We start from the raw sequence: 461,373 nt of genomic DNA on the forward strand, positions 1-461,373 counted from the left end.
ACGATCAAGGCCGCCAGCTGCGGCGCGCGCGCCTGGAACAGCCGCTCGATATCCTCGGCTGCCCGCAGGGCATAGGCCTCGGCCCCCTCGCCCGCCGCCGCCAGGCGCCAGTCCGGCGAGCACACCCGATGGCTGGCCCGCAGCAGCGGCGCGTAGGTGGCACTGAACAGCGGCACATCGGTCACCGCCAAGGCACCCAAGGTCTCGCCGTGGTAACTATTTTGCAGGCTGACGAATTCGGTCTTGCCGGTCTGGCCGTGATTGCGCCAATAGTGATAGCTCATCTTGAGGGCGATCTCGGTGGCGCTGGCGCCATCCGAACCGTAAAAAGCATGCCCCAGCCCGGTCAATTCACCCAATTGCTCGGACAGTTCCACCACCGGCTGCTGGGTAAAACCGGCCAGGATGACATGCTCCAGCCGGTTCAACTGATCGGCGATGGCCGCGTTCATGCGCGGATTGGCGTGACCGAACAGGTTCACCCACCAGCTGCTGACGCCATCCAGATAACGCTTGCCCTCGAAATCGATCAGCCAGACACCCTCGCCCCGCGCGATCGGCACGATGGGCAGGGTTTCATGCCGCTTCATCTGGGTACAGGGATGCCATACCGCCCGCCGGCTACGTGCCAGCCACTCCTGATTCGCTTGCTCGCTCATGCTCATCCGTTCGCGCTCCTTGTGCCAGGCGTTTATGCTGGGCGCTTTGCAATAAAGGAGGAGATCATACGATGAAGCAAGCCAGCTTGTTTATCGCCGCAATCGGCGGCTTCACCGGCGTTGCCTTGGGCGCATTCGGCGCGCATGGCCTGAAAAACAGCCTCGCCCCGGCGCAACTGGCGGTTTTCCAGACCGGCGTGCAATACCAGCTGCTGCATAGCCTGGCGCTGCTGGGGCTGGCCGTGTTGCTACGCCAGCATGACAGCAGCCTGTTCCGCTGGACGGGCCGCTGCTTTGTCGTCGGGACGGTTTTGTTCTCAGGCAGCCTCTATCTACTGGCCCTGAGCGGCATCCGCCCCTTGGGCATGATCACCCCGCTGGGCGGCGTGGCCCTGCTGGCCGGCTGGTTTTGCCTGGCGCTGGGGGCTTGGCGGGAAGGTCATGCGCCGGCGGCCTGACCGGCACGGCAGCTAAACCGTAGGCAGGGCGAAATAGAATACGGCGCCTTCACCCACCCACCCTTCCGCCCAGACCCGCCCGCCGTGTCGGCTGACGATGCGCTGGACATTGGCGAGGCCCACGCCGCTGCCGGGGAACTCCTCCTGGCTGTGCAGGCGCTGGAAAACGCCGAACAGGCGGTTGCTGTAGTGCATATCGAATCCGGCGCCGTTGTCGCGTATCCGATAGATGTTTTCGCCGTTTTCCGCCGTGCTGTCGATGACGATCCTGGGATGGTCCTTGCGGCTGGAATACTTCATGGCATTGCCGATCAGGTTGGCCCAGACCTGGCGGATCAAGGTCCGATCACCCCAGGCCTTCGGCAGCTCCGCCAGCTCGAAGACGATCTCACGCTCGCCGTTGGCGGCCTGCAGGCTGTCGAAGACCTCTTGTGCCTGGGCAGTCATATCGACGCGGGAGGCATTGATGGGGGAATTGCCCATGCGGGAGAACGCCAGCAACTCCTGGATCAGCTGGCGCATGGTCGTACTATTCTCGCGCACCACGCTCAGCAGGCGCTTGTCCTCGGGCTCCAGGCGCGCATCGGCCCGCCGGGCCAGCATGCCGGCAAAGCCGTCGATGGCCCGCAAGGGCGCCTGCAGGTCATGCGAGACCGAATAGCTGAAGCTTTCCAGCTCCTTGTTGGCCGCCTCCAGCTGGCTGGCCCGCAGTGCCAGATTGGCCACCAGGCGGACCCGTTCCAGCGCGATGGCCACCTCATTGGCAATCGCCTTGAAGACCTTCAAATCCTCATCGTCCGCCGGCTGGGTGGTATCAATCAGGATATTGACCACCCCCAGGCAATGCTCGCCGATCAGCAAAGGCACGCTGGCATGGTTGAAGCGCGCCGTTCCGATAAGCTGCTCACACACCCGCAGGGCGACCTCCACGCCCGCCTCGCCCGGCTTTGGCGACATCTGGCAAAGCTTATGGCCGGCTTCCAGCAGCTCGGTGGGCAGCCCGGCCGGCAGATTGCAATCGCCGCCATAACGCCAGCCGGCCGGGCCATCGTTCAGATAGATCCAGCCGGCCCGGAAGCAAGCCAGCTCCATGATGCCCTGCAAGGCGTTTTCGCATACTTCCGCTTCGGTCAGGGCATGCATCAGGCTTTCCGCCACCCGGTACAAGACCCGCAACATCTGGTTGGAACGGGCCAGGGCCTGCTGCTGCTGTTGCAGCTCATCGTTCATATGCATGGCTTCCTCATAGGTGGAAACCAATAGATCGACGATCTGCTCCCGTTCGGCGGTAATAAAGTGGCGCTTGCCCTCCAGATAGAGTTCGGCACCGATCTGCACCTTGCTGGATTTGCGCAGATTGCGGTTGAGCAAGATGTAGTTGATGCGCGAAATCAGCATGGCCGGGTCATACGGTTTACGCAGGAAGTTGTCCGCCCCGCACTCCAGGCTGCGGGCGATATCCTGCAAGCCGGCCAGCGAGGTGACGATCACCACCGGGGTTTCCTTCAGTTCCGGATCCGCCTTGATGGCGGTGCACAGCTGGTAACCGTCCATTTCCGGCATGACCACATCGGTGATGACCAGCGTGGGGCGGTGGGCGGTGGCCAGTGCCAGCGCATCCTTGCCATTGCCGGCCAGCAACACCACGAACTCGTGCGCTTCCAGCAGGAAACGCAGCTGCTCGGCCTGGGTAGGGCTATCTTCGGCGATCAGGATCGTTACGCCCTGAAACAGATTGGTTGCCTGGCTTGCCATGACTTCCTCCAACGGACGCCTTGTTTGGTTTTTTTTCGGACTTCAAAGCCCGTCGGCCCAGCGGCAGAGTACGGTCGGCATTTCTTCCGGGGTCAGCACGAAACGCGCGGCCCCCAGCTTGACCGCCTCGCCGGGCATCCCGTTGACGACGGCGCTCTTACCCTCCTGCGCCACCGTGACGGCGCCGGCCATCTTCATCTGCAACAATTCCTGCGCGCCATCGCAACCCATGCCGGTCAGCAACACCCCGATGGCCCGGCTGCCGTAGGCCCGCGCCACCGAACTGAACAGATGCGCCACCGACGGCCGCAGGCCCTGCCCGACCCCGTCGCTTACCAGGATGACCTCGGCATTGCCTCCCACATGCATTTGCAAGCCGTCGGGCGCGACATAGGCATGACCTGCCAGCATCGTCTCGCCTTGTCTGGCCACCCGCACGGAATAGCCGCTGGCCTGCGCCAGCCATTTGGCAAAGCCCAGGGCAAAGCCGGGGCTGATGTGTTGCACGATGGCGATGGGCGCGGGGAAATTCTTGGGCAGGGACGACAAAATGGCTTGCAAGGCCAGCGGACCGCCGGTCGAGGCCCCGATCGCCACCAAGCGGCCATTGCCCTGATGAGGGTTGATCATCACCGGCGCGCCATTGACCGGCGCAGCCGCCAGGGGGGCCCGGCTCCAGCGCCGGATGACCTGGACCTCGGCCATCAGCTTGATGGTATCGGTCAGCGACTTCGCCAGCGCGGCAAAGTCCGACGAAGCAGGACCGGGGGGCCGGGCCAACACCGTCAGCGCCCCCGCTTCGAGGGCGCGGAACGTGGCGGCCACATGTTGCGGCTGGGCCGTGTCGGTCACCATGATGATGCGGGTCGGGCAGGCTTCCATGATGCAGCGGGTAGCGGTAAAGCCATCCATGCGCGGCATATGGATATCCATGGTGATCACGTCCGGCTGCAGCCGCACGGCGGCGGCCAGGGCGGCATCGCCGTCGGCGGCCAAGCCCACCACCTCCAGATCGGGATCGCTATTGAGGATATACACCAGCAGCTCACGCACGACGATGGAGTCATCCACCACCAGAATGCGGATCGGACTAGGCCGGCTGCCGGCAGGCAGGCCTTGGGTGCGTGGCTCGGTCGTGGTCATCGACCACCTTGCCGCTGTGCGCGGGCCTTTTGAACGACGGTCATATCAATCTCCGAATCGCATCGAGCAGATTGCTCTGATCAAAGCCGCCTTTCACAATATAGGCATTGGCGCCGACATCGATACCGCGCTCGCGGTCCTCGCGCGAATCCAGCGCGGTCACCAGGATCACCGGCAGCTCGCGCAGCTTGGGTTCCTGGCGGATGCGGCTGATCAGGTCGAAGCCATCCATGCGCGGCATCTCCACATCCGACACCAGCAAATCGAATGCCGAGGTGCGCAGGAGGGTCAGCGCATCGATCCCGTCCACGGCGGTGGTGGTGGCATAGCCGGCCGATTCGAGGATGTTTTTCAGCAAGGAGCGCGAAGTGATCGAATCCTCCGCCACCAGCACCGATTTGCGTTCGGCCCGGACCGTCGCGGTCGGTGCGGCCGTGACGGGCACGTAGCGGACAGCCGACTTGAGCAGGTCGCCCACGTTGAGAATGGGCACGACCCTGCCGGCCCCCAGCACGGTGGCGCCGGCCACGTTGCGGACCCGCTGCAGCTGCGGCCCCAGGCCTTTGACCAAGACCTCGCGGTCATCGACGATCTCATCGACGATAAAGGCGATGCGCCTTTGCCCCGCCCCCAGCACCACCGCCTGCAGATAGGGCGAGACGGCCGACGTGCTTTCCTTGCGCGGCATCTCCAGGATATCCACCAGCCAGACCACCCCCAGCACGCTACCTTCCAGCGTGATGGTCTCGCGGTTCTCCACGGTCAGGATGGATTGCCTATCCACCCGCACGGCCCGTTCCACACTGGTGGACGGCAGCACGAATTGCTGCTCGCCCGCGCGCACCAACATGCCCCGAAAGGTCGCCAGCGTGGTGGGCAGCAAGATGCGAAAGCAACTCCCGCCCTCCTCGCCCGCCTCCACCCGCACGCTGCCGCCCAGCTTTTCGACCTTTTCGCGCACGATGGCCAGGCCCAGGCCACGGCCGGAGATATCGGTCAGGATGGGACTGGTGGAGAGGCCGGACTCGAATACCAGATTGAGCAGCATGCTTTCGGTGCCCGCATCGTCCGGCCCCAGCAAGCCCATGCGGCGAGCCGACTGGCGAACGCTATCGAGCCGGATACCGGCGCCGTCGTCACGGATGGTCAGCTCGATCTGATTACCGTCGCGGGGACTGGCGGCCACCTCGATGCTGCCACGCTCCGGCTTACCCTGCTGCTGGCGCAGCCGTGGCGCTTCGATACCGTGATCGACCGCATTGCGCAGCAGGTGGATCAGCGGGTCCTTCAACTGCTCCAGGATGCGCCGGTCTATCTCCAGCGAACCGCCGGTCAGCGTCAGCTCCACCTCCTTGCCGCTATCCTTGGCCTGATCGCGTACCAGCTTGGGCAGCAGCGCCAACAGCGACGAAAGGGGCAGCATCGAGGCCTGCTTCATATCGTCCAGCAGCCCATCGACCATGCCCGTCAGCGCGCGCCGCTCCTGTTCGCGGCTATTGCGCAGGCGTAGTACCCGCTCTTCCAGCAGGCGCAAGCGCAACTCGTCGCCATCCACCACATCCAGCAAACGGTGCAACTGCGCCAGCCGCGTCTCATCCAGGCCATCCTGCCGGCGGCCCCAGGCGCGGCGCAGGGCGCGCAGCTCGCGCACCGTCTTGTTGCGCTCTTTTTTCCAGTCGCTCAACTCGCGGTTCAGCTCAGCCAGTTCTTCCAGCAGATGGGCGGCGCTGAATTTCAGCGACAGCAACTCCTCGGCCTGGTTCAGCAGGGTATTGAGCTTGCTGGTCGAGACACGGACCGTCTCGTCCGCGGGTGCGGCGGTCGCCGCCGGGTTGGGTGGACCCACGGACGTTGCCGGCTTGGCGAGCGGTGGTTCGGGCAGCGGCGCCGACACGGTGCCCGGCGTGGCGGCCGCGCTTGACGCGGGCACCAGCACGGGATGCAGTATGCTTTCCAGTACCGTCAGATCCTGATAGCAAGCCTCGAACACCTCCGGCGACAGTTCGGCCTGGCCATGCTTCAGTTCGGCCAGGCGCGTTTCCATCCGGCTGCAAAGCCGCTCCAGATCATGGCGGCTGACCGAGCGTGCCGCCCCCTTGAGGCTGTGCGCCTCGCGGAACAACTCCTCCACCAAGGCCTGGCGCCGGCCGCTATCGCTGTCCCGTTCCAACTCCAGCAACGCCGCCACCATGGCTTGCAGATGCTCGTCCGCCTCGACCAGAAAGGTCGCCATCAATCGTTCCAGAAAACGCGCTTCGTTTTCGGCCATTCGCCCTCCCGGTCATCGCCGTTTTTTTATCCGCGTGTTCAGTGACACGTAGCTTTTTCAACGCTCCCTAGACGCGGAACCGCGCCAGCATCTCCTGTAGTTTCTGGCCCAATTCATGCAGATTCTGCGCGGCGGTCTCGGCCTGCTTGGAACTGGCCATATTCTGGGTGCTGGCGATACGGATGTTTTCCATCGCCGAGGCCAACTGGTCCATCCCCGCCAGCTGCTGCTGCGACGAAACGGCGATCTGGGTGGAAGCCTGGGCGCTTTCCACGATGCTCTCGCTGAGCGAGCGGATGGCCTCGCTGGCCTCGTTCGATTGTTTCACGCCCGATTCCACCGCCTTCCCGCCTTGCTCGGTTGCCAACACCGCGCTGGTGGTCGCGCGCTGGATCTCGCCCAGGATGCCGCGCACCTGCACGGTGGCCTGTTTGGATTGCTCGGCCAGGCTCTTCACCTCCTGCGCCACCACGGCAAAGCCCTTGCCGTGCTCGCCGGCCTTGGCCGCCTCGATGGAGGCATTGACGGCCAGCAGATTGGATTGCTCGGCCAGATCATTGACGGTGGCGATGATCTCGCCGATGGCCTGGGTCTGTTCCGACAGGCGCACGATGCTTTCCGCGATCAGCGCCATCTGGTCGTGGATGCGCTGCATGCCCTCGATGGCATCCTCCACCGCCCGCTTGCCGCTCTGCGACACCTGGGCGGCCTTCTGCGCCGTCTCCGACATGTACTTGGCCTTCTGGCTGGATACCAGCGCGGTCTGCTTGACCTCCTCCACCGTGGTGGTGGTCTCGCTCACCGATACCGCGGTCTCCTCGGTGCCGGTGGCGATCTGGGTGGCACCGGTGAGAATCTCGCTAGCCGAGGTGGTAAGGATCGCGATGCCGCCACGGATTTCCAGGTTGATCTGGCGCAGATCCCGCAACATCTCGGCAAAGGCATTGCCCAGCACATCCCGCTCGGACTGCGGCGTGACTTCGACGGTCAGGTCGCCCACCGCGATCTGGCGGGCTACCCCGGCCATGTCGCGCAGCGATTGCAGCATGCGGGCAAAGCTCGCCTGCAACACACCCACCTCGTCGCCACGGGCACTGACGGGCACGCTCACCGACAAATCGCCGCCCCCTATCCTGGTGGCGATGGCGCTGATCTCGCGCAGGGGCCGGGCGATATGGCTGGTCAGGAACAAGGCGCCGCCGATCGCCAACCCACCGGAAGCCAGCAGGCCCAACAGCAGGCTCAACATCGCGGTCTGCACACTGCGTGCCGCCTCGGTGTCGCGCATCTCCTGCAGCTGGTTCTCCGTTGCGGTCATCTCCATCACCAGGGCACGGATCTCATCGGTGAGCCGCTTGCCCTTATCGGTGCGGATCAGTTCTCGCGTTGCGTCAAAGCCCTTGGCACGTCGAAGATCGATGGTCTCCTGCAGGATGATCTGCTTGTCGTGCACCAGGGGCCCCAGCCTGTCTACCCGCTGTTGCTGGATCGGATTGTCCGCGGTCAGGCTCTTGAGCTTCTGCACCGCCGGCTTCAGCTGCTGGATCGATTGCAGATAGGGTGCCAGATAGTTGTCGTCGCCGGTAATGACAAAACCCCGCTGGGATGACTCGGCCTCCAGCAGGGTCGATAGCAGGCTGACCAAGTGCGACTGCACCTCGCGGGTGTGGGTCACCCATTGGGCCGTGTCTACCATCGTGCGGGTGTTCTGGTAAGTGATGGCGCTGACCGTGACGATGATCAACAGGATGCCGATAAAGCTCGCCCACAGTTTCGAGCCGATGGAAAGTTTCATCCCTTCTCCTCCTGAATCCTTGTGCTTTTAGTTGCCCACGCGTCATGCCAGGGCCAGCACCATTTGTAGTAGGTAAATCCGCTCACCGAGCAAAAAGCCGCAACGGGGCTAGGACGGCACTTCCTCATCCACCAGCAGGGCCGGGTCGTGAATCAGTTTCAATGCATCCAGCACCACCAGGCGATCCGGCGCCACCCCTCGCAGGTATTCCGCCCGCACGCCATTGAGCGTGGGCAGGGACGGCTGCAGATCGGCCAAGGCCACGCTGCGCACGCCGATGATCTGATCGGCGAGCAGTCCGAAGCGCATGGCGCCGTCTTCCAGCAGAATGACCTTGTTCATATCGGGCAGGCCTTGCAGCGGCAGGCCGAAGAAGCGCTTGAGGTCGATGACCGACACGATCTGGCCACGTAGATTGATGATGCCCAGCACGAATGGCGGCACGCAGGGCAGCAGACCCAACTCGCGCAATGGATATACCTCGCGGACCAGGCGGGTCTCCAAGCCGTAGTGCTCGTGCGCCAGGCGGAACTCCACCAGCTCCATTTGCTCGCCCTCCACCCCCTCGGCGGCCGGCACTTGCGCCAAGGCACGGGCGCGTGCCTGCAGCACCGCATCGCGCACCGCCTCGTCAGGCTCGAATTCGCGTTGCAGCGCCTGTTCGGCCCGCGCCATCTGCGCGTGCACACTGGTCCAATCTATGCCGGTCTTGGGCTTGTCCGGGTTCATGCCGTCCTCCGCGTCTTGATCATGTGTGCCAGCTCGCCTGCGCTCAGCCCATCCGACTCCGGCAGCGCCTCATTCGGTGCGTGGGCCGCCAGCAGTTCCAGCGCGTGCCGGTAATGCCGGTCGGCGTCCGGCCGGCCCAAGCTCGCGCTCAGATTGCCCAGTGCCATATGCGCCAGGATAAAGCCCGGCTCCAGGTAAAGCGTCCGCTTCAAGGCCTGGATCGCCTCATCGACGCGCCCCTGCTCTTCGTGGATCAGGGCGCGCAGATATTGGCCGGCAGGATTGATGCGATCCGCCGCGATCGCCCGGTCGCAGCACTGCCCCGCCTCATCCAGCCGCCCCTGTCCCGCCAGCAGCCGCGCCAGCAACAGCAGGGCAGCCGCATCGTCCGGCAGGCCGGCCAGCAAGACTTCGGCCTCGGCATGGTCGCCGCGCTGCCGGGCCGCCAAGGCCCGCTCGTACGGTGTCGCGACCGGTTCGGGTGGGGGCGCCGGGGGCAACTCCACCACGGGTTTGGGCGGGGACGCCGGCGGAATGGGCAAGGGGGCCGCAAACACGGTTTCGGGCAGTTGTTCTTCCGCCGACCAGCGCGGCAGCGCCGCTACGGGACGTTCTTCATTGCAATAGAACAAACAGCCCGGAAAGCTCACCGGCGCGAACGCCTTGAATAAGCCCTGGTCCGCTTCGGCCGACCCGACCACCAGCCAGCCGCCCTGGCGCAGGCTACGGCGCAGCAACTGCACGGCGCGGTGCGCGTGCCGCCGTTCGAAATACATCAGGGCATTGCGGCACAGGATCAGATCCATAGCCGCCGTCTCGCGTTCCGGCCCCGCTTCCGCCATCAGATTGTGCTGGGCGAAGCGCACCATGCGACGAATATGGGGCAGCACCGCAAAGCGCCCCGGTCCGGCCGGCTCGAAGTAGCTACCAAGCAGCCAGGGCGGCGCATTGCGGAACGACCACTGCGAATAGCGGGCCGCTTCGGCGCGCTGCAACGCGAGCGGGTTGATATCGGTCCCCAGCAGGTGAATGCGCCAGTTTTCCAGATCGGGCAGTAGCCGATGCAGCAGGATGGCCAAGGAATACGCTTCCTCGCCGCTGCAACAGGCCGCGCTCCAAATCCGCAGCGTGCGATTGCCGGCCAGTCGGCGGGCCTGGATCAGCGCGGGCAGGACCTCGGTTTCCAAAGCGAAGAACACCGCCGGCTCGCGGTAGAAATAGGTTTCCCCCACGGTCAGCTTGGCCGCCAGCGCATCGATCTGGCGGCGGCCCAAGGGCGCCTGCAGCAGCGCCCGCATGCAGCTTTCCGCATCGGGGTACCCCAGCTCGCGCGCCACCTCCGCCATGGCGCGCCGGACCACCTCGCTGCGATTGTGCGGAAAGGACCAGCCCAGCGACGTTGCAAGGAAGTCGAGAAAGCGCGGCAGGGCGGTATCGCGGGCGAGTTGTTCCATTGCGGGCAAGGGCAAATCCAAGGTTGCGCGATTCGGCTCGACTGCGGCAAGCCTCCCAAAAATCTAAGCGGCAGGCAGCTGGGCCAGCGCCGAACCCAATTGCCGCGCCTCTTCAAGCGATAGAAAACCCGCCAGGTCGTGCACCAGCAACAAGCCGTCATCCAGGCTCACCACGCCCTGCACATGGGCCAATCCTTCCAGCACGCTATCCGCCGCGACGATCCGCTCGACCGGGTAGGCCGCCACCGCCTCGATTTCGTCCACACACAATCCCACCGGCCGGTCCGTCCGCGCGATCACGATCTGGTCGCTCAGGCGCAGCGTGCGGCCGGGCAGACCGAAGCGTTGCCGTATATCGAAGATCGGCACCACCTTGCCATGCAGCTGTATCACCCCGCACACGCCCTCCGGCGCGGCCGGCAGCGGCGTAATCGCCACCGCCCGGATAACGCGCTCGACCACCGCCAGATCCAGGGCAATACGCCGTGCATCAAGACGGAATACCAGCAACTGGCGGCTATCGCTCATGACGCCTTCCATGGCTACTTGATTGCCCTGCGTCCAAACGGGAGCATGCGGAAAAATCCCTACCACTTCGGTGAACTGCGTGGACCCACTTCCGGCCGCCTGGGCGAACACGGCAGTGGCAAGACATCCTCCTGAAACCGCGGCGGTACCGTCGTTGCGGCACTTGCTGTGGTGCATCCGTTCTAGTTCAGCGGACAAATGCTTGCCAGTTTTCCCGCCGGGTGGAGTTTCATCGCGCCCGGCTGCATTTCGTCCTGCCCGACCGACAGCCGGTCCCTTTGCCATCGCGACGAGACAAGCAATCGACGAAGATGCATCCATACCAGCCGGGCAACACCGCCCAGCCCAACCATCACACCGGAGCCACACCATGCAACGCAATCAAATCAACGCCCTGTTCGAAACCACCCTGTTCCTCGGCGTGGCCGTTCTGTTCGCAGGTGGTTTGCTGGGCGCGCTGCAAGCACCTGCCCACGCCGAACAACAGATGCTGGCCAAGCATGCCACCACGCAAGTGGCGCAGTGCGATGTAGCGCGCCGTGGTTGATCACTCACCGAATGACTCGCACTTGTGGTTCGGCCCCATCGATATGCCGGCGCTGGCGGTACTCCAGCCGCACTATCAAACCGTCCGCCCCGGTGTGCCGCCTTTATCTCAAGAACTGACCGATTTTGCCCGCGGCCATGGCCAACACGTGATGGTGGCTTGGCGGGCCGATGTGCCGGTTGCCTGTCTTGGCTGGGTAAGCGAGGAAGTGGCCCACAGCGGCCGGCTCTATGGCGCGCCTTTGTTGGCGACGGATGGCGAAGCGGCGGCCGGGCTGATCGTGCAGTTGCGGCAGATCGCCCAGCACTTGAATGCCCGCCAAATACGCATCAGCGCCTGGGCCGGAGAACGGGACAAGGCTGTCGCCCTGGTCGCGGCGGGCTTTGAGCCGCTATTCGAATGGGTGAATTTCGCCATCGATACCGCCGGTGCGCAGTCGCCGGACCTTCGCGCCAATCGCTGGCAGCTCGTAGCGCAGGACCAGCTCGATTGGACCCAGCTGGCCGCGCTATACAACGCCACCTTCCGCCACGTACCCAACTCGCCGCCGCGCGATGCGCTGAATATCGCGGACGACTGGGCGCGGGCGGACGGCTTGGCCAGCTGCGTGTTTGCCGACGCCGACGGCCACTATCGGGGCTTTGCCTTGATCGAGGAAGGCCACGTCAATGCCGTGGGCGTGGACGATGCGCTGCGCGGCAGCGGCCTGGCTGAGCTGATCTACCAATATGCCAGGGCCAACTTGGCGCAACGCGGCATGGACCGCTTGAAGGCCTTGGTTTCCAGTGCCAATCCAGCTTCGATGCGATTTCACCAGAAGCTGGGTTTCATCGAGGATCTGCCGCGCGGAACGGTGTATGAATTGACGCTGTGAAACCATGGCGCCGGGCCCAGAACGGTGCACCGGACCAGCGCTGTTCCATGGCGTAGTACTGCTGCTGCATCTGGCGGTAGTGTTCGAAGTCCAACTTCATCCTGGCCTGGTAGTCGTCCAGCAATTTGCCATCGCCGCGCGTCAGCAAGGCATGGATGGCGCAGCCGGCATGAATGCCGGAATTGAGTGCCTGTGGTATGCCACTGGATGACAAGGGATCGTGCGAGGTGGCGGCATCGCCGACCGCCAGCCAGCCCGGGTCGGCCAGTTGCTCCAATTGCCCGGAATGGGCCGAACAGACCCGCAGCCGCCCCAGCATCCGGCCGCGCTGCAACCGCGCCTGACTGTGTGGGAGCTGCGCCAGCGCCGCCTGCCAGCGATCGGGACTAGCCAGGCGACCGGCATGCACCAGGTCCGAGTCGCTCATCAGCGCGGCCACCAGCCGGTTCCCCGGCTGCTTGGCACTGTAGAACCAGCCGCCCGCATAGGTTTCCACCAGCGTGGACGCGTCTTCCGCCTCGCCTTCGCCGAACTGGAAGGTGGCGATCACCGCCGCCAGCCTATCGTGCCGCAAGCGCTTGACACCCAACAAACGCCCGAAGGCCGCCGCCTTGCCGCTGGCATCCACCACGAAACGGGCGCGCACGGTGCTGGCACCGCCGCTACGCCGCACGCGCAAGCGCCACCCGTCCTCGTCGCGCACGGCCGCCATCAGTTGGGCCCGGCGCCACAGCACGCCGCCGGCAGACTCGAAGCAACGGGCCAGCGTGCCGTCGAAGCGGGCGCGGTCCAGATGCCAGCCCAGGCCGTGGGGCGACAGGATAAAGTCGCGCGTCTGCATGCGCTCATCGCCCCAGGTGGCCCGTGATGAATAGGATGGCTGGTGCGCATCGGCCAGGAAAGCCGGCCAGACCCGCAGGTATTCCAGCAGGCCCTGCGCACCCGGCGACAGGGTTTCGCCGGTGCGGACCACCCGGTAATCCGAGCGCTCCAGCACCAGCACCGAGAGGCCGGTATGGTGGCGCAAGGTCAGCCCCACGCTGAGGCCGGCCGCGCCACCGCCCATCACCACCACATCGTATCGGGCCGGCCCGCCGGAATCGCTTTCCCTTGCACTCATTTGATGCCGGTCGCCGTGCCCTGGGCCAGGTAGGTGGTATTGCGCTCCGATTCGACGAAATACGGATAACGCTCCGTGCCCTTGTTGACGATAAAACCCAGGTCCTGCCACGACACCACCATCTGGTTGAAACTATTGATGCCCCGCTGGTAGTTGACGCTGGTGCCGGCCGCCACGATGGAATAAGTATCGAGCACCTGGAACACCCCGTTCGCATTCGGCCTGCTGACCGGCGCGTTGCTGACGAAACCATCCAAAGCCTGGTCGGCGGGGTCGACCGACCCCGCGTAGACCTGCATCGGGCTTTGTGGCGGCCACCAATACACGTAGTACGCCGGCGGCACCTGGATACCATCGTCGGCCGGGCTCTGGTTGATGGCCGGATTGGTGATATTGGGCGTCTGCACCGTGCAATCGAAGAAATCGGCCTGCCAGGGGATGGCCATACGCTTGGTCAGGTCGCCCGGTTCGGTGCCCTGGCCGTTCTGCGGATCGCTGGTGGTGCTGAGGCCCTCGGCGTAGTAATACTCCTCCAGCTTGAGGTTGCTGCCTTGCCAATGGGCGATGCGGACCTGGAAGGGCTTCGAGTACAGCAGCGGATTGCGCACGATCCAGGTCACCTCGATACCGGGGCTGAATGGCCCGCCTACGCAATTACCGATCGTTTCTCGGTCCAAGGCCGTCACGCCATGCCGGTCGTCGGACGCCGCCGGCCCGGTACTGAACTTGCCCTTGGCCCACTGGTGCATAAAGAAATACTGGGTCGGCGTCAGCGTCAGGAACTTGTAGATGATGTCGTTGGTGACCGAGTTGTCGCCCGAGTTGAGCGGCATCAGCGGTAAGCCGTCGTCGCTAAACAGCTGGTTGGGGCCATTCTTGATCTCGTTGATATAGCGATAGCTCTCGGCCGGCACCGGCACACGGTAATAGCTGAAATATTCCTCCCGCAGCGCACGGTTGGCTTCCGAGGGGTCGCTGGTATCGAAATCGGGACGCGAGAAATCGATCATCGACGGCACATTCGCCACCCAGCGATAGGACTGCGGCCGCACGATGATGGGTTTGATATCGCGCTCGTAGTTGGGCTGGTAGTTCGGATTGAAGCCGGCGATCGGGTTATAGCCGCCGTCATGCTTGATCGGGTGGCAGGCTGGATCGTACAACTGCGGGTCATACTGCAGATTGCGTACCGCAACGTCGTACACGGTGTCGTCCAGGGTAATGATATTGATCAGTTCCGGCGCGTACTTGGGACTGCCCACCACCAGCCAGGCCGGTTCCAGGTCGATGGTGCTGCCATCCTTCAGCGTCAGCCGGGCAAGCACATAGCCATCCGACACATCATCGAACCAGTTGTTGGCGCCGGCGAACGAGGAGATATCGCCCTGACCACCGGCCACGCCGAAGCCGCCCAGCACCAGCAGGTTGCCGGCATCGTCCATCATCAGGTCGCCCAGCGTGTCGATGCCGGTCGAGAGCGCGACCGGTGGAAACGCACCCTTGGTGTACTCTTTCGGGATGTTGTAGCGGCTGAAACTGTTCCGCTGCCCTGGCTGGCTGACCGAACGCGGCCCCGGATCGATGATGTATTGCTGCCGGTTGGGCACGGCGGCATTGGGAATATCGGGATTGCGCAGCGGCACGTGCTGCGCCTCGTAGCTATTGTCGGCACCGAACATCAGGTCGCCGTTCAGCTCGGCGAACGAGTACCAGACCGCCTTCTTGTTGGCGATATGCACGGTCCAGCAGATGCTGGCCACCGAACCGTCCTGCAGCGACAGCTCGCGCGGTGCGCCTCCACCGTGCTCGAACACCTTGAACCGCGCCGCCTGGCGCTTGATGGCGCCGGCCGCGTCCTTGAAACGATCGGTATGGACGGGCTTGCCATCGCACAGGATGGCATTGCCGTGCTTATCGCATTCGATCGGCAGGCCGCCGGTCGTTTCCGGACCGATGTAGAAGCCCTGCGGGCTATTGCCCACCCGCGCGATGCCGATCTTGGGATGAATACTGTAGTGCTTGGCCATATGCATGCTCCTTGGAGAAATCCGACGGAAACGGCGATTTCATCAGCAGGCCGGTCCCATAAAAGGCGGGCATCGGCGAGCCAGGGCATGCGGCGGAGACGACGGGTCGGCTCCTCCTGGGCGCTGGCCGTCTTGACCTGCGCCAGGATCCGTCGCGGGAGCGGGATGGCGCGGCAAGCAGCAGTGCACGGCCTACGGGTGGCAGGCGGGCATTTCCTTGGGAGCGAGCAGGTAAACCGTTCCGTCAGCGACAGCGCAAAGCGCGTTCGCCGGTAAATCGGCCAATGGGAACAGCATGGATTTCCTCCTGCATCCGGCACCCGCGCCGTCATGGCGGCGCTTGTTATGGTGCATCCGTTCTAGACCAGAGCGGACTGAGCTGGCAAGTTTTGGTGGGTGGGTGGGCCGGTCACCTAGCCGCCGAAAAACGGAAGCCGTGGACTAATCGATGAGGAGCTTTTTCCGAGGCTATGAAAACAGTTCAGCGTGTGTGCCACTGCGAACGAACACCACCATACTGCTTCTACCTGAATCGTCGAGGGTATAGACAAGCAGGAAATCCCCACCGATGTGGCACTCCCGGTGGCCTGCCCAGTCGCCCTTTAACGGGTGATCCAGCCATTCAGGAGGAAGCGGCCCATCGTTCACGATGAGCAGCGTCATGGCTTCCTTGAGCCGGTTCATGTCATACCGGCCGGAATGGGACAGGCGCTGCCAATCCTTTAGGAAGTCCTTGGTGTAGTCCGACACGCGGGGCAGGTTGGTCCGTTTACTCGCGGCTGGCTTTTTCGATGTCATCGATCAGGGCATCCCCGGAGGCGAAGCGAGCACTGCGGCTCTTGATGATCTCGCGGGCCTCAGCAATTGCAACGCGGCTTCTTGCATTCGGTGCCTTAATGTCAAACGGCAGCTCCTGGTCAGCCACGACGCGAGTAAGAAAAACACGAATCGCGTCGGAAACTGAAAGACCCATCGAGGCCAACGTCTCCGTCGCCTGCGCTTTGAGTTTCTCGTCCACACGGACGTGCACCATAGATGTGGTAGCGGCCATAACGGACTCCAATATTGATCACTTGAGATACATTGTATCTCGTCATGATTACCGCTACAAAATCTTGGCTCCTGTTAACTATCTAGCTTGGTTATCAAATGCAACTCGGCCGAGATGTGTAAACGAGGTCAATTCGCTCACTCGGTTACCCTGTTGATCGCCTGTTCGCTTCCGGATTTGTACAAGGCAGGAGCGGATTGATTTGGACCGCGGGGGTACCGGCTTATGCCGGCACCCCCAACCCTTTACATCAAACGATTCGCCGTAAGCATCGGCGTATGCAACTCATGCGTCGGAACGTTCTGTTGCAGCGAGGCCGCATCCTGCGGCGCGAACGCTGCCATGGCGCCAATCATGCCGGCCAGTTGCTGATCGATCGAGATGGTTTGGGCGACCATGGCAGGGCGCCCCTGTGCGGTTTCGCCCGCATCGGCCTGCATGCCCGCCACGGTTACCGCCTTGATCTGGATATGGGCGTCATACCAGATTGCGCCATCGCTGAATTTGAAGCGCTCGATGCGGTAGCCGGCGGCATTGGCGGCGTCGAAGTAGTTCTCGACCGTCACCTTGTCGCTGGCGCCGTACTTCAGCACCAGATTGCTGCCGACCCGTTGTACCGCGCTGATCTCGGTCGATTTCACGTCGTTGAACTGGATGGTATCGACGTTGTTCGCCGTGGTATCGAAATCACGGATCACGTCGGCGCCACCGCCCTTGGCCAGGACGTAGGTATCGCTGCCGATCCCGGCATCCATGCGATTGGCGCCGTTGTTGCCGGTCATCAGGTTGTTCAGGGCGTTACCGGTGATGGCGGCGGTGCCTGCCACCAGCGTGAGGTTTTCGACATTGTCGGCCAGGGTGAAGCTGGCGCCGGTGATGACGGTATCGCTGCCTTCGCCGGCCTTTTCCACGATCACATCGCGGCCGTTGTTGACGATATAGAAGTCGTGGCCCAGCCCGCCGGTCAGGGTGTTGTCGCCCGAACCGCCGTCGATCAGGTCGTTGCCCAGCTCGCCGAACAGCTTGTCGTTACCGGCACCGCCACGCATGGTGTCGTCGCCGTCGCCGCCGTACAGCCAGTCGTCGCCTTCGTCGCCCATCAGGGTGTCGATACCGGCTTCGCCGCGGAGGGTGTCGTTGCCGAGACGGCCGTTGAGTGCGTTGCTCGCCGAATTGCCCACCAAGGTATTCGCCAAGTCATTGCCGATGCCGTCGATCTGCTCGGAACCGGTCAGGCTCAGGTTTTCCACCTGTTCGCCCAACTGGTAGGTAACCGACGAATTTACGGTGTCGATACCGTCGTCCGCAAGTTCGCTCACCACATCGGCTGCGTTATCCACCACATAGCTGTCGTTGCCACCACCGCCATGCAGGGTATCCGCACCCACACCGCCATCTAGCTGATCGTTGCCACCGAAACCACTGATGGCTTCGCCACGGGCGGTCCCGACCAAAGCATTGTCATGGTCGGTACCGCGCGGCGGCGCCATGCCCTCTAGATCTGCCCAAGACAGACCGCTTCCATCGCCGAATATCAGCCATTCGATGCCCAGCCCGTGCGGCGTTTCTTCGGTCGGCGCCAATAGATGGATACCCCTATTGCTGCCCCAGGATATATTCAGGTAGTCATTCCCGTCGGCTAGCCTGATCCAGCTCAATTGCAAGTGTTCTGCGCGGATGGCGCCTTGAAGGTAGATCGTGTCGGCAACGGAATCCCAATTTGCGCTTTCAGGATTCCCATCAATAAAGCTTCCTGCAAGTTCATCCTCTTCGATAAAGCTTGTATAGAAGTTGCTATCGTAAAACCCCGTATCGGCGATGGTATCCCAACCTGATTCGTTGTCGGTAAACACATAATAACTATCCGCACCGGCACCACCATTAAGAAAGTCGTCGCCATCCCCGCCGATCACCTCATCCTGGTAGTTGGTCCCCAAAATGGTATCGTTACCATCGTTACCATACACAAAGCTGCCAGCACCATTTGGAAGGAACAGGTTGTAACCTTGCAGCACATGGTTCAATGAATGCTGCTCGAACTGTAAAGCCAGCAGCATGGTAGGGAAGTCAGGTCCACCCGCGTGCATATTTGTTAATGTGCCCGAGTCTATCCGTGCCGCCGGTATCGCCTCCACTGGATGCACCGCAATAAAATCGTCACCTTTCCCGGCATCGACCACATGCATTGGGTCATTCAAATAGATCGTGCTTGAACTATCTCCACTGCTCAAAATTTCAAGCGTCACCTTGTAGCTTTCGGGCGGTATTGGAACGGCCTCGACCACGGTCTCGACGGCGTTTGCCCACCCTCCATCAACCGTTGTGGTCTCCTCGACGTAACCACCATATAAGGTACTCCCTCCATACGGATGCGCGCCACTACGCACCTGGCCGGAAACGTCTATCCATAGTGGATTTCTAGTATCCACCGTTATAACCGCGTCCCTAGGGACCCGCCTTGCGGGATTAGCTCGACGGGTAGTCAGCTTGTACATGGGATCTATTGGATAGGTAACGGGGTCGAACGCCGTCGCACCATTGATCAACGTGAAATTATCGGCACGGGAAATTGTCGACACCGGCAAAAGAACACCTAGGCCGCCATTCAGCTCATAAGCGAACTGCGCCTTGGCTAACGATGACTCCTTGGCCCGTTCGATGAACGCGTCGCGCAAACTCTCAATGTTTACTGGTTCCAAACCAAACTTCGAAAACAAATGGGCAGGAACCACGTCAGCTAATGGTACCGCCGCCGCTTCATCGGTCTTTAGCCGCCATTTCTGCGACGATGCGCCATTCGGCATACTGAAATAGTCCTGCACGATGGCCTGCGCACCGGTTCTTTTTACAATCAACAGCAAGTTTTTGCCGCGTCGGGTTACCGTCAAATCGGCCGCACGGAGTCCGGCATCCAATACCAAGGTATTGCTACCCGAATCGCTCAATCGGCTGATCCCCGCCGAACCACCCCAGAGATAGGAGTCATTACCCGCGCCACCGAGCAAGGTGTCGTTGCCGCCCTCGCCCGCCAACCAGTCGTCGCCTTCCTTGCCCGTCAATCTGTCGTTGCCCGCACCGCCATACAACGAGTCATTGCCCGTACCACCTGCCAGCGAATCATTACCGGTAGTGCCATGCCGAACCCTGTCTCCCTTGAAACAAGCGTCGAGCAATTCCTCCAAGGACAAAGACTGTCCATCGAAACTGAATCGACCCACAACGCCATCCATACCATTCTGGATGGACACCCCACCCCTGCCTTCGTCGTAGCGAATATCCAACCAACGATTGCCGCTCTCATCCTCCCGGTAGCTGGCGACTACCTCCTGGCTAGCGACACCTTCGAATACCAGCCGGTTGTTTTCACCCACCAGATCGGAAAGCACGTCGATGCCATCCAGCCGGGCCATACGGTAGGTGTTAATGCCCTGTCCGCCTTGCACCACGTCGTTGCCGGCACCACCGTACAAGATATCGTTACCGTCGCCGCCTTCGAGCAAATCGTCTCCCCGGCGACCGGACAGGCTATCGTTACCTCCTAGTCCACTCAAGGTGTCGGCGCCGGTACTGCCGATCAGTAGATCGGAACCTTCGGTCCCATTCGATGGCTCGTACGCTTCATACAGTCGAAAGATCGAACCGTCGTCGAGCTGCAGCTTCTCGATGGCACTATCCTGCCCATTTTTGATCAGGATCTGATCATGGTCGTTAAAGTAGATTGTCAGATCGCGGCTATTGGGGGTCAGCGAGAAAGAGATATCTTCGATGCGAATCCCCCCCTGGAGCTGCAAGATATCCTTGCCACCCAAATCGACGATCTGGTCCTTCCCATCTCCAAGCCGGTAGCTATAGGTATCATCGCCCTTACCACCATCAAGCCTATCGTCCCCGACGCCGCCCACTAGCCGGTCGCTACCGTCGTCACCGTTGAGCGAGTCGTTGCCGGCATCGCCGACTAGCGTATCGTTACCCTTGCCCCCATCAAGCAGGTCATGGCCTTCATACCCCTTCAAACTATCGTCGCCGCCAAAGCCGCGTAGCGTGTCCGCCGAAGCGCTGCCCAGTAAGAGGTCAGCGCCATCCCCTGTTTCGTTTTGGCCATCGTCCAAAATATTATCGAGTGATAAATTAGTACCATCGCTAAATTGGACCCGTTCGATTGCACTGTCCAAACCATTTCGGATTAGGAGTTGATCCTGTCCATTTAGTAGGATAGTTAAATCGCCGCTATCAGTGTCATGACTGAAATTAAGGTCAGAGGCACGGATATCTCCCTCGAAAACAAGGGTGTCCTTGCCGTCAAGATCATCGATCCTGTCCAAACCATCGCCACGCTGGTAGATATAAGTATCGTCGCCCTTGCCGCCGTCCAGAATATCGTCGCCGTTACCGCCTTCGATCCGGTCGCTACCGCCGTCACCGCTTAGCGTGTCATTACCGGCATCGCCGAGCAGCGTATCGTCGCCACCGTTGCCATCGAGCTGGTCGCCCAGCAAGGACCCAGCCACCGAGTCATTAAGTTGGCTGCCAAAGAATCCATCCGCTTGTTCGTCGTCCGCGAAATCCAGCTCAATGGCCTCGGCAAAGGCGGTATTCATCAATTCCTTGAATGACAGCTCTATACCGGCATTCGCGCCGTCATCACTCGCCGTAGCCACATCCGCTGCCACATTCGTGCGCATGGCGGCGACGATTTTTCCGGAAGTAGACGGGTCTGTTGGCAGGACAGAGAAACGGAACTTGCCGCTTTTCAGACCACCCATTAACGCGAACTTGCTAGTGGGAGTAGTAAAGATCAGGTCCTTGCCCTGGCGACGGATATCCGTATCCGGCAATGCCGCGCCTAGCACGATACGGTTGCTGCCTTGGGTATCGACGATGGACGACACCAAGGTCGAACCACCATCCGGGCTGGCGAAGCTCATCAAATAGGTGTCATCACCTGCGCCGCCATGCAGGGCATTCGCTTCGCTGCCGCCGTCGAGCGTGTCATCGCCGTCTTCGCCAAACAAATCATCCCTGCCGACCCCACCGATCAGCATGTCGTTGCCCTTGCCGCCTTGCAAGGTATCGTCGCCCCCGCCGCCCAACAGCATATCGGCGTCATCGCCACCGAACAGCAGGTCCTTGCCGTCGCCAGCATCGAGCGAATCGGCACCCGCCTCGCCGCGCAAGATGTCATCGCCCTCGCCGCCCTGCAAGGTGTCGTTGCCACCTTCGGACGCCTCTCCGCTCACATAAGCGGCGCGGTCACCTGTCAGTTCGTCGTTGCCGCTACCGCCCACCAGCGAGTCGGCGCCCTTGCCACCGAACAGGAAATCGCTGTCGCTACCTCCTTCGAGTAGATCGTCGCCAAGATTGCCCTCCAGCGTGTCCTTGCCTTCGCCGCCCAGCAAGGTATCGCTCTTACCCTCCGCCCCCTCCTCACCCACGTCGGAAGCACGATCGCCCGCCAACCAGTCGTCGCCGCTGCCGCCCAGCAAGGAATCGGCACCGCCGTTGCCATACAAGGTGTCGTTGCCATCGCCGCCGTTGAGGGTGTCGTTGCCATGCTGGTCGAACGGCAAGACGCCAAGGTTGTCGAGATCGCCCAGCACGAAGTCCGCGCCGGTTCCGCCGTTCAGCGTGTCCGCGCCAGCACCGCCTATCAAGATATCGGCCCCGCTGCCGCCATCAAGGTAGTCGGCGGCATGACGGTCGGAGGGGACAAGATTGACTTCATCACCATCGCCTACCAGGCGATCGTCGTCTTCGCCCCCAGCAGCGTGTCGCTGCCGGCCTGGCCAAGGAGCATATCCTTGCCTCTGCCACCATCCAGCCAGTCATTACCGGCTGCCGCCCATAAAGCCGCAGTGCCCACGGCCGCTTCATCGGCGTCTTGCGCCCAAAAGTCGCCCTGCAATTGATCGTCATCGTCGCCGCCGTAAAGCTCATCGGCGCCGCCTTGTCCAATCAGGAAATCTTTTCCCTCGTCGCCGAACAAGCTGTCATTGCCCTGCTGTGCCAGCGCCGTCCGCCCCCACCAACCCGCCAAGGGCCGGGTGTCGGCAGTACCGTCGCCCCGCACGAGATCGTCGCCCGACCCACCGGACAGCAAATCCGCGCCGCCCATGCCGTAAAGTATGTCTGTGCCCGCTTCGCCCATGACATGGTCGTCGCCACCACCGGCAAAAACCCTATCGTCGCCCGCACCCGCACCAATCAGATTGCCTTCGTCAGCGAGGGGATCATTGAGGGCGCGCCGTCCAGGCCCTTCGATATTCAGGATGTTTTTACCTTGGCCGGCCTGGACCTCGATCTTCCATCCACGCCCTTCCTCAAGTACACGGAATCCATCCGTGGTCTCGGGCGATTCGCCTACCGCAACCTGATCCAGCTCCGCGCTGTTGGCGCCGAAGATGACGTCGTGCCCATCGCCACCGATCAGGGTGTCGCGCCCTAAACCGCCGGCCAGCAGATCGCTGCCGGAGCCGCCATCGAGCACATCATTGCCGTCGCGGCCATTCAGAAGATCATTACCGCCCAAGCCAAGGAGGGTATCAACGCCTCTTCCGCCCTGCAGATTGTCGAAGAAGAATTCTTTCTTGGTTTGCGTAACGACCAGATTACCTTGTGCGTTGGTCTTGAGATTGCCCTGTGCGTCTAGCTCGGGCGCCAGGTCGCCGACAATCGCGCCGTTGGCTTGTTCCGGTTTGGCGTCACTCAAACTAATCTGCAAGCAGCCCGGCTGCCAACCGCGGATTTCGACGAATTGCTTGGAATCCTTCAGGCCAACGATCAGGGTATTGCTGCCATTTGCACCGGGGACCAAGGTATAGGTAAACGGCGAGTCGTCGCCACCCACCCAGTATCGATCTTCGACTTTCTGCACCCCGGCACCATCAACCAATTTTCCGGCAAAGGTCAGCGTGCCCAGGCCATCGGCATCGACAATGACATCATTGCCATCGCCAGCCGCCACCGTATAGTTGTCGGCGCCCACGCCGCCTTCCAGCCAGTCGTTGAGCTTGCCGCCGTTCAGCGCATCGACGCCATCGCCACCGTACAAGGCATCGTTGCCATCGCCGCCCAACAGGGTATCGTCGCCTGCATCGCCGCGGAGCACATCGTGCTTGGCGCCGCCATCGAGCAAATCGCCGCCGTCGCCACCGCGCAGTTCATCCTCATCGTCCTCGCCGTAGAGTTCGTCCTTTTCGGCGCCCCCTTCCAGCCAGTCGGCGCCGGCACCGCCCCACTGACGGTCTTCACCCACGCCGCCATACAGGGCATCACCACCGTCTCCGCCGCGCAATTGATCCTTGCCCTTGCCACCGTAAAGCGCATCGCGACCGTGGCCGCCTTCCAGAATGTCGTCACCCGCCATGCCATATAGCGTGTCGTCGCCAAGCTCGCCGATCAGGCTGTCGTTGCCATCGCCGCCTTCGAGATAGTCGTTGTCTCCCCCGCCATTGAAGGTATCGTTTCCTTTGCCGCCATAGAAGTGATCGGCGAAGTTCGCGCCCTTCAGGTCTTTGCCGCCATTCTCCGCAAACGTAACTTGATTGAGCTTGGCGAACTGAATCGAGCCGGGCTTACCCTCGACAACGAACGTTTGATCGAGAAGCTCGTCGCGGAATGTCCAAGACTCCGGCGCGGCATTGCGAAGATGGTCGAGATTGAGTTGGTTGCCCTTGATCAACCATGACAGCATGGCGGCACGATCCGCCAGATACATATCGGTAAAGTTCAGATTGCCGTCTTTACGCTTGGTTTCGGTATCGACTTTATCTTCTTCCCACAATGCCGCCAGTTCGGCGTGCGCATCCTTCAGCACAGGCAGCGCAGCCTCGCCCAGCAAGGCAAACGGTGACAATTGAATCAGCGCAAGGAAGGCGCCAAATTCCGTACGCGGATTCAATGCAACGCCGCCGTCAGCGAGGACAAGCTTTACATTACCTGCGAGCGTGGTGAAAGCATCGCTTTTGCTGATCTTATCCAATGCAGCATGAAAGCTTTCCCTACCGGTGTAAGTTCCAACATCGCTTATGATATGCCAGGTATTGCCGGCAAGACTACCCTTCAGATCCTTATCAAGCTTTACGCCTAGCAGCTTGGCAAGCGCATTCACAGCCTTTTCGAGCACGTCACCTTGGGCAGTACCTTGATTATCCGTCTCGCCATCAATATTCCCTTTTTTTGCCGTGCTCTTATCAAATGCACCGAGCACTTTGCCCAGCAAAACCGCGTCTGCACCACCATCCAGCTGCGAAAATGCATTTTGCACACTCAGCGAATCAATCGCCAGTACGAGACTATGCGTATCGCCGAAATCATTTTTATCATACCCGTTCACAAGCAGCTTCAGGCCATCAGCGCCTTGGCTAAGTCTGAAAGCGTCATATACTTCACCAAGAACGTTACCACGGTAATTTGGCTGATCCTCTATGAAAACAGGAGTAGGTTTCCCGTAATGCACTTGAGAATTCGCTACCATACTAGGGTAAGTGTCGCCGTAGACGTCATAGAAATTAGCGATCACCCCTCCTTTGTAGGTATTCCGATCGCCACTGATTACATTACGCACCCCCGACGTAGAGTCAAGGAAATTGAACGCAGAAACACTTTCGGTACGTCTCGCCGCCAACAAAGCGGCAATCTGGTAATCCAATCGCGCGCTTTCTATGTTGATTTTTTGCGGCGGCTTGATATTTCGCTGGTTACCGCTGTCGACTAACAGCCCTACCCGATCGTTTTCGGACAGAATAAGATTGATATTTTCCAAGGCTTTGTACAACACAGCCCAGTCTGCATCATCAACCATACCCTTCATTGTACCAACTCTCGCAATATTGAGAGTACTTACCGCCGTGCCAGGCTTGAGCTCCTGACGAAGAATGCCATAGACCTCGTTTAGCGCCGCATCTTTAAATACAATTTGATTACCATCGGTATTTTTTCGCTGCCTATCAAAATCGGCAATAATATCCGACAGAAAATCGCCGACCTTGATCTTGCCGACACCCGCGCCATTGAAGGTGTAAGTTGCCGTGATCGGCCCCTGGTGCAGCAGATTGAACGCGGTCGCGAGGTGCCCCCCAAGCGAATAGCCGGTCACCGCGAACTGCTGCCCCTGCAAAGGGCCGCCGTCCTTACTTAGTTCCGCGTACCAATTCTCCATGTCCGCGATTTGACCAAATGCCCAGCCTTTATCCTTGATTTCCATCGAATTGGTGGCTTGATTGTCGCGGGCGGCGTCGTCGATAAATTCGGTGGAGCGAAACGACAGGACGTTTTCGCCGGTTTTAGTGTTGTGGAATAGCGTCCCACTGAAACCCGTTGCGGTGTTTTCTTTCTGGGTCTTTACAACCCAACCTTCATCGATAAATTTCTGCGCCTGAATACCTGTGAACTTACTGGCGTGGCCATTACCCCAAACCAACGCGGGCTTAAAGGCATCCCCAATCTTTAATACATTACCTTCCGAAAGGAAAGCCTCAGCAGCCATTTGCAAGTTGGCATATTTTAACAGGTCCGAAACTGCCGGTATTACTTATTCTCCAGTAGGAATTAAAACTTTTTCAACAAAATCAAGAGTTTGATAGATCTGCGCGGAAAAACCCCGATACTTTTCCAGCCGACCAGGTTTTCGATCGAACCCCGGGCACGCTGTATCCGCAGCAAATCCCCAGGGCGAGCGCCCACCACTATTACTACCTTGCCCGAGATCAATCATGTAACCAATGCGCTCGGCAATAACTTCTTTCGTCTCCATATCAACCACCCGTAGCGAGCTACCCGCGATCCAGTATTTCCTATCTTCACGCGTGGAAATGTCGTCATAGATCACACCATAACGAGGAGGCGTAACTTTGGTTAACATTTTATCCGATATAAAAATGGTGCTTCCCGGGTCAGCGAAGGGTGCTGGATCTGCTTTTCTGTATCCCGTATAGCGATAACGCAAGCCATCTTTCTTATCAATTGCGTCAACATATAAGTATCCTGTTCTAGGCGGCCAACCAAGAGGAAGGGGAAAAGGATATATGTAATGCCCTCGAAGAAAGCTTCGAGGGTAGGCTTCCCCATCAAAATCAGCGCCATATGGATCATTCAGCGCGAATTGGTCTTGGAAGTTCACACCCTCCGGCCGAAGTTTCATTAGGAATATTCCATCTACACCACTTACCTTACGGTAGATTTTCTCCCCCGCGCCTTTGCAGCGACTCTCATACAATGCCTTAGCGGCGGCCGCTGTGGCAGCACTTTTCGTTTTTTCACGATAATCATGCAGCCCCCACGTGATGGGTAAATATCCAAACACCAGCACCACCAAAATTGTGCCCAGACACTTCACCCACAGCGTTTTTGGAAACAACCAAGCAAACAGCAAAACTGTTATTGCTACGGTCCAATATATCGGCCCCATAAAATTGACAACCCAAACAAAGGGCGTCCAAATCGATTCGCCAAATGACATGAAATATTTACCTGTAAATTAACAAGAAAGTATTGCGCCTAACCATGGGTTCGAAATGGGTTTAAACCCATCTCACTCCGCATCAAGCGATCAGCCTGCATTACGCGCAAGCCATTACTTTCGGAGCGGGGAACCGGTTTATGGGCATCTCCGACATGCCGTATGGCGCATCATGTGAGTGCGCTGGCTCATATCGCTTACCGGGATCGGACGACGATAGTGGAAACGCAAGCTGGCCGTCATCGCGCCAGAACAGGAGGCCTGGATATTTCGAGGAAGCAGGACAACAGTCGTCAAAACAGTCTTTCAGGGGCGCAAGACCGCGAACATTACCAACTTTATCTATACAAAACAATGCCTTTCGTCTGAAACCGAAGCCGTGACGCCAACGCAGAAACTTGCCGCATGGTGCACTAGGGATACCACCTAGCCAACCTTCGACGTGAAGCGGCGTACCATGTGCCAGTTTGGCTGGGACGGCCCACCCCTTCTTCGAAGCAGCCAGAACCAAGCTTGAGGTGGCTTAGCGCACGGGGAGGTAAATTCGGTCATACTATGAAATTCGCTGCGCAGCGAATAATGTGATTATGCCGAATTTTTACCTGTCGCAACGATGCGGTGTCGGCATCGCGGTACTACAGGTAGTGGGTTTCTCACCAGCCTGCCAATGCTCGGCGGCGTCCCGTCTCTATCCAATACGTACAAGTAATTGTTCGATGACTTCACTGGCTTCGCGCTGGCGTAATATCCGCGCCTCTCGTTGTGCCGGTTCGCCGCCTTCGCCCAACTCGAACTTTGCCACGGCGACCGGACCATCCTTGAGATAGCCCTCGGTATTGGCATCCCGCGCAAAGCGGATTCGCAATAGGTCCAAGGCGTCTTTCACGACTTCGCGATGCTTGCCGCCAAGTGCTTGGCGAAACTTCTGCGCCATCGCGTCTGTGCTTTCAAAAGCATGCTCCAGGCAATAGACCAGGTCATGTGCATCCTTACGTTCGAAACGCTGGTCAAACGCGAACGCTTTCAGGCACGTAAAGCTGACCAGATCGGCATGCTTGATCCTTTCGACGGCAATTCCGTCACCACCCAGCAGCTCAGCCTTGATTTCGGCGACCTCATACAGATCGAATACGATGGACGAGTGCGGGATGTTTATGGCCGAGATTGCCCCCTCTGTTGGCAGTGGTTGTACCCGGCCTCCCGCAATCTCTGGCGCGTCCGTCAGAAATTCCAGCACCATGAGGCTCCATGCTCGGTACGGGCCTGCCAACGCCAGGAGAGCTTTTGTTGCTTGTCGTTTTCAGCTCGCTCGAAACCCATCTTCTTCAGATTCTCTTCGAGCGTGTGGTAGGCATCCGTGTTGGCCAGTATCTGCAGGTCGATCACGATATCGACGTCCGTCGTTCCTGCGTGCGCTGGTACCGTAGGGGGGCGACCCTTCACTAGATAACGAGGCGTGAGTCCCCCTACGAGATAGACCGACTCCTTCCAAGGGCCCAACCCGCGCAATAGCGTTACGAGGACGCGCTCGCAGTCATACGTGCATTGGTCGTTGTAGCCGTCGAATGTCGTTGGCTTGGCCATCAGAATCCGATCCTTTCCCTGCGCAGATGCTCAGCCATCTCCTTGGCGCGCCCCTCGCCGCGCAGCAGGTCAAGATAAACCTGCACGGGGCTAGCCAACCAGAGGCCATTGACTTGCTCGCGAAACAGTAGTTCTCCTGCAGTTTTCGTCTCGATGACAGTGAGGTTTGCTCCTTCGGTGACAAAGCGTGCATCCAGCTCTGCAAATGCCGCATCCGCGCCAGGGCTGGGTATTAGCCAAGCGCGCACCTGCGATACGCTGGATAAAAACGGCGCATAGCGTTGCGCGGCGGCTTCGAAGCTCACCGCATAGACGACCTGATGCTCATCGAAAACCCGCCCCAGGCGCTGGATCTGCGCATCGGACTTCAGCCCGGGTACGTAATAGCGACGCGATATCGGCACGGTTGAGCCCGCAAGCCGTTCAGCCCATGCGTTTAACAATTCGCCCGGCTCGCGTAAGTGGCGCTCCTTGCCTGGTCCTTTTCCGCGAGACGCAAGCCAATCGAACCGTTCCAACTCGCCCAAAACATCGGACGCTGTAGAGGGCGCCACTTGGGCACGCAAGGATACGTCTGTAACGCCAAACCAGTCCTGCGGGTGAATCAGAAGCGCATGTAGAACATTTGCGCGCCGCCCAGAGAACAGCGATCGCACTGTCTTCTCCTGGGGCTTTGGTTGCGGCTTGTCGATAAGTACATAGACCCCCGGAGCCGACAGAAACAGGCTACCGCCACTGTCGTAGTAGCCGACATGCTCCGCCTGAAGTAGTTCCTTCGCCCCGGGCGACAGCGATTCGGCAGCTAGAAGAAATTGGACATCGGCTCGGTACACCGAACGTAGTTCTTTGAATTGCGATAGCAGTTGACGTACGTCTCGTGGGCAAGCAGTTTTTTTCGTCGTAATGGCGACTACGACCGGCTCGACCGTGGTGCGGAGTCGGACTTCCGCGACTATCTGCCTGAGGCAGGCCAAGGAAGAGTCCCACAGGACCGACTCGACGTCTACATTTGGCAGCGCCTCAAGCGTGGCCACGAATCGCTCGATCAGAGCACAACCAGGAGAGATATATTCGGTCATTTATCGATATTCTCTGTACAGCGAATAATACTGCTATACCGAATATAGATAGAAAAACTTGCTCCCCATGCTCAGAAAGGGTGATTTCTCCAATCTTGCCACTCGTCATTTCGTGCGTAGACCGCTCCGGGAGAGGCAACGAAACGAGACACACGTCCAGACTCTGCGTATCCATCCAAACGTGACCAGTTGGCAGCTTTGGTCCAAGCTGCCCCAGGAAATCCGCACGCAGCCTATCCAAGCACCGCCAATGCACGCTCAGAGGATGCGCCTCACGGGCGGAGCAAATCCACACTTGCAGGCTGCCAACACACGCAAACAGGGAGTTCCTGTTTAGCGGGGCGTTTGCTTTTCAGAAGATTCTGCGGGCCTGAGCGGCACCGAGACGCCCCGACACCGCGCTGGCGCTAGACCTGCGCTCCAGACATGAATGGCAAAGCTCCAGAGATGAATGGCCAACGACAACCCCGCCCAGCTCTTGAAATGCACCCGCCTCGCCCATATCATTAGCACTCGTTAGCAGTGAGTGCTAACAGCGAACATCGATTTCCTGATTTTTGCCTGTTACGGCATTGCAGATAATCCCCCAAAGGAGCAGACCCTATGAAGATTCGTCCCCTGCACGACCGCGTCGTGATCAAGCGTGTTGAAGCCGAAGAAAAGACCGCCTCGGGCATCGTTCTGCCTGGCAACGCAGCCGAGAAGCCGGACATGGGCGAAGTGGTATCCGTGGGTACCGGCAAGCTGCTGGACAATGGTTCGGTGCGCGCCCTGCAGGTCAAGGCCGGCGACAAGGTGATCTTCGGCAAGTACAGCGGCCAGACCGTGAAGGTCGATGGCAACGAACTGCTGGTGATGCGCGAAGAAGACATCATGGGCGTGGTCGAAGCCTGATCGCCTGCGCGATCGAGTAAACGGATATCCCTGAGCGGCCCTTCCCACGAGGAAGCGCGGCGCCTGGCGCCCCGGCCGCATGGCAACGAATTTGGAGAGTAAGAACATGGCTGCAAAAGAAGTGAAGTTCGGCGACAGCGCTCGCGCGAAAATGGTTATCGGCGTGAACATCCTGGCCGATGCCGTCAAGGTGACCCTGGGCCCTAAAGGCCGTAACGTCGTGCTGGAGCGTTCCTACGGTTCGCCCACCATCACCAAGGACGGTGTGTCGGTCGCCAAGGAAATCGAGCTGAAGGACAAGTTCGAGAACATGGGCGCGCAGATGGTGAAGGAAGTGGCTTCCAAGACTTCCGATATCGCCGGCGACGGCACCACCACCGCCACCGTGCTGGCACAAGCCATCGTGCTGGAAGGCATGAAGTTCGTTGCCGCCGGCATGAACCCGATGGATCTGAAGCGCGGCATCGACAAGGCCGTGATCGCCCTGGTCGGCGAACTGAAGAACATCTCCAAGCCTTGCACCACCTCGAAGGAAATCGCCCAGGTCGGTTCGATCTCGGCTAACTCCGACGCCAGCATCGGCGACATCATCGCCACCGCGATGGACAAGGTTGGCAAGGAAGGCGTGATTACCGTCGAAGACGGCAACAGTCTGGAAAACTCGCTGGATACCGTGGAAGGTATGCAGTTCGACCGCGGCTACCTGAGCCCGTACTTCATCAACAACCCGGAAAAGCAGATCGCTTCGCTGGACAACCCCTTCGTGCTGCTGTTCGACAAGAAGATCAGCAATATCCGCGACCTGCTGCCGGTACTGGAGCAAGTGGCCAAGGCTGGCCGTCCGCTGCTGATCATCGCCGAAGATGTCGAAGGCGAAGCCCTGGCTACCCTGGTGGTCAACAATATCCGCGGCATCCTGAAGACCGTCGCCGTCAAGGCGCCTGGCTTCGGTGACCGTCGCAAGGCCATGCTGGAAGATATCGCCATCCTGACCGGCGGTACCGTGATCGCCGAAGAAATCGGCCTGACCCTGGAAAAGGCCAGCCTGGCCGATCTGGGCCAAGCCAAGCGCGTCGAAATCGGCAAGGAAAACACCACCATCATCGACGGCGCCGGCAAGGCCGAAGCGATCCAGGCGCGTGTTGGCATGATCAACAAGCTGGCCGAAGAATCGACCAGCGACTACGACCGCGAAAAGCTGCAGGAACGTAAGGCCAAGCTGGCCGGCGGCGTGGCCCTGATCAAGGTTGGCGCAGCCACCGAAGTCGAAATGAAGGAAAAGAAGGCACGCGTGGAAGATGCACTGCACGCTACCCGCGCCGCCGTGGAAGAAGGCATCGTGGCCGGTGGCGGCGTTGCCCTGCTGCGCGCCCGTTCGGCCATCGCCGACCTGAAGGGTATCAACCCAGACCAGGACGCCGGTATCAAGATCGTGCTGCGCGCCATCGAAGCTCCGCTGCGCCAGATCGTCCAGAACGCCGGCGACGAGCCAAGCGTGGTGGTTGCCAAGGTGCTGGAAGGCAAGGGTAACTTCGGTTACAACGCCGGTACCGGCGAGTACGGCGACATGGTGGAAATGGGCGTGCTGGACCCAACCAAGGTGACCCGTTCGGCGCTGCAACACGCCGCTTCGATCGCCGGCCTGATGCTGACCACCGATTGCATGGTGGCCGAGCTGCCGAAGGAAGACGGCCCGATGGGCGGCGGTGGCATGGGCGGTATGGGTGGCATGGGCGGTATGGACATGTAATGTCCGTTTAGCCTTGCGCTATCGAGAAAAACCCCGCTACTGCGGGGTTTTTCTTTGCCCGCTTACGGGATAAAATGCCGTTGGTATAGCCATCTCGTCCGCTTGTCAGGCAAGATTCCCTTCCTCCCGGGGGAGCTGTTACCTTCCAGCTCAACGAATCCTGCCACCCGACCGGCGCATGCGCCCCGTGGCAGGCAAGAGTATCCCCGTAAGCGCCGAAGCGCGGCCAGGGACAGATCAGGGCAAATGCATGGCATGGGCCATAGGTATTCAGACAAGGAGCCGGTAATGAAAAAGAATCAGTTCAAAATAAAGGCGCTATATGCGGGGGTCTGCATGGCCATGGCCAGCCAGGTCGCCCACGCCGCCGCCAGCCCGTATCCAGCACTACCGCCCACCCTGTCCTCGGCGGTTACGCCCAATATCATGCTGCTGATCGATAACTCGGCCAGTATGTTGCAAGTCGCAGCAGATCCATCTCCGTTTACGCGCGGGGATCTCTGCCCGGACCCCAACAACAACTGGTCCTCATGCATCAATAATAATACCGGTGGCTGGCGCACTACAATGGATAGCCCTACGCTCACTCCCAATAACAAAATGAACGTTGCCAAGGGCGTGGCTAAGGAATTGATCAGACTAAACCAATCCCTGCGCTGGGGGATTGCCTCGTTCCACGTAGCCAACCCCAATACCATAGGCGGCAGCGAACGTGGTGAAGCTGGCATTATCGTTTCGAACATCCTGCAAGCCGATCAAACCACGGGGGGCGTATCCAATAAGACCATATTGGATAATGCCATCGATAGCTTACGCGGTAGAACCGCCACGCCGTTGGGTGAAGCCTTGCTGGAGGTCACCCGCTATTTTGAGGGCAAAACGTCCTACACCAACAAACCCATCCCCGGCGGCGGCACGACCTATACCAGCCCCATTCAGTACCGCTGCCAAAAGAACTTCACCATCGTATTGACCGACGGCGACTCGACCAACGACGACAGGCTGCCTGGCAGCCCCAATGCTGCGATTTCGTACACCAGATGGAATTCCGCGGGCTCGCAGGAAACCAAGAGTTTCTCCGTCTGCACCGGTGTCAGCGCGAATTGCCCAGCAAGCTTGGAAGGCCAGACCACGACTCCGGGCTTCGGCTCCTCTACGGGTCGCTTCCGCGCGCTGCGTGACGTGGCGAAATACGCCAACGACCTGGATATGAAGCCGGGCTCAGGAAACGACGCCGATGGCAAACCGTACGATGACCCGAAATTCCCTAACCAGAATATGCAGACCTATACGGTGGGTTTCGGGGTGGATAATGACGTTCTGCCCGCAGCTGCCCAGGTCGGCGCCGGGAAATACTATACCGCCCTCGGCCAAGCGGAACTGACCAGCGCCCTGAGCAACGCCGTGTCCAGTATCATGGCAGCCTCCTCGAATGCCGGCGGGGTGGCGGTGCTGTCCGACTTTGCCCAAGCCGATAACTATGTTTACCAGCCCGTTTTCAGCCCCGATGGCTGGTATGGCGAGCTGCGCCGCTATAAATTGCTGCCTGACGGCAAATTCGATTTCACCTCCTTGCTGGAAGCGAATGCGGTGCTGAAGCCGCGTGCCGCAAGCTCTCGCCTTATTTATTCCGCCAAGACGGATGCAAGCTCGACCACGGCTTTTGTCTTTAACGACACGGCAGGGCTCAGCGCCATGACGGCCGCCCAGAAAGCCTTCCTGGGCGCCACGACACCAGAACAACAAAATGTCATCAATTCGCTGCGCGGCACCAATGTCACCAATTTCCGAGACCGGACCAACAATAAGCTGGGCGATATCATCGACGCCCAACCGGTGGTGGTAAGCGTCCCGTTCGGCTACTCCAACGATAGTACCTACACCACCTTCAAGACTACCCAGGCCAACCGTGGCATGGTATTCATCGGCTCGAATGACGGCATGCTGCATGGTTTCAATAAAAACAATATGGAGGAAGTGCTCGGCTACATTCCTTCCTCGGTTTACCCCAACCTCAAGCCCATTACCGACAAAGACTACGGCAACCCCTCTGCGCCGCACGTACACGCTGTGAATGGTCCGTTGCGGCAGGGTGATGTCAAAATCAGCGGCGCCTGGAAAACCTTGCTGGTCGGCGGCCTGGGCCAGGGCGGGCAAGGCTATTATGCGCTTGACGTGACCACGCAACTCCCGTCCCCCTCCGCGCCGAACCCCGGCTCAATACCGGCCCCGACTCCCGCCACCACGGTAAAATGGGAATGGAGTGAAGCCAAGGATAAATCGGTCGGGTATTCCTTCCCCAACTCCATTATCTATAATGTGCGCATGGGGTCCGGTAGCGTCACGCCCGCCGTTGTCCTGACCAATGGTTATGAAAGTGGCTTCGATAACTCAACCGACCCCGCATACGACGACACGGCCAATAGTTCCGCGCTATTTATTCTCAACGCCAATACGGGCGCGCTGATCAAGAAGATCGCCTTGCCCGCCACCAGCACCGGCCTATCGGCGCCGGCCGGGGTGGACTTTGGTCAGGATGGCGTGCTTGACTATGTCTACGCTGGCGACGTCAATGGCAATATGTGGCGCTTCGACCTGACCTCGGCCGACGCTACCGGCTTCAAGGTGGCAACCAACCCCATCTTTACCGCCAAGAAGGGCACTACCGCCCAGCCCATCATCATGCGACCGGCCATCCTACCCGTAAACTATGCCGACGGTGCGCCGCACGGCAATCTGGTCATATTCGGCACAGGCAAGTTGTTGACACCGGCGGATCGGACCGACACCAACGAGCAAACCCTATACGGCATTTTGGACGAGTTGGCAGCCAACCCAACCACGGTCCCCGCAACAAAACTCGTGGAACAAACCATCATGGCTACCGGCTCGGTGGTCGACCCCACCAAGCGCGTAGGCAGTTACCGCCGGGTTTCCGACAATACCTTGGACCTTACCAGCAGAACAGAGCTCAATCTGGGATGGTTCGTCGACCTGACGGACAGTAGCGAGCGGCTGGTCGCATCGCCCATGCTTTACGATGACCGGGTGTTTTTGGGCACGGGCGTGCCTGTGACGGTCGAGAAGTGCGTGGCGGGCGGCAAGGGCTGGATCATGGGGCTGAATCCGATGACCGGCGGCGTGATGAAGACAAAGAGCAACAAACCCTTCTCTTTTGTCGATATCAACAACGACCTAAAATCGACTGACGCCGATATGGTCAACTTCGGCGGCACCAACGCTTATGCCAGTGGCTATGGCCTGGACGGCATTCCCACCGAACTGACCTTTGTTCAGTCGGATCGTGTCATTACCATGCCTACCGTTGCAAATGATGGCAGCACCGCCGGTGGCTCGGTCGCCTTGTACGAAGCCAATTATCAAGCGGTTTATACTGCCAATGCGCCTGCGGGGACACAGGTGGGCCAACCGATACCGCGGCCTGAATCCAAGGACGGCTCCGGCAAGAATTACGACTGTACCGTGGGCACGACCAACTGTCCGCCGACGAATATCCTGAAGGCGCCAGGCGGTGTTCGCGTCGTACCGATCAACTTCCGTCAAATCCCGAGGTAGTAAACCCCCAGGATAGATCCGTCGCTTCGGCCGCGCGGCGCCAACCGTCGCGCGGCCGGCAATACAGCGCTGTAGCAGGATAGAATGTCGGCTTTTTGCGGCATCACGGATGCAGTAACAGGAGCAGCCTTCGGGCCGCTGCCTTATGTAAGGAATGGTGCGCCAGTCGCCCTTATTTAGTCCATTTAGCGGGAAGTACTCCCACCATGACAATAAAGACATACCCATACCGGCCAGGCGGTTTTACCCTTATCGAGGTCTTGATCGTGCTGGCGCTGATCGGGGTCATGACCGCGATCGCCGTCCCGTCCATGGCGCGATACGTGAACAATGCCAAGGTATCCGGCGCCGCCACGGAGATGCTGTACGGCTTGCGGGCAGCGCGTAGCCAGGCCATGGCAACGGGCAATGTCGTTACTTTCTGCGCCGCCAGCGCGGCGAATTCCTCGACTTGCAACACGAGCGGCACTGCCGACTGGGCTAACGGCTGGATCATGTTCTCGACCAAGGGCGGGACCGCATCCGAGGACAAGCGTTCGAATCAAATCAAGGGCATGACGATCACCAGCAGCCAGACCACGGTCAATGCGCTCACCTTTGCCGCCGGTATAGGCTCGACCTCGACGCTTACCTTTACCCTCTGCAAGACCGGCGCCGGTAGCTCGACACCTGGCCGCCAGATTGTCGTCGGTACCAATGGCAAAGCCGTTATCAAAACATATAACACCTGCACCTAGGGAGCCCGAACATGAAGTCGCAACAAGGCAGCTTACTGCTGGAAGCCTTGATTACATTGGCCATATTAAGCATCGGCTTGCTGGGCATCGGGATGCTGCAGGCACGGTCCCTCAACGTCGGCACCGGCAGCTATTACCGCAGCATTGCCTCCGATATCGCCTCGGATCTAGCCGATCGGATCAATAGCAATCGCTCCCCTTTTATAGCCGATAGCGATTCCACCGGCGTCATATCCCCGCCCGAATACGTGATGACATGTACAGGGACAAACACCGACACCCCGTCGTGTGGTGCAGGCACCTCGCAGGCGCAAAAAGATATGATCGCTTTCCACCAAGCAGTGCGGCAGTTACCGGGCGCAACGGGCAGCATCGCCAAGAGCAACAATTCCTACACCATCACTATCACCTGGGTTGACAGCAAGCGAGCCAACACTAGCACCAATACCAACAACAATAGCTTCACTACGCAGTTCGCAGCTCCGGTCTAGGATAAAATCATGTTTGCACAATCTCCAAACAGCCAGCGCGGCTTCAGCCTTATCGAGCTGATGGTGGGTGGTACGGTCGGCATGGTCATGCTGTTCGCGGTTTCGGCGGTTTTTCTCAGCAGCCAGCGAGCATCCCGCCAGCAACGGGCACAATCGGAAATTGCCGAAGAAGGGCGCTACGCGCTGGATACCCTCAAGCGTTTCGTTATGCAGGCCGGCTATCGGCAACCCGACCTCAATATCCCCAGCGCAACCGCCATCTTTCCTCCAGCGCCGCTCAATAGCGAGGCGATAGGATCGACCGGCAGCGATCTGATACTGCGTTTCCAAGGTTATGGCAGCCTGGCCTATGGCTGTGATGGTGCAGCCATCAATCTTGGCACCGGCAACGACTGGAATCAGATGTCCATCGCACTGGATTCCGCCAACAAGAAAATCACCTGCACACCATCATCTGTCGCTACAGGCGGCGCAACTGGCGGAGCCGCCGGCACGGCGGTGGACTTGGTCGGCGGAACGGACTCTGCAGTGAAAGTTACCGCCTTCGAGCTCCAATTCGGCTACGACGATACCACCAACCCCTCCAAATATGACGTGGGTTGCATGTATAGCAGCACCATACAGGGCGATTGCTTGGCCGATAGCTACAAGACGGCCGCCCAGGTAGGCAGCAACTGGAATCGGGTGGTGGCGGTACGGGTTTGCCTCAAGATGGAAACGGTCAAGGACGCATTTGAGGTAAGCACTGCACAGAAAGTACTCAGTTGCACCGACGGTAGTATCGCCTCGCAAAACAGCAAAAAACTGATTCGCACCTTTACCACGACCAGCAGCTTGCGCAATCTGGTCCGGGCGAAAATGGAATAACTCATCATGCCAAATTTTGCTTCTCCAGCCCGCTCGCGGCAATCCGGCTTTGTCCTGGTCATCTCGCTGATTTTCCTGGTGGCCTTGGTGGTGTATGTCATCTATGCCATGCGCGTCGCCACCTTGGGCGAGCGGATCGCCGGCAATGCCAAGCAACGCAATACGGCCTTTTACGCCGCACAGACAGCACTGCGTCGCGGCGAAGCCATGATCCTTGCCCAGGAAGGCATTGTAAAAAACAACACCGGCACACCACTTACCACGGTAGATGCAATTCCTGGCACCTGGAGCGCAGCGGAGGGCAACACTGCTTCATCCCTGGAATGCAACCTCGCTACCCTCACAGCCAATTGCGGCCTGCCGGGCGAATCCGGTACACCTAATGCCCGCTGGCTTATCACTGACGCTGCTACCACAAAGTTTAGTATCAGGCGCCTGAGGAAGGGCTCGGCGGACGGTAACGCGGATTACTATGTGGTCACGGCGATCGGCTATGGCAAGACTACAGATACCGCCGTCGTCCTCCAGCAAGTCGTCCAGGTAAATACCTAAGCGTATCGCTCTCTCCGTCTACTGGAAAACCTTATCATGCCATCCTCTCGTGCACGCGGCTTTACCCTGATCGAATTGATGATCGTCGTAGCCATTATCGGCGGCTTGCTGGCGATAGCCCTACCTGCGTATAGCCGCTATATGATCAAGAGCCGCCGTGGCGGCGCCGAAGCCGCCTTGATTGCCGCCGCGCAAGACTGCGAGCGTTTTTTCACCATGAATCAGACCTATGCAAGCTGCATTCTGACTACCGACGCGGTCTTCGACGATATCAAAAAAGATTATGACATGTCCGTGGATGCCAACGGCATTACCGTCACCCCAAAGACCACCGGCAGACAAAAGAACGATGGCGCGGTTCGGATCGAATTTTCCGGGGCGCGTAAATGGGACAAGAACAACAACGCCTCTTTCGAAGCAGGCGAAGTTTTCTAAACCGGCAAGGTCAATGGTGCTGCGCCATTGACCTTGATCAAATCTGTCCTATTCTGTATCGAGCGTGCCCGGCCTGGAAACCGCCGAGTGCAATTGCGGCTTTCCTTTATATCCTCGTTAGCACGGCCTTGAAGTACGGCCGGCACATTGCTTTTGCATGTCAGATCGGGTTTAATCCGTACAAGGCAGCATTATGCTTTGGTCATATGGGGTTTGCGCGTTATATCGGCAGACCCTGTGTCACCCCCAGCTATCGTTAAAATAAGGAATTGACTGTGATGCGCACGGCAATGCTCTCTCACTCCAAGCACTGGCTGTACCGCGGTGCGATCGTGACTTCGGTCGCGTGGTTGGCCGCTTGCGGCGGACCGGGCGACAATAACACGGGACTCCCGTCCACCACGCCAGTCGCCTCTTCGGTGAACGTTATCGCTAGCAGCGCGCAGCTGAATTCCGACGGCAAGACGCCGATTGGCGTGACCGTATTGGTCAAGGATGCCAATAACCAGGCGCTGAAAAACCAGCCTGTCACCTTTTCCGCCAGCAGTGGCGTGGTGACCGCGGCATCCGACACGACCGATGCGAATGGCACGGTCAATGCCACGCTCAACACCAGCGGCGACCCCACCAACCGTGATATCACCATTACCGCCAACGCGGGCAAGGTGACCGGCAAGACCTCGGTCGTGGTTTCGGGTAGCAGCATCGCGATTTCCGGTAGTTCGTCCATCGTATTCAATAACTCCAGCGAGCTGCTGCTGAAGGTATCGGACGCTGGCGGCACCGGCGTCAACAATATCCCGGTCACGATTACCTCGCCCCTGGGCAACCGCCTTGCCGTGGGTAGCCAATCCGCCGATGGCAAGCTCGGCGCTTCCACCGACGTCAACGGCCAGGTAAAGGTAACCGTCACCGGCACCAAGCCCGGCACCGACAACATCGTGGTCGAAGCACTGGGCGCACAGAAGTCGTTCGCATTGCTGACCAGCAATTCGAACTTCACCTTCGCGACCCCAACCGCAAGTTTGGCCGTCCCTATCGGCGGTACGGTCACACCCGTCACCGTCCACTGGGAGAATAACGGTCAACCGGTTGCCGGCCAGGTGGTGAATTTTGCCGCTACGCGTGGCGCCCTGACCGCATCGTCCGCCGTGACCAATGCGCAAGGCAATGCGACCGTCGGTATCTCGTCCAACCAGGCCGGCACGTCGACGCTCCAGGCTTCGGCGGCAGGCGGCACGCCCCAGACCACGGTCGGCCTCGTTTTCGTTGCGGTTTCGGCCTCGCGTATCGACCTGCAAGCCGACAAGACCACCGTTTCCGTCTTCAAGCCCAACTCGCCTACCAGCGTAGCCACCATCAGCGCCGTCGTGCGCGATGCCAGCAGCAACCTGGTTCGTGGTGCGAAGGTTGACTTCTCGGCATTGGATGTGACCGGCGGTGCGCTGAATTCCGCCAGTGCAACCACCGACGAAAGCGGCGTCGCTACCGTTCTTTACACTGCCGGCAGCACCAGCAGCGAACAGAACGGTGTCAAGATCACCGCCACGGTCAAGGACGTGAACGGCACGCCCGTCAGCACCAATATCGGCAGCACCATTGCCCTGACGGTCGGCGGCCAATCGCTGTTCGTGCGCCTGGGGACCAATAACACCCTCACCGGTGACAACAACGTCAATACGCAAACCTTTACCGCCATCGTTACCGATGCGGCGGGCAACCCTGTCCAGGGCCAGACCGTTGTTTTCCGTTCCAAGCCTAGCTACTACGAGAAGGGTGTGTTCGTGTTGCGTGGCGAAAACTGGGAGCCACTGTCCATCGCCGGCAAATGTATCAGCGAAGACTTGAATAACGACGGCATCCTGAACCCGGGTGAAGATCTCAATACCGACGGTACACTCACCCCTGGTGGCGTTGCAGGCATCGTCGGCACCGCTGTCACCAATGCGCAAGGTGTGGCAACGGCGGATCTGACCTACTCGAAGCGGTACGCCTTCTGGGTCACCACTGATATCGAAGCGACGGTCAAGGTGGGTGGTAGCGAGTCCAGGTCGGTCATCACCGGTTACAACCTGGCTGGGGTCAAGGGTGACTATGTCAAGGACACTCGTCCACCAGGCGATCTCGAGCTGGTTCAGGGCTACCTGATGACATCGACCATCACCACCATTACCAATGTGTGGAAGGCAACACCGAACCCTTGCGTGCTTAGCCAGAGCTGTAGCGTCGGCGATGCCGCAAACTTTGTCATCAGCACCGACAAGTTCCAGCCGTCGACTCAGCAGATCTCCGGTCCGGTCTCGTTGTTCTCGTCCGCTCCTCCCCTGGACAGTTCGGGCACCTATGTCGGCAGCCGCACCCCCGCCCTATGTGTCCTGACCGACTCCAGCGTTGGCTATTGCGTCACCGAGACCATCGTCACCGTCAAGGACACCATCACCGCCGGTTCGCAAAACCAGGTGAAGAGCCCGTTCGGTCGCAGCGCCTCGTGCAACAACGCGAACTAAGCAAGTAGCTGTATCTAGCACTCAGTAAAAAGGCCGCCAGGGGAAAAACCTGGCGGTCTTTTCTTATATGCGGCGCCGCGTCCTACAGAGGACCGCTTCCTGGTGGAGACCTGCTAATCACGGGTCGCTTGCTTCTCCTGACCAGCCCTGATCTCCCGGCTTTCCTTCTTCAACCCAGCCCCGACCGGGCACACGCTTGCCGCGAAGTTCGCCAAGGTATTGGCCAGATTATCCGGCACCAAGCGATACCAGATGAACTGCCCGCGCCGCGTGCTCTCCACCAGGCCTGCATGCTCCAGAATGCGCAAATGCTGCGACAAGGCAGGCTTGGACATCTCGAAGCGGCTCGCGATATCCCCGGCGGTCAGCTCCGCTTCCGACAGATAAGCCAGGATTTTTCTGCGCGGCGTGGAAGCCAGCGCCTCGAAAACGGATTCGATATTCGTGTTTGACATTTATGTATTTAGTTAATTAACATCTATCTAAATAATATGCGTGCCTGCGCCTGGCGGCAAGCCTTTTAGTGATCGAACGAGGTCGGCAACCGGCAGCGCATCTTCAGCAATCGCGAGGACACGCTGGCCAGGCCAAGGCAGGCGCATTTCAGCGACATCCACATCGAGGTGCACGGCTCGGTAGCACCGTCTTCCGGCACCGCCTGATGTGAATGGCCGTGGTTTGCTACACCTGCGGATGCGCCCGCTCCCGCTCATCCACCAAGCGGTTCAAGGCCGACAAGTAGGCCTTGGCCGATGCGACGATGATATCGGTATCGGCGCCCTGGCCGTTCACTACCTTGCCGTTGCGGGCCAGGCGTACGGTGACTTCGCCCTGGCTATCGGTGCCGCTGGTGATGGCATTGACCGAGTAGAGCTGCAGGTCGGCGCCGCTGGCGGCCAGTGTCTCGATGGCCTTGAAGGTGGCATCGACCGGTCCGGAGCCGTGCGACTGTACCAACTTCTCGGCACCGTCATCGTTCAGCACCAGGCTGGCGGCCGGGGCTTCGCCGGTTTCCGACACCACCTTCAGCGAGACCAGCTTGTAGCGCTCCAAGGCTTCGGCCGGATCGACCACGCCGATCAGGGCGAAGATATCTTCGTCGAAGATTTCGCGCTTCTTGTCGGCCAATGCCTTGAAGCGGGCGAAGGCGTTGTTCAGGGCCTCTTCGCTATCGGGCAGGATGCCCAGTTCCTGCAAGCGGCTGCGGAAGGCATTGCGGCCGGACAATTTGCCCAGGGTCAGCTTGTTCTGTGCCCAGCCGACCGATTCGGCCGACATGATTTCATAGGTTTCGCGATGCTTGAGCACGCCGTCCTGGTGGATGCCGGATTCGTGCGCGAAGGCGTTGGCGCCGACGATGGCCTTGTTCGGCTGCACCGGATAGCCGGTAATGCTGGAGACCAGTTTGGAGCTGGGCACGATCTGCAAGGTGTCGATGCCGGTTTCCAGGTCGAAGATATCGCGGCGGGTACGTACCGCCATCACGATTTCTTCCAGTGCGGCATTGCCGGCCCGTTCGCCCAGGCCGTTGATGGTGCATTCCACCTGGCGCGCGCCGCCCAGCACCGCGGCCAGCGAGTTGGCCACGGCCATGCCCAGGTCGTTATGGCAGTGGGCCGACCAGATCACCTTATCGGAGTTGGGCGTGCCTTCGATCAGGCGCTTGAAGAAGGCCGTGGTCAGGTGCGGTACCGCATAGCCGACGGTGTCGGGGACATTGAGGGTGCGGGCGCCGGCCTGGATGACCGCGTCGAAGATGCGGCAGAGAAACTCCGGCTCCGAGCGCAAGGCATCTTCGGCGGAGAATTCGACGTCGTCGGTGTATTCGAGCGCCAGTTTCACGGCGGCAACGGCCGCCTCCACCACCTGGTCCGGCTGCATGCGCAGCTTCTTTTCCATATGGATGGGGCTGGTGGCGATAAAGGTATGGATGCGCCCGCGTGCCGCCGGACGGATCGCCTCGCCGGCCGCGCGGATATCGCGTTCGTTGGCGCGTGCGAGGGAGCAGACGGTGGAATCCTTCACCACTTCGGCGATGGCGCGGATGGATTCGGCATCGCCCGGGCTGGCGGCGGCGAAACCTGCTTCGATGATGTCCACACCCAGCTTTTCCAGCTGTTTGGCGATACGGATCTTCTCGTCCCGGCTCATGGCGGCGCCGGGACTCTGCTCGCCATCGCGCAAGGTGGTGTCGAAGATATAAAGCTTGTCGGTCATGATATGTCTCCAGTCTCGTTTTTTTGTGTGGATCAAAAAGCAAAATGCCGCCGGGCCATAAGGGCCGGGCGGCTGTGCGTTTGCGTATTCGTTGGGTGTGTGGCGTTTTCAGCGCACTAGACGGAACAGCGGCCCGGAGACGATATCTCAGCTAGTAGTAGTAGCGACAGGGGGCGGCTGTTGAAGGAATACATGGCTGACAGAGTAAGAGTGGTGGGCGCGGGCTGTCAAGCCTTCTTTGCCGGCCGCAGCCACGACCAGATCGCCAGCGCATAGCCGGACAGGCCGTACAGGATAAACAGGGTGAACAAGGCCACCGGCGGCCTGGCGGCAATCGCCACCAGGACGAACAGGATGGGCAGCAAGACAAAGAAGGGCACTGTCTTGCGTACGTTCACTTCCTTGAAGCTGTAATAACGGACATTGCTGACCATGGTCAGCCCGGCGAACAAGGTCACCGCCAAGGCGACCCAGCGCAGCAGCTCGCCACTCCATTGCATTTCCAGCGAGACCCACACGAAGCCGGCCACGAAGGCTGCCGCCGTCGGCGAGGGCATGCCCTGGAAGAAGCGCTTGTCGCCCACTTCCAGCTGGGTATTGAAACGGGCCAGGCGCAGGGCGGCGCCCGCGCAATAGATAAAGGCCACGATCCAGCCCAGCTTGCCCAGGCCGCGCAAGGCCCATTCATAGACCACCAGGGCCGGCGCCACACCGAAAGAGACCATGTCGGACAGGGAATCGAACTCGGCGCCGAACGCGCTCTGGGTATGGGTCATGCGGGCGACCCGCCCGTCCATGCCGTCCAGCACCATGGCCACGAAGATCGCCACGGCGGCCGGCTCGAAATTGCGGTTCATGGCCTGGACGATGGCGTAGAAACCGGCAAACAGGGCGGCCAGCGTAAAGCTGTTGGGCAGTAGGTAGATGCTCTGCCGACGCAGCTCGCGCGCGCGGCCAGGCGGGGTCAGGGGGCGCATGCGGGTTTAGTTCAGCTCGGCAAGAATGGTTTCGGTCGCGCTGACGATATCGCCGACGGCCACTTTGGCGCGGGCATCCAGGGGCAGATAGACATCCACCCGCGAGCCGAAGCGGATCAGGCCGTAGCGCTGGCCACGGGTCAGCTTGTCGCCGACCTTGGTGTAGCAGAGGATACGGCGGGCCACCAGGCCGGCGATCTGCACGAAGGTCACGGTTACGCCCTCGGGCGTTTCGACCACCACGGCGTTGCGTTCGTTTTCCACCGAGGCTTTGTCGAGGGCCGCGTTCAGAAAGGAACCGGCGAAGTAATCGACCTTCTTGACCGTGCCATCGACCGGGCTGCGGTTGGAATGCACGTTGAAGACGTTCATGAAGACGCTGATCTTGAGCGCTTCACGGCCGGCGAAGGGGTCCATCGCCTTTTCCACCACCACGACGCGACCATCGGCCGGGCACAACACGGCCTTGGGGTCCTGCGGAATAACGCGGGCCGGATCACGGAAGAACTGCAGCACAAACACCACGACGATCCAAAGCGGAATGGACAGCACCGGGGCAAAGTAGCTGACGACAGCGGCGGCCACGATGGCGATGGCGATAAAAGGCCAGCCTTCGCGCGCGATAATGGGGTGGGGATAGTGGTTCAAGCGACAACCTCAAGGGAGTTGCGGCGGTATTTTTGCCGAGAGTTGGTCAAGATTCTAGCATGCCAAAGAAAACGGGCCGCAAGAGCGGCCCGAACTTATTGCTATACAGCCTGCGATCAGTTCTTGCTTTGGTCCACCAACTTGTTGGCCTTGATCCACGGCATCATGTCGCGCAGCTTTTCACCCACGACTTCGATGGGATGCTGGGCGTTCAAGCGGCGGCGGGCATGCATGGACGGATAGTTGGTCTTGCCTTCCAGGATGAACATCTTGGCGTATTCGCCGGACTGGATGCGCTTGAGCGCATTCTTCATGGCGGCGCGCGATTGTTCGTTGATCACTTCGGTACCGGTCACGTACTCGCCATACTCGGCATTGTTCGAGATCGAGTAATTCATATTGGCGATGCCGCCTTCGTACATCAGGTCGACGATCAGCTTGAGCTCGTGCAGACACTCGAAGTAGGCCATTTCCGGGGCATAGCCCGCTTCGGTCAGGGTTTCGAAGCCCATCTTCACCAGTTCGACCGCACCGCCGCACAGCACGGCCTGTTCGCCGAACAGATCGGTTTCGGTTTCCTCGCGGAAATTGGTTTCGATCACGCCACCCTTGGTGCCGCCATTGGCCGCGGCGTAGGACAGCGCCAGGTCGCGGGCCTTGCCCGACTTGTCCTGGTAGACGGCGATCAGCGACGGTACGCCGCCGCCGCGCTTGTATTCGGAACGCACGGTATGGCCGGGGCCCTTGGGGGCGACCATGATCACATCCAGGTCGGCACGCGGCACGATCTGGTTGTAATGGATATTGAAACCATGCGCGAAGGCCAGGACGGCGCCCTGCTTGATATTCGGTTCGATATCGCGCTTGTAGACGTCCGGCTGGCTCTCGTCGGGCAGCAGGATCATCACGACGTCGGCGCTCTTGACCGCCTCGGCCACTTCCCTGACGTCCAGGCCGGCATTGGCGGCCTTGGACCAGGAAGCACCGTCCTTGCGCAGGCCGATGGTGACATTGACGCCCGAATCCTTCAGGTTCAGGGCGTGGGCATGGCCTTGCGAGCCGTAGCCGACGATGGTGACTTGCTTACCCTTGATCAGGGAGAGGTCGGCGTCTTTGTCGTAGAAAACTTTCATGGTCTTTTCCTTGTTCATTTGGCGGCATCGCAAATGGGCCGCGCAGGGGATATGGGGTTGTAGCGTTCGGGCAGGCGGATCAAATCTTCAGGATGCGTTCGCCGCGGCCGATGCCGGAGGCGCCGGTCCTGACCGTCTCCAGGATCAGCGTCCGGTCCACGGCTTCGATAAAGGCATCCAGCTTGGAACTTTCACCGGTCAATTCGATGGTGTAGGTCTTCTCGGTCACATCGAGAATCCGGCCGCGAAAGATTTCGGCCATGCGCTTCATCTCGTCGCGATCCTTGCCGGTGGCCCTGACCTTGATCAGCATCAGTTCGCGCTCGACATGGTCCGACTCGTTCAGATCGATCACCTTGACCACTTCGATCAGCTTGTTCAGCTGCTTGGTGATCTGTTCGATCACATCGTCCGAACCGCTGGTCACCACGGTCATCCGCGACAAGGTCGGGTCTTCGGTGGTCGAGACGGTCAGTGAATCGATGTTGTAGCCGCGGGCCGAAAACAGGCCCACCACCCGGCTCAACGCGCCGGCTTCGTTTTCCAGCAGGATGGAAAGAATATGTCGCATGCTTCTCTCCCTCTCAGCTCAAATTGCCGTAGTCGCGCTCTTTGGCGACGGTACCGGCTTGCAGATGACGCATATGCGGCGGCAGATCCATCTGGCTCAGGCCACGATTGTTCTGCACCATGGGGAAGACGTTCTCGGACTGGTCGGTAATAAAGTCCATGAACACCAGCCGGTCCTTCAGCTTCATCGCCTCGCGCAGCACCGGCTCCACATCGGCCGGCCGCTCGATCTTGAAGCCGACATGGCCATAGGCCTCGGCCAGTTTCACGAAATCGGGCAAGGCATCCATATAGGATTCGGCATAGCGGTTGCCGTAGAAGAACTCCTGCCACTGCCGCACCATGCCCAGATAGCGGTTGTTCAGGTTCACGATCTTGACCGGCACGTGGTACTGCTTGCAGGTCGACAGTTCCTGGATATTCATCTGGATGGACGCTTCGCCGGTCACGCAGGCAACCGTGTCGTGCGGATTGGCCAGTTGCACGCCCATGGCCGACGGCAGGCCGAAGCCCATCGTGCCCAGCCCGCCGGAGTTGATCCAGCGGCGTGGCTTGTTGAACTTGTAGTACTGCGCCGCCCACATCTGGTGCTGCCCGACGTCCGAGGTGACAAAGGCTTCACCACCGGTCACTTCGTACAGCTTTTGCACCACGAATTGCGGCTTGATGATGTCGCTGTCCATGTCGAAACGCAGGCAGTCGTGGCCACGCCATTCTTCCAGCTGGCGCCACCAGCTGGCCAGGTGGTCGGGGTTGGGGCGCTGGCCGGACTGGCGCAAAATCGCCAGCATCTCGTCCAGCACATCGCGCACATTGCCGACGATGGGGATATCGACCTTGACGCGCTTGGCGATCGAGGACGGGTCGATATCGATATGGACGATCTTCTTGGGCGAGCTGAGGAAGTGCGAGGGTACCGAGATGACCCGGTCGTCGAAGCGCGCGCCGATGGCGATCAGCACATCGCAGTGCTGCATGGCCATATTGGCTTCGTACAGGCCGTGCATGCCCAGCATGCCCAGGTTCTGCTGATCGGAGCCGGAGAACGCGCCCAAGCCCATCAGGGTATTGGTCACCGGCACGCCCAGCATCTTGACCAGCTCGGTCACCTGTGCCGAGGCATTGGACAGCACCGCGCCGCCACCGACATAGATCAGCGGCCGCTTGGCTTCGTTGAGCAGGTTCACCGCCTTCTTGATCTGGCCGGGGTGGCCCTTCGAAGGCGGATTGTAGGAGCGCAGGCTGACCGATTGCGGGTACTGGAACTCGGCCTTGGCGATGGTGACATCCTTGGGGATATCGACGATCACCGGACCGGGACGGCCGGTCGTGGCGATATAGAAAGCCTTCTTCATCGCGCTGGCGATATCGCGCACATCCTTGACCAGGATATTGTGCTTCACGCAGGGCCGGGTGATGCCGACCATATCGACTTCCTGGAAGGCATCCAGGCCGATGGCCGGGGTGGGTACCTGGCCGGAGATGACGATCAGCGGGATCGAATCCATATAGGCGGTCGCGATGCCGGTAATGGCATTGGTGGCGCCGGGTCCGGATGTGACCAGGGCCACGCCGACCTTGTTGCTGGAACGCGAATAGCCGTCAGCCGCATGCACGGCCGCCTGCTCGTGGCGCACCAGCACATGCTTGAATTTGTCTTGCCTGAAAATTGCGTCGTAGATTTCGAGAACAGCACCACCCGGATAGCCGAAGACGAACTCAACGCCTTCTTCGTGCAAACAGCGGGTGAGGATTTCCGCACCAGAGATTTCCATGATGTCTTCCTTTGTGAAGAGGACACATACAGACCACGGGTTCGTGCGACCTGGACAAGCGAACCGGAAACAACGCACCGCGAGGCACGAAGGGGACACGCGCATTCGACGTCCAGGAAAAGACGCCGAACCGACGCACCCGTGACCAGGAACGCAAGCGAAGCGGACGAACCGCCTCAAGTCGACTTATAACGAATTCAGTGATCTGCAACCAATGCAGCAAAAAAAAGCCTGTAGGACTTTCAACCGGCGCGTCACGCGACGCGCCTAAGCCAACCGGGCTGTCACCGCACCTTGCTTGTGGCAGGTGAGCGACATCGAGACATGCTGCCGATATGGTATTGACGAGTAGTTGCCGGTCAATACCGTCCGTGGCGGAGAGGATTGCGTGACCATATCCGACCGGCCGTCGCTCGGTCAAGTGCCACGATGCACCCATGGTCCATGCTTTGCTATCATCCGCGCGCCCCACCCCTTTCATGGAATGATTTTGCCCAGCACCGATCGCCTGTCCGCCTTTCTTATCGACGTCGAACGCCGCGCCTTTCGCCAGGCCATGTTCGCCGTGCAGAACGAGGATGCCGCGCTGGATCTGGTGCAGGAGGCCATGCTGCGGCTGGCCGAGCGCTACGCCGAGCGGCCGGAGGAAGAATGGCCGATGCTGTTCCAGCGCATCATGCAGAACGCCATACGCGATCATTATCGGCGCAGCAAGGTGCGCGGTTTCTGGGTGAGCCTGCTGTCAGCTTTGACGCCGGCGCGCGACGAAGACGAGGAAGTCGACCCGCTCGACACCTTCTATGTTGAAGCGAGCAGCGCGGCCTTGCAGCCGCCCGATATACAGGTAGACCGCAATCGCACGCGCGAGCTGATCGATGCAGGCTTGGCGAAATTACCGTTGCGTCAACGGCAGGCCTTCCTGCTGCGTTATGTGGAAGAGCTGGACGTCGCCGCCACGGCAGCCGCGATGGGCTGCTCGGAAGGCAGCGTCAAGACCCACTGTTCACGCGCCTGCCACGCGCTGGCGGATTGGTTGAGGGAGAAGGGGGTGGAACCATGAGTACCGAACACTTCGATCCGGAAAAATTCGGACGCACCATAGCCGCGCAGCTGGGTGACGGCGAACTGACGCCCAGCCAGCGCGCCCGCCTGGAAACCAGTCGACAACGGGCGCTGGCGCACGCGGCGAAGCCTGCCCCGGTGCGGGCCCTGGCCGGGCTGGCGGGTTGGCCGCTGCGCCATCCGCGCTACCGTAAATGGCTCCCCTATGCCTGGTTCGCCTTGCTGGTGGGCGTGGCCCTCTATTGCTGGCAGTACGAACCGGCATCATTTATCGATGACGATATCGACACCCAGTTGCTGGCCGATGAGGTACCGCTGGATGCCTGGCTGTCCGACCGGGTCGATTACCTGGCGCGGAGCGAATCTTGACCGGCCAGCTGCGCCGGCTGGCGCTTTCGCTGGCAATCCTGCCCTGCCTCGCCCAGGCAGCCCCCGCCCCGCGCTGGGACGCCCTGCCGCCGGCACAACGCGTCGTGCTGGCGCCGCTGGCGGGAGACTGGGATAGCTATCCGCCTTCCCAGCGCGAGCACCTGGTGGCGCTGGCGCAGCGCTATCCCAGCCTGTCGGCCGAAGAACGCGGCCGCGTGGATACGCGCCTGAAGCATTGGTCTACGCTGAGCCGGGCCGAACGCGACAAGGCCCGCGACAATTACAAGAAGGTTCAGAACCTGCCGCCGGAAAAGCGCGCGGCGGTCAAACAGCAGCTCAAACAGGCACCGGCCGGGCCAAGCCCCAGCAAGTAGCTCCATTTACGCGGCGGTGGCATTCCGCCTGGCAAGGCCGTATCGTTGCGGCCTTGTCCCATCGCCACCCTGCCAAACATGACCATCGAACACCCGCTCGCGCCCCGTGGGCGCCGGCTTGTCTCGCTCTGCTACGAAAGCCTCTTGCTGCTCGCCGTCCTGGTGGCGGCCGGTATGTTGTTCGAACTGCTGCTGCCGGCCGGCTTGATCGGCACGCCGGTCGAGTTCACCTACTTGCTGCTGGTCATGTTCGGCTATTTTGCCTGGTGTTGGCGCCGTTCCGGCCAGACCTTGGCGATGAAGACCTGGCGCCTGCAATTGCGCGGCACCGATAACCGCTTGCCCAGCTGGCGGGCCATCGTCCTGCGCTTCGCCATCGCCTTGCTGATGTATGCGCCTTTGCTGCCTGCGCTGGTCTCCCGCAAGCACGTCCCGGATATGCCGTGGCTACCGTGGCTGGCTTGCATCTGGGCTGCCCTGCCCTGGCTATGGTCCTTGCTGGACCGCGAGCATCAGGCGCTATACGACCGGCTGGCCGGCACGCGCATTGTGCTTTTGCCTATCAATCGGGCCGATTGACGCCGGCGCAGTGCCTTACTTCCGTCGCAAATAAATGCTTATTGCGCCACCCAGCGCCGCCAGCAGCAAGGCCGCGCCATTACCCCAGCGCATATAGGGCGTCTCGCCCTGCTGGCCTTGCACCACGGCGTACAGGGTGCCCTCGACCCGCTCCGGCAGGCGCGCCAGGTAGCGGCCATGCGGGTCGATCGCGGCGGTGGTCCCGCTATTGGTCGCCCGCAGCATGGGGCGGCCGGTTTCCAGGGCACGGGCCTGGCTGATCTGGCCATGCTGCGCCAGCGCCACCGAGCCATCGAACCAGGCAAGGTTGGAAAGATTCAGCAAGATGGTCGCCTGGCGGGCATTCGCCAACAATTCTTCCCCGAAAACGTCCTCGTAGCAGATATTGGCGGCGATACGCTGGTCCCTTACCGGCAGAGGCCGTTGCACCGCTCCGCCGGCACTGAAATCGACCAGCGGCATCTTCAGCAGATCGTCGTATATCCAGGCGAATAGCGGCCGCAGCGGCACATACTCGCCGAAGGGCACCAGATGGGCCTTGTAGTTGGCTGGCCGGGCCGGATCGCTGAGCAGTACCGCGCCGTTGTAATAGCGTGGGCCACGGCCTTCCATATGGGGTGCGCCGGCAATCAGGGCGGCATTGCGTTCGCGCACCATGCCCAGCATGCCGTCGAGGTATTCGGCCGGGACATCGTCAAGAAAGATGGGGAAGGCGGTTTCCGGCAAAACGATCAGATCGGCCTTGGCGTCCTTCAACAACAGATAGTAGGTCCGCAGGTTATAGACCAGGTCTTCCAGGCCCCATTTCTGGTTTTGCGGGATGGCTCCCTGCAGGAGCGCAACCTTGAGCGGTTTGCCGCTGGGCTGGGTCCAGGCGACTTCCTTCAAGCCCATGCCGCCCAGGCAGATCAGTACGGCGGCGGCCACGGCCCAGCCGTCGCTTCTATCCAGGCGCCGGCCCATCAGCCATGCGGCCAGGCCGGCCAGCAGGGCCACCAGCCCGCCCACGCCATAAATGCCCAGCAGCGGCGCATAGCCCGCCAACGGACCATCGGGGATCTGGCTATAGCCTATCGACGCCCAGGGAAAGCCGGTAAACAGCCAGCCGCGCAGCCACTCGCCCAGCATCCAGCAAGCGGGCAGTGCGGCCAAGAGCAAGGCGGCCCGTGAGTCGCCGGCCAGCCGCTTGGCGGTGTAGACGATCAGCGCGGGATACAAGCCCAGGAAGGCAGCCAGACCCACCACCGCCAGCACGGCCAGCGGCGCCGGCATGCCGCCATAGGTATGCAGGCTGATAAAGATCCAATGGATGGTGGCGCTAAAGAAGCCGAAGCCCCAGGCCCAGCCGATAAACACGGCGCGGCGCCGGCTGGGCGCCACATCGATCAAGCCGAACAGCAAGGCCAGCGACAGCGGCAGCATGGGCCAGAAGGAAAAAGGCGCGAAACCGAACACCGAAATGGCACCGATCAGCGCCGGCGGCAATGCCCTGCCAAGCAGGCGGGCCAAGGAAGAAAAGCGGCTCACGTCGCGTCCACGGTCGCGACCAGCTCACGCTCGACCAACAAGGAATAGATGCGCCGGCTGTCGGCACGCAATACCTGGAAATGATAGCCGCCGAAGCTGACCGCATCGCCGCGCTTGGGCACCCGGCCGAATTCGCCGACCACCAGGCCGCCCACCGTATCCACGTCGGTATCGCTGTAGGCCGCGCCCAGGACGGCGTTGAAATCCGCCACCGGCGTAATCGCCTTCACCCGCCAGCGGCCTTGCCTATCCTGGATGATATTGTCTTCGGTATCGTCGAAATCGTACTCGTCCTCGATATCGCCGACGATCTGCTCGACCACGTCCTCGATGGTGACCAGCCCGGCCACGCCGCCGTACTCGTCCACCACGATGGCCATATGGTTGCGGTTCGCGCGGAACTCCTTGAGCAGTACGTTGAGCCGCTTGGATTCGGGAATAAACAGCGCGGGACGGAGCATATCGCGCAGGTCGAAGCTCTGGCCGGCGTAATAGCGGAGCAGGTCCTTGGCCAACAGGATGCCGAGGATATTGTCCTTGGAACCGTCGCACACCGGAAAGCGCGAGTGCGCCGTCTCGATAACAAAGGGAATAAAGGTTTCGGGTGTCTCGTTGATGCTGATGACATCCATCTGCGAGCGGGGAATCATGACATCGCGAACCTGCAGATCGCCGACCTGCAGCACGCCTTCGATCATGGCCAAGGCATCGGCATCGAGCAGATGGCGCTCGAAGGCGGAGTGCAATAACTCCACCAGTTCTTCGCGGTCTTCCGGTTCACGCAGCAAGAAGGCGGTCAGGCGTTCCAGCCAGCTGGGTTTGATTGCTTGTCTGGCTGAGCGACTAGAGGGTAAGTCCATATGGCTTGCGGAAAAAAATAACAATGGCGGGATTATAGTCGCCTGACGCCTACACGCATCAGGGCAATTCGTAGAATTCGATAGGCAGGCCATCGGGGTCGGCACAGAAAGTGAAGCGGGCGCCGGTGTATTCGTCGATGCGGATCGGCTCGCAGGCCACCTCGAAACGGGCCATGCGCAGCACCATATCGTCGAGCCGGCTCACCCGGAAAGCCAGGTGCCGCAAGCCGCGCGCTTCCGGCCGGCTGGGCCGGGGCGGCGCGGCGGGAAAGGTGAACAGCTCGAGCTGCGCACCATCGGGCAGCCCGATATCGACCTTCCAGGAATCGCGTTCGGCCCGGTAGTGGGCCGCCAGTTCACGGCCGCCCAGGGCGTCGAGATAGAAGCGCCGCGCGGCGGCCAGATCGGCCACGATAAGGGCGACGTGGTGCAGACCGGCAATCATGCCGCGTCCGGCGCGCCCTTTTCCAGCAGGTAGGGGTCGGGGTAGCCCAAGCCTTGCAGGATGGCGGTCTCCAGTGTTTCCATGGCTTCGGCCTCGTGCTCGTCCTGGTGGTCATAGCCCTGCAGATGCAGTACGCCGTGCACCACCAGGTGGGCCCAATGCGCCTCCAGGGACTTGCCTTGTTCCTGCGCCTCGCGGGCCACCACCGGCGCGCACAGCACCAGGTCGCCCATCACCACGTCGTCCATGCCCGGCATCGGATCACCTTCGTTGAAGGCGAAGCTGAGGACATTGGTGGCGGCATCCTTGCCACGGTAATCGCGGTTCAATAGGCGGCCTTCCTCTTCATCCACCACGCGCACGGTGACGGATGCGGCCACGCCGGGCTCCAGCGCCACTTCGGCCCAGCCGCGCAGCGCCTTCTTGTTCGGCGTGCCCTTGGGCCGCACGGCATATTGCACGGCGATATCGACCTCGCCGGCGGGAAAGGCGTGCAGGTCCGCCATCTCGGCTTCGGCGAGCAGGTCCTCCGCCGGCTCCACTTCGTCCCGCTCCACTGCTATCCGTACCGCATTGGCCGCGCCGGGGCGAAGCAGCAGCCGCGCCGGGGCATCGTCGTCGCTGGGCGTGCCGATCAACAGCGTATCGTCGCCGTCCAGCAGGATCTGCAGCTCGCTACCATCCGCCAGCACGATGCACAGGGCGTCGGCCTTGACACGCTTGCGTTTGCCGGCGGCGTCCACGGCGTATATTTCGACTTTATTCATGAGGTGCTTCCCGTTCGCTTGCATGGTCGCGTTTTTCATAGGCATCGACGATCTTCTGCACCAGCGGATGGCGCACCACGTCGTCGCTCTTGAAGTAATGCAGGGCAATACCGCGGACGTTCTTCAGTACCTGCTGCGCATCGTTCAGGCCCGACTTCTGGTGCTTGGCCAGGTCGATCTGGGTAACGTCGCCGGTCACTACCGCCTTCGAGCCGAAGCCGATGCGCGTCAGGAACATCTTCATCTGTTCCGGCGTGGTGTTCTGCGCTTCGTCGAGAATGATAAAGGCGTGATTCAGGGTGCGGCCCCGCATAAAGGCCAAGGGGGCGACTTCGATGGTGCCGCGTTCGAACAGCTTGGTCACCTTGTCGAAACCCATCAGATCGTACAGGGCGTCATAAAGCGGGCGCAGATAGGGATCGACCTTCTGCACCAGGTCGCCCGGCAGAAAACCCAGCCTTTCGCCGGCCTCGACGGCGGGCCGCACCAGCACCAGGCGCTTGACCAGGTCGCGCTCCAGCGCGTCCACGGCCGACGCCACCGCCAGGTAGGTCTTGCCGGTACCGGCCGGGCCGATGCCGAAGGTGATGTCGTGTTCCTGGATGGCCCGCAGGTAATGATTCTGCCTTGGCGTGCGGCCCCGCAGGTCGGCGCGCTTGGTCAGCAAGGCCGGCATGCCTTCGGCGGCGGCTTCCTCGTTCTGCGGATGGGCCACTTCTATCAAGCCGAGCTGGATATCCTCGACCTCGATCGGGCGGCGCGAGATGGCGTAAAAGCGCTCCAGCAACTCGGCGGCCAGCTTGGTCTGCGCCACCTTGCCGGAGATGCTGAAATGCTCGGAGCGGCGCGCGATATCGACCTCCAGGCCGGTTTCGATCTGGCGGAGATTCTCGTCCAGTACGCCGCACAGATTGGCCAAGCGGCCATTGTCTATCGGTTCAAAGCTGATTTCACGCGTGGCGTGCCGAACGCTCATAGGGATTCCCGTACCGAGATGGAGGTAGCTAACATCTTTTCATGGCTGCGCTGCGGATGGCCAACTATCGGCCGATAGGCAAGCTGGTCATAGAACCCCGCGGCCGCCCAGCTTTCGGTAAACAGCACCAGCCGCTTGAAGCGGCCGGCCGCATGCGTTTCGATGGTCCGTATCAAGGCCGTGCCAACGCCTCGGCGACGAAAATCGGGGTGCACATAGACGCGCCGGACCCGCCCCAGGTGCGGATCGTCGCAATCGCAATTAATTCCGCCCACGCCGGCCAGCTGACCATCCAGCTCGACCGCGAACAAGGCTTCGCCGGGCTGGTCGAAACGGTTATCGCCGCACTCCCAGTCCTTGATCAACCGTCGCAGAAAGCGCAGGCCCTCGCCTTCGCTGAGAAGGCACAACTGTTCGATGTCGCCGGGCAAAGCCGTTACGCGCGCAATCCGGCGCTCGCTTCCGGTACTCAAGCGCTCACCACCTCACGGGTCAGGATCTCGCCACGCAAGGAGTGCGGTGCGGCCTCGGTGATCAGCACCTCGACGAACTGGTGCATCAGGCGGGCCGGGCCGGCGAAATTGACGATGCGGTTGTTATCGGTACGGCCGGCCAGCTCCTCGGCGTTCTTGCGGGCAAAACCTTCCACCAGCACCCGCTGCACGGTGCCGACCATGGCGCGCTGGACGGCCTGGGCCTGCTCTTCGATCTGGGCCTGCAAGCGGCTCAGGCGCTGGCTCTTGACGGCATCCGGCACTTCGTCGTGCAGGTCGGCGGCCGGCGTGCCGGGGCGGCGGCTATAGAGGAAGCTGAAGCTGGCATCGAAATTCAGGTCGCGCACCAGCTTCATGGTGCGTTCGAAGTCCTCGTCGGTCTCGCCGGGGAAGCCGACGATAAAGTCGGATGACAGGCAGAGATCCGGCCGGGCTTCGCGCAGCTTGCGCACGATGGCCTTGAATTCCAGGGTGGTGTAGCCCCGCTTCATATTCACCAGCACCCGGTCGGAGCCGGCTTGCACCGGCAGATGCAGGTGCGATACCAGCTTGGGCAGCGTGCGGTAGCAATCGATCAGGCGCTGCGTCATCTCTTTGGGATGGCTGGTGGTGTAGCGGATACGCTCGATGCCGGGGATCTCGTGCACGTACTCCAGCAGCAAGGCGAAGTCGGCGATCTCGCCGTCCTCCATCTTGCCCAGGTAGGCATTGACGTTCTGGCCCAGCAGGGTCACTTCCTTCACACCTTGCTGCGCCAGCCCGGCCACTTCCACCAGCACGTCTTCGAAGGGGCGGCTGACTTCCTGGCCACGGGTATAGGGCACCACGCAGAAGGAGCAGAACTTCGAGCAGCCTTCCATGATGGAGACGAAGGCGGTACCGCCTTCCACCCGCGCCGGCGGCATATGGTCGAATTTTTCGATTTCGGGAAAACTGATGTCGACCTGCGACGTGCCGCTTTCGCGGCGCATGGCGATCAATTCCGGCAGGCGGTGGAGGGTCTGCGGGCCAAACACCATATCCACATAAGGGGCGCGCTTGACGATGGCGGCGCCCTCCTGGCTGGCCACGCATCCACCCACGCCGATCAGCAGATTGGGGTTGCGCAGCTTCAATTCCTTGACCCGACCCAGGTCGGAAAACACTTTTTCCTGCGCCTTTTCCCGCACCGAGCAGGTATTGAACAGGATGACGTCCGCTTCTTCCGGGTTGTCCGTCTTGGTCAGGCCCTCGCTGGCATTGAGCACATCCACCATCTTGTCCGAGTCGTACTCGTTCATCTGGCAGCCGAAGGTTTTGATGAAGACTTTCTTGCTCACGATAAAAACCGTCCGTCAAATCAATCTGTTATGTTACCCGTCTCGCGCGCGTACGCATAAGAAAAAACCCGCCGCCTGGCGGCGACGGGGTTCTGCAAGTCTGCGAGTAAACAAAAAGCCCGCCACCAAATGGCGACGGGCTTTGAATTCTTGGTGGCTATGACTGGATTTGAACCAGTGACCCCAGCATTATGAGTGCTGTGCTCTAACCAACTGAGCTACATAGCCAACTGAAGAGGGCGTGATTATCCATACGGCTTATCTTACCGTCAAGCGAAATGTGCCGATTGATTGACGCGCCCGCTTATTCCGCTCGCTAAAGCGCGCCGGATCGATCATCGCGGCCGAATCCGGCCAGCAGCCCGGGCAAGGTCATATTCCGCGAGAAAGCGATGACCTTGAACAGTTCGCCCATCTCGGCCGGCCCCATGAGTTTCTGCACGGCGGCGGCGGCGCGGAAGTAGGCCGGGTCGTTCACATCCATCTCGCGCATCAGGTCGAGCAGACCGGCGTCCAGCAAAAAAGACGCTTGCGAGGTATAGCCTTCCAATTGCCAGCCGGCCTCGCTACCGGCGCGCCAGATGGCCGAGAAATCGACATGGGTGGTGATATCTTCCAGTCCCGGCAGGTGGAACGGGTCGGCATGGCTATGGTGGCGGTAGTGGCACATCAGCGTGCCCTGGTCTCGCTGCGGGTGGTAATACTCGGCGGCGGCGAAACCGTAGTCCGGCAGGATCAAGGCGCCTTGCGCGACGCAGTCGGCCAGGCTGGCGACAAATGCCTGCGCTTCCAGCTGCACCTCCGTCAGGTAACCGTCCGGCAAATCGTATGCTGCCAGGCCATCGCTTATATGCGGATCGGCTAGCGGGCCATCTTGCCAGACCAAGCCATCGCGCCAGCCCACGCCCCGCTCCAGCCATTCGCCGGCAACCTTATGCAACAGTGCGCATGGCATGGCATCCAGGACTTCATTGCCCACCATGCAACCGGTAAAACCGTTTGGCAGCGCGCTCAACCACTCGACCCGCCCGAGCAGGTCCGGTACGGCCTCGGCCAAGGTTTGCCGCTGGCGAGCCATCAATTCGGCCGACAGTTCAAGAATCCGGTAGCGCGCAGGCAGGATGCCCAAGGCAGCCAACTCCGCCAACAGGTCCGCCGCCAATCGCCCGCTTCCGGCACCGATCTCCAATACATCGCCGCCCACTTCGGCCAGCACCTGCGCGACTGGCCGGGCCATGCTGCGCCCAAAGAGCGAGGACAATTCGGGCGCCGTGACAAAATCGCCCGCAGCGCCGAATTTTCGCGACCCGCCGGTGTAATAGCCAAAATTCGGCTCGTAGAGCGCCAGGCGCATATAGTCGGAGAAGGGCAGCCAGCCGCCCGCCGCATGGATTCGTTCGCGTATCGATGCAACAAGCGCCTGGCTGGCGGCAAGCTGGTGGGAGTCGGGCGCGGGTAGTTGATTCATGTGATAAATTCATTCGCAGCTATGGTCCTGCGATTTTAGCTTGAATGGGCGATTGCCCGGCCAAGCGGGTGCAAGACTCCCATTTACGGCAACACTGGCACGAGGCTCGCCTATGCAGGGCAAAGTAGTACTGGTTACCGGCGGCGCGAAACGGATAGGCGCCGCCATCGTCCGGCAATTGCACGCAGCCGGCGCGAATGTGATGCTGCATTACCGCAGCGCGCACACGGAAGCGCGGGCGCTGGCCGCCGAACTGAATCTGCAGCGCCCCAATTCGGTCGCCATCACGCAGGCCGACCTGCTCAATATCGCCGGCTTACCGGTGCTGGTTCAGCAGACCCTGGCGCATTTCGGTCGGCTCGATGCGCTGGTCAATAATGCTTCCAGCTTCTTTCCGACGCCGGTTGGCGATATCGACGAGCACAATTGGCTGGACCTGATGGGCAGCAATCTCAAGGCGCCGCTCTTCCTGGCCCAGGCCGCCGCGCCTGAGCTGAAAAAGCAGAATGGCTGCATCGTCAGCATCGCGGACATCCATGCCGAGCGGCCGATGAAGGGTCACGTGGTCTATTCCATCGCCAAGGCCGGCCTGGTCGCCATGACCCGCTCGCTGGCGCGCGAGTTGGCGCCGGAAGTACGGGTCAACGCGGTCGCGCCGGGCGCCAATATCTGGCCGGACGGCGAATCGGTGTTCGACGAGCTGGCCAGACAGCGGATTGCCGGCACCATTCCGCTGAAACGGGTGGGCGAGCCGGACGACCTGGCCCGCACAATTGTGTTTCTGATCAAGGACGCACCGTATATCACCGGCCAAGTTATCAACGTCGACGGTGGCCGCAGCGTTTATCTCTGACGCATTCGTTAAAATACCCTGTAAAATCACGCCCTTTCGTATTTTCTGGTGGGCCCAATGGACGCCGTAGCAAGCAAGACCCCACTGACCGAAGCCGAGCAGAAGGCTAAACACGGCCTCGACAAGCTGAGCAAGCGCCTACGCCACGCGGTCGGCGATGCGATCAACGACTTCGGCATGATCGAACAAGGCGACCGCATCATGGTGTGCATGTCCGGCGGCAAGGACAGCTACACCATGCTGGATATCCTGCTCGGCCTGCAAAAGAGCGCGCCCATCGATTTCGAGATCATTGCCGTCAATCTCGACCAGAAGCAGCCGGACTTCCCCGAGCAGGTATTGCCCGATTATCTGTCCGCCCTGGGAGTGGAATACCGCATCATCGAGGAGGACACCTACTCCATCGTCAAGCGGGTGATCACCGAGGGCAAGACCACCTGCGGGCTGTGCTCGCGGCTGCGGCGCGGTATCCTGTACCGGGTGGCGGATGAATTGGGCTGCACCAAGATCGCACTGGGACACCATCGCGACGACATCCTGGAAACCCTGTTCCTCAATATGTTCCATGGCGGGCGCCTGAAAGCCATGCCGCCCAAGCTGGTCAGCGATGACGGCCGCCATATGGTCATCCGGCCGCTGGCCTACTGCCGCGAAAAGGACATCGAGCGCTACGCCGCGCTGCGCGCCTTCCCCATCATTCCCTGCAATCTGTGCGGCTCGCAGCCGAATCTGCAGCGCGAGGTGGTGGGACAGATGCTGAAGGATTGGGACAAGCGCTTCCCGGGCCGGCTGGAAACCATGTTCCGCTCGCTGCAGAACATCGTGCCTTCGCACCTGGCCGACCCGAAGCGTTTCGATTTCAAGGGTCTTGCCACCCAGGATGCGCCTTTCGAGGATGGCGATACGGCCTTTGACGCCATCGAACTGCCGGCACAATCGCCCGACCATCCCTTCGCCGCCATCAGCATTCTGGATAGCCGCGACCGCACGGGCGGGTGCCACTGATGCGTTTCGGCAAGCGAGTACATAAGTCGCCCCACGACGATGTGGTGGTGGACGTCAGCGAAAAGGACGGCATCCGCTCCCTGCACCTTGGCTCCGAAGCCATTCAAAGCTCGATGCGGGTGCGCGACCCCTATGAGCTGGTACTGGGCTACAGCCGCTGCATGTTCGGTTTCCTGCTGTTCCGCGAAGCGCCGCGCGATATGGTGATGATTGGCCTGGGCGGCGGCTCCATCGCCAAGTTCGTGCATCGCCATATGCCCAACACCCGGGCGGTCTCGGTGGAACTGGTACCGCAGATCGTCAGCGTGGCGCGTTCGATGTTTTTCCTGCCGCCCGACGACGAGCGCCACCACGTGGTCATCGGCGACGGCGCGGCCTATATCGAAAACCTGGTCAACCCGGTGGATGTGATCATGCTGGACGCCTATGGCGCCGCCGGTATCGCGGAACCGCTATCCACCGAGGATTTCTTCGGCCGCTGCCGCGACCACCTGACGCCCGAGGGCGTGCTGCTGGTCAATCTGTGGGGCTCGGACTCGAAGTTCAACGCCTATGTGGACCGGCTGACCCGCGCCTTCGATGGACTGGTGCTATGCCTGCCGGCACGCCAGCGTGGCAACGTCACGGCAATCTGCTTCAAGCGGGGCTGCAACAGTCCGACCTGGGCGGCGCTGAGCGAGCGCGCCACTCAGCTGGAAGCACAATACCCGCTGGAGTTCAGCGAATTTGCTACCGATCTGAGCCGCATGAACGTGCACAACGACAGGCGTCTGCTGGTTTAGTACGAAAGAGGGAGAATCCGTGCGGTGTTTGCTTTCCATCACCGTGCCAATGTGAAAAAATCGAGACAATTTAACGATTTCCACGGTGATAACCATGCTCGATAGAGACGGCTATCGCCCCAACGTTGGCATCATCATCTGCAACGACAAGAATCAGGTATTTTGGGGCAAACGCGTACGCGAACATTCCTGGCAATTTCCCCAGGGCGGCATCAAGTCGGGCGAAACCCCCGAGCAGGCCATGTTCCGAGAGTTGATGGAAGAAACGGGCCTGCGGCCCGAGCACGTACGCATCCTGGGGCGCACGCGGGACTGGCTGCGCTATGACGTGCCCACCCACTGGGTAAGGCGCGAATGGCGAGGCACCTATAAGGGCCAGAAACAGATCTGGTTCCTGCTGCGCCTGGTCGGCCGCGAGTGCGATGTGTCCCTGCGCGCCTCGCACCACCCGGAGTTCGATGCCTGGCGCTGGAACGAGTATTGGGCGCCGCTGGAGGCGGTCATCGAATTCAAGCGGGGCGTGTATGAACACGCCCTGTCCGAGCTTGCCCGTTTTTTGACGCCCAGCCCCCGTCAAAAGTCCCAGGTCCGCCAGCAAGCATCGCAAGAATAGCCTCATTCAGCTACCGTTTATGTTGAGAGGCTATATTGTTGCCCCTACTGCAATCGGCAACTTGGTTGCATCGCACAATAACGTTACCATCATGACATGCGACAAAAAATACTCGTCACCGGAGGAGCCGGTTATATAGGCAGCCACACTTGCGTGGAATTGCTGGCGGCGGATTACGACATAGTCGTGGTCGATAATTTCTCGAATAGCAAACCAGCCGTCCTGGACCGGGTTGCGCAAATTGCCGGTCGCGCCATCGTTTGGCACGAGGGTGATTTGCGCAATCGCAGTTTGCTGCGGCAGTTATTCGATCGCCACCATTTTGCCGGCGTGTTGCATTGCGCCGGCGTCAAGGCAATTGCCGAAGCGCAGCGTTTACCGCTCAAATACTATCAGCACAATCTGGAAGCCAGCCTGACCTTGCTGGACGTCATGGCCGAACGGGGGGTGCAGCGCCTGGTATTCAGTTCATCCGCGACGGTATATGGCGAGGCGGCGCGCGTTCCGTACCGCGAAGAGGCGCCGCTGGCGCCCAATACCGTCTATGGCCGCAGCAAGATGATGGTCGAGGATGTCCTGCACGACCTGGTGCAAGCGGACCCGGCCTGGCATATCGCCATCCTGCGCTATTTCAATCCGGTCGGCGCGCATCCGTCCGGCCTGATAGGCGAAGACCCTAGCGGTCCGATCAATAATCTGATGCCGCATATCTGCCAGGTTGCCATCGGCAAGCAGGCCGAGCTCTCTATTTTCGGCCACGACTATCCCACGCCGGATGGTACCGGTGTCAGGGATTACCTGCATGTAATGGATATGGCCGCGGGCCATGTAAAGGCGCTGCAATACCTCTCCGGCGAAAGCGGCTTGCTTACCCTCAATCTGGGCATGGGCCGCGGGCATAGCGTGCTGGAAGTCTTGCGGGCGTTCGAACAGGTTTGCGGAATTCGCATCCCCTCCCGCTATGTACCACGCAGAGCCGGCGACCTGGCCTGCTATTACGCCGATGCCTGCCGCGCCGCCGATGTGCTTGGCTGGCGAGCCAAACGCAGCCTGTTTGAAATGTGTGCCGATGCTTGGCGTTGGCAGGTACAAAATCCAAATGGATATGAATAAGTCTGTGTCATTCCGCCCAGGAATATAATTTCTTGTTCATTTCGATTCTTTATCGCCTTCTGAATTTCCTGTTCGAATCAAGCATTTTGGGCGGGACAGGCAGCGTCCGCCGCGATGCCTGCCTGTTCAAATAATTAGCTAACCGCTATATAAATAAATACGGAATTACATGAACGGCAAGGTAGGCAAGACATTCACCTCCCGCCCTCATGCCAATTGCCTTGAGATACGCAAATGAATAAACAGCGTCGCCTATTCGAATCAACCTTGCCCGCATGATACGGGTCGGTTTACTTGTTCCCACGCTGAATGCCGGACCCGCTTGGCCAGCCTGGCTGGCGGCGCTGGCCGGCCAAACCCGTCAACCCGACCGGGTGTTGGTCATCGATTCCAGCTCCAGCGACCAAACTTTCGCGCTGGCCCAGCAAGCGGGCCTGGAAGTACGGCGGATAGAGCGGACACAGTTCGATCATGGCGCAACACGGCAATGGGGCGTCGAGATACTGGCGGACTGCGAGCTGATCGTCTGCCTGACCCAGGATGCCTTGCTGGATACACCGGAGGCGCTGCGCGTATTGCTGACGGCCTTCGACGACCCGGCGGTCGGCGCGGCATTCGGGCGGCAACTGCCGCACCTGGACGCCAACCCTATCGCGGCACATGCTCGCCACTTCAATTACCCCCCCCGCTCCCGCGTGCTTTCGCTGGAGGATCGCGCGCGTTTCGGTCTTAAGACGGCATTCTGCTCCAACTCTTTCGCGGCATGGCGTCGCAGTGCACTGATGGCATGCGGTGGTTTTCCCGCCCATACGCTGCTGGCGGAAGATATGCTGGCCTGTGCACGGATGCTGTTGTCGAACTGGCGGGTTGCCTATGTCGCGGAGGCCAACGCCCGCCACTCGCACAACTACGGCTTCGCTGCGGAGTTCCGGCGCTACTTCGACACGGGCGCCCTGCACGCCTTCGAGCCTTGGCTATTACGGGAATTCGGCCGGGTCGAAGGCGAGGGTATGAATTACGTCCGCTCGGAATGGGCGGCGCTGCAAAGCGCCGGGATGGCTTGGCGTCTCAAGGCCGTGCTGGCAAACACCGCCAAGTTCACAGGCTACAAGGCCGGCAAATATGGACGCCACCTCCCCAGGTCGCTATGCCGGCGGCTCAGCCTGCATCCCGCCTGGTGGCGATGAGTTCAATAAGCACCCTGGCGGGCGATGACGACATGCAGGGTACGGAACAGGATGCGGCAGTCCAAGGCCAGACTCCAGTTCCGGACATAATGGCTGTCGAGCCGGACGCGTTCATCGTAAGTGGTATCGTTACGTCCGCTCACCTGCCATAGCCCGGTGATACCGGGCCTGACGGCGATATAGTCGGCATCGAAGGCACCATAGCGCGCCAACTCTTCCGCCACAATGGGCCTCGGTCCCACCAAGCTCATTTCGCCACGCAAGACATTCCACAATTGCGGCAGCTCATCCAGGCTGGATTTACGCAGGAATTCGCCCAAGACGGTCACGCGCGGATCGCGCTTGAGCTTGAAATCACGCTCCCACTCGCGTTTGGCATCGGCATCGCGCGCCAGGAGATCAGCCAATCGCCGTTCGGCATCGGGATGCATGCTGCGGAACTTGAAGCAGCGGAAGGCGCGGCCTTGCTGCCCAACCCTGACGTGGGCAAACAGCGCCGGCCCACCCTGGGCACGCAGCAACACGATGAGCAGCAACATCAGCGGCGCCAGCGCCAGCAGCATCACCGAGGCGACCACGATGTCGATCAGGCGCTTAGGACCAGAGCTCGCGGCTGCACTGCGCATGGCGGTCACAACAGTATCTCGCGCAAATGCTGTTCGGGCAGCGTGGCGATATAGGCCTCGCCGATGTGCCGCAGCAGCACGAAGCGGATATGGCCCCGTTCGACCTTCTTGTCCTGCGCCATCAACGCCATCCAACGATCAAAGCCCAAGGCGGGCGCCACCACGGGCAGGCCGGCTGCCTGCAGCAAGGCCTCGGTGCGCTGAACGTCCTGCTCGCCAAGGTTCCCCAGCAGTTTGGAAGCCCGGGCCGCCAGCAGCATGCCCGCCGCCACCGCTTCGCCATGCAGCCATTGGCCGTAGCCCAAGCCGGCTTCGATGGCGTGGCCAAAGGTATGGCCCAGGTTCAAGAAGGCACGCACACCCTGCTCGCGCTCGTCGGACGCGACTATCCTCGCCTTGATGCTGCAGGAACGCTCCACGGCATAGGCCAAGGCCTCGACATCGCGCCGTAACAAAGCAGCGATATTCTGTTCCAGCCAAGCAAAGAAGACCGCATCGTCGATCAAGCCGTACTTGATGACTTCCGCCAGACCCGCGGCGAATTCGCGTGCCGGCAAGGTGTGCAAGGTTGCCAGGTCGGCCAATACCAGCCGGGGCTGATAGAACGCCCCGATCATATTCTTGCCGAGAGGGTGGTTGATCGCGGTCTTGCCGCCCACGGAGGAATCGACCTGGGCCAGCAGCGTCGTGGGTATCTGGATAAATGGCACACCGCGCTGATAGATGGCCGCGGCAAAGCCGGTCATATCGCCGATCACACCGCCGCCCAAGGCGATCAGCGTGGTCTTGCGCTCGCAGCGGTGCTCAAGCAAGGCATCCAGGATGCTGTTGAGCGTCGTCCAGTTCTTGTATTGCTCGCCATCGGGCAGGATCACCGGCAACACCGACACCCCGGCCGCAACCAGGCTGGCCTGCAATGGCGCGAGGTAAAGCGCGGCAACCGTGGTATTGGTCACGATGACCGCATTGGCTTGGGTGAGATGCTGAAGAATGGCTTGCGGGTCGGCAAGCAAGCCCGCACCGATCAAAATATCGTAGGGTGCGTGGGCCAGGTCAACGTGGACGGTTTGCATGGTGTTGGGATAGGTCGTTGAGTATCTGCTGCGCCAGCTGATTCACACCCTGCCTGCTGGTATCGACCACCATATCGGCCATATCCCGGTAGATGGGATCGCGTTCGATATAGAGCGCTTCCAGCTTGGCCCTGGGGTCGGCGGTCTGTAGCAGCGGACGATTCTTGTCCTGCCGGGTCCGCTGGTACAGTTCCTCGACCGAGGCCCGCAGGTAGATCACGCAGCCGTTCTGGCACAGCCGGGCCCGATTCTCCGGGTCCAGCACCGCGCCACCGCCGGTGGCCAGCACAATACCTTGCAGATCGGTCAGGGCACGGATGGTCTCGACCTCCCGTGCCCGGAAACCCAGCTCGCCTTCGATTTCGAAGATAACCGGCACGCGAACGCCGGTACGCGCCTCGATCTCGTGGTCGGCGTCATAGAAGGATTTATTGGTCAAGCGAGCCAAGGCACGACCTATGGTCGTCTTGCCTGCGCCCATCAATCCGATAAGAAAAAAATTGCCCGGCAAATTCATGCCGGGCATTGTAACGGAATGCTCGAGTTTCAGCGCAGTGTCAGTGAATCATCCAGGATGCGCGGCGTGATAAAGATCAGCAGCTCTTTCTTGGTGGTCGACTTGCTACGCGACTTGAACAGGTTGCCCAGGTAGGGAATATCGCCCAGCACAGGCACCTTGCCCGAATCGTCGCCTTCGGTCAGTTCATACACACCGCCCAGTACCGCGGTATCGCCGCTACCCACCAGGACGTTGGTTTCCACCACCTTGGTTTCCACCACAGGGAACTGGCCGGCTTGGGTCAATACGTCGTTGCTGACCCTCAGCTCCATGAATACTCGGCGGTCAGGCGTGATGCGCGGGGTAACTTCCAGCTTCAGTGATGCTTCTTTTTCCTGAGGCGCGGCACTGGCGCCGGAACCGCCCGGAACGATGATGTAATACTTCCGACCCTGCGAGATGGTGGCCTTCTGTTGGTCGGCGGTAATCACACGTGGGCTGGAGACGGTCCGGCCACGGCCTTCGGTTTCCAAAGCTTGCAGTTCCAGGTTGACCAGTGTGCCGGTCGCCGCGTTCAGCAAGGTGATACCGAAGCCGGCAGCCGCACCGCTACCATCGGCGGGCAGGTTGATATTGTTGGCCGGGGCCGAACCTGACGTGCCGCCGGTTATCATATTACCCACACCGCCCTTCAAGACCGCATTGGAAGTTGCGGTATTGCCGCCAAAGCCGACCCGGGTATTGCTACCCTTGGACATGGTCTTGTCGGTCGCCACGCCCAGCTTGATGCCCAGGTCGCGGCTGAAAGTATCATCGGCCACCACGATACGGGCTTCGATCATCACTTGGCGCGAGGCGATATCGGTCTTTTGCAGCAGTGCGCGCACTTCATCCAGCTTGGACGGAATATCGCTCACGATCAGCGTGTTGGTACGGGGTTCGACGATCGCGGTGCCCTGCTTGCTGAGGAACGGCTGCTTATCGTTCATCAGCATGGTGCGAACGTCTTCAGCCTTTTGGTAGTTCAGCTGGAAGGATTCGGAACGGGTAGGCTCCACTTCGGCCAGCTTCTTCTTGCCTTCGGCCAGCTGGGTTTCACGCAAGGCGATTTCTTCACGCGGGGCTACCCACATGACATTGCCGTTCTCACGCTTGTCCAGGCCCTTGCTTTGCAGGATCAGGTCCAGTGCCTGGTCCCAAGGCACGTCCTTGAGCCGCAGGGTCAGGTTGCCGTTGACGGTATCGCTGGTGATGATGTTCTTGCCGGTGAATTCGGCAATCACCTGCAACACGGTCCGCACTTCCACGTTCTGGAAGTTCAGCGACAGCTTGTCGCCCTTGTAGGTCGGCTTATCCAGCTGGGCCAGGCGCTTGGCCTGTTCGTCGATATTCTTCACTTCGACGATAAAGCGGTTTTCGGTTTGATAGGCCGAGTATTCCCACGCACCGCGCGGATCGATCACCATCTTGATGGAGTCGCCCTGGGTGTAGGTATCGATCGACTGAACCGGGGTACCGAAGTCGGCCACGTCCATACGGCGCTCGAACTGACGCGGCAGGGAAGTCTTGGCGAATTCAAGCACCAAGCTCTTGCCTTGCTGACGGATATCGATACCGACGGTTGGGCTGGACAGATCCACCACCACACGGCCTTCGCCGCGGGTACCACGCCGGAAGTCAACGTCGCGGATGGATTCCTTGCGTTGATTCTGCGCCGTGGAGAACTGGGTGGTGCTGTTGTTCACCGGCTTGGCCGCGCCGCCGCTGCCGCCGCTCAGCACGATCTTCAGCTGATTGCCTTCCACCCGTGTTTCATAGCTGGCGCCTTGCACCAGGCTAAGCACCACGCGCGTCCGGCCGGCCGCTTCGGCCAGGCTGACCGACTTCAGGTTGCCGCCGCTGACCGGGATAGTGGACTTACCGCTTTCGTTGGTCGTATTGACAAAATCGAAGGCGATACGAGGTGGCGTATTCACCGCAAAGCTGGCCGGTACTTGCGGTGCTTTTTGCAATGAAATGGTCACTTCCTGCTGGTTCGCAGTATCCGCGCGCACTTCAATTGATTTAATCGCATTGGGTTCATCGGCCAATGCGAAACTCGCGATAAGCGCGAGGCTTGCAGATTTAAGCCATTTCAGCATGTTACGCTCGATCATTTTTTCTGCTCCGTATCCTCAAGCGCCAGCACGCTCGTTCGTTCCACCCAGTCGCCGCCACTGTCCTCTACGATTTCCTTCAAGGTGATATCAGTATCGCTGATAGCGGTAACCATGCCAAAGTTTTGGCCCATGTAACTGCCCATTTTCACGCGGTACAAATTACCGTCCGGGGTACGTATCAAGGCATTGATTTCCTTGCCTTTTTGCAAGGTACCTACCATCCGGAGCTTTTCCAGATCGTACGCTTCGAGTGTTTCCTTCGGCCGGCTCAGATTAGGCGCGAGCGCCCCCCCTGCCTTTTTGGCTACTTCCATCTTGCTACGATTGAAAGGATCGACCAGATCAAAGGCACTATAAATAAACGGCTGGTACGGCTTGACTTCAGGTAGCGGTTCAATCTTGCTTTTCAAGGTTCCGGTGGTTTCATCCATCCAGGCCTTCAAATCACCGAATTCTTCACCGGCACATCCAAAAAGAAAAAGACTGGTGGCAAGGCAGGTGGCTAGAGATCTATTCATCGTCATCACCTTATTTAATCTTCTTCTTCGCGTCCGCTTCGGCCTTGCGGATTTCCACTGCTTCTTCCGCGTCCAACGCCCGATAGGTACGCGCGACAGCCTGCATGCCGAGCATTCCGGCGCCTTCCTTGGCACCAGGCAAGGCCGCCGTGATCTGCATATCGCTGAGCGTTACGATGCGCGACAACTGCGCGATATCGCTGGCGAATGCAGCCAGGTCGTGATAGGAGCCGTTGATTTTAAGATCGATGGGGCGCTCGGCAAACTCAGCCGTCTTCTTTTCACTGGGTGTAGGTTTGAATAACTCGAATTGCAAACCACGCCCCACGCCCGATTGGTTGATCTCGGTGATCAAGGTTTCCATTTCCGCCTTGCTTGGCAATTGCTTGAGCAATGCACCGAAAGACTCCTGGATTTCCGCCAACTGCTGCCGATAGGCATCCAGATTGATGGCCTTGGTCTTTTTATCCTTGAACGCTTCCTTCAGCTCGCCTTCCTTGACGCGCCCCTGTTCCAATATGTCCCGCTCGCCCGAAAGCAGCGAAAAATACCCGATCAGTATCACGGTGATGATCAGCAGGGCCAAGCTGGTCAGTTGCACGGGAGCCGGCCAATTGGCGATATCCTTGGGGTCCAAACGTTTCAGATCATCCAGGGTCATACTCATTTAGCTCCCTCCTTGCTGGCTGCCTTCTTCCCCTTTGGATCGACCTCAGCCACCTCGCGAGTGATCTTCACCGTGAGATTGAATTCGTTCAGACGCAGGCCATTCACCGTCACCGCCTTGATTTCAATCAGATTGGGTTGCTCGAAGACCGACGAGTCATTCAGGCTACGCATCAGGGTAGAAACACGCGCGCTCGATTGGGCGTAGCCGATCAAGACCACCAGCTCATCCGTCTGCTTGATTTCGCGCAGGTAGATACCTTCCGGCATCTGCCTTACCAATTGATCCAGTACCTGTACCGCTTCGGACCGGTTCGACTGCAGGCGCTCGACCACCTTCTTACGGTCGAGCAGAAGCTGACGCTCCTTCTTCAGCGTCTCGATCTCGGCGATCTGCTTGTCCAGCTTGGCGTTTTCCTGCTCCAGGAAAGCGTTGCGCTCGTCTTGCATGGCGATCTGCGCACTGATGGCTGCATAGGCCACACCCACGGTAGCCAGGCCTATCACTGCGGATATTGCCGCCAGCGCCGCGAAGCGTCGAACCCGCGCCTTGCGTTTATTTTCGCGATGCGGCAGTAGATTTATGCGGATCATGGATCAAACCTCCGCAGCGCCAAGCCGCAGGCAATCAACAAGGAAGGTGCGTCAAGCAAAAGCTGCCGCGTCTTAATCCGACTCGATTGAGTCATATTCAGGAATGGATTCGCGATCATCGTACTCACCTGCGTACGACTCGCCACGACATCGTCCAAGCCGGCAATCACACTGCAGCCACCGGCCAGCAGAATGTGGTCGACCGCGTTGTATTGCGTGGACGTGAAGAAGAATTGCAGCGCCCGCGAGATTTCCATCGCCAGCGAATCCATGAAGGGCTGCAACACTTCCGGCTCGTAGTTGTCCGGCAGACCGCCGTTGCGCTTGGCAGCTTCGGCTTCTTCCGCGGACAGACTGAACTTTCGCTGGATATCCTGGGTCAGTTGATTGCCACCAAAAGCTTGTTCGCGGGAGTAGATCTGTTGACCATTGCGCAGAACATTGATGTGCATCATCGCCGCGCCGATATCGACGATGGCCACCACCTGGTCGGCGCTCGTCTTCGGCAGCTGCCGTTCGATCAATTCGTAGGCGGCCTGCGTGGCGAAGGACTCGACGTCCATCACCAAGGTCTTGAGTCCGGCTGCTTCCAGCGCGGCAACCCGGTCTTCCACCTTTTCCTTGCGAGATGCGGCGATCAGCACCTCGACTTCGTCGGGTGTGGCAAGCGAGGGACCAAGTACCTGAAAATCGAGATTGACTTCGTCGAGGGCGAACGGAATGTACTGATTCGCCTCCGTCTCGACCTGCATTTCAAGTTCGTTCTCGGTTTGCCCCGCAGGTACAGTAATTTTCTTTGTTATTACTGCCGCCGCCGGCAATGCCAGTGCAACGCTCTTTACTCGCGTTCCCAGCATGCGCCAAGCGCTCTTTACGGCGTCGCCGACCAGTTCTAGATTGACAATATTGCCGTCGGAAACCGAATCCTTGGGTAAAGGCACGATAACATAACGCTCAATCGTCAGATGCTTGCCCGCCTCAGACAGCTCAACCATCTTGATCGCGGAAGTACTGATATCCACGCCAATCAATGGTGGTGCTTTAGGCTTTAGGAAATCTAGATTCAACTTGAATTTCCTTTATGAATTAGTTGCGTATGAGGTTTTTGTACAAAATCACGTTAAATGCTAGCAGCCCACCTACGGAGTGTAAAGCCGATTTATGCATTTATTCTAAAATGGGCGACTTCGCGTTATCCTAGCCCACGTTTATCTGCTCCGACCACCTCAGAAAGCTCTCCCGTCCCATGATGCATCGTTGGTTACTTTTTAGTATCGGCATAGTAGTCGCCCTCATCGTCGCGACGATCGGCGCGGTCGCCATGGCCATTGCCGTCACCTATCCGCGCCTGCCATCGCTTGAGACCTTGACCGACTACCGGCCCAAGATTCCGCTCCGCGTATACACCGCCGACGGTATCCAGATCGGCGAATTCGGCGAAGAACGCCGCGCCTTCGTCCCGATCGAACGGGTTCCGCTGCTGATGAAGCAAGCGATCCTTGCGGCGGAAGACGACCGTTTCTATGAACATGGCGGCATTGATTACACCGGCGTGGCTCGGGCGGCGATTTACAATCTGATGAGTGGCCATGCCCAATCCGGGGCAAGTACTATCACCATGCAGGTAGCGCGTAACTTTTTCCTATCGAGCGAAAAAACGTTTACCCGTAAATTCAATGAAGTCCTGCTTTCGTTCAAGATTGAGCATAGCCTGTCCAAAGATAAAATTCTGGAGCTGTACTTTAACCAGATCTATCTGGGGCAGCGCGCCTACGGATTCGCCTCCGCGGCACAAATCTATTATGGCAAACCGCTGGAACAGCTGACCGTCGCGGAGATGGCCATGCTGGCCGGCTTGCCCAAGGCGCCCTCCAGCTACAATCCCGTGGTGAATCCCAGCAGGGCGAAGCTGCGCCAGCAATATGTGCTGCGCCGGATGCATGAGCTCCGCTATATAACGGATGCCCAGCACGAAGCGGCACGCGCCGAACCGACCTATGTACGCCGCGCTACCGAGACCTTCTCGGTCAAGGCGGAATATGTTGCCGAAATGGCGCGCCAGGCGGTCGTGGACAAGTATCACGACGCCGCTTACACGCAAGGCTATAAGGTCTATACCACGCTGCTGTCCAGCCACCAGACCAACGCCTACGAAGCCGCCAGACGCGGCGTACTGGACTATGACCGGCGCCATGGCTACCGCGGCCCGGAAGGGTTTATCGAACTGCCCTCGACCGAGGCGCAATTACCCGACTGGATAGACGAACATCTCATCGACGTGAAGGATGCAGGCAATCTGCTACCCGCCGTCGTGCTCAGCACCGGCAACAACAAGATCAAGGTGTTTGTCCGAGGCAACGGCAAGGTGGAATTGAGCGGCAAGGCGCTGCAATTCGCCGTGCACGCGCTCAATCCCAAACTGCCGCCCGCGCAGCAACTGCGCCGGGGCGCCATTGTGCGCGTCTACGCCAACGAACAAGGCTGGCAAATTTCCCAGATGCCACAAGCCGAGGTGGCGATGGTTTCGATGGATCCGCAGAATGGCGCCATCCGCGCCCTGGTCGGCGGCTTCGATTTCAATCGCAACCATTTCAACCATGTCACCCAGGCCTGGCGGCAACCGGGTTCAAGCTTCAAGCCCTTTATCTACTCGGCCGGTATTGAACGCGGTTTTACCACCGCAACCATGATCAATGATGCGCCTTTGGAGATCGATCCGGCTTCCATTGGCGGGCAGCACTGGGAACCGAAGAACTTCGACGGCAAGTTCGGCGGCATGATGACCATGCGCGACGCGCTGACCAAGTCCAAGAATCTGGTCTCGATCCGCATCCTGCAGGCAATCAGCCCGGACTATGCGCAGACTTACATCGGCAAGTTCGGTTTCGAGGCCAGCAAACACCCCGCCTACCTGACCATGGCACTGGGCGCCGGCAGCGTGACGGCCCTGCAGATGGCGGAAGGTTATTCGGTATTCGCCAACACCGGCTACCGTATTCGTTCCTACTACATTGACCGCATCGAAGACAGCAGAGGGGTCGTGGTGGCCAAAACGGCGCCCGAAGTCGCCGGCAAGACCGCACCGCGTACGCTCGATGCCCGTAACGCCTTTATCATGACCAGCATGATGCGTGACGTCACCCGATACGGTACGGCAGCCAAGACCAATGTGTTGAACCGCAGCGACCTGGCGGGCAAGACGGGAACCACCAACGATACGCATGACGCCTGGTTCGCCGGTTACCAGCCCGGATTGGTGGCGGTTGCCTGGCTGGGCTTCGATCAGCCCCGCTCGCTGGGCGGCGCGGAAACCGGCGGACAAGCCGCCTTGCCGATCTGGATCAATTACATGGGCAAAGCCCTGAAGGGCGTGCCGGAATACCAGTACACGGTACCCGAAGGCGTGATCACCAAGACGGTGGAATCCAGCCACGGCCCGCGCGAAGAGTATTTCTATGCCGAGTTCCCGGAGACCAATTCGGAACTGGGCCTGGAGAATGGCGGCGCGGCGCAACAGTCCATTGATGAAGACGTAAAGGATTTACTGTTCTAAAACCAATAGTCCGCCGGTAAGCGATGCGGCCAAGCAATTGGCCGCATCTCACCTTATATTCCTACGTGGGAAAATCGATCTTCGATTATAAGAATCAATCGATTTTATGGAATAGATCAAGGAAAGCGCCGCATATCTAACGGAATCAGGAGATTCCCGCTTTCATCCTGCTTGTGCTTCGCTGTATCAGCACTGAAGAAAGGTTGGTAAGGGGACCATGAAGACCAGTTTGCCACCCGTCGTGGTGGACGAAATCCCGCTACGCGCCGAGCCGGCGGAGTTACTGACGGCAAGGCAGTTCCAGATTTCCGACGGTAAGGAAATCAGGCAGTTGCTGCTGCAGCTGCTCGAAGGGCAATGCCTGGGCACCATTTTCCTGGATAAATCCGACCGTTTCCTGCCTTCTTCCGTCCTGGCCGTCGACAAGGAAACCCTTTTTCTCGATATCCCGGCCGAACATATCCGGGCAACGATACTGTCGTCCCGCCAGATCCTGTTTGTCGCGGCGCTGAAAAAGGTCAAGCTGCAGCTGGAGGGCTTCAACCCGCGTATCATCGAATGGCAGGGACGCCAGGCACTGGCGGTCGACCTGCCCAAGGAGATCCTGCACCTGCAGCGGCGGGACGCCTACCGCCTTCACTTCCCACCCGGGGAGAACATTTCCTGTTTCCTTGCCGAAGGCGATGGCGACGTTGAAATCCCCTTGATGGATATCAGCATTGGCGGGATCGGCATTCTGGGCTATGCACAAGGCATATCTCTCGCAATAGGAACAAACCACAATGGCATACATATCGAATTGCCGGATACCGGCACGGTAGTGGCCGATATCGTGGTGCGTTCCATCATGGATATCACTCTCAAGAACGGCATCCGTACCAGCCGGATCGGGGCGGAATTCGTGGGACTGCCGAGTGCCATGCAGGCGCTTATCCAGCGCTATATCAACCGAGCGACGCGGGCGTAGGACCACATTCAGTCTGACCGCCGGACCAGCAGCCATGATGCTTCGGAGAGTTGCTGATAGTTGCCATTTTTCAGCTAACTTATTGTTTTTCAGACGTTTTCCGTATAGACCCCAGGAGCAAGGGAAGTGAGTGCGGAAGTGTCCATGTGTCCACCAAGAGTTAAGTGGGCACAATATTTATCGGCTGGGTTTCAGCTGACAATGTGGTGGCTTTAGTCGCTTACTCTGATCGATTATCGCGCCGCCAATGCAAAAGCAAAAACCCCGAACTCAACGAGTTCGGGGTTTTCTATGGGGAGCCTGGCGGTGACCTACTTTCACACGGGTAGTCCGCACTATCATCGGCGCAACGTCGTTTCACGGTCCTGTTCGAGATGGGAAGGCGTGGGTCCAACGCGCTATTGCCGCCAAGCAAAACTGGGGCGAACAATGTGTTTGCACATCGTTCTAGCATTTCTGTGGCTCGCTTCGCACTTAAGCGTCGCAAACCATTCGATAGAAGAAGTAATCTTTTGGGTTGGTTGTACCCGCAAACCCGATGCTCAGGCATCTTGGGTTATAGGATCAAGCCTCACGGGCAATTAGTATCAGTTAGCTTAACGCATTACTGCGCTTCCACACCTGACCTATCAACGTCCTGGTCTTGAACGACCCTTCAGAGGAATCAAGTTCCTAGGGAAGTCTCATCTTAAGGCAAGTTTCCCGCTTAGATGCTTTCAGCGGTTATCTCTTCCGAACTTAGCTACCCGGCGATACGACTGGCGTCATAACCGGTACACCAGAGGTTCGTCCACTCCGGTCCTCTCGTACTAGGAGCAGCCCCCTTCAAACTTCCAACGCCCACTGCAGATAGGGACCAAACTGTCTCACGACGTTTTAAACCCAGCTCACGTACCACTTTAAATGGCGAACAGCCATACCCTTGGGACCGGCTACAGCCCCAGGATGTGATGAGCCGACATCGAGGTGCCAAACTCCCCCGTCGATGTGAACTCTTGGGAGGAATCAGCCTGTTATCCCCGGCGTACCTTTTATCCGTTGAGCGATGGCCCTTCCATACAGAACCACCGGATCACTATGTCCTGCTTTCGCACCTGCTCGACTTGTCAGTCTCGCAGTCAAGCATCCTTATGCCATTGCACTATCAGTACGATTTCCGACCGTACCTAGGATACCTTCGAGCTCCTCCGTTACACTTTGGGAGGAGACCGCCCCAGTCAAACTGCCTACCATGCACGGTCCCCGATCCCGATTAGGGACCTAGGTTAGAACCTCAAACACACCAGGCTGGTATTTCAACGTCGGCTCCACGAGAACTAGCGTCCCCGCTTCAAAGCCTCCCAGCTATCCTACACAAGTCTGTTCAAAGTCCAATGCAAAGCTACAGTAAAGGTGCACGGGGTCTTTCCGTCTAGCAGCGGGGAGATTGCATCTTCACAAACATTTCAACTTCGCTGAGTCTCGGGTGGAGACAGTGTGGCCATCGTTACGCCATTCGTGCGGGTCGGAACTTACCCGACAAGGAATTTCGCTACCTTAGGACCGTTATAGTTACGGCCGCCGTTTACCGGGGCTTCGATCAAGAGCTTGCACCCCATCAATTAACCTTCCGGCACCGGGCAGGCGTCACACCGTATACGTCCACTTTCGTGTTGGCACAGTGCTGTGTTTTTAATAAACAGTCGCAGCCACCTTTTCACTGCAACCCCATCGTGCTTCGCGAGCAAGTCGCTACACACTACCGGGGCACACCTTCTCCCGAAGTTACGGTGTCAATTTGCCGAGTTCCTTCACCCGAGTTCTCTCAAGCACCTTAGAATTCTCATCCTACCCACCTGTGTCGGTTTGCGGTACGGTCTTATTGCAACTGAAGCTTAGCGGCTTTTCCTGGAAGCAGAGCATCAACCACTTCGCGAATAAATTCGCTCGTCATCACGCCTCAGCTAATCTCTCCGGATTTGCCTAGAGAGTACGCCTACACGCTTAAACCGGGACATCCAACACCCGGCTGGCCTAGCTTTCTCCGTCCCCGCATCGCATTGCAATAAGGTACGGTAATATTAAACCGTTTCCCATCGACTACGCATTTCTGCCTCGCCTTAGGGGCCGACTCACCCTGCGCCGATGAACGTTGCGCAGGAAACCTTGGGTTTTCGGTGACAAGGAATTTCACCCTGTTTATCGCTACTCATGTCAGCATTCGCACTTCCGATATCTCCAGCAGCCTTCACAAGCCACCTTCACAGACCTACGGAACGCTCCTCTACCATATGTACAAAGTACATATCCCTAGCTTCGGTTATCAGTTTGAGCCCCGTTACATCTTCCGCGCAGGACGACTCGACCAGTGAGCTATTACGCTTTCTTTAAATGATGGCTGCTTCTAAGCCAACATCCTGGCTGTCTATGCCTTCCCACTTCGTTTTCCACTTAACTGATCATTTGGGACCTTAGCTGAGGGTCTGGGTTGTTTCCCTTTCGACACCGGACGTTAGCACCCGATGTCTGTCTCCCATGCTCGCACTTGACGGTATTCGGAGTTTGCCATGGTTTGGTAAGTCTCGATGACCCCCTAGCCATAACAGTGCTCTACCCCCGTCAGTGATACATGAGGCACTACCTAAATAGTTTTCGAGGAGAACCAGCTATTTCCAAGTTTGTTTAGCCTTTCACCCCTATCCACAGCTCATCCCCTAGTTTTGCAACACTAGTGGGTTCGGTCCTCCAGTGCGTGTTACCGCACCTTCAACCTGGCCATGGATAGATCACTTGGTTTCGGGTCTACACCCAGCAACTGAACGCCCTATTCGGACTCGCTTTCGCTACGCCTCCCCTACTCGGTTAAGCTCGCTACTGAATGTAAGTCGCTGACCCATTATACAAAAGGTACGCAGTCACGGAACAAGTCCGCTCCCACTGTTTGTATGCATCCGGTTTCAGGATCTATTTCACTCCCCTCCCGGGGTTCTTTTCGCCTTTCCCTCACGGTACTGGTTCACTATCGGTCGATGATGAGTATTTAGCCTTGGAGGATGGTCCCCCCATCTTCAGACAGGATTTCTCGTGTCCCGCCCTACTTGTCGTACGCTTAGTACCACCCAGTGCTTTTCGTATACGGGGCTATCACCCACTATGGCCGGACTTTCCATTCCGTTCTACTAAGCATTGAATTATCACGTACAGGCTCTTCCGCGTTCGCTCGCCACTACTTACGGAATCTCGGTTGATTTCTTTTCCTTCGGCTACTTAGATGTTTCAGTTCGCCGAGTTCGCCTCCACAGCCCTATGTATTCAGGCTGGGATACCCTTGCGGGTGGGTTTCCCCATTCGGACATCTCCGGATCAAAGCTCAATTGCCAGCTCCCCGAAGCTTTTCGCAGGCTTACACGTCCTTCATCGCCTATCATCGCCAAGGCATCCACCAGATGCACTTATTCGCTTGATCCTATAACCAAAAATGCCTGGTTATCGGTCTTTTGCGTTTGCCCGGATCCATGCGACTAGTCATGAATCCAGTTTCGATACAATCAACCCATTGCAGTTCTTTACTAGAACTACATTGATTACTTCTTCTATCTTGTTAAAGAGCAAAGTACAGATTGGCTAAAGAAGCCAAGCAACAAGAAACTCAAACCCTCCTCTACCTACCCAGGATGCTCGAATTCGCTGTTGTTTGTTTCCTTACCTTCAAAAAGAATGGTGGAGGTTGACGGGATCGAACCGACGACCCCCTGCTTGCAAAGCAGGTGCTCTCCCAGCTGAGCTAAACCCCCTATAACGACTGGTGGGTCAGATAGGAATCGAACCTATGACCCCCGCCTTATCAAGACGGTGCTCTAACCGACTGAGCTACTGACCCAGCTTTCTCTTTGAAGTCTCTGTCCGGTTCCCCGAACAGCACTCCGTACTTCTCAACACACAACCGATAAGTGTAGACACTTGGCCTGTCGGCCTTTCTCTAGAAAGGAGGTGATCCAGCCGCAGGTTCCCCTACGGCTACCTTGTTACGACTTCACCCCAGTCATGAACCCTACCGTGGTAACCGGCCTCCCGAAGGTTAGCCTAGCAACTTCTGGTAGAACCCACTCCCATGGTGTGACGGGCGGTGTGTACAAGGCCCGGGAACGTATTCACCGCGACATGCTGATCCGCGATTACTAGCGATTCCGACTTCATGTAGTCGAGTTGCAGACTACAATCCGGACTACGATCGGCTTTCTGAGATTGGCACCCCCTCGCGGGTTAGCGACCCTCTGTACCGACCATTGTATGACGTGTGAAGCCCTACCCATAAGGGCCATGAGGACTTGACGTCATCCCCACCTTCCTCCGGTTTGTCACCGGCAGTCTCCTTAAAGTGCTCAACTGAATGGTAGCAACTAAGGACAAGGGTTGCGCTCGTTGCGGGACTTAACCCAACATCTCACGACACGAGCTGACGACAGCCATGCAGCACCTGTGTTAACGCTCCCTTTCGGGCACCCTCACGTCTCTGCGAGGTTCGTTACATGTCAAGGGTAGGTAAGGTTTTTCGCGTTGCATCGAATTAATCCACATCATCCACCGCTTGTGCGGGCCCCGTCAATTCCTTTGAGTTTTAATCTTGCGATCGTACTCCCCAGGCGGTCTACTTCACGCGTTAGCTGCGTTACTAAAGCATTGCTGCTCCAACAACTAGTAGACATCGTTTAGGGCGTGGACTACCAGGGTATCTAATCCTGTTTGCTCCCCACGCTTTCGTGCATGAGTGTCAGTGTTAACCCAGGGGGTTGCCTTCGCCATTGGTGTTCCTCCGCATCTCTACGCATTTCACTGCTACACGCGGAATTCCACCCCCCTCTGCCACACTCTAGCCGTGCAGTCCCAAATGCAGTTCCCAGGTTAAGCCCGGGGATTTCACATCTGGCTTGCACAACCACCTGCGCACCCTTTACGCCCAGTAATTCCGATTAACGCTTGGACCCTACGTATTACCGCGGCTGCTGGCACGTAGTTAGCCGGTCCTTATTCTTCCGGTACTCTCATCCCCACCTAGTATTAGCAGGCAGGATTTGCTCCCGGACAAAAGAGCTTTACAACCCGAAGGCCTTCTTCACTCACGCGGCATGGCTGGATCAGACTTTCGTCCATTGTCCAAAATTCCCCACTGCTGCCTCCCGTAGGAGTCTGGGCCGTGTCTCAGTCCCAGTGTGGCGGATCATCCTCTCAGACCCGCTACGGATCGTTGCCTTGGTGAGCCTTTACCCCACCAACTAGCTAATCCGACATCGGCCGCTCGTATAGCGCGAGGTCTTGCGAGCCCCCGCTTTCATCCGTAGATCGTATGCGGTATTAGCTATCCTTTCGGATAGTTATCCCCCACTACACGGTACGTTCCGATGCATTACTCACCCGTTCGCCACTAACTTGAGGAGCAAGCCCCTCAAATCCGTTCGACTTGCATGTGTAAAGCATGCCGCCAGCGTTCAATCTGAGCCAGGATCAAACTCTTGAGTTCAATCTCTGTTTTTGAAACAAAACTGGCATTGCTTGATTCAACAGCCTAAGCCGTCAAATCTCGTAAGCCTTTAGCCTAAAGCCAAGTGCCTACGCTTATCGGTTGTATCTTGTTAAAGAGCGTTTGCTTGTTCAGACTAACTCGGCTAACATCGTGTGTTTCGCTTCGTTTTTGTCTGCGTCAGCAGCAGAGAAGCGAACTATACGCACCACCCCGCCGGCCGTCAACACCCTTCTGTAAAACTTACCGGGAAACGGCACGGGAATTCAATAAGTCATTGATCCGTAATATACCCGTCATGAATACTTTTTCATGGCGGTCGGTAACAACGCGGGATAACAAGTTCAGGTGCGCCGGCAAATCCCGCACCTACCAAGCAAAACACCCCGTTTCCGGGGTGTTTTGCTTGGTGGCCGACATATCTATATATGTCGTGTTCCCGGCCTGGCTGGTTCAGCCATCCTTGCGGTTGCCGCCGGCGACCATGCGGTATTCGAACAGCCGGCACTCGATCGAGCCGTTGAACAGGACGGTACGCTTGCTGGCGGACAGGCGTATCAGCTTGGCCAGGCGCAGATCACCGGTAAAGTAATAGGCGCGCCAGCCGGCAAAGCGTTGCTTGAGCGAATGCCCCAATGCGGGGTAAAGCGCATCCAGCCAAGTCTGTTCTTCCAGGCGAATACCATAGGGCGGATTGCATACCAGCACGCCACCGGCCGCCGGGGCACTGCGTTCCAGCGCATCGGCTTCTTCCAGTTGCACGGTATCGGCCACTCCGGCGGAAAGCAGATTGGCACGGGCGGCCTCCAGTACGGCCGGTGTATCGTCGCTGCCGAAGATAGCCGCCTTGACCTCGCTCCGCTCCGCAGCGATGGCTTGCTGCTTGATCTCGCCCCACTGCGCGGGCTCGAAACGCTTGAGCAGTTCGAAAGCAAAGGTGCGCCCGCGGCCCGGCGCCATGTTCCGCGCCATCATGGCCGCTTCCACCAGGAAGGTGCCGCTGCCGCACATGGGGTCCAGCAAGGGCTCATCGACTTGCCAGCCGGTCAAGCGCAGGATGCCGGCGGCCAGGTTCTCGCGCAGCGGTGCATCGCCTGTTTCGCGCCGGTAACCGCGCTTGAACAAGGCTTCGCCACTGGTGTCCAGATAAAGGGTCAGCTGCCGCTCGGTCAGGAAGACATGAATGCGGATATCGGGCCGGGCGGTATCCACACTGGGACGTTCGCCGCACTGGGCGCGGAAACCGTCGCAGACCGCGTCCTTCACCTTGAGGGCAATGAAATCCAGGCTGCGTAGTTTGCAGCCCACGCCGGTCACCATCACCTTGATGGTACGCGAGACATCGAACAGCTCCGGCCAGTCTATTGCCCGGGCTGCCTTATAGATATCGTCTTCGCTGCGATAGGACTTCTCGACCAGGCGCCACAGGATGCGGCTGGCAATCCGGCTGTGCAGATTCGCCCGGTACATCATCGCCTCGTCGCCGCTGAAGGCCACGCCGCCATCGGTAGGCGCAATGCCCTGCGCATCCAGCCCCGCCAACTCTTCGGCCAGTACGGTTTCAAGGCCGCGGGGACACGGGGCAAAATAATGGAAAATCTGTTTCATGCTGGGCTTCCAGGTAATGGCTTACAGCGCTGGCAAGGCATCGCGCTGCTTTTTCGGTAACTTGGCGCGTACCAACTGGTAGGACGTGCGCAACAAATCGGCTAAATGCGGGGCGGCGATCGCGTCCATATCGGTCAGCTTCACCCAGTGGTGACGGGCGAGATAGGGAGCGGGGATAAAGCCGGGCTGGTCGGTCATTTCCAGGAAGCGCTGTGGATCCACCTTGAAGGACGGGCCGGTCGATTGGGCCGCATCCATATGGATCAGACAGAACATCTTGTCATGGACGGAGAACACCCGCGCGCAATCCCATTTGATATCGGCACTGACGCCCGGCAGCGCCAGGCAAAACGCTTCGATTTCGGCATGCGTCATCTATATCCCCTCTTTGTCATTGAAGCCCGCGATACCTTAAGCGGGTCGTGTCGTATTCACTCGCCGGCGCGCCTGGCTGATCACCGGTGCCCAGCGCTCCCCGGGCCGCTTCTTATAGGTACACAAGGTCAGCTCGCTGGGGGCGAAGGCGTTGACGTTATGGGTCAACGGCGTGGTGATCAGGTACTGCGCCTGGGTCGCCTTCAGAAAGGCGCCGACCTTGTCGATGTTCAGCACATCCAGGTGGGCGAATGGCTCGTCGATAAACACAAAGCCTGACGGATTGCTGTCGTCCATCATCAAGCCGATCAGCAGGATCAACGACTTCATCACCTGTTGCCCGCCCGATGCCTCACCGTCGTTCAGGCCCATCATGCCCTTCTGGTCGAAATCGAAGCGCACGGCCAAACCGGCCTGCGACAGGGTCAGGTCGTCGTTGTCCAGGTGCGGCGGCTCTACCTCCACCGTAATGCCGGACAATTCCCCCAATCGCTTCACGTTCAGACTATAGCTGCGGATCGTGGCGCGCAGCTTGGCAATATAGGCGCTACGCGCTTCATTGGTCAGCTCATGGGCGCGTTCGACTTCGCGCCCCCGGCTGGCGGTCTCGTTGGCCAGCTGTTCGTAATCCTGCTGCATCTTCTCGCGCAGCTCCAGCACGCTGGCGTCACGCTCCCAGTCGCCATGTTCCAGCCGGTCCTGCTGGCGGTGGATATCATGCCGGACATTCTGCGCGGAACCCCACTCGTCCTTGAGCGCAGGCAGGGTACCGGCAGGCAGGCCTTGCGCTACCCAGTCGGCCCGTAAGCGCTTGGCTTCCTCGATCTGGCGGGTTTGTTCCTGCTGCCGGCTTTCCACCTGGACCAGCAGTTCCTTTACCTGGCGCAGCAGCGCATCGCGGGCGATCTCGGTCTTCTGCATGGCCAGGCGGCCGTCCACCGCCTGCTTGCGCGCCGCATCCAGGCTGGCCTGCTGATCGGCCAATTCACCGCCCAAACGTTGGGCTTCCGCACGCAGCTCGGGCAGCATTTTTTCGGCCGCATCGAACTCGTCGCCGCGGGCGGCCAGTTGCTGTACCGCATCCATGCCGGCCAGCTGCAACTGCAGGCTGGATACTTGCCGGCCCAATTCGACCGACTCGCTCTCCCAATCGAGCAATTGCTGATTGAGATCGCGCAGCCGCCGGCTGGCTTCGTCGAGGCGTGAGACGCGCGCGGCTTCGCCGAAGTGATGGTCGCGGGCATCGACGCCGATAAAGCGCGCGCCCCGTCTTTCCTTGTGATAGCCCTCGCGGGTGATCCAATCGCCCTGCACGCCGGACGCGGCCTCAACCGATCTTACCCGCTGCACATTATTGAGCTGGCGGCTGAGCCAGCCCGGCGCATCCGCCTTCAGGTCGATGATTTCCAGGATGGATCCCGGCACGGCACGCGGCGCCGCTTCGCGGTCGGGCACGATAAAGTGGCGGTACTGCAGGCGCTGGCCAACCTGGAAGGCAGCCTGCTTATCCGCTTCTCGATTCAGCAAAATGATATGGCGATACGGTGCCAGCAAGGCCTCGACCGCCGTCTGCCAGCTATTGTCGCGAACCTCGACAATTTCGCTGAGCAATTGGTGGCCGATGCCGGCCTCGTCCAAGGCGGCACGCATCTGCCGGACAAAGGGTTCACTGGGTGGGCGGCCGCCTTGCAGGGCATATTGCAGTTCCGCCAGCTGTTCACGATCCAGCTTGGCTTGCTTGATGCGCGCCTGCAGTTCGCCTTGTTCGGCCCGCAGGTGGCCCAGTTTTTCTCCCAGTCCCACCGCATCGGCACCCGACTCTGCTTCCGCCAGGGCCTTTAGCTTGGCGCGCTGTTCCAGCAGCTTCTCCGCCGAACGCGCTTCGCTGCCGGCCTGCTGAAACGGCGCAAACAAGGCCTTGTAGTTGGTATCGGCGGTCTGCTCGGCGGCAATGGCCTGCTCGGCCGAATCGGCCTGCGCGCGCAGTTCGGCATCGGCGCGGGCCAGCTCGTCCTGGCGTGCTTTCAGGTTGCGCCGCATCCCCTTGAACTGGCTGACATAACCCATTACCGATTCATAGGACTCCAGGTAGCGCATGGCCGGCAGCACGCCGCTTTCCAGCCTTTGCACTTCGGCGCTCAGGGTCTGCCAGTCGAGATAGCGCTGGGCACGGCTACGCATATTGTTGACCCGGACTTCCAGCCCGTCGAGCTGGCGGGTCAACTCCTGCAGCTCGTTTTCGGCTTCTTTCTGCTCGTTCTTGGCATGCTGGTAGTTATCCAGCACTGCCTTGTCGCCAAAGACCTGGAATACCAGGTCGAGCAAGGCCTTGGGGCCGTATTCGCAGAGTTTGTCGGTATCGCCCTGTTCCAGCGCCAGCACTTCGGCGATGGCCCGGGTCAGGCCGGCTTGTTCCAGATTGAGCTTGTAGTCGCGTACCCCCAGCCAATTCAAGCTCTTGTCGCACTCCGGCGTCAGCTCCAATTCGCCAGGGGCGATGGCGTAATGGCGCACCCAATCGCCGCCTTGCTTGGAAACCCGGCAAAACAGGGTCACCCGGTCATCGGCGATGGCCCAGAACGGCCGCTGCCGAAAGAAGTCGCCCGACTTCAGCGCGGGGTTGTCCACCACGGCGCGCAGCCAGGCCACCGGTTCCGAGGCATTGCGCACATAGCGCTTATAGTCGCGCCGGCCGGAGCAGGGCAAGGCCAGCAACGTGCGCAAGGCATCCAGCAAGGTGGTCTTGCCGGAGCCGTTGGGCCCGACGATGGTGACGATCTGGGCATCAAGGGGGACCTCGATGCTTTGCCAGAAGTCCCAGTTGCGCATTTCAAGTTTTCGGAATTGGAACATATCTGCTTTGAACGGAAAGGGCTGCGGGGGGCGGCGTGTCGATCATGCGCGCGGGCTTGGCATCAATCCGGCGTGGGCTGGACCGCTTCTTCGGCGCGGCGCTTCAGCACTTCGCCCAGTGCGCCTTCGATCACGCGCGGCGCCAGGGTGCTGTAGTCCAGCATCAGATCCAGTAGCGGCCCTTCCAGGATCACCTTGTTGCGGCGCTCGATAAAGCCCAGCCGCGCCAACTGGCCCAGGTTGATATTCAGGCGACCCTTGCCGCCGAGCTTATCGCGATAATCGGCGTACAGCGCTTCTTCCGGTACGCCGACCGACACTTCCTCGCCCTGCACCAGGGGTTTTTCCGCACCGAACATATCGGATTGGCCTTCGCGCTCCTTTTCGGCGCGCGCCACCTGGCGTTCGCGCTTGGGCAGGATGATCAAGGCCCACAACACCACCAACAGGGCGATCGCATCGCGCGGCAGATTCATATTATTGCTGAGCCAGGCTTCGCCCTCGCCAAACACAAAGGCTTCCATTTCGCCCATCAGGCCGACCGCCATATGCTCGGCATAAGGGTTCTCCAGCAGCGTCAGCCCCACTTCATTGAGGCGATGCTCCAGGGCGCGGCGGAAGTCCTCGTCCACCAGCGCGCGGCGCGCCAGCGGATCGCTGCGGGGGATGAAGCGGTGCGCGATCAGCCGCGCGCTGAGGATGGCTAGGGCGTTATCCATAGGTCTTTTTCGCTTTAAGCGTACTTCACTTAGGCTTGCGGCTTCAGTTCGCCACGGGTGATGGCCGCCACTTCGGGATGATCGAGCAATTCCACTTCGGCGCCATGTACCAGCCGCAAGGGCAGATTGACGATATCGCCCACCACGCTTTGCTCCAGCGCGGCTTCCGCATCGCCCAGCAGCGAAAACAGCGACAGGCGATAGGCGGTTTCCGGGTAGGTCGCGGCCAGGGCCGCCGAAGCCAGGCTGGTCGGATCGACTATCCCCGCCAGCAGGGCATGCAGGGACTCGGCCTCGAACAGGCGTTCGGAACTGGGTGCATCGAAAGCCGGCGCGGCGACCTTGTCAGGCAGATTGACCGTTTGCGCGGCCACCCGTTCGCGTTCGATCAACTCGAACTCGGCGACGTCCAGCATTTCCTGGCCAGTGGCAAAAATAGGCTGAGGGGGAAAGCGCAACATGCTTTTGATCATGCCGGCCAGCTCGGCCTGGCTGGCGGTACGCAACCAATCGCCGATATCGCTGGAGGTAAGGCCGGAGGCACCCAGATGGACACGCTGCGCCTGCAACTGGTTGAGCCGGCGCTGAAAGCTGCCGGTCAGGCGCAGGATGCGCGACTGCGCCATCCCGATTGCCTGGACCTGGTCCAGCACACGGCGATCGAGGGCTTCGTCCTCGAACATATCGCGGATGACCTCGGTGCCCTTCTGTACCCAGCGCCAGACCGACTCCAGCCGCTTCTGCGCTTTCTGGATCTGGTATTCGGATTGCGATTCGAGGGCATCCTCGAAGTGCTTGTACAGCTCGTTGAGCCGCGCCAGCAGATGCTGCAAGGTTTCGTTGGAGATACGGCCCAGCTGCTGCTGCCCCACCGCCTGGGCCGTCAGATAGCCCAGCTCGGCGTCCTGGTCGGAAAAGGCCAACAGGGTGGAAACCGCCGCCAGGGCCACCCGGCCCACTTCGGCGATCTGGTACAGGCTTTCGTCGCCGTCCCACAGCAACAGGCCGTTTTCCCGCAGGCGCCCCAGCACGGTCCGCAGCTTGATCGGGTTCACATAAGCGAAATGCGCTTCGAGCTGCTGTGGCGACCAGCGCGGTTCCTGGCCACGGCTACCGATCTCGCGCAGCACCATCAGCCTGACCAACACCTGCTCTTCATTACCGTGGAACAGGGTAATGAAGGCATTGATCAGCCCGCGCGCCTGCAGCAGGTCGGCCAGCGGCGGCAGTTCGGCCGGATTAAGCCCGGCCGCGAGAAAGTCGGCGAGTTTTTCGTCGGACACGAGTCGGATCGAGAACTAGGATTTGGTCGGGTCGTAAGGTTCGTGCAACTGCTCGGCCTCGGTCGGCGCGGCTTCCTCGCGCTGCGGCCGGGTCGCCTCCAGGTACTCCATCACGGCCCAGCAAAGCTGCTGGGTGCCTTCGCCGGTCAAACCGGAAATGGTGAATACCCGCTTGGCTTGCGGATCGAGCGGCGCCATCTTGTCGAAAGGCGTCTTCGGCCAGCCAAAGGCATCGAGGAAATCGTCGATGCGTTGCTGGCGCTCGTCTTCCGGAACCATGTCGAGCTTATTGAGAACCAGCCAGCGCGGCTTGTTGTACAGCTCTTCGTCGTATTTACGCAGTTCTTCGACGATGGCGCGGGCTTCGCGTACCGGGTCGGTGTCTTCGTCGAACGGCGCCAGGTCCACCAGATGCAACAGGATGCCGGTGCGGGCCAGATGCTTGAGGAAACGGTGCCCCAGGCCGGCGCCTTCGGCGGCGCCTTCGATCAAGCCGGGGATGTCGGCGATCACGAAGCTGCGGTTATGGTCGATGCGCACCACACCCAGATTGGGGTGCAGCGTGGTAAAGGGATAATCCGCCACCTTGGGGCGGGCTGCCGACACCGAGCGGATAAAGGTGGACTTGCCGGCGTTGGGCATGCCCAACAGGCCGATATCCGCCAGTACCTTCAGCTCAAGCCTGAAGGCGCGCGTTTCGCCCTCCTCGCCATGGGTGAACTTGCGTGGCGCCCGGTTGGTGGAGGTCTTGAAATGCAGATTGCCCAGGCCGCCCTTGCCGCCCTTGGCGATCAAGACCTGCTGGCCATCGTGGGTCAGGTCGGCGACCAGCTCGCCGGTTTCGTTATCGCTGATGACCGTGCCGACCGGCATGCGCAGGAAAATATCGTCCGCGCCCTTGCCGTAGCAGTCGGCGCCGCGACCGTTCTCGCCATGATGGGCCCGGTACTGTTTGACGAAACGGTAATCAACCAGGGTGTTGATGTCCTTGTCGGCCACCGCCCAGATACTGCCACCGCGACCGCCGTCGCCGCCATCCGGCCCGCCGAAGGGGACAAATTTTTCGCGGCGCATGCTGGCCGAGCCGTTACCGCCTTTACCGCCAATCACTTCAATGCGGGCTTCGTCGATGAATTTCATGGGCAGGCAGTTCCGGTAAATGATTTAGACAGGCCCGGGCGAATACGCCACACAAGGCAAACGACGGGAATACACAAACAAAAAAGCCCCATCTCGCGACAGGGCTTCATTTTAAGCGAAACACCCGCGAAGGAGTGTTTCGCTTAACCGGGCAGGCGATTAAGCCTCTTCACCGGTGTAGGGCAGGACCACGACGGTCTTGCGCTTGAGCGCGCCCTTGACAACAAACTTCACGTAGCCGTCGACCTTGGCGAACAGGGTGTGATCCTTGCCCATGCCAACGTTGTCGCCTGCGTGGAAGCGGGTACCGCGTTGACGGATGATGATCGAACCCGCAGGGATCAATTCACCACCGTAAACCTTGGTGCCCAGTCGTTTTGACTCGGAGTCGCGGCCATTGCGCGAGCTACCGCCAGCTTTTTTATGTGCCATGTTGCAGCTCCTTGCTTACTTGACGATAGCGTCGATGCGAATTTCGGTGAAATTCTGACGATGACCTTGACGCTTCTGGTAGTGCTTACGGCGACGCATCTTGAAGATGCGAACCTTTTCGCCACGACCGTGGGAAACCACGGTAGCGGTAACCTTGGCACCGGCGACCAGAGGGGCGCCAACCGAGACCACTTCGCCGTCTACAACCATGAGTACTTCTTCAAGCACGATCTGGGTGTCGACGTCAGCGGTGATCTGTTCTACTTTCAATTTTTCGCCGATGACAACTTTATACTGCTTGCCACCGGTTTTTATGACCGCGTACATAGACTGGGCTCCTAATAATGAGACTCCCGACGCTGCGCGCAGGGAGCCCGGCAATATACGGAAGCCCATGAATTTAGTCAAGATTTTCCAGCAACCGGCGTAAAAGCCCTTCGTTCGGCGGGCCGATGCTTCGCTTTATCGCATCGTTGCGGCACCGGCGACGGCCGAGGCAAGGGGTGCTCGGTTATAATTTGCCCGGCAATATCGCTACACGCGCGAGGTAGCTTCATCTATAGAGATGACGTTCCTCGCCAAACTCGTCTAAATACCAGCGCGTCTGCACAAGGCCACCGTGTCCATCGAATTCGTCAAATCCATCATCGCTGCCGATATGCAGGCGGTAGACCACATCATCCGCGAACGGCTTCATTCCGAGGTCATCCTGGTTCGCCAGGTGGCGGAGTACATCGTCTCGTCGGGCGGCAAGCGCCTGCGGCCCGCGCTGACACTATTGTCGGCCGGCGCGCTCGGCTACCGGGGCCGGCACCACCAGGAACTGGCGGCCGTGGTGGAATTCATCCATACCGCCACCTTGCTGCACGACGACGTGGTGGACGAGTCCAGCCTGCGGCGTGGCCGCGATACCGCCAACGCACTGTTCGGCAATGCCGCCAGCGTGCTGGTGGGCGACTTCCTCTACTCGCGCGCCTTCCAGATGATGGTGGACGTGAACGATATGCGCATCATGCAGGTGGTGGCCGATGCCACCAATGTGATCGCCGAGGGCGAAGTGCTGCAACTGATGAATATCGGCGATGCCGAGCTGGACGAAAACGCCTACCTGAAGGTGATACGGTACAAGACCGCCAAGCTGTTCGAAGCGGCCGCGCGCCTGGGCGCCCTGCTGACGGCGAGCGACCAGGCCACCGAAACCGCCCTTGCCAGCTATGGCATGCACCTCGGCACGGCCTTTCAGATCGTGGACGACGTGCTGGATTACTCCGGCGATGCCGGCGAAATCGGCAAGAGCCTGGGCGACGACCTGGCCGAGGGGAAATGCACCCTGCCTTTGATCCACGCCATGCAACTGGGTACGGCCGAGCAGGCCGAGGTGGTGCGGCAAGCCATCGTGCATGCCCAGCGCGAGAATTTCCAGGCCGTGCTGGCCGCCGTGCAAGCCAGCGGCGCGCTGGCGGCAACCATGGCGGTCGCCCGTACCGAAGCCCAACTGGCGACCGACGCCATCGCCGCGCTGCCGGATAATCCGCATAGCCAGGCCTTGCGGGCGCTGGCGGTGTTCGCGGTGGAGCGCCACAGTTAAAGGCCCACTGGCATCTGGCGTGGTTATGGTGCGTCGTTAATCTCGCGTAAGTGACTGAATACCCCAAGAGCTGGCTGTTTCCGGTTGGACATCCGAGCAAGACGCGAGCAAAATTCAGATCTATCAGATCAGACTTGTAGAGTCTAGCGAGGCCCCTCATGCAAAGCTGGCAAATGCAAACCGCCAAGGCTCGGTTTTCGGAATTGGTCAAACACGCGGCCCAGGAGGGGCCGCAGGACATCACGCTGCACGGTCAGTCCATAGCGGTAGTGGTGTCACGCGAGTTGTTCGACCGCTTGTCCGGCAATGAGCAGACCTTGGTGGAGTTCATGCGCGCCTCGCCACTGGCGGGGCAGGATGAAATCGAGTTCGAACGCAATCCAGGCTTGCCGCGTGAGATCGCGTTTTGAGCTATTTGGTCGATACCAATGTCTTGTCGGAGTTGCGAAACAGGAAAGCCGACGCAAATGTCCTGGCCTGGATGCAGGCACGCCCGCGCCAGTCGCTCTATCTCTCCGTATTGAGCCTGGGAGAAATCCGGAAGGGTATCGAAGGGGTCGCCGATCCAGCGTTCCGCCAGACGCTAATGGACTGGTTGGAAGTGGATCTGCCTAATTACTTTGTTGGCAGGCTGCTGAACATAGACCAGCAAGTCGCAGACCGCTGGGGGCGCGTGCAGGCAAAAGCGGGACGTACATTGCCCGTCATTGATGGCCTGCTGGCGGCAACGGCCCTGCACTACGATCTGACGCTGGTGACGAGAAATACCAAGGACTTCGTGGGTCTTGGGGTGACGCTCGTCAACCCTTGGGAGAGGTGAAAAGGTAGCTGCTACGCCGTCCACGCTATCCTCCCCCTGAAGGGCGAGGTTTGCCGCGCAACTGAGCAAGTTTGAATTGTATTTTTTCGAAAGCATTAAATGAACATTTCACAATAATGTTTGGCAGTTCATTTAATCCATTCGACAAGGGTACATATGCACTCCCCCCATCTTTCGCGCGCAGCGGCGCTGTCCCTGACTCTTGCGGCTTCGATCGGGGGTTTCGCCCAGGCGGCGCCCAGCGAACCGGCCAGCGGCAGGCCCGGTACGGTCCAACATGTAGCCGCTTCGGCAGCCGGCTTTGGCGGCAATGGCTTTTATTGGGATACGAGCGGAGCCGGAACAGGTTTTATGTTCGAGGTCCAAGGCAATCAAGGTTACGCCGGCTTCTTGCTGTACGACGAAACCAGCGGCAAGCCCGTCTGGCATGTTGCGTCCGGTCCGTTCGATGCCAACGGCGACGGTAGTTACGGCTTTAGCGGCGCCCTGCTGCACTTCCAGGGCGGCCAACCCGCCTCATCCACCACCCGCTCCACGCCTACCTCCAGCAATATCGGCAACGTGCGCATTACTTTCTCGGCACCCAACCAGGCCCATGTGCAATTCCCGGCCCGGACCATGGACGCGGTGCACTTGAAACTCTCCGACAAACCGGCCGGAAGCAACCAAGCAGAGACGGGCTGGTTCTGGAATCCAGCCGAAGCCGGACGGAGCTACGCCGTGGAAGTACAGAACAACTGGGTCTACATGGCCATGCTCCACTATGACAGCGACGGCTCGCCCACCTGGAACTGGGTACAGGGCGATATCAGCACCGGCACCCGGAACGGCTCGTTCGATCGCTATACCGGCGGCCAGAGCCTATCCGGCAGCAAGCGCGCGCCCGCCGCGCCGGTCTCGCAGGGCAGCTTCTCGATACGTTTCAGCGACCCTTGCCTCGGCCAGATGCAATATGGCGATCTCCCACCCGTTCAGGTACAGCGCTTCGCCTTCGGCGGACTGCCCAGCGGCCAGGAATGCCGTGCCCGTGCCAATCCCTTCTGGGCAATGTTTCCGGGCCGGTATGTCGGGTCAGTCAACCTTTCCATATGGGCTAACCAGCACACGGAACGGAGAATTTTCGACATCACCGTCGATAGTCTGGGCAGAATCAGCGATAGCAGTAAACCCACCAGCCCATACCAACTCTTCGACATGGTCGGCCAGGTTAGCCTGAATGGGCGCTTTAATATGACCGGGAAAAACCGTACTTCTCAAGGGGAATTGATCCTTTCCGACGTGATGGAAAAACCCTGCGCCTTCAGCGGCTTCGTGCAATATTCGACCCGCGAATTCGCCGGCCAGTTCACTGGTTCGAAGATCGAGGAGGGATGCCGGTAACCCACATAGCCAGGCTTTGCAGGCGCTGGCAGAGTTCAGACATATCGAATCCAGGCATACCGCTCGAGATCACGTTTTGAGCTAATTACTTATTCAGCGCTCCGCAGGCGGTCCAGCAATCCACTCGCCCTCTGCACATCGCGCGCCAGCGCGGCGGCCAGGGTGGTGGCCGAGCCCCACACGGCCACTTCGCGGCGGGCGCGGGTGACCGCCGTGTAGATCAAACTACGACTTAACACCGGCACATCCTCGTCCGGCAGCAAGAGCCAGACGGCATCGAATTCCGAGCCTTGCGACTGGTGCACGGTCAGGGCAAAGGCGGTGTCGTGGGCCGGCAGCCGCGCGGGCGTCAGCGCACGCCAGCCGTCGCCCTGCGGGAAATAGACGCGCAGCCCGTCCGGGCCGGCCAGGCACAGGCCGATATCGCCGTTCGCCAATCCCAGTGCCGCATCGCTGGCCCGTACGATCACCGGGCGGCCGGCATACCAAGGTTGCCGGCGAGGGTCCTGGCGCCAAAGCCGCGTTTCCACCAGCCGATTGATGGCGGCTACGCCCACCGGGCCGTCGCGTACCACGCACAGCAGGCGCAGGCGATCGAAAGCCTGGAAGGCGGCGACCGGATCGGCCTCCCGCACGGCGCTGCGATAATCGTCCAATTGCCGCTCAAGTTGCGCCAGCATCGGGGGCAGCCACTCGCTCGCCCGACCGGGCTGCCACGCCAGGTCGCTACGTTGCTCGGCCAATAGCGCGAGGGTGCCGGCGGTGTCTCCCGCATTGGCGCGCCGCGCCAACTCGCCAATCCCGCTATTGCCACCGAAGCGATGGCTTTGGCTAAGCATGGCGATACCGTCGCCCAATAGGGTGGCGCCGGGCCGGGCCAGCTGTTTCGACCCGCTGGCGGCGGCCAGCCGCTGCGCACCTTCGGGCGTGCGGCCGGCCAGCTTGACCAATTCGGCAAAGGCACTGCCGGCCTCCACCGAGGCCAGCTGATCGCGATCACCCAGCAGGATCAGCCTGGCATCCGGCGGCAGCGCCTGCAGCAGGCGGCTGAACAGGGCCAGGTCGATCATGGAGGCTTCATCCACTACCAGCACATCCAGGGCCAAGGGCTGGTCGGCGCCGTAGCGTGGCGTGGCGCTGTCCGGTCGATAGCCCAGTAGGCGGTGCAGGGTGGTGGCCTGGTCGGGCAGTTCGGCCAGGGTGACCAAGTCCAGGCCCAGCTTCGCCTTGGCGCCGGCCAGTGCTTCGACCATGCGGTTGGCCGCCTTGCCGGTAGGCGCGGCCAACCGGATCCGGCAACCGGGCTGCAGCATGACCAGGGCGGCCAGCACCTTGGCCACCGTGGTGGTCTTGCCGGTACCCGGCCCGCCGGCGATCAAGGCCACCCGGTTCAATAGCGCGGTCGCGGCGGCCAGACGCTGGCCATCGTCGGCCGGCACACCAGCGAATAAGGGGTCCAGTGCCGCCTTGATCTGTTTAGGCAATGCACCACCAGGGCCCGCCCGTTGCAGCAGCTGTTTGGCCAAGGCCACTTCATCCGACCATAGCCGGGCCAGATAGAGCCGGTCGCCATCCAGTAGCAACGGCGCATAGCCGCCGGGTTCGGCGACAAAACCGCTGGCCAGCAGCTGGCCGCGCCAGAGCCCCAGCTCCGGCCACGGCTGCCCGTTCCAGCGCTGGCCGGCCTCCTGCACCAGATCGACGCAAACATGTCCCTCGTCGGTACGGCAGGCCAGCAGGCCGGCGCTGGCCAAGGCCAGCTCGCCGGCGGCCGGAAAACCGCGCTGCAACCAGGCCACCAGCTCGGCGGCGAAGCCGGGCAAGAGCACCATATTCATGACACGCTCCCGCATAGCAGCACTTCCAGCGCTTCCAGCAAGGCCAAGGGCGGTTGGTAGCGCCACAGGCCGGCCTCGGGCAGGCCGCGCAGGAATAGGTAAAGCGCGCCGCCGAAGTGCTGGGCGTACTGGTAGTCCGGCTTGCGCCATTTCAGATAGCGATGCAGCGCCACGCAATAGATCAGCGCTTGCAAGTAATAGTGTTCGTCGGCCATGGCGGCGAGCAGCCCGGCTTCGCCATAGTCGGTCAAGCGGTTGGACTTCCAGTCGAGGATGTAATGGCGGCCGTCGAGCTGGCAGCTCAAATCGATAAAGCCCTTCAGGTAACCCTTGGCCACATCGGCATGCAGCGATGCGGCCGCTTCGGCGAAAACCGCCGGCAAGCCATAGGCGGGCTGGGCCAGCAAGGCGGCCAGGGCTGGCCAGCTGAAGGGCAGCAAGGCAAAGGTGAATTCCAGCTCGATCAGCCTTTGTCCGGTCGGCACGTCGGCCAGGCGGGCGCCGCCGTCGGTCAACGGGGTATACAGGGCGGCCTCGACCATATCCGCCGCCATGGGCGCCCAGTGGGTTTCAAAGCCGTGCGCCGCCAGCAGCCGGCCGGCCAGCGCCTCCAATGCGGCCCGGTCCCGCCGGTTGAAGTCCCACTCCTCGAACAGGCTATGCAGCAATACGCCGGCACGCGGCCCGGCCGGGAAACTGTCGAACCGCCCCGCCGGTGGCATATCGGTAGCGGCCGGGGCGGTGAGCGCGTCGTAATCGGGAGCTTCGGCGTGCACCCCGGCGGTCAGCGCCGAAAAGCTGCTCATCCGCCATTGCCAATGCAGCCGCCGCCCTAGATGGGCCAATTCGACCGTCACGGGTTCTTGAGCACGCTCTCGCGCAGCCCTTTCCGGCAAGGGCGCGGCCCAGCCCATGGCGGTTTCGCCGGCGTCGATCAGCGTGGTCAACTCGGCTTGCAGCTCGGCTGCGGATCGCTGCCGCTGCACCCCGCCGGCCAATAGCCAGCCCAAGGCCGATTGGGCCATTTCGTTCACCTCGCCCCAGGCGATAAAGCAGGCCGTACGCGGACGGGTCAGCGCCACGTAAAGCAGGCGCAGTTTCTCCGCCAGGCGCTCCTGACCGGCCAACTCCCAGCGGATGGCCTGCCGCGGTGAGCCGAAATCCAGCACGGTCACGCCCTGCTCGTGGCAGAGCGGCAGGGTTTCGCTTTTCTTGAACAGTTGGCCGTTCCATAGGAAGGGACAGAACACCAAGGGATACTCCAGGCCTTTGGCGGCATGGATGGTGACCAGCTTGACCCGGGCGGCATCGCTTTCCAGCCGCATCAGCCGGCTGTCGTCCTCGCCTTGGGCGGCATTGGCCAATTCCTGCCGATACCAACCCAGCAGGGGTCCCAGGCCGGGGTGGTCCTGGCGTGCCAATTCCAGCAGTTCGAACAAATGCAGCAGATTGGTCAAGCGTCGCTCGCCGTCCTGCCAGCCGGCCAGGCGCAGGGCGGTGCCGCTGTCATGCAGCCAGGCCGACAGCGCCGCCATGGCGCCACGGCCCAGCAGGAGGGCATGCCAACGGCGGAATTCGGCCAGCATGGCTTCCCAGGCCGGCTCGTCCAGCAACAAGCGGTAGAGTTCGTCGCCGCTCAAGCCGGCCAGGGGGGTAGCCAAGGCAGTCCGCACGCTGCGCTCGCCCGGCTCCGCCAGGGCGTTGAGAATCTGCAGCAGGTCGCGCGCTTCCTCGGTATCGAATACGCTTTGGCGGCTGATACGTACACTGGCCACGCCATGGCGTGTCAGCGCCGCCTGCATCGCTTGCAATTCGGCATGGCTGCTGGCCAGCACGGCAATATCGCCGCCGGCCAGGGGCTGCTCGCCCAGCCTGGCGCGACCGTCGCGCCCCAAGGACAGCAGCCCCGCGATTTGCCGCGCGCTTTGTTCGGCGGCACGTTCGCCCGCCTCGCCCTTGCCCAGCGCCGCATCGCCCAGCCACAGCCAGTTCAACGCCGCCTGCGGCTGGCCGTCGATATACAGCAAGGGTTTGTCCGGCAGTGCCTGTACCGAGGGATAGTCCAGCTCGTCCAATAGAAACGGTTGCGGGGCGCAATTGAAAAGTTGTTCGATTGCCTGCACCAGGGCAGGCGTACTGCGCCGGTTGGTATCCAGGCTGTAGCGGCGATCGTGCGGCACACCGTCGCGGGCGGCCAGATAGGCATGCAGCTCCGCGCCACGGAAGGCATAGATGGCCTGCTTGGGATCGCCGACCAGAAAAGCGGTGGTGCCATCGCTACCGGCGCCGAACAAACGGTCGAAAATCCGGAATTGCAGCGGGTCGGTATCCTGGAATTCGTCGATCAGGGCCGCGTGGTAGCGGTTCTGCAAGGCTTGGCAGAGTTGCGGCCCACCTTCGCCGGCCAAGGCGGCATCCAGCTCGATCAATAGATCGTGGAAGCTCATTACCCCCAACTGCGCCTTGCGTTCCACCAACCGTTCGCCCAGCTCGCCGATCAGGCGGGCATGCAGGCATGCCAACTGGGCCGTATAGGACTGTTGCAAGGCCAGGGCCGCTTCGGCCAGGGGTTCCAGCAGCTGGAACACGGCCGGCACCTCGGCGGGAGTCTTCAGCGCCGCAGCCAGCTCGCGGCCATATAAGCGACGCAGCTTGGCCTCGGCCTGTCCGGCGGCCTTATCGTCTTCCTTCACCTTGGGCAGCGGCAATCCACCTAGCCATTGCTGCCAGGCCGCTACCGAGCCGTGCAACCAGTCCTTGCGATGCGAACCCTTGAACTCGCCGGCTTCGGTGCGGGCCCATAGCCATGCCAAAGCGGCCTCGCCCTGGCTAGCCCAAGCCTGGCTGGCGGCGGCGAAAGCATTTTCGAAGCGTGCCTCGCGCTCGTCCAAGGCGCCGATTTCCGGCAAGGCCAGCTGCAGGCCGGGCTGATTCAAATAGCCGCGCAGGGTCAGTGCCCAGCTATCGGGCGATTGTCTTTGCTCGATCAGCCAGTTCAGCCAGCTTGGCGTGGCGGTGGCCGTCTCGGCCTTCCAGGCCTGATCGGCCACCGCCTGCAACACTTCCGCCTCATCGGCCAGGAACTCGCGGCCCAACTCCAGGCCTGCGGCCAGTGCATGTTCGCCCAGTGCGCGACGGCAAAAACCGTGGATGGTGAACACCGCCGCGGCATCAAACCCGGACACCGCCGCCCGCAGGCGACGCGCATCGGCGGCCGGGTCCGGCCGGCTCAGCAGCAAGGGATACAGAAAGTGCGGGTCCCGTTCCTGCACGTGGGCCAGCGCGGCCGGTTCGTCCGCGCCCTCCAGCGCGTCGGCCAGCTCGGCCAGGCGCGCCCGGATGCGGCCGCGCAATTCGGCCGTGGCCGCCTTGGTATAGGTCACCACCAGGATCTGTTCGGGCCGCAGTTCGCGTTCCAGCACCAGGCGGGCATACAGGGCGGCGATGGTCCAGGTCTTGCCGGTGCCGGCGCTGGCCTCGATCAGGTTCAACCCGTCCAAGGGGGCGCTCAAGGCCTCGAAAGGATGCGCTGCGCTCATGCCTTGATATTCCCTATCCGTTCGTGCGCCAGCATGGGCTGCAATAGTTGCTCGCACAGCGCCACGAAGTCCTCGCCCAAGGGCGCCTGGCCACGCCACAAGGCGCGGACCTGGTCGAAATCGCCCTCGCCGGTCTGCCGGTCGTTGCCTTGCCAGGCCGCCAACGCGGCCTGGGCGGCCTTGTCGGGACCGGGATTGCGGCCTTTCGACAAGCCATCCGCGTAAGCTAGTCCGCAGCGCGGCAACAGCGGCGGCGGGCTGGCATGGGCAGCGCGGTAGAGCGCCAGCCAATCGGCCAGCAGTTCGGCCGGCCGCTCCGGTGCGCGGTAGTGGGCAATCTCGTCCAAGCCGATCAAGCGGCAATCGTGGGCCATGTTGGCCGGCTTGGCGGCACCCAGCACCAGCGTTTGCAGCCAGGCGGCCAGCCGGTCGCTTTCACGTAGTTTGCCGGCCTGGCGCAAGCCCAGGCCGGCCGCATCGACGCCACGCAATACGCCACTGAGTTGCAGGCCATCCACACGCAGGCTCACCGCCAGGTCGGCCGTGCTCAAGCCCCGCCAGGCCGATACGGCCGGGGCGAAGCGCACGGCTTGGCGGGCGGCCCAGGCTTGGCCGCCCGGCCCGTCGGGCAGCCTGGCGGCGCCTTGGCCCAGTGCCGCCAGGGCATGCGGCTGATCGGCCAAAGCGCCGGCCAGCTGCAGTAGTTCGCGTTCTTCCGCGCCGGCGACGGTAAACATTTCCCGCTTGGCCAGCTCGAAGCTGCCACGATCGAAACGTATGCCCAATCTGCGCAGAAACCAGCCGGCCGGGTTGCGTACAAAAGCCAGCAGATCGGCCAGTTCGATTTCACGCGGCGCTTCGCCCGGCAGCCTCGCCGCCGCCAGGGGTGCCGGCAAGGCATCGCCGCGACCGGCCAGGCGGGCGATGGCGGCCCAGCGGCCGTCGAAGGATGCCAGGCCGCTGGAGCCTGGGCGAAAGCGTTCGGCCGAGAAAGGCTGCAGCGAGTGTCGGCGCAGGATTTGCCGGCTGGCGGCTTGGCTATCCAGGCAGTGCCAGCCGCAATCCACGGCATCGAGCAGATCGGCGATCACCGTGGAAGGCGGCAGCTCGGCATCGTTACGGGCATCGCGGCCGGTATAGAACAACAGCAGTTGTTCGCGCGCCGCCAGCACGGTTTCCAGGAATAGCCAGCGCTCGTCGAGGGCACGGGCACGGTCACCGCGCCGGGGATGGCGGGCGATCAGGTCGAAGCCGTCAGGCTGGCTTTCGCGAGGATAGGCGCCATCATCCAGGCCCAGCACCGCGACGACGCGGAAGGGCAGATTGCGCATCGGCATCAGCTGCGCGAAGGTCACCCCGCCGGTAAGAAAGCCGCCGGCACCAGAGCCGGCTTCCAGCGCGGCGCTCAACCACTCCAGGATGGCGGCACGGCCGACCGCTTGCAGCATACCGCTGCGTTCGCCCACCTCGCCCAGCTTGATCAGACATTGGCGCAGGGTTTCCAGTGTGACCCGATCCGCCTCGGATTCGACAAACCAACGCTGCAGCCAGCCGGCCAGATCCACCGCCCAATTCGGCAGCGGGCGCGGCCTCGCCAGGGCGTTTTGCCATTCGGCCAGGGTGCGGCTGAAGCGTGACAATCCCGCCACTCTGGCGGCAAAACGTAAATCGAGGTCCGCGCTAGGGTGCAAATCGGCGAATAACGGCAGACCGGTGTTACCCGCCTGCTCGCCGGTCGGCATGGTGACGCCCAGCAACAGGCGGCCGATACCGGCCTGCCAGCTGAAAGCATCACCGGCCTGGCCACGGCGGATACCCGCCTGGGTGATCCACTCCTGCAGCTGCGGCAGATCTTCTTCCAGCAGGCCGAAACCGGCGGCCAGGGCCGGCAGCTCCAACAAGGCCATAAGGCTATCGGCTTCCCAATTTCCATCGGGCAACCGTAGCAGCGCGAGAAAGCCGGCCAATAAGGGCGAGGCCGCCAGGCCACTCTTGTCGGCGATGGCATAGGGCAGGTGGGGACTGGCCGCCCCGGCGCGGCCGCCACCCGCCGTGGGCTCGCTCTGACCGAACACGGCATCGACGTAAGGGGCGAAGTCATCCATATTGGGACACAGCACCACCACCTCGTCCGGCTGCAGGCCGGGGTCGGCGGCAAAGCGGGCCAGCAGGGCATCCTTGAGCGTTTCGACCTGTCGCATCGGGCCGTGGCAGGCGTGGATGACCAGGCTGTCGTCGTCCGGTAGCAGTACACGTGTCCCGGCACTGGTCAGCGACAGCACGTCGTACTGCAACTCGGCCAGCAGATTGGCCGGCGGCGGCGTTTCATCGAACAGGCTGTGCAGATCGTCCACCCCGGCCAGTTCGTCGAAGAACGCCCTGCCCTGCCCACCCCAGGCCGCCAGCAAACGTTCGCCGGGCGCCCGGCTATCGATGCGGCGATCCAGGTCGCCCCATGGCGCGGCGCAGGGATTGAGCGCGAACAGGGCCACATCGATGCGCTTGGCCAAGGCCTGCAATACTTCCATGAGCAAGGGCGGCAAGCTGGCGATGCCGAACAGCACGATACGCTCCGGCAAGGGTAAGGGAGCCGGGTCTTGCAGGCGGACAATCAAGCGGTGCATCAGATCGGCACGGTGGGCGGAATCGCGTTCGGCCGCCAACATGCGCCACAACGCCATTTGCCAGGCTTCGTCACCACCCAGCCGACAGCTTTGGCCGGCCTCCCAGCTTTCCAGCCAGTCGGGGCGGTAGACCAGGTATTGGTCGAAGGTGTCGGCGATGCGGCTGGCCAGGCGCCAACGACGCCGTTCGCTGCCATCCTGCAGATAGGCGGCCAACGCGGCCGGCGGCTGCTCCAGCAAGCCGTGCAAACGCCAGGCCAATGCATCGGCCCCGAACGGGCCTAACCTCGCCTGCGGTCCCAACACCGTCTCGATCAGCTGCCAAAGGAAGGTGGCCGGCAAGGGGAAATCGATATTGGCGCAGATACCGAAGCGCGCCGCGATCCGCAGCCCCAACCAGCGCCCCATCCCGCGCGCCTGCACGATGACCTGCTCGCGCGTGTACGGATCGGCCGGCGTCTGCACCAGGATGCCTTCATTGAGCAAGGTGGCCAGGGTGTCGAGGCGGTTGGATTGGTAGAGATGGAGCACGGCGGGCAGAAACCGATCAAAAGTGGGCAGGTGAAGTGGTAAGCGTTCGATCCGCCATTCGCGCGCGCGGCGGGTAAGCATCCTACCCTTGATGGCGCGATGCGTCCCGCCATCGGTGGCGGTCATCGCCACAGCCACCGCGCAAGCGTTTGTCCACCGCCCGATTGCTTGTAGAATCCAGGCTTTATATCGTCTCACTCACCGAGCTTCAGTCACGATGCTGACCTTCCAGCAAATCATCCTTACCCTGCAGAACTATTGGAACGCCAATGGTTGCGCCCTTCTGCAGCCCTACGACACCGAAGTCGGCGCGGGCACCAGCCACACCGCCACCTTCCTGCGCGCCCTGGGGCCGGAGCCCTGGCGTGCCGCCTATGTCCAGCCCAGCCGCCGTCCCAAGGATGGCCGCTATGGCGAGAACCCCAACCGGCTGTTCCAGCACCACCAGTTCCAGGTGGTACTCAAGCCCAGCCCGGACAATATCCAGGATCTGTACCTGGGTTCGCTGCGCGAACTGGGCCTGGACCCCACCCAGCACGACATCCGCTTCGTCGAGGACGATTGGGAAAATCCCACCTTGGGCGCCTGGGGCCTGGGCTGGGAAGTCTGGCTCAATGGGATGGAGGTGACCCAGTTCACCTATTTCCAACAGGTTGGCGGCCTGGAGTGCAAGCCGGTACTGGGCGAGATCACCTATGGTCTCGAACGGCTGGCAATGTATCTGCAGGATATCGAGAACGTTTACGACCTGGTCTGGACCTACCTGCCGGACGGCACGCCGGTGACCTACGGCAATGTGTTCTACCAGAACGAAGTCGAGCAATCGAAGTATGCCTTCGAGCATTCGAATATCGAACTTCTGTTCAAACAGTTCAATGACTACGAAGGCGAGGCCAAGCGCCTGCTGGAGGCCAGCCTGCCGCTGCCGGCCTACGAAATGATCCTGAAAGCCGGCCATACTTTCAATCTGCTGGATGCGCGCGGTGCCATTTCGGTGACCGAGCGGGCGGCTTATATCGGCCGGGTGCGCAATCTTTCGCGCGGCGTCGCGCAGGCCTACTACGATGCCCGTGAGGCACTTGGCTTCCCGATGCTGAAAAAGGACTGACAAACCATGAAAGCTGCCGCACTCGCACTGCTCCTGACGCTGGGCCTGGCGGCCTGTGGTGGCAGCTATATGGATACCAAGAACGCGACCAAACCGGAACCGGTGCCGGAAGAAAAGGAAGGCGACTGGCGCCTGTATGGCCAGCAGCCGGGCGTGGAAATCAAGGTCTCGTGGGCTTCGATCGGCCACGACGATCGCTTCGGTACGGACGATTACGTCTACGTCTGGGTGCAGCGCGCCTTCAAGCAGGACCAGACCAATAAGGAAGGCGAAACCTACCGTACCGAGTTCACCCGGTTTGCGCTCGATTGCGCCAAAAGCGAAATGGCCGGTATCGCGGCGGAGTTTCGCGACAAGGATGGCGACGAAGTGACGCGCCGGGACATGGCCGGTTTCCAGTGGGAATTCGACTCGGTGACCAAGCAAGCGTATATGCAGGACTTTTTCACCCAGGTCTGCCGGATCGCCCGTGAAAAGGCCGCCGCCGGCAATAAGGAATAAGCCGGCGCGCCGCCTTCCGCCAGAAGGCTTGCCACCGCAAAACCAATCAATCCGAACCCGCCGGCCCACGTGCCCGGTGTGCTGAAAAAAAGAAGTGTTATGAGCCAAACCCTGCTGATCGAACTGTTTACCGAAGAACTGCCTCCCAAGGCGCTGCCACGGCTGGCGGCCTCGTTCGCCCAGACCATCACCGACGAGTTGAAGAAGCTGGGCTTTGTCGCGGCCGATGCGCAAGCCGTCGAGTACGCCAGCCCGCGCCGCCTGGCGCTCAGCCTGCCCGGCGTCGCCGCCGTGCAAGCCGACCGGATGGTGGAGAAAAAAGGTCCGGCCGTGGCAGCCGGCTTCAAGGACGGCAAACCTAGCCCCGCCCTGCTGGGCTTTGCCCGCTCGGTCGGCCTGGCGGCCGATCAGCTCGATCAATTGGCGCGTGGCTCCGACGGCAAGCAGGATGTCTATATCTACCGCGCCGAAAAGCGCGGCGAACCGCTGGCAGCCTACCTGTCGGGCATCGTGGCCGACGCGCTCAAGAAACTGCCTGCCCCCAAGCTGATGCGCTGGGGCAGCCGCGAAAGCCAATTTATCCGCCCCGTCCATGGCGTGACCATGCTGCACGGTAGCGATATCGTCGCCGGCGAGGTGTTGGGCTTGCAGGCCGGCCGCATGACCGGTGGCCATCGCTTTCTATCGCAAGGGCCGGTCGAGATTGCCCATGCCGATAGCTATGCCGCTACCCTGGCCCAGCAGGGCAAGGTGGTCGCCAGCTTCAGCGAGCGGCGCGCGCGTATTGTCGCCCAGCTGACCGAACTGGCTTCCCGCCACCAGGCCAGCATCGCAGGCGGTGATGCCTTGATCGATGAGGTGACCGCCCTGGTCGAGTGGCCGGTGGTGCTGGAAGGGCAATTCGAAGAAGCGTTCCTGCAAGTGCCGCAGGAGTGCCTGATTTTGACCATGCAGCAGAACCAGAAGTATTTCCCGCTGCTGGACGGCAATGGCAAGCTGAGCAATCGCTACCTGATCGTCTCCAACCTGGAGACCGCCGATCCGCGCTTTATCATCAACGGCAATGCGCGCGTATTGCGCGCCCGCTTGTCCGACGCCAAGTTCTTCTACGAACAAGATCAGAAGCACAGGCTGGACAGCCGTGTGCAGAAGCTCGCCCAAGTGGTCTACCACAACAAGATCGGCAGCCAATTGGAGCGGGTGGAACGTTTGTCGGCGGTCGCCGCCGCCATCGCGGCCGAGCTGGGCGCCGAGGGCCAGTTGGCCGGGCGTGCCGGCTACCTGGCCAAGGCCGACCTGGTCACCGACATGGTTGGTGAATTCCCTGAGCTGCAAGGTATCATGGGCACCTACTATGCCCGCCTGGACGGCGAAAACGACCAGGTCGCCGCAGCCATCGAAGGCCATTACCACCCACGGTTTGCCGGCGACAGCCTGCCGCAGGGCGCCATTGCCCAGGCGGTCTCGCTGGCCGACAAGCTGGAAACCCTGGTCGGTATCTGGGGCATCGGCCTGATCCCCACCGGCGACAAGGATCCGTTCGCCTTGCGCCGTGCCGCCCTGGGCGTGCTGCGCATGCTGGTCGAGGCGCGCCTGCCGCTGGACCTGAAGCAGTTGCTGGCGAAGACCGCCGCGGCCTTTCCGGCCGGCGTGGTGGCCGCCGATACGGTCGACGGCGTGTTCGGCTTTATGCTGGAACGCTTGAAGAACCTGCTCGCCGCCGAGTTCCCGCCGGCCGATATCGACGCGGTATTGGCCGATGCGCCCAGCCGTTTCGACGAATTGAACGCGCGCCTGGCTGCCGTGGCCGAGTTCAAGTCCCTGCCGGAAGCGACCGCCCTGGCGGCCGCCAACAAGCGCATCCGCAATATCCTGCGCAAGACCGATACCGCCTTGCCGCCCTTGGCGGAGGCGCTCTTGCAGGAAGCCGCCGAACGCGACCTGCACGGCGCGCTGCTGGCGACCCGGCCTGGCGTGGAAGCCGCCCTTGCGGCCCGCGACTACACCGCCGCCTTGCGCCAGCTGGCGGGTTTGCGTGGCCCGGTCGATGCCTTCTTCGATGGCGTCATGGTCATGGCCGACGATCCGGCCGTGCGCGGCAACCGCCTCGCCCTGCTGGCATCCCTGAGCCAATTGATGAACCGGGTGGCCGATATTTCACTGCTGGCCGAATAGCCATCCCTTGCGACCGAGCCATCCCATGAAGCTGATCATTCTGGATAGAGACGGCGTGATCAATCACGACCGTGATGATTTCGTGAAGTCGGCGGCCGAGTGGGTACCCATTCCCAACAGCCTGGAAGCCATCGCCCTGCTCAACCACGCCGGTTGGCGCGTGGTGATCGCTTCCAACCAATCCGGCATCGGCCGCGGCTTCTTCGGCATGGCGGAACTCAATGCCATGCACGGCAAGCTGCACCGGCTGCTGGCCAGCGTGGGCGGGCGGGTGGACGGCATTTTCTTCTGCCCGCACACGGCCGATATGAAATGCGAATGCCGCAAACCCCGCCCTGGCATGTATCGCGATATCGCCCAGCGCTTCGACGTGCGGCTGGAAGATACCCCGGTGGTGGGCGACAGCCTGCGCGACCTGCAAGCCGCCGAAGCGGTAGGCGCACTACCCATCCTGGTCTGCACCGGCAAGGGCGAGCGCACCCTGGCGGCCGGCGGGCTACCCAAGCATGCCCATGTCTGCGACGACTTGATGGATGCGGCGTTGTACCTGATAGGTCGGGAAGAAGATTGATGATCTGGTTGCGTTCCACGCTTTATCTGTTGGGTTGGGCCGTTAATACCGTGTTATGTGCCATCGCCTGCATGCTGGCCTTGCCCCTGCCCTACCGCTTTCGTTACGGCCTGGTGCGTTACTGGGCGCGGTTCGCGCTCAAGTGGCTGGAGATCACCTGCGGCCTCAAGAGCAAGGTGATCGGGCTGGAGCATCTGCCGTCGGACGCCGCGGTGGTGATGAGCAAGCACCAATCCGCCTTCGAGACCCTGGCCTTGCTCAAACTGCTGCCCTTTACCGCCTGGGTGATCAAGCGCGAGCTGCTGTGGATCCCCTTTTTCGGCTGGGGCATCTGGAGTGTGCGTCCCATCGCCATCGACCGTTCCAACCGGGCGGCCGCGGCGCGGCAATTGATTTCGCAGGGCGGCGAGCGGCTGAAGCAGGGTTCCTGGATCGTGATCTTCCCCGAAGGCACCCGCATCAGCGCCGGCCAAAGGGGTAATTACAAAAGCGGCGGCGCCAGGGTGGCTTGTGCGCTATCGGCGCCGGTGGTGCCGGTGGCGGTCAATAGCGGTGAATTCTGGCCACGCAATAGCTTTCTCAAATACCCGGGCGTCACCACCATCTCGTTCGGACCCGCCATCGCCACCGCCGGCAGAAAGCCGGAAGAGGTGAGCCGCGAAGTGGAAGCCTGGATCGAGGGGGAAATGGTGCGCATCAGCGGTGTCGGACCATGCTGGCCACGCAACAAGAAGCCGGAACAAGTACATGGCCCGCTCGCTGCCTGAAACGCGGCATGACTACCACCTGGGCGGTCGTATCGTGTCGGTCGCCCTGCAACGCTCGGCACGCCGTAGTGTCGGATTGAAAATCGACGGCAACGGCCTGCTTGTTACCCTCCCCCTCCGCTTTCCCCTGACCGATCTCGATGGCGTGCTGCGCCTTAAGGCGGGCTGGATCGTGGCCAAGCTGGACGAGCTGGCGACGCGGCCGGCCATGCCAGCCCTGCGGGCCGGCAGCAGCGTGGACTGGCTGGGCGAACCGCGCACGATCAGCCCTGGCCATGCCCGAGGCGGCATCGATGCCGATACGATACGCGTGGCGGGGAGCGCGCAAGCCGCCCTGGCGCCGGCACTGGAAAAACTGATGCGGCGCGAGGCGCGCACCTTTCTGGCCGAGCGCCTGGCGCTGTGGGCGGAACGCTTGCGCTTGCAGCCGAGCGGTTTCAAATTGTCGGGCGCCACCAGCCGCTGGGGCAGCTGCACCTCGGCCGGCACGATACGGCTCAATTGGCGGCTGATGCAGGCGCCCCTGCCGGTCATCGATTATGTGGTCATTCATGAATTGTGCCACTTGGCCGAACTCAACCACTCCCCTCGCTTCTGGGCCCTGGTGGCGGCCGTCTGCCCGGATTGGCAACAGAAGCGTGCCTGGCTGAAACGCGAAGGCGCGCGGTATTTCGCCTGGTAGGCGCCGGCCTGCCAGGCTAAGCGCAAAATCCTTGGCATCCTGACCGTTTTCGACAGCGTTCGCCTAGATGCAGGTGTAGCGATTGAGCCTTGCATGGCTAATCCTGCCATCGCTTACGCGACACCTTAATTCGAGATGAGGTCTTCATGCTAGCCACGCCATCCGCTATCGGTTCGACCCAACACTTCAGCCTTGCTCCCGACAGAGTCGTTTTCACGGCTCAGCAGAATAGGGAGCTTGAAGCTTTGCGGGAAAATCAACCGCTCCTTCGACTCGATTGGTCCGGTCAACAAGTCAGCGATGCTCAGGTCGTGGTACTGGTCCAGGCATTGCGGGGGCACACCCGAATCGCACAACTCGATCTGGGCAACAATCTGATCACCCTGCGCGGCGCCTGCGCACTTGCCGACTTTTTGCAACACGGGACCGAACTGGAGGAGCTTGTCCTGGCCGGCAATCAACTCAAAGACGCTGGCATCCGAATAATCGCCGGCGCCTTGAAAGACACCAAGCTGGACTCCCTCGATCTGGCGAATAACCAGATTGGCGATGACGGCGCCCAGGCGCTTGCCGATGTTTTGCTGCCGCAAGCCACGTCCATGAAGACCCTGGTAAGGCTGAACCTGTGCAATAACCGGATCGGCGATCCGGGTGCCAAGGCGCTGCTGAAGCTCCTGGAGCAAAAGTCTCCGCTTGCCGGTCTTTCGTGTCTGTCGCTGGATCACAACCCGATCAGCGAGCCGGTCGTTCGGGCATTTATCGCGCAGATAGCGCGTAACCAAGCGCAGCTGGGGCTACCAACCGCGCAAATGCCATTGCGGGAATGCGACTGCATCCTGGCATAAGCACAGCGCCGTTTAGCCCAAAGTAGAAACGGCGCACCAAGTGCGCCGTTTCATTGACCAGCAACTTAAACGCGATTAAGCGCTCTTGTTAGCCTTGCGACGTGCCACGGCGCCCAGCAGGCCCAGGCCAGCCAGCAGCATGGCGTAGGTTTCTGGTTCCGGAACCGGAGGCGTTGCACCATCCACACCGGTCAGATGCACGTTCCAATGGGAGCCCATGCCTGGGTGGTTGGCAGGCTGGTTCCAAGCCGACAACGCGATAGGTGCGTCGTGGTCGAACTTGAAGCCTTGGTTGATGTTGGTGCCGGTGGCGAAGTTATTGTAGGTAGCGATGGTGAAAATGTACTCACCAGCGGCCAGGCTGCTGAAAACCAGGCCGGAATCGAAACGGGTTTGGCCCGGAGCGATATTGCCGTTGTCGTCGTTCTGACCAACCAGTGCGCCGGTAGCTTGGTTCCAGACAGCGGTGATCGGGTCAAAATTTACACCGTTCAGGAACGAGTCAGTCCAGACCTTGACGTTGGTAGCGTCGGAGGTAAGGGTGAATGGAATCTGGATAACGTCGTTATGGTAAGCGATATCGCCGGAGAAGCTGAAGTCAGCGGCTTGTGCTGCCGATGCGGCGCCGAAAGCCAATGCCAATGCAAAAAATTTACTTTTCATGTTGAACTTTTTGATCCCTGATTGTTAAAGGAGGTACCCGGGGCGGAGTTTAGGGTGGAGTCGCGGTGACGTCGTTAGTCCATTCGGGCTAATGCCCTGTTTTTTCGGTACTATTTACCCGTCTTGCATACTTGTCGTGCGCGTGCCCCGCGACAAGCTGCCGCAGCCCGCGCGCGCCGTCTGGCCTTAAAATACCGGCATGCTCCCTCTCTATCTGCTCAACACCTTGCGCCAGCTGGTTTTTCTGCGCACCTTGACCGTTGCCACCTATCTGGCGGCCATGCTGACGGCCGTACTGGTACTCGAATGGCATCTACCGCTCCCCGCCTTGCTTGGTATTTGTTTGCTGTTGCTGCTCTACAACGGCTTGACCTTGTGGCGTATCAAACTGAGCCGTGGCGGCGTGGCCGTCACCCGTGGCGAGATCGCGCGCCAGCTGGCGGTCGATATCGTCGGTCACGGTCTTTGGCTGTTTTTCCTGGGCGGCGCCACCAACCCCTTCACGGCCTGGTTCCTGCTACCGCTGACCATTGCCGCCGCCAGCTTGCCGGGTCGGTTCACCTGGGCGCTGACAGCACTGACCATCGCCTGTTACAGCACCCTGTTGATCTGGTACCAACCCCTGCCGATTTCGGAACAAGCCCTGGCACAAGCCTTCTTTTTCCATACCTTGGGCATGTGGTTGGCCTTTGTCGGCGCGGCACTGATCGTCGCCGGCCTGGTGGCCCGCATCGGCCGGCAGTTGCGCGACCGCGAGCATGCCTTGGCCGAAGCGCGCGAAAGCGGATTGCGCCAACAGCAGATACTGGGACTGGCCATCCAGGCGGCCGGGGCGGCACACCGGCTCGGTACGCCGCTGGCCACGCTAACGGTGCTGGTCGATGAATTGTTGCAAGACCATGCCGCCCAGCCGGCCTTGGTAGCCGACCTGACCATCATGCAGCAGCAGTTGCTGGCCTGCCGCAAGGAACTGGACAGGTTACGGACCGAGCACACGGCAGTACCGTCGCAGGCGGCCGATAGCGCAATGGCGGCCTTGCTCGACGATTGGCGCGTGGTCCGTCCTTCGGCCCAGGTCGATTTTCACCGGCTGGGGCAAGGGGAGCCGCCGCTGCTGATCCTGCCATTCGCCCTGCGCCAGGCGCTGATGAACCTGTTGGACAATGCCGCCGATGCCAGCCCCGCTTGGCAGGGATTGACGCTGGACTGGTCGGCCGAGCGAATATGGATCCAGGTGGAAGACAGCGGGCCGGGCTTCGATGGCCGCGCTAGCGAGACGCTGGCCGGTCAGGGCCTGGGCATGGGTGTGGTACTGGCGGTCTCGGCGATTGAGCGGGCCGGCGGTCACCTGGCTTGGCTGGCCCGGTCGGGCGGCGGCACCTGCGCCCGGATCGGCTTGCCGGCGGCGACGATATGATGGACATGCTGATCGTCGATGATGACGCCACCCTGGCTGGCGTACTGGCACGCGCACTGGGGCGGCGCGGCTGGACCGTTACCACGGCGGCGGATGCCGCCGGCGCCTTGCGGGTTGCCCAGTTGGCGCCACCCAGCCATGCCTTGCTCGATTTGAAGCTGGCGAACGACTCCGGCTTGCGCTTGATTGTCGATCTGCTGGCATTGGCGCCAAGCTGCCGCATCGTGATGTTGACCGGTTATGCCAGCATCGCGACCGCCATCGAGGCGATCAAATTGGGTGCGGTGCATTACCTGTCCAAGCCGGCCGGGGTGGAGGAGATCATCGCCGCCTTCGGTAAGGTGGCCGGCGATGCGCAAGCCGACACCGATGCCCTGCCGCTCAGCGTGGAACGGCTGGAGTGGGAACATATCCAGAAAATCCTGGCGGAGCACGGCGGGAATATCAGCGCGACGGCCCGCGCCTTGAATATGCATCGCCGCACGCTGCAGCGTAAGTTGCTGAAGCGCCCCAGTCCCAATCCCCCCGAACGCGACTGATCCGCCCCGGCAAGCGCATCGTATGCACCTTCCTCCGTTAGAATAGCCAGCTCTGCCCTTCACTCGGTAAATCGAATATGTCGGACCAAGCCCTGCTCGACCAGGTAATCGCTGCCGTACGCCAGGTGGCCGCCACCGAGGTGATGCCGCGTTTCCTGCGCGTCGGGGGCAGCCGCAAGGAGGATGGCACCCTGTTTACCGAGGCGGATCTGGCCAGTCAGCATGCCCTGGTGCAAGCCCTGCCCCGAATCGTGGACTGTCCGGTGCTGGGCGAGGAAATGAGCAGCGCCGAGCAGGAAGCGCTGTGGGAGGGCCACACCGAACTTTGGGTCATCGACCCCATCGACGGCACCACCAATTTCTTTCACGGCCTGCCTTATTTCGCCATATCGGTCGCCTTGATGAAGGATGGGCGGCCGCAATTGGGCGTGATCTACAACCCGGTGACGGACGAGCTGTTCACTGCTCAACTGGGGCGCGGCGCCTACCTGAACGGGCAACGCTTGCCCTTGAAGAAGCATGTGCCACTGATGCCCGAAGCGATTGCCGGGGTGGAAGTAAAGTGGCTGGGCGGCAAACTGCCGCAGCGCCTTGCCGCCTTGCCGCCCTTCGGCAGCCAGCGCAATTTCGGCGCGTCCACCCTGGATTGGTGCTACCTGGCCGCCGGTAGATTCGACCTGTACGTACATGGCGGCCAGCGCCTGTGGGACTACGCGGCCGGCTGCCTGATGCTGAGCGAGGCCGGCGGCAGCATGACCAGCCTCTATCACGACGATTACTGGGATGACGATGTCTGGCAGCGCTCCGTCATCGCAGCGCTGGACCCGTGCCTGTTCGGGCAGTGGCGACGGTGGGTCAAGAGCAATTTGTAGCCCGCCACACCCCCATGCCAGCGCCGTCATTCCGACCGCATTGATCTAAACCGCCTCCCTTCAAAACCAGCCAGCACTGTCTTGGCCGGAAGGCGGACGGCCGTCCGATATTGTCGTTTTTTTACCTACCGAGCGATTGCTCTAGATTTTCGAAAAGTTGTTGTCTACCTTGCCTTTACCGCTCTTTCGACAAAGCGGATCAAGCACTTAACAAAGGAGACAACAACAATGAAACGTTTCGCAACTATGCTCGCGGCGCTGGGGCTGGTCCTGGCGCTGCCCGCGCCGGCCATGGCCGCTTCCAGCGGCTATACCCAAACGCAATACCCCATCGTGCTGGTGCACGGCCTGTTCGGTTTCGATCAGGCCCTGGGGGTGGATTATTTCTATCGCATACCCGGCGAGCTGAGAAAGGGCGGCGCCCAGGTTTACGTGGCCCAGGTATCCGCCACCAACAGTACCGAGACACGTGGCGAACAGCTGCTGAGCCAGGTCCGCAATATCCTGGCCATCACCGGCGCCAGCAAGGTCAACCTGATCGGCCATAGCCATGGCGCTCCAACCATCCGCTATGTCGCCGGCGTGGCGCCGCAGCTGGTGGCATCCGTCACCAGCGTGGGCGGGGTCAATAAGGGATCGCGCGTGGCCGATGTGGTACGCCGCACCATTCCGCCCGGCTCGGTATCGGAAACCGTGGCGGCCGGACTGGCGCGCGGTCTTTCGGCCTTGATCTCGGTGGCATCGGGCGGTAGCAACCTGCCCCAAGACCCCTTGGCCGCCATGGAATCGCTGACGACCGCCAGCATGGCCAACTTCAATGCCCGCTTCCCGGCCGGCGTGCCCACCAGCCATTGCGGCGAAGGCGCCTACAACGTCAATGGCGTGCGCTATTACTCCTGGAGCGGTGGCAGTACCGTCACCAATATCTTCGACGTCTCGGATGCCGCTATGGGATTGACCGGCCTGGTCTACGGCGAACCCAGCGACGGCCTGGTGGGTACCTGCGTCAGCCACCTGGGCCAGGTACTGCGCGACAACTACCGGATGAACCATGTCGATGAAATGAATCATTTCTTCGGCATCGTCCATCTGTTCGAGACCAGCCCGGTCACGGTGTACCGCCAGCAGGCGAACCGCTTGAAGAACGCCGGACTGTAAGCACCCAATACCACCCGATTGCCCTTCCCGCGAGCGGGAGGGGCTTTTTTGCGAGCATACCGGCATGTCCTTTTCCGTTAAGCAACGCCCCGTTCTGCTGGCCGCAGCGGCCGGCCTGGTCCTTCTCGCCGTGCTTTGGCGCGGTGGCCCTTCCACCCGCCCCGCACGGGAAATCAACGTCCCCGCCCCTTCCCTTGTCGGCACGGTCGCGGACGGCGCCACCCGGCTGGCCAGCGAAGGCACCGTGGCAAACGAAGCCTTGCGCGATCTCTTCGATTATTACCTAGCCACCCAAGGGGAACAGTCCTTGCCACAGATCGTCGCCCAATTGGAACGCGAACTGGACAGCCGCTTGCCGGCCAAGGAGGCGGCGGCGGCCAAGCGGCTGTTGCAGCGTTATCTGGCTTTCAAACGCGCCCTGATTGCGCGCGAGCAGGATCCGGACCTGGCCGGCACCAGCCTGGCGGCCATGCGCGCCCGCCTGGATGCCACGCGCCGGCTGCGGGGAGAGTTTTTTAGCAGCGGCGAAGACAAGGCCATGTTCGGCTGGCAGGACAGCTATGACAGCGACGCGCTGTCTCGCCTGGAGATCAATCGCGACCAGCGTCTCAGTCCGGCACAGAAGGCGGCCAGCCTGGCACGGCTGGACGCCAGCCTACCGCCCGATATCCTGCAGGCCCGCCAGATGCCGATGCAGCATCTGACCCTGGCCGACAATGTGGCGACGGCCCGCCAGCAGGGTGCAGACGAGCAAAAGGTCTTCCAACTGCGCGCCGCCAGCGTCGGCAAGGAAGCGGCCGAACGGCTGGCCGTGCTGGACCGCGACGAGGCTGCTTGGCAACAGCGCATGGCCGCCTACCTGGCCGACCTGGCGCTGATCAGCAAAAACGGGCTTCCCGCCGCCGAGCAGGCCCAGGCCATCAGCCAATTGCGCGCCTCGCGCTTTACCGCCGAGGAGCAATTGCGACTGACGGCCTATGAGCCGGCGACTTAAAACCCCCTACCACCGATAGCCGGCGCTGGCGAACCAGCGGCGGCCCGGCATCGGGTAGAGATTGTAATTGGCACCTGAGGTGCTCTTGACGCCATAGCTGGCATAGCGCTTATCGCCCAGGTTTTGGCCGCTCAGCGCCAATTGCCAGCCGCCGACCCGATGGCTCAGCTTCAAATCGACGGTACCGTAGCCGGCCAGCCAAGGGCCGGTGTTGATCTGGTCGTTGTCGATACGGCTATGGCTGACCGCATGCAGCTGGCCATCCAGCCGCGTTGCGTCGGACCAGGCCCAGCCCAGGCTGAGATTGCCTTGCAGGCGCGGCACCAGGGGCACCTGCTTGCCGGTGACATCCTTGCCGCCGTAGACGCCGCCACGGAAGCGCGCATCCAGCCAGGTCATATTGGCGGCCAGATCCAGTTCGCCGATTTTTTGCGACCATTCCAGCTCCATACCCTGCCGGCGGGTTGGCGCCAGATTGATATTGGCACCAAAACCGTTCACATAGGGCTGGAACGCGATCTCGTCACGCAGACGCATGCTGAAAGCACTTACGCGCAGCTTGCCTTCACCCAGCCTGGCTTCCGTGCCAAGTTCAAAATCGCGCGAGCGTTGGCTGCGCAGTTCGCTATTGCCGACCAGTTCGTCGGCATTGGCCAGCCGGTAGCTCTGTCCAACGCGGGCGTACCACCACAGATCCGCGGACAAGTGCTGGCGCCAGCCCAGTTGCAGGGCATTGGGCGCGTCGTCACGTTTGAATTCCATGGCAGGGCTCCATGGCGAAGCCGCCACCAGCACGGTCTGGCTGGCGCGCTCATGCCGGGCGCCCACGGTCAGGCGGCTGCCCGCCTGCACGGCATAGCCGAGGTCGACCCACAGCGCCTCGGTATGCAGCCGGCTGGTGCCGGCCAGGTCCGAAGCGACCAGGCTACCGCTGTAGCGTTCGGTATGGGCACGGCCGATATCGATGCCGCCGGCCACCTCCAATCCACCCCATTGCAGACCCAGCCGGGGCGAGAAGCGATTCTCGTGGCTTTCGCGCCGGTCGCGCGAGGGGAAGCCGCCATAATCGAAATAGGCATCGGTGTCCTTGCCGCGGCGGCTGCCGTCCAAGGCCCAGCGGCCTCCCTCGAACTTGCCTTCGCCATGCAGGGTTAAGCGCTCACCCTCGGTCTTGCCCCAGTCCTTGGGGGTACTGCTGCTCCAGGGCGCCTGGATGAATTCGTTGAGACCAGTGGCCGGATTGACCCGGTTGGGGCCAGGGAAGCGCAGCTCCTCGGTTTCCTTGGCCAGGCCCAGTTCCAGACGACTACGCTCATCCTGCCAACCGAATTGGGCCGCACCGGCAAGCAGCTTGTTGCGGCCATTGTCGCGGTAGCCATCGGTTTCTTCATGGCGGCCGTCGGCGCGCAGGCTAAAAGCACCCTGCCGCAAACCACCGCCTAGCAGCAGTTGACGGCGGGCATGGCTACCGACGCCCAATTGAATGTCCGCACCGGTGTCGCGACGGGTAATCAGATTGATGACACCACCGCTGCTACCGCCACCCCAGGCCACGCTGCCGCCCCGAACGATCTCGATGCGCTCCAGCCGGTTAAGGGCGATCACGGTCAATTGCGGCGACGACAGATCGTTGTCGTTCAATTTGACGCCATCGAGCAGGATCAGAGTATTGCTGGCACCGCTGGCGCCAAAGCCGCGCAGGTCGATGCTGCCGTTGCCGGTCGAATCGCTGTTGCGCATGGTGACACCGGCCACGCCGGCCAATAGCTCGGGCAGGCTGGTGGCGGTGGAATGTTCGATATCGCTGCTGCTGAGCACCGTCAGATTCACCGGGCGGATGGCGCGGGAGGCCAAACGGGTGCCGGTCACTTCGATGCGGCCGAGCTCGGTTTCGGCTTCAGCCAGGGCGGGCAAGGCAATGCCGGCCAGACTCAGGGCGGCGACGAGAGGGGTAAGACGGGAAAACATAGGAAACTCCACTGCGCCTGCCCACCGCAGGCGATAAAACAAGCGGAGGCGCGACACGGTGCAGCAGGCTCGGGCGGCCTGGCGGCGTCACGGAAAGGGCGCCCGCCGCGGCCTCCGCACCTGCCATTTCCACGGCATGGTGGCCGGGATATGGTCGATAGGCCGGTCTCCGGGCTTGCCGCGCATCTCGTCGCCTTGGCGGCGGACAGCGGCTTACCGTTGCGGGGGCAGCGCCGGATTTGACCATGGGCCTCACCGGCTTCCCGTTTCACCTCGTTTTCGCGAGGCACCTATCGAAGGGGCGGATTATAAAGGCTGCGGCGAATGACGCCGAACTAATCTTCCGGCGAGCTGGAAATATGGCCGATGCCTTGTCATGCTGTATGTATGCATGCATGCGCCACCGAGGGATAAGGAAGACCTATGCTGATCAAACGCGTTATCGAGGTATGGGGAAAAGGCATGGACGGCGCCTTGCTGGCCCAATGGCCGGTAGCCGACACCATTTCGCCGCAGCGGCTGCTACAGATGTTCGTCGCCGAGCAGCGGCAGCCCGATCCGGACATGCTGCTCTCCTATTTCCTCGACAAGGACAAGCTGGCGGCGCTACAGCCCTACGTGGCGCAACAGCTGGAAGCGGACCGCCATGACTATATCCTCACCGCCTTCGGCATGCCGAGCGCACGGGCCCGGGCCGCCGAACCGGACGATGAGGCGGAACCCTTCGATTAAGCGGGGCCGGGCGGCCTACGACCCCCCGTTGCCGGGTACGGCAAGCGGGCCGCCGACGGCTCGGGCACCTTCTCGGCCCACTCGGGCGGCTTCCACAAATGGCGCGGGTCCTTGTCGCGCCAGACGTCGCGGAACATGGCGGCCCACTCGTGGAAGGTCAGCGTCAGCGGGTTGTGGCTGCGGACCTGCCGAACGATACCGAATACCGGCTGCGCCTCTTCCTCCACATAGGAACCGAACAGCTTGTCCCATATGATCAGCACGCCGGCGAAATTGCGGTCGATATATTGCGGGTTCTTGGCGTGATGGACGCGGTGGTGCGAGGGGGTATTGAAAATCTTTTCGAACCAGTCCAATTTGCCTACCGCTTCGGTATGGACAAAGAATTGGTAGCCCAGGTTGAGGCCGACCACCAATAGGACCAGATCGGGCGAGAAGCCCAGCCAGGCCATGGGCAGCCAGAAGGCCCACATGCCGGACAGCGGATAGGTCAGGCTCTGGCGGAAGGCGGTGGAAAGATTCAGACGCTCGCTGGAATGATGGGTGACGTGGCTCGACCACAGCCAGCGCACGCGATGACTGGCGCGATGGAAGCCGTAGTACAGAAAATCCTGGATCAGGAAGGCCGCCAGCACACTCCACCAGGTATTGGGAAATACCTGGACCCCATGGTCATAGGTCCAGGTGTAGGCCGTCTTGATGAACAGCACGGTGGCCAGCAGATCGGCGCCCTGATGCATCAAGGCCAGCCCGGCATTGGAAAGGGAGTCGACCAGCGAGTATTTGACGATGCCGCGTCGATGCCAATACCAGGCTTCCAGGGCGATGCAAATCAAGAAGATAGGGGCCAAAGCCAATAGGACGAGGCCGGGATCGAAACCGAGTTCCATGATGGGGATCAAGCAAGCGATAGATGCAAGATGGTAACGCCAGGTGGGGCTACCCGCTATGAATACCCGATAAGCGTGCGATAGAAGTGGGGGGCGCAACACTCAGTCGCCTCCCCCGCCACAACCGCCACATCCTCCCCCGCCGCCGTCCGACCCGCCGCCGCTATCCGAACCGGTACAACTGCTGCCACTACCACTGCTGTTCGTGCTGCAACTACTACCTGTTCCGCCGCTCACGCCGCCATGGCCCGTGGGCAAACTGCCTATGGGCATGTGCGCCCAGGCGGTTCCATCCAGAGCGGAGCTGCCCACCAGGGCGAAACCATCGGCGGTCTGCTCGCGTGAATCGGCTCGTGTCGGGCGGTGCCGCTGTTTCAGCTGCAACAGCTGCCGACCCAGTTCGGTGTGGGCCAGCCCACGGCCGCGCCGCCATAGGTAGAACAGCCACATTGCGCTGAATACGGTCAGGGTAGCCAACAGAAAGCCGATGGGGCGCTCATGGCTCACGCCAAGATATAGCTTGGCCGCCCCAAGCGACCACAGCAAGGCGCCCGTTATCAATACCGGCATATCGCGCCTTGCCCGCCCCACGGTATCGAACAGCAGCTTTTGCTGTTCCAGCGATTGCCGAATGGACCGCATGGCAACACGGCCAGCGTTCGATAAGCGAAGATAATGCTTAGCCTTACCGATGCCACGCAGAAGTTCGCGCTCAAATGCGTGCCTACCTCCCTGGCCGGCGGATGGCAGCGAGTGCACCATGCCGGTGCTGCTCATCGACACCTGTTCGTACTGCGCCAATCGAAGCAAGCCGGTATCCAGCACACGGCGCTCGCCCCCTGCCAGGTAGGCGGTCTGATAGCAATCCAGGCTAGGCGGCAACCTGGCCTCGGCGCTGCGGTCCCAGCGGCCAGACAGCCTCGGCCAGCGCCATGCGAGCAGCGCCCATACCACCAGCGCAGCCAAATAGCCGGCCAGGAAGTCCGGGCCCTGAATGTCCGCCAAGGTGGCACACGCGGTCAAAAGCAGGCTACCCGCCGCGCCGGCCAGCGCGCCTGCACGCAGGCCGGGCAGCTCCGGCCTGCGCATGTACCAATGCCGCTTGGTATCCAGGCGAATAAAGCGGCTGGATACCGGCGCAGGCGGCCAGATATCGGCGGGGGCGGCTTCGCCGAACAAACGCTCGTAGCTGGCCAAGGTCTGCTGGTAGAGCAGCTGATATTGCCTATCCTGACTGGCCCCACCCCGGCTGGGTTCGTGGTGCAGGCTTTGCCGCAGGACGTTCGGGCAGAAGATTTCCCAATAATCGCGGCTATCGCATAAATGCAGGTGCCAGGCCTGATCCACCGCATCGGATGGGGAAGCAATATGCCCGCTCGCGATGGCCAGCAGCACAAAACGTCGATACTCCTCGACGACGCGTCGCGCGTAGGCTGCGGACCAGCCATTCTGCTGGGCGAGTTTGGCACTGAAGGGCTGGGCATGGTCCGCCCGGTCCAGCGGGTGATGTTGTATCCGTCGATAAAGCGACTGCTGCATCGCGCTCATCGCGCCCTGCTCGGTACGCATGGCAAGACTCCTGGCCTGAACAGCAACGATCACAAGCATAACCCGATGGGCTATGGTGAATAGCCTATGACAGCAAAATCCTATGATCTTCTGGTGGTGGGCGGCGGCATCAATGGCGCCGGCATCGCCAATCATGCCGCGCAAGCGGGCCTGAACCCATTGCTGGTGGAGCAAGGCGATCTAGCCGGCGCCACTTCGTCCGCCTCCAGCAAGCTGATACACGGCGGCCTGCGCTACCTGGAACAACGCCAGTTCCGCTTGGTGCGCGAATCGCTGGGCGAACGGGAAGTCCTATTGAAGATGGCCCCCCACCTGGTGCGGCCCTTGTCCTTCGTGCTGCCGCACCATGCCGGCCTGCGCCCAGCCTGGCTGATACGGCTGGGATTGTTTTGCTATGACCATCTTGGCGGGCGTGAACGCCTGCCGACTTCCTATGGCATCAATCTGCGCCGGCATGCCTGGGGTGAACCGCTGCAGCCGGCCTTCCGCAAGGGCTTCGTCTATGCCGACTGCTGGGCGGACGACGCCAGGCTGGTCCTGGCCAATGCGCTGCAATGTCAGGAGCTTGGCGGTACCGTCCGCACCCGCACGCGACTGGAGCTAGCCCATCGGGAAGGCCGCCAATGGCGGGCCGAGCTGCGTAGCGCAACCGGCCAGAGCGAGGTGGTCTATACCCGCGCGCTGGTCAATGCCGCCGGGCCCTGGGTGGAACAGGTGCTGAAACAGAGGCTGCGTTTAGGCGCCCGAGACTCGGTCAAGATGGTCAAAGGCAGCCATATCGTCGTGCCGGCGCTGCATCCGGGGCCGCAAGCCTATATCTTGCAGCATCAGGATGGCCGCATCGTCTTCGTGCTGCCGTACGAGGGGCGGTTCAGCCTGATCGGCACGACCGATATCGTCCATGACGGCGATCCCGGCGAAGTCCATTGCTCGGATGCGGAGGTGAGCTATCTGTGCGAGTTGGTGGGCCAATATTTCCAACGGCCACCCACGCCGGAGCAGGTGGTCTGGCGTTTTGCCGGCGTCCGACCGCTGTATGACGACCGCAGCGAGAATCCTTCCGCCATCACCCGCGACTACACCCTGCGGCTGGACCGCGAGGGTGCACCGGTCCTGTCCGTTTTCGGTGGCAAGCTGACCACCTATCGCCAGCTTGCCCGCCACGCCATGCAGTCGCTGCAGCCCTATTTCGACCGCATGCGGCTGCCCGACAACCCCACTACCTTAGTCGGCGGGGATCTACCAGGCGGTGATTTCGAGGCTTTTCTGCAAGATGCGCGGCTGCGCTATGGCGAGCTCGAACCGGACTTGCTGCTGCGGCTGGCCAGGCAGTTCGGCGATCGCTTGCACAAACTGTTGGCCGGCGTACGGGACACTACCGACCTGGGCCAGCATTTCGGCGCGGGTTTGTACGAACGGGAAGTCCGCTATTTGCAGCTGGAGGAATGGGCGGTCAGCGCCGAAGACATACTCTGGCGCCGCACCAAACGGGGCCTGCATATGAGTGCAGCGGAGCAGGCGGCGCTGGTGGAATGGATGGCAGGTTCGCAGCGGTATTCGGCGGGAGGGTAACGCCATTGCACCGGCAACCATGTTGGTACGGACAATTGAAAACGCCCCGCAAAATTTGCGGGGCGTTTCTGGTTGGAGCGGATCAACCGGCGGCCACTTCCTCGCCTATCAGGCGGCGGATATGTTCCAGTAGTTCGTCTTCCTGATACGGCTTACCCAGGAAGGCGTTCACACCCAGTTCGAAAGCGTAGTTCTTGTGCTTATCGGCGGTCCGCGAGGTGATCATGATGATCGGGATATCGCGCAGGCCGGCATTGGCGCGCATATTGCGCGTCAATTCGAAGCCGTCCATACGCGGCATTTCCACGTCCAGCAGCATCACGGCCGGGCGGATGTCCTGCAGTTTCTGCAGCGCATCCACGCCGTCCTTGGCGGTCTCCACCTGGTAGCCTTCGCGCGCCAGCAGGCGACCGGTGATCTTGCGCACGGTCAAGGAATCGTCGACCACCATTACGATCGGCGAAACCTGCATGATCTCTTCCGGCGCAGGCGCGCTGGCTGCCATGGCGGCGTCGAAATCGGCCACAGGTGCATCGGCACGGCGTTGCAGCAGTGCCAACGGGTTGATGATCAGCACGATTTCACCGTTACCCAGCACCGTTGCGCCGGCGATACCGGCTACCCGCACCAGCTGCGGACCGATGTTCTTCACCACGACTTCCTGGTTCTTCACCAGGGTGTCGACGTGTACGGCGATCCGATGCACGCCGGAACGCAGCAGCATCACGGTGTTGTAGCGCTTCTGCTCGGGCTGGCTGTCGTAGTCGCCCAGCAGGCGCGGCAGGTAATGGAAGGGATAGACATTGCCCTGCCATTCGGCCTGGTGGCGCTGATACAGCTCGTTGAGCGGCTCTATCTTCACTTCCTGCACTTGCTCCACCATCACCGAGGGGATGGCGAACAGCTTGTCCGCTACCTTGACCAGTACCGCCTGCGTAACCGCCAGGGTCAAAGGCAGGTGGATGGTGAAGGTGGTGCCTTGGCCGCGTTCGGAGGTGACTTCGACACGGCCGCCCAAGTCTTCGATCTCGGTCTTGACCACATCCATGCCGATACCACGGCCGGACAGCTGGGTCACCGAACTGGCGGTGGAGAATCCCACCTCGAAGATCAGCGCCATGATCTGCGCGTCGGTGTATTCGCCGCCCGCTTCGATCATGCCTTTTTCCAGGCCCTTCTGGCGGATGCGGTCGATATCCAGGCCGATGCCGTCGTCGCGCAGGACCAGGACCAGTTCATTACCTTCCTGGCGGGCTTCCACGACGATTTCGCCGAATTCGTTCTTGCCGCTGGACAGCCGTTGCTCCGGCTTTTCCAAGCCATGGTCGATGGCGTTGCGCAGCATATGCTCGAACGGCGATACCATTTTTTCCAGCACGCCACGGTCGATCTCGGACCGGCCGCCGCGGATTTCCAGGTTCACCTTCTTGCTGGTTTCCTTACCGGTCTGGCGCACCAGCCGGTATAGACGTTCGGATACCGAGGAGAACGGCACCATGCGCACGCGCATCAGTTCCTGTTGCAGATCGCGCGTCATGCGCGCTTGCTGCGTCAGGGCGGCCGACGACTCATCCAGGTTCTTCAACAGATTGTGCTGAACGGTCGCAACGTCATTGACGCTCTCGGCCATAAAGCGGGTCAGTTCCTGCAAGCGGCTGAAGCGGTCGAATTCCAGCGGGTCGAAATCGGGCAGATCGGTGGCGTGGGCCATCCGCGACTGCATCTGCGATTCGGCCTGGATTTCGATCTCGCGCAGCTGGCCGCGCAGGCGGCCGACGTTGTCGGTCAGATCGAGCAGCGAGCGCTTGAGCGCCAGCATTTCCGACTCGATACGGGTACGCGAAATCGACACCTCACCCGCCTGGTTGACCAGCCGGTCGACCAGGTCGGAGCGCACGCGCAGGCTGGACTTGCCGGCGTCCGGGTCGACCAGGCCCAACGGCTGGGCTGCCACCACGCGGCCCGGCTTGGCTTGGCCGGCCTGGCTGCCACCGGTTTCCGCCAGGGACTCGGCCACCATTTCGGCGATATCCGCCTCGGCCTCCGCATTGGGATCGCCATTGACCAGGTGATCCTGCAACTCGGTGATGGCATCGAGGTCCAGATCCAACTCGTCGATCAAGGCCAGCGGCAGATGCTCGCCAGCATTGAGCAGCCGTGTTTCCATATTGTGGGTGGCTTCACCCATGCGCATGGCGCCGGCCATACGGGCGCTACCCTTGAGGGTATGCAGCACCCGCTTGAGCGAATCATGCGTTTCGCTCTTGCCCGGCTCGCCGCGCAATGCCCGCAGATCGGCCGACAACTGCGGCAGCAATTCCTGCATTTCTTCCAGGAAGATAGGCAGCAACTGTTCGTCGATCTCGTCGTGCACGGTGATCTCGGCCAGCCGGTCGGGGCTGGTGAGATGAATCACGCTGCCCACGCCATCGGCTTCGGCCGGGCTTGGCGCCTCGATCGGCAAGGCGGCTACTTCTTCGTATTGCGGCAAATCGCCCGTTTCGACGGCTGCTACATCCAGGCCGGTATCATCGGCAGGACGCTCGCCGACTTCCATTACGATGGTTTCATCGATATGGGCGAGCGGCATATCGTTCAGCGCCGCATCGGTCAAAGGCAGATCAAACGGTTCGATGGCTTCGGCTTCGAGCAGGACCGGCTCGAAATCGCCCGCTGGTGCTTCCTCGTCGAACGACAGCGAGACAGGCAGCTCCAATTCCGGCTCCGGTACGGACACCGGCTCTGCCGCCACTTCCGGCTCCGGCAGCCACTCCGGCTCGGCCTCCGGCAGCTCGATCGCTTCCGCCGCGGTTTCGACCGCAACGATCTCGACGGGCTGTGCTTCCGGGAATGGCTCCGGCTCGGTGTCCAGCGACAGATCCAGGCCGTGGTCGGCCTCTTCCAGCACGAACGAGGGCGCTTCGGCTTCAACCGTGACGCCGTCCGAGGCGGACGACAGATCCAGGGCCAGGTCGTCTTCGTCCAGGCTGAGATCCAGACCGTCGAATTCGACCGGCGCTTCGACCGCTTGCGCCGTACCCTCGCCGCTGCCGATGGCATCCGGCAGGCTCAGCTCGATATCGAGCTCCTGCTCCAGTTCCTCTTCGCTGCGACGCATTTCCTGCGCCACGGGCTGCGAGGCCTCCGGCAGGCTGAGGGTCAGCGCATCTTCGCTGCCCTCTTCGGCCAGGTCCAGGGCAGGCGTATCCGGTAGGCTCAAGTCGAGGTCGAAGTGGTCTTCCGCCTGTTCGGGCAGCTCCAGGCCGATCTCGAGATCGGATTCGGCCGTCAAGGCTGTCGGCGTCTCGCTTGCCGCCACGACCAATGCCGGTTCGATGGTTTCGTCGCCCAGGTCGAAATCCAGGCCGATATCATCCAGATCGAGCACGGCTTCATCGGCGCTTTCCAGCGACACGGCTTCCACCGGTGCAGGCAACTCGACCGGCGCGGCGACGGCCGGCGCGGCGACTTCCACCGGCGGCAGGTCCAGGACGGAGCCGGGCAACGGCGTATCCTTGAGCCGGTCCACCAGGGCCATCAGCCGGCCGATGGTCTGAGGCTCATCCGACGGTGTTTCGTAGCGGCCGATCTGGCCCAGCATCACGCCGATCTTGTCGATGGCATGGGACAGGATGTCGTAATCGGCTTGTTCCGGTTCGCCGCCGACTTTTTCATACGCCAGTAGCGCTTGTTCGATGGCATAGCCCAATTCGCCCAGCGCGGTAAAGCCGGTGGTATTGGCGATGCCGCACAAGGTGTGGGCGGCATGGACGAATTCAGGCCGGACTTCGCCGCGTGCGCTGAAATCGATAAAGGCGTCATTCAGCGTGGCGAAGTGGTGATAGGCCTCGTCCAGGAATATCCCGAACAGCGCCTTGGAAATAACGATGTCGCCGATAACCAGTTCGGCGGTGTCGGCTTCCTGCTCCGTGCGAGCCAGTTCCAGGGAACCGGGTTCCAGCGCGACGTCCGCCGCGGCCGCATCCAGCTCCAAGCCGAGGTCGAAATCGAGACCTTCGGCGACTTCCAGCGTCGGCAGTTCGAGATCGATGTGTTCAGTTGCGGCCAGCTCAGGTTCAGCCAGATCCGGCGCGGTTGCTTCCAGGTCAAAGCTGAAATCGACTAGGGCCGGCTCTGCTTCGGCGGGCGCCGGCGCTGCGCCGATTTCCAGGGTCGCGTCGGCTTCGGATAGATCGAACACAGGCAAAGTGGCCGCTTCATCCACCATCGCAGGCGGCGCCATCTCGACAGCGGCAGCCGGCGCTTCGGCCGCGCTGACTTCGGTTTCGCCGCCGCTTTTCAGCGACTCGGCCTGGGCAAACAGGCTGCTGGCCTCGACCAAGGCGGCACCCGATTGCTTGAGTTCTTCCACCCAGGTCGAAAAATGCTGCGAGGCCTGCTCGATCAGTTGCAACAGGGCAGGATTGGCGCGTTTTTCGTCCTGCAGCCACTTGTTCAGAACCTGTTCGACGGCCCAGGCCACTTCACCCAGCTGGTTCAGGCCCACCATGCGGCCGCTACCCTTAAGGGTGTGGAAGCCACGGCGGATGACGGTGAGGGCATCCTTATTGGTCGGCTGGTCACGGACGACGGCCAGGTGGCTGTTGACGTTGTCCAGCACCTCGACCGCTTCTTCCAGGTAAACCTCCAGCAGCTCGGCATCCACGGCCGCATCGCTGACCACTTCGCTGGCCGGTGCGGGAGGCGCGTTCGCTTCGTGCAGGGCCGGATGCAGTTCCGCCTCGGCTTCCGGACCGCTGGCGAACTCCGCCGCGATCTGTTCGGCTTGGCTAGGCTCGCTGGCGGCGGGCTCTTCTTCCATTACATCGCCGCGAATCTTATGCAGCCACGGGGCGATCAGGCGATGCCGGCCAGCTTCCTCGCGCTTGAGCGCATCGATATAGAAACCCAGGCTGGAAAACGCTTCAGCCAGGAATTCCAGTTCTTCGGCTGGTGCTTGGTAATCCTCGGCCTGGCAGCTTTTGACGATATTGGCGCAGGCATCGAGTATCAGTTGCGCGTCACGCTCGTCGAGCATGGTCAGCGCACCGCGAATCTGGCGGATGGCGCCGTCGGTGCCGGCCAGTTCACCACGGGTGCTGCTGTCGCGGAAGAAGTCGTCCAGCGTTTGCTCGATCTGGCCCAGATTGGACTGGATCTCCTGCGCAACCTGGGAAATCAACAGGCGTTCCTGGGCGCGGCGCGAGACCTCGTCCAGCAGGGTGACTTCGGGCGAGCCTACGGTATTGTCGCGTAGCCGTGCCTGCATCGCGACAGCTTGCGCCGGGAAATCGGTGGAACGTTCCGGAAATACAATCAGCGAGTTTTCCAGCAGCAGTAGAGCGGTGGCGACTTCCAGCGCCTGGCCCTCGGCCGGTGCCGCCTTCATCTTGCCGACCACTTCCATCACCGCGGTGACCAGGTCGTCAAAGCCCACAATCGCCAGGATGCCGCTGCGTTTGGCGAATTCGGACAATTGCTGGCGGAAAGCCGGCAGGCGATCGAAACTTCCGCCACCTACCCGTGCCCAATTGTCCTTGGCTTGGCCGACCAACTCTTTCAGTTCGCGTGCAACCTGCAGCGAAACCAGCTGCTGGGCATCGTCCTCCAGCGCACCGGAGGGCAATAGCGCATTCAGGCCAAAGGCTTGCCGCACGGCGGCACACTGGACACTTTGGGTCTCGAGGTGGGCGACGCCATACAGCACGTCACGGAACAGCCGCTCGGCAACCTTGCCGCCGCTATCCGACAAACGCTTGAGTTGTTGATTGAGGCGAACGAACAGCTGCTTCAGATCAATATCGAGCTTGGCGCGATTATCGACGCTACCCTCGGCCAGCGCCGCTGCGGCCCACCAGAAACCTCTTTGCAGGTTGCTGGTCTGACTGCGTGCGACGCCGAACAGGGCTTGCACCATCCATTGGCCGCCCTCGCGGCGCTCGCCCTTGATCCACTTGAGCAGGCCCGCTTCAAAACGGCTGCGGGCGCTTTTCAGATAAGGTCCAAGCGCGGCCTCGTCCATCTTGGCGACGACAAGGTTGGGCGGCAAGGTGGCCGACAGGGGTGGGAAGAACAACTCCGCGCCGCTGCTGGAACGCTCGCCGCGCTGTTCGCGCACCCGGCGATAGCTGGGCAGCAGCTTCAGTGCCAGGTCGGGCGCACCGTTGATCAGCGCTTCCAGGTATTGCGTCAGGCTTTGTGCTGCGTCGGTGACGGCGGCCAGCAGGCTGGCCTCGGCCTCGCCTCGCTCCACGCTGCCTACCGCGACTTCCAATTCCTCGGCAAAGCGGGCCGCGCCGGACAAGCCGACCATTTCGACCGCGCCACGGACTTGGTGTAAATGTGTCTGGGCGAATTTAAGTTCCGCCGCGTCGGCCTGGGTGGCGTATTTCGCTAGGCTCTGGCGGGCTTTATCCAGTGCTTGATCGATTTCGCCTTTGACCCAGATCAGCGAACCCAGATCGAATTCGGTGTGCGCGCTCATCAGTATTATGGTTCCGCTTTATGGCTGCATAGCAGCTTTGCCGCCGCGACGGGATCGCGCAACGGCCTTGACCGAATTAACAGGAAAGACACCCCAGCCGCCGCGCCGACCAGCATCGGCGAGGCGCCCTCGCGAAGGCGAGGGCGGTGGGAATGAAACTCGATCTGCGGCAGCGCTTGCACGAGGTGTCTTTCTATCCACGGGCGTGGTGCCCGGCACAATGCCCGTTAGAGCTTGAAGCCTGCGACCGAGCCCTTCAGCTCTGCGGCCAGACCGGTCAGCTGACCAATCTGTACGGCCGTTTGCTTGGTACCGGCGGTGGTTTGTTCGGTAATGCGCAGAATGTCCTGCATCGAGGTGGCCACCTTGTCGGCCAGTTGCTGCTGCGACTGGGTCGCTTGGGCAATCGTCTCGATCAGGCCGGCCAGTTCGTTCGACACCTGGCCGATTTCGGTCAGCGCCTGACCCGCCGCGTCGGACAGCTTGGCACCTTCCACCACACCCTGGGTGGACAGTTCCATGGCGGCAACCGCATCGTGCGTGTCGGCCTGAATGGTCTTCACAATCGCGCCGATCTGCTTGGTTGCCTCACCGGAACGTTCGGCCAGTCGCTGCACTTCTTCCGCAACCACCGTGAAGCCGCGACCGGCTTCACCGGCCGAGGCGGCCTGAATGGCGGCGTTCAGGGCCAGCACGTTGGTCTGCTCGGTAATGTCGGAAATCAGTTCCACGATTTCACCAATTTCCTGCGAGCTTTCGCCCAGACGCTTGATTCGCTTGGCGGTCTCCTGGATCTGTTCGCGAATTTCGTTCATGCCCTTGATCTGGTTCTGCACCGCGTCCGCGCCCTTGTTGGCGGCGTCCAGCGACTGCCGCGCCACACGGGCCGATTCGACCGTGGTACCCGACACATCGTTAATGGAGCGGGTAATGTTCTGCACAACCTCATTGGTCTCGACGATTTCTTCGGACTGGCGCTGGGCGGCTTGCAGCAACTCGCCGGAAATCGCCTGGGCTTGCTGGGAGGCGGCCGTCACCTGGTCGGTGGCGCGATTGATACCGATAATCAGGCTGCGCAGCTCGTCGATGGTGTAGTTCATCGAGTCGGCGATGGCGCCGGTCAGGTCTTCCGTCACGGATGCGCGGACGGTCAAGTCACCGTCGGCCAGGTCGGACATTTCGTTCAGCAGCCGCAGAATGGCTTCCTGGTTACGCTTGTTTTCCGCTTCGATCTCGACCCGGCGACGTTGCGATTCGGCGTTGTACACACGGATCAGGCCGAACAGGCCGATAAAGGCGAGGATGGCGAAGACGATTTCCAGGATGATGGGCAGCACGCCACCGGCTTGCGTTTCATAGGCTTCGGTCAGCTTCTTGCCGTTCTGCAGCAGGCTTTCGCTTTCCTTATAGGTGGTCTGGTTGGCCAGACGGGTATTCACCAGGTTCTGCATATTGCGGGAGAAGGCACCCACCACGGTTTCGAAGTCCTTGAACATGTCGCGGATTTCGGTGAGCTTTTCCTTCACCTCGGGATTGCCGGCGGGCTGGATGCGAAGTTCTTCGCTGCCGTCGATCATGCCTTGCAGGGTGTCGCGGAAGGTATTGGTGTCCTTACCCAGCAGGAACACCACTTCCGGGTTGATGATCTCGCCGGCCAACATGGCGTTGGCGTTCTTGGCCATACGCTGCGACAGCATCACCTGCTGGTTGGCCAGTTCGATTTCGTGCCCCGGCGCCTTCGACTCGCTCAGCAGCGATACCAGTTGCTGGGTCAGTTCCAGCAGCTTGGCGTCATTGCGGTTGATCGAGCTCACGTTCTTGGTCACCGCGATCAGGGTGTCCTTTTGCTTGAGAATGGTCTCAATCGTGGGCTTCTTGGGATTGGGACGGAAGTTGGTTTCCCAGTTCTGCTTGATGCTCTGCAGAATGCTGGCGGCTTCGCCAGAGGACGCGGGCAGCCCGTCGCCGCCGTTGAGCAGGCGATTCAGGTCGGTATTGAACGCGTCATACGCTTCGCTGAGCAGCGGGAATGCCTCGGCATTACCTTGAATGGCTTGCGCCGAAGCACGCGCCATCCGTTGCGAAAGCATCTGCATTTCGGTGGAAGTGGCGCGGTAGATCGCATCGTGGCCGGACGCGCGCACCATCAGGATCACCGTAACGGCAAAGGCGATGATGGAAATCGCCATGACCCACACGCAGATCTCGATCTGCCGGCGAATCGGCAAATGGCCGATCAAGGGCAGGGGCAGGGAGGCGCCGCCCTCGGCCTGGGGCCGGATGCGGTCCAGGATGGATACCGTGCGCAAGGGATCGTATGCCTTGTCGGCCTTGTCGGCCGCGGCACCCTTGCCCCCTCCGAATGCCTTCATAAAGGTACTTGTCATACCACCGCGAGGCTGCGCCGCCGATTCGGCGGAGTTATCCTTGCTGCGCGATTTCAGTTTGTCCAGCAGCGCCATGTTCGAATTTCTCCCTGTTGCTTATCTCTGCGGGCCTCGCAGGCCGTAATGTGCGTAACGTGTATCTAAGCCTAAATGGTGCCGACTTGCAGAAACGGCGCTTGCTGGACCAGTTCGGAAATGCGCATTTCACGCCACTCCCGACCATCCTGGTCCCGCCGTGTCGGGCCGCACCATGGCACCGCCGGGTCGGCCGGCGCGATCTCTTCCATGCCCTGCACATTGCGCAAACCCAGCATGCGATTCACCAGCAATGCCGAATTGACGATATGGCGGGGGTGAATGATCAACAGACGGCTACCCAGGCCGACCTGGACCGATTCGTCGCCCAGGAAACCGGGCAGATCGACCACGCTGAACAGATTGCCGCGAATATTCGCCACCCCCTTGAACCAGCGCCGCGTGAGCGGGACGTTGACCATGGAGGGTACGGGCAGCACTTCGCTGACATCGGTCAGGTCGACCAGCCAGGAGGTATCCCCCACCTGGATACCCAGCTTGGTTGTGGCGGCGTGCGTGGCCGGCAAGGTCTTGAGCCTTGCCACCACGCTTTCCTGGAATTCTCTGAGACTGACGCGCTTGGCCATAGAAGTGGGGTCTAGCCGAGTGCGGAGATCTGCTTGAGCAGCTCTTCTGGATTGACGGGCTTGACGACATAGCCCTTCGCTCCCTGGCGCTTGCCCCAGACGATGTCGGTTTCCTGCCCCTTGGATGTGCACATGATGATGGGAATATGCTGCGTCACATCATCCTTGGAAATGGTGCGGGTAGCCTGAAAGCCGTTCAGCCCCGGCATGACCACGTCCATGAGGATCAGGTCAGGCATGATGTCCTTGACCCGGGCCACTGCTTCCTCGCCGCTTTCCAGTGTCATTACCTGGAAACCGTTCTTGGTCAGCAGTTCGCTGAGGAAGTGTCGCTCGGTCGGGGAGTCATCGACGATCAGGATTTTCTTGATGGTCATAGCAGTTCTAGTCCTTGACGCCGCTTCAGGCGTGGTTGGCGTGTACGCCCACTGCTTGCAGCAGGCTGTCTTTCGTAAAAGGCTTGGTCAGATATTCATCCGACCCAACCATGCGGCCGCGCGCACGATCGAACAAGCCGTCCTTGGAGGACAGCATGATGACCGGCGTGGCCTTGAACTTCGGGTTCTTCTTGATCAAGGAACAAGTCTGATACCCATCCAGGCGAGGCATCATCACATCGACGAAAATCACGTCGGGATGATGGTCGCTGATCTTGGCCAGTGCGTCGAACCCGTCTTCCGCCAGGATGACCTCGCAGCCCGCCTGACCGAGAAAAATCTCGGCACTACGGCGGATGGTATTGCTGTCGTCGATCACCATGACCTTGATGCCGGCAAGATTCTGCATCGGCCTATCTCCTTAATGCCCACGTGGCATGCACTTTATGCACCTTGGTAGCGATTGCTAACATAGCACAACGGCGGTCAAACCACTATGACGTAAGCAAGTTCGGAGCGGCAATCGATAAAAAACCCCGGCCCAAGGGGAATGTAGGCCGGGGTCGAAAACCCAGCGATTAAAGCCGGGCGCCCGCTCAGGGATAAACGCGGGAGGCATGCGAGGCACACCTACCCACTCAGAGCGGACAAGGTCGAATTAAGTTCCTGAGGCATCGTCGGCCTCGTTGCGCGCCTCGGCCGCGGCGGCCGCGAACCAGCCGCCCACCATCGCCTCGGCCTCGTCCAGGCCGGTTTTCTTCAGGCTGGAGAACAGCTGGACCGTACATTGCGGCCACCCCCCCACCTTGTCCTGCACCGCGGCCAGCGTCTCCGCCTGTTCGCGGCGGGTCAGCTTGTCGGCCTTGGTCAGCAACACATGCACCGGCCGGCCGGTCGGAATAAACCAGTCCAGCATGCGCACGTCGAGCGGCTTGAGCGGATGCCGCGCATCCATCAACAGCACCAGGCCGATCAGGTTGGGACGGGTGGCCAGGTACATGCCCAGCAACTTCTCCCAATGGGCGCGGATCGCTTCCGGTACCTGGGCATAGCCGTAGCCCGGCAGGTCGACCAGGAAGCGGTCTTCGCCGAACTCGAAATAGTTGATGTGCTGGGTACGGCCCGGCGTCTTCGACACGAAGGCCAGCCGGGTATGGTCGGCCAGGGTATTGATGGCGCTCGACTTGCCGGCGTTGGAACGGCCCGCGAACGCCACTTCCATGCCGCCAAGAGGCAGCATGTGCAGGTCATTGACGGTAGTATGAAAACGGAGTTGGCGAAACAGCGACATGATATGACTTTGCAATGATTGTAAGTGCCGGTTCCGAAACGCTGAACGAAAAGGCAAGTAGGCGGAATGCCCGCCAGTTGCAATTGTACAGAGCTTCCCTTTTGCGGCGTCTCAAGGTTCGGATAGAATATCAGGTTTGAATCAATGCCTTGGCTCGCGGACAATCCCGATCTGTTCGCCCGTGCGCCGCCTGGCCGGTTAAAACAAGTAAAAACGAGCGAAATCGCCGCTCACCTCGTCATCAAGGAGTTGTTTCATGAAACGTAGCGTGCTGGCAGTTCTGCTCGGCTTTGTTGCCACATTCGCCATGGCCGCCGAAGCGCCGGCCCCGGCAGTGAAGGCCGATCCTGCCAAGGGCAAGGTCATTGTGGATAATGTGTGTGCGGCCTGCCACGGCGCGGACGGCAATAGTGCCGCCAGCGCCAACCCCAGCCTGGCAGGGCAACATCCCGAGTATATCCAGGCGCAATTGCACGCCTTCAAGAAGGGTGAGCGCAAGAACCCCATCATGATGGGCCAGGTCGCCGCCATGTCGGATGACGATATGCGCAACGTGTCCGCCTACTTCGGCGGGCAGAAGGCGAAAGAGCGGGCCGGCGCCGACAAGGCACTGATGGCCGCCGGCAAGAAGATCTACACCGGCGGCATCGCCGCGACCGGCGTACCCGCCTGCATGGCCTGCCACGGCCCGAACGGCGCCGGCATGCCGGTGCAGTTCCCCCGCCTGGGCGGGCAGCACGCCGCCTATGTGGTGTCGTCGCTGAATGGCTTCAAGCTGGCCACCGACCGCAAGAACGCCATCATGTCGCCGATCGCCGCCAAGCTGTCGGACGCCGAGATGAAAGCCGTGGCCGAATACATCGCCGGCCTGCGCTGAGTCCGTACCGCCGGGCGTCACGGCCGACTGGCCGGGGCGGTCCGCAGAAGGGGGCGGCTTAGCCGCCCCCTTCCTATATTTTGGAAAACCACGTGCGTCGCTCCTCCTTTGCGCGGGCCTGCTTCGAGCTGTTCAGCTCGATGCGTTTCGCCATCAGTTTGCTGGTCGTCCTGGCGATCGCCGCCATCATCGGTACCGTGCTGGAGCAGAACCAGACCTATACCAACTATGCCATCGAGTTCGGCGACTTCTGGTTCCAGCCGTTCGAATGGCTGGGCTTGTTTGACGTCTATCACGCCAGCTGGTTCTTGCTGATCCTGACCTTCCTGGTCGCCTCCACTTCGGTCTGCATCTACCGGCACCTACCCGGCATCCTGCGCGACACCCGCTCCTACCGCGAACATGCCGCGCTCAAGTCGCTGCGCGCCATGGGCCACCATCAGGAATGGCCGCTAAGCGACAGTCCCGCCGCCACGCTGGACAAGGCACAGGCCTGGCTGCTTGCGCGTGGTTACCGCCTGAAACGGCTGGCGCGCGAGGACGGCAGCTTGCTGGCCGCCAAGAAAGGCAGCCTGCAAAGGCTGGGCTACCTGTTCGCCCATGCCGCCATCGTGGTGATCTGCATAGGCGGCCTGCTGGACGGCAATCTGCCGCTGAAGGTCCAGTCCTTGCTGGGCTTCAAGCAGCCCGAGCTGCGCAATGTGCCGCAAAGCCAGATCCCTGCGCAAAGCCGGCTCAGCGTCAACAACCTGTCGTTCCGCGGCAATCTGGAATTGCCCGAGGGCGCATCGGGCGATGTCGCCTTCGTCGGCGCCGGACGGGGTTACTTCGTGCAGGACCTACCCTTTCTGGTCAAGCTCAAGAAATTCCATATCGAGCATTACAGCACCGGCCAACCCAAGCTTTTCGCCAGCGATATCGAGGTTACCGACAAGGCCAGCGGCAAGATCACCCGCGCCACGGTCAAGGTGAACCACCCCCTGGTAGTGGATGGCATCGCCATCTATCAATCCAGCTTCGGCGACGGCGGTTCGGCACTGGAGTTCGCCCAATGGGATCTGTTCGGCCCGGCGACGGGTGCGGCCACGCTCAAGGCGGTGTCGCAGAGCAGCCAGCCGGTGGCTTGGCGGGGCACGGCCCTGACGCTGGAATTGGGCGATCTGCGCCCGTTCAATATCGAAAGCACCGACGCGCCGCTGGGGAGCGAGGTGGACAGCAGCCTGGGCAAGTTGATCCAGGATGCGCGCCAGGTCAAGGCGGACAAGAAGGTCAAGAATATCGGCCCCTCCATCCAGTTCAAGCTGCGCGATGGCCAGGGCCAGGCAACGGAATATCTGAACTATTTGGCGCCATTCGAGGAAGATGGCCGCTTTTACCTGATGAGCGGCATGCGCCGGGAGATTGCCGCCCAGTTCGCCTTTGTCCGCATCCCGCTGGATGACGACCTGAAGCCCGATACCTTTATGCAGCTGCGCGCGACCCTGTCCGATCCCGCCGCCTGGCCGCATATCGCCCGCCTCACCACCGACCGCGCGGTGCGCGATGCCACCATCAGCGCGCCCTATCGGCAAGATTTCGAAAATAGCCTGCTGTGGGTATTGCAACGCTTCTCCGAAGGCGGCTTCAGCGCCCTGGAGAAATTCCTCGACGCGAAGGTGCCGGCGGACAAACGCGCCGCCGTGGCGCAGACTTACGTCAAATTGCTGCAGGGCGCCGTGATCGATGCCCTGCAAGTGTCGCGAGAGCGGGCAGGGCAGCCGGCCATCGCCATGGACGAAAAGCAGTACCGTTTTCTGATGGACAGCCTGGTGGCCATGTCGGCCCGCTTCGATTACGGCGCCGGCTTCTATCTGCAACCGGTCGGTTTCGACGAGGTCAAATCCAGCGGTTTCCAGCTCACCCGCAGCCCGGGCCAACCGCTGGTCTACCTCGGTAGCCTGCTACTGGTGCTGGGGGTTTTCTGCATGTTCTATATTCGGGAGAACCGCGTCTGGGTGTGGGCCGGCCAGGGACGCCTGCTGTTGGCGCTCGGCAGCAATCGCCGCGACAGCCTGACCGAGCGCGAATTCGCCGAACATCAAGCCGTATTGACCGGTATCGCCGGTTCGCAACAAGGAAGCTCGTCATGACCACCCCTCCCTTCGCCGCCGATGCGCCTCATGCCATCCACCAGCCATTCTGGCGCGAGCTGCGGCTAGGCGATCATCTGTTCGCGCTTTTCGTGCTTGTACTGGCCAGCGCCGCCTTCGCCCGCTACCGCCTGTTCATGGATGGCTACGAGCAGGCCATCCTGGCCGGCGCCGCGCCGGGCCTGATCGCCCTGGGCTGGTTCTGGAAGCCGATTCGGCTGTTTTTTCCCGTGACGGGCGCGATCGCCCTGGCCGGCATTGGCCTGTACGACGGCGATCTGGGCCGCGGCCAGACCGCTTTCTGGCTGAAATATGCGCTGGCCAGCCAGTCGGCGGCGATGTGGATGTGCGTCTGCTTCTACCTGGCCACCGTGATGTACTGGCTGGGATTGTGGCGCCGCTCGGCAACGGCCGAGCTGATCGCCAGCGGGCTGACCTGGGCAGCGGCGGGCGCGGCGGCGGTCTGGTTCTTTGTCCGCTGGTATGAAAGCTATCTGATAGGCAGCGATATCGGCCACGTGCCGGTGTCCAACCTGTACGAAGTCTTTATCCTGTTCTGCCTGATCACTTCGTTGATGTACTTGTACTACCAGGACCGCTTCGCCACCCGGCGCATGGGCGCCTTTGTGCTGTTGGTGATCAGCGCGGCGGTCGGTTTTATCCTTTGGTACACCTTCGATCGGCAGGCGCATGAGATCCAGCCCCTGATCCCTGCCCTGCAGTCGTGGTGGATGAAGATCCATGTGCCGGCCAATTTTGTCGGCTATGGCAGCTTCGCGCTGGCGGCCATGCTGGGCGTGGCCCAACTGCTGGTGGCGCGCGGCGTGCTGAGCAGCCGCCTGCCCAGCCACGACCTGCTGGGCGAAGTCATGTACCGCGCCATCGCCGTGGGCTTTCTGTTCTTTACCATTGCCACCATCCTGGGCGCCATGTGGGCGGCCGATGCCTGGGGCGGTTACTGGAGCTGGGACCCGAAGGAGACCTGGGCGCTGATCGTCTGGCTGAACTATGCCGCCTGGCTGCATGTGCGGCTGGTCAAGGGCTGGCGCGGCGACGTGCTGGCCTGGTGGGCGGTGGTCGGCCTGCTGGTCACCACCTTCGCCTTTATCGGCGTGAATATGTTTCTGTCGGGCCTGCACTCCTACGGCAAGCTGTAGGGCGAGTTCTGTGGAAAGCACCGCAGGGCGGGTCCTTTGGATCCGCCCTGCGGTGCTCGTCACTCCCGATGCGGGCCAGTAAGCGCGCTATGCCCCGAAGCACGCATGCAATACCCCAAGTCCCAGTCCTGTAACAACCATTGCCGTTACCACTACCTTTTCGAAAACCAGGCTTTCGCCGGAACGGTCCCGCAGGAGCGGTATGGCGTCCAAATCGAAACTCTCGCTTTTGTCATAGCCGGGACGATATTCAGGGTAGCTCCGGCGATCGCCTGCGGGAAAATTACCAAGACAGAGCGGGCTGCCGACCGGAGCGGGCGTAATGTCGCAGCCCCTGAAGTTCCCCTGTGGTGTCCGGTTCCCATGTCGTTCGGGATATGAAGTCGAGGGGGTGTGATTCATTCGTTCCATATTATTTCTTTCAAACTATGTAAATAAAATTTCATCTATTGAGTGTGCGATTGAATTTCATCATCGCGCCAACATTCTGTCACCGAGAACAATCAACACTGTCGAAATGCGTCTGCGCTTTCATTTAAACGAAGTCGCCATAGCGCGCCTGCAGCAGCGCGGCAATCACCGGAGCAACCGTTTCGGTACGGAAGATGCGCGGCCCAAGCAGCAGGGGTGTGAAGCCGGCGCTGATGGCGAGGGCCTCTTCATCGCTCGAGAAGCCGCCCTCGGGACCGACCAGGACCTGGACGCTGGCGGCAGTGGCCGGCAATTGCGCCAGGGAAACCGCGCCGGTGGGCGACAATAGTAGCTTGAGGTCGGCGGCCGGCGGCTTGGCCAGCCAATTGTCCAGACGCACCGGCGGCAGGATGTCCGGCACCCGGGTGCGGCCGCATTGCTCAGCCGCCGATTCGGCCACGGCCTGCCAATGCTGCAGGCGCTTTTCCACCCGGTCGGCCGCCAGCTTGTAGCTGCAAAAGGCCGACTGGACGACAACGATACGGCTCACCCCCAGCTCGGTGGCTTTCTGCACCGTGTAATCCATCCGTTCGGCGGCCGACAGGGCCTGTACCAGGGTGAGTACCAGCGGCGATTCCCGCTCGATCGCATCGAACGCCTCCACCACCACCGTCACATGCCGCTTACCCATCTCCACCACCTTGGCGGCGTACTCCCCGCCTTGGCCATTGAACAGGGTCAAGGCTTCGCCCGGCTGTAGCCGCAGCACTTGCACATGGCGGGCCACCTGTTCAGGCAGATCGAATTGCTGGCCGGCCTGAAGCGGCGCATCAAGATGAAAACGGGGCATAAAGGACATTCCAAAGGGCGTAATAGCCCGATTATGCCAGCCGCCCAGCGCCTATAATCAGCCGACGCCCGGATTTGGATGATGACCCATGGCAAGTCTCAGTTCTCCACGATGCAATGTCGGCCAGGACGCGGTGGATTTCGACCTCCCCGCCACCGACGGCAGCCGCTACGACCTGGCGCGCTGTCGCGGCACGAATGGCGTGTTGGTGATGTTCATCTGCAACCATTGCCCCTACGTGAAATCGATACGCGAACAACTGGCAGAGACCTGCAAGGAGCTGGAGAGCTATGGCATCGGCTGCGTCGCCATCAACTCGAATGATCCGACAGACTACCCCGAGGACGACTTCGACCATATGAAGGCCTATGCCCGGGCCTATGGCTTCGGCTTTCCCTACCTGCTGGACGAAACCCAAGCCGTTGCCCGGGCCTATGGCGCGGTCTGCACCCCCGACTTCTTCGGCTACAACAGCGACTTGAAGCTGCAGTATCGCGGCCGCTTCGATGCTTCCGGCCGGCATGTGGTGCTGGGTGCAAAGCGGGAACTGTTCGAGGCGATGAAGCAGATCGCCATGCTGGGGGACGGCCCACCTGTGCAAACCCCTAGTCTCGGCTGCGCCATCAAGTGGCGCGAACCGAGCTAACCCACGAGGGGACGAGGCTTTCCATTGGAATCAAGCGCTTATGCTGCAATGCAGCGCGGTGAATAAAATCACCATGCGTGGTGAATTTAATCATCACTTGTGATTAAATTCGGCCCACGCAACCCGCATCTACAAGGATTCCACCATGTCCAAGAACGCCGATCTCCATGCCCGTCGCCTGGCCGCCACACCGCGCGGCGTGGGGGTGCTGGGAGACTTTTTTGCCGAGCGCGCCGAGAATTCCCATGTGTGGGATATCGAAGGCCGCCGCTTTATCGATTTCGCCGCCGGCATCGCCGTGCTCAATACCGGCCACCGCCATCCCAAGCTGATCGCCGCAGTGAAGTCGCAGCTGGATGCATTCACCCACACCTGCTACCAGGTCGTGCCCTATGAGGGCTACGTGCGGTTGGCCGAGAAGCTGAACGAGATCGTGCCGATCGCCGGCGCCAAGAAGACCGCCTTCTTCTCCACCGGTGCCGAAGCGGTCGAAAACGCCATCAAGGTGGCCCGCGCCGCTACCGGCCGCAGTGGCGTGATCGCCTTCTCCGGCGCCTTCCACGGCCGCACCATGATGGGCATGGCGCTGACCGGCAAGGTCAATCCCTACAAGCTCAATTTCGGCCCCATGCCGGCCGATGTGTTCCACGCCCCCTTCCCCATTCCCATGCATGGCGTCAGCAGCGCCGACGCCATCAAGGCCCTGAACATGCTGTTCAAGGCCGATATCGATCCGAAGCGCGTGGCCGCCATCATCCTGGAACCCGTGCAAGGCGAAGGCGGATTCTATGTGGCGCCGCAGGATTTCATGGCCGAATTGCGCAAGATCTGCGACGAGCACGGCATCCTGTTGATCGCCGACGAAATCCAGACCGGCTTTGCCCGTACCGGCAAAACCTTCGCCATGGAACATTTCAACGTCAAGCCGGATCTGATGACCATGGCCAAGAGCCTGGCCGGCGGCTTCCCGCTGTCCGCGCTGACCGGTCGCGCCGAGTTGATGGATGCGCCGGCCCCCGGCGGCATGGGCGGCACCTATGCCGGCAGCCCGCTGGCCGTCGCCGCCGCGCTGGCGGTGATCGAGGTGATCGATGAAGAAAAGCTCAACGACCGCGCGGCCCGCCTGGGCGCGGCCCTGCAGGAGAAGCTGAACAGCCTGCGCGGTACCGTGCCGCAGATCGCCGATGTACGCGGCCTCGGCTTTATGGTGGCGGTGGAGTTCAACCAGGCAGGCAGCCAGGAGCCTGATGCCGACTTCGCCAAGAAGGTGCAGACCGAAGCCCTCAAGCGCGGCCTGATCCTGCTGACCTGCGGCGTGTATTCCAATGTGATCCGTTTCCTCGCCCCCATCACCATCGACGACAACACCTTCGCCGAGGCACTCGATATTCTCGAAGCCGCCATGAAGGCCTGATCAATCGCAGGGCGGGCCTTTGCCCGCCCAGGGAGTTTCCGCATGTTGAATCTAAAAGATCCCAGCCTGCTTCGGCAGCAATGCTATATCGCCGGCCAATGGCTGGACGCCGACAGCGGCGAGCGCATCGCCGTAACCAACCCGGCCACCGGTGAATTGGTCGGGCACGTACCCAAGATGGGGCGGCAGGAAACCCGGCGCGCCATCGAAGCAGCCGAGCAGGCCTGGCCTGCCTGGAAAGCCAAGACCGCCAAGGAACGTTCCACCGTCCTGCGCAAACTGTTCGATCTGATGCTGGCCAACCAGGATGACCTGGCCGCCATCCTCACCGCCGAACAAGGCAAGCCGCTGACCGAAGCCAAGGGCGAGATCGCCTATGCCGCCTCTTTCTTCGAATGGTTCGCCGAAGAAGCCAAGCGCGTCTACGGCGAAACCATCCCCTCGCCCTGGGCCGACAAGCGGCTGTTCACGCTCAAGCAGCCGATCGGCGTCACCGCCGCGGTCACGCCGTGGAACTTCCCTTCGGCCATGATCACCCGCAAGGCAGCACCCGCCCTGGCGGCCGGTTGCCCCATGGTCATCAAGCCGGCCTCGCAGACGCCGCTGTCGGCCTTGGCCATGGCCGAGCTGGCGCACCGCGCCGGCGTGCCTGCCGGGGTATTCAGCGTGGTGACCGGTTCGGCCAAGGAAATCGGCGGCGAACTGACCGCCAACCCCATCGTACGCAAACTGTCGTTCACCGGCTCGACCGAGATCGGTCGCGAGCTGATGGCCGCCTGCGCGCCGACCATCAAGAAAATCTCCCTGGAACTGGGCGGGAATGCGCCCTTTATCGTGTTCGACGATGCCGACCTGGACGCGGCGGTGGAAGGCGCCATCGCCTCCAAATACCGCAATGCCGGCCAGACCTGTGTCTGCGCCAACCGGCTGTATGTGCAGGCCGGCGTCTATGATGCCTTCGCCGCCAAGCTGGCCGAGGCAGTGGGCAAGCTGAAGATCGGCAACGGCATGGAAGCCGGCGTCACCCAAGGCCCCATGATCGATATCAAGGCGGTCGAGAAGGTGGAAGAACATATCGCCGACGTACTGTCCAAGGGCGGCAAGCTGCTGGTGGGCGGGAAACGGCATGCCCTGGGCCACAGCTTCTTCGAACCGACCATCGTGACCGGCGTCACCCGCGAGATGAAGGTGGCACGCGAGGAGACCTTCGGTCCCTTGGCACCGCTATTCAAGTTCGAAACCGAGCAGGAAGTGATAGAGCGGGCCAACGACACGGAATTCGGCCTGGCCGCCTATTTCTACGCCAAGGATATGGGCCGGATCTGGCGCGTATCGGAAGCGCTGGAATATGGCATGGTGGGTGCCAATGCCGGCCTGATCTCGACCGAAGTCGCGCCCTTCGGCGGCGTCAAGCAATCCGGCCTGGGCCGCGAGGGATCGCGCCACGGCATCGAAGACTATCTGGAAGTCAAATATCTCTGCCTTGCAGGAATCTGAAAACGATCCTAGGCTTGGTACAAGCGCACAAGATCGGGTGTGCGCATGACTTCCTCCTCCTCATCCCGCTATTGGCTATTGGCCGGCGGGATTTTTTTTGCCCTTATCCCGGCAGGGACCGGGATAAGGGCAAGAGAGGGCTCGGATCAGTAGGCGGCCTTGTCATTGGCCAGTACCAGCACGGTGCGGGCGATGATCTGCAGATCGAAACGCAGCGACCAGTTACGCAGGTAGTCCAGATCGAAATCGATCCGCGCCTGCATCTTCTCCAAGGTTTCGGTCTCGCCACGGAAACCATTGATCTGGGCCCAGCCGGTAATGCCGGGCTTGACCTTGTGGCGGATCATGTAACCCTTGATCAGCTTGCGATACAGCTCGTTATGGGCCACCGCATGCGGGCGGGGTCCGACGATGCTCATGCGCCCTTGCAGCACATTGATGAATTGGGGCAGTTCATCCAGCGAGGACTTTCGCAGGAATCCGCCCAGGCGCGTAATGCGGCTATCGTTGCGGCTGGCCTGCTTGACCGAGTCGCCGTCCTCGCTGACCTTCATGGAGCGGAACTTGTAGACGACGATCTCTTCGCCATCCAAGCCATAGCGCCGCTGCTTGAAGATCACGCTGCCCGGCGAATCGAGCTTTACCGCGATGGCGATGATCAGCAGGATGGGCGAGATCAGGATCAGGATCAACAGCGACAGCAGGATATCGCTGAGCCGCTTGATCAAGCCGTTGCCGCCCTTGAACGGGGTCTCGCAAACCGAGATGACCGTCATGCCGCAAACCGCCGCGGCACGGCTCTGGATCAGGTCGGTAATAAACATATCCGGCACGAAGTAGATCGAAGCCGTGGTGTCCTTCAAATCGTCCAATACCTGCAGGATGCGCGGCTGCGATGCCATCGGCAGCGACAGGTAGATGAATTGGGTCCGGTTTTCCTTGACGAAGGCCGACAGCTCGCTGAGCTTGCCCAGCAAGGCCAGGTCGGTCGGTGCATCCAGCCGCTGTTGGCAGCGATCGTCGAAAAAGCCGACCAGTTCGATACTGGCATGCTGGCTTTCGCGTATCCGCCGGGCCAGCGCAACGCCCTGCTCATTCATGCCGACGATGATGGCGCGCTTCGGCGGCCCTTGCAGCTTGGCGATATGCGGCGCCAGCAGGCGCAAGGTCAGTTGTGCGCCTATCTGGCTCAGCGGCGCCACCCACAGCCAGGCGATGATGGCCTCGCTGGGGTATTCATGGAAATAACGGGTGGCAAAGCCCAGCAGCAGCAGCAAGGAGGCCGTCCAGATCCAGCTGCCGAGCACATCGGTGATCAGCTTGAACAAGGAGACGGGCGGCTGGGTCGAGCCGGGGAAAGTAATCGAAAAGACAATGATGGAGAGGACCAGGTAGCGTGAATGCAGCTCCCCCTCGATCAGGAAAGCCACCACCCAGAGCGACAGGATCAGGACGATGGACTCGGTGGCGCTGCTGATCATGCCCAGCAGGCTGCCGCTATCCGGCGGGGTATAGCGCCGCAAGGTAGAGAACAGGGTCGATTGGCGCGCGGTATTAGCTTCCGACATTGAGTATCTTGTTTTCGAGCTTGGCAACGGCTTGTGTTCGGTTGAATACATCGAGTTTCTTGAATATACGTTGCATATGGTTTTTGACAGTGAAGGTGCTTATATCCAGTATGCTGGCAATCTCTGGATTGGTCTTGCCTTGCCGGACCCAGATCATAATCTCGGCTTCCCGGCTGCTCAGACCAAACTCTTCATCGGCTTGGTTGACCTGCGTCTGTTGCGTACTGCGAATCTGCCGCGGCAAATGTTCTACACGGCGAAGCGCGGTGTCAATATACGGCAATAATACTTCCATTGTGCTGCGCGCCGAATTATCCAGCTCGCCATTCGAGCTGAAAATCACATAAAGACAATCGTGCCGGCCCCGCTCGTCCGAGATGCCATGCACCAGGGAAGAGCGCATGCCTTGCAATGCTGATCCCAGTTCGCACTGTAAATCAGCATTTTCCAATATAAAACCAGTCTCATTTACGCCCAGCGCATACGGCACCTTGCCCAATTGATTCCAGCGGTCGAATAAGCCCAGCAGCAAAGGCGCCAAAGCCTCGGAGCTGGAATGGGTGGTCCGCACGCCGGGCAAGGCGGAAACGATATCATGGTCTATCACGCCATTATGAAAATCACCCCAGGCCGCAACCAGGATTTCATGGGGCAGATAGCGCTGAATATCGCCCTGCAGCCACTGCAGCAGATCAAAATGACGGCGAACACGGATCACCTCTTGGATCAGTTTGGAGTAACGTCCAAGATCTTCTGAAGAGAGCGAGTACAGAAAATTCATGCTCTGTGAATCCAATATTGTTGTGAATATAAAAGCAGGACTGTGAAGAAGCCGCGAATACCATTCAACAACGGTCATTTGTGGGTTGGAAAGGTGTGAACTCTGAACAGCGCAACCTGAACAGCAGCTGAAGCGATGCATATCGCCACGTTCATCGGTACCGCGCGAGCTCGCCTCGCCACCCGTTTGCCTCAACGCACCCGGTTTTGCCGGGCACCATAATCGGCCGCAAAGTGTATATCGATTTCGCTGGACTCATCATCCTCAAAGTTGATGATTCAATGGTAATTTTGAACATGCCGGACTGAGCCCGGCCGTCCAGGCCATGGCCGAGGCGCATCTGCAATGTACATGAGCGGGTAGCGGCATTGCGGGCAGGAGGCTGCAAAAGGCAGCCGCCAGGATGTTTGCGCCACACTCGCGGGCGAACCCGCAACACTGGCCTGCGTAATCACCCTCCACGCACAAGTTAACCACCCGTCATGACAGGCTGGTGACACGCTAGCCGGCTGAGTTCACCACAGCAGGCGTAGATAGTTGTCGCCCAATCCCGGCGCGGAGAAGCGCAGCAGATTCGCGCCCCGGCGGATGGGCTGGCGTTTCGGCAGGGCCTTGAACGGGCCCATGGGCGAGTTGGATTGCTCCATGCGCAACCAGCGGTCGCGGCCCGAGTAGATCCGCAGTTCGAATTGGTCGGGCTGGACTTCGGTCACGCTGGGGGCAAAGGGCTGCGCCAGGGGCTCCCCGACGAACACCCCCTCGCCAGGCCATTGCACGCTTTTCCAATACGCCTCGATCGCGCTGGCGCCATTGGCATAGTGATACATCGCGACCGCCGGCAAAGGGAACTTCTGCGGGTGGCTGCACGGTTCGAGCACGGTACCGTAACTGGCCGTGGCGCCCGCTTCCAGCCAACGCAGAATGCTCATCTGGCTGGAGTCGGTCAGCTGTCCGCCGAAGGAAGTCAGGTGATCGGCCAGGGCGCCCGGCAGGAATGCCAGCGCGTTCAAATCCGGCACCTGCGCCAAACCGGTGAAATAGAACATCACATCGCGTCGCTCGCCCAGGCTGCTGCCCTTCTGCAGCTCGATATCGAATACGCCGCCCAGCTGTTTTGCGGTTTGACCGAACATTAATGCGCGTACATTGCGGGCCCGGTCCGGCGTGCTGAGCAGATAGGCGCGGCCGGCCGGAAAGCGCTGGTCGGCGGCCACGCCGCGATCTATCAGCGCCTTTACCTGCTCGAAGCCGGTGCCGGCCAGCATCATTGCCGGCCGCAGCCGGTGGTCCGTGGCGGGTGCGGTGCTGTCCGAGTTGAAATAGGGGCTGGCCTTGGTGGGACCGCATTTCGCCGAGCAATAGCTTTCGTCCAGCCCCAGGGCAAGCGCCGAGGTAATCGACATGCACCCGGCCCGGTAGGGCTTGGTCCAGCTCACGGCATAAGCCTGCACATGATCCGGCGTCGCCGCATCGATCTCGGCCTTGATCCTGGCGAACTCTTCCTTGCCCAGCGCGCTCCGGCCGGGCGGAAACTTGACGTGGATCACGTTCGCGGCCGGAATGCGGCGGGCCTTCTGGTAGTACTCGCCCACCTCGCGCGACTGGGGATCGTCATCGTTGATGATCAGCGCCAGATCCTTGGGACCGAGTGCGGTGGGCGGCAGCAGGATATGGGTGCTGGAAGCCATGGCGGCGGTGCCAAGACCGGCTGCGGCGGCGATGCTCAGGATAAATCGGCTGAGGAGTTTCAAGCGGGATCCCTTGGTCGGATCGGAAGGTTGGAGAGGGATGATACTCGCCCGGCGAGCGGCGGGTCTGGCCCCTGCGTTCCGGAATATCGTATTTATGCCATATGCAAAATTCTTGCCGAAGGCGGCCCCTCGCCTGCAAACTATGCTCGAATCCCGTACCGCATGCCATCACGGCGGTACCGACCTGCTTGCTGGCAGGTAGTCAACATCGAAGGTACCGGTTTGAAAGAAATGCTTACTCCCTTCCCGCCCCCTTACGTCGCCTTGCTGCTTGCCTTGCTGCTGCCGGCCCAGGCCTTCGCCGACGAGGGCGATCCGATCAACCTGCTCGGATCGGCCCGCCTGCAGCACGACAGCAATCTGTTCCGCCTGCCCGGAGACGCGGACAGCCAGCGGCTGCTGGGCAAGCCGGATAAATCGGACCAGATCCTGATCACGTCCCTGGGCGTGCAGTTGGACAAGCCCTATGGCTTGCAGCGTTTCGAGCTGGACGCCAACCTGACCAACTACCGCTACCGGAACTTCCGCCATCTCGACAGTACGGCGCGCAACTACACCGCCGCCTGGCAGCTGCAGCTGACACCGCAACTGCATGGCCGGCTGAGCGGCAGCCGTACCGATACGCTCAATACCTTCGCCGATGTGAGCGGCTACGACAAACGCAATCTGCGCACCGAGGAACGGCGCCGCTTCGACGGCAGCTACGATGTGAGCGGCAGTGTGCGCCTGTTGGCCGGGGTGGGCAGATACAGCAAGAAGAGCAACCAGACCTCCTCGGTGGAAGACGACTACCGGGTCAACAGCAGGGAAGGCGGCGTGCGCTATGAATCGCCGTCCGGCGCATCGGTCAGCCTGGTCACCAAGCGCAGCGACGGTACCTATCTCAATCGCCCGCAACTCAATCCGGCCACCATGCTGGACAGCAGCTTCGACGAGCGCAGCAATGAAGTGCGGCTGCGCCTGCCGGCCGGCGGCAGCGCCGCCTTCGATGCCCGGCTGGCCCGGATCGAGCGCAAGCACGCGCACTTTTCCGAACGCGATTTCAGCGGCACGGTGGGTAATCTCTCGCTCAACTGGAATATCACCGGCAAGACCCAGCTGGCGGCCAGCGTGATGCGCGAGCTGAGCAGCGCCCAGAGCAACACCGCCAGCTACGTGGAAAGCACCCGTTTCTTGCTGGCGCCCTATTGGCAGATCACCGAGAAGGCCGGCATGCGCCTGCGCTATGTGCATGAGGTGCGCGACTATCTCGGCCAATTGTCCAACGCCATGCCGCTCGACCAGAGCGATACTCTGGATACCGCCATGATCGAGTTCGAATGGCGGCCCTTGCGTTCCCTGCTGATGAGCACCTCGCTGCAGACCGACCTGCGCTCATCCAACCTGCCGCGCCGCGATTACCGCAGCCAATCCACCAGCATTTCCGCGCAATACACTTTCTAGCCGTGCACTGCGGCCCGTCATCCCGGCATGGCTCGGGATGACGACCATCGCGGCCGGATAGGGCAGGCGACCCTAGCATGCTTGCCAGCTAGCCGGATCCGTGTAAGTAATACCGCCCATACCGGGATCAAAGCGAAAACCCAATGTTTATAAGGCGGACAGCGCGAAGGCGAAGGGATATCGCATGCGGGCGGCATAAATGCCATCAGGATTAGCTCAAATGGGCTATTCCTCCGCGACTCGGCTTAGGCTACCCTTTGCTTGATTTTTGCTGAAGAATTGCTATTTGCGCGTTTGGTCGCAACCGTTGCGACGCCAACACCAACAGGCTCTACGGCGCTGGTGGGCGGTGTTCTCCTTTTGTAATATTGATAGCGCAGCCTGTCCAGAATTGAAATGTTCTGGGCCGATAAACGGCTGGGCTGACCTTGCCCTTCCCGTCTGCCAAGAAACGATTGCCGCATGTTCGCAAGTTCGGCCCGCGCCGACTGCGCGCTGGCGGCGTTCCACTAATCCTCAATCTGAAGCTACGACAGCACCCTATATGCGACACATCAGCGCCAAACTTGCATTGCCATTGCTGGCTATCCCCCTGCTCCTGAGCGTTACGGCGTGCGGTGGCAAAGACGAGAAGACCGCCAGCCAGGTGGCTGCCAAGGTCAACGACGACGAAATCTCGGTACATCAGATCAACTTCGTGCTGAGCCGCTCCGGCGCCAACGCCCCTACGCCCGAAGCCGCCGCCAAGCTGCGCCGCGAGGTCCTCGACAAACTGGTCGACCAGCAACTGGTGGTGGCGCAGGCCGTGGAAAAGAAGCTGGACCGCTCCCCCGCGGTCGTGATGGCGCTGGAAGCCGCCCGTCGCGACGTATTGGCACGTGCCTATATCGAGCAACTGAGCGCGGCCGTGGCCAAGCCTAGTACCGAAGAAGCCAAGAAGTACTTCCAGGAGCACCCGCAGCTGTTCGGCGAACGCCGTATCTACAATATCCAGGAAGTCGTCTTCCCGACCGCGCCGGGACTGAAGGGCGAAGTGGAAGCGCAAGTCGCCGCCGGCAAGCCGATTGAAGAAATCGCAGCCTGGCTCAAGAGCAAGAACATCAAGTTCGCCGGTGGCGGCGCCACCAAGCCGGCCGAGCAGATCCCGCTGGAACTGTTGCCCAAGGTACATGCGCTGAAGGATGGCGAGGGCATGGTGGTCGAAGCGCCCCAGACCATTACCGCCATGCGGGTGATTGCTTCGCAGGCCGCACCGGTGACGGAAGCGGAAGCGCTGCCCAAGATCCAGCAATTCCTGTTCAACCAGCGCGCGGGTGAGTCGACCGGCAAGGAATTGGCGCAACTCAAGGCCAAGGCCAAGATCAGCTATGCCGGCGAGTTCGCCGGTACGGCGCCGGCAGCACCGGCTGCGGCGCCCGCCGCCGCGGAAACCGCCGCCGCGCCTGCCTCCGATGCATCCATCGAAAAGGGCGTGGCCGGGCTGAAGTAAGCCGGTTCAGCCATTACCCACCGGAGCTCACATGATTCGCCGTTTTATCCAATTCCTGATCTGCCTATTCCTTGTCGGTGCGGCGCAAGCCGCCGACCCGGTCAACACCGACTATCCGCTCGGTGCGGGCGACGCGATCCGGGTCCAGGTATTCCAGAATCCGGACCTGACCATCGAGGCACGGGTGTCCGAGAACGGCGCGATCAACTACCCCCTGATCGGGTCGGTGGGTCTCGGTGGGCTATCGATTGCCGCCGCCGAAAAGAAGATTGCCGATGCCTTGAGCAAAGGCGGCTTCGTCAAGCAGCCACAGGTCAATATCATCCTGGTGCAGGTGCGCGGCAACCAGGTTGCGGTGCTGGGCCAGGTCAACCGGCCCGGCCGCTACCCCCTGGAAACGCTCAACACCCGGGTGAGCGATATGCTAGCCACCGCCGGCGGCAGCAACCAACTGGGCGACGATATGGTCATCCTGTCCGGCCTGCGCAACGGCAAGCCCTTCCGCAAGGTCATCGATATCCCCGACCTGTACCTGGCCGACAAGACCGGCGAAAACGCGGTGCTGGCCGGCGGCGATACCATCTATGTCCATCGGGCGCCGGTTTTCTACATTTTCGGCGAAGCGCAGCGTCCCGGCTCCTATCGCATCGAGCGCGGCATGACCGTGATGCAGGCTCTGGCGCTGGGTGGCGGCCCCACGCCGCGCGGCAGCGATTCGCGCCTTTATCTACATCGCAAGAATAGTGCCGGTGCAGTGGATCAACGGTCTCCGCAACTTACCGAAGCCGTTCAGCCCAACGACGTCATCTACGTGCGCGAACGCATCTTTTAAGGTCGGCGAGCCTACATGTCATTCCAGCAATTTCTGTTTATCCTGCGCGCCCGCTCCCATGTGGCGCTGCTGACCCTGTTTCTGACGGTCGGTACGACCCTGGTCGTCAGCCTGCTCTTGCCCAAGCAATACCAAGCCAGCACCGCGGTGGTGCTGGACGTGAAATCGCCCGACCCTGTGGCCGGCATGGTGCTGCCGGGCCTGGCGGCGCCCGGCTATATGGCCACCCAGATCGATATCATCAATAGCGAGCGGGTAGCCCAGCGGGTGGTCAAGCTGCTGCGCATGGAAGAAAGCGCGGCGATCAAGGAGCAGTGGCGGGAAGCGACCGAAGGCAAGGGTACCTTGCGCGTCTGGCTGGCCGAGTTGCTGCAGAAGAACCTGGACGTCAAACCCTCGCGCGAGAGCAATGTCATCAATATCAGCTTCAGCGCCAGCGATCCGGCTTTCGCCGCCTCGGTCGCCAATGCGTTCGCACAAGCCTATATCGACGTCAACCTGGAACTGAAGGTCGAACCGGCCAAGCAGTATGCCGGCTGGTTCGAGGAACAGACCAAGGCCTTGCGCGACAAGCTGGAACAGGCGCAACGCAATCTTTCCAGCTACCAGCAGAAATTCGGCATCGTCGCGACCGACGAGCGGCTGGACTATGAAACCGCCAAGCTCAACGAGATCGCCTCGCAGCTGACCGCCGTGCAGGGACAGACCACCGCGACCCAGAGCAAGCGCAGCACCGGCGAGGGTAGCAATACCCTGATCGATGTGATGCAGAGCCCGCTGATCAACAGCCTCAAGGGTGATATCGCCCGGCTGGAAGCCAAGCTGCAGGAAAGCAATATCAACCTGGGCAAGAACCACCCGCAAACCCAGCGCGCCGAATCCGAACTGGCTTCGCTGCGCGACAAGCTGGCGAGCGAGACCCGCCTGATTTCGAGCTCCATCGGCACCTCCTACCAAGTCAGCAAGCTGAACGAAAAGAGCCTGATCGAAGCCATCGACGTGCAGAAAAAGCGCGTACTGGAATTGAACAAGCAGCGCGACGAACTCAATGTGTTGCGCCGCGACGTGGAATCGGCCCAGCGCGCCTTCGAGGCGGTCAGCGGCCGTTCGGCCCAGACCCGCCTGGAAAGCTTGTCGATCCAGACCAATATCGTGGTGCTCAATGTCGCCGCCGAGCCGGTCGATCCATCGCGCCCCAAGGTCGTCCTCAATGTATTGGTCGCCATTTTCCTCGGCGGCTTCCTGGGTATCGGCTTTGTCATGATGTTCGAACTGGCCAACCGGCGTATCCGCTCCGGCGAAGATCTGGCCCAGGCCATCGATCTGCCGGTACTGGCGGAGATCGTCCGCGCCGAGCCGCTGGTGCGCGGTCGAAAGGGATGGCGTAGCCTATTGTCCCGCAAGAAACCCCGTCGCCAATCGCGCACGCATCTGGCTGCCAAGCCGGCGAGACTGAAATGACCGACAAAGTAGAAACCAAAAGCGCCGTGGAACCCACGGTGCAAAAGAAGACCGCGCACAAAAGCGCCGGCCGATCCATCGGCGCCATCCTGGCCGATTCGGGCCGCCTGTCGCTGGAGAATGCCGAGCGCATCCTGCGTCTACAGAAGGAACAGGGCAAGCGCTTCGGCGATGCGGCGATCGAGCTGGGACTGCTGACCGAAGACGATATCCGCTTCGCCCTGTCTCGCCAGTTCGACTACCCCTATCTGTCGGCCGGCGACAATAGCCTCAGCCAGGAGCTGGTGGCCGCCTACAAGCCGTTCAGCAAGACCGTGGAGCAGTTGCGGGCCTTGCGCAGCCAATTGATGTTGCGCTGGTTCGATACCGAATCGCAGCGCAAGTCGCTGGCCGTGGTCAGCCCCGGGCACGGGGAAGGCCGCAGTTTTATTGCCGCCAATCTGGCCATCGTCTTCTCGCAGCTGGGCGAACGTACGCTGCTGATCGATGCCGACCTGCGCTCGCCACGCCAGCACATGCTGTTCAAGCTGGGTAACAACGCCGGCTTGTCCGATATGCTGGCCGGACGGGTCGGCTCGCAAGCCATCGTGCGCGTACCGTCGCTGCTGGGCCTGTCCATCCTGCCGGCCGGCGCGGTGCCGCCCAATCCACAGGAATTGCTGGGGCGGCAAGGTTTCACCGACGTCCTGGAATCCTTGTGCCGCCATTTCGATGTGGTAATCCTCGATACGCCGGCCGGGAGTGAGTATGCCGATACGCAGACCTTGGCCGTGCGGGCCGGTGCTGCCTTGATGGTGACCCGCAAGAACGAAAGTACCGTCGCCGATGTGGTGCAGCTGGCGCGTAGCCTGCAGCAATCCGGTGCAAGCCTGGTGGGTTCGGTACTGAACGATGTGTGACATAAATCGCCGGGCGGGCACTGGCAAAACAAAAGGCCGGCACTGCCGCTAGCGCGGCAATGATCGGCGAGAGGAAGGAAAGATGGATATCCCGTTGGAAACGCAAAAACCCCTGTCTGGTCAACCCACCGGCTTGAATAAGGACATGCTGTCCTGGCTGCCCATCGTCGTCGGGCTGCTGGCGCTGTTCGTGCCCAGTTTGATCGGCCTGTTCAAGGGCGTCTGGGGCACCACCGAGCAGGGCCACGGCCCCATCGTGCTGGCGATTTCGGTCTGGCTGATGTATCGCAAATGGCCGGAGATGATGCGGCTCAGCGAGGGCAAGGCCCGCTCCAATGCGGGCTGGCCGATTTTCCTGGTGGGCATCGTGCTGTATACCGTCGGCCGCTCGCAGGATGTACAGCTGTTCGAGGTAGGCTCGGTCATCTGGATGCTGGCCGGCATCCTGCTGTTGATGCGCGGCCCCGCCGCCTTGAAGGCGCAGTGGTTTCCGCTGTTCTTCATGCTGTTCATGATCCCGCTGCCCGGCACCGTGGTCGATGCCGTGACCATGCCGATGAAGATGGCCGTCTCCTACGTGGCCGAGCATGTGCTGTTCTGGATCGGCTATCCCATTGCCCGCACCGGCGTGATCCTGCAGATCGGCCAGTACATGCTGCTGGTGGCCGATGCCTGTGCCGGCCTGCAAACGCTATTTACGCTGGAAGCGCTGGGCTTGCTCTACCTGAACCTGGTGCGCCATGACTCGCTGCTCCGCAATGTCTCGCTGGCCATCCTGATCGTACCGATCTCCTTTACCGCCAATGTGATCCGGGTGATGGTGCTGACCCTGATCACCTACCACTTCGGCGACGAAGCCGGCCAGGGCTTCCTGCACGGCTTTGCCGGCATGGTCCTGTTCCTGACTGCCTTGCTGCTGATTATCGGTATCGATTCCATGCTGCATTTCAGCGTGAAATTCCTGCGCGGCAAAACGAACAATTTGAGCGGGGCGAATTGAGCATGTCCATATCCACGCGTGCCGGCGTACTGTGCGCCTTGATGCTATCCAGCGCAGCGGGCGCTTACTACCTGAAGCCGACCGTGCATATGGCAGGCCAGACCACCCTCGATCTTGAGCGCATGGTGCCCAAGCAATTCGGCGATTGGAGCTATCTGCCGGACGCCAGGCCCATCCTGCCGGATCGCGAAGTGGAAGCGCGCCTGAAGGAAGTCTACGACCAGGTCCTGGCGCGCACCTATATCAACGGCAGCGGCGAGCGCGTGATGCTCTCCATCGCCTACGGTGGCGACCAGAGCCGCGGCATGCAGATCCATAAACCGGAAACCTGCTACACCTCGCAAGGGTTCCAGGTCAAAACGATTGGCGATGCGGTGCTGCGATTCAAGGATACCGATATCCGCACGCGTCAATTGCTGGCCACCTCGGGTCCTCGCTCCGAGCCCATCACCTATTGGATACGCCTGGGCGATACCACGGTGTACGGCGGCCTGGGACAGACCATCAGGCGCCTGCAGATGGGCTTCCAGGGTGTGATTCCCGATGGCACGCTGGTACGCGTATCGACCATCGACCGGGACAATGACCGCGCCTTCCAGATCCAGCGCGCGTTTTCGGATGCCCTGCTGCAGTCGGTGGATGCCACGGCCCGTAATAGCCTGGTAGGCGCCATCAAGTAGCTTCACCGGATAGGCCGGCCGTGCGCGCCGATGCCGGGCGCCGGCAGGAAACCCGACCTGTTTTATGACAATGTTCTACAATGGCGAAGCGCCTGGCCTGCGGCAACGCCTGCAAGGCATCTTTCACCATTGAGGGTGGCCTCCGCGCCATGTTCGTTAAGGTTTGTAAGTGATCAAGAAGTCGCTGTTAGCCGCGTTGTCCATCGCCAGCCGCATCGGTTCCGCACTTTTGCTGATGGTGGTTTGCGGCCGTGTGCTAGGTGTTTCGGACTTCGGTTCGATGATGTACTGGCTCACCGTGGGCGGCATCCTGGCGCAGTTCGTCGATTTCGGCATGCCGCAGCGGGTAAGCGTACTGATTGCCCGTGGCGAGCATGGCGGCGCGAGCCAGACGGCCGGCGTGCTGCAAGCTGCCTTCGCGACCAAGCTGGTCTTGTCCGCCCTGGTGGTGCTGATCGCAGCGGCTTTTATCGGATTGAATGAGCAAGGCCGGAGCGAGGCGATGTTCGCCCTCCCCTTGCTGCTGTCCCAGTTGCTGCTGCCATGGACCGATCTCGGCAGTGCGGTGCTCCGGCTGGAGGATCAATACAAGCGGGAGACCCATTGGCAGCTGCTTGGCAGCATGGCTGTCCTTGCCATCGTGGCGGCGACGGCGCTTATCTCGAAAAGTATTGTCGCGGTGGCCTATGCCTTCCTGCTGGCGCGCATCATCGTAGCCTATGGCTGGATCAGGATGCTGCATGGCGCTGCCGGCTTGCGCCGTGGCACATCGTTCGATTGGCCCACCGTGCGCGGCTTTGTCGCCGGCAGTTTTACTTCGGCCCTGGACGTGATGGCGACCAATGTTTTCTCTTCCCTGGACACCTTGCTGGGTAGGTATTACCTGGGCACCGTGGCCTTGGGTAATTACCAGGCGGGCCTGCGCCTGGTGCAGGGTTCGGCGCAATTGTCGGGGGTGCTGCAAAGCGTGCTGCTGCCCACGGTGGCGCGCAAGTTCGCCGCCAGCGAAGGCCGCGGCAATACCACCGACCCGACCATCGTTGCCTATGCCTTGTTCGGTTTGGTGCTGGGGCTGGGTACCGCCTTGCTGGGCAAGCCGGTCATTCTTTTGTTATTCGGTAGCGGCTTCCAAGCCGCCGCCGATCTGGCCGGCCCGTTCGGCGCGCTGATCGCGGTACGTTTCCTGGCCGGCGGTTTCGGCTTGCTGCTGATGGCACAAGGCCGCCCCGGTCTACGCCTCTGGTCCTACGCACTGGCCGCGCTGGGCCTGGCGGCCAGCGTCTGGCTGACCTTGCCGCAGGCTGGCCTGCCGGGACTGGTGCGCGCCATGGTACTGGCCTATGGCTTGTTGACTGCGCTGTATGCGCTAAAGCTGGCCTTCACCAGCAAATGGTACCGGGCCGGCAAGTGGGTTTGGCTGACGATTTTTTTAAATATGGCATTTATCTGGAGCGTGATTCGATGACTAAACGGCTTTATGTAACCGGCGGCTGGGGTTATGGCAACAAGGGCGACAATGCCATCCTGATGGGAATGCTGGAAACGTTCCGCCGCGACTTCAAGGATGTCGCCCTGCACATGACCTCGTTCGAACCGACCGAGCTTAAGCGCATGCATGGCTTGAATGCCCAGGTGTCCATCCACAAACTGCTGACCTGGAAAAACCCGCTATCCTATTTCCGCCGCCTGGCCCTGATGATATGGAGCGCGACCGGTGTCATGCTGTCGCCCGCCCTCAATCGCCACCTGCGCGAAATGGCCGCATCCGACGCGGTGGTCATGGGCGGCGGCGGCTACTTCAACGATGCCTGGAAGGACGCCCTGCCGTCGCGCATCTGGGAGATCCGCTTCGCCAAGGCCGCCGGCACCCCGCTGATCATCTACGGCCAGACGGTCGGCCCCTTCTCGGAAGAGAATTGCGCCAATCTGCTGAAGACCTCGCTCGATAGCGTGGCCTATATCGCCTACCGCGACGTGCAGTCGGCAAAGACCCTGCGCCTGGCCGACTATTCCGAATCCACCATGGGCTTGACCGCCGACGAAGCGAACCTGATCCCCAAGATCGCCACGCCGGCCGACCGCGCCAAGTTCTGCCCGAACGGCAAGAGCAAGCTGGTCGGCGTGATGATCCAGCATCTGCGGCGGCATGAAAGCCCCACGGGCGCCTCGCCACGCGGCCAGATCACCGACAATACCCGTTACTACGACGAAGTCTGCGGTGCACTGGCGCGGATTGCCAAGGACGGCGACGTTTCCTTCGTGATCATCCCCAGCACCACCTGGGACCAAAGCTCCTGCGATAAGGTGGCCGAAGGACTGGCGGCGAAGGGCATCAAGGACGTGCATCTGCTGAACGATCCGGATATCGATACCTTTGTACGCGCCTGCCAATCGGTCGATGTGATGATCAGCACCAATATGCACCCCGTCATTATCGCGGCGACCGCCGGCATCCCCTCCATCGCCCTGTCCTACCACTACAAGCTCGACGACTTCATGGCATCGATCGGTACCGCGGCCAATGTGGCACGTATCGATAATTTCAGCGCCGACTGGATCGTCACCCAGTTCGGCCAGGTCGTCGACAAGATGGATGCCCTGCAGCAGTCGATCCGCAAGGACCATGAAGGCGTCAAGGAAATGGCCCGGCGCAACGGCGCCGCGTTGCGGCAGCTTATCTATCGCTGAGACGATACCCATGGCGGTGCGGCTCGGGCCTGGGTTCGCGGCGGGAATACTTCCTGCCGCGGGCACAAGCGGATACGCACCATCGCAACGTGATAAACGAAAAATCCAGCCTGGTCATGAAGAAAAATAAAGTACCGCTTTGGGTTCTGATCTTCGGCATGTTCTATGCCGTTATCACCGGGCTGGCCGTGGCATTGTTTCCATGGTGGATGGGCGCGCTGTTCGTGCCGCCGCTGTTTGTTCCGCTGCTATTCCGCGGCTTTATCTCTTTCGAGCCGCCCACGGCCCTGCTGACGGCATTGCTGTTCGGCTCGCTGGGGCTGTTCTTGCTGTGGCCGCGCTACCTGGCCTTCCAATTGGCGGGGCCGGATATCACCCCGCAGCGCTTGGTACACATGGTATTGATCCTGGTCTGGATGATCTCGCTGACTTCGCCGATTTTCCGCGACACCATCGCGACCCGGATCAAGCAACATCCCAAAACCATCGCCTTATTGGGATTTCTGTTATTTCTGCGCGTCGGTAGCGCCATTCTGTCCGACTACCCCCTGCCGTCCATATACAGCCTGATCAACGAGCTGATGTCGGGCGCGCTGGTGTTCTTCATGATCCTTTCGCTGGTCGATAGGCAGGAGAAGGTGGAAGGATTGGCCAAATTACTGCTTTATTGCGGCTTGGTCATGGGCCTCCTGACCCTGTATGAATTCGCCACCAAGTCGGTGATATTTTCACAAGTCCATATCCCGGGCATGAAGCTCGATTCGGAATACCTGGTGCAAGCACTCGCGGACAAATCGCGCAGCGGCTCCTACCGTGCCCAGTCGACCTTTGCCAATCCCTTGCTGCTGGCCGAATTCGCCGTCTTTCTACTGCCTATCGCTTTCTATTTCCTGGCGATGGGACGCGGCCTGGTCCGCAAGGTCGCGCTGTTTAGCGTGCCTTTGTTGATCGTGACCGAGTATTGCACCGGCTCGCGTGCCGGCCTGGCTGTGCTGGCCGTCATCCTGCTGGCGGCCACCGTCATCTTCGCGCGCGGCCTGATGACCTCGCGCCGCATGGGCGCCGTGGGCTGGATGCTGGTGGTGGCCATCGTGATGTCGGGCATGGCGGCGGTCAGCCTGCTGGCCTTTGTCGATCTCGACCTCAGCTACTTCCAGGGCCGCTCGCTGACCGAAGTACAAAGTTCGAATGCGCGTATCCAGATGATGGAAAAGGGTATCCCCTTGATCCTGGACAAGCCGATATTCGGCTACGGTATTTCGCGGGCGGCCGTGGTGCTGGGCTTCATCGGTACCAATCGCATGTTGACCATCGATAATTTTTATCTGTCCTACGCGCTGGATGCCGGCCTGATCGCCCTGTGCGTGTTCTTCGCCTTTATGTTCACCATCATGTACACCGGCGTGCGCGCCAGCATGAACCCGGCCAACAAGCAGGGCGGACTCGGCGTTTTCCTGGCCTTGTCCATAGCCGGCATGCTGATGGTGATGAGCATCGTCTCCCTGGATTACAACATTCCACTTTTATTTATTGCCGCCGCCTTGATTCTGGTGATCAGCCGGAATGACAGCAGCACTGCGAAGGAGAAACTGATATGAAGGCCTGGATAAACCGCCTTGCCGTGGTAGCGGCGCTTTGTATTGCAGCCGCATCCAGCCATGCCGGGCAATTGACGGTCGGCTCGGATGGCAGCTTGCTCAAGAATGGTCGCCCCTACCGGGCAATCGGCGTGAATTATTTCAGCGGCCTTTATCGGGCGCTGTCGAATCCGAGAGACAAGACCTACGTCTATGGCTTCAGGGAACTGGCCTCGCACAAGGTCCCGTTCGTACGCGTGATGCTGGGCGGCTTTTGGCCAAGTGAAATGAAACTGTACCAGCGTGATCGCGAAGCCTATTTCAAGGTGGTCGATGCCTTTATGGACGCGGCCGAAAGCAATGAAATCGGCATCGTCGCCAGCTTGAACTGGAACTACGCGACCGTGCCGGACATGGTCGGCGAGCCGGCCTCGGCCTGGGGCAAGCGCGATAGCAAGACCATCAAGTTCATGCGCGCCTATACCAAGGATATGGTGGAACGCTATGGCAGCCGCAAGATCGTGTGGGCCTGGGAGTTCGGCAATGAAATGACCCTGCGCGCCGATCTGCCCAATGCCAAGGACTTCCTGCCCAAGGTCGATACCCGCAAGGGCACGCCGGCCAGGCGCACGCAGGCCGATATCATCACCTCCGCCGACACGGTCACGGCCTTCAAGGAATTCGCCCAAGCGGTGCGCCAGGTCAGTCCCGACGCCATGCTGAGCACCGGCAATTCCTTGCCGCGCCGCTACGCGCACCACAATTCCAACGCCAAGAACAAGGGCGTAGCCGCCGCCAGCATGTGGGAGAGCGATACCGAAGAACAGTTCTGCTCGATCATCCAGCGCGACAACCCGGCGGAGTATGGCCTGCTTTCCGTGCATATCTACCCCGGCGAGAATGAAGGCTACTTCGGCAAGAAGCTGCCCGACTATCCCAACCTGATCAAGGCGACCGAGCGCTGCGCCAAGAAGCTCAAGCGTCCCTTGTTCATCGGTGAATTCGGCATCGACGCGCGTATCTACCACGGCGATACCCGCCGCGAGCGCGCCGACTTCGAGGAACTGCTGGGCGCGATCGAGCAAAGCAGTGTGGCCTTGTCCGCCCTTTGGGTTTACGACTACGTCTACCAGAACGGTTCCTTCAATGTGACCGGCTCGAACAATCGCGCCTATCAACTGAAAGCCATCGAGCAAGCCAATGAGCAACTCGGGGGCGTAAAGTGATCCGCAAGCCAGTCCGCGTGGTAGCGCCATGACGCCGCGCCCGGCCGCGATCGGCCTGGTCATCGTCAACTACAACACCAGCCAGCAGGTGATCGACTGCCTGCGCTCGGTGCGGAACGAGGCATTGGCCCATATCGTCGTGGTGGACAATGCCTCGCCCAAGGACGATCCCGATGCCATCGCCGCCGCCTTTCCGCAGGTGACCTTGATCAAGCATCCGCAGAATGTCGGTTTCGGCGAGGGCTGCAATATCGGTGTGCGCTGGATATTGGCGAACAGCCAAGCCGATTTCGTACTGTTCCTCAATCCCGACACGGTCATTGAAGCGAACTTGGTGGATAGGCTGCTGGCGCCGTTCGCCGAACCCGCCATCGGCATCACCACCCCGCGCATCACCACCATGAACGAGCCCCATTCGCTTTGGTACGGTGGCGGCTATATGAGTTGGTTCAAGGGCTCGGCCCGGGTACCGGGCTACGGCCAGGCCGCCGATGCCCCGGCGGCGCTGCTGGAACGGGACGTCCAATTCGCCACCGGCTGCGCCTTCATGATGCGCCGTAGCGTGCTGGAGCAATGCGGCGGGTTCGACCATCGCTTCTTTATGTACGAGGAAGACGTCGAACTCTCGCTGCGGGTGCTGGCGGCGGGCTATCGCATCCGCTATGTGCCGGCGGCCGTGGTGCGCCATATCGCCCAAGGCAGCCAGGGCAAGGAAGTGCAGTCGCTGGACATGTTCAGCGGCAAGAATCCCAAGCTGGCCTTCTTTGTCTACTATGCCGCGCGCAACCGCTTTATCACCGTATTCACCCACGGCAACACCCGCCAGCGGGCACTGTTCCTGCTTGGTTTTGCCGCCTGGTTCGCCCGCGCCGGCCTGGGCTGGATCAAATACCAGCGTACCGACGCGTTCAAGGCCTTGTTCAAGGGCCTTAAGGATTTCGCCACGATGCCCTGATACCTTGGGCGGCAGGGCCAGTAATGCAATCTTGTCATGTTAAATTTTGGACGGTATCCAGTGAAAGCAGTCAACGTAGCGCTTATCGAACCGGTCGGTAGTCATGGCGGCATGGATTATTACGATTCCGGGCTATGCGGCGGCCTGGCCAGCAACGGCGTGCCGGTCACCTGGTATACCTGCGACGTGTCCGAACCCTGCGGCAGCATTGCCTTCGAGGTGAAGCGCCCGTTCGAGCGCATCTGGGGCAAGGAGCCCGCCTGGAAACGCGGCCTGCGCTATGTCCGCGGCTTGTTTTCCACCATGCATGATGCCCGTGCGCGCAAGGCCAGCATCGCCCATTTCCATTTCTTCCATGTCGGCCCCCTGGAGGCCTTGGGGGTGATGCTGGCCCGTCTATATGGGCTCAAGGCGGTCGCCACCATCCATGATGTCGAGGCGTTCAAGCCCGGGCTGACCTCCACCAGCCTGCGCGACCTGACCTATCGCCTATGCGCGCGCCTGATCGTGCACAACCGCGTCAGCCGCGATGAGCTGATCAGCCGCTGCCAGGTGTCCGCCGCCAAGATCCGGGTGATTCCGCACGGTAGTTATCTGGGCTTGATCGCGCCGGCGATGGATCGCAACTTGGCGCGCGACACGCTGGGCCTGCCGCAGGACGAGAAGGTGGTGTTGTTCTTCGGCCAGATCAAGGAAGTCAAAGGCCTGGACCTGCTGATCGAAGCCTTCGGCAAGCATCGCGAAGCCATGGCGCCGGTGCACCTGGTCATCGCCGGCAAGGTATGGAAGGACGATTTCGCCCGCTACCAGGCCTTGATCGACCAGTATGGCCTGGGTGACTTCTGCCACCTGCATATCCGCTATATCCCGGACGACGAGCTGAGCACTTTCTACAGCGCCGCCGACCTGATCGCGCTGCCTTATCGCCGTATCTATCAGAGCGGCGTACTGTTGATGGCCATGAGTTTCGGCGTGCCGGTCCTGGCTTCGGACCTGCCCGGCATGAAGGAGATCATCACCGACGGCGAGAACGGCTTCCTGTTCGGTGCCGGCGATGCGGATCTGCTCGGCAAGCAGTTGGTACAGGTTCTGTCCGCCACCCCGGATGTCGGCAAGGTGGTCGCGCAGGCCAGCGCCGATATGCAATCGAAGTTCAGCTGGAAGACGATTGCCGCGCAAACCTTGTTTGCATATAAAGAATTACTGATGGTTGAAAAAGTGTGAATATAAACACGGCGTGGCTTTATTATTTACCGGACCTGAATCAGAGCTGAATGACAGCGCCTCGCCTGTTTTAAATTCACGGTAATTGTCCCATCTCGGCGATAATCATTATATCGTCACGTTTTGGCAGCAAAATATAACGCGGGATTCGCGCGGTGCGGGTTGGGAAAGCAAATATTCTCGATTATGATGCCGGGATTATTTAAGCGTCATAGACCAGCCCTCCTTGCCGACATGGCCTTGCCCTCCCGTTTCAGCCAAACCTTATTATTTATGAATGCGAGCTGAATGAAAATCACCGTTATTGGAACCGGTTATGTCGGCCTGGTTTCGGGCGCCTGCCTGGCCGAAATGGGTAATGACGTGCTGTGCCTGGATCTGGATCCGGCCAAGATACGCATTCTGCAGGATGGCGGCATCCCCATTCACGAGCCGGGCCTCGGCCCAATGGTGGAGCGCAATGTGGCCGCGGGCCGCCTCCACTTCACGACAGACATCGACGAGGCGGTAAGGTTCGGCACCGTGCAATTTATTGCCGTGGGCACCCCGCCGGACGAAGACGGCTCGGCCGACCTGAAGTACGTGCTGGCGGCCGCGCGCAATATCGGCAGCCGGATGGACGAGTACAAGGTGGTTGTCGACAAGAGCACCGTCCCGGTCGGAACCGCCGATAAGGTCCGCGCGGTAATCGCCGAGGCCTTGGCCACCCGCGGCGTGACGCTGCCTTTCGCGGTGGTTTCCAATCCGGAATTCCTGAAGGAAGGCGCGGCCATCGAAGACTTCATGAAGCCGGACCGCATCGTGATCGGCGCCGACGACGAGCAGGCCATCAGCGTGATGCGCGCCTTGTATGCCCCCTTCCAGCGCAATCGCGACAAACTGGTGGTCATGGATACGCGCAGCGCCGAGCTGACCAAGTATGCGGCGAATGCCATGCTGGCCACGCGCATCTCCTTCATGAACGAACTGGCGCTATTGGCCGAGAAGCTGGGCGCCGACATCGAGCTGGTACGGCAAGGCATCGGTTCGGACCCGCGCATCGGCTATCACTTCCTCTATGCCGGTTGCGGCTATGGCGGTTCGTGCTTCCCCAAGGACGTCAAGGCACTGATACACAGCGGCGCGGAGGTCGGCCAGGGCCTGGGCGTGCTGCAAGCGGTCGAAGCCGCCAACGAACGGCAGAAGCGCGTCCTGGTGGACAAGATCGTGCAACGCTTCGGCGAGGACTTGCGCAATCACCGTTTCGCCCTCTGGGGCCTGGCATTCAAGCCCAATACCGACGATATGCGCGATGCGCCCAGCCGCGTCCTGATCGCCGAGCTGTTCAAGCGCGGTGCAACGGTCACCGCCTACGATCCGGTCGCTGCCGACGAAGCGCGTCGCCTGTTCGGCGCGGATGAGCGGCTAGCCTATGCCGACAGCCCGATGGACGCGCTGGCGGGTGCCGACGCGCTGGTGATCGCCACCGAGTGGAAGGAATTCCGCAGCCCGGATTTCGGCCGCATCAAGACACTGCTCAAGCACCCGGTCATTTTCGATGGCCGCAATCTTTATGAACCGTCGCTGCTTAAGGCAGCCGGCATCCAATATTCACCGATCGGTCGCGTCACACCATGAAAGTACTTCGAATCCTCGGCACGCGCGGTGTGCCGGCAGCCCATGGCGGCTTTGAAACCTTTGCCGAATACCTGGCGCTGCACTTGGTCGAACAAGGCTGGCGAGTGGTGGTGTATTGCCAGGAGGATGGCGAAGGGCCCGTCTTCGAAGACAGCTGGCGCGGCATCGAACGGGTGCGCATTCCCATTGCCGCCGGCGGTCCCAAGGGCACCATCCTGTTCGACTTGAAGGCGACGCGCCATGCTGCCCGCTCAAACGACCTCTGCCTGACCCTGGGCTACAACACCGCGGTCTTTTGCGCGCTGCTGCGTATCAAGGGGATTCCCAACCTGATCAATATGGACGGGATCGAGTGGTCGCGCGCCAAGTGGGGCGGCGTAGCCAAGACCTGGTTCTGGCTGAACGACTGGGCCGGTTGCTGGCTGGGCAACCACCTGGTGGCGGATCACCCGCAGATCAAGGTTCACCTGAAGAGCCGCGTGGCCGACAGCAAGATCACCATGATCCCCTACGGCGCCGACGCGGTGACCACGGCGCCGGATGCCCCCGTGCGGGCGCTGGGCCTGGAGCCCGGCCGCTTCCTCACCGTGATCGCCCGGGCGGAACCGGAAAATTCGCTGCTGGAAGTGGTGACGGGCTTTTCCGCCCGCCGCCGCGAGATGCAGCTGGTCGTGCTGGGCAACTACCAGGACGACAATGCCTACCATCGGGCGGTGAAGGCCGCCGCCAGCGACGAGGTGCGCTTTGTCGGCGCCATCTACGACAAGCACATCGTCCAGGCCCTGCGCTTCCACAGCGCAGCCTATGTGCACGGCCACCAGGTGGGTGGAACCAACCCCTCCCTGGTCGAGGCCTTGGGCGCCGGCAATCCGGTGGTCGCCCACGACAACCGCTTCAACCGCTGGGTCTGCGGCGATGGCGCCCGCTATTTCGATGGCGCCGCCGGCTTTGCCGCCTGCCTGGATGAGCTGTTGGCGCAGCCGGAGCAACTGGCGCAGATGCGCAGCCACAGCCTGGCCCGTTTCCAGGAAGCGTTTACCTGGCCCGATGTACTGGCCAAGTACCAGACCCTGCTGGAAGGCTATCTGCCTTGAATTCCGCCCTACCCGACCTCTTGTGCCCGCGCCGGTCCGGCGCGCCTGGACGGCGGGACGCACCACCATTTCATATTCAATTTTTGGGAGCCCAAGCATGAGCATTCTCGTCACCGGCGGCGCCGGCTTTATCGGCAGCAACTTCGTACTGGACTGGCTGGCGCAAAGCGACGAGCCGGTCATCAATCTGGACAAGCTGAGCTACGCCGGCAATCTGGAAAACCTGGCCAGCCTGAAAGACCACCCCGGCCATATCTTCGTGCAGGGCGATATCGGCGATGCCGAGCTGGTCGCCGGCCTGCTGGCCAAGCACCAGGTCCGCGCCGTGCTCAATTTCGCGGCGGAATCGCATGTGGACCGTTCCATCACCGGACCGGGCGAATTTATCCAGACCAATATCGTCGGCACCTTCCATCTGCTGGAAGCCTGCAAGGCCTATTGGCAGCAACTGCAGGGCGAGGCCAAGACGGCCTTCCGCTTTCTGCATGTTTCCACCGACGAGGTGTACGGTTCGCTGGAAAAGACCGACCCGGCCTTCAGCGAAACCAATCGCTACGAACCCAACAGTCCTTATTCGGCATCCAAGGCCGCGTCCGACCATCTGGTCCGCGCCTACCACCATACCTATGGCCTGCCGGTACTGACCACCAACTGCTCCAACAACTACGGGCCGTTCCACTTCCCGGAGAAATTGATTCCGCTGTGCATCCTCAATGCGCTCAACGGCAAGCCGCTGCCCATCTATGGCGACGGCCAGCAGATCCGCGACTGGCTGTACGTCAAGGACCACTGCAGCGCCATCCGCACCGTGCTGGCCGGCGGCCGGCTGGGCGAGACCTACAACGTCGGCGGTTGGAACGAGAAGCCGAACCTGGACGTGGTACGCACCCTGTGCGCGATCCTGGACGAGCTGCAGCCGCGGGCGGATGGCCAGCCTTACAGCAGCCAGATCACCTACGTCACCGACCGGCCCGGCCATGACAAGCGCTATGCCATCGACGCCACCAAGCTGGAACGCGAACTGGGCTGGAAGCCGGCCGAAACCTTCGAAACCGGTATCCGCAAGACCGTCGAGTGGTACCTGGCCAATCAAGCATGGGTAGGCAATGTCACCAGCGGCGCCTATCGCGAATGGCTGGAACACAACTACGGCGCGCGCGCCTGATCCGGCGAGTGCTTAGCGCGCCAGGCGCCGAACAGGCCGCCGGCGCGCATCGCCACCAAAAAATTACAGATTTCAAAGGAAGACGGAAATGGTAAAACGCAAGGGCATCATCCTGGCCGGCGGTTCCGGCACCCGGCTCTATCCCGCTACGCAAGCGGTCTCGAAGCAGCTTCTGCCCATCTTCGACAAGCCCATGATCTATTACCCCCTCAGCACCCTGCTGCTGGCGGGGATACGCGAAGTGCTGATCATCTCCACTCCGCAGGACACTCCGCGCTTTCAGCAATTGCTGGGTGACGGCAGCCAATGGGGCATCAGCCTGTCCTATGCCGTACAAGCTTCGCCGGATGGCCTGGCGCAGGCCTTCATCATCGGTGAATCCTTTCTTGGCGACGATCTGTCGGCCCTGGTGCTGGGCGACAATATCTTCTACGGCCACGATTTCACCAGCCTGCTGCACAACGCCAGCCAGCGCACCACCGGTGCGACCGTGTTCGCCTACGCCGTGCAAGACCCCGAACGCTACGGCGTGGTGGAGTTCGATGCAGAAGGACGCGCGATCAGCCTGGAAGAGAAGCCGCAGCATCCCAAGTCCCGCCATGCGGTGACCGGTCTGTATTTCTATGACCAGCATGTGGTCGAGATGGCCAAGCGCATCCGCCCCTCGCCGCGCGGCGAGCTGGAGATCACCGACCTGAACCGGCTGTATATGGAACAGGGCAATCTGGATGTGGAAACCATGGGCCGCGGCTATGCCTGGCTCGATACCGGTACGCACGAATCCATGCTGGAAGCCAGCCTGTTTATCCAGACCATCGAACGCCGCCAAGGCGTGAAGGTCGCCGCGCCGGAAGAAATCAGCTGGCGGCAGGGCTGGATCGACGATGCGCAACTATCCCGGCTGGCCCAGCCGCTGGCAAAGTCCGGCTATGGCCAGTACCTGATGAATCTGCTGCAGGAACGGAAGCACTGATGCTTGCGTCCGCCGGACGCCTCCCGCCCAGCGGGGGGCGCCAATTGCAGGCGGAAAGCACGGCTTCCGCGCACCTCAAGGGAAGGAATCGTTGAATGGCCAAGGGAATGATACTGGCGGCAGGCCAGGGTACGCGGGTACGCCCGCTGACCAAGGGCCTGCCCAAACCAATGGTGCCCATCCTGGGCAAACCGGTGATGGAATACCTGATCGAGCATCTCGCCAGCTATGGCGTGAAGGAGATCATGGTCAACGTTGCCTATCACCATCGCAAGATCGAAGAGTATTTCGGCGATGGACATCGCTGGGGCGTGCAGATCGGCTATGCCTACGAGGGCATCCGCGACCATGGCGAAATCCTGCCGCGGCCCATGGGTTCGGCCGGCGGCATGCGGCGTATCCAGGACTTCAGCGGCTTCTTCGATGAAACCACCCTGGTGCTGTGCGGCGATGCATTGATCGACCTGGATATCGGCGCCGCCCTGCACGAGCACCGCACCAAGGGCGCCATCGCCAGCGTGGTGGCGCTCAACGTGCCGGAAGACCAGGTGCAGAACTACGGTGTGGTGGTGGCCAGCCAGGATGGCCACATCCAATCCTTCCAGGAGAAGCCGGCACCGGCCGAGGCTAAATCCACCCTGGCCAGCACGGGCATCTATATCTTCGAACCGGAAGTGCTGGAACGCGTTCCTCCCAACACGGTATTCGATATCGGCTCCGAACTGTTTCCGCTGTTGGTCGAGCAGCAGTTGCCGTTTTTCGTGCAAAAGCGCTTCTTCAACTGGATCGATATCGGCCGGGTCGGCGATTACTGGTCGGTCTTGCAGCGCGTGCTACGCGGCGAAGTCGCGCAGATGAACATGCCGGGACGCGAGATTCGGCCCGGTATCTGGGTGGGGCTCAATACCTCGGTCGATTGGGATTCGGTGGTGATCGACGGTCCCGTCTACATCGGTTCCAGCGTACGTATCGAACCGGGCTGCACCATTATCGGCCCGACCTGGATCGGCCACGGCAGCCATCTGCGCAAAGGCGCCAAGGTGGTGCGCAGCATCCTGTTCGAATACACCCGGCTGGGCGCGGATATGACCTTCAACGAGATGATCGTGTCGCCGCATTACTGTGTCAGCCGCTGCGGCAACACCATGTATCCGGGCGACGAGAGCGGCGATCTCCGTTGGGGCGATGCTCGCGGTTGAATTCCATATTATTTAGGTAGGTACGCATATGTTGGTTAAACCCGTCATTCTGTCCGGTGGTTCCGGTACACGGCTGTGGCCGCTGTCACGCGAGAAGTATCCCAAGCAGTTGCTACCGCTGATCGGCGACGATTCGCTGCTGCAAGCGACCGTGCGTCGCGTGGAAGGGCTGGCCGGCGTGGAACTGGCCCCACCCATGGTGGTGTGCAACGAAGAATATCGCTTCGTGATCGCCGAACAGCTGCGCCAGCTGGACAAGCAGGGCACCATCCTGCTGGAACCGGCCGGCCGCAATACCGCGCCGGCGCTGACGCTGGCCGCCCTGGCCAGCCGCCACGACGGCGGCGATCCCATCCTGCTGGTGATGCCGTCCGACCATGTGATCGTGGATACGGCCGCTTTCCAGGCCGTGGTGCGCCAGGGCGCCGAATTGGCCACCCAGGGCGCCGTGGTGACCTTCGGCATCACACCCGACGCACCGGAGACCGGCTACGGCTATATCCAGACCGGCGCCCGCTTCGGCGACGCTGCTGCGCACCATATCGCGCGCTTCGTCGAGAAGCCGGATCGCGCCACCGCGCAAAGCTATCTGGATGCCGGCACCTATTTGTGGAACAGCGGCTTGTTCATGATGCGCGCTTCGGTGTGGCTGACCGCCATCGCCGCTTGCCGCGCCGATATCCTGGCCGCCTGCCAGGCAGCCTGGGCGGAATCGTCGGTGGACGGCGAGTTTGTCCGGGTCGGCAAGGCCGCCTTCGCCCAATGCCCGTCCGATTCCATCGACTACGCGGTGATGGAGCGTATCGCCGCCGCCGGCGAAGCATTGCCAAGCGGTGCGGTGCTGCCGCTGGCCGCCGGCTGGTCCGATGTCGGCGCCTGGGATGCCCTGTGGCAGGTATTGCCCAAGGACGGCGACGGCAACGTCAGCCGCGGCGATGTGCTGCTGCAAGACTGCCGCGACACGCTGGCCATCTCGGAAGGCCGCCTGGTGGCCTGCGTGGGCGTGGACGACCTGGTGGTGGTGGAAACACCCGATGCCATCCTGGTCGTTCACAAGAGCAAGACCCAGGAGGTCAAGCAGATCGTCGACAAACTCAAGCGCGAGCGCCGTACGGAAGGCCAGCTCCATCGCAAGGTATTCCGCCCCTGGGGCTGGTACGACAGCGTGGACAACGGCGAACGCTTCCAGGTGAAGCGTATCGTGGTCAAGCCGGGCGGTACTTTGTCGCTTCAGATGCACCACCACCGCGCCGAACATTGGATCGTGGTGCGCGGTACCGCACGGGTGACCCGTGGCGATACCAACTACCTGGTTTCGGAGAACGAATCCACCTTTATACCGCTGGGAACCCGCCATCGCCTCGAAAATCCGGGCTGTGTGCCGCTGGAAATGATCGAGGTGCAATCCGGTTCCTATCTTGGTGAAGACGACATCGTTCGCTTTGAAGATGTGTATGGCCGCTAATTCATTTGTCATCAAATAGTACGTTAGTACGAACGGGCTATTGCTGACGAGTGGGTCTATGGCAATACTTAAACAACGGGCAGGATTATCGTGCTCAACAACAGGGATTTCACTATGACACTTAGTTTCAAGAAAGCGGCCATTGCTTTGGCTCTGGCAGGCTCCTGCGGCGCTGCATTCGCTTCTACCGGTTTCGGTGGCGGCAATCAGACTTTTGACGCCGGTTTGCTGAACAGCACCTCGCACACCCAACTGCTGGTCAACGGCAACTTCTCGAACGCTTTCTCGTTCGATCTGGATGTGCTGTCCGACTTCACCTACCAAGCCAACACGTTCTACCTGAGCTTGTTCGGCAACACCGTTACCGACATCACCAACTTCGGTATCACCCTGGACGGCAATGCCCTGCCAGTCGGCCAACAAGGCAAGCTGGAATCGGCCTTCGGCACCATGCGTCTGGGTGCCGGTTCGCACACCCTGACCCTGACCGGCAAGGGTCAAGGCTGGGTAGGCGGCGCCTACTCCATGAACATGTCGGCTTCGCCGGTGCCGGTGCCCGAGCCGGAAAGCTACGCCATGCTGCTGGCCGGCCTGGGCGTGATGGGCGCCATTGCCCGTCGTCGCAACAAGGCTTAATTCAGCCCGTAGTGGTTCCAGGAAAGGCGGCAGAGATGCCGCCTTTTTTCATTTGCAAGGTTTGCGTGCCTGAAAACACAATTCCCCTTAGTCCGAACGGGCTATTGCTGCATAGCAACATTAGGCGAATACTCATTCGCAATGGAGGGGATCCAGGCTGTATTTTCAATTGAGGAAAACAATATGAACCTTGCAATCAAAAAACTGGCCGTCGCCGTTGCCATCATCGGGAGCGGCGCCGCGGCGCAAGCCCAGGTGATCGATATTGGCGTGTTGACCGATATCGGCGACTACACCCACGAACTGACGTTCGCAGCCGGCGCCCAAATCAACGATACGTGGAATTTCTCGCTTGATGGCGGCAACAACCAATTCTTCGGTGTGCTGAGCAAGATCAACAATCGCCAGGCCAGCTCCATCGGCAATTTCGCCGCGACCCTGTTCGGTCCCAACGGCGCCACTGCCTGGACCTATATGTCCACCAACAAGTCGCAGATCCTCAGCTATGACGGCGCGCTGAGCTCTGGCGCCTATAGCCTGGTCGTCACCGGCCTGGCCGGCACGATAGGCGGCAAGTACGCTATCGAAATGAATGCTTCGGCCGATCCGATCCCGGAACCGGAAACCTATGCGATGTTCCTGGCCGGCATCGGCCTGATCGGTACCATCGCACGCCGCCGCAGCAAGAACCAAGCTTAAGCTTTTGTCTCTCGAAGGGCGGCCCGATGGCCGCCCTTTGTCATGCCGGCTTGCCTCAACCCTGGGCAATCAGCCTTTCGATCGTCGCGACTTGGCGAGCCACCAGCGCCTGATCGGCACGGCTCTCGACATTCAAGCGCAGCAACGGTTCGGTGTTGGACGAACGGATATTCAGACGCCAATCGTCAAACGCCAGACTCAGTCCATCCGTGCCGTCAAGGACCGGTTGTAGATCGGCGTAATGGTCGCGGACACGTTGCATGGCGGCGGCCGCATCGGCCACCTGGTAGTTGATCTCGCCGCTGCAGGGATAAGCGGCTATGCGTTCATCCACCAGTTGCGACAGTGCCTTACCGCTTCGGCTCAGGAGCTCGATCACCAGCAGCCACGGAATCATGCCGCTATCGCAATAGGCAAAATCGCGGAAATAATGGTGGGCGCTCATCTCGCCGCCATATACCGCATTCTCGGCGCGCATCCGTTCCTTGATAAAGGCATGGCCGGTTTTCGATTGCACCGCCACGCCGCCCGCGGCTTGGACGATATCGATGGTGTTCCAGGTCAAGCGTGGATCATGGATAATCTTCTCGCCCGGGTTTTTAACCAGGAAGGCTTGGGCCAATAAGCCGACGATATAATAACCCTCGATAAAATCGCCGCGCTCGTCGAACAGAAAACAGCGGTCGAAATCGCCATCCCAGGCTATCCCCAGATCGGCGCCATGGGCCCGCACCGCATCGGCCGTGGCGGCGCGGTTTTCCGGCAGCAGCGGATTGGGAATCCCATGCGGAAAAGTGCCATCCGGCTCGTGGTGCAATTTGATAAAACGAATCGGCACACCAAATTGCTGGAATTTCGCTTCGATGGCATCGACCACATGGCCGGCCGCGCCGTTGCCGCTATTCACCACCAGGGTCAAGGGCTTGATGGCGGGCAGGTGTAGATAGCCCAGCAGGTGCTCCACGAAGGCGGCCAGGGTGGACTGCCGCTCGAGTGTGCCACGCGTGGCCGGCTCGAATTGATTCGCCTCGGCCAGCGCCCGGATCGCTTGCAGGCCGGTGTCGCCGCTGATGGGGCGGGCATCGCGGCCGACCAGCTTCATGCCGTTGTAGTCCATTGGATTATGGCTGGCGGTGACTTCGATGCCGCCGTCGACATCGAGATGGAAGGCAGCGAAATAGATTTCTTCGGTACCGGTCATGCCCAGATCGATCACATCGGCGCCGCCGTCCATCAGGCCATTCGCCAAGGCCAATTTCAGCGATTCGCTGCTGAGACGGACATCGCCGCCTACCACGACACGCTTGGCGCCGAGAAATTGCGCATAGGCACGACCGATTCGGTAGGCAATATCTTCATTGAGTTGTTCGCCTAGCTTGCCGCGAATATCGTAGGCCTTGAAACAGGATAGCGTCATGGGAATGTCCGTGGAATGGAAAAATGGCGTAGATAATATTTGGGGTATTTTGCCATGGATGGGGCGGGAGTGGGTTGGGAATAGGACCGGCATATAAGGCAACGGAACGAATACCATCGGGCTTACTTAATTAGACGTCGACGTAACATTTAAAATACAAAGTGCCTCGATGCTCTCGAACCGCATCTGCCGTTCACGCTCAACTATCTGGCAGACATATTTATACCTTCCCACTTTGGCAGTCACGGCAACGCATGGAGCGGAGAGGTACCAGCGTAGATGCCGATCCGCCAGGATAGTCGCCAACACTTCCGCCAAAAGTTGGCAATTAGGTATACAATCCTTTGTATTTATTGACTATTTTATTGGCAATCAACACCAAGCTTTAGTCGCCAACCCTTCCGCCGGAAACACTTATGGACAAGCGCCCTGGCCTTATTACGCCGAGCCAGCTAACGCCCCTGATGCCTTCGCTGGAGAAGAACCTGGCCCCGCTCAGGGATAAAGCGGCGGAGCTGATCGCCGCTGCCGCGAACATTCCCAAAGGCGCCTTGCCTCATTTGCTGGCCGAGCTGACCCCTCGGCTAAGGGCAATGAATTCCTACTATTCCAACAAGATCGAGGGACAGCACACCACGCCTTTATTGATTGATCGCGCCCTGCACCAGGACTATTCACCCCGGCCACAGGAAGCGACCAAACAACGCTTGGCACTGGCTCATATTGAGGCGGAAATCAGCGGCGAGGCGAACCTTGATTTGTTGGCCGGCGCCGAACGCTTTGCCCAGGCAACCTTCCAGCATGTGCATGCGATGATCTATGGCCGCCTTACGGCGGATGATCGCACGCAGCAAATGGTCGATCCCTCAGGGAAGCTGATAGGCAAAATCCACGTGATTGAACCGGGAGTGCTACGTACCGGGGATGTGGGAGTGGGCCGCCATATCCCGCCTCCCCATGAAAATGTCGCGGGATTTCTTGCGGCCCTGGATCAGCACTATCGACATAGCCTGCGCGGCGAAATGGGCTTGATTGCAGTGATTGCCGCGCATCACCGCTTTGCCTGGGTGCACCCATTCGCTGACGGCAATGGCCGCACGGTCCGTCTACACACACATCTTTGTCTACATGCACTGGGCCTTACCCAGGGCATCTGGTCACCCATGCGTGGATTGGCCAGGCGACAGGAAGACTACTACGCCATGCTGGCGGGGGCGGATCAATCTCGCCGGGGCGATCTTGATGGTCGCGGCAACCTCACCGAATCGGGTCTTTGCGCCTGGATCAACTTTGCGCTGGATATCTGCCTGGATCAGATTGCGTTTATGACCGGCAGGCTGCAACTGAGTAACTTCAAGGAACGCATGGAGATGTTCATCGCGGCGCAATCACAGCGGGCGGCGTATAGAGACCTCGGCATGGAAGTGATGAAGCCGATGTTGTACGCCATGGCCATCGGGCCGATCAGCCGGGCGGATTTCAAAGCGATGACCGGTCTTGCCGAACGAACGGCTGAGCGGGCATTGGCAGCGACACTCAAACTTGGTTTGTTGGGTTCTCCAAGCCCGCGGGGGACCTTGCATGTTCAACTGTCACCCGAAACGCTCTCCGGCCTGTTCCCGCAGCTATGGCCGGAACTCGATGCCGAGGTCGCCGCTGCATCGGGTTAGATCAAGCGCATTTCGATAGCCCCCAGGATCGGCGCTACATGTCAAAAAAACAAAAACCGGCAATAGCCAAAGCTATAACCGGTCGATTTTCCTGAATTTCTGGTCGGCGTGAGAGGATTCGAACCTCCGACCCCCTGCTCCCGAAGCATGGAAGCTTTATATATATCAACAACTTAGCAGTGCAGCCCGTTGCAAGGATGCCCTATGCCGCTCAACAGCGTTTAACGAAGTCACGCGAAAGTCACGCGAGGATTTGGGCAACCTTCCTCGCTACAAGCAATCTAGCGAGCCCTGGGCCACGCGCATAACTTTTGTTATTCGGCGTCGGCAGCTGGGGGTAGGAGCCCTTCCCACCGTGACCAATGGCGTGTCTCTAAAAACGAATGCGGGGACAGAGTTCGGTTCCCGGAGACGCGTGCGCATAGCATAGCCTCTACACCTGCCGGCGCAGCGCGGGGTTATTGGGGCGATTTCGCATGGCGTAAAAAAGCCACCCTCGCCGCAGACCCGGCGGGGCAGCTCTTTAGCGATGGCATAACAAGCGTTACTATCGTTTTCGCCAGGATGCAATTTCCTTTGCCAACTGAGGATCGCTTGCCAACTCGTCTATCGCCTGCTTTGCCAGCGGGTTCTTGTCTCTACGTTTTTTCAAAGCCGATAGCAGCAACACGCGGCTTTCGCCTTGCGTGCGGTCTTTGGCAATGTCGATCAGTTCTGCCAACGTCTCGTCCGTCACCGCGACCGATAGCGCACAGGCCAAGCCATCCTTGGCGCCCAGCTTGTACTCCCTGGTGTCGCCTGGCCCCTTGATGCCCCAACCCATCTGGGCCTTGCGGTATTCACTAACCAGCATCGGCCAAGCTTTCTGCACTTCGAGTTCGGGAACGGCGAGAGAGCGAGCAATGCCGTCTCGCGTCCGATCCGAATATGGAAGCAACAAATGCTTCAGCAGAATGGGAATAGCAACGGCATATCTCGTCGAGGTATTCACTAAATCCCAGACCGATTCAACATTCAAGCCGACCCCGCGTAACTCCAACAAAATAGGTGTCTCTTCTATCCGCAGTCGCGCCGAGCTTTCAATCCGTTCTCGCTCTTTTTCTTTATTGATTTCCCGTAGCCGCGCCTTTTCATCGTCGGTCAGCTTCAAACTCAAGAATTGATCTGCGGTCAAGTACCACAGTTCCTTATCTGTTAAAGGCGCACGGGCCGATGTTTTTTTCGTTGTCATCTTGGAATATGCAATTGGTTGATGAGGCCGTTGTCGACTGCGTTCTGCAAAGGCCCTGACAATGTCGTATTCGGCCGCGTATAGAGGTCGAACCGCAAACCTTCGCTTTGGGCATGATCCAGATAGTCGCGCAGTTGCCGCGTGAAACTTAGCCGATCTACATTCTTCACTTCGCTGAGTGCATCTGCCGTTAGACCATCAGGAATTCGAGTTCGACCATTGATGGTCAACTTGGCTTTGTCGCCAATCTCGTAAGCCGCACGAACAGCTGCTTCGCCCTCACGTCCAAGCTGGCCTGCTGTCTTTGCCGCCGTCGAATTTACCGTACAAACCACCGCCTGGCGAGAAGCACCATAGGTACCGGAGGTCATCACGGTCGCTAGCGCCTCTCCAAACATCACGCCAGTATGTGCAACAGCAGCACCCCGATTGCCGTTTTCCCACGCAGTGAGAGCATTGTCCCATGCCACTTGTCCAGGAACTACTGCGCGCATCCATTCTGGGCTTCGGAATAATCCGAGCGGATCGCTATAACTGAGCGGATTCCCACCAACATAGGCATAGGTATTGAGCCCCCCCGCCAAGCCAATCGGATCTGACTGGGCGTAACGGCCCTGTCCCGGATCGAAATCCCGATGGTAGTTGTAAACCTCCTGTTCCGATGCAAGGTCGCAGCTAAAAACCCGTTTTCCCTAGAGCCAGCACGGTTTACAAGCCAACTAACCCCGACGCCTGCCCCTACGACACGCATTTTCCCCTAGATGCGCGTTTTCAGCAAACAGGACTGCAATCTAGAGACAATTTTATCCCTTGCCGCGCATCCAGGTGGATGGGCTATTTTTAATCCGCCATTCCATTGAAAATTGTTTTTCGCTTTTCTGGATCACTTAAAACTACCGCCATCTCTTGCAATGGAAATCTATCTTCCGGAAAGCTCCCATCATCAAGGAATATACGCCACCAAGGCGTTATATAGAGCAGGCTGATTTTTTTGGCATTTTTTTCTGTTATTGTAAGCTCAGAAAAAAACAAACCCTTTTTGTGTGAGCAGCTTATTGAGCTATCACTGGCATCGAAAGTTTTCTCGTTCAATCCGAAAAATAATCTTCCATCTTTTCTATACGCAAAAAAAACAGCTGCGCCTCCCCTAAGGTTGCACTCGTAGTCAACAATCAATCCGTTTCGCGGCAGCGTTGTATTGCTGTCGAAACATATCGGCTGTACCGTCTTGTCTTTCAACGAAAGCACGTAAAGATTCTTACCCTGCCAACTGTGCGCACGATAACGATGTAATATCCGGTCACTATCGCTAATGCCCTGCTCATTAATTTCCATTTTTAGCATCCCAAGCTTTGTACACGGTGCTAGCCGCGCCTCCTCCTATTAGCCCCGTACTCCATGCGTTACTCGTTCTGCCTGCACCAGCAATAACTTGCTCTTCAGTCTTTCTGAGTAGCAAGCTTGATAGCGTGGGATGTTCAAAGCGTGAAATGCTCTGCATGGGTTTGGCCAAATACCCCCGGAAGTAGTCTTTCAATCCATTACGCATGGCTACCGCTTCTGCAGCAGAGGTTGCCACCCCTGGTATCTGTCGAGCCTTGAATACATAAGCAGCACGAGAAATTGGTACGGCGGAACTAAAAGCAACACCAGTCCATTCCCCAGCGCTGAAAGCCGTTGAACATTTATCTACCGAACCATTCGAGCCTGCATAATCACGCACTTTGTTGGTTATACCAAATGAAATGAAGTCACCAAAGCCGGCAGAGTAATCTACGACAGGCTGCGGAATCGTCGGGATGTCTTCAATTCCAAACAATCCATATGGGTCGGAATAGCTCATCGGATTGCCATACACATAGGCATAGGGGTTAAGTCCACCTTGTAGCCCGATTGGATCGTTTTGTAGGTACTTCCCCGTCGCCGGATCATAATCTCGGAAGTAGTTGTAAACCTCCTGTTCCGACGCAAGGTCGCAGCTAAAAGCGCGTTTTCCCTAGGGCCAGCACGGTTTACAACCCAACAAACCCCGACGCCTGCCCCTACGACACGCATTTTTCCCTAGATGCGTGTTTTCAGCAAACAGGACGGCGGCCTAGATGCACTTTTACCCATCGCGACGCACCCAGGCGCAGAGGCCCAGATACGCGCAGCGAGCGGCTAAAGAAGAAGGAGGATCAAGCAACGGCGGGGCTTGGCGCCGGCCAGTGGGATAGGTGACGGCGTGAACGGTCTTCAGCCGGCCGATGCACTGCTGTTTGCGGCATCTAATCGGACGAGGGGTTGAGTTCCTTCCGCACTTCCTCCGCAAGCTTTTCAACAATTTGCTTAGGCCCCGAGATGGTAAGTCCAATATATGTTTCGGACTCAATCGTAATCAGCCCGTCTCCTAGCCTTACCTTTGACATCGCAATTTCTTGTGAGCCGCCAATCCCCCATGAAGTGTCAACACCCATCGCCTTGTTATTTAAAAGTACTGCCCGCAACGCGTCTCTAAGAGCATTGTCGTATTCGTCGCCAAGATTGATTGTCGTTTGTTCGATGCTCATTTTCATAATCCTAAGTCTTTACCACCAGGACGCGAAGAAGATTCAATAATCTGCTCCCAACTCTTGCCACGAGCTTGCAGCCAATCTACGGTTGGTCCAAGCTTATCTCCATATCGCTCAAGATTTCTTGCGTAAATCTCTTGAAGTTTATCAGCGGGTGTTAGATTTTTGTATTGCTCTCCCAAATCTCGGCGCATTTGCTGAACCATACGAGCGGTAGCTTCTGGTGTGGTGCCGGCCGCTCTTGCGTTCAAGGCAACGTCTTCAAGTGCACGAACCTCGTTAATGTAGGCCTGCCTCAGTGCGGGTAATTCCTTTGCTGTAACCGAACCTACCACACAAGCCGTAGCCTGACGGTAAGCACTGTATCCACCAGAGGTCAGCACAGTAGCAAGTGCTTCACCCATCATTACACTGGAATGAGCGACGGCGGCACCTCGGTTACCGTTTTCCCATGCTGTGACAGCATTGTCCCACGCCACTTGCCCAGGGATAACTGCTCGCATCCAGTCGGGGCTTCTTAGCAATCCGAGCGGATCGCTATAGCTCATCGGGTTGCCGCCGACGTAGCCGTACGTATTCAAGCCACCAGCCAACCCGATGGGATCGGATTGCAGATAACGGCCTTGTCCTGGATCGAAGTCCCGGAAGTAGTTGTAGTGCAGGCCGCTTTCCTTGTCGTAATACTGGCCTTTGAAACGGGGATTGTAGGCAAAGGCTGCCCCAGTCCCTTCCGGGTCTTCATTCGGCGCGGTATTGCCAAACGGCTCGCCCTGCCACGCCCAGATCGGCCGTTTGGTGGAGTCGGTGATTAGACGTGCCGCGCCCAGGTGGTCGGTATGGATATAGCGGACGGCACCGAAGTCGATCACTGCGATCGGGGTGTCGTGCAGATAGACATACTCGCGCTTGGCATTGCCCAACTGGTCGCTCTCGGCGATCAGATGGCCTTGCATATCGTAGTGATAGACCGTGGTCTGGCCTTGGTATGTCTTGACGATGCGCTGACCGAGGGCGTTCACCACGTATTGCGCCCCAGCAGCGGCGATGAGCCGGCCACGGGCGTTGTAGATGTAGCTTTGCATGCTGTCGCTGATGCGGCTGCCGTTATTGTCGTATCGATAGACGGCCACGCGCGGGCCATCACTGGCGATCAGGCGATTACTGGCCGGGTCGATACGCTGGGCATAGCTTTGGCCGTTGACGGTCAGCTCGATGCGGTTCCCATTGCCGTCGTATCGATAGCGGTGGCTGGTCGTGCCGTCCTGCCAACTGATCAGGCGGTCATGTGCGTCGTAGTCATACAAGCTTTGCTGCCCGGCGGGCAGGCCGAGCTTTTGCAGCAGTCGCTCCCACCAGCCGCCGCTGATTTTCTGGGTTCTGACTCGGCCGCCGGTGTCGTAGCCGAGCGTAACGGTGCTGTCGCCTAAGCTGAGCTGGGTTGTTCGGCCGTCGAGGTCGTAGCGGCTGGTATGCACCTCGCCATTACCGTAGGTCCAGTTCTGAACAGGACCGAATGGGCGGTAGCTGATGTCCTTGGCGACGACAGCGGTCGGGGCCGTGGCATTGGCTTGGGTCAGGATCTGATTGATCTGGCCGGCGGCGTTGAAGTTGTAAGTGACGCTGCGGCCGCTGGGGTAGACGCGCTGTTTCAATCGGCCGGAGCTGTCGTAGTTCTCTCGCGTGATGTATTGCTTGCCAGCGATGGTGCGCCACTCGCCCATGGGACGGCCGAGGTCGTCGTAGGGAATGCTGATCTGATCGCCTTGCGAGTCGCTGATCAGCTGCAACTTGCCGGCTCGTGTGCCGGTGGTGCCGTATCCGAAGGTGGTATAGCTCTGGTCGGCGTAGGTTAGTTTGTCCAGGCGGCCGGCGAGATCGTAATGGTACTTGGTGATCTGCGACTTGGCGTCGGTGACCGTATCAGTACCGCCCTTGCCATTGGGCACGGTGGTGGTGACACCACTGTCGGGACTGGTCTGTTTGATGACCTCGTCGAAGCCGTTGTACTGATAGGTCGTCACCAGGCCGCGCGGGTCGGTGTACTTGGTCAGTCGGTGGCGGCCATCGTAGTCGAAGCGCTGGATATAGGTGGCGCCGTCGAGTTGATCAGTGCGGGTAATCAGGCGCTTATGCGGGTCGTATTCGAAGCTGCTCAGCCGGCCACGGTCGTCGCTGCGCGTTTTGATCATCCCGCCAGGGTAATAGGTGTACTGCGTCCAGCCGCCATCGTTACGGATTTGCTTGGCGAGATTGCCATACGAATCGAATTCGTTCTGGATCGTTTGGACGGTGGCGGCGGATAGCGGCAGGCTGACGGACAGCGCCACTGCCAGAAGCAGGATAAGGGATTTCATCAGAATTCAGTGACTTGGGGCGGCAATCGACGGGCGTTGCCCCCAGATTTTTGGACCCGCATGATATCCGAAACGAGGCCCGCGATAGCGCTACCTGTACATTTTCACACGGGCATTCGGCAGAAAATCCTTAGCACCGACGGCAGTGGCAGCGAAAGTCGTCAGAGGCCCGGTGCAAAGGCACTAGCATCACCGGCTTTAATCGCGGCGACGATTTTATCGCGCAAAGAAAATACGGCATCGACATGTTGCGGCAATTCCTTCGACCATCCAATGCGAACCGACTCAGCCAAGCTATTCGCACACCAACCCTTGTCAGAGCACTGCGCAAGCGTTCTTAAGCTATCTGGGCCACAGTTCATGCCAAACTCACATTGAGCGAGAATCAGGGCTTCAGTATAAGCAGATTCATTACCTCCTCTGTACCATTTGCCATCGAAATATGCTTCGTAGTCGCTTTGCCCTCCTGCTAACTTGTACTCGCGAGAATACTTGAGCTTGTCGAAAAGTATTGGAGAGCCCGCGCTAATTACTTCCTTGGCCAATGCAAGGTGGGCTTCGCTCGTTTTCGCATAGTCACTCTTTCGACCAATTTGGCTTAGTGGGTCTACTGAAGCATATTTTCTTGAGGCGGACTTTAAAGTTGCTAAGTCGGAGTCAGTAATATCGCATTTCGACTTGATAGCAGCTTCGGCTTGACTCTCTCGACTTCCCGGTACGACCTTGAATAACCCTCTCATTAAACCCGTGCTGCCGGCGGCATTAATGCAATCTGCCCAAGCTCGGTTGGCATAACGAATACCACCGCTTTCTGGATGCCGAATGGCTTCATGTATAAACGAGCGGGCGCTTTGGAGTTTATTGAACGCTTGTAACATACCTGCTGTTGCAGAAGTGCTACTGGCGGCCGAAGGAGTTTGAGAAGTTGGCAGTGTGGTAGATGAGTCGCCGAAAAAGCCGTTAGAAGCCACTGGCGTAGTAGATTGGGATGCGGCGGGGTCCGTTGCCTTGGCAGCAACTTTGCTCGCACCGAAAAAATACCAAGCTGTACAACAAGCTAGGCCCGTGGAAAGAAAAATGAAAGCTAAACGTTTGGTATGCATAGGTGTGCTGAATTGTTGCTTCAATCATCGTAGAATGCCGCCTATCCTAGCACCTGCGCGTAGGTTGGCGGCAAGTTTCATTTAACCAGGGCAGGCAACTTTCTGACCTGCGCCCATTGTCATCTTCCCCGTTGGCTGGAATTTCACAGAAGAAAAGGGATTGAAACTATATTCACCTGTGCCGGCATCCGCAAAAATATACGTTACCTTTTGTTTGTCTCCGAAGGTTCTTAGTAAACTCCACCAACTTTCTAAAGTTTGCATGGTGGTATAGTGAGCTTGAATATTTGCTAGGCCGCTGGATAGAGCCGCATTCACTTCGGCATCGCGTTGGGAATTTTCGTCCGTTGAAAGTATGTCGTCGGCAGTGCAACGACCATCAAGGCTTTTTTCCAACAGATCTTTAGGGGCGAATTCCCCGGTTTCACGCCCGCCGCCGCCTCCGCCAGGTGTGCGAGGTCCTGTGCCACCCCCGGGGCTGGGCCCACATTGGCCTGACTCACAGGGCATGGGCTTGTTTGGTGTTGGCTGCCTTCTGCCGCCAATATAAATTACTTCGTCCTCACCGTCCAAATTGCTCGATATTGGCATGTCCGCTGCATTTATACACAGTGGCGTCATAATCAAGCTGATTTCTGCAAGTGCGATTGCTGACAGCCTAAATAAGGCGAGTTTTTTTCTTTTCATGTAATTTGCTTTTCTCTGATTTTAATTTTCTTGCCTAGTATTTGAATCGACTGGGCAAGGGGCTTCCTCCCGAAGGGGAGTGCACCTTATTACTCAGAGAAATAATGCGAAACTACTAGATATGATAGTAGTCAGTAAGTCGCATTTGTGTATTTCAATGCAGCCCAAGTTCATGCCGCTAAGTTGCTTCCAGCGCACCTTGCGCACGTATCCAGGCCTGCAGGTCGATCAATTGTCGTTCGTTTTCTTTGGCTGCTTCGTAGTTGCGGACGAGGACGCGAAGGGCATCATCGCTTGTAAAGTCGCTGGCGCTCGCATCAAGGATGCAGGCGGTATCGGGAAGGCCGGACAGCGCGCCGGCGTCGTGCTGGCACACCCAGCTACGATCCAGGCGAGCAACAAGCCGAGCAGGGTTCGCGACATAGCGGATGATTTCCTTTTCAATGGTTCGGTAGACGAGTCGGTCACGGGTGCGGCCGGTTTCATGAGCGACGGCGATCGCGTTCGATACGGCGGCCTGCCGGCGCTCGATCTTGACGACCCGCAGCATGCTGTCGCGGTCGGCTGCCACGGCGGCGAGTTGCTCCGCCCTGGCACCCTTCACATACCCAGCAGCGAATAGCGCGACGCAGAGCAAGCCCATGGCCAGGATGCGATAGGGCCAAGGGATCAGGCTAAACATGGCTCTTGCCCTCGCATAAGGCGCGTTCCCGTGCCCGTCGATTGGCCAGGCCCTTTGAGTAGGTCTTGCCGCCGGTCTTCGGGTCGGTGATATACGACCAGGCCGGTTGCCCGGCATCGTTGGTCTGGATGGCGCGGCATGCCCTTGGCCAGTCCCCTTGTCGGGCGTAGCGTGCGGCGGCCGAACCACAGGCGCCAGCCGTGCCGACGTTGTAGGCAAACACGGTCAGCGCGGCGGCCTGGTGCGGTGCCATTGGCACGTCTATGCATTGGGCGACGGCGCTGTAGTAGTCGGTCAGCTCTTCACGTAACCAGGTGTTGCAGGTCTCATCGCTGTAGGTCGCCCCCAGTTTGACCTTGGGGCCGGTCTGGCCCATGCAAGCGGTGGGTATGCGGGCAATGTCGAGATAGGTCTTGTTGCGCTTGCCTTCGAGCTGGGCGGTCAGCGGGAAGGCAATGGCCAGGACGGCAACCACGGCGCCCGTTATGGCGCGTTTATTTTCCATCGTTCTTTTCCTTCCCGCGCCACCAGCGCAAGTATCTCGGGACAAGCAGGACGATTTGCAGGGCCAGGTAGAGCAGCGTTGCCACGGCTACCCAATCGTTGAGCGTTAGGCCGCTCAGCACCCAGCCGCCGACGGCGGGGGTTGCCTTGACGACTGCCGGTCCGAAGTCTTCGTTTGGCGTCATGCGCTTCCCTCTACGGTTGCTGGCGAGACTTCCGCCGGCGTGGTGGACTGGGCTTGCTCCAGTTGGGCAATACGTTGCAGGGCGCCTTCCAGCTGGACGTGTGCCGTGGCGAGCGCAGTGCGCAAGGCCTCGTTGTCCAGCAGGGCATGCGCCGTCACTTCGCCGACCACGCTTGCCAGTGAAGCGCTGCCGGTACCTTCCAATGCCAATGCTTCCGCCGGTCCCTCCAGCTCACTGGTCGCGCCAGTAAAGGCATCCAATTGGCTGGCCCCGCGTTTCCGATGTGCGCCCCGAATGCTGCCGTCCGGGTTGCAGACGATCATGACTTCCCGCAAATACGTTTCCATTCGATTCTCCATAGGGGATTAAGCAACCACGGTGCGATCGGCGACGCGGCGCCAGGCGGTCCCATCCGAAAACGCCGGCGTCGAGCCATTGCTATCGTCGGTGACATAAATCTGTGCGCCGGTGTAGCTACCGGCCGCCGGCAAGGTGGCTTTGGTGTAACTACCGGGCCGAATGGGCGAGGTGACGTAGAGGGCGCCGGAAACGACCATCTTGTAGCCGGCTTGCGCGGTCGCCGTGTTCAACAGGAACTCGCCATTTGGCGTGATGCGCGCGGCCTCGGCCGACTTGGTGAAGAACTGCATGGTGCCGGCGTTGATATTGGCGGTACCGCCATTCATGACCACGCCGGTTACCTGGCCGCTGCTACTGGCCGAGGCGATTTCTAACTTGCCGTCATCCACGTAGCTGTTGATGGCATAGACGTTGGTGGTGCAGAGGCGGCCACTGACCACATTGCCGACCAGCGAGATACCGGCACCCGTCGGCATGGCGCCGCCCTGGACCCGAAATCCGCCGGCCGATAACAACCTGGCTTGCCCGCTCGCCGCTGGGGTGTCGGTACCCACTAGGACATCCCCGCCCACCGGGCAGAGGACATAGTTATAAAAGCTGGCGGCATTGCTGGTCCGGGGCTGCACCCAGCCATAAGGCGCGCCGCCGCCCGAAAAGAAACCATGCGTCACCAGCATGGTGGTGACCGCGCTATTGGCCAGCATGAGCATGCCGTTCGGGACGGCCGTATTGGACGCGGCGCCATTGGTGGGGGCATCGATCGTGAGGGCGGCCGCCGTGGCCGCCGAGCTGTCCCATGATCCGCCCGGCATGATGATCCAGGCACTGGCGGAGCCGCTGCCGACGGATCGACTGACCGACACCGTCAGGCTGGTACCGGCATAGGCGGTCACCTGGCCTTGCATATAGTTGCCGATGCCGGATACGAGCTGGAGGAATTGGCCGACAAACCAGCTTTTGCCGGCCTGGGTGGTCAATGTCTTGTTGCCGACGCCAAGCGCGACGGCACTGGCGCTGGTGCCCGAGTAGGCGGACGCGGTCAGTCCGGCGGCTGCCGCGCTGGCCGCAGCGACGGCGGTCGCCGCCATCGACACCGTGTCGTCCAGGGCCAGCGGAAAACGTACTTCGTGGCCGCCATTGCCGAAGCCGGTCAGCGGGTTGTCGTCCGAGGTATACGTCAGCCCGCTGCCACCGAGGGCGACGGGCACTGTGACGGTAGTCACCATTAAATGATCTCCTTGATTTCGATACCGGTGCGATGGGTGTTGAAGAACGGCCACTCGATGGCCGACAGCTTGCGCAGGCGGCCGGGGAAGGCGCGTTGCAGCAGCGATGCCGGGTCGGCGGCGTCCTCGACGTAAAACACCTCGCCAATCACATCGGCTTCGCGCTGGATCTGCAGCACGCGGTCGTAAGCCTCGGTCTTGCTCAGCCACGCCAGCTCGCCCTGGACCACCCGGCAAGGCTTACGGCGCCGGCCGAACTCGGTACCGTCATCGGCTTCAATGATCTGGCTGCGGCTTTCGTAGCCCAGCGCGCGGCCGTAGCTCAAATTCGCTTCAGGCTGCCAGCCGTCGCTGACGTAGACGCGACCGAGCTGGACATAGCCGGCTGGGTTGGCCGTGTCGTCGATCTCGATCCGCCAGTAGCGGGCGCGGCTGCGGTCCGGCGTGGCAATCGACAGCGCCCGATACTGGTCCAGCCGTTCGGCTGGGATCAGGCCGGACCAATAGCCGGGGTCTTCCCAGTCCATGGCGCCCAGTCCGAGCCTTGGCCAAACCCGTTGCCAGTCCTGCTGCCAAACGACGTGGGTGTAGCCAGCATTGCTGTAGGCGGTGACGCGCCATTGCGCCATCTCGCTTAGGTTGTGATCGACCAGGGACACCAGGGCGATAGGTCGGACCTGGCCCAGGTCGATATCCAGCAGCGTGTTCGACGCCAAGGCATTGGTCGATCTAGCCACCTCGCTAAAAATCCGGGTCTTGAGGTTGGCCAAGGGCGCGCCTGCCTGCCAACTGCCGCCGGTCACCGTGGCGGTGTCGAAGTAGTGGCGATAAGCCAACAGAATGTTTTGCATGCCTCAGCCCCACAGCCGCAGGCGCAGCGCCCGGGTTTCCAGATCCATATCGATGCCGATCACGATTAACGGTTTGCCGTTGGCCAGGTCGTAGCGTGGCCAGGTCAGGTTGACGCATTGGCCGATTTCAATCGCCAGCGCCAAGCTACGGGTCATCACCAGATCGACCGAGTAAATGCGGGTCAGGGTGTCGTACTTGGCGAAGATGGCCGCCAATACGCTGGGGATGCCGGCATCGTCCTGGTCCAGCGCGGTAGAAATGATGCGGTCGAATTGGTACAGCTCGGGCGTGGTCGCCGCCGCGCTTTTGCGCTCGATCCATTCGCGCCGCAGCAATGCCGCAAAGGTCGGAATGACCGTGGGTGCGACCTGCTGCAAGACGGTGTAGGCGCGGCCGACCTTGGCCGTGACCTGGCGTGCCGTGTAACCGCCGCCCTGCCAGGTGATCGATACTTCGCGGATCTTCGCGGCGGGCAGGCTATAGCTGGGTGCGGACGGCTCCTTGATGACGCCGCACTGAAAGCCGCCGTGCCGGTTGTAGCCGAACCAGCCATCGATCGAACTGAGCAAAAAGCGTATGCCATCCATCGGCGTATCCAGCTCGCGTGCCAGCCAGCCGGTACCGATGCTGGTCAGGAAGGCATGCAGATCCGAGCCGACACCCTGGCCAGGCAGGACCGCTTGCACCAGATCGACGACGGCCTGGTATACAAACTTGTCCGGATTCGGGCTGTAGCTTGGCGTGGAGGCGGACGTGACATGCGCGGTCAGTAGCTCGGGCGTGCTGCCCAGGCAGGCATAGACGCGCGGCGTGAGGGCGTCGCCGGGGAAATACTTGGCCGTGCCGGGACTGGGCGGGGGCGAGTAGATCAGGGGGAGCGAGCCTTGCCGGAAGCCGGTAATCATCACGCCCTTGTCAAACAGCACGACCGTGGCCGGGTGGTCGGATATCAGATAGATATTGCGGGTGGCATCGACCAGGATGGGTTCGACGCCACGCACCTTGCCGAATACGCGTGGGGCGTTGCGGTTGCCATTGACCGCCAGGCTAGCCGGATCGAACAGCGTGGCGGATTCCGGGTAGCTGCTGATGGGCTTGAGGAAGGGGCGTTCCAGTACGCTTTCCACTTCGTGCAGCGGGATGCGGATCAGGTCGCTATCGAAGGTCGGCGCGCCGCAGCGGGCGACGAACAACTGGTGCTCGGACAACACCAGCGGCGAGGGCACCGGATCGGGCACCCAATACACTTGGACGGGCTGATCGACCAGGCCATTGAGACCAAGCAGGAAGTCGAGCGCGCCGTCGTTGTTGATCAGGCTGACCTCGCCGAACGAGCGGGTGAGCTGGCCACCCACCATCGAGCGCTCGCCGTCGGCACTGATCGAGCGGGAATAGCGCGGCAGCGCCTGCAAGCGCGGCGAGAGCATGGTGTTGGCCGGGGTGTCGGCGGGACCGGTCAAGTAGCCGATATCGCTAATTCGGTACGGCGTGGTGACGCCGCCCTGCACGTGGTTGAACTGAACGACAACCATGCTTAGCTCCCCACCGTCAGCGTGCTGCCACGGGTGCTGCCGCCGCGCTGGCGGGCTTCGCGGTTGCCATCGGCAATGGTTGCTTTCAGCTCATCCAGCGCGCGCTTGTTTTCAATGGCGACGGCGGATGCCTGGCGGACTTGCGCTTCCAGTAGCTTATTGCTGGCTTCGGCGGCGGCCACTTGGCGGGCCAGTAGTTCGTTGCTGCGCTTTAATTCGTTGACCGTATCGACGCCGGCGCTGGCATAGCCGCCGGCGCTGGCGGTGGTGGCCACCCCGCGCAGATCGCCGCTTACCCCTTCATACAGCTGGGCGTAGTTGCCGCTGGAGCGCGCGAACATCTCGCGGCCCAGGCTCAACAGCTGCTCGCCGGCACCCTGGAGGTCGCCGACGGCCCCGACATCGCCGCCCTTTACTCGCGCCTTGAGGGCGTCGTAGTCGTTGCGTGCGCTTGCATAGCGCTGTTCGGTCGAAAGCGGGCTGTTGTCGGTGTAGTTGAGCTTGCGTAGGTAGTCGTCCAGGCCCCGGCCGGCGGCGGCCCATTCGTTGGCCCGTGACTGGGCGGCCGCCAGCGCGGTATCGGCTTGCTGGCGGGCTGCTTCGTCGGCTGACTTGGCCGCGCCCTGCACCAGGTCGAAGGCATCGGTCAACCCTGAAATCACCGCCAGCAGGCGTTGCCCGGCTGTCGTCATCGGGTCGGCGGCCGACGCCATATCGAGCAGCTCTGCCGCCGACTTGGGCACGGCCTTGCCCAGGCCGCCGAAGCCGGCGATCAGATCGACCTGTGCCTTGGCGAGCTTGGCCGAGTCGGATGCATACTTGTCGAATAGGCTGGACTGCTGACCGCGCGCGGCCGCCAGGCGATTTTCGGCGCTGGTCGCGGCCTCGGTGGCGTTCGCCGCGGCTTCGCTGACGCCCACCACATTGGCAAAGGCCGTATTCAGGCCAATCAGTGCGGCATAGGTGCCTGCATTGGCGTCGGTGATGGTGCCCAGGCCGTCGACCAGTTGGCGGAAGCCTTCGCGTGTCGTCGGCATGACCAAGCCCAGCGCCTCGAATTGCTTGGCCAGTTGCCCAGTCGCCATGGCGCGGCGCTCGGACTCGCTGTAGAAGTTCTGGTAATAGCTTTCGACGCCGGCGCTGAGGTTTTGCAGGCCGCCGGCCAGGGCCACCAGCTTTTGCTGGGTGGCATAGCTGAGGCCCGACAACTGCGGCAGCACCTTGCCGAAGCCCTCAAAGGCCGCCTTGACCTGGCCTATGGCAGTCAGCTGCTCGGTCATGGCCTTGACCTGCTCGGCCGTGGCCGACTTGATATCGACGCTGCCCAGTACCTTGGCGTATTCCTCGGCCGGGTTGGAGGCCTTCACGGCAGCCAGCAGCAGGCGGCCGACCTCGACGCCCATTTCGGCTTTCAGCTTTTCATCGTCGCGGCCGACCTCGTGGTTGATGCTTTCATAGGCAACCTTGCCCGAGGCATCGTAGACGCGGCTGCTGATGCGGTTTTGTGCGGAGCCGGCCGGGTCGCTGTCGAAGCCCAGGCCGAAGTTCATCGTTTGCGCGGTACCGCCGATGGATTTCATCAGCGCGGCATACTGTAGCGAGAGGCCGGCGACGGTCGCCTGCAAGCCCTGGTCGGCCTGGTTCGGCGTGAACAGCTGGCGCCGCGTACCGGCCTGGCTGAAGGCTTCGCCGCCGCTCTTCGGGCCGCCGCCACCCCCGAAGGCCTTGTCGATGGCGCCGCCCAGGAAGCTACCAATCAGGGTGCCGATGCCGGGCAATATCATGGTACCGATGGCGGAGCCGGCTGCTTTGCCGATGCCTTCGCCGGTGCCGAGGGCATGCAGCACATCGACGGCGGTGGAGGCCCACGACACAAAGCTGGTGGCCGAGTCGGCAAAGCTGCTGGCGTTGACCACCAGGTCGCCACCGGCCTGGGTCAACTGACCGGCGGTATTGGCCAGCCCCATACCTTGGCCAAAGCTGCTGGAAGCGAAGTCCTGCACCAGCCCACCGACCAGGTTGCCGCCCGATAGCGACTGAAAGCCAGTGGCGAAACCCTGGTAGATGCCTTTGCCGATCGACAGCAGATCCATACCGCCACCGCCGGCCTGGCCCGCCACCTGCGCGAAGCCGCCAACCCCGCCCGCCGCCGGGGTGACCACTGCTTGCACGCTGGGGCGCAGAATCATCGTTTTAAATGCATTGATGGCAGTGGTTTTGAAGTTCTCCAGAAACCCCTTGCCGCCTTCAAAGCCACGCCACAGCGCATCGGTCAGGTTGTCGGCGAGGCTGTCGGTGGTCTTCTTCCAGGCATCACGGGCGGCTTCGGCGGCATCGTCGGCGGCTTTGCGGGCGGCGGTACCGGTGGAGATTTCCAGCGCTTCGCGGCGCATGGCGATCTCGTCACTGAGCAGCCGAATCCGGTCGTTCAGGTCGGGATTGTCCTCGCCCCGCCGTTCGCTCACCAACTGCTGGCGCTGAAGATCCACCAACAGGGCTTCCCGCTTGGATAGGGTCAGCGCATCGATGGCGGTTTTACTGAGCCCGTATTGCGCGGCTTCGTCGCGGGCGGCGTCCAGGATGGCGCGGTTCTTTTCCAGGCCGCTGGCGTAGGCGGTGGCCAAGGACTGTTGCGACTTCTCAAAAGCCTTGAGGGCATCGACGCCGCGTTCCTGCTCGGCGATGAGCTGCACCTGGCGGCGGATGGCTGCCTGTTCCTTGGGCTGGAGGGTGTCCCAGCCCTTGCTTTTGTCGTGGACCAGGGCGACCAGGTCTTGTTCGGACTTGGTCAGCTTGGCGTATTCGGGCGAGAGGGCGCGCAGGGAGGCGAGGTAGTTGGCCTGTAGCTGGGCGCTCAGCTTGTCGAAGGTGGATTCGACTTTCTTGGCCGAGGCGGTCAGCGGCGCGGTCAGGTTCTTGGCCGTCTCCTCGGCGGCGGTACCGGCGGCCTTGGGCATATCAGCCCAGATCTGCCGCACCTTGCTGTCGTACTCATCGTTTTTGCGGGCGGCATCCTCTTGGGCGGCGTCGCGGATATGGCCGATTTGGGCATAGTTATCCTGCGCCCCGGCGAGTTCCTGCTTGGCACCGGAGAAGTCGAACAACGATGCCTTACTGGCGGCCTTGCTGGCCTGCCAGAGGGTATCGACGCCGGCCATGGCGGTCGCGGCGGCTGCACTGATGGCGCTGCCGATCTGGTCGAACACCGCAATCACACCGTAGGCAATCGACACCAGGCCTTTGACACCGAAGGCCAGCGCATCGATGGCGATGCGCAAGCCACCCGACTGCGAGGCGGTACCCATCAGCGAATCAGAAACGGAATTGAGGGTGGGCAACAGCTCGGCGGTGAGCCGGCCGGCGTAGCCACTGGAAACGGCCTTGAGCCGGTCCACCTGGTCGTTGAAGGCAGCGGCGCCGGCGACGGCATCGGCCGACATCACCAGGCCCAAGCGTTCGGCTTCGGCGCGCAGCTCGGCCAGACCGGCCTTGCCGTTATTCAGGAAGGGGATCAATTCCATGCCGCTTTTGCCGAACAGCTGCATGGCCAGGGCCGACTTGCTGGCGCCGTCCTGGTAGCCGGCAAAGCGGTCGGCGACTTCTTCGAGCAAGACCTCGGTGGATTTCAGCTGCCCGCTATTGTCCTTCAGCGAAACACCCATGGCCTTGAAGGCGGGATCGCTGGCGACAATGCTCTTGGAGAAATCCTTGATGCCGGTGGCCAAGCTGTCCATATTGGTGCCGGACAGCTGCGCGGCATAGCCATAGGCCGACAACCTGTCGGCGGCGATGCCGGTGCGCTCGGATAGATCGTTGAGCGCGTCCATGGCATCGATCGAACCCTTGACCCAGCCGGCGAACAGATTGACGCCGACGGCGGTGGCCACGCCCAGGGCCGCCGATTTGATCTGATCGACCCGGTCGCGCACATCGAGCGCCTGCGCCTTGACGCGCTCGAAGGCCGCTTGGGTGCGGTCTTCGGCGCTCAGCACGATATTGATGTTGGAACCGGTGGCCATGGGTCTCGCTAGGTGTCGGTCTTTTGCTGGTCGGCGGCGTGTTGCAGCCAGGTGTGGTCGCAGGCACGGATACGGCGGAACAGGGTGTCGCGGTCATCCACTTGCAGCAGCTGGGCATAAGCGAGGATCTCGCTGACAGGGATGCTGCCCGGCCCGAACCCGGCCACCCGGCTGGGGTTCAGGTCGTTGAAGGCCTGGTACCAGCGGGCGTTATCGGGATCGAGGGGCGGCATATCGAGCAAGGCTTGCGGCGTCTCGCCGCTTTCCGCCTCCTCTTCCAGCAGGGTGGGCAGGTACGCCCCCCAGTCCAACTGCCACTGCAAGTGGTCGGTCAGTTTTTTGTGGCGGTCGCCTCGGCTTCCAGGTCGTAGCGCTCCTTGTCCACGGCCAGCTTGAGGATGAAATCGGAGAAGTACTCGGACGACTCCAGCAACTGGATGGCGGCTTGCTTGGTGTAGGGCAAGGGCTTGCCGCCCGGCTTGACGTCCTGCCAATCGAGCAGGACCACGTCGGCCAGGCACTGGGCGAACAGATGGCGGCGCAGGCCGATGGGTGCCGTGCCGTTGTCGAACTGGCGCTTGTGCGGGGCTTGCAGCTTTTCCAGACGGGCCTTGGCCAAGTCGCCGTATTGCGCGACCAGGTAGGTAGCGCCGGAAGCATCCGGCTCGGACCACACGCCACGGGCGGCTTTGTCGGGGTCCACGGTGTAAAGCTGATCGAACGATGTCATGCCTGAATTCCTCGGGTGATTGCCGGACCAGGCCGGCGGATGGGTGGTGAAGGGGGTTACGCGCCGGCGCGATCGATCAAGACGGTTTTGCCGGTGACGGGGTCCAGGTAGAAGGTGAATTCCACGCTGGCCATGCAGTACTGGTTGATCTGGCCGGCGTTGCAGCTGAACTTGCTGACCTGGCCCATGGGGAACGTGAAGGCGTAGCCATTGCCGGCGGTATCGACCACGCGGAAAGCAAAGCTGGTTTCGGTGTCGGTGTCGTACTTGGCTTTCAGGCCGGCGGCGCCGGTGCTGAAGTAGGCTTCCATGCTCACGGTGACGGCGATGCTGCCGGCCGAGATATCGGCGTTACCCAGCGTGCCGATGGCGGTGGCATTGATGGGAGCGTTGTCCACCACCAAGCTGAAGGACTTCAGCGTGACGCCGGTCATGGCGACGCCGCCTTCCATCAAGCCTTGTACGCTGCGCACGCCGTTGGTGATTGGGTAGGTCTGGCTGGGCGTCTTGATGCCGGGCAGGCCCGTAGCCGGACCGGAGCTTTCGGCGCGGCCCTTGAACTCGAAGGAGCCGGTCAGCTTGCTGGTGCTATCGCCTTGCAGGGTGAACTTGGCGGGCAGCAGGCCGGTGTAGGTGAAGAACTGGCCCACGTCGTTCAACTGCCGCTCGATGGTGAAAGTGGCTTCCTTCACACCATTGCTAAGGCGCGCGCTATTGACGCTGACCGCAGCGGTCGGCCCTTCGGCGGTAAAGGTGGCGGCCGCGAAGGTCAGCACCGTGCTGCTGGTTCTGGCCAGGATGCGGAACCAGCCATTATTGGCCGGCGTGGCGGCGCCGCTGATCCTGATCCACTGGCCGGTGACCAAGGCCGCGAAGGGGGTGCCGCTGGCCGCCGTCAGGGTGGTGGCGGTAAAGGTCGCGCTGATGGCGGCGGCGGTGCTGACCCATACACCTTGCAACAGGCCGCGCAGAAAGTCGTCGTATTCCTTGTAGGACCATTCAAGGTTGAAAGCGCCACCCGGATCGATGGCGGTGGTGGTCATGCCGTTGGTTTGCCGGTCGTCGCGGATCTCGTCCGACTTGGTTTTGGTGCGTTGCGGATCGAAGGACTCGCCGGTAAAGCGCAACGCCTTGTGGTCGCCGCCGGGCGGTGTCACGCCGGGTATGGCTTCTTCCACAAAGGCCAGCGTGGCCCGGCTGGTATTGGCGAATGACATGGGGTGTTCTCCGGTGGCCGCGCTGCTACAGCAGCACGTCGGGGGCGGTGTTGAAGGTTTGGTATTCGGCGCGGTACAGCAGCACGGCGACGCCAAGCGGCGTTTCCAGGCTGTCGTCCACGTCGGTCTGGATGCTGGCCAGCTGCACGCCGGCTGGGATTACGCCGCCGAGCGAGGTATCGGCCGCCATGGCCTGCTCGATCTGCAACAGGCAGGCGTCGAGCACGTCGTCCACGTCGGTACCGGCCTTGCACACCACCCGCAACACCAGATCCAGCCGGCGCAGTTGCACATGCGGCGTGCCGATTTCGGCGGCCTCGATTTGCGGCTCGTCGTTGCAGTAGACCAGCAGGCAAGGACCGCCCAACTTGTCCGGATCGACCGGCCGGGCGCGGTTGCTGAACACCCGGCTGCCGATGCTGGGCAGGCCGGCCAGGGCCTGCTTGGCGGCGGCGCGGATCTGGGTGCGGGCGTGGGTACTCATGGCGCCGACCGATGCAGGTGCAGGAGCAGCCAGCCCGAGCCATCGGGTTCCACACTGGCCACCGTGCCGTTGAAAAGGATGGCGCCGCTGGCGGAGCGAAGGGTGATGGGGTCATCCTCCACCACCGCGAACACCTGTTCGCCGTCGAACTGGAACACCGGCCGGCTGCCGCCGCCGTAGCCGAGCGCGTCGGCATAGGTGGCGTCGAACAGGCCGCTGACCGTTTCGTTGCCGAGCGTGGCGGTGGCATTGGCCAGGCGTTTGCCTACCACCGCATTCACGCGGCGTTCCAAGGCGGCGAAAGGGCTGTCCATGATTAGGCGTTCAGCTTGATAGCAAGCGTGGCAGCACCGCTGGCGCCGGCCTTGAAGGCGTAGCCAGCCACTGTGTTGCTGGCGGCGGTGGCCGTCAGGCGCTTGGCGGTGTCGTCCCAGTAGGCAATCGCACCGGCTACAAAGGTATCGGTCGCCAGCTTGGGCAGCGACCAGACGCCGGTGACCTGCACCGGGCCGGACGTGCCGTTGGGAATATCTTTGAGCGCGACGCCGAGCCGCTGGCCGACCAGCACGCCGGCGCCGCTGACGAGGTTCGCGGTGGCGAGGTAGTCCATCACCTCGCCAGGTTGGATAAAATTTTTGGCCATGATCCGTTCCTTGATGGGGTAGGCAGAGAGGGGAGGCGTTAGGCGGGCGGCGTGCCGTTGTTCATGGTGGCGCCACGGTGGTCAATCGCGCCGGTGCCATAGTCGAGGCGGACCTTGTAGCGGGCGCCATCGACGCTGAAGCCGTTTTCCAGCTCCAGGAAGGGCTGGTCCTGGCCATCGAGAAATGCCACCTCGATCACTGGGGCATCGACCGGATTGGCAAAGGCGTACCAGGCGGTGCCATCCAGGCGCGGGCTATCGACCAGGTCGCTGAACAGGCCTCGGACCTTGTTGGGCTTTTGCAGTTTGTTGCTGGTGTCGGGGTCGTACTCGGCGCCATTGATGACCTTGGCGTCACCGCCCATGCCGGTCGGCCCCAGCCAGATAGCCGGACGCAGATCGAGGAAGTCGTTACCGCCGACATCCTTCTGCTTGGCCATCAGCACGCGCGCTTCGTCGAAGGAAGCGACCGAGGGCGGCGCGGCAACTCCGATGTTGCCGTGGCTGGCGTGGAATAAGGGGTTCCCGTCCTTCATCACCGGGTTGCTGGCCAGCAGCGCGTAGACGTCCGCTTCAACCGTGCGCTTGGCCGCGCGCCCCAGCATGGTGGCCAGGCCGACGAAGGCGCCGAGGTCGTCATTGATGACGGCCTGGCGGGACAGATTGATGATATTGCCCTTGGTGCCGGCGGTGATGGCGGCCTTCTCCCCATCGGGAATGGACTTGTTCTTGAACTCGCCCAGCTCGCTGAGGCTGTCCAGATTGCCCAGGCTGCCGACGCGATAACGGGGATGGGCGCGGAAGTCGCTGACGCTGCCGCGTGCGCAGAAGCGGGTCCAGGTATCGGCCGCGATGGCATAGGCCGCCTGTAGCGACTTGTGCATGGCGTTTTCCAGCAGGATGGGGAAATCGCTGCCGGACTGGGTGAAGGCCGCCGCCACGATCTGCATTTTGTCCATGCCATCGGTGCGGATGTTGGCACGCGCAAGGCTGGCGCGGGCCAGGTCCAGCAGGGTATGGCCGCGATAAGGATTGGCGCCGGTCGCACGCACCAGGCCGTCCTTGGTTTGCACGCTGGACCGGGCCAGCACCGATTCGGTAGCGGCGGCGCGAAATTTGTCGCGCTCGTCTTCGACGGTGACGACGTGACCGCCGGCGACGGGGGTGGCGTCGCGGCCGAGGTGGGCCAGGAGCTTTTCGCCGGCAGCTTGGGCGGACAGGGTGGTGTCGTTTTCGCAGGCGGTGAGTAGGGCGGCGACGCCTTCACTGTTTTGGAAGCGGGCGAACGAAGCGCGGATGGCAGTGCGGCGATCGGCTTCCGCCTTGATGCCGCGTGCCACGATGGCTTGTTCATCGACCGGGGTCGCGGATGCAGGTGCAGGCGCAGGCGCGGCAACCGGATTGGCGGACAGGGGCATGGTTTTCTCCGAGGTAGAGGCGGCCGGACTGCCCAGGCGTGAAGCCAGGGCGGACGGCAAGGACTTGAAGCGGGACAGGCCGGCCAGGCTGGCCGAGGCGGTAACAGGGGTGGGGTTGGTGACGCTGTCCACCCAGCCGGCGGCCAGCGCTTCGTTGGCGGTGTACCAGTGGTCGGCACCGTCGGTCAGCAGGGCCAGTACCGCATCGTTTGTCATGCCGCTTTTGGCGACATAGCTGCTGGTCATGGCTTGCGCGTAGGTATCCAGCAGGTCGGCGTATTCACGCATCGCCACGCTATTGCCGCCGGCGTAGCCCCACGGTGCATGGATCATCATCAGTGCGTTGTCGGCGATCTCGACCGTATCGCCGGCCATGGCAATCAAACTGGCAATACTGGCCGCGACGCCGTCTATGCTGATGTGAATGGCGGCGGGGTGGCGCTTGAGCGCGTTGTAGATGGCGAGGCCGTCGGCAACCGAGCCGCCGTAGGAGTTGAGGCGCACGGTAATGGCGGTGGTGTCGAGCGCGGCGATTTCGCGGACGAAGTCTTTAGCAGCGACCGACTCGTCGTACCAGCTTTCGCCGATATCGCCGTAGATAAAGACTTCTTGCGCTTCGCCGGCTGCCTTGGCGCGGATGATGTAGGGACTGCCCATCAGGCTTGCTCCTGAGTTGATGGGCGTAGTGTGGGGAAAAGTCAGTCCAGTTTTTAGGCTTAAAACTGGACTATTTTGAGACAAGAAGAGTGCTCAAAAAAGTTGTTCTTCGATTGAAAGGATTTATTTAAATGGTTCTAATAAATGATTTAGTAAGATCGCTGCAAATGGAAAAAAGATCATTTTCAGGGCGCTTAGATGCTCATGGGTTGTCTGTGGAAATTTCTTTCTCTGTGTCAATTAATGATTCTGGTGATCTTGTCTTGGATTTTGAATGCATCCCGTCGAGTGAAATGGCGGCGGCAATTAAGGATAATCATGGAGAGGAGACATGTTATTTTTCAATTTCAGGCAATTCAGATGAACGGATTTTTTTTAAGACTGAATCGCTCCAGTTGACTACTTTTTACGAAAGTCTTTGCGGCGGCGGACTTAAAATATTCGGTGAGTGTGAGGATGCTGAGCTTGTGGAGAAATTACCCAGCTCAGTTGAATTTCCAATCTTGCGCATGTATTTGAAAGGTTTGGATGGTAAGAATTCGTACGAGAGCAAGTGTATAGCGGGGCTGTTGAAAGTTTGCTCGAAGGGAAAAGTTAGCTGTGTCAATTCAATTGCTGGCTTTATTGAAGTTCGAGCAGCTGCTGATATTCTGGACGTTGATGAATGGCGTAAGCAAGCTATGAGCGTGCTTGAATATGTGCAATGTGCATTATCTTTTTCTTTTGCTTCATTTCTTCGTGCGCCGATTATTGAGTTCCACGGCGAGGGGTTGTTGAGAATAGATTTATTGTCGCAGCCGCAGCAGATTAAGTCTGCTTGCCCGGTGTTTGAAAATAAGTGTCAAGAAGATTTTTTGAAATTGGCGTTGAGTTCGTTTCACGATTCTTTATTGAGTGCGGAACAAATACGCTTTGTGGTCGAATGGTTTTCAATGACTTCTTCATATCCGGAAGTAAATCTTATACATTACATGACAGCGCTTGAATATTTGATCTCCCAAAAAGGAGACAAGGAGGAGAAAATTAAAAGGGACGTGGAGGATGTTTTAATGAAGGAGAGAATTAAGAGCTTGATAGGAAAGATTGATGAGACTGAAATGATTAATAATAAAGAGCGGAGTAATGTTGCTAAATTTGTAAATGAAAGATTTCCGGATACGAAGAAGCCCTCGCTGAGGGATAATACTATTCGCTTGTTAAACTGCTGGTGTATTTCTTTTGAAGACATTGATCTAAAGGGGATGGTGGATGCTCGCAATGATATAGTGCATGATGGGTTTTATAAAAAAGATAAGGATATGTTGCTAAATTATGTCGCAGCCGCGAGAGATTTAATTGTGCAGCTCGTTTCGGTAGCAATAGGCTATTCGGGAAAATATTATTCATACTTGGGCGGGTGGCATGAAGCTGCCATAGTTAGGACGGTGTTTGTCCCTACGCAAAGTGATTTACGCTTGCGAACAAGGAAGGCTAATGGGTCCGACAACACTTTTTGATAAATCATTTATACAGTCGTTAAGCACCGACGAGTCTGTATGGTTTGATCGTTATTTTTATACGGCCATTGCTCCCTTGTTTTATATTGAAACTTTGGCTGATTTAGAAAAGAAGCCGCGCTCAGGAAAAACGAGTGAAGACGAAGTGGGTATAATCGCTGCGAAAACACCTCAAATGTCCAGCGTGCCATGCTATTTTCATCGTGAGCTTTGTCTCAATGATCTGCTTGGACACCGAGTGCCGATGACTGGTCAAATTCCAGTAGCAAGAGCCATAAAGTCATATCGCGATGGAAAGGTGAAAGTTACAATTAAAGAGCCAGAGGAAGCTAAGGCATTTATTCGGTGGCAAGAAGGGAGGTTCCTTGAGATAGAGCGTGAACAAGCACGTGACTGGCGGTCACAACTGGCGCGCATAGATTTAAAATTGACAGAAATGGCGGTGGAGAAAATTGGGATTACAGTTAAAAACTGCAAGTCTCTTGAAGATGCTCATCGTATGGCGGTTGGTGCTATTGCTTCCTTGGCTAAAACTTATGGACGATTTGATGTGTTTATGGAAATGTTAGATGTTCCAAAAGGACTAAGAAGGAATATTAAAAATCGATGGCGGTCACTTAAAAGGCCACGGCTTATGGAGTTCGCCCCTTATGCAGTCTTTGTTCTTACCGTAGAGATTTTTTTTAGCCTGGCCGTGGCAGCTAAATTAATTGCAAGCACTCGGCAAAGCCATTGCGTCGATATTGCGTATATTTTCTACCTCCCGTTTTGTAATATTTTCATATCGACAGATAAATTGCATCGAACTTGTGCGCCTTTTTTCCTTCGTTCTGACCAGCGATTTATTTGGGGTTCGGATCTGAAATCTGAATTGGCGGAATTAAATGAATATTTTTTAACTTTGCCGTTGGAGGTTCGAGAGCTGGGCATATATAAATTCGCGCACAGGCTTCCTGTTGTGTCGAATGGATTGATACGAGAGCTTTATACGCGCTACACTCCTTCCCTTCTGGAGGAAAAGGCCGATGAATTAAATAATTCCACAAGGAGTGACTTATTACCTGGGACAGGTGATGTGCGGGAGCAGAGCGGTGGATACGACGAAAATGGCGAGGGCGTCGATTATGACGAGCTGGTATTGCACCGAGTTGTAAGAGAAAGAAAAGGCTCGTGGATACAGATTGCTAGGGCAGGAAATCAGACGGTTTAGTTGTGCGTTGTTCAGTTTTAATATCGTTAGTTTTGAAGGGTTCAGTGTTAATATTATCGACGCTAAATTTGGAAATTATGTAGCGAAGGTGGCTGATGACTGTTAATTTTCCCTATCGGAGGAAGTGGTTTCTCCACTGTTTGAAGTTGCACTTGAACTAAATTTCAGGCCTTTCTCGTCCGTTTGTTTGCGCCAGGTAGCTATCTGTTCCAATACATCGCGTGGATTTGCCCCACGCTTTCGCAGAACCTCCACCTCGCTAGCAAATCCAGCCCGAACCAAAGCTTCCCAAGCATTGGCTTCCTTCAGCGGATCAATCCACGGCATCGACTGGCCAATAAACAACGCATCGTCCGCTGTCTCGGGCACCACATCTGCCGGCATCGGTACCACACCGGACAGCTGCGAAGCCAGCACAAACGATTCCCAAGTCGGCTGTACAAACATCCCTGTGAACTCGTCGGCCAGCACGGCGTAGTGTATCCACTGCTCGACCAGCTCCTGCCGCTGGGCGCTGTAGGTACCGTTGTAATCCCGGCTGATGCTGGAATAGCTGCCGCCCAGGCCTGCTGCGACTGCACGTAGCTGGCCCTGGCGGAAAGTGATGAGGTTCGGATTCGGCCGGTTGCTGTCGATCATGCCGATCTCTTCGCCGGCGGCGAGGGTGTCGATAATCATCCCCGGCGCCATGCGCAGCTCGCGTGGGACCGGGTTGCCGTTTTCGTCCTTGGCTTCGTCGTCGGGGTTGTATAGATCCGGGGTGCCGCGCTTGACGTAGGCGGTCAGCATGGCCGCCACCTTGGCGGCGACCCGTTCGCTTTCTTCGTAGTCCTTGATGTCTTCCAGGCGGGTCAGCACGCTGGCGAACTCGGACACGCCGCGTTGCTGGCCGATGCGGTCGAGCAGGGCGATATGCAGCATGCGGTCGGCGCTGATGCGGCGCAGGCTGCCATTGCTGAGAAATAGGCCTACGTCGAGCGGGTTTTGTTTGTAGACCCAATAGCCGACCGGGCGGCCCCAGCCGTTGGACTCGATGCCCTGGCGCACCTTGTCGCCCTCGTTGTAATCCATCGGCACCATATCGGCCTCGAACAGCTCCAGGCTATACGGTACGCGGGTGCCGTGGTCGAGCTTGGGGACGGCGCCAATCAGTTGCTGGCTAAAGGCTTCGCCGTCGCGTAACCAGGTACGAGCCACCATGCGCTGGACCTTGGCGAAGCTATGGCGTTGGGTGACCTCGGGCTTGCGACACCAGTCCTTCCAGGCGTCGCGCAGGGCCTTGGCGTATTCCTCGTGGATGGTGCCGTCCGCGCGGCGTGGTTGCGGTTCGACGCCGATGCCGGCGGCGCCGACCACGTTGTTGACCAGCACGCGCAAGGCGCCGCGTGCCAGGTCGTGGTTGCGCTCCAGGTAGCGGGCGGTGGCGCGTAGTGGGACGGCGCCCTGCTGCACTAACTGGTTTGGCGACTGGGTATCGCGGCGGGCCTTGCGTGTGGTGCTCTTCTTCGCGCCTTCATAGTGGGCCAGTGCTTGCCGAAAGGTCGCCCGCTTATAGGCGGCCTCGGGATTGAAGTAGTTCACCAGGCTGTCGATCAGGTTCATTTAATCCATCCTCGCCACGCTGAAACCCAGGCCGCCGATGCGCGGCGCCTTGCCGGCGGCTTCATTGGCGGCGCGGCCTTCCCATTCGCGGCGGCCGCTGCGGATCTCGGCCAGGTTTTCCATGGTCAGGGTACGGCCGTTGAACTGGATGGACTTGCCGAGCAGGATGGCGGCTTCGGCTTCGAGGTACTTATCACGCATTGCGGTGGCGAGGGTCATGGCGTATTCCTTGGGCGGTACCGGCTAGGGTGGCAAAAAGCCAGTCCAGTTTCAAGGTGCAAAGCTGGAAAATCACCGGCTGACGATCTGGTAAAGCCGGCTACGACTGATGCCGTACTTCTTGCAGACCAGGTCGCGGTTCTGTCCGTTGAATTCCTGCCGGATGGCCAAATCGCGGGCGGTGCGGTCTACGCCAGGGATATAGCGCTTTTCCCCACCCATGCGCTTGCACATGCCCTCGACCAGGGCCAATGCCCACGGGGTGGCCAGCTGTTCGGTCAGGCCGATATCCTCGCGCAGGATGGCGGTGATGTCGTAGAGCAGGGAGACGCGTGCATCATCGGCGTGGAGGGTGTCTTGCGTGGTGGTCATAGTCTTTCGGCCCATTCGGCGCTGGCGAGGCTGGGGGCCTGCCTGCGTGGTGCGATACGCCCGCTGCTGGTCTTGCTTCCCTGTTTTGTCACCACCGGCTTAGGCCCCTCTGCGGGGGCGCTGACTTGAGCCGGCGGCGTGTCGAATAGATCGCTGATCGCGGGTTGTACCCGTGCTTCGAGTTCATCCCACCACTTGGCCGGTTTGCGGCCCAGTTCGAGGTGGGTTTCCAGCCAGAGGTTGTAGACCGCGCAATCCCAGGCTTCGACCCGTTTGCGGATTGGTGTCCAGCGCGATTCCTCGCCGCGCACCGTGGTGCGGCTGCGGCGAACCTCGCCGGACATTTGCTTGAAGAATTCGTCTTCATGGTCGCGCGATAGATGCACGTAGCCGGGTCCGGCACGTTCCAGCTGCATGCGGCCGTAGAGCAGATCCTTGGCCAGGTTGGTACCGACCAGCCACAGGATGACGCCGCGCTTGCGCACCCGGCCCCGCCAGTCGATATCGACTTTCTGGGCGCCGTTCTTGATGTGCTTTTCCTTGCCCGAGGCGCCCTTGACCGCGAACACCTTGCGCCGCTCGTGCTTGGCGCAGAAGTCATAGACGGCGTGGGTGTAGTGGCCGCCGCTATCAATCGCCGTGGCATGCACACGCAGGGTGGTGCCGGCGGCATGTGGGTATTCGGTTTCGAACAGGATCTCTTCCAGCTCGCGCCACACTTCATCCTCGCCGGGGCTGCCATACAGAATGCGGTGGTCAATGGTCCAGGTTTCGCAACCTCGCCCGTAGGCTTTGACGGTGACTTCCAAGCGGTTGTCTTGCCCGTCCACGCTGGCCAGCAGCATCAGCCCACCGCGTGGCACCCATTGCAGCGGGAACGGCTCGGCGCGCTGCTTCAGCTCGTCGGCGTCGGAACGCTGTACTTCCTGTTCGTAGGCCTCGCCCAGGGTGGTGTTGATAAACGCCTTCAGCTTGGTCATGTCGCCTTCGGCGACCTTGGACATGGCGGCGAGGAATTCGCGCACGATATCGGACCAGCTGGCGGCCGGGCTGTAGGCCGTCCAGACATGCATTGCGACATGGCTGGGCGCGGGCACGACATGGCCGGCCGCATTGCGGAACACGCCGGCATGGTCGATCAACAGTAGGCCATCGTCGGACAGCCAATAGCCGGACTCGCACACGCGCAGGTAGTCACCCTGGTCGATCAACGTGGCGCAATGCGGGCAGAGGTGGCGGACCGTCTTGGGATCTTTGGCGGACCATTTGAAACCGTGGCTTTCATCCTTGCCGCCCCAGGTGAGCGGGTGTGCTTCGCCGCAACTTGGGCATGGAATCACGAAGTGGAAGCGCGCGTCGGCCAGCTCGAAGCGCGTGTCGATAATGGAAAAGCCCTTCAGCTTGGGCGTGCTGCCAATGATGATTTTCGGAAACGTTGCCCCCTCTACCCGCTTGGCGGCGAGGGTGAACGGGTCGCCTTCCTTTTCCACATCGGCGTCGAAGCCATCGACTTCGTCGAGGATGGCGTCATCGACCGAAATCCGCCGGTAGTTCTTGGCGGCCTTGCCACCGCGCAGGTGCAACATCGAGCCCAGAAACTTCTTGGCCTGTAGCGTGTTGTCCTTGTGCCGCGCCATATAGGCGGGGAACACGTCTTTCATGACCGCCACGTCGCGCAGCATCGGGTCGAGTTCGGTTTTGACGAACTCGTCGCGGTCCTCGTCGGTCGGCTGCCATAGGGCTTGATTACGCCGTTTGTGGTGGGCGTTGTAGGCCAGCTTGGCCAGGATGATCTTGGTGTAACCGACCCGAGCCGACTTCTTCAAATCGACCTCGCGGATATCGTCGTTGGACATCACCGCCATGATGGCGCGCTGAAACGGCCAGGCCCGCCACTCCTGTTCCACGTAGGACGATTCGGCCGACAGGTAGAAATGCTTGGCCGCCCAGGCTTCCAGCGACATCGGCTCGGGCACGCCGAAGGCAGCTAGGCCGCGCGCCAGGTGGCTTCCGATATCGACTTCGGAGAGGTGGGAGATCTCGGCCAGGTTCACGCCTCGATCTCCACGTCGAGTTCGTCCGGCGCGGACTTGTCGTCGAGCAGGTCGGCAAGCGAGATGGCGGCAGCCAGATTGCGCACGCGGGCAATCTCGCTGGCGATATGGGTCAGCGCTTCGGCGGGCAAGCCGGGCACGCGGCGGCGGATGGCGCCGGGGATGGCATCGAGAATGCCGCCGACTTTGTTGCCGGCCTTGGCCAGCACTTCCTCGATCACCACCACTGGCGCCAGCTCGCGGCGGGTCACCGCGTTCTGCATGGCGATGCGCTCGCGCTGTTCCTTGGCCAGGCCGGCCCGTTCCTGCACCAGGTCGAGGTCGCCGGCGGACTCGCGGCCGGCGGCCACTTCGCGCAGGTGGCCGGTGTAGGACAGCAGCCAGCCGCCGGCGGTGTCGCCCTCGGCGATCACGCGCCGCGACAGTAAATCGCTTACCGCCGGCTGGCTAATGCCGACCAGCTTGCCGAATGCGGACTGTGTGATTTGTTGTTCCAAATCAATCATATAACCCCCTTGCAACACCCTTGTGACTAGCGACAAATCGAGGTTCGAATTACCCGTGACAGCCCCCTTCCGGGAGTACCTTTCAGGATCGGAACGCCAGATTGAATTCGTCCTGCAGGTGCGCTTGGGCGGCCTGGTCGGCGATGCCGGGCAGATCGAGGCGGCGTTGATAGGTGGCGGAACGGACGAACAGGACCAGCGGTTGCAGGCTGGTACCGAAGGCGGTGTAGGTGCGGCGCCAGATCCCGGCAGGCAGCGCCTTGCCGCCACGGGCGGGCTTCTGCCCCGGCTTGACCACGATGAGTTCGAAGCCTTGCCGCGTGCGCGTGCCTTGCTTGAGTTTGGCTAGGCGTCCGTCCGTGGCATTGGCGCGGTAGCCTTGCTCGCCGAAGGCTTGCAGCTGGCTGAGCAGCTTCACAATCTCGCTGCCGCGCATATTGCCGAAGCTGTCGAGCTGCATTGCCTCGCCCGGTACTGCGACCATGCCTGCCGGCATCAGGCCCTTGGCCTGCAAGGCGCGTTCAAAGCGCTTGAGCCGGCGGGCGCCGCCGAAGACCTCGGGGCCGAGGTACTTCTCGGCTGGTGTGCCCTTGAAGGTGTCGTCCTTGAAGGTGACTTCGGCTTGCAGCAGGTTGGCGCGGGCCGGCTTCACCCGCATGCCTCGCAAGGTGTAGGGCGTCGGCCGGTCGAAGACGCGCGGCATGGTGGCCTGCACCTGGCGCTGCGCATGCCCGGCGGTGCGGGTCAGGGCGATGGCGGTGCAGCGCACGGCCTTCTGTTTGTGTTCGGCCAGCGCCGTGGCGAAGCCGCTGGTGTTTATGCTGATAACGATCATTGCCGCGTCCCGAGGGTGACGCGCCCGCACTACCCAATGCCAGGCTTGAGCCCGGTCTATTGTTTCCTGCCCGGCTAGGCTGCTCGGCCCAGCTGTTGTGCGGCTTTTGCCACGCACTTCGATTTCTCTTCAGGCGGCATATGCAAGACAGCCATGGCGCTCCGGAACTTCTGCTGAAGCTGATCCCTGTCTGGCCGATACCCAAGCCACTTCACATCGGCGTCGTAGACCGGTACCGGCGCCCAGTAGCCGCGCCGCATCTGCTCGTCGAGCAGTCGCTTCCAACGCTTACCGGATAGCTCAAAATTGGTATTTCGCAGTTCGAAAGCGCCAAAGGCATGCGCGGCCCAATAGATCGCCGGTACATGCCAAACAAATGGGTGCCCGAAACTCATTGCCGCCATTTGCTTGCCTGCCTCGATGAATGCTTCTTCGGCGTCCGCGATCGGCTTCGCCATGTCGAGGAACTCGGGCAAGGTCGGTGGCATCTCGCGGCGGCGGCAATGGTGAATGGCCATTTTTACCTGCGCCACGGTGAGTTCTTCCTTGGCAAAGGCATCCGCCCATTCCTTTTGCCAAGCCACGTAAATGCCCATGGCCGCTTCCGCCGAGTCCGCATTGAAGCGGTGGCGCCACAGCTGACTCCAGATGCTGCCAAAGCGGGTATCCAGCATGTCCATCAGCGAGCCGCCCCACTTGGGGTGGAGCTTCAGCCACATGTTTTGTCCAGGTAGGTGCAGATCAGTGCTCACGATAGCCTCCTAAAGCCTTCCCGATCGCGGCACTGCCCCGACCGGAGACGTTGAACTTACCGGACCGGCGGACCTGTCTTCCTGCTGACTGCGGCGCAGCCGCATGCAACGCTTCCGCCAGCGCGTCGGTCTCGGCAACCTTGAGCATGTAGAGGGCGGACATGATGTGGCCGGCGAAGCACCGGTCCCGTGCCGCAGTGAGGCCCGCAAGGGTGACGCCGAGCGGTATCAGGACTTCGATCTGGCGGCCTACTTCGAGGCGTAAAACTTCCACTTGGCGGTAGCCCAGCCACTGCAAGGCATGCCGATATTCCACCAAGGTCGCGGGCCGGGCGGGTGGAATACCGCGCTTCACGGTTGCGCGGTCAATCTCGTCTCGTGCTTGAGCGCCTAACACTGAATCCGAGTGAGATGATGGTTCTACGGAGCGTGGTTGAAACCTGATCCCTGATGTGGTGTCAACTTCGGGAAAATCATGGGTGTCAACATCCTGGTCTTCGTCATCCATAAGCCACGGTGGCACTTCGTTATTTGGGCCGTCGTCATCCTGGGGAGCATCGGTCGGCAACTTCGTGTCAGCTTCTTTTGAGCGGACTACTACTGTCCGAGCCAGCGGCAGTAAAAAAACGAGGCTGCCGCTGCCTTTCTGATCGATCAGCAGCCCCCTGGCGAGAAGCTGCTTGACGGCATAGCGCAGCTTATCCACGGAAGGCTTGTCGAACGCCCGGCCTTGCCGACCTTCTGTCTCGCAATCCTCGGCCAATGCCTGCCAGCTCAGCCGAGCCGGTGCGATGCCTACCCGACCGGTCTTGAAGTTCATGCGGCGCCGTAGCGAGATGTAGACCCGGAACGCCAAGTCAGGGATGCCGCTCAGCGCTTCCCATTCGACAAAGGTAATGACAAAGGCGCTCATGCGGTCGCCCTCCCGGTGGATGCCGCCAAGAGGCGAACGAGGAAGCCCCCTCGGCTGGATACCAGTTCCAGGTAGCCGTCGCGTTCCAAGCGCTTCAGCGCCTTGGCGGGGTCGCCACGTAGCTCGGCGGGCAGTTGAGTGCGCAGCCAGGCCGCCACATGGGCACGATCGACGAAGTGGTTAGGCAGCGTGGTGGATTGGCTGCCGGTGATTTTAAGCTGGGTCATGATCTTCCTCTGCAATCGACGCTTCGATTTCCACCCGTGCGTGGTGAAACGCGGCTTCGGCATGGGTGACCTCGGACAAGGCCTTGCGCGCGGCTTCCGGTGTGGGATTGCGCGCCAGGCTGACCAGCGCTTGCGTGCCTTCGGAGGCTTCCTTATTGGTCTCGGCGACCAGGTCCAGCACGTTCAAGCCTTCGCACTTCGCATGGCGCGGCATGATGCTGAGCTGGCAGGCATCGCCAAGCATGGCCATGGCAGCACGTAGTCGCCTTTCCACCGGCAGCGCGGCCAGGATCGACGGCACCATATCGGCCGGCAGTGCCGGGTCGGCGGAATCGACCGATAGCCAGCGATACAAGCGGGTCTTGTTGGTCCGCATGTCCTGGTAGGCATCGCGACCGCGCTGGAAGGTGATTTCCGTGGACACCTCGGCGGCCAGGGCGAAATGGGCCTCGACCACTGTGGCGGTCAGGGTTTCCTGGCTCCAGCCGGCGTCCTTGCGCCAGTTTTCCAGCTCGGTGCGGAGAATTTCGGATGGGCTATGTGTCATGCGATACATGCGTTCCCCTGGCATCGGTTGTTATTGTTCGCTGCATCGGTGAGGACGCAGCAGGAATAAAAAAGCGCCGCACCGAGGCACGGCGAAACCCACCCGGCGGGCGCTCGGGCGGAGAGGGAAATGGACGAAATTGGTGGCAAGTGGCCGATGCACGTGGAGAGTTCAAGCACGGCTCGAATAGGCCACCCACCGGGGTGTTGAGGACAAAACTTCGGCGTGGCGACTTGCATCAAGCAGCTTGCCGTTCGGATTGGACTGGCATGCGGTCAGCGAAGAGCGGCACCAGCTCAGGCCAGATCAGGTGCCAGTCGGCGGGCCGTAGCTGCGGCCGGGAGATGCGATGTTCGGTAGCCCGTTCGATTGCGACCGCTAGTTCCGGACCGGGACAGGCGCCCGAAAGCAACTTCGAAATCGTGGCTTGGCTTGCGCCAACCAGTTCGCCGAAGGCTTTCTGCCCACCTGCTTCGGCCACTAGGTGCGCAAGGGTGTCGGGTGTTTTCATGCCGACGATTATAGGCATGGTTATAACAAAAGCAATAACCATTGCAATTTGACCAGGCATAACCCCGGTTATAACGTGAGCCTATGAACACTATCGGCCAAAACATCAAGCGAGCGCGGACGGAGTTGGGGTGGAGCCAGCAGACCCTGGCGGACCGGGTGCCCATGTCCCAGCCCGCGTTGCACAAGCTCGAACAGACAGGCAGGACAACCAAACTTGTAGAGGTTGCCCGCGCCATCGGAATCACCGTTGACGAACTGCAGTCGGGGCAGTTTTCGCTTGAGAAGTCAGCGCTACCCCGACGGCAGAATCGCGAACACATGACCTCGGAGGATGTGTTGGAAGGTTTGGATGATGCAGGCAGGGCTGTAATTCAAGCCCTGGCAGCCGAGATGAAGGCTGCCCTTGCTGGCGGAGGCTCAACCAACGGGTTCGTCGCTGGCGTGAGAGCGCTCGTGGCAGGAATGAAGCAAAAGTAGGTTTCTGACCTGCTGAACGAAAGCAGGCCAGTCCGCAGCGTCGAGCTCCTTGAGAAATGGAACGATCGTGTTTGCAATCAGCATATCAACCTCATGTTCAACGAACTTGTCTACGGCCACGAATTCCCGCCCCTGTATGTTATTGGTCTTTTTCGTTACTTCTCTGTTACGTCCTTTCGAGTAGTAGAGGCTAAAGGTTTAGTAACTCAAATCAAGTGCCCTTCAGCACAAAACGTGCAACAACGAATCCGCCTGTAGATGCCTACTCCGACGAAAATCGCCGAAAACATCAAGCGCGTCCTCGCGCTGTTCGAGCCAGAACCCTCGCGGCAAGTGATGGCCCTGGCAGGCATGCTAAAGGTCAGCCGAACGGTGGCGCATCGCCACCTAACACGTGGTCCGGCGAAGCTCGACATGCTTGGTCGAATTGCAAATGCGCTGGGCGTGTCGCTCGGAGCCTTGTGGGATGAAGAGACGGTTGGGACCGAAGTGGTAATCGCGCGCATTGCCGTCAGCGGCACGCTTACGGACTGCATTGCATGGTATGAGCCCCATCTATCCACGCCATTCAACTCGCAGGATTTGTTGGGCTGGAACAACAATGGCACATGGCAAATTGATCGTTTTCGCAACAGGCGGGAGCCGGGCTATCCGATTCGCCGGCTTGAAATGTATTGCCAGAAGCCACTGCCAGACAGCACGCATGTCACGGTGTATTCCGATATGGACAAGAGCTTTGCCCGGGAGCTGGCGGTTGGATTGGACAGACATGGCTATACCAGCTCAGCACCCAGGGACGTGCGCGCACTCGTCGATGCGTGCAAGGCATACCCTGCCGGGGTACTGGTCCTTCAGTCCAGAGTTGCTGAAGCCATCGTGCAATCTATTGAGTCCCAGCTGAAAACCGTGTTTTCCACGCTTATCGTTTGCGATGGCGCGCTTCCGGATCACGATCCGCTGGCCGGACGCTTTTATTGTTCGAGCGACCCCGTGCCTATCCTTTTTCTGCTGCGAAGAATGGCAAGCAGCAGGAAGCCCTTACCGACTTCAACCCACCGGAGCATCAAATGAAAGCTAGGAATTTCGTCGTCTCAATCGCACTGCTCGTTGCGTCGCATTTTGCCTGCGCTGATGAATCGACCCCTTCGCCACAAGCCCCGCAGGCGCCGGTCGTAGTTGAGCAGCCCGCAGGCGAACAGACCATCCTCCAACGGATCTTGGAGCTTGTTGAAACCATCGTCAAAGGGGTCTAAGTAGTGATCATTGCTCGCCCACTATCGGAGGCACTGGCCGATATCCGGGAACAAAAGGATATCGAGCACCAGGTAAGCAGGTTCGCCCGCAGCCTGGGCTTCGACACCTACACGTTGGGTTATGTGAACCCGGCGGTGAGCGAGCAACCATTTTTCTTGGACAACCATCCCGACGTCGATTTCGGGATCCCCGACGTTGCCGCACGCGATCCAATCTTGGCACGCCTAAAAGGCGAGCCTACGCCCTTCCAATGGGGGCAAAAGGACTATGCGACTGGCGGAAATATGGATATCTACGAGGCTGGCGCACGCGCCGGCATTGCAGCAGGTATCGTCGCGCCAGTTCGCCCGGGCGGAACACGGCGTATGTTGATTTCTTTTGATCGAAACCAGCCGCTAGATGGCACACCCGCCCAACTGGCACAGCACCTTACTGTGTTGGATCAGTTCAGCAGACTCATGGCCGGTACCGTGATGTCGCTTTTCGATACGTTCGTCCAGCTCGAACTGTCGCTGACCGCGATCGAGAAAGAGGTCCTGCGCTGGACCTTCGCCGGGCTTGGGGCGCACGACATCGCCTACCGGCTGCGCCCCCATCGGGGCTATGGATTCGTGCTGGCGATGCTGGATAGCGCCTCAAAGAAGGTGGGCGCCAACGACCCCGTCGCCGCCTCGATCATCGCCGCTAGAGCCGGGGTGCTCGGAAGCATATAACGGTTTCAATCGGCGCCCTCTATGGCAAAACGTGCAACACGCCGAAAAATTATAACTATCATGATTGACGTAATTATAATCATGGTTATAATTTCCCTGTCCCCACCATTGGGGTTACCAGGGAGAGAGCGATGCACCCCCGCCACACCGACGCGATCATCGAGCATCTAAAAGAAGTACAGCTCGTCTTGTCCGAGTACTCAGGCAACCATCACGCCATAGACCAAGCCGCCATTGCCTTTTCACAAATCGGCGTACCTACCCAGAACGTAAAAAAAGCAGGCCCCTACGGCCAGGTCCATGCTGACTTAGTAACGGTTCGGGACTGCTATGTCGCGTTGACGGTGGGCAGCGCCTTCGGCGATCTATCCGCCATACCTGCTTTGCTGGCGGCAATGAATCAAGCGCGCGCCCACCTTATGGCGGCAAGTGACCTGCTCTTGCGCATCGTGGTACGGGCGAACATGGAGGTTTTCGATCCAGCGTTCCGCAGCCTTCAACACACCGTATTTTCACTTGAAGCCCAGCTGCTGGGCGTACTAGAGAGACACCCGGCGGGTGTAGACCGCGAGGCGCTGTTTAAGCTGTGCCCACTGGCAGCAAGCCGTACTGAATTCGCCATGGAAATGCATCGTTTACGCACAGCTGGTCGGGTCGTCGAAATCAATGGCTTCTACCTCGTTGCGCAAACCTGCGAGGTCGAATAATGCCTGCCTATTACGAAGCGCTCGCAGCGCTGGCTGAAGACACACACAGCAAAATGGTTGCCTTGCACGAGGCCAGGGAAATCATTGAGGCGCATGACCGCCTCGCTCTTGCCCTTAACGAACCGTGGGCCGTTTGCCGCGTTTCCGTTTACGCGCACAGCACTATAGAAGCAGAGGTTTGGATTCAGAGTGACTTCGGTGACACAGGTCTGGTTCGTGCATTGTCATTGGCAAGCTGGAAAATCAATGGGGATCATCACAACGAAAAGTGGCGCATGTATCTGGTGCAGGTGCCCGGCTTCCCTAGCCACGTCTTTAAGGTGCGGCTCAATTCCGCGCTCGACGAGTCCTATCTAGCAGGATCGCATGGATGCCTCGGCGCGTCCCCGGCGGAGGTGTCCGAATGACGACCTATCGCGAATATGGTGAATGTCATGAGCTTATGCAGCGCGGCTGTTCGGCCGATGAACAGCCTGGCGACGATTGCTGCTGCGATGCATGCGAGTTTTTGCGCCAGCGTGAAGCGGGCCGACAAGCTGAAGCAAGCCAGTAACTACCGACTGGCCGGTAAGCGCTAACCCAATCCTCAAACTTTGGCTGCCACCAGCGGCCGCTTTTTCGGGCCGGTTCATACGAGCGGGCCAGGTAAAGCCACGCCCCTATTGAAAGGAAGCATATGGCGGTAATCCACGTTGTAAGCGTATCCGGCGGGAAGGACAGTGCTGCTACGGCTGTTCTATGTGAGATGACGGCGAGAATTCCCAAGGAAAACGCACGCTACATCTTTTGCGATACCGGCAACGAGCACGCGGCTGTCTACGACTACCTGTCCTATTTGGAACAGGCGTTGGATATTCGCATCGATCGGCTACGCGCCGACTTCGTTGAACAGATCGCCGCCAAGCGTGTATTCGTTTCACGCGATCAACGTGTCGGGCGTCGATATGACCAGCAGCCGGTTGTCGATGATTTTGACCGACCGATATGGAAGCGCAATGGCAAAGGCCAGATTGTCTTCAAATTGACCAAGCAAGAAGGCTTACCGTTTTGCGCATTCATTCAGAAAACCCGCAAGTTCGGCGGAGGTCGGCGCACCCGCTGGAGCAATAAGGCAAAGCGCAGGGCGCTAGCGGTACTACACCCCACGGGAAACCCATTCTTGGATCTGTGCTTATGGAAGGGAAGATTTCCCAGCAGAAAGGCTCAGTTTTGCACGCTGGAGCTTAAGCGAAATGTCGCCGTCGCCTATCAGCTCGACTTAATCGAAGCCGGCAATCAGGTCGTGAGTTGGCAGGGAATACGTAGGGACGAAAGCGTGAATCGCCGCCACGCCCGAAAAGTGGAACGCATTGGGCCTAAGCTGCGCGCGTTTCGCCCGCTGGTAGATTGGTCTGCAAAGGACGTGTTCGACTACTGCGGCAGCAAGGGAATTCAACCGAACCCGCTCTATAAGCAAGGAATGGGGCGTGTCGGGTGCATGCCATGTATCAATTGCGGGAAGGACGAAATCCGCCAAATCGACTTGCGCTTCCCTGAGGCTCTCTACGAAAAGCGCACATGGGAACAATTGGTCAGCCAGGCCAGTAAGCGAGGCTTTGCAACCTTTTTCAATAAAGAACTTCACGAGGACAACTACGCCGATCGGAGAGTGCATATCGCCAACCAGGTTAGCGCGGTTATCAAGTGGGCAAATACCACACGCGGGGGCCGCCAGTTCAGCCTGTTAAATCAACTCGAAGAACCCACCGCCTGCGCTTCGGTATACGGCCTCTGTGAATAAAAAGGAGTTCGGATGTTTATGAATTGGATTAAATGGTTGGTCGCCGAAAAAGAGCTGATCGAACTGCATGCCTGGCGGCTCCACCACACCGAAGTGCGACGTTGGCTAGCCGAGTTTCCGGACGTTGCCGACACGCTCGACCATATGCACACCCGGGTGTATCAACTTGATCCGCTTACTTCCATTTGTCAGCTTCGCGCCACCATGCGAGTGCGGCAGAGCGAAAAGGTAAGCGGCGTTTTCTGGCCAAGACTGACGGCTCCCGCGAAGGTCGGTGAGCAGACATTCGGAAAAGGCGTCAGTACGCGGATCGTGATCGATGCGGCCCAGCGACGCTACCTACACAGGACCACACCCGAGGCGCGTGAAGCCGTGCGCATGGCGCTTCTGCGTGATCCGGAAATGGCTTCTGGCGCCATGCCCTATCAGGAACGATCGGTAGGTGAAGCATGACCACGAAAAGCCACCCCTCGCTGCTCAACTCGGGGGCAGTCCAATGCAAATAGCGATACAACCCCGATTCATACGCAAATGCGATGCGCCGAGCTACCTAGGCATGTGTCGCGCCGAGTTCGAACGTGTGATTGAACCTCTAGTGACTTTGATCCCCATCGGGCGGCAGGGAATAGCCTTTGATCGCCTCGACCTCGACGCGATGGCTGACCAGCTGAAACAGGAAATGGGCTTCCGCAAGCTTGACGGACGCCCCAATGAAGTTAACGATGTGGCCCGCAACGGGCGGCCAGTCGATTCGAAAGGAAAGAAATGGGTCGCAAAACAATCACGGGGCTCCAGTTCCGCTATGGCCTCTGGTACATCGATAAACAAGTCAAAGGGCACGGCCGAATTTGTGAAAGCACTGGAACTAGTGACCGGGAAGAAGCAGAGCGGTACTTAATTCATCGGTTGGAAAAAATTCGCTTGGCTACGGTTTATGGCCAACGAATACAACGTCTATGGCGGGAAGCAGCAACCAAGTACTTACTAGACAACAGCAACATGCCATCCATCGATCAGACCGCCTTGCATTTTCGGCAGCTGGATGAATTTATCGGTGACGTTCCGCTGGACAAGCTACACGATGAAACATTACAGCCCTTTATTAGCTCCCGATTGGCTGAAGGCGTAAGCAATCGAACAGTCAATATTGCACTAGAACGCGTTAGACGGGTTTTACGCTTAGCTGCTTTGAAATGGCGTGACGAATTGGGCATGACCTGGCTGGAGACTCCCCCACTCTTGACGATGTTGGATGAGAAAGTCGATCAGCGCCCACCTTATCCGCTGTCATGGGTTGAGCAACGCATTCTGATTGATACCTTGCCGGATCATTTAGCCCGTATGGCGTTGTACAAGCTGAATACCGGTTGTCGAGAGCAGGAGGTTTGTAAGCTGCGCTGGGACTGGGAAATTCCAGTACCGGAGGTCGGCCGTAGCGTTTTTCTGATCCCTTGGAATTTTGGGGGACGCACCAAGAAAAACGGCGTGAAGAACAAGGACGATAGGCTTGTCGTTCTCAATGACGTGGCTTGGTCGATTGTTCAAGGCCAGCGAGGCAAGGATGAGGAATGGGTTTTTCCCTACGAAGGCCGTGCTTTACATCGTATGAATGATACGGCTTGGAAAAAGGGGCGTAAGCGGGCAGCGCGGAAGTTTGAGGAGGAATTTCACACCGCCGCCCCAGCAGGCTATGCCTGCCTTCGCATTCACGACCTTAAGCACACCTTCGGGCGTCGCTTACGGGCAGCGGGGGTTAGCTTTGAAGATAGGCAAGTTTTGCTGGGCCATAGGTCCGACAGCGTGACGACGCACTACTCGGCAGCAGAACTCGACGATTTGATCGAGGCAGCCAACAAGGTTGCAAGCACCGAGTCACGCAAAAGTCCCACGCTAACTTTGCTGAAAAGAAAAAACGGCTAGAGGTCGCATCCCTAACCGCTTGATTTTACTAGGCATTTCTGGTCGGCGTGAGAGGATTCGAACCTCCGACCCCCTGCTCCCGAAGCAGGTGCGCTACCAGGCTGCGCCACACGCCGACTTGTCTTCGAACAAGCCGCGAATTATGGACGACAGCGATAAGCGCTGTAAAGTCCCCGGCGCGATTATTCGTGCGCGGCGGATGCGCCTACGGCCTGCCCCGCAGCCATTCCACATAGGCATCCGGCGCCAGCGGCCGGGCGAAATGATAGCCCTGGGCCACGTCGCAACCCTGTTCATGCAGAAAAGCCAGCTGCTCGGCCGTTTCCACGCCTTCCGCCACCACGGTCAGCTTGAGGCTCTGGCCGATGCGGACCACGGCGCTGGCCAAGGCCCTATCCTCCTCGTCATTGGCCAGGTTGCGGACAAAGCTCTGATCCAACTTCAGCTCACTGACCGGAAAGCGCTTGAGATAGCCCAGGCTGGAATAACCGGTTCCAAAATCATCCACCGCCAGCTTCACGCCCATCTCGTCGAGCGCATGCAATGCCTCCAGCGTCTGGTCGTTGCGCATCATCATCAGGCTCTCGGTTATCTCCAAGGTCAGGCGGCTGGGGGGAAGCCCATGCCTTAGCAGGGTATCGGCCACCATGGTCGGCACGCTGCCGTGGCGGAACTGGCGGGCGGACAGATTGACCGAGACATGCGGCGGCGCCTGGCCTGCTTCCTGCCACATCGCCATTTGCCGGCAAGCTTCGTCCAGCACCCAGCTGCCGACCGCATCGATCAGGCCGCTTTCTTCCGCGATGGGGATAAATCGCGCCGGCGGCACCATGCCCCATTGCGGATGCTGCCAGCGCACCAGCGCTTCGACGCCGAAAAGCTGATTGCTGGCGATATGTACCTGCGGCTGGTAGTGCAACAGCAATTCGTTGCGGTCCAGCGCCAGGCGCAGGGCGGCTTCCACTTCCAGGCGTTCGGCCGCATCCTCGTCCATATTGCGCTGGTAGAAGCAGAAGGCATTGCGGCCCAGTTCCTTGGCGCGGTACATGGCGGCATCGGCATGCTTGAACAGGCTGTCGTAGTCCGCGCCATCGTCCGGAAACAGCGCAATGCCGACACTGGCGGAACCATTCAGGGTGAGGCCGTCGAATTCGATCTTTTCGGCCGCCGCCAGTATCAGTTTTTCGGCCACGGCCGCCGCGCCGGCCACGTCGCAATCGTTCAGCAACAGCACGAATTCGTCGCCGCCCTGGCGGCACACGGTATCGGACTCGCGCACCACGCCCTCCAGGCGGCGGGCCATGGTCATCAACAGGCGATCGCCGACCGCGTGCCCCAGCGAATCATTGATGGTCTTGAAGCGGTCCAGGTCAACGAACATCAGGGCCAAGGGACTGCCGGAACGAAGGGAGCGGGCGAGCGCCAGTTCGACCCGGTCGGCGAACAGCGAGCGATTGGGCAGGCCGGTCAGGGGGTCGTAGAAGGCCAGCGTGTGGACGCGCGCTTCGGCTTCGCGGTGTTCGATGGCGATGCCGATCAGGTGGGTGCAGGCATCCACCACGCGCCGATGGAAATCATCGGGCGGGCCGGCGATCCGGTAGTAGAGCGCGAAGGTGCCCAGCACCCTGCCGTCGCTGCCATGCACCGGCGTGGCCCAGCATGCCGCCAAGCCGCAGGATAGGGCCAGTTGCCGATAGTCGGTCCAGAGCGGGTCGTTGGCGATATCGTGCACTTCCACCGAACGGTCGAAATAGGCCGCCGTGCCGCAGGATCCGGCACGTGGACCGATGGGAATACCGTCCAGGGCCTGTATAAAGTGCTCAGGCAGCGAAGGCGCCGCGCCGTGGCGGAAATGGTCGTCCTCCATCAGCAGGATAGTGCAATGGACCTCCGGCGCGAGCCGTTCCACACCTTGGGCAGTCAGCTCCAGCACATGTTCCAGCGGAAAACCGGCAGCCAGGCCTTCCAACAGGTCGTGCTGCAGCCCCAGCAAGCCTTCGGCCCGCACCTGTTCGCGGATATTGCGGGCATAGGCGACGATGAATTCCTCGCCATCGAAGGACAGATGGGTCGCATGGACTTCCAGCGGCACGGTCTGGCCATCGCTGGCCTGGATATGCACCCGGAAGCTCTCCGCGCCCGAGCGTTTGATCTGCTCCCAGCGCAGGCGCCAATCGGCCTCCTGCATGGGTGCGGAAAACTCCCAGATGGGGTGGCCCAGTACCTGGTCCGGCGGGCGCTGCAGCATACGGCAGGCGAACACGTTGGCATCGCGTATCTGGCCGCTGCCGGTAATCCAGATCGCGGCGATATGGGCATGCTCAAAGGTATGGCGGGTCAGCCGCTGGCGCCGCTCGGCCTCGGTCTGGCGGCCGATATCGTGGATGATGGAGTAGAGCAGCGGCCGGCCGCCCACCGAGATCGGATTGGAATGCACTTCGACATCGCGCACCTCGCCGCTTTTCAGCCGATGGCGAAAGACAAAGTGGTTGCAGGACTCCGACTTGGCCCGTTCGATCTCGCGGGCGATTTCCGCCTCGTTCAAGGTATTGATCTGGCGGATGTTCAGCTGGGTGAATTCTTCTGCGCTGTAGCCGTAGTAGCTACGGGCCGCGGCATTGGCGGCCACGATACCGCCACTGTCCGGTGCGATCATCAGTTTGACCGCGTGACTGCGTTCGAATACTTCCCGGTAGGTTCGTTCGCTTTCGCTCAGCGCTTGCTCGGCGGCCTTGCGCCAACTGATATCGGTGACGAAGGCGGTGGCGCCGCTATAGTGGCCGGCCTCGTCGAACAATGGCGCGGTCACCAGCTCTGCCCAGAACCGCTCGCCATCCAGGCGGCGAAAAAGAAATTCGTGGGTCTCGCGCACGCCGCTGCGACGGCGTTCCACATTGTTGGCAGCGGCAGGGCGCTGCGACTCGTCCATGAAATCCCACATCGGCCTGCCCAGCAATGCAGCTTGGCTGCCACCCAGCATCTCGGCCATGCGCGGGTTCAGGTAAAGCGTGCGGTTATCGGTATCGATGACCCAAACGCCGTTGCCGGACTCCTCGACCAGGCGACGGAACAATTCGGGTGGATACGGCAGAGGCGCGGCTTCGCTCATCGCTCGGCGTTGAGATAGGTGGGATGCTACATCATAGGGTGAAATCCGGCGGGGTGCCGGCTCAGACCAATAGCCGCTCGACAAACAAGCCCAACACCATCACTACCAGCAAGGCCACGGTGATATTGCGCAGCCAGCCGCGGGCACGCTGCCAGAACAGGTCGCCGGTACGGTGCTGCTTCCAGAGGCAGTAAGCCCATAGCACGACGATCAGGATGAAAAGCACGCGCAGCAAGGGAAACATGGCTGGGCCTCAGATCCGCGCCGGGGTGTAGCGATGGAACGCGGCGGGTGCGGTATCGGCATTGTCGAAGCTGGCGTACTCCCAGGCTTCCGGGTCGGCCAGCAGGGCACGCAGCAGCTTGTTGTTCATGGCATGGCCGGACTTGAACCCCTCGAAGGCGGCGATCAGCGGATGACCGAGGATATAGAGGTCGCCGATGGCATCGAGCACCTTGTGCCGGACAAATTCGTCCTCGAAGCGCAGGCCTTCCTGGTTCAGCACCTTGTACTCGTCCAGCACGATGGCGTTTTCCATGCTGCCGCCCTGGCCCAGATTATGGGCGCGCATATATTCCACTTCATGCATAAAGCCGAAGGTACGGGCGCGGGCGATTTCCTTGATGTAGGAGGTATCAGCGAAGTCCAGCTCCACCGTCTGGGCTGCCTTCTGAAAGGCGGGATGCTTGAATTCTATGGTCAGCTTGACCTTGTAGCCCTCGTGCGGCAACAGGCGTACCCATTTGTCGCCCTCGATGGCTTCCACCGGTTTGAGCACGCGGATATAGCGCTTGCGGGCCGGCTTCTGCTCGCGCACGCCGGCTTGTTGCACCAGATAGAGAAAGGGCGCGGCGCTGCCATCCATGATGGGCATTTCGGAAGCGGTCACATCCACCAGGACATTATCGATGCCCAGGCCGGCCAAGGCCGACATCAGATGTTCGATGGTCGCCACTCGCACGCCATCCTTCACCAACGTGGAGGAAAGCCGCGTGTCGTTGACCAGCTCGGGGCCCACCCGCAGTGTGGGACGTTCGGGCAGATCGGCCCGTCGGAATACGATGCCGCTATCGGCAGCCGCCGGGGACAGGGTCAGCTCGACCTTTTCGCCGGAATGGAGGCCCACGCCTACGGCGCGGATCGATTCTTTCAGGGTTCGTTGGTAGATCATGGACGACGGTACTCGCAACTCAGGCAGTAACAGATTCTGCCATATCGGAATGCTAGTTTCGATTGATCCTAACTATCACCAACTTTAAGCAAGGCTAAGCGCCTCGCGCAGCACGTGTCGTTCGCACGCCGGGTATGCCCCCTCGCCGTAGCCCCCCCATCCCTGATAGTTTCGTTTGCGTACTTGCCGGTCGAAGACGACCTGCAACCACGGTTTAACTTTTGCCAGAGCAAAAGCCGAAACCCAGATGGATCCACGGTGAGGACGATCAATACCTCAATTGCTTAATTAACTTTAGTTCAATCCGCCTGCTTGCGCAAAAAGGCCGGGATATCCATATCGCCGCCAGCAAATACGGTTCCGCGCGGCGATTCCACCGCAGCACCGACCGTACTGGTACGGCGGCTGTTGCGGAATACAGCGGGCTGGTCGTATTGCTCGTAGTCCATTACTGCCGCGATATCGTCCGTGCCGGTACGTTGCACCACGTGCAGGTTCGGCATCTTCTTCGATTCACGGCCGCCCAGGCCGGTCGCTACCAAGGTAACCCGGATCTTGTCGCCCATGTTTTCGTCAAAAGCGGTACCGAAGATGATGCGGGCATCCTCAGCGGTGTAGGCCTTGACGGTTTCCATCACCTCATGGACTTCGCGCATTTTCAGGCTGTAGTCGGCGGTGATATTGACCAGCACGCCACGGGCGCCATTCAGGCTGATGTCTTCCAGCAGCGGGCTGGCCACGGCGGCCTCGGCGGCGATGCGGGCACGATCCACCCCTTCGGCATGGGCGGAACCCATCATGGCCATGCCCATCTCGGTCATGACCGCCTTGACGTCGGCGAAGTCGACGTTGACCAGGCCAGGTACGTTGATGATTTCGGCGATCCCGGCAACCGCGCCCTTCAGCACATCGTCGGCAGCCTTGAAGGCATCCTTGAAGGACACATCCTCGCCCAGCACCTGCATCAGGCGCTCGTTGGGGATAATGATCAGCGAATCGACATACTTCTGCAGCTCGTCGATGCCATTCTGCGCGGCCTTCTGGCGCTTGCCTTCGAATGCGAAGGGACGGGTGACCACACCCACGGTCAGGATGCCTTTTTCGCGGGCGATCTCGGCCACGATGGGAGCAGCGCCGGTACCGGTGCCGCCACCCATGCCGGCGGTGATAAAGATCATATCCGCGCCGTCCAGCATCTCGGCGATGCGGACGCGGTCTTCTTCGGCCGCGGCGCGGCCGACATCCGGGTTGGCGCCGGCGCCCAGGCCCTTGGTCAGAGTGCCGCCCAACTGCACGACGTTGTCCGCACGGTTGCGCTTGAGTGCCTGTGCGTCGGTATTGGCGCAGATGAACTCCACGCCGGTTACCCCGGCTTCAATCATGTGGTCCACCGCGTTGCCGCCGCAACCACCTACACCGATAACCTTGATCCTGGCTACCGGAACGATATCCTGCGCTGCTTCCAGGAATGAAATTGGCATTGCGCTCTCCTCTTTGCCCGAACTTAAATATCAAAAAACCGGAAAATCCTGCGCTGCAAAATCAGCCACGCGGGTACGCTGCGCCAGCTTCGGCGCGGGTAGCGGGCTTATTCGCCGACGCCGCTAGAAATTACCTTGCAGCCACGTCTTCATACGTTCGACCAGGCCGCCCAGACCGGCGCCCTGCATCGTCTTGAAACCATTGCGCTGAGCCTGTTGCCTACCCAGCAGGAGCAAACCCACGGCGGTGGAGAAGCGGGGGTTTTTCACCACTTCGGCCAGGCCACCCACGTATTTCGGTACACCCAGCCGCACCGGCAGGTGGAATACCTCTTCGCCCAGTTCGACCATGCCTTGCATCTGTGCCGAACCACCGGTGATCACGATGCCGCTGGACAGCTGCTCCTCGAAACCGGAACGGCGTAGTTCGGCCTGCACCAGCGCATACAGTTCTTCCACGCGCGGTTCGATCACTTCGGCCAGCGTCTGGCGATTGAGCTGGCGCGGTCCGCGTTCGCCCACGCCGGGCACTTCGATCATCTGCTGCGGATCGGCCAGCTGGCGCAGCGCGATGCCATGGGCCCGCTTGATGTCTTCGGCTTCCTTGGTCGGGGTGCGCAGCGCCATGGCGATATCGTTGGTGATCTGGTCGCCGGCGATGGGAATCACCGCCGTATGGCGGATGGAACCGTCGCAGAACACCGCGATATCGGTGGTACCGCCGCCGATATCGATCAGGCAGACGCCCAGTTCCTTTTCATCCTCGCTCAGCACGCTCATGGCGCTGGCCAAGGGTTGCAGGATCAGGTCGGTCATCTCCAGCCCGCAGCGGCGCACGCACTTGGTGATGTTCTGCGCGGCCGAGATGGCGCCGGTCACGATATGCACCTTCACTTCCAGGCGCACACCGCTCATGCCCAGGGGTTCCTTTACATCTTCCTGGCCATCGATGATGAATTCCTGGGTGAGGATGTGCAGGATCTGGTGTTCGGTGGGGATATTCACCGCCCGCGCGGTCTCGATCACGCGATCCACATCGGCCTGGGTGACTTCCTTGTCCTTGATGGCCACCATGCCGTGCGAGTTGAAGCTGCGGATATGGCTGCCGGCAATGCCTGTCAGCACTTCGCGGATCTTGCAGTCGGCCATCAGCTCGGCCTCTTCCAAGGCACGCTGGATGGCGCCCACGGTGGATTCAATATTGACCACCACGCCTTTTTTCAAGCCCTTCGAAGGTGCCTGGCCCAGACCGATGATTTCCATACGGCCGTCCGGCAGCACTTCGGCCACCAGGGCGACGATCTTCGACGTACCGATGTCGAGGCCGACCAGCAGGTTCTTCGTTGTATTCGGTTTGTTCACCGTCATTCTCCAGACTGCTTAACTGCATTGCACCGCGCCCAAGGGCCCGGCACTTGCCATTCAGGCCGCTTTTTCACGCGCCTTTGCTGTATTAGGATTGTTCACCATGCCGGCTGGCAGCCGCACGGCGAACCCATTCGGATAACGCAGATCCACATACACCACCGGGCGTTTCAAAATCGCCAGGGTGCTGGGATACGCCTTGATGAACTTGCTTAGTCGCGCGTCCACGTCATCCCGTCCAATCTCCACCGTCAGGGTGTGATCCAGCTCCACCCGCCAGGCCCGCCGTGCCGACAGCCATACATGGCTGGGCTTGCGTTGCATATTCGCCAGACGGTCGCGAAAGTTGATATAGCCGCGTGCCATATCCGCTTCGCTCCCTTCCGGTCCCTCCAGCACCGGCAGCGGTTCGTTGCTGGCGGCGTCAAATCGTTCACCCAAGGTATTCACCAGGCCCACCGAACCCCAGCGAGCCAAGGCCACATGCTCCTCGATGCTGACGTCCAGCCGGTCGGGCCAGCGGCGCCGCAGGCTGACCTGGCGTACCCAGGGCAGCTTCTCGAAGGCGGAGCGGGTCTTGTTCAGGTCCAGCGTAAAAAAAGTCCCGCGTAGTTCATTTCGCACGATGTACTGCAACTGCTCCCGCGTGACATGGGCCAGCGTCCCATCCACCTTGATCTGGCGGACGGGGAACAGCGGCGAGTGCACGACCACCAGCAGGGCTGCATAAAGAAACAGCAGCACGGCGAGGCCGAAAAGCAGGTTCGCCAACCAGTTCAGTATTTGTGGCCTATCCCACACGGCGTAATGTTTCCTCTGGGGTTACGTTTAGTCGCGCCAAGCAAAGCTCGGCGAGATCCACCTTTAGTGCATATCGGCCGTGTGCCCTTAATTGAGCCCACTCCCCCCGCCCTCGCCGCCGCGAGGGAGCCTCGCTGACGCTCGTTAGTGGTTCTGGGTGGCCGATGCTGTTGCTCCACATGTCTCTAGGCTTCCTCTAATGTGGTGTCTAGGATCTTTAGGACGACGTCCTCGTAGCTCATTCCGGCGGCGCGGGCGCCCATGGGGAAGAGGCTGTGGCTGGTCATGCCGGGGGCGGTGTTGACTTCCAGCAGGTAAGGATTGCCTTCTTCGTCCATGAGGAAGTCGACGCGTGCCCAGCTTTGGCCGCCGATGGCCCAGAAGGCTTTTTCCACGAGTTTGGCGATGGCGGCTTCCTGTTCTGGTGGTAGGCCGCTTGGGCAGCGATAGACGGTGTCGTCGCGGAAGTACTTGGCCTGGTAGTCGTAGAACTCGGTGGCGGGTTCGATCTTGATGGCCGGCAGGACCGTGTAGCCGCGCACGGCGTCGCCCATGATGGGGGCGCTGTACTCGCCGCCGCCGATGAAGGTTTCTGCCAGCACGACCTTGTCGTACTTGCGCGCTTCCAGGTATGCAGCCTTCAGTTCGCCCGCAGTCTTGACCTTGGTGACGCCTACGCTGGAACCCTCGATATTCGGTTTGACGAACAGGGGCAGACCCAGCTTGTGCGCGACCGCTTCGAAATCGCTGTGTTCGTCCAGCAGTTCGAATTCCGGGATGGGCAGCCCCAGGGCGCGCCAGATCAGTTTGCAGCGCAACTTGTCCATGCCGATCGCACTGCCCATCACGCCGCAGCCGGTATAGGGAATGCCCAGGAAGGCCAGGGCACCCTGGATGGTGCCGTCTTCGCCCATCGGGCCATGCAGGATCAGGAAAGCGCGCTGAAAGCCTTCTTCGCGCAAAGCCGCCAGTGGCTTGTCGCGCGGATCGAAGGCATGCGCGTCAACGCCCCGCGAACGCAGTGCTTCCAGGACACCCTGGCCGCTCATCAGCGACACTTCGCGTTCCGCGCTGGTTCCGCCCATCACGACGGCGACTTTTCCATATTTGTTCATACGTTTTCCACCAATTTTGCGGGCACGGCGCCTATGGAGCCGGCGCCCATCGTGACAATCACATCGCCGTCCCTGGCATGTTCGAGGATGGCGCCGGGCAGATCCGCGATCGCGTCCACGAACAGGGGTTCGAGCTTGCCTTGTACCCGTACCGCCCGCGTCAGCGCGCGGCCGTCCGCGGCGACGATGGGCGCTTCGCCGGCGGCATAGACCTCGGTCAGCACCAGGGCATCGACACTGGACAGGACGCGGGTGAAATCCTCGAAACAATCGCGTGTACGGCTATAGCGGTGCGGCTGGAAAGCCAGCAGCAGCCGATTGCCGGGGAAGGCGCCGCGCACGGCCGCCAGCGTGGCCGCCATTTCCACCGGGTGATGGCCATAGTCATCGATCACGGTCGCCGTGCCGCCGCCGGGCAGGGCTGCCTGGCCGTAGCGCTGGAAGCGCCGGCCTACCCCGCCGAATTGGCTGAGCGCACGCTGGATGGCCGCTTCATCCACGCCGACTTCCAGGCAAATGGCGATGGCAGCCAGGCTGTTCAAGACATTGTGATGGCCGGCAGCGTTCAGTTCGATGGCCAGCCGGCTTTCGACCCCGTTGCGCCACACGGCCGTGAAGCGCATGCGGCCGCCTGGCAGCGCTTCGATATCCTCGGCCCGTAGATCGGCGTCGGCGCTGACGCCGTAGGTGGTCACCGGCTTGGCGACCTGCGGCAGGATGGCGCGGATATTCGGGTCATCGATACACAGCGCAGCGCGGCCATAGAAGGGCAGGTGAGCCAGGAAATCGAGGAAAGCCTGTTTGAGCCGCTCGAAATCGTGGCCATAGGTTTCCATATGGTCGGCGTCGATATTGGTGATCACCGCGAGCATGGGCTGCAGCATCAGGAAGGAGGCATCCGATTCGTCGGCCTCCACCACGATGAACTCGCCCTTGCCCAGCCGGGCGCCGGTACCCGCCGCGTTGAGCTTGCCGCCGATCACATAGGTCGGGTCCAGCCCGCCCTCGGTCAGCATGGCGGCGATCAGGCTGGTGGTGGTGGTCTTGCCATGGGTGCCCGCGACGGCGATACCCTGGCGGAAGCGCAGCAGCTCGGCCAGCATCATGGCGCGGGGGATCACCGGCACGCCCCGCGCGCGCGCGGCCAGCACTTCCGGATTGTCCTGTTTCACGGCGGTGGAGATGACCACCACGTCGGCTTGCGCCTGGTGGGACTCGTCGTGGCCGATATGGATCTGCGCACCAGCAGCCCGCAGGCTGCTGGTCACGCTCGATTCGCTCAGGTCGGAGCCGGTAACGTCGTAGTCCAGGTCCAGCAATACGCCGGCGATGGCGCTCATGCCCGAACCGCCGATGCCGACGAAGTGGATATGTTTGACTTTGTGCTTCATTGCGCTACTTCCTCGACGATGTCCGCCACGACTCGGGTCGCGTCGGGCAAAGCCCTTGTTCTGGCCGCCTCGGCCATGGCCAGCAGGCGGGGTCGTTTCAATTCGCGCAGGCGATCGGCCAGCCAGGCCGGGTTCAGATCGCGCTGCTGGATCAGGATGGCTGCGCCACATTCAGCCAGATAGGCGGCATTGCCGGTCTGGTGGTCGTCCACCGCGTGCGGGAAAGGCACCAGGATGGCGGCGACGCCGGCCGCCGCCAGTTCGGCGATGGTCAGCGCACCGGCTCGGCAGATCACCAGATCGGCATCGGCATAGGCCGTGGTCATGTCATCGATAAAGGCCACGCACTCGCCCACCACGCCGGCGTCGGCGTAATTCCGGCCCAACTGCTCGATCTGCTTTTGGCCAGCTTGGTGGGTAACTTGCGGCCGCTCGTCTTCAGCCAGCAGCGCCAAAGCTTGCGGCACCACTTCATTCAACGCGGCGGCGCCGAGGCTTCCCCCCACCACCAACACCCGCAGCGGCCCGCTGCGCGCGGCGAAGCGCTCGGCCGGCTGCGGCAGGGCGGCGATATCGGCCCGTACCGGATTGCCGACCAGCTCGCCACGGCCGGCAAAGGCGCCGGGAAACGCGGTCAGTACGCGGCGGGCCAGCCGAGACAGCACTTTGTTGGTCAGCCCTGCCACGGAATTCTGCTCATGCACGATCAGCGGACGCCATAGCAGCGTAGCGGCCAGGCCGCCGGGAAAGCCGGTGAAACCGCCGAAGCCGATCAGTGCATCGGGGCGGTGACGGAAGATGGCCGCCATCGCCAGGGTCAAGGCCCGCGCTTGCTCGACCGGCTGCACCAGTTTGCGCAGCAGGCCTTGGCCGCGCACGCCGCCAATGGGCAATAGCTCGATGGCGATGCCATGGCGGGGCACCAGTTCGGCTTCCATGCGGCCGCGTGCGCCCAGCCAGACCACCGTCCAGTCGCGCGCCTGCATTTCCTTTGCCACCGCCAGCGCCGGGAAAATATGCCCGCCGGTACCGCCGGCCATGATCATCAGGGTACGGCGGCTCATACCGTGTACCCCCGCATCAGCTGGCGATTTTCCCAATCCACCCGCAGCAGTACCGCCAGCGCGACCAGATTGGCCAGGATGCCCGAGCCGCCGAACGACAGCAGCGGCAGGGTCAGGCCCTTGGTCGGCAGCAGCCCCATGTTCACACCGACATTGATGACCGACTGCACGCCTATCCAGATGCCGATGCCTTGTGCGACCAGGGCCGAGTAGTAACGCTCCAGCTTGGCCGCCTGGATGCCGATGGCGAAGGCGCGGAATACCAGCCAGGCGAACAGGGCCACCACCAGGGTGACGCCGACGAAGCCGAATTCCTCGGCGATGATGGCCATCAGGAAGTCGGTATGCGCTTCCGGCAGGTAGGACAGTTTCTCGACCGAGCCGCCCAGGCCGACGCCGGTCCATTCGCCGCGACCGAAGGCAATCAGGCTGTGGCTCAACTGATAGCCCTTGCCGTAGGGATCCTTCCAGGGGTCCATGAAGCCGACCACCCGCGCCATGCGGTAGGGCGAGATCAGGATAAAGCCGACAAAACCGATAAACAGCAGGACCACCAGGCCGGCAAACAGGCGCCAGTCGAATCCGCCCAGGAACAAGGAGCCCATCGCGATGGCGGTGATTACCGACAGGGCGCCGAAGTCGGGCTCGGACAGCAGCAGCGCGCCGGTGATCAGCATCACCACGAACATCGGCACAAAGCCTTTGACCAGGCTATGCATATAGGCCGCCTTGCGCACGGTGTAATCGGCGGCATACAGCACCACGAAGAATTTCATCGCCTCGGAGGGCTGGAAATTCACCACCACCAGGCTGAGCCAGCGCTTGGAACCATTGACCTCGCGGCCGATATGCGGAATCAGCACAAGTACCAGTAAAGCGATACCGAACAGGAACAGATAAGGCGAATACTGCTGCCAGACCCGGATAGGGACCTGGAACACCAGGAACGCGGCGGATAGGCCCACCGCCAGGAAAATCCCATGGCGTATCAGGAAGTAGGTCGAGCGGAAACCGGTGTCCTTGTCCACCTCGGCCGCCGCGATCGAGGCGGAATAAACCATGATCAGGCCGATACCCAGCAGGGTCAGCACGGTCCAGACCAGGGACTGGTCGTAACCGAGCATGACGGGCCTGCGCCGGAGCGCCTGATAGAAGCGTTTCACGCTGGCAAACCTTTTACCGCGGCGACAAAGACCTCGGCGCGGTGGGTGTAGTTACGGAACATATCCAGGCTGGCGCAGGCCGGCGACATCAGCACGGCATCGCCCGGCTGTGCTTCGGCGGCGGCCAGTTCCACCGCCTGCGGCATCGAGGCGGCATCCAGCAGCTTCACGCCGCTGCCGGCCAGGGCGGCCCGCAATAGCGGCGCATCGCGACCGATCAGAATGGCGGCGCGAACCTTGTCGCGGCAGGCAGCCGCCAGCGGGCTGAAGTCCTGTCCCTTGCCGTCGCCGCCGGCGATCAATACCACCGGCTGGCTCATGCCCTTCAGGGCCGCTTCGGTGGCGCCGACATTGGTGCCCTTGGAATCGTCGTAGTAGGTGACGCCAGCCAGTTCGGCGACCCGCTCGACCCGGTGCGGCAAGCCGTGGAAACGGCGCAGTGCCTGCAACAGCGGCAGGGTGGGCAAGCCGATGGCACGGGTCAAGGCCAAGGCGGCCAGGGCGTTGGCGGCATTGTGCAAACCGGCCACCGGCAATTCGGTTGCCAGCATCAGGGTGAAATCGCCGCACACCAGCTCATGGCCGGCGCCAAAGGCGCGCAGGCCATATTCGGTGGGCGATCGGGGCGTATCCAGGCCGAACCAGAATACCTGCCGGCCGGGCCGGGCCATGCCGCGGCAGTAGCCATCCTCGCGGTTCAGCACCATGGCACCCAAGCCTTCGAAGATGCGGGCCTTGGTCATGGCGTAGTGGCGCATGGAGTCGTAGCGGTCGAGATGATCTTCGCTGACATTCAATACCGCGGCGGCATCGGGCGCCAGGCTTTGGGTGGTCTCCAGCTGGAAACTGGACAGCTCCAGCACCCAGACGTCGGGTTGCGGCCGCACTTCGGTCTCGATTTCGGTCAAGGCGTCCAGAATGGGCAAGCCGATGTTGCCGGCCACCACGGTACTGAGGCCCGCCGCTTCGCACATGGCGCCTACCATGGAGGTCACGGTCGATTTGCCGTTCGAACCGGTAATGGCGATCACCTTGGCCGGATGCTTTTCGGCGTTGAGCGCACGGGCGAACAGTTCGATATCGCCGATCACCTCGATGCCCCGCTCCGCCACGGCGGCGATGGCCGGATCGGCCATGGGCACGCCGGGACTCAGCAGCAGGTATTCCGCGCCGGCAAAGGTCACTTCGCTGAAGGCGCCCAGCTTGACCGGCAGCTGCGGTAGGGCCGCACGCAGTTCGGCCAGTCCCGGCGGCTGTTCGCGGCTGTCGGCAACGGTGACGACGGCGCCATGGCGGGTCAGCCAGCGCGCTGCCGAAAGTCCGGTGGCCCCCAGGCCAACGACGGTGATATGTTTACCGCTCAGCTTCATGTTCTCTCGCTCATATGGTCGTCGCCGCTGTTGCGGCTCTTTTATCTATTCCGTCGCCGCCTTAGCGCAATTTCAGGGTGGCCAGCCCGGCCAGCACCAGCAGCATGGTGATGATCCAGAAGCGCACCACTACCTGGGTTTCCTTCCAGCCTTTCAACTCATAGTGATGATGCAGCGGCGCCATGCGGAATACCCGCTTGCCGGTAAGCTTGAAGCTGGCTACCTGGATCATCACGCTCAGTGCTTCCATCACGAAGACACCGCCCATGATGAACAGCACGATTTCCTGCCGAACCACCACGGCCACGGTGCCCAGCGCGGCGCCCAGCGCCAGTGCGCCGACATCGCCCATGAATACTTCGGCCGGATAGGCGTTGAACCACAGGAAACCCAGGCCCGCCCCGCCGATGGCGGCGCAGAACACCGCCAGTTCGCCGGCGCCGGGAATATGGGGCAGCAGCAGGTAGGTGGCGAATTTGGCATTGCCGGCGACATAGGCAAAGATCGCCAGCGCCGATGCGACCATCACGGTGGGCAGGATGGCCAGACCATCCAGGCCATCGGTCAGGTTGACGGCGTTGGAGGTACCGACGATCACGCAATAGGTCAGCACCATGAAGCCGGCCACGCCGAAGGGGTAGGCGATATGCTTGAAGAAAGGCACGATCAATTCGGTGTTCGCCGGCGTGGTCGCGGTACTGGTCAGGAACAGGCCCGCACCGATGGCGATCAGCGATTGCCAGAACAGTTTCTGGCGCGCCGACAGACCCTTGGGGTTCTTCAGCGCCACCTTCTTGTAGTCGTCGATAAAGCCGATGATGCCGGTGCCCAGGGTGACGCACAGGGTCAGCCAGACATACTTGTTGCGCAGGTCGGCCCACAATAGCGTGGTGAGGCCGATGGACAGCAGGATCAGCGTGCCGCCCATGGTGGGCGTGCCGGCTTTGACCAGATGGGTTTGCGGGCCGTCATTGCGTACCGACTGGCCCACCTTCAAGTCGGTCAGTTTGCGGATCACCCACGGTCCCAGCATAAAGCTGATGAACAGCGCCGTCATGGTCGCCAGTACGGCGCGCAGGGTGATGTAGTTGAAGACGTTGAAGGCCCGGATATTTTCGCCGAGCAGGTTGGCGAGCCAAAGCAACATAAATCAGGCCTCTGCCTTTCCGGCCGAAGCAAGCGCTTCGACAATTTGTTCCATGCGCATAAAGCGCGATCCCTTGACCAGCGCGACGGCATCCTTGCCCAGTTGCGGCGCCAGTGCGGCCACCAGGGCGGCATGGCTGTCGAACCACCGGCCGCCCGGGCCGAACGCGGCCACGGCGTGGCGCATGCCCTCGCCGGTGGCGTACAACGACTCCAAGCCCTTGCCGCGGGCGTATTCGCCCAGTTCGGCATGGCGGGCCGGGATATCGTCGGTCTCGCCGATATCGCCCAGCACCAGGAAGCGCGGCGCCGGCAGGGCCGCCAGCACATCCATGGCGGCGTGCATGGAATCGGGATTGGCGTTGTAGCTATCGTCGATCAGCAAGGCGCCGTTGGCGGCGCGCTTTTGTTGCAGGCGTCCCTTGGCGCCGACATAGCCGGCGAGGCCGGCGGCGATCTCGACCGCCGTCAGGCCCAAGGCATGGCAAGCCGCTGCAGCGGCCAAGGCATTGGCGATATTGTGGCGGCCGGGCGCGGGCAGCCGCACCTCGGCTTCGCCGCCTGGCGTCACCAGCGTGAAACGGCTGTCCAGCCCCGCCAGGCGCACGTCGCGCGCCTGGATATCGCCTTGCGCCAAACCGAATCCCAGCAGCGTACGGCTGGCATTCAAGCCGCGCCAATAGTCGGCGTAGTCGTCATCCAGATTGATCAGCGCAGCGCCGCCTTCGGCCAGGCCGTCGAATATCTCCCCCTTGGCCTCGGCGATGCCGGCGGCCGAGCCGAGAAATTCGATGTGGGCGCTGCCGGCGTTGGTGATCAGGGCCAGCTGCGGCGCCGCCAGACCGGTCAGGTAGGCGATCTCGCCGAAATGGTTCATGCCCATTTCGATGACGGCATACCGGTGCCGCGCGCGCAGGCGCAACAACATCAGCGGTAGGCCGATGTGATTGTTCAGATTGCCGGCGGTGGCCAGCACGGCCTCGTCGCCGGCATGCCGGCGCAGTACGGTCGCAATCATCTCCTTGACCGTGGTCTTGCCGCTGGAGCCGGTGATGGCCAGCAGGGGCAGGCTGAACAGGCCGCGCCAATGCGCTGCCAGCCGGCCCAGCGCCGCCAGCGTGTCATCGACCTCCAGCAGGGGCGCATCGGGGCCCAGCGCGGCCAGCGCCGGATGGCCGGCCTCGACCAGGGCGGCGACGGCGCCGCCGGCCAGGACGGCGGCGATGAAATCATGACCGTCGAAATTGTCGCCCTTCAGTGCCACGAACAAATCGCCGGGGCGGATATCGCGGCTATCGGTACTCACCCGTTCATACGCCAGCCCGCCATCCCCGCGCAGGGTGGCGTTCAATACGGTCGCGCTGGTGGCCAGCGTCAGCATCGGATCTTTCACTTGCTCAACTTCCAGGCCGCCAAGGCGGCCGTTGCCTGTTGTTCATCGCTGAACGGCATCTTCACGCCGTTCGCGTCCTGATATTCTTCGTGGCCCTTGCCGGCGATCAAAACCACGTCGCCGATCTCGGCCAGCTCGACGGCCAGCGCGATGGCGGCGGCACGATCGCTCTGCACGCTGTAGTCGCCCAAATGCTGGTGTTCGGCGTCGGCCCCGTCCACGCCGTCAAGGATGTCGCTGATAATGCGGCGCGGTTCCTCGGTGCGTGGGTTGTCATTGGTGATGATGACGGTGTTGGCCAACATGCAGGCGACGCGGCCCATCAAGGGACGCTTGCCGCGATCACGGTCGCCGCCGCAACCGAACACGCAAAACAGCCGGCGCCGGGCCGGCATGGCCTCGCGCAGGGTGCTGAGCGCCTTTTCCAGCGCATCGGGCGTATGGGCGTAATCGACCACCACCAGCGGCTTGTCGCCACCGCCCAGCCTTTGCATACGGCCTTTGGCCGATTCGATGCGACCGAGCACCGCGACCGCATCGTTCATCGGCACATCGAGGCGCAACAACACCCCCAGGCAGGCCAGCAGATTGCTGGCGTTGAAACGCCCCAGCAGGGGGCTATTCAACTCGGCATCGCCCCAAGGCGAGTTGATCCGCATGCGGATGCCGGCCAGGCTGGTCTGTATTTCCACCGCGCGCAGCTCGCCCGCTTCCAGGCCGTAACCCAGTGCCAGGCCAGCCGGCAGGGTCCGCAACAATTCGGCGCCAAAGGCGTCGTCGGCATTGATGACGGCCGCGCGCAAACCCTCCCAGTCGAACAGCTTTTGCTTGGCCTCGGCGTAAGCCGCCATGCTGCCGTGGTAATCGAGGTGGTCGCGGCTTAGATTGGTAAACACCGCCACATCGAAGGCCACCCCATGGGCACGGCCTTGATCCAGCGCATGCGAGGACACTTCCATGCACAGATGGCTGGCGCCGGCCGCCTTGAATTCGGCGATCAGTGCTTGCAGCTGCGCCGCCTCGGGCGTGGTATGGCTGGCATCGCCCAACTGGCCGAGCAGGCCGTAGCCCAGGGTGCCTATCAGCGCCGGCTTGCCGCCAAGCAAGATAAAGGCTTGCGCCAGCCAATGGGCGCAACTGGTCTTGCCATTGGTGCCGGTCACCGCCACGCATGCCATCGCACGGCTGGGGTCGCCCAACAGATGGCTGGCGATCAGGCCTGTCTGGGCGCGCAACTGCGGGATAGCCAGATTGGGGAAGCCCGGATCTTCCACCCAGGCGTAGTCTTCCGCCTCCCACAGCACGGCGCCGGCGCCTGCGGCGATGGCGGCAGCGATATGCCGGCGGCCGTCGCTGGTGTCGCCACGATAGGCAAGGAAGATATCGCCGGGCTGGATCCGCCGGCTATCGGCGACCAGCCGGCGGCCGGCGGCGATCGCATCGATCGCGTTCCAATCCAGCAACGGCAGTTCCCAGGCGCTAGGCTTCACATCTCCTCCTTGACCGGATCATCGGTGGTATCCAGCAGCGGCAGATTCAGCGGCGCATCCGGCGGTACGCCGATAAAGCGCAAGCTACCCGCTACCACGGCACTGAATACCGGTGCGGCTACATCGCCGCCGTAATATTTGCCCATCGTCGGCTCGTCGATCATCACCGCCACGATCACCCGCGGATCGGAAATTGGCGCGATGCCGACAAAGGAACCGACATATTTCTTGCCTTCATAGCTGCCGCCCTCCAGCTTGTGGGCGGTACCGGTCTTGCCGCCGACCCGATAGCCGACCACGCGCGACTTCGAAGCGGTACCACCAGGCTGGGTAACCATTTCCAGCATCTTGCGCACGGCCCGTGCTGTTTCGGGCTTGATCACGGCATCCCCGGGCAAGGGCGCCACCAGCTTCTGGAAGCTGATCGGGCGGATTTCGCCATCGGTGGCGAAGATCTGGTAAGCCCGCGCAATCTGCAGCAGGCTGACCGAAATCCCGTGGCCATAGGCCATGGTGGCCTGGTCGATCGGCACCCAGTTCTTCCACGGCCGCAAGCGACCGCCCGATTCACCGGGGAAACCACTGTGCGGCAGCTGCCCGAACCCCAACTTGTCGTAGAAGGTCCATAAATGCTGGCGGCCCATGGCCAGCTGCAGCTTGGCGACGCCGACATTGCTGGACTTCTGCACAATCTGCTCCACCGTGATCGCGCCGTGTGCATGGGTGTCATGCACGACATTCGGGCCGATCGCCATCGTGCCGCCACCGGTCTGCACGATGGTCTGCGGCGTCACATCGCCGGTTTCCAGCGCGGCCGCCACGGTCATCGGCTTCATGGTCGAGCCCGGTTCATAACTATCGGTCAGGGCCCGGTTGCGCCGCGTGGCCGGATCAAGCTTTTCCCGATTGTTCGGGTTGAAACTGGGTACATTCGCCAGCGCCAGCACTTCGCCGGTACGGGCATCCAGTACCACGATGCCGCCGCCCTTGGCCTTGTTGTCCTCGACCGACTTCTTCAACTCGCGGAAGGCCAGGTACTGGATCTTGCTGTCTATCGACAGCGTCAGCGTCTGGCCGTCGCGCGGCTTTTCGATACTGGTCACGTCCTCGACGATAAAACCGCGGCGATCCTTGATCACCTGCCGGCTACCGGGTTTGCCCGCCAGCATGGACTCGCGCGTCAGCTCGAATCCTTCCTGGCCTTTGTTGTCTATACCGGTGAAACCGATCACATGGGCCAGTACTTCACCGGCCGGGTAATAGCGCCGGTATTCGACCTGCTTGGAAATGCCGGGAATACCCAAGCCCAGCACCCGCGCCGCCGCATCCGGACTCATCTGCCGCCGCAGGTAGACAAAGTCGCGCTGCTTGTCCGCCAGGCGGCGCACCACATCGCCGGGCGGCAGGCCCAGGGCACGGCTCAACTTGGCCAGCTGGTCGGCGCTCAGCCTGGGCACGTCGGACGGACTGGCCCAGATCGACTGCACCGGCGTGGAAATGGCCAAAGGCTCGCCATTCCGATCGGTAATCATGCCGCGATTGGCTTCCAGTACCAGCCGCCTGCTGTAGCGCGCCTCACCCTGCTCGCGCAGGAAGTCTTCCTTGAAGCTCATCAAATAGCCGGCCCGGCCGATCAGCACCAGGAACAGCGCCACCAATCCGCCCAGCACCAGCCAGGCACGCCACATCTGCAGCTTGAGGGCGGGGCTCTTGTTGGCTTGATAAACCATGGCCACTCACTGACCAGGGGCGACGACGGGCGCCACCTGGGTATGCGCCGCATCGGAGACATGCATGCCCAGCCGGGTCATCGCTTCCTTTTCGATGCGCGAATGCATCGCCCAGGTGCTCTGCTCCAACTGCAACTGTCCCCACTCGACATCCAGCCGATGGGCTTCGGTTTGCGCCTTCTGCAATTCCATATAGGCTCGCCGCGCCTTGTGCTGAGAGGTAACGACCCCCAGCGCGCAAACGACCAGGACAAAGAGCAACAACAGATTCAAGCGTGTCACCCCGGCGCCTATCTCAGGGCTGCGCCGGTGCGCTCCGCGACGCGCAGGATGGCACTACGGGCGCGCGGGTTTTCACCGACTTCGGTTTGCGAGGCGCGGATCGGCTTGCCGATCAGCTTCAAGGGCGCTTCCGCGATATCGGCCGCCCGCACCGGCAGGCGCGAAGGCAGGCGATCGGCGGTGGCGGCATCCACGGTAAAGCGTTTGACGATGCGGTCCTCCAGCGAATGGAAGGCGATCACGGCCAGCCGTCCACCCGTGCCGAGGCGCCGGAACGCCTGTGGCAGCGTCAGCGACAGTTCTTCAAGCTCACGATTGATGTAAATCCGTATAGCCTGGAAGGTGCGCGTCGCCGGATCCTGGCCCGGTTCGCGGGTGCGGACGGTCTTTGCCACGATCTGGGTAAGTTGTCCTGTTGTAAGGATCGGGTTCTCCCCCCGAGCCGTAACAAGCGCGCTTGCAATCTGTTTAGCAAACCGTTCTTCGCCATAATCCCTTATCACCTCTGCGATTTCGGCTTGTTCCGCCGACGCCAACCATTCCGCGGCCGTCTGGCCGCGGGTCGTATCCATGCGCATGTCCAGCGGCGCATCAAAGCGGAAGCTGAAGCCACGCGCCCCATCGTCGATCTGGGGAGAAGAAATACCGAGATCCATCAACACGCCATTCACCGCGCCGATACCCAGCGCATCCAGGCCGGCATCGAAGGCCGCGTAGGGCTCGTGCACGATATGGAAACGCGGGTCGGTGATGGTGCGGGCGTCGGCCACCGCCTGCGGATCCTTGTCGAAGGCCACCAGCCGGCCTTGCGGACCGAGCCGGCTGAGAATCAGCCGCGAGTGGCCGCCACGGCCATAGGTGCAATCGACGTAGATGCCGTCCGGCACGATGGCCAGGCCGTCCACCGCCTCGGTCAGCAACACCGTGCGGTGTGTGAAAACGGCCGCGCTCACAGCACGAAACCATCGAGTTGAGCGGCGATATCGGCCGGCGACATCGCCAGCGCGGCCGCGGTCTGCGCATGCCAGCGGCCTTCGTCCCAGAGCTCGAACTTGCTGCCCAGGCCGACCAGCGCCACCGATTTATCCAGCTGGGCAAAGCTGCGCAGCGTGGTGGAAAGCAGGATGCGGCCGGCCGAATCGATATCGACCTCCTCGGCATGGCCGAGGATCAGGCGTTGCAGGGCACGGGCCTGGGGATTGAAGGCGGGGAGATTATTGAGTTTGTCGCGCACGGGTTCCCAGGCGGGCTGAGGGTAGATCAGCAGGCATTGGCTGGGATCGACCGTGACGGTCAGTCGCCCGCCGCATCCGTCGAGCAAGGCATCGCGATGCTTGGCCGGAATAGCCAGGCGCCCTTTGCTGTCGAGGTTGAGGAGTGCTACGCCGCCGAACATGTTTACCGCCGTATTACCGCTGTGGGGAGCGAAAGCCGCGAGCAGCTTTCTAGGACTTCATTTCTGGGCGGGTGAAACACTTTTCACCACTTTTACCCACTGCACCCCACTATAGGGCAACAATTCCACGCGGGTCAAGCATGCAAAGCGGGAATTTTTGTATTTGCTACAATCACTTAGAGCTAATTTGCCCCCCCGGATTTACCCTTATACGAATGCGATAGTCCTTTGCAAATAAGGGTTTATATGAAAACCTGAATGCAGTGGATTAACTTCGACCCGGAAACCTCTATGCCCATTCGCCCCAATCACCTGTTTATTGGCCTGTTTTTATTGCTTGCCGGCTGCTCCCAGTTACAACAAACCGGCCAGGCCATTTCGGACAGCAACGGGGTGTTGCAGGACGGCGAGACGCGCTATTTGGGCAAGAAAAAGTACCAATTGCGCGTCGCCGGCTCGTCCATGCTGTTCTATGGCCAGGCCGAGCAATTCTTTCTGCGCCGGGCCGAAAGCCTCAGCCAGAAAATGGGTTGCCGAGGCTGGAAACTGCTGGAATACAAATCGGGCACGGAAAATACCCTGATCGGCGCCCGCCAATACGCCGACGGCGTCATCCAGTGCCTGTAGAGAGGCGCTGATATGCTGTCCCGTCTTGGACGAGTGGCCCTGCTGATCGCGCTGGGCCTGCTGCTGTGGAACTTCTTCCTCAAGCCGCAGACCCGCCAGCGCTTTCGCGGGCATATGGAAATCCTGGCCTATGCCCTGCTGGCCAGTTCGGTACTCATGCTGATCTGGCATTGGTGGGGAATGGTCTCTCAACGCGCTGAATAAGCCTCAAGCTTATGCTCACCGCCCGGCAAAGCCGGGCGCTAACCGGCAGTGGCAAATCAACCGCTCCTCGCTGTTTTAATCCAACTCCCCCCGCCCTCGCCGCCGCGAGGGAGCCTCGTCCTCGCAAGGAGGAGGCCGTGGTTGTAAGCGCTAAAGCGCTAACAACCACGCACCCTACGCTCGTTAGCGCGCTACTTGATCCGCTCTTAAGCACTGGAAGGGGTGTAAGGTCGTGGCGGTAGATACGACCAACTGGCATCGCTACATCAGCCCGCAGGAGCCGTCCCCATGCCCGCCTATCGTCCCGCCGCCATCGCCCCCAGCGAAATCACGCCGGAAAGCATCTATCTCAATCGCCGCGAATGGCTGCAAGGCAGTGCCGGCCTGGCGCTGGCGAGCCTGCTGCCGTCCGCCGAGGCGGCGGCGCCAGCTGCCTTGCCGACCTTTTACAAAAGCCGCTACAGCACCAGCGAGGCGAAGAACAGCTTTGAAGAGGTCACCCACTACAATAATTTCTATGAATTCGGCACCGACAAAAGCGACCCGGCCGAGCACGCCGGCAGCCTGAGAACCCGGCCCTGGACCGTGGAAACCAGCGGGGAGATCGGCAAGCCTCGCCGTTACGATCTGGATGAGCTGATCAAGCTGGCGGCGCTGGAAGAGCGCATCTACCGCCTGCGCTGCGTGGAGGGCTGGTCCATGGTCATTCCCTGGATAGGCCTGCCGCTATCCGCGCTGCTCAAGCAGCTGCAGCCCAACTCGCGCGGCAAGTATGTCGAATTCACCAGCCTGCTGGCGCCCGACCAGATGCCGGGGCAAAAGAGCCGGACGCTGGACTGGCCCTATATCGAAGGCCTACGCCTGGACGAGGCGATGCATCCGCTGACCATCCTGGCCGTCGGCCTGTATGGCCGGCCGCTACCGAACCAGAACGGGGCACCCATCCGCCTGGTGGTGCCGTGGAAATATGGCTTCAAGAGCATCAAGTCCATCGTCAGGATCCGCCTGGTGGAACAACAGCCGGTGAGCAGCTGGACACGCAGCATTCCCACGGAATACGGCTTCTATTCCAACGTCAATCCAGAGGTGGACCACCCGCGCTGGAGCCAGGCCAGCGAGCGCCGCATCGGTGAATTCCTCAAGCGTAAGACCTTGATGTTCAATGGCTATGCTGATGAGGTCGCTTCCTTATACAAAGGCATGGATTTACGGCGGAATTTTTAGCCTGGCATTATCTTTTTCTATTAAAAATAATAGGTCGATAGAAAATGATGACTGTAAACGTGAATAATTACGGAACTTCTCCGCAAACCAGCAATCCTTACACTTGATTGAGCCTTACGCATCGCAGCGGTAGCCGGGCGCCGCCGACCGACATCGACTTCTAGCGCCCGGATTTTTTTATGCCTCTGTACGCTTTTTGAGGCTCAAAAACGTAGCCATCAGGTTTGGCTGCTCGCAAGCTCACTTTGGTCTTCGCAGAACAAAAAAGGACGCGGCATTGGCCACGTCCTTTTTTCTTTGAGCAGTGCGAAGTCGGCCTGTAAGCCGGGTCCTGTGACACGGCGGTTACCCGCCGCCGACAGTCATTCCTCTAGGACGTACATTACTGCACGCCTCAAGCAACCTACCCGCAAGCTCAGGGGGCCCCGTCAACGCTTGCCTATTTGGTCTTGCTTCGGATGGGGTTTAGCCTGCCTCGAACTGTCGCCAGTCGAGCGGTGCGCTCTTACCGGACCGGCCTTGCGACCGGCCACCGCTCTCGCGGCCACCTTTTCACCCTTGCCTGATCCGAATCGATACCCTTGCGGCTATCGGTCCGGCCATCGGCGGTTCAGCTCTCTGTTCCACTTTCCGTCGCCTCACGGCGCCTGGCCGTTAGCCAGCATCCTGCCCTATGAAGCCCGGACTTTCCTCCCCCCGCCCGAAGGCGAGCGGCGACTGTCCGGCCGACTTCGCCCAGCTAGTCTACCACCGCCGTCAAGCCCCCCGCGATTTCTCGCGAAAAGGCGCCAAGCGCATCAATCCTGCAACCGCCACGCAACCGTTTCGCCAGCCCGCAGCGGTACCAGGGTGTCGTCCGCCAGATAGGGCAGCTCGTTCGCCACCGGCGTGCTTTCCTTCACCAGCGTGATGGTGTCGTCATTGGCCGGCAGGCCGTAGAACAGCGGGCCGAAACGGCTGGCAAAACCTTCCAGCTTGTCCAGGGCACCGGCCGCCTCGAAGGCTTCGGCATACAGTTCGATGCCATTGTTGGCGGTATACATCCCGGCGCAACCGCAAGCAGCCTCCTTGGTGCGCTTGCCGTGCGGCGCACTGTCGGTACCGAGGAAGAACTTCGGACTGCCGCTGGTGGCCACTTCCAGCAAAGCCTCGCGGTGCGACTCGCGCTTGAGTACCGGCAAACAGTAGTGGTGCGGCCGGATACCGCCCTGGAACAGCGCATTGCGATTCATCAGCAGATGGTGCGCGGTTATGGTGGCGGCGACATTGGCCGGCGCGCTCCAGACGAAATTCGCCGCCTGGCGGGTGGTGATATGTTCGAACACCACTTTCAGCGTCGGCAGCTTCTCCAGCAAGGGCTTCATCACCTGCTCGATAAATACCGCTTCCCGGTCGAATACATCGACCGCCGGGTCGGTCACCTCGCCATGCACAAGTAAGGGCACGCCCAGTTCGGCCATGGCCGCCAGTGTAGGCATGGCCTTGGCGATATCGGTCAAGCCCTGGTCCGAATTGGTGGTGGCGCCAGCCGGGTAGAGCTTGATGGCTTTGACGAAACCGCTCTCCGCCACCCGGGCGATTTCATCGGGCGGGGTGACATCGGTCAGGTATAGCGTCATCAACGGCTCGAAGCGCATGCCGGCGGGAAGGGCGGCCAGGATACGGTCGCGGTAGGCGGCGGCATCGGCCACCGTGCGCACGGGCGGCTTCAGATTGGGCATCACGATGGCACGGCCGAAACGGCGGGCGGTATCGGGCAGGACCGCTTGCAGTGCGGCGCCGTCGCGCAGGTGCAGATGCCAGTCGTCGGGACGGATCAGGGTAAGGGTTTGCATGCGGGCATCCATCGAATAGGTTCGGGCCGGCGGGCTCGCCGCCGGCAAGGAAAATCAGCGCGGTCCTAGCGACGGCGCAGCCAGAATAGGTACTTGCCGTCCAATTGCTCCTGGTGCGCAATACCGTGGCCGGTCTGTTGGCAGAAAGCCTGGAAATCGGCAGGCGTGCCGGGATCGGTGCAGATCAGGTGCAGGATCGTGCCGCTGGGCAGGTCGGCCAGCGCTTTCTTGGCACGCAGGATGGGCAGCGGGCAATTGAGGCCGGAAAGATCGACCGTGAGATTCGCATCGGGTGCGGTGGGTGCGGACATGACCAGGGACCGGGAAAGGGACAATACCCGGATTATACCGTTGCACCCGCCTCCACCACGACCACCCTGCTGGCCGGCCCGGCACGGAGGCTGACCGCCTCGTCCTGGAGCAGCAAGAGCTGGCCCGCCTCGATCAACCGGCCACCCAGGCGCAACTGGCCGGCCAGGGCATGGACCAAGGTCCATTGGCACCCTGATAGCGCCAGCTCGGCGCCTTCGGCCAGCGCCAACACCCGCAGTGCGGCCTGGCCCCAATCGCGCGCCACCATCAGGTTGAAATCGCGCAAAGGCCCATCCAGCAAGCGGCAATCGACCGCCGCCTCCCCGGGAAAATCGATAGGCTGGCAGGGGCGATCCATGCGCACGGTGTGGGTGCCGAAGTCCAGCAGCATGCCGGCCCCCTCCAATAGCATCAGGCTACGATCCACACCGGGGAATAGGGAAAACGGCCCGCCCTGCGCAACGTCGGCGATGGACAAGCGTAAGGCGAAATCATCTGGCCGCGCCGGATGAGACAGCCGAAACAATTCGCAGGTGGTGCCCCCGCCGTTGCGCCAGGGCATGTTGCGGTAATCGGCAGGGGTAAACAGGTGAGGCATGAGTGGGAGGCCACAGTCAGGAACGACTGCGGTCACGGGCCTCGAAACGCGACAATGGGTAGAACAGGCTGTATCGCACGCTTGTCGATTCAAGCAGCGCGTTGCTTAGCTCGCCAAGCCTCAAACCCACCGGCCTGGTTGATCTCGTCATCCAACTCACTTACGAGTGCTTGGATATATCGCACAGTCGGACGGTCATCGAATACAACCATGCCTTCTCGACGGTTGCGCTCCTCAAGTTCCGCCGACTCCGCGAGGAAACGTTCGGTTGGGTTCATGATTTCTCCCTTCTGTATGTCAATCCAAGGCGGTGAGCTAACTGTACCCAGATCTGGTGATCAAGCTCGGCCGCGCAGTGATAGTAGGACAGATGCCCAGCAGACAACATATGCCGGATCTCATTGTTAGCCACAATCTCAGATTGCGAATGCACATGTGAGATGCGCGTCGAAATTGGCCACCCTTGGCTGCCGGGACGCATGATAAAGCGAAACTGCTTTGTAACAACACGTAATTCTTGCAGTTCCATACTGCACGCAATTTTCACATCCGCAACTGAAAATGCGCCGCCGTTCGGGTGGTTATGGGTAAAGGCGCAGCCATGCAGCGCCGTGGCTTCGCTTGTCGAAAATCCGATGTGGTCCGGATGCCCCTTTCGAAACAAGCGCATCGCACCACAGACATCAAAGAAGGCGCCGTTCTCTTCAGCATCATGACGAATACTGTCCTCAAACTTCACCAGGGCCTCCTGTAGTGGAGACGATCGGTCAGGCTCTACTGGCGCACTTTGGGGGTCATGAATGGAGAATTGACAAGGTGGTTGCCTGAAATGCATCGTCATCGTCGCGACAGTAGCCATTTCGTCGCCGTCGTCTTTCGTTTTTTCCACCACTTATAAATTTTACATAGCTCATCCTGAAACAAACGGCCATCCAATTCAACGGCTTGCACACGATTTCGACAGTCCGATTCTTGGTTGCTTAGGAACTAAGGGGCAAAACAATGCCCCCTCATTTCCATGGCTGTTTTTTTGCCCGCAAAGCCGCAGAATACCGGCATGTGTCTGATTGCCTTCAACTGGGATCCCACCGCTGACACGCCTTTGCTGTTGCTGGCCAATCGTGACGAGTTCCATGCTCGTCCAGCCGCAGCGCTAGCCTGGTGGGATGACGGGAAAGTATTGGCCGGCCGCGATCTGCGCGCGGGTGGTGGCTGGCTGGGCGTGAACCGGGCCGGCCGGCTGGCCGCGCTGACGAACTATCGCGATCCCAGCCGCTCGAAGCCCGATGCGCTGTCGCGCGGCGGGCTGGTCAGCGGCTTTCTGCAGGGGAACGAAAGCGCCGCCGACTATATCGCCCGCCTTCGGGCCGAGGCGGACCGGTATAACGATTTCAATCTACTGCTCTACGACGGTCGGCGCCTGCTGGGTTATGAAAGCCGCTTCGATTGCGTGGTGCGCTTCGGTTCAGGCGTCCATGCGGTGTCCAATGCCCGCTTCGACACCCCCTGGCCCAAGCTGGAAAAGCTCAAGGCCGGTCTGCGGCAAGAGATGTCACGCGCACATGCCGCAGCCGAGCTGGACAAGGCACTGTTCCAGCTACTGCTCGACCCCAGCCTGGCGGCGGATGAACATTTGCCCCGTACTGGCGTGCCGCTGGAGTGGGAGCGCCTGCTCTCGGCCGCCTTTATCCGCTCCGCCGACTACGGCACCCGGGCCGCCAGCCTGGTGCGGGTAAGCCGGCAAGGGCTCAGCTTCACCGAACGGCGCTTCGAACAGGGCGAGCCCACTGGCGAGACAAGCCTGCAAATATTGCTATCCTGATACGTCCATGTCCGCCACCCACCCGCAGCATCCGCACGATCACCATAGCGCCAGCCGCCGCAGATTACTGCTGGCCCTGCTGCTTACCGCCGGCTATGCGCTGGTGGAAGCAATGGGCGGGCTGTGGAGCGGCTCGCTGGCCTTGCTGTCCGATGCCGGCCATATGGTGACCGACGCGGCGGCGCTGGGCCTGGCGCTATTTGCCCAGATGGTGGCGCGCCGGCCGGCCTCGACCCGCAATTCCTATGGCTATGCCCGCGCCGAGGTGCTGGGTGCGCTGATCAATAGCCTTTTCATGCTGGCCATGGTGGGCTGGATCGTCTTCGAAGCGCTGGGGCGGCTGATGCAGCCCAAGCCGGTCAATGGCGTCGGCGTGATCGCGATTGCCGTGGTCGGCTTGCTGGTCAATCTGCTGGCGGCCTGGCTACTGTCGAACGACAGCCACAATATGAACTCGCGCGCCGCGTTGATGCATGTGCTGGGCGACCTGCTCGGCTCGGTGGCGGCCATCCTGGCCGGCCTGGTGATCTGGCTGACCGGCTGGGCGCCGATCGATCCCCTGCTGTCCCTGTTGGTCGCGCTGCTGATCCTGCGCTCCACCTGGAACCTGGTGCTGCAATCGAGCCATATGCTGATGGAGGGGGTGCCCGCGCATCTCGACCTGGAGGCGATCGGCAAGGCGCTGGCCATGCTGAAGGGGGTGCAATCGGTGCACGATCTGCATGTCTGGCACCTGGGGCCGGAACGGGTGGCGCTATCCGCCCATCTGATCATCGACGTGGCGGACGCCTGGCCGCGCTTGCTGGCGGCGGGCCAGGCCATGCTGGCCAAGGACTACGGCATCGATCATGTCACGCTGCAACCGAGCTGGCTGCAGCCTCCGCGAGGCAAAGTCATCAGCCTGGGCGCAATCGTAAAAAACCCTCACCACGGCCACAAACACTAGGGCTTCGCCCGTTTCACGAAACCTTCATGCCAGCGTCACCGCGCCGACATGGCCGGTCAGCAGTCTGCGCAGCATGCGTCCCACCCCACTCCGCCTTGCCATCGTTACCGAAACCTATCCGCCGGAAATCAACGGCGTCGCCATGACCGTGGGCCGCATGGTCAGCGGCCTGGCCGCGCGCGGCCACCAGGTCGATCTGATCCGGCCGCGCCAGCAGGGCGACAGCGCGGCCGCCGACACCATGCTGGTAGCCGGCTTATCGCTACCACGCTACCCGGACCTGCGCTTTGGCCTGCCGGCCGGCCGGCGCCTGTTGAAGCGGTGGCGGGAGAACCGCCCCGACCTGGTCGTCGCCGTCACCGAAGGCCCGCTGGGCTGGAGCGCCTTGCAGGCCGCCCGCCGCCTGGGTATCCCGGCCATTTCCGAATTCCACACCAATTTCCACAGCTACAGCGCCCATTACGGCATGGCCTGGCTGATGAGGCCGGTGCGCGGCTATCTGCGCCATTTCCATAACCGCAACCTGGCCACCCTGGTCCCCAGCGAGGACGTGCGTGCACGGTTGGATGGGCAGGGCTTCGGCCATCTGCAGGTCGTCTCGCGCGGCGTGGATACCGCCCTGTTCGACCCTGCCAGACGTTCAAGCGAACTACGCCGGACATGGGGGGCGGGCGATGCCACCCAGGTCGTCGCCTATGTCGGCCGGATGGCGGCAGAAAAGAACTTGCCGCTGGTGCAGGCGGCTTTTCGCGAGATGCGCGCCATCCGCCCGGACAGCAAATTGCTTTGGGTGGGGGACGGTCCGGAACGGAGCGCCCTGCAAGCCAGCCATCCCCAGCACTTGTTCGCCGGCATGCGCCGTGGCGAAGACCTCGCCAGCCATTACGCCTCGGCCGATATTTTCCTCTTTCCCAGCACCACCGAAACCTACGGCAATGTCACGGTCGAAGCGATGGCCAGCGGCTTGGGCGTGGTGGCCTATCGCTACGCCGCGGCGGCTACCCATATCCGCCACCACGAAAGCGGCCTGACCGCCGATTTCGACCAGCGCGAGCAGTTCATCGAACAAGCACGTTATGCCGCCAGCTACCCCAGTGTGATGCGGGAGCTGGGCCGGGCGGCCCGCCAAGTGGCTTTGCAGCTGGGTTGGGACGCCGTGGTGGCGCGCTTCGAGGAAGTGGCGCACGCGGCACTGGCCCGCGCGGCGGGGAATTAGGGACAGCTATTCGCCGGGCCGCTCCAACTGTATCCACTGGCCGAATTCCATATCCTCGAACTGATAGATCCCGTGCTCGACCTTGACCAGGATATGCCGCCTCGGGTCGGTCAATCGGGCCAAGGCATTGTTCACGGCATGAAGCGGTGCGGCATCGTCCAAGCCCAGGGCATGGCCAAAATGGGTACGGGCCGCCTTGCCGGTGATGGCGCGCTGGCCGGCGGCGACAAACTGCAGGATAAGCTGGTCCATGGCGGGTAAGGCTTGCCAGGCCGCCGCGAAGCCCTCATCCGAAAACATGCTGGCGTTCGCTATGGAGATCGCGCCGGCGGCGCCTTCATCCGGGCGGGTGAGATAGCACTCCAAAAAGCGCCGAAAGACTTCCGGCGACCCCTTGAGCGTCAGGAAAGCAGCCTGGGCTATCTCCTCATCCAGGTGGAAGGTCTTTTGCAGCGCCCGATTGGCCGTGGCGACCATGTAGGAGACAAATTCCCGCCCTAGCAAGGGAAACGGTTCGATCGGCGCCCAGTTATAGAACGGCTGGCTGGTCTTGCCGAACATGGTGCGTAGCGTCTGTTCGCCGGAACCCGTGAAAATGATCTTGACCGCGTCCTTGCGCACATCGAGACCGGCGCGCAGCGATGCACTCATTGCCGTGTGCCTGCTTGTCGTCAATACCTGGGCTTCATCGATCAACAGCAGGATGGGCTGCTTGTGCTCGTCGATTCGGTGCCACATGGTATCGAACCCGGCCTGAGGGTCTGGCTGCTCCAGACGCTGCCGCACCACCGCTGCAATTCCTTCAAACGGGTTGGCTTGCCGCTCCCAGAGATTGACGTATACACAGGTGTAACCCTTGGCTTGTGCCACGGGAACCGGCTTGTGCCACGGGAACCATATCCTTCAGCAGGAATTCAGTCTTGCCCATGCTGCGACGGGCAAACAACGCGCGTGCGCTATTCAAGCCAGTATCGAACTGATCGATATAGCGCATCGCCAAGTCTGCGCGACTGAAATGCCAGGCATCATTGTTTGGCATGGGGGGCATATCCGCTAGATATTTTCCAGATAATGACAAGGGCGGATAGGCCAAAGTTGCATGACCTTGCACAATCAACCCGCCCGGCGGAGGTGGCATGGCTGTGGCATCATCTCGCCATGTTCACCAATCCCTCCGACCAGGAACTGCGCCAGCTGCTGCGGCACACCCGCCGCATTGCCGTAGTGGGCCTGTCGCCCAACACCAGCCGGCCCAGCTATCGCGTCTCGCGCCAGATGCAGCGCTGGGGCTTCGAGATCGTGCCGGTCAGGCCGCTGGTCGACCAGGTCTTGGGCCAGCCCGCGCATGGCCGGCTGGAAGATGTCCCCGGTCCCATCGACCTGGTCAATGTGTTCCGCACGGCCGCCGAGGTAGATGCCATCGTGACCAGCGCCATCGCACTCAAGGTGCCCGCCATCTGGATCCAGCAGGGCATCGTCAACGAAGCCGCCGCGCTGCGGGCGCGCGCCGCCGGCATCGTGACCGTGATGGATCGCTGCATCATGGTTGAATATGCCCGGCTTGGGCTTGAATCAGACGGTTCTGGAGCAGATCGTTGATGAAGCTACGTTTTACCAAGATGCAAGGCCTGGGCAATGACTTCGTCGTGCTGGACGGTTTCAGCCAGTCGCTGAGCCTGGATCGCCAGCAACTGCTGAAACTGGGTGACCGCCATTTCGGCGTGGGTTGCGACCAGATTCTGCTGGTGGAACAACCACACCATCCCGATGCCGATTTTCGCTACCGCATCTTCAATGGCGGCGATGGCGGCGAGGTCGAGCATTGCGGCAACGGGGCGCGCTGCTTCGTCCGCTTTGTGCGAGAGCGCGGCCTTACCGGCAAACGCAGCATCAAGGTCGAAACCGCCAAGGGACTGATCACCCTGGAGATGGGTGAAAACGGCCTGGTGACCGTGGATATGGGCGCGCCGCGCTTTGCCCCCGCCGAGATTCCCTTTGTCGCCGACGCCGACACCGTCATCCACTCGCTGCAAGTGGGCGACCGCCAGGTGGAGATCGGCGTGGTCTCGATGGGGAACCCGCACGCCGTGCAACTGGTAGCCGATATCGACCAAGCCGCCGTTGCGCAGGACGGACCCTTGATCGAAGGGCACGGCCGTTTTCCGCAGCGGGTGAATGCCGGCTTTATGCAGGTGCTCAATCGCGGCGAGATTCGCCTGCGCGTGTACGAACGTGGCGCCGGCGAAACCCTGGCGTGCGGCACGGGCGCCTGCGCCGCGGTGGTCAGCGGCATTCGGCGCCAGCTGCTCGATCACTCGGTCAAGGTGCATACCCACGGCGGCGAGCTGGCTATTCGCTGGCAGGGCGAAGGGCATCCCGTGTGGATGACCGGCCCGGCGGTCACCGTATTCGAAGGCGAGATCGAGCTGTAAGCTGCCGCCATCCACCATTCAAGCGTCCCACGAGCGAGACAAGATATGTCGATTCAAGCGAACGAGGTAGCCAGCTGGCTGCAAGCCAATCCCAAGTTCTTCGAGGACTATGCCGATCTGGTGGCGGAGATCTTTATCCCCCATCCGCACGGCGGCCGCGCCATACCCATCGCCGAACGGCAGATATTGACCTTGCGGGAAAAGAACAAGCTGATCGAGACCAAGCTGGGCGAGCTGCTGCAATTCGGTGAGGAAAACGATCAAATCGGCGACAAGGTCCACAAGCTTACCGTCGGCCTGCTGCAGGCGCGGGACTTGGCCGGCGTGCTGGGCACGCTCAACTATCATCTGCAGGACCATTTCCGGGTGCCGCACCTGGCGGTACGGTTGTGGGGCGGCGAGGCGGACGAGACGCTGAGCGAGTTCGCACCGGTCGATGCGGAAGTCCGCGTGCTGGCGCGCAGCCTGGCCACGCCCTACTGCGGCCCCTATGTCACCGACGAGGTGATGGGTTGGCTGGGCGAGTCGGCACCCCACCTGAAATCGTTCACCCAGGTCGCATTGAAGGCGGATGGCGAGCCGTTTGGCTTGCTGGTACTGGCCAGTGAAGACCCACAGCGCTTCTATCCGGAAATGGGCACCCTCTACCTGGCGCGTATCGGCGAATTGGCTTCGGCCGCGCTTGGCCGTTATCTGGATTAGTGGCACGCAGGGAGAGCAGGGCATGACGCCGCTGGAACGGCTGGACCGCTATTTGCGCGGGGAGCACGGCAGATCCGCCGCGACCCGTTCGGCCTATATGGCCGATGCCGGCCTGCTGTTGACACTGGCGGGCGACACCGATCTGGCTGCCTTGGGCAGCAAGGATATCCGTGGCTTCGTGCGCCGCATGAATTCGCAAGGACATGACCCCCGCAGTATCGCCCGCCGCCTCAGCGCCTGGCGGGCCTGGTTCAAATTGCTGATGCGCGAAGCCGGTTTCGCCCACAATCCGGTGGAAGGCATCAAAGCTCCCCGGGCAGCCCGCAAACTCCCTCGGCCGGTCGGCGTGGACGAAGCCATGGGCTTTCTCGACAATCTGACCGATACCGATCCGCTGGCCCGCCGCGACCGCGCCATGTACGAACTGGCCTATAGTTCCGGCTTGCGCGTATCTGAACTGGTGGGGGTCGATTGCGAGGATTTCCGCGACGCGGGCGCCACCCTTCAAGTGCTCGGCAAGGGTGGCAAGGTACGCTTGGTGCCGGTGGGCGAGATGGCGATCCACACTATCCAGGACTGGTTGCAGGATAGGGCCTCCTTACCGCAAACCGGCGACGCCGCCCTGTTCCTGAACCGCTTTGGCCGCCGCATGAGCACGCGGGCGGTGCAGCTGCGCCTGGCCGAGTGGTCGGTCAAGCTGGGTCTGCCGGACCACCTGCATCCGCACCGGTTGCGCCATGCCTGCGCCAGCCATTTTCTGCAAGGCAGCCAGGATCTGCGGGCCACCCAGGAACTGCTGGGCCATGCCAGTATCGCCACCACCCAGGTCTATACCTTGCTGGACTTCCAGCACCTGGCGGCGGTGTATGACAGCGCCCATCCCAGGGCACAGGACAAGGATGGAGCGGAATAGCCGCGCGCCTACTTGCCGGCCGCCACCTCGGCGGCGATCCGATAGGTGCCGTAGATCAGGTCCTTGCCGATGATATCGAGAAACTCACGGTGCACCGGTAGCATCTGCTTGCGTAATATTTCCCGGTCGGCCAGCGGCAGCACGTAGATCTCGGTGGTATGGGCCGCCCGTACCTCCTCCAGCGCCCGTCGATTTTCCTCGTCGGCGATCTGCCGCTCGTAGGCCGTGGCCAATTGCATGGCGGTGCTGAGCTGTGCCCGGAGATCGGTCGGCAGACCCTCCCAGAATGTCTTGTTCACGATCACCGCATAGCCGACGTAGCCGTGCTGCGACAAGGTCAGGTGCTTTTGCACCTCGTGCATGCGCTGGGTACGGAAATTGGATTCCGGGTTTTCGGCGCCATCGATCACTTGCTGCTGCAGGGCGCTATAGACCTCCGAGAAGGCGATCACCTTGGGCACCGCGCCCAGCGACTTCATCTGCGCCTCCAAAACCTTGGAGGCTTGAATGCGCATGCGCAATCCCTTGAAGTCGGCGGGGGTGCGCAAAGGCCGGTTGGCGGAAAAATGCTTGAAGCCGTTGTCCCAATAGGCCAGGCCGACGATGCCCTTGCTGTTCAGCTGGCGCAGCAAGCCCTGGCCGATCTCGCCGTCCATCACCCGGTACAATACCTTGTCGTTCGGGAAGATATACGGCAGGTCGAACAGCTCGAACTGGCGCAAACCCAAGGCACCGAATTTGGACAGGGAGGGCGCGAGTATCTGCACGGCATTGCGCTGCAAGGCCGCCATTTCTTCGCGGTCCTTGTAGAGCTGGCCGTTCGGATAGAGTTGTACCTTGACCCGTCCGGCGCTCATCTTCTCGGCCAGTTCCTTGAACTTCTCGGCGGCGCGGCCCTTGGGTGTATCGGGCGCCACCACGTGGCTGAACTTGATCAGGATGGTATCGTTCGCAGCGGCGCTTCCCAGGGTACTCAGGCAGGCAAGCAGCAAGAGGGCAAATCGCATGGTTCTATTCTCCCGGACCAGATTGCCGGTCCACTTTACATAAGCCTCGGAGGACGCCAGGGCGGCTCGGTCAGCCCAAGGCGCCCTATCGAAGATTAGTTAATCGCATCGCCTATCGCCTCGGCTTTTGCCTCATACGGGAAAGCCCCAAGCGGCAAGGGGGGCTCGGGGTCATATGGTTCGTCTGATGAAACGCACTTCCAATCTGCCGCGACCGGCCCGCTGGTTGTGGGCCATGCCCAACCTGGCCCTGATCTGCTTCCTGGCGGTCGGCGTCGCTTTGCTGCTGTTTATCCGCAATAACGAGCGGCAGCGCCAGCACGACGAGCTGGTGGAAGCGGTGCTGTGGCAGGATCGTGCATTACGTGCCGAATTGACCGCCAGGCAGAAGCAATTGGAAGGCATGGCGCATGACCTGGTGCGCGGCGACATCAGCGAAGGCGCTTTTTATGGCCGCGCCGCCGATATCATGACCAGCAGCCCCGAAGTGCTGGCCATCGCCTACACCAATGAATTCGGCGACGCCGTCTGGAGTTATCCGGCCCAATCGATGGCCCCCCTGCAGATGGTGCCCGCCGTCATCGAGCCGCTACAGCGCTCCGCCCGGATCGGTATCGCCTCCAGCACACCGCCTTTCGATTTTCCCGGTGCCGGCCAGGCCGTCGCCCTGTCCTTTCCGGCGGTGCAGGGCAATCGCACCTTGGGCGCCTTCGTCGCCATCGTTTCGCTGAAGGGTCTGTTGCGCAATTATGTGCCGTGGTGGATCGCCAAGCGTTTCCAACTGGGCATCGTCAATCTGGACGGCGATACCCTGGCGGCAAGGCCGGAGCAGCCCCTGCCGGACGCCGGGCCACTCAGCTATGACGTCGCCCTGGACCCGCCCGGCTACGGCTTGCGCCTGCGCGCCCGTATCTTCCTGACCGGCTGGCCGCTCTGGCAACATGCGCTCTACTGGGTACTGGCCGGACTGTCGGCACTGATGCTGTGGTCGCTGTGGGTACTCAAGCGCCATATGCGCGAGCGCCTGACCGCCGAGCGAGCCATGCTGCGCGAAATGAATATGCGCCAGGCGCTGGAGGATTCCCTGGTCTCCGGGGTGTTCGCCACCGATCGCGAAGGCCGTACCTTGCACGTCAATCCGGCTTTTTGCCGCATGGTGGGCTTCGAAGCGGAAGAGCTGCTGGGCGGCACGCCCCCCTTCCCTTATTGGGCGCCGGAGACCACCAACCAGTGCGCGCAGATCTTCGCCGCCATCTTGCGTGGCGAATGTCCGATGAACGGATTTTCGCTACGCTACCAGCGCAAAAGCGGCGAGCGTTTCGATGTGCGGCTTTACTCCAGCCCGCTGATCGACGGCGAGGGCCGCCATACCGGCTGGGTGGCCTCCATGACCGACGTCACCGAACTCAAACGCGAGCGGGAAGCCTTGAAGGCATCGCACGAGCGCTTCGTGGCCGTGCTGAACGGGCTGGACGCCGCCGTGGCGGTCACCGACCGCCGCAACGGCGAACTGCTGCTGTCGAACCGTGCCTTCCGCGAAGCTTTCCGCCTGACCGCGCCGGATGGACCGCTTTGCGCACTACCCCTGCGTCACGCCGATCCCGGCGGCGAATGGTTCGATCCGGTATTGGGCCGCTGGTACCAGCATCATCGGCGCGAAACCCTGTGGGTGGACCAATCGCGCGTCTGGCTGGATATCGCCACCGACGTCAGCGAGCGTAAACAGGCTGCCGACCGGGAAAGGCAGCAGACCGAAAAGCTGCAGCAGACCGCCCGCCTGATCGCCATGGGCGAGATCGCTTCCAGCCTGGCACATGAACTGAACCAGCCGCTGGCGGCCATCTCCAGCTACAGCACCGCTTGCCGCAATCTGGTCGCCAGCCGGCAGCTCCGCCCGGAAGAGCTGGATGGCGCACTGGACAAGATTTCCGAACAGGCACGGCGGGCGGGTGCCATCATCCGCGGCATCCGCGAGTTCGTGCAAAAGCGCGAGCCGAAGCGCTCGGTCTGCCGGGTAGGCGATCTGCTGGACACGGTGCTGTCGCTGCTGGCCGCGCCGCTCAATCGCCATTTCGTGCGCTTGGTGGAGATTCGCGTGGCCGACGATACCGAGTTGTTTGCGGACAGGGTGATGCTTGAGCAGGTATTGTTCAATCTATGCAAGAACGCCATCGAGGCGATGGTGGAAGGCCCGCAGGAGCGCTGCGAATTGACCGTCGAAACCCGCACGCGCGGTGACTGGCTGGATATGATCGTGGCCGACCGCGGTCCCGGCATCGCCAGCGACGATGTGGAGAAATTATTCCGCCCTTTCTATACCACCAAGGCGGAGGGCATGGGCATGGGCTTGAATATCTGCCGTACCATCGTCGAACATCACCAGGGTCGCCTGGCCGTCGAGGCTCGCGAAGGCGGCGGAAGCCGCTTCGTGGTGAGCCTGCCCTTGGCCACTCAACCCATTTTCAAGGAAACCGAACATCATGCCGTCTGATCCCCGTATTGCCCTGGTTGACGACGACGCCGCCGTGCGCGACGCGCTGAAGTGGTTGTTCGCCTCGCGCGGCCATCAGCTCGCCACCTTCGAATCCGCCGCAGCGCTGCTGGCGGACCGCGACGTCAGCCGCTTCGCCTGCCTGGTGCTGGATCTGCGTATGCCCGGCATGGGTGGCATGGAACTGTTCCAGACCCTGACCGCGCGCGCCTATACGCCGCCTACCGTCTTCCTTACCGGCCACGGCGATGTCCCGCAAGCGGTGGCCGCCTTGAAGCATGGTGCGGTCGATTTCATCGAGAAGCCGTTCGACGACAATGCCTTGGTCAGCCTGGTGGAACAATGCCTGCTGCTGGACACCGAACGCCGCCAGACATGGGAAACGCGCCGCCAGATCGAACGTCGGCTGGCCGAGCTGACACCGCGCGAAAAGGAAGTGATGGCACTCTTCCTGGACGGCAAGCTGAACAAGCAGATCGCCGATAGCCTCGATATCAGCATGAAGACCGTCGAGGTCCATCGTGCCCGGGTATTGGAAAAGATGGGGGTGAAATCGGCGGTGGAGTTGGCTAATCTGCTGAAGGAACTGGGCTAGCGACCACGAGCGGGCTTGTCGTCGCCACCAAGGATAGCCGCATCTCGCGGCAGGAGAAGGGGGATGACCGATGTCCGCACGCTGGCTTTTCGCGACGCTGCTGCTCGCCGCCATGGCAAGCTCCGCGGCGGCAGGCGCCGCGCCGGAAATTGTGCTGCGCACCGCGGCGCAGGATGGCGCCGCCCCTAAATTCACCCTCCATGCGGATGGCCAGGTCGGCGGTATCTGTATCGAGGTCATGCGCGCCATCGAAAAAATCGAGCCAAGCCTGCGCTTCAGCGGTGACCAGCAGGTTTTTCCCCTGCCCCGCATAGAGCGGATGCTGGAAGTGGGCGAGCTGGACCTGGCCTGCGCGCTGATCAACAATACCGCGCGGGCGGCCAAATTCCAGTTTATCGAACCGCCTCTGTACCAGGCCCACTATGGCTTTGCCATCCGGCGCGGCGATCCGGCCAGACCCACCAGCTGGGACGATGTACATAAGATGGGCAACGATAATATCGTGCTGGCGGTTGCCGGTAGCGGCGTCATCGAGCGCCTGAAGCGCTTGTCCCATCAGTCGGTGGACAGCTCCGCCACCACGCCGCAAGGCAATCTGATCAAACTGAAGAATCGTCGCGGCCGCTTCTTCTACTACCGCCTGCAAGGCCTCAGCCGGGAAATCGAATCGGCCGGCCTAAGCGAGGAAATTGAAATCCTGCCCACCGCCATCGACAGTTACAGCTTCCAGCTGGCCCTGTTCCGCGCCAAGGCGCCGCTGGTGCAGGAACGCTTGAGCGATGCACTTCTGAAGCTGCAACAAAGTGGGGAATTAGGCGCGATCATCGCCAGGTGGCAACCGTAAGGGCATGGCCCCGGTGCCCACCACCGTCATTCCGGCAGGCACCGGAATGACGGATTTTCCAAGGCTTGCTTTAGGCTAGCTTGCCGTGGCAATGCTTGTATTTCTGACCCGAACCGCAGGGGCAGAGATCATTGCGGCCGATTTTTTCATACGCTCGGGTCTGCGGATCCGCTGCGTTGTCGGCGGGCTTGGCGGCCAGCGCTTCGTCGTAATCGGCGTGATGGAACTGCATCTCCGGCTCATCGTGCTGAGCCAGCGCTTCCACATCTTCCTGCGAGCGGATCTGCACGGTCATCACCAACTGCACCACTTCGCGGCGAATCTGCATCAGCAGGCCTTCGAACAGCTCGAAGGCTTCGCGCTTGTATTCCTGCTTGGGATTCTTCTGGCCGTAGCTGCGCAGATGGATGCCCTGACGCAGATGGTCCAGCGAGGAAAGGTGTTCGCGCCAGTGCTGGTCGAGGATCTGCAGCATCAGTGCCCGCTCGAAATGACGCATCACGTCCACGCCGACCGCATCGGTCTTGGCGATATAGGCATCGCGCGCGGCGGCAACCACCCGTTCCTTCAGCTGTTCGATTTCCAGCGCGGTTTCGTCCTTGAGCCACTGGCTCACCGGCACGGTCAGCTGGAATTCAAGCAGGGCTTTTTCCAGGCCAGGGACATCCCACTGTTCTTCCATGCTGCCGGCGGGGAGGTACTGTTCCACCGTATCGGCGAGCACGCCATCGCGCAGATTGGCGATGGTCTCGGAAATATCGGTCGATTCCAGCAACTCGTTGCGCTGGGCGTAGATGGCTTTGCGCTGTTCGTTGGAGACGTCGTCGTACTCCAGCAGTTGCTTACGGATATCGAAGTTGCGGCCTTCCACCTTGCGCTGGGCATTTTCGATGGCCCGGCTCAGCAGGCTCGACTCGATCGCTTCGCCTTCCGGCAACTTGAGACGTTCCATCAGCGCGCCGATCCGGTCGGCGGCGAAGATACGCAGCAACTGGTCTTCCATACCCAGGTAGAAACGGCTGGAACCCGGGTCGCCCTGGCGGCCCGCGCGGCCACGCAACTGGTTGTCGATCCGGCGGCTTTCATGCCGTTCGGTACCGATGATATGCAAGCCACCCGACGCGACGACCTTGTCGTGCAGGATGGTCCACTCGGCGCGCAGCTTGTCCACCGCCAGGCGCTTTTCGGTTTCGGACAGAGAGGCATCGGCCTCTACCCGCTTGATCTGCGGCTCGATATTGCCGCCCAGCACGATGTCGGTCCCACGGCCGGCCATATTGGTGGCGATGGTGATCATGCCGGGGCTACCCGCCTGCACGATGATCTCGGCTTCGCGGGCATGCTGCTTGGCATTCAAGACATTGTGCGCATAACCGGCTTCGGTCAGCTGGCTGGACAGGAGCTCGGAATTCTCGATGGAGGTGGTACCGACCAGCACCGGCTGGCCGCGCTCCTGGCAATCCTTGATATCGACCAGGATGGCGCCGAACTTTTCGGCCGAGGTGCGGAACACCTGATCGTTCATGTCGCGACGAACCATGGGACGGTTGGTCGGAATAATGACGGTTTCCAGACCGTAGATCTGCTGGAATTCGTAGGCTTCGGTATCGGCCGTACCGGTCATGCCGGACAGCTTGCTATACATCCGGAAATAATTCTGCAGGGTAATGGTGGCGAGGGTCTGGTTTTCCTTGTTGATCACCAAACCTTCCTTGGCTTCCACCGCCTGGTGCAGGCCTTCGCCCCAGCGCCGGCCCGACATCAGGCGACCGGTGAACTCGTCCACGATGACGACCTCGCCATCCTGCACCACGTAATGCTGGTCCCGGTGATACAGGGCATGGGCACGCAAGGCCGCATACAGATGGTGCATCAAGCCGATATTGGTGGTGGCGTACAGGCTGTCGCCCGGGCCGATCAGGCCTGCCTCCGTCAGCAACTGCTCGGCGTGCTCGTGGCCTTGTTCGGACAGGATCACCTGGTGGGCCTTCTCATCCACCCAAAAATCGCCCTCGGTGCTGTCTTCCTTCTCCTGGCGGGTCAATTTCGGCGCCAGCAGGTTGATCTGGGCATACAGGTCGATATTGTCGTCGGCCTGGCCGGAGATGATCAGCGGGGTGCGGGCTTCGTCGATCAGGATGGAGTCCACTTCGTCCACCACGGCGAAGTTCAAGCCGCGCTGCACCCGCTCGGGCGCCGTATAGGCCATATTGTCGCGCAGATAGTCGAAGCCGAATTCGTTGTTGGTACCGTAGGTGATATCCGAGCCGTAGGCCACGCGCTTCTGGTCGGGCGGCATCTGGCCGAGGTTGACCCCGACGGTCAGGCCGAGGAAGTTATACAGCTTGGCCATGGTATTGGCATCGCGCTGGGCCAGGTAATCATTCACCGTGACCACGTGCACACCCTTGCCGGACAAGGCATTCAGGTAGGTGGGCAGGGTGCCGACCAGGGTCTTGCCCTCACCGGTGCGCATTTCGGCGATCTTGCCGTCGTTGAGCGCCATGCCGCCGATCAGCTGCACATCGAAATGGCGCATGTTCATGACCCGCTTGGACGCTTCACGGCACACCGCGAAGGCTTCCGGCAGGATATCGGCCGGCGTCTCGCCCTTGCCCAGGCGCTCCTTGAACTCGGCGGTCTTGGCCTGCAGCTCGGTATCCGACAACGCCTGCATCTGGCCTTCCAGAGCGTTGATCTGGCGAACGGTGACACCGTACAGCTTAAGCAGCCGGTCATTTCGGCTACCGAATACTTTCTTCAGAAGGGAAGCGATCATCGTATTTCCAGACAGGCCATTCGGCCAACCTTGTTCAAGTCGTCGCGCGTATGCGCAAAAACACGGCGGACCGGGGAAAACCGATCCGCCGTGCAGTATGAATTCCTAGGCACTAGGCCATGCCTACCCACCCAAGATGGGGCCATCACATGCTATTTCAATCGGACGCCAATTTGACTGTCGCGGGCTTGGCGCCCAGCTGCAGGAAATACAACGGGTTCTGCGGCACACCCTTGTAACGTATCTCGAAGTGCAGATGGGGGCCGGTCGAACGGCCGGTACTACCCAGCAGTGCCAATTTCTGGCCGGTCCTGACTTCCTCGCCGACCTTGACCAGCAACTGCGAGGCGTGTGCGTAGCGACTGATTATACCGTTGCCATGCTCAATTTCGACCATATTACCATACTCGTTGTGGTACTCCGCCTTGAGCACCTTGCCGCCGGCAGCGGCAAAAATAGCGGTTCCCACGTCGCCGACGAAGTCTATGCCTTCGTGGAAAGTCTGCCGGCCGTCGAAGGGATCGATGCGCCAGCCATAGGCCGAGGAGCGCACCCCGGCGGCGGTCGGCAGATTGGCCGGCGCCTGGAAGGTATTGAGTTTGCGCTGGGTCAGGATGGTATCGAACAGATCGTACTGGTCGATGGCGTTTTCGATCTTGCCATCGGCGCCGCCAACCAGGGCCTGCAGCTGCGCCAGGTTCAGGGAACGTTCGGGCAGCGAGGACATGGCACCGCCTTGCGGCGCGGCAATATTGCTCTGGAAGGGCTTGGCATCGATGCCGGTACGATCGGCCACACGGCGGGTCAGGCCATCCAGGCGGACCAATTGCGCCTGCATCTGCCCCAGCCGGACCGCCAGCAAATCGATTTGGCGCTGTTGCGTCACCGGCACACCCGGTAAAGTAGGCAGCGAGATGCCCAGGCTACGGGTCAGGTTATAGGTTGCCCAGCTGGCTACCGTCAGCAAGCCGAACAATGCCAACCCACAGAAGATGGCCACCAGCCATAGATGGCGTGGCCCCAGGGTCACCGCGCGCGAAAGGCGGTTTGAAACCAGAATGATATTCATGCCTATTTCTATAGCCTTGCCGCAGCGGGCTGCAAACCCATGAGCACACGCGCCTTCCAAAGCTTCCTCGATTCGCCGCAGCTGGCACGCCTCGCCAAACTGGCCAAAGCCCAGCGCCAACTGGGCGGACAGTGGCAGGCCGTGCTGCCGGCCGGCCTCGCCAAGCTGAGCGACGTGGTGGGAATCGAGGGAGATTGCCTGCTGGTATCGACCCGCAGTGCGGCTGTCGCGGCCAAGCTTAGGCAGATGGAAGCACGTCTCGTGCTGCAGCTAAATGATAAGGGCTTGAAAATTAACGCAATTCGCTGCCGAATTCAAGTCGAACTGCTGCCGCACCAACAAAAGCCGTCAAAACGTACGCTGGAATTGAGCCCGGCCGCCTTGACCGCGCTGTCCGCCGCCGCCACGGATCTGCCCCCTTCGCCTCTGCGCGATGCCTTGGCGGCGATGGTGGCGAAGCGGAGCAGGGGGCCGCGTGGTTAGGGAAAAATAGGCGTATTGAAGGCGCCGCGCTGCGTGTTCCGTCTAGGCGTGGCAGCCAAAACTATCTTTGCTCGGACAAATCCACGCACAATTTCCTCACCTCTTTCAGTAAGAGATCGCTGCTCGGTACGCGCTTATCCAGAATCAAGAGACATCGAAAAAGGCCAGATTCTCGATATGCGGCATTTATCTTAGGGCAGCATCTCCTGCGCCCGGGCCAGCGCACCGCGATGGGCGGCAACAAATGCCCGGCCGGCCTCGCCCATGCGATCGCGTTCGGCGGGGTCGGCCAGCAAGGCTGTCAGTGTGGTCATCAGGGTTGCCACATCCGCCAATTGCCGCGCCGCACCGACGCTGACCGCTTCGCTGACCGCTTCGGCAAAGTTGTAGCTGGAAGGCCCGACCAGGACCGGCACCCCTTGTGCGCAGGGTTCGATCACGCTGTGGCAGCCGAAATCAAGCAGGCTGCCGCCGACAAAGGCCACATCGGCGGCGGCGAACCAGGCGGCCATCTCTCCCATGCTATCGCCCAGCAGCACCTGCGTACCAGGCGGTAAAGGTCGTTCGCCGTCCCATTGGCTGCGGCGCACATAGGCCAGCTGATGCTGTGCCAGCAAATTCGCGACCTCGTCGAAACGCTGCGGATGGCGCGGCACCAGGATCAGCAAGCCATCGGCCGGCAGGGGTTTGGCCAGCAACAGCGCTTCCTCGCCTTCGCGGGTACTCGCCGCCAGCCAGACCGGACGGTCGCCGAACCGCTCGCGCCAGACCTTGCCTTGCGCCAATTGGGTGGGATCGGGCGTGAAGTCGAATTTCAGATTGCCCATCACTTGCGGCGCTGCCACACCCAGTTCGGCCAGCCGCTCGGCATCGTCGGCGCTCTGCGCCGCCACACCCGCCAGTTTGGCCAGCGCGGGGCGCAGCAGCCGTGCAACCTTGCGATAGCCGCGCAAGGACTTGGCCGACAGCCGCGCATTGATCAGGAAAAGCGGCACGCCCTGTTGCGCGGCGCCATGGATCAGATTGGGCCATAGCTCCATTTCCAGCAGCACGCCGAACGTCGGCCGAAAATGCCGCAAGAAACGGTCGACTGCGCCAGGTAGGTCATAGGGCAGGTAGGCGACCTCGATCTCGTCGCCGAACAGCTGTCGGGCCGTATCGCGCCCGGTCGGGGTCATCTGGGTAAGCAGGATGCCGTGATCGGGATGGCGCAGGCGCAGCGCCCGGACCAAACCCACCGCGGCACGGGTTTCACCGACCGAGACGGCATGCAGCCAGATCAAGGGGCGCGGCGAGCGCGCCGGGTAGTACCCCAGCCGCTCGCCCCAGTTGCGCCGGTAATCGGCTTGCTTGCCGCCGCGCCGCCACAGATAGAAGAATGCCAGCGGCAGCACCAGCCACCAGGTAAGGGTATAGAGCCGACGCCAGATCACGCGAGTGCCCGCGCCAGGGTGGCCTGGACTTCCGCCAGGCCAGGCGCCTGGCCACGGCTGCCGAGATTGACGGCAAAACCCGCCGCCAGTACGCCGGTCATGCCCGGATCGGAGGCGCAAAACAAGGCGATGCTGGGTATCCCCAGCGCGGCGGCCAGATGCATCAGCCCCGTATCGACACCGATCGCCACCCGCCCATCGGCCAGCAAGCGGGCTGCCTCGGCCAAGCTCAAACGGGGCGCCACTACCGCGCCGGGTAGCTGTGCCACGATGCGCTCCGCCCGCTCGCGTTCGCGTTCGCCACCCCACGGCAACACCGGGCGCAAACCCTGAGCCAGCAGATGCCGACCCAAACCGATCCAATTGGCCTCGTCCCAGAGCTTGTCGTCGCGGCTGGTGGCCGTCAGCAGCACGGCATAGTCGCCCGCTGGCCGCCATGGCAGCGCGCAGGCGGGCGCACGGATGCCGTAATCGAGCAGGGCGCCCGGACGGTAGCCCAACGCCTGTCCGGTCAGCAGGCGATTGCGCTCGATCACATGCAGCGTCGAAGGAACGGCATAGCGGCGATCATAGAGATAGCTGGCCAGCGGCTCACGCGCGCCGTGCCGGTCGAAACCGGCGATGGCGGCGCCGCTGCTGCGCGCCACCAGGGCGCTTTTCAATAAGCCTTGCGAATCGATGACCAGGTCGTAGCGTTCGGCCTTCAGACCGGCGCGAAAAGCCTGGAACTCGCGCCAACTCTGGCGCGACAGTGGCTGTTTGCGCCAACGGCGCAAGGCAAAGGGCTTGATCTTGCCGATGGCGGGATGCAGGCCTGGCAGGTCGGCGAAGCCTTCTTCCACCGCCCAGTGCAGCTCGGCATTCGGGTAATGCGCGACCAGGTCGGTCACCGCGGGTAGGTTATGGATCACGTCGCCCATGGAAGATAGGCGCACCAGGAGGATTTTCGGCATGGCGCGATTATAACGGCGGGCCCAGGCTCAGCTAAAATCCGCACATGCAAAAAATCAGCCTGGTCCTTATCACGCGCAACGCGGCCCACCAATTGGCCGCCTGCCTGGAGTCGGCGCGCGAATTGGTGGATGAGATCGTGGTGCTCGATTCGGGCAGCAGCGATGACACCCAGGCCATCGCCGCCCGTTTCAACGCCCGGGTGGCGCAACAGGGTTTCCTGGGCTTCGGTCCGCAAAAGCGTATGGCCGTCGGCATGGCGCGCAACGACTGGGTGCTGTGCCTGGATGCCGACGAGCGGCTGACCCCCGAATTGATCGCCGGCATCCGTGCCGCACTACGGCAGCCAACCGCAAACGCTTTCCGCTGCGCTCGCCGCAACCGCTTCTTCGGACGCTATCTGCGCCACGGCGAAGCCTATCCGGACTGGTGCCTGCGCCTGTTCGACCGCCGCCATGCCGGCTGGAGCGAAGACGCAGTGCACGAGAAGGTGATCGTCAGCCACGGCGAAGTCGCCACCCTGGCCGGCGATCTGCTGCACGATTCGGCGGAAGACCTGACCGCCTATCTAAGCAAGCAGAACCGTTATACCGATATGCAGGTGGAGAAGCTGTTCAGCGAAGGCAAGCGAACCCATCCTTTCAAGCTGGTCAGCTCGCCCTTGGCCCGCTTCCTGCGCTTCTATTTTATCCGTGGGGGATGGCTGGATGGCGCGGCCGGGTTCGCCCATATCGCCATCGGCAGTTTTTTTGCCTTTATCAAATACGCCAAGCTGATGGAACGCTGGCGCCACACCGATTCGAGCCAGCCATGAAGATTCTTGTTACCGGCGCCGCCGGGTTTATCGGCATGCACACCGTGCAGTCGCTGCTGGCCGCCGGCCACCAGGTGGTGGGGATAGATAACCTCAATGATTACTACGCCGTCAGCCTGAAACAGGCCCGGTTGGCGCAATTGCGCCCGCTGGCCGGGTTTCGTTTCGAACAACTGGAAATCGCCGCGCCCGGCAAACTGCAGGCCTTGTTCGCCGCCGAAGGTTTCGATGCGGTCATCCACCTGGCCGCGCAGGCGGGCGTGCGCTATTCGCTGCAGAACCCGGATGCCTATGTACAGGCCAACCTGGTCGGCTTCGTCAATCTGCTGGAGGCTTGCCGCCACCAGCCGGTATCGCACCTGGTCTATGCCAGCAGCTCAAGCGTCTATGGCCAGAATGCCAGCGTGCCGTTCAGGGAAGCCGACAATACCGACCATCCGGTCAGCCTTTACGCCGCCACCAAGAAAGCCAACGAGGCGATGGCCCATGCCTATGCCCATCTTTACGGCACTCCCTGTACCGGGCTGCGCTTTTTCACGGTCTATGGCCCCTGGGGCAGGCCGGATATGGCGCCCTGGCTGTTTACCTCGGCCATCCTGGCCGGGCGGCCGATCAAGGTTTTCAATCATGGCCAATTGCTGAGGGACTTTACCTTTATCGACGATATCGTCGACGGCATCGTCAAGCTGCTGCCGCTGCCCCCCGTCGCGGGCGGCGACGGCAGCCGGGCCGATGAAAGCTGGGCACCGTGGCGGCTGATGAATATCGGCAACCATCAGTCGGTACCCCTGCTGGGCTTTATCGAGACCTTGGAAGCCGCCCTGGGCCAGCAGGCGATCAAGGAACTGGTCGGCATGCAGGCCGGCGATGTGCCGGCCACCTATGCCGACACCGACCGGCTCAGCCAGCTCACCGGCTTTGCCCCTTCGACGCCGCTTGCCAGCGGTTTGCAGCGCTTTGTGGCGTGGTATCGGGAATACCACCAGGTTTGATGCCGTACGGCCGTTACGGCGTGGGCAGGTTGCGCTTGTCCAGGGTCAGGCCGGGCGGCAATTCGGTACTGCAACGCAGCAGATTGTCGTCCTCGGCAACGCCGCCCGGCTGTTCCGGTTCTTTTGCCTGCGGTGGCCGCAACTGCAAGGCGCCCAATAGGCGGCTGGAGTAGGACAATACCTTTACCCGTGCCAGTTGCAGATCGTATTCGCCATTGCTCAAGGCGCGGCGTGCCTCGAACAGCTCGTTCTCGGTATCGAGCAGGTCCAGCAAGGACCGTTGGCCGATATCGAATTGCTGGCGATAGGCATCGCGCGCCTTGGCGGTGGACAGCTCGTGCTGGTTCAGCAAGCCCAGCTGCGCACCCAATCTTTGGATATCGTTGAAGGCGATCTGGGCCGTCTGGCGAATATCGCGGCAGGTTTTGTCGCGCAGCTCGTAAGCGGCATTGAGCTGGGCCTCGAATTGCCGGACACGGGCGTTGTCGGCACCGCCGCGGAAAAGATTGTAGTTGAGCACCAGTTGCACGGCGCTGTCGCGATAGGTGCCGCTTACGCCATTCTCGTTGCGCTGGTGGGTCTGGCTCGCACGCAGCTCCAAGGTGGGCCAGCGGCCGGCGCGGCGCACATCGGTATCGGCACGGTTGGCGCGTATGGTCGCGACGGCGGCCAGGAAAGACGGATTGCGCGAAATCGTCTCGGCGAGAAAGCCTTCGCGCCGGGGCAACGCCGCTTCCAGGGGCGGTAGCTTGGCCAAGGTCGGCGCGGGTAAATCGCCCACCAAGCGCTGGTAACGGGCCGATACGTCGTGCAGATTGCTTGATTCCGTCAACCAGTTCGATTCCGCCAGCGCCAGACGCCCGGCTGCCTGCTCCAGATCGACCCGCCGCCCGACGCCGGCCGTGACGCGCTTGTTCAGCTGGCCATGAATCTCGGCATGCGTGCCGTAATTATTGCGCGCCAATTCAGTCAATTCGCGGTAGCGCAATACATCGATATAGGCCCGCGCCGCCTCCAGGGCGACCTCGTCGCTGGTGGCCAGCAATTCGTAATAGCGGGTCTGCCGATTATGTCCGAGCCGGCGTACCTCGCTACTGGTGGCGAAGCCATCGAACAGGGTCTGACGCAATTCCACCAAGGTACTGGGATGCGAATAAGAACGGGACGACCCCAGCGTGGGGGTTTCCTTGCGCTCCCTGCCGGCAATCGCCTGCACGTCCAAACGCGGCAGCCAGGCGCCGCGTGCCGCGCTTTGCTCCTCGCCGGCGGCGTCCAGATTGCTATGGCGCAAGCGGACTTCCGGGTGCTGCAGCACCGCCTGCTCGACGGCCGACTTCAGATCCACGGGTGCCTGGGCGTAGGCCGTTACGACGGACAAGCCCAAGCTGGTCAATGCCAGCCGGTAGTTTGTTCTAGTCTTCAATTTCCACACACTCCAAGGACGTCCAATGCGAAATGTCCGATACGTTCCAACAGCGGTCTGGCATCGCCGCCAGGGCTTGGCAGCGCACTGGATTATAGCGACCCATATTTGTTTATTTTACATATCGCGCTAACTACTACTATTCAGGCTTTCCTTATTCACCTTGCGGATAAATCGTTGTACCGGCGTACCAATTACCACCCGCTTCATGAACAGGACCGGTTTATATCCCTCGACTGGCGCAATAAAGCGCAGCGTACCGTTATATTTGAGCGGCTTGGCAGCCTGCTTATTAATAATGTCATTAGCATATTCAGCGGTGGATTTCGATCGCCTGCTGAAGGCATTCAGCCAACGCTGGGGCGTTGCCGCAGTGCCGCGCTTCAACAGCTGGCGCGAGCTGGTCGGTGGTGGCGCCGGCGTGGGTGAAATGGAACAACTCAAGCGCGCCAATGATTTCTTCAATCGCCAAGTCAGCTTCGGCGAAGATATAACGATATGGAATCAAGCGGATTTCTGGGCCACGCCCATGGAAACCCTGGGTCGCGGCAGTGGGGATTGCGAGGATTTTGTCATTGCCAAATATTTCAGCCTGCAATTGATGGGCATGGCGCCCGCCAAACTGCGCCTGACCTATGTCAAGGCCAAGATAGGCGGCCTGAACAGCACGGTCTCGCAAGCGCATATGGTGCTTGCCTATTATGCCCAGCCGGACGCGGAGCCACTGGTACTGGACAATCTGCTGGGCGATATCCGCCCCGCCTCGCGCCGGCCGGATCTTTCGCCGGTATTCAGCTTCAACAGCGACGGCATCTGGGTAGCCGGCGGCGGACAGGCCAAGTCCTCGGTGGATCGGCTATCGCGCTGGAAAGACCTGGTGGCCAGAATGCAGACCGAGGGCTTTGAACTATGAATCGCGCTGTCCGCACGCGGTGCGCCGCATCGAAAGGGGAATAACGATGTCCTTGCTACGGCAGCTATGGCTGGTGGTGCTACTGTCCACCCTGCTGGCCTTCCTGGGCGGTTTCGCGGTCAATCTTGCCAGCGCCCGCCAGTACCTGGAGCAGCAGCTGATGGCGCAAAGCGCGGATAGCGCCGCTTCGCTGGCCTTGTCGATGTCGCAACAAAGCAAGGACCTGGCGACCACCGAGCTGCTGGTCAGCGCCCTGTTCGATTCCGGCCATTTCCGCATGATCCGCTTCGAGGATGTGCACGGCCGGGTTCGGGTGGAGCGCCGCAACGATGCCGATAGCGCACGGGTGCCGGCCTGGTTCAGCCGGCTGATGCCGCTGCATGTGGAAGCCGGGACCGGCATGGTATCGGATGGCTGGAATCAGGCCGGCAAGGTGGTCCTGGTCGCGCACGAACGCTTTGCCTACGAGTCGCTTTGGTTGGGGGCGCGTAATTTCCTGCTGGTGATGGCACTGACGGGGATGTTGTCGGCCATGGCCGTATTTGCCTTGATACGCTGGGTGCGGCGGCCGCTCAGTCAATTGATGGTGCAGGCGGATGCAATCGGCAAGCGTAACTTCATCACCATCGCCGAGCCCAATGTCACCGAACTGCGCAGGGTGGTGCGCAGCATGAATCTGATGGTGGACCGGGTAAAAGCCATGTTTGCCGAGCAGGCGGCCCGGATCGAAGATCTGCGCGGCGCCGCCAACCGCGACGCCCTGACCGGCCTACCCAATCGCGACCACTTTCTCGGCCGGCTGCGGCAGACATTGGCGGATGAGGGCGCCGCCGCCCGTGGCGCATTGCTGCTGATCCGCCTGCACGACCTGCTGGGCATCAACCGCAGCCTGGGCCGCGCCGAGGCCGACGGCTATATCCGCCGCGTCGGCGCACAGTTGCAGGCCGGCCTGCCGGCAGGGCAGGATTGGCTGTTGGCGAGATTGAACGGCGCCGATTTCGCCGTACTGGCCCAGGACGCCGATGTGGCGCAGGCGGAAGCCTCGGCGCTGGGCCTGTTGCAGGCACTGCAGGATATCGCCTTGGAAGGGCATACCGAAGCACGCAATATCGCGCATATCGGTGTGGCCTTCTATCAGCGCGGCAGCAACGAAGGCAGCCTGCTGTCGGCCGCCGACCAGGCCCTGGCGAGGGCCGAAGCGCAGGGCGGCAACCAGTATGCGCTGGGCGAGATCGAAACCGTCCAGGGGGTCGGCCTGCAGGAATGGCGCGAGATCCTTGACCGCGCCCTGGCCTATCGCAGCTTTGAAATGGCCAGTTTCCCGGTCCTGGATCTGCACAAGCAGCTGATCCACCACGAAGTCCTGCTACGCCTGCAACCCAAGGAGGGCGAGTTGCTGACCGCCGGCCAGTTCATGCCCATGGCCGGCCGCTTCGGCTACCTGGGGCAGCTCGACCTGGTGGCCATCGAACTGGCGTGCGAACGGCTCAAGCGCCAGAGCGAACCGCTGGCCGTCAATATCTCCTCCGCCTCCATCAGCGACGAGGCCTTCCTTGCCAGCCTGCCGCCGCTGCTGGCGCGCTACCGCGAGGTCGCCTCGCTGCTTTGGTTCGAGGTCAACGAATATGGCCTGGGTGGCGATTACCAGCGCCTGGTCACCTTCTCCACCATCGTGCGCGAATTCGGCAGCAAGGTCGGCATCGAGCATTTCGGCCGCCAATTCGGCCGCATACCGGCACTCTACGACCTGCGCCTGGACTACCTGAAGATAGACGGCAGCTTTATTCGCGATATCGACCAGCAGGACGGCAACCAGATGCTGCTCAAGGCCATCATCGGCGTCGCCGATGGCGCCGGGCTGCTGGTATTGGCCGAGGCGGTGCATACCGAAGCGGAATGGCAGACCCTGTGCCGCTTGGGCACACAGGGGATGACGGGGCCGTTGGCTACCAGGCAGTATGGCCTGGGGTAAGCCACGACAGGCCTGAAACAAAAAGACCGGGAAGCGTTTTCCCGGTCTTTTTGTCTAGCGGCGTTTTTCAATCCACCGACAGCTTCCCCTTGCTCAACAGGTCCTGGATGATGGCGGTATTGCTCAGCGTGCCGCCAATGGTCAGATCCTGGTTGCTCAGCACCACCCGCTGATCTTCATTGCCGGCGTTATAGCCGCCGTTGAAGCCGCCATTGCTGCTGATATGCACCACCGTATCGCTACCGACCTTCTCGAACTGCAGAAAGTTGCCCAGGTTGCCGATACCCACGCCATTGCCATGGTTCTCGCCTTGCAGCAGATCCAGCAGGTCCAGCCGATCACCGCCGCTGGCGAAGCTGGCACTGCTGAAATCGGTGACGATATCGCTGGCCGGGCTGCCGCCGGTGCCGCTTTCGGCCAGTTGCCAGCGGAAGGTATCCGCGCCGCTGCCGCCACTGAGCGTATCGTTGCCCAAGCCGCCATGCAGCAGGTCGCTGCCGCCGTTGCCGTTCAGGACATCATTGCCCAGGCCGCCGTGCAGGGTATCGTTGCCGCTACTCCCGCCCAGGGTGTCGTTGGCGATATTGCCGAATAGCTCGCCGGCAGCGCCCAGCGTCTTGTCGACGGCTGCCACCACCGACACATTCAAGGTGGCATGGGTGGTGTAGGAGCTGCCGCCCACGCTTTCCAGCGCGACGGATTGCACGTCCAGCGCCATCTGGCCGCTGTAGCTGGCCGGTGGCGTCAATGTCAGGTGGGTGTAGTCCCAGCCCGTGATAATGGCGACCCCGCTGGCACCCACCGTGACGCTATGGCCGGCGTTGTCGGCCAGGATGGAGCCCTGCACGATATTGCCGATGGCCACCGCCAGGCTTTCGGAGCTATCGGTATCCACCAGGCCGGCGGTCAGGCCGCCCAGCGCGATGGTGGTGCCTTGCCCGCCCACATTGATGGGCTGGTCCAGCACGATATTGTCCACGACACCACCGTAGGAATCCTGGGTGGTACCCTTGAATTCGAGCCGGGTCGGCGCGCCGGTACCGACGAATTCCAGGTCGTAGTGCTGGAAACCCACCGTCGGCGAGCTGATCGTACCCACCTTGGCACCGCCCCAGTACACATCGATCTGCGAGTTCAATTCACTACCCGAGCGAGGAGAGTAGTCGAAGCTCAGATGGTAGATATTGCCCCGCACGGTATTGACCGTGGTGTACAGATTGGAAGCGTCGCCGGTATTGGCTTCCAGTTCGAGAACATAGTTATTCGAACCATTGCCGGCATAGGTATTGGCCGTGCCGATTTCCACCCTGTTGCCAGGGTTATCGGTCTTCCACGGGCTGCCGGCCGGTAGCGCGATATTGGTCCAGGCCGTGCCTGCCGGGACGATGCCTTCGAAGTTCTGGGTGGAGAACACGCCGGCCGGTATCAAGGTCAGCGTCGGCGCATCCGCGATCGGCGTCACCGTCAGGGTGGCGGTGGCAGGCGTGAAGTCCAGCTCGCCGCTGTTGTCGCGGGCGGCGTACTGGAAGCTGGTGCTGCCGCTCCAATTGGCCGTGGGCTTGAAGTAGACCGGGCCGCTGACCACCTCGCCGGCGGTCACCGCCAGCGTGGCGGCGGCGTCCTTGTACAGGGTGCCGTTAAGCGGCAGGGTGCTGATCCGGTAACCGTTGACGGTGCCATCCACATCGCTGCCGGCCAGGGCCACGGTCAATACGGTGTCTTCATTGCCGGTCACGGCCAGATTACTGGTATTGGGTTGGTCGTTGACCGGATTCACCGTGACGCTCACGGTGGCGGTTTCGGTGACGCCGCCCGACCGGACGGTATAGGTGAACGTGACCGGCGTAGCGGCGGTATTGTTGAAGTCGGCGGGCGGCGTGTAGATCAGTTCGCCTGCCGCATTCAAGGTCACGATGCCATTGGCTACCGCGATGCCAGGGCCTGCCGCGGTGATGGAATTACCATTGACCGCGACAACGAGATGGCCGGGATTTTCGAAGTGGTCATTGCTGTTGACGATGATGGTCACCGGCTTGTCTTCCGCCGTGGTCACCATATCGGCCACGATATCCGCTACCGGCGTCACGGTGATGGCCACCGTGTCGCTATCGATATTGACGCCATCCTGGCTGGTGACGGTCAGCGTGGCGCTGCCGTTGTAATCGGCGGTCGGCCGATAGACCAGGCCGTTCAAGGCGCCATTGACGGAGGCCACAGTGCCGCTGATGGTCACGCTACCGCTGCCGTTGTTGGTGATATTGGCGCCGTTGAAGACGACCGCGGTCAGGGTGCCGTTGCCGACGCTGACTACCGTGGTCAGCGCACCGCCATCCGCATCCGCCACCGTGACGGCATTGCCGTTGCCCACACTGAATACCAGCGTGCTGTCTTCCGCCAGCGATTGCGCGCCCGGTACGCCATTGACCGGCGGCGCGGCATTGACCGAATAGCCCTCGGTATCGGTACCGCTGCCGGGATTACCGGCGGCATCGGTGGTGGTGACGCGGGCATCGACGACCCGGTCGGCATCGCTGACCAGGCCGCTGCCCGGTACGGCAATGCTGAAGGTCTTGCCCGGCTGCACCGTCCCGAGGTAATTCACGCCGTTGACGGTAATGGTGACGATATCGCCGACCTTGGCATCGCCCCCCACCGTGCCGGTGATATTGACCGGGCCACCCGCTTCGGCGGCACTGATGATGTCATCCGCCGTGATATTCGCGTCCAGCGTAATGGTCGGAACCGGCGCGGTGGTATCGACGGTGTAGACCTGGTTGGCGGTTGCGGTCGCCACATTGCCTGCCGAGTCGGCAGCCGTGACACTGGCATCGACGCGCCGGTCGGCATCGGCGAGCAGATCGCTGCCCGGCACATTGATGCTGTAGCCAAAGCCCGCCTGGACCGTACCGGTGAAAGTCTTGCCGTTGATGGTCAGCGTCACGGTATCGCCAGGCTTGGCGTCGCCGCCCACGGTGCCGGTCACCGCCACGGTGCCGGCGGACTCGCTGGTATTGAGGATATTGTCGGCGGTGATGGACGCGACCGTGATGCTGGCCGAAGCGCTGGTATCGACCTTATAGCTCTCGGTATCGGTGGCGGTGCCGGAATTGCCGGCGGTATCGGTGCTGGTGACACGGGCATCGACCACCCAGTCGGCATCGGCGTTCAAGCCGCTGCCGGGAACGGCGATGCTGAAAATCCGGCCGGCCGCCACCAGTCCACTGTAATTCACGCCATTGATGGTCAGGGTGACGGTATCGCCCACCTGGGCATCGCCACCGACGGTACCGGTGATATTGATATTGCCGGCCGCTTCGACCGCGTTGATCACATCATCGGCGGTGATATTGGCATCCAGCGTGATGGTCGGCACGGGTGCACTGGTATCGACCGTATAGCTTTCCGTATCGGCAGCGCTACCGCTGTTGCCTGCCGCATCGGTGGTGGTGACGCTGGCGGCGATGGTGCGGTCGGCATCGGCGGCCAGGTCGCTGCCCGCCACCGCGATGCTGAAGGTATTCCCCGCCGCCACGTTCCCCGTGTAATTCACGCCATTGATCACCAGCGTCACGGTGTCGCCCACTTGGGCATCGCCGCCGACGGTGCCGGTGATATTTACCGTGCCGCCTGCTTCCGTGGCGTTGATGACGTCGTCCGCCGTGATATTGGCAGCCAGCGTGATGGTGGGTACCGGTACGCCGGTATCGACCGTATAGCTTTCGGTATCGGTAGCGCTACCGCTGTTGCCTGCCGCATCGGTAGTGGTGACGCTGGCGGCGATGGTGCGGTCGGCATCGGCGGCCAGGTCGCTGCCCGCCACTGCGATGCTGAAGGTATTCCCCGCCGCCACGTTCCCGGTGTAGTTCACGCCATTGATCACCAGCGTCACGGTGTCGCCCACCTGGGCATCGCCGCCGACCGTGCCGGTGACATTGACCGTACCACCGGCCTCGGTGGCGTTGATCACATCGTCGGCCGTGATATTGGTGTCCAGCGTGATGGTCGGCACCGGTACGCCGGTATCGACCGTGTAGCTTTCGGTATCGGTAGCGCTACCACTGTTGCCTGCCGCATCGGTGGTGGTGATGCTGGCGGTGATGGTGCGGTCGGCATCAGCGGCCAGGTCGCTGCCCGCCACTGCGATGCTGAAGGTATTCCCGGCGACCACGGCACCGGTGTAGTTCACACCGTTGATGACCAGGGTCACCGCATCACCCACTTGGGCGTCGCCACCCACCGTGCCGGTGATATTCACCGTACCGCCGGCTTCGGCGGCATTGACCACATCGTCGGCGGTGATGTTGGCGTCAAGGGTGATGGTCGGCACCGGTACACTGGCATCGACCGTATAGCTTTCCGTATCGGTACCGGTACCACTATTGCCTGCCACATCGGTGGTGGTCACACTGGCGGCAATGGTACGGTCGGCATCGGCGGCCAGATCGCTACCCGCGACTGCGATGCTGAAGGTATTCCCGGCGGCCACGTTACCCGTGTAGTTCACGCCGTTGATGACCAGGGTAACGGTATCGCCCACCTGTGCATCGCCACCGACGGTGCCGGTGACATTCACCGTACCGCCTGCTTCGGCGGCATTGATCACGTCATCGGCGGTGATATTGGCATCCAGCGTAATAGTGGGTGCCGGGACGCTGGTATCGATCTTATAGCTTTCGGTATCGCTAGCGGTACCGCTGTTGCCGGCAACATCGGTGGTAGTCACGCTGGCGGCAACGGTGAGGTCGGCATCGGCGGCCAGATCGCTGCCCGCGACCGCAATGCTGAAGGTACTCCCGGCAGCCACGGTACCGGTGTAGGTCACGCCACTGATGGTCAGGGTGACGGTATCACCCACCTGGGCATCGCCACCCACGGTGCCGGTAACGTTCACCGTACCGCCGGCTTCGGCGGCATTGACCACATCGTCGGCGGTGATATTGGCATCAAGGGTGATGGTTGGTACAGGCGCGGCCGTATCGACGGTGTAGCTCTCGGTATCGGTGCCCGTACCGCTATTGCCGGCACCATCCGTGGTGGTGATGCTGGCGGCGATGGTGCGGTCGGCATCGGCGGCCAGGTCGCTGCCCGCAACCGCGATGCTGAAGGTACTCCCGGCAGCCACGGTACCCGTGTAGTTCACGCCGTTGATGAGCAAGGTCACCGTATCGCCCACCTGGGCGTCGCCACCAACGGTGCCGGTGACATTGACCGTGCCGCCGGCTTCGGCGGCGTTGATCACGTCGTCGGCCGTGATATTGGCGTCCAACGCAATGGTCGGGACAGGTAGGCCTATGGCGACGGTATAGCTTTCGGTATCGGTGCCGGTGCCGCTATTGCCTGCTGCATCGGTAGTGGTCACGCTTGCAGCGATAGTGCGGTCGGCATCGGCGGCCAGGTCGCTACCCGCGACCGCGATGCTGAAGGTATTCCCTGCCGCCACGGTACCCGTGTAGTTCACGCCGTTGACGAGCAAGGTCACCGTATCGCCCACTTGGGTATCGCCACCCACGGTGCCGGTAACGTTCACCGTACCGCCGGCTTCGGCGGCATTGATCACGTCGTCGGCGGTGATATTGGCGTCCAGCGTGATGGTCGGGACAGGTAGGCCTGTGGCGACGGAATAGCTTTCGGTATCGGTGCCGGTGCCGCTATTGCCTGCTGCATCGGTCGTGGTCACGCTGGCAGCGATGGTGCGGTCGGCATCGGACGCCAGGTCGCTACCCGCGACCGCGATGCTGAAGGTATTCCCTGCCGCCACGGTACCGGTGTAGTTCACGCCGTTGATGAGCAAGGTCACCGTATCGCCAACTTGGGTATCGCCACCAACGGTGCCGGTGACATTGACCGTGCCGCCGGCTTCGGTGGCGTTGATCACGTCGTCGGCGGTAATGTTGGCATCCAGCGTGATGGTCGGCACAGGTACGGCCGTATCGACGGTGTAGCTCTCGGTATCGGTACCCGTACCGCTATTGCCGGCACCATCCGTGGTGGTGACGCTGGCGTCAATGGTGCGGTCGGCATCGGCGGCCAGATCGCTGCCCGCGACTGCGATGCTGAAGGTATTCCCGGCGGCCACGTTACCCGTGTAGTTCACGCCGTTGATGACCAGGGTAACGGTATCGCCCACCTGTGCATCGCCACCGACAGTACCGGTGACATTCACCGTACCGCCGGCTTCGGCGGCATTGATCACGTCGTCGGCGGTGATATTGGCATCCAGTGCGATGGTCGGAATCGGGAAACCGGTTGCGACGGTATAGCTTTCGGTATCGGTCGCCGTGCCGCTATTACCGGCAGCGTCGGTGCTGGTGATGCTGGCGGCGATGGTGCGGTCGGCATCGGCCGCCAGATTGCTGCCGGCGACCGCGATGCTGAAGGTATTCCCGGCAGCCACGGTACCCGTGTAGTTCACGCCGTTGATGAGCAAGGTCACCGTATCGCCCACTTGGGCGTCGCCACCGACGGTGCCGGTGACGTTCACCGTGCCGCCGGCTTCGGCGGCGTTGATCACGTCGTCGGCGGTGATATTGGCATCCAGCGTGATGGTCGGCACAGGCGAGGCCGTATCGACGGTGTAGCTCTCGGTATCGGTGCCCGTCCCGCTGTTGCCTGCGCCATCCGTGGTGGTCACGCTAGCGGCAATGGTACGGTCGGCATCGGCGGCCAGGTCGCTGCCCGCTACCGCAATGCTGAAGGTACGACCAGCGGCCACGGTACCCGTGTAGTTCGCGCCGTTGATCACCAGGGTAACGGTATCGCCCACCTGGGCATCGCCACCAACGGTGCCGGTAACGTTCACCGTACCGCCGGCTTCGGCGGCATTGATCACGTCGTCGGCGGTGATATTGGCATCAAGCGCGATGGTCGGAATCGGGAAGCCGGTTGCGACGGTATAGCCTTCGGTGTCGGTACCCGTGCCGGTATTGCCGGCCCCATCGGTAGTGCTGACGCTGGCCGCGATGGTGCGGTCGGCATCGGCGGCCAGGTCGCTGCCCGCCACAGCGATGCTGAAGGTATTCCCGGCGGCCACGGTACCCGTGTAATTCACACCGTTGATGACCAGCGTCACCGTGTCACCCACCTGGGCGTCTCCGCCCACCGTGCCGGTGATATTGACCGTACCGCCGGCTTCGGCGGCATTGATCACGTCGTCGGCGGTGATATTGGCGTCCAGCGCGATGGTCGGAATCGGGAAGCCGGTTGCGACGGTATAGCTTTCGGTATCGGTCGCCGTGCCGCTATTACCGGCAGCGTCGGTGCTGGTGATGCTGGCGGCTATGGTACGGTCGGCATCGGCCGCCAGATTGCTGCCTGCGACCGCGATGCTGAAGGTCAGGCCGGCCACCACCGTTCCGGTGTAGCTCACGCCGTTGACGACCAGCGTCACGGTGTCGCCCACCTGGGCGTCGCCACCGACGGTACCGGTGACGTTCACCGTGCCGCCGGCTTCGGCGGCGTTGATCACGTCGTCGGCCGTAATATTGGCATCAAGGGAAATGGTCGGCACGGGCGCGGCCGTATCGACGGTATAGCTTTCAGTATCGGTACCCGTCCCGCTGTTGCCGGCGCCATCCGTGGTGGTCACGCTGGCGGCGATGGTGCGGTCGGCATCGGCGGCCAGGTCACTGCCCGCCACCGCAATGCTGAAGGTACGACCAGCGGCCACGGTACCCGTGTAATTCGCGCCGTTGATTGTCAGGGTGACGGTATCGCCCACCTGGGCATCGCCGCCGACGGTACCGGTGACATTCACCGTACCGCCGGCTTCGGCGGTATTGATCACATCGTCGGCGGTGATATTGGCATCAAGCGCGATAGTCGGAATCGGGAAGCCGGTTGCGACGGTATAGCCTTCGGTGTCGGTACCCGTGCCGGTATTGCCGGCACCATCGGTAGTGCTGATGCTGGCCGCGATGGTGCGGTCGGCGTCGGCGGCCAGGTCGCTGCCCGCGACCGCGATGCTGAAGGTAAGACCGGCGGCTACGGTACCCGTGTAATTCACGCCGTTGATGGTCAAGGTAACGGTATCACCCACCTGGGCGTCTCCGCCGACAGTACCGCTAACGTTCACCGTGCCGGCGGCTTCGGCCGCGCTGATCACGTCATCGGCCGTGATATTGGCATCGAGCGAAATGGTCGGGACGGGCAGACCGACGGCGACGGTATAGCTTTCGGTATCGGTCGCGGTACCCGAGTTGCCTGCCCCATCGGTGGTGGTGACACTGGCGGCTATGGTGCGATCGGCATCGGCGGCCAGGTCGCTGCCCGCGACCGCGATGCTGAAGGTACGGCCGGCGGCCACGGTGCCGGTGTAGTTCACGCCGTTGATGGTCAGGGTGACGGTATCGCCCACCTTGGCGTCTCCGCCCACGCTGCCGGTAACGTTCACCGTGCCGGCGGCTTCGGCCGCGCTGATCACATCGTCGGCGGTGATATTGGCGGCCAGGGTGATCGTGGGGAATAGGGGGTCGGCCACCGGCGTAACGCCGATATTGACGATCAGCGTATCGCTACCACCGTTGCCATCGCTGACGATGACGCTGAAGCTATCCGGGCCGTTGTAGTTGGCGGCAGGGGTATAAGTCCAGCTACCGTCGGCATTCACCGTCACGGCGCCATTGGCGGGGTCGCTGGCCTTGCTGAAGCTGAGACTGTCGCCATCCGCGTCGGTGGCGGTCAAGGTGCCGCTGACCGGCGTGTCTTCCGGCGTACTGACACTGATATCGTTGCCCAGGGGGTTATTGTTGCCATCGACGAAGACCGGCGCATCATTGACCGGTGTCACACCGATCTGGATGGTGAGGGTATCGGTACCGCCCTTGCCGTCGTCCACCTTGACGGTAAAGCTGTCGGCGCCGTTGTAGTTGGGGCCGGGGGTGTAGGTCCAGCTACCGTCGGGATTGACTTGCGCGGTACCGTGGCTGGGCTCGCTGTTCTTGCCGAAGCTGAGGGTATCGCCATCGGCATCGGTGGCTTGCAGCGTTCCGCCAACCGGCGTGTCTTCCGGGGTGGTGACGCTGATATCGTCGCCCAATGGATTGCGATTGCCGTCGACGAAGACCGGCGCATCGTTGACCGGCGTAACGCCGACATTGACGGTGACCGTGTCGCTACCACCCTGGCCATCGCTGACCGTGATGGTGAAGCTATCGGCGCCGTTGTAGTTGGCGGCGGGGGTGTAGGTCCAGCTGCCATCGTTATTGACTTGCGCCGTGCCATGGCTGGGGTCGCTGCCCTTGCCGAAGCTCAGGCTATCGCCATCCACATCGGTGGCCGCCACGGTCCCGCTGACCGGCGTATCTTCCGGCGTGCTGACACTGATCGCCTCGCCCAGCGGCACATTGCCGTCCACCAGCACCGGTGCATCGTTGACCGGATTCACGGTGATGGTGATTTGGCCGAGGCTGGTTTCGCCGCGGCTGTTGCTGACGGTGTAATCGAGCTGGACGACACCATTGAAATTGGGGTTGGGCGTATAGCTGAGGGTGCCGTCGGGATTGAGCACCACCGTGCCGGTCGGCGTGGTGGGCACGCCGACCAGGGTCAATTGGCCACCATTGGGATCGCTGTCGTTCAGGCGCACGTCGAAAGTGATCGTGCTGTCCTCGTCCACGCTAAAGGCGTCGTCCAGCACTTGCGGACCGCCCAGGCTGGCGGTCGTCGGCAGCGCCTGATCGATGCTTTCCTCGCCGCCCGCCCCACCCGACTGGAGGAATGCATCGGCATCCAGCGTTTCGGCGATGCGCAACAAGCGGACAAAACCGTGTGCATCGCTCCCTTCGCCACCTGCCAGGCCCGCCGCGGTCGGTTCCAGCTCGGTGGAGAGATCCCTGCCCTCGTTCAGCGCCGCGATGACCTTATCCGATCCGGCATTCAGGCTGGCCAAGGCCGCTTCGGTGGCATCAACGGGCGCGGTACCGAGCAGATTGGCATCGATCAACAGCTCGCGTCCACCGGCCACGGCGATGGTCTGGGCATTGGGCAGGGCCAATTCCAGCTGGGCGCCAGCATCGGTCACGACGATCTGACCTTCGCGAATCAGGTCGCCCACCTTCAATTCGGTCCGCTGGCCACTGGCGTCTACCAGCCAAGCCTTACCTTGCAGAAGGGCGACGCGGACTTGGGCGGTAATAAGATCGACGGCCATGGCTAGTACTCCAGAACGAATAGGGGGCAATGGAGCTCATGCTAGCGAGATGGGAGGCCGCGCGATATTGGCCTTGGGTACAGGTAGGTGAGGCAAGCCCGAGTTTTCAGGTGATTCCATGTACGCGCAGGGCCAGTTGCAGCCTATCGGTCAGGTGCAACTTGGCGAACACGGCGGCCAGATGCGCTTTGACGGTGCGCTCGGTAATCCCGCATTGGTCGGCAATGGCGCGGTTGGAGGCGCCATTGGCAGCCAATTGCGCGACTTCGCGTTCCCTTTCGGTCAGCCCTTCGCCCCAGGTCGATGCGACCACGGAGCGGGCCGCTTGTACGCTGGCGAGCAGTTGTTGCATCAGTTCGCGTCCGACCCAGACGTGCCCGGCGCTGACCACTTCTTGCACCTGCCGCAGCGTGCCGGCATCGGCGTAGGCGTGGCAGTAGGCCGCACTGCCGGCATCCAAGGCAGCCAGCGCCTGCTCGCGCCGAGGAAAGCTGCTGGCGTAAATCAGCTTGGCGCACGCCAGCAAAGGCGCCCAACGCGGGTCGGACCAAGCCGGCAGATCGGGGACGGCTTGGTCCAGCCAGATCACGCTGCCGTGGGCCACACCTTCGCTTGCCAGCGCCGCGAAGCTGTCCAGGCCGGGCGCATCGGGCATGCCCAGACTGCGCCGCCAATGTGCCAGCAGCCCCCCATCGGTGCTCAGTAGAAAAATTGGGCTCATCGTTCGGTCAGGGAATTGGCCTTGGCACGCAAGATGGGTTTGAGCAGGTAGGACAAGATGGTCTTCTTGCCGGTAAGAATATCGACCTGGGCCACCATACCCGGAATGATGGGCAATTTCTGCGGTCCCAGGTCGGCCGATACGGTACGCACCCGTACCAGGAAGAAGGCATTGCCCTTCTCATCCGTCACCGTATCCGCGCCTATCTGCTCCAGCGTTGCATCCAGGCCGCCATAAGTCGCGAAATCGTAGGCGGTGAACTTGACCTGGGCTTTCTGGCCAGGCCGCAGAAAAGCGATATCCTTTGGCAGGATGCGCGCTTCCAGCAGCAGGGCATCGTCGGACGGCACCACTTCCACCAGGTCCTTGCCAGGCTGTACCACGCCACCCACGGTATTGATCTTGAGCTGCTTGATGGTGCCTTTTACCGGCGAGCGGATTTCCGTCTGCTTGACCCGGTCCTGCAGGCCGACACTGCCTTCCGACAAGGCGCTCAATTTGGCATTGCTTTCGCTCAGTTCCGCCCGGGCCTGGTTTTCGAATGCCAGCTCCACTTCGCGTATTTTGCGGCTGGCCTCGCCGATGGCCGCCTGCAGGCGCGGAATATCGGAATTGGCACTGTCGCGTTCGCCCCGATAGCGGGCCACATCGCGCTCCAGCCGCAGCAACTCCACATCCGACACCGCGCCGGTCTTGGCCAGGGGCCGGGTCAATTCCAGCTCCTGCGCGGTCAGATCATAGCTGCGCGCCGCCTGTTCGCGCCGGGCCCGCACCGATACCAGCTCCTGGCTGCGCTGCGAAGCCTGCTGGCTGGCGACCCCCACCGAGGCATTCAGCTCGGCGCGGCGCGATTCGTACATCTGCCGCTCCTGCTCGACGATTTCCGGCGCCTCGCTCAGCACCTGTTCCGGCGGGATGAAGGCCGCCCCGTCGGCGAGTGCCTTGAGCCGGGCAGACTTGGCCAACAGGGCCAGGTACTGGGCGCGGTTCTCGCGCAAGGACGACACCATGCGGGTGGGATCGACCTTGAAAAGCAGTTGGCCGGCTTGCACCACCTGGCCTTCACTGACAAGGATCTGCGACACGATGCCGCCGTCCATGCTCTGCAGTATCTGCACCTGCCGGGAGGGGATGACCTTGCCTTCGCCGCGGGTGACCTCATGGATAGGCGCCAGGCCGGCCCAGATCAGCAAGACCAGGCAGGCGCCTATGCTCAGCCAGACCACCACCCGTGCGCCTCGCGGGGTCTGCTCGGCGATGGCCCAGTCGGCATCGGCATCGAAATCCATGTCCTTGTCGCGTCCCTCGCCCAACAGGCCCAGCATGGCTCGGTCCAGCCAGGCGGAACAGGGTGCGTAGAGCGCTTGCAGGCCCTTCAACACGCGCGACATCAGGCGGCCCTGCCGATCCGGCCGCTCTGCAAGGCCTCCACCACTTGTGCCTTGGGGCCATCGGCCATCACCTGGCCGTTGTCGATCACGATCAACCTATCCACCAGGTCCAGCAGCGAAGTGCGGTGGGTCACCAGCACCATGGTCTTGGCATCGGCGAATTTGCGCAGCCGCGTCTTCAGCATATCCTCGCTCTGATGGTCCATCGCGCTGCTGGGCTCATCCAATAACAGGATGGCCGGATCATTGAGCAAGGCCCGGGCGATGCCCACTGCCTGCCGCTGCCCGCCGGACAGCGACTCGCCGCGCTCGCCCACCAGCATATCGAAGCCGCGTGGATGGCGATTGGCGAACTCGGTCACGCCGGCGATTTCAGCCGCGGTCAGTATCATCTGGTCGTCGGCGAAAGGCGCGCCCATGGCGATGTTTTCCTTCAGCGTGCCGTAGAACAAATTGATGTCCTGCGGTACGAAGCCGGTGGCCCGGCGTAGTTCGGCGGGGTCGATCTGGCGCGCATCGATGCCGTCGATCAAGACGGCGCCCTCGCTGGGCTGGTACAAGCCCAGCATCAGCCTTTGCAGGGTGGACTTGCCCGATCCGACCCGGCCGATGATGGCGACCTTTTCACCGGCGCGTATCTTGAACGACACATTGTTCAACGCGCTGTCCTCGCGCCCCGGATAAGCGAAGCTGACATTGCGGAATTCGATCCGCCCCTGAAAGCCGCTGCGGTGGAGGAAGGACGACTCTTCCGGCCGCTCAGGCTCGGTCTTCATATGGGTTTCCACCGCGCCCAGGCCGCTGCGGGCGTTGTGATATTGCAGCATCAGGCCCGCTACCTGGCCAAAGGGCGCCATCACCCTGCCGGCCAGCATCGAGGCAGCAATAATGCCGCCCATGCTGACCTCGCGGTCGATCAGTAGATAGACCCCGACGATCACCACGCAAATCGACACCAGTTGCTGCAAGGCCTGGGCGATATTGAGGGTGGCGGACGACAGCAGCTTGAGCTTGGCGCCGGTCTGCGCCAGGAAGACGCTGGCCTGCTCCCACTTACGCTGGAAACTCCCCTCGGCCACCATGAACTTGATGGTTTCCAGGCCGACCAGACTCTCCACCAAGGTGGCATTGCGCTGGGCCGCGGCGCGCTGGGTCAGTTCCACCAGCTCCTGCATCTTTTGCTGCACCACCATCGCGCAGGCCAGTAAAAGTACGATGCCGATCAAGGGCGGCAGGATCAGCCAAGGCGAGATCCAGGTCATCACCAGCAGAAAGAGCAACACAAAGGGCAGGTCGACCAAGGTGGTGATGGTGGCCGAAGCGACGAAATCGCGCACCGATTCGAAAGCCCGCAAATTGGCGGCGAAGGAGCCGACCGAAGCGGGCCTGTCCGCCAGGCGAAGACCCAGTACCCGTTCCATGATCTGCGCCGACAGGGTGACGTCGATCCGCTTGCCGGCGGTATCGAGGATATAGGCGCGCAGTACGCGCAGCACCACATCGAAGATCAGCATCAGCAGTACGCCCAGCGACAGCACCCACAGGGTTTCCTCGGCGCGGTTCGGTACCACCCGGTCGTAGACCGTCATCGAGAACATCGGCAGGGCCAGGCCGAAGAAGTTGATCAGCAGGGCCGCCAATAGACTGTCCCGGTATAGGCGCCAGTTCTGCCACACCACGCTCCAGAACCAGTGCCGCGTTTTCAGCTGGCCGGTGGCGGGCGTGCGGGTTTCGAAATGGAATACCGGCCGCACAAAAAACACCACGCCGGTATAGAGCGCTTCCAGCTCGGCGCGGCTCAGCACATCGGCCGACTCGCCGCCTTCCGGATAGCGTACCCGGGCTTCGCCGGTCGGCAGCCATTCCAGCAGGATGCAAGCCAGCTTGCCCTTGAGCAGCAGAATGCAGGGCAACAGACCGGGCCTCAGCTCGTCCAGCGGCCGCCGCGCCACCCGCGCGGTCAGCCCGGCACGGGCGGCGGCGCGCGGTAGCAGGGCCGGCGTCAACTGGTTGTCCACCAGCGGCAGACCGGCCGACAGCGATTCGCGGGTGGTGTTGATACCGAAGATGCGGGCAATCGATACCACGCAGTCCAGCAGGGGGTCGAAGCGGGTATGGTGCTCACCGACGTGCCAGGACAGGGAATCGATGGGTAGCGGCGCGGCGGTGGAGGAGGGTGTCATAGGCAGGGGATGGGGTCTTCTTGCCGGAGTGGTGATAAGTCGCGCTCGCACGCAGGGTGGATCGGCCGGGGCTTGCTACCTGTTTAGCAGCTTTGCTGGCTACAGCCTAACCGCCCCGTGCGATGAAGCCAAACATCACCGAAATAGTAGAAATACCTAATACTTCAACCGATCGGCTTATCCACAGCCTATATAGCCTTTGCGCGGAACCTGGCATGGCCTGGCTTCAAAGGATCAGGTCATCGTTGCCCAATAGGTCCAGGGCACCACCGAGCTTATTGCGTATACCCTTGCGCAGCAGCAGCTTCTTCTGTGCGGCAGGCGGTAGATCGGTCAGTTTTATGACATTGTTATGTATCAGGGCATCGATCACATCCTCGATCACACGCACGAAATCGGCATCGGCATCGCTGAAGATTTCCTGGTCCGGCGGCCGGTCAAGGAAATGCAGGATATCGGGATGATGGGCATCCAAGCGCTCGGCACCGGGAATTTCCTCCCGCGAGATGCCGGTAATCCGACCATCGCCGTCACGCACTACGCTGAACATGATTTTCTCCCGGCCGGCACGAAATCCGCGCCGGCCTGTCGCTTCAGATAGTAGTCTTTCATGCCTGGGCGCGTAGGGAAATGCGGCGCCTGACGAGCGCACCCGTCGTGCAATTCAATAAGACCAAGCCTGACAGAGGAGAGATCGATGCGAAGTAGCATCCAGCAATTCATCCAGCACGAATCCAGTGGCGGCGTGCTGCTGATGCTGACCACCATCCTGGCGCTGGTGGCGGCCAACAGTCCGCTGGCCGGTGCCTACGCGCAACTGCTCGGCATCCCGGTTGCCGTCAGCCTGGGCGAATTCGCCATCGCCAAACCACTCCTGCTATGGGTCAACGACGGCTTGATGGCGATATTTTTCTATCTGGTCGGGCTGGAATTGAAACGCGAGCTCCTGGAAGGCGAACTGGCCGACCGCCAGCGCGCCACGCTGCCGGCCATCGCCGCGATCGGCGGCATGCTGTTGCCCGCGCTGATCTATCTCGCCTGTACCTACCACGATAGCGCCGCCCTGCGCGGCTGGGCCATTCCGGCGGCGACCGATATCGCCTTCGCCCTGGGGGTGCTGACCCTGCTGGGGCCGCGCGTACCGATGGGCCTGAAGGTCTTTCTGGTTTCACTGGCCATCATCGATGACCTGGGCGCCGTGCTGATCATCGCCTTGTTCTATTCGCATGGCGTATCACCCCAGGCACTGCTGGTAGCGGTCGGCGCGCTGGCCTTGCTGTGGCAATTGAATCGGCGCGGCGTCAGCCGGGGTTTTCCTTACCTGTTGGTGAGCCTGGTGCTGTGGGTCGCCGTCTTGAAGTCGGGCATCCATGCCACCTTGGCAGGCGTGGCCGCCGCCTTCTTCATGCCGCTGCGCACGCGCAATCGGCATGGCGAATCGCCTTTGCGCGCACTGGAAGCGTCGCTGCACGGACCGGTGGCTTTCTTCGTGCTACCGGTGTTCGCCTTCTTCAATGCCGGCATCCCCTTGCAGGGCCTGAGCCCGGCCAACCTGCTGGAACCCGCCCCGCTGGGCATCGCACTGGGCTTGCTGATCGGCAAGCAATTGGGGGTTTTGTCCTTTGCCTGGCTGGCGGTCAAGTCCGGCTTGGGCCGTCTACCCGAGCAGGTGGGATGGCGGGAGATCTACGGCGCCGCGCTGCTGTGCGGCATCGGCTTTACCATGAGCCTGTTTATCTCCGGCCTCGCCTTCAGCGGCGACGATCCGCATTTGCTGGTAACCAGCCGGCTGGGGATCCTGGTCGGGTCGCTGCTGTCTGCGGTGGCGGGGTATTTGCTGCTGGCGCGATCCCCGCGGCGCTAAGAAAAAACGCCACCGAAAAATCAGGTGGCGTTGATTTCTACCGAAGTCGTCCTGCTTCAGGACTTCTTCTTTTCCGCGGCAACAGCGACGGCAGGCTTGGCTTCAGCCTTGGCGGGCTTGAGGCCGGCGCGTTCCTTGGCGATCAGTTCGTTCATCACGACGAAAAGTTTGTCTTCGCTTTGGGTCTTGGACGGCGAAGTCTTGTACTTGCCGTTGATGATAAAGGTCGGCACGCCATCGATCTGGTAGTCGCGCGTCAATTGGCTGGCGCGGGTGAATTGCGACTGTGCGCTGAAGGACTTGTAAGCCGCTTCGAACTGGGCACGGTTCACGCCTTGCTTGGCCACCCAATCGAACAGTACCTTCTCGTCGCGCAGCTCGATCTTGCTCTGCTGCACCGCCTCGAACACCTTGGGCGTGAGTGCGTTGACCTGGTTGAGCGCCTTCAGGGCGATAAATATCTTGGCATGGCCGGTCATATCGCTGCGGCCATCCCACATCGCGTGTTCGCGGCGGAACGACACATCCTTGGGCAGCGTCTTCACCCAGGCCTCGACCTTGGGGTCGAGGTGGAAACAATGCGGGCAGCCATACCAGAAGAACTCGATCACTTCGATCTTGCCAGGGGCATCGGTCGGCTTGGCGCTGGACAGATAGTCGAAATCGACGCCGGCACGTGGCTCGGCATGGGTGGTAAGGGCAGCCAGCGCAAGGCCGGTGGCGAGAAGGCGGGCAAACAACTTGGCAAACCGCATTATGGCTCCTGAGGTATCGAGGGATTTTCTTACTGTTTGATTAAGGCGGAATCGACGCCGTTCACGGAGAGCTGGCTGCGCAGACGATCGATATCTTCCAGGCGCGCCAGCGGGCCTATCCTGACTCGATGCAGCACGCCCTTGCCGGCTACTTCGCTGGTCTGGATATTGGCCTCGATACCGAGCAAGGCCAATTTTGCCTTCAGATTATCGGCATCCGTCTCATTCTGAAAAGCCCCCGCCTGCAAATAGCTCCCTTTGGCCGGCTGGACCGTGGCAGGAGGATTCGCTTCGGGCGGCTTGCTGGGGACCACGGCTTTCGGCTCGGGTTTGGCATCACCGCCCAGTTCCGGCAGCATGGTATAGAAATCGAAACGGTCGGGTGCCGGCTTGGCCGGGGTGGCGGGATCGCTTGCCGGCGGAAGCGGCGGTACGGCAATCGGCGCCTTGCCGCCGCCAGTCGGCGCCAACACCTCCGGCTGGCCAGGGGAAGGCTGGGCAGCAGCGCCGGCCTTAGACACCCTGCTGCCGAATGGATTGGGGGATTTGTTCAGATAGAGGGCTGCGGCCACGGCGATCGCGATGCCCAGGCACAGGCCGATGAACAGGCCGGCGAAGATCGACCCGCCGCTACCGCCACCACCACGTTTGCCGGCACCCGCGGCCGGGCGCTTGCCACTTTGCTTATAGTCCTTGCTCATGTCCCACTCTGCAACAGCGCGGCGGTTGCCACGCGAATCGGCGCATTATAGCGACCTGGCGCCCCGAAAACCGAGCTAACGCAAGCTTGGGCAAGGCCATTTGAAAACCCTGCCCGGATCGCCGCCCGGGCGTACCCGCCGCCGGCGTCGCGCCCACCTTGAAATCCCGCCGGAATCGAGCGGGTATTAACGGGAAATACCACGTCTTACCCCCTATTGTCTTTGTCGCACTGCGGCAAAAGTACCGATTGCCCTATAATCGCGCCATCGCACCAAACTTGGAACCTGCGTTCATGCATGACGCCTCCCCGAAAACCTGGTCAGGTCGCTTTTCCGAACCCGTCGCAGAGTTGGTCAAACGTTATACCGCCTCGGTGTCCTTCGACAAACGGCTGGCCGAATTCGACATACAGGGCTCGCTGGCGCACGCCCAGATGCTCAACAAGGTGGGCGTCCTCAGCGACGACGACCTGACCGCCATCACCAATGGCATGAGCAAGATCCTGGCCGCCATTCGCGAGGGCAGCTTCGAGTGGCTGCTCGATCTCGAAGACGTGCACATGAATATCGAAAAGCGCCTGACCGACCTGATCGGCGACGCCGGCAAGCGCCTGCATACCGGCCGCAGCCGCAACGACCAGGTCGCTACCGATATCCGCCTGTGGCTGCGCCACGAGATCGACGCCCTCATCCATCTGGCCGGCGAACTGCAACGCTCCCTCCTGGACCTGGCGGAAAAACACGCCGACACGGTGATGCCGGGCTTTACCCATCTGCAGGTCGCCCAGCCCATCACCTTTGGCCACCATCTGATGGCCTATGTGGAAATGCTGGCCCGCGATGTGGAACGCCTGCAGGACACCCGCAAGCGCGTCAACCGCCTACCGCTCGGCGCCGCCGCACTGGCCGGCACCAGCTACCCGATCGATCGCGAATTCGTCATGCGCCAACTGGGCTTCGACGCCGTATGCGAAAACTCGCTCGATGCGGTCAGTGACCGCGATTTCGCCATTGAGTTCACCGCGGCCGCCGCTTTGGTGATGACGCATCTGTCGCGCCTGTCGGAAGAACTGGTGCTGTGGATGAACCCGCGCTTCGGTTTTATCGATATGGCGGACCGCTATTGCACCGGTTCTTCGATCATGCCGCAGAAAAAGAACCCGGACGTGCCGGAGCTCGTGCGCGGCAAGACCGGCCGCGTCACCGGCCATCTGGTGGCCTTGCTGACCCTGATGAAGGCCCAGCCGCTGGCGTACAACAAGGACAACCAGGAAGACAAGGAACCCTTGTTCGACACCGTCGACACCCTGTCCGCCACGCTGCGGGTCGTGGCCGACATGATGCGCGGCGTGGTGGTCAAGCCTGAAGCGATGCGCCGCGCCGTCAAGCAGGGCTATGCCACGGCCACCGACCTGGCCGACTATCTGGTCAAGAAGGGCCTGCCCTTCCGCGATGCCCACGAGGCGGTCGCCCTGGCGGTCCGGTATGCCGGCGAGCAGCGCAAGGACCTGGAAGACCTGAGCCTGGTGGAGTTGGGCACGTTCTCGCCGCTGATCTCGGCGGAAGTCTTTGAAGTCCTGACTCCCGAAGGGTCGCTGGCCAGCCGCAACCATATCGGCGGCACCGCGCCGAATCAGGTACGGGCGGCGATCGCCCGTGCGCGCAACAGACTGGAAGAAGCATGAACCTGAGTTGGCAGTGGAGCCGGCTGGAGGAACTGAGCGCGCTGCAATGGCATGAAGTGGGTGTCCTGCGGCAAACCGTCTTCGTGGTCGAGCAGGCCTGTCCCTACCCAGACCTGGACCAGCTCGATCCGGTCAGCTTACATTTGCTGGGACGCGACGAGGCCGGCCAATTGCAAGCCTGCTTGCGCCTGGTGCCGGCGGGCATGAAGTTCGATGCACCGTCGATAGGCCGCGTCGTTACTTCCGCACAAGCGCGCGGCACCGGGGCAGGCAAGGCGCTGATGCTGGAAGGCCTGGCCGAACATCGGCGCCGCTATCCGGGCCAGCCCAACCGCATCGCGGGACAACTCTACTTGCGCGGCTTCTATGAGTCGCTGGGTTTCGTGCCGTTCAGCGATATCTACCTCGAAGACGATATCGAGCATATCAATATGGCGTGGATGCCCGCGCATTAAACAGGCGCTGCAAACGTATTGATCTGGCGCCGCAGCACCATGCCGGGCAAGTAAGGCGCTAGTTCGCCACCCGTGCTCGCCACCAGTTCCTATACTGGGCCGGTATGTTTGCCAGGTCGCGCCCATGCCCCGTTCAAGGCCCCACACCGAAATCCGGCGGCCACCGTTTGCCGATTTGCCGGCGTTTCTGCAGGCCCGCCGCGGCATGCTGCTATGGCAGTGCCTGGCCGGCCTGCTGCTGGCCGGGCTGATCGCGTGGGAATTGCACCAGTCCCACCTGGGTACCCGCAAAGCGTCCCAGCTGGCCGCCCAAAACCTTTCCCTGCTGTTAAAGGAGCAGTTGGACGGCGCCTTTCGCGAAACCGACCTGGTATTGCGCGATGTCGCCGGCAAGGTCGCGCCCGCCACGCTGGCCGGCCTGGGCCAACTGCCCCCCGCCGAGCTGAGCGCACTCCAGCAACTACTCGACGATAAATTGAGCACACTGCCGCAGGTGGACACACTTAGCTTGCTGTCGCCGGACGGCCGATGGTCGCTTACCCCCCAGCAGATTCGACACGCCGATGCCGAGCAGCAATATCTGTTGCAACTATTGCGCGATATGCCTGGCCAGGAGCTGCTGATTACCCGGCCAAAGCGGCTATCCGGCAAAGCGGAACTCGGCTTCGTGGTGGGCCGGCGCATCGCAGCGCCCGACGGGGCACTGGGCGGCATGGTGGTCGCCCAGGTCAACCTCGAGTATTTCAATCAGCTCGCCCGTCGCCTGGAAGCAGCCGCGGAGAGCGCTTTTGCCCTGTTGGACAACGATATGCTGCTGGTCGGGCGCTACCCCGAATTGCCGGATGCCATCGGCAAACCCTTGCCGGACAGCGCCGATTTCGCCAGCTGGGTCAACGGTCGCAGCAACGGCTACCAGGTCATGCGCTGGCCCTTCGACGAGCTGGCGCGCGGCTACAGTTTTCGCCGCCTGGAAAGTTTTCCCTTCATTACCCTGGTCGGCGTACCGGACGACGCCTACTTCAATGACTGGCGCCTGAAGGCCGGCGCTTACTGCATCGCCTTCACGCTCTTGCTGCTATTCAGCTTTGCCATGACCTGGCGCGGCTGGCGCGAAGCCCAGTTGGCACTGGCGGCGCGAACCAGCGCCGCACGGCTGCAGGAACAGGACAGCCATCTGCTGCGAGCCCTCGATACCTTGTCCCGGCCGCTGCTACTGGTCGGTGCGGACAACAATCAGATCCTGGTCGTCAACCCGTCCGCTGCCCAACTGTGCGGCCGGCCCGCCGAACAACTGGTCGGCGTGGCCTTGTCGGCCTTGTATCTCTATCCGGAACAGCATGCCCAGATCGTCGAACAATTGAACAGCCAACAATCGATCAGCGATCATGAAATCAAGTTCCGCAAGTCGGACGGGGGCGGCTTTTGGGTGGGTTTATCCGCATCGGTAATCGAATATCGGGCGCAGCGCGCCTATCTGGTGAGCTTGCACGATATCGGCGAACGCAAGGCCATGGAGGAAACACTCTGGCGTAAAGCCACCCTGGACCCGCTGACCGGCATTGCCAATCGGGGCTATTTTCTCGAACGCGCGGAGCAGGAGTGGCTGCGAAGCCTTCGCTACCCGGTCTCGCTCGGCGTGCTGATGCTGGACCTGGATCATTTCAAGGCGGTCAACGATCAATACGGCCACGATGCCGGTGACCAAGTGTTGCGTAGCTTCGCCAGCATGATGCGGGACGAACTGCGCGAAACCGATCTGTTCGGTCGTTTGGGCGGCGAGGAATTCGCCATCCTGCTGCCGGCCGACGATGAACGCGGTGTGCGGGACCTGGCCGAGCGCTTGCGCGCCAAGCTGGCCGACACGCCTGTCACGCTGGACAACGGCCTTGCCCTCGCGCTTACCGTCAGCATAGGCGGGGCATTCTGCCGGCCCACCGGTGAGCGGTTCGAAGTACTGCTGAAACAGGCCGACCAGGCCCTCTATGCCGCCAAGCACGCCGGCCGTAACCGGGTCCGCTATTTCGAACCGCCGGAAGCGCGAGTCGATGCTTGAAATCTTGCCCGACCACACCCTAGACTCATTGACGACCCTTCATCCACCCAAAATTGGAAGATGCCATGAAACTCTACTTCTCCCCCGGCGCCTGCTCGCTTTCCGTCCATATCACCTTGCGCGAGGCCGGCTTGGCTTTCGACACCGAAAAAGTCGATACCAAGACGCATCGCACCGCCGCCGACGTGGATTTCTACACCATCAATCCCAAGGGCTACGTACCCGCTATGCGGCTGGACAACGGCGAGCTGCTGACCGAGGGCACGGCCATCGTGCAATACCTCGCCGACCTGGCGCCCAACAGCGGTCTGGCGCCGGCCAATGGCAGCCTTGAACGGGTCCGCTTGCAGGAATGGTTGAACTTTATCAGCACCGAAATCCACAAGGGCTTCAGCCCCCTATGGAATCCCGCGAGCGCGCCGGAAACCCGCCAAGCGGCCCAGGAGAGACTTAGCCATTGGTTCGGCTGGCTGAACAGCCACTTCGCCGCCAACGACTTCCTGCTGGGCGGGCGTTTCAGTGTGGCGGACGGCTATCTGTTCACCTGCGTCAACTGGTGCAACTACATCGGGATGAGCTTGCAGGACTGGCCGAAACTGGGCGATTTCATGCAGCGCATCGCAGCCCGCCCGGCCGTACGGGCAGCCATGCAGGCGGAAGGTCTGTTAGGCTAGCCTTCCCCGCGCCGACTCCGCCCGTCACCATGAACGTTTTCCCTTACCTGCTCGCCTTTGCCATTGGCTGCGTCGTGCCCTTGCAGGCCGCCGTCAACAACCAGCTAAAGCTGCAGATCGGCGGCAGCACCTTGCTGGCCGCGCTGCTGTCATTCTGCGTGGGCACGCTGGCCTTGGTACTGATCTGCATGCTGAGCGGACAGCGCTGGCAAGGCCTAGCCAGCATGGGCAACGCGCCCTGGTGGCAACTTACCGGTGGCTTGATGGGCGCACTATTCGTCTTCGGCACCACCCTGCTGGCGCCGCGCATCGGCATGGCCGCCATGCTGTCGCTGATCATCGCCGGCCAGGTACTGCTGTCGCTCCTGTTCGACCGCTTTGGCTGGCTGGGTCTGGCGCTGCGTGAACTCTCCACGCCGCGCCTGATCGGCGCCACCCTGGTGGTAGCCGGCGTCCTGCTGGTCAACTACGGCGACAAGGTGGGCAAGTAGCATGCATTGCCGTTCCGACTGCGGCGCATGCTGCACAGCGCCCTCCATTTCCAGCCCTATCCCGGGCATGCCGGACGGCAAACCGGCCGGCATACGCTGCATCCAGCTCGGCGAGGACCAGCGCTGCCGGATATTTGGCCGGCCGGAACGGCCTCAGGTGTGCTCGTCGCTGCAGCCCAGCGAGGCAATGTGCGGCGGTAACCGCGAGCACGCCATGCAGTGGCTGGGGTGGCTGGAAGAGCAGACCCGGCCCAACTGAAACACTATCCTCGTTGTGTTCGTTGACGTCCTCACCCACCTCTCGCTAACGCTCGCCGGCCTTGAGGCCGGCAAGGCGGGGGGACTCCTACGGCGCTATACGCTGAACTGTATAGTCGCTTCGGTGGATTCTTGGCCCGACGCCCCGACTTCGGGCGATATCAAACTCAGAGACCCTGCTTTCTTAAAGAACACACGAGCGGGTGGAGTTCGACGGCGAGAACGACCACGTTCACCTGCTGGTGAACTTCCCGCCCAAGGCGCCCGTCTACAGCCTCGTGATCCGCAAGCAGAACTACCCGAGTATCCACAGCAAGCTATGGGGCGGCACGCTTTGGTCGCCCAGCTATTTCGCCGGCAGTTGTGGCGGTGCGCCCATTGAGGTCATTCGCCAATATATCGGGCAGCAACAGGTGCCGCACTGCGCGGCAAAAGCAACTGATCAACCCCGACTCAAGCTGGCGCATATAATCGTCTTTTTTTTCAACGGCCATTTCATGGATTTTCTGTTGTTGTTCAAATCGCTCGTCATGGGCGTGGTGGAAGGCATCACCGAATTCCTGCCCATTTCCAGTACCGGCCACCTGATCCTCACCGGCCATCTCCTGGGCTTTCTGGACAAGGAGAAGCGCGATGTATTCGAGATCTTTATCCAGCTGGGCGCCATGCTGGCCGTGGTCTGGGAATACCGCGCCAGGCTGATCGGCGCCGTCAGCCAGGCCGGCCAGCCGGGCCCGGGCCGCCAATTGCTGATCAATCTGATGGTGGCAGCCATCCCCGCTTTGCTGCTGGGCAAGCTGATGGGCGAGCAGATCAAGGCCGCGCTGTTCAATCCGCTTACCGTGGCGATCAGCTTTATCGTCGGCGGCGTCATCATCCTGTGGGCGGAAAAGCGCCAACACACGGTATCGGTCGCCACCCTGGAGGACCTTTCGCCACGTGACGCCCTCAAGGTCGGCCTGGCGCAATGCCTGGCGCTGATACCCGGCACATCGCGGTCGGGCGCCACCATCATCGGCGGGATGTTCTTCGGCCTGTCGCGCCAGGCGGCAACCGAATTTTCCTTTCTGCTGGGCATCCCGGTACTGGGCAGCGCTTCGCTCTATAGCCTGTTCAAGCATTGGCACTCGCTGGACCAAAACGACCTGCTGGTATTCGGCATCGGCTTCGTCGCCAGCTTCATCTTCGCCCTGATCGCGGTGCGCGCCCTGCTGCGCTTCCTGGTCAGCCACACCTTCGTGGCCTTCGCCTGGTACCGCATCGGCTTCGGCCTGTTGGTGCTGCTGACCGCCTATACCGGCTGGGTGCAATGGACGGATTAAGATGATTTGCAGATAGTGCTTGACGGGTGGTCCGACTATCTACATAATTCGCCTCTCTGTCGCGGGGTGGAGCAGTTGGCAGCTCGTCGGGCTCATAACCCGAAGGTCACAGGTTCGAGTCCTGTCCCCGCAACCAAGAACATGAAGGCCCTAGGCGCGAAAGCACCTGGGGCCTTTTCGTATTCCTCCACGCCGTTCGGCGCGGGTTTTTTTGCCGACATTCTCGGCCTGATGGCACAGCGTCAGCCGATTAACCTGGTGCCTTACAAGCATGAACTCACCACGCAGGAAGCGGCCAGTTTCCTGCGGGTATCACGCCCACGGTACTGATGGCTGGTCCAGCCCTTTACACGGCGATACTGGATGCAAACGTTCTGTACCCATTCGCGGTTCGGGACCATCCATGAAGAATGGATAAGGAATCTGCCGCGGAATCATCCGTAACTGGACGAGTTCAAGTTGCGGAGGCTAGCCGCCAAGAGATGGATGGGGCTATTCCAGATTGCCTTGTAAGCGGTTACGAACCAATTATTGGAGGTCTCGCCCTCCCAGATCCCAATGATCTGTTCTTCGGTGAAGCGCTTCTTCATGTCCAATCTCCTTCGATGGGATTGGACTCTAAATCGTGGTGCTACTCAAATCCGGGGGGGCGTCGGAAAAATTCCATGCTTCGCTCGAGGTACTTAGCATATTCATCGCCCCGGGCTCGAACGTGGACAAGGCCACCTGCCGCTCCGCCCTGGCATCGTGCTATCGCGAGTTTGGCAATATCGAAGAAGCGATATCGCAGTGTCGGATGGGATTAAGCCTGCTCGTACAATGCGGTGATTCGGCGGAACAGGAAAGAACCGATGAGCTTCGGCTCAACATCGAGAACAAGCTGGCAGCTCTCCTGAAAATTCGAGGGTAATAAATCACCTCCAGCGGGTAGAGAATGTCCCGGATGTGCGAGTGGTCAACGGCATGAGATTTATCGCCTTGCTCGGTCGAAATCAGCCATTCGCAGCTTACCGTCAGTGCGAAAATGCGGAAGAGGGCAATTGACCCGTATGGCATATACCGGTCGTTGCTTGTTGCGATAACAGTCAGTGCATCGATGCAGGCAAACAAAATGTTCCGTAAATTTTCGGAAGTCAATTCATTTACATCGACATCAACTTGACGTGCCATTCATCGAAACACCATCAAATGCCAAGGACCCTCCATGCTCAGTGTATCAACCAGCAAGCCTTCACTTTCGATACCGTTGATTTCGGCAAAAAGGCTGGACCTTATCCCTTTTTCAGAAAATCCGCCATGCCGAGGCATGCAGATTGAATACCTCCGTCCCGAGCAACTCGAGGAAAAATGTCACTTCAAATATACCGAATCCTTATTTGGCGACCCCAATGAACTCAAGGATTATCTATCGGACACGCAAATGCTTGCTCACATAAGAAATCTGCCAGAACAACCCTCGGAGCAGACTATTCGCGCTCGACTGAGCAACCCTTTCGACAGCTTGGTAATTTGCCACATGGACAATTCCATCGGTTATGGCCTGTTCGCCAAGGAAGACATTCCCGGCGATACCGTGCTGTTTCTCTATGCGGGTCATATCGAAGATGTGCAAACCAAGGCATTTAGCAATGGTTATGATTTCACCTGGATAAAGTCCACGATACTCAATCGCTACGCCGAGTTGAAGGTAAAGGGCATTTGCGCCGAAAAAATGGGCGGCCTCTCTCGTTTTATGCAGCATTGCCCGATGGACTACAATAGATATATAGCGCAATTGAAGGAAGTGGTTTTGAAGGAACATGGGCAGCTTATACAGGAAAATAATATCGACCTGGACATGCGGCTCGACCAATTAAAACAAGATCTACTCTACAGCCCCACCCAGTTCCGCGACGACGAACTGGAAAATCTGTCATTCACGGCTCACGGCTTGAAAGAACAATTAGCCACCTGCAACGTCCGCTCTTCGCTTTCCCTGTTCAACGACATACCGGTTATTATATTTCGAACAGTATTTCCAATAAAAAAACATGAACATGTCGGCATTACTTATCAAACAAACTATTGGAATTCATGTAATTGCGTGCCTCGCTATTTCAAAAAGAACGGCGAAATTATTCCACAGCACGCCTATCGTGTCCTTGAGGCGCCAAGTGTCCAATCGGCCGATGCCCCCATCACCACGCAAGCGCTTGCGCATTACAACGACGGAATACAATATTACAAAGACCGTATTTATGAGGCGGCGGTCGAGGAACTCCATGTGTCGCTCGATTTATTCAGCATGCTCCTCAGCCCGGGTTCAATCCTGGGCAAGGCAACCTGCCGCTCCACCCTGGCATCGTGCTATCGCGAGTTAAACAACATCGAAGAAGCGGTACGGCAGTGCCGGATGGGATTGAGCCTGCTCGCCCGATGCGGCGATACATCCGAACAGGAAAGAGCCGACAAGCTTCGGATCAACATCGAGAACAAGCTGAAAGCCCTCCCGAAAATTTGATCCGCCACCATGGGAAAGCACAGAACAAGTTACTCACCCGCTTCCCACTAGGGAAGTGGTCCTGGCACCCGTGCTGCAAGGAACCGTACGGGCATTGGCGACTACTTTAGTGCTTCAAGCACAGCGCTTGGATTTGCATCGATCACTCGCATCAATACACGCGCCGGTCCATGCGGCTGGCGATCCCCTCGCTCCCAGTGGCGCAAGGTACCAAGGCTTACCCCAAAGCGGGCGGCGAAAGATTGCTGAGAAAGTCCGGTGCGCGCCCGAATGGACTTTACGTCCAAAGGAACCATTTGATGCTCGACGGTAGCGATCTTCTCACCGCTCTGATGCTGGATGGCCTCACCCAAACTTTGCTTGATGCTCTCGAATAGCGTGCCCATTGTCATTCTCCATGTGTCCGCCACTGCCGGCCAGGTGATGAAAATCTAAAAAGCAAAATCTAGTCAGCACTTCCAACAGCTTGACCACCACGAGGGGCCAACCTTGCTGAGATTGACTTGTTTACTCCTGCCATTAGCCTTTAGTAGAAACGTGGCATAAGGCCACCCTAGCTCAGGCCCGATTTCTGCTAATGCCCATCATGGTCTACCATCCCGAAGACAATCGAGGAGAACGGAGAACGCTATGCGCCTAATCACGAAGCTCGTCCCCCTAGCACTTTGCAGCGCCATGGCCATGGCGGCCGACCCCGCGCCCGCCGCACCGAAACCGGCGCCGCCACAATGGAATCGAGCGGTTTCGGTCAGCGTATTGATCGGCGCCGATGTTCCGACCGGAGCGGATGCGCGTGCGTTCCCCAGCCCCTTGATCCTGCGCTTGAACGAACCCAGCCGTGCAGCCGTGATCAACGCCGCCGACTGCGTCTACGAAGCCGACGCCTGGGCCAATCTGTCATCCGAACGGGTGATCGTGACACCACGGCTGCTACGCTGCTTTGACGCCAGCGGCCGCGAACTGGCCACCAAGGCGGTGAAAGGCTTTGCCGTGGATAAGGATGGCTTTGGCGGCATCAAGAGCCCGATCGCCTGGGGCCAGGCCGCCAAGGATCTGTTGCTGATGGGGGTGGGCGCCCAGGTCAAGCAGAACTTCCTGGTACGTACCGCCAAGTCGGCGTTGGGCAAGGCCTCGCTAGGCCTGACCGATAACCTGATGGACGACAACAGGAAAGCCCAGCCGGACGGCGAGGCGATCCGCCAGGTACGCAGTACCGAAACCTTGCTGCCTACCCTTTCGCTGGAGCCTGGGCATGAGTTCAATATCGTGTTGAGCGGGCAGTAATCGACCCATTTTGCCCTGACGAATACTGATCAGGCATCCCACCGGTAGTCATTGTCGGCGCAGCGGCCAAGGGGCCGCCACGGTTGATCCGTGGCGGCCCGCTTGCATTACGGGCCCTGACGGAACAGCTTCGGCAACCGCACCGCTTGCCGAGCCACCCGGCGGCCCCTAGACTCCGCCCCAACTCGCAGCAAAGGAATCGCGCAATGGCCGCCGCACCGCAATACGATGAATCGTCAGTCAAGGTACTCAAGGGCCTGGAACCGGTAAAACACCGGCCCGGCATGTACACCCGTACGGAGAATCCGCTCCATATCGTGCAGGAAGTTATCGACAACGCCGCGGACGAGGCGCTGGGCGGCTTTGCCCACCATATCGAGGTGGTCATGCACCAGGACGGCTCGATTGCGGTCAGCGACGATGGGCGCGGCATTCCGGTGGGGATTCATCCCGAGATGGGCGTGCCCACGGTGGAGGTGGTATTTACCCAGCTGCACGCCGGCGGCAAGTTCAACAAGAAGGATGGCGGAGCCTACAGCTTCTCCGGTGGTCTGCACGGCGTGGGGGTCAGCGTGACCAATGCGCTTTCCACCCGCTTGGAAGTGCGGGTCAAGCGCGAAGGCACCGAGCATGCGCTGGCATTCGGCGACGGCTTCGTGATCGAGCCCTTGGCAATGGTCAAGGAAGTCGGCAAGAAGAATACCGGCACCGCGGTACGCTGCTGGCCCGATCCCAAGTATTTCGATTCGCCCAATATTCCGTTTGGCGAACTGGTGCATATCCTCCGCTCCAAGGCGGTGTTGCTGCCAGGCATTACCGTGACGCTGATCGTCGAGAAAAAGGACGGCAGCCGCGATAGCCAGACCTGGAACTATCCGGACGGCCTGGCCGGCTATCTGAACGAAAAGCTGGCCGACGCCGAGCTGGCGGTGCCCTTGTTCCGGGGCGAGCGCTATATCACCGAAGCCAACGACAGCTTTTCCCACGGGGAAGGCGCCGCCTGGGTCATCACCTGGACCGAGGAAGGCGGCATTGCCCGCGAAAGCTATGTGAACCTGATTCCCACGCCTTCCGGCGGCACGCACGAAACCGGCCTGCGCGACGGGGTCTTCACCGCCATCAAGAGCTTTATCGACCTGCACAATCTGCTGCCCAAGGGCGTCAAGGTACTGCCGGAAGATCTGTTCGCCCGCGCTTCCTTCGTATTGTCCGCCAAGGTGCTCGACCCGCAGTTCCAGGGCCAGACGAAGGAGCGCCTATCCAGCCGCGATGCGCTGAGGCTGGTATCCACCCAGGTACGCGATCCGTTCGAGCTATGGCTGAACGAACATCTGGACTACGGCAAGAAGCTGGCCGAGCTGGCCATCCGCCAAGCGCAGGCGCGCCTGAAAGCGGCCAAGACCGTGATCAAGAAGCGCAGCAGCGGGGTGGCCGTGCTACCGGGCAAGCTGACCGACTGCACCAGCGATGACGTGACCCGCCGAGAATTGTTCCTGGTCGAGGGCGATTCGGCCGGCGGCAGCGCCAAGCAAGGCCGCGACAAGGATTTCCAGGCGATCCTGCCCCTGCGCGGCAAGGTGCTCAACAGCTGGGAAGTCGATCAGGGCGAGCTGTTCGGCAACAATGAAATCCACGATATCGCGGTAGCCATCGGCGTCGATCCGCATACCCTGAACAGCCCGGCCGATATCAGCGGGCTACGCTACGGCAAGATCTGCATCATGTCCGATGCCGACGTGGATGGTTCGCATATCCAGGTGCTGCTGCTTACCTTGTTCTGCCGCCATTTCCCCCTGCTGGTAAAGCATGGTCATATCCATATCGCCCAGCCACCGCTGTACCGCATCGATGTACCCGGCGCCGGCAAGACCAAGCCGCCCCGCAAGTTCTACGCGCTCGACAATGGCGAGCTGGAAGCCATCCTGGACAAGCTGCGGCTGGAGAAAGTGCGTGAAGGGAGCTGGGCCATCAGCCGCTTCAAGGGGCTGGGAGAAATGAATGCCGAGCAGCTGTTCGATACCACCATGAACCCGGACACCCGCCGCACGCTGCAAATCGACTTTGACGACATCGAGGACGACACCCGCCGCATCATGACCATGTTGATGGGCAAGGGCGAGGCCAGCAGCCGTCGCGCCTGGCTGGAAGAAAACGGTAATCTGGCCGAGGGCGATATTTAAGCTTTTGCGTTCTCGAGCAAGCTCGCATACAAGGCCGTCAGGCGCTCAGCCATGGCGGCCGGCGAGTAGGGCAGGATGGTGGCACGGGCAGCCGCGCGCATGCCGGCCCAATCGTCGGCACGGGGCCGTGCCGCGATCAGTTCGGCAAAACCACGGTGATCGAGTGCGTCGCGCACAAAGCCGTTTTCTCCTTCGTGCACGAACTCGGCGGCGCCGGACTTGCCGCTGGTGAGCACCGGCAGTCCACAGGCGAAGGCTTCCAGGGCAACATTGGGAAAGGGATCGTACAGGGTGGGCAGGAACAGCGCGTCGGCCATGCCATACCAATCCTGAACCTGCTTTTGCGCCCCGACGAAATGCACGCGCTGGGCCACCCCCAGCTGGGCCGCCAAGGCGCGGTAACGACCGGCACGCTTGTCATGCCCAACCACCACCAGGTGGCTGGCCGAACCCGACTCGGCCAACGCCCTGAGGCAGCACGCTACGCCCTTGCGCTCGAATCCCGATCCCACGTAGACCAGCACCGCCGTATCCAGGCCGATACCCAGTTGACGGCGCAACGCCTCCCGCTGGACGGCTGCCTGGTCCGGCTGGAATTGCTCGGCATCGATGCCGCTGTAGATCACCGCCAACTTTTCGTCCGGCAGCTTGAACCAGCGTTGCAACTCCTCTTTCACCATCCGGGAATTGCAGATCACGGCTTTGAGCCGAGGGCTATTGAACAGTCGCTTTTCGGCGGCCAGCGCATAGTGATGCTGCGGGTTGAGCCAAAGACCCAAGCGCTTGAACGGACCCAACTGGCGCCGGCGTTGCAGCAACCACTCGCGATGCACGCCGTCGCCCGCGCGGTAGATATCGCAGCAAGCGATACGCTCATGCGATTGCACCAGATCGAAGTCAGCCTGCGCCAACGACTTGCAGACCCCCCGGGCGAAACTCCATTCGCGCCAGACACTGCCGAAATAGAAGGGATTGACGGTGAGGCTGCGATAGCCCGCGTGGTCTTCCCACTTGCGGGTCAGCAAGGTCACCTCCACCGCGCCGGCCAGCGCGGCAATGGCACGGCTGACAAACCGTTCGGCACCGCCCGAAGGATTGTATTTCTGGCGGATGATAGCCAGCCGAATGGGCCGGCTCATCCCGCATCCAGCCCGTCGAGCAGGGCACGGACGCGATCGGCATCGGGGGCTTGTTCGATTTCGCTGGCCAAGGGCGCCAGCAGCTTAAGATCACTATTGAGGATGATCTGTTTAACGTTCAAAAGCTGCGCCGGATGCATGGAAAACCGCCGCAGCCCCAGGGCCAGCAGTAGTTGGGTGAGGCGCACGTCGCCAGCCATTTCACCGCAGACCGAAACCGGCACGTCGGCCTGGTTGGCCGTGCGTATCACATGGCCGATCAGGCCCAGCACCGCCGGATGGAAGGGATCGTACAAATGGCTGACGCTATCGTCGCCACGGTCCACCGCCAGGGTGTACTGAATCAGGTCATTGGTACCGATGGAAACGAAATCCAGCTTGCGCAGCAGATGGCCGACCGTCAATGCCGCGCCGGGCACTTCGATCATGCCCCCCACTTCGACATTGTCGGCAAAAGCGACGCCATCCTCGCGCAGCGCTTCCTTTGCCTGCTCCACGTGGAACAATACCTGGCTGACTTCCGCCAGGCTGGCCAGCATGGGTACCAGCAGCTTGAGATCGCCGTGCAGGCCCGCTCGCAGCAGTGCCCGCAATTGCGTGCGGAACAAATGCGGCTCGGCCAGGCACAAGCGCACACCGGTCAGGCTCAGGGCCGGATTCGGCGCGGATATCGCTTCCTCGTCGGCCCATTTCGGCATCTTGTCCCGACCCAGATCGATGGTCCGGATGGTGACCGGCATGCCTTTCATACCTTCCACTACCGCCCGGTAGGCTCGATACTGCTCTTCCTCGTCCGGCAGGTCGTCACGGCCAAGAAAGAGGAACTCGGAGCGATAAAGCCCGACGCCGGCCGCACCATTGGCCTTGACGTGTTCCACATCGCCGGGTGTTTCGATATTGGCCAACAGCTCAATGGCGGTGCCGTCCAGCGTCACTGCCGCAGTGCTCTTGAGCCCCTTGAGCTTCTTGCGATCCGCCGCGTAGCCCGCCTGTCGCTTGCGGTATTCCGCCAGGATGGTCTCGCTGGGATCGACGATGGCCACGCCCGCCGTACCATCGACAATAATGGTTTCCTCTTCGCGGATCAGTTGGCGGGCATGGTGCAGGGCCAGCACCGAAGGGATATCGAGGCTGCGGGCCAGAATGGCGGTATGTGAAGTGGGGCCGCCCATATCGGTCAGGAAGGCGGCGAAATTGGCCTCCTTGAACAGCACCATATCGGCCGGCGACAGATCATGCGCGACGAGAATGCGCTCGCGGCTATCATCGGGCGGCACGTAATGGCCGCCGCCCTGTCCGGCAAGCGATTTGAAAATGCGATCCACCACCTGGATCACATCGTTACGCCGCTCGCGCAGATATTCTTCTTCGATCTCGTCGAATTGCGCCAGCAGGCGATCCTGCTGCAGCTTCAATGCCCATTCGGCGTTGCAGCGCCGCTCGTTGATGATATCGCGCGGCTCGCGGCTGATGGTGTGATCGTTCAGCAGCATGACGTGCAGGCTGAGAAAGGCACCCAGCTCGGTGGGCGCATTCTCCGGGATGCTGCCCCACAATTGCTCCAGTTCCTTGCGGGTGGCGCGCACGGCCGCATCGAAACGGGCCATTTCGGCTGGCACTTCGGCCGCCGTGATCTCGTAGTGCGCCACTTCGAGGTCGGTATGGCTCACCAGATGGGCACGGCCGATGGCGATACCGCCGCCGATGCCGATGCCGTGCAGGCTGATAGTCATGGTCCCGCCCCCCGGTTCTATTCCGATTCGTCGAAGCGATTGGCGATAAGTTCGGTGATGGCGGCCATGGCCTCACTTTCGTCTTCGCCGCTGATGTCGATAGCAACCTTACTACCCTTGGCCGCCGCCAGCATCATGACGCCCATGATACTCTTGGCGTTCACCCGCTTGCCGTTGCGGCTCAGCCAGATCTCGCTCTTGAAGCGGCTGGCCAACTGGGTCAATTTGGACGATGCGCGTGCATGCAGTCCCAGCTTATTGATGATCTCGACTTCTTGTTGAGGCATGGCTTATCCGATTTCCTTGGTATTGGGCGGCAGCATGTACATCACGCCTTCCAGCCCGCCGGTAACGGCTTTGCTGACCACGATTTCCAGCGCCTCGTGACCGTAATTGAGCGTACGCACCAGCATGGGCAGATTGACGCCCGCAACCGCTTCGACGCGGCCGGGTTCAATCAGACGGTAGGCTACATTGGACGGCGTACCGCCATAGATGTCCGAAAGCACGACCACGCCCGTACCGGTATCCAGTTCGCGAATCAGACTGCGCGCCCGTTCCAGCACCAGGTCGGGATCATCCGAACGGTAGACGGGCAGATAGCGCAGCTGCGGCAGCGGGCGCCCCAGTACGTGCGCGGCGCACTCGGCCAGGCTTTCGCCCAAGCCATAGTGGGTAACCAATAGAATTCCAACCATATTCAAGCTCGAAGAACTGCGTTAGGGCTGATTCTAGCAGCGCCAGGGTAAGACCAGGCGAGCGCCGGCCACGTTAGCCAAGCGCGGCTTCGATTGCATCCACGAACAAACCAGCAACATTGATGCCCGATTGCGCGCTGATTTCCTGGAAACAGGTGGGGCTGGTGACATTCACTTCGGTCAGCGAATCGCCGATCACGTCCAGGCCGACCAGCATCAGCCCCTCCGCAAACAGCTCCGGCCCCAGTGTCTCCGCGATGTCCCGGTCGCGGGCACTCAAGGGCCGTGCCACGCCGGTGCCGCCGGCCGCCAGGTTGCCACGGGTTTCGCCTTGCATGGGGATGCGGGCCAGGCACCAATCCACCGGCTTACCGGCGATCAGCAGTACGCGCTTGTCGCCGTCGGCGATGGCCGGCAGATAGCGTTGCGCCATCAAGCTGATACGGCCGTGATGCGTCTGGGTTTCCAGGATGGTGCCAATATTTGGGTCTTCCGGCCGCAAGCGGAAAATCCCGCTTCCGCCCATGCCGTCCAACGGCTTGAGGATGATATCGCCATGTTCGCGCAGAAAGGCCCGGATATCCGTGGCCTGGCTGGATACCATGGTGGGCGCGGTAAATTGCGGGAAGCGCAAAATAGCCAGCTTCTCGTTGAAATCGCGCAAGGCACGGGGTTTGTTGAAGATGCGCGCGCCCTGCCGCTCGGCGTGTTCCAGCAAATGCGTGGCGTAGAGATATTCGCTGTCGAAGGGCGGGTCCTTGCGCATCACCACCGCATCGACCTCGTTCAAGGACAAGGTCTCGCGCGGGCCGGCGGTAAACCAGCTCCCCCCTTCCGCTGCCAGGGTGATGGGCCGCATATCGGCCAGCACACGCCCCTGCAGCACCCGCATATCGGCTTGTTCGAAGGCGAACAGCGCATGTCCACGCGCAGCCGCTTCACGCATCATGGCGTAGGTGCTGTCCTTGTAGATCTTGAAATGTTCCAGCGGGTCGGCAAGAAAGGCCAGGCGCATAAGGGGCTCGGTATTGGGTGGTTTACGCAACCTTCCGACCCGGCCTCGCTCGCATGCGAGACCGGTCAGGAACAGTCGGTTGCGCCAGGGATGCGGCTTACTTGGCCGGTTTGTCTTCGACCTTCACGTGCACCGTGGCAGCCAAGGCCGGGCCATAAGAACTGTGCGCGCCGTCGGCGAACTGCAGCGTCAAGGTATGCGGGCCCGGCGTCAGGGTGATGGTAGCCTCGGTCTGCCCCTTGCCGAAATGCATATGCTTCTCGTCCGTCGGCACTACCTGGCCCTGGGGAACCGGCGGTGCATCGATCACCAGGTGGTGGTGGCCGCTTGCCCTATCGTAGGGATCCTCGCCGGCCGGCCGCACCTTCATGCCCTTGATGCCGAATTTCACCGTCACGGTGGCAGGAACCACCGCACCGTCCTTCAAGCCGACGAATGACACGTGCGCGCCGGCGGGCGCGCCTTCGCCCGGGGCGGGATTGGCATGAACGGCCAGGCTGGCGCCCAACAAGCATCCGGCCAAGGCCGGTAGATATCGTAGCTTCATCTTTTCCTCCTAGGTTCTATCGTCCACACCCACCCTGGGCGCGAACTTAGATAGCAAGACTGATTTCTTCTTGTACTGGTTCCGTGGCCTCGATCTCGCGCGACGCGGCCAGCAAGGCCAGGCGAGCCACCACGCCGTAAGCATAGAAGCGATTCGGGGCGCAATCGGGGCTGCCGTCGCAGTCGGGCGTGGACAAGGGCGTGGTAAAGGCCAGCGGCTTGAAATAGGCGCCGGGCGCATTGAGATTCTCGTCCGCGCCGCGCTCGGTATGGACGCGATAGAAACCGCCTACCACGTAACGATCCATCATATAGACCACCGGTTCGGCCACGGCATCCTCGATCGTCTCGAAGGTCGGTACACCTTCCTGCACGATCACATCGCTCACTTCCAGGCCTTCCTTCACCACCGCCATCTTGTTGCGCTGCTTGCGATTGAGACCGATCACGTCTTCCGGCGACTTCACACTCATCACACCCATGCCATAGGTCCCGGCATCGGCCTTCACGATCACATAGGGCTCGGCATCGATGGCCAGCTCGCGGTACTTGGCGGCGGTCATGCCCAATATCCGCTCCACCTCGGCGGCCAATTCCTGCTCGCCTTCGCGCGTCTGGAAGTCGAGCTGGCTGACCTGGCCGAAATACGGATTGATATACCAAGGATCTATGCCCAGCAGTTCGCCGAATTCCGACGCCACGCCATCGTACTGGGCAAAATGCTGGGTCTTGCGGCGGGTGGACCAGCCTGCGTGCAAGGGTGGCAGCAGGTTCTGGTCGATATTGCGCAAAATATCGGGGATGCCGGCCGACAGATCGTTATTGAGCAGCACGACGCAGGGATCGAAACCCTCCACACCGACGCGGCGTCCCTTGCGCTGTATCGGTTCCACCGTCAGCGAGCCGCCATTCGGGAGCGCCAGCGTGGTCGGCTGGGTGATTTCCGGATTCAAGGATCCAAGCCGGACATTCAAGCCCGCCAACTTGAGGATGCGCGTCAGGGACGCCACATTCTGCAAGTAATAGGCATTACGGGTATGGTTCTCGGGGATCAGCAACAATCGCCGCGCATCCGGGCAGATCTTTTCCAGTGCGCTCTGTACCGCCTGCACGCAAAGTGGCGTGAAGTCGGGATTCAGGTTGTTGAAACCTCCCGGGAACAGATTCATATCCACCTGCGCCAACTTGAAGCCGGAATTGCGCAAATCGACCGAACCATAGAAGGGTGGGGTATTTTCCAGCCACTGACTGCGGAACCACGCCTCGATATCGGGCTGGGCGGCCAGCATCTTGCGCTCAAGGTCGAGTAGCGGGCCGGTCAGGGCGGTGGCGAGGTGGGGAACATTCATGATGGTGAACTCTTTTATGAAAGGCGGTCACGTGGCGTAGGCAGCCTAGTATGCAGCCTGCCTGAGATGGAAGGAGGGTGGAAGCACATTCCGTCGGATGACAAATTTAGCCAACCACGCCGATTTCAAGAGGCATACGGCGTCAGGCCGGCAATAATGAGCTGGACACCCGTGCTACACTCGCGCGGCTTTTTACGCCGCCCGATTTTCCGCCAGTTCCGAGGTTGTTGGTATGACCGCTCCCGCCCCTAAGCCAAAAGAAAACTTGCAGGAAACCCTGCAGCAGGTGGTGCGCATCCTCAATCGCCATCGCCTGGTGGAAAACCTGGTACACAAACAGGATATGCACAAGCACGCCCTGGTGGAAACCATCGTGCACAAGCAGAACCTGGCCGAGCTGGAAAAGCGCCTGGAACAGCTGCATCCGGCCGATATCGCCTTTGTGCTGGAATCGCTGCCGCTGGAAGACCGCCTGATCGCCTGGGGCCTGATCAAGCCGGAGATCGAAGGCGATGTGCTGCTGGAGGTATCCGACTCGGTCCGCGAGACCTTGCTGGCCGATATGGACCGGGCCGAGATCCTGGCCGCCGCCGAACACCTCGATACCGACGAGCTGGCCGACCTGGCGCCCGATCTGCCGCAGGACGTGATGTCCGAGCTGATGGGCTCGCTGGAAGAGGACGAACGGGCCGAACTGCAATCGGCGCTGTCCTATGCCGACGACCAGGTCGGCTCGCTGATGGACTTCGACATGGTCACCATTCGCGATGATGTGACCCTGGAAGTGGTATTGCGCTACCTGCGCCGCTTCGATGAACTGCCGCACCATACCGACAAGCTGTTCGTGGTCGACAATGACCAGCGCATCAAGGGTGTGTTGCCGATCAAGCGCCTGTTGATTACCGATCCGGACCGGGATGTTTCCGAAGTCATGGCCCACGAAGTCGTGATGTTTCGCCCGGACGATGATGCCGGCGACGCGGCCCAGGCTTTCGAGCGTTACGACCTGGTCTCCGCCCCCGTGGTCGACTCCACCCACAAGGTGATCGGCCGGCTGACCGTGGACATGATGGTGGACGTGATCCGCGAAGAATCCGAAGCGGAAATGCTCAGCCTGGGGGGCCTGAAGGAAGACGAAGACCTGTTCAGCTCGGTATGGCAATCCGCCCGCAATCGCTGGCCCTGGCTGGCGATCAATATTCTTACCGCCATCTTCGTCTCGCGCGTCATCGGCCTGTTCGAGGGCACCATCCACCAACTGGTGGCCCTGGCCGCGCTGATGCCCATCGTCTCGGGCATAGGCGGGAACACCGGCACCCAGACGGTCACCCTGGTCGTGCGCGGCCTGGCGCTGGGACAGATCAACCCCTCCAGCGCGCGCCGCCTGATCGTCAAGGAGCATGCCATCGCCTTGCTGAGCGGCGTGGTGTGGGGCGGTGTACTGGGCCTGATCGCCTGGTTGCTGTACGGCGATTTCCAGCTGGGCCTGGTGATGACGGCTGCCATGATCCTCAACCTGCAGGTCGCCGCCCTGGTCGGGCTGCTGGTACCGTTGACCATGGACAAACTGGGCCGCGACCCAGCCTACGGCTCCTCGGTCTTCCTGACCGCGGCCACCGACAGCATGGGGTTCTTCATCTTTCTTGGCTTGGCCACCATCTTCCTGGTATGACGGCCTTGCCATCGATTTCGCGCGCCGCATAAGTGTAAACGCGGCTCCATGGCTTCCCTAAGTCTCATGTCATAATCACCGCCATGTTCTCGCCCATCTCCGAACGCTCCGCCCATCCGGCCAGCGCCCGCTTGCCAGCCACCGTGCTGCTCGATCTGCTGCGCCACCAGCGGTACGGCGTCGAATACCAGCCCATCGTCGATCTGCAGCGCGACGAACCCATAGGCTACGAAGCGCTGGCGCGATTTTACGCGGCCGACGGCCAGCCGCTGGCGCCCAAGGGCGTGTTCGAGGCCTTGCATGGCAGCCCGCTCAGCCTGTTCCAGCTGGAATACGATATGAAGCGCCTGCAGCTGGCCTACGCACCCACGCAGGCCGAGCTGCTGTTCGTCAATCTCGATCCGGATGCCTATGCCGTCACCGCGAACGAGCCGGTCGATCCGCTGCTGACCTTGATGTCGCCGCGCCAAGGCCTGGTGGTGGAAATCATCGAGAATGCCAATGTGACCGATGCCTCGCTATCGCAGCAGCTGGCGCAAGCCTTTTCGGCCCGCGGCATCCGGCTGGCGCTGGACGATATCGGCGCACCAAACTCGATGATTTCCCTGGACGTATTGATGGCGGTGGACTGGTTTAAATTCGACCGCTCCTGGCTGGCGCGCGCGCGCGACGCCAAGTGTCGCGCCGCCCTGACCCATCTGATCGGCTTCGCCCATGAATGCGGCTGCCGCGTGATCCTGGAAGGGGTGGAACGGCAAGAGGACCTGCAATTGGCCCGCGCCTTGCAGGTCGATTGCGTGCAAGGCTTTCTTTATCACAAACAGTTCGTTTCGATATCGCTGGCGCCTCGGCCAGTCTGGGCCATGGTATGAACAGCGTTAAGCAATTGATCGATGAGGCACGTGCCAGCGGGCTACCCAGCCTGGAAGCCCGCCTGTTGCTGAGCCACGCCGGCGGTTTGAGCCGTACCCGTCAACTGGCCTGGCCGGATACGGTGCTGAGTACCGAGCAGGCAGGGCAGTACCGCGATCTATTGCGGCGCCGCAACGAAGGGGAACCGGTTGCTTATCTGGTCGGCTCGAGAGAATTCTTCAGCCTGGAATTTATCGTCAGTCCGGCCGTATTGATTCCCCGTCCGGAAACCGAGCTGCTGGTGGAACTGGCATTGGCGCGCCTCCCGCTGGAACGGGCGTGCAGCGCCTTGGACCTGGGCACCGGCTCCGGCATCATTCCCGTTTCGCTGCGCAAGCATCGGCCGCTGCTGGATATGCGGGCGGTCGATATCTCCGAACAAGCACTCGCCGTCGCCATGCGGAATGCCGAACGACACGCCACCCCCATCCTGCTCGGGCAAAGCGACTGGTATAGCGCGCTGACCGATGAGCGCTTCGACCTGATTGTCTCCAATCCCCCGTATATCGCCCACGCCGACCATCATCTGGCCGAAGGCGACCTGCGCTTCGAACCGCGCAATGCGCTGACCGACGAAGGCGACGGCCTGGTCCATATCCGCCGCATCGTCGGCGAAGCGCCTGCCTATCTACGCCCGAACGGTTGGCTGTTGTTCGAACACGGTTACGATCAAGCCGCCGCCAGCCGCGACCTGCTGAATGCGGCCGGCTTCGACCAGGTACAAAGCTGGCAGGACCTGGCCGGGATCGAACGCGTCAGCGGCGGCCATTGGCCAGGACCGGCCAGCGGCCAAAGTATTTAACACCGTCCAAATTACCAACGTGGATCCGGCGTAAACCCCTCGCGAGGAAATGCACTGGGTTGGTCCCGTGCCCGTTCGCGCCAGCGCCGCTCGGTGATCACCCCTGCCGCCGCCAGGTTGCGGCGGCTGTCGTAGCGCACCGCCAGCACTTCGCGCGGCTGTTCGCTGGCCCGTTCGAACTCGGTGCGCCGGACATGCGACTCCTCGATTTCACCATGGCCGGTGCCCATGGCGGCGGCGCTCTCCGCCTTGCGGGAGGCCATCGGCGGCCGATTGCCTTCCTTGGCGATGGCGGCCGGCGGCGGAACGTAGCGGCGTTCATTGAACACGGCCGCACCGATTACGCCGACGTCGAATGGGCGGTCGGTACGGGCGGCGTAGCTATCGCCCAGATCGGTGAAGTAGAAGCGCGCCACGCTGCCCATGGACTTGCGCCAGCCCGTCACCACCGTATCGGCATAGGGCTCCAATACATAACCGGATTGCCGAAAGGCGGCGGTTTCGCCACTGACCGCGTTGATGCCGTCCACCGACAACACCACCATGACGCGCTCGCGGCTCAGGTTGCGCAGGCGCAGCTGGTACGGCTCGCCTTCCTCACCCGCCACCCAGGCACGATTGCGTTGATGGTATTCGGGATAGGCGCGGCCGTAGCGGTCTTCGACGCGCAACTCAACTTGTTGCCCACGTTCGGCCAAGGCGCCCAAAGAGGCGGTAACGAGCAAAAGAGGGAATAGCATTTTTTTCATGGCGTGCTCCTGGTCCAGTCGGTATCGGTAATGCTTAAACGTACTTGTAGCGGCAACGGGGTTAACACCGACTGAATCGCGTACGACGGAAAAGGTCGTACGGTGGGCAAAATGGAGATCGACAGCTGCTGAAGCGGCCGCGTAAAATTTCAGATTGAATTTAATCGTTTAACGTTGGCTGTGACTCCACAGCCGGCGCACGCAAGGAAGAACGCTATGAGTACCCAGGAAAAGATTCGTCAAACCGTGACCGAAAACCCGGTCGTGTTGTACATGAAGGGTACCCCGACCTTTCCGCAGTGCGGTTTTTCCGCCAAGGCAACCAGCATTCTGAAGGCCTGCGAGGTGTCGTTCCATCCCGTCAACGTCCTGATCGACGATGAAATCCGCCAAGGCATCAAGGAATACGCCAACTGGCCGACCATTCCGCAGCTCTATATCAACGGTGAATTCATCGGCGGTTCGGACATCATCGGTGAGATGTACCAATCGGGCGAGCTGCAAAAGCTGCTCGAACCGCTGAAGGGCTGAAACAGCGCCAGTCGTACGCAAACGGGCCCGGATCCGAACGATCCGGGCCCGTTTGCCATTTGGTGCCGGGCGTACCGCTAGTCTTCCGGAAAAAGCGGCAGCGTGCCGGTAAGGTAAGGCTGGTGGGCTTGCTCGAAACGCAATAAGGCTTGCTTACGCGGCAAGCCGGCGGCATACCCGGTCAGCGAGCCGTCCGCGCCGATTACCCGATGGCAGGGCACTACCAGGCCGATAGGGTTGGTGGCATTGGCACGACCCACGGCGCGCGCCGCCCCCGGCTGGCCCAGCGCACGCGCCAACTCGCCATAGCTGCGGGTTTCGCCATAGGGTATCTCGCACAGCGCCGCCCATACTTCCCGCTGAAAAGGTGTTCCGGGTGCCGCCAAGGGCAGGCTGAAGCGGCGTAGCTCTCCCGCCAGGTAGGATCCCAGCTGCCGCCGCACTTCCACCAGCCTGGCCGCTTGCCATTGGGCACCGCGCCGCTCTGCCGCGGCGACCGCGTCCGGCCCGAAACTCAGGCTCAACAAAGCGCCCGTCTCATCGACCACACCCACCATGTCGCCAAATGGCGAGGGAATACCGTCCCAGGCAAGATCCCTCTTCATGCGGCCTCCTGCAAGCTTGCCCACAGATGTGCCGTTGCCAGGCTGCGCCAGGGTGCGAAACCCTCCATCAGTTGCAAGGTCTGTTCAGCATCCGGGCGCTGCGGTAGGGCGAAGAAGCGTTGCAATGCCAATACCAGCCCGGCATCGCCGACCGGCACGCAGTCGCCGAATCCCGCGCCGCGCATCAGCGTGTACTGGGCCGTCCAGGGCCCGATGCCGCGAATAGCCGTCAAACGGCGCAGCATGGCAGGGGCCGATTGCCGCGATAAAGCCTCCATATCCCAGCCGTGTTCAAGCAGATAGCGCGCGGTACCCACCAGGTATTCGGCCTTGGAGCGGGAGAATTGGCGGCCGTGCAATACGGCGGGGTCCAGCGCGGCCACCGCGGCGATATCGGGATGCGCAAGCATGCCGTCACCGGCCTCCCGCCCGGCCAGCTCGATCACCACCCGCCGCAACTTGGCCGCGAAGGTCAGGTTCACCTGTTGGCCCACGATGGCCCAGACCAAAGCCTCGAATACCGTGCCGCTCAAGGGCAGGCATAATCCCGGTCGGATGGCCAACAAACGCTTTGCGTCCGCTGTGCGTGCCTGGCCATCCGGCAGCGTCGGCCGCTCGGCCAAACCCAGGCAGCGCAGGGCCATATGGTGTGCCGCCACCATCATATCCGGCGCGACCTCGCCCAATACCTCGCAGTGGGCGGTCTCCGCCTCGATCCGCATGCACAGGCGTACCGGCCTGCCATGCAGCAATACCGCCTTGGTCACGCTATTGCCCCGCAGGCGTTCCGCCGGCCCGTCGCCATCGCGCCCCAGATAGGCCAATACTTCGGTTGCACGGTAATCGGCGGGAAGCGACAGGCAGAATTGGCTCCCGGCGGGCAGATCGCGGTAGGCCTGCGGCGCCAAGGCAAAAGCTTGCAGAAAATCATGCTGGAAAGCCGCCCCATCGGCAAAACCCGCCGCCGCCGCGACCGTTTCGATCGGCGCAGCCACTTGCATCAGACGGCGCTGCGCCCATTCCAGCCGATAGCGCAGCAAAAGTGCCGCAGCCGGTAGATGGCCGTGCCGCCGGCATAATTGGTCCAGCCGCTGCTGCGTCAATCCCACCTGGCGGGCCAATTCGGCCATCCGTGCGCCAGGTGCGTCGCTATGCAGACTTTGCAATACCGCCTCGTAGCGTTGCTCATCAAAGGGCGTGCCCTGGTAGAACAGATCGGGCCGGCAGTACTCGCAGGGCTGCAAGCCGGCTTTGCGTGCCTGCGCTTCGTTGCGGAAGAAACCAAGCTGCTCGAAGGGAGCCGGCGGGGTCGCGCACGAAGGTAGGCAGTAGCGGCCGGCAGCGGCGAGGCCGCTGAGGAAACGGCCGTCAAAACGGCTATCGCGGGTCAATAGCTGCTGATACAGGGAGACGGAATCCATGGCGGCAAGTGCGGGTCGAATAATGAGGAATTCATTCTACTGCCGATGGCTGTTTCCAGCTCGGGCGCCGGGCAAGACAAAAAATGGCCAAGCGTGGCATGCGCGATGCACTGTTGGTCGCACGGATATGCGTGGCGTTACCTCTCCGCTCGCGCCACTGCAAGGCGCTATTACATCAGGATAAGGATCAAAGCATGCCCTCGTCGAACAACCCTGCCGGGCCGGAGCTTATTTTATTTTCTGTCAAATATTTTTCTATTACCTTTAATTCGTAAGATAGCACGGCAATGTTATGGTCGGTTTTTTTTAAAATCGCCTCATTTTCCTCATTTTCCTTATCGGCAGGTGCGCTGCCGCGTCGCGCCTCGGGCTTTATATTTTCCGGAGTTGATTTCCTGATTTCCATGACTTTCTTCAGCTCAAGCTGCATAGCGGATTGAACTTCATCAAGTCTTGCAGATTTCCTTGCCCGCCAATTATTTTCCTCAGCCTCGATTACATTTAAAAAATGCAGAGCACCTCCTTGATTTGAAAGATATTCTTTTTTTAATTCTACAAGTTTATTCCTTAGTTTCATCAAATTTCCTTCTTGTATTTCCAGTATTTCCCCCAGTGCAACGCCCTCCGCTTTTTGGCGACTATCAGCTTGCTTGGAATTAGGCTGGAGATCTTTGAGTCGAACCTTCAAATCAGCAATACAATATTGAAAAGTTCCGTACTCATCCACCAATCCTGGAATGCGCTTCTCTATCTCTCGTTTGCGCAATTCCAATATTGGATCATCATCATTGAGGATTTTTACTACTTTCTTTTTTATAACGGGAGGGTGCCTTGGTTTTTTCTTTACCTTTGAAAAGCACCCCCCTTTTATTTTTCGCCCCCGATTCGGAAACAATAGATCCGGGTTTGATTCGTCGCGATGCCGGGTTTCATCGCATGATGCTACGTTTTTACCTTGCTCGTCTGTTGGTTTCTCCGCCTCGATAGATAATGGATTAGCCAGGAACGAGATTTTCGGGCCGCTCGCTGCTTGTGTAGCCGGTGCGGGAATTTTTTCGAGGGCAAGCACTTTTTCCGAATTGACTTCTTCGACAGCGGGTAAGCCATTACCGCAGGACGATACGCCTGGTTCATCCGGCCATGAAGGTTGGATATTGACCGCTGGTGAGCTCGGCGAGTCGCTAGCGGGTAAAGTGGCGGTCAGGAAATTTTTAGCGGGTTCACAATAAAATTCTTTACTGGTGATCGGGGCTGCGTCTGCCGTGAATACCACCGGTGTTTCGTCAGATAACAACGCGTTTTCGCCGAAGAGCTCCACTGCCTGGGCGTTCGTTAGCTCTACGCACCAATTCGCGGGAGGCATCACGGGTCCTTCGGGTAATTCCGCAGCTTTGGCAAGTGTGACTCGGCTATTTAATGAAGTGCACTGATTATCTTGGCGTGACTCACTTACGGATCTCTGCTTGCGTTCACCGAAGCAGAAAAATAATTGCAGGATCCTACGGAAGAAAACGTAAAAGATACTATCTCCTCGACTACCTTTTGAATCCGCTAATTTAATTTCGTGTGTTGGTTTTATTGCCGTCTTACCGAAGATACCGATAGGAACCGGCCAGGCGTCCCTATTGCTGACTGGTGCAGCTTTCCATCCAACAGGCTTGCTCATTTGCAAAAATTCCTTCTGATGATTCCAATCATAATCGATATTATTATTGAATTTCACAGACCACGAACAAGCCGCACTATCCAGTGCCACGCGTATCGAAGCGATGCTAGCATCTGGCTGCTGCTTTCCAGCATCTACCCAGGAACACCATCATGTCGCTCAATATCTGGCTCGCCTACCTCGCCGCCGTCTTCCTGATCTCCGGCACACCCGGTCCCAACATGTTGCTGGCCATGACCCATGGCATACACCATGGCTTGTCGCGTACCTTCAGCACCATGCTGGGCCTGCTGGCCGGCCTGGCCATCATCCTGTCCATCTCGCTGGGCGGATTGGGCGCCGTCTTGCTGGCTTCCAGCCATGCCTTCGACGCCATCAAATACCTGGGCGCCGCCTACCTGATCTATCTGGGTATCAAGACCTGGCGCAGCGCCGATAGCGATATGCGCACCGAAGGACGTCCGGACGCAGATAGCGCCTGGGCGCGCTTTCGCATCGGCATCTTGGTTGCCCTCTCCAATCCCAAGGCCATCCTGTTCGGCGTGGTGTTCTTCCCGCAATTCCTGGATCGTAACCAGCCCTTCGCCGCGCAGGCCAGCATCCTGCTGCTGAGTTTTATCGTGATCGAAACCGGTTGGATGTGCATCTACGCCAGCGGCGGCGCCCAATTGGCGCAATGGCTGAAGCGGGGACGACGCATGCAATGGTTCAATCGTGCCGCCGGCGGGGCCTTTGTCGGCGCCGGTCTGCTGCTGGGAACATTCCGGAGATAAGCGGCATAGGCTGAGCGGGCCGAAATCGCCTTTCGGTCCGTTCAGATTTACCCAACCCTACCCATAGGCGTACCGATGGCACCACTGCGGTTCATTCGTTTTGGGACGGAGTGATCAGCTCGAAGGAGTTTCCGGACAGGGTGCCATTGGCGGTCGAGGCCGGCATAGCCCTCGTTGACGAACCCGCGCAGGGCGACTTGACCAGTTGCATGACTTCATAACGATTCCCGGAACCACGCGCGACAAACCAGGACCCCTCGGCCCGCGCTTCGGCGGCGGGAATTGAAAGATAGCCTTGAACAGAAGCGATAGCTGACATGATGATTACCTTTTTTTCAATAAGACAAGACCAGCACCGTCCGCTGAATTGTCTTGCCGAAGATTTTTGAAATGCGGCCAAGACCGCGAATAAATTAACCAACGCTTTATCTTCCCCGGATAGCTCCATCGCTAGCCGCGAAAGCCATGGCTGTACATATAACTCATCGTTCCAATCATTCGCCATCCATACCAGCATAAACAAGCCGACACCTTGAAACATCACCCAGACTCGGATAGGCTATTGATTACTTGTTCCTTTATATCTATTTACCACTCACACCCTTAGCAAATACATATATGACCATCTTATTTTATCAACTACAATCCGATGCGCTGTTGTAAAACAACAGAGACTTTAATTTTTATGCAAAAGACATTTAACTGCCGCATGGCCCGGACGGCGCGATTCCAGCCGTACCTGGCAGAAACCGACGCAGCACAGCCACCGATGCGACGCAGTGCTAGCCAATGCGGCTTACCCGCATTACGATTCGCACTTGGCTGACGACATAATTGTCAACCGAATCGCGCCACGGCTTATCGGTCCTGGCGCGCTAACCCGAAAAACACGATTTTTCTGCGGACAACGCCGGCTCCACGCAGCATCGGCCGTTTCCGCGCGGAGCCTCCAGCATGACCGCCTTTGTCTTTTCCGAACCGAACTTCGACGCCCACGAACAAGTCGTATTCGCCTGCGAACCCAAATCCGGGCTCAAGGCCATCATCGCCGTCCACAACACCAATCTGGGCCCTGCCATGGGCGGTTGCCGCATGTGGAACTACCGCGATGAGGCACAGGCGGTGAACGATGTGCTGCGCCTATCGCGCGGGATGACCTACAAGAATGCCGTGGCCGGTTTGCCCATCGGCGGCGGCAAGAGCGTGATTATCGGCAATCCGAAAACCGACAAGACGCCGGCGCTGTTCGAAGCGCTGGGCGAGGCGCTGGAGCGCTTGGGCGGCCGGTATGTGACCGCCGAGGATGTCGGCACCCATCACCACGATATGGCCCATGTGGCCAGCAAGACCAGCTATGTGGCAGGCCTGGGCGCCAGCGGCGATCCTTCCCCCTATACCGCCTTGGGCTGCTTTGTCGGCGCGCAGGCGGCGGTCAAGCATCATCTGGGCCGCGACAGCATGGAGGGCCTGGTGGTTGCCCTGCAAGGCCTGGGCAACGTCGGCTATGACTATGCCCGCCGCTTGAAGCAGGCCGGCGCCCGCTTGATCGTGGCCGATATCGACCAGGCTGCCCTGGAGCGGGCCCAGGCAGAACTGGGTGCGCAGGTGGTGGCGGTCGAGGCGATCTACGATGTGGAAGCCGATATCTACGCACCTTGCGCCTTGGGCGCCACCTTGAACCTGGGCACCCTGGACCGTCTCAAGGCCCGTATCGTCGCTGGCGCGGCCAACAACCAGCTGGCCACCGCCGAGATCGGCGAGCTGCTGCGGCAGAAGGGCGTGCTGTACGCACCCGACTTCGTGATCAATGCCGGCGGTATCATCAAGGTCTGCTACGAGTACCTGGACAAGCCGGAAAACGAAGTGGAAGCCCATGTGCGCCGCATCGGCGAGACCTTGGCCGAGGTCTTCGTCCGCGCCGACCGCGAACAACTGCCGACCAGCACGGTTGCCGACCGCTTGGCCGAGGCACGTTTCAAGCGTTAAGCTGCCGCGCAAAAAAAACCGCCCATAAAAATTTGGGCGGTTTTTTTATGCGGCGTCCTCAAGACTCAAGCATCGACCAAGGCCAGATACTTGGGATCTTCGTCCTCGAATACCTCGTCACCACCGACGGCAAAAGCCCGGCTGAGCATCTGGCGGGCACTGTCCGGCCGTCCCAGTTCGAACTCGCACTGACCCAGACGCAACAGGATAAAGGCATTGTCCGCCCCTTCCGGACAGCGCAGCGCCTGCGACAGCGCGGCATGGCCACCCGCGAAGTCCGCCAGCAGGAAGCTGGCGTCGCCAATGGCGGCCAGCACCCAGGTACTGGCTTCCCAGCGCTCGGTTTCGGAGGGCAATAGCGCGCGGGCCTCCTCGTACTTGAGCAGCGCGGCGTCGAGCTTGCCCTTATCGAAGAATTTGTCACCCTCCTCCAGCAAGGCCTGGATGGGTTGGTGCAGGATATCGGGCAAAGCGCTCATGGATGGTTTCCTCAGGTATCGGGCGGGGTGACTGCGCTCAGCGCTTCCCTGGCACGTTACAACTTTACGCAATGGTAAGCCGCTAGGGAACTTTTGATTCTAACAGCCACCCTGCCCATGCCCCATTACGGGGCATGGGCAGCCCGTTTACTGATAAGCCTCGATGCTAGGACAGGAACACACCACATTACGGTCGCCGTAGGCATCGTCGATCCGGCCCACGCTTGGCCAGAACTTGTTGTCGCGCACCCAGGCCAGCGGATAGGCCGCTTCTTCGCGGCTATATGGCCGCTCCCACGGTCCGATCACGGCGAACTGGGTGTGGGGGGCGTGCCGTAGCGGGTTGTTGTCGGCCGGCCAGCTACCATCGCCCACCTTGGCGATCTCGGCGCGGATGGTGGCCATGGCCGCCACGAAACGATCGATCTCGGCCTTGGATTCGCTCTCGGTCGGTTCGATCATAAAGGTCCCCGGTACCGGGAAGCTCATGGTCGGCGCATGGAAACCGAAGTCCATCAGGCGCTTGGCGATATCCACTTCGGTCACACCGGTCTCGGCCTTCAATGGGCGCAGATCGATAATGCATTCGTGGGCGACGCGGCCATTCTTGCCGGTGTACAGGATGGGGTAGTGGACCGACAGTTGCCTGGCCATATAGTTGGCGTTCAACAGCGCTGCCTGGGTCGCCTTCTTCAGCCCGTTGCCGCCCATCATGCGGATATACATCCAGGAAATGACCAGGATGGAAGCCGAACCGAAAGGTGCGGCGGATACGGCGGTCTGGCCGCGGTGCGGACCATCGACCGGCGCGACCACGTGGTTGGCCATATACGGCGCCAAGTGGGCCTTGAGGCCGATAGGGCCCATGCCCGGGCCGCCGCCGCCGTGCGGGATGCAGAAGGTCTTGTGCAGGTTCATGTGCGATACGTCGGCACCGATCTCGGCGGGCTTGACCAGGGCCACCAGGGCGTTCAGGTTGGCGCCGTCCATATACACCTGGCCGCCATGGCTGTGGATCACATCGCAGATTTCGCGGATCGCTTCTTCGAATACCCCGTGGGTGGACGGGTAGGTGATCATCAGGCAGGCGAGGTTCTTGCCGTGCTGCTCGGCCTTGGCCTTCAGGTCGGCGACATTGACGTTGCCGTTGTCGTCGCAAGCCACCACCACCACTTGCATGGACATCATCTGGGCGGTGGCCGGGTTGGTGCCGTGCGCCGATTGCGGGATCAGGCAGATATTGCGATGGCCTTCGCCGCGCGCTTCGTGATAGCGGCGGATGGCCAGCAGGCCGGCGTATTCGCCCTGCGCGCCGGAGTTCGGCTGCATACAGATTTCGTCAAAGCCGGTGATGGCCTTGAGCTGTTCGGACAAGCCTTCGATCAGTTCCAGATAGCCGCGCGTCTGGGTCGCCGGGGCAAACGGGTGGATGCCGCCGAACTCGGGCCAGGTCACCGGGATCATCTCGGCGGTGGCATTGAGCTTCATGGTGCAGGAGCCCAGCGAGATCATCGAATGATCCAGCGCCAGATCCTTGTTCTGCAGCTTCTTCAGGAAGCGCAGCATCTCGGTTTCGGTATGGTGGGCATTGAAGACCGGATGGCTGAGGATGGCATCGCTGCGCAGCAGGGCAGCCGGCAGGGCGGCTACCCGCTCCTGGTCCAGCACTTCCACGTCCAATGCCTTGGCGGCATCGCCCAGCAGGGCGTTCCACAGCGCCTTGACGTCGGCGCGCGAGGCGTTTTCGCCGAAGCTCACGCCCAGCTGGCTGCTGGAGACGTGGCGCAGATTGTAGCCGGCGGCCAGGGCAGCCTCGTAGGCGGCATGGGTCTTGGCGCCGAGGTCGATCACCACGGTGTCGAAAAAGTGGCGGGTCTGTACCGTGACGCCGACGCGCTTGAGGCCATCGGCGAAGATGGCGGCCAGCCGGTGAATGCAATTGGCAATGCGCTTGAGGCCTTCGGGGCCATGGTAGATGGCGTAGAACGAGGCCATATTGGCCAGCAGCGCCTGGCTGGTACAGATATTGGAGTTGGCCTTTTCACGGCGGATGTGTTGCTCGCGGGTCTGCAAGGCCATGCGCAGGCCTGGGTTGCCGGCCGAATCGATGGACACGCCGATGATGCGGCCCGGCACCGAACGCTTGTATTCGTCGCGGGTGGCGAAGAAGGCCGCGTGCGGACCGCCGAAGCCCATGGGCACGCCGAAGCGTTGCGCTGAACCCAGCGCGATATCGGCGCCGAGGGCGCCCGGCGACTTGAGCAGCACCAACGCCATCGGATCGGTCGCCAGCGCCACCAGGCCACCCATGCCCTTGATGGCGGCGATAGCGGCTTCCAGCTCGGCGATCTCGCCATTGACGTTGGGGTACTGGAACAGCGCGCCGAATACTTCATGGTCGCCGGCTTCGGCCGCCGAACCATAGATCAGTTCCCAGCCGAACGCGACGGCACGGGTCTTCATCACGTCGATGGTCTGCGGCAGGGCATCGCGGTCGACGAAGAAGCGGTTGGACTTGGTCTTGGAAACACGGCGGGCCATGGCCATCGCTTCGGCGGCCGCGGTGGCCTCATCCAGCAGCGAGGCATTCGCCAGCTCCAGGCCGGTCAGGTCCAGCACCAGTTGCTGGAAGTTCAGCAGTGCTTGCAGGCGGCCCTGCGAGATTTCGGCCTGGTAGGGGGTGTAAGCGGTATACCAGCCGGGATTTTCCATCACATTGCGCAGGATCACCTTGGGCGTGATGGTCTCGTGGTAACCCATGCCGATAAAGGAACGGGCGATCACGTTCTTGTCGGCGATGGCACGGATCTCCGCCAGCGCCGCTTCTTCGGTTACCGCATCGGGCAGGGCACAGGGCGTGCCACCCAGGATGGCGGCCGGCAACGTATCCTTCACCAGCGCGTCCAGCGTATCGGATCCAACGGTGGCCAGCATGCTGGCCATCTCGGCTTCGTCCGGTCCGATATGGCGGTGAATGAATTCGTTGTGGTTTTCGAGGGAAGAAAGCGGCGTCATGGTATGACCCTTATCGATTTGTTTGCGCGAGGCAAGTGCAATGGCAATGGCAAACCGGCCGCTTAACGCGACCGGTGAAAAACAATACTCCCGCGCAAGGCGGGAGCAGGTCGGTGGATCAGGCGCCGATTTCCTGGCCGTAAGCGGCGGCGTCCATCAAGCGGTCCAGATCAGCGGCATTGGCCGGCTTGATGCGGAAGAACCAGCCCGCACCATAGGGGTCGCTGTTGACGGTATCCGGCGTATCGGCCAGGGTTTCGTTGACGGCAACGATCTCGCCGGCGATGGGGGCGTAGACGTCGGAAGCCGACTTGACCGACTCGACCACGCCGGCTTGGTCATCTTCCGCCAGCACATCGCCCACGCCGGGCACTTCCACGAACACCACGTCGCCCAACAGGCTTTGCGCATGGTCGGTAATGCCCACGGTCACGCTGCCGTCGGCTTCAACGCGCAACCACTCGTGGCTGGCAACGTATTTCAGATCGCTTGGGATTTGGGTGCTCATTGGGTCACTTCCGGTTTAATGGGGCGCTGTTCACGCCGAGGTTTTGGATCGACCCGGGCTGGCTGGCACGGGTCGGGAAGAATTGGCGCGGATTCTACCAAATGTGTAGTGAAGTCCGCTGCTGCTACAAGCATTTGCTTATTCGAATACCTTCTTGCCGTTGCGCACGAAGGGCATCTTCACCACACGGGCCGGCTGCAAGGTCCCGCGCACATCCACCTGTACCGTGTCGCCCAGCTTGACCGCCAGCGGCACGCGCGCCATGGCGATGGAGACCTGCAGGCTGGGCGAGAAGGTGCCCGAGCTGATCTCGCCTTCGCCGGCCTCGCTCACCACTTTCATATGGCCACGCAACACGCCCTTGCCTTCGTAGACCAGGCCCACCTGCTTCAACAGCCCGGCGCCGCCGGCGCTACGCTGCGCCTTTTCCGCTTCTATCGTGCGGCGACCGGTGAAATCGCGGTCCAGCGGCTCCCAGGCGACGGTCCAGCCCATGCCGGCTGCCAGCGGCGACACATTGTCGTCCATTTCATTGCCGTACAGATTCATGCCGGCTTCCAGACGCAGCGTATCGCGCGCGCCCAGCCCGGCAGGCGCGACGCCGGCCGCCAGCAGCGCATTCCAGAACGGTTCGGCCTCGGCTGCCGGCATGGTGATTTCCAGGCCATCCTCGCCGGTATACCCCGTGCGGGCGACAAACCATTCGCCATGCGGCAGACCGACGAATACCTGCAGACTCTCGATCAGCGCGGCGATTTCGGGCTTGGCGGCGGCAGCCTTGGCCAGCGCGTTGGGACCTTGCACGGCGATCATGGCCAGATCGCGGCGTGGCGTCAGCGTGACCCCGAAGCGGGCGGCGACCGGTTCCATCCAGGCCAGATCCTTGGCCGTGGTACCGGCGTTGATCACTACCCGGTATCCCCAACTGGTCCGGTACACGATCAGGTCGTCGATCACGCCGCCCGTTTCGTTCAGCATCCCTGAGTACAGCGCCTTGCCTTCGAAACCCAGCTTGGCGACATCATTGGCGATCAGCTGTTGCAGAAAGGCGGTAGCGCGTTCGCCGCGCACATCCACGGCCGTCATGTGCGACACGTCGAACATGCCGGCGTCGCTGCGTACCGCCTCGTGCTCCTTGATCTGCGAGCCGTAGTTGATCGGCATTTCCCAACCGGCGAAATCGACAATCTTGCCGTTGGCGGCCAGGTGGGCATCGAACAGGGGAGTGCGTTGTGACATAAGGCTTCCTTGTGAGAAACGGGGCTTGGCTTGGAGTGACTCAGGGCGAAACGAAATGCTTATTCGAACTTGCGACGGCGCAAGGAGCCGGTTTCCTCATGACTGCGCCGCCTTATATACAAAGCAACCATCCAGCAGGTACTCGCCATCGGTGACGCGGCCATCCGGTTCGACGCGGTCGAACGGCACTTCCGCACCGTGCACCACGATATAGGCGGGGATGGGCTTATCGGCATAGCGGCCGATGGCGGTATCGGCGCGCGGATACTCGACCGCGACCGGCCGCACCGCCTGCTCCTGTTCACGCCGCTGCGCCTGGGCTACTTCCGCCACCGCCTGCTCATGCGCGGCCTGCTCGCCGGCCTGTACCGGCAAAGCCCGCAGATAGATCATGAACAACCATGCCGGCAAGCTCACCCGGCGCACCCGCTTGTCGCGGTCGATCACGCAACTGATGCCGAACTGGCCATGGCAGGCGGGACAATGGGCGATCGCCGCCAGGGCAAGATGATCGTCCAGCAGGCGAGCGATGCCATGCATTTCGCGCGCATGCAGCATCTGGCCGCACTTCAGGCAGGGCTTGGAGAATTGTTTGACCAGGCTGCCGTTGCTGAAGCGCACCGGCAAAAAGTGGTCGATGCGATTCTTGGGACGCATGGCCATCTCAGACCGCCTCGCCGGCCGGGGCCGCATCGACCTCCAGCACCGCTTCCGCCGCTGCCGGCTCGCCCTCTTCGGGTAGCGTCTCGGCGATATCGGCCACGTCTTCCTCTTCCTCCACCACCGCCACAGGCTCGCCCGCTTCCAACAGTCGGCATTCCAGCGACAGATCCAGATAGTCGGTCGCGATCAATTGCAGCTTCAGCGGCGTTCCGCGCGCCAGTTCCGGCAGGCCGGCGATACGCAGGACCAGCGGGATACCGTCGAAGCGCACCAGGTCTTCCTTGATCACGGTGGCGCCGATCTCCTGCACGCCCTCTTGCTCCAGCCAACGCAGACACCAATAGCGCTCCATCCGGCCCTGGAATTCGGCGTAGGCGTTGTAGGTCTGGTCGAAGTCACGCAAGGCGCCGAACAGCATCGGGTCGCGCGGCGCATAGCGGGGCGCTTGGCCGCTGAGCATGGCAAGCAGCTGTTGCTGGTTGATGAAATCCACCGCCCGGCGCAAGGGCGAGCTGGCCCAGCTGTACTGCGCCACACCCAGGCCCACGTGCGGCGAGGGCTGGGTGGTCATTCTTACCCGACCCATGGCCTGTGCCCGGTAGATCGCCGGGATATGGGCATCGGCCAGCTGTTTGCCCCAGGTGCTGTTGCACAGGATCATCAGCTCGGCCACCAGCTTGTCCATCGGGCTACCGCGTTTGCGCAGGCCGATCTGGACGCGCTTGGCGCCGGCGGCATCGCGCTCGATCGCGAAGTTGTAATCGGGGCGCTCGATCCGGTTCGGATCATGCTTGCCACGGCCGATCTCCAGCGCAATGGCAAAACGGTGCAGCCAGAGCAGTTCGCTTTTCCAGGGGTAGTCCGGCCCGCCGTCCGGCAGGGCCACGGTGTATTCGTTGAAGACCGGATCCAGGTCGTGGTGGCGCAGGTTGGCGGCGATATGCACGCGATCGAGCCGGCTTTCGCTGGCGATGATCTGCAGATCGGGCGTCACCGTCACATACAGGCTGACCGCCGGGCAGTCTCGGCCTTCGGCGAGGGTGAAGGCCTGCACCACCTCGTCCGGCAGCATGGTGATCTTGTCGCCAGGGAAATAGACGGTGGAAAGGCGCCCGAGTACCAGCTGTTCCATAGTGGAACCGGCGTCCTGGCCCAAGGTCGGCGCCGCGATATGGATGCCGACGCGCGTATTGCCGTCGGGCAATACGGTAACCGACAGCGCGTCGTCGATCTCGGTGGTATTGGCATCGTCAATCGAGAAGGCCCGCACGCCGGCATCGGGCAGGTCGGTCGGTGCCGGCGGCAGCTCCATGGCCGGAAAGCCGGTACCTTTCGGAAAGTATTCGGTCAGGAAACCGTCGAGCAGCCAGGCTTCCACATCGGGGATGGCGCCGGCACCCTGCAACATGCGCAGCGGCGACTTGTGCAGCGCATCGGCGGCGGCGGCCACGGCCTTCCACTCGATGGTGTTCTTGTCCGGCCGGTGCAGCAAGGACCGGACGTGCGACTTCAGCGCCTCGGGCAAGCGGCCGGCTTGCAGCTCGGCTTGCCACTCGGCCATCAGCACCGCCTCGCGGGCCTTTTTTTCCATACCGGCCTTGGCAGCGCGCAGATTGTCTTCCAGCGCCGGCTTGTAACGGCCCTTGCCCTTGCGATAGAAATACATGGGCGCGCCATGCAGGCGCAGCACCAAGGCGGCCGACTCCAGCACGCTGGGGCTGGGGCCGTAATATTCCTTCGCCAGGTCGGCGAAGCCGAATTCCTCGCCCGCGCTCACTTCCCACAGGAAATCCAGGTCCAGATCGGCCGCCAGCGCTTCCGCCGCCGGCAGAAATTCGCCCAGCGTCTGCTTGTCGAAGCGCAACCGGACATCGGCCGCCTTGATCTTGCTGCGCTTGCCGCGCGCGTCCTCGACCTGCAAGGTGGCGTCGGTCTCGCTCATCACGGTAGCAACTTTGAAGGTACCGTCTTCTTCGTAAAAAACATTCATGAGGCGAGGCTGGCCAAAAGGGATAGAAAAGGGCTTGGATTATACCGGACGCGGCTGCCGAAGAGCGTGCCGGCAAGCCACCGATTTTCGAATCCGGACAAGCGCTTGGCTGGAGAGGCCATGAACAAGCGTGCAGGCTGAGTGCCCAATTCGGCAAGTCCAACATATGTTTACCGGCCCGCCTGGCCGGCTTGCTAGAATCGGGCGCATTCCCTTCCATCCACTTTTGGTCTGGCCGCTCCATCGGCCGGCTCAGACAAGAGCCGTCATGTCGTCTTCGCTACTCTCCGGCCTCAATCCCGAACAATATGCCGCCGTCACCCTGCCGGCGGTCCCCGCGCTGATCCTGGCCGGCGCCGGCTCGGGCAAGACCCGGGTGCTGACCACCCGCATCGCCTGGCTGCTGAGTACCGGCCAGGCCAGCCAGCACGGCATCCTGGCGGTGACCTTCACCAATAAGGCCGCCAAGGAGATGCTGACGCGCATCGCGGCCCAGTTGCCGGTCAACGCCCGCTCGCTTTGGGTCGGGACCTTTCACGGCCTGTGCAACCGCCTGCTGCGCATGCACTGGCGCGATGCCGGCCTGCCGGAGACCTTCCAGATCCTCGACTCGGCCGACCAGTTGTCGGCCATCAAGCGCTTGCTGAAGGCGCTGAATATCGATGATGAGAAATATCCGCCCCGCGAGCTGGCCAATTTCATCAATGGCAACAAGGAAGAGGGCCGGCGGCCGCACGAGGTCGAATGCTGGGACGACTACACCCGCCAGCTCAAGGCCCTCTATGAGGAGTATGAGCGGCAATGCCGGCGTGAAGGCGTGGTGGACTTCGCCGAATTGCTGCTGCGCTCCTACGAACTGCTGCGCGACAATGCCGCGCTGCGCGGCCACTACCAGGCGCGTTTCCGCTACATGCTGGTGGATGAGTTCCAGGATACCAACCGCTTGCAGTACAAATGGCTCAAGCTGCTGGCCGGCGGCGGTGCCGCCGTGTTCGCGGTGGGCGACGACGACCAATCCATCTACGCTTTTCGCGGCGCCAATGTCGGCAACATGCGCGACTTCGAAACCGACTTCAAGGTCGATACCCTGATACGCCTGGAGCAGAACTACCGCTCGCAAGGCAATATCCTCGACGCGGCCAATGCCTTGATTGCGCACAATCGCGGCCGGCTGGGCAAGAACCTGTGGACCGACCAGGCGGCCGGCGAGCCGATCCGCGTGTTCGAAGCCGCCAGCGATTTCGAAGAAGCCCAGTTTATCGTGGACGAAGTACGGCAACTGCACCGCGAGGGCCAGAACCTCAGCGATATGGCGCTGCTCTACCGCTCCAACGCCCAATCACGGGTGCTTGAACATGCCCTGTTCCAATCCGGTCTGCCCTACCGGGTTTATGGCGGCCTACGCTTTTTCGAGCGGCAGGAAATCAAGCACGCGCTGGCCTATCTGCGTTTGATGGCCAACCCCGAGGACGACAATGCCCTGCTGCGGGTGATCAATTTCCCGGCACGCGGCATCGGCAACCGTACCCTGGAGATTCTGGGCGAAACGGCGCGCGGCGGCGGTAGCAGCATCTGGCTGGCCGCCTGCTCGGGCGGGGCCGGCCGTAGCTCGGCCGCCGTGGGCAAGTTCGTCCAGCTGATCGAGGGTATGCGAGCCCAGATGGCGGGCTTGAATCTCACCGAACTGGTGCAATTGGCCATCGAACAGTCGGGCCTGATCGAGCACTATCGTAACGACAAGGAAGGCCAGGAGCGGCTGGAAAACCTGGAACAACTGGTATCAGCCGCCGCCCGCTTTATCCAGGACAACGAGGACAGCGTCACCGCCTTCCTCACCCAAGCCAGCCTGGAGGCCGGCGAACATGAAGCAGCCCCCGGCCAGGACGCCCTGCAACTGATGACGGTGCACGCCGCCAAGGGTCTGGAATTCCACGCCGTTTTCCTGACGGGCGTGGAGGAGGGGCTGTTCCCGCACGACAATAGCCTGAGCAGCAACGAGGCCGTCGAAGAGGAGCGCCGGCTCGCCTACGTGGCCATCACCCGCGCCCGCCAGCGCTTGTATATCAGCCTGGCGCAAAGCCGCATGCTGCATGGCCAGACCCGTTTCTCCATCGCCTCGCGCTTCTTGAGCGAGATTCCGGAAGACCTGCTGAAGTGGTTGAACCGTGGCTATGCGCCGGCCGCCATGCCCACCCGAAAAATCGAAAAGACCGCGCCGGAACATGGGCTTAGGGTGGGCGCCAATGTCGAGCACCCCAAGTTCGGCCACGGCGTGGTCGTCGATTACGACGGCACCGGCAAAAGCGCCAACGTGCAGGTCAACTTCGGCGCGGTCGGCGTAAAGTGGCTTGCGCTTGACTATGCAAGGCTTACACTAATTAATTGAGCGAGTGAATATCACGCGTCCGACGGGTCCGCTCGCTCCATAACTAGATGGATTAAGACACACTGATTCAATGCGCTAACGAGCGTGAGCGAGGCTCCTTCGCGGCGGCGAGGGTGGGGCCGCCCGGGTGAGGGGGAGTGGGATAAACCAGCGAGGGATCGTTGAGTGACCACGAACCGCAAGCACCCGGCTGTGCCGGGTGGAGAGCTGCCGCTTGGGTACGCGCAATATTCCAGTGCGTCCACAGGAGAGGTTATGGCCGAGTTTGCCGGTAATTCAGCCTTGTTCGCGGCCCGTGCAGCCAGGGCCGGCGGCGACGACGACCACGAGCAGGAACTGGCCCGCGCCTATACGCGCGGCATCGAGGTCGACTACTCCAGCAAGCGCTTCCTGGTGATCGATGCGTTACAGGAAATGCGCTCGGCCATGAATGCGACGCTGTCGAGCTTCGGCGTTACACGCATCGAATACTCGCACCGCGCCACCGAATCGATAGGCATGGTCAAGCGCGGCGATTACGACGTGATCCTGTGCGATTTCGATCTGGGCCATGGCTACGATGGCCTGCATCTGCTGGAAGAACTGAAACTACGCAATCTCATCAAGCCGTCCGCGGTGTTTATGATCGTCACCGGCGAGCGCCGCTCGCGCATGGTGATCTCCGCCGCCGAACTGGCACCCGACGACTATCTGCTCAAGCCCTTCACCGGCGAGGAGCTGAAGCAGCGCCTGGACCGCGTCTACCGCAAGAAAATCGAGTTCAATGCCCTCGATGCGGCCATGATGACCGAGGACTATTTCAAGGCGCTGGCGGAATGCAATGAGCGCATAGAACGCAAAGATCCCTTCCTGATCGACTTCCTCAAGATGAAGGGCCGTATCGCCCTGACCATTGGCGACTACGGCCTGGCTCGCGACACTTACCAGCGGGTGCTGGATATCCGTGACATCCCCTGGGCCAGGATGGGCATGGCCAAGGCGCTATTCCATCTGAAGGATTTCGCCACCGCGCGGCAGTTGTTCGAACAACTGCTGGCGACGAACGAGCGGGTCATGGAAGCCTATGACTGGCTGGCCCGCATCCACCAGGCCGAACATGAACACCGCGAAGCGCAGGCGGTGCTGGAGAAAGCGTTGGATCTATCGGCCGCCAATGTGTCGCGGCAGAAGAAGCTGGGCGAGGTTGCCATGCGCAACGGCGATTACGACACCGCGGTCAAATCCTTCCAGGCCACCATCAATATCGCCAAATACTCGTTCTGGCGCGACGCCGGCGACTATTCCAGCCTGGCCAAGGCCCACCTGGGCAGCGGCAATGTCAACGATGCCGCCCGCGCCGCCGCCGATGTCAGGCGTGAGTTCCGCTACGATGCCCAGGCGGAACTGCTGGCCACGGTGATGGAGAGCCAGGTGGCCATCAAGCAGGGCAACAAGGCGCGCGCCCAGCAGATCCTGGCCAAGGCCCTGCAGCAGTTCGCCGGCGCGACCACCGAAGTACCGGAACACTTTGCCCTGGAGCTGGCCGAGGCTTGCTACCAATTGGACGAAGATGCCGCTGCCGGTGAGATCGTGCAAAAACTGATACGCAATCACCACGAAGACACCGCCGTACTGGAACGGATCTCGGCCATGTACGAAACGGTCGGCAAGGCCGACCTGGGACAGGAAATGATAGAGACCACGGCCCGCGCCATCGTTGCGATCAACAACGAGGCGGTCCGCATGGCCCAATCCGGCGACCTGGAGGGCGCCGTGCAGAAGTTCATCCACGCCGTGGAAGAAATGCCGGCCAATGCGCAAGTGATGCTCAATGCGGTGAATGCCATGCTGGCCTATGTGGCGCGGCTGGGCTGGCACCAGGGCTATATGGAAATGGCCCAGACCTATCTGGACCGGGTCAAGGCACTGGAACCGGCCAGCGTGAAATACCTCAAGCTCAAGGACGCCTACAACACGGCGCGGCGGCGCTTCCGGACGTAATGCTCACCAAGGCAGCCGCATATTGCGCGCCATGCCGGTTATCGATCAAAACTCAGATTGAAGGCAATGCTCACCCGCTCATCCGGTCCCGGATGCGGGTGCACCATATGGCGCAGCCAGGCCGGAAAAAGCACCAGCAGGCCCGGTTCCGGATCGATCAGGGCGCTGGGGGAAAAGAAGCGGCCGGGCTGCGGCAGCATATCTGCGCCGTTGCGAGGATCGAACACCTCCAGGCGCCCGGCCTTGCCCTGGCCGGGCAGCGTCGGAACAGCCAGGTAATAGCAACCGGACCAGGCCTGGCCGGGGTGATGATGCGGCGTATGGTAGGCACCGGCCGGCAAAACGTTGGCCCAGCCGGTGACCCGCACCTGCCCGGTGACACCTTGCAATGCCGGATCCATTTCACCCAGCGCCTGACCCAGGCTGCTCAGGATCAAAGCGTGCAGTTCACGCAGTGCCGGATTATCGAGCGCGAACAACTCGCCCTTGGAATGCCAGCCGCCGATATTGCTGACGTCTTCGCCGGCTTGACCGCGCTGCAAGGTCCGTACCATCTCCAGCAAAGCGGCATTGATCGTGGCGGGCGCCGGGTGATGGGCCAGCAGCAAGGGCGTAGCGAACAAGCGGTGTAGGCGGGCGTCGGGCATGGCGAACCGTGGCAGTGGCGACCCTCAAGTTTAGACACTTCGGCGGGCGTAGCGGCGCCCGTTTCCGGGAGCGTACCAAACGGCTTCGCAAGGTCATCTATAAAGCGATGTAACGCCATTGCAAAATTACGATGACCCTACGCAGCCTGACTCCTTTCCTGGCATGCCTATGTCTGCCGACCCTGGCGGATGGCAAGCTGCTGCGTATCGCCACCGGCGAACTGCCGCCCTATGCCACCCAATCCCGCGCCGACCAGGGCATCGCCCTCAACGTGGTAAGGCGCGCCTTCGAGACGGCCGGCTACCGGGTGCAGTTCACCTTCCTGCCCTGGTCGCGGGCATTGGCCGAGGCGCGGACAGGCAAATGGACCGGCACCGCCTACTGGGGACACAAGCCGGAACATGAAGAAAGCTTCTTTCTCAGCGACAACGTCCTGACCGAACAATGGGTATTCGTCTATCGCGCCAAGTCTGGCTTCGATTGGCAGACCCTCGCCGACCTGCGCCCCTATCGCATGGCCATCATCCAGGACTACACCTATACGCCGCAGCTGTGGAGCATGGTCAAGTCCGGCGAACTACAAGCCGATCTCACGCCTAACGATCTGTCCAGCCTCCGCAAATTGATCAGCGCCCGGGTCGATATCGCCCCCATGGAAAAAAACGTGGCCTGCGATCTGCTGGCCCGTCATTTTGGCGCCGGCAGCGCCAATCTGCTGCGCTATCACCCCCGGCTGATGACCGACCAATTCACTACCCATCTGATGCTGTCGCGCAAGCTGCCGGACAGCTTTGCACTGGTGACGGCGTTCAACGCGGGGCTAAAGAAGATTCAGGCTTCCGGCGAGCATGCCAAGCTTTTGTCGCAAGTACGCTGCCCGACGGCCTGGGCGGTAGATGCCGGCGCGGATTCGCTACCACGGGTAGCCAATCCACTCGACCCGGCGCTCGTGAAATAAAGTGGTGGCTTACCGCTTATTCCCTGCGTCGCGCTAAACCAGAATCACATCGAACTGTTCCTGGAAGTAGGCGCTTTCCACCTGCAGGGAAATGGGCTTGCCGATAAAGTCCGCCAGCATCGCCAGATTGGCCGACTCTTCATCCAGGAACATATCAATCACGGTTTGCGAGGCCAGGATGCGGTACTCGCGTGCATTGAACTGGCGCGCTTCGCGCAGGATCTCGCGCAGGATTTCGTAGCAGACCGTCTGCGCCGTCTTGATTTCGCCTCGCCCCTGGCAAACCGGGCAGGGTTCGCACAGCACGTGCGCCAGGCTTTCGCGGGTGCGCTTGCGGGTAATCTCGACCAAACCCAGGCTGGTGAAGCCGGAAACCGTTACCTTGGTCCGGTCCTTGGACATCGCCTTGCCCAGTTCATGCAGCACCTGGTCGCGATGCTCGTGGTTATCCATGTCGATAAAGTCGACGATGATGATGCCGCCCAGATTGCGCAAACGCAGCTGGCGGGCGATGACCTGGGTGGCTTCCAGATTGGTTTTGAAAATGGTGTCGTCGAAGGAACGGGTGCCGACGAAACCACCGGTGTTCACGTCCACGGTGGTCATGGCCTCGGTCTGGTCGATGATCAGGTAGCCGCCGAACTTGAGGTTGACCCGCCGGGCCAAGGCGCGCTCTATCTCCGCTTCCACGCCATGCAATTCGAACAGCGGCCGTTCGCCCTGATAGTGCTCCAGACGCGGGGCGACATTGGTGACGAAGGCGCTGGCGAACTCGATCATCTTCTGGAAGGTTTCACGTGAATCCACCACGACCTTGAGCGTTTCACCGGTAACGATGTCGCGCAAGACCCGCATGGGCAGACCCAGGTCTTGGTAAAGCATGGACTGCGGCGGCAAGGTACGCGACTTCTGCTTGAGGTCGGCCCAGATCAGGCTCAGGTACTCCACGTCGGCGCGCAGCTCTTCTTCGGTGGCGTGTTCTGCCGAGGTGCGGATGATATAGCCGCCGTGCTCCTGCCCCGGCGGCAATAAGCTCAACAAACGCTCCCGCAGATGCTCGCGGCCCTGGCCATGCTCGATGCGCTGGCTGACGCCGATATGGTGGTCCTGCGGCAGGAACACCAGGAAGCGGCCGGCAATGCTGATCTGGGTGGACAGCCGTGCGCCCTTGGTGCCGATCGGGTCCTTGATGACCTGCACCATCACGCTCTGGCCTTCATACATCAGCCGCTCGATGCGCTGCGGCTCGGCCGGATGCTGGCGTTGCTCGATCACATCGGCGATGTGCAGAAAGGCCGCCCGCTCCAGGCCGATCTCGATAAAGGCCGATTGCATGCCGGGCAATACCCGCTTGACCACGCCCAGGTAGACATTGCTGACGATGCCGCGCGAAGCGCTGCGCTCGACGTGGATTTCCTGCACCACGCCTTCTTCGGTCAGCGCCACCCGCGTCTCCTGCGGGGTGACGTTGATTAGGATGTGTTCTTTCATCTGCTCAACTCAAAATGACATACCGCAAGGCACGCCCAAGCAGGCATGCGCTGGGGTCTGTCATCTCTAGGGCGTGCGCAGCGGCACGCGCGGCGGTGTGCCAGGCATCAGCCGCAGTCCCAGCTTGAGCAACTCTTCCCAGGCATCGCCACTGCCCACACCCTTGACGATACGGTCGATCTGGGCCGCATGGGCCAGCGCGCCCTTCAGCTGGCTGGCCTTGAGCCTGTTCAGCGCGGCGGGATAGTGGCGCTGCTTGTCGCCCCACACCCGGTTTTCGCGGAACAACTGCTGCATATTCAGCCCTTGCGAACGGCCCAGGCCCACCCGCAGCAGCGCACGCACCTCATCGGCCATGGCCCACAATACCAGATGGGGCGCTTCGCCCTCGGCGCGCAGTCCGTCCAGCATACGGGCCAAGCGGCCGATATCGCCCGACAGCATGGTTTCACCCAGGCTCCACACATCGTACCTTGCCACATTGGCCACGGCGGCACGTAATGGTTCCAGCCCCAGCTCGCCGGCGGGGTGCAGCAAGGCCAGCTTGTCGATCTCCTGCTTGGCGGCCAGCAGATTGCCCTCGACCCGACTGATCAGGAACTCCATGGCCTCGCCGCTCAGGCGTTGCTGCTGCCGCGCCAACCGCTCGCCGATCCAGGCTGGCAATTCATTGCGGCTTACCAGGGGACACGCCACCACCGTGCCAACGGCTTCCAGCGCGGTGAACCATTTGCTTTGCAGCTGCATTTTTTCCAGCTTGGGCAGTTGCAGCAGCAGTACATTGTCGGCCGGCGCACCGGCGGCATAGCGCTGCAGCGCCTCGCCGCCTTCCCCTCCCGGCTTGCCGTTGGGCACGCGCAATTCGATCAGCTTGCGCTCGGCGAACAAGGAAATAGCCTGGCCGGCGGCCGCCAGTTCCGACCACTTGAAGCCCGCTTCTACCGTCAGCACCTCCCGCTCGGCAAAGCCGGCCAGCCGGGCCGCATCGCGAATGGCCTGGGCCGCTTCCAGCGCCAGCAACGCTTCTTCGCCATGTACCACATAAATGGGCGATAAGCGGCCGGCGGCTAGATGGCCAGGTAGATCACTCGCGCGGATCGGCATTACGGTACCGCCACCGGGGCCGGCGCGCGGGTGGCGGCCGGTGCTTCCAACGCCGCCAGGGACTTGAGGGCGGCCAGGCGCCGCAGGATCTGCTGCGCGGCATCCTGGCGCATATCGCGTATCAGCAGCTGCTCTTCCGCTTCCTTGCCCAATACATTGTTTTCATCGAAGGTGTAGTCGCGCCGCAGCGTCAGCTCGGTGGACGGTATCCAGTCGCGGCCACCCTGCTGTACCCGGAACCGGGCCCGGTACAGCAACTGATATTCGCTGACCCGGCCGGACCGGTTGACGGTGAGGATCTGCTTGTCGACGTTCTCGCCTTCCACCATCAGCATGGCCTCGGCCTGGCCGGCACCCAGCAGTTGCAGGTCGGCACGCAGCGATAGCTGGCGCTTGAGCGCATCGCCCAGCCCGCCGGCCGGCGCGGCCAGGTGCAGGGAGGCAAACGCCAGCGGGCCGTCTCGCCCTGGCCCCGCAGGTGAAAACCGCAAGCGCTCAGCAAGAGGGTAGCGGCGAAAACGACTGGATAACGCATGCAAGCTCCGCGGTGAGGCCGGCGCACAAGGCGCCGGACCGGATCAAACAACCAGGTTGACGAGACGGCCGGGTACCACGATGACCTTCTTCGGTGCCTGTCCATCAAGGAATTTCTGCACATTGGCATTGGCCAGGGCGAATGCCTCGATGGCGGCGCGGTCGGCATCGGCCGGCACCGCGATCTCGCCCCGCAGCTTACCGTTGACTTGCACCATCAGGGTGATTTCATCCTGCACCAGGGCCGCGGCCAGCGGTTCCGGCCAGGCCGTGTCCAGTAGTTCGCCGCCATAGCCCAACTCGGTCCACAGTGCATGGGCGATATGCGGACAGACCGGATAGAGAACCCGCAGCAATATACCCAGGCCTTCACGCTGAACCGCCACGGCCTCGCCGCGATAGGCTTCCATCGCATTGAGCAACTTCATCGCCCCCGACACCACGGTGTTGTACTGCAGGCGTTCGTAGTCGGCGTTGATCTGCTTGAGCGTGCTGTGGATTTCAAAGCGTAGCGCCTTGGCGGCCTTGTCCTGCTCGCCCACCTCGCCGGCCGAACGCAAAGCGTCGGCGTGCTTGTGGACAAAGGACCACAAACGACGCAGATAGCGGGAGGCACCCTCCACGCCACTGTCGCTCCAGGCGGCGCTTTGCTCGGGCGGAGCGGCAAACATGGTGAACAGGCGGGCGGTATCGGCACCGAAACGGGCGATGATGTCCTTGGGTTCCACCACATTGTTCTTGGACTTGGACATCTTTTCCACGCCGCCCATATTGACCGGCTGGCCGTCGGCCTTCAGCGTGGCGGCCGTGGCGCGGCCCTTGTCGTCCAGCTGCAGTTCCACCTCGTGGGGGTAGTACCAGGTCCGCTTGCCGGCCGCGTCCTCGCGGTAGAACGAGTCGTTCAGCAGCATGCCCTGGGTGAACAAGGCCTTGAATGGCTCGGCGATCTCCACCAGTCCCAGGTCGCGCATGGCGCGGGTCCAGAAGCGGGCATACAGCAGGTGCAGCACGGCGTGTTCAATCCCGCCGATGTACTGGTCCATGCCGCCGCGCATCCAGTAATCATTGCGCGTATCCACCATGGCGCCGGCATCCGGGCAGGTATAGCGCATGAAATACCAGCTGGAATCGACAAAGGTATCCATGGTGTCGGTTTCACGCTGGGCCGCGGCGCCGCAACTTGGGCAGGCCACGTTGAGGAAATCCTCGCGCTTCTTCAGCGGATTACCCGAGCCGTCCGGCACGCAATCGGTCGGCAGCACCACCGGCAGGTCGGCATAGGGAACCGGTACATCGCCGCACTGGGGACAGTGGATGATGGGGATGGGCGTACCCCAGTAGCGCTGGCGCGAAATGCCCCAGTCGCGCAGGCGCCAGGTGGTTTTCTTCTCGCCGATCTGGCGATCGGCCAGATCGGCCGCGATTGCGTCCACGGCGGCCTGGTAGGCGAGGCCATCGTACTTGCCGGAATTGAGCGTGACACCACGCTGCTTGTCGCCGTACCAGTCGGCCCAGGCTTCGGTGGAGAAGCTTTCGCCCGCCACGCCGACTACCTGCTTGATGGCGATGCCGTATTTGCGGGCAAAAGCGAAATCGCGCTCGTCATGGGCCGGAACACCCATGACCGCGCCGTCGCCGTAGCTCATCAGGACGTAATTGCCTATCCACACTTCCACCTGCTCGCCGCTGAGCGGATGGGTGACGAACAGGCCGGTCGCCACACCCTTCTTCTCCTGGGTCGCCAGTTCCAGCTCGGACGTTCCGCCGGCCTTGCATTCCTCGATAAAGGCGGCCAGGGCGGGCTGCCGCTGCGCCGCCAGTACCGCCAGCGGATGTTCGGCCGCCACGGCGCAGAAGGTCACGCCCATGATGGTATCGGCGCGGGTGGTGAAGACATACAGCTTGCCGTCCTGAACCAGGGCGCCGGCTTCATTGCGGATGTCATGGTCGAAGGCAAAGCGCACCCCGCTCGATTTGCCTATCCAGTTGCGCTGCATGGTGCGCACCTGTTCGGGCCACTCGGTCAGCGTGTCGATGCTGTCCAGCAACTCATCGGCGTATTGAGTGATGCCGAAGTAGTAACCGGGGATCTCGCGCTTTTCCACCAGCGCGCCGGAGCGCCAGCCCTTGCCATCGATCACTTGCTCGTTGGCCAACACGGTCTGGTCGATCGGATCCCAGTTCACCACCTGGGTCTTCTTGTAGGCGATGCCCTTTTCCAGCATCTTGAGGAACAACCATTGGTTCCAGCGATAGTAAGACGGATCGCAGGTAGCAAGCTCGCGCGACCAGTCGAATGCCAGGCCCAAGGGCTGCATCTGCGACTTCATATCGGCGATATTGGCGTAGGTCCATTCCGCCGGCGACTTGTTGTAGGCGATGGCGGCATTCTCGGCCGGCAGGCCGAAGGCGTCCCAGCCCATCGGCATCAGGACATTGAAGCCCTTCATGCGCAGATGGCGGGCCAGCATATCGTTGATGGTGTAGTTGCGCACATGCCCCATATGCAGCTTGCCGGATGGGTAGGGCAGCATGGAACAGGCGTAGAACTTGGGTTTGTCGTGGTCTTCGACCACGCGGTAGGCATCGCGGGCCTGCCAGTGTTGCTGGGCGGCCGCTTCGACCTCGGATGGGCGGTAGTGTTCGTGCATGTAGGCTATCCTGAAGCGCTTGCCGCCCACGTGAAATTTGACGTGGCGGCCAAATAAAACGTCGATTATAACCGAGCGTCTTTCCCCGCATTGCTCAAGGAGTTTACCCGATGCGCTCCCTCCTGTTGGTCGGCTTGCTGGCCACGACACTGGCAGGCACCGTGGCGGCCGCGCCCACGGCGGTCAGCGCCGTCAATATGCCCGCCTGGCTGGAACGAACCGGCGAAATGCGGCCGCTGGCGCCGGGCATCCGCCTGCAAAGCGGCGACGTGCTGCACACCGGCCGCGGCGCGCGGGTGCTGCTCACCCTGCCGGAAGGCAGCCAGCTCAAGCTGGGCGAGGAAGCGGTATTCCGGGTAGACAATCTCAATGTCTCGGACGGCAAGAAAACGCCCTTCGTCGCGGCGGTCCACGTGCTGCAAGGCGCCTTCCGCTTCACCACCGGGCTATTGGACAAAGTCCGCCAGCGTGAGGTCGACATCCGCGTCGCCACCGTCACCGCCGGGATCCGCGGTACCGATCTGTGGGGGAAGGCCGACGCGGAAAAGGACCTGGTCTGCCTGTTGGAAGGCAGGGTCAGCGTGGAACACGAGGGCGAAAGCGGCTTCACCAACCTGGACCAGCCCCTGGATTTCTATGTCGCGCCCAAGGGCAAGCCGGCCTTGCCGGTGGCCAAGGTGGATGCCGACAAGGTCGCCCGCGATTGGGCGCCCCAGACCGAACCTCAGGCCGGCAAGGGCTTGGCCAGCGCGGCCGGGCGCTGGCGGCTGGTATTGGCCCTGCCCGACAACCAGGACGAAGCGCTGCGCTGGTATGACACCCTGCGCGAGGCGGGCTATGCCGCCAAGATCCGCCCACTGACGCAAGGGCGCTTCCGGGTGGGGCTGGAGCAACTCGCCAGCGAGGCCGATGCACGTACCCTGGGCGAGCGCTTGAAGGCCGAATTGCAGACCCCGCTGTCTACCACGATGCGGATGGGGGAATAGCGATAGCTTGGCCTCTTTTACGAAAGAGGCCAGCAGCCAGGTCGTAATCCTGCGACCTAGATTTGCGCCTTTGGTTAGCTTGCCAAATCCTCAGAATCGCATTGTTAATTTTCGGCTTGCTCGTAGTTAATCACTAGGCGACATCGCCCAGAGCACATAATATACAACCATATTGGTTCCGTTCTGGTTGGATTACATCATGCCTACAACACTGACGTAAAAAAATATCCCCGACCATGTGTACGAGCGACTGAAGGCATCAGCCGAGCAACATCGCCGCAGTCTGAACAGCGAAGCCATCGTATGCCTGGAGTCGGTACTTGCGCCTGTCAAGATTGCACCCGAAGAGCGGCTGGCGCGGGCCCGAAGGCTGAGGGATAGCCTAGGTACTCAATTTTTGGCTGACGACATCGACGTGTTGAAAGAAGATATTAGCCACCTTTCCCCCAAAATAGCCTTGGACTCGAAACCGTCGCATAAGCTCAGCACTTCGTAGGGTGAGTCATCCAATGGACACAGGCGCGGGCGCGGGCGCCTTGGAAGGTCACGGTGGATAAAATGACCCACTCTACATAACTCGGCATTCGTAAACATTAAACAGTTTTTCAGATGTTGTTCGCTGATAACCATTTTTTCTCATGTACACTTGGCCGTCATTTTCATCAAATGCAATTTCTACATTCTTGTACCCAGCCCGCACGTTCAATTCTTCTTTTTTCGCCAAAATAATTAAATCCCGCGCTACCAACCTCTCTGAATAGTCAACGTTGACCACGTTGCGTTTCGGTACATTATTTAGCGCTCTAGTTATTAAGCCAATATCTGCTTGCGCTTGCAATCTTCTTGTATCAGCCCTCCCAAAAAAGAGGTTTTGCAATCCCCCAAAAAATCTTTGGAGCAAACTTCCTCTGCAAACCGCCGCCTGTTCCATAGCCGAAATCAGTGATACCTGAGAAATAGTAATTTCTCCGGCTCCGTCTACAGTTCTTCGTTTAATAAACTCTGCTTTTTTTAGAACATCCACTAAGGCATCCGCTCTTAGATTGAATGACCTCACTGCAGCATTGTGATTTAGCATAGCTTAACCTCTTAAAAATTTGAATAAAACTAAACAACATATTACGGAGCAACGTTCTTCAGCTCGGTCAGTTTATGATGTATTTGATACCCAAAAATCAGCAATATCTTTCATAAAATGGTACTCACTATAAAAAAGCAGCAATCGCACCTTCCCATGAAGCACCTAGGGTCGTTCGACCTTTGATAGGCACCACAGATGGGCAAATAGAGAAAGCCTGGTCGCGTTTGCAAAAGAGCGGGGTGGTCAGTCACAGAATTTTTCTTTAGCTCGGATGAATCAGGCTCGGCAGCAGCGCCGTGGTCTTTTCATTCCCTTCCCGCCGACAGCAACGCCGGCGTCTTCTCGCTAAGGAAAATCCTATGCAGTCCTTGCCAACACGCCCGCCGTCCGCCTTTCCCCAACCTTCGGGTACGGCGAATATCCTTCCCGAGTGGTCCCATACCTTGCGGCGTCTTCAGGCAAACGATGCAACACTGACCGTGCTCAACCTTTCCGGCAGGGAGCTCGACAACGAGCGGATCGACGATCTGGCCCGCAGCCTGCGGGGTAACAGCAGCTTGCGCAGCCTGGACCTATCCCATAATCGCATCGGTCCCGAGGGTGCTCGGGCGTTGAGCGATATGCTGGTTCGGAATACCAGCCTGGTTTCGCTTGGTCTCAGCCACAATCCGATCGGCGATACGGGGGTTGTCTGCTTGAGCGAAGCGCTGACACGGAACCGGCGTCTTCTGCATATCATTCTGGGAGATAACCAGACCAGGCTGCCACACCCGCTGATCCCGCTGTTGCTGCAAGCCAATTGGGAGCTATTGCGCCCGGCTGGCGACCCTGCCGAATCCACGGGCGTCTCCAATCGAGAAATCACTTGGGCGGTCTCCCGCTACGGCGCCACGCCGATCAAGCTACCGCTGGCCTTGCGGCAAAATGTCAACCGCTTGTGTGCAAACCTGAGCCAGCAGGATGCGGTGACGTGGACGGTCTCCGCTGACGGCGGCCCGACGCCGTTCGCGCCGCCACCGCACTTACGGCAAGCTATCAACAACCTGGGCACAAATCTGAGCGAACAGGATAAACAGCTGGTGAAACAGGGAGTTTGCCCGGCTTCGCTCACCAACGCCCTGGACGCACAGTTGCATCGATATGCGTCCGAATACCAGCCAATGGTCAGCACCCTCTATCACCGGGAGGCCACGCCTGCCGAGAGCCTTGCCAAGACTCTCGGGCAACATCCACGCAGCGCGGGTAGTTTCTGAGCGGCGAAACAAGACATGCCGAAAAAGCTGAACCCGCTGTCCAACACGATGCGGATGGGCGAATAGCGACAGCCTTGCCCCGATTGCAAAAGAGGGGGCCTGCTGCCATTCACAGAATTTTTCCTTAGCTCGAATGACTCCAGGCCTGGCGGTAGCACCAGGCCTTTTCATTCCCTTCCCTCAGTGTCTTCTCAGCAAAGGAAAATCCTATGCAGCCCTTGCCAACACGTCCGCCATCCGTCTTTTCCCAACCCTCGGGCATAGTGAATCACCGTCCCGATTGGCCCGATATCCTGCGGCGTCTTCAGGCAAACGACGCAACACTGACCGCGCTCAGCCTTTCCAATATGGCGCTAGACGATGGACGGATCGACGAACTGGTTCGCGCGCTGGAGACCAATAGCGCTTTGTGCAGCCTGGACCTGTCCCATAACCGCATTGGCCCCGAGGGCGCTCGGGCATTGAGCGTAATGCTGACTCGGAATACCGGCCTGGTTTCGCTTAACCTCAGCCACAATCCAATCGGCGATACGGTGATTTTTGTCTGCCTGACGGAAGCATTGAAGCAGAACCGGCAGCTGCTGGATATCGTTGTGGGAGATACCCCTACCCACCTTTCGCACCCGGTCGTCTCACTGATGCTGCATAACAATCGGAGCCTATTGCGTGCACCTGACGGCCCAGCCGAATCCACGGATGGCCCTACGCGTATCACGGCTTGCGTAGGCTCCGCTGACGGCTTGAGGCCGATCACGCTACCGCCGGCCTTTCAGCGAGATCTCAACCATTTGAGCGCGAGTCTGAGCGAACAGTGTAGGCAACTGGTAGGACAAGGCATTTTCCCTGCTTCGTTCACCCATGGCAGCGACTCGCCGTTGCCACAGCCCTTTCTCCTATTCCTGCCAAACAGCAGTGCACCCCAGCGAATTCAAGCCCGCAGCAGCATGGCTTCGACACCAACCACCTTGGTCCCCGCGCTGTCCGACTTTCTTGCAAGCGTACCTGACCAAGCGGCCCGGCGGGCACAGACCCCCTCGCCGGTCCAGGCCACCGCAGCGAGCTCGCCACCAGCAAACAAGGCGGGGCCAAACAAGGAAGAAGCTGGTCACGATCCGTCGGAAAAAACCACATAGCGCGGCACGTATGATTCGCCGGAACCGCCTGCGGCCTTGCATCAGCGCTACGCCTCGCGCGCCTGTCCAAACAAGGAGAAGTTTGGTGTATCCCATCAGCCCCTATCTATCGCCCATCACAATCCGGATACCCATCAATGCAAATGCCCACCGCTGGGGCGAAAATCTTCTGCGCCTGGCGACAGACGATCCGTCCTTGCTTGTGGCGAATTTCTCCGAGCTACAGCTCGATAATCTGCACATGGAGGAACTGGTCGCCGCCTTGGCGCGAAATACCCGGGTGTGCGGTATCGATCTGTCCAATAACCAGATCGGTCCGGGTGGCGCGCGGGCCTTGGCCCGTGTGCTGCGCCAACATCGCTCGGTGCGTGCTCTCGATCTGAGCGGTAACCCGCTGGGCAATATCGGTATCAGGCTATTGATCGAGCAGCTGGGCCGCTACATGGACTTGGGATTGGATAATACCGGCGGTACCTACGAGTTGCATTGTGCGCCCCTGCCGATATCGCCCGCCACGGCCGACCACCCTGGGCCCCGGCGAATACGGACGACAAGAAGGCCCCCCGGCGGGGAGGTAAGGACGAGCACGGTACGAGAACGCCGCCGCGCCTATATCTTGCTCCCCCGCAGCACACCCTACCGCGAGTCGATGGCACAGTTCATCGTCAGTAGACTACGGCAATTGCCACCCCGGTCCACGTCGGCGGCGGACCCGGCAGTCGAGCAGTTAGCGACCACGCTGGCTGGCATTACCCTTCCGCCGAACGAAACACCACATATCTATTGGAACATGCCGTAGCTGGCGGCGACCAAAGGAGATGTGTCGAGCAGGGCTCACGGCGACTCAGCTATCCGGACGGCGCCATCTTCTGCACGCGGCGCCGCTTTGGTCTACTCAGCGCATGACTACCGGCCGCAAATCCGCATGGGCGGCGATCCGGTCGGCTACCTGCTGGGCGTCCAGAGGATTGGCATAGGGGCCGACCCGTACCCGCCAGATACTGCCGGCCAGGGCAACCACCGGTGCGTAAGCCAGTTTGCTCAAGCTTTCCACCACCTTGTCGCGGAAGGCTTCTGCCGTGTTCTGGCTGCCAAAGGCACCCAGTTGCACCCAGCGCTGTTCGGCGGTGGCCTCCATCGGCACCGCGGCCACGGGCTCGGCCACCACCTTGGCGGCCAGTCTTGCCAGCGGATCGGCCACCTCGCTGTCCGGCACCGGCATTTTGGCGGGGCTGGCTTCCACCGTTTGCGGCAAGTTGATTTCCGTGGGGCGGGCAGGGCCACCCTCGCCAGGCGTCAGCGCCTCCACCCGGACGCGGCTGCTGCCGCCGTTGTGGTAACCGAGCCGGTAGGCGGCGGCATAGGAGAGGTCGATTACCCGGTTCTTATGGAAGGGGCCACGGTCGTTGACCCGTACCACCACCGACTTGCCGCTGCCCAGATCGGTGACCCGGGCAAAGCTGGGAATCGGCAGGGTGGGGTGGGCCGCGGTAAGTTTGAATAGGTCGTAGACCTCCCCGCTGGAGGTCCGCTTGCCGTGGAACTTCTTGCCATACCAGGAAGCCACCCCCTCCTGGCTGAAATCGCCGAAGGTGGTACGCGGCTTGTAGGTTTTACCCAGCACGGTATAGGGCCGGTTGGCATAGCGACTAAGCGGTTCCAGCTTGGCTTCGGGCTCCTGCAGCGCGTCGAGATCGTAAGGGACTTCCAGGATGGGGCCGTCATCCTTGTAATATCCGCCATATTGCTGCGGAATCTGCTCCGGCTTGGCCGGCGGCAGTGGCATGGAAACGGGCGGTTTATGGACCACCGTGGGCGTCGGGAGGGGGCTGGGAGTCGGCGGCAGTTGGCTGGCGCAGGCCGCCAGCAGCAAGGCGGCCGCTGGAACCAGGCGGCAAAGATTCATGATTTCATTAGCTTTCGGTCACGCTGAATGGCCATAAGCATACCGAAACCAATCAAAATGGACAGCATGGCGGTGCCGCCATAGCTGACCAGGGGGAGGGGAACCCCCACCACCGGCAGGATGCCGGCGACCATGCCCATATTGACGAAGGCGTAGGTAAAAAAGGATAGCGTCAGGGCACCTGCCAGCAAACGGCCGAACAGGCTGGAGGCATTGCTGGTGATGATCAGGCCGCGTCCAATCACACAAAGATAAAGCAACAGCAGCAGCATATTGCCGATCAAGCCGAACTCCTCGCCGTATACCGCGAAGATAAAGTCGGTGGTGCGCTCGGGAATAAAGTCGAGATGGGTCTGCGTGCCGCGCAGCCAGCCCTTGCCCATCACCCCGCCGGAACCGATGGCGGTGGTCGCCTGGAGGATGTGGTAACCGGCGCCGAGCGGATCATCCGTCGGGTTGATCAGCGTCATCACCCGCTGGCGCTGGTAGTCATGCATATGGCTCCAGATCACCGGCAGGGCAGCCACGCCGGCCGCGAACAGCGCCAGCATCACCCGCCAGGACAGCCCGGCGAAGAACAGCACATAGAAGCCGGCCGCCGCGATCAACATGGCGGTACCCAGATCAGGCTGCTTGAGCACCAGGACCACCGGCAAGCCGGTCAACAGGGCCGCCACGGCGAAGTGCTTGAACTTTAGGTTGGCCTCGTGCCGGTCGAAATACCAGGCCAGCATCATGGGCACCGCCAGCTTCATCAATTCGGATGGCTGGATACGGGCAAAACCCAGGTTCAGCCAGCGCCGGGCGCCATTGGTCACCTCGCCGAACATCGCTACCCCGAGCAGCAGCATAAAGCCCACCAGATAGATGGGCGGCGCCAGCCACATCAATTGGGTCGGCTTGAGATTCGCCAATATCCACATGGCGACCAGGGCCACCACCACCGACACCATCTTGCTGCTGATCTTGTCGATGCTTTCGTTCGAAGCGGAATAGATGGTCAACAGACTGACGCTGATCAGCAGCGCCACGAACAGCAGCAGCCAGGGATCGATGGGCGCGGCGATACGGCGGGCGAGAGTCTTAATCCACATGGCGGTGCATCGCTTCCTGAGGGGTGGTCGGATCGCCACCGGGCGGTAGCACTTCCTCATCCGGGATCACGGTAACCGACTTGTCGCGGGCAGGCACTTTGCCCAGCAGGTAGTAGTCGGTTACCTGCCGGGCGATAGGCGCGGCATATTGCGCGCCGAATCCGACGTTTTCCACGATCAAGGCCAGGGCGATCTTCGGCTTGTCGGCCGGTGCAAAAGCGATAAACCAGGCGTTGTCCTTGAGATGCTGGGCCAAGCGGCTGGCATTGTATTTTTCGCCCTTGAGACTGAACACCTGGGCGGTGCCGGTCTTGCCGGCCGAGAGATATCCGCTGCCCTGGAAGGCCTTGGCGCCGGTCCCTCGCGGTTTACCCCCACCATGGCGTTCTTGATGAAATCGATATTGGCTTGCTTGAGCGGGATGCGGCTTTGTGGCGTAGGCTCCACCATGGTCCGGTTGCGGGTGGCGCTGTTTTCCACGTAGCGGACCAGGTGCGGCTTGAACACCACCCCGTTATTGGCCAGGATCGCGGTCGCTTGGGCCAGCTGCAAGGGTGTATAGGTGTTGAAGCCCTGGCCGATGCCGATGCTGATGGCGTCGCCGACCAGCCACTTCTGTTGTTCCCGCCGCTTGAAGGCGCGCCGCTTCCATTCCTGCGACGGTAGTACACCGATCTTTTCGCCGGGCAGATCGATGCCGCTGCGCTGACCGAAACCGAATGGCGCCATAAAGCGCGAAATACTGTCGATGCCCAGGTCGTAGGCAAGCTGGTAGTAGTAGGTATCGCAGGAATGCACGATAGAGGCATACATATTCACCCAGCCATGTCCGCCCACCTTGTCGTCGCGCCAGCGGTGACTGCCCAGGATGTAGTAGCCGGGATCATGAAAACCATACTCGGGTGTACGCTTGCCGAGCTCCAGTGCCGCCAGCGCCATGAATGGCTTGAAGGTCGAACCCGGCGCGTAGGTGCCCTGGATGGCACGGTTGTTCAGGGGCCGGTCTTCCGAATCGTTCAATTCCTTCCAGCTGACCGGGTCGATGCCGTCCACGAATAGATTGGGATCGAAGCCGGGCCGCGAAACCAGGGCCAATACCCCGCCGGTCTCCGGCTCGATCGCCACCAGCGCGCCGCGGTTATCGCCGAATGCCTGCTCGGCGATCTGTTGCAGCTTGATATCGATCGTGAGGATCAGATTGTTGCCGGACACGGGCGGCGTGCTGCGCAGCGAGCGGATGGCGCGGCCGCCGGCATCCTGTTCCACTTCTTCATTGCCGGTCTTGCCGTGCAGGACGGCTTCATAGCTCTGCTCCAGCCCGAACTTGCCCATATGGTCGGTGCCCTTGTAATTGGACAGCAAACCATCTTCCTCCAGCTTGACCACATCCTTGTCGTTGATCCGGCCGATATAGCCGATCAGATGCGAGGCGGACTCACCTAGCGGATATTGGCGGAACAAGCGCGCCTTCACCTCCACACCGGGAAAGCGGAAGGATTGGGCGGCGAAGCGCGCCACTTCGGTATCGGTCAGGCGGGTCTTGATCGGCAGCGACTCGAAGTCCTTGCTTTCAAGCAGCAGTTTCTTGAAGCGGCGCCGGTCCTTGGCGCTGATATCGACGAAGCGGGCCAGCTCGTCGATGGTCTCATCCAGCTTGCCGGTCAATTTGGACTGGGTGATCTCCAGCGTATAAGCCGAATAGTTGTGGGCCAGCACCACCCCGTTGCGGTCGGTGATAATGCCGCGCGAAGGCGGAATGGGGACCAGCAAGATGCGATTGCTTTCCGCCTTGGTGTGGTACTTGTCGTGCTGTATCACCTGCAGATAGACAAAGCGGCTGAGCAGGACGGCAAAGCCGAGCAATACGGCGGTGGCCACCACGATCAGGCGCAATTGGAAGCTGTAGCGCTCACCGTGGTGATCACGCAGGACGGTGCGACGGGTCATGATTGAATTTCGGCCGCCTTGTCGACGCGCTGGGGCAATTGGAACACTTGGCTAAGCAGCGGCCAGCACAGAGTGCCGGCCAGCGTGCCAAGGAAATAGCTCCAGCCCGGGAAGGCGCTGCCGGTGGCCAGGCGGACCACCAGCATGATGCATTGGTTGGCCAGCAACAGCGGCGCCACATAGAGCGCCTGCTGCCAAATGGGGAACATGCCCAACTGGCGGTGCTTGGCGGTAACGAACCAGCTGGTGAGGCAAAAAGCCAGGCCATGCTGGCCGAACACATTGCCATCGGCGATATCCATCAGCAGCCCCAGCCAGAACGCCCAGCCCACGCCCACGTGACGCGGCTGGTTCATGCACCAGTAGAGCAGGGTCAGCGCCACGAAATCCGGCAATAGCGCCCTCGCAGTGGCCCCCCAGGGAATCAGCGCCATGGTCAGCGCCAGGCCGAAGCTGAATAGAATAAAGCGCAGCTTGACCGGTTTGAGCAGTTGACTGGAAACCGGCATCAGTCTTCCTTCTTCTTGGGCTTCTTGCCCTGTTCGACGACCGGTTCCGGCTTGGCCGGCAATTCGCGATGCTCGTCCAGGATCAGCAGGAAGCGATGCTTATCGATATCGGCGATGGGTTCGCAACTGATGCGGGCAAAGGCGGAGCCGGCGTTGCGATCGACCCGGCTGACCTTGGCCACCGGCAAACCGGCCGGGTAGGTACCGTCGATGCCGGACGTCACCAGCACATCGTCGCCGCGGATATCGGCATTGAGCGGCATCCAGTGTACTTCCAGCGGATTTTCCGGACCCAGTCCGTAGATCACGGCCCGCAAGCCGTTGCGCAGCACTTGTACCGGCACGGCGTGGCCCTTGTGGGTGATCAAGGTAACCTCGGCGGTCAACGGTTGTACCCGGGTGACCTGGCCCACCACGCCCAATGGGTCGATGACCACCTGACCCGGCTTCACGTTGGCGGTCTCGCCGCGATCCACCACCAGCTTGGCGGTAAACGGATCGCGGTCGTTGTACAGCACCTCGGTCAGCGCACCCTTGCCGTGCTGCTCGGAGCGTGTCTGCAGCAACTGCCGCAACTGGCCGTTTTCCTCGCGCAGTGCCTGCAAACGCATCAGTTCGGCATTGGCCAGCAGGCGGTCATCCTGCAGTTTGCGGTTTTCCTGCTGCAAGGATGTCTGCGAGACAAAGAAATCGCCGACCTGCCGAGCCGCCGAGACCGGCGCGGTGGCCAGCCACTGCAAGGGGTAGAGCGCGACCGAAGCATACTCGCGAACCGGCCGCAGGATCTGCCAACGCACGTCCACCACCAGCAGCGCGAGCGACAGGCTGGCATAGATCAGCAGCAGGCTGAACGGTTTAGGGCCTTGCTTGAAGAAGACCGGCTGGGTGGTAGCTTGCATGGACGACTCAACCGTCCCCCGCACCGGGCCGGCACGTCGCGCCTTGAGCGCCTCGGCGGGCCGGGTAGCGGGGGAAAGGGAAATGGATCAACAAGGGCTTGGGCCCTGTGTCGCCGGCAAGTTGCCGGCTAGATTCCAGGGCGGGCAGAAAAACCCCTGCACCGCCCCAGCCCGTCAGTCGTTGGTAAAGATCGATCCGACCTTGTCCATTTTTTCCAGGGCGCGGCCGGAACCACGCACCACGCAGGTCAGGGGATCGTCGGCCACGATGACCGGCAGGCCGGTCTCTTCCATCAGAAGACGATCCAGATCGCGCAGCAAGGCGCCGCCGCCGGTCAATACCATGCCCTTGTCGGCGATATCGGCGCCCAGTTCGGGCGGCGTCTGTTCCAGTGCCTGCTTCACCGCCGAAACGATCTGGTTGAGCGGCTCGGTCAGCGCTTCGAGGATCTCGTTGGACGAGATGGTGAAGGCGCGTGGGATACCTTCGGCCAGGTTGCGGCCCTTGACTTCCATTTCACGCACTTCGGCACCGGGGAAAGCCGAACCGATACGCTTCTTGATCTCTTCGGCGGTGGTTTCGCCAATCAGCATGCCGTAGTTGCGGCGGATGTAATTGATGATGGCCTCGTCGAACTTGTCGCCGCCCACCCGCACGCTATTGGCGTAGACGATACCGCCCAGCGAGATCACGCCCACCTCGGTGGTGCCGCCGCCGATATCGACCACCATGGAACCGGTGGCTTCCTCGACCGGCAGGCCGGCGCCCATGGCGGCCGCCATCGGTTCCTCGATCAGTTCGACCTTGCGCGCGCCGGCGCCCAGCGCCGATTCCTTGATGGCGCGGCGCTCCACCTGGGTGGACCCGCAGGGTACGCAGATGACGATGCGCGGGCTGGTGGCAAACAGGCGGCTGGGGTTCACCTTGCGGATAAACTGCTTGAGCATCTGTTCGGTAATGGTGAAGTCGGCGATCACGCCATCCTTCATCGGCCGGATGGCGGTAATGCTGCCGGGCGTGCGGCCCAGCATCTTCTTGGCTTCGGCGCCCACCGCCAGGATGGTTTTCTTGGCGCTGGGCCCGCCTTCCTGCTGAATCGCCACCACCGAGGGTTCATCCAGCACGATACCCTTGCCGGCCACGAAGATCAGGGTGTTTGCCGTACCCAGGTCGATCGCCAGGTCATTCGAAAAATAGCCGCGAAAAAATCCAGACATAATTGTCACTTAATCCTGTATGTAACGATGCCATTGGCATCAAGCAGCCGATCCCGATGGCCGGCCATGCTTTACTGCGTTCCCCCGCGTCCCCGGTTTTCCGTGTTTTCCCTTGGGAGTCAACGCCTTGCGTCGCCATGAAACTGGCCGCGCGTTTCCCCAAGACTTGGGCGCAATAAACCCGGCATGTTACCCTAAGCGGCTAACAACATTAAAGCTTTGGAAGGGTTTTTACATGTCCATGACTGACGACGAAGTCCGCCGTATCGCTCGCCTGTCGCGTCTCCATGTCACCGACCAGGAAGTGGGCGAGGTCGGCCGCCAGCTGGATGGCGTCCTGGCCCTGATCGCCCGCCTGCAAGCCGTGGATACCAAGGGGGTCGAGCCCATGAGCCATGCCCGCGACGTAGCCTTGCGCCTGCGCGACGACGTGGCCACCGAAACGGATCGCCGCGACGCCTTCCAGGCGGTCGCACCAGCAGTGGAAGCCGGCCTCTACCTGGTCCCCAAAGTCATCGAATAACGCGCGGCCGGCGCCCTGGCGGCGCCGCCGTCGCTCCACGACAGAACGATCATGACCCACACCCTCAAAGAAGCCGCCGATCTCCTCGTCAGCAAGCAGGCCAGCGCCGTCGAGCTGGCCAGCCACTACCTCGACCGCATCGCCGCCGCCAATCCGGCGCTGAATGCCTTTATCACCGTGGACCGCGAACAGACGCTGGCCATGGCGCGGGCAGCCGATGCCAGCCGTGCCGCCGGCCAAGCCGGTCCGCTTACCGGCGTGCCCATTGCCCATAAGGACATCTTCTGCGCGGAAGGCTGGCGCACCACTTGCGGTTCGAAGATGCTGGATAACTTTGTTTCGCCCTACGATGCCCACGTGGTCGCCCAATGCAAGGCGGCCGGCCTGGTCACCCTGGGCCGTACCAATATGGACGAGTTCGCCATGGGCTCGTCCAATGAGAACAGCGCCTACGGTGTGGTGCGCAATCCCTGGGACCAGACGGCCGTACCCGGCGGCAGCTCGGGCGGCTCGGCCGTCGCGGTGGCGGCCCGGCTGGCACCGGCCGCTACGGCGACCGACACCGGCGGCTCCATCCGCCAACCGGCCGCCTTCTGCGGCGTGACCGGCCTCAAGCCCACCTATGGCGTGGTAAGCCGCTACGGCATGGTGGCCTACGCCTCCAGCCTGGACCAGGGCGGCCCGCTGGCCCAGACCGCCGAAGACTGCGCCTTGCTGCTCAATGTCATGGCCGGCTTCGACGCGCGCGATTCCACCAGCCTGGAAGTCGCCAAGGAAGACTACACCCGTGAGCTGAACCAGCCGCTCAAGGGTTTGCGCATCGGCATGCCGCGCGAATACTTCGGCGCCGGCCTGGCCGCCGACGTGATGAGCGCCATCGAAGCCGCGCTGGCCGAATACCGTCGCCTGGGCGCGGACGTGGTGGAAATCAGCCTGCCGCGCACCGAGCTGGCCATCCCGGCCTACTACGTGATCGCACCGGCCGAAGCCTCCAGCAATCTGAGCCGCTTCGATGGTGTCCGCTATGGACATCGCGCCGCCGAATACGAGAATTTGGCCGATATGTATGAAAAGAGCCGCGCCGAAGGCTTTGGCGCGGAGGTCAAGCGCCGCATCCTGACCGGCTCCTACGTGCTCAGCCACGGCTACTACGATGCCTACTACCTGCAAGCGCAAAAGGTAAGACGGCTGCTGTCGGAAGATTTCCAGGCCGGCTTTGCCCAGTGCGATGTCATCGCCGCGCCGGCCGCCCCCACGGTGGCATGGAATATCGGCGAGAAGAGCAAGGACCCGGTCGCCATGTACCTGGCCGATATCTACACCCTGGGCGTCAACCTGGCCGGCCTGCCCGGCATTGCCCACCCGGTCGGCTTCGGCAGCCAGGGCCGCCCCGTCGGCCTGCAACTGATCGGCAACTACTTCAGCGAGGCCCGCCTGCTGAACGCTGCCCACCAGTTCCAGCAGGCCACCGACTGGCATCGCCGCGCACCGGCGCAATAAGCGTCCAGCCGCCATATATAGAGGGAATGCAATATGCAATGGGAAGTCGTGATCGGACTGGAAGTCCACACCCAGCTATCGACCGAATCGAAGATTTTCTCGGCCAGCTCGACCGCCTACGGCGCCGAACCGAACACGCAAGCCAGCGCGGTCGATATCGCGTTGCCCGGCGTGCTGCCGGTATTGAACCGCGGTGCCGTTGAACGCGCCATCCGGCTGGGCCTGGCGCTCGGTTCCAGGATCAATCGCAAGTCGGTATTCGCCCGCAAGAATTACTTTTATCCCGACCTGCCGAAGGGCTACCAGATCAGCCAGTTCGAACTGCCGGTGGTGGAAGGCGGCTCGCTGACCATCCGCGTGGGCGAGCAGGACAAGGTAGTGCGGCTGACCCGCGCCCATCTGGAAGAAGACGCCGGTAAATCGGTACACGAGAATTTCCAGGGGCTCAGCGGCATCGACCTGAACCGGGCCGGCACCCCTCTGCTGGAAATCGTTTCCGAGCCGGATATGCGTTCGGCGGCCGAGGCAGTGGCCTATGCCAAGGCGCTGCATTCGCTGGTGACGTGGATCGGCATCTGTGACGGCAATATGCAGGAAGGCAGCTTCCGCTGCGACGTGAACGTCTCGGTGCGTCCGCTGGGCCAGGCGGAGTACGGTACCCGCCGCGAAATCAAGAACCTGAACAGCTTCAAGTTCATGGAACAAGCGATCAAGTACGAAGTGCAGTGGCAGATCAACGAGATCGAGGACGGCCGCAAGATCCAGCAGGCCACCATCCTGTTCGACCCGGAAACCGGCGAGACCCGCATGATGCGCAGCAAGGAAGACGCGCACGACTACCGCTATTTCCCCGATCCCGACCTGCCGCCGCTGGTGATCTCGGAAGCGTGGATCGAACGGGTACGCGGCGAATTGCCTGAACTGCCGGAAGCCATGCAGGCCCGCCTGCAGAGCCAATACGGCCTGTCCGCCTACGACGCCGTCACGCTGACCAGCAGCAAGGCCCTGGCCGCCTATTTCGAAGCCACGGTCGCGGCCGGTGCCGATGCCAAGCTGGCCAGCAACTGGATCACCGGCGAGCTGGCCGCCACCTTGAACCGGGCCGAACTGGACATCACTGCCAGCCCAATCGCCGCCGGGTCGCTGGCCCAATTGGTCCGCCGCGTCATGGACAGCACCATCAACAACAAGACCGCCAAGGATGTGCTGAAACTGATGTGGGAATCGGGTGACGCCGCCGACCTGATCATCGAACGCGATGGTTTACGGCAGGAAAGCGACAGCGGCGCCATCGAGGCCATCATCGATACGGTGCTGGCCGCCAATGCCGCCATGGTGGAGGAATACCGCGCCGGTAAGGAAAAGGCCTTCAACGCCCTGGTGGGCCAGTGCATGAAGGCCTCCAAGGGCAAGGCTGACCCGGCCATGGTGAACGAACTGCTCAAGCGCAAACTGGCATAAGCCCTTTTATTCGCCGGCCATCATTCGAGCAGCACAGGATGATGGCCCTCGGCGATGAAGCGATATCGCCTAGCGTCGGGAACCAATTTGAGATTTATTCGTCGCCTAGGATCAAGCCGCGACGGTGCTTGCAAAAGTGCCGTCGCCGATTATCTACGCGACGTAGCCATATGAAAATCCAAGCGGGATGATTAAACCATGAATAAAACATCTGAAATAATTAATATCAATGCAAAGAATAGTCCCTCCCTATTAAGTAAAGCGCAAAAAACGTTCAATCGCATGATCAAGCAGATCGCGGTGGAACGGACTTTGCTGGCAGCATGGCAGTCCATCACCCCACTATTTATGCAAAAGCATGGCAGCGAACTCGTTCCACTTCTGCAAGCCTACGAGGCACATCGGACAGAAATGGTACGCCTGCTCGATAAACACTATACCGATAAACTGTTTACCAAGCGTGATCGATCCAAGCTGGAAGATATCCTCGGCACCATGTCGGATGACCTGGTAACGGAACAGAGCGATGACGAACTAAAGCACATTTTCGAAAAGTATAACGATATCGATTTCGACTCCGTGCGCGCCGAACAAAACGACATGATGCGCGTCGCCATGGAAGAAATTCTCGGCAAGGAACTGAGCGACGACTTCGACCCCAATTCGCCGGAACAGATACAGCAACATATCGAAGCCGCCATGCGCGCGGAGGACGAGGCGCGGCAGGCGTTCCAGGATAGCCAGGCCAAGCGCAAGAAATCGGCCAAGACCTTGGAAAAGGAAGCACGGCAAGCCGATGAAGCACAGCATGCCACCCAGTCGCTACGTGAGGTCTACCGCAAACTGGCCGGCGCACTGCATCCTGACCGCGAGCAGGACGACGATGAAAAAGTGCGTAAAACGGCATTGATGCAGCGCGTCAATGCCGCATATGGCAAAAACGATCTGCTGCAGCTGCTGGAACTGCAATTGGAGATCGAACAGATCGATCCGGCACAGCTGAACACGCTGTCGGACGAACGCTTGAAGCATTACAACAGGATACTGAAGGAACAATTGGCAGAGCTGCGGGCCGAAATTGACGATATCGAATTTTCGTTCAAGATGGACTTCAATATCCCACCTTTCCAGCCCCTGTCTCCAACCGAGCTAATACCAACGCTGGAGCGCGATATCGCCGACTTCAAGCTGAGCATCGAGCAAATCAAGGCACAGCTGATCGAGTTCGAAAACCCCAAGGCGGTCAAAACCTGGCTGAAAAATTATCGACAAGCGAAGCAACCCTCCAACCTGGAGGATATATTTATGGACGAAATACGTTTCTAAGGACACGCTGATTAAATGAGCTAACGAGCAGGCCGTGGTTATAGGCGCTTAAGCGCCTATAACCACGGCCTGCTCGAATTCCGACCTACAGGAACCGGCTATCGCTACTTCGGCTGGTAGGCCGCCACCCCCATCCGCCACAGGAAGAAACTCCATACATCGGCGCTTTCCGCCACCTGCTGGCTCTTGGTCGAACCCATGCCGTGGCCACCGTCATAGTCCACCCGCAAGATCACCGGCTTGTGGCTGTTGCTGGCAGCCTGTAGCCGGGCGGCCAGCTTGGCCGGCATCCAGGCATCGACGCGCGGGTCGTTGGCGCCGGTGGTGACGATCACGGCCGGATAGGCCACCCCATCCTTGATGCGATGGTAAGGACTGTTCGGCAGCATGGCGCGGAAATCGGCCTCGCGGGTCACGGTGCCGAATTCGGCGATATTGGGCGGGCCATTGGGCGTCAGCTCCATGCGCAGCATATCGGAGATTCCCACCGCGCTTTGCGCCGCGGCGAACAATTCCGGCCGGGCGGTAATGGCACCGCCGATGGTGATCCCACCGGCGCTTCCGCCGGTACCGGCCAGCCGTGCCGGGGAGGTATAACCCTCTTTCACCAGGTAGTCGGCACAGGCGATAAAGTCCTTGGCGGTATTGGCCTTGGTCTGGATATAGCCGGCACGATGCCAAGCCTCGCCGAACTCGCCGCCGCCACGGACATGGCAGACGGCGATGACCCCGTCCTGCTCCAGCCAGGCCAGCCGGGTCGCGCTGAAGCGCGCTTCCATGGTGATACCGTAAGCGCCATAGCCGCTCAGGATGGTGGGATGGCTACCATCCCGCTTGATGGCTTTGGCGGCGATCAAGGACAAAGGCACTTCGACGCCGTCGTGGCTCTTTACCATCACCCGCTTGGCGGCATAGTCCTTGAAGTCGACGGCCAAGGGCTTGATCAGGCCGGTATCCGCCAGCTTGCCCTTCCCGTTCAAAGCGAGCACCCGCGGCGAAGCGACCCATGATTCCAGCCTCAATAAGGCGCCCGGCCTGGTCGGGTCGGTGGACAGATCACGTATCGTACCCTGCACGGGCAAAGCCATTTCGCGTGCCTTACCGCCGTGGACCAGCTTGATCAGCTTATCCACGCCACCTTCGCTGGCACGGATATATAGCGCGTCGCGCGCTACCGCCACCTCGCGTAGCACGGCCGGGCTCTCCGCCAAGACGGTTTTCGCCTTGGCAAGCTCGGGATGGTGCAGGTCCAGCGCCAGCAGCTTGCCGCGCGGCGCATCCAGATTGGACCTCAGATAGAGCGTATCGCCATGCAGCCAGGCGCCCGCCACCTTGTCGGCCGGCGTCACGATGCGCTGCCAGGGCGTGGCCGATCCGTTCAGCTTGGCCAGCGGTGCGATATAGTAGGAATGTTCGACGGCATCGCCGTGCAGGACTTCGGCCAGCACGAAATGCGAACCGGGCACGGTATCGAGGTGCACGATATCGGCGATATCGAAGGGCCGGGCGGGATCGAGGCCATAGCCCAACAGACCGGTATCGCTCGCCACCGGGGTGCCCAGCTTGTGCAGATAGGTCGCGCTCTTGTTGTAGCGCTCCCGTTCGCCCTTGGCATCGGCCGGCGGCAGGCGGTTGTAGAAAAAGCCGCTGCCATCGTGCAACCAACCCAACTCGCTATTCAAGCCGGCGCCGTCGATACGCTCGGGCAGCCACTTGCCGCTGGCGAGCTCCAGCAGGCGCAATTCGCTGTCTTCCGAACCACCGGCCGACACCCCTACCGCGACCAGGCGACCGTCGGGCGAGGGCGAGTACCAATCGATGGCGACATGGGCGGCGGCGCTCCCCAGCGTGTCGGGATCGAGCAGGAGCCGCTCGCCCTTGCCATCGTGCATATATAGACGGCGACCGTCCTTGCCCGGCTCGGTCTTCAGGTAAAACCGCCTGCCCGCCGCTTGCTCGATCCCGCCCACGCTGGCGCCGGCATCGGCCAAGGCGGTCAAGCGCTGCCTCAATGCCGCCCGGCCCGGAATAGTCGCCAGCATGGAATCGGCATAGTTGGCCTGGGCTTTCAGCCAATCGCGGAATTCGGCGCTTTTCATATCCTCCAGCCAGCGATACGGATCGGTGATCTTGGTGCCGAAGTAGTCCTCCACCACCGGTTTGATCGGGGTCGCCGGCGGACCGGACAGGCTGGGCATCGATGTGGCGAAGGCGGTGGAGGACAGCAAGAGCGCAAGCAAGGTGCAACGATAGGGCATGACATCTCCAAGTAGATAACCGCGCCGACAAGTTCAGCCCTATGGCGGGCATTCGCCTATCCAGGCCAAACCGTGGGGCGCCCTTTTTTATTATCCAGGCTCACGACCGCGATAGGCAGCATGCCGGCGCAAGACTTTTGGAAAAAGCTACCCGTGTTTCGAAATTGAGACAGAAGGCCATCCTCTACAAGCGGGATCAATGGCTGGGCCAAAACGGGCGCGGCTTACCTGGGGGGAGATTCGTAGGGGAGGAAGCTGTCGGCAAAGGCGCAAATCACGTCGCATATTTCGGGGACCGCTCATCCTTTATACTTTACCCCTATGCTTACCGATTCTCGGCAAAGCACCATTTCGGTCCGGCGCGTTAGTCGGCGTGGCAGTGCTGCCAGCCCTCTGCCACCTGGGTTCATCAGGAGGTACGACGGGCGGTAGGTCTTCGCGAGCAAAACCATGCTCTCCGGCTACTACGTTTGGCCCGGCCGCCTGGCTTTTATGCTTACTCCCCCCACCCTGAATATTTTCCCGTTCATCGGCTATGTATTCTATGAGTGCCCACTCTTCTTCATCGACAGGCTCGTTATCAATACGATCGCCGCTCGGTGCTTCGCCTTCCTTGCCGAAGCGAATGCGCCTGACAAGTACGGGTGGTGGTGATTTGGAAGAGACTTCACTACTTACAAATTTAACGCTCGCGACCCCGATAACTACGCAGAGTTTAATAGTCAAACCACTGCTCCACCGATTTTTCTTCACCTGTCCCATCAGGCCAATTTCATCATCCTGAATTTGACTCTTATATTCAACCGTCACCGTGAATTCATTATTTCCCGCATCATGATTGGTTATAATCTGATGCGTATGCCATTCTTTATCCTGGCTTTGCAATGTCGAGAAATATTCATCAACATACTTCAACGCCTTGATCACGGACCCCGCTGCTCCCTGGGAAGCCAGCGCCGTCAGCATTCGAACTTGGTAATTTGACGCGCATTTCCCTATGGTCTTATCGTAGATTTGTTGCGATTTTGTATACGCACCCTGGTGGTCCCGCCCATCCGACTTTTCGCAGCCATTAAACGACACCCTCTCATCTTTTTCAAATTCCAACCACTCCCCGTCTATTTTATGCTCAATACGCGTCAGATCAGATGCATACCCATTGATACACGCATCCAGCCCTCCCATAAAGCAGCAATCCATCTCCATGAATTTCTCCAGGAACCTATTCCTTCCGTCACATTTCTTCAAGTACACTTCCACCATCGTGATAAAAATACCGTAAACATCCAATGGTTTATCGGGTTCATAATCACGTAACCTGAGAAAATCTTTGCTGAGTTTTTTACAGATACTCTGGAAATCCTCACCCACCAGATAAATTTTGCTCCCGTCATCGCCGATGATGACTACATCGCCATCTTCCCTGGCGAAGGTAACCGCCTTACCACTTTTCAGTAGAACGAACACCGATGTTTTACCTTCACATGCCGCCACATACAAGTCATGAAAAATAAGCTGCGCATTTTCACAAAAGTCATTTATGTCCGATCCACACTCACCCGCACGCTCTTCTTTCAGCAATTTTGCACCATATTCGATACCAAACCATACAACACCGGCTCTCCCATGGTCCTCCATTTTGTGGATGGCCTCGGTTATATGATTTGCCAATTCCGCGTAGTAGCCCGGGGACGCCTTGGCATCTTTCTGCAACCTTTCGCAGATATCCCTGAAATTCACCCCTTTTAAAATTTCGACGTGCTTACCTTGCGAAATACGAACAGCGCCATCCACCTGGCTAAATGTAACTTTATTACCGCAAGGCAAGGAAATAGATATAGTAGGCTGATTAATCCTGTATGCCTCATGCAATAATTCATGAATAACCATCGCATTTTTGCAAAATACGTCTATTTCAGCACCAGATAATTCAAATTCCTTGCTCAGCTGAATCAAGCCATGACCAATTCCAAATGCGATGGCACCAACCATTCCCTTCTCTAAAAATTTTGCCGGGGGGTTAGAACTGCCCACAGGTATTCCACATACTCTTGCATAGGGATGAATCGATGTTTTGTCCATTGCTTGCCTTCGTCCGAATAAGACTTGTTTAAGTTCATGCATGCCCTTGCAATTTCAATAGAAAATATCGAAGACAAACCAGCTAGTCCAGGCTCGCGCCTGCTAGAGGCCTGCCGACGCAGGGCTTTTGGAAAAAACCATCCGTTTTTCTAAATCGAGATAGGTGGCCACGCCGGATCAATGAACCGATAAGAACCGAAGAGGCCAGCTACTGAGCGCGAAGTAGGGGATAGCATGGTCGGAGCATGCTTAAATCATGCTGTACGGTCGTGGAAAATCCACCTTGCATGGCTTTGGGAAACGTTCACTGCTTATTTTCTTGCCCAACTGCCTGTTGGTCTCCCTGTTCATCAAATTGCTTCCTATGTTTACCGATACCCTCCACAGCTCCATTATCGTTGGTTACGGCGGTTGGCGCGGCGGAGGGTTTAGCCATTTGCCAGGTGTTGGACGGTGGATCTTCACGAGAAAAGCTACTTTTCTCACAATAGAAACCCTTCTCCCCAACAATAAAGGTTGCCTTGGCCGACAGGCTGCTACTCGTATTATCGCGCCTTGCCATATCCATCTTATTTACTTCGCTGGTAGAAAGTCGAGTTGTATATTCAACCACAACTTTCACATTGCCACCCTCCGGGATAATATCGATACTTTGCACAAGGAATAGGTTACTTGTAAGCGCGGTGAATTTACTATCGATATATCCGCCCGCTCTCAATAAGGAGAGCATGCACTTCTGACTAGCTAAATAACCCACCATGCGTTGCTGGTACATATTACGGCATTTCTTTTTTATTCCATCAGCAAAATCCGCCACAGATTTACCTGCGTCATCTTCCGGAATTTTTATATCTTTAAAATCAACGCGCTCATTTCCAACTTCACCCAATCTATAATTCATGCGCGGCAAATCGAGTTTCAATTGATGAAACGGATCTTCCGACCAATCAGCCGAGCAACTATCTATCTCCACGAATTTTTGCACATACTCATTTCTTTCAACACACTCCCCAACTTCATATAAATCGCTGTCTTTAATATAAATACCATAACCACCCAAAGGGGTAGCAGCATCCACCTTGTCTTTCCTCAGGAATTCATCGCTGAGTTTTTTACAGATACCCAGAAAATCCTCGCTTCCCAAAATTGTAATATTTTCCTTTTCATCCTTGATTTCGACATTGCCCTTCTCCAGGGAAAATTCAACCGCCGTGCCATTTTCCAGCGCCACGGAAGCTTTCTTTTCCGATGAAAGGAAAGCTTGATACAATCCAGAAAAAATACTTAACGCATCTCTATAAAAATTACTTGCTGAAGCCTTATTTGCAACACTACATGCTTCAATCAAGCGCTTTGCGCCATACTCGATCCCAAGAGATAAAATACCGACACTTCCGCCCTTCTCGCCTTCAGCAAATTTATTTTTAATACTTTCCTCAAATGCCTGATGATAGCCTGGCGCGCGTTTGGCATCTTGATAGAGTATTTCACACAATCCCCGGAAACTCATATCCGGTAAAGTTGTTGATTCCTTAAATCCCTTACCAGTCCAAATCTGGACATAATCGCTACCTTGGCCAAAGCGAATCTCTGACTTATCCGCCATAGTCAGCGTTACCAGCTTCTTATTATTTTTATACGCGTCGTGCAATCCATCATGAATGATTTGCGCATTCTTACAAATCTTCTCCATTTCTCCATTTTTCTGATGAAACAATAAGCTCAGCCATTTCGTTCCATATTGACGCAATATATCAAGCCCACCATTTTTTTTCACTTTCTCGTTCATGGTCGCTTCAAAATCCGCATAGTGACCCGGCGCGGACGCCGCATCCATACATATGATAAGTTCTAAATTATAGAAATTTGTGTTTTTTAAAACTGCAACATTCCCGCCCTCAGAGATACGTACATCATCCCCAACTTGAGTAAATGTAATTTCCGCGTTATTCTTTGTACGAACCACCGCTTCGCTTTTATTGTTTTTGTGCGCATCGTGCAATGCATCGTGTATTGCCATTGCATTATCGCAATAATCATACAATTCCGTTCGTATGATAGTAAAATCCTTGCATAAGTCGCCCACACCATGCTCGATGCCAAAAGCCACCGCCCCGGCAGTGCCAGCGGACATTTTTTTCTCCAGCGTATCCCCGGGACCGCCACCTATCTTATTACTATCCAAAGAACTTTGCGGTGCCTGTGGGCTGCTGCTGCGCATTGCATCCATACTTTGCTTTCCGATAAGGTAAAATTTTCGCTTTCATACCAGCCCCTTGAAATTTTCAATGGAGATATCGCTGACAAGACTGCCCGTTCGATATCAAACTTGTATGCTGGGGATGTATTCCGATAATTATCGGTTATAAAACATCTCCTACTATATTTTTCTTGAAAAGATGGCTTACATCTTTCGTAAAAAATTCTTTCTTTGGTTTTATAGAAATAATTCCAGCTGGCGTCGTGCCATCTGCGCGGTCATTACCCCGCTGGGCAGTTGATCCGATACGCCAAGCTGCACCAGCGCCCCAACGCATCGATCTCGGGTATGTAAACCACCATGCCCCACCAGATCGCCGCAGTTCCCCGCCGTTGCCGACCACGATTGCCTTCACGCTATCGTGAACTGCACAAAAATTAAGCAAAATGCCTTCGCGACTGGCCGGCGGGCAGGTAGAATGCGCGCCTTACCGCTGGAAATCGAAGCCCTTCGTTCTCCAGCGGTTTTGCATTCCTGAACCGGCGACCCCATGCATATCGGCCCCTATCAACTGAAGAATCGCCTGATCGTCGCCCCCATGGCCGGCGTGACGGATCGACCCTTCCGCATGCTGTGCAAACGGCTGGGCGCCGGCCACGCGGTGAGTGAGATGATCACCTCGAACGCGATGCTGTATGGGAGCGACAAAACCCGCCGGCGGGCCAATTTCGAAGGCGAGCTGGCGCCCGTGGCGGTCCAGATCGCCGGCAGCGATCCGGCCCAGATGGCGGAAGCGGCTCGCCACAACGTGGCGGCCGGTGCGCAGATCATCGATATCAATATGGGTTGCCCGGCCAAGAAGGTCTGCAATGTATTGGCCGGCTCCGCGCTGCTGCAGGACGAGGATCGCGTGGCACGCATCCTGGCGGCGGTGGTGGAGGCGGTGGATGTACCGGTCACGCTGAAAACCCGGCTGGGCTTTCGCAATGGCGAGGAAAACGTGCTGCGGGTGGCCAAGCTGGCCGAGGACAGCGGTATTGCCGCGCTGGCCCTGCATGGCCGCACTCGTGAGGATATGTATAACGGCGCCGCCCGCTTCGAGCTGATCGCCGAGGTAAAGCGTTCGCTCAAAATCCCGGTGGTGGCCAACGGCGATATCGGCACACCGGAAAGAGCGCGCCAGGTACTGGCGGAAACCGGCGCCGATGCCATCATGATAGGCCGGGCCGCCCAAGGCCGGCCGTGGATCTTTCGCGAGATCGATCACTTTCTCGCCACCGGCAGCCATCTTCCGCCGCCGCGCGTCAGCGAGATCCACGCCATCCTGCTGGAGCATTTGCAGGATCATTACGCCTTCCATGGCGAATATTCCGGCTGCCGCATCGCCCGCAAGCATATCGCCTGGTACACCAATGGCCTGCGCGGCTCCAACGAGTTCCGCCAGCATATGTACCAGCAGGACAGCACGGCCACGCAGCTGGCGACCGTGGACAATTATTTCAAGCAACTGGCGCTCGACAGCGAGCGACTGGTTTATCAGGACGAGTCCGCGCGCGCGGCCGCCTGATCGATATCATATTTTTAGGGGAGTCGAATTCATGTCTAGCAAGGACCAGATCTGTTTTGCCGTGCGCGATGCGTTGGAACAATATTTCCGCGACCTGGACGGAGAAGCACCGCAGGCAATCTATGACATGGTCTTGGCCAAGGTGGAGAAACCCATGTTGGAAGTGGTGCTGGACAAGGCGCAGGGCAACCAGACCCGGGCCGCCGAACTCCTCGGCATCAACCGCAATACCTTACGCAAGAAGATGCAGGATCACGATCTGATCTGACAACCGAACACGGCGGCCGCCTGGCTGCAAACCCGGCTACAAACTCGCAAGGCAATCCCATCATGGTCAATATCAAGCGCGCACTGATCAGCGTTTCCGACAAAACCGGCGTTCTCGATTTCGCTCGCGGCCTGGCCGCTTTCAAGGTCGAGATCCTCTCCACCGGCGGCACCGCCAAGATGCTGGCCGAGGCCGGTATTCCCGTCATCGAAGTGGCCGACTACACCGGTTTCCCGGAAATGCTGGACGGCCGGGTCAAGACCCTGCACCCCAAGATCCACGGCGGCATCCTGGGCCGGCGCGACCTGGCCAGCCATGTCAGCAAGATGGCCGAGCACGGCATTGGCGGTATCGACCTGGTCTGCGTCAATCTCTATCCCTTCGAAGCGACCATCGCCAAGCCTGACTGCGACTTCGACGACGCTATCGAGAATATCGATATCGGTGGCCCGGCCATGGTCCGTTCCGCCGCCAAGAACCACGCCTTTGTCGCCATCGTCACCGATGCCGCCGACTACGCCCCCTTGCTGGCCGAAATGAACGCCAACGATGGCGCGCTGGGCCTGAATACCCGCCGCCAGTTGGCCAAGAAGGCCTTCAGCCATACCGCCGCCTACGACGGCGCCATTTCCAACTACCTGACCACCCTGAACGAAGACGGCAGCCGGCAAGCCTTTCCTGCCCGGCTCAATCTCAGCGTCGAGAAGGTCCAGGATATGCGCTACGGCGAGAACCCCCACCAGGCCGCCGCCTTCTATCGCGATCTGCATCCGGCCGCGGGCAGCCTGGCTGGCTTCCGGCAGCTGCAGGGCAAGGAGTTGAGCTACAACAATATCGCCGACTCGGATGCCGCCTGGGAAGCGGTCAAGGCCTTCGACGAGCCGGCCTGCGTGATCGTCAAGCATGCCAATCCCTGCGGCGTAGCCATCGCCGCCGATACCCTGAGCGCCTATCGCTTGGCTTTTGCCACCGATACCACCAGCGCCTTCGGCGGCATCATCGCCTTCAACCGTACCGTCGATGCCTCCACCGTGGAAGCCGTAACCGGCCAGTTCCTGGAAGTCCTGATCGCGCCCGCCTTCAGCGACGAGGCCAAGGCGCTGATCGCCGCCAAGAAGAATGTACGCGTGCTGGAAGTCCCCCTCCAGCATGGCGCCAACCGCTTCGATCTGAAACGAGTCGGCGGTGGCCTGCTGGTGCAGACGCCCGATATCCATCGCATTGGCGTGGCGGATTTCAAGGTGGTCACCCGTAAGGCACCGACCGCGGAACAGCTGCAAGACCTGCTGTTCGCCTGGCGCGTGGCGCAATTCGTCAAGTCCAATGCCATCGTATTCTGCGGAAAGGGTCAGACCCTGGGCGTCGGCGCCGGTCAGATGAGCCGGGTGGACTCCACCAAGATTGCCGCCATCAAGGCCAGGAACGGCGGTTTCGACCTACGCGGCTCGGTAGCGGCCTCGGATGCCTTCTTCCCCTTCCGCGACGGCGTGGACGTGATCGCGGAAAACGGCGTAGCAGCGATCGTGCAGCCCGGTGGTTCCATGCGTGACGATGAGGTGATCGCGGCCGCCGACGAACATGGCATCGCCATGGTCGTGACCGGTGTCCGCCACTTCCGCCATTGATCGCCCCCATTACTAAGGTTCAAATATGAATATCCTCGTTATCGGCGGCGGTGGCCGTGAGCATGCACTGGCCTGGAAGATCGCCCAGTCACCCCGCGTCGGCAAGGTTTTCGTGGCGCCGGGCAATCCTGGCACCGCGAGTGAAAGAGAACTAAGCAATGTCGATATCACCGATATCGCCGAGCTGGTCGCCTTCGCCCGCCGCGAAAACGTCGCCTTGACCGTGGTCGGACCGGAAGCCCCCTTGGCCGCCGGTGTGGTCGATGCCTTCCGCGAGGCGGGCCTGAAGATTTTTGGCCCCACCCGGGCCGCCGCCCAGCTGGAAAGCTCCAAGGATTTCGCCAAGGCCTTTATGGCGCGGCATGGCATCCCCACCGCCCAATACCGGACCTTCGCCGATGCCACCCAGGCGCACGCCTACGTCACCGAACGCGGTGCACCTATCGTTATCAAGGCCGACGGCCTGGCGGCCGGCAAGGGCGTGGTGGTTGCCATGACCCTGGCCGAAGCGCATAGCGCCATCGATGGCATGCTGCTGGACAACAAGCTGGGCGATGCCGGCGCGCGCGTGGTGATCGAGGATTTCCTCAAGGGCGAGGAAGCCAGTTTCATCGTGATGGTGGATGGCAAGAATGTGCTGGCGCTGGCCAGCTCGCAAGACCACAAGCGCCTGCTGGACGGCGACGAAGGCCCCAATACCGGCGGTATGGGTGCCTATTCGCCGGCACCGGTGGTGACGCCGCAGGTACACGCACGGGCCATGCGCGAAGTCATCCTGCCCACGGTGGCCGGCATGGCGCGCGACAATATCCCTTACAGCGGCTTTCTGTACGCCGGCCTGATGGTGGACGATGAAGGCGCGGTCAATGTGGTGGAATTCAATTGCCGCATGGGCGATCCCGAAACACAGCCTATCATGACCAGACTCAAGTCCGACTTCGTCACGCTGCTGGAGCACGCAGTGAACGGCAGCCTGGACGAAGCGGAAGCGGAATGGGACAGGCGCGTTGCCCTGGGCGTGGTCCTGGCCGCGGCCGGTTATCCCGATGCACCGCGCAAGGGCGATGTGATCCATGGTTTGCCGGCACAGCATGCCGATGATGCGCTGGTATTCCATGCCGGCACCGTTCAACAAGGTGATCAGGTGGTCAGCAATGGCGGCCGGGTACTGTGTGTCACCGCCTTGGGCGATAGCGTGAAGCTGGCGCAGAAGCGCGCCTACGAGCTGATCGACGGCATTCGCTTCGACGGCATGCAATGCCGCCGCGACATCGGTTTCCGCGCGGTGGCCCGTAAACCTGGTCAGTAAATGGAGATGGGCATATGGCGGGTGGCAACTGGTTCTCGACGATACTGAGTGCGTTTGCTTCCCTGTTCGGCGCCAAACCGGCGCAGAAAACCGACCATTCGCCCATCCAGCACACCCGCGTCGCCCGCCGGATGGCCGGCCATTGGCCGGTCTGGGTGGAACTGAGCAAGACTACCCGTGAACAAAGGCCGCCTCGACCGGATTCCATGCTATCCCTGCGCTTCTCCGCCAGCGATGGTCCCTTGCTGCGCTCGCTGAAGATACAGAGCCGGGATTTCGAGGGGTCGTATGTGGAAGAGAAAAAAGCCGCGCTCGTCCAGCTACCCGAGCGTTTGGTGGAAGAGTTGATGCGAGGCGGCGACAACCCGGTCTATGTGGAAGCCTTCCTCGATGGCGAGACCCTTGGGTCGCGCAAGTTCGATATCCCGCTGCGATACTAAGCACGTTCAGACCGTACTTCCAAGCTACGCGCCGAGCACATGATGTTTGCGCAAACATGCATCAGCGTTAAACTATATAATTATTCGACGGTCAGACTGAGCGTACCCGCCAAACGGGACCAAGGCCGCATTCACTATTGGCGGAAATAGCACTATATCTAGTGTCAATACTTCGCAAAGCGCGCATAAGGAAAACCCATGAAATTCAATACTCTCTTCGCCGGCCTGCTCGGCTTCGCCCTGCTGGCCCCAGCCTTTGCCGACGATCTGGACGACATCAAGAAGCGTAATATGCTGGTGGTGGGCGTCAAGGATTCCACCCCGCCCTTCGGCGTGCTCAATCCCAAGACCCAGACCATCTCCGGCTACGATATCGACTTCGCCGCCGCCATCGCCAAGCACTTGGGCGTGGGCCTGACGGTGAAGGGCGTGGAATCGAGCCAGCGCATCCCCAAGCTGGTCGGCAAGGAAGTGGATCTGATCATCGCCACGATGACCAAGAACGCCGAGCGCGAAAAGCAGGTGGATTTCAGCTATGGCTATTTCATTACCGGCCAGAAGTTCGTGGTACGCAAGGGCAAGGTCAACGCCATCGAAGACCTGACCACCTCGAAGATCGGCACCGTAACGGGCTCCACTTCGGAGAAGCAGCTCAAGCGTGAAATGCCGGGCGCCAATATCGTTCTTTTCGCCGACTATGACGAAGCCTTCGCCGCCCTCGGCAAGGGTCAACTGGATGCGGTCAGCACCGACGAGCCCATCCTGGCCGGCCTGCTGAACAAGATGCCGAACAAGGCCCAGTACGAGATCCCCAATGTGACCATCTCGCTGGAGGTCTATGCCATCGCCGTCCGCAAGGGTGAGAAGCGCTTGCTGGACGAAGTGAACAAGACCATCGTCGCCATGGAACAATCGGGTGAAGCAGCCAAGATTTTCGATCGCTGGTTCGGCCCGACCACCTCGGCCCCGCTGATGCGCTTGTTTAAAATCAACGCCAAGTAACGGTGCCGTCTACGCCTCGCCCGGGCGCCTTTCGACCGGGTGAGGCGCTTACCCTGGCGTCTCCGCCACATCGACCAATCCGCATATTGGGGGCCAGGTAGGGTAAAATTCTGCCCTTTCCCGCTCCAGCCACCCCGAATGTCGCTGTTCGCCCTCGGCCTCAACCACGAAACCGCGCCCATCGGAGTGCGGGAGAAGCTCGCCTTCTCGCCGGATGAGCTTGCCTTGGCGGTAGCCGAGCTGGTCGCCACGCCCGGCGTGGAAGAAGCCGCCATCGTCTCCACCTGCAATCGCACCGAGCTGTACGCGGCCGGTCGGGAAGAAGGCATTCTGTTGTCCTGGCTGGCCAGATCGCGCCAGCTCGATCCCCAGTCCATCGCCCCCTACCTCTATCGGCTACCCGACCGCGCAGCGGCCCGCCACGTCTTTCGCGTCGCCGCCGGGCTGGACTCCATGGTATTGGGCGAAACCCAGATTCTCGGCCAGCTGAAAGACGCCGTGCGCGAGGCACAAGCGGCCGGCGGCCTGGGACCAGAACTGAACGGCCTGTTCCAGAAGGCTTTTTCGGTGGCCAAGGAAGTGCGCAGCCAGACCAATATCGGCGCCAACTCCGTTTCCATGGCTGCGGCAGCGGTGCGCCTGGCCGAACGGCTGTTCCCCGATCTGTCCGAGCTGAAAGTGCTGTTTATCGGCGCAGGTGAAATGATCGCGCTGTGTGCCGCCCATTTCGCCGCCCGCTCGCCGGTTCGGCTGTCGGTCGCCAACCGTACGCTGGAACGGGGCGCCGCCCTGGCCGCCCAGTTCGGCGGCGACGCCTTTATGCTGAGCGAGCTGCCGGATCGGCTACCCAGCTACGATATCGTTATCACCAGTACCGCCAGCCAGCTTCCCATCATTGGCCTGGGCGCCGTTGAACGCGCCATCAAGGCGCGTAAGCACCGGCCGGTATTCATGGTCGATCTGGCGGTACCGCGCGATGTCGAAGCCGAAGTCGGCGCCCTGCCGGACATTTATCTCTATACGGTCGACGACCTGGCCGAAGTGGTCAGGCAGGGCAGGGCCGAGCGGGCCTCGGCGGTGGTCGAAGCCGATGGTATCGTCGAGCGCCACGCCGATGAATTCATGCAATGGCTGGACAATCGCGCGGTGGTCCCCACCATACGGGCCTTGAAGGATCAGGCAGAGCGGCAACGGCGCCATGAACTGGAGCGGGCGTTGAAACTGTTGGCCAAGGGCGAGCAAGCGGAGGCGGTGCTCGATTCCTTATCGCGCGCGCTCAGCAATAAATTCCTGCACGCGCCCCTGGCCGCACTCAACCAGGTCAAAAGCCATCAACACAATGAACTGATCGACACCGTACGGCGACTATACCAACTGCACGACAAGGAATGATCGCATTATCCAGGGCGCCATTTCACCCGCTCCGCGGCGCATGCCGGGCAGCCGAACCCATTATCGAAAAGCCAGCGTATGAAACCCAGCATTGCCGCCAAACTCGCCCAACTCGCCGACCGTCTGGAAGAAGTCGGCCAGCTCCTCGCCAGCGAGGAGGCCACCCATGATATGGACAGTTTCCGCAAACTGAGCCGCGAGCACGCCGAGCTGACGCCCGTGGTCGATCTCTACCAGGCCTTCAACCGCACCAACGCCGACCTGGCCGATGCGCGCGAGATGCTGGCGGATCCGGAAATGCGTGAAATGGCCGAAGCGGAACTGGCCGATGGCGCCGCGCGCATCACCGAGCTGGAAGCCGAGCTGCAAAGAGCCCTGCTACCGCGCGATCCCAATGATGAGCGCAATATCTTCCTGGAAATCCGCGCCGGTACCGGCGGTGACGAATCGGCGCTGTTCGCCGCCGATCTGTTCCGCATGTATTCGCGTTTTGCCGAGCGCAACCGCTGGCAGGTCGAAATCGTCTCGGCCAGTGAAAGCGATCTGGGCGGTTTCAAGGAAGTCATCGCCCGCATCATCGGCAACGGCGTGTATTCCAAGCTCAAGTTCGAAAGCGGCGGCCATCGGGTGCAACGCGTCCCGGCGACCGAGACGCAAGGCCGCATCCATACCAGCGCCTGCACGGTAGCGGTCATGCCGGAAGCGGACGAATTGGAGGAGGTGCAGATCAATCCGGCCGATATCCGTATCGATACCTTCCGTGCCAGCGGCGCCGGCGGCCAGCATATCAACAAGACCGATTCGGCCATCCGCATCACCCACTTCCCCACCGGCATCGTGGTGGAGTGCCAGGACGACCGCAGCCAGCACAAGAACAAGGCACGCGCCATGCAAGTGCTGGCCGCCCGCATCAAGGACAAGCAGGAACGGGAAGCGCACGCCAAGGAAGCCGCCACCCGCAAGTCGCTGGTCGGCTCGGGTGACCGCAGCGAACGCATCCGCACTTATAACTTCCCGCAGGGTCGTATCACCGACCACCGCATCAACCTCACCCTGTACAAGCTCGACTACGCCATGGATGGCGATCTGTTCGAGCTGACCGACGGGCTGCTGGCCGAACACCAGGCCGAATTGCTGGCGGCGATGGCGGAGCAGGGGTGAACGACGGCCGCGAGCATGCCATGGGCGTCGTGGTCTCTTACCGTCCCGACGGCTTGCCCAAATGCTTGATGGCGGGAATGCCCACCAGGGAACGCATTTGCGTGATTGCGATGGCATTCAGTTGCGACAAGCGCTCAGATGCCAATAGTCCTTGATGTATCAGGACCGCGTTAATGCTCTCCATATTGGATAGCACAACCAATTGCTCCAGCGTGGCCAGGTCGCGCATGTTTCCAGGCTGATCGGGGTTGGCTTGCCGCCATTCGGTGGCTGTCATGCCGAACAGGGCAACGTTGAGCATGTCGGCTTCGCTGGCGTATACGGCGACCGTTTGTGCCTTTGTCAGTCGCGGTGGAGTCAACCGTTCCTTGATCGCATCCGTATGGATTCGGTAGTTAATCTTGGCCAACGTGCGCTGGAAGCTCCACTCCGATGAACTGGCGCGTGCCTCTTCATCTTTAAGGCGCTGGAACTCCTTGATGAGGTACAGCTTGAACTCGGGGCTGAGCCAGGAGCCAAACTCGAAGGCGATATCGCGGTGGGCGTAGGTGCCGCCATAACGTCCGGCCTTTGCGAACAAGCCAATGGCTTGAGTTGCGTCGCTCCACTTCTTCGCCGACAGATAGAAGCTGTTGCGCCCGGCTTCGATTCTAATTCCCTCGAATTCGGGGGAATTAAAACCCGGATTGTTGATCTGCTCCCATACGCCCAGAAAAAGTACGGTGTCCTTGTTCTTCAGCCACTGCTCGATCAGCGCGCTTCCGCCATCGAAGCGCTTCACCATATCGGTGAGTGAGATGTAGTCCTGCTCGAGCCGGCTTGTGACACCAACCTCGGTGCCTTGTACGGTGATACTGCGGTTCTTCATATCGATCATCCCAAAGCTGTCGGGAAGCACCCGCCTGTCGACAAAGTGCGACGTGAACAAGAATGTCCCTGCAAACCGCTTGAAATAAACGGAATCCCAGCAGCTATGGGACGCGGAAATCATTCGCTTTAGGTTTTTCGCATATGTTTTGCAAATATTGCTGCTAGCGCCCTCTCAATCCTGCACCTTCCCCCGCAACTGCTTGATCTGGCCACGCTGGGTCTTACCCGCCAGCCGCCGTTGGCGCGAACCATAGGTGGGTCGACTGGCCTTGCGCGGCTTGTCCACTCGGGAAGCCTCCAGTACCAGCGCCAACAGCCGCTCCAAGGCATCGGCCTTGTTCTGCTCCAGGCTGCGATAGGCCTGCGCCTTGATCACCACCACGCCATCCTTGGAGATCCGTTGGTCCGCGCTTTCGAGCAGCGCCGCCTTGCAAGCCTCCGGCAGCGCGGAGGCCTGTATATCGAAGCGTAGATGGACCGCGTTGGAGACCTTGTTGACGTTCTGCCCGCCCGCTCCCTGCGCCCTGATCATGCTGAACTGGGCTTCGGCTTCGATGATTTGGCGCACAGCCGCCGGATCAGGGCTCATCGCACCACACACCCTCGCGGGCTTTGCGGCCCACTCAGCTTTCCATATCTTGCAGATAGCGGCGGCGTGCTTCTTCTTCCTGCTTGACCGCTTCCACCTCGCGCAGCACGCCCCTGACGTCCACCGGCCGGGTCTCGCGTTTGACGCGGCCGCTTAGCGGCGTATCGGGGGTAAGTGCGCCGGCTTGGTAAAGACCCCAGATTTCCTTGCCGTACTGGGTGCCATTCAAGCTGGGCGCGAACTGGCCGAAATAGCTGCGCAGATTGTCCACATCGCGTTCCAGCATTACGCCGGCATTGCTGTTGGCGGCTGCGTCCACCGCTTGCGGCAGGTCGATGATGACCGGGCCGTCGGCATCGACCAGGATGTTGTATTCCGATAGATCGCCGTGCACCATGCCGGCGCACAGCATCAGTACCACCTGCCGCAACAGGCGGGCATGGTAATCCAGGGCCAGCGCCTCGCTCATGGCCACATCGTTCAGCCGGGGCGCGGCATGGCCGTTGGCATCGGTCAGCAGTTCCATCAGCAACACGCCTTCGAAGCAGATGTAGGGAACCGGCACCCGCACACCGGCCGAGGCCAGCCGGTACAGCGCATCCACCTCGGCGTTCTGCCAGGCTTCCTCTTGCACTTCGCGGCCATATTTCGAGCCCTTCGCCATGGCCCGGGCCTGGCGGCTGTTCTTGGTCTTACGGCCTTCGGTATAGACCGCGGCCTGCTTGAAACTGCGCTGGCTGGCCTCTTTGTAGACCTTGGCACAGCGAATATCGTCACCGCAGCGCACCACGTAGACCGTGGCTTCCTTGCCGCTCATCAATTGCCTCAGCACCTCGTCCACGAGTCCGTCTTCGACGAGGGGCTGAATTCTTTTCGGGGTTTTCATAAGTCCTTACCATGGGTTCGATCACCATCCGCCATCACAGCGGTAAGGCGCAGTTTACACCGCCTGGTGGAAGGTCCCGCAGTCGCTCGTCATAGGGCCGCTTCCCCGTGCAGCACCGCCAGCAAACCATCCACCCCACGTCCCAACAGACTGGAGCGCTCCCCGCGCAGCTTGGCCACCCCCGTCATTTCGCGCAGCGGCGCCGCGCCGGCCTCGCATTGCATAAGGCGAACCCGGAAAGTAGCCGCCAGCGGTACCAGGGTCTGCCCGACGCGCTGCGTGGCGATAGGGCCGCCATAGCTGGACGCCAGCGCCGGCTGGTCCAGGCTCGCCAGGGTCAGCCGGTCGATGCCGCCGAGGTGGCAGTGGATGGCCGCTTGCTCCGTCTGGTCGGCGATAAATACCGCCTCGCTGTGCGCCCGTAGCCGCGCCAGATTGCCCTCGTCGACAAATGCCTCGCCCTTGACGCCCTGCGCGCCCACCAAGCCCAACAAACGTTCGCCGGCCGGAATCATGGTCCCCGGCCGCAGCGCCAGGCTGGCATCCACCACGCGACCGGCGAAAGGCGCCCGTACCGCCAACTGCGCCTGCTGCCGGCGCAGACCGGCGACCTTTTCTTCCGCCCCCTGCCATTGCTTGCCCAGCGCCAGCCCCTGCGCCAACAACTCAGGATGAAAGGGCTGCTGGTCCATCTGCCAACGCAGGGTCGCGGCACGCCGTTCCGCCAAGGCCAACTCGGCTTCCAACTCGGGCGAACGCAGGCTCAGCAGCAACTGCCCGGCCGCCACCCATTCGCCCTCGCGGCTGGCGACCGCAAGCACTTCGGCCGGGGCCGGCGCGTAGAGGGTCTGTGCGTCGCGCGCGCCCATGATGGCCGGCGCGCTGACCTCGGTCCGCCAGGGCAGGGCGACAAATAGCAGCGCACCGGCCAGGAAAAGGACACTGCGAACCGTCTGCAAGTTCCAGCGCAGTTCGGCGCGGCGGCGCCACCAGACCGATAGCTCGGACCATAGCGGCAAGGCGATGAACCAGCCCAGCTCAACCACCAGCAACAACAGTCCCAAGGCCTTGAAGAACAAGTGGTAGACCAGGAAGGCAATGGACAGGAAGATCACCAGGCGATACAGCCAGGTGGCGCAGGCGAAGGCGATCAGAAATCGTCGGCGGCCAGCCGCGAAATGTTCCGGCCAAGGCTCGTCCAAGCCGAGCAGCCGACGGCGCAGCCAGCAGCGCCCCATGGCAAAGGCACGGCTGTGCAGATTGGGCAGGTTCATCCAATCGGCCAGCAGAAAGTAGCCGTCGAAACGCATGAAGGGGCTGGCATTGATGGCCAGCGTGGCCAGCCAGGTGGTGGTCGCCAGCATAAAGGCACCGGCCCGGATGGGCCCATCCGGCAGGAAACTCCAGGCCAGGGTGGCCAGCACCGCCAGACACAACTCGGCCAGCATGCCGGCGGCACCGATCAGCATGCGTTGCCGTCGCGAGGGCAACTTCCAGGCTTCATTGGTATCGGTATACAGTACCGGCATCATGACCAGGAAGGCCACCCCCATGGTCGGCACCCGGCAACCGAAACGTTGCGCCGTCAAGGCATGGCCGAACTCATGCGCCACCTTGGCGATACTGAGCGACACGACGATACCCAACACGCCCTCCATGCCGCCGTAAGCCGAGAAGGTATGGGTGAACTCATCCCAGCGGCGCGAAACCAGCCACAGCCCCAGCATGGCCAGGCCCGCCAGCAGCCACCAGAAGCGCGGCCGGCACACCCACTCGAAAGCCGGTGCCAGGCGTCGCAGCAATGGCATGGGTTGCAGCAGGGGCACACGAAAGAATAGATAGTGCTTAAGCAACCACATGGCGTGGCTCAGCTTGCTGGCACGGGCCTGCCGGACCAGGCGGTCGGTATGCTCCGGCCTATCGGCCAACAACAAGTTGTGGCGCGCCAGAAAGTCGCTGACGGCGGCCACTTCCTCGCTGTCTATATTGAGCGTGGTACTGCCATTGACCCTTTCGATCACCGGCTCCGCCCAGCCCAGCGCCCAATGCCGCAAAATTTCGAAGGCCGGCCAGCCCAGCTGGTAAAAGCGATTGGCGGCCGGATCGTGCAGCATCCAGCTGGGCGATCCGTCGGCCTGCGGCGGGCCGGCGTGCAAGCTGAGATCCTGGCGCAACGGCGGCAAAGCAGTCATGCGCTTACCATCCCAGCCATTGCCGCGCGGCGGTGAGGGGGCGGCGCAGTGCGTAATAGATCAGTGGTACCCAGTCGCCGTAGACCCGGGCCGTGCCCATCTGGCCCAGCCTGGGCATGGTTTGGCCGGTGCGGAAGGCGGCCTGGATGCGGTAAGCCAGCACGCCATCCTCGGTCGCTTCGGCGCGATACGCCACCCGGCTGACCACCGCATCGTAGGATTCCGTCGGCGCCGCATTCGGATAGAGCCGCAGCGCGGTGCCGGGCTGGACCTGGATCGCCTCGGCCACCGGCAGGAAGGCGGTCAGCTCCACCCGCGCCGGATCGGCCAGGGTCATGACTTTTTCGCCCACGGCCACGGCACGACCTTGCCAATCGCCCCGGTCGGAAAACACCACGACCCCGGCCTGCGGCGCCTTGACGTGGATGCGGGCCAGCTGCCGGCCGGTAAAGTCGGCCTCGATGACCTTTTCATCCAGCCTGGCCCGGTCCATGGCCATTTCCAGCTTGCCCCTGTCGTCGGTCACCGCCAGCTGGGCACTCTGCCGATAGGCTTCCATGGCCGCCTCGCGCGCCTGGCTGGCCAGGGCGTACTGGCCGGCCAGCGTGGTCTGGTCCAGGCTGAACAGGGGGGTGCCGGCCATCACCTGCTGATTGGGTTGTACCGCGATACTGTCGATCACCCCGCCAATCGGCGCGCGCACCAGCAAGGGCTCCTGCGGCGTCACTTCTCCGCGTGCCAGCACGGTCAGCCGGACCGGACAGCAAACCAGCAACAGCAGGGCCAGCAACAGCCACCGCCTGGCCCGCCCTGGCCGTAGCCAGGCGCCCAGCCGCTCACGCCAATGGCGCTGCGGCGCGAAGCGCGATTGCGCATGGGCGTAGGCATCGGCCAGTTCGGTTGCCAAGGTCAGCTCATAGTCGCTCCAGGCTTGTTCGCGCGCCAAGAGCAAGGCCCCGCTCGTTTGGGTTCCAGGCGGCTGCAGACGTAACCAGAGCACCTGTGCCGGTAACCAGTTGGGCCAATCCTGCGCCAGCAGGGGGGGCAGATCCTCGCTTTGCAATACCCGGACCGGCGCATCGGCCGCCGCCTTCGCCACCACGCTACGGAAAACACCGGCCAGCCATTGCACATAAGGGGCGGCGGCATCCGCCTCGGCCAGACCGGACAAGGCCGCCACCCGCCCCATGGGTCCGTCCCGACCCCATGGCCCATCGCGCCACAAGGCAGCCTGGCGATAATCCAGCAGTTGCCGGCTTTCATTGACCATGACAAAACCGAGCGCATCGTCGCCATCGGCCGAACGGGCCCGCCGCATCAACTGCAGCAGGGTGGCCAAGGGGCGGGCGGCGTCCTGGACCGACTGGACGATGGTATCGGGACTGCTCATCGCGGCAGGCTGAAACTGGCCCAGCCGCTCATACCGGGCAGCAGGGACGGGTCGGCACCGTCTATCACGGCGACGGCCAGCACCGACTGGCTGACGGGGTCGATCTGCGCCCCCAGCCGCGCCACGCTGGCGGGAAAACTGCGGCCCAATTCGTCGACCTGGACGGTCAGCTTGGCGCCGGTCCGCAACCAGGCCAGCCACTTGGATGGCACCAGCATGCGGAGTTCCAGTTGGCCGATATCGACAATTTCGAGAATGGGATTACCCGGACTGACGAACTGGAAAGCCGCGCCGGTACGGCGCGCGACGCGGCCGGCGTAAGGGGCGGCCACCACGCATTTGGCCACCACGGTGTGCATATAGCTGGCTTCCGCCGCCGCTTCGCGGGCGCGGGCTTCCGCCTGGTCCACCTCCAGCTTGCCGATGGAATTGAGTTCGGCCAAGCGGGTGTTGACCTTGACCAGTTGCCGGGCGGCCTCCAGCGAGGCTTCGGCCTTGCGCAGCTGAGCACGGTAGCTGCTGCACTCGAACTCGACCAGCACCGCACCCTTGCCGAAACTGCCGCCTTCCGCCACCGACAGGCGGGCGATCTTGGCGGCGATTTCGCTGGAAACCGTGGTGGCGTTGCGCGCCATCAGCTGCGTGCGGATCCGGCCATCGCTGGCCGGCGGCGCAGCAAGGGCGGGCGGCTGGACTGGCGCGGTAGCAGCCAGCACGGGGACCGCGATGAACGTAAACAGGGCCATACTGCCAGCCCTCATTGCCCCTCCCCGGCCAACTTGCCCTGCCAGCTCGATTCCGCACCTTGCAAGGCGCGGGTCAACGCCGGTAGATCGTGGCCGCTGGCCGTCTGCGGCAGTGCATCCAGCCCCAGGGTGGCGCCGATCTGGCCATAGGCGTTCTGCAATTCGCCGTAGCTCTGAAACAGCCGCAACTGCGACAACACCGCATTGGCGTTGGCCAGGATGGCTTGCAGCTTGCCTTGTGCGCTGGACTGGGCGGCATTGCGGGTCTGATCCAGGATGCGCTGCTCCACCTGGTTGAGATCGCGCTCCAGTTCATACTGGCGCGAGCGTCCCTGGTAGTCCAGCCAGGCGACATGCACCTGGGTCAGCACGGCCATATTGAGCGCCATGCGCTGTTCCTCGGCCACCTTCAACTGCGCGTCGGCACTACGCCTGATCTTGCCGGCATTGGCCAGATTCAACAGGTTCCAGCTGAGCCGCAGGCCGGCATCGCTCCAACCTTGGTTGACCAGGAATTTGTTGCTGTCGTAGTGCTCGCCCAGGCTGAATTCCAGGCCGGGGAATAGCCGGGCCATGGCCTTTTTGGTCTCCAGCTTGCTGATACGCTGGTTATAACGTGCCTCCATCAGTTCCGGCCGATTGAGCAGCGCCACTTCCTCCATCTTGTCCAGCGACAGCCCCAGCCCCGGCATGCGTAGTTCGGTCGGCGTGCCCACGCTGAAGCGGCTGGCGGGCGCCAGATTCATGATGGCGGCGAGGCGTGGCTTGGCCTGGACCAGCGAGCTGCGGATCAAACTCATCTGGCGGATCACATCCAGCAATTGCCTTTGGTAGTTGAGCGCCTCCAAAGGGGCCCGCAGCTTTTCCTGTTCCACCTTGCGTGCATCGGCCAAGGCGGCTTCGGCGTCGCGCAGCAGTGTTTCCACCGGCTTTTCCAGCTGCTGCGCCCCCACCGCCTGCCAGTAGGCCTGCCGCACCTGCTGCATCAACTGGTGCGACACCTTGCGCTTGCGCTCCCGCAGGATCAGCAGGCGGTCGGCCTGTTGCTGCGCACCGTAATAGCTGACGCCGAAATCGAGCACATTCCAACTGAGGTTCAAATCGGCGGTGGAATGCCTGCGTTCGCTGGAAATGGAAGGCACCAGCGATTGCTGGCCGGTCGCCACATCCTGCGAGGACGAGGCAGAGTCATTGTTGCGGCTGCTGTATCCGGCGGCCAGCGCCAGCTTGGGTAGCATCTCCATACCGGCCAGGTCGAATTGCCGCTGCGCCAGCGCTTCTTCCATCAGCTTGACGCGGTAATCGAGGTTGTACTTGAGCGCCCGTGCCATGGCTTCGTCCAGGCTCAGCGTACCGGCAAGGGCTTCCTGGCTGCCGAACATAAGGCGCTGGTCTTCAGCCAGCGTGGCTTGCCGTTCGGCCTCGCTGATGGGCTGGAGGGGCACGGCGCATGCACCTAGCAAGGCGGTGGCAATGGCCAGGGGGAGCAGTGCAACCTTGTTTTGATTCATCCTCATCCGTCCTTTTTGTGTTTTTTGTAAATTGATCCGCTGTGCCCTGGGCTGCTGCCTTACACAAGCACATCAGCCTTTGCCGCCTGCTGGCCCAGGAGCAGGTCGCGCTCGCGCTCAAAGGCCGCCTGGCCATAGCGCTCGAACTGGCTGGCGAGATCCGGCTTGCCCACCCGCTCCAGCATGGCTTGCTTGGCGGCACCCGCGGCACCCTGTTTGTCGAACTCGATTTCCATCCGGCTGATGGCCTGATTGCCATTGCCGTCGCGCACAATGATTTCCAGCTCCAGCGATTGCCGTTGGTTGTCCGGCACCTGCCCGCTGAACCAGCCATTCAGCGAATCGAACCGGAGCCAGTTGGGCAGTGGCCGGCCATTGGCCAGACGCACCGTGATGCTGATGCGGCTGTCCGGTTCGCGCGGGCTGAAGGTACCGGCGGGCAGGGCGAAACCGAAGTTCTGGCCCGGCTGTAGATTGCGCACGCCCAGATCGGGACGGGCGACCAGTGCATCGCGCTGGCTGGGATCGGCTGTGGCGATAAAGGGCGCCTCACTCACCGCCAGCGTAGTGGGACGGCCATCGCCAGGGCCGGATGATCTGCCTTGCCCCGCTAGTTGGAACCCCAATTGACCCGCTCCGTCCGCACCCAGCTCGTGGCCATCGACGCCGGACACGCCATCCACCGGCGCCAGCGGGTTGCTGAGCGGGGCGCTATCGAGCGCCGTCAGCACGATATTGGGAATGATGGGGCCCAGATCGATGGGATTGGCACCGATGATGGGCGGCGTCGCGAACGGTGGCGGCAGTACCGGCGGGATGACGATGGGCGGCAGCACAATCGGTGGCAACGGTATCGGACTGACGATATACACCTCGCCTGCCATCGGGCCGGCCAAGGTATTGCCGGCCGTATCCGTGACGGCGGCGTTGCTCCGCAGGTTCAGGCTGATCAGCCCCGCCCCGCGCAAACCGGTCAGCGTCACCGTGTAGGTGCGGGCATCCACTTGCGTCACCGTGCCGATCTCGCCGCTGACCAAACCCAGCCTGGACAGGCTGAAGGCGCTGGTATCCAGGCCTTGCACATTCTCGGAAAAAGTCACCGTGTAGCGCGCCGACGTAGCCGAGGTGGGTGTGGCGTCCAATCTAACAATGCCGGTACCGGCCGGTGGCGCGGTATCGATCAGGATGCCGGCCGTGCTGGGCAGGCCGCGCAGCCCCAGATCGGCAGCCGTGCCGTTGGCGTCGCGCAGAATGGCGCCGTTGGCTTGCAGCCCGGTAATCGCGATGCCGTCGGCGTCGTTGTCGCCGGCCTGGACGGTATAGCGGAATAACAGGGTGCTGCCGCCGCTGCCGGACACATAGCTGGCGAATACCGTCCGGTCGCCCAGCAAGATGGCCAGCCTGGGCGTGCCGCCAGTGGTATCGACCAAGGTGGCCTTGCTTAGATTGACGCTGAAATCGAGGATCTGCTCACCTTTGTAGGCACCGTTGGCCGGCACGGTCACCCCCGTGATGGCCGGTCCGGCTCTATCCACCGGCACGCCGCTGCCGCTGAAATCGGCGACCAGCAGATTGCCGGCGCTGTCGGCAATCCCACTGCCGCTGGCACGCAGGGTCAGACCGAGGGTACCGCTGCCAGCCAGGCCGTTGACCTGCACGGTATAGTTACGGCCATCGATCCGGGTGACCGAAGCAATACTGCCGGCCGCCGTACCCGTGCTGGCCAGCTGGAAATCGCCCACGTCCACGCCGCTGACATCCTCGTTGAAGCTCACGGTGAACGCCAAGCCGGCGCCGCCGCGTATCTGCACGATGCCGGTCGCCGTCGGTGCCCGGGCGTCTATGCGCACGCCGGCACTGCTATCCATGCCATTGAGGGTCAGCGCGGCATTGTTGCCTATGCCGTCGCGCAGGGTGGCGCCATTCAGGTCCAGGCTACTGGCCACCGCGATGCCATTGCCGTCGAACTGGCCGCTGGCCACCGTCAGCCGGAAGGTCAGGGCGGTGCCGCCGGAGCCGGATACATAGCTGGCAAAGACCGTGTCGCCGTTGTCGAGGGTGATGGCGATACGCGGTATGCCGCCATCCACCAGCACGGCCTTGGAATAGTTGACCGTGAAATCCAGCGTCTGGCCGGTTGCATAAATGCCATTGGCGGGCAGCACCACCGAATTGACCGAAGGCGCGTCGCGATCCACCGCGAAGACTTCGCCAGTCAGGCCGCCGCTGATGGCGTTGCCGGCCAGATCGGTAATACCGGTGCCGCTCCCATTCAGATCCAGCCGGATATCGCCGGTCCCGGTCACACCCGTGATGGTGACGGTATAGGTCTGGTCGTCGATCTGCGTCACGCTGCCTATCGTACCGCCGGCACTACCGCCAAAGACCAGGCCGAAGTCAGCGGTATCCACCCCGCTGACGCCTTCGGAGAAGGTCACGGTGTAACTGATACTGTCGGCGCCGCTGGGGCTGCTACCGACCCGCACGATGCCGGCCGGTGTCGGCATGGTGGTATCGACCAGCACGGCCGAGGTATCGCCGGGACTGTTGAGCGCCGTCGCCAGGTTGTTGCCTACGCCATCGGCGATGGCGCCGCCATTGAGATCGATACTGCCCGCCAGGGCGATACCATCGCTGTCATTGTGGCCGGCCAGCACGGTGTATTGGAACAGCAAGGCGCCGGTACCGGAGCCGGACACATAATTGGCATAGACGGTGGCGCCACCCACGGTGATCGCCAGCCTGGGCGTACCGCCACCGGTATTCACCGTCACGGCCTCGCTGGTATTGACGGTAAAGCTCAGCACCTCGCCGGCCTGGTAATGGTCGGCCGCCGGCACGGACACATTGGCAACGGTGGGCAGCACGGCGTCGATCAGCACGCCGGCGGTCGAAGCCACACCGTTGAGTGTCGTTACGACGGCATTGCCCACCGTATCGCGCAACGTCCCACCGTTCAGGTCGAGGCTGCCGGCCAGGCTCACGCCATTGCCGTCGGCCTGGCCGGCCGCCACGGTGAGGCGGAATACCAGCGCACCGCTACCGGAGCCGGAAACATAGCTGGCATAGACCGTGCCCCCGGTGTCCAGGGTCACCGCGATACGCGGCGTGCCACCCGTGGTATCAACCACTACCGCTTCGCTGAAATTGACCGTGAAATCCAGATTGTCGCCAGTCTGGTAGGTCCCGTCGGCGGGCGCCGCCAGCGTGGCGACCACCGGTGCGACCCCGTCCACCACGATGGCATGCTGGCCGGCGATGGAGCCCGAGCCACCGGTCGCCGGCAGTAGCAGCAACAGATCATCGCTGCTGCCGTTGCGTACCGTGGCGCCATTGAGCACCAGGGCGGCGGTGGACTGGTAATCGAGGTCGGCGCTGAGATCGCCGGCCTGAACGGTATAGGAGAAGGTCAAGGTGTTGCTGCCCGAGCCCGATACATAGCTGGCCAGCCGGTCCACGCCGCCGGTCTCCAGCAGCAAGGTGGGCACGCCGCCGCTGACCGTCACCACCTGGTCCAGGCTGAGGGTAATCTGGATGGTGTCGCCCACCTTGTAACCGCCGTCCGGATTGACCGCATGGACGCTGGTGATAAGCGGATTGGGCAGGGCAACGGTGATATTGATGGTGTCGGTATCGGTCTGGTTGCCACCGCTGCCGCTGAAACCCTGGTCGTTACTCACGATCTGCAGCGAGGCGCTACCGGTATACCCGGGCGTGGGGATAAAACGCAGACCGTTCAGCGCGGCATTGATATCGGCCACGCTACCCTCGAAACTCATGGAGAGGTCGTTGCTGCCGCTGCCCGTCAGCATGGTCAGGCCCGTGGTGCCGGACAAGGTAATCAATCCATTGCTGGCGGTCAGCGTGACAAGCAGGGTGCTGGCCTCGGCATCCGACACCGAGATCAGGTTGCCATTGCCGGCATTGAACAGCAGGTCCACATCCTTGGGTGTGGATTGGGTAGCCGGCGCGCTATTCACCGGCGCGTCGTTGACGGCACTGACCAGCAGATTAAGCGTGGTGCTGGCCGCTTCGCTGCCGCCGGTACCGCTGCCGCCCGGATCGGTGCCGGTATTGCCGCCGTCGTCGATGGCCACCGACAGGGTGACATTGGCGGTGGCATTGCTGGCGGTACGGAACAACACGCTATTCGCGGCGATAAAGCTGTTGATGTCGGCCACGCTGCCGCTCAAGCCCAAACTGCCGCTATTGCTGCCCGTGACCGTGACACCGCTGCCGCTGGTGGCGCTGAGCGTGCCGCTGGCTACCGACAGGGTAACGCTGACGGCACCGCTGCCGGCATCGATATCGGTAAAGCTGATGCCCGCCATGCTGGTGGCGACATCTTCATTGACGGCGATGCTGGCCGGCGCGGTGATGGTGGGTGCGTCGTTGACCTGCGCCACATTGAGCGTGGTGCTCGCACTATCGGTCTGGGTGCCGCCGCTGCCGGTATTGCCGCCGTCGTCGATGGTCGTGGTCAGCGTGACATCTGCGGTGGCGCTGCCGGCAGTGAGGAAGCTCACCGCGCTGCCGGCAATATAGGCATTGATATCCGCGAGGGTACCGCTTAGGGTCAGTGTGGCTGTCCCCCCACCGCTCGCCGTCACCCCGCCGCTGGAAATACCGCTCAAGGTCCCCGTGCCAACCGCCAAGGTCACCGTGACGGTGGCGCCGCCTGCATCGGTATCGCTGAAGCTGATGCCCGTCAGTACGCTAGCGGTATCTTCCGTCACCGATAGGGTGGCCGGCGCCGTAATCTGCGGTGCATCGTTGACGCTGGCGACGCTGACCAGCTTGGTCACCACCGCGCTATTGGTGTTGCCGTCGGAAACTTCAAAACTGATGGTGCGAGTGGCGGTATTGGGTTGGGCGACATCGTTGGTATAGGTCACCGCCCGCAGCGCGGCCTGCCATTGCGCCACGGTGGCGGTAGCGCCGCTGGACGTCAACGTCAGCACGCCGGTGCTGTAGCTGGCGCTGATATTGCCGAAGGTGGTGGCATTGCTGTTGGTGAAGGCCAGGACATCCTCGCCGCTCTGAAAGTTGCCGGTGATGCTGACGGTGGCGCCGGCCAGCGTCGTGCTGTCCAGATCGGACAAGCTTAGGCCGGTATCCACCGCTACCGGCGTGGAGGTCGTATTGTTGCCCTCGGCAAAGGCGGTGGTACCACCGCTGGCGGTGGCGACCGGGGTGTCGTCGACACTGGCGACCGTCACCGTGCGGGTGGCCGCGCTACCGCTATCGGTGCCGTCGTTCAACACGAAGCCGATGGTGCGGACGGCGGTACTTGGACTATCGGAGCTGTTGCTATAGCTCACCACGCGCAAGGCGGCCTGCCATTCCGCCAAGGTGGCGGTGGCGCCGCTGGACGTCAGGGTCAACACCCCAGCGCTGTAGCTGCCGCTGATATTGCCCATGGTGATACCGTCGTTGGTGAAGGCCAGCACATCCTCCCCGCTGGCGAAGTTGCCGCTGATGCTGACCAAGGCACTGGCCAAGGTGGCACTGTCGTTATCGGCGACAGTAATACCGGCATCGACCACCACGGGCGTGCCGGCAACGTTATTGCCCTCGGTGAAGGCGGCGCTGCCGCCCGACGTGGTAGCGGCCGGTGCTTCGTTGATCGGACTGACGACGATGCTGCCCTGCGCCGTACCGCTGGAATAAGCGGTGCTGCCGCCATTGCTGGTACTGTCGCCGTGCTGGGTAGCGCCATTGCTGGAAGCAGTGCCCGTGGTTTGGTCCCAGCCCCGGAAAGTGAAGGTAGCGGTTTCGCCGTGAATCGTATCGGGTAGATAACGCACCTGCGTGGTGGAGGCCAGCAACAGGGCGCTGTTGGCGCTGACCGCACCGAAGGCGGTCCAGGTGCTGCCGTCGGTGGAGTACTGCCAATTGCCCAGCGCACTGGTCGTGATAACCGCGATCCCTGACACGGCCGCCGAATCGACGTCGGCGTAGCTCATGCCCGCCAATAAGGTGGCCACCGTGACGGCGCCGGAAACCGTGTCCTCATCGGTGCCGGTAAAACTATAGGGACCGCCGGATAGGGTAGGCGCGTCGTTCACGCTGCTGACGGTAATACTGGCCGTATCGGTCACGCTGGAATAGGCAGTCGTGCCGCCATTGACGCTGCTATCGAGCTTGGTGCCCTGCTGCCCGGCGGAAGCGCCCGTCTGGTCCCAGGCACGATAGGTAAGGCTTGCGCTGGTGCCGTTCTGGCCATCCGGCACCAAGCGCACAAAATCGCCCGAACGCAGCAGCAGCGCGCTACTGGCTGAAACCGTCCCGATATTGCTCCACGTGGAACCATCCAATGAGTACTGCCAGGTGCCGGTGCCCGCCACCACGCCGCTGATGGCGATACCGCTGAGCGCGCCGCTATCCACATCCGCCACGCTGGCGCCCAGAAAACTGGCGACCGTCTGGCCGGCGTTGCTGGTGGCATCTTCGTTGATGCCGGTCAGGGTGGGGCTCGCCGCCGTCAGGACCGGCGCATCATTGACCGCCGATACGGCGATACTGACCGTGGCCGTGCTGCTGGAATACGCGGTGGTGGTGCCAGTGGTGCCGCTATTTCCGCTCTGCGGCGTGCCGTTGCTGGAGGCGGTCCCGCTGGTCTGGTCCCAGGCACGGAAGGTGAAGGTAGCAGTCTCGGCGTTCTGGGCATCCGGGACATAACGGACCTGGGTGGTGCTGGACAGCAGCAGGGAACTGGCGGCCGAAACGCTGCCAAAGGCGGTCCAGGTATTACCGTCGGTGGAGTACTGCCAAGTGCCGTTGCCGCTGACGGTCGTTACCGCCATGCCGGAAACGGCGCCGGTATCGACATCGGCATAACCACCGGTCGCCAGGATAGCCGACACCAGCGTGCCGCCCGAGGTGGTGTCTTCATCGATACCGGTCATGGCATGCGTACCGCCGGTAAGGGTAGGCGCATCATTGACCGCACTCACCGCCACGGTCGCCGCCACCGCCAAGGTGGTCGCATCCACGCCGCTGTTGGCGGTGCCGCCATTGTCGCGGATATTGGTGAGGGTAATCACCCGGCTGGTCGTACCGGGTGATTCACTACTGTTGCTATAGGTAATCCCGTCCACCACGGTCTGGGCAATCGCCGTACTGACGCCGGCCGCCTTGCTGATGGTCACGGTCGCGGTGCCGGCGGCCAGGCTGACCGACACGGACAGGCTATTGCTGCCGGTGGTGACCGAATTGCCGTTGGTCAAGGCCACCGTGGTGCCATCGATGGTGAGAATTTCATTCGCGCCATCGCTGACATTGGTGACGGTCAGGATCAGCCTGTCGATGGTCTGGCCGCTTTCCACCGTGCTGATGGAAACCCCGCTGAACAAGTCCACCGCGCTACCGTTCTCGGTAAAGGTGGGCGTACCACCGGTGGCGGTCAGCGTGGGTGCGTCATTGACGGCAACGACCGTGACCGTCGCCACCCGCGCCGGATTGGCGGTGTTGTTGCTGCCGCCGCTATCGGTAATGCCCGTGATGGTCACCACCCGGTTGCTGGTGCTGGGGTCCTGGCTGGTGTTGCGGTAGGTCATGCCGTCGACCAGGGTACCCATCTGCGCGTCGGTACGGGTCATGCCGGTGACCGTGACGGTGGCGGTGCTACCCGATACGGCCACGCTATAACTGCCAATCCCGGTCAGCGTACCGCTATTGCCGTTATTGAGCGCCACATCGGTGCCGCCTATGGTCAAGATCTCGCTACTGTCGTTGCCGACATTGGTGACCGTCATGGTCATGCCACTGAAGGTCTGGCCGGCATCGTTGGTAGCGGCCGTCACGGCGCTATAGAGATCGACCGTGCTACCGCCCTCGGTAAAGGTCGGCGTGCCGCCCGTGGCGGACAAGGTCGGCACGGCGCTGGCCGATACCGGCGCCTCGAAATCCAGATCGTCCAGCGCCAGGCTCAGATTGCCGCCGGCGATGGTAAAGCTGGTGATGTTCTGGAAATTGACGTTGCCCGAGGTATTGACGTTCTGCTGCAGGATCAGCGCGCCATTGCTGGAATAGGTCAACGCCGTGCCGCCATTGGGCGTAATGGTGATATTGACGTCGGCGGCGGCATCGAAACTGATATTGGAGAGCCGGAAGGCACTGCCGTCGGCCGCCTCGACCTTGATGCTGCTGATGCCGAAGGCGCCGGCCAGATCGAAGAACATAAAATAGTCGCCGGCGTTATTGCCCAGTAGCGACATGGCGGAATTGTTCGAGACGATATTGGTATAGTTGCCGGGATTGGAGCCGACGATGGTGTACTTGATGTTATCCAGGGTGAAGGTGTCGGCGGTGAAACTGGCGCCGCTATTGGTATCGTAATTCTCGTCGGAGGGCACGGCCAGCAAGCTGGCGTAGCTGTCCACCCGCAGCGCGGCCGACTCCACCGTCCCGGCTTGCCGCTCCAGCTGCCAATCGCCGCCGTGGCTGGCGGCACCGGTGTCATCCTCGGAAGCCGCTACATCGGCCCCGGTCAACCTGGCCAGACCGTCGAGCAAGGCCAGCCCAGCCGGACCGGCGCCGGCTTTGCAACCGTACAGCAGGATATCGCCGTCGGCGGCCAGGGATGCGCCAATCTGGCCCAGCACCGCCCGGTGGGCAGCCAGGTTCTGGCTATCCAGCCAGACATTGCCCACTTCCACCACGCCTTCGGCGCCGTGGCTGATCAGGTGGATGGCTTGCAGACCTTGCTTGCCCTGCAGATAGTTGGCCATCTGGGCCAGGCCGTCGCCGGCGCGATCCAGCATGACCACGTCCACGCCCGGTTTAAGACCACTGACCAAGGCTTGGGCATCGGCCAGGTCGGCGGCGACGAAGACCACTTCCTTGGCCGGGCCAGCCGGCGCAGCGGCCGGTGGATTGGCGTCCCGGGATACCGGCAACAAGCGCTCGGCCAAGCGAGCCGACACATCGGTCGGCGCATTGGCATGGTCGGCGGCAGGAAGATGATGCGTCGCTTCGGCAGCGGTCGCGGCGATCGCCGCATCGAACATGATGCGTGGCTCCAGCGCCTGGATCAGCAGTGGCTTGGCGCGCACAGGGGCTGCCGAAGCAGCATGTTTATATAAGAGCTCTTGCAAGAAACGCATTGCCGCCTCCCCGGTCGCTCAGCCCTATGCCGGCCGCGACACTTGCTGCTTGTTACCGGCGCGGCGGACCCGCCGCGCACTGTCCTGCGTGTTGCTTTAGTTACGGGATGGGAAGATCCCCTCCAGCGCAATAATGAAATTGATACCGAGATAAGGGCTGGCAATCCCGAATGGCTGGCCGCCGCCCGCGATACCGACGGTTACATTGCAATTGAACGGTGCGAGCGTGGTCGTCGGCGCATCGGTGCTATACAAGGTCCCTGGCCGCCCGCCCCCGCTTACCGGTCCCAGGCAAGTGATATTGCTCGGCGCGGCAGCCACATTGGTGCTGGCGGCGATAGCCGGAATCGCGACATTGGCCGCCGCCGCGTGGGTATGCGCCGGCATATTGTTCAAGGTCAGCACGGTGCTTTCGGTTCCGCCCACCTCCCCCAGATCGACCTGTTGCAAGCCTGGCCCGGCCGAGCCATTCGCCCCAACCGGTGATCGGCCGCGAAGATCCGGTAGACCGAAGGTGGTCTGGCCATTGCCGCCGAAGGTAGTACCCAACAGGGAGAACAAAGCCGTGTTCTGCGCAATCGGCAAGATCTGCGCGGAACAATAGGCATAGCCCCGAGGTGAGAAATTGAAACCGACCATCTTGATTTCGCCGAGAAACGGTTCGCTCATTTTTATTGCTCCTCCTGCTACAAGTACGCGCTGGGCGCGGAATTCAGGCGCCGGCCGATTCGGCCTGCACCTGTGGGACCGGGTAATGGAAAACGGCTTCCATCAGCACCGGTCCATCCTCGGCCGGGCCTATTGGTGTGAGTAGCAGCGGCCAGGACAATGCGTCCCCGCCTGGCGCGGGCGGCGCCAGGGTATAGACGGCTTGTCCCAGTTGCGTCCCGGCCGGTAAGGCGAACTCGGCGGCGTAGCAGCAATAACGGGTATTCATCGGCACACCGCTGCTTACCCTCACCAGCTCGACCGGCATGCTCTCGCCCCACGGCAAGACCAGCCGATAGGTTTGACCCAGGGTATCGTTGAGTTGAGCTTGGCTAGGTACATTCATGGTGATCGTTTCCCTGGGTAGGCGGCACGGGGCGGTTCGCCCGGTCATCAAGGGCGCGCGCGGCCCGTTCCATCTTCAAATAGACACGGTTGTCGGCGACCACCTCGAAGCCGAAGCGGCGATATAGCCGATGTGCCGGATTTTCCGGTTCCACGTGCAGCGATATCGGCTGTGCTTGCTTATCCACCTGGCGAGTCAACAGCTCCAGCACCGCACTGCCAAGGCCCTGGCCGCGCACGGCCGGCATCAGGCTGATATCGATCAACGTAGCGCGGCTCGCGGTGTGCCACCAGTACAGGCGGCCGATGGGCGTACCCCGGCGCAACAGCAGCAGGAACTGGGCATCGTGGTAGTGCTCTTGGTAATAGCGGTGCTGGAATTGGAACTGTTGGTGCAGAAAACCCTGCTGTTCGACCGGCGTCCAACCGGTAGCCGCCATCTCCTCCGCGCGCGTCGAGGCATAAAGGTCGAATAGGAAGTCGAGGTCTTCATCCCGAATGGGACGAGCATAAAGATGCGCCAGCGCGGACGCGCCATCCTGGCCAACACGGCTGGCCAAAACGTTCAGCGCCGTATCGATGCCAGGCAAGGGCATTTTGCCAAAACGGAATTGTTCGCTGCCGCTGGACACGGCTTTCCTCCTACAGCCGGGCACGACGGCGCTTGATCGGCACCGTGCACCATTTGGATATTTTTTTATATTCGGCCCTGAGGGCCGCGCACCCGATGATATGCCATCGCACTTCTTATCCTGCGCTGGCTACTTGCTGCATGGGTTATAGACCATTCCCGTTAAAATCGGCTGGTAAAAAATACAATGCCGTCGGTCGGAATTTCTGGCCCATACCCATCCCTTGCGGACAGGCTGAAGCTACTTGCGCTGACTGAAATAGACGAAGCCGAACGATGCTTCACAAACCATTGGCGAGCGGTGACGCGGACGGCGACGCCCAGCAAGGGACGTCCCGGCAAGAGGGAAAAACGGATTTGCAATAATGGCTGCACGAAACCGCGTTCAGGGGTGACGTTCCCTAGGCCGGACGCCTATTCCTTAACGGCTTCGCGTAACTCGTCCAAGGTGAAACCCGTACTTTGCGCAGCCTGGCGTATCTCATCCATTGCCTCGCGTTTACGCCGCAGGAAATCCACGCGCGAGGAAACCGCCTTGGCGTGGGCAGCTTTTCTTGCCACCAAGACCTCGCCATTCGGTAACTGCTCGCTGCTGATGGCCGCGCTTGGCGTGCTGGAGTCACCGAACAGGGCTTCCAGCGCAGCGCGCGCCTTGACCGCATCCTGGCTCTGACTATTGCCGTGGTTATGTCGTGTTTTCATGTTTGAATACCAATTGAATAGTAGAAGCGCTGATCACGTACCGTAGCGGGCGACAGCGAAATTCCATCGCGACGGCGAGGATGGGGAGTGGTATCGATCAGCGCAAAGGCTCGACTACTCACTACCGACTTGCTCCCGGCGGCAGAGATCGTGGTACTGCCCGGGTGCCGCACTTTGGCGGCAAATCAGCTTCAGTACAGTGCGTGTATCAGCTATTTTCGTGCCGCCTGTTCGCGACTGTACGAGATGGATAGGCATGGGCCTGGACGGTAGTCGGCATACTGCTCAATTCAAACTTAGCAAGTTTAGGCGGAATTACCAGCCAATAAAAAATTGCCTATCCAGAAATTAAATCAATATGGGTGTTCCCAGGCGGAAATACGCGGTATAGGCCGGCAAAATGCAAATCAATAAATCACCCGGTAAAATTGCCAAGCCGCTTATATCCCCAGCCACCCAATGGACCGCTTACCCGAACTTGGACCCCGTCGATACCAAATGATTCCCACCCAGCCGTCGATTCATTCCAGAGCCGGTTGAGACTAGGCAGGTACCAGTTGCACATAGGGGCGCTCATCGAGCAGCCAGTCAGGCGCGCTGTCGGTAATCAGCCGGTCGAAATCGCTTAGCGCCGCAACCGAATAGGGCGCGATCTGGCCAAACTTGCTGTCGTCGGTCACCAGGACGGCACTGGCCGAATGCGCGATCATGGCCGCCTTGACCTGGGCATCGCTGGCATGCGTCGCCGTGACGCCCAGCTTGGCATGTACCGCGCAGGCACCCAGGAAAGCCATATCGGCGCGATGGCTGGCGATCAAGGCCACGGCGGTGGGTCCGGCGAAATAACGCTCCGGCGCGCACCAAAGCCCGCCGCTGAGCACCAGATCGATGCCAGGCCGATCCGCCAGCACCGTGGCGACATCGAGCGAATTGGTCACCACGCATAGCGGTGTCACTTCCAGGGCGCGGGCCAATTCCAGGGTGGTGGTGCCCGCATCGATAAAGATGGTTTGGTGAGCTTCCACCAAGGCCGCCGCCGCCGCGCCAAGGCCCGCCTTGGCGGCCGGCCTGATCGCGGTGCGGGCGGGAAAACGGATCTGTGCCGTCGCCAGCAGCACGGCGCCACCATGCGTCTTCTGTAGAAAACCCTTCTCCGTCAGCGCCTTCAAATCGCGCCGCACGGTATCTTCCGACACCCCCAGATCGCGCGCCAAGGCGGCGACCTCGACCCGGCCATGGCGGGTCAGCGCATCAAGAATTCGTTGGTGTCGTTCCTCGGCAAACATGCCGAACAGTATACCTCAAGCATAGGTGTCTGCGTCTTTCTGCCTATATCAGCAAGAAAACGCAGAGCGCTCTTGACCAATCTCGCGATAATGCGCAACCATTACGCAGGCTTATGCAATTTATTGCGAGAATGTATGAAGATCGAGCACATCGCCCTATGGGTGGCCAATCTGGAGCGAATGAAGGATTTCTACGTACAGCATTTCGGCGGCAGCGCGAGCGAGCCGTATTGCAATCGCCGGACCGGGTTTCGCTCCTACTTCCTCAGCTTCACCGACGGCGCCAGGCTGGAACTGATGCAAAAGCCGGGGATCGCCGCCAACGCCAATAGCGACCAGCAGCAGACCCTGGGATTCGTCCATCTGGCGTTCGCCACCGGATCGGCCCTGCAAGTGGAAAAGCTGACCGAGCGGCTGCAAGCCGCCGGCATGCGCCTGCTGTCCGCTCCGCGCCTGACCGGCGATGCCTATTACGAAAGCGTGTTGCTCGATCCGGAAGGCAACCGGATCGAAATCACCATCTGATCAGCCTTTCACGCACACCACCTGGCGTAGGGTATGCACGATTTCCACCAGCTCGGACTGGGCCGTCATCACCGCATCGATATCCTTGTAAGCCATCGGAATCTCGTCGATCACGTCTTCATCCTTACGGCATTCGACATGCTTGGTGGCCTCGATCTGATCCGCCACCGTGAATAGCTTCTTCGCCTTGGTGCGGCTCATGCTTCGCCCGGCTCCATGGCTACAGGAACAGAACGCTTCCTCGTTCCCCAATCCGCGAACAATAAAGCTTTTGGCACCCATGGAACCGGGAATGATACCTAGCTGACCCTTTTGCGCCGATACCGCTCCTTTGCGGGTTACCAATACTTCTCGACCGAAGTGCGTTTCCTTCTGCACGTAGTTGTGATGGCAATTCACCGCTTCGACATCGGCGACAAAGGGCTTGGCAATTACGGTACGGGCTGCCGCAGTCACGTTCTGCATCATCACCGCGCGGTTGCGACGGGCAAAATCCTGCGCCCATCCAACGGCTTCGACATAGTCATCGAAGTGCTGGCTACCCTCTTGAAAGTAGGCCAGATCGCGATGCGGCAAATCGGCGATATGCTGGCGCATATCCGCCTGCGCCAGTTCGATAAACAGGTTCCCGATCGCATTACCCACGCCACGCGATCCGGAATGCAGCATGAACCAGACTCGGCTTTCCTCATCCAGGCAAACCTCGATAAAGTGGTTACCGGTTCCCAAAGTACCCAGATGCTTATGATTGTTGGTGTTCTTGATACGCGGGTGCTTCTCGGTGATGCGCTTGAAACCGTCGGCCAGCTCGCCCCACATGGCATCCACGGTCTTCGGCGGAGTATCCCAGGAACCCTTGTCGCGCTTTCCCATGGTGCGGCCGTGCGGTACCGCCGCTTCGATGGCGGATCGCAAACCCGCCAGATTATCGGGTAGGTCGGCAGCGGTCAGGCTGGTACGGGCGGCCATCATCCCGCAGCCGATATCCACACCAACCGCCGCAGGGATAATCGCACCCAGGGTGGGGATCACGGTCCCGATGGTCGATCCCTTACCGAGATGCACATCGGGCATCACCGCCAGGTGCTTGTAGATAAAAGGCATCCTGGCCGTATTCATCAATTGCTGGCGCGCTTCATCCTCGACCGGTACGCCTTCGGTCCACATCTTGATCGGGGCGCCGTTCGCTACGGCGACAGTGTTGTGCTTGCTCATCTTCCTACCCTTAGTCCAGCGCGCTCTGCGGTGGAGAACATTGATTCCACGTATGCATTTCATACGTCAACGAGGATCAGTATTGCGAAAAGCGTGCCAGCAACTGACCACCTCGTGAAAATCGACCCCACATCTTTGATTCAAAACGGTATTTACAACAAATCATCAACCGGCGGTTTGCTTATCCCTACTCGGCACCAGCTGATTTCTATCTAGGATTTTATAACTTGGTATAAATGCTTCGCACATTGGCCAGCCTGCTTGCCTCATCGAATACCGAGCAGTTCCAGTACCTGCTCCACCCGCGAAGCCACGCTACCGGTCAGCAAATGGTAGGGCTGGGCACGCTGTTCAAGCGCCCGTCCATACCAGCTGTGCTGCAGGTCGCGGAAGTCCGCGCCTTGGCGGGTACCATCCTGGACGAAGGGAAAATCGGGCGCGCACAACAATACCTGTTGATAAGTCCGGTCGGCCATTTCCCGCAATGCCGGCTCAGCCCGACCGAATAAATGCTGGCAATAGAAGAGCGTCGTCAACGGCGAGGTATCGCATACCAGATACGTATTGGTCTGTCCGGCCAGGGCGTCTTCCCGCCGAACTTGCTCGCAGGCAATCGCCAGGAGATCGCCATAGCCGAGCTCGCCACCTTGCGCCTCCCAGCGCTCGCGCCCATATTCCGGCACGTAGCGACAGTGCAAAGCCTTCGCCAAGGCAATCGCCAGCGTGCTCTTCCCGCTGGATTCGCCACCTAGCAGGCAAATTCGCGATACGAAATCGGCATAGACAGAAGCCGCCAGGTAATCGCGGTGACCATGGACGTCGCCGCGGATACGGGTCGCCGAAATCGGAATATTCGCGCGCGCCCGGTCAAGCTCGACATGCGTCACCAGGCTGCCGAATTCCCTACTCAGATGCGCGGCAAATCCGTCGCCATAATCCTCGCTGGTAAACACGGCCTCCACGCTCACGGCCCATATCGATAGGCAGAGCCGGGCGACGAATTGGCGATGCTCCTCGGCGGGCGCGGTATTGGACGGCAATGATCCTATCGCCCGCCCCTCCACCCGCCACTGCTCCACCAGCGCTTCGGTCACCACCAGGCTGATCGCGGCAGGAAATCGTTCGACCAGCCAGCGTTGCCGCCGCGCCGGCTCGCAGCCCGGCAGCTCCGGCTTGGAATAACTGAGCAGGTAGAGCTGATCGCACTGAGCCTGCGCCCTATCGATCAGCCACTCGTGCCCCCGATGCAGTGGTGCGAACTTACCTACCACTAGTCCGGCCCGAAAGCGCTTCACCGTGCCAACTCGCGACGCCAGCTGAACAAGCCGTACCAGGCATTGAACCAAAAGATCGCGTACAGGCCCGCGGTGAGATAAAGCTCGCGCGAGATATATAGCGGTACCGCGATGGCATCCACCACCAGCCAGACATACCAGTTCTCCACTCGCCGTCCCATCAGCAGCAATTGACCCAGCACACTGAAGGTCAGCACCAGCGAATCGACAAACGGTGCATAGGCATTGGTAAAGCGATGGAGCAGGGCACCATAGCCCGCCGCCACCAGCAAGGCGGCCACCGTGGCCAGCACGCAGGTCCATCGGTCGGTACGACGCACCGGCAGTTGACCGCCGTTTTTGCCGTGCAGCCAATGCCACCATCCCATCAGGCTGGTAACGATATAGAAGCCCTGCAGGGTAACGTCGGCATACAGCTGGGTGTGGAAAAACACCCAGGCGAACAGTGCGCATCCCACTATCCCGGTCCACCAGGTATGGACGCTGTTCCGGGCCGCCAACCAGACAGAAAGCCCATAGGTGATATCTGCGGCAAGTTCGGAGGGGGAGATCATCATGCGCTCACTCGGGAAAAGATGAATGGCAAGGTCTGGCTACCCGCATCCGCGGAAAAAGCTTTATACCGCCTTATCAAATAGCGCCAGACGCCGATCCGGCCGCAAGCGATAGAGTTGTGCCGGACGGTGTTTACCCTGCCGAATGGCATCGGGCACCGCTTCGACAAAATCCAGCTCGGGCAATTTGCGCCTGAATACGCTCTTGTCCAAGGGCGTGCCCAGGATTTGTTCGTAAGTCTGCTGCAGTTCGGTGAGCGTAAACAGGGGAGGCAACAAGTGGCAGGGCAGTGAAGAATAGGCGGACTTGTCCCGTAGGCGCTTGACCGCGTGGGCGACGATAGCGGCATGATCGAAGGGAAGCTCGGGCAGGGCATCGACCTCCACCAGTTCAAAGCGGTGCTCGGCGTCGGAAATCAGCACGCTTTCGTGCACCAGCGCGTAATGGGCGATGCTGGCAGACCAGCCCCGCGGATCGCGTACTCCGCCGGTAAAGGTATAGAGTTGCTCCAGATACGGCGACACCAGGCCGGTCTTGCTACGCAGCACGCGCTCGGCCGCCGCCAATGCGTCATGGTCGTCATCGGCATGGATATAGCCGCCGGGCAGTGCCAGCCGTTTCGCAAAGGGATCACGCTCACGCCGGGTCAATACCGTTTTCAGCCGCATCCCGCTCAACGTGAACAGCACGATATCCACGGTAACGATCAAGGTTGGGTTCACATTCAGGCTTTCTTGTGGGGAGGCAGGCAGGCGATCGCCAGGCGCACCAAGCAACTTAGTTACATTTGGCAACTAATTATATGCGAAGAATAGCGCGCTGGGGACTTATTGCGAATAGGACAGCTTCCAACGATGACGACTGCGGTTTTACAAGCGCATCGCCTTAAGAATGAACACGCGGTTCAACCGTTCCGTAGCCGATTGTTGATCAACCTGCCGGTAGCGGCATTATGGATTTCTACGGATCTCGCGTGCAAAGGTACCCGTGGACTGGGTCCAGTCCTGGTTGCGCCCCAGCGTGCAATGGACCATCACATCGACCTGTCCGCGCCTATGGTTGAGCGGATCGGACTTGGCGCCGCGTAGCTTGACCAGGCTGTTGATATTATCGTGCGTGGTTCGTTGCTTTTCGCTGACGCCCAGGCCGTCAAGCCGGCGTTTAACGGACCCTGCCGTCGATGTGTCATTCTGGAAAAATGAAAAGAAAGGCATGGTTTGTCGCCCCAACGTCTGCGTCGGCACCGAATGTATATATTCCGCCAGGTAGGGATATAGCGAATGCCGGCAAAAAACAAAGCTTGTAGTGAGACGACCGCGCCGGACCTATGCCCTAAGGTAAATCCATACTTGATAAGGACATCCATGTTCACCAGCGCACTGTTTGCCTTTCTCCACTTCGTGGCCGTCTTCGGCATCGTCGGCACGATCTTCTTCGAGTGGCAAACGATGAGCCGCACCCCCACCGTTGCCGCAGCGAAGCGCCTACAGCTATGCGATAGATGGTACGGGGCCTCTGCCACCATGCTGCTGATCGTGGGCTTCCTGCGCGTCTTCTACTTCGAGAAGGGATCGACCTTCTATATGAGCAATCCGCTCTTTCACGCAAAACTCGGCCTCTTTGTGCTTGTAGGCCTGCTTTCCATCTACCCGACGGTCCGCTTTATCAAATGGGGCCCGCAAACCAGGCAAGGGCTCGCACCCGTTGTCTCCGAATCGGAATACCAGCGCATCATGACCTTGCTGCGCTTGGAGGTGGTTTTACTGCTGGCTGCCGCACTGTGTGCCAGCTTGATGGCGCGCGGCATCGGGCTTTAAATTCGCTTACCTCTTCCTGCACCAGCCGCCTCGCCGAGGCGGCTGTTTCACGTGAAGCACAAGTGAGCCAAGGCAAGTAGTTTTATACGTTTTTGTTGTGTAAACCGGTTTTTTACACAAAAATTGATCGGGATATACATTTTTGAGTAAAGAAACGTGCCAAATTTAGCTGGTTACAGATGGTTGATCGATCAATATGACTTGCAAGTCATGCAACCGCTGCGCCTCACCAGTCAGATAGGCGCCACCCGCCAAACCCGTGCTACAGACGGCTTCGCACAGGAAACCTACCCTGCGTCCTACGAACCGGAAGAGTCCTTTTCCGGGCACATGACCTTCGCCCTGAAATACGAGGGCGTTTACCCCGAAGTGCTGGCCAGATTGTTTGCCCGCGTTCCAGAGGCCGAAATATCAGCTTGGGTCATGTCTGAGCGTTCCGGCCAGTATGCCCGGCGAGCAGGTTTCTTGTGGGAATGGTTTTCCGGCCGGGAGCTTGAGGGCGTGCCTCCCGTGCCAAGCGGCAATTATGTTGATGCCATTGATAGTAAGCGCCAAATCGCCGCTACCACCAAGGTGAATAATGGTCGCTGGCGAGTCCGTGACAATATGCCTGGCACAAGGGACTTTTGCCCCTTGATATTCAGAACGGATCGCACCCTGGCTTTGGAGAGGTTTAATTGCGCAGAAGAGCTGCATGCCTTGAATGTCGAATACGGCGCCGATGTCTTGCTTCGCAGCGCAGTCTGGCTCACGATCAAAGAAAGCCGGTCCAGTTTCCAGATCGAACATGAGGAAAAGAAAACCGACGACATCAAACGCTTTGCAGCTGCGATGGAGCGACGTTGCGGCGAGGATGGCGGTTTTCTCACGAATGAGAAATTGACCTCGCTACAGCATGAGGTTATCGGCAAGAAAACCACGCTCAAACATTTCGGAGTAAGGCAGTCACCGGTTTTTGTAGGAAGCGTTTTTCACTACGAAAATGTCGTTCACTACGTTGCCCCGCACTGTGACGCTGTACCGGCTATGTTGGGCGGGCTCTCATCGTTCCTGGCCCGCACGGCAGGTTTGTCTTCGCTTGTTCGAGCGGCCGCTGCAGCTTTCGGTTTTGTTTATATTCATCCATTGGCCGATGGCAATGGCCGGGTACACCGCTTCCTGATCAATGATGTATTGCGGAGGGATAACGCCATACCGGCGCCCTATATCCTGCCTATCTCCGCAACCATCATGCATAGCCCGGCTGATCGCGCGAAATACGATGAAGTCCTGGATGTATTTTCGAAACCCTTCATGCGACTTTACGGTAGTTCATGCGGTACTGGAAAAGTGCAAACTTACCCTGATGGGATCGAATCCGATTTCGTGTTCCATGCCTACGGCGATGCCGGACCGGCGTGGCGCTATCCCGATTTCACCTCCCATGTCGAATACATAGGCGATGTCATCGAGCGGACTATTAAACAGGAAATGACCAACGAAGCTCGCATGCTGCAGAGCTGGGGTCGCGCTCGAGTTGCTGTGAAAGAGGTTCTGGACGGACCCAACTCCGATATCGATCGGATTATCCGCTCTCTGCAAGAAAATAAATGGCTCGCTTCCAATGCATTGAAGAAGCAGTTCCCCATGCTTCTAGATAAGGACCTGGTGCAAGACGTTATCGAAGCGGTCAAAGGCGTTTTTACCGACGAACAGGACGGAAAGCCGTTGGTTTAATTTTAGCTGCTTGATTCTTGCCAACGGTAACTCGGTGTAAAAACAGCGTTATCCGCCGTGCCGTATATCAAATTAGGTCGCCTGAATGTCTACGCTCGAACCGCTATTTCAGTCCTTGCAACGCCGTCCACGCCCTGAAGATGTCATCGAATTGGTGCTCGAGGTGCTTGCCAATTCGCTCACGCCGCGCGAAGCGGCATTGCTGGAAGCCGCAGCCGCCGGCTCACTCAAGCGCGGCCTGCATCAGTTCAGCTCGATGCTGCAGGACTTCCAACGACCGGTGCCTCCCGAAAGACAAGCTTGCAAGGCTGCCGAGCTCTTTCCCGAAATCCCCACGCTGTCTGCCGAAGCCTGCAGCGATCCCGAGCGCGTTGCGGAACTGATCGGACAGCTTTCCGTAACCATTCGCAAGCACGTCGGTGCGAACGACTTCGGGGAAGACCGGCTCAACGGCGAACAGCGAAAGCTGGCCGGCCTCGACTTCTCCAAGCGACGCTACAACAAGCTGTTCCGCTTCCTGCAACGCTTCGAGCGCAAGCTTGCCACCTATCGCCTTGAGCAAAGAAAGTATGCAGCAACTCGCGTGGCCAAAGCCGGGCTGGCTACGCTGATCCGATGGGAGGACTTTTCCGACTCTCCCTATGCGGCCTGTTTCGCCGCCTATTACTCCGCCGCCAAGAATCGCCGGAGCGTTTTCGCCAACCAAAGCCAGGATTCCGCCTTCGACGACGTTGCCGCCATCCTGCTGAGCCGCTTCCGAACCGCACCGACCGCTCGCGGCTGGAAAGCCATCGCTCAGGTCATGCCCGATGCGGACGTGGCGGCCCAATTGACGGAAGCGGACAAGCTATCGCTGTTCACTGTTTACCTCGCACAATTGGAAGAAATTGCTTCCTTGCTTCGGATGACATGGCAGAGAAGCAACTTCAATCGCGACTCCATGATCGTCCAACAAGGCGATGACTCGACTACCTGGAATGCGCTTGCCGGCGCATGGAATACCGCTCGCCAAGGTTGGCTGTCGCTGGCTTGCGTTATGGGCATGGAAGACTTGGTGGATCAGCTTTGTCTCGGTAAAGTCATGCGTTTGATGGCAGCGGACGTTGTGGCTTGGCATGTCTCGAGTGGCGGATCTCTCGATCCCGACACCGTAGTCTGGTCGTCGCTCCCTGCTCCGTGGGAGGTTCTCTCTGGGGAAGCTTCCTGTACACGGGCCGATGTGGAATCCGTTTGCACCCAATATGCCGTAGATCCTGTCGCAAAAGGATGGACTACGCCGCAGGGCCATCGAAAGGCGGCGCCATTCGTCTCCACCCCTGAGTTGGTACATGGCGTAGCGGTGGGGCATCCCGCATTAGCAGCAGCCATGCGAAAGGCTGGTTGGTTCTCAGGCAAAGCGAAGATTTGACCTTCCTTGACGGCAAGCCAGGAACCAGCGAAAGTTGCTCAGCCCTCGAAATAGCTCAGTGGTAGAGCGGCCGGCTCTGGTCCGGCTGGACGCAGGTTCGAGCCCTGCTTTTGGGGGTGTTTTTCTAACGAGGGCAATAGTGCCGCAACCTCGTTAAATGCGTATCCCGCCGCTTTAGCCTATACAGTCCCCACTGCGTCGAGTCCGTGGGGGTGGCGATTGCCCCGGCAGCTCCATCGCATAGTGCAAGGACAGCAGCTGCCAGCCTTGCGGTCCCAATTGCCACTGACTGCTATTGACGCCAGTACTATCGGCCAGGGTTTGATCGGCACGACGCCGGCTTTCGACCACGCTATAAACTTCGGCATGGGCGCCATAGCGCCGCAATTCACGGTGGACCTCACACTCATACAGCGCTTCGGGTTTCGGCTCTTTTAGCAAGTCCAGAAATTCGCTGCCCGACCAAGCCTTGATATCCAGGCTCGCGGTACGCAGGCTTTGGCCCCAGATACGTGCCTGAGGGTGCAGCAGTGAGCCCAACAACTCCACATTGGACGCGGCACCGTCCTTATGGCCAATCGCCTGCCACAGCGCGCTAAGCCTCTGGTCCAGTTGCAACTGGCTGTGTGCCTCGATTCGTGGGCCGAGTTCCTTGAGCAGGGCTGGCCAACTGACACGGTAGAGCTGCGATAAACCGGCAGCATGCGCGCCGGAACGGGTAGAAGCGAAAATCAGCCATTGCCCATCGCTGCTGACCGAAGGGGTGAACTCGAAACCCGGGCCGTTGATCGGCGCGGGCAGGCGAATCGCCGGCCCAAAATCGGCGCCGACCCGTTCGGCCAGGAAAATGTCCGCATCGCTACCGTTCTTGCCTGCATCGCGATCGCTCCACCACAGCGCAAAGCGGCCATCGGGCGAAAGCGTGAAGTCACTGTTGGACGGTCCGACATTCACGGGCGCCGGCAGCGCAACGGGTGCGCTGTGCCCGCCATCGGCAAGGCGCTCGCTACGGTAAATCGACACCTTTCCGGGTCCACCTTTGCGGTATGAACCGAAGTAGAGCTGATTTCCATAACGCTCCGGTCCCAGTTCATAGGACTTGCTTTGCAGCGACTCGCTCAGGCGCTGCGGTGCGCTCCATTTACCCTCGGACAAGGTCGATTCGTACAGGTCCAGCTGCCCCAGCGCTTGTTCCCCGTCCACAGGTCGGTCGGAAATGAAAACGAGTGTTTTACCGTTGTTGCTCAGATGCGGGTCGGAGTCACGCCAGCGTTCATTGCTAAAGGGCAAGCGCTGGGGAGCTTGCCATTGCCCGTTGATCTTTTGCTGCCAAAAGATCTTCGATTGTTTGAAGTCGGCTGCGGAACGGGCGAAGACGCGTAGGTCACGCTGTTCCTGCAGGTTATAGCTTTGGGTTGTTGGATCGCTCGGTCCCAACTGCATTAATTCGAGAGTCAATGGTGCAGCTTGCACTTGGCCACACAGGCTCAGCAGTAGTACTGCCAAAGTCAAATTTGTACGCATGTTCAGAATTATCCAAGGTCGTATTAATTTTGGAGAATGGACTTTGAGATCAGCCAGCGTCGCCAAGCGGGTAGGGCGTTCAGCCTGCAGCAATCGGGCGCCTTGCACAAGTAGCTCGTCTCGACAGCTTCACGTCAACAGTATTTTTGCTGTTTTTTTGCTAAACAGCTTAAATGCTGTTTTATTCCAATAATTTCCATACCTGAAGTTACATACTAGAACTTCCATCTAACTGTTTATAAATGAATTCTATGAGTAATTCACAAGAAAATTCTAGTGCATAAACAGCAAATTTACTGTAATGTCAGTTAACAGCGTAAAAGCTGTTCCTGATATGCTGAGGCAAGCACCATGACCATCACCTACCCACTACACGCCATCGACCAGTTCAAGCCCATCATTGTGGCCGCACGTAAGCAGCTGGGCCTGACGCAAGTAGACGTTGCAGCGCGTCTTGGGGTAACCCAACAAACCTATGCGCGCATGGAAAACAACCTGGCCGGGCTCAGTTTTGGGCGCGTGCTAGCGCTTTGCCAGATCGTGGGTCTCGAGATTCGTTTTAACGAGTCACATATGTCGGATAAGGTCTCGAAGCGGCTAAAGTCGTTGGCGCTACCAACGCCGCGAGTGACCAAAAAGTCGAGTATGACCGGCATGGCAACCCCATCAATTATGGCTTCGCCAAATCAGACGTCTGGAAAGCAGCCTGAAAATACGGCACCGAAGCCAACTTCCAGCTCGTTGGGTAAACGTCTTGGCAGAAAGGTCATCCCCGAATGGTAAGCGCTACGAATGATCTCGATATCTGGATGAATGGCGAGTTTGTCGGTATCTGGCATCGGCCACGGCACCAGCCCGACACCCTTATCTATGACGAAAGCTGGATTCGCAGCACCGCCGGGCGTCCCCTATCCCTGAGTCTTCCCTTCGTACCGGGCAATGCCGCCCACAAGGGAGCGAAGGTCGCCAACTACTTCGACAACCTGTTACCTGATTCGGAGCGCATACGGGCGCGTGTTGCAGCGCGCTACACCAGGGGCGACGAAAGTGCCTTTGCCTTGCTTAGCGCGATCGGTCGGGATTGCGTGGGAGCGATCCAACTGATGCCTGACGGTCAGGAACCGCCGTCAGTGAAAGAGATCAATGGCGAGCCACTGGAGGAAGCAGATGTCGCTACAGTGCTGCGAGAAACCACTGCCGCGCCGGGGCCATTTCAGCGCAACGCTCAAAATGTCCACTTTCGCTTGTCCATTGCTGGGGCTCAAGAAAAGACCGCACTGCTCCGGCATAACAACCAGTGGCATGCCCCGCTTGGCAGCACTCCGACAACGCACATAATGAAGCTACCGCTGGGCCTCGTTGGCGGCATGCGGGCCAATATGCATGACAGCGTTGAAAACGAATGGCTTTGCTCCAAGATTGTTGAGGCCTACGGCATCCCGGTCGCCTATTGCGATATGGCGCAATTCGAGGACCAAAAAGTGCTGGTCGTGCGGCGATTTGATCGGCGTCTTCACTCAAGTGGCAGCTGGATCATGCGACTGCCCCAAGAGGATATGTGTCAGGCTACTGGTACTCCTGCAGGTGCGAAGTACCAAAACGATGGAGGACCGGGTATCACCAAAATCATGTCGCTGCTCGCCGGCTCAGTTGACCCGATTACAGCAATGGAAACTTTCTTCCTAGCGCAGATTGTCTTCTATCTGCTTGCGGCCACCGACGGACATGCCAAGAACTTCAGCATCGCTACGCTCCCCGACGATGCATACGCCATGACACCCATTTATGACGTGCTTTCTGCCCATCCAATCATTGGCGCCGGCGCGAACATGCTGCAATACCGTAATGCCAAATTGGCCATGGCTATCCGGGGATCCACCAACTACTACGAACTCTCCCGAATCCGGGATCGGCATTTTGTAGCTCATGCGAAACAGACCCAGCTCGGCGAAGTTCATGGCCGTCATCTGGTCGACAAGGCCATGAGCATGCTTGATGGTGTGATTGAAGTCGTGACAGCTCAATTGCCAGCCAGTTTTCCGGTCTACCTGGCAGAAGCTGTATTTGACGGAATGCGCCAGCAACGCAGGCGGCTCGCGTCGGCGGCAATTGGCGGCGACGTTTGATTTGAGTACATACTTTCTCGCTTTGAACCATTGATGTCGGAAGCTAAGGCACCTGAGTGAGCGATGCGAAGTGCCTCCTCAAAGCTGCCACTGCAATGCTCACCTTGGCTGGCCCCTCATCTCGTTTGGCCGTCAACATGGTCAAGTCCAGGGATGGAAGACGTGTCTTAGGCAAGACCCTTATCAGCAATCCTTGTTCAAGCACGGGCTGTACATCGGCGTAGAAGAGGCGCGCGATTCCCATGCCCTGTTCGCACATCTGCCGCAGCGCGATCTGGTTGGTCGTCGTAGTACGCGCTCGTAGCGTGACAGGTTTGCGCTTCTCATGCTGGTCAATCAGTTCCAGTGAAAAAGTTGGCAACGCGTTGTCTTCAATAGTGGCAAGTGCAACGTTGTTCCGAACCTCATGCATCAAGGCCAACCAGTGATGGCTTACCAAATCAGCAGCTTGGACCGGGGTGCCATGTCGTTCCAGGTAGGCCGGTGAAGCACAAAGCACCGTTTCCATGTCGCACAGCTTGCGTCCTATCCAACTTGAATCGGGTAGCTCACCCACACGCAGGGCGATATCGATCCGTGAGTCGATGAGATTAATCAGGGCATCATCGACGATGAGGCTCAGCCGGAGCTGAGGCCACTCCGCCAGGACCGGCGCCAGCGCTGGGGCCACATGTGCACCGAAGCCCAACGGTGCCGCAATTCGCAGTTCTCCGCTCGGTGCGTCACGCGCGCGCTCCAGTGATTCAGCCGCAGCGTTTGCGGCCTGGAGCAGTCGCAGGCAATGCGGATAACAGCGTTCTCCGGCCTCGGTCAACGTCAGTCTGCGGGTCGAGCGGTGCAGAAGGTTAACACCCGACTGGCGCTCAAGCGCGCTGATGGTTTGACTGACCGCAGAGGGCGTCAGGCCGAGGCGTCGCGCAGCCGCACTCATAGAGCCTGCCGCGACAACCTCGGCAAACACCGCATAGGGTTTGAGATCGTTCATTTGTTACCCTGACTTAAATTTAATTTCATTAAATCGCGGATATTCATTAGATTTTTTAACTGAAATAATAAAACAACTTGCTGCACTGGGAAACCTAAACCACTGAAAAGGAAACTCTCATGAAAATCGCATTGATCGGAGCCACGGGCTATGTCGGCAACAAACTGCTGGCGGAAGCACTGTCTCGCGGACACGAGTTAACTGCCATCACCAAGGAAACCGGACACGCACCACACCCGCATGCCAATCTCGAGTTCGTGCAGGTGGATGCGACGGATGTAAAAGCCTTGAGCGGCGCGATCCGCGGTCACGATCTGGTAATCAGCGCTTTCAACCCCGGTCTGGACGCCGATGGAAGCGGCACCCGGGCCATCATCGACGGCGTCAAGCGTGCCGGCATTGGCCGCTTTTTGACCGTGGGTGGTGCCGGAACGCTGCTTCTGCCCTCGGGTCAACGTGTGGTGGACCAACCGGACTTCCCGGCCGAGTGGAAAGAGGGTTCACTGCGCACGGCAGCGTTCTTCGAAACACTACAGAAAGAAAAGGAACTGGACTGGGTGTTCCTCAGCCCTGCCGCCATGCTGGTACCTGGAGAGCGCACCGGCCGGTATCGCATTGGCAAGGATCACCTGCTGACCGATGCGAAAGGCGAGAGCCGAATTTCGCTGGAAGACTTTGCATCAGCGATGCTGGACGAAGCGGAGCAGCCCCGGCACCACAGCGAGCGCTTCACGGTGGCCTACTGAGGAGCCAAGACCATGCTGACGATCTATTACTGTCCACTCGCCTGCTCGATGGCGAGCCATGTCGCGCTGGAGGAAGCCGGCGCGACTTTCGAGGCGAAGAAGATCAACATCTTCACTGGCGAGAACCGGAAACCCGATTACCTGGCAATCAACCCTCGCGGCAAGGTGCCGGCGCTGCGGTTTGATGACGGACGGGTCTTGCTTGAAAGCACCGCGATCCTTGGATGGATCGGGGAGACCTATCCCAATGCCGAACTGCTCGGGGCCGACCAGCTCGATCACGCCCGCACCATCGCGATGTGTGCCTGGCTGTCAAGCAGCGTCCACCCCGCCTTCATGCAATTCGTGCATCCGGAGCGGTTCAGTGACGACAAGGCCACGCATGCGGCCATCAAGGCACATGGCAAGGAGAGCTTCTGGGCCTATCTGCGCGAGATCGACCAGATGCTGGCGCACAGCCAGTGGGTCATGGGCGAACACTTCACGGTCGCCGATCCGTATACCCTGGTGTTCTACCCCTGGGGAAAGGAGCTTGGATTGCCAATCAAGGAGTTGAAACATCTCACCGCAATGAAGGATCGCCTCATCAACCGCCCTGCGGCCAGGCGGGCATTGGAGCGCGAAAAGAGCGTTCTGTTGAAGATGTAAGCCACCTTTGGGAAGCAGAGGAGCATGGCTCGTAACATCACGAATGATCATGCACACGCGAGCGCAGGCAAGGGTGGCCTCGATACCTGATGCACCAACTGAGCTACTTCATTAGCACAGTGAAGCTTACATTTCCGACTGAGGTACAAAAAAGCCCTCGAAAGGTGAGGGCTTTTTCAACAACTGTGTCACAGACTTTTCACTAACTTGGCACAGTTTTCACTTTCTGTGGCACCCGACAACACCCTCAAACATCAATATTCCGCGCAATCAAAGCATTCTTCTCGATAAACGCCCGACGCGGTTCCACATTGTCGCCCATCAGCGTCGTGAAGATATCATCCGCCGCCATGGCATCCTCGATCTGCACCCGCATCAACCGCCGTACAGTCGGGTCCATCGTCGTTTCCCACAACTGATCCGGATTCATCTCACCCAGACCTTTATACCGCTGCACGGTCATATTGCGGCGCACTTCGTTCAGCAACCACTCCAGCGCGTCCTTGAACTCCCTGACCGGCTTTTCATGATCGCCACGCTTCACCACGGCATCCGCATCCAGCAGTCCAGACAGCATATCCGCGGTACGGCGCAGCTGCACATAGTCGCCCGAATGCAGGAAATCGTGATCCAGGTACTGGAAGGCGATATTGCCGTGCACGGTCTTTTTCAGACGCAGGATAAACGCATCGTTCTTGTCGTCATGATACGGCTCAAGCACAAAAGCCGGATCGGCAATGGCAGCCATCAAACGCGTAGCAGACTCGCGAGCCGCCGCTTCGCTGCTCATGTCCAGCGCGCCGGTTCTGAGCAAGGCATACAACACGGTCGGGTCGATCAAACGGCTTTCGCGCTCGATTACGGCCTGAGCCAGCAGGTACTGGCGGGCGATCAGGTCCAATGCCTGGCCTTCCAGCGGATCGGCACCGCTGCGAGGAATCAGCTGGGCACCGCTCAAGGCCAGTTTCAACAGGTACTGGTTGAGTTCGTGATCGTCCTTCTGGTACTGCTCGTTCTTGCCATGCTTGACCTTGTACAAGGGCGGCTGGGCAATGTAGACGTAACCGCGTTCGACCAGTTCGGGCAGCTGGCGATACAGGAAGGTCAGCAACAGGGTTCGAATGTGGGCGCCGTCCACGTCGGCATCGGTCATGATGATGATGCGGTGGTAGCGCAGTTTTTCCAGGTTGAAATCGTCCTTGCCGATGCCGCAACCGAGCGCGGTGATCAGGGTGGCGATCTGTTCGCTGGAAATCAGCTTGTCGAAGCGGGCGCGTTCTACGTTCAGCACCTTGCCGCGCAGGGGCAGGATGGCCTGGAACTTGCGATCGCGGCCTTGCTTGGCGGAACCGCCGGCGGAATCCCCTTCGACGATGTAGATCTCGGACAGGGCCGGATCCTTTTCCTGGCAGTCAGCCAGCTTGCCGGGCAGCCCCAGGCCGTCCATGACACCTTTGCGGCGGGTCAGTTCGCGGGCGCGGCGGGCGGCGTCGCGGGCACGGGCGGCGTCGACGATCTTGCCGCAGATGATCTTGGCTTCGATCGGGTTTTCCAGCAGGAAGTTGTTCAGTGCTTCGCTGATGACCTCGTTCACGATCGGACCGATTTCACTGGAGACCAGTTTGTCCTTGGTCTGGCTGCTGAACTTGGGGTCGGGCAATTTCACCGACAGCACGCAGGTGAGGCCTTCGCGCATATCGTCGCCGGCGGTCTCGATCTTGGCTTTCTTGGCGATCTCGCTTTTTTCGATATAGCCATTGAGCGTGCGTGTCATCACTTGGCGCAAGGCGGTCAGATGGCTACCGCCATCCCGCTGCGGGATATTGTTGGTGAAGCACTGCACGGTTTCCTGGTAGGAATCGTTCCATTGCATGGCGACTTCGACACTCATGCCGTCTTTTTCGCCAAGCGCGTAGAACACCTTTTGGTGCAAGGCGGTCTTGTTGCGATTCATGTACTCGACGAAGCCGCGTACACCGCCGGAATAGGAGAAGTTCTCTTCCTTGCCGTGCACACGGTCGATCAGCACGATGGCCACGCCGTTGTTGAGAAAACTCAACTCGCGAATGCGCTTGGCGAGGATATCGAAATGGAATTCGATCAGGCCAAAGGTTTCCGGTGAAGCCAGGAAATGCACTTCGGTACCGCGGTGTTCGGTCTTGCCGACGACTTTGAGTGGCTCCACCGCTTCGCCTTGGCGGAATTCCATGCTGTGCACCTTGCCGTCGCGACGGATGGTGAGCCGCAGCCAGTCCGACAAGGCATTGACGACGGATACGCCCACGCCGTGCAGACCGCCGGATACCTTGTAGCTGTTCTGGTCGAATTTACCGCCGGCGTGCAGTTCGGTCATGACGATTTCGGCGGCGGAGCGCTTGAATTCGTCGTCTTCCTTGATATCGGTGGGGATGCCACGGCCGTTGTCTTCCACCGAAATGGAATTATCCGGGTGGATGATGACCTTGATCTCGTTGCAGTGACCAGCCAGCGCTTCGTCGATTGCATTGTCCAGCACTTCGAACACCATGTGGTGCAAGCCGCTGCCGTCTTGGGTATCGCCGATATACATGCCAGGGCGTTTACGTACGGCCTCCAGGCCTTTCAACACCTTGATACTGTCTGCGCCGTATTCCTGATCGCTCATCTTTTATCCACCTGCTGCTGTACTGATAAAAATGCCAAAGCCGGCCGAGATGGCCGGCTTGGTCATGCGGCCGCGCCTAAATGCGCATTGGCATCACGACATACTTGAAATTGGGTTCTTCCGGAACGGTTACCAGGGTACTGCTGGTGGCATGGTCGCCAAAGGCAAAAACCAGTGCTTCATGGTCCAGGTTGGTCAGCACGTCGATGAGGTAACCGATGTTGAAGCCGATATCGAGCGGATCGCCCTGGTAAGGAATCTCCAACTCTTCGGTCGCTTCTTCCTGCTCGCTGTTGTTGCAGATGATCTTCAAGGTCCCGTCGCCCAATACGATGCGAACGCCACGGAATTTCTCGTTGGAGAGAATGGCTGCGCGCTGCAGGGACGACAGCAGCTGCTGACGGTTCAGCGGTACCAGCTTGTCGTTGCCGGTTGGTACCACCCGGTTGTAGTCCGGGAACTTGCCGTCCACGACCTTGGAATGGATGACGATATTGCCGAACGCGAATTTGACCTGGTTCTGCGCGATCTCGATGGTGACTTCGTCGTCGATGTCAGCCAGCAGCTTGTACAGCTCGAGGATGGTCTTGCGCGGCAGGATGACTTCGTTGCGTTCGACTTCGTGTTCCATTTCGCAGGCAACAAAAGCCAGGCGATGGCCGTCGGTGGCGACCAGCTTGAATTCCTTGCCTTCGGTCAGGATGAACAGACCGTTCAGGTAATAGCGGATGTCCTGATGCGCCATGGCGTATTGAACCCGGCTGATCAGGTTCTTCAGCTGGCGTTGCGGCAGTTTGATCACGCTCTTGACGCTGGTATCGATGGTCAGTCGCGGGAAGTCCTGTGCCGGCAGCGTTTGCAGATTGAAGCGGCTCTTGCCTGCCTTGACGGTCAGGCGGCTGTCGTCCTGGTCCAGGTTGACGGTAGTGCCGTCCGGGATGGCACGCAAGATATCTTGGAACTTCTTGGCCGATACGGTCAGCTGAAAATCACTGCCTTCAGGGCTGGGGTACTCGGTCGTGATCTGGATTTCCAGATCGGTCGCCAGGAAGGTGAGCATCCCGTTCTGCTTGCCAATCAGTACGTTCGACAGGATAGGCAGCGTGTGACGACGCTCGACGATACCGGTGACGGTAGCCAGCGGCTTGAGCAGGGAATCGCGTTCTGCTTGTATCAGCAACATAATGTAGTAGTTCCTGAAGATAGATAAATAGAGGTAGCCAGTTTCTGTGGAAAACCCGTTTTCCACTTCTGCTTCAGTACCTTACCGCCAAATCTCGCTGTGGATAGTCTTGCCTGCCGTTGTGTATCGATTGTGTTCGCTTTTCGGCGCCAATCTGCAATGCAAGCTTATCCACATTTCTTGCGGAAGCGCTGAACAAATGTCGGTGGAGAACTGTCAGTTCACCACTTTTCATTAAAAATCAACGACATCTCGTTTAAATCCCCTCAAGCGGCCTGTGGCGGGAGTGTCGCGCTACAGGGCGAGGGGGTGTTCGGCACTTCCCTTAAAACCATTCCGGCCTGGCTCAGTTACGCAGGATCTGGGCCAGGACGTTGTAATCGTGATTCATCGTCGCGTCGCCTTGCTTCAGCGCCGCGATGGTCTTGCAGGCATGCATCACCGTGGTGTGGTCACGGCCGCCAAAGGCTTCGCCGATGGCCGGCAGGCTCATCTGGGTCAGATCCTTGGCGAGCGCCATGGCCACCTGGCGCGGACGAGCAATGTCGCGAGTCCGCTTTTTGGAGTGCATGTCGGAAACCTTGATCTTGTAGAAATCAGCCACCGTCTTCTGGATGTTCTCTACCGAAATCAGTTTGTTACCGGAAGCCAGGATATCCTTCAGCGCTTCCTTTGCCACTTCCAGCGTGATCTGCTCGCCGGTGAAGCGCGAGTAGGCCAGCACCCGTTTCAGGGCGCCTTCCAGTTCGCGCACATTCGAGCGGATATGCTTGGCGATAAAGAACGACACGCTGGAATCGAGCTTGAAGCCTTCCGACTCGGCCTTCTTGTGCAGAATCGCCACCCGCATTTCCAGCTCGGGCGGTTCGATCGCCACGGTCAGGCCCCAGCCGAAGCGGGAGATCAGCCGGTCTTCAATTCCCTCGATCTCCTTCGGATAGCGGTCCGAGGTGATGATGACTTGGCGATGGCCTTCGATCAGCGCATTGAAGGCGTAGAAGAACTCTTCCTGGGTGCGGTTCTTGCCGGAGAAGAACTGGATATCGTCGATCAGCAACAGGTCCAGGGAGTGGTAGTAGCGCTTGAACTCGTCGAAAGCCTTGTGCTGATAGGCGCGGACCACGTCGGCAACATAGCGCTCGGCGTGGATATAGCGAATTTTGGCATCGGGCCGGTGTTGGTGCACCAGATTGCCGATGGCCTGGATCAAGTGGGTCTTGCCCAGGCCCACGCCGCCATAGACGAACAGCGGGTTGTAGGCGGTGCCCGGGTTTTCGCCGATCTGTATGGCGGCGGCGCGGGCAAGTTGGTTGGCTTTACCGGTCACCAGCGTATCGAAGGTGAAATTCGGATTGAGCCGGGTGGTTTCGTTGGCCATCGCCAACTTGCCGGGCGGGCTGTGCGGTTTGGCAACCGTCGCGGCGGCCTGGGGCGCGGGTGTGCTGGTACCGCTGGCTACCTGTGGGCGCGCCTGGGCTTCGCCCACGCGCAGTTCGATAAGGCAGCCGCCCTCGCCGAAATATTCGGCGGCGTACTTCTCGATACGCACCAGGAAACGGTCTTTGACGAACTGAAGCGAGAACTGGTTAGGCGCGTACAGCTGCAACGCCTCGTTCTCCACCGAGCAAGCCAGCGGCTTGATCCAGGTGTTGAACTGCTGCGCAGACAATTCCTCGGCGAACCGAGCAAGACAGTTCGGCCAAAATTGTTCAACGGGTAATGTCATTTTTTATAGGAATCGTGCGGCGCGGCCGAGGTTTGTGCGAACGGCAGTTCTAGCGCGACTGTACCTCAGGGGGCGCGCGGCCGGAGCGCTGCTGTCACATGCCAGGACAGGTGCGACAGCAGGGTTAATCGGCCGCTTATTCTAGTCACTTTCAGGAGGCTTATCCACAGGCTGTGGAAAATAAGGCCATTGACACATATGCTTTTTTTCCGTCTAATCACACGTTTATTCACACGACACGCCAAGTCTTCAGGGGCACCGCAATGAAACGTACATACCAACCTTCCGTTATTCGTCGCAAGCGTACCCATGGTTTCCTGGTTCGCAGCCGTACCCGTGGTGGTCGCGCCGTTCTGGCCGCACGCCGCGCCAAGGGCCGTCACAGCCTTTCGGTTTGAGCGACGCTTGACGTACCGCTTCACTAGGCAGCAACGCTTGTTAAAAACGGATGAATTTTCATCCGTTTTTAATTTGCGCCGTACCCAGGCAAATTCTTTTTTCCAGGTATGGGTCAAGCCGAACGAGCTGGACCGGGCTCGGATGGGCGTTGTGGTCTCGAAAAAAGTCCAACGCCGTGCCGTGGGCCGCAACCTGATCAAGCGTACCGCGCGCGAGCTGTTCCGACACGAGGCGGCCAAGCTGGTTGGGCTGGATCTGATCGTGCGGGCCAAGCGTTCGTTTCATCGCAGCGAAGCCGCCGAAGCACGCGCCGCCTTGTTGCGCCTGTTCGCACGGGTTTCGCCATGTCGCGCCTCCTGATCCTGCTTTTTCAGCTCTATCGCTACACCTTGCGGCCTATCTTGGGCGCAAATTGCCGTTACACACCGAGCTGTTCCCAATACGCGATCGAAGCCGTGCGCCGTCATGGCGCGTATCGTGGTGGATGGCTTACAATCCGCCGGCTTTGCCGCTGCCACCCATGGGGCGGCCACGGGCACGACCCGGTGCCCTGACTCCCGACGAGAATTCCGCGCATGGATACCAAACGTCTTATTCTATTTATCGTACTGTCCTTTGCCATCCTGTTCGGTTGGCAACGCTGGTTCGCGCCTCCACCTCCCGTGGTCCCGACCGTTGCCCAGCAGGCCGCGACAGCAGCGACGCCGGCCGCCAATGCGGCGCTGGTTGAAGCGCCCAACAAGCTGCAGCAAGGCAGCCGCATCAAGGTGGCGACCGATCTGGTCAACGCCGAGATCGATACCATGGGCGGCGACCTGCGCAAGCTGGCACTGCTCAAGCATGGCGAGCACGACGATCCCAAGAAGCCGCTGGTCCTGTTCCAGGAAAGCGCCGACCATACCTATGTCGCGCAGACGGGCCTGATGAAGACCGGTATGCCGGGTCTGCCGACCCATCGCACCCTGTTCACCAGCAAGGATAGCGTCGTCACGCTGCAGCCTGGCCAGGATAGCGTGACCGTGCGCCTGGAAGCGGCGGAAGTCGGCGGCGTCAAGGTTGCCAAGCTCTACACCTTCAAGCGCGGCAGCTACCGCATCGAAGTGAAGTACGAGATCACCAACGGCACCGCGGCACCGCTGAGCTTGACCAGCTATTTCCGCCTGTTGCGCGACGGTGCCGAACCCAAGGGCAGCCCTCAGCATCTGGGTGCTTCGACCTTTACCGGTCCGGCGGTCTATACCAGCGAATCCAAGTTCCAGAAGGTGGCCTTCAAGGACATCGACAAGGATAAACACGAATATGCCAAGCAAGGCCGCGATGGCTGGGTGGCGATGCTGCAGCATTATTTCGCCACCGCCTGGCTGCTGAGCCCCAATGGCGGTGACAATGTCTGCGCCAAGCAGGCTTGTCGCTTCGAAGTGAAGTCGGTGGGTGATGGCCAGTACTATTCGGCCGGCGCCATCATCGACCTGCCGGCGATCGCCGCCGGCGCAACGGGCGGGATCACCGTGCCGCTGTTCGCCGGTCCGGAAGAAACCCGTGCCCTCGAAAGCGCCGCGCCTGGCCTGGTCCTGGTCAAGGATTATGGCTACTTCAAGGTGATCGCCGAGCCGATGTTCTGGCTGCTTGACCAGATCCACTCGCTGGTGGGCAACTGGGGCTGGGCCATCGTACTGTTCACCCTGGTGATCAAGTTCGCCTTCTACCCCCTCTCGGCCGCCAGCGCCCGCTCGATGGCCAAGATGAAGAAGCTGGCTCCGCGCATGCAGCAGCTTAAGGAACAATACGGCGACGACCGCATGAAGTTCCAGCAGGCCGTGATGGAGATGTACAAGAAGGAAAAGGCCAATCCGCTGTCCGGCTGCCTGCCCGTACTGATCCAGATGCCGATCTTCATCGGCCTGTACTGGATGTTGCTGGCCGCCGTGGAACTGCGCCAAGCACCGTGGATGCTATGGATCAATGACCTGTCGGTACAGGATCCTTACTACGTGCTGCCCATCCTGATGGCCATCACCATGTATGTGCAGACCCTGTTCAACCCGCCGAACGCGGATCCGATGCAGGAAAAGATGATGAAGATCATGCCGCTGGTGTTCTCCATCATGTTCCTGTTCTTCCCGGCCGGCCTGGTGTTGTACTACGTGATCAACAACGTCTTTACGATCGTACAGAGCTGGTACATCAATCGCCAGATCGAAAGGGCCGACACCAAGGCCGCTTGAGTGCGATTGATTGTTTGATCCGTCTCGACTTTGCCGCCCTAGGGCGGCAAAGTTGTTTCTATTCCCTGCCCATCGAGTTCGCCATGTCACTTTCGCCTCGCCGCGACACCATCGCCGCCATTGCCACCGCGCCCGGACGGGGTGGGGTGGGGGTGGTGCGCCTGTCGGGTGCCGATCTCGGCGCACTGGCAAGCCAACTGGCCGGCAAGCCGCTGCAGCCTCGCCATGCCCACTATGTCGATTTCCGCGATGGCGGCGGCGAGCTGATCGACCAAGGTTTGGCACTGTATTTCCCGGGCCCCCGCTCATTTACCGGCGAAGATGTGTTGGAGTTGCAGGGCCACGGCGGCCCGGTCGTAATGCAGATGCTGCTGCGACGCTGCCTGGAGCTGGGCGCGCGGCTGGCGGAACCGGGCGAATTCACCCGCCGGGCCTTTCTCAACGACAAGCTTGACCTGGCCCAGGCCGAAAGCGTGGCCGATTTGATCGATGCGGGCTCCGAAGCCGCTGCCCGTTCGGCCTTGCGTTCGCTGGCGGGCGCGTTTTCCGGCCAGATCAATGTGCTGGTCCAGCGGCTTATCGATCTGCGTATGCTGGTGGAAGCGACCTTGGATTTCCCCGAAGAGGATATCGATTTTCTGGAAGCGGCCGATGCGCGCGGCAAACTAACGGCTATCGCAGCCCAGCTACAGACGGTACTGGGTACTGCTCGCCAGGGCAGCTTGCTGCGTGAGGGCATGCATGTCGTCTTGATCGGCCAGCCCAATGTCGGCAAGTCCAGCCTGATGAATGCCTTGGCCGGCGATGAGGTCGCCATCGTGACCGATATCGCCGGTACCACCCGCGACACGGTGCGCGAACTGATACAGCTCGATGGCGTGCCCATGCATATCATCGACACGGCCGGCCTGCGCGAGACCGACGATACGGTGGAAAAAATCGGAATCGCCCGTACCTGGCAAGCAGTGGAGAAGGCCGATCTCGCTTTGCTGCTGATCGATAGCCGCGAAGGCATCACCGAGCACGACCGCGTCATTCTGGCGCGGCTGCCGGATGCGCTGCCGCGCCTGCACGTCTTCAACAAGATCGACCTGACCGGTGAAACCCTGGGCCAGGGCGAAGAGGACGGTCACCCGGTTCTGCGCCTATCGGCAAAGGCCGGCCTGGGCCTGGATGCCCTGCGCGCCAAGTTGCTGGAGATGGTGGGTTGGGGCGGCAGCGATGCCGGCGTGTTCCTGGCACGGGAACGCCACCTCGACGCCATACGCCGTGCCGATCAGCACTTGGTGACGGCCGCTGCGGTGTGGCAGCAAGTGGAATTGTTCGCGGAGGAGCTGAGGCTGGCGCAGCTGGCGCTATCGTCCATTACCGGCGAGTTCAGCGCGGATGATTTGCTGGGCGAGATTTTCAGCCGGTTTTGCATCGGCAAGTAGCGTGGAAATCGAAAGCGCCTGGCGAAAGGCGTGGCATAAGCATAGCTGCAGGCTTTCTACCTTGATCAAGCCATAGCGAACTATACTGCCCCCGACTCCCCTGGCTTGAGTGCACGCAATATTTCAGTGCGCCCTAGTGGAGCATTTGCCACAGCCTGCACATCCAGCCACGGCTTGGATCTTCCCAACGCTGTCAAAGCATGCTTGAATAGCGCAACCGTTCAAACGCTTGTTTGAAATAGGTGCGGCGCGTCACCGCGTGCCGCATGCAGTGCGAGTGGCCAAACGCCAAACGCTCCCGCCTTCGTCGCCATCCGCGGCGAGCAATCCCGGCCCTGTCACACAGGGCCGTCTTCACCGGTGTGGCCGCCCGTCCGGGTCGTCATGCCAAGCCTTATCTCGAACTAGACCAAGTCGCGTGCCATGCCGCGAGGGGACACCGTGACGCTCGTCTTAGGACCGCGCCGCGTGTTGTCGTTAGACAGGGGTTTTGCCGTTGCCAAATCAAACGTCCGCACGCCGGACCTGCCGATACGTTTGATTTGGAAATGGAACTGAAGGCGAGGAGCTTGCATGAAAATAGCGATTCCAGCGGAACGGGCCACGCGTGAAACGCGCGTGGCCGCGACGCCCGAGACGGTAAGGAAATATGTGGCGATGGGGCATACGGTCCAGGTGCAAAGCGGTGCCGGCCAGGCTTCGGCCATACCCGATGCCGCCTTTGCCGAGGCCGGCGCCACCATTGCGGCCGACTACGCCGCCACCGTGGCCGATGCCCAACTGGTGCTCAAGGTCAGGGCGCCCTCGGCTGAAGAAATCACGCCCCTGAAAAACGGCGCGGCGGTGATTGCCCTCTGCGATCCCTATCGCAATAGCCTATTGGCCGACTATGCGGCACAAGGCATCGATTTATTCGCCATGGAACTGGTACCCCGCACCACGCGGGCGCAGGCCATGGATGTGCTGTCATCGCAGGCCAATATCGCCGGCTACAAGGCGGTATTGTTGGCCACCGAGTTCTATCCCCGCTTTATGCCCATGATGATGACCGCGGCCGGCACGGTAAAGCCGGCGCGGGTATTGGTCCTGGGCGCCGGCGTGGCCGGCTTGCAGGCAATCGCAACCGCCAAGCGCCTGGGTGCGATAGTCGAAGCATTCGATGTACGGCCGGTCGCCAAGGAACAGGTGGAATCGCTGGGCGGTAAATTCGTGGAAGTCCCCTTGAACGAGGAAGAGAAGAAGCAGGCGGAAACCGCCGGCGGCTACGCCCGCGAGATGTCGGACGATTACAAGCAACGCCAGGCCGCCCTGGTCGACAAGCATGCCCGCAATGCCGATATCGTGATCACCACGGCCCTGATCCCTGGGCGTCCCGCACCCGTGCTGATCCAGCCCGAAACGGTCGCCGGCATGAAAGCCGGCAGCGTGCTGGTGGACCTGGCGGTGGAAAACGGCGGCAACTGCCCCTTATCCCGCTTGAACGAAGTGGTCATCACCGAGCAAGGCGTCAAGCTGATTGGCTATGCCAATCTGCCCGGCTTGGTGGCCGCCGATGCCTCCGCCCTCTACGCGCGCAATCTGCTCAATTTCGCCGGCCTGATCCTGGACAAGGAAAAAGGCTATGTGCTGAACCGCGACGACGACATCGTGGCGGCCAGCCTGGTGACGCACGGCGGCGAAGTCTTGTTCGGCCGCGCCGCTTGAACCGCCGACCCATCGAATTCATGCTTTCAGGGAGTTATCCATGAGCACCACCGAAAACGTCGCGCAGGCCGCGACGCAAGCGAGCCAGGCCGTTCAGCACCTGCCGGTCGAGCAGCTTGTCCAGACGCCCTTCGTGGCCACCTTCACCATTTTCGTGCTGGCCATCTTTATCGGCTACCACGTGGTTTGGAACGTTACCCCGGCACTGCATACCCCCTTGATGGCGGTAACCAATGCGCTTTCATCCATCATCATCGTGGGGGCGGTATTGCAGACCGTGCATATCGGTGGCGAAGCCATCACGCTGACTTCGGTACTCGGCGCCGTGGCGGTTTTTCTCGCCAGCGTGAATATCTTCGGCGGTTTCGCGGTGACCTCGCGGATGCTGGAAATGTTCAAGAAAAAGAAGAAGTGAGGGAGCGACCATGACCGCTATCGCGCAATACGCCGACTGGATCTACCTGATCGCCGCCGTGCTTTTCATCCTGACCCTCAAAGGGCTGTCCAGCCCCACCGGCGCAATCGCCGGCAACCGCTACGGCATGCTGGGCATGGGGCTGGCCGTGCTGGTCACCCTGGTATTGGCACCCAGTCCCAACTTTGTACTGATCGTGCTCGCCATGGTGGCAGGCGCGCTGTTGGGAACTTATCGCGCCAAGACCGTGCCGATGACGCAAATGCCGGAAACCGTGGCCATGATGCACTCCGCGGTGGGCTTGGCCGCCGTGCTGATCGCCTTGGCCGCCGTGCATAACGGCGACCAGCATCACACCACCGTGCAACGCATCGAGCTGTTCGTCGGCTGCTTTATCGGCGGTATTACCTTTACCGCCTCGGTGGTGGCTTGGGGCAAGCTCAGCGCCAAGCTGGCCGCCAAACCGCTCAAAGGCGGCTGGGTCAAACCCATGCAGATCGTCCTGGCGCTGGGCATGCTGGGGTTCGGTGCGCATTATTTCATCACCGAAAATCTGTGTTCCTTCTGGATCATGACCGGCTTTTCGGTAGTGCTTGGCTACTTCCTGATCGCACCCATCGGCGGTGGCGATATGCCTGTGGTGGTCTCGATGCTGAATAGCTACTCGGGCTGGGCGGCGGCCGGTATCGGGTTCACCCTGAACAACGCGGTGTTGATCATTGCCGGTTCGCTGGTCGGATCTTCCGGCGCCATTCTTAGCTACATCATGTGCAAGGCCATGAACCGGTCCCTGCTGAATGTGATCTTCGGCGGCGGTATGGGGGGCGATAGCGCCGTGGCGGCAAGTGGTGACGTGGTTCAGAAGCCATACAAGTCGGGCAGTGCCGACGATGCCGCCTTTATGATGGGGAATGCCGATTCCGTGGTGATCGTGCCCGGCTATGGCCTAGCCGTGTCGCGCGCCCAGCATGCCCTGCAGGAATATGCCCGGGCACTGTCGGAAAAGGGTGTCACCGTACGTTACGCCATCCACCCGGTAGCGGGCCGCATGCCTGGCCATATGAATGTGCTGCTGGCCGAAGCGGAAGTCCCCTACGAGCAAGTCCAGGAAATGGACGAGATCAATTCCGACTTCGCCAATACGGATGTCGTCCTGGTGATCGGCGCCAACGACGTGGTGAACCCGGCCGCACAGCGCGACAAGCAAAGCCCCATCTATGGCATGCCCATCCTGGATGCGCACAAGGCACGCACGGTGATCGTGGTGAAACGGTCCATGAGTGCCGGCTACGCTGGCTTGGACAACGACCTGTTCTATATGGACAAGACCATGATGGTATTCGGCGATGCCAAGAAGGTGGTGGAGGACATGGTCAAATCGTTGGCCTGAGTCTTGGTACGCTACGCCGATTCGCCATCCTCGCGGGTGGCGAACAAGGCGGCTTCGAACGTGGCCCAGTCGGCTTGCCGGCTGGCCACGATCAATTCGGCGCGGCAATCGCGCCGCCAGGCAATTTCACTCGCGCTGGCTTCGCCCGCGACCCAGTTGAACAGCAGCCAGCCGTGGTCGGTGTGAAATACGCCCTTTGCGCGTTGCACTGCCGGTAGGCCGAATGCCGTATGGTCATGCAGGCTTTGGAACAACGTGGCCAATCGTTCGGCGGAGAAGCGCTGCGACGCGTCCCACAGCCAGCCCCGACTGGTTTGGCCATCCCCGTGGTTATCGCGATATTGCACGGTAGGCCCGGCGTGCAATGCGGTCGGCATCCGTGTCCGGGTACCGCTGCGCGCGGATAAGCTGGGCGGGACACGAGCCACATACTTCGATGTCATTCCAACACCGTTACTGGTCGCATCCAGCAGGGCCGGGTCGAACTCACCCTGGCAACCCGTAGTCACGGCCAGCTTGGGTGGAAACATCGCGGCTGCCAAAGCCTGAAAACGGTCGATCTGCGCCGCATCGGCCCGGTCGCATTTATTGGCCACCAATACATCGGCCAAGCTCAGCTGGTCGCGCCAGATTTCGTGACTGGTGTAGCGGCTGTCGTCCAGGTGACGGGGATCGACCAGGGTAATGGTGGCGCGCAGGTCCAGTACCGCGGCAAGAAAAGGGTCGCGCAATACATCGATAATGCCGGCCGGGTGACCCAAGCCCGACGGTTCGATGATCAGTCTATCCGGCCGGCGGCTTTGCAGCAGCCGGGTCAGGCTGACCCGCAACATCGGGCTGGTGGTGCAGCAAATGCAACCACCCGGCACCTCGACCACGTTCAGGGTATCGCTGGCCTCGCTCAGGGCGGCGCCGTCTATACCCACCTCGCCGAACTCATTGACCAGCACCGCCCAATATTCGTCGGCTGGTTTGTTGGCCAGCAGGCGGCGTATGGCCGTGGTCTTCCCGACACCGAGAAAGCCGGTAATCAGATTCACCGGTACGGGCTGTCTAGTTGGCTTTTCGGCCATCGCTTGCTGGTCTTTCAAGGTTTTTCGACAATGGCGGCGATGCCCATGCCGCCGGCGGTGCAGATGGAAATCAGACCCCGCCCGCTGCCCCGCTGGTTAAGCAGCTTTGCCAGGTTGGCCAGGATGCGTCCGCCGGTGGCGGCGAAGGGATGACCGAAAGCCAGCGAACTACCATTCACATTCACGCGCGCGGGGTCGATGCTGCCCAAGGCGCCGGCCAAGCCAAGCCGTTCGCGGCAGTATTTGTCCGATTCCCAGGCCCGCAGGGTGCAGAGCACCTGCGCGGCAAAGGCTTCGTGGATCTCATAGAAATCAAAGTCTTGCAGGCTCAAGCCGGTCGCTTGCAACAAGCGTGCTACCGCCACGGTGGGCGCCATCAACAAGCCTTCGCCGGCAACGAAATCGACCGAGGCGGTTCTCACCGGACCCAGGTAAGCCTGTATCGGCAGACCACGCGCCTCGGCCCATTGTTCCGATGCAAGCAACACGCTGGATGCGCCGTCGGTCAACGGTGTGCTGTTACCGGCCGTCAAGGTGCCTTGGCCTGATTGACGGTCGAAGGCGGGTTTGAGCGTGGCCAGTTTTTCCAGGGTGGTATCGGGCCGCAAGTGGTTATCGCCACTCACGCCGGCAAAGGGCACGATCAGGTCGTCGAAAAATCCATTCTTCAGCGCCGCCGCCGCTTTGTGATGGCTTTCGAAGGCCAGTCGGTCCTGGTCCTCGCGGGAGATATGCCACTCCTTCGCCATCATCTCGCAGTGCTGTCCCATGGACATCCTGGTACGCGGCTCGCCCGCCCCGGGCGATTGCGGCTTCAACTCACCCAGGCGGAAACCCTTGAACGCCGCCAGGCGTTGGCCCAGGGTCTTGGCATTGGCGACTTTGATCAGGCGATGGGCAAAGCGCTGGCCGAAGACGATGGGGGCATCCGAGGTGGTATCGGCACCCGCCGCGATGGCACTGTCGATTTCGCCGCAGGCGATTTTGGCACCGAGTTGCGCCGCTGCTTGCAGGCTGGTACCGCAAGCCATTTGTACAGTGTAGGCCGTGGTGAGCGGCGATAGCCGGCTGGACAACACGGCTTCGCGGGCGAGATTCCAGTCCTTGGAGTGCGAGATAACCGCCCCGGCACCCACCTCGCCGATTTCCACACCCGCCAAGCCGAAGCGATCGGACAGGCCGTTGATGGCGGCAGTCAGCATATCGAGGTTGGATTGGTCCTGATAAAGGGTGTTGGAACGGCAAAACGGAATGCGGCTGCCGCCGATGATGGCGACCCGGCGGGTGGAGGTGGACATGGTTGAACTCGGGGGGAAATACAAGAGTGTAAAGCAAGAAGCTGGTGGAGCAGGGGGAAGGGAGATGAATGACGAATTACGCCGCTAACTCGTTCCACCGGCACCAACCCTCAAATGGCAGTGATTGCGGTTCAGCGCGACTCCGTTGCGCGCCAATCTGCCTGGCTCGCAGCCATCAGTGCCGTCCAGTTGTCGGGTGGATTGCCGCGCCCCAGCATTTTCTCGAACACCGTGTACGGGTCAGATTTGCTGCCGGCCGACCGCAAGGTCGGCTCGTCGTTGACCAAAACGAACACAATTGCCCTGGCTTTAGAGTCGTAACGGAAAAACAGACGGAATCGCTGTCCTATCTTCGCGCGTCGCCAATGACGATATCCCGGCCCCAATGTATTTCCCTGACGGAACTCGCCACGCGAAGGATCACTCGGAACGACATCCAGAATCAGCTGGTTCAACGCTCGGAACAATTTGACGTTGGCATTGCCCTCGAATCCGTTGGGGTCGTTCTGTTCGGCCCGTTTGGCGGCCGCCTGCAGCTTACGCAACTGATCGATTACGCCCTCGTGAAATAGCAGCGTCCAACCATGTCGCTGCATCACAAGGCCACTTCGCCGTCGATGTCCTCATCGAGGTTCACCGCATGGGACGCATTCGCCAGCATGGCTAGCACCAAATCTTCCGGCAAGGACTGCACATTTCGCCCCGCCCGAATATCGGCTTCCAGCAGCGCCAGGAACTCACCGATTGCCGGGTCTTCGTGTCCAGCATCGGCACGTGTCACGACGACTTCTCCGTCGCGCAGATCGAACGCCACCTTGCTGCCAGTGTCCACGCCAAGCGCCTGCCGGATGGACTTAGGAAGCGTGATTTGACCTTTGGAGGTCAACGTCGCGACGTCGTGAATGTGAGACATATCAACTCTCCTTAAGGGCGTCTAAATTGTAAGGATATTTCCTTACTTGATCAATCTTAGATCCTACGTTTCCCATTTTTCCCATCAAGTGTGTCAGCGAATTCCTTTCAATATTTTCAATAGCTTTTGAGTTTCAGATCCCGCGCAAGATCAATTCGGCGGACTGCTCCGCAGTGAGACTTTCATCGCGGTTGACTTCAAACACTGCTAGGTTGGGGATGACCTTTAAGATTTGCAAAGTCATCGGCAGTTCCTATAAAAAACAGCTTCCGCTTGTGCACTCCCGTGGAAACGTGTCGCCAAAACAAGAAAACGACGACACGTTATCAAGACATGTCGCTGGCGGCGACATATGGTTACGTGTCGTCAAAATGGGTGATTTTCATCATGTGCTGGCTACCGGATCGCCCCTTCAACACCCTGCCTCCGTTGCCACCAGCGACAGAACTGGAAACACGCGCGGTGCTTAAGGCCTGCATTCCGGCGCGGGCAGCTTTAGCGGCGCAGAATCAGGCGGTGGCGTTGATGCCTAACCCTGCCCATGCTGGAAGCGTGGGATAGTTCGGAAATCGAGAACATCGTCACCACAGCCGACTGGTTGTTTCAATATTCGGACAGCAGCGAGCAGGCAGACCCGGCCACGAGAGAAGCGCTGCGTTACCGTGGGGCACTGTATTGGGGCGTGCAATCCCTGGCGCAGCGACCATTATGTACCGTCACTGCCGTGGCGGTGTGCCAGCAAATCAAGTCGGTAGCGCTCGATATAAGGCGCACACCAGGCACGCAACTGATGAACGAGCGCACAGGCGAGATTGTGTACACCCCGCCTGAGGGCGAAGCGCTGCTGCGCGACTTGCTCGCAAACTGGGAAAGTTTTTTGCACACCCAAACCGAGTTGGACCCGCTGGTACGTATGGCAGTGGGGCATTATCAGTTCGAAGCCATCCACCCGTTCGTGGATGGTAATGGCCGTACCGGGCGGGTGCTGAATTTGCTGTTTTTGATTCAAGAAGGTTTGCTGGACTTGCCCGTGCTGTACCTGAGCCGAGCCATCTTGCGCCGCAAGGCCGATTATTACCGGCTGTTGCGCGAGGTTACCCAAACCGGTGATTGGGAAGCTTGGGTGCTTTATATGCTGAATGGCGTGGAAGAAACCGCGCGCTGGACTACCGCTAAAATTCTGGCGATTCGTAGCTTGGCCGACCACACCGCCAGCCTTGTGCGCGAACGCTTACCCAAGCTGTATAGCCGCGAACTGGTGGATGTGATTTTCGAGCAACCTTATTGCCGTATTGGCAACCTAGTGGACAAAGGCGTGGGTAAGGAAAAGCTATTTCTCCACCCGCGCTTGCTGAAGCTGTTGGGCAGTGAGACGCACGATTACGTCCGCTATCAGTAAATGCCGCTACGGTGATTCGTCACTGATGAAGTCAGCATCGACGTCGGCCAAGTTTCGCTCGGCGGCGCTCAGTAGTCGCTGGATATCATCTCGACGGGCTTCAAATGCTATCAGCCGTTGGATGGCCAATAAGTTTTGCAAAGTCATCGGCGGTCCCCATCAAAAACAGCTTTGGCTGAACCGCTACTTCTCGTGCCCATGTGTTGCCGGTCACCAGCTTCTCGCGGAAGTCGGCAATCCTATACACGACTGGATTGATTTCGCGCCGCAAAGTTTCCTGTATGGGATGAAGGTGTTCCACCACGTCGGCAAAACCTACATCGCCTAAGACCAGCACATCGATATCCGATGAAGTAGTTTCCTTCCCCCGAGCCACGGAGCCAAACACCAAGGCAGACTGAATATGCTCCGCTATGGGGGCAAGAGCATCGGCCAGCACCGTTGCTAAACCGGATGTCTTGCGGAGCAAGCCGGCCAGTTCTTCAAACACTGGGCACGCCGGATTCGCCTGGTAGTGCACTTGATTGCCTACACGCTGGCGCAGCAGCACACCCGCGGCCGCCAGTTTGCCGAGTTCGCGATTCAACGTTCCCGGCTGAATGGCAGTCTGCCGGGCCAGTTCGCGCACATGCAGCGAAAGCTCGGGGTGCAATAGAAGGAGTGACAGCACCTTTCTGCGTTGGGTGCCGAGGAGCAGGTCAGCAAGCATGATGATCTGTAGCCTCAATTCGACGAACGTCGCCTTTTGAGCTACATGATACGTTGTTTAGTGTTTATTTGACTGCCAATAGAGGGATTTTCTCGGGCGAACTCATTGATCCATCGAAACAATTAAGAGTCGAGTCGAGCGGGTGATGGGAGTCCTATCCATCGAACCCACGGCCCCTTTTCCTAGGCGCGGCACGGCTTTACATACGCAGGGTGGTTGTCTATGCGCTAGTTTTGTATACGAACTGACCCGGTTTTGTACATGCCGGTTGTATCGAAGATTGCGGCAGCCGTGGGCTGGAAGCTTTGGCAGAGATGCGCAACCGACCGAGCCACGCGACAAAGGCGGGTGACGATGAAGACATCACCTCGCGCAGGTAGTCCAACGCTAAGGTTGAGTACTTCGGTTGTGAATTGTATTTATTGCGTTTGTTCCCTGAAAAAGGGTGGCTACCGAATACCCATCACATGCCAATAAGCAGCAAAACTCTCTCGAACGCAGGTAGCAACGAGCGCTACAAAATCGTCCAAATCGCCTTCGACATGGGCCTTGTCCAATGCTTGGTAATAGGACAAGCGTCGCTCTACTGGTAATACAATGGCCGGGAATCCGGACTTCATCAGTTCCAGATTCAGCAATAGACGAGCCGTCCGCCCGTTGCCATCGATAAACGGGTGGATTTTCACGAAATCCACATGCAAATGCGCAGCGCGAATGACTGGATGAAGGCTGGCCGCATCGTTGTCATACCAATGCATTAAGGCTGCCATTTGCTCCGGAACCTTCACCAGATCGGGAGGGATATGCTGGGCACCGGCGATCGTGACGTTCAGTTTGCGATAGCTACCGGCGTTCTCGTCATCGATTTGTTTCAATACCAGCCGGTGCAGATTACGAATCTGCCATTCGCTGAGCGCTTCCTCGCGCCGAACCACATCCTCGACATATAGGATGGCATCGCGATGGTTGATGGCCTCAAAATGCTCGCGCAGCAACTTGCCGCCTACGGTAATGCCTTCCAACACCACCTTTGTTTCCATCAAGGTAAGTGTGTTGCCCTCAATGGCATTCGAGTTGTAGGTCCACCGCAATACCAATTCGTCGTGCAGGTTCCGTAGTGCGGCTTGTGGCAGAGGCCTAAGTGCATCCAGCTTGGCCTTTATCTCATCCAATTCGTTGAGAATCATGGGCATATGGTCCCTTGTAGGCGGTGGGCCTCGACATGATCCGACTATCCGCAGTGTCGCACCCTAAACTCGGAGGAGCGGCGATGGGATGAAATGTGATGGAGCGGGTGATGGGAATCGAACCCACGCTATCTGCTTGGGAAGCAGAAGTTCTGCCATTGAACTACACCCGCGGAGGTGGCGATTCTAACCGCTCGTTGCGACTATCGCCAGCTGCTGACATCTTTAGTACATCCGTATAAAATGCGCGGCCGCAAAAAATGCGGAAAAACATAATTAAATCAGGGAACAACGCAAGATGAACAAGCTCATGATTCGCCCACTTTTTTTGGGTACCTTGCTGGCGGCTGCCGTCGGCGTGCAGGCTGAAGGTTCCGTGCCGCATCCGTCCTTGCGCTTTATGATGACCGCCGGCATTACCGGCGGCGGCGACAAGATCGACGAAATCCAATTCAAGAACGGCGGCAGCACCAATGTGACCGGCGGCGGCCGTGCAAGCATCGGTGCCGGTGTGCAGTGGCAGCCGGAAGATACGCCGGTTATCGTGCAGGCGACCGTCAACTATCACTTCAGCGGTGTGTTCGCCGACAACGGTAGCGCCAATTTCAGCCGTATCCCGGTGGAATTGATGGCTTTCTACAAGCTGAACGATCAGTGGCGCGTCGGCGGCGGTGTCCGCTATGTGTTCGCGCCCAGCTATTCCTACGACGTGGATGGTGATTACAATTACGACGTGGATTTCAAGAACACCGTCGGCGGCGTGGTGGAAGTTGGCTACGCTTTCACGCCAAACGTGGTCGTCGGCCTTCGCTACGTCAAGGAAGAGTACGAGTTGAAGAACTTCAAGTCCTCGAAAAAGTTTGACGGCTCGCATGTCGGCCTCACTGGCAGCTACATCTTCTGATTCGCTTCGCGAAGTCGGCAAGACCCACAAGGCCCCGAATATTCGGGGCCTTGTTTTTAGAGTGCTCGCCGGTATTGCACGGCCTCGGCCACTTGGCCGGCTTGAATGCAATCATCACCCGCCAGGTCGGCAATGGTGCGAGCCACCCGCAAGATACGGTGGTAGGCCCGCGCCGATAGATCCAGGCGCCGCATGGCGGTGCTCAGCAACTGCCGCCCCGCTTCGTCCAACTCGGCCACGCTGTCCAGTTCGCGGCTGCCAAGCCGCGCGTTCTCCATTCCCTGGCGTGCCAGCTGCCGTTCCCGGGCAACCATGACCCGCTGACGTACCCGTGCGCTTTCATCCCCCGATTGAATATTGCTCAAGTCGGTCTCGCTCACTGCCGGCACCTCGATCAATAGATCGATGCGATCCATAAAGGGGCCGGAAAGCTTGGCGATATAGCGCGCCACTTTTTCCGGCGAGCAGCGGCAACGGCCATTCGGGTGCCCATGGTAGCCGCAGGGGCAGGGATTCATGGCGGCAACCAACTGAAAAGCGGCTGGAAATTCAGCCTGGTGGGCCGCGCGGGAAATGACGATGCGGCGGTTTTCCAGTGGTTCGCGCAAGACTTCCAGGACCTTGCGGTCGAATTCGGGCAATTCGTCGAGAAACAACACCCCTTGGTGCGCCAGACTGATCTCTCCCGGCCTGGGGTTTGAACCCCCGCCCACCAAAGAGACCGCGGAGGCGGTGTGATGCGGTGCGCGAAAAGGCCGCTGGCCGAAGTGTCTTGGCTGGAACCCGGCCGAGGAGATCGATTGCAGGGCAGCGGTCTCCAACGCCACCGCCTCGTCCATCGGCGGCAATAAGCCGGGCAGGCGCGACGCGAGCATGGATTTTCCGGTGCCGGGCGGTCCCACCATCAGGAGGGAATGGGCGCCGGCTGCCGCGATTTCCAATGCGCGCTTGGCCTGCAGCTGACCCTTGACGTCGGCTAGATCGGGATAGTCGGCCAAGTATTGCAGCGTGGGCTTGGGCTCGCGCGTGAGTGGGGTATGGCCGGTCAAATGGGCGCACACCGCCAACAGGCTGTCCGCGCCATAGACCTGGCTGCGGTCGATCAAGGCCGCTTCTTCGGCATTTTCCCTCGGCAGGATAAAGCGGCGGCCGGCTTTTCCCGCGGCGAGCGACATGGCCAGCGCCCCCCGGATAGGCCGTATTGCTCCGGTCAGCGCCAACTCCCCGACAAATTCGTAGTCGGCCAGATGGTGGGCGGGGATCTGCCTGTTGGCGGCCAGGATGCCCAATGCGATGGCCAGGTCGAATCGGCCGCTCTCCTTGGGGAGATCGGCCGGGGCCAGGTTCACCGTGATACGACGCTGTGGAAATTCGTAATGAGCGGTCTGGATGGCGGCGCGGACCCGGTCGCGTGCCTCCTTCACCCCCACATCCGGCAAGCCGACGATGGTAAAGCTTGGCAATCCATTGGCCAGATGGGCTTCGACCATGACTTCCGGCGCGTCCACACCCTTCAATGCTCGGCTGAATAGCACGGCCAGCGACATCGGCATTCCCCAAGGTTGGCAAGGCACCCATATCCGACTCTTCGAGCATTGGCGAGGTTCAAACCGGCCAAAACCGTATCGATAAACACCACACAGGCGCTTGGCCCGCAGGCGGGACAAAAACGGGCGCGAAATGTGGATAAGTCAGGTCGACAAGACGGGGCAGGGAAGCGGACACAAACGATACCGCCCGGCGTACCCGCCTATGCACAGCGAGATTTCGTCGCAAGTTGTTGAAAATGATGGTGAAATTGGCTTGTCCACAGGAATGGCCTACCTTTATCTATCTCTATTACCCTTCTTCTACATATTGTTAATCAACAGAAAACGGCGTTTGCGGTCCCCTTGCAGCACCCCGCTACGAGATGCCGAACGCTGCTGCATCGCAGTTACGGGCAATCCCACGCTAGAATTTATGCAAAACTAGCTGTTGTTCTGTTCATTTAAAGCAGGGAATGGTTATTTACGACCACATTCCATCCCGCAGAATTTTCATCTCCAAACCCTTTTAGGCAGTAAACCCACGTGAATAGCCCCTTACCGGCCATGATTCCCGATAAACTGCCCGATACACGCAATCTTGGTGTGCTGTTGCGCAGTATTGTCAGCGTCAATCTATTGGCTTTTCTCTTTGCCATCAGCGCAAGCGATAGCTTTGCCAGTGGCGTCCAACGCTTCGTTGAAAACGCGGCCTTGCTTGAACCCAGCCTATTGCTGGTCCTGGCTGTATTAGCCAGCCTGCGTAATGTGCTGGCCAATCTCAGCTATAGCCAAGGCGTCGCCGCGAGTGTGGTATTGGCCGTCTTCACCAGTTTGCTGGTGCGCAAAGGTGTCGCGGATCTTTATCCGGCCAACGTATTCGCCTATATCCGTGCCGGCGGCAGTGCCTTATGCCTATCGTTTGGCTTGTTCGGTTACTTCCGCTTGCGCGGTAGAGCGCTGTCGCCCTTGTTGGCGGAAGCGCGACTACAAGCTTTGCAAGCACGCATCCGGCCGCATTTCCTGTTCAACAGCCTGAATGCGGTACTCAGCCTGATTCGAAGTCAGCCCAGAAAAGCCGAACAAGCCTTGGAAGATCTTGCCGACCTGTTCAGGGTCTTTATGGCGGAGAACCGCGATCTGGTCCCATTGGCACGTGAAGTTTCGCTCGCCGGTCAGTATCTCGGGATCGAAGGCTTGCGCCTGGGCGAGAGATTGCAGATGGAATGGCATACCGAGCGCATGCCCGCCGATGCCATGGTGCCGCCGTTAATTCTGCAGCCCTTGTTGGAAAACGCGGTTCTCCATGGTATCGAACCATCGATCACGCCCGGCATCATCAGCATCAACATCTTCTGTACCCGCGATGAGCTGCATATCGATATCCGCAACCCGTATTTCAGGGAAGGCGGCGATCACCACGCCGGCAACAAGATGGCGATGGGCAATATCCGTGAAAGACTACGACTACACTTCGATGCGGAAGCCAACCTAAAAACAATGGTGGGTACCGACTATTATCAAGTTCATCTGACCCTGCCTTACCGTCCAGCAAAAGACGCGAGACATGACCACAACACTCCGACTCTTCCTCGTCGATGACGAACCGCCGGCCCTGAACAGGCTGCAGGACATCCTGGCCGATTGCCGTGCGCAATATCCGCACGAGGTGGTGGGTACTGCACAAACCGGCCAGGAAGCCATTGAGAAATTGAGTCAGCAACCAGCCGACCTGGTACTGACCGATATCAACATGCCTGGCATGAATGGGCTTGAGCTGGCTCGCCACCTGGGTCGTCTACACCACCGGCCGGCCGTGGTGTTTTGCACCGCCTTCGATGAATTCGCCGTCCAGGCATTTGAAGTCCATGCCCTCGATTACCTGCTTAAACCCATTCGGCAGGAACGCCTGGAATCGGCCTTGGCGCGGGCCCGTGAGTTACCGCATGCCTCATCGGACGCGCTTGCCTCGATTTCAACGACGGCGCGACGCTATTTCAGCGTGGCCGAACGCGGCCGGGTACGGCTGGTACCGGTTGAAGCCGCGCTTTTCCTGAAGGCTGAACTGAAATACGTGACCTTGCGTACCCGTGAAGGCGAATTTTTGCTGGAGGAATCGCTTACCCAGTTGGAAACCGAGTTTGGCGAACGCTTCCTGCGTATTCACCGTAATTGCCTGATTGCGGTCAGCAAGTTACAGGGATTCGAGCGAGGTCATGACGAAGGGGATGGGCACTGGATGGCCATGATCGAAGGCTGTACCGAAAAACTGCCGGTCAGCCGCCGACAGGTTCATGTGGTACGCGATTTTCGGCGAGGTGAAGTTGGCTGAAACCGCTTTAGCCAATAACAACGGACGATGCTTCAGCACGGATTTCGCTTGAACCCTTTGCTGTCCTGCGGGAAGGCATAGGGCGGACAGCAAGGTTATCCAGGAAAGTGCGGTACACACGGGCGCTATCGGCGGGTTTTTCCAACATGGGCACGTGACCGCAAGCAGGCAGGATGGCTACCTGGGCATCGGCGATACCAGCCTGGAACAATTTGATCGAGGAAATATCCAACACTCTGTCGTCGTCGCCCCACAGAATCAGCGTTGGTGCGGTAATGGCCGATAGACGATCATCCAGCCAGACTCTTTCGGTAAATACTTCGTGAAAAATCAGATCCTGATCATCGGCAACCGCCATGCGTTGCGCCAACAGATAATCGCGTAGAAACGCCGGAACCCAGGGCTTACGGTGGTAAACCAGTCGCAGGACGCGGTCGAAATCCGCCGGCTGCCGCATCAATAGCCAGTTTTCTCCAGCCAGCGCGGCTTTGTAGAAAGGACTTTGCTTAGGCATGTCCACGCCGGCCGCATTCATCAAAAGCAAGGAAGCGATTCTTTCCGGATACGCGGCCGCGATACCGGCGGCAAAATAGCCGCCCATGGAATTGCCGACCAGATGGACCTGCTCCAGATGCAGCATGTCCATGAAATCCTTGATTCGCGCGATTTGCTGCGCAAGAGAATAGGATTGGCAAGGCAAATAGCCGGTTTGGCCAAATCCGGGTAAATCCGGTACCAGAACGCGAAAGTCTTTACGGAAAAACGGCGCGAATCGCACCCAGTTATCGCCGTCGCCGCCAAAACCATGCAGGAGCAACATGGGTGGCGCATCTCGCCGGCCTGTTTCGTGATAAACCAATTCGAAGCCATCCACGCCTATGCTGTGCCGTACGTAGCCGGCCTGCCGACGCATCAGCGCCAAGGTAGCGGTTGCCCAACGGGTCCAGGTCAGTCCGATCGCCACCAGGACAATACCGACCGCACCCACGACGAACCACCAGTTCATGGTTTATCCTCAGCTGTTATTCACACCCTATTCTAGTCGTCCACCTATGGCCATGCAGATCGATACTATTACCGCGGAAGACGGCGCCAGCCTCGGCCACTATCACTGGGCGGCCGCTAAACCACGCCGTATCGTGGTTATTTCGCACGGTATGGCGGAACACGCCGGCCGTTATGACGAGTTCGCCGCTTTTCTCAATGCGCATGATTGCGAGGTTTGGGCACTCGATCACCGTGGACACGGCCATAGCGTCGCCGCAGGAAAAGCGGGCTATTTCGGCGATGCCGACGGATTCCGCCTGGTTGTTGCGGATTTGATGCATCTGGTGGATCGGGCGCGCACCGCCCACCCTGGATTACCGGTGGTTTTGTTAGGCCACAGCATGGGTTCGTTCGTGGCACGCGCCTTGTTGCTGACACGTCCGGCCTTGCTGGATGGCTTGCTTCTGTCGGCCACCGGCTTTCGCCAATCGCGCCTGGCCCGATTGATGAGCGGTATTGCAGGCTGGACGGGTCGCCGTCACGGCATGGATAAGCCGTCGCGCTTTATGGGCAAGTTGGTTTTCGGCACCTTCAATCTGCGCTTTTTGCCTGCCCGTACGCCATCCGATTGGTTGAGCCGCGATCCAGCCGTGGTGGATGCCTATATCGCCGATCCCTGGTGCGGATTCGATTGCGCGCCGCAATTGTGGCGCGATCTATTTGGCGGCATCGTCAATATGGAACATCGCGAAGCAGGCGGCGCCACCTTGAGCAGCAAGTTGTCGGTCATGATGGTGGCCGGCAGCCATGATCCGGTCAGCATGGGAGGGAAGGGCTGCCGCCAATTGGCCGAGCGCTATATCGCATTGGGTTTACGCGATGTGGCGGTCAAGATCTATCCCAAGGGCAGGCATGAACTGCTGAATGAAACGAATCGGCAGGAAGTTTGGCAGGACATCCTGGTTTGGCTGGATCGTCGTTTCAGCGCTTGAACAAGGCAAGGGCCCGCAGTCTTTGCTCGGCATGGTCGACCACCGGCCGTGGATAATTCCGGCCTAGTTCCACCCCGGCCGCGCGCAGCACGATGGGCTGGGCCAGCCAGGGCGCATGCAGATCGGCATCGGCCAAGCCAGCCAGTTCCGGGACATAGCGGCGGATGAATTTGCCTTGCGGGTCGAATTTGCGGGACTGGCTGACCGGGTTGAAGATGCGGAAATAGGGCTGGGCGTCGCAACCGGTACTGGCGGCCCATTGCCAGCCGCCATTGTTGGCCGCCAGATCGAAGTCGATCAATTGCTCGGCGAAATAGCGTTCTCCCCAGCGCCAATCTATCAGTAAGTCCTTGACCAGAAAGGACGCGGCCACCATGCGCAGACGGTTATGCATAAAACCGCTGTGATTGAGTTGGCGCATGGCCGCATCGACCAGGGGATAACCGGTCCGACCTTCGCACCAGGCGCTGAACAGTGCCGGATCGTTGGGAAAGGGCAGGCCGTCGTAACCCGGTTTGAATGCATGGTCCACCACGTCGGGACGATGCCAGAGGACTTGGTGGTAGAAGTCGCGCCAGATCAATTCATTCAGCCAGCTCAAGCTGCCCGCCGTATCGCGCTGGTAGGCATGGGCCGCCAAGCGGCGCACCGACACCGTGCCGAAACGCAGGTGTACCGACAGATACGACACCCCTTTGAGCGCTGGAAAATCGCGTGCTTCGTGATAGCGGTCCATGCGATCGTGAAAGTCCTCGCACAAGTGGGATGCGCCCATGTCGCCGGGGACGATGCCGAGTTGCCGTAGATTGCTGGACGCGAAACCCAGGCTGGCAAGGGACGGCATGGCCTCCGGCTGTAAGGGGGCCAGGTTGTGCAGATAGCGTTCGACGGGATAGGACTGCAGGTAGAAGGGGCTGAGTTTTTTCAGCCAGGCGTTTTTGTACGGGGTAAAGACCGTAAAAAATTGGCCGGCCTGCGTCAGCACCTCATCCCGTTCGAAAATCACCTGGTCCTTGCTGCTGTGGAAGGCGATATCGGCGACGGAGAGTGCTTTCCGAACGGCTTGGTCGCGCGCGATGGCGGCCGGTTCGTAATCGTGATTGGTGAAGACTGCCTGGGCATGCAACTTGCTGGCTAAACGGGGAATTTCGTCCTGTGCCGACGCATGTCTTACCAGCAGGTCGCTGCCGAGCGCTTGCAATTGCGCCTTGAGTGCCGCGATGGTTTCCCGGATGAATTCCACCCGTCTATCCTGGCGCGGCAGCGCCGCCAGGATTGCGGTATCGAAAACAAAAACCGGGATGACCCGTTCAGCTTGCTTAAGCGCGTGATAGAGCGCGGCCTGATCGTCCAGGCGCAGGTCACGGCGTAGCCAGATCAGGGCTGTACGGTAGCGAGGCATTGTTTTGTCAATGAATTGTCTTGGACTAACAGTTTACGAAAATGCAGGATAGGTTCGCAATTCAATAGCACGCCAACCAGAGCTCCTCAGCAAGGCGGGAGCACGTATGCGATAATTCAGCTATGCATGCCATCAACCTGACCCGCCAATTCCTTATCGCCATGCCGGCCATGGCCGATCCCATCTTTGCCAAATCCTTGGTATTCGTCTGCGACCACAACGAGCAAGGCGCCATGGGTGTGATCGTCAACCGCCCATTGGGCATGGATATGCGGACCTTGTTTCAGCAGATCGATATCGAGCTGCAGCGCGAGGACGTGGCCGGCCAGGAAGTTTATTTCGGTGGCCCGGTACAAACCGACCGAGGCTTCGTCCTGCATCAGCCCTTGGGCAACTGGCAATCGACCATGTCGATCGAGGATGAATTGGGCCTGACGACCTCGAAGGATGTCTTGCTGGCGGTGGGAAGCGGTGATGGGCCGGAACGGCTGTTTATTTCGCTGGGATATTCCGGTTGGGAAGCCGGCCAGCTGGAAAACGAACTGGGGCAAAATGCCTGGCTGACCGTGGATGCCGATATCGAGGTGGTGTTCGCACTCCCACCCGAACAGCGCTATGAAGCGGCATTGAAGCTACTGGGCATCGATATGGCGATGTTGTCCGATACCGCCGGGCACGCCTGATTCATGCCTGCGAATTACGTGCTTGCCTTTGATTTTGGCGAAGCAAGAATCGGTGTCGCCGGTGGTAGTCCGGAATTGGCCATTGCCACGCCGCTGGCCACGATCGGCGGCAACAGCAACGATGAGAAATTCGCCGCTATCGCTGCCCTGATCGCCGAGTGGCGGCCTAGCCAGCTGGTGGTCGGTTTGCCCAGCCATCTGGATGGCACCGAGCATGAACTCAGCCGTTTATCCCGTACCTTTGCCAATCGCCTGCATGGTCGTTTCAATTTGCCGGTCGCCCTGGTGGATGAACGCTTGACCTCGGTGGAAGCCGAGGGTTTGCTGAGCCAGGCCGGGACATTCGGCAAGAAGCGCAAATCGGCGCTGGATCAGGTGGCCGCCATGCAGATTCTGCAAGCCTGGTTCGATCAGGGCGGGACGGCCTGACATTGCCGGATTCCGCCTAAAAGTTTGAAAGATCTGGAATACCTAGGGAAAGGCCCTTTTCGATGTACAACCCGCAACTCAACCAGCACGGTGAGCTGATTCACCTGCTCAGTACCGAGGGCCTGCCGGCGCGTATCCTGCGCCAGATTCTCGATCGCGCCGCCGGATTTGTCGCCGCTGGTGAACAGGGCGAGAAAAAGCATGCGGATCTGGCTGGCAAGACCGTATTCAATCTGTTTTTCGAGAACTCGACCCGTACCCGCACGACTTTCGAGATCGCGCAGAAACGACTCAGTGCGGATGTCCACAGCCTGAATATCCAGGCCAGCTCCACCGCCAAGGGCGAGACGCTGCTGGATACCATCCACAATCTGGAAGCGATGGGCGCCGATATGTTCGTCGTGCGCCATGCCGAATCCGGCGCGCCGTTCCTGATCGCCAAGCATGTCCGGCCCGGCGTGGCGGTGGTGAATGCCGGCGACGGCAGGCATGCCCATCCGACCCAGGCCTTGCTGGACATGTACACCATTCGCCATTTCAAGGGCGATTTCCAGAATCTACGCGTGGCCATCGTCGGCGATATCCTGCATTCGCGGGTTGCCCGCTCGCAGATCCATGCGCTCACCACCCTCGGTTGCCCGGAAGTGCGGGTGATCGGTCCCAAGACCCTGTTGCCGCGCGATGTCGAGCAACTGGGCGTGCAGGTGTTTCACGATCTGACCGAGGGATTGCGGGATGTCGACGTGGTCATCGCGCTGCGCTTGCAGAACGAGCGCATGAATGGCGCCCTGTTGCCCAGCGCCAATGAATTCAACCAGTTCTACGGCTTGAGCCGGGAGCGGCTGACCCTGGCCAAGCCGGATGCCATCGTGATGCATCCCGGTCCGATGAACCGCGGCGTGGAAATCGATTCCGCCGTGGCGGATGGCCGGCAGTCGGTCATTCTCGACCAGGTCACTTTCGGTATCGCGGTACGCATGGCCGTGATGAGCACGCTGTCGGAGGCCCGCGCATGAGTACCGCAAGCAACGCTATGTTGATCCAGAACGGTCGGGTCATCGATCCCGCCAGCGGCCTGGACGCCGTGACCGATCTCTTCCTCGCCGGCGGCAAGATTGTCGCCATCGGTGAAGCACCGGCCGGATTCCATGCCGATCGGGTGATCAATGCCGCCGGCCTGGCCGTGATGCCCGGCCTGGTCGATCTGGCCGCGCGCCTGGGCGAGCCTGGCGGCGAGCACAAGAACAAGCTGCAAAGCGAATTGAAGGCGGCCGTGGCGGGTGGGGTCACCACGCTGTGCGCCATGCCGGATACCAACCCCCCCCTGGATGAACCGGGCTTGGTGCAGATGCTGCGCCAGCGGGCCGATGGGCTGGGCTTGGCGCGGGTATTGCCGCTGGGTGCGTTGACGCGCGGCCTGGCCGGCCAGGAACTGACCGAATTCGCCAAATTGCGCGATGCCGGCTGCGTGGCGTTTAGTCAGGCCGATGCCCCGTTGGCCGATACCCGCGTGCTGTATCGCGCCATGCAGTACGCGGCGACCTATGGCATCACGCTGCGTATCCGGCCGCAGGATATGCGCCTGGCGGCGGGCGGCGTGGCCCATGATGGCCAGGTCGCCACCCGCCTGGGCTTGCCGGCCATTCCTTCGGTTGCCGAGACCGTGGCCATCTCGACCATCGTGATCCTGATGAAGGACAGCGGTGCGCGGGTCCACCTGGAACGGGTATCCACCCGCGAGGGGCTGGAGATGATCGCCGCCGCGCGCGCCTATGGCTTGCCGCTGAGCTGCGACGTAAGCATCAACCACGTGCATCTGGCCGATATCGATATCGGCTATTTCGACTCGAATATGCGGCTCTCCCCGCCGCTGCGCAGTACCAACGACCGCGATGCCATTCAGCATGCGCTGCTCGACGGCACCATTGCGGCGATCTGCTCGGACCATAGTCCGGTCGGCAATGACGACAAATTGCTGCCCTTCGGCGAAGCGCGTCCTGGCGCGAGCGCCCTGGAACTATTGTTGCCGCTGGTACTGGGTTGGGCCGAACAAAAGCATGTGCCCTTGGTCAAGGCGCTGGCCACCGTTTGCAGCGGACCGGCCGATCTGCTGGGCTTGCCGGCCGGCCGGCTGGCTGTCGGCGGACCGGCGGATATCTGCCTGTTCGAACCACTTACGCCCTGGCGTGTCGGACCGGAAACCTTGCTCAGCAGCGGCAAACACACGCCGTTTGCGGGCATGGAATTGCGTGGTAGAGTCCGTTACACCCTGGTCGGCGGGTGTATTGCCTACACCGCTGAACCGGGCGCAGCGTGAATTTCACGCGACGTCGATCAAAACCCGAGCAAAACATAGAAAACGCTGATTCGTTTTTTCCGTTGGACGCTTGCGCTAAGATCCGGGTCAGACCCGCTGCTTATTCGCATCGAGACGATTGAAAATAAATCAGCTTGCCACGCTACCTCTGAGGAAATGCCATGTCCGATATTGACGCCAAGTTCAAACAAGCCGCCGAAGATGTCACCGCTCTGTCCGAAGCACCGGACAACGCCGTCAAGCTGAAGCTGTACGCGCTGTACAAGCAAGCCAGCGAAGGCGATGTGAAGGGCGACAAGCCATCGATGTTCGATTTCGTCGGCGCTGCCAAGTACAACGCTTGGTCCGAGTTGTCCGGCACCGCCAACGACACCGCCAAGCAGAAGTACATCGACCTGGTCGAGGCGTTGAAAGCCAAGGAATAAGCCGGCGGTTCTGCCTGCAAGCCGACCTTTTGGTCGGCTTTTGTATTTGTGGCGAGGCACATGACCATGCCATTATCCGCCCGCCAGCCCTCCATCCCAAAAAGCGCCATGATAGATACACCCGATCTCCCACTCGAAGACGACCTGATCCCTACCGAACCTGCGGCGGGCGCTCCCGCGGCGGGTGACACGGGCGATCTACCGCCGCCGCCCAGCCTGCTCGACCTGGCTGGAGCCGATTCGGTGCCGCTGGGCCGTTATGCCGAGCGTGCCTATCTGGAGTACGCCGTGTCGGTGGTCAAGGGACGCGCCTTGCCCGATGTGTGCGATGGCCAGAAGCCGGTACAGCGCCGCATCCTTTACGCCATGCACGAGATGGGCCTGAGCGGCACGGCCAAGCCGGTCAAGTCGGCACGGGTGGTGGGCGAAGTGCTGGGTAAGTACCACCCGCACGGCGATACCTCGGCCTATGACGCGATGGTGAGATTGGCGCAGGATTTTTCGCTGCGCTATCCGCTGGTGGATGGGCAGGGCAATTTCGGTAGCCGCGATGGCGACGGGGCCGCCGCCATGCGGTACACCGAAGCACGGCTGACCAAGATCGCCGAGCTGCTGCTGTCCGAAATCAATATGGGTACCTCGGATTTCATACCCAATTACGACGGCGCCTTCGAAGAACCCAAGCTGCTGCCGGCCCGCCTGCCCATGCTTTTGCTCAATGGTGCATCGGGCATTGCGGTGGGCATGGCCACCGAGATGCCGCCGCATAATCTGCGTGAAGTGGCCGAGGCGGCCATTGCGCTGATCCAGAAGCCGAGCAGCACGCTGGACGAAATCCTGCAGCATATCCAGGGTCCGGATTTCCCCGGCGGCGGGCAGATCATCTCCAGCCGAGAGCAGATCCGCGCGGCCTACGAGGGTGGCCGGGGTTCGCTGGCGGTACGCGCGCGCTGGAAGATCGAGGAATTGGCACGGGGGCAGTGGCAGTTGGTGATAACCGAACTGCCGCCCAATAGCTCGTCGCAAAAAGTGTTGGAAGAGATCGAGGATCTGACCAATCCGAAGTTGAAGAAGGGTAAGAAGACCCTGACCCAGGAGCAGGTGCAGCTCAAGCAGCTGCTGCTGTCGCAACTGGATACGGTACGGGACGAATCGGGTAAGGATGTGGCGGTACGCTTGGTGTTCGAACCCAAGTCGCGCACGCAGAGCCCGGAAGAGTTCGCCAATATGCTGCTGACCCATACCAGCCTGGAGGGCAGCAGCTCAATCAATATGGTCGCCATCGGCATCGATGGCAGGCCGCAGCAGAAATCGCTCAAGCAGTTGCTGAGCGAATGGATCCAATACCGTTTTGCCACGGTAAGGCGCCGTACCGCCTACCGCCTGGGCCAGGTGGACGATCGCATCCATATCCTGGAAGGCCGCATGACGGTCTTCCTGAATATCGACGAAGTGATACGCATCATTCGCGAATCGGATGAGCCCAAGGCCGCGTTGATGGCGGCCTTCCGGCTGAGCGAGCGGCAAACCGAGGATATCCTGGAAATCCGCCTGCGCCAGTTGGCGCGGCTGGAAGGCATCAAGATCGAGCAGGAACTGGCCAAGCTGCGCGAGGAAAAGACCGGGCTGGAGCACCTGCTGGGCAATGAGAGCGCCATGCAGAAGCTGATCGTCCGGGAAATCCGCGACGATGCGAAAACCTATGGCGATGACCGCCGTACCCTGATCGAAGCCAAGGAAAAAGCCAGCATCACCGTGGCCGTGGTCGATGAAGCCTTGACCGTTATCCTGTCGCAAAAGGGATGGATCCGTAGCCGCAATGGCCATGGCGTGGAGACCCAAGGGCTGACCTTCAAGGAAGGCGATAGCCTGTTGGCCGCCCTCGAGTGCCGCTCGGTCGATACCGTGGCGCTGTTTGGTTCCGATGGCCGGGTCTACAACCTGCTGGCCGGCAATCTGCCAGGCGGGCGCGGTGACGGGGTGCCGGTCGCTTCGGTGATCGAACTGGCAGGCAAGACCCGCATCGTGCAGATCCTGGCGGCCAAGCCGGAGCAAGCCCTGCTGATCGCCGGCGCCAACGGCTATGCCTTCCACTGTGAATTCAAGGATTTGCTGACCCGCCAGAAGGCCGGCAAGGCTTTCCTCTCGCTGGACGAGGGAGAGGAATTGCTGAAGCTCGCGCCCTTTGTGCCACGTGAAACCAATCTGGTGTGCTGCCTGTCAACCAGCGGTAAATTGCACGCCTTCCCCCTGGCCGAGCTGAAATCCCTGTCCGGCGGCGGACGGGGCATGATCGCGATGGCGCTGGACGAGAAGGACACCTTGGCGGCCATTACCGTCAGCGATGGCAATACGCTGACGCTCAATGGTTTGGGCCGTGGCGGCAAGCCGATGGCGCTGACCTTCGATGCCAATGATCTGGCCCCGTATGTGGGCAAACGCGCCAAGAAGGGTAAGCCGCTGGTGGGTGGATTGAAGCTGGCCGGGTTTTAGCAGAGATGCCCGGAACCACGTGAAACTTCGCGGCCGGCTGAATTTCTGAGACAATTCAGCCAGTTGCAATACCGGCATGGGCCGTCGCCCATGCCGTTTGCTTTTTGAGCGCTCCGATGTCCGCTACCCGCCTCCGTATCACCGAAATCTTTTTCTCGCTGCAGGGCGAAACCAGCCGGCTGGGCCTGCCGACCGTGTTCGTGCGCTTGACCGGTTGTCCGCTGCGTTGCGGCTATTGCGATAGCGCCTATGCGTTCCATGGCGGCAAGCTGCAATCGCTGGATGATATCGTCGCCGAAGTGGCCAGCCACGGTACGCCCTATGTCTGCGTCACCGGCGGCGAGCCGCTGGCACAGGCAGCCTGCCACGATCTGCTGCGCAGGCTTTGCGACGACGGTTTCTCGGTAAGCCTGGAAACCAGCGGCCATCTACCGATCGAAACGGTGGACCCGCGTGTGTCGCGCATCGTCGATATCAAGACGCCGGGTTCGGGCGAGGTGGAAAAGAATCTGTGGGAAAACCTGCCCCACCTGAATGCGCGCGATGAGCTGAAATTCGTGCTGGTACATCGGCACGATTACGAGTGGGCGCGCGATCTCTTGCTGGACAACGGCCTGCACACCCTCTGCCCGGTGTTGTTCAGCCCGGTCTGGGAGTCGCTCAAACCGGCCGACCTGGCGCAGTGGGTCCTGGCCGACAAGCTGCCGGTGCGGGTGCAGGTGCAGTTGCACAAGATCCTGTGGGGCGACAAGCCGGGCGTATAGCGCTGGGTCTCCCCTTAGACGAGAAAGGACATCACCTATGAAAAAAGCCGTCATTCTTTTGTCCGGCGGATTGGATTCCGCCACCGTTCTGGCCATGGCCGTCAGCCAGGGCTACGAATGCTATTGCCTCAGTTTCGACTATGGCCAGCGCCACAATGCCGAGCTGGCGGCCGCACGCCGTGTCAGCGCCGCCCTGGGTGCCCGCGAGCACCGTATCGCCACCATCGATCTGGCCGCCTTTGGCGGCTCGGCCCTGACCGATGCCAGTATCGAAGTCCCGGTGGATGGCGTGCAGGACGGCGAGATTCCGGTGACCTATGTGCCGGCCCGCAATACCATCATGCTGTCGTTCGCCTTGGGCTGGGCGGAAGTCCTGGAGGCACACGATATCTTTATCGGCGTGAACGCGGTCGATTACTCCGGCTACCCGGATTGCCGTCCCGAGTACATTTCCGCTTTCGAGTTGATGGCCAACCTTGCCACCCGCATCAGCGTGGAAGGCGCCAAGCTGCATATCCGCACGCCCTTGCTCAGTCTCAGCAAGGCACGGATCGTGGAGACCGGCGCCAAGCTGGGCGTGGACTATGCCTTGACCGTGTCCTGCTACAAGGCCGATCTTGAAGGGCGTGCCTGCGGTGTCTGCGATGCCTGCCGCCTGCGCCGCACGGGTTTCGAACTGGCCGGCATGGCCGACCCCACCCGCTACCAGTAAGTTCGGCTGCGGCATTTGGTCGCATTCGCTTCTCGTCTCCGTCCATTAGGCTAGTTGATCCAGCCTATCCAGACGGATTTGGCGCGGTGGGTTCCCAAAGCCGTGGAACCCCTTTCTCCAATCATTCATGATCAGCGATACCTTCCCATGAAAATCCGTTCGCTTGCCTTCTTGTTAGCCCTGGCCTTTCCCCTGGCTGCCTCCGCCTGCGAAGTGGTGGTCAGCAAGGCTTGGGCCAAGGCCACCGCGCCGGGCCAGCCCGCCGCCGGTGCCTATTTCGATATTGCTTCGGGGCATTCCGCCAAGGTCGTTGCCGTGCAAAGCCCGGCAGCCGCCATGGTCGAACTGCACGAAACGAAAATGGAAGCAGGCGTGATGAAGATGCGTCAATTGGATGGGCTGGATCTACCGGCCGGCAAGACCGTGTCGCTCAAACCGGGTGGTACCCATGTGATGCTGATGCAACTGAAGGCGCCGCTGAAGGCCGGCGCCAAGCTGCCGCTGCAGTTGACGGTGGAGCAGGGCGGCAAGCGCCATATGGTGAACGTCGAGGCCGATATTCGCGCCATGGGTGCCGAACAAGCGCTGCGCTAATCGCCAGGCATGCGGCGGATTCGCCGCTGCCAAAGTCGAAAACCCAGCAGCAAGGCTAATACACAGGCGTAGATGATAGGCTGGGTCAGGTCTTTCTTGACCAGCCACCAGTAGTGCAGCACGCCCAGCATGGCAATCGGATAGACCAGCTTGTGCAGCCGCCCCCAGTTGCGTTTGAGCCGGCGCATCATTGCGTCGGTCGAAGTCAGCGCCAAGGGAATCAGCAGCACGAAGGCGGCGAAGCCGACGGTGATAAAGGGGCGCTTGACGATATCCTTGAGGATGTCGGCCGGGTCGAAGAACTTGTCCAGCCAGACATAGCTAAGGAAATGCAGCAGCACGTAGAAGAACGTGAACAGCCCCAGCATGCGGCGCAATTTGATCAATTCATTGCGGCCGCTGAGTTTGCGCAATGGGGTGATGGCCAGCGTCAGCAGCAATAGGACCAAGGTCCAGGTGCCCAGCGAACGGGTGATGAATTCGATGGGGTTGATCGCCTGGCCGGACAGCACGATCCAGCTGGCCCGCGCCAAGGGCAGCAGGCACAGGATAAAGACGGCGATTTTGAGCAGGCTGAGCTTGTCGGGTTTCATGGGTTCGGATATCCAGCGTTAACTTATCACTAACAGTTCACCTTCGTCGTTTGAACGCGGCGGTCCTGACGGCATAATCCACGCTTTGTCGCCGTGCCATTCAAAGGGTTGCCATCATGCAAAGTTGTATCGCCTCCGCCCAGCGTATTGTCGTCAAGGTCGGCTCGTCGCTGGTAACCAATGATGGCCGCGGCCTGGATCATGATGCGCTGAGTCGTTGGGCCGGCGAAATCGCCGCGGTGAGGCGGCAGGGCCGCCAAGTGGTATTGGTCAGTTCCGGCGCCATCGCCGAAGGCGTGGCCAGGTTGGGATGGGCCAAACGTCCCAGTGCCCTGCACGAATTGCAGGCGGCGGCGGCGGTCGGGCAGATGGGGCTGGTGGAGGCTTATGAACGCTGCTTCAAGGCGCACGGGCTCAAGACCGCGCAAATCCTGCTTACCCACGAAGACCTGGCCGACCGCACCCGCTATCTGAATGCCCGTTCCACCTTGCTTACCCTGCTGGATCTGGGGGTGATTCCCATCATCAACGAGAACGACACGGTCTCGACCGATGAGATCAAGGTTGGCGACAACGATACGCTGGGCGCCCTGGTCACCAATCTGATCGATGCCGATGCCCTGATTATCCTGACCGACCAGCGTGGGCTGTACCGGGCCGATCCGCGCAAGCAGCCGGATGCCGAATTCATTCACGAGTACCAAGCCGGCCTGCCCGAGTTGGAAGCCATGGCCGGCGGCGCCGGCAGCAGTGTCGGCACCGGCGGCATGTATACCAAGATCATCGCCGCCAAGCGCGCCGCCCGCAGCGGCGCCAGCACGGTGATCGCCAGCGGCCGTGAGGCTGCGGTGCTGACCAGGTTGTCCGAAGGCGAGGCCATCGGCACCCAGCTTACCGCCGGAACCAGCCGGATGGCCGCCCGCAAGCAATGGCTGGCCGATCATCTGCAGGTGAGGGGCAAGCTGGGTCTGGATGCCGGCGCGGTGGCGGCTTTGCAGGACAAGGGCACCAGTCTGCTGGCCATCGGTGTGGCGACGGTCAGCGGCGAATTCCTGCGCGGCGAGATGGTGTGCTGTGTGGGGCCGGACGGGCGGGAAGTGGCGCGGGGACTGGTCAACTACAGCGCGGCCGATGCGCGCCGCATCGTGCGCCTGCCCAGCAGCCAGATTGAAGCCGTGCTCGGCTTTGTCGACGAGGCCGAGTTGATCCATCGCGATAATCTGGTGCTGTTATAAGGAATTCTTGGGTTTAAATACGAAAGCGGGGGCGAAAAAAGCAAAAAGCGTTACGGCGAATTCATTTTTAAAAATGAAAGCTTGCGGCCTGGAACATCCCTATGCACCGATGCCATGCCAATTGCGTAACGCTATCTTTCGTCAGGAGCCGGATCGATGTTCCCCTTGCCTATCTACGGTCAGCCCTTCCCCTCGCACATGGCCGGGCTGACCGATCAAGGTGTAGCCACGCAGCTAGCGAATATCTTTGCCCGCCTGAGCCGTAACGATCCTTCCTTGTTGAGCGTCAACCTCAATGGTCTGCCGCCGGATATCAAGTACCTTCGAAACCTGTGTCGAGCGCTGGCCCAGAATACCACCCTGACCCAATTGCATTTGCAGGGCTGGCAACTCGGAGATTCCTTGTTCGAGGAGCTGGTCCTTGCCTTGGAAAACAATTTCAACCTAAGTGTGCTTGATCTTTCCCAAAACGGTATAAGCGATCTTGCTGCCAATACTTTGGCGTTTCTACTCTTTCGACATCCTCGGCTGGAAGAGCTCAATCTACGTGGCAACCAACTGGGCGACAGCGGTGCATGGATGCTGGCGTCACGTTTGAGCGACGTTCCCGCCTTGGCCTGGTTGAACCTGCAGGATAATAAGATCGGTGAACGTGGGGTCCGTACCTTGCTAGCAACCTTGAACCGCAATCCTGGCCTTTGCCATTGCGAAGTCGATTATCCCGACCCATCGGTAGATGGTATGCCTGTCGGCTTGGGCATTCCTGTGCAAGCGGCGATATCGCAGCAAATGAATTTGCCGGTCGAAGAGGAAAGGCAGCTTTGCGTCCGGATGCTTGCGCAGGAAAAAGCGCTGCATTTGTCCGTAAAGCGCTATCTCACGAAATTGCAAATGGAATACGATCAGGCGTTCGAGGGGGGCGTTGCAATCGAGGAAACGAAAGACCATATAGCTGGGTGGAGGAAAAGCCTGGGTATTGTCGAGCTACGTTGGGAAATACTTGATCAGCTCAAGCGACGACTGGACGCCGACGCCGAGTACGCGCGCTTAGGCGGATCCGGGAAAAAGGTGATCGTGTCGTTCTCGGCTTCGGAATACGACCCCCCTACCAGATCGCGGCTTGTTTGTCGGAACACCTTGGTCGTGCATCAAGCACAACTCGACAGGCACTGCGCTTGTTTCGGCTATAAAGATTTTCTGCAAGAAATCAAAGGGCTGATCGATTCGCGCTACAGCTGCTATATCTGCCCCGTGCGCTATAGATGGCGCCTGGCGGCTGACGCTTCGCTGCACCAGTTTTTGATTCGCCTGCAATTCGATTTGCAGTTGCTGGGCGTGCCCGTTTATATGGATGCTGCCGATACGCGCGGGACCATTGAACGAAACGATATGATTTCCCGAAGCCGGCGAATTTTACTGGTGGGTACACCCAAAGTGTTCCGGTACTGGTCAGGCGAAAGTGTGAGTATGTTGCCGGATGAGCGCGAGCAGGTTTGCCGCAGGATGGAACAGAATCCGGAGACAGTGAATTTCTGTACTTTCTCCGGGGAACGCAAAGACGATTGGGTTATGCCGGATTTCTCGCTCCCGGAAAACTGTTTCGATTTTCGAGACCTTGAAGAATATCCCTTACGCATGGTGGATATTTTTCAACCTCATTCAGGGCTTATTGCGCAGTTTCTCGATCAGAATGACCCCTCCGTGATGGCACGCTACACCGCTGCGCTACGTAAGCACTTGGCGAGGCTCAGCTGACTGCCGGATGCCGAGCTTGTCGCTCCCCTTTGACCCAAAAGAACAACGCTTCTCCATGAATATACGTTTAGCCAGGTATGAAGATTGCCGGCGCATTGCCGAGATCCACGTGGAATCGTGGCAGGAAGCCTATCGCGGTATCGTGGCCGATGAATTTCTGGCGGCCATGTCTGTCGATGAGCGTGAAGTCAACTGGCAGCAGCGCTTGGCGGGGAAGCCGGCGCCCAGCACGCTGGTGGCCGAGCTAGCCGGCAGGGTGGTGGGCTGGGTGTGCTACGGCGCCTGCCCAGACGAAGATGCCGTGGCAGGGGATGGCGCGGTATGGGCCTTGTATATCTGCCCGAACCAACAGCGTGGCGGTATCGGGCGGGCCTTGCTGCAGGCGGCGCGGACCGCCTTGCAGGTGCCGGGCGCCCGGCGTTTCAGCCTGTGGGTGATCGTCGGCAACGGCCGCGCGGTGGATTTCTACCGCGCGATGGGACTGAGCGTCGAGCCCGACTCGCGCCGGGCATTTTTTGAATTGGGAGGAAGGATGATGGAGGAAGTGCGCATGAGCGCGGTGGTGGGGCAGCCCGCCATCGCCACAGACAAGTCGGCTATTGCCGCTATCCGCGACTTCTGGTTTGCCGATGGCGACAAGCCGCGCCGGGCTTGGTTCGCCAAGGATGAAACCTTCGACGCCGACATTGGGCGGCGTTTCGGCACCTTGCTGGCGACCGCCCAGGCAGGCGGCTTGCGCGACTGGCCGGCGACACCCGAAGGCTTGTCGGCTTACCTGTTGTTGCTGGACCAGTTCAGCCGCAATGTCTTCCGCAACCGGCCTGCCGCCTTTGCCGGTGACGCCATGGCGCTCTACGCGGCGCAGACCGCGCTGGCCGCCGGTCTGGACAAGCACTTGCCGCCCTTGCAACGGGTCTTTGTCTATCTCCCGTTCGAACATGCCGAGGACCTGGCGATGCAAGACCGGGCGGTCGCCTTGTTCGGCGAGTTGGCTGCCGAGCAGCCGGCGTTGGCGGGCTACCTGGATTACGCCCACAAACACCGCCAGGTCATCGCTCGATTTGGCCGCTTCCCCCACCGCAATGCGATCTTGGGCCGCGTATCCAGCGCCGAAGAAATCGCTTATCTAGCGGAGCCGGGCAGCGGGTTTTAAGGCGTATCCTCAATGCGGCTGTTCAAGGCGCCAAGACCTTGATGGCCGTCATCAATTGCGCATCCGTTTCGCCCTCGCCGATATTGGCCGGCACGGCGATATCCACCGGACGGGGCCCGGCTTCCAGATCGTCGCCGTTGAGGGTGGACAACACCCGGCTGAATGGCAGGCGCAGGGTCGATCCATCCACCAGTACCTTGAATGAGGTGAAGATCACCCAGCCTGCTCCCGGCTCGCCCACTACCTTGCCCAGTTTCATGGCGCGGTAGCCCTCGGTGAAGACTTCGCCGTCGGACAGGGTGATCTTGTTGGTCAACAGCACGGTGGGTTTTTCCAGCGTTTGTTGACCCACCGCCAAGCGGCCGGGCGCGGTGGGCAACTGGCGGGCGGTGAAGCTGTAATGGCTCTTGCGTGCCAGGGTATCGAGTTCCCAGCTATCGACCATGCCGCCGAAATTGTTCCGCGCGTCGATCACGACACCAGAGGCCGCTTGGCTGACCGCGTCCAGATCGTAGTGGAACTGCTCCAGCGAACTTTCCCGCATATCGATCAGATGGATGTAATCGAGCTTGCCCTTGCTTGTACGCTGCACGGTGGCGCGATTGCCTGCGACCCATTGCTTATAACGCAGGATGTTCTCTTCTGCATACGGGAAGGGTTTGGCGTAACGGACTTGTGTCTTGCCGTCGCGGCCCAACACGGAGAGGGTGGTCAGCCGGCCGATCTTGCCCTCCAGCAGGCGATCGAGATTGGTGTCGCGGACGAGGGTTTCGCCATCCACGGCCAGCAGGATATCGCCTGTCGCCAAGCCGGCGGCAGCGGCCGGCCCATCCTCCAATACCGCGGCCAGTTGCAGCTTGCCATCTCGTTCGTAGACGGCGCGATCGAAGTCCAGGCCCAGGCGGCCCAAGGTGGTGGGGGTTTCGCTGCGAGGCGCGGATAGGCCCGTATGCGAACTGTCGAGCTCGCCAATCATCAGCCATATCACCCGGCGCATTTCATCGCGGCTGCGTGCTTCGGCCAACAAGGGCGCGAAACGGGCTTTCAGCGCGGCCCAGTCCTGGCCGTGCATGGCCGGGTCGTAGAAGAAATCGCGCAGCAACTGCCAGCCTTCTTCGAACACCGCCTGCTTTTCCGCCTCGAAATCGACCTCCATATCGGCCTGCAGGATAATCGGCCGGGGCGTGCCGCCTTCGACGGGGACGGCAAGCAGCTTGCCTGCATCCAGGTAGAACAGTTCGCGACCCTGCGGCTCGAGTTGCAGGAAATGCTTGGTCCCGCTGCTGAAGGACAGCTGGCGGGGCGTCTCGCCGGCCCGGTAGCGCCAGACATTGGTCTGGCCGGACAGGTTCGCCAGCATCAGCAAGGTTTTGCCGTCCGCCGCGGCGACAAAGTATTGGCTGTCCAAGCCGGTCGGCAGCACGACGGCATGGCGGCGGGCCCAGGCCGCATCCAACTGCCAGGGCGCGGTCTTGCCGGCTTCGCCGTCCATGCCCAAGGGGGCCGGCGGCGCCAAGCTGATTTCCACGACACGGCCGCCGTTTTCGCTGTGCTGGAAAGCGCGCCACCACAGCACCCGGCCATCGGCCCGCCATTGCAGGCTGGCCTGGCCGTAACCCTGTTCCTCCGGGCGGAACCATAGCTTCTTGCCGGTGCCCGGGCTGGCCAGTTGGCTCAGCATCTGCTTGGAGCCGCCGGCGAGGGGAATCAGCGCGACATTGGCCAGCAATTTGTGGCCCAGTTCCACGACGGCGATGGCATGGCCATCCGGTGCCCAGGCCAGCGGTGCGTCGGCCCAGATGGGCGGCCGGCCGGTCTGTACCGGGCTCAGGAGCTTGTCCTGGCCGGTGGCCGGTTCGACCAGGCGCAGTTGTTGGCCGTTACGCAAATAGGCGATCTGTTTGCCGTCGGGCGAAAAGCGGGGGAAGGCATCGCCCGCCACCTGGGTCAGCCGGACTTCACGTTTGTCGGCCAGGCGGTAATGCCAGACCTCGGCCGGTCCGTTGCGAAGGGAGACATAGGCCAGGGACTGACTGTCCGGCGACCAGTCCAGTTGCGATTCGGCTGCGGCGCTACGGGTCAGGCGGGTGGCGCTGCCGCCGCTTGCCGGCGCCAGCCAGATATCGCCATGGGCAACAAAGGCAAGCTGCTTGCCATCTGGCGACAGGTGCGCTTCTTCCAGCTTGTCGCCCAGGGATAGCCGTTCACCGGCCGGTGCGGCCCCGCTGCCATTTAGTTTCACGTGGAGCGGACGGCTTTCGCCGCTGGCGGTATCCAGCCGCCACAGGGCGAACTCGCGCTCGAACACCAGGACTTGGCCATTGGCCGACAGGCTGGGCCACAGTAGCCGGCCTTGCTTGAATTGGCTGATCTGCTCCGGTTTCCCGGCCAGGGACTGGCGGTACAGATTCTCCTGGCCGCCGGGATTGCCGACGAACCAGAGTGCGCGGCTATCGGCCGACCACATCGGCCAGGCGGCACGTGCGCCTTCGGTGGCCAGCCGGCGCCAGGCGCCTTTGCCGCTGGCCGGCGCCAGCCATAGCTCATCCTGGTCGATATGGGCGCCGCCGCGCCGCCACCATTGGCCGAAGCCGCGCGCGTTGAGGGCTAGCCATTGGCCGTCCGGAGAAGGGCTGGCCTGGCTTTCGTCCAGATAGCGCTGGGCCAGTACCGGCATGGGCGTACCACCGCCTGCCGCTACCCGGTAGACATCGTGCATGCGCTGGATATCGTGCGAGACCGAGTGGAAATAGATCCAGTGGCTGTCCGGTGACCAGCCGCTGGCTTGCTCCGGACGGTCATCATGGGTGAGCCGGCGCAGGCTATTGTTGTCCAGGTCCAGCAGATACAGATCGCCATTGCCACTGCGATTGGAAGTGAACACCAGCTTGCGGCCATCGGGCGACCACTGCGGGCGCGACTCGGCAGCGGGATGGGCGATCAATAGCCGCGCTTCGCCGCCATCCGCCGGCACGGTCCAGATATCGCCGCCGGAGACGAAAGCAACGGTCCTGCCGTCCGGTGAGACAGCCGGTTCGTACAGCAGTGGCGCGGCCTGGGCGAACAGGGGCAGGGTGGCGAGCAGGCAGGCAAGACGCATGGCGAGTCCGACGGAAGGAAACCAGGGAGTCTAAAGACTAGTCGGAGACAAATCACGGCCCTGATGCCGACGTTACTTGTTGCAGTGCGTCATGCGGACTAGGCTGAAACCAATCACTTACGCTGGAGCTCCACCATGACCGATTCCCCCTCCGCCAAGCGCGCCCGCTTCCTGGAAGAGCAGGAAGTCCGCTACGCCGCGCTAAAACATCAGTTGCGACAAAATCTCGATCCCTGGGGCCTGATCGGTATCCATAGCAAGGCGGCGGTTTCTTGGTGGTCCAACCCGGTTGAGTTGGCATCGGCCATGACGCGCTACGCGCACGATTTTGTGACCCTGCAACAACAGGGGCTGGCCCGTTTCGGCGGTGCGCCCGATACCGATATCTTTCCGCCGAACCCGGAAGACCAGCGTTTCGCCGATCCGGTCTGGCGCGAAGATCCGCAATGGGACTACATCAAGGAAGCCTATCTGATGCAGACCCGCTGGATCCAGGACATGCTTTACAAGTCGCCTGGCTTGACCGACCCCGAGCGGCGCAAGAGCGCTTTCTGGCTGCGGCAATCGCTCAATGCACTGGCGCCCACCAATTTTCTCGCCACCAATCCGACCGCTCAGCGACAGGCGATCGCGACGGGTGGCGATAGCCTGGTCAAGGGGCTGCAGAACCTGGCGCGCGATATGACGAATGGCGGCGACGTCAGCATGACCGACCGGACCCCCTTCAAGGTGGGCGAAAACCTGGCGGTGACGCCGGGCGCGGTGGTCTACCGGGGCCGGCTGATGGAGGTGATCCATTACGCCGCCACCACCGAAACCGTCCACGCCGTGCCGCTGGTGCTGATCACGCCCTGGATCAACAAGTACTACATCCTGGATCTGGCGCCCGGCAAATCCCTGGTGGAATACCTGGTGGGACAGGGCTTCAATGTCTTTATCACCAGCTGGAAGAATCCCGGCCCGGATATGGCCGACGTGCGTTTCGACGACTATATCGTAGAGGGCGCCGCCAAGGTCATCGAGGTCGCACAGAGCGTGGCCAAGAGCGAACAGGTCCATGCCCTGGGCTACTGCATAGGCGGCACGCTGTTGGCCATCTATATGGCGTGGGCCAACAGCAAGACGCCGGCGCAGGTACCGGTGGCACATTGGACCTTGTTGACCACGCTGACCGATTTTGCCGCGCCGGGCGATATCGAGGTCTTTATCGATGAAGATGGCCTGGACGTCATCGACGGCATCATGCAAAAGCAGGGTTTTCTGGATGGCAAGGAAATGGCCTCCAGTTTCCGCATGCTGCGGCCCAACAGCCTGATCTGGAACTACGTGGTAAGCAATTACCTGATGGGCGAGACACCACGGGCCATGGACGTGCTGTATTGGAACACCGACATGACGCGGATGCCGGCGTCCATGCATCGCTATTACCTGCGTGAATTCTATTTGGGTAATCGCCTGATCGAACCCGATAGCCTGACCATGGCTGGCCAGCCCCTGGATCTACGCCGCATCACCCAGCCGCTGTTCATGGTGGGCGCCGAAGAAGACCATATCGCGCCGTGGAAGACCACCTACGAGCTGGTACGCCATCTGCCGATTGACGCGCGCTTCACCCTCTCCACTTCCGGCCATATCATCGGCATCGTCAACCCGCCTCTCCCCACCTCAAAGCGCAGTTTCTGGCAGGGCGAGGCCAAGCCGGGCCAAGCGCCGGACCAATGGCTGGCCGCTCAGCAGAAGCAGGCGGGCTCCTGGTGGCCGAGCTGGACGGCCTGGTTGGCAGAGCGTTGCGGACCCAAGGTCAAGCCCCTGCCCATTGCCAACCGCGAATACCGCAAGCTCGGCGAGGCCCCCGGCAGCTACGTATTCGAATGATCCCGGTAGCCTAAGCCGGGTTGGGGGCGAATATCCGCAAACGGTGGCCATCCGGATCGAGCGCCACGAAGGTGAAGCCGAAATCCATCTCGACCGGGGCTTGGGCAATCGCCAGCCCCCGTTCAATCCACGCGTGGTGGTGAGTCAAGACGGCATCGCGGTCCGCCACGCTGAAACCCAATTCGCCGCCACCGCCGCCGGCCGTCGCGGCGGGTTCCGCGGTGTGGCGCGACCACAAGCCCAGCATCAAGCCGCTCTCCAGGGCGAACATGGCAAAGGTCGGTGACGATTCCACCGGCTGCTTGCCTAACAGCTGGCTGTAGAAATCGGCGCTGGTGGCAGGGCTATCGACATAAAGCAGGAGGAAGCGGGGATCGATCATGGTGGTCTCTCGCAAGGTTGTGAAGGAGTGCCCTGCCTGAGGTGGCAGGACACGAAGCCATGCTAGAGGGCCACACTGACAGTTTTTGTCAGTAGTCGATCAGATCCTTGCGCTACTGCGGCGCGATTCCCTCGGTGGCCCGCCATTCCTTGAGCAGCGCCTGGCGCCGACGCGGGTAGCGCTCTTCCAGCTGGACGAGGGCGGCGATGCGGTCGGTGCGGAAATGGCGGAAGCCTTGCCGCAGCTCGCACCAGGCCACCACGATGCGGACGCAATCGAAGAATCCCAGCGCGAAAGGCCAGATCACGCGCTGCGAGCTGCGTTCCTGCTGGTCCCGGTAGTCGATATGCAACTTGTGCTCCTGGCGGATGGCCCGGCGGATCTGCGCGATTTCGGCGTCACCGGCCGCAATGACCGCGCCGGGGCCTGCCAGCAGGGTGGAGGTGTGCAGTTGCTCGCGCAATTCGCTCGGCAGTACTGCCGCAATCTTGGCCAAGGCGTTGCCGGCGGCCTGTCCCAAGCGGCTATCGCCCCGTTGCTCCACCCAGCGCGAACCCAGAACCAGTGCTTCCAGTTCTTCTTCCGAGAACATCAAGGGCGGCAGCATAAAACCGGGGCGCAGCACATAGCCCAGGCCGGGCTCGCCGGCGATACCGGCGCCTTGCCCTTGCAGGGTGGCGATATCGCGATAGACGGTACGCAGGCTGACGCCCAGCTCGGCCGCCAAGGCCGCACCGCTTACCGGAAAGCGGTGGCGGCGCAGCAGTTGCAACAGATCGAGCAGGCGTTCGGCACGGGACATGGGTGCGGCAAGAAGGGATGGTTGAATCGAACCGGCAGCTTATGCGCAGAAGGGAGGGCGCTGTCAACGACGTCGCCGGCTCTATCAGCTAATGGTAAACTACGCCTTGCGCCGGTCTGATAGCCGGCGTACTCAATTCATCCGGTCCGTCCTTTACGTGGACGACCACCTGGAGCATTCCCATGACGCAATCCATCGTCGTGGCGGCCTTGTATAAGTTCGTCACCCTCAGTGATTACCCCTCCCTGCGCGAGCCCCTGCTGCAATGCATGCTGGACAACGGCGTGAAGGGCACCCTGCTATTGGCCGAAGAAGGCATCAACGGCACCGTGGCCGGCACGCGCGCCGCGATCGATGGCCTGCTGGACTGGCTCAAGCGCGATGGGCGCTTCGTCGATCTCGACCACAAGGAAAGCTATTGCGAGGTTCAGCCTTTCTACCGCAGCAAGGTAAAGCTGAAGAAAGAGATCGTCACCATGGGGGTGCCCAATGTGGACCCCAACAAGAAGGTCGGCCACTACGTCGAGCCGCAAGACTGGAATGCCTTGATCGCCGATCCGGAAGTCCTGCTGATCGATACCCGCAACGATTACGAAGTGGCCATCGGCACCTTCGCCGGCGCGATCGACCCGCAAACCGAGAGCTTCCGCGAATTTCCCGACTATGTGAAAGCCCACTTCGATCCGGCCAAGCACAAGAAGGTCGCCATGTTCTGCACCGGCGGCATCCGCTGCGAAAAGGCCTCCAGCTATATGTTGGGCGAGGGTTTCGAGGAGGTCTACCATCTCAAGGGCGGCATCCTCAAATACCTGGAAACCGTGCCGCTTGAGGAAACCAGGTGGGAGGGCGATTGTTTTGTGTTCGACAATCGCGTGACGGTGCGGCATGACTTGAGCGAAGGCGACTACGATCTCTGCCACGCCTGCAGGCAGCCGCTATCGGCGGCGGAACGCCAGTCGCCCCACTACACCCCCGGTATCAGCTGCCCGAAATGCTGGAATACGCTTAGCGAGAAAACCCGCGCCAGCGCGCGCGAACGGCAAAAGCAGATCGAACTGGCCTTGGCCCGCAACGAGCCGCATCCCATGGGTTACGACGCGCGCGCCGCCGCGGCGGCTAAAAAGAGCTAAGCCGGGACCTGCTCGATATGGGGGCCACACCGCGCCATTCATCCGGCGCCGTGTGGCCTCGTCCCTTACCAATTCGCCTTGAGGCAAGCCATGCGACCCAGCCAGCGTAAAGCGTCCGCTCCCGCCCCCCGTTCCGTGCCCGCCGAGAAAACCGGCCTGCACCCGCGCAATGCCCATCGGGCCCGCTATGATTTCCCCCGCTTGTTGGCGGTCAGCCCCGAACTGGCGGCGTACGCGGCAAAGAATGTCCATGGCGATGTATCGGTGGATTTTGCCGATCCGGCCGCGGTCAAGGCGCTCAACCGCGCCTTGCTGCAATTGCACTACGGCATTGCCCAGTGGGATATTCCGCCGCAATACCTGTGTCCGCCGATTCCCGGCAGGGCCGACTACCTGCATTACGTCGCCGACTTGCTGGCCGACTGCAAGGGCGGCGGCGTACCGCGCGGCGATACCGTACAGGTGCTGGATATCGGTGTGGGAGCCAATTGCATTTACCCCATCATCGGTCGGCATGAATATGGCTGGCGCTTTGTCGGTACCGATATCGACACGCAAGCACTGGCCAGTGCGCAAGCCATCGTGGACGGCAATCCGGGACTGCGCGGCGGCGTGGAGCTGCGTTTGCAGGCTTCGCCCACGGCGATACTGGATGGCGTGCTGCTGGACCAGGAATGGTTCGATCTCTGCATCTGCAATCCGCCCTTCCACGCCTCCGAGCAGGAAGCCACCGCCAGCACCCAGCGCAAATGGCGCAACCTGGGCAAGGACAAGGCGGGCGGCAACAGCCCGGTGCTGAACTTCGGTGGCCAGGCCGGCGAGTTGTGGTGCGAAGGGGGCGAAGAAGCCTTTATCTTGCGCATGGTGGAAGAGAGCAGCCGCCAGCCGACCCGCTGTTTCTGGTTCACTACCCTGGTCTCCAAGGCTGCCAGCCTGCCGGCCATCTACCGCGCGCTGGAGCAGGTCGGGGTATGGGACAGCCGGACCATGGAGATGACGCAGGGACAAAAACAAAGTCGTATCGTCGCCTGGACATTTTGTGACGAGCGCCAGCAAAACGCTTGGCGCGTGCTGCGCCGCGAGCAGGCAGGGCAGCGATAGTAGCAATGCCTTACGGCAATGGTACCGCTGCAGTGCCAAACAGGCACATAAGCGACCGTTCGTCGGATTCACCCTCTCAAGCGTTTGCTTGAGCATTATTCGCCTTGGGTTTTCTGGAGTATTTGCTCTACCCTCCGCTAGATCGCTGAATACTGCCGGCCAAACAGGCGCGACGCAAAGCCGTTGCCTGGCGGAAACAAGACAGCGATGTTGTTGCGTTCGTTTCACCCCGCTCGCCATACCGATAGTTACCCGTAAAAGACGGGTCGCTCGGGCTGTCACGGGGTTTCAAATCAACGGATGTACTGCTAGGGGAGCTGCAAATGAGCAAGTTGTACCGCATGCTGGCCGCACTCGTGATCTTGGGCACGGTTTCACTATCCGCCAGCGCAACCAATTATTCCCTGTGGATCAATGGCCGCACCGGCGGCGGACAAATAGGCAATTACAATAGCTTTACCTATTGGGGGCCGGCAGGTACCGCCGCGGGTATCAATAAGAAAGCGGTCAACTGGGATGGCCGCGGCCATATCGCCGATCAGAATTACCTGGTACGGGAAGCGCTGGATTGTTTTTGTACCGGCAATAACTGGTGTTATATCGCCGCGCATAGTGCCGGTGATCTGATGCTGGGATATACGCTTGCCAATTACGGCGGTTCCTCGCGCCTGAAGAAGAACGCTACCCCCAATTCCGCCGGCCAATGCGGCAATACCGATGGCAGCAGCCAGGTGGGCTGGAATATCAAGTGGGTGGATATCGCGGCCGGCGCGGCTGGCGGTTCGGAACTGGCGGATATCGGCAATATCAACGAACCGTTGGCCCAGGACCTGAAAACCACCACGGCACGGGCGCTGTACGACCACAACAACACGCGCAATACCTGGTTCTATATGTATGCCGGCGCCAGCGGCACGGTGTATTCCGCCGTGCTGCCCGGCCAGGACGACGAGGTGGTGGCCTACCACTCCAGCGGCGGCGTTTCCGGCAGTGCCGGTGCGGGCTTTTGCAATCCGGCGGATTGGTTCTGCAATGACCTGACCATGGGCACGGCGGTCAACGAAGGCGGCCGCGCCAAATGGAGCAAGCATTCGGTGCAGTTCCGCGACGATAACGAAAGTTTCAATCACTACAGCCAGGGCAATTGGGGCGGCATTATTTCGGTGGTGCGAACCGATATGGTCAACCATGCCAACTAAGGGCGGGCATTCGGCGCCAGGTATCCGCCAGGATGCCTGGCGCGGTACGCGCTGGTTGAGCGCGCTGGCGGTGCTAGTGCTGCTGGCCGGTCTCGCCCGCTGGGCGGTATCGGCCAATAGCGCCACGCCGCCGCCAGCGGTCACGCCCGGTCCGCCGGGAATGGCGGAGGCGGGTGGCTTCCCGCCGCCGCCGGCCAAGCCGGCTGCCGCTTTGCCGGCACAGGAAGGCGAGGCACTGCGTGCCCGCCTGACTGCCCGCTTGGCCCGGGCGGAACAGCTATTGGCGGACTACCGCCGCGCCAGCCAGTATCCGCACGATTCCCGTCCCCTGGCCGAGCACACCGACCAGATCTATCCCAACCGCCCGGTGGTGGAAGATGGGGTGCTACGCAGCGCGAATGGCCAGGCCAATCCTGCCGTGCGTATCAAGACCTCGCAAAGCCGGGTCTTTGTCGCGGCCGCGGAAAGCGTGGTGTTTGGCGTATCGGCCAGTAGCGACGACGGCAAGCACCTGCCGCTGTCGGTTACCCGGGCCGTCGCGCGCGGTCTCGCCGAGCCGGGCCAGGCCCAGTCCACGCCGTCGGTCGCGGTGGTATTCGGCGATCAGGGCAAGAATGGCGATGCGGTCGCGGGCGACGGCATGCTGGCCGGCTTGTTGATACCGGGCGTGGCCGGATTCGGCCAGTTCAACGGCACCATCCGCGTGGAATTGGGCTTGAGGGTGGGGGAGCAGGAGGGCGTGGCAAGCTTCGACATCATCTATACCCCCGAGGTCCCCGCCGTTTGGAATGGGCCGGTACGTGAGGTGGTGGAAGGCGGTTCACTCAAATTCCAGCTGCCGGTCGAGGTGCGCCGGCCGGGCCGCTACCTGGTCAGCGGCCGGGTGGATGATGCCAAGGGGCAACCGTTTGCCCTGCTCAGCTACAACGAGATACTGGGCGCCGGGCCGCAGCAGGTTACGCTCAGCCTGTTCGGCAAGTTGATCCGCGATCAGCAGCCGGCTTTTCCCTTGGTGCTGCGTGACGTGGAAGCCTATTTACTAAAAGAGGATACCTTTCCCGACCGGGCTTTGCTTCCACGGCTCACCGGTGCCGTGCATACGAGCGCCCAGTATCCCGTCAGCCGTTTCTCGGCGGCGGAATGGCAGAGTGAAGAACGTAGCCGCTATTTGACCGAATACGGCAAGGATGTGGAGCTGGCCAAGCAGGGTTTGACGCAGCTAGGCGAGCAAACAAGGCCGTGATGGGCTATTTTTCAGCTGTTTGCTTTTACTGTGCCCAAGCGGAGTGACGCGTCAATGAAGAAACATTGGATTGCCCTGGTGGCTGGCGTGATCAGCAATTTGGCGTCGGCTGCCGTGCTGTTTGAAAACCCCGGCAGCAGCTCGACCCAGCTGAGCGGCGCCTGTACGCCCTGTTGGAGCCCCTCGGGCGAGCAGCAGATGTTCGACCATTTCGTGCTGAACGGACCGGCGGTGGTGGAGAAGGCCAGTTTTTCCATCATGAATCTCACCGTCGAGCCGCTGCGGCAGGTGCAATTGTCTATCTGGGACAGCACGCTGAACCACGCGATCTATTCACAGGACATTACCCTGGCGCAGCCCCTGCCGCGCTATTACTTCGGCACGCTGAATCTGAATGTGCCCAATCTGCAGCTTGCCGGCGGGCAGTACTACATCAGCCTGTTCGGATTGAACTCGGCCGAGCTGGTCTGGCATTTCACCGAACAGGCGACCGATGGTTCGGTGCGGATATATAACCGCAGCCGGAATATCTGGTCGGACTCGGATGCCGATGCGATCTTCAGCCTGTATGGCCATACCACGCCGGTTCCGGAGGTGGAGAGGCTGACGGCGCTGGTTGCCGGTTTGGTGCTGTTGGGTGGGGTGTTGCGGCGCAGGCGGTTTTGATCATGCGGCGCCTGCACCCGTGGTAGCGATGGCCTTGTTCATGCCTTCAATCGATACAGGCTTGACCGGTTTCTTTAGCAATCCCTCGAGGTCGCTCACCGACTTGGTGGCCGCGACGATGGCGAATTGCCCCTTCTCCAATTCGATGAAGTCGATCCGGTCGCCAGCATGGAGTCCCAACGCGGCTCGCACGGCGGCCGGAATGGTCACTTGGCCTGTGATGGATAGCGTAGCGGTTGTCATGTTCAGCTCCTTTTCTCCTTACAATTAACTACAAAGTAAGGATCTGTTTGACTGAATTCTAAGACTCGACATGCCGCAATGGCCAGAAAGGGGAAGACCGGAATAGATGGCTGAAATTGCTGCTGGCTATCTTGATCATCTCGCTGCCCACTGGACTTGCGGCGGACAAAATTTAGCCGAACCTTATGCCAAATAAACCTCCGTCTTCGGTAGAGTCGGTCAATTGCACCGGAAGCACGTAATCTTTGAGATCAAATCCCTCAATGGTTTCTTTGAAGGCATCGTCTTCATTCATGGTCACGACGTACTGAAAACCAAGCTCGTACGCAATTTCTGAACCGAGACGTAATGCGCTAATAACCTGGCGCCCATCAACACCGTCGAACAGATGGCTGTCATGAATTAGAAATCCGGGACCCATCTGACGTTTGGCGCACAAGCGCATAAGCATCATGTCGAAGCAGAATATCTGCATATTCTTGATGCCCTTGCTGCGCTCACCCTGCATTGGAAACTTGAACATTGGTCCGTTGGAGGTTTCATCGACGGTCATGCTGCCGGCCGATTCATATAAACGCTGTGAGGTTTCCTCGAACGCGACGATGGCATCCGACAGTCGTTCGTTCTGTGCGGCAAAGTCACGCCGCAAGCGGATTGTGAGACGATTGCGTTCGATCTCCAACTCATTCTTCGCGCCTTCTAACTGCTCTGCCGCATCAAAGCGTTGGCGCAGCGATTCCACCTCGGACTCCAATCGTCCAAGTTCTCCTTGCAGTTTAAGAAATTGTTCCAGCGCACCATGGCTCTTAAGAATGCTGAGGATTTCACCTCGCCGCTGGTCGAGATGCGCCTTTTTGCCATCGCGCAGTTCGATACGTAGCTTTGCCGCTTCGAGTTCGCTGGACAGGTAGTCCTTGCGATTGCGTACTACTGATTCATGAAAGCTTTTCACATCCTCATAACGGCGTTTAACCAAACCAGGAAGCACAATGCCTGCTTCTTGATAGACGGCCTGAAGGTCTTCAAGGTCAGGGGGAACCTCCGAGGCAAGTGCACTTTCCAGGTCGCGAATAGCTGAAAAATCGATAGTGTTCGAATTGGCCAATTCATTGAGTTGGCGGGTCAGCGTGGCGCTTTCGATTTCCAATTCTCGGTATTCCGGCAAGACCTGAAAAGTCTCGATTTCTGCATGAAGCTTCTTGAGGCGAGCTTCCTGTAAGGTCAGCTCAGTGCGCAAGTCTGCGGCCTTGCCGATGATCGAACCGAACACACCAGTTCCAGCAGCCTTCTTCAGCTCTTCCAGTGTCTTTTCGCGATCGCGAACAGCTTGCCAATCACGTGCGATCTGCCAGTCCAATCCCAGCAGAAACATCAGCGCCATTTGCATATCGCCTGTTCCTTGCATCGTGGCCTGCTTTTCCGGCGTAGTGAAGGCACCATTTTCCTGTCGGCGCACGAAGTAGGAAAACAGCGATCGGAACGAAGGCGGCTTGCTGCCAGCTGCTTCGAGGCTGCTCAAACCGAACATTTGTTCGCCGAGGAGCGTGCACCACTCAGAGGCCGAATACCTGGTCTTGGCCGCAAGCGGGGTCGTCACGGATATCTTGGCTTTGGAACTACCCGAGCGCTCAATCACCACGCTCTCCGATTTCAGATCGAAGTTCATTCCGAACGAATAATCAGCTAGTTCAGTGGTGCGGAAAATGGAGCCAGGACCAGCTTCGGAGCCCATCAAAAAATGCACTAGCTCGACAAAACTGGTTTTACCAGCACGATTGCGCGTTTGTTTGCTGCTCGCGCCCTCGGTTTTTTGCGCAAGCAACACATTCAGGCCCAGTTTCATATCACCGAGATTCTTGAAACTAGGTAACGTGCTGAAAATGTTGTGAATCAAGCTATCCTCCGTGCAACCAGGCCGCAGTCGAGATCGATGGCCCCAAGAGCATACAAAAGATCAAGAGTGAGCAAAAACCAGTCGTAAGTGATGCGCCGAGGCGGTGTGCCAGGCAAATTTTCCTCAGGCTTGTTCAATTCTTCCCATAGCGCGGAGACAGTCTTGGGAAGGGCGAGGAAGGTCAGAATACGGCCGCCGACGGTCAATAGTGCCCGATCCCGAGAGAGATGCTTGGATGGGAGGATCATCGAGCCTCCCTCGCTTGAGCGTCTTCGAAAATCTCGCACTTATCGAACAGGTACGCCATGACTGCCAGCACCGCCGCTTTATGCATGGGTGCGGTATTCTCCATACCCCCAGCCCACTTTTCGAGCTTGCCGAATATTTCATCAGGATGGAGTAGTGGAACCCCTTCTCTTAGTGCCACATATTCGTTCTTGAAAGCCAGAGCGATTTGCTCGCCGTAGCTAGGGTTTTTCCAGCTATTGAAGAACTGCGCGACAAGCGGAGATTTTTGCATTCCGATCTTGAGGAAGTCGGCTACAGCCTGAGAAAGAAGGTTGGCCTCGATCTTCCCGCGTGACACGTCCTTCACTTCGCTCGTCGTAGGTACAGGAGTGACGCTGATGTGGTTGAGCACAGCGACCAGGTCGCTGTAGCCCAGATTCACATTCGCTTCCATCGTGAGTGAAGGGCCGAACCAAGATTCGAGATCCGGCAGACTCAATTGACGGAATTTCGCCAGCATCTCCTCGTATCCACAGTGGCCAATTTTGATCTGAGGGTTTTCTTGTCCGAGCTTGGTCAACGCTTCGATGATGTGAGGACCCAAGCGGCCATCGGGTGCATTGTGGACGAAAGTCCACTCATCGAAGTATTTCTCCCAATGTGCTTTGGCACCGTCGAAATCTTCGGTAATTTTTCTGATAGCTTCGGTAGCGCTCAACTCATTGGGTGCGTAGCTTTGGTAGAGGATTCGCGCTGACGGCAGATATCCGTCGTTTTTCCGATCACCAACATTGCCCCAAGGGCGACAAGCCAGAAAGTCGTTGGGGTGGGCCTTCGCCATTAGCTTCTCGAAAAGGCGCTGAAATCCGTCGCCCTTGGACTCCAAGAAGGCAATGCGGAAGTCTTTTTGGTAGTTGAGCTGTTGTAAGCGATCCATGCACTCATTGCCCTGACTGGATGTGGTTCGATTTCTTCTGGAAAAAACTCATAGTGCTTGGGTATCTGACCGAGGATGCGTACGGTTAATGTCAAAGGGGAGCGCTTTATCGGTCGCGATTCGGGTGAGCAGCATCCGAATCGCATCAGAAACCGAAAGCCCCATTTCAGCCAGGACGCTGGCCGCTTCTTCTTTGATGTGCCCGCTAATCCGGGCACGAACGACATCGGTACTTGCCATCGCATCACGCTCTCGTAAATGTGTAGCTACATTGTGGCTCATCTGAGTTTCTGAACCAGCTACTTTTGGGTACATACATGATCTTGGGATTTTTTGCTGTCGAGTATTGAACGTCTAGCTTCCCTCGACCACCACCTCGCTACGCCCCCCCGAAGTGCGGCGGACCACGATGCGTGTGCCGATCCGCTCGGTCATTTCCTGCACATGGGAAATCACGCCCACCTTGCGTCCCAAGGCTTGCAGGCCATCCAGCGCATCCATGGCGACCGTCAGGGTATCGGCGTCGAGGCTGCCAAAACCTTCATCGATAAACAGCGACCCGACCCGTACCCGGTTGGACGAGAGGGATGCCAGGCCCAAGGCCAGCGCCAGCGAGACCAGGAAGGACTCGCCACCGGACAGCGAGTGCACCGAGCGGATTTCGGCGCCCATGTCCTGGTCGATCACCATCAGGGCCAAGGTGTCGGGAATACGTTCCAGCCGGTAGCGCCGCGCCAGTTCGCGCAAGTGCTGGTTGGCGTAGCCCAGCAGCACGTCCAGGGTGAATTGCTGGGCGTAGTTGCGGAATTTCTTGCCGTCGGCCGCACCGATCAAGTCCTGCAGCTGAGCCCAAAGCCGCGTCCGTTCGCTTTGTTCCGCCAACTCCGCCAGCAGGGCGGCGGACTGGCGGCGGCGCTCGTCGTCCTGGGCCAGGGCCAGGCGCAGTTCGCCGGCGCGATCGGCGACCGTGCCTTGGCGCTCGAGCAACTCGGTCAGGGCTGCGCCGAGCTGCTCGTGGGTGGCGACAGGGCGGGTTTGCTCATGCGCCTGGCTTTGCTGCCGGCGTTCCGTCAGCACGCTGCGGGTCTTTTCCAGTTCCAGCAGCTGGCTTTGTGCGGCCGCCCGCCGGGTGGCGATCCAGGCGGGCTCATGGGACAGCAGCATGCGTAGCTGTCCGGCATCCAGCCCTTGATCGCATCGCGCCAGCCAGTCCCGCAGACCGTCGTCGGCCTTGGACTGCGCGGCGAGATGTTGTCCCAAAACCTGCCCCGCCTGTTTGAGCGCTTCACCGCCACGGGTCAATTCGGCGGCGGCTTGCCGGCTCAGCTCGGACTGTCGCGCCCAATCCGCTTTGGCAGCTTCGTCCGCCTGCCGCCATGCCGCCTCGATCGTGCCGACCGGCTGTCCATCGAATAATTGCCGGCGAGCGTCTTCCAGGCCGGCCATGCGTGCCTGGCTGGCGCGCCAGGCACTGTCGGCGCGTTGCGCTTGTGCTTCATGGGCCGTCAAAGCGGTGCCCAGCGCCTGGCTGGCGCTGCCAAGGCGATCCAGATCCGCTGCTTGCTGGTCGCGGGCCTGGCAATGCGCTTGCCATTGTTCGAACGCGGTCCGGGTTTGCCGGTGGAAATCGTCGGGTGCGGTTTGCCAGTCGTCTCGCCAGCTTCTGGCGGGAAAGGCCTCGTCCAGCGCTTGCAACAGCGTATCCAGTTGGCGGCCGCATTCGGCCAGCCTGTCGTCCGCCTGGTGCCGCACGCTCTCGGCTTTGCGCCAGTTCGCGGTGGTGTCGGCGGCCTTGGCCTGGCAAGCGTGCAGCTGTCGGCTGGCCTGTTCGAGTTCGGCCTGGGCCAGGTCACGCGCCAGCGCTGCGCCACGGGCGAGCTGCTCGTGCTCGTCCGATTGTTGCCATTGGGATTGCAGGATTCGCCGCTGTGCCGCTAGCTGGTCACCGACGTCTTCGTCGGACTGTAGTTCAGCTGCCAACGGCAGTGCCTGCCAAGCGCTTTCGGCGCTTTGACAGGCTTGCCGGATCGGTTCGGCCTGTTCTTCGTTGCGCTGCAACTGCTGCCGGGCCTGTTCGGCTTGGGCGGCATGGCCGGCCATGGCCTGCAACAGCTGCGCCAGCCGGTCGCGGCAATTGGCCTGCTCGGCTTGCAGCTCCGCCAGCATGGCTTGCAGTGGTGCTTGCGCATGCGCGTAGGGATGTTCGAGCGCGCCACAGACCGGACAGGCTTGTTGATCCTGCAAGCCGGCGCGCAGCGCCTCGACGCTGGCGCTACAAGCGGCCTCGGCGATTTTCAGCGCGCGTTCGGCTTGCGCCTGGGCCGCTTCCAGAGTGGGTCGCTGTGATGCCAGTGTTTGCTGCCGGGTGTTCGATTCAGCCAGGCTGTCGCGTAGCTGCTGGGCATCGGCCGTCAGTTGTATCTGTCTGGCCAGCATGGATTGCCACGCCTGCCAGGCCTGGGTGGCATGATTCAATTGCTCGCGTTGCGTTTCAAGTGTCTGCTTTTGCGCTGCCAGGGCGGTCAGATCGAATTCGGCCAGTTTGGCACTGGCTTGCTGTTTGTGGACTTCCGCTGCCGCCACGGTATTGGCGGCGGCCAATCGTTCGGCTTCGGCCTGCTCGGCGGTGACGCGCCACCTTGTTTCTTCAGCCAGTGCGTCGGTTTGCGCTTGCCGCAGGGCATCGCGCGAATGGCTCCGCTGTGCTGCCTGGCCAAGCAAGGTGTCCCAACGGGGCCAGGCGTCGAATAGTGCTTGGTTTGATTGCCGTTCGGCCAACCAGGCCAGGCTGGCCGCGTATTTGTCCCGCAGCAGTTGGATTTGGCGCTGCTTGTCGTGCAGGGTGGTACGGGCTTCCGTCTCGGCGCGGCGGGTGTCGGCGGCCAGTTGTTCGGCTTGTTGGCGGACCGGCGCCAGCTCGGCAAGCTGTGCGTCCAGGGCTTTGGCCTGGTCGAGCAGGGGCGTCGCCGCCAGCCGTGCCTGTTCCTCCGCCTGGCGCCGCAGTTCGGCATCGCGCAGCGCGGCATCGGCCTGCTGGCAGCCCTGTTCCGCCACGCATAGCCGGGCTTCCAAGGCAGTGATGGCCTGCCGGCCGGCGGCCAGCTCGGCTTCGCTGCGATCGAACTCGACCAGCAAGGGCCGGGCCGGCTGCACCGCCTCGATCCGGCTCAGTTCGGCGCGGTCCGGGGAGGCGGCCTGGTATTCGCCGTCCAGTTGCTGCCAAGCGGATTGGGCTCGCGTCTCGTCTGTTTCAAGCTGCTGCCTGCGGTCGTGCCAGCGCAGCTGTTCGTCCATTGTCAGCTTGTATTGCACCAGCTCGGCCAGTTCGATGTCGGCCAGCTGGCCGGCCGCGACCAGTTCGGCCCGGCGCGGTGCTTCCATTGGCGCCTGGTCGGCCAAGCGGTCGTTCAGCCGTTGCCAGGCAGCCTGTTCTTCCTTGCAACGGGCAAAGGCACGTTTGGAAATCTCGCTATAGATGGTGCTGCCGGTGAGGGTTTCCAGCAGTTCGCCGCGTTCGCTGTCGTCGGCCTTCAAAAAAGCCGAGAACTCGTTCTGCGCCAGCAGCACGGCGCGGGTGAATTGTTCGAAGCCAAGACCCAGGCGCTGCTCGATTTCGGCCTTGACCTCGGATTTGGTGCCGCCCAAGGGCTGTCCGTCCGCTAGCCGGTTGAGCGACATGGCAACCGCTTGCAGGCTGCCGCCGGCCTTGCCGCCGGCCCGCCGGACGCTCCAGCGGGCGCGATAGGCCAGACCGTCTCCTCCGATAAAATCCACTTCGGCGTAGCCGTCGGCCGCGCCCCGGCGCAACAGGGTGCGGGTATCGTGGGGCGCGACGGTCTTGCCGGCGACATCGGGCAGGTCCACGCCACGGGCGCTGGCCTTCAGCAGGCGCGGCGTGGCGTCGTACAGCGCCAGGCAGAGGGCGTCCAGCAGGGTGCTCTTGCCGGCGCCGGTGGGGCCGCTGATGGTGAACAAGCCGGCGGCCGCCAGGGGCGCTTGCTGGAAGTCGACCGCGAACTCGCCGGCCAGCGAGGCGAGATTCTTGCCGCGTATCGCAAGGATTCTCATACCGCCGCCTTGGCCGTGGGTAGCAGCGAAAGTTCGGCAAAGGCAGCCAGGAATGGGTCCGGCGCTTCCTCGCCATACCGGTCGCGGTAGAGCCGCTTGAAAATATCGTCCGGTTGGAGGGACGCCAGTTCATCCAGCGATAGTGCCGAGGCAACTTCGCCTGCCTGGCGCGTGCTGCTGGTCTCGATCTTGGCCAGGCGCACCGGCAGCGATTGCAGCGCTGTTTCCAGGATGCTGCGCAAGGCGGGCTCGGGCGCCGCCAGCCGTACCCTTGCTTCCAGGTACGGTTGGGCGGGCGGAGCCAGTCCGGCGGGCAGTTCCAGCGCCTTGATGGCGCTCAATACCGCTTCCAGCGGTGCCGGTTGTTTAGGAACGCGCAATAGCTCAACCGCGCGAGGCACCGGCAAAGCGCTGACTTCGCGCAGCGCCTCACCCGCCAGATCCACCCGCAGTACCTGGTGGCGATAGTCCACTTCGGCGAATGACAAGGGCAGCGGGCTGCCGCAATAGCGGACATGCTCCTGTCCGCCCACCTTCTGGGCCTTGTGCAGATGGCCTAGCGCCGCATAAGCGATGGCCGGACCGAAGACGTCGGCCGACAGGGCTTCGCTGCCGCCGATCACGATGCGCCGCTCCGATTCGGCCGAGATGGTGCCGCCCACCATATGGCAATGACCCATGGCCACGATGGCCTGGCCGGGCCGGCGACGCGCCAGCGCCACTTGCAAAACCTGCTGGTAGAGCAAGGCGATTCCCTCGCGGTAGGGGTCCTCCGCCTGGTCCGTCCGTGGTACGTCGCCGGGCCGGAGAAAGGGCAATGCCAGGCACCATGCGGCGATTTCTCCGGACGCGCCATGCAAGGGCAGTACCAGCGCGTCCAGGTCGATCTCGCCGCCATCCAGTCGCGGTACTTGGCCGATGACCCGGATACCCAGCGCATCCAGCAGCGGGCGCGGTGCTTCCAGCCGGCCGGCCGAATCATGGTTGCCGGCGATCATGACGATATCCAGCCGTGGCAGGCTGGCCTTGGCCTGTTGCAGAAAGCGGTAGAGCTGCTTTTGCGCGGCGGCCGAGGGGTTGGCGGTATCGAAGATATCGCCGGCGACCAGCAGGCCGTCGGCCTGCTCCGCCACCAGGGTGGCCAGCAGCCAGTCAAGGAAGCACTGATGCTCGAAACCGCGTTCGAAATTGTGCAAGGTCTGGCCGAGATGCCAGTCGGAAGTGTGGATAAGGCGCATGGGGAATTCTCTGGCATCGTGGATGCGATGCGGTGTCGTGGTGCCGGCGTATGGCGCTCA

391 protein-coding genes, 7 tRNA genes, 3 rRNA genes, 1 other RNA gene, 4 pseudogenes and 1 riboswitch (1 of these 407 running past the window's edge) are annotated in these 461,373 nt (G+C 60.8%); of the genes and pseudogenes, 181 read left to right on the forward strand and 225 right to left on the reverse strand.

Features of this window, described 5'->3' with window-relative positions:
- Nucleotides 1-659, reverse strand: partial view of an adenosylmethionine--8-amino-7-oxononanoate transaminase gene (gene bioA, locus FNU76_RS09390; RefSeq protein WP_144277961.1) — the 5' portion only. It extends 661 nt beyond the left edge of the window; the window shows 659 of its 1,320 coding nt (coding positions 1-659); it begins with the start codon at nucleotides 657-659; the stop codon falls past the left edge of the window.
- Nucleotides 660-730: 71 nt separating this feature from the next.
- On the opposite strand from bioA, the gene FNU76_RS09395 reads away from it, so the two are divergent.
- On the forward strand, nucleotides 731-1,117 hold the full coding sequence (locus FNU76_RS09395) for a DUF423 domain-containing protein (protein ID WP_144277962.1): 387 nt from the start codon (nucleotides 731-733) through the stop codon (nucleotides 1,115-1,117).
- A gap of 12 nt (nucleotides 1,118-1,129) precedes the next feature.
- On the opposite strand, the gene FNU76_RS09400 is transcribed toward FNU76_RS09395, so the two are convergent.
- The 7 genes from FNU76_RS09400 to FNU76_RS09430 all read right to left on the reverse strand — a co-directional run bounded on the left by FNU76_RS09400 (nucleotide 1,130) and on the right by FNU76_RS09430 (nucleotide 10,790).
- On the reverse strand, nucleotides 1,130-2,872 hold the full coding sequence (locus tag FNU76_RS09400) for a response regulator (RefSeq protein WP_144277963.1): 1,743 nt from the start codon (nucleotides 2,870-2,872) through the stop codon (nucleotides 1,130-1,132).
- Nucleotides 2,873-2,914: 42 nt separating this feature from the next.
- Nucleotides 2,915-4,015, reverse strand: a complete 1,101-nt coding sequence (cheB, locus tag FNU76_RS09405) for a chemotaxis-specific protein-glutamate methyltransferase CheB (RefSeq protein ID WP_144277964.1) — start codon at nucleotides 4,013-4,015, stop codon at nucleotides 2,915-2,917.
- A gap of 40 nt (nucleotides 4,016-4,055) precedes the next feature.
- Nucleotides 4,056-6,284 (reverse strand): hybrid sensor histidine kinase/response regulator, encoded by a 2,229-nt coding sequence (locus tag FNU76_RS09410; protein ID WP_144277965.1) that lies wholly within the window; start codon nucleotides 6,282-6,284, stop codon nucleotides 4,056-4,058.
- Nucleotides 6,285-6,351: 67 nt separating this feature from the next.
- Complete coding sequence (locus tag FNU76_RS09415) at nucleotides 6,352-8,079, reverse strand: methyl-accepting chemotaxis protein (RefSeq protein WP_144277966.1); 1,728 nt, start codon at nucleotides 8,077-8,079, stop codon at nucleotides 6,352-6,354.
- A gap of 108 nt (nucleotides 8,080-8,187) precedes the next feature.
- Complete coding sequence (locus FNU76_RS09420) at nucleotides 8,188-8,808, reverse strand: chemotaxis protein CheW (protein WP_144277967.1); 621 nt, start codon at nucleotides 8,806-8,808, stop codon at nucleotides 8,188-8,190.
- Nucleotides 8,805-10,262, reverse strand: a complete 1,458-nt coding sequence (locus FNU76_RS09425) for a CheR family methyltransferase (RefSeq protein ID WP_144277968.1) — start codon at nucleotides 10,260-10,262, stop codon at nucleotides 8,805-8,807. Before FNU76_RS09425 ends, FNU76_RS09420 begins: the two co-directional genes overlap by 4 nt.
- A 63-nt stretch (nucleotides 10,263-10,325) precedes the next feature.
- Complete coding sequence (locus tag FNU76_RS09430) at nucleotides 10,326-10,790, reverse strand: chemotaxis protein CheW (protein WP_144277969.1); 465 nt, start codon at nucleotides 10,788-10,790, stop codon at nucleotides 10,326-10,328.
- Nucleotides 10,791-11,160: 370 nt separating this feature from the next.
- Between FNU76_RS09430 and FNU76_RS24065 the strand changes: the two genes are divergently transcribed.
- Both FNU76_RS24065 and FNU76_RS09435 read left to right on the forward strand, forming a co-directional pair.
- Nucleotides 11,161-11,337 carry a hypothetical protein gene (locus tag FNU76_RS24065; RefSeq protein WP_179958410.1) on the forward strand — a complete coding sequence of 59 codons (177 nt, stop codon included), beginning with the start codon at nucleotides 11,161-11,163 and terminating at the stop codon, nucleotides 11,335-11,337.
- Complete coding sequence (locus FNU76_RS09435; protein ID WP_144277970.1) at nucleotides 11,330-12,211, forward strand: GNAT family N-acetyltransferase; 882 nt, start codon at nucleotides 11,330-11,332, stop codon at nucleotides 12,209-12,211. Before FNU76_RS24065 ends, FNU76_RS09435 begins: the two co-directional genes overlap by 8 nt.
- On the opposite strand, the gene FNU76_RS09440 is transcribed toward FNU76_RS09435, so the two are convergent.
- The 10 genes from FNU76_RS09440 to FNU76_RS24075 all read right to left on the reverse strand — a co-directional run bounded on the left by FNU76_RS09440 (nucleotide 12,165) and on the right by FNU76_RS24075 (nucleotide 29,528).
- Nucleotides 12,165-13,331 (reverse strand): tryptophan 7-halogenase, encoded by a 1,167-nt coding sequence (locus FNU76_RS09440; protein ID WP_144277971.1) that lies wholly within the window; start codon nucleotides 13,329-13,331, stop codon nucleotides 12,165-12,167. The genes FNU76_RS09435 and FNU76_RS09440 overlap by 47 nt on opposite strands.
- Nucleotides 13,328-15,358 (reverse strand): CTQ-dependent lysine 6-oxidase LodA, encoded by a 2,031-nt coding sequence (gene lodA / locus FNU76_RS09445; protein WP_144277972.1) that lies wholly within the window; start codon nucleotides 15,356-15,358, stop codon nucleotides 13,328-13,330. The genes FNU76_RS09440 and lodA overlap by 4 nt, the downstream gene beginning before the upstream one ends.
- Before the next feature lie 468 nt (nucleotides 15,359-15,826).
- A complete protein-coding gene (locus FNU76_RS09450) occupies nucleotides 15,827-16,156 on the reverse strand; it encodes a type II toxin-antitoxin system YafQ family toxin (protein WP_144277973.1) in 330 nt (109 codons plus the stop codon).
- Complete coding sequence (locus tag FNU76_RS09455; RefSeq protein ID WP_144277974.1) at nucleotides 16,128-16,409, reverse strand: type II toxin-antitoxin system RelB/DinJ family antitoxin; 282 nt, start codon at nucleotides 16,407-16,409, stop codon at nucleotides 16,128-16,130. Before FNU76_RS09455 ends, FNU76_RS09450 begins: the two co-directional genes overlap by 29 nt.
- Before the next feature lie 245 nt (nucleotides 16,410-16,654).
- Complete coding sequence (locus FNU76_RS09460) at nucleotides 16,655-22,231, reverse strand: calcium-binding protein (RefSeq protein WP_308418639.1); 5,577 nt, start codon at nucleotides 22,229-22,231, stop codon at nucleotides 16,655-16,657.
- Nucleotides 22,141-25,893, reverse strand: a complete 3,753-nt coding sequence (locus FNU76_RS09465) for a hypothetical protein (protein ID WP_144277976.1) — start codon at nucleotides 25,891-25,893, stop codon at nucleotides 22,141-22,143. The genes FNU76_RS09460 and FNU76_RS09465 overlap by 91 nt, the downstream gene beginning before the upstream one ends.
- Before the next feature lie 45 nt (nucleotides 25,894-25,938).
- The gene (locus tag FNU76_RS09470; protein ID WP_144277977.1) at nucleotides 25,939-26,865 is read right to left on the reverse strand and encodes a hypothetical protein; all 927 of its coding nucleotides are present in this window, start codon (nucleotides 26,863-26,865) and stop codon (nucleotides 25,939-25,941) included.
- 688 nt (nucleotides 26,866-27,553) lie between these two features.
- Nucleotides 27,554-28,105, reverse strand: a complete 552-nt coding sequence (locus tag FNU76_RS24505) for a hypothetical protein (protein WP_223879277.1) — start codon at nucleotides 28,103-28,105, stop codon at nucleotides 27,554-27,556.
- Nucleotides 28,087-28,449, reverse strand: a complete 363-nt coding sequence (locus tag FNU76_RS24510; RefSeq protein ID WP_223879278.1) for a hypothetical protein — start codon at nucleotides 28,447-28,449, stop codon at nucleotides 28,087-28,089. The genes FNU76_RS24505 and FNU76_RS24510 overlap by 19 nt, the downstream gene beginning before the upstream one ends.
- On the reverse strand, nucleotides 28,449-29,528 hold the full coding sequence (locus tag FNU76_RS24075; RefSeq protein ID WP_179958411.1) for a hypothetical protein: 1,080 nt from the start codon (nucleotides 29,526-29,528) through the stop codon (nucleotides 28,449-28,451). Before FNU76_RS24075 ends, FNU76_RS24510 begins: the two co-directional genes overlap by 1 nt.
- Before the next feature lie 603 nt (nucleotides 29,529-30,131).
- On the opposite strand from FNU76_RS24075, the gene groES reads away from it, so the two are divergent.
- The 9 genes from groES to FNU76_RS09525 all read left to right on the forward strand — a co-directional run bounded on the left by groES (nucleotide 30,132) and on the right by FNU76_RS09525 (nucleotide 41,337).
- Nucleotides 30,132-30,422 (forward strand): co-chaperone GroES, encoded by a 291-nt coding sequence (gene groES / locus FNU76_RS09485; RefSeq protein ID WP_144277978.1) that lies wholly within the window; start codon nucleotides 30,132-30,134, stop codon nucleotides 30,420-30,422.
- Between the two features lie 106 nt (nucleotides 30,423-30,528).
- Complete coding sequence (gene groL / locus FNU76_RS09490) at nucleotides 30,529-32,172, forward strand: chaperonin GroEL (RefSeq protein ID WP_144277979.1); 1,644 nt, start codon at nucleotides 30,529-30,531, stop codon at nucleotides 32,170-32,172.
- Nucleotides 32,173-32,460: 288 nt separating this feature from the next.
- On the forward strand, nucleotides 32,461-35,748 hold the full coding sequence (locus FNU76_RS09495) for a pilus assembly protein (RefSeq protein WP_179958412.1): 3,288 nt from the start codon (nucleotides 32,461-32,463) through the stop codon (nucleotides 35,746-35,748).
- Nucleotides 35,749-35,954: 206 nt separating this feature from the next.
- Nucleotides 35,955-36,485, forward strand: coding sequence for a GspH/FimT family pseudopilin (locus FNU76_RS09500; protein ID WP_144277981.1), 531 nt, complete (start codon nucleotides 35,955-35,957; stop codon nucleotides 36,483-36,485).
- 11 nt (nucleotides 36,486-36,496) lie between these two features.
- Nucleotides 36,497-36,976, forward strand: coding sequence for a type IV pilus modification protein PilV (pilV, locus tag FNU76_RS09505; protein WP_144277982.1), 480 nt, complete (start codon nucleotides 36,497-36,499; stop codon nucleotides 36,974-36,976).
- A 9-nt stretch (nucleotides 36,977-36,985) separates the two neighbouring features.
- A complete protein-coding gene (locus FNU76_RS09510; RefSeq protein ID WP_144280619.1) occupies nucleotides 36,986-37,843 on the forward strand; it encodes a PilW family protein in 858 nt (285 codons plus the stop codon).
- A 6-nt stretch (nucleotides 37,844-37,849) separates the two neighbouring features.
- Nucleotides 37,850-38,395: a pilus assembly PilX family protein gene (locus FNU76_RS09515; RefSeq protein ID WP_144277983.1), complete on the forward strand. Its 546-nt coding sequence runs from the start codon at nucleotides 37,850-37,852 to the stop codon at nucleotides 38,393-38,395.
- 36 nt (nucleotides 38,396-38,431) lie between these two features.
- Nucleotides 38,432-38,830, forward strand: a complete 399-nt coding sequence (locus tag FNU76_RS09520) for a type IV pilin protein (protein WP_144280620.1) — start codon at nucleotides 38,432-38,434, stop codon at nucleotides 38,828-38,830.
- A 278-nt stretch (nucleotides 38,831-39,108) separates the two neighbouring features.
- Nucleotides 39,109-41,337 carry an Ig-like domain-containing protein gene (locus tag FNU76_RS09525; RefSeq protein WP_144277984.1) on the forward strand — a complete coding sequence of 743 codons (2,229 nt, stop codon included), beginning with the start codon at nucleotides 39,109-39,111 and terminating at the stop codon, nucleotides 41,335-41,337.
- Nucleotides 41,338-41,450: 113 nt separating this feature from the next.
- Here the strand turns inward: FNU76_RS09525 and FNU76_RS09530 are convergent, their stop codons facing one another.
- From FNU76_RS09530 to FNU76_RS09560, 7 genes are all read right to left on the reverse strand, one after another.
- Entirely contained in the window at nucleotides 41,451-41,792 is a 342-nt protein-coding gene (locus tag FNU76_RS09530; protein ID WP_223879279.1) for a metalloregulator ArsR/SmtB family transcription factor, read from the reverse strand.
- 226 nt (nucleotides 41,793-42,018) lie between these two features.
- A complete protein-coding gene (locus tag FNU76_RS09535; protein ID WP_144277985.1) occupies nucleotides 42,019-43,554 on the reverse strand; it encodes a 2-isopropylmalate synthase in 1,536 nt (511 codons plus the stop codon).
- 227 nt (nucleotides 43,555-43,781) lie between these two features.
- Nucleotides 43,782-44,531 carry a CDP-diacylglycerol--serine O-phosphatidyltransferase gene (gene pssA / locus FNU76_RS09540; protein WP_144277986.1) on the reverse strand — a complete coding sequence of 250 codons (750 nt, stop codon included), beginning with the start codon at nucleotides 44,529-44,531 and terminating at the stop codon, nucleotides 43,782-43,784.
- Between the two features lie 6 nt (nucleotides 44,532-44,537).
- Complete coding sequence (locus tag FNU76_RS09545) at nucleotides 44,538-45,179, reverse strand: phosphatidylserine decarboxylase (protein WP_144277987.1); 642 nt, start codon at nucleotides 45,177-45,179, stop codon at nucleotides 44,538-44,540.
- 116 nt (nucleotides 45,180-45,295) lie between these two features.
- Nucleotides 45,296-46,312: a ketol-acid reductoisomerase gene (gene ilvC / locus FNU76_RS09550; protein ID WP_144277988.1), complete on the reverse strand. Its 1,017-nt coding sequence runs from the start codon at nucleotides 46,310-46,312 to the stop codon at nucleotides 45,296-45,298.
- 79 nt (nucleotides 46,313-46,391) lie between these two features.
- The gene (gene ilvN, locus FNU76_RS09555) at nucleotides 46,392-46,883 is read right to left on the reverse strand and encodes an acetolactate synthase small subunit (protein WP_144277989.1); all 492 of its coding nucleotides are present in this window, start codon (nucleotides 46,881-46,883) and stop codon (nucleotides 46,392-46,394) included.
- A gap of 13 nt (nucleotides 46,884-46,896) precedes the next feature.
- The gene (locus FNU76_RS09560; protein WP_144277990.1) at nucleotides 46,897-48,657 is read right to left on the reverse strand and encodes an acetolactate synthase 3 catalytic subunit; all 1,761 of its coding nucleotides are present in this window, start codon (nucleotides 48,655-48,657) and stop codon (nucleotides 46,897-46,899) included.
- Nucleotides 48,658-49,147: 490 nt separating this feature from the next.
- Here FNU76_RS09560 and FNU76_RS09565 point away from each other — a divergent pair, with 490 nt between their 5' ends.
- The 4 genes from FNU76_RS09565 (at nucleotide 49,148) to FNU76_RS09580 (ending at nucleotide 51,041) form a co-directional block, all read left to right on the forward strand.
- Nucleotides 49,148-49,717 carry an RNA polymerase sigma factor gene (locus tag FNU76_RS09565; protein WP_223879280.1) on the forward strand — a complete coding sequence of 190 codons (570 nt, stop codon included), beginning with the start codon at nucleotides 49,148-49,150 and terminating at the stop codon, nucleotides 49,715-49,717.
- Nucleotides 49,714-50,088 carry a DUF3619 family protein gene (locus FNU76_RS09570; protein ID WP_144277992.1) on the forward strand — a complete coding sequence of 125 codons (375 nt, stop codon included), beginning with the start codon at nucleotides 49,714-49,716 and terminating at the stop codon, nucleotides 50,086-50,088. The genes FNU76_RS09565 and FNU76_RS09570 overlap by 4 nt, the downstream gene beginning before the upstream one ends.
- The gene (locus FNU76_RS09575; RefSeq protein ID WP_179958413.1) at nucleotides 50,085-50,462 is read left to right on the forward strand and encodes a DUF3106 domain-containing protein; all 378 of its coding nucleotides are present in this window, start codon (nucleotides 50,085-50,087) and stop codon (nucleotides 50,460-50,462) included. The genes FNU76_RS09570 and FNU76_RS09575 overlap by 4 nt, the downstream gene beginning before the upstream one ends.
- A gap of 78 nt (nucleotides 50,463-50,540) precedes the next feature.
- On the forward strand, nucleotides 50,541-51,041 hold the full coding sequence (locus tag FNU76_RS09580) for an RDD family protein (RefSeq protein ID WP_144277994.1): 501 nt from the start codon (nucleotides 50,541-50,543) through the stop codon (nucleotides 51,039-51,041).
- A 15-nt stretch (nucleotides 51,042-51,056) separates the two neighbouring features.
- On the opposite strand, the gene lnt is transcribed toward FNU76_RS09580, so the two are convergent.
- From lnt to FNU76_RS09625, 9 genes are all read right to left on the reverse strand, one after another.
- Nucleotides 51,057-52,568 (reverse strand): apolipoprotein N-acyltransferase, encoded by a 1,512-nt coding sequence (lnt, locus tag FNU76_RS09585; RefSeq protein ID WP_144277995.1) that lies wholly within the window; start codon nucleotides 52,566-52,568, stop codon nucleotides 51,057-51,059.
- The gene (locus tag FNU76_RS09590; RefSeq protein WP_144277996.1) at nucleotides 52,565-53,428 is read right to left on the reverse strand and encodes a CorC family transporter; all 864 of its coding nucleotides are present in this window, start codon (nucleotides 53,426-53,428) and stop codon (nucleotides 52,565-52,567) included. The genes lnt and FNU76_RS09590 overlap by 4 nt, the downstream gene beginning before the upstream one ends.
- A gap of 58 nt (nucleotides 53,429-53,486) precedes the next feature.
- A complete protein-coding gene (gene gloA2 / locus FNU76_RS09595) occupies nucleotides 53,487-53,873 on the reverse strand; it encodes an SMU1112c/YaeR family gloxylase I-like metalloprotein (RefSeq protein ID WP_144277997.1) in 387 nt (128 codons plus the stop codon).
- Nucleotides 53,870-54,640: an rRNA maturation RNase YbeY gene (gene ybeY, locus FNU76_RS09600; RefSeq protein WP_223879281.1), complete on the reverse strand. Its 771-nt coding sequence runs from the start codon at nucleotides 54,638-54,640 to the stop codon at nucleotides 53,870-53,872. Before ybeY ends, gloA2 begins: the two co-directional genes overlap by 4 nt.
- Nucleotides 54,633-55,616: a PhoH family protein gene (locus FNU76_RS09605; RefSeq protein ID WP_144277998.1), complete on the reverse strand. Its 984-nt coding sequence runs from the start codon at nucleotides 55,614-55,616 to the stop codon at nucleotides 54,633-54,635. The genes ybeY and FNU76_RS09605 overlap by 8 nt, the downstream gene beginning before the upstream one ends.
- Nucleotides 55,613-56,089, reverse strand: coding sequence for a GNAT family N-acetyltransferase (locus FNU76_RS09610; RefSeq protein ID WP_223879282.1), 477 nt, complete (start codon nucleotides 56,087-56,089; stop codon nucleotides 55,613-55,615). The genes FNU76_RS09605 and FNU76_RS09610 overlap by 4 nt, the downstream gene beginning before the upstream one ends.
- Entirely contained in the window at nucleotides 56,086-57,429 is a 1,344-nt protein-coding gene (miaB, locus tag FNU76_RS09615; RefSeq protein WP_144277999.1) for a tRNA (N6-isopentenyl adenosine(37)-C2)-methylthiotransferase MiaB, read from the reverse strand. Before miaB ends, FNU76_RS09610 begins: the two co-directional genes overlap by 4 nt.
- Nucleotides 57,430-57,580: 151 nt before the next feature.
- Nucleotides 57,581-57,657, reverse strand: a tRNA-Met gene (locus FNU76_RS09620).
- An 88-nt stretch (nucleotides 57,658-57,745) separates the two neighbouring features.
- The gene (locus FNU76_RS09625) at nucleotides 57,746-58,897 is read right to left on the reverse strand and encodes a class I SAM-dependent methyltransferase (RefSeq protein ID WP_144278000.1); all 1,152 of its coding nucleotides are present in this window, start codon (nucleotides 58,895-58,897) and stop codon (nucleotides 57,746-57,748) included.
- 112 nt (nucleotides 58,898-59,009) lie between these two features.
- Between FNU76_RS09625 and FNU76_RS09630 the strand changes: the two genes are divergently transcribed.
- From FNU76_RS09630 to FNU76_RS09655, 6 genes are all read left to right on the forward strand, one after another.
- Nucleotides 59,010-59,750, forward strand: a complete 741-nt coding sequence (locus FNU76_RS09630) for a pteridine reductase (protein ID WP_144278001.1) — start codon at nucleotides 59,010-59,012, stop codon at nucleotides 59,748-59,750.
- A gap of 57 nt (nucleotides 59,751-59,807) precedes the next feature.
- Entirely contained in the window at nucleotides 59,808-60,755 is a 948-nt protein-coding gene (gene ttcA, locus FNU76_RS09635) for a tRNA 2-thiocytidine(32) synthetase TtcA (RefSeq protein ID WP_144278002.1), read from the forward strand.
- Nucleotides 60,755-61,537, forward strand: a complete 783-nt coding sequence (locus FNU76_RS09640; RefSeq protein WP_144278003.1) for a polyamine aminopropyltransferase — start codon at nucleotides 60,755-60,757, stop codon at nucleotides 61,535-61,537. The genes ttcA and FNU76_RS09640 overlap by 1 nt, the downstream gene beginning before the upstream one ends.
- A gap of 94 nt (nucleotides 61,538-61,631) precedes the next feature.
- Nucleotides 61,632-62,150, forward strand: a complete 519-nt coding sequence (locus FNU76_RS09645) for an RNA pyrophosphohydrolase (protein WP_144278004.1) — start codon at nucleotides 61,632-61,634, stop codon at nucleotides 62,148-62,150.
- A 96-nt stretch (nucleotides 62,151-62,246) separates the two neighbouring features.
- Complete coding sequence (galE, locus tag FNU76_RS09650; protein WP_144278005.1) at nucleotides 62,247-63,263, forward strand: UDP-glucose 4-epimerase GalE; 1,017 nt, start codon at nucleotides 62,247-62,249, stop codon at nucleotides 63,261-63,263.
- Nucleotides 63,264-63,538: 275 nt separating this feature from the next.
- The gene (locus FNU76_RS09655) at nucleotides 63,539-64,450 is read left to right on the forward strand and encodes a glycosyltransferase family 2 protein (RefSeq protein WP_144278006.1); all 912 of its coding nucleotides are present in this window, start codon (nucleotides 63,539-63,541) and stop codon (nucleotides 64,448-64,450) included.
- A gap of 2 nt (nucleotides 64,451-64,452) precedes the next feature.
- On the opposite strand, the gene FNU76_RS09660 is transcribed toward FNU76_RS09655, so the two are convergent.
- Genes FNU76_RS09660 through FNU76_RS09695 form a run of 8 tightly spaced genes read right to left on the reverse strand, consistent with a single transcriptional unit; the run spans nucleotide 64,453 to nucleotide 71,652 of the window.
- The gene (locus FNU76_RS09660) at nucleotides 64,453-65,076 is read right to left on the reverse strand and encodes a sugar transferase (RefSeq protein ID WP_144278007.1); all 624 of its coding nucleotides are present in this window, start codon (nucleotides 65,074-65,076) and stop codon (nucleotides 64,453-64,455) included.
- A gap of 5 nt (nucleotides 65,077-65,081) precedes the next feature.
- A complete protein-coding gene (gene aroB / locus FNU76_RS09665; RefSeq protein WP_144278008.1) occupies nucleotides 65,082-66,149 on the reverse strand; it encodes a 3-dehydroquinate synthase in 1,068 nt (355 codons plus the stop codon).
- Nucleotides 66,130-66,675: a shikimate kinase gene (locus tag FNU76_RS09670; RefSeq protein WP_144278009.1), complete on the reverse strand. Its 546-nt coding sequence runs from the start codon at nucleotides 66,673-66,675 to the stop codon at nucleotides 66,130-66,132. Before FNU76_RS09670 ends, aroB begins: the two co-directional genes overlap by 20 nt.
- A gap of 20 nt (nucleotides 66,676-66,695) precedes the next feature.
- On the reverse strand, nucleotides 66,696-68,804 hold the full coding sequence (locus tag FNU76_RS09675; protein WP_144278010.1) for a type IV pilus secretin PilQ: 2,109 nt from the start codon (nucleotides 68,802-68,804) through the stop codon (nucleotides 66,696-66,698).
- Nucleotides 68,801-69,325, reverse strand: a complete 525-nt coding sequence (locus FNU76_RS09680; protein ID WP_144278011.1) for a pilus assembly protein PilP — start codon at nucleotides 69,323-69,325, stop codon at nucleotides 68,801-68,803. The genes FNU76_RS09675 and FNU76_RS09680 overlap by 4 nt, the downstream gene beginning before the upstream one ends.
- A gap of 10 nt (nucleotides 69,326-69,335) precedes the next feature.
- Nucleotides 69,336-69,992, reverse strand: a complete 657-nt coding sequence (locus tag FNU76_RS09685; protein WP_223879283.1) for a type IV pilus inner membrane component PilO — start codon at nucleotides 69,990-69,992, stop codon at nucleotides 69,336-69,338.
- Nucleotides 69,989-70,585, reverse strand: a complete 597-nt coding sequence (locus FNU76_RS09690) for a PilN domain-containing protein (RefSeq protein ID WP_144278012.1) — start codon at nucleotides 70,583-70,585, stop codon at nucleotides 69,989-69,991. Before FNU76_RS09690 ends, FNU76_RS09685 begins: the two co-directional genes overlap by 4 nt.
- Complete coding sequence (locus FNU76_RS09695) at nucleotides 70,582-71,652, reverse strand: pilus assembly protein PilM (RefSeq protein WP_223879284.1); 1,071 nt, start codon at nucleotides 71,650-71,652, stop codon at nucleotides 70,582-70,584. Before FNU76_RS09695 ends, FNU76_RS09690 begins: the two co-directional genes overlap by 4 nt.
- Before the next feature lie 254 nt (nucleotides 71,653-71,906).
- Here FNU76_RS09695 and FNU76_RS09700 point away from each other — a divergent pair, with 254 nt between their 5' ends.
- On the forward strand, nucleotides 71,907-74,138 hold the full coding sequence (locus FNU76_RS09700) for a penicillin-binding protein 1A (RefSeq protein WP_223879285.1): 2,232 nt from the start codon (nucleotides 71,907-71,909) through the stop codon (nucleotides 74,136-74,138).
- A gap of 217 nt (nucleotides 74,139-74,355) precedes the next feature.
- Entirely contained in the window at nucleotides 74,356-75,105 is a 750-nt protein-coding gene (locus tag FNU76_RS09705) for a flagellar brake protein (protein WP_144278014.1), read from the forward strand.
- A 298-nt stretch (nucleotides 75,106-75,403) separates the two neighbouring features.
- On the opposite strand, the gene rrf is transcribed toward FNU76_RS09705, so the two are convergent.
- The 13 genes from rrf to rplU all read right to left on the reverse strand — a co-directional run bounded on the left by rrf (nucleotide 75,404) and on the right by rplU (nucleotide 89,339).
- Nucleotides 75,404-75,517, reverse strand: a 5S ribosomal RNA gene (rrf, locus tag FNU76_RS09710).
- Between the two features lie 148 nt (nucleotides 75,518-75,665).
- Nucleotides 75,666-78,550 (reverse strand): 23S ribosomal RNA (locus FNU76_RS09715).
- 252 nt (nucleotides 78,551-78,802) lie between these two features.
- Nucleotides 78,803-78,878, reverse strand: a tRNA-Ala gene (locus FNU76_RS09720).
- Between the two features lie 9 nt (nucleotides 78,879-78,887).
- Nucleotides 78,888-78,964: transfer RNA gene (locus FNU76_RS09725), tRNA-Ile, on the reverse strand.
- Between the two features lie 103 nt (nucleotides 78,965-79,067).
- Nucleotides 79,068-80,602: ribosomal RNA gene (locus tag FNU76_RS09730) — 16S ribosomal RNA — on the reverse strand.
- The 16S, 23S and 5S rRNA genes sit together here with 2 tRNA genes alongside, the layout of an rRNA operon.
- A 453-nt stretch (nucleotides 80,603-81,055) precedes the next feature.
- Nucleotides 81,056-82,210, reverse strand: a complete 1,155-nt coding sequence (locus FNU76_RS09735) for a THUMP domain-containing class I SAM-dependent RNA methyltransferase (RefSeq protein WP_144278015.1) — start codon at nucleotides 82,208-82,210, stop codon at nucleotides 81,056-81,058.
- Nucleotides 82,211-82,231: 21 nt separating this feature from the next.
- Nucleotides 82,232-82,585 (reverse strand): MmcQ/YjbR family DNA-binding protein, encoded by a 354-nt coding sequence (locus FNU76_RS09740; protein ID WP_144278016.1) that lies wholly within the window; start codon nucleotides 82,583-82,585, stop codon nucleotides 82,232-82,234.
- 36 nt (nucleotides 82,586-82,621) lie between these two features.
- On the reverse strand, nucleotides 82,622-85,414 hold the full coding sequence (locus FNU76_RS09745; protein ID WP_263405651.1) for an ATP-binding protein: 2,793 nt from the start codon (nucleotides 85,412-85,414) through the stop codon (nucleotides 82,622-82,624).
- An 86-nt stretch (nucleotides 85,415-85,500) separates the two neighbouring features.
- Nucleotides 85,501-86,157 carry a hypothetical protein gene (locus FNU76_RS09750; RefSeq protein ID WP_144278018.1) on the reverse strand — a complete coding sequence of 219 codons (657 nt, stop codon included), beginning with the start codon at nucleotides 86,155-86,157 and terminating at the stop codon, nucleotides 85,501-85,503.
- A gap of 29 nt (nucleotides 86,158-86,186) precedes the next feature.
- Entirely contained in the window at nucleotides 86,187-87,440 is a 1,254-nt protein-coding gene (locus FNU76_RS09755) for a hypothetical protein (RefSeq protein WP_223879286.1), read from the reverse strand.
- A 15-nt stretch (nucleotides 87,441-87,455) separates the two neighbouring features.
- Nucleotides 87,456-88,580: a GTPase ObgE gene (gene obgE, locus FNU76_RS09760; protein WP_144278020.1), complete on the reverse strand. Its 1,125-nt coding sequence runs from the start codon at nucleotides 88,578-88,580 to the stop codon at nucleotides 87,456-87,458.
- A gap of 159 nt (nucleotides 88,581-88,739) precedes the next feature.
- Nucleotides 88,740-89,012, reverse strand: a complete 273-nt coding sequence (rpmA, locus tag FNU76_RS09765; protein WP_144278021.1) for a 50S ribosomal protein L27 — start codon at nucleotides 89,010-89,012, stop codon at nucleotides 88,740-88,742.
- 15 nt (nucleotides 89,013-89,027) lie between these two features.
- Nucleotides 89,028-89,339: a 50S ribosomal protein L21 gene (rplU, locus tag FNU76_RS09770; RefSeq protein ID WP_144280626.1), complete on the reverse strand. Its 312-nt coding sequence runs from the start codon at nucleotides 89,337-89,339 to the stop codon at nucleotides 89,028-89,030.
- A 292-nt stretch (nucleotides 89,340-89,631) separates the two neighbouring features.
- On the opposite strand from rplU, the gene FNU76_RS09775 reads away from it, so the two are divergent.
- From FNU76_RS09775 to FNU76_RS09790, 4 genes are all read left to right on the forward strand, one after another.
- Nucleotides 89,632-90,600, forward strand: a complete 969-nt coding sequence (locus FNU76_RS09775; protein WP_144278022.1) for a polyprenyl synthetase family protein — start codon at nucleotides 89,632-89,634, stop codon at nucleotides 90,598-90,600.
- Nucleotides 90,601-90,758: 158 nt separating this feature from the next.
- Nucleotides 90,759-91,010: a type II toxin-antitoxin system Phd/YefM family antitoxin gene (locus tag FNU76_RS09780; protein WP_144278023.1), complete on the forward strand. Its 252-nt coding sequence runs from the start codon at nucleotides 90,759-90,761 to the stop codon at nucleotides 91,008-91,010.
- Nucleotides 91,007-91,420, forward strand: a complete 414-nt coding sequence (locus tag FNU76_RS09785; RefSeq protein WP_144278024.1) for a type II toxin-antitoxin system VapC family toxin — start codon at nucleotides 91,007-91,009, stop codon at nucleotides 91,418-91,420. Before FNU76_RS09780 ends, FNU76_RS09785 begins: the two co-directional genes overlap by 4 nt.
- A gap of 351 nt (nucleotides 91,421-91,771) precedes the next feature.
- Nucleotides 91,772-92,800 (forward strand): hypothetical protein, encoded by a 1,029-nt coding sequence (locus tag FNU76_RS09790; RefSeq protein ID WP_144278025.1) that lies wholly within the window; start codon nucleotides 91,772-91,774, stop codon nucleotides 92,798-92,800.
- Nucleotides 92,801-92,889: 89 nt separating this feature from the next.
- Here the strand turns inward: FNU76_RS09790 and recD are convergent, their stop codons facing one another.
- Genes recD through recC form a run of 3 tightly spaced genes read right to left on the reverse strand, consistent with a single transcriptional unit; the run spans nucleotide 92,890 to nucleotide 101,458 of the window.
- Nucleotides 92,890-94,638 (reverse strand): exodeoxyribonuclease V subunit alpha, encoded by a 1,749-nt coding sequence (gene recD / locus FNU76_RS09795; RefSeq protein WP_144278026.1) that lies wholly within the window; start codon nucleotides 94,636-94,638, stop codon nucleotides 92,890-92,892.
- Complete coding sequence (gene recB / locus FNU76_RS09800; RefSeq protein ID WP_144278027.1) at nucleotides 94,635-98,177, reverse strand: exodeoxyribonuclease V subunit beta; 3,543 nt, start codon at nucleotides 98,175-98,177, stop codon at nucleotides 94,635-94,637. The genes recD and recB overlap by 4 nt, the downstream gene beginning before the upstream one ends.
- Entirely contained in the window at nucleotides 98,174-101,458 is a 3,285-nt protein-coding gene (gene recC / locus FNU76_RS09805; RefSeq protein WP_144278028.1) for an exodeoxyribonuclease V subunit gamma, read from the reverse strand. Before recC ends, recB begins: the two co-directional genes overlap by 4 nt.
- Nucleotides 101,459-101,549: 91 nt before the next feature.
- Here recC and glyQ point away from each other — a divergent pair, with 91 nt between their 5' ends.
- The 7 genes from glyQ to FNU76_RS09840 all read left to right on the forward strand — a co-directional run bounded on the left by glyQ (nucleotide 101,550) and on the right by FNU76_RS09840 (nucleotide 107,981).
- Nucleotides 101,550-102,440, forward strand: a complete 891-nt coding sequence (gene glyQ, locus FNU76_RS09810) for a glycine--tRNA ligase subunit alpha (RefSeq protein ID WP_144278029.1) — start codon at nucleotides 101,550-101,552, stop codon at nucleotides 102,438-102,440.
- Nucleotides 102,441-102,446: 6 nt separating this feature from the next.
- A complete protein-coding gene (locus FNU76_RS09815; protein ID WP_144278030.1) occupies nucleotides 102,447-102,941 on the forward strand; it encodes a surface-adhesin E family protein in 495 nt (164 codons plus the stop codon).
- Nucleotides 102,942-103,040: 99 nt separating this feature from the next.
- Entirely contained in the window at nucleotides 103,041-105,116 is a 2,076-nt protein-coding gene (gene glyS / locus FNU76_RS09820; protein ID WP_144278031.1) for a glycine--tRNA ligase subunit beta, read from the forward strand.
- Between the two features lie 25 nt (nucleotides 105,117-105,141).
- Nucleotides 105,142-105,687, forward strand: a complete 546-nt coding sequence (gene gmhB, locus FNU76_RS09825; RefSeq protein WP_144278032.1) for a D-glycero-beta-D-manno-heptose 1,7-bisphosphate 7-phosphatase — start codon at nucleotides 105,142-105,144, stop codon at nucleotides 105,685-105,687.
- Nucleotides 105,687-106,454 carry a lysophospholipid acyltransferase family protein gene (locus tag FNU76_RS09830; RefSeq protein ID WP_144278033.1) on the forward strand — a complete coding sequence of 256 codons (768 nt, stop codon included), beginning with the start codon at nucleotides 105,687-105,689 and terminating at the stop codon, nucleotides 106,452-106,454. Before gmhB ends, FNU76_RS09830 begins: the two co-directional genes overlap by 1 nt.
- Nucleotides 106,435-107,136, forward strand: a complete 702-nt coding sequence (locus FNU76_RS09835; RefSeq protein ID WP_144278034.1) for a M48 family metallopeptidase — start codon at nucleotides 106,435-106,437, stop codon at nucleotides 107,134-107,136. The genes FNU76_RS09830 and FNU76_RS09835 overlap by 20 nt, the downstream gene beginning before the upstream one ends.
- 146 nt (nucleotides 107,137-107,282) lie before the next feature.
- Nucleotides 107,283-107,981, forward strand: coding sequence for a leucine-rich repeat domain-containing protein (locus FNU76_RS09840; RefSeq protein WP_144278035.1), 699 nt, complete (start codon nucleotides 107,283-107,285; stop codon nucleotides 107,979-107,981).
- Nucleotides 107,982-108,056: 75 nt separating this feature from the next.
- Here FNU76_RS09840 and FNU76_RS09845 read toward each other — a convergent pair whose 3' ends face one another.
- Nucleotides 108,057-108,644 (reverse strand): DVUA0089 family protein, encoded by a 588-nt coding sequence (locus tag FNU76_RS09845; RefSeq protein WP_144278036.1) that lies wholly within the window; start codon nucleotides 108,642-108,644, stop codon nucleotides 108,057-108,059.
- 199 nt (nucleotides 108,645-108,843) lie between these two features.
- On the opposite strand from FNU76_RS09845, the gene FNU76_RS09850 reads away from it, so the two are divergent.
- The 5 genes from FNU76_RS09850 to FNU76_RS09870 all read left to right on the forward strand — a co-directional run bounded on the left by FNU76_RS09850 (nucleotide 108,844) and on the right by FNU76_RS09870 (nucleotide 113,624).
- The gene (locus FNU76_RS09850; RefSeq protein WP_144278037.1) at nucleotides 108,844-110,061 is read left to right on the forward strand and encodes an ATP-binding protein; all 1,218 of its coding nucleotides are present in this window, start codon (nucleotides 108,844-108,846) and stop codon (nucleotides 110,059-110,061) included.
- Complete coding sequence (locus FNU76_RS09855; protein WP_223879287.1) at nucleotides 110,058-110,600, forward strand: response regulator transcription factor; 543 nt, start codon at nucleotides 110,058-110,060, stop codon at nucleotides 110,598-110,600. Before FNU76_RS09850 ends, FNU76_RS09855 begins: the two co-directional genes overlap by 4 nt.
- Before the next feature lie 77 nt (nucleotides 110,601-110,677).
- Complete coding sequence (locus FNU76_RS09860) at nucleotides 110,678-111,472, forward strand: inositol monophosphatase family protein (protein ID WP_144278038.1); 795 nt, start codon at nucleotides 110,678-110,680, stop codon at nucleotides 111,470-111,472.
- 228 nt (nucleotides 111,473-111,700) lie between these two features.
- Nucleotides 111,701-112,630, forward strand: a complete 930-nt coding sequence (locus FNU76_RS09865) for an esterase/lipase family protein (protein WP_144278039.1) — start codon at nucleotides 111,701-111,703, stop codon at nucleotides 112,628-112,630.
- Nucleotides 112,631-112,694: 64 nt separating this feature from the next.
- The gene (locus FNU76_RS09870; RefSeq protein WP_144278040.1) at nucleotides 112,695-113,624 is read left to right on the forward strand and encodes a lipase secretion chaperone; all 930 of its coding nucleotides are present in this window, start codon (nucleotides 112,695-112,697) and stop codon (nucleotides 113,622-113,624) included.
- 6 nt (nucleotides 113,625-113,630) lie between these two features.
- On the opposite strand, the gene FNU76_RS09875 is transcribed toward FNU76_RS09870, so the two are convergent.
- A complete protein-coding gene (locus FNU76_RS09875; RefSeq protein WP_144278041.1) occupies nucleotides 113,631-115,592 on the reverse strand; it encodes a TonB-dependent receptor in 1,962 nt (653 codons plus the stop codon).
- A gap of 143 nt (nucleotides 115,593-115,735) precedes the next feature.
- A riboswitch (cobalamin riboswitch) is annotated at nucleotides 115,736-115,901 on the reverse strand.
- A 114-nt stretch (nucleotides 115,902-116,015) separates the two neighbouring features.
- Between FNU76_RS09875 and FNU76_RS09880 the strand changes: the two genes are divergently transcribed.
- Nucleotides 116,016-116,324, forward strand: a complete 309-nt coding sequence (locus FNU76_RS09880; protein WP_144278042.1) for a hypothetical protein — start codon at nucleotides 116,016-116,018, stop codon at nucleotides 116,322-116,324.
- On the opposite strand, the gene FNU76_RS09885 is transcribed toward FNU76_RS09880, so the two are convergent.
- Both FNU76_RS09885 and FNU76_RS09890 read right to left on the reverse strand, forming a co-directional pair.
- Nucleotides 116,321-117,214, reverse strand: a complete 894-nt coding sequence (locus FNU76_RS09885) for a sterol desaturase family protein (protein ID WP_144278043.1) — start codon at nucleotides 117,212-117,214, stop codon at nucleotides 116,321-116,323. The two genes, FNU76_RS09880 and FNU76_RS09885, sit on opposite strands and share 4 nt — an antisense overlap.
- 102 nt (nucleotides 117,215-117,316) lie before the next feature.
- Complete coding sequence (locus FNU76_RS09890; RefSeq protein ID WP_179958414.1) at nucleotides 117,317-118,783, reverse strand: TIGR04222 domain-containing membrane protein; 1,467 nt, start codon at nucleotides 118,781-118,783, stop codon at nucleotides 117,317-117,319.
- 66 nt (nucleotides 118,784-118,849) lie between these two features.
- On the opposite strand from FNU76_RS09890, the gene glpD reads away from it, so the two are divergent.
- On the forward strand, nucleotides 118,850-120,355 hold the full coding sequence (gene glpD / locus FNU76_RS09895) for a glycerol-3-phosphate dehydrogenase (protein WP_144278045.1): 1,506 nt from the start codon (nucleotides 118,850-118,852) through the stop codon (nucleotides 120,353-120,355).
- 82 nt (nucleotides 120,356-120,437) lie between these two features.
- On the opposite strand, the gene FNU76_RS09900 is transcribed toward glpD, so the two are convergent.
- From FNU76_RS09900 to yihA, 6 genes are all read right to left on the reverse strand, one after another.
- Nucleotides 120,438-126,839, reverse strand: coding sequence for an Hpt domain-containing protein (locus tag FNU76_RS09900; RefSeq protein ID WP_144278046.1), 6,402 nt, complete (start codon nucleotides 126,837-126,839; stop codon nucleotides 120,438-120,440).
- A 227-nt stretch (nucleotides 126,840-127,066) separates the two neighbouring features.
- Nucleotides 127,067-129,301 (reverse strand): methyl-accepting chemotaxis protein, encoded by a 2,235-nt coding sequence (locus FNU76_RS09905; protein WP_223879288.1) that lies wholly within the window; start codon nucleotides 129,299-129,301, stop codon nucleotides 127,067-127,069.
- A gap of 71 nt (nucleotides 129,302-129,372) precedes the next feature.
- Complete coding sequence (locus FNU76_RS09910; protein WP_144278047.1) at nucleotides 129,373-129,888, reverse strand: chemotaxis protein CheW; 516 nt, start codon at nucleotides 129,886-129,888, stop codon at nucleotides 129,373-129,375.
- 11 nt (nucleotides 129,889-129,899) lie between these two features.
- Nucleotides 129,900-130,265: a response regulator gene (locus tag FNU76_RS09915; protein ID WP_144278048.1), complete on the reverse strand. Its 366-nt coding sequence runs from the start codon at nucleotides 130,263-130,265 to the stop codon at nucleotides 129,900-129,902.
- A 25-nt stretch (nucleotides 130,266-130,290) separates the two neighbouring features.
- Entirely contained in the window at nucleotides 130,291-130,674 is a 384-nt protein-coding gene (gene pilG / locus FNU76_RS09920; RefSeq protein ID WP_144278049.1) for a twitching motility response regulator PilG, read from the reverse strand.
- Between the two features lie 249 nt (nucleotides 130,675-130,923).
- The gene (gene yihA, locus FNU76_RS09925) at nucleotides 130,924-131,556 is read right to left on the reverse strand and encodes a ribosome biogenesis GTP-binding protein YihA/YsxC (protein ID WP_144278050.1); all 633 of its coding nucleotides are present in this window, start codon (nucleotides 131,554-131,556) and stop codon (nucleotides 130,924-130,926) included.
- Nucleotides 131,557-131,812: 256 nt separating this feature from the next.
- Between yihA and FNU76_RS09930 the strand changes: the two genes are divergently transcribed.
- From FNU76_RS09930 to ccsB, 3 genes are all read left to right on the forward strand, one after another.
- Nucleotides 131,813-132,433, forward strand: a complete 621-nt coding sequence (locus FNU76_RS09930; protein ID WP_144278051.1) for a c-type cytochrome — start codon at nucleotides 131,813-131,815, stop codon at nucleotides 132,431-132,433.
- A gap of 92 nt (nucleotides 132,434-132,525) precedes the next feature.
- The gene (locus FNU76_RS09935) at nucleotides 132,526-134,562 is read left to right on the forward strand and encodes a cytochrome c biogenesis protein ResB (protein ID WP_223879289.1); all 2,037 of its coding nucleotides are present in this window, start codon (nucleotides 132,526-132,528) and stop codon (nucleotides 134,560-134,562) included.
- Nucleotides 134,559-135,719 carry a c-type cytochrome biogenesis protein CcsB gene (gene ccsB / locus FNU76_RS09940; RefSeq protein ID WP_144278053.1) on the forward strand — a complete coding sequence of 387 codons (1,161 nt, stop codon included), beginning with the start codon at nucleotides 134,559-134,561 and terminating at the stop codon, nucleotides 135,717-135,719. The genes FNU76_RS09935 and ccsB overlap by 4 nt, the downstream gene beginning before the upstream one ends.
- Before the next feature lie 535 nt (nucleotides 135,720-136,254).
- Here the strand turns inward: ccsB and FNU76_RS09945 are convergent.
- Nucleotides 136,255-136,980, reverse strand: a complete 726-nt coding sequence (locus FNU76_RS09945) for a 16S rRNA (uracil(1498)-N(3))-methyltransferase (protein WP_144278054.1) — start codon at nucleotides 136,978-136,980, stop codon at nucleotides 136,255-136,257.
- Nucleotides 136,981-137,068: 88 nt separating this feature from the next.
- On the opposite strand from FNU76_RS09945, the gene FNU76_RS09950 reads away from it, so the two are divergent.
- The 3 genes from FNU76_RS09950 to gabD all read left to right on the forward strand — a co-directional run bounded on the left by FNU76_RS09950 (nucleotide 137,069) and on the right by gabD (nucleotide 140,537).
- On the forward strand, nucleotides 137,069-137,626 hold the full coding sequence (locus tag FNU76_RS09950; RefSeq protein ID WP_144278055.1) for a thioredoxin family protein: 558 nt from the start codon (nucleotides 137,069-137,071) through the stop codon (nucleotides 137,624-137,626).
- Nucleotides 137,627-137,771: 145 nt separating this feature from the next.
- Nucleotides 137,772-139,040, forward strand: coding sequence for a 4-aminobutyrate--2-oxoglutarate transaminase (locus tag FNU76_RS09955; RefSeq protein WP_144278056.1), 1,269 nt, complete (start codon nucleotides 137,772-137,774; stop codon nucleotides 139,038-139,040).
- 42 nt (nucleotides 139,041-139,082) lie between these two features.
- Nucleotides 139,083-140,537, forward strand: coding sequence for an NADP-dependent succinate-semialdehyde dehydrogenase (gene gabD / locus FNU76_RS09960; protein ID WP_179958415.1), 1,455 nt, complete (start codon nucleotides 139,083-139,085; stop codon nucleotides 140,535-140,537).
- 146 nt (nucleotides 140,538-140,683) lie between these two features.
- Here the strand turns inward: gabD and FNU76_RS09965 are convergent, their stop codons facing one another.
- From FNU76_RS09965 to FNU76_RS09975, 3 genes are all read right to left on the reverse strand, one after another.
- Nucleotides 140,684-142,105 (reverse strand): undecaprenyl-phosphate glucose phosphotransferase, encoded by a 1,422-nt coding sequence (locus FNU76_RS09965; RefSeq protein WP_144278057.1) that lies wholly within the window; start codon nucleotides 142,103-142,105, stop codon nucleotides 140,684-140,686.
- Nucleotides 142,092-142,886 carry an XrtB/PEP-CTERM-associated transcriptional regulator EpsA gene (epsA, locus tag FNU76_RS09970; protein ID WP_144278058.1) on the reverse strand — a complete coding sequence of 265 codons (795 nt, stop codon included), beginning with the start codon at nucleotides 142,884-142,886 and terminating at the stop codon, nucleotides 142,092-142,094. The genes FNU76_RS09965 and epsA overlap by 14 nt, the downstream gene beginning before the upstream one ends.
- Before the next feature lie 515 nt (nucleotides 142,887-143,401).
- Complete coding sequence (locus tag FNU76_RS09975; protein ID WP_223879290.1) at nucleotides 143,402-144,637, reverse strand: TIGR03790 family protein; 1,236 nt, start codon at nucleotides 144,635-144,637, stop codon at nucleotides 143,402-143,404.
- A 231-nt stretch (nucleotides 144,638-144,868) separates the two neighbouring features.
- Here FNU76_RS09975 and epsL point away from each other — a divergent pair, with 231 nt between their 5' ends.
- From epsL to FNU76_RS10080, 21 genes are all read left to right on the forward strand, one after another.
- Nucleotides 144,869-146,080: an XrtB/PEP-CTERM-associated polysaccharide biosynthesis outer membrane protein EpsL gene (epsL, locus tag FNU76_RS09980; protein ID WP_179958416.1), complete on the forward strand. Its 1,212-nt coding sequence runs from the start codon at nucleotides 144,869-144,871 to the stop codon at nucleotides 146,078-146,080.
- A 544-nt stretch (nucleotides 146,081-146,624) separates the two neighbouring features.
- Nucleotides 146,625-147,569 carry an EpsD family peptidyl-prolyl cis-trans isomerase gene (locus FNU76_RS09985; protein WP_144278061.1) on the forward strand — a complete coding sequence of 315 codons (945 nt, stop codon included), beginning with the start codon at nucleotides 146,625-146,627 and terminating at the stop codon, nucleotides 147,567-147,569.
- Nucleotides 147,570-147,600: 31 nt separating this feature from the next.
- Nucleotides 147,601-148,401 (forward strand): polysaccharide export protein EpsE, encoded by an 801-nt coding sequence (gene epsE / locus FNU76_RS09990; protein WP_179958417.1) that lies wholly within the window; start codon nucleotides 147,601-147,603, stop codon nucleotides 148,399-148,401.
- Nucleotides 148,402-148,416: 15 nt separating this feature from the next.
- Nucleotides 148,417-149,862 carry a chain length determinant protein EpsF gene (epsF, locus tag FNU76_RS09995; protein ID WP_144278062.1) on the forward strand — a complete coding sequence of 482 codons (1,446 nt, stop codon included), beginning with the start codon at nucleotides 148,417-148,419 and terminating at the stop codon, nucleotides 149,860-149,862.
- The gene (gene epsG / locus FNU76_RS10000) at nucleotides 149,859-150,761 is read left to right on the forward strand and encodes a chain length determinant protein tyrosine kinase EpsG (protein ID WP_179958418.1); all 903 of its coding nucleotides are present in this window, start codon (nucleotides 149,859-149,861) and stop codon (nucleotides 150,759-150,761) included. The genes epsF and epsG overlap by 4 nt, the downstream gene beginning before the upstream one ends.
- Nucleotides 150,762-150,843: 82 nt before the next feature.
- The gene (gene xrtB, locus FNU76_RS10005) at nucleotides 150,844-151,761 is read left to right on the forward strand and encodes an exosortase B (protein ID WP_144278063.1); all 918 of its coding nucleotides are present in this window, start codon (nucleotides 150,844-150,846) and stop codon (nucleotides 151,759-151,761) included.
- Nucleotides 151,762-151,763: 2 nt separating this feature from the next.
- On the forward strand, nucleotides 151,764-152,441 hold the full coding sequence (gene epsI, locus FNU76_RS10010) for an exosortase-associated protein EpsI, B-type (RefSeq protein WP_144278064.1): 678 nt from the start codon (nucleotides 151,764-151,766) through the stop codon (nucleotides 152,439-152,441).
- 169 nt (nucleotides 152,442-152,610) lie between these two features.
- Nucleotides 152,611-153,906, forward strand: a complete 1,296-nt coding sequence (locus FNU76_RS10015) for an oligosaccharide flippase family protein (protein ID WP_144278065.1) — start codon at nucleotides 152,611-152,613, stop codon at nucleotides 153,904-153,906.
- The gene (locus FNU76_RS10020) at nucleotides 153,903-155,129 is read left to right on the forward strand and encodes a polysaccharide pyruvyl transferase family protein (protein WP_179958419.1); all 1,227 of its coding nucleotides are present in this window, start codon (nucleotides 153,903-153,905) and stop codon (nucleotides 155,127-155,129) included. The genes FNU76_RS10015 and FNU76_RS10020 overlap by 4 nt, the downstream gene beginning before the upstream one ends.
- Before the next feature lie 116 nt (nucleotides 155,130-155,245).
- Nucleotides 155,246-156,727: an O-antigen ligase family protein gene (locus FNU76_RS10025; protein ID WP_144278067.1), complete on the forward strand. Its 1,482-nt coding sequence runs from the start codon at nucleotides 155,246-155,248 to the stop codon at nucleotides 156,725-156,727.
- Nucleotides 156,724-157,932, forward strand: a complete 1,209-nt coding sequence (locus tag FNU76_RS10030; protein WP_144278068.1) for a cellulase family glycosylhydrolase — start codon at nucleotides 156,724-156,726, stop codon at nucleotides 157,930-157,932. The genes FNU76_RS10025 and FNU76_RS10030 overlap by 4 nt, the downstream gene beginning before the upstream one ends.
- Before the next feature lie 28 nt (nucleotides 157,933-157,960).
- Complete coding sequence (locus tag FNU76_RS10035; protein ID WP_144278069.1) at nucleotides 157,961-158,887, forward strand: glycosyltransferase family 2 protein; 927 nt, start codon at nucleotides 157,961-157,963, stop codon at nucleotides 158,885-158,887.
- Between the two features lie 60 nt (nucleotides 158,888-158,947).
- Nucleotides 158,948-160,111, forward strand: coding sequence for a glycosyltransferase family 4 protein (locus FNU76_RS10040; RefSeq protein WP_179958420.1), 1,164 nt, complete (start codon nucleotides 158,948-158,950; stop codon nucleotides 160,109-160,111).
- A gap of 288 nt (nucleotides 160,112-160,399) precedes the next feature.
- Entirely contained in the window at nucleotides 160,400-161,728 is a 1,329-nt protein-coding gene (locus tag FNU76_RS10045; protein WP_144278071.1) for a UDP-glucose dehydrogenase family protein, read from the forward strand.
- Nucleotides 161,725-162,822 (forward strand): DUF1972 domain-containing protein, encoded by a 1,098-nt coding sequence (locus FNU76_RS10050; protein WP_144278072.1) that lies wholly within the window; start codon nucleotides 161,725-161,727, stop codon nucleotides 162,820-162,822. Before FNU76_RS10045 ends, FNU76_RS10050 begins: the two co-directional genes overlap by 4 nt.
- Before the next feature lie 97 nt (nucleotides 162,823-162,919).
- A complete protein-coding gene (gene rfbB / locus FNU76_RS10055; RefSeq protein WP_144278073.1) occupies nucleotides 162,920-163,987 on the forward strand; it encodes a dTDP-glucose 4,6-dehydratase in 1,068 nt (355 codons plus the stop codon).
- An 88-nt stretch (nucleotides 163,988-164,075) separates the two neighbouring features.
- Nucleotides 164,076-164,960 (forward strand): glucose-1-phosphate thymidylyltransferase RfbA, encoded by an 885-nt coding sequence (rfbA, locus tag FNU76_RS10060; protein ID WP_144278074.1) that lies wholly within the window; start codon nucleotides 164,076-164,078, stop codon nucleotides 164,958-164,960.
- 95 nt (nucleotides 164,961-165,055) lie between these two features.
- Complete coding sequence (locus FNU76_RS10065; RefSeq protein ID WP_144278075.1) at nucleotides 165,056-166,159, forward strand: nucleotidyltransferase family protein; 1,104 nt, start codon at nucleotides 165,056-165,058, stop codon at nucleotides 166,157-166,159.
- 28 nt (nucleotides 166,160-166,187) lie between these two features.
- Nucleotides 166,188-167,624 (forward strand): mannose-1-phosphate guanylyltransferase/mannose-6-phosphate isomerase, encoded by a 1,437-nt coding sequence (locus FNU76_RS10070; RefSeq protein WP_144278076.1) that lies wholly within the window; start codon nucleotides 166,188-166,190, stop codon nucleotides 167,622-167,624.
- 114 nt (nucleotides 167,625-167,738) lie between these two features.
- Nucleotides 167,739-168,260 carry an FxDxF family PEP-CTERM protein gene (locus FNU76_RS10075; RefSeq protein ID WP_144278077.1) on the forward strand — a complete coding sequence of 174 codons (522 nt, stop codon included), beginning with the start codon at nucleotides 167,739-167,741 and terminating at the stop codon, nucleotides 168,258-168,260.
- A gap of 183 nt (nucleotides 168,261-168,443) precedes the next feature.
- Nucleotides 168,444-168,959, forward strand: a complete 516-nt coding sequence (locus FNU76_RS10080) for an FxDxF family PEP-CTERM protein (RefSeq protein ID WP_179958421.1) — start codon at nucleotides 168,444-168,446, stop codon at nucleotides 168,957-168,959.
- Between the two features lie 55 nt (nucleotides 168,960-169,014).
- On the opposite strand, the gene FNU76_RS10085 is transcribed toward FNU76_RS10080, so the two are convergent.
- The gene (locus tag FNU76_RS10085) at nucleotides 169,015-170,376 is read right to left on the reverse strand and encodes a phosphohexomutase domain-containing protein (protein ID WP_144278079.1); all 1,362 of its coding nucleotides are present in this window, start codon (nucleotides 170,374-170,376) and stop codon (nucleotides 169,015-169,017) included.
- 416 nt (nucleotides 170,377-170,792) lie between these two features.
- Here FNU76_RS10085 and FNU76_RS10090 point away from each other — a divergent pair, with 416 nt between their 5' ends.
- Entirely contained in the window at nucleotides 170,793-172,046 is a 1,254-nt protein-coding gene (locus FNU76_RS10090; RefSeq protein ID WP_144278080.1) for a Fic family protein, read from the forward strand.
- A gap of 547 nt (nucleotides 172,047-172,593) precedes the next feature.
- Here FNU76_RS10090 and FNU76_RS10100 read toward each other — a convergent pair.
- The 24 genes and pseudogenes from FNU76_RS10100 to FNU76_RS10215 all read right to left on the reverse strand — a co-directional run bounded on the left by FNU76_RS10100 (nucleotide 172,594) and on the right by FNU76_RS10215 (nucleotide 194,482).
- Nucleotides 172,594-173,220 (reverse strand): hypothetical protein, encoded by a 627-nt coding sequence (locus tag FNU76_RS10100; RefSeq protein WP_223879291.1) that lies wholly within the window; start codon nucleotides 173,218-173,220, stop codon nucleotides 172,594-172,596.
- Nucleotides 173,221-173,273: 53 nt separating this feature from the next.
- Entirely contained in the window at nucleotides 173,274-173,771 is a 498-nt protein-coding gene (locus tag FNU76_RS10105; RefSeq protein ID WP_144278082.1) for a putative toxin, read from the reverse strand.
- 30 nt (nucleotides 173,772-173,801) lie between these two features.
- Nucleotides 173,802-173,915 (reverse strand): annotated as a pseudogene (locus FNU76_RS25205) (RHS repeat-associated core domain-containing protein); the annotation flags it as partial.
- A 202-nt stretch (nucleotides 173,916-174,117) separates the two neighbouring features.
- Entirely contained in the window at nucleotides 174,118-174,612 is a 495-nt protein-coding gene (locus tag FNU76_RS10115) for a hypothetical protein (RefSeq protein WP_144278083.1), read from the reverse strand.
- A pseudogene (locus tag FNU76_RS10120) lies at nucleotides 174,602-175,219 on the reverse strand (RHS repeat-associated core domain-containing protein); the annotation flags it as partial. The pseudogene FNU76_RS10120 and the gene FNU76_RS10115, both read right to left, overlap by 11 nt.
- A gap of 325 nt (nucleotides 175,220-175,544) precedes the next feature.
- Nucleotides 175,545-175,826, reverse strand: coding sequence for a hypothetical protein (locus FNU76_RS10125; protein ID WP_144278084.1), 282 nt, complete (start codon nucleotides 175,824-175,826; stop codon nucleotides 175,545-175,547).
- Between the two features lie 2 nt (nucleotides 175,827-175,828).
- Nucleotides 175,829-178,183: an RHS repeat domain-containing protein gene (locus FNU76_RS10130; protein WP_144278085.1), complete on the reverse strand. Its 2,355-nt coding sequence runs from the start codon at nucleotides 178,181-178,183 to the stop codon at nucleotides 175,829-175,831.
- Nucleotides 178,184-178,344: 161 nt separating this feature from the next.
- Complete coding sequence (locus FNU76_RS10135; RefSeq protein ID WP_144278086.1) at nucleotides 178,345-179,286, reverse strand: hypothetical protein; 942 nt, start codon at nucleotides 179,284-179,286, stop codon at nucleotides 178,345-178,347.
- An 81-nt stretch (nucleotides 179,287-179,367) separates the two neighbouring features.
- Nucleotides 179,368-179,973 (reverse strand): hypothetical protein, encoded by a 606-nt coding sequence (locus FNU76_RS10140; RefSeq protein ID WP_144278087.1) that lies wholly within the window; start codon nucleotides 179,971-179,973, stop codon nucleotides 179,368-179,370.
- Between the two features lie 178 nt (nucleotides 179,974-180,151).
- Nucleotides 180,152-180,655 carry a hypothetical protein gene (locus FNU76_RS10145; protein ID WP_144278088.1) on the reverse strand — a complete coding sequence of 168 codons (504 nt, stop codon included), beginning with the start codon at nucleotides 180,653-180,655 and terminating at the stop codon, nucleotides 180,152-180,154.
- Complete coding sequence (locus FNU76_RS10150; RefSeq protein WP_144278089.1) at nucleotides 180,648-181,160, reverse strand: lysozyme; 513 nt, start codon at nucleotides 181,158-181,160, stop codon at nucleotides 180,648-180,650. The genes FNU76_RS10145 and FNU76_RS10150 overlap by 8 nt, the downstream gene beginning before the upstream one ends.
- A complete protein-coding gene (locus FNU76_RS10155) occupies nucleotides 181,150-181,344 on the reverse strand; it encodes a phage holin family protein (RefSeq protein ID WP_144278090.1) in 195 nt (64 codons plus the stop codon). Before FNU76_RS10155 ends, FNU76_RS10150 begins: the two co-directional genes overlap by 11 nt.
- Nucleotides 181,341-181,691: a hypothetical protein gene (locus FNU76_RS10160; RefSeq protein WP_144278091.1), complete on the reverse strand. Its 351-nt coding sequence runs from the start codon at nucleotides 181,689-181,691 to the stop codon at nucleotides 181,341-181,343. Before FNU76_RS10160 ends, FNU76_RS10155 begins: the two co-directional genes overlap by 4 nt.
- Nucleotides 181,692-181,709: 18 nt before the next feature.
- Nucleotides 181,710-182,930, reverse strand: coding sequence for a hypothetical protein (locus tag FNU76_RS10165; RefSeq protein ID WP_144278092.1), 1,221 nt, complete (start codon nucleotides 182,928-182,930; stop codon nucleotides 181,710-181,712).
- Nucleotides 182,930-183,781, reverse strand: a complete 852-nt coding sequence (locus FNU76_RS10170; protein ID WP_144278093.1) for a hypothetical protein — start codon at nucleotides 183,779-183,781, stop codon at nucleotides 182,930-182,932. The genes FNU76_RS10165 and FNU76_RS10170 overlap by 1 nt, the downstream gene beginning before the upstream one ends.
- A 3-nt stretch (nucleotides 183,782-183,784) precedes the next feature.
- Entirely contained in the window at nucleotides 183,785-185,314 is a 1,530-nt protein-coding gene (locus FNU76_RS10175; protein WP_144278094.1) for a hypothetical protein, read from the reverse strand.
- A 2-nt stretch (nucleotides 185,315-185,316) separates the two neighbouring features.
- Nucleotides 185,317-189,333 (reverse strand): phage tail tape measure protein, encoded by a 4,017-nt coding sequence (locus tag FNU76_RS10180; protein WP_144278095.1) that lies wholly within the window; start codon nucleotides 189,331-189,333, stop codon nucleotides 185,317-185,319.
- Between the two features lie 8 nt (nucleotides 189,334-189,341).
- The gene (locus FNU76_RS10185; protein WP_144278096.1) at nucleotides 189,342-189,656 is read right to left on the reverse strand and encodes a phage tail assembly chaperone; all 315 of its coding nucleotides are present in this window, start codon (nucleotides 189,654-189,656) and stop codon (nucleotides 189,342-189,344) included.
- A gap of 8 nt (nucleotides 189,657-189,664) precedes the next feature.
- Complete coding sequence (locus FNU76_RS10190; RefSeq protein WP_144278097.1) at nucleotides 189,665-190,063, reverse strand: phage-derived protein YdaY family protein; 399 nt, start codon at nucleotides 190,061-190,063, stop codon at nucleotides 189,665-189,667.
- 56 nt (nucleotides 190,064-190,119) lie between these two features.
- Nucleotides 190,120-191,280, reverse strand: a complete 1,161-nt coding sequence (locus FNU76_RS10195; RefSeq protein WP_144278098.1) for a phage tail tube protein — start codon at nucleotides 191,278-191,280, stop codon at nucleotides 190,120-190,122.
- A 25-nt stretch (nucleotides 191,281-191,305) separates the two neighbouring features.
- Nucleotides 191,306-191,764, reverse strand: coding sequence for a hypothetical protein (locus FNU76_RS10200; protein WP_144278099.1), 459 nt, complete (start codon nucleotides 191,762-191,764; stop codon nucleotides 191,306-191,308).
- On the reverse strand, nucleotides 191,761-192,078 hold the full coding sequence (locus tag FNU76_RS10205) for a head-tail joining protein (RefSeq protein WP_144278100.1): 318 nt from the start codon (nucleotides 192,076-192,078) through the stop codon (nucleotides 191,761-191,763). The genes FNU76_RS10200 and FNU76_RS10205 overlap by 4 nt, the downstream gene beginning before the upstream one ends.
- Before the next feature lie 2 nt (nucleotides 192,079-192,080).
- Nucleotides 192,081-192,407: a DUF2190 family protein gene (locus FNU76_RS10210; RefSeq protein ID WP_144278101.1), complete on the reverse strand. Its 327-nt coding sequence runs from the start codon at nucleotides 192,405-192,407 to the stop codon at nucleotides 192,081-192,083.
- 38 nt (nucleotides 192,408-192,445) lie between these two features.
- On the reverse strand, nucleotides 192,446-194,482 hold the full coding sequence (locus FNU76_RS10215) for a ClpP-like prohead protease/major capsid protein fusion protein (RefSeq protein WP_144278102.1): 2,037 nt from the start codon (nucleotides 194,480-194,482) through the stop codon (nucleotides 192,446-192,448).
- A 131-nt stretch (nucleotides 194,483-194,613) separates the two neighbouring features.
- On the opposite strand from FNU76_RS10215, the gene FNU76_RS10220 reads away from it, so the two are divergent.
- Nucleotides 194,614-195,978, forward strand: a complete 1,365-nt coding sequence (locus FNU76_RS10220; protein ID WP_144278103.1) for a hypothetical protein — start codon at nucleotides 194,614-194,616, stop codon at nucleotides 195,976-195,978.
- Nucleotides 195,956-197,188: a hypothetical protein gene (locus FNU76_RS10225; RefSeq protein WP_144278104.1), complete on the forward strand. Its 1,233-nt coding sequence runs from the start codon at nucleotides 195,956-195,958 to the stop codon at nucleotides 197,186-197,188. The genes FNU76_RS10220 and FNU76_RS10225 overlap by 23 nt, the downstream gene beginning before the upstream one ends.
- Nucleotides 197,189-197,290: 102 nt before the next feature.
- Here FNU76_RS10225 and FNU76_RS10230 read toward each other — a convergent pair whose 3' ends face one another.
- From FNU76_RS10230 to FNU76_RS10280, 11 genes are all read right to left on the reverse strand, one after another.
- Entirely contained in the window at nucleotides 197,291-198,790 is a 1,500-nt protein-coding gene (locus FNU76_RS10230) for a phage portal protein (RefSeq protein WP_144278105.1), read from the reverse strand.
- Nucleotides 198,791-199,009 (reverse strand): DUF6148 family protein, encoded by a 219-nt coding sequence (locus FNU76_RS10235; protein WP_144278106.1) that lies wholly within the window; start codon nucleotides 199,007-199,009, stop codon nucleotides 198,791-198,793.
- A gap of 72 nt (nucleotides 199,010-199,081) precedes the next feature.
- Nucleotides 199,082-199,381 carry a Mor transcription activator family protein gene (locus FNU76_RS10240; RefSeq protein WP_223879292.1) on the reverse strand — a complete coding sequence of 100 codons (300 nt, stop codon included), beginning with the start codon at nucleotides 199,379-199,381 and terminating at the stop codon, nucleotides 199,082-199,084.
- Nucleotides 199,378-201,435 carry a phage terminase large subunit family protein gene (locus FNU76_RS10245; protein WP_223879293.1) on the reverse strand — a complete coding sequence of 686 codons (2,058 nt, stop codon included), beginning with the start codon at nucleotides 201,433-201,435 and terminating at the stop codon, nucleotides 199,378-199,380. Before FNU76_RS10245 ends, FNU76_RS10240 begins: the two co-directional genes overlap by 4 nt.
- A complete protein-coding gene (locus FNU76_RS10250) occupies nucleotides 201,432-201,941 on the reverse strand; it encodes a DNA packaging Nu1 (RefSeq protein ID WP_144278108.1) in 510 nt (169 codons plus the stop codon). Before FNU76_RS10250 ends, FNU76_RS10245 begins: the two co-directional genes overlap by 4 nt.
- Before the next feature lie 82 nt (nucleotides 201,942-202,023).
- The gene (locus tag FNU76_RS10255) at nucleotides 202,024-202,776 is read right to left on the reverse strand and encodes a hypothetical protein (RefSeq protein WP_144278109.1); all 753 of its coding nucleotides are present in this window, start codon (nucleotides 202,774-202,776) and stop codon (nucleotides 202,024-202,026) included.
- Between the two features lie 74 nt (nucleotides 202,777-202,850).
- On the reverse strand, nucleotides 202,851-203,456 hold the full coding sequence (locus FNU76_RS10260; RefSeq protein WP_223879294.1) for a hypothetical protein: 606 nt from the start codon (nucleotides 203,454-203,456) through the stop codon (nucleotides 202,851-202,853).
- Nucleotides 203,457-203,517: 61 nt separating this feature from the next.
- Complete coding sequence (locus FNU76_RS10265) at nucleotides 203,518-204,441, reverse strand: hypothetical protein (protein WP_144278111.1); 924 nt, start codon at nucleotides 204,439-204,441, stop codon at nucleotides 203,518-203,520.
- Complete coding sequence (locus FNU76_RS10270; protein ID WP_144278112.1) at nucleotides 204,438-204,668, reverse strand: hypothetical protein; 231 nt, start codon at nucleotides 204,666-204,668, stop codon at nucleotides 204,438-204,440. Before FNU76_RS10270 ends, FNU76_RS10265 begins: the two co-directional genes overlap by 4 nt.
- The gene (locus FNU76_RS10275) at nucleotides 204,655-205,215 is read right to left on the reverse strand and encodes a toxin YdaT family protein (protein ID WP_223879295.1); all 561 of its coding nucleotides are present in this window, start codon (nucleotides 205,213-205,215) and stop codon (nucleotides 204,655-204,657) included. The genes FNU76_RS10270 and FNU76_RS10275 overlap by 14 nt, the downstream gene beginning before the upstream one ends.
- A 238-nt stretch (nucleotides 205,216-205,453) precedes the next feature.
- Complete coding sequence (locus tag FNU76_RS10280) at nucleotides 205,454-205,726, reverse strand: transcriptional regulator (RefSeq protein WP_223879296.1); 273 nt, start codon at nucleotides 205,724-205,726, stop codon at nucleotides 205,454-205,456.
- Between the two features lie 83 nt (nucleotides 205,727-205,809).
- Between FNU76_RS10280 and FNU76_RS10285 the strand changes: the two genes are divergently transcribed.
- The 10 genes from FNU76_RS10285 to FNU76_RS10325 all read left to right on the forward strand — a co-directional run bounded on the left by FNU76_RS10285 (nucleotide 205,810) and on the right by FNU76_RS10325 (nucleotide 212,579).
- Nucleotides 205,810-206,205 (forward strand): helix-turn-helix domain-containing protein, encoded by a 396-nt coding sequence (locus FNU76_RS10285; protein ID WP_144278115.1) that lies wholly within the window; start codon nucleotides 205,810-205,812, stop codon nucleotides 206,203-206,205.
- 258 nt (nucleotides 206,206-206,463) lie between these two features.
- Complete coding sequence (locus FNU76_RS10290; protein ID WP_144278116.1) at nucleotides 206,464-207,276, forward strand: hypothetical protein; 813 nt, start codon at nucleotides 206,464-206,466, stop codon at nucleotides 207,274-207,276.
- Nucleotides 207,273-207,458, forward strand: a complete 186-nt coding sequence (locus FNU76_RS10295; RefSeq protein WP_144278117.1) for a hypothetical protein — start codon at nucleotides 207,273-207,275, stop codon at nucleotides 207,456-207,458. The genes FNU76_RS10290 and FNU76_RS10295 overlap by 4 nt, the downstream gene beginning before the upstream one ends.
- 3 nt (nucleotides 207,459-207,461) lie before the next feature.
- On the forward strand, nucleotides 207,462-208,172 hold the full coding sequence (locus FNU76_RS10300; RefSeq protein WP_144278118.1) for an autoinducer binding domain-containing protein: 711 nt from the start codon (nucleotides 207,462-207,464) through the stop codon (nucleotides 208,170-208,172).
- A gap of 131 nt (nucleotides 208,173-208,303) precedes the next feature.
- The gene (locus FNU76_RS10305) at nucleotides 208,304-208,879 is read left to right on the forward strand and encodes a hypothetical protein (RefSeq protein WP_144278119.1); all 576 of its coding nucleotides are present in this window, start codon (nucleotides 208,304-208,306) and stop codon (nucleotides 208,877-208,879) included.
- Nucleotides 208,879-209,286, forward strand: a complete 408-nt coding sequence (locus FNU76_RS10310) for a hypothetical protein (RefSeq protein WP_144278120.1) — start codon at nucleotides 208,879-208,881, stop codon at nucleotides 209,284-209,286. Before FNU76_RS10305 ends, FNU76_RS10310 begins: the two co-directional genes overlap by 1 nt.
- 27 nt (nucleotides 209,287-209,313) lie before the next feature.
- Complete coding sequence (locus tag FNU76_RS24080) at nucleotides 209,314-209,457, forward strand: hypothetical protein (RefSeq protein ID WP_179958425.1); 144 nt, start codon at nucleotides 209,314-209,316, stop codon at nucleotides 209,455-209,457.
- Between the two features lie 98 nt (nucleotides 209,458-209,555).
- A complete protein-coding gene (locus FNU76_RS10315; RefSeq protein WP_144278121.1) occupies nucleotides 209,556-210,659 on the forward strand; it encodes a phosphoadenosine phosphosulfate reductase domain-containing protein in 1,104 nt (367 codons plus the stop codon).
- A gap of 18 nt (nucleotides 210,660-210,677) precedes the next feature.
- The gene (locus tag FNU76_RS10320; RefSeq protein WP_144278122.1) at nucleotides 210,678-211,112 is read left to right on the forward strand and encodes a hypothetical protein; all 435 of its coding nucleotides are present in this window, start codon (nucleotides 210,678-210,680) and stop codon (nucleotides 211,110-211,112) included.
- Between the two features lie 312 nt (nucleotides 211,113-211,424).
- Nucleotides 211,425-212,579 (forward strand): tyrosine-type recombinase/integrase, encoded by a 1,155-nt coding sequence (locus tag FNU76_RS10325; protein ID WP_144278123.1) that lies wholly within the window; start codon nucleotides 211,425-211,427, stop codon nucleotides 212,577-212,579.
- Nucleotides 212,580-212,618: 39 nt separating this feature from the next.
- On the opposite strand, the gene FNU76_RS10330 is transcribed toward FNU76_RS10325, so the two are convergent.
- The 19 genes from FNU76_RS10330 to mraZ form a co-directional block, all read right to left on the reverse strand.
- Nucleotides 212,619-212,695: transfer RNA gene (locus FNU76_RS10330), tRNA-Pro, on the reverse strand.
- A gap of 89 nt (nucleotides 212,696-212,784) precedes the next feature.
- On the reverse strand, nucleotides 212,785-215,688 hold the full coding sequence (locus tag FNU76_RS10335; protein WP_144278124.1) for an EAL domain-containing protein: 2,904 nt from the start codon (nucleotides 215,686-215,688) through the stop codon (nucleotides 212,785-212,787).
- A gap of 61 nt (nucleotides 215,689-215,749) precedes the next feature.
- A complete protein-coding gene (locus FNU76_RS10340; protein WP_144278125.1) occupies nucleotides 215,750-215,932 on the reverse strand; it encodes a DUF3810 domain-containing protein in 183 nt (60 codons plus the stop codon).
- Nucleotides 215,933-215,941: 9 nt separating this feature from the next.
- Nucleotides 215,942-216,856 (reverse strand): UDP-3-O-acyl-N-acetylglucosamine deacetylase, encoded by a 915-nt coding sequence (lpxC, locus tag FNU76_RS10345; protein WP_308418641.1) that lies wholly within the window; start codon nucleotides 216,854-216,856, stop codon nucleotides 215,942-215,944.
- Between the two features lie 302 nt (nucleotides 216,857-217,158).
- The gene (ftsZ, locus tag FNU76_RS10350) at nucleotides 217,159-218,340 is read right to left on the reverse strand and encodes a cell division protein FtsZ (protein ID WP_144278127.1); all 1,182 of its coding nucleotides are present in this window, start codon (nucleotides 218,338-218,340) and stop codon (nucleotides 217,159-217,161) included.
- Nucleotides 218,341-218,463: 123 nt separating this feature from the next.
- Nucleotides 218,464-219,702, reverse strand: coding sequence for a cell division protein FtsA (gene ftsA, locus FNU76_RS10355; RefSeq protein WP_223879297.1), 1,239 nt, complete (start codon nucleotides 219,700-219,702; stop codon nucleotides 218,464-218,466).
- A gap of 60 nt (nucleotides 219,703-219,762) precedes the next feature.
- On the reverse strand, nucleotides 219,763-220,506 hold the full coding sequence (locus FNU76_RS10360; protein ID WP_144278129.1) for a cell division protein FtsQ/DivIB: 744 nt from the start codon (nucleotides 220,504-220,506) through the stop codon (nucleotides 219,763-219,765).
- 185 nt (nucleotides 220,507-220,691) lie between these two features.
- Nucleotides 220,692-221,621, reverse strand: coding sequence for a D-alanine--D-alanine ligase (locus FNU76_RS10365; protein WP_144278130.1), 930 nt, complete (start codon nucleotides 221,619-221,621; stop codon nucleotides 220,692-220,694).
- Nucleotides 221,618-223,012, reverse strand: a complete 1,395-nt coding sequence (gene murC / locus FNU76_RS10370; protein WP_144278131.1) for a UDP-N-acetylmuramate--L-alanine ligase — start codon at nucleotides 223,010-223,012, stop codon at nucleotides 221,618-221,620. The genes FNU76_RS10365 and murC overlap by 4 nt, the downstream gene beginning before the upstream one ends.
- Nucleotides 223,009-224,076, reverse strand: coding sequence for an undecaprenyldiphospho-muramoylpentapeptide beta-N-acetylglucosaminyltransferase (murG, locus tag FNU76_RS10375; protein WP_223879298.1), 1,068 nt, complete (start codon nucleotides 224,074-224,076; stop codon nucleotides 223,009-223,011). The genes murC and murG overlap by 4 nt, the downstream gene beginning before the upstream one ends.
- Nucleotides 224,073-225,200, reverse strand: a complete 1,128-nt coding sequence (ftsW, locus tag FNU76_RS10380; protein ID WP_144280633.1) for a putative lipid II flippase FtsW — start codon at nucleotides 225,198-225,200, stop codon at nucleotides 224,073-224,075. The genes murG and ftsW overlap by 4 nt, the downstream gene beginning before the upstream one ends.
- Before the next feature lie 35 nt (nucleotides 225,201-225,235).
- Nucleotides 225,236-226,609, reverse strand: a complete 1,374-nt coding sequence (gene murD / locus FNU76_RS10385) for a UDP-N-acetylmuramoyl-L-alanine--D-glutamate ligase (RefSeq protein ID WP_144278132.1) — start codon at nucleotides 226,607-226,609, stop codon at nucleotides 225,236-225,238.
- Between the two features lie 61 nt (nucleotides 226,610-226,670).
- Nucleotides 226,671-227,756, reverse strand: a complete 1,086-nt coding sequence (mraY, locus tag FNU76_RS10390) for a phospho-N-acetylmuramoyl-pentapeptide-transferase (RefSeq protein ID WP_144278133.1) — start codon at nucleotides 227,754-227,756, stop codon at nucleotides 226,671-226,673.
- Between the two features lie 3 nt (nucleotides 227,757-227,759).
- On the reverse strand, nucleotides 227,760-229,148 hold the full coding sequence (locus tag FNU76_RS10395) for a UDP-N-acetylmuramoyl-tripeptide--D-alanyl-D-alanine ligase (protein WP_308418630.1): 1,389 nt from the start codon (nucleotides 229,146-229,148) through the stop codon (nucleotides 227,760-227,762).
- Nucleotides 229,145-230,638, reverse strand: coding sequence for a UDP-N-acetylmuramoyl-L-alanyl-D-glutamate--2,6-diaminopimelate ligase (locus tag FNU76_RS10400; RefSeq protein ID WP_144278134.1), 1,494 nt, complete (start codon nucleotides 230,636-230,638; stop codon nucleotides 229,145-229,147). Before FNU76_RS10400 ends, FNU76_RS10395 begins: the two co-directional genes overlap by 4 nt.
- On the reverse strand, nucleotides 230,635-232,368 hold the full coding sequence (locus FNU76_RS10405) for a peptidoglycan D,D-transpeptidase FtsI family protein (protein WP_144278135.1): 1,734 nt from the start codon (nucleotides 232,366-232,368) through the stop codon (nucleotides 230,635-230,637). The genes FNU76_RS10400 and FNU76_RS10405 overlap by 4 nt, the downstream gene beginning before the upstream one ends.
- 6 nt (nucleotides 232,369-232,374) lie before the next feature.
- Complete coding sequence (ftsL, locus tag FNU76_RS10410; RefSeq protein ID WP_144278136.1) at nucleotides 232,375-232,650, reverse strand: cell division protein FtsL; 276 nt, start codon at nucleotides 232,648-232,650, stop codon at nucleotides 232,375-232,377.
- A gap of 8 nt (nucleotides 232,651-232,658) precedes the next feature.
- Entirely contained in the window at nucleotides 232,659-233,603 is a 945-nt protein-coding gene (rsmH, locus tag FNU76_RS10415; RefSeq protein WP_144278137.1) for a 16S rRNA (cytosine(1402)-N(4))-methyltransferase RsmH, read from the reverse strand.
- Nucleotides 233,600-234,046, reverse strand: coding sequence for a division/cell wall cluster transcriptional repressor MraZ (gene mraZ, locus FNU76_RS10420; protein ID WP_144278138.1), 447 nt, complete (start codon nucleotides 234,044-234,046; stop codon nucleotides 233,600-233,602). Before mraZ ends, rsmH begins: the two co-directional genes overlap by 4 nt.
- 291 nt (nucleotides 234,047-234,337) lie before the next feature.
- Between mraZ and FNU76_RS10425 the strand changes: the two genes are divergently transcribed.
- The 3 genes from FNU76_RS10425 to msrP all read left to right on the forward strand — a co-directional run bounded on the left by FNU76_RS10425 (nucleotide 234,338) and on the right by msrP (nucleotide 236,101).
- On the forward strand, nucleotides 234,338-234,673 hold the full coding sequence (locus FNU76_RS10425; protein ID WP_144278139.1) for a hypothetical protein: 336 nt from the start codon (nucleotides 234,338-234,340) through the stop codon (nucleotides 234,671-234,673).
- Between the two features lie 12 nt (nucleotides 234,674-234,685).
- On the forward strand, nucleotides 234,686-234,877 hold the full coding sequence (locus FNU76_RS10430) for a protein MIGRI (protein WP_144278140.1): 192 nt from the start codon (nucleotides 234,686-234,688) through the stop codon (nucleotides 234,875-234,877).
- A gap of 288 nt (nucleotides 234,878-235,165) precedes the next feature.
- The gene (msrP, locus tag FNU76_RS10435) at nucleotides 235,166-236,101 is read left to right on the forward strand and encodes a protein-methionine-sulfoxide reductase catalytic subunit MsrP (protein ID WP_144278141.1); all 936 of its coding nucleotides are present in this window, start codon (nucleotides 235,166-235,168) and stop codon (nucleotides 236,099-236,101) included.
- Between the two features lie 304 nt (nucleotides 236,102-236,405).
- Here msrP and rnpB read toward each other — a convergent pair.
- From rnpB to FNU76_RS10465, 6 genes are all read right to left on the reverse strand, one after another.
- Nucleotides 236,406-236,834: RNase P RNA component class A (rnpB, locus tag FNU76_RS10440), an RNA gene on the reverse strand.
- Nucleotides 236,835-236,898: 64 nt separating this feature from the next.
- Complete coding sequence (gene pyrC, locus FNU76_RS10445) at nucleotides 236,899-237,936, reverse strand: dihydroorotase (RefSeq protein ID WP_144278142.1); 1,038 nt, start codon at nucleotides 237,934-237,936, stop codon at nucleotides 236,899-236,901.
- 65 nt (nucleotides 237,937-238,001) lie between these two features.
- Entirely contained in the window at nucleotides 238,002-238,247 is a 246-nt protein-coding gene (locus FNU76_RS10450) for a sulfurtransferase TusA family protein (protein ID WP_144278143.1), read from the reverse strand.
- A 32-nt stretch (nucleotides 238,248-238,279) separates the two neighbouring features.
- Nucleotides 238,280-238,846 carry a HutD/Ves family protein gene (locus FNU76_RS10455; RefSeq protein ID WP_144278144.1) on the reverse strand — a complete coding sequence of 189 codons (567 nt, stop codon included), beginning with the start codon at nucleotides 238,844-238,846 and terminating at the stop codon, nucleotides 238,280-238,282.
- A gap of 89 nt (nucleotides 238,847-238,935) precedes the next feature.
- Nucleotides 238,936-239,124 carry a hypothetical protein gene (locus tag FNU76_RS10460; RefSeq protein WP_144278145.1) on the reverse strand — a complete coding sequence of 63 codons (189 nt, stop codon included), beginning with the start codon at nucleotides 239,122-239,124 and terminating at the stop codon, nucleotides 238,936-238,938.
- Nucleotides 239,121-239,585: a hypothetical protein gene (locus tag FNU76_RS10465; protein ID WP_144278146.1), complete on the reverse strand. Its 465-nt coding sequence runs from the start codon at nucleotides 239,583-239,585 to the stop codon at nucleotides 239,121-239,123. The genes FNU76_RS10460 and FNU76_RS10465 overlap by 4 nt, the downstream gene beginning before the upstream one ends.
- Before the next feature lie 318 nt (nucleotides 239,586-239,903).
- Between FNU76_RS10465 and FNU76_RS10470 the strand changes: the two genes are divergently transcribed.
- From FNU76_RS10470 to FNU76_RS10480, 3 genes are all read left to right on the forward strand, one after another.
- Nucleotides 239,904-240,668 (forward strand): NRDE family protein, encoded by a 765-nt coding sequence (locus FNU76_RS10470; protein ID WP_179958426.1) that lies wholly within the window; start codon nucleotides 239,904-239,906, stop codon nucleotides 240,666-240,668.
- 7 nt (nucleotides 240,669-240,675) lie between these two features.
- Complete coding sequence (locus FNU76_RS10475; RefSeq protein WP_144278148.1) at nucleotides 240,676-241,614, forward strand: cation diffusion facilitator family transporter; 939 nt, start codon at nucleotides 240,676-240,678, stop codon at nucleotides 241,612-241,614.
- Nucleotides 241,615-241,687: 73 nt separating this feature from the next.
- A complete protein-coding gene (locus FNU76_RS10480; RefSeq protein WP_144278149.1) occupies nucleotides 241,688-242,830 on the forward strand; it encodes a glycosyltransferase family 4 protein in 1,143 nt (380 codons plus the stop codon).
- Between the two features lie 6 nt (nucleotides 242,831-242,836).
- On the opposite strand, the gene FNU76_RS10485 is transcribed toward FNU76_RS10480, so the two are convergent.
- Nucleotides 242,837-243,700, reverse strand: a complete 864-nt coding sequence (locus FNU76_RS10485) for an ATP-binding protein (RefSeq protein WP_144278150.1) — start codon at nucleotides 243,698-243,700, stop codon at nucleotides 242,837-242,839.
- A 288-nt stretch (nucleotides 243,701-243,988) separates the two neighbouring features.
- Here FNU76_RS10485 and FNU76_RS10490 point away from each other — a divergent pair, with 288 nt between their 5' ends.
- Genes FNU76_RS10490 through FNU76_RS10505 form a run of 4 tightly spaced genes read left to right on the forward strand, consistent with a single transcriptional unit; the run spans nucleotide 243,989 to nucleotide 246,877 of the window.
- Nucleotides 243,989-244,429, forward strand: a complete 441-nt coding sequence (locus FNU76_RS10490) for a CoA-binding protein (protein ID WP_144278151.1) — start codon at nucleotides 243,989-243,991, stop codon at nucleotides 244,427-244,429.
- Complete coding sequence (gene dapF / locus FNU76_RS10495; protein ID WP_144278152.1) at nucleotides 244,429-245,262, forward strand: diaminopimelate epimerase; 834 nt, start codon at nucleotides 244,429-244,431, stop codon at nucleotides 245,260-245,262. The genes FNU76_RS10490 and dapF overlap by 1 nt, the downstream gene beginning before the upstream one ends.
- A gap of 45 nt (nucleotides 245,263-245,307) precedes the next feature.
- Nucleotides 245,308-245,964: a DUF484 family protein gene (locus tag FNU76_RS10500; RefSeq protein ID WP_223879300.1), complete on the forward strand. Its 657-nt coding sequence runs from the start codon at nucleotides 245,308-245,310 to the stop codon at nucleotides 245,962-245,964.
- A gap of 22 nt (nucleotides 245,965-245,986) precedes the next feature.
- A complete protein-coding gene (locus tag FNU76_RS10505; RefSeq protein ID WP_144278153.1) occupies nucleotides 245,987-246,877 on the forward strand; it encodes a tyrosine recombinase XerC in 891 nt (296 codons plus the stop codon).
- Between the two features lie 8 nt (nucleotides 246,878-246,885).
- Here FNU76_RS10505 and FNU76_RS10510 read toward each other — a convergent pair whose 3' ends face one another.
- A complete protein-coding gene (locus FNU76_RS10510) occupies nucleotides 246,886-247,884 on the reverse strand; it encodes a TRAP transporter substrate-binding protein (protein WP_144278154.1) in 999 nt (332 codons plus the stop codon).
- Nucleotides 247,885-248,071: 187 nt separating this feature from the next.
- Here FNU76_RS10510 and FNU76_RS10515 point away from each other — a divergent pair, with 187 nt between their 5' ends.
- The 3 genes from FNU76_RS10515 to FNU76_RS10525 all read left to right on the forward strand — a co-directional run bounded on the left by FNU76_RS10515 (nucleotide 248,072) and on the right by FNU76_RS10525 (nucleotide 251,814).
- Nucleotides 248,072-250,375, forward strand: a complete 2,304-nt coding sequence (locus FNU76_RS10515; protein ID WP_179958427.1) for a PAS domain-containing sensor histidine kinase — start codon at nucleotides 248,072-248,074, stop codon at nucleotides 250,373-250,375.
- Complete coding sequence (locus FNU76_RS10520; protein WP_144278156.1) at nucleotides 250,365-250,970, forward strand: response regulator transcription factor; 606 nt, start codon at nucleotides 250,365-250,367, stop codon at nucleotides 250,968-250,970. Before FNU76_RS10515 ends, FNU76_RS10520 begins: the two co-directional genes overlap by 11 nt.
- A 70-nt stretch (nucleotides 250,971-251,040) precedes the next feature.
- The gene (locus FNU76_RS10525; protein WP_144278157.1) at nucleotides 251,041-251,814 is read left to right on the forward strand and encodes a substrate-binding periplasmic protein; all 774 of its coding nucleotides are present in this window, start codon (nucleotides 251,041-251,043) and stop codon (nucleotides 251,812-251,814) included.
- Nucleotides 251,815-251,884: 70 nt separating this feature from the next.
- Here the strand turns inward: FNU76_RS10525 and secA are convergent, their stop codons facing one another.
- Both secA and FNU76_RS10535 read right to left on the reverse strand, forming a co-directional pair.
- Nucleotides 251,885-254,593 carry a preprotein translocase subunit SecA gene (gene secA, locus FNU76_RS10530; protein WP_144278158.1) on the reverse strand — a complete coding sequence of 903 codons (2,709 nt, stop codon included), beginning with the start codon at nucleotides 254,591-254,593 and terminating at the stop codon, nucleotides 251,885-251,887.
- Between the two features lie 157 nt (nucleotides 254,594-254,750).
- Nucleotides 254,751-255,662 (reverse strand): M23 family metallopeptidase, encoded by a 912-nt coding sequence (locus tag FNU76_RS10535; protein ID WP_144278159.1) that lies wholly within the window; start codon nucleotides 255,660-255,662, stop codon nucleotides 254,751-254,753.
- A 39-nt stretch (nucleotides 255,663-255,701) separates the two neighbouring features.
- On the opposite strand from FNU76_RS10535, the gene FNU76_RS10540 reads away from it, so the two are divergent.
- Nucleotides 255,702-256,145 (forward strand): DciA family protein, encoded by a 444-nt coding sequence (locus FNU76_RS10540; protein WP_144278160.1) that lies wholly within the window; start codon nucleotides 255,702-255,704, stop codon nucleotides 256,143-256,145.
- A 191-nt stretch (nucleotides 256,146-256,336) separates the two neighbouring features.
- On the opposite strand, the gene waaA is transcribed toward FNU76_RS10540, so the two are convergent.
- Nucleotides 256,337-257,578, reverse strand: coding sequence for a lipid IV(A) 3-deoxy-D-manno-octulosonic acid transferase (gene waaA, locus FNU76_RS10545; RefSeq protein WP_223879301.1), 1,242 nt, complete (start codon nucleotides 257,576-257,578; stop codon nucleotides 256,337-256,339).
- A complete protein-coding gene (gene waaC / locus FNU76_RS10550; protein ID WP_144278161.1) occupies nucleotides 257,575-258,531 on the reverse strand; it encodes a lipopolysaccharide heptosyltransferase I in 957 nt (318 codons plus the stop codon). Before waaC ends, waaA begins: the two co-directional genes overlap by 4 nt.
- 44 nt (nucleotides 258,532-258,575) lie before the next feature.
- Here waaC and FNU76_RS10555 point away from each other — a divergent pair, with 44 nt between their 5' ends.
- A complete protein-coding gene (locus FNU76_RS10555) occupies nucleotides 258,576-259,343 on the forward strand; it encodes a glycosyltransferase family 2 protein (protein ID WP_144278162.1) in 768 nt (255 codons plus the stop codon).
- Nucleotides 259,340-260,335, forward strand: a complete 996-nt coding sequence (locus FNU76_RS10560; protein WP_144278163.1) for an NAD-dependent epimerase — start codon at nucleotides 259,340-259,342, stop codon at nucleotides 260,333-260,335. Before FNU76_RS10555 ends, FNU76_RS10560 begins: the two co-directional genes overlap by 4 nt.
- 13 nt (nucleotides 260,336-260,348) lie before the next feature.
- Here the strand turns inward: FNU76_RS10560 and FNU76_RS10565 are convergent, their stop codons facing one another.
- Nucleotides 260,349-261,758 carry a TolC family outer membrane protein gene (locus FNU76_RS10565; RefSeq protein WP_179958428.1) on the reverse strand — a complete coding sequence of 470 codons (1,410 nt, stop codon included), beginning with the start codon at nucleotides 261,756-261,758 and terminating at the stop codon, nucleotides 260,349-260,351.
- Between the two features lie 319 nt (nucleotides 261,759-262,077).
- Between FNU76_RS10565 and FNU76_RS10570 the strand changes: the two genes are divergently transcribed.
- Both FNU76_RS10570 and FNU76_RS10575 read left to right on the forward strand, forming a co-directional pair.
- Entirely contained in the window at nucleotides 262,078-262,671 is a 594-nt protein-coding gene (locus FNU76_RS10570; protein WP_223879302.1) for a transglutaminase-like cysteine peptidase, read from the forward strand.
- 46 nt (nucleotides 262,672-262,717) lie between these two features.
- Nucleotides 262,718-264,643, forward strand: a complete 1,926-nt coding sequence (locus FNU76_RS10575) for a bifunctional diguanylate cyclase/phosphodiesterase (RefSeq protein ID WP_144278166.1) — start codon at nucleotides 262,718-262,720, stop codon at nucleotides 264,641-264,643.
- Between the two features lie 67 nt (nucleotides 264,644-264,710).
- Here the strand turns inward: FNU76_RS10575 and FNU76_RS10580 are convergent, their stop codons facing one another.
- The 5 genes from FNU76_RS10580 to FNU76_RS24520 all read right to left on the reverse strand — a co-directional run bounded on the left by FNU76_RS10580 (nucleotide 264,711) and on the right by FNU76_RS24520 (nucleotide 279,635).
- Nucleotides 264,711-274,790 (reverse strand): Ig-like domain-containing protein, encoded by a 10,080-nt coding sequence (locus tag FNU76_RS10580; protein ID WP_144278167.1) that lies wholly within the window; start codon nucleotides 274,788-274,790, stop codon nucleotides 264,711-264,713.
- Between the two features lie 106 nt (nucleotides 274,791-274,896).
- Nucleotides 274,897-275,511: a helix-turn-helix transcriptional regulator gene (locus FNU76_RS10585; protein WP_144278168.1), complete on the reverse strand. Its 615-nt coding sequence runs from the start codon at nucleotides 275,509-275,511 to the stop codon at nucleotides 274,897-274,899.
- On the reverse strand, nucleotides 275,508-276,902 hold the full coding sequence (locus tag FNU76_RS10590) for an HlyD family type I secretion periplasmic adaptor subunit (protein ID WP_144278169.1): 1,395 nt from the start codon (nucleotides 276,900-276,902) through the stop codon (nucleotides 275,508-275,510). Before FNU76_RS10590 ends, FNU76_RS10585 begins: the two co-directional genes overlap by 4 nt.
- Complete coding sequence (locus tag FNU76_RS10595) at nucleotides 276,902-279,085, reverse strand: type I secretion system permease/ATPase (RefSeq protein WP_144278170.1); 2,184 nt, start codon at nucleotides 279,083-279,085, stop codon at nucleotides 276,902-276,904. The genes FNU76_RS10590 and FNU76_RS10595 overlap by 1 nt, the downstream gene beginning before the upstream one ends.
- 226 nt (nucleotides 279,086-279,311) lie before the next feature.
- On the reverse strand, nucleotides 279,312-279,635 hold the full coding sequence (locus FNU76_RS24520; protein WP_223879303.1) for a hypothetical protein: 324 nt from the start codon (nucleotides 279,633-279,635) through the stop codon (nucleotides 279,312-279,314).
- A 147-nt stretch (nucleotides 279,636-279,782) separates the two neighbouring features.
- Here FNU76_RS24520 and nhaA point away from each other — a divergent pair, with 147 nt between their 5' ends.
- The gene (gene nhaA / locus FNU76_RS10605; protein WP_144278171.1) at nucleotides 279,783-280,949 is read left to right on the forward strand and encodes a Na+/H+ antiporter NhaA; all 1,167 of its coding nucleotides are present in this window, start codon (nucleotides 279,783-279,785) and stop codon (nucleotides 280,947-280,949) included.
- 56 nt (nucleotides 280,950-281,005) lie between these two features.
- Here nhaA and FNU76_RS10610 read toward each other — a convergent pair whose 3' ends face one another.
- Nucleotides 281,006-281,704 carry a thiol:disulfide interchange protein DsbA/DsbL gene (locus tag FNU76_RS10610; protein ID WP_144278172.1) on the reverse strand — a complete coding sequence of 233 codons (699 nt, stop codon included), beginning with the start codon at nucleotides 281,702-281,704 and terminating at the stop codon, nucleotides 281,006-281,008.
- Between the two features lie 29 nt (nucleotides 281,705-281,733).
- Entirely contained in the window at nucleotides 281,734-282,405 is a 672-nt protein-coding gene (locus FNU76_RS10615; RefSeq protein ID WP_144278173.1) for an SPOR domain-containing protein, read from the reverse strand.
- Between the two features lie 293 nt (nucleotides 282,406-282,698).
- Between FNU76_RS10615 and argH the strand changes: the two genes are divergently transcribed.
- The 12 genes and pseudogenes from argH to FNU76_RS10670 all read left to right on the forward strand — a co-directional run bounded on the left by argH (nucleotide 282,699) and on the right by FNU76_RS10670 (nucleotide 291,843).
- A complete protein-coding gene (argH, locus tag FNU76_RS10620; RefSeq protein ID WP_144278174.1) occupies nucleotides 282,699-284,090 on the forward strand; it encodes an argininosuccinate lyase in 1,392 nt (463 codons plus the stop codon).
- Complete coding sequence (locus tag FNU76_RS10625) at nucleotides 284,087-284,545, forward strand: GNAT family N-acetyltransferase (RefSeq protein WP_144278175.1); 459 nt, start codon at nucleotides 284,087-284,089, stop codon at nucleotides 284,543-284,545. The genes argH and FNU76_RS10625 overlap by 4 nt, the downstream gene beginning before the upstream one ends.
- 124 nt (nucleotides 284,546-284,669) lie before the next feature.
- Nucleotides 284,670-286,598: a sensor domain-containing diguanylate cyclase gene (locus FNU76_RS10630; RefSeq protein ID WP_144278176.1), complete on the forward strand. Its 1,929-nt coding sequence runs from the start codon at nucleotides 284,670-284,672 to the stop codon at nucleotides 286,596-286,598.
- A 65-nt stretch (nucleotides 286,599-286,663) separates the two neighbouring features.
- Nucleotides 286,664-287,272: a glutathione transferase GstA gene (gene gstA / locus FNU76_RS10635; protein WP_144278177.1), complete on the forward strand. Its 609-nt coding sequence runs from the start codon at nucleotides 286,664-286,666 to the stop codon at nucleotides 287,270-287,272.
- Nucleotides 287,273-287,301: 29 nt separating this feature from the next.
- The gene (locus FNU76_RS10640; protein ID WP_144278178.1) at nucleotides 287,302-287,763 is read left to right on the forward strand and encodes a DMT family transporter; all 462 of its coding nucleotides are present in this window, start codon (nucleotides 287,302-287,304) and stop codon (nucleotides 287,761-287,763) included.
- A gap of 1 nt (nucleotide 287,764) precedes the next feature.
- The gene (locus FNU76_RS10645; RefSeq protein WP_144278179.1) at nucleotides 287,765-288,022 is read left to right on the forward strand and encodes a YkgJ family cysteine cluster protein; all 258 of its coding nucleotides are present in this window, start codon (nucleotides 287,765-287,767) and stop codon (nucleotides 288,020-288,022) included.
- 202 nt (nucleotides 288,023-288,224) lie between these two features.
- Nucleotides 288,225-288,434 (forward strand): annotated as a pseudogene (locus tag FNU76_RS24525) (transposase); the annotation flags it as partial.
- 84 nt (nucleotides 288,435-288,518) lie between these two features.
- Nucleotides 288,519-289,343, forward strand: coding sequence for an undecaprenyl-diphosphate phosphatase (locus FNU76_RS10650; protein WP_223879354.1), 825 nt, complete (start codon nucleotides 288,519-288,521; stop codon nucleotides 289,341-289,343).
- Nucleotides 289,344-289,403: 60 nt separating this feature from the next.
- Nucleotides 289,404-289,479 (forward strand) — tRNA-Met (locus FNU76_RS10655).
- A 5-nt stretch (nucleotides 289,480-289,484) separates the two neighbouring features.
- Nucleotides 289,485-289,673 (forward strand): hypothetical protein, encoded by a 189-nt coding sequence (locus tag FNU76_RS10660; protein ID WP_144278181.1) that lies wholly within the window; start codon nucleotides 289,485-289,487, stop codon nucleotides 289,671-289,673.
- Between the two features lie 295 nt (nucleotides 289,674-289,968).
- Nucleotides 289,969-290,253: a hypothetical protein gene (locus FNU76_RS10665; RefSeq protein WP_144278182.1), complete on the forward strand. Its 285-nt coding sequence runs from the start codon at nucleotides 289,969-289,971 to the stop codon at nucleotides 290,251-290,253.
- Nucleotides 290,254-290,547: 294 nt separating this feature from the next.
- Nucleotides 290,548-291,843 carry an SET domain-containing protein gene (locus FNU76_RS10670; RefSeq protein ID WP_144278183.1) on the forward strand — a complete coding sequence of 432 codons (1,296 nt, stop codon included), beginning with the start codon at nucleotides 290,548-290,550 and terminating at the stop codon, nucleotides 291,841-291,843.
- Nucleotides 291,844-291,944: 101 nt separating this feature from the next.
- Here FNU76_RS10670 and FNU76_RS10675 read toward each other — a convergent pair whose 3' ends face one another.
- The gene (locus FNU76_RS10675; RefSeq protein WP_144278184.1) at nucleotides 291,945-292,229 is read right to left on the reverse strand and encodes a helix-turn-helix domain-containing protein; all 285 of its coding nucleotides are present in this window, start codon (nucleotides 292,227-292,229) and stop codon (nucleotides 291,945-291,947) included.
- A gap of 244 nt (nucleotides 292,230-292,473) precedes the next feature.
- Here FNU76_RS10675 and FNU76_RS10680 point away from each other — a divergent pair, with 244 nt between their 5' ends.
- Both FNU76_RS10680 and parE read left to right on the forward strand, forming a co-directional pair.
- Nucleotides 292,474-293,127 (forward strand): TraB/TrbI/VirB10 family type IV secretion system protein, encoded by a 654-nt coding sequence (locus FNU76_RS10680; RefSeq protein WP_144278185.1) that lies wholly within the window; start codon nucleotides 292,474-292,476, stop codon nucleotides 293,125-293,127.
- Nucleotides 293,128-293,333: 206 nt separating this feature from the next.
- On the forward strand, nucleotides 293,334-295,307 hold the full coding sequence (gene parE / locus FNU76_RS10685; RefSeq protein ID WP_144278186.1) for a DNA topoisomerase IV subunit B: 1,974 nt from the start codon (nucleotides 293,334-293,336) through the stop codon (nucleotides 295,305-295,307).
- Here parE and FNU76_RS10690 read toward each other — a convergent pair.
- From FNU76_RS10690 to gshA, 7 genes are all read right to left on the reverse strand, one after another.
- The gene (locus FNU76_RS10690; RefSeq protein ID WP_144278187.1) at nucleotides 295,304-296,446 is read right to left on the reverse strand and encodes a glycosyltransferase family 4 protein; all 1,143 of its coding nucleotides are present in this window, start codon (nucleotides 296,444-296,446) and stop codon (nucleotides 295,304-295,306) included. The genes parE and FNU76_RS10690 overlap by 4 nt on opposite strands.
- A complete protein-coding gene (gene ptsP, locus FNU76_RS10695; RefSeq protein ID WP_144278188.1) occupies nucleotides 296,443-298,179 on the reverse strand; it encodes a phosphoenolpyruvate--protein phosphotransferase in 1,737 nt (578 codons plus the stop codon). The genes FNU76_RS10690 and ptsP overlap by 4 nt, the downstream gene beginning before the upstream one ends.
- Nucleotides 298,180-298,196: 17 nt before the next feature.
- Nucleotides 298,197-298,466, reverse strand: coding sequence for an HPr family phosphocarrier protein (locus tag FNU76_RS10700; protein WP_144278189.1), 270 nt, complete (start codon nucleotides 298,464-298,466; stop codon nucleotides 298,197-298,199).
- A 3-nt stretch (nucleotides 298,467-298,469) separates the two neighbouring features.
- Complete coding sequence (locus FNU76_RS10705; RefSeq protein WP_144278190.1) at nucleotides 298,470-298,877, reverse strand: PTS sugar transporter subunit IIA; 408 nt, start codon at nucleotides 298,875-298,877, stop codon at nucleotides 298,470-298,472.
- Nucleotides 298,878-298,950: 73 nt separating this feature from the next.
- Nucleotides 298,951-299,892 (reverse strand): glutathione synthase, encoded by a 942-nt coding sequence (gene gshB, locus FNU76_RS10710; RefSeq protein WP_144278191.1) that lies wholly within the window; start codon nucleotides 299,890-299,892, stop codon nucleotides 298,951-298,953.
- Nucleotides 299,893-299,989: 97 nt separating this feature from the next.
- Complete coding sequence (locus FNU76_RS10715) at nucleotides 299,990-300,439, reverse strand: DUF4399 domain-containing protein (RefSeq protein WP_144278192.1); 450 nt, start codon at nucleotides 300,437-300,439, stop codon at nucleotides 299,990-299,992.
- A gap of 46 nt (nucleotides 300,440-300,485) precedes the next feature.
- Entirely contained in the window at nucleotides 300,486-301,787 is a 1,302-nt protein-coding gene (gshA, locus tag FNU76_RS10720) for a glutamate--cysteine ligase (protein WP_144278193.1), read from the reverse strand.
- 232 nt (nucleotides 301,788-302,019) lie between these two features.
- Here gshA and mgtE point away from each other — a divergent pair, with 232 nt between their 5' ends.
- The 3 genes from mgtE (at nucleotide 302,020) to prmC (ending at nucleotide 305,173) form a co-directional block, all read left to right on the forward strand.
- Entirely contained in the window at nucleotides 302,020-303,459 is a 1,440-nt protein-coding gene (gene mgtE, locus FNU76_RS10725; RefSeq protein WP_144278194.1) for a magnesium transporter, read from the forward strand.
- 83 nt (nucleotides 303,460-303,542) lie between these two features.
- The gene (locus tag FNU76_RS10730) at nucleotides 303,543-304,331 is read left to right on the forward strand and encodes an EAL domain-containing protein (RefSeq protein WP_223879304.1); all 789 of its coding nucleotides are present in this window, start codon (nucleotides 303,543-303,545) and stop codon (nucleotides 304,329-304,331) included.
- Nucleotides 304,328-305,173 carry a peptide chain release factor N(5)-glutamine methyltransferase gene (prmC, locus tag FNU76_RS10735; RefSeq protein ID WP_144278195.1) on the forward strand — a complete coding sequence of 282 codons (846 nt, stop codon included), beginning with the start codon at nucleotides 304,328-304,330 and terminating at the stop codon, nucleotides 305,171-305,173. Before FNU76_RS10730 ends, prmC begins: the two co-directional genes overlap by 4 nt.
- A gap of 11 nt (nucleotides 305,174-305,184) precedes the next feature.
- On the opposite strand, the gene FNU76_RS10740 is transcribed toward prmC, so the two are convergent.
- Entirely contained in the window at nucleotides 305,185-305,922 is a 738-nt protein-coding gene (locus FNU76_RS10740; protein WP_144278196.1) for a hypothetical protein, read from the reverse strand.
- 216 nt (nucleotides 305,923-306,138) lie between these two features.
- Here FNU76_RS10740 and grxD point away from each other — a divergent pair, with 216 nt between their 5' ends.
- The gene (grxD, locus tag FNU76_RS10745) at nucleotides 306,139-306,453 is read left to right on the forward strand and encodes a Grx4 family monothiol glutaredoxin (RefSeq protein WP_144278197.1); all 315 of its coding nucleotides are present in this window, start codon (nucleotides 306,139-306,141) and stop codon (nucleotides 306,451-306,453) included.
- A 77-nt stretch (nucleotides 306,454-306,530) separates the two neighbouring features.
- Here grxD and FNU76_RS10750 read toward each other — a convergent pair whose 3' ends face one another.
- The 3 genes from FNU76_RS10750 to FNU76_RS10760 all read right to left on the reverse strand — a co-directional run bounded on the left by FNU76_RS10750 (nucleotide 306,531) and on the right by FNU76_RS10760 (nucleotide 310,145).
- Nucleotides 306,531-307,058, reverse strand: a complete 528-nt coding sequence (locus tag FNU76_RS10750; RefSeq protein ID WP_144278198.1) for a methylated-DNA--[protein]-cysteine S-methyltransferase — start codon at nucleotides 307,056-307,058, stop codon at nucleotides 306,531-306,533.
- On the reverse strand, nucleotides 307,055-308,479 hold the full coding sequence (locus FNU76_RS10755; RefSeq protein WP_144278199.1) for a DNA-3-methyladenine glycosylase 2: 1,425 nt from the start codon (nucleotides 308,477-308,479) through the stop codon (nucleotides 307,055-307,057). Before FNU76_RS10755 ends, FNU76_RS10750 begins: the two co-directional genes overlap by 4 nt.
- Nucleotides 308,480-308,666: 187 nt before the next feature.
- Nucleotides 308,667-310,145, reverse strand: a complete 1,479-nt coding sequence (locus tag FNU76_RS10760; RefSeq protein ID WP_144278200.1) for a hypothetical protein — start codon at nucleotides 310,143-310,145, stop codon at nucleotides 308,667-308,669.
- A gap of 152 nt (nucleotides 310,146-310,297) precedes the next feature.
- On the opposite strand from FNU76_RS10760, the gene FNU76_RS10765 reads away from it, so the two are divergent.
- Nucleotides 310,298-310,918: a LysE family translocator gene (locus FNU76_RS10765; RefSeq protein WP_144278201.1), complete on the forward strand. Its 621-nt coding sequence runs from the start codon at nucleotides 310,298-310,300 to the stop codon at nucleotides 310,916-310,918.
- A gap of 91 nt (nucleotides 310,919-311,009) precedes the next feature.
- Here FNU76_RS10765 and FNU76_RS10770 read toward each other — a convergent pair whose 3' ends face one another.
- Entirely contained in the window at nucleotides 311,010-311,459 is a 450-nt protein-coding gene (locus FNU76_RS10770; RefSeq protein WP_144278202.1) for a hypothetical protein, read from the reverse strand.
- Between the two features lie 413 nt (nucleotides 311,460-311,872).
- Between FNU76_RS10770 and FNU76_RS10775 the strand changes: the two genes are divergently transcribed.
- Entirely contained in the window at nucleotides 311,873-312,904 is a 1,032-nt protein-coding gene (locus FNU76_RS10775; protein WP_144278203.1) for a Glu/Leu/Phe/Val family dehydrogenase, read from the forward strand.
- Nucleotides 312,905-312,969: 65 nt separating this feature from the next.
- Here the strand turns inward: FNU76_RS10775 and FNU76_RS10780 are convergent, their stop codons facing one another.
- The 6 genes from FNU76_RS10780 to FNU76_RS10805 all read right to left on the reverse strand — a co-directional run bounded on the left by FNU76_RS10780 (nucleotide 312,970) and on the right by FNU76_RS10805 (nucleotide 320,798).
- Nucleotides 312,970-313,383 (reverse strand): tetratricopeptide repeat protein, encoded by a 414-nt coding sequence (locus tag FNU76_RS10780; protein WP_144278204.1) that lies wholly within the window; start codon nucleotides 313,381-313,383, stop codon nucleotides 312,970-312,972.
- A gap of 147 nt (nucleotides 313,384-313,530) precedes the next feature.
- The gene (gene gcvP, locus FNU76_RS10785; protein WP_144278205.1) at nucleotides 313,531-316,398 is read right to left on the reverse strand and encodes an aminomethyl-transferring glycine dehydrogenase; all 2,868 of its coding nucleotides are present in this window, start codon (nucleotides 316,396-316,398) and stop codon (nucleotides 313,531-313,533) included.
- A gap of 118 nt (nucleotides 316,399-316,516) precedes the next feature.
- The gene (gcvH, locus tag FNU76_RS10790; RefSeq protein WP_144278206.1) at nucleotides 316,517-316,906 is read right to left on the reverse strand and encodes a glycine cleavage system protein GcvH; all 390 of its coding nucleotides are present in this window, start codon (nucleotides 316,904-316,906) and stop codon (nucleotides 316,517-316,519) included.
- A gap of 138 nt (nucleotides 316,907-317,044) precedes the next feature.
- Nucleotides 317,045-318,145, reverse strand: coding sequence for a glycine cleavage system aminomethyltransferase GcvT (gene gcvT, locus FNU76_RS10795; protein ID WP_144278207.1), 1,101 nt, complete (start codon nucleotides 318,143-318,145; stop codon nucleotides 317,045-317,047).
- Nucleotides 318,146-318,241: 96 nt separating this feature from the next.
- Nucleotides 318,242-318,802 (reverse strand): hypothetical protein, encoded by a 561-nt coding sequence (locus FNU76_RS10800; protein ID WP_144278208.1) that lies wholly within the window; start codon nucleotides 318,800-318,802, stop codon nucleotides 318,242-318,244.
- A gap of 7 nt (nucleotides 318,803-318,809) precedes the next feature.
- Nucleotides 318,810-320,798 carry a ribonuclease catalytic domain-containing protein gene (locus FNU76_RS10805; RefSeq protein WP_144278209.1) on the reverse strand — a complete coding sequence of 663 codons (1,989 nt, stop codon included), beginning with the start codon at nucleotides 320,796-320,798 and terminating at the stop codon, nucleotides 318,810-318,812.
- A 268-nt stretch (nucleotides 320,799-321,066) separates the two neighbouring features.
- Between FNU76_RS10805 and FNU76_RS10810 the strand changes: the two genes are divergently transcribed.
- Nucleotides 321,067-323,184, forward strand: coding sequence for a UvrD-helicase domain-containing protein (locus FNU76_RS10810; protein ID WP_144278210.1), 2,118 nt, complete (start codon nucleotides 321,067-321,069; stop codon nucleotides 323,182-323,184).
- Between the two features lie 255 nt (nucleotides 323,185-323,439).
- Nucleotides 323,440-325,164 carry a tetratricopeptide repeat-containing response regulator gene (locus FNU76_RS10815; RefSeq protein WP_144278211.1) on the forward strand — a complete coding sequence of 575 codons (1,725 nt, stop codon included), beginning with the start codon at nucleotides 323,440-323,442 and terminating at the stop codon, nucleotides 325,162-325,164.
- A 38-nt stretch (nucleotides 325,165-325,202) separates the two neighbouring features.
- On the opposite strand, the gene FNU76_RS10820 is transcribed toward FNU76_RS10815, so the two are convergent.
- A complete protein-coding gene (locus FNU76_RS10820) occupies nucleotides 325,203-325,811 on the reverse strand; it encodes a 2OG-Fe(II) oxygenase family protein (protein ID WP_144278212.1) in 609 nt (202 codons plus the stop codon).
- 131 nt (nucleotides 325,812-325,942) lie between these two features.
- Here FNU76_RS10820 and FNU76_RS10825 point away from each other — a divergent pair, with 131 nt between their 5' ends.
- On the forward strand, nucleotides 325,943-326,770 hold the full coding sequence (locus FNU76_RS10825; protein WP_144278213.1) for a substrate-binding periplasmic protein: 828 nt from the start codon (nucleotides 325,943-325,945) through the stop codon (nucleotides 326,768-326,770).
- Between the two features lie 33 nt (nucleotides 326,771-326,803).
- On the opposite strand, the gene rng is transcribed toward FNU76_RS10825, so the two are convergent.
- From rng to leuS, 4 genes are all read right to left on the reverse strand, one after another.
- Complete coding sequence (gene rng, locus FNU76_RS10830) at nucleotides 326,804-328,261, reverse strand: ribonuclease G (protein WP_144278214.1); 1,458 nt, start codon at nucleotides 328,259-328,261, stop codon at nucleotides 326,804-326,806.
- A 66-nt stretch (nucleotides 328,262-328,327) separates the two neighbouring features.
- Entirely contained in the window at nucleotides 328,328-329,365 is a 1,038-nt protein-coding gene (gene holA / locus FNU76_RS10835) for a DNA polymerase III subunit delta (RefSeq protein WP_144278215.1), read from the reverse strand.
- The gene (locus tag FNU76_RS10840) at nucleotides 329,365-329,856 is read right to left on the reverse strand and encodes an LPS-assembly lipoprotein LptE (RefSeq protein ID WP_179958429.1); all 492 of its coding nucleotides are present in this window, start codon (nucleotides 329,854-329,856) and stop codon (nucleotides 329,365-329,367) included. The genes holA and FNU76_RS10840 overlap by 1 nt, the downstream gene beginning before the upstream one ends.
- A gap of 87 nt (nucleotides 329,857-329,943) precedes the next feature.
- The gene (gene leuS, locus FNU76_RS10845; protein ID WP_144278217.1) at nucleotides 329,944-332,550 is read right to left on the reverse strand and encodes a leucine--tRNA ligase; all 2,607 of its coding nucleotides are present in this window, start codon (nucleotides 332,548-332,550) and stop codon (nucleotides 329,944-329,946) included.
- Nucleotides 332,551-332,660: 110 nt separating this feature from the next.
- Between leuS and FNU76_RS10850 the strand changes: the two genes are divergently transcribed.
- Nucleotides 332,661-333,536: a FecR domain-containing protein gene (locus FNU76_RS10850; RefSeq protein ID WP_144278218.1), complete on the forward strand. Its 876-nt coding sequence runs from the start codon at nucleotides 332,661-332,663 to the stop codon at nucleotides 333,534-333,536.
- A 226-nt stretch (nucleotides 333,537-333,762) separates the two neighbouring features.
- Entirely contained in the window at nucleotides 333,763-334,032 is a 270-nt protein-coding gene (locus FNU76_RS25210) for a FitA-like ribbon-helix-helix domain-containing protein (protein ID WP_373279720.1), read from the forward strand.
- Nucleotides 334,033-334,104: 72 nt separating this feature from the next.
- Here the strand turns inward: FNU76_RS25210 and FNU76_RS10860 are convergent, their stop codons facing one another.
- On the reverse strand, nucleotides 334,105-334,614 hold the full coding sequence (locus FNU76_RS10860; protein ID WP_144278219.1) for a hypothetical protein: 510 nt from the start codon (nucleotides 334,612-334,614) through the stop codon (nucleotides 334,105-334,107).
- A gap of 362 nt (nucleotides 334,615-334,976) precedes the next feature.
- Here FNU76_RS10860 and FNU76_RS10865 point away from each other — a divergent pair, with 362 nt between their 5' ends.
- The 3 genes from FNU76_RS10865 (at nucleotide 334,977) to FNU76_RS10875 (ending at nucleotide 337,802) form a co-directional block, all read left to right on the forward strand.
- Nucleotides 334,977-335,870: a leucine-rich repeat domain-containing protein gene (locus FNU76_RS10865; RefSeq protein ID WP_144278220.1), complete on the forward strand. Its 894-nt coding sequence runs from the start codon at nucleotides 334,977-334,979 to the stop codon at nucleotides 335,868-335,870.
- 209 nt (nucleotides 335,871-336,079) lie between these two features.
- Nucleotides 336,080-337,003: a leucine-rich repeat domain-containing protein gene (locus FNU76_RS10870; RefSeq protein WP_144278221.1), complete on the forward strand. Its 924-nt coding sequence runs from the start codon at nucleotides 336,080-336,082 to the stop codon at nucleotides 337,001-337,003.
- A gap of 85 nt (nucleotides 337,004-337,088) precedes the next feature.
- Nucleotides 337,089-337,802 (forward strand): leucine-rich repeat domain-containing protein, encoded by a 714-nt coding sequence (locus FNU76_RS10875; protein ID WP_179958430.1) that lies wholly within the window; start codon nucleotides 337,089-337,091, stop codon nucleotides 337,800-337,802.
- A 96-nt stretch (nucleotides 337,803-337,898) separates the two neighbouring features.
- Here FNU76_RS10875 and FNU76_RS10880 read toward each other — a convergent pair whose 3' ends face one another.
- From FNU76_RS10880 to FNU76_RS10905, 6 genes and pseudogenes are all read right to left on the reverse strand, one after another.
- Nucleotides 337,899-338,909, reverse strand: coding sequence for a septal ring lytic transglycosylase RlpA family protein (locus tag FNU76_RS10880; RefSeq protein WP_179958431.1), 1,011 nt, complete (start codon nucleotides 338,907-338,909; stop codon nucleotides 337,899-337,901).
- Nucleotides 338,906-340,003, reverse strand: coding sequence for a rod shape-determining protein RodA (gene rodA, locus FNU76_RS10885; RefSeq protein ID WP_144278223.1), 1,098 nt, complete (start codon nucleotides 340,001-340,003; stop codon nucleotides 338,906-338,908). The genes FNU76_RS10880 and rodA overlap by 4 nt, the downstream gene beginning before the upstream one ends.
- Nucleotides 339,993-341,950 (reverse strand): annotated as a pseudogene (mrdA, locus tag FNU76_RS10890) (penicillin-binding protein 2). Before mrdA ends, rodA begins: the two are co-directional and overlap by 11 nt.
- On the reverse strand, nucleotides 341,947-342,459 hold the full coding sequence (mreD, locus tag FNU76_RS10895) for a rod shape-determining protein MreD (protein WP_144278224.1): 513 nt from the start codon (nucleotides 342,457-342,459) through the stop codon (nucleotides 341,947-341,949). The pseudogene mrdA and the gene mreD overlap by 4 nt, the downstream one beginning before the upstream one ends.
- On the reverse strand, nucleotides 342,459-343,358 hold the full coding sequence (mreC, locus tag FNU76_RS10900; protein WP_144278225.1) for a rod shape-determining protein MreC: 900 nt from the start codon (nucleotides 343,356-343,358) through the stop codon (nucleotides 342,459-342,461). Before mreC ends, mreD begins: the two co-directional genes overlap by 1 nt.
- Nucleotides 343,359-343,532: 174 nt before the next feature.
- Nucleotides 343,533-344,576, reverse strand: coding sequence for a rod shape-determining protein (locus tag FNU76_RS10905; protein WP_144278226.1), 1,044 nt, complete (start codon nucleotides 344,574-344,576; stop codon nucleotides 343,533-343,535).
- Nucleotides 344,577-344,811: 235 nt separating this feature from the next.
- Between FNU76_RS10905 and gatC the strand changes: the two genes are divergently transcribed.
- The 4 genes from gatC to FNU76_RS10925 all read left to right on the forward strand — a co-directional run bounded on the left by gatC (nucleotide 344,812) and on the right by FNU76_RS10925 (nucleotide 349,386).
- Nucleotides 344,812-345,099, forward strand: a complete 288-nt coding sequence (gene gatC, locus FNU76_RS10910) for an Asp-tRNA(Asn)/Glu-tRNA(Gln) amidotransferase subunit GatC (protein ID WP_144278227.1) — start codon at nucleotides 344,812-344,814, stop codon at nucleotides 345,097-345,099.
- A gap of 48 nt (nucleotides 345,100-345,147) precedes the next feature.
- The gene (gatA, locus tag FNU76_RS10915; RefSeq protein WP_144278228.1) at nucleotides 345,148-346,599 is read left to right on the forward strand and encodes an Asp-tRNA(Asn)/Glu-tRNA(Gln) amidotransferase subunit GatA; all 1,452 of its coding nucleotides are present in this window, start codon (nucleotides 345,148-345,150) and stop codon (nucleotides 346,597-346,599) included.
- Between the two features lie 33 nt (nucleotides 346,600-346,632).
- Nucleotides 346,633-348,060 carry an Asp-tRNA(Asn)/Glu-tRNA(Gln) amidotransferase subunit GatB gene (gene gatB / locus FNU76_RS10920; RefSeq protein WP_144278229.1) on the forward strand — a complete coding sequence of 476 codons (1,428 nt, stop codon included), beginning with the start codon at nucleotides 346,633-346,635 and terminating at the stop codon, nucleotides 348,058-348,060.
- A 282-nt stretch (nucleotides 348,061-348,342) separates the two neighbouring features.
- A complete protein-coding gene (locus tag FNU76_RS10925) occupies nucleotides 348,343-349,386 on the forward strand; it encodes an ESF1 family protein (protein ID WP_144278230.1) in 1,044 nt (347 codons plus the stop codon).
- A 104-nt stretch (nucleotides 349,387-349,490) separates the two neighbouring features.
- Here the strand turns inward: FNU76_RS10925 and FNU76_RS10930 are convergent, their stop codons facing one another.
- From FNU76_RS10930 to FNU76_RS10940, 3 genes are all read right to left on the reverse strand, one after another.
- Nucleotides 349,491-351,644, reverse strand: coding sequence for a prolyl oligopeptidase family serine peptidase (locus FNU76_RS10930; protein ID WP_144278231.1), 2,154 nt, complete (start codon nucleotides 351,642-351,644; stop codon nucleotides 349,491-349,493).
- Between the two features lie 306 nt (nucleotides 351,645-351,950).
- Nucleotides 351,951-353,768: a hypothetical protein gene (locus FNU76_RS10935; protein ID WP_144278232.1), complete on the reverse strand. Its 1,818-nt coding sequence runs from the start codon at nucleotides 353,766-353,768 to the stop codon at nucleotides 351,951-351,953.
- A 262-nt stretch (nucleotides 353,769-354,030) separates the two neighbouring features.
- A complete protein-coding gene (locus tag FNU76_RS10940) occupies nucleotides 354,031-355,956 on the reverse strand; it encodes a hypothetical protein (RefSeq protein WP_144278233.1) in 1,926 nt (641 codons plus the stop codon).
- Between the two features lie 520 nt (nucleotides 355,957-356,476).
- Here FNU76_RS10940 and dusB point away from each other — a divergent pair.
- The 8 genes from dusB (at nucleotide 356,477) to prfA (ending at nucleotide 364,690) form a co-directional block, all read left to right on the forward strand.
- Nucleotides 356,477-357,493 carry a tRNA dihydrouridine synthase DusB gene (gene dusB / locus FNU76_RS10945; RefSeq protein WP_144278234.1) on the forward strand — a complete coding sequence of 339 codons (1,017 nt, stop codon included), beginning with the start codon at nucleotides 356,477-356,479 and terminating at the stop codon, nucleotides 357,491-357,493.
- 31 nt (nucleotides 357,494-357,524) lie between these two features.
- Nucleotides 357,525-357,761, forward strand: a complete 237-nt coding sequence (locus tag FNU76_RS10950) for a helix-turn-helix domain-containing protein (RefSeq protein ID WP_144278235.1) — start codon at nucleotides 357,525-357,527, stop codon at nucleotides 357,759-357,761.
- 62 nt (nucleotides 357,762-357,823) lie between these two features.
- On the forward strand, nucleotides 357,824-359,386 hold the full coding sequence (gene purH, locus FNU76_RS10955; protein WP_144278236.1) for a bifunctional phosphoribosylaminoimidazolecarboxamide formyltransferase/IMP cyclohydrolase: 1,563 nt from the start codon (nucleotides 357,824-357,826) through the stop codon (nucleotides 359,384-359,386).
- A 25-nt stretch (nucleotides 359,387-359,411) separates the two neighbouring features.
- Complete coding sequence (gene purD / locus FNU76_RS10960; RefSeq protein ID WP_144278237.1) at nucleotides 359,412-360,695, forward strand: phosphoribosylamine--glycine ligase; 1,284 nt, start codon at nucleotides 359,412-359,414, stop codon at nucleotides 360,693-360,695.
- A gap of 14 nt (nucleotides 360,696-360,709) precedes the next feature.
- Nucleotides 360,710-361,135, forward strand: a complete 426-nt coding sequence (locus tag FNU76_RS10965; protein WP_144278238.1) for a hypothetical protein — start codon at nucleotides 360,710-360,712, stop codon at nucleotides 361,133-361,135.
- A 198-nt stretch (nucleotides 361,136-361,333) separates the two neighbouring features.
- A complete protein-coding gene (locus tag FNU76_RS10970) occupies nucleotides 361,334-362,137 on the forward strand; it encodes a transporter substrate-binding domain-containing protein (RefSeq protein ID WP_144278239.1) in 804 nt (267 codons plus the stop codon).
- 138 nt (nucleotides 362,138-362,275) lie between these two features.
- Nucleotides 362,276-363,529 (forward strand): glutamyl-tRNA reductase, encoded by a 1,254-nt coding sequence (hemA, locus tag FNU76_RS10975; protein ID WP_144278240.1) that lies wholly within the window; start codon nucleotides 362,276-362,278, stop codon nucleotides 363,527-363,529.
- 78 nt (nucleotides 363,530-363,607) lie between these two features.
- The gene (gene prfA / locus FNU76_RS10980) at nucleotides 363,608-364,690 is read left to right on the forward strand and encodes a peptide chain release factor 1 (RefSeq protein WP_144278241.1); all 1,083 of its coding nucleotides are present in this window, start codon (nucleotides 363,608-363,610) and stop codon (nucleotides 364,688-364,690) included.
- Nucleotides 364,691-364,727: 37 nt separating this feature from the next.
- Here prfA and FNU76_RS10985 read toward each other — a convergent pair whose 3' ends face one another.
- The 13 genes from FNU76_RS10985 to FNU76_RS11045 all read right to left on the reverse strand — a co-directional run bounded on the left by FNU76_RS10985 (nucleotide 364,728) and on the right by FNU76_RS11045 (nucleotide 385,653).
- Nucleotides 364,728-365,558, reverse strand: coding sequence for a KilA-N domain-containing protein (locus FNU76_RS10985; protein WP_144280641.1), 831 nt, complete (start codon nucleotides 365,556-365,558; stop codon nucleotides 364,728-364,730).
- A gap of 174 nt (nucleotides 365,559-365,732) precedes the next feature.
- A complete protein-coding gene (gene arfB, locus FNU76_RS10990; protein WP_144278242.1) occupies nucleotides 365,733-366,149 on the reverse strand; it encodes an alternative ribosome rescue aminoacyl-tRNA hydrolase ArfB in 417 nt (138 codons plus the stop codon).
- A 34-nt stretch (nucleotides 366,150-366,183) separates the two neighbouring features.
- Complete coding sequence (locus FNU76_RS10995; RefSeq protein ID WP_144278243.1) at nucleotides 366,184-367,035, reverse strand: PA4780 family RIO1-like protein kinase; 852 nt, start codon at nucleotides 367,033-367,035, stop codon at nucleotides 366,184-366,186.
- 89 nt (nucleotides 367,036-367,124) lie between these two features.
- Entirely contained in the window at nucleotides 367,125-369,227 is a 2,103-nt protein-coding gene (locus FNU76_RS11000) for a site-2 protease family protein (protein ID WP_179958433.1), read from the reverse strand.
- Nucleotides 369,228-369,231: 4 nt separating this feature from the next.
- Entirely contained in the window at nucleotides 369,232-370,617 is a 1,386-nt protein-coding gene (locus FNU76_RS11005; protein WP_144278244.1) for an efflux RND transporter periplasmic adaptor subunit, read from the reverse strand.
- Entirely contained in the window at nucleotides 370,614-371,363 is a 750-nt protein-coding gene (locus tag FNU76_RS11010; RefSeq protein WP_223879306.1) for an efflux RND transporter periplasmic adaptor subunit, read from the reverse strand. The genes FNU76_RS11005 and FNU76_RS11010 overlap by 4 nt, the downstream gene beginning before the upstream one ends.
- Before the next feature lie 11 nt (nucleotides 371,364-371,374).
- Nucleotides 371,375-372,874, reverse strand: a complete 1,500-nt coding sequence (locus tag FNU76_RS11015; RefSeq protein WP_144278246.1) for a TolC family protein — start codon at nucleotides 372,872-372,874, stop codon at nucleotides 371,375-371,377.
- Nucleotides 372,875-372,933: 59 nt separating this feature from the next.
- On the reverse strand, nucleotides 372,934-381,930 hold the full coding sequence (locus tag FNU76_RS11020) for a DUF4347 domain-containing protein (RefSeq protein ID WP_179958434.1): 8,997 nt from the start codon (nucleotides 381,928-381,930) through the stop codon (nucleotides 372,934-372,936).
- 147 nt (nucleotides 381,931-382,077) lie between these two features.
- Nucleotides 382,078-382,650: a phage tail protein gene (locus tag FNU76_RS11025; protein ID WP_144278248.1), complete on the reverse strand. Its 573-nt coding sequence runs from the start codon at nucleotides 382,648-382,650 to the stop codon at nucleotides 382,078-382,080.
- Between the two features lie 43 nt (nucleotides 382,651-382,693).
- Nucleotides 382,694-383,035, reverse strand: coding sequence for a DUF6916 family protein (locus tag FNU76_RS11030; RefSeq protein ID WP_144278249.1), 342 nt, complete (start codon nucleotides 383,033-383,035; stop codon nucleotides 382,694-382,696).
- Nucleotides 383,022-383,666: a GNAT family N-acetyltransferase gene (locus FNU76_RS11035; protein ID WP_223879307.1), complete on the reverse strand. Its 645-nt coding sequence runs from the start codon at nucleotides 383,664-383,666 to the stop codon at nucleotides 383,022-383,024. Before FNU76_RS11035 ends, FNU76_RS11030 begins: the two co-directional genes overlap by 14 nt.
- A gap of 413 nt (nucleotides 383,667-384,079) precedes the next feature.
- Entirely contained in the window at nucleotides 384,080-384,367 is a 288-nt protein-coding gene (locus FNU76_RS11040) for a hypothetical protein (RefSeq protein ID WP_144278250.1), read from the reverse strand.
- 542 nt (nucleotides 384,368-384,909) lie between these two features.
- Nucleotides 384,910-385,653 (reverse strand): DeoR/GlpR family DNA-binding transcription regulator, encoded by a 744-nt coding sequence (locus tag FNU76_RS11045; protein WP_144278251.1) that lies wholly within the window; start codon nucleotides 385,651-385,653, stop codon nucleotides 384,910-384,912.
- Nucleotides 385,654-385,788: 135 nt separating this feature from the next.
- Here FNU76_RS11045 and FNU76_RS11050 point away from each other — a divergent pair, with 135 nt between their 5' ends.
- Nucleotides 385,789-386,178 carry a VOC family protein gene (locus FNU76_RS11050; RefSeq protein WP_144278252.1) on the forward strand — a complete coding sequence of 130 codons (390 nt, stop codon included), beginning with the start codon at nucleotides 385,789-385,791 and terminating at the stop codon, nucleotides 386,176-386,178.
- On the opposite strand, the gene FNU76_RS11055 is transcribed toward FNU76_RS11050, so the two are convergent.
- The 5 genes from FNU76_RS11055 to FNU76_RS11075 all read right to left on the reverse strand — a co-directional run bounded on the left by FNU76_RS11055 (nucleotide 386,179) and on the right by FNU76_RS11075 (nucleotide 390,457).
- Nucleotides 386,179-387,393, reverse strand: a complete 1,215-nt coding sequence (locus FNU76_RS11055; protein ID WP_144278253.1) for an RtcB family protein — start codon at nucleotides 387,391-387,393, stop codon at nucleotides 386,179-386,181. It lies immediately after the preceding gene.
- A gap of 266 nt (nucleotides 387,394-387,659) precedes the next feature.
- Complete coding sequence (locus tag FNU76_RS11060; protein WP_144278254.1) at nucleotides 387,660-388,688, reverse strand: AAA family ATPase; 1,029 nt, start codon at nucleotides 388,686-388,688, stop codon at nucleotides 387,660-387,662.
- Complete coding sequence (gene pnuC, locus FNU76_RS11065) at nucleotides 388,685-389,245, reverse strand: nicotinamide riboside transporter PnuC (RefSeq protein WP_223879308.1); 561 nt, start codon at nucleotides 389,243-389,245, stop codon at nucleotides 388,685-388,687. The genes FNU76_RS11060 and pnuC overlap by 4 nt, the downstream gene beginning before the upstream one ends.
- 60 nt (nucleotides 389,246-389,305) lie before the next feature.
- Nucleotides 389,306-389,965, reverse strand: coding sequence for an NUDIX hydrolase (locus FNU76_RS11070; protein ID WP_144278255.1), 660 nt, complete (start codon nucleotides 389,963-389,965; stop codon nucleotides 389,306-389,308).
- 228 nt (nucleotides 389,966-390,193) lie between these two features.
- A complete protein-coding gene (locus tag FNU76_RS11075; protein ID WP_144278256.1) occupies nucleotides 390,194-390,457 on the reverse strand; it encodes a hypothetical protein in 264 nt (87 codons plus the stop codon).
- Between the two features lie 150 nt (nucleotides 390,458-390,607).
- Between FNU76_RS11075 and FNU76_RS11080 the strand changes: the two genes are divergently transcribed.
- From FNU76_RS11080 to FNU76_RS11095, 4 genes are all read left to right on the forward strand, one after another.
- Nucleotides 390,608-391,060, forward strand: a complete 453-nt coding sequence (locus FNU76_RS11080) for a DUF2214 family protein (RefSeq protein WP_179958435.1) — start codon at nucleotides 390,608-390,610, stop codon at nucleotides 391,058-391,060.
- A 183-nt stretch (nucleotides 391,061-391,243) separates the two neighbouring features.
- Nucleotides 391,244-392,776, forward strand: coding sequence for a Fic family protein (locus tag FNU76_RS11085; RefSeq protein ID WP_223879309.1), 1,533 nt, complete (start codon nucleotides 391,244-391,246; stop codon nucleotides 392,774-392,776).
- An 85-nt stretch (nucleotides 392,777-392,861) separates the two neighbouring features.
- Nucleotides 392,862-394,184, forward strand: a complete 1,323-nt coding sequence (locus FNU76_RS11090; RefSeq protein WP_144278258.1) for a hypothetical protein — start codon at nucleotides 392,862-392,864, stop codon at nucleotides 394,182-394,184.
- 44 nt (nucleotides 394,185-394,228) lie between these two features.
- A tRNA-Gln gene (locus FNU76_RS11095) sits at nucleotides 394,229-394,300 on the forward strand.
- Nucleotides 394,301-394,358: 58 nt separating this feature from the next.
- On the opposite strand, the gene FNU76_RS11100 is transcribed toward FNU76_RS11095, so the two are convergent.
- Nucleotides 394,359-395,801, reverse strand: coding sequence for a PD40 domain-containing protein (locus FNU76_RS11100; protein ID WP_144278259.1), 1,443 nt, complete (start codon nucleotides 395,799-395,801; stop codon nucleotides 394,359-394,361).
- Nucleotides 395,802-396,059: 258 nt separating this feature from the next.
- Here FNU76_RS11100 and FNU76_RS11105 point away from each other — a divergent pair, with 258 nt between their 5' ends.
- Nucleotides 396,060-396,491 (forward strand): helix-turn-helix transcriptional regulator, encoded by a 432-nt coding sequence (locus FNU76_RS11105; protein ID WP_144278260.1) that lies wholly within the window; start codon nucleotides 396,060-396,062, stop codon nucleotides 396,489-396,491.
- Nucleotides 396,485-397,834 (forward strand): type II toxin-antitoxin system HipA family toxin, encoded by a 1,350-nt coding sequence (locus FNU76_RS11110; protein WP_144278261.1) that lies wholly within the window; start codon nucleotides 396,485-396,487, stop codon nucleotides 397,832-397,834. The genes FNU76_RS11105 and FNU76_RS11110 overlap by 7 nt, the downstream gene beginning before the upstream one ends.
- A 43-nt stretch (nucleotides 397,835-397,877) precedes the next feature.
- Here the strand turns inward: FNU76_RS11110 and FNU76_RS11115 are convergent, their stop codons facing one another.
- Nucleotides 397,878-398,819 (reverse strand): LysR family transcriptional regulator, encoded by a 942-nt coding sequence (locus FNU76_RS11115; RefSeq protein WP_144278262.1) that lies wholly within the window; start codon nucleotides 398,817-398,819, stop codon nucleotides 397,878-397,880.
- Between the two features lie 119 nt (nucleotides 398,820-398,938).
- Between FNU76_RS11115 and FNU76_RS11120 the strand changes: the two genes are divergently transcribed.
- Both FNU76_RS11120 and FNU76_RS11125 read left to right on the forward strand, forming a co-directional pair.
- On the forward strand, nucleotides 398,939-399,565 hold the full coding sequence (locus FNU76_RS11120) for an NAD(P)-dependent oxidoreductase (RefSeq protein ID WP_144278263.1): 627 nt from the start codon (nucleotides 398,939-398,941) through the stop codon (nucleotides 399,563-399,565).
- Nucleotides 399,566-399,577: 12 nt separating this feature from the next.
- Nucleotides 399,578-400,213, forward strand: coding sequence for a glutathione S-transferase family protein (locus FNU76_RS11125; RefSeq protein WP_144278264.1), 636 nt, complete (start codon nucleotides 399,578-399,580; stop codon nucleotides 400,211-400,213).
- A gap of 247 nt (nucleotides 400,214-400,460) precedes the next feature.
- Here the strand turns inward: FNU76_RS11125 and gyrB are convergent, their stop codons facing one another.
- From gyrB to dnaA, 3 genes are all read right to left on the reverse strand, one after another.
- Nucleotides 400,461-402,857 (reverse strand): DNA topoisomerase (ATP-hydrolyzing) subunit B, encoded by a 2,397-nt coding sequence (gyrB, locus tag FNU76_RS11130; protein WP_144278265.1) that lies wholly within the window; start codon nucleotides 402,855-402,857, stop codon nucleotides 400,461-400,463.
- A 76-nt stretch (nucleotides 402,858-402,933) separates the two neighbouring features.
- On the reverse strand, nucleotides 402,934-404,040 hold the full coding sequence (gene dnaN / locus FNU76_RS11135) for a DNA polymerase III subunit beta (protein ID WP_144278266.1): 1,107 nt from the start codon (nucleotides 404,038-404,040) through the stop codon (nucleotides 402,934-402,936).
- Between the two features lie 346 nt (nucleotides 404,041-404,386).
- Nucleotides 404,387-405,766 carry a chromosomal replication initiator protein DnaA gene (gene dnaA, locus FNU76_RS11140; RefSeq protein WP_144278267.1) on the reverse strand — a complete coding sequence of 460 codons (1,380 nt, stop codon included), beginning with the start codon at nucleotides 405,764-405,766 and terminating at the stop codon, nucleotides 404,387-404,389.
- A 263-nt stretch (nucleotides 405,767-406,029) separates the two neighbouring features.
- On the opposite strand from dnaA, the gene rpmH reads away from it, so the two are divergent.
- The 8 genes from rpmH (at nucleotide 406,030) to FNU76_RS11180 (ending at nucleotide 413,332) form a co-directional block, all read left to right on the forward strand.
- Nucleotides 406,030-406,164: a 50S ribosomal protein L34 gene (rpmH, locus tag FNU76_RS11145; RefSeq protein WP_072426848.1), complete on the forward strand. Its 135-nt coding sequence runs from the start codon at nucleotides 406,030-406,032 to the stop codon at nucleotides 406,162-406,164.
- The gene (rnpA, locus tag FNU76_RS24530; RefSeq protein WP_223879355.1) at nucleotides 406,106-406,525 is read left to right on the forward strand and encodes a ribonuclease P protein component; all 420 of its coding nucleotides are present in this window, start codon (nucleotides 406,106-406,108) and stop codon (nucleotides 406,523-406,525) included. Before rpmH ends, rnpA begins: the two co-directional genes overlap by 59 nt.
- Nucleotides 406,510-406,719 (forward strand): membrane protein insertion efficiency factor YidD, encoded by a 210-nt coding sequence (yidD, locus tag FNU76_RS11155; protein ID WP_144278269.1) that lies wholly within the window; start codon nucleotides 406,510-406,512, stop codon nucleotides 406,717-406,719. The genes rnpA and yidD overlap by 16 nt, the downstream gene beginning before the upstream one ends.
- 21 nt (nucleotides 406,720-406,740) lie before the next feature.
- A complete protein-coding gene (yidC, locus tag FNU76_RS11160; RefSeq protein WP_144278270.1) occupies nucleotides 406,741-408,390 on the forward strand; it encodes a membrane protein insertase YidC in 1,650 nt (549 codons plus the stop codon).
- Nucleotides 408,391-408,473: 83 nt separating this feature from the next.
- Nucleotides 408,474-409,823, forward strand: a complete 1,350-nt coding sequence (gene mnmE / locus FNU76_RS11165; RefSeq protein ID WP_144278271.1) for a tRNA uridine-5-carboxymethylaminomethyl(34) synthesis GTPase MnmE — start codon at nucleotides 408,474-408,476, stop codon at nucleotides 409,821-409,823.
- A 573-nt stretch (nucleotides 409,824-410,396) separates the two neighbouring features.
- Nucleotides 410,397-411,527 (forward strand): Re/Si-specific NAD(P)(+) transhydrogenase subunit alpha, encoded by a 1,131-nt coding sequence (locus FNU76_RS11170; RefSeq protein ID WP_144278272.1) that lies wholly within the window; start codon nucleotides 410,397-410,399, stop codon nucleotides 411,525-411,527.
- Nucleotides 411,528-411,567: 40 nt separating this feature from the next.
- Nucleotides 411,568-411,942, forward strand: coding sequence for a proton-translocating transhydrogenase family protein (locus FNU76_RS11175; RefSeq protein ID WP_144278273.1), 375 nt, complete (start codon nucleotides 411,568-411,570; stop codon nucleotides 411,940-411,942).
- Nucleotides 411,943-411,952: 10 nt separating this feature from the next.
- Nucleotides 411,953-413,332, forward strand: coding sequence for an NAD(P)(+) transhydrogenase (Re/Si-specific) subunit beta (locus FNU76_RS11180; protein WP_144278274.1), 1,380 nt, complete (start codon nucleotides 411,953-411,955; stop codon nucleotides 413,330-413,332).
- Between the two features lie 11 nt (nucleotides 413,333-413,343).
- Here the strand turns inward: FNU76_RS11180 and FNU76_RS11185 are convergent, their stop codons facing one another.
- The 4 genes from FNU76_RS11185 to FNU76_RS11200 form a co-directional block, all read right to left on the reverse strand.
- On the reverse strand, nucleotides 413,344-414,423 hold the full coding sequence (locus FNU76_RS11185; protein WP_144278275.1) for a CobW family GTP-binding protein: 1,080 nt from the start codon (nucleotides 414,421-414,423) through the stop codon (nucleotides 413,344-413,346).
- Complete coding sequence (locus tag FNU76_RS11190) at nucleotides 414,420-415,703, reverse strand: acetyl-CoA C-acetyltransferase (RefSeq protein ID WP_144278276.1); 1,284 nt, start codon at nucleotides 415,701-415,703, stop codon at nucleotides 414,420-414,422. The genes FNU76_RS11185 and FNU76_RS11190 overlap by 4 nt, the downstream gene beginning before the upstream one ends.
- A 131-nt stretch (nucleotides 415,704-415,834) precedes the next feature.
- Nucleotides 415,835-416,299, reverse strand: a complete 465-nt coding sequence (locus tag FNU76_RS11195) for a type II toxin-antitoxin system YhaV family toxin (protein WP_144280646.1) — start codon at nucleotides 416,297-416,299, stop codon at nucleotides 415,835-415,837.
- Nucleotides 416,299-416,616, reverse strand: coding sequence for a type II toxin-antitoxin system PrlF family antitoxin (locus tag FNU76_RS11200; RefSeq protein WP_144278277.1), 318 nt, complete (start codon nucleotides 416,614-416,616; stop codon nucleotides 416,299-416,301). The genes FNU76_RS11195 and FNU76_RS11200 overlap by 1 nt, the downstream gene beginning before the upstream one ends.
- Before the next feature lie 541 nt (nucleotides 416,617-417,157).
- Here FNU76_RS11200 and FNU76_RS11205 point away from each other — a divergent pair.
- Nucleotides 417,158-418,015 carry a Fic family protein gene (locus FNU76_RS11205; RefSeq protein WP_308418631.1) on the forward strand — a complete coding sequence of 286 codons (858 nt, stop codon included), beginning with the start codon at nucleotides 417,158-417,160 and terminating at the stop codon, nucleotides 418,013-418,015.
- A gap of 100 nt (nucleotides 418,016-418,115) precedes the next feature.
- Here the strand turns inward: FNU76_RS11205 and FNU76_RS11210 are convergent, their stop codons facing one another.
- From FNU76_RS11210 to FNU76_RS11220, 3 genes are all read right to left on the reverse strand, one after another.
- Nucleotides 418,116-418,724: a nucleotidyltransferase domain-containing protein gene (locus tag FNU76_RS11210; RefSeq protein WP_144278278.1), complete on the reverse strand. Its 609-nt coding sequence runs from the start codon at nucleotides 418,722-418,724 to the stop codon at nucleotides 418,116-418,118.
- 449 nt (nucleotides 418,725-419,173) lie between these two features.
- Nucleotides 419,174-419,911 (reverse strand): Fic family protein, encoded by a 738-nt coding sequence (locus tag FNU76_RS11215; RefSeq protein ID WP_223879310.1) that lies wholly within the window; start codon nucleotides 419,909-419,911, stop codon nucleotides 419,174-419,176.
- A gap of 99 nt (nucleotides 419,912-420,010) precedes the next feature.
- Nucleotides 420,011-420,084: transfer RNA gene (locus FNU76_RS11220), tRNA-Gly, on the reverse strand.
- A gap of 125 nt (nucleotides 420,085-420,209) precedes the next feature.
- Here FNU76_RS11220 and FNU76_RS11225 point away from each other — a divergent pair.
- The gene (locus tag FNU76_RS11225) at nucleotides 420,210-420,815 is read left to right on the forward strand and encodes an outer membrane beta-barrel protein (protein WP_144278279.1); all 606 of its coding nucleotides are present in this window, start codon (nucleotides 420,210-420,212) and stop codon (nucleotides 420,813-420,815) included.
- 56 nt (nucleotides 420,816-420,871) lie between these two features.
- On the opposite strand, the gene FNU76_RS11230 is transcribed toward FNU76_RS11225, so the two are convergent.
- Nucleotides 420,872-422,362, reverse strand: a complete 1,491-nt coding sequence (locus FNU76_RS11230) for a YifB family Mg chelatase-like AAA ATPase (RefSeq protein ID WP_144278280.1) — start codon at nucleotides 422,360-422,362, stop codon at nucleotides 420,872-420,874.
- 525 nt (nucleotides 422,363-422,887) lie between these two features.
- Here FNU76_RS11230 and FNU76_RS11235 point away from each other — a divergent pair.
- Together FNU76_RS11235 and FNU76_RS11240 are read left to right on the forward strand one after the other, a co-directional pair.
- Nucleotides 422,888-423,943, forward strand: coding sequence for a sensor histidine kinase (locus tag FNU76_RS11235; protein WP_223879311.1), 1,056 nt, complete (start codon nucleotides 422,888-422,890; stop codon nucleotides 423,941-423,943).
- The gene (locus FNU76_RS11240; RefSeq protein ID WP_144278281.1) at nucleotides 423,909-424,673 is read left to right on the forward strand and encodes a LytR/AlgR family response regulator transcription factor; all 765 of its coding nucleotides are present in this window, start codon (nucleotides 423,909-423,911) and stop codon (nucleotides 424,671-424,673) included. Before FNU76_RS11235 ends, FNU76_RS11240 begins: the two co-directional genes overlap by 35 nt.
- Before the next feature lie 7 nt (nucleotides 424,674-424,680).
- Here the strand turns inward: FNU76_RS11240 and FNU76_RS11245 are convergent, their stop codons facing one another.
- A complete protein-coding gene (locus FNU76_RS11245) occupies nucleotides 424,681-425,493 on the reverse strand; it encodes an alpha/beta fold hydrolase (protein WP_179958437.1) in 813 nt (270 codons plus the stop codon).
- Between the two features lie 238 nt (nucleotides 425,494-425,731).
- Here FNU76_RS11245 and FNU76_RS11250 point away from each other — a divergent pair, with 238 nt between their 5' ends.
- Nucleotides 425,732-426,652, forward strand: coding sequence for an alpha/beta hydrolase (locus tag FNU76_RS11250; protein ID WP_144278283.1), 921 nt, complete (start codon nucleotides 425,732-425,734; stop codon nucleotides 426,650-426,652).
- Here the strand turns inward: FNU76_RS11250 and FNU76_RS11255 are convergent.
- A complete protein-coding gene (locus tag FNU76_RS11255) occupies nucleotides 426,642-428,054 on the reverse strand; it encodes a cryptochrome/photolyase family protein (RefSeq protein ID WP_144278284.1) in 1,413 nt (470 codons plus the stop codon). The two genes, FNU76_RS11250 and FNU76_RS11255, sit on opposite strands and share 11 nt — an antisense overlap.
- 122 nt (nucleotides 428,055-428,176) lie before the next feature.
- Here FNU76_RS11255 and FNU76_RS11260 point away from each other — a divergent pair, with 122 nt between their 5' ends.
- From FNU76_RS11260 to FNU76_RS11300, 9 genes are all read left to right on the forward strand, one after another.
- Nucleotides 428,177-428,737, forward strand: coding sequence for a YqgE/AlgH family protein (locus tag FNU76_RS11260; RefSeq protein ID WP_144278285.1), 561 nt, complete (start codon nucleotides 428,177-428,179; stop codon nucleotides 428,735-428,737).
- A 3-nt stretch (nucleotides 428,738-428,740) separates the two neighbouring features.
- Nucleotides 428,741-429,166, forward strand: a complete 426-nt coding sequence (ruvX, locus tag FNU76_RS11265) for a Holliday junction resolvase RuvX (protein WP_144278286.1) — start codon at nucleotides 428,741-428,743, stop codon at nucleotides 429,164-429,166.
- A gap of 62 nt (nucleotides 429,167-429,228) precedes the next feature.
- A complete protein-coding gene (locus tag FNU76_RS11270) occupies nucleotides 429,229-430,182 on the forward strand; it encodes an aspartate carbamoyltransferase catalytic subunit (RefSeq protein WP_144278287.1) in 954 nt (317 codons plus the stop codon).
- Entirely contained in the window at nucleotides 430,179-431,483 is a 1,305-nt protein-coding gene (locus tag FNU76_RS11275) for a dihydroorotase (protein ID WP_223879313.1), read from the forward strand. The genes FNU76_RS11270 and FNU76_RS11275 overlap by 4 nt, the downstream gene beginning before the upstream one ends.
- Nucleotides 431,484-431,644: 161 nt before the next feature.
- Nucleotides 431,645-431,908 carry an acyl-CoA-binding protein gene (locus FNU76_RS11280; protein WP_144278288.1) on the forward strand — a complete coding sequence of 88 codons (264 nt, stop codon included), beginning with the start codon at nucleotides 431,645-431,647 and terminating at the stop codon, nucleotides 431,906-431,908.
- Nucleotides 431,909-432,016: 108 nt separating this feature from the next.
- On the forward strand, nucleotides 432,017-434,401 hold the full coding sequence (gene parC / locus FNU76_RS11285) for a DNA topoisomerase IV subunit A (RefSeq protein ID WP_144280650.1): 2,385 nt from the start codon (nucleotides 432,017-432,019) through the stop codon (nucleotides 434,399-434,401).
- A gap of 116 nt (nucleotides 434,402-434,517) precedes the next feature.
- Nucleotides 434,518-435,165: a 7-carboxy-7-deazaguanine synthase QueE gene (queE, locus tag FNU76_RS11290; RefSeq protein WP_144278289.1), complete on the forward strand. Its 648-nt coding sequence runs from the start codon at nucleotides 434,518-434,520 to the stop codon at nucleotides 435,163-435,165.
- A gap of 37 nt (nucleotides 435,166-435,202) precedes the next feature.
- Entirely contained in the window at nucleotides 435,203-435,877 is a 675-nt protein-coding gene (gene queC / locus FNU76_RS11295; RefSeq protein ID WP_144278290.1) for a 7-cyano-7-deazaguanine synthase QueC, read from the forward strand.
- A gap of 147 nt (nucleotides 435,878-436,024) precedes the next feature.
- On the forward strand, nucleotides 436,025-436,471 hold the full coding sequence (locus FNU76_RS11300) for a copper chaperone PCu(A)C (RefSeq protein WP_144278291.1): 447 nt from the start codon (nucleotides 436,025-436,027) through the stop codon (nucleotides 436,469-436,471).
- Here FNU76_RS11300 and msrQ read toward each other — a convergent pair.
- Nucleotides 436,468-437,064 carry a protein-methionine-sulfoxide reductase heme-binding subunit MsrQ gene (msrQ, locus tag FNU76_RS11305; protein ID WP_144278292.1) on the reverse strand — a complete coding sequence of 199 codons (597 nt, stop codon included), beginning with the start codon at nucleotides 437,062-437,064 and terminating at the stop codon, nucleotides 436,468-436,470. The genes FNU76_RS11300 and msrQ overlap by 4 nt on opposite strands.
- A gap of 116 nt (nucleotides 437,065-437,180) precedes the next feature.
- Here msrQ and proB point away from each other — a divergent pair, with 116 nt between their 5' ends.
- The 3 genes from proB (at nucleotide 437,181) to FNU76_RS25015 (ending at nucleotide 441,207) form a co-directional block, all read left to right on the forward strand.
- The gene (proB, locus tag FNU76_RS11310) at nucleotides 437,181-438,299 is read left to right on the forward strand and encodes a glutamate 5-kinase (RefSeq protein ID WP_144278293.1); all 1,119 of its coding nucleotides are present in this window, start codon (nucleotides 437,181-437,183) and stop codon (nucleotides 438,297-438,299) included.
- Between the two features lie 156 nt (nucleotides 438,300-438,455).
- Entirely contained in the window at nucleotides 438,456-440,054 is a 1,599-nt protein-coding gene (locus FNU76_RS11315; protein WP_144278294.1) for a leucine-rich repeat domain-containing protein, read from the forward strand.
- A 55-nt stretch (nucleotides 440,055-440,109) separates the two neighbouring features.
- Complete coding sequence (locus FNU76_RS25015) at nucleotides 440,110-441,207, forward strand: DUF924 family protein (RefSeq protein ID WP_179958438.1); 1,098 nt, start codon at nucleotides 440,110-440,112, stop codon at nucleotides 441,205-441,207.
- 22 nt (nucleotides 441,208-441,229) lie between these two features.
- Here the strand turns inward: FNU76_RS25015 and FNU76_RS11325 are convergent, their stop codons facing one another.
- Nucleotides 441,230-444,307: a S41 family peptidase gene (locus FNU76_RS11325; protein ID WP_144278296.1), complete on the reverse strand. Its 3,078-nt coding sequence runs from the start codon at nucleotides 444,305-444,307 to the stop codon at nucleotides 441,230-441,232.
- Between the two features lie 135 nt (nucleotides 444,308-444,442).
- Between FNU76_RS11325 and FNU76_RS11330 the strand changes: the two genes are divergently transcribed.
- Nucleotides 444,443-446,182: a PHA/PHB synthase family protein gene (locus FNU76_RS11330; protein WP_144278297.1), complete on the forward strand. Its 1,740-nt coding sequence runs from the start codon at nucleotides 444,443-444,445 to the stop codon at nucleotides 446,180-446,182.
- Nucleotides 446,183-446,192: 10 nt separating this feature from the next.
- Here the strand turns inward: FNU76_RS11330 and FNU76_RS11335 are convergent, their stop codons facing one another.
- Both FNU76_RS11335 and FNU76_RS11340 read right to left on the reverse strand, forming a co-directional pair.
- Nucleotides 446,193-446,564 carry a VOC family protein gene (locus FNU76_RS11335; RefSeq protein WP_144278298.1) on the reverse strand — a complete coding sequence of 124 codons (372 nt, stop codon included), beginning with the start codon at nucleotides 446,562-446,564 and terminating at the stop codon, nucleotides 446,193-446,195.
- Nucleotides 446,565-446,676: 112 nt separating this feature from the next.
- The gene (locus FNU76_RS11340; protein WP_144278299.1) at nucleotides 446,677-447,366 is read right to left on the reverse strand and encodes a helix-turn-helix transcriptional regulator; all 690 of its coding nucleotides are present in this window, start codon (nucleotides 447,364-447,366) and stop codon (nucleotides 446,677-446,679) included.
- Between the two features lie 182 nt (nucleotides 447,367-447,548).
- On the opposite strand from FNU76_RS11340, the gene trhO reads away from it, so the two are divergent.
- The 5 genes from trhO to FNU76_RS11365 all read left to right on the forward strand — a co-directional run bounded on the left by trhO (nucleotide 447,549) and on the right by FNU76_RS11365 (nucleotide 452,705).
- Nucleotides 447,549-448,496, forward strand: a complete 948-nt coding sequence (gene trhO / locus FNU76_RS11345) for an oxygen-dependent tRNA uridine(34) hydroxylase TrhO (RefSeq protein WP_144278300.1) — start codon at nucleotides 447,549-447,551, stop codon at nucleotides 448,494-448,496.
- A 90-nt stretch (nucleotides 448,497-448,586) separates the two neighbouring features.
- A complete protein-coding gene (gene rlmF / locus FNU76_RS11350) occupies nucleotides 448,587-449,597 on the forward strand; it encodes a 23S rRNA (adenine(1618)-N(6))-methyltransferase RlmF (RefSeq protein ID WP_144278301.1) in 1,011 nt (336 codons plus the stop codon).
- A 323-nt stretch (nucleotides 449,598-449,920) separates the two neighbouring features.
- The gene (locus FNU76_RS11355) at nucleotides 449,921-450,796 is read left to right on the forward strand and encodes a hypothetical protein (protein ID WP_144278302.1); all 876 of its coding nucleotides are present in this window, start codon (nucleotides 449,921-449,923) and stop codon (nucleotides 450,794-450,796) included.
- Nucleotides 450,786-452,039 (forward strand): hypothetical protein, encoded by a 1,254-nt coding sequence (locus tag FNU76_RS11360; protein WP_144278303.1) that lies wholly within the window; start codon nucleotides 450,786-450,788, stop codon nucleotides 452,037-452,039. The genes FNU76_RS11355 and FNU76_RS11360 overlap by 11 nt, the downstream gene beginning before the upstream one ends.
- Before the next feature lie 54 nt (nucleotides 452,040-452,093).
- Nucleotides 452,094-452,705 (forward strand): hypothetical protein, encoded by a 612-nt coding sequence (locus FNU76_RS11365; protein WP_144278304.1) that lies wholly within the window; start codon nucleotides 452,094-452,096, stop codon nucleotides 452,703-452,705.
- Here the strand turns inward: FNU76_RS11365 and FNU76_RS11370 are convergent, their stop codons facing one another.
- From FNU76_RS11370 to FNU76_RS11400, 7 genes are all read right to left on the reverse strand, one after another.
- Entirely contained in the window at nucleotides 452,706-452,948 is a 243-nt protein-coding gene (locus tag FNU76_RS11370; protein WP_144278305.1) for an AbrB/MazE/SpoVT family DNA-binding domain-containing protein, read from the reverse strand. It lies immediately after the preceding gene.
- A 172-nt stretch (nucleotides 452,949-453,120) separates the two neighbouring features.
- The gene (locus FNU76_RS11375) at nucleotides 453,121-454,842 is read right to left on the reverse strand and encodes an ABC-three component system protein (protein WP_144278306.1); all 1,722 of its coding nucleotides are present in this window, start codon (nucleotides 454,840-454,842) and stop codon (nucleotides 453,121-453,123) included.
- A complete protein-coding gene (locus tag FNU76_RS11380; protein WP_144278307.1) occupies nucleotides 454,839-455,090 on the reverse strand; it encodes an ABC-three component system middle component 6 in 252 nt (83 codons plus the stop codon). Before FNU76_RS11380 ends, FNU76_RS11375 begins: the two co-directional genes overlap by 4 nt.
- A complete protein-coding gene (locus FNU76_RS11385) occupies nucleotides 455,087-456,007 on the reverse strand; it encodes an ABC-three component system protein (protein ID WP_144278308.1) in 921 nt (306 codons plus the stop codon). The genes FNU76_RS11380 and FNU76_RS11385 overlap by 4 nt, the downstream gene beginning before the upstream one ends.
- Before the next feature lie 48 nt (nucleotides 456,008-456,055).
- Nucleotides 456,056-456,289, reverse strand: coding sequence for a type II toxin-antitoxin system RelB/DinJ family antitoxin (locus FNU76_RS11390; protein WP_373279709.1), 234 nt, complete (start codon nucleotides 456,287-456,289; stop codon nucleotides 456,056-456,058).
- Nucleotides 456,290-456,361: 72 nt separating this feature from the next.
- A complete protein-coding gene (locus FNU76_RS11395; protein WP_144278309.1) occupies nucleotides 456,362-460,075 on the reverse strand; it encodes an AAA family ATPase in 3,714 nt (1,237 codons plus the stop codon).
- Nucleotides 460,072-461,313, reverse strand: coding sequence for an exonuclease SbcCD subunit D C-terminal domain-containing protein (locus FNU76_RS11400; protein ID WP_144278310.1), 1,242 nt, complete (start codon nucleotides 461,311-461,313; stop codon nucleotides 460,072-460,074). Before FNU76_RS11400 ends, FNU76_RS11395 begins: the two co-directional genes overlap by 4 nt.
- Nucleotides 461,314-461,373 lie beyond the last annotated feature (60 nt).

This window comes from Chitinimonas arctica (genome assembly GCF_007431345.1).
Taxonomy (GTDB): Bacteria; Pseudomonadota; Gammaproteobacteria; order Burkholderiales; family Chitinimonadaceae; genus Chitinimonas; species Chitinimonas arctica.

What these genes read in the sequence shown, in the direction of transcription:
- FNU76_RS09865 (WP_144278039.1), top strand. Translation starts at nt 111,701, where the DNA reads ATGAAACGTTTCGCAACTATGCTCGCGGCGCTGGGGCTGGTCCTGGCG.
- gcvH (WP_144278206.1), bottom strand. Translation starts at nt 316,906, where the DNA reads ATGAGCACCCAAATCCCAAGCGATCTGAAATACGTTGCCAGCCACGAG.
- FNU76_RS10480 (WP_144278149.1), top strand. Translation starts at nt 241,688, where the DNA reads ATGCGTCCCACCCCACTCCGCCTTGCCATCGTTACCGAAACCTATCCG.
- epsG (WP_179958418.1), top strand. Translation starts at nt 149,859, where the DNA reads ATGACCGACAAAGTAGAAACCAAAAGCGCCGTGGAACCCACGGTGCAA.
- FNU76_RS09625 (WP_144278000.1), bottom strand. Translation starts at nt 58,897, where the DNA reads ATGAATCAACTACCCGCGCCCGACTCCCACCAGCTTGCCGCCAGCCAG.
- FNU76_RS10560 (WP_144278163.1), top strand. Translation starts at nt 259,340, where the DNA reads ATGAAGATTCTTGTTACCGGCGCCGCCGGGTTTATCGGCATGCACACC.
- murD (WP_144278132.1), bottom strand. Translation starts at nt 226,609, where the DNA reads ATGAAGCTGAGCGGTAAACATATCACCGTCGTTGGCCTGGGGGCCACC.
- FNU76_RS09955 (WP_144278056.1), top strand. Translation starts at nt 137,772, where the DNA reads ATGTCCAAGAACGCCGATCTCCATGCCCGTCGCCTGGCCGCCACACCG.
- FNU76_RS11365 (WP_144278304.1), top strand. Translation starts at nt 452,094, where the DNA reads ATGAAGAAACATTGGATTGCCCTGGTGGCTGGCGTGATCAGCAATTTG.
- FNU76_RS11330 (WP_144278297.1), top strand. Translation starts at nt 444,443, where the DNA reads ATGACCGATTCCCCCTCCGCCAAGCGCGCCCGCTTCCTGGAAGAGCAG.
- mraZ (WP_144278138.1), bottom strand. Translation starts at nt 234,046, where the DNA reads ATGTTCGGCGGCGTAGCACTCCTCAACCTCGACAGCAAAGGGCGCCTG.
- FNU76_RS09915 (WP_144278048.1), bottom strand. Translation starts at nt 130,265, where the DNA reads ATGACCATCAAGAAAATCCTGATCGTCGATGACTCCCCGACCGAGCGA.
- FNU76_RS09425 (WP_144277968.1), bottom strand. Translation starts at nt 10,262, where the DNA reads ATGGAACAACTCGCCCGCGATACCGCCCTGCCGCGCTTTCTCGACTTC.
- FNU76_RS10810 (WP_144278210.1), top strand. Translation starts at nt 321,067, where the DNA reads ATGTCGTCTTCGCTACTCTCCGGCCTCAATCCCGAACAATATGCCGCC.
- trhO (WP_144278300.1), top strand. Translation starts at nt 447,549, where the DNA reads ATGACGCAATCCATCGTCGTGGCGGCCTTGTATAAGTTCGTCACCCTC.
- FNU76_RS10470 (WP_179958426.1), top strand. Translation starts at nt 239,904, where the DNA reads ATGTGTCTGATTGCCTTCAACTGGGATCCCACCGCTGACACGCCTTTG.
- FNU76_RS09655 (WP_144278006.1), top strand. Translation starts at nt 63,539, where the DNA reads ATGATACGGGTCGGTTTACTTGTTCCCACGCTGAATGCCGGACCCGCT.
- msrQ (WP_144278292.1), bottom strand. Translation starts at nt 437,064, where the DNA reads ATGAAACCCGACAAGCTCAGCCTGCTCAAAATCGCCGTCTTTATCCTG.
- xrtB (WP_144278063.1), top strand. Translation starts at nt 150,844, where the DNA reads ATGGATATCCCGTTGGAAACGCAAAAACCCCTGTCTGGTCAACCCACC.
- FNU76_RS09905 (WP_223879288.1), bottom strand. Translation starts at nt 129,301, where the DNA reads ATGGCGCTGCTGGACAAACTGAAATCGCGCAGCAAGGATAACTCCGCC.
- leuS (WP_144278217.1), bottom strand. Translation starts at nt 332,550, where the DNA reads ATGCACGAACACTACCGCCCATCCGAGGTCGAAGCGGCCGCCCAGCAA.
- FNU76_RS10705 (WP_144278190.1), bottom strand. Translation starts at nt 298,877, where the DNA reads ATGGTTGGAATTCTATTGGTTACCCACTATGGCTTGGGCGAAAGCCTG.
- FNU76_RS10220 (WP_144278103.1), top strand. Translation starts at nt 194,614, where the DNA reads ATGGTTCTAATAAATGATTTAGTAAGATCGCTGCAAATGGAAAAAAGA.
- FNU76_RS10070 (WP_144278076.1), top strand. Translation starts at nt 166,188, where the DNA reads ATGTTGGTTAAACCCGTCATTCTGTCCGGTGGTTCCGGTACACGGCTG.
- FNU76_RS10870 (WP_144278221.1), top strand. Translation starts at nt 336,080, where the DNA reads ATGCAGCCCTTGCCAACACGTCCGCCATCCGTCTTTTCCCAACCCTCG.
- FNU76_RS10065 (WP_144278075.1), top strand. Translation starts at nt 165,056, where the DNA reads ATGGCCAAGGGAATGATACTGGCGGCAGGCCAGGGTACGCGGGTACGC.
- murG (WP_223879298.1), bottom strand. Translation starts at nt 224,076, where the DNA reads ATGAGCCGCCGTACCCTGATGATCATGGCCGGCGGTACCGGCGGGCAT.
- FNU76_RS10215 (WP_144278102.1), bottom strand. Translation starts at nt 194,482, where the DNA reads ATGGGCAGTCCCTACATCATCCGCGCCAAGGCAGCCGGCGAAGCGCAA.
- FNU76_RS10820 (WP_144278212.1), bottom strand. Translation starts at nt 325,811, where the DNA reads ATGCCCGACGCCCGCCTACACCGCTTGTTCGCTACGCCCTTGCTGCTG.
- FNU76_RS10925 (WP_144278230.1), top strand. Translation starts at nt 348,343, where the DNA reads ATGATCAAGCAGATCGCGGTGGAACGGACTTTGCTGGCAGCATGGCAG.
- FNU76_RS10035 (WP_144278069.1), top strand. Translation starts at nt 157,961, where the DNA reads ATGACGCCGCGCCCGGCCGCGATCGGCCTGGTCATCGTCAACTACAAC.
- FNU76_RS10610 (WP_144278172.1), bottom strand. Translation starts at nt 281,704, where the DNA reads ATGCGGTTTGCCAAGTTGTTTGCCCGCCTTCTCGCCACCGGCCTTGCG.
- FNU76_RS09930 (WP_144278051.1), top strand. Translation starts at nt 131,813, where the DNA reads ATGAAACGTAGCGTGCTGGCAGTTCTGCTCGGCTTTGTTGCCACATTC.
- FNU76_RS09950 (WP_144278055.1), top strand. Translation starts at nt 137,069, where the DNA reads ATGGCAAGTCTCAGTTCTCCACGATGCAATGTCGGCCAGGACGCGGTG.
- FNU76_RS10275 (WP_223879295.1), bottom strand. Translation starts at nt 205,215, where the DNA reads ATGACACATAGCCCATCCGAAATTCTCCGCACCGAGCTGGAAAACTGG.
- FNU76_RS11195 (WP_144280646.1), bottom strand. Translation starts at nt 416,299, where the DNA reads ATGCAGCGACATGGTTGGACGCTGCTATTTCACGAGGGCGTAATCGAT.
- FNU76_RS10165 (WP_144278092.1), bottom strand. Translation starts at nt 182,930, where the DNA reads ATGGTGACTACCGTCACAGTGCCCGTCGCCCTCGGTGGCAGCGGGCTG.
- FNU76_RS10340 (WP_144278125.1), bottom strand. Translation starts at nt 215,932, where the DNA reads ATGTTTCCCTTGCTGCGCGTGCTTTTCATCCTGATCGTCGTGCTATGG.
- FNU76_RS09900 (WP_144278046.1), bottom strand. Translation starts at nt 126,839, where the DNA reads ATGAGCGCGCACACCGAATTCGATCTGGGTTCGCTGATCTGGGTCAAA.
- FNU76_RS09685 (WP_223879283.1), bottom strand. Translation starts at nt 69,992, where the DNA reads ATGAGTATGACCCTGGATGATCTGAAACGTTTGGACCCCAAGGATATC.
- rpmA (WP_144278021.1), bottom strand. Translation starts at nt 89,012, where the DNA reads ATGGCACATAAAAAAGCTGGCGGTAGCTCGCGCAATGGCCGCGACTCC.
- FNU76_RS11360 (WP_144278303.1), top strand. Translation starts at nt 450,786, where the DNA reads ATGCCAACTAAGGGCGGGCATTCGGCGCCAGGTATCCGCCAGGATGCC.
- FNU76_RS10180 (WP_144278095.1), bottom strand. Translation starts at nt 189,333, where the DNA reads ATGGCCACCGGTTCCAACATCAATATCGTGCTGAGCGCCGAAGACCGC.
- FNU76_RS09835 (WP_144278034.1), top strand. Translation starts at nt 106,435, where the DNA reads ATGGCCCGCTCGCTGCCTGAAACGCGGCATGACTACCACCTGGGCGGT.
- FNU76_RS11260 (WP_144278285.1), top strand. Translation starts at nt 428,177, where the DNA reads ATGCATGCCATCAACCTGACCCGCCAATTCCTTATCGCCATGCCGGCC.
- FNU76_RS10125 (WP_144278084.1), bottom strand. Translation starts at nt 175,826, where the DNA reads ATGAGCATCGAACAAACGACAATCAATCTTGGCGACGAATACGACAAT.
- FNU76_RS10970 (WP_144278239.1), top strand. Translation starts at nt 361,334, where the DNA reads ATGAAATTCAATACTCTCTTCGCCGGCCTGCTCGGCTTCGCCCTGCTG.
- prfA (WP_144278241.1), top strand. Translation starts at nt 363,608, where the DNA reads ATGAAACCCAGCATTGCCGCCAAACTCGCCCAACTCGCCGACCGTCTG.
- yidC (WP_144278270.1), top strand. Translation starts at nt 406,741, where the DNA reads ATGGATACCAAACGTCTTATTCTATTTATCGTACTGTCCTTTGCCATC.
- FNU76_RS11080 (WP_179958435.1), top strand. Translation starts at nt 390,608, where the DNA reads ATGTTCACCAGCGCACTGTTTGCCTTTCTCCACTTCGTGGCCGTCTTC.
- FNU76_RS10320 (WP_144278122.1), top strand. Translation starts at nt 210,678, where the DNA reads ATGAATTGGATTAAATGGTTGGTCGCCGAAAAAGAGCTGATCGAACTG.
- FNU76_RS11280 (WP_144278288.1), top strand. Translation starts at nt 431,645, where the DNA reads ATGTCCGATATTGACGCCAAGTTCAAACAAGCCGCCGAAGATGTCACC.
- FNU76_RS10740 (WP_144278196.1), bottom strand. Translation starts at nt 305,922, where the DNA reads ATGAAAAAAATGCTATTCCCTCTTTTGCTCGTTACCGCCTCTTTGGGC.
- FNU76_RS11385 (WP_144278308.1), bottom strand. Translation starts at nt 456,007, where the DNA reads ATGGATCGCTTACAACAGCTCAACTACCAAAAAGACTTCCGCATTGCC.
- FNU76_RS11275 (WP_223879313.1), top strand. Translation starts at nt 430,179, where the DNA reads ATGAGTACCGCAAGCAACGCTATGTTGATCCAGAACGGTCGGGTCATC.
- nhaA (WP_144278171.1), top strand. Translation starts at nt 279,783, where the DNA reads ATGCGAAGTAGCATCCAGCAATTCATCCAGCACGAATCCAGTGGCGGC.
- gabD (WP_179958415.1), top strand. Translation starts at nt 139,083, where the DNA reads ATGTTGAATCTAAAAGATCCCAGCCTGCTTCGGCAGCAATGCTATATC.
- FNU76_RS10860 (WP_144278219.1), bottom strand. Translation starts at nt 334,614, where the DNA reads ATGCTAAATCACAATGCTGCAGTGAGGTCATTCAATCTAAGAGCGGAT.
- FNU76_RS10270 (WP_144278112.1), bottom strand. Translation starts at nt 204,668, where the DNA reads ATGACCCAGCTTAAAATCACCGGCAGCCAATCCACCACGCTGCCTAAC.
- FNU76_RS10780 (WP_144278204.1), bottom strand. Translation starts at nt 313,383, where the DNA reads ATGAGCGCTTTGCCCGATATCCTGCACCAACCCATCCAGGCCTTGCTG.
- FNU76_RS10595 (WP_144278170.1), bottom strand. Translation starts at nt 279,085, where the DNA reads ATGACACCCTCCTCCACCGCCGCGCCGCTACCCATCGATTCCCTGTCC.
- FNU76_RS09515 (WP_144277983.1), top strand. Translation starts at nt 37,850, where the DNA reads ATGCCAAATTTTGCTTCTCCAGCCCGCTCGCGGCAATCCGGCTTTGTC.
- FNU76_RS10080 (WP_179958421.1), top strand. Translation starts at nt 168,444, where the DNA reads ATGAACCTTGCAATCAAAAAACTGGCCGTCGCCGTTGCCATCATCGGG.
- FNU76_RS11050 (WP_144278252.1), top strand. Translation starts at nt 385,789, where the DNA reads ATGAAGATCGAGCACATCGCCCTATGGGTGGCCAATCTGGAGCGAATG.
- FNU76_RS10995 (WP_144278243.1), bottom strand. Translation starts at nt 367,035, where the DNA reads ATGAAAACCCCGAAAAGAATTCAGCCCCTCGTCGAAGACGGACTCGTG.
- proB (WP_144278293.1), top strand. Translation starts at nt 437,181, where the DNA reads ATGCAAAGTTGTATCGCCTCCGCCCAGCGTATTGTCGTCAAGGTCGGC.
- FNU76_RS11250 (WP_144278283.1), top strand. Translation starts at nt 425,732, where the DNA reads ATGCAGATCGATACTATTACCGCGGAAGACGGCGCCAGCCTCGGCCAC.
- FNU76_RS10755 (WP_144278199.1), bottom strand. Translation starts at nt 308,479, where the DNA reads ATGGATTCCGTCTCCCTGTATCAGCAGCTATTGACCCGCGATAGCCGT.
- FNU76_RS10450 (WP_144278143.1), bottom strand. Translation starts at nt 238,247, where the DNA reads ATGTCCGCACCCACCGCACCCGATGCGAATCTCACGGTCGATCTTTCC.
- murC (WP_144278131.1), bottom strand. Translation starts at nt 223,012, where the DNA reads ATGAAGCACAAAGTCAAACATATCCACTTCGTCGGCATCGGCGGTTCG.
- FNU76_RS11015 (WP_144278246.1), bottom strand. Translation starts at nt 372,874, where the DNA reads ATGAATCAAAACAAGGTTGCACTGCTCCCCCTGGCCATTGCCACCGCC.
- FNU76_RS10205 (WP_144278100.1), bottom strand. Translation starts at nt 192,078, where the DNA reads ATGGACAGCCCTTTCGCCGCCTTGGAACGCCGCGTGAATGCGGTGGTA.
- FNU76_RS10085 (WP_144278079.1), bottom strand. Translation starts at nt 170,376, where the DNA reads ATGACGCTATCCTGTTTCAAGGCCTACGATATTCGCGGCAAGCTAGGC.
- ccsB (WP_144278053.1), top strand. Translation starts at nt 134,559, where the DNA reads ATGACCACCCCTCCCTTCGCCGCCGATGCGCCTCATGCCATCCACCAG.
- FNU76_RS09875 (WP_144278041.1), bottom strand. Translation starts at nt 115,592, where the DNA reads ATGTTTTCCCGTCTTACCCCTCTCGTCGCCGCCCTGAGTCTGGCCGGC.
- FNU76_RS10405 (WP_144278135.1), bottom strand. Translation starts at nt 232,368, where the DNA reads ATGGTTTATCAAGCCAACAAGAGCCCCGCCCTCAAGCTGCAGATGTGG.
- FNU76_RS11200 (WP_144278277.1), bottom strand. Translation starts at nt 416,616, where the DNA reads ATGTCTCACATTCACGACGTCGCGACGTTGACCTCCAAAGGTCAAATC.
- FNU76_RS11230 (WP_144278280.1), bottom strand. Translation starts at nt 422,362, where the DNA reads ATGTCGCTGGCCGTGCTATTCAGCCGAGCATTGAAGGGTGTGGACGCG.
- FNU76_RS11075 (WP_144278256.1), bottom strand. Translation starts at nt 390,457, where the DNA reads ATGCCTTTCTTTTCATTTTTCCAGAATGACACATCGACGGCAGGGTCC.
- aroB (WP_144278008.1), bottom strand. Translation starts at nt 66,149, where the DNA reads ATGCAAACCGTCCACGTTGACCTGGCCCACGCACCCTACGATATTTTG.
- FNU76_RS10475 (WP_144278148.1), top strand. Translation starts at nt 240,676, where the DNA reads ATGTCCGCCACCCACCCGCAGCATCCGCACGATCACCATAGCGCCAGC.
- FNU76_RS11225 (WP_144278279.1), top strand. Translation starts at nt 420,210, where the DNA reads ATGAACAAGCTCATGATTCGCCCACTTTTTTTGGGTACCTTGCTGGCG.
- FNU76_RS11090 (WP_144278258.1), top strand. Translation starts at nt 392,862, where the DNA reads ATGTCTACGCTCGAACCGCTATTTCAGTCCTTGCAACGCCGTCCACGC.
- FNU76_RS10150 (WP_144278089.1), bottom strand. Translation starts at nt 181,160, where the DNA reads ATGGAAAATAAACGCGCCATAACGGGCGCCGTGGTTGCCGTCCTGGCC.
- FNU76_RS11030 (WP_144278249.1), bottom strand. Translation starts at nt 383,035, where the DNA reads ATGAATGTACCTAGCCAAGCTCAACTCAACGATACCCTGGGTCAAACC.
- FNU76_RS10130 (WP_144278085.1), bottom strand. Translation starts at nt 178,183, where the DNA reads ATGAAATCCCTTATCCTGCTTCTGGCAGTGGCGCTGTCCGTCAGCCTG.
- FNU76_RS11355 (WP_144278302.1), top strand. Translation starts at nt 449,921, where the DNA reads ATGAGCAAGTTGTACCGCATGCTGGCCGCACTCGTGATCTTGGGCACG.
- FNU76_RS10460 (WP_144278145.1), bottom strand. Translation starts at nt 239,124, where the DNA reads ATGAACCCAACCGAACGTTTCCTCGCGGAGTCGGCGGAACTTGAGGAG.
- yidD (WP_144278269.1), top strand. Translation starts at nt 406,510, where the DNA reads ATGTCGCGCCTCCTGATCCTGCTTTTTCAGCTCTATCGCTACACCTTG.
- argH (WP_144278174.1), top strand. Translation starts at nt 282,699, where the DNA reads ATGCATGACGCCTCCCCGAAAACCTGGTCAGGTCGCTTTTCCGAACCC.
- mraY (WP_144278133.1), bottom strand. Translation starts at nt 227,756, where the DNA reads ATGTTGCTTTGGCTCGCCAACCTGCTCGGCGAAAATATCCGGGCCTTC.
- dusB (WP_144278234.1), top strand. Translation starts at nt 356,477, where the DNA reads ATGCATATCGGCCCCTATCAACTGAAGAATCGCCTGATCGTCGCCCCC.
- FNU76_RS09880 (WP_144278042.1), top strand. Translation starts at nt 116,016, where the DNA reads ATGCTGATCAAACGCGTTATCGAGGTATGGGGAAAAGGCATGGACGGC.
- parE (WP_144278186.1), top strand. Translation starts at nt 293,334, where the DNA reads ATGGCCGCCGCACCGCAATACGATGAATCGTCAGTCAAGGTACTCAAG.
- FNU76_RS10815 (WP_144278211.1), top strand. Translation starts at nt 323,440, where the DNA reads ATGGCCGAGTTTGCCGGTAATTCAGCCTTGTTCGCGGCCCGTGCAGCC.
- FNU76_RS09740 (WP_144278016.1), bottom strand. Translation starts at nt 82,585, where the DNA reads ATGACGCATGCCGAAATCGAAGCGTTTTGCCTGGCGCTGCCGGGCGTC.
- FNU76_RS11105 (WP_144278260.1), top strand. Translation starts at nt 396,060, where the DNA reads ATGACCATCACCTACCCACTACACGCCATCGACCAGTTCAAGCCCATC.
- FNU76_RS10240 (WP_223879292.1), bottom strand. Translation starts at nt 199,381, where the DNA reads ATGACCACCACGCAAGACACCCTCCACGCCGATGATGCACGCGTCTCC.
- FNU76_RS10020 (WP_179958419.1), top strand. Translation starts at nt 153,903, where the DNA reads ATGACTAAACGGCTTTATGTAACCGGCGGCTGGGGTTATGGCAACAAG.
- FNU76_RS09590 (WP_144277996.1), bottom strand. Translation starts at nt 53,428, where the DNA reads ATGGACTTACCCTCTAGTCGCTCAGCCAGACAAGCAATCAAACCCAGC.
- FNU76_RS09670 (WP_144278009.1), bottom strand. Translation starts at nt 66,675, where the DNA reads ATGCCCGGCATGAATTTGCCGGGCAATTTTTTTCTTATCGGATTGATG.
- FNU76_RS09700 (WP_223879285.1), top strand. Translation starts at nt 71,907, where the DNA reads ATGGCCATTGCCGTCACCTATCCGCGCCTGCCATCGCTTGAGACCTTG.
- FNU76_RS11170 (WP_144278272.1), top strand. Translation starts at nt 410,397, where the DNA reads ATGAAAATAGCGATTCCAGCGGAACGGGCCACGCGTGAAACGCGCGTG.
- FNU76_RS09705 (WP_144278014.1), top strand. Translation starts at nt 74,356, where the DNA reads ATGAAGACCAGTTTGCCACCCGTCGTGGTGGACGAAATCCCGCTACGC.
- FNU76_RS10305 (WP_144278119.1), top strand. Translation starts at nt 208,304, where the DNA reads ATGCACCCCCGCCACACCGACGCGATCATCGAGCATCTAAAAGAAGTA.
- FNU76_RS09840 (WP_144278035.1), top strand. Translation starts at nt 107,283, where the DNA reads ATGCTAGCCACGCCATCCGCTATCGGTTCGACCCAACACTTCAGCCTT.
- FNU76_RS10985 (WP_144280641.1), bottom strand. Translation starts at nt 365,558, where the DNA reads ATGAAGAACCGCAGTATCACCGTACAAGGCACCGAGGTTGGTGTCACA.
- pyrC (WP_144278142.1), bottom strand. Translation starts at nt 237,936, where the DNA reads ATGCAAACCCTTACCCTGATCCGTCCCGACGACTGGCATCTGCACCTG.
- FNU76_RS10280 (WP_223879296.1), bottom strand. Translation starts at nt 205,726, where the DNA reads ATGAAAACACCCGACACCCTTGCGCACCTAGTGGCCGAAGCAGGTGGG.
- FNU76_RS24065 (WP_179958410.1), top strand. Translation starts at nt 11,161, where the DNA reads ATGCAACGCAATCAAATCAACGCCCTGTTCGAAACCACCCTGTTCCTC.
- FNU76_RS09520 (WP_144280620.1), top strand. Translation starts at nt 38,432, where the DNA reads ATGCCATCCTCTCGTGCACGCGGCTTTACCCTGATCGAATTGATGATC.
- FNU76_RS10500 (WP_223879300.1), top strand. Translation starts at nt 245,308, where the DNA reads ATGTCGATTCAAGCGAACGAGGTAGCCAGCTGGCTGCAAGCCAATCCC.
- gstA (WP_144278177.1), top strand. Translation starts at nt 286,664, where the DNA reads ATGAAACTCTACTTCTCCCCCGGCGCCTGCTCGCTTTCCGTCCATATC.
- FNU76_RS09945 (WP_144278054.1), bottom strand. Translation starts at nt 136,980, where the DNA reads ATGCCCCGTTTTCATCTTGATGCGCCGCTTCAGGCCGGCCAGCAATTC.
- FNU76_RS10630 (WP_144278176.1), top strand. Translation starts at nt 284,670, where the DNA reads ATGCCCCGTTCAAGGCCCCACACCGAAATCCGGCGGCCACCGTTTGCC.
- FNU76_RS10030 (WP_144278068.1), top strand. Translation starts at nt 156,724, where the DNA reads ATGAAGGCCTGGATAAACCGCCTTGCCGTGGTAGCGGCGCTTTGTATT.
- FNU76_RS10880 (WP_179958431.1), bottom strand. Translation starts at nt 338,909, where the DNA reads ATGAATCTTTGCCGCCTGGTTCCAGCGGCCGCCTTGCTGCTGGCGGCC.
- ilvN (WP_144277989.1), bottom strand. Translation starts at nt 46,883, where the DNA reads ATGCGACATATTCTTTCCATCCTGCTGGAAAACGAAGCCGGCGCGTTG.
- FNU76_RS09885 (WP_144278043.1), bottom strand. Translation starts at nt 117,214, where the DNA reads ATGGAACTCGGTTTCGATCCCGGCCTCGTCCTATTGGCTTTGGCCCCT.
- FNU76_RS09910 (WP_144278047.1), bottom strand. Translation starts at nt 129,888, where the DNA reads ATGGCCAAGCGCGTCAGTCTCAGAGAATTCCAGGAAAGCGTGGTGGCA.
- groES (WP_144277978.1), top strand. Translation starts at nt 30,132, where the DNA reads ATGAAGATTCGTCCCCTGCACGACCGCGTCGTGATCAAGCGTGTTGAA.
- FNU76_RS11390 (WP_373279709.1), bottom strand. Translation starts at nt 456,289, where the DNA reads ATGAGCCACAATGTAGCTACACATTTACGAGAGCGTGATGCGATGGCA.
- FNU76_RS10025 (WP_144278067.1), top strand. Translation starts at nt 155,246, where the DNA reads ATGAAGAAAAATAAAGTACCGCTTTGGGTTCTGATCTTCGGCATGTTC.
- FNU76_RS10730 (WP_223879304.1), top strand. Translation starts at nt 303,543, where the DNA reads ATGTTCTCGCCCATCTCCGAACGCTCCGCCCATCCGGCCAGCGCCCGC.
- secA (WP_144278158.1), bottom strand. Translation starts at nt 254,593, where the DNA reads ATGATCGCTTCCCTTCTGAAGAAAGTATTCGGTAGCCGAAATGACCGG.
- FNU76_RS10115 (WP_144278083.1), bottom strand. Translation starts at nt 174,612, where the DNA reads ATGGAAATTAATGAGCAGGGCATTAGCGATAGTGACCGGATATTACAT.
- FNU76_RS11120 (WP_144278263.1), top strand. Translation starts at nt 398,939, where the DNA reads ATGAAAATCGCATTGATCGGAGCCACGGGCTATGTCGGCAACAAACTG.
- rlmF (WP_144278301.1), top strand. Translation starts at nt 448,587, where the DNA reads ATGCGACCCAGCCAGCGTAAAGCGTCCGCTCCCGCCCCCCGTTCCGTG.
- FNU76_RS09605 (WP_144277998.1), bottom strand. Translation starts at nt 55,616, where the DNA reads ATGAGCGTTCGGCACGCCACGCGTGAAATCAGCTTTGAACCGATAGAC.
- FNU76_RS11000 (WP_179958433.1), bottom strand. Translation starts at nt 369,227, where the DNA reads ATGACTGCTTTGCCGCCGTTGCGCCAGGATCTCAGCTTGCACGCCGGC.
- FNU76_RS10295 (WP_144278117.1), top strand. Translation starts at nt 207,273, where the DNA reads ATGAAAGCTAGGAATTTCGTCGTCTCAATCGCACTGCTCGTTGCGTCG.
- dnaA (WP_144278267.1), bottom strand. Translation starts at nt 405,766, where the DNA reads ATGACATTACCCGTTGAACAATTTTGGCCGAACTGTCTTGCTCGGTTC.
- grxD (WP_144278197.1), top strand. Translation starts at nt 306,139, where the DNA reads ATGAGTACCCAGGAAAAGATTCGTCAAACCGTGACCGAAAACCCGGTC.
- FNU76_RS09855 (WP_223879287.1), top strand. Translation starts at nt 110,058, where the DNA reads ATGATGGACATGCTGATCGTCGATGATGACGCCACCCTGGCTGGCGTA.
- FNU76_RS10255 (WP_144278109.1), bottom strand. Translation starts at nt 202,776, where the DNA reads ATGATCGTTATCAGCATAAACACCAGCGGCTTCGCCACGGCGCTGGCC.
- FNU76_RS10520 (WP_144278156.1), top strand. Translation starts at nt 250,365, where the DNA reads ATGCCGTCTGATCCCCGTATTGCCCTGGTTGACGACGACGCCGCCGTG.
- FNU76_RS10235 (WP_144278106.1), bottom strand. Translation starts at nt 199,009, where the DNA reads ATGACCCTCGCCACCGCAATGCGTGATAAGTACCTCGAAGCCGAAGCC.
- FNU76_RS10640 (WP_144278178.1), top strand. Translation starts at nt 287,302, where the DNA reads ATGAACGTTTTCCCTTACCTGCTCGCCTTTGCCATTGGCTGCGTCGTG.
- FNU76_RS11395 (WP_144278309.1), bottom strand. Translation starts at nt 460,075, where the DNA reads ATGAGAATCCTTGCGATACGCGGCAAGAATCTCGCCTCGCTGGCCGGC.
- hemA (WP_144278240.1), top strand. Translation starts at nt 362,276, where the DNA reads ATGTCGCTGTTCGCCCTCGGCCTCAACCACGAAACCGCGCCCATCGGA.
- FNU76_RS09985 (WP_144278061.1), top strand. Translation starts at nt 146,625, where the DNA reads ATGCGACACATCAGCGCCAAACTTGCATTGCCATTGCTGGCTATCCCC.
- FNU76_RS10690 (WP_144278187.1), bottom strand. Translation starts at nt 296,446, where the DNA reads ATGAGCCGGCCCATTCGGCTGGCTATCATCCGCCAGAAATACAATCCT.
- FNU76_RS10365 (WP_144278130.1), bottom strand. Translation starts at nt 221,621, where the DNA reads ATGAACAAATATGGAAAAGTCGCCGTCGTGATGGGCGGAACCAGCGCG.
- gcvT (WP_144278207.1), bottom strand. Translation starts at nt 318,145, where the DNA reads ATGTCACAACGCACTCCCCTGTTCGATGCCCACCTGGCCGCCAACGGC.
- gyrB (WP_144278265.1), bottom strand. Translation starts at nt 402,857, where the DNA reads ATGAGCGATCAGGAATACGGCGCAGACAGTATCAAGGTGTTGAAAGGC.
- FNU76_RS10050 (WP_144278072.1), top strand. Translation starts at nt 161,725, where the DNA reads ATGAAAGTACTTCGAATCCTCGGCACGCGCGGTGTGCCGGCAGCCCAT.
- FNU76_RS10765 (WP_144278201.1), top strand. Translation starts at nt 310,298, where the DNA reads ATGTCGCTCAATATCTGGCTCGCCTACCTCGCCGCCGTCTTCCTGATC.
- FNU76_RS10310 (WP_144278120.1), top strand. Translation starts at nt 208,879, where the DNA reads ATGCCTGCCTATTACGAAGCGCTCGCAGCGCTGGCTGAAGACACACAC.
- FNU76_RS09870 (WP_144278040.1), top strand. Translation starts at nt 112,695, where the DNA reads ATGTCCTTTTCCGTTAAGCAACGCCCCGTTCTGCTGGCCGCAGCGGCC.
- FNU76_RS11210 (WP_144278278.1), bottom strand. Translation starts at nt 418,724, where the DNA reads ATGCTTGCTGACCTGCTCCTCGGCACCCAACGCAGAAAGGTGCTGTCA.
- FNU76_RS10260 (WP_223879294.1), bottom strand. Translation starts at nt 203,456, where the DNA reads ATGGACATGCTGGATACCCGCTTTGGCAGCATCTGGAGTCAGCTGTGG.
- FNU76_RS09830 (WP_144278033.1), top strand. Translation starts at nt 105,687, where the DNA reads ATGATCTGGTTGCGTTCCACGCTTTATCTGTTGGGTTGGGCCGTTAAT.
- mreD (WP_144278224.1), bottom strand. Translation starts at nt 342,459, where the DNA reads ATGCCGGTTTCCAGTCAACTGCTCAAACCGGTCAAGCTGCGCTTTATT.
- FNU76_RS11270 (WP_144278287.1), top strand. Translation starts at nt 429,229, where the DNA reads ATGTACAACCCGCAACTCAACCAGCACGGTGAGCTGATTCACCTGCTC.
- ilvC (WP_144277988.1), bottom strand. Translation starts at nt 46,312, where the DNA reads ATGAAAGTTTTCTACGACAAAGACGCCGACCTCTCCCTGATCAAGGGT.
- epsI (WP_144278064.1), top strand. Translation starts at nt 151,764, where the DNA reads ATGTCCATATCCACGCGTGCCGGCGTACTGTGCGCCTTGATGCTATCC.
- FNU76_RS10625 (WP_144278175.1), top strand. Translation starts at nt 284,087, where the DNA reads ATGAACCTGAGTTGGCAGTGGAGCCGGCTGGAGGAACTGAGCGCGCTG.
- parC (WP_144280650.1), top strand. Translation starts at nt 432,017, where the DNA reads ATGATAGATACACCCGATCTCCCACTCGAAGACGACCTGATCCCTACC.
- FNU76_RS11245 (WP_179958437.1), bottom strand. Translation starts at nt 425,493, where the DNA reads ATGTTGCTCCTGCATGGTTTTGGCGGCGACGGCGATAACTGGGTGCGA.
- FNU76_RS10615 (WP_144278173.1), bottom strand. Translation starts at nt 282,405, where the DNA reads ATGAGCAAGGACTATAAGCAAAGTGGCAAGCGCCCGGCCGCGGGTGCC.
- FNU76_RS09470 (WP_144277977.1), bottom strand. Translation starts at nt 26,865, where the DNA reads ATGTCATTTGGCGAATCGATTTGGACGCCCTTTGTTTGGGTTGTCAAT.
- ybeY (WP_223879281.1), bottom strand. Translation starts at nt 54,640, where the DNA reads ATGAATAAAGTCGAAATATACGCCGTGGACGCCGCCGGCAAACGCAAG.
- FNU76_RS11010 (WP_223879306.1), bottom strand. Translation starts at nt 371,363, where the DNA reads ATGGCCCTGTTTACGTTCATCGCGGTCCCCGTGCTGGCTGCTACCGCG.
- FNU76_RS10045 (WP_144278071.1), top strand. Translation starts at nt 160,400, where the DNA reads ATGAAAATCACCGTTATTGGAACCGGTTATGTCGGCCTGGTTTCGGGC.
- waaC (WP_144278161.1), bottom strand. Translation starts at nt 258,531, where the DNA reads ATGCCGAAAATCCTCCTGGTGCGCCTATCTTCCATGGGCGACGTGATC.
- purH (WP_144278236.1), top strand. Translation starts at nt 357,824, where the DNA reads ATGGTCAATATCAAGCGCGCACTGATCAGCGTTTCCGACAAAACCGGC.
- FNU76_RS09675 (WP_144278010.1), bottom strand. Translation starts at nt 68,804, where the DNA reads ATGATCGAGCGTAACATGCTGAAATGGCTTAAATCTGCAAGCCTCGCG.
- FNU76_RS10515 (WP_179958427.1), top strand. Translation starts at nt 248,072, where the DNA reads ATGAAACGCACTTCCAATCTGCCGCGACCGGCCCGCTGGTTGTGGGCC.
- ftsZ (WP_144278127.1), bottom strand. Translation starts at nt 218,340, where the DNA reads ATGCCAATTTCATTCCTGGAAGCAGCGCAGGATATCGTTCCGGTAGCC.
- FNU76_RS10935 (WP_144278232.1), bottom strand. Translation starts at nt 353,768, where the DNA reads ATGCATGAACTTAAACAAGTCTTATTCGGACGAAGGCAAGCAATGGAC.
- FNU76_RS10905 (WP_144278226.1), bottom strand. Translation starts at nt 344,576, where the DNA reads ATGTCTGGATTTTTTCGCGGCTATTTTTCGAATGACCTGGCGATCGAC.
- FNU76_RS10760 (WP_144278200.1), bottom strand. Translation starts at nt 310,145, where the DNA reads ATGAGCAAGCCTGTTGGATGGAAAGCTGCACCAGTCAGCAATAGGGAC.
- FNU76_RS11335 (WP_144278298.1), bottom strand. Translation starts at nt 446,564, where the DNA reads ATGATCGATCCCCGCTTCCTCCTGCTTTATGTCGATAGCCCTGCCACC.
- FNU76_RS10175 (WP_144278094.1), bottom strand. Translation starts at nt 185,314, where the DNA reads ATGGTTGTCGTTCAGTTCAACCACGTGCAGGGCGGCGTCACCACGCCG.
- FNU76_RS24080 (WP_179958425.1), top strand. Translation starts at nt 209,314, where the DNA reads ATGAGCTTATGCAGCGCGGCTGTTCGGCCGATGAACAGCCTGGCGACG.
- FNU76_RS25015 (WP_179958438.1), top strand. Translation starts at nt 440,110, where the DNA reads ATGAATATACGTTTAGCCAGGTATGAAGATTGCCGGCGCATTGCCGAG.
- FNU76_RS10290 (WP_144278116.1), top strand. Translation starts at nt 206,464, where the DNA reads ATGCCTACTCCGACGAAAATCGCCGAAAACATCAAGCGCGTCCTCGCG.
- FNU76_RS10715 (WP_144278192.1), bottom strand. Translation starts at nt 300,439, where the DNA reads ATGAAGCTACGATATCTACCGGCCTTGGCCGGATGCTTGTTGGGCGCC.
- FNU76_RS11115 (WP_144278262.1), bottom strand. Translation starts at nt 398,819, where the DNA reads ATGAACGATCTCAAACCCTATGCGGTGTTTGCCGAGGTTGTCGCGGCA.
- FNU76_RS10285 (WP_144278115.1), top strand. Translation starts at nt 205,810, where the DNA reads ATGAACACTATCGGCCAAAACATCAAGCGAGCGCGGACGGAGTTGGGG.
- FNU76_RS10140 (WP_144278087.1), bottom strand. Translation starts at nt 179,973, where the DNA reads ATGAAAAGAAAAAAACTCGCCTTATTTAGGCTGTCAGCAATCGCACTT.
- FNU76_RS10800 (WP_144278208.1), bottom strand. Translation starts at nt 318,802, where the DNA reads ATGCGTCCCAAGAATCGCATCGACCACTTTTTGCCGGTGCGCTTCAGC.
- FNU76_RS10250 (WP_144278108.1), bottom strand. Translation starts at nt 201,941, where the DNA reads ATGATTGATTTGGAACAACAAATCACACAGTCCGCATTCGGCAAGCTG.
- FNU76_RS09420 (WP_144277967.1), bottom strand. Translation starts at nt 8,808, where the DNA reads ATGAACCCGGACAAGCCCAAGACCGGCATAGATTGGACCAGTGTGCAC.
- FNU76_RS10770 (WP_144278202.1), bottom strand. Translation starts at nt 311,459, where the DNA reads ATGTTTCAAGGTGTCGGCTTGTTTATGCTGGTATGGATGGCGAATGAT.
- FNU76_RS09525 (WP_144277984.1), top strand. Translation starts at nt 39,109, where the DNA reads ATGCGCACGGCAATGCTCTCTCACTCCAAGCACTGGCTGTACCGCGGT.
- recD (WP_144278026.1), bottom strand. Translation starts at nt 94,638, where the DNA reads ATGAATATGGTGCTCTTGCCCGGCTTCGCCGCCGAGCTGGTGGCCTGG.
- FNU76_RS10075 (WP_144278077.1), top strand. Translation starts at nt 167,739, where the DNA reads ATGACACTTAGTTTCAAGAAAGCGGCCATTGCTTTGGCTCTGGCAGGC.
- FNU76_RS10775 (WP_144278203.1), top strand. Translation starts at nt 311,873, where the DNA reads ATGACCGCCTTTGTCTTTTCCGAACCGAACTTCGACGCCCACGAACAA.
- FNU76_RS09745 (WP_263405651.1), bottom strand. Translation starts at nt 85,414, where the DNA reads ATGCGCAACTGGGACTTCTGGCAAAGCATCGAGGTCCCCCTTGATGCC.
- FNU76_RS10190 (WP_144278097.1), bottom strand. Translation starts at nt 190,063, where the DNA reads ATGACATCGTTCGATCAGCTTTACACCGTGGACCCCGACAAAGCCGCC.
- epsE (WP_179958417.1), top strand. Translation starts at nt 147,601, where the DNA reads ATGATTCGCCGTTTTATCCAATTCCTGATCTGCCTATTCCTTGTCGGT.
- mreC (WP_144278225.1), bottom strand. Translation starts at nt 343,358, where the DNA reads ATGCAAGCTACCACCCAGCCGGTCTTCTTCAAGCAAGGCCCTAAACCG.
- FNU76_RS09395 (WP_144277962.1), top strand. Translation starts at nt 731, where the DNA reads ATGAAGCAAGCCAGCTTGTTTATCGCCGCAATCGGCGGCTTCACCGGC.
- gcvP (WP_144278205.1), bottom strand. Translation starts at nt 316,398, where the DNA reads ATGACGCCGCTTTCTTCCCTCGAAAACCACAACGAATTCATTCACCGC.
- FNU76_RS11025 (WP_144278248.1), bottom strand. Translation starts at nt 382,650, where the DNA reads ATGAGCGAACCGTTTCTCGGCGAAATCAAGATGGTCGGTTTCAATTTC.
- FNU76_RS10865 (WP_144278220.1), top strand. Translation starts at nt 334,977, where the DNA reads ATGCAGTCCTTGCCAACACGCCCGCCGTCCGCCTTTCCCCAACCTTCG.
- FNU76_RS10670 (WP_144278183.1), top strand. Translation starts at nt 290,548, where the DNA reads ATGCTCAGTGTATCAACCAGCAAGCCTTCACTTTCGATACCGTTGATT.
- rfbB (WP_144278073.1), top strand. Translation starts at nt 162,920, where the DNA reads ATGAGCATTCTCGTCACCGGCGGCGCCGGCTTTATCGGCAGCAACTTC.
- FNU76_RS09500 (WP_144277981.1), top strand. Translation starts at nt 35,955, where the DNA reads ATGACAATAAAGACATACCCATACCGGCCAGGCGGTTTTACCCTTATC.
- pnuC (WP_223879308.1), bottom strand. Translation starts at nt 389,245, where the DNA reads ATGATGATCTCCCCCTCCGAACTTGCCGCAGATATCACCTATGGGCTT.
- FNU76_RS11045 (WP_144278251.1), bottom strand. Translation starts at nt 385,653, where the DNA reads ATGTTTGCCGAGGAACGACACCAACGAATTCTTGATGCGCTGACCCGC.
- FNU76_RS09890 (WP_179958414.1), bottom strand. Translation starts at nt 118,783, where the DNA reads ATGCGTACCGAGCAGGGCGCGATGAGCGCGATGCAGCAGTCGCTTTAT.
- FNU76_RS09440 (WP_144277971.1), bottom strand. Translation starts at nt 13,331, where the DNA reads ATGAGTGCAAGGGAAAGCGATTCCGGCGGGCCGGCCCGATACGATGTG.
- FNU76_RS09535 (WP_144277985.1), bottom strand. Translation starts at nt 43,554, where the DNA reads ATGACCGACAAGCTTTATATCTTCGACACCACCTTGCGCGATGGCGAG.
- FNU76_RS10210 (WP_144278101.1), bottom strand. Translation starts at nt 192,407, where the DNA reads ATGGCCAAAAATTTTATCCAACCTGGCGAGGTGATGGACTACCTCGCC.
- FNU76_RS10700 (WP_144278189.1), bottom strand. Translation starts at nt 298,466, where the DNA reads ATGCCTCAACAAGAAGTCGAGATCATCAATAAGCTGGGACTGCATGCA.
- FNU76_RS10675 (WP_144278184.1), bottom strand. Translation starts at nt 292,229, where the DNA reads ATGGGCACGCTATTCGAGAGCATCAAGCAAAGTTTGGGTGAGGCCATC.
- FNU76_RS10535 (WP_144278159.1), bottom strand. Translation starts at nt 255,662, where the DNA reads ATGAATATCATTCTGGTTTCAAACCGCCTTTCGCGCGCGGTGACCCTG.
- pssA (WP_144277986.1), bottom strand. Translation starts at nt 44,531, where the DNA reads ATGCGCCCCCTGACCCCGCCTGGCCGCGCGCGCGAGCTGCGTCGGCAG.
- arfB (WP_144278242.1), bottom strand. Translation starts at nt 366,149, where the DNA reads ATGAGCCCTGATCCGGCGGCTGTGCGCCAAATCATCGAAGCCGAAGCC.
- FNU76_RS11340 (WP_144278299.1), bottom strand. Translation starts at nt 447,366, where the DNA reads ATGTCCCGTGCCGAACGCCTGCTCGATCTGTTGCAACTGCTGCGCCGC.
- FNU76_RS10645 (WP_144278179.1), top strand. Translation starts at nt 287,765, where the DNA reads ATGCATTGCCGTTCCGACTGCGGCGCATGCTGCACAGCGCCCTCCATT.
- gshA (WP_144278193.1), bottom strand. Translation starts at nt 301,787, where the DNA reads ATGAATGTTCCCCACCTCGCCACCGCCCTGACCGGCCCGCTACTCGAC.
- ttcA (WP_144278002.1), top strand. Translation starts at nt 59,808, where the DNA reads ATGGACGCCGTAGCAAGCAAGACCCCACTGACCGAAGCCGAGCAGAAG.
- FNU76_RS09850 (WP_144278037.1), top strand. Translation starts at nt 108,844, where the DNA reads ATGCTCCCTCTCTATCTGCTCAACACCTTGCGCCAGCTGGTTTTTCTG.
- FNU76_RS11380 (WP_144278307.1), bottom strand. Translation starts at nt 455,090, where the DNA reads ATGATCCTCCCATCCAAGCATCTCTCTCGGGATCGGGCACTATTGACC.
- rodA (WP_144278223.1), bottom strand. Translation starts at nt 340,003, where the DNA reads ATGTGGATTAAGACTCTCGCCCGCCGTATCGCCGCGCCCATCGATCCC.
- FNU76_RS10650 (WP_223879354.1), top strand. Translation starts at nt 288,519, where the DNA reads ATGGATTTTCTGTTGTTGTTCAAATCGCTCGTCATGGGCGTGGTGGAA.
- glpD (WP_144278045.1), top strand. Translation starts at nt 118,850, where the DNA reads ATGACAGCAAAATCCTATGATCTTCTGGTGGTGGGCGGCGGCATCAAT.
- queC (WP_144278290.1), top strand. Translation starts at nt 435,203, where the DNA reads ATGAAAAAAGCCGTCATTCTTTTGTCCGGCGGATTGGATTCCGCCACC.
- FNU76_RS09815 (WP_144278030.1), top strand. Translation starts at nt 102,447, where the DNA reads ATGAAAGCTGCCGCACTCGCACTGCTCCTGACGCTGGGCCTGGCGGCC.
- FNU76_RS10230 (WP_144278105.1), bottom strand. Translation starts at nt 198,790, where the DNA reads ATGAACCTGATCGACAGCCTGGTGAACTACTTCAATCCCGAGGCCGCC.
- FNU76_RS10490 (WP_144278151.1), top strand. Translation starts at nt 243,989, where the DNA reads ATGTTCACCAATCCCTCCGACCAGGAACTGCGCCAGCTGCTGCGGCAC.
- FNU76_RS24075 (WP_179958411.1), bottom strand. Translation starts at nt 29,528, where the DNA reads ATGACCGAATATATCTCTCCTGGTTGTGCTCTGATCGAGCGATTCGTG.
- FNU76_RS10170 (WP_144278093.1), bottom strand. Translation starts at nt 183,781, where the DNA reads ATGCAAAACATTCTGTTGGCTTATCGCCACTACTTCGACACCGCCACG.
- epsF (WP_144278062.1), top strand. Translation starts at nt 148,417, where the DNA reads ATGTCATTCCAGCAATTTCTGTTTATCCTGCGCGCCCGCTCCCATGTG.
- prmC (WP_144278195.1), top strand. Translation starts at nt 304,328, where the DNA reads ATGAACAGCGTTAAGCAATTGATCGATGAGGCACGTGCCAGCGGGCTA.
- recC (WP_144278028.1), bottom strand. Translation starts at nt 101,458, where the DNA reads ATGACCGCCACCGATGGCGGGACGCATCGCGCCATCAAGGGTAGGATG.
- FNU76_RS09510 (WP_144280619.1), top strand. Translation starts at nt 36,986, where the DNA reads ATGTTTGCACAATCTCCAAACAGCCAGCGCGGCTTCAGCCTTATCGAG.
- gatC (WP_144278227.1), top strand. Translation starts at nt 344,812, where the DNA reads ATGTCCATGACTGACGACGAAGTCCGCCGTATCGCTCGCCTGTCGCGT.
- FNU76_RS09495 (WP_179958412.1), top strand. Translation starts at nt 32,461, where the DNA reads ATGAAAAAGAATCAGTTCAAAATAAAGGCGCTATATGCGGGGGTCTGC.
- FNU76_RS09750 (WP_144278018.1), bottom strand. Translation starts at nt 86,157, where the DNA reads ATGGATAACGCCCTAGCCATCCTCAGCGCGCGGCTGATCGCGCACCGC.
- FNU76_RS11240 (WP_144278281.1), top strand. Translation starts at nt 423,909, where the DNA reads ATGACCACAACACTCCGACTCTTCCTCGTCGATGACGAACCGCCGGCC.
- FNU76_RS10540 (WP_144278160.1), top strand. Translation starts at nt 255,702, where the DNA reads ATGAGCACACGCGCCTTCCAAAGCTTCCTCGATTCGCCGCAGCTGGCA.
- rng (WP_144278214.1), bottom strand. Translation starts at nt 328,261, where the DNA reads ATGAAAGAACACATCCTAATCAACGTCACCCCGCAGGAGACGCGGGTG.
- FNU76_RS09640 (WP_144278003.1), top strand. Translation starts at nt 60,755, where the DNA reads ATGCGTTTCGGCAAGCGAGTACATAAGTCGCCCCACGACGATGTGGTG.
- ftsW (WP_144280633.1), bottom strand. Translation starts at nt 225,200, where the DNA reads ATGCTCGGTTACGACCAGTCCCTGGTCTGGACCGTGCTGACCCTGCTG.
- dapF (WP_144278152.1), top strand. Translation starts at nt 244,429, where the DNA reads ATGAAGCTACGTTTTACCAAGATGCAAGGCCTGGGCAATGACTTCGTC.
- FNU76_RS11300 (WP_144278291.1), top strand. Translation starts at nt 436,025, where the DNA reads ATGAAAATCCGTTCGCTTGCCTTCTTGTTAGCCCTGGCCTTTCCCCTG.
- FNU76_RS11110 (WP_144278261.1), top strand. Translation starts at nt 396,485, where the DNA reads ATGGTAAGCGCTACGAATGATCTCGATATCTGGATGAATGGCGAGTTT.
- FNU76_RS11175 (WP_144278273.1), top strand. Translation starts at nt 411,568, where the DNA reads ATGAGCACCACCGAAAACGTCGCGCAGGCCGCGACGCAAGCGAGCCAG.
- FNU76_RS10225 (WP_144278104.1), top strand. Translation starts at nt 195,956, where the DNA reads ATGGGTCCGACAACACTTTTTGATAAATCATTTATACAGTCGTTAAGC.
- FNU76_RS10265 (WP_144278111.1), bottom strand. Translation starts at nt 204,441, where the DNA reads ATGAGCGCCTTTGTCATTACCTTTGTCGAATGGGAAGCGCTGAGCGGC.
- FNU76_RS10575 (WP_144278166.1), top strand. Translation starts at nt 262,718, where the DNA reads ATGTCCTTGCTACGGCAGCTATGGCTGGTGGTGCTACTGTCCACCCTG.
- FNU76_RS10195 (WP_144278098.1), bottom strand. Translation starts at nt 191,280, where the DNA reads ATGTCATTCGCCAATACCAGCCGGGCCACGCTGGCCTTTGTGGAAGAA.
- FNU76_RS11255 (WP_144278284.1), bottom strand. Translation starts at nt 428,054, where the DNA reads ATGCCTCGCTACCGTACAGCCCTGATCTGGCTACGCCGTGACCTGCGC.
- gatB (WP_144278229.1), top strand. Translation starts at nt 346,633, where the DNA reads ATGCAATGGGAAGTCGTGATCGGACTGGAAGTCCACACCCAGCTATCG.
- FNU76_RS10505 (WP_144278153.1), top strand. Translation starts at nt 245,987, where the DNA reads ATGACGCCGCTGGAACGGCTGGACCGCTATTTGCGCGGGGAGCACGGC.
- FNU76_RS10660 (WP_144278181.1), top strand. Translation starts at nt 289,485, where the DNA reads ATGAAGGCCCTAGGCGCGAAAGCACCTGGGGCCTTTTCGTATTCCTCC.
- glyS (WP_144278031.1), top strand. Translation starts at nt 103,041, where the DNA reads ATGAGCCAAACCCTGCTGATCGAACTGTTTACCGAAGAACTGCCTCCC.
- FNU76_RS11180 (WP_144278274.1), top strand. Translation starts at nt 411,953, where the DNA reads ATGACCGCTATCGCGCAATACGCCGACTGGATCTACCTGATCGCCGCC.
- FNU76_RS09400 (WP_144277963.1), bottom strand. Translation starts at nt 2,872, where the DNA reads ATGGCAAGCCAGGCAACCAATCTGTTTCAGGGCGTAACGATCCTGATC.
- FNU76_RS11125 (WP_144278264.1), top strand. Translation starts at nt 399,578, where the DNA reads ATGCTGACGATCTATTACTGTCCACTCGCCTGCTCGATGGCGAGCCAT.
- FNU76_RS11055 (WP_144278253.1), bottom strand. Translation starts at nt 387,393, where the DNA reads ATGAGCAAGCACAACACTGTCGCCGTAGCGAACGGCGCCCCGATCAAG.
- cheB (WP_144277964.1), bottom strand. Translation starts at nt 4,015, where the DNA reads ATGACCACGACCGAGCCACGCACCCAAGGCCTGCCTGCCGGCAGCCGG.
- FNU76_RS10335 (WP_144278124.1), bottom strand. Translation starts at nt 215,688, where the DNA reads ATGAGCGAAGCCGCGCCTCTGCCGTATCCACCCGAATTGTTCCGTCGC.
- FNU76_RS09660 (WP_144278007.1), bottom strand. Translation starts at nt 65,076, where the DNA reads ATGCGCAGTGCAGCCGCGAGCTCTGGTCCTAAGCGCCTGATCGACATC.
- FNU76_RS10965 (WP_144278238.1), top strand. Translation starts at nt 360,710, where the DNA reads ATGGCGGGTGGCAACTGGTTCTCGACGATACTGAGTGCGTTTGCTTCC.
- FNU76_RS09570 (WP_144277992.1), top strand. Translation starts at nt 49,714, where the DNA reads ATGAGTACCGAACACTTCGATCCGGAAAAATTCGGACGCACCATAGCC.
- FNU76_RS11400 (WP_144278310.1), bottom strand. Translation starts at nt 461,313, where the DNA reads ATGCGCCTTATCCACACTTCCGACTGGCATCTCGGCCAGACCTTGCAC.
- FNU76_RS24520 (WP_223879303.1), bottom strand. Translation starts at nt 279,635, where the DNA reads ATGTTCAGCGTAGTGCGTGACGGCGATGGTCGGATTACCGGCATCTCG.
- msrP (WP_144278141.1), top strand. Translation starts at nt 235,166, where the DNA reads ATGCCCGCCTATCGTCCCGCCGCCATCGCCCCCAGCGAAATCACGCCG.
- FNU76_RS09790 (WP_144278025.1), top strand. Translation starts at nt 91,772, where the DNA reads ATGTTCGAGGTCCAAGGCAATCAAGGTTACGCCGGCTTCTTGCTGTAC.
- FNU76_RS10160 (WP_144278091.1), bottom strand. Translation starts at nt 181,691, where the DNA reads ATGGAAACGTATTTGCGGGAAGTCATGATCGTCTGCAACCCGGACGGC.
- FNU76_RS09410 (WP_144277965.1), bottom strand. Translation starts at nt 6,284, where the DNA reads ATGGCCGAAAACGAAGCGCGTTTTCTGGAACGATTGATGGCGACCTTT.
- FNU76_RS10455 (WP_144278144.1), bottom strand. Translation starts at nt 238,846, where the DNA reads ATGCCTCACCTGTTTACCCCTGCCGATTACCGCAACATGCCCTGGCGC.
- FNU76_RS11315 (WP_144278294.1), top strand. Translation starts at nt 438,456, where the DNA reads ATGTTCCCCTTGCCTATCTACGGTCAGCCCTTCCCCTCGCACATGGCC.
- glyQ (WP_144278029.1), top strand. Translation starts at nt 101,550, where the DNA reads ATGCTGACCTTCCAGCAAATCATCCTTACCCTGCAGAACTATTGGAAC.
- recB (WP_144278027.1), bottom strand. Translation starts at nt 98,177, where the DNA reads ATGAGCGCAGCGCATCCTTTCGAGGCCTTGAGCGCCCCCTTGGACGGG.
- FNU76_RS09630 (WP_144278001.1), top strand. Translation starts at nt 59,010, where the DNA reads ATGCAGGGCAAAGTAGTACTGGTTACCGGCGGCGCGAAACGGATAGGC.
- yihA (WP_144278050.1), bottom strand. Translation starts at nt 131,556, where the DNA reads ATGTCGCTGTTTCGCCAACTCCGTTTTCATACTACCGTCAATGACCTG.
- galE (WP_144278005.1), top strand. Translation starts at nt 62,247, where the DNA reads ATGCGACAAAAAATACTCGTCACCGGAGGAGCCGGTTATATAGGCAGC.
- FNU76_RS10930 (WP_144278231.1), bottom strand. Translation starts at nt 351,644, where the DNA reads ATGCCCTATCGTTGCACCTTGCTTGCGCTCTTGCTGTCCTCCACCGCC.
- FNU76_RS10555 (WP_144278162.1), top strand. Translation starts at nt 258,576, where the DNA reads ATGCAAAAAATCAGCCTGGTCCTTATCACGCGCAACGCGGCCCACCAA.
- FNU76_RS11370 (WP_144278305.1), bottom strand. Translation starts at nt 452,948, where the DNA reads ATGACAACCGCTACGCTATCCATCACAGGCCAAGTGACCATTCCGGCC.
- FNU76_RS10850 (WP_144278218.1), top strand. Translation starts at nt 332,661, where the DNA reads ATGCGCTCCCTCCTGTTGGTCGGCTTGCTGGCCACGACACTGGCAGGC.
- FNU76_RS10580 (WP_144278167.1), bottom strand. Translation starts at nt 274,790, where the DNA reads ATGGCCGTCGATCTTATTACCGCCCAAGTCCGCGTCGCCCTTCTGCAA.
- FNU76_RS10950 (WP_144278235.1), top strand. Translation starts at nt 357,525, where the DNA reads ATGTCTAGCAAGGACCAGATCTGTTTTGCCGTGCGCGATGCGTTGGAA.
- FNU76_RS09465 (WP_144277976.1), bottom strand. Translation starts at nt 25,893, where the DNA reads ATGGCTGCTGAGGCTTTCCTTTCGGAAGGTAATGTATTAAAGATTGGG.
- rpmH (WP_072426848.1), top strand. Translation starts at nt 406,030, where the DNA reads ATGAAACGTACATACCAACCTTCCGTTATTCGTCGCAAGCGTACCCAT.
- gshB (WP_144278191.1), bottom strand. Translation starts at nt 299,892, where the DNA reads ATGCGCCTGGCCTTTCTTGCCGACCCGCTGGAACATTTCAAGATCTAC.
- FNU76_RS09860 (WP_144278038.1), top strand. Translation starts at nt 110,678, where the DNA reads ATGTCGGACCAAGCCCTGCTCGACCAGGTAATCGCTGCCGTACGCCAG.
- FNU76_RS09450 (WP_144277973.1), bottom strand. Translation starts at nt 16,156, where the DNA reads ATGACATCGAAAAAGCCAGCCGCGAGTAAACGGACCAACCTGCCCCGC.
- FNU76_RS10200 (WP_144278099.1), bottom strand. Translation starts at nt 191,764, where the DNA reads ATGAGTACCCACGCCCGCACCCAGATCCGCGCCGCCGCCAAGCAGGCC.
- FNU76_RS09845 (WP_144278036.1), bottom strand. Translation starts at nt 108,644, where the DNA reads ATGAAAAGTAAATTTTTTGCATTGGCATTGGCTTTCGGCGCCGCATCG.
- FNU76_RS11205 (WP_308418631.1), top strand. Translation starts at nt 417,158, where the DNA reads ATGCTGGAAGCGTGGGATAGTTCGGAAATCGAGAACATCGTCACCACA.
- FNU76_RS09735 (WP_144278015.1), bottom strand. Translation starts at nt 82,210, where the DNA reads ATGAAACAGATTTTCCATTATTTTGCCCCGTGTCCCCGCGGCCTTGAA.
- FNU76_RS10425 (WP_144278139.1), top strand. Translation starts at nt 234,338, where the DNA reads ATGCCCATTCGCCCCAATCACCTGTTTATTGGCCTGTTTTTATTGCTT.
- FNU76_RS09645 (WP_144278004.1), top strand. Translation starts at nt 61,632, where the DNA reads ATGCTCGATAGAGACGGCTATCGCCCCAACGTTGGCATCATCATCTGC.
- gmhB (WP_144278032.1), top strand. Translation starts at nt 105,142, where the DNA reads ATGAAGCTGATCATTCTGGATAGAGACGGCGTGATCAATCACGACCGT.
- FNU76_RS10105 (WP_144278082.1), bottom strand. Translation starts at nt 173,771, where the DNA reads ATGCGCGCAGTAGTTCCTGGACAAGTGGCATGGGACAATGCTCTCACT.
- FNU76_RS09560 (WP_144277990.1), bottom strand. Translation starts at nt 48,657, where the DNA reads ATGGAAATCTCTGGTGCGGAAATCCTCACCCGCTGTTTGCACGAAGAA.
- pilV (WP_144277982.1), top strand. Translation starts at nt 36,497, where the DNA reads ATGAAGTCGCAACAAGGCAGCTTACTGCTGGAAGCCTTGATTACATTG.
- mgtE (WP_144278194.1), top strand. Translation starts at nt 302,020, where the DNA reads ATGACCGCTCCCGCCCCTAAGCCAAAAGAAAACTTGCAGGAAACCCTG.
- dnaN (WP_144278266.1), bottom strand. Translation starts at nt 404,040, where the DNA reads ATGTTGCTGATACAAGCAGAACGCGATTCCCTGCTCAAGCCGCTGGCT.
- FNU76_RS10135 (WP_144278086.1), bottom strand. Translation starts at nt 179,286, where the DNA reads ATGCATACCAAACGTTTAGCTTTCATTTTTCTTTCCACGGGCCTAGCT.
- FNU76_RS10315 (WP_144278121.1), top strand. Translation starts at nt 209,556, where the DNA reads ATGGCGGTAATCCACGTTGTAAGCGTATCCGGCGGGAAGGACAGTGCT.
- FNU76_RS10680 (WP_144278185.1), top strand. Translation starts at nt 292,474, where the DNA reads ATGCGCCTAATCACGAAGCTCGTCCCCCTAGCACTTTGCAGCGCCATG.
- holA (WP_144278215.1), bottom strand. Translation starts at nt 329,365, where the DNA reads ATGCCGATCCGCGCGAGTGATCTACCTGGCCATCTAGCCGCCGGCCGC.
- epsA (WP_144278058.1), bottom strand. Translation starts at nt 142,886, where the DNA reads ATGAATTTTCTGTACTCGCTCTCTTCAGAAGATCTTGGACGTTACTCC.
- FNU76_RS10805 (WP_144278209.1), bottom strand. Translation starts at nt 320,798, where the DNA reads ATGAATGTTTTTTACGAAGAAGACGGTACCTTCAAAGTTGCTACCGTG.
- FNU76_RS11325 (WP_144278296.1), bottom strand. Translation starts at nt 444,307, where the DNA reads ATGCGTCTTGCCTGCCTGCTCGCCACCCTGCCCCTGTTCGCCCAGGCC.
- groL (WP_144277979.1), top strand. Translation starts at nt 30,529, where the DNA reads ATGGCTGCAAAAGAAGTGAAGTTCGGCGACAGCGCTCGCGCGAAAATG.
- FNU76_RS11215 (WP_223879310.1), bottom strand. Translation starts at nt 419,911, where the DNA reads ATGATTCTCAACGAATTGGATGAGATAAAGGCCAAGCTGGATGCACTT.
- FNU76_RS24505 (WP_223879277.1), bottom strand. Translation starts at nt 28,105, where the DNA reads ATGGTGCTGGAATTTCTGACGGACGCGCCAGAGATTGCGGGAGGCCGG.
- FNU76_RS09430 (WP_144277969.1), bottom strand. Translation starts at nt 10,790, where the DNA reads ATGAGCGATAGCCGCCAGTTGCTGGTATTCCGTCTTGATGCACGGCGT.
- FNU76_RS10525 (WP_144278157.1), top strand. Translation starts at nt 251,041, where the DNA reads ATGTCCGCACGCTGGCTTTTCGCGACGCTGCTGCTCGCCGCCATGGCA.
- purD (WP_144278237.1), top strand. Translation starts at nt 359,412, where the DNA reads ATGAATATCCTCGTTATCGGCGGCGGTGGCCGTGAGCATGCACTGGCC.
- FNU76_RS10090 (WP_144278080.1), top strand. Translation starts at nt 170,793, where the DNA reads ATGGACAAGCGCCCTGGCCTTATTACGCCGAGCCAGCTAACGCCCCTG.
- FNU76_RS10825 (WP_144278213.1), top strand. Translation starts at nt 325,943, where the DNA reads ATGACCCTACGCAGCCTGACTCCTTTCCTGGCATGCCTATGTCTGCCG.
- FNU76_RS10590 (WP_144278169.1), bottom strand. Translation starts at nt 276,902, where the DNA reads ATGTCGCGCGTGTTGAAGGGCCTGCAAGCGCTCTACGCACCCTGTTCC.
- FNU76_RS10940 (WP_144278233.1), bottom strand. Translation starts at nt 355,956, where the DNA reads ATGGATGCAATGCGCAGCAGCAGCCCACAGGCACCGCAAAGTTCTTTG.
- FNU76_RS10510 (WP_144278154.1), bottom strand. Translation starts at nt 247,884, where the DNA reads ATGCGATTTGCCCTCTTGCTGCTTGCCTGCCTGAGTACCCTGGGAAGC.
- ptsP (WP_144278188.1), bottom strand. Translation starts at nt 298,179, where the DNA reads ATGACTATCAGCCTGCACGGCATCGGCATCGGCGGCGGTATCGCCATC.
- ruvX (WP_144278286.1), top strand. Translation starts at nt 428,741, where the DNA reads ATGCCTGCGAATTACGTGCTTGCCTTTGATTTTGGCGAAGCAAGAATC.
- FNU76_RS10155 (WP_144278090.1), bottom strand. Translation starts at nt 181,344, where the DNA reads ATGACGCCAAACGAAGACTTCGGACCGGCAGTCGTCAAGGCAACCCCC.
- FNU76_RS09780 (WP_144278023.1), top strand. Translation starts at nt 90,759, where the DNA reads ATGCAAAGCTGGCAAATGCAAACCGCCAAGGCTCGGTTTTCGGAATTG.
- mnmE (WP_144278271.1), top strand. Translation starts at nt 408,474, where the DNA reads ATGTCACTTTCGCCTCGCCGCGACACCATCGCCGCCATTGCCACCGCG.
- gloA2 (WP_144277997.1), bottom strand. Translation starts at nt 53,873, where the DNA reads ATGATTGCCGGTCTGCACCACGTCGCCCTTATCGTGGCCGATCTGGCC.
- FNU76_RS11005 (WP_144278244.1), bottom strand. Translation starts at nt 370,617, where the DNA reads ATGAGCAGTCCCGATACCATCGTCCAGTCGGTCCAGGACGCCGCCCGC.
- FNU76_RS10430 (WP_144278140.1), top strand. Translation starts at nt 234,686, where the DNA reads ATGCTGTCCCGTCTTGGACGAGTGGCCCTGCTGATCGCGCTGGGCCTG.
- FNU76_RS09455 (WP_144277974.1), bottom strand. Translation starts at nt 16,409, where the DNA reads ATGGCCGCTACCACATCTATGGTGCACGTCCGTGTGGACGAGAAACTC.
- FNU76_RS09580 (WP_144277994.1), top strand. Translation starts at nt 50,541, where the DNA reads ATGACCATCGAACACCCGCTCGCGCCCCGTGGGCGCCGGCTTGTCTCG.
- pilG (WP_144278049.1), bottom strand. Translation starts at nt 130,674, where the DNA reads ATGCAGAATCTTGCCGGCATCAAGGTCATGGTGATCGACGACAGCAAT.
- FNU76_RS11040 (WP_144278250.1), bottom strand. Translation starts at nt 384,367, where the DNA reads ATGAAAACACGACATAACCACGGCAATAGTCAGAGCCAGGATGCGGTC.
- FNU76_RS09415 (WP_144277966.1), bottom strand. Translation starts at nt 8,079, where the DNA reads ATGAAACTTTCCATCGGCTCGAAACTGTGGGCGAGCTTTATCGGCATC.
- rfbA (WP_144278074.1), top strand. Translation starts at nt 164,076, where the DNA reads ATGGTAAAACGCAAGGGCATCATCCTGGCCGGCGGTTCCGGCACCCGG.
- FNU76_RS10145 (WP_144278088.1), bottom strand. Translation starts at nt 180,655, where the DNA reads ATGTTTAGCCTGATCCCTTGGCCCTATCGCATCCTGGCCATGGGCTTG.
- FNU76_RS10750 (WP_144278198.1), bottom strand. Translation starts at nt 307,058, where the DNA reads ATGAAGAGGGATCTTGCCTGGGACGGTATTCCCTCGCCATTTGGCGAC.
- FNU76_RS11190 (WP_144278276.1), bottom strand. Translation starts at nt 415,703, where the DNA reads ATGTCCACCTCCACCCGCCGGGTCGCCATCATCGGCGGCAGCCGCATT.
- FNU76_RS09690 (WP_144278012.1), bottom strand. Translation starts at nt 70,585, where the DNA reads ATGATCCGCATAAATCTACTGCCGCATCGCGAAAATAAACGCAAGGCG.
- FNU76_RS09965 (WP_144278057.1), bottom strand. Translation starts at nt 142,105, where the DNA reads ATGTCGGAAGCTAATACCGCGCGCCAATCGACCCTGTTCTCTACCTTG.
- FNU76_RS09530 (WP_223879279.1), bottom strand. Translation starts at nt 41,792, where the DNA reads ATGTCAAACACGAATATCGAATCCGTTTTCGAGGCGCTGGCTTCCACG.
- queE (WP_144278289.1), top strand. Translation starts at nt 434,518, where the DNA reads ATGTCCGCTACCCGCCTCCGTATCACCGAAATCTTTTTCTCGCTGCAG.
- FNU76_RS24510 (WP_223879278.1), bottom strand. Translation starts at nt 28,449, where the DNA reads ATGGCCAAGCCAACGACATTCGACGGCTACAACGACCAATGCACGTAT.
- FNU76_RS09680 (WP_144278011.1), bottom strand. Translation starts at nt 69,325, where the DNA reads ATGAATAGATCTCTAGCCACCTGCCTTGCCACCAGTCTTTTTCTTTTT.
- FNU76_RS10585 (WP_144278168.1), bottom strand. Translation starts at nt 275,511, where the DNA reads ATGAGCCCAATTTTTCTACTGAGCACCGATGGGGGGCTGCTGGCACAT.
- obgE (WP_144278020.1), bottom strand. Translation starts at nt 88,580, where the DNA reads ATGAAATTCATCGACGAAGCCCGCATTGAAGTGATTGGCGGTAAAGGC.
- lodA (WP_144277972.1), bottom strand. Translation starts at nt 15,358, where the DNA reads ATGGCCAAGCACTACAGTATTCATCCCAAGATCGGCATCGCGCGGGTG.
- epsL (WP_179958416.1), top strand. Translation starts at nt 144,869, where the DNA reads ATGCTTACTCCCTTCCCGCCCCCTTACGTCGCCTTGCTGCTTGCCTTG.
- FNU76_RS10325 (WP_144278123.1), top strand. Translation starts at nt 211,425, where the DNA reads ATGGGTCGCAAAACAATCACGGGGCTCCAGTTCCGCTATGGCCTCTGG.
- rplU (WP_144280626.1), bottom strand. Translation starts at nt 89,339, where the DNA reads ATGTACGCGGTCATAAAAACCGGTGGCAAGCAGTATAAAGTTGTCATC.